We start from the raw sequence: 443,749 nt of genomic DNA, 5'->3' as shown, positions 1-443,749 counted from the left end.
GGACATAACGGAACGGACTTTACGATCGGCATCATAAGAAGTGCCGGAGAGTATGGGGGAAACATGGTCGACTTGGAGACCAACGTAGCATCGTCAGCAGCCGGTGCAGGCGCTGCGCGGAGGCGGAGCTGATGGAAGGATTCCTGCAAGCACTGGCCGCGGGCCTTCTGATCGGCGCCGTCTACGGCCTGATGTGTGTCGGGCTCGGCCTGATCTTCGGCGTCATGCGGGTGATCAACTTCGCCCATGGCGACTTCATGATGCTCGGCATGTACACCGCCTTCTATCTCTTCACCGCCGCCGGCGTGCAGGCGGTGTTTGGCAATACGGTCGGACCCTTCGTCGCCATCCTCCTGGCCGGGCCCGTGCTCGCCGTGTTCGGCTATTTCGTTCATCGGACGCTGATTTCGCACGTGTCAGGGACGCGCACCGCCTCGCTCGAAGGCGAAGGCCACTACGCCCAGCTCATTCTCACGCTCGGCATCGCGCTGATCCTGCAAAACGGCGGCCTGATCGTGTTCGGCTCCGTGCTGGCCTCGATCCGCACGCCGCTGTCGAGCTCGGCCTGGGAGCTCGGTCCCTTGTTCGACATGAGCATCTTCCTCAACAAGGCCCGCAGCATCGATATGATCGTTTCGCTGGTCATGATGATCCTGCTCTCGCTGCTGATCACGCGGACCCGGATCGGCAAGTCGCTCCGCGCCGCCGCGGACAACCCGACGGCCGCAACCTATATGGGCATCGACGTCGACCGCGCGCATCGCACCGCCTTCGCGCTCGGCTGCGGCATCACCGCGATTGCCGGCGGCCTGCTCGCCACCAACTATCCGTTCCACCCCTTCGTCGGCCTCGAATACGTCATCGTCATGTATGCCGGCGTCGTGCTCGGCGGCATGGGCAGCATCATCGGCGCCTTCTGGGGAGGCATGACGATCGGCCTCGTGCAGCAGATGTCGACGCTGATCCTGCCGACGCAATTGCAGAACGCCGCGATCTTCGCCGTCTTTCTCCTCATCATCTTCTTCCGCCCGCAAGGCTTCTTCGGGCGGATGGTGGAGAGGACGTGACCATGCTCCGGATGCGTTCCTTTCTGCCTCCCCTGCTCTTCACGCTCGCCTATGCCGCGCTCTCGCTCGGCGTGACCAACTCCTACTACCAGCTGATCCTGACGCTGGTGCCGGTGTGGGCGGTGTTCGGGCTATCCTGGAATCTGCTCAGCGGCTATACCGGCCTGATCTCGTTCGGCCACGCCGCGTTCTTCGGCATCGGCGCCTATGCGACCGCGCTCGGCCAGATCTATTTCAACATCTCTCCCTGGCTGCTGATCCCGGTCGCCGCCATGCTCGGCGGCATCGCCGGGCTGCTCATCGGATTTCCGACCTTCCGCCTCCAGGGCCACTACTTCGCCCTCGCGATGCTGGCCTACCCGCTCGCCATTCTCTACGTGTTCGAGTGGCTCGGCTTTCAGGAGGTGACGCTTCCGATCAAGCGCGATGCGCCGATCGCCTACATGCAGTTCGCCGATCCTCACGTTTACACGCTGCTGGGGCTCGCAATCATGCTTGCCACCATCGTGCTGACGCAAGTGATCGAGCGGTCCCGCTTCGGCATGGCGCTGCTCGCGATCAAGCAGAACGAGGCTGCGGCCGAGGCAGCCGGGATCAACACCCTGGCCTGGAAACTGCGCGCGATCACGCTGAGCGGAGCTATCGCCGCCGCCATCGGCGGCTTCTACGCGCAGGTGCTGCTCGTCGTAACGCCGCAATCGGTGTTCGGCATGCTGGTGTCGGCCCAGGCGCTGACGGTCGCGATGTTCGGCGGCGTCGGCACGGTCTGGGGACCGGTCATCGGCTCGGTGATCCTGATCCCGCTCGCCGAGATTCTGCACGCCGAGGCCGGCGCGCGCTTCCCCGGCATCCAGGGCGTGATCTTCGGCTTCGCCATCGTCTGCGTCATCCTGCTCGCCCCGGAAGGCCTGTTCTGGAAGTTACGCGATCTCCTGCGCAAGCGCCTCGTCCCCAAGGCGACTAGTGCTGCGGCCCCCGTGGCATCGGCCGCCAACGTCACGGCGCTGAAGCCCGCCTCACGACAGCGCGCCGCGACCGGCGAAGTCGTGCTGGAGGTGAAGAACCTCTCGCGCTCCTTCGGCGGCCTCAAGGCGGTGCAGGACGTCAGCTTCAAGTTGCACAGGAACGAAATCCTCGGCATCATCGGGCCCAACGGAGCCGGCAAGACCACGCTATTCAACCTCCTCAACGGCTTCCTGAAGCCGAGCCAGGGCGAGGTGCTGATCGACGGCCGCAACATGTCCGGCCGGCGGCCGCACACGATCTGCGAGGCGGGCATCGGCCGCACCTTCCAAGTCATGCGGCCGTTCCTGCGCATGTCGATCCTCGACAATGTCGTGGTGGGCGCCTATGTGCGCGCGCGATCCGACGAGGAGGCACGCAAGCTTGCCGCCGATGCGGTCGCCCGTGTCGGGCTCTCTGCGGTCGCCGACCGTGTCGCCGGCGAGCTTTCGACCAAGGAGCTGCGGCTGATGGAGCTTGCCCGCGCGATCGCCGGCCAGCCGCGCATCCTGCTGCTCGACGAGACGCTCGCCGGCCTCGGTCACGGCGAGGCGGACGAAGTCGTCGCCGTCATCCAGCAGCTCGCACGCGACGGCATGACCATCGCCATCATCGAGCACACGATGCAGGCCATGGTCCGCCTGGTCGACAGCTTTCTCGTGCTCGACCACGGCGCCGTCATCACCGAGGGCCTGCCCGAAGTCGTGACGCGCGACAGCCGCGTGATCGAGGCCTATCTCGGCAAGAAATGGGTGGGCCATGCTGCGAATTGAGCGATTGAGCGCGGGCTATTCGGCCAAGCCCGTCCTGAACGACGTCTCGATCGATGTCGGCGCGGGCCAGTTCGTTGCGATCGTCGGGCCCAACGGCGCCGGCAAGACCACGCTGTTCAAGACGATCTCCGGCATCGTGAAGCCGAGCGGCGGGGCAATCACGTTCGACGGCGTCGATCTCCTCGCGGTGCCGCCGCCACAGCGCGCCCATCTCGGCATCGCCCACGTCCCCGAGGGCCGCCAGGTCTTCCCGTCGCTGACCGTGATGGAAAATCTGGAAATGGGCGCGATGACCGAAAGCGGGCGCCGGGATTGGCCGGCCAATATCGAGCGGATCTTCGAATGGCTGCCGGTGCTGAAGGAGCGCCGCAATCAGTTCGCCGGCACGATGTCAGGCGGCCAGCAGCAAATGCTCGCGATCGGCCGCGGCCTCGCCTCCTCGCCAAAGCTCTTGATGCTGGACGAACCCTCGATGGGGCTCGCGCCGTCAACCGCGGACTTCATCTTCGAGCGCCTGATCGAGATCCGCCGTCAATCCGGGTTGACCATGCTGCTGGTCGAACAGCGCGTCGCAGAGGCGCTGGAATCCGCCGACCGCGGTTACGTCCTCGAGGCCGGACATGTCGTGCTCGAAGGCAACAACGCCACGCTGCGCGCCGACGATCGCGTGCGGAAGGCCTATCTCGGCATGTGACAAACCCAAGAACAATGATCAGGGAGTAAACAAAATGAACAAGGCATCGAATGGCAAGAGATCGGAAGGCTTGACGCGCCGGACCGTGCTGTCGGGCGCCGCCGCCGTTGGCCTTGCCGGCGTGGCACGCGCGCAAGCCCCGGGCGAGATCAAGGTCGGGTTGATCGTGCCGCTATCGGGCATCTACACCCGCCCCGGCCAGGTGATGAAGATGGGCGCCGAGATGGGCATCGAGCACATCAACGCGCAAGGCGGCATCAAGGCGCTCGGCGGCGCCAAGCTGAAGCTGGTCGTGATAGACTGCGGCGACACCACCGAGAAGGCCAAGAACGCGGCACAGCGCATGGTGGCGCAGGAGCCTGATCTGGTCGCCGCAACCGGCTCTTATCTCTCCTCCTTCACGCTCGCCGTCACCGAGGTGACCGAGCGCGCCGAACTGCCGGTGCTGACGCTGTCCTATTCGGACCTGCTGACCGACCGCGGCTTCAAATACATTTTCCAGACCGCCGCAACCGCGAGCCGTCAGTCAGAGCTCGGCCTGCCGACGCTGATGAAGCTCGCCGAGAATGCCTCAGGCAAGAAGCCGAAGACCGTGGCGATGCTGATGGACAACACCGCGACATCGGTTGCCACGGCCAAGGCGCTGAAGGAAAAGCTGTTCGCACAGGAAGGCCTCCAGTTCGTCGTCGAGGAGGTCTGGACCCCGCCGCTGTCGGACGCCACGCCGCTGATCCAGAAGGTCCGCTCAGCAAAACCCGACTTGCTGCTGTTCATGCCGAATGCGGTGTCGGACGCCAAGCTCGGGCTTGAGAAGATCAGCGAGTTCGGTCTCGGCCAGGGCAAGATCCCGACGGTGTCCTTCAGCATCACCATCGCCGAGCCGGACATGCTCCAGAGCGTGAACCCGGAGACCGTGCAGGGCATCATGACCATCGTCGCCAACTGGGGCTCGAAGGGCCACGAAGCCCTGATCGCCGAGCTCAAGACCAAATACAAGGAGCCCTGGATGACGCAGAACGTCATCTCGACCTATGGCGACATGTGGCTGATGAAGGAAGCGCTGGAGAAAGCCGGCAAGGCCGATCGCAATGCGGTCGCACAGGCCTTCCGCACCATGGATGCCGGTCCGTCGAAATACTATCCGGGCGGTCAGCTCAAATTCGACGAGAAGGGGCGCCGGATCGGCGCCGGCGTCGTCATCGTGCAATGGCAATCGGGCGTGCCAGTCACCGTTTATCCGCCCGAGCTCGCGCAGGCGCAGCCGTTCTGGCCGAAGAAATCATCATAGAGCCTCGCGCGATTTTTCAGGGAGGAGAATTGTCATGAGCAAGATCACGATCACCCGACGAACGCTGCTCGCCGGCGCCACCGGCACGCTGATCGCATCCCGCGCCTGGGCCCAGCAACCCTCGGAGGTCAAGGTCGGCCTGCTGGTGCCGATCTCCGGCATCTATGCCCGCCCGGGCACAGTGATGCGTCAGGGCGCCGAGATGGCGGTCGAGCACATCAACGCGCAGGGCGGCATCAAGGCGCTTGGCGGCGCCAAGCTGAAGCTCGTCGTGCTCGATTCCGGCGACACGACCGAGAAGGCCAAGAACGCGGCCCAGCGCATGGTGGCGCAGGAGAGCGATCTGGTCGCGGCGAGCGGAGCCTATCTGTCATCCTTCACGCTCGCGGTGACCGAGGTCACCGAGCGAGCCAACCTGCCCGTCCTCACCCTCTCCTACTCCGACCTGATCACGGATCGCGGCTTCAAATACGTGTTCCAGACCTCGGCGACGGCAGGGTCACAGGCCCGTCAGGCGTTGCCGCAGATCATCAAGCTGGCGGAGACGGCATCCGGCAAGCGGCCGAAGACGGTCGCGATCCTCACCGACAACACCGCGGCGTCCATCGCTTCCGCAAAGTCGATGCGCGAGGGGTTGCTGGCAGAGAACCAGCTGCAGCTGATCGTCGACGAGACGTTCACGCCGCCGCTGGCGGATGCGACGTCGCTGGTGCAGAAGATCCGCTCGGCAAAACCCGATCTGCTTTTCTTCCTGCCGACGGTCATCTCGGACGCAAAACTGCTGCTCGAGAAGATGAACGAATTCGGCCTCGGCCAGGGCAAGGTGCCGACTATTTCGTTCGGCATCGCCATCGCCGAACCGGACATGCTGCAGACCGTCAGCCCCGAACTGCTCCAGGGCGTCTTGACCTGCGTTGCGAGCTGGGGCGCCAAGGGCCACGAGGCGCTGATCGCTGAATTGAAGACGCGTTACAAGGAGCCGTGGATGACGCAGAATGCGATCTCCACCTATGGCGACATGTGGGTGATCAAGGACGCGCTGGAGAAGGCTGGCAAGGCCGACCGCGTCGCCGTCGGCGAAGCGCTGCGCACCATGGATGCCGGTCCCTCGAAATATTATCCGCTGGGCGAGATCAAGTTCGACGAGAAAGGCCGCCGCGTCGGCGCCGGCATGACCATCGTGCAGTGGCAATCCGGCGTGCCGGCGACGGTGTTCCCGCCCGAGCTCGCGCTGGCCAAACCGTTCTGGCCGAAGAGCTGATCCCGCCCGAACAGGAAACGGAGAACAACATGGACAAGGCGACCTATGACCGCGGTCTCGAAATCCGCAAAGCCGTGCTCGGCAACGAGTTCGTCGACAAGGCGATCGCATCCGCGGACGAGTTCAACCGCCCGATGCAGGACCTCACCACCGAGTATTGCTGGGGCTACGTCTGGGGGCGCGAGGGACTGGCGCGCAAGACGCGCAGCTTCCTCAACCTGGCAATGCTCTGCGCGCTCAACCGCCCGCATGAGCTGAAGACCCATGTCAGGGGCGCGCTCGCCAACGGCGCGACCCGCGAGGAGATCCGCGAGGTCTTCATGCAGGTCGCGATCTATTGCGGTGTGCCGGCGGGTGTCGATGCGTTCCGGAACGCGAAGGAAGTCTTCGCCGAGCTCGACAAGGCATAACGGAGCATTGCGGCGATGAAGGACAAATGGGCGCTCGTGACCGGTGCGGCGGCAGGCCTTGGCCTCGCCGTAGCAGAAGGCCTGGCCGGCGCGGGCGCCAACATTGTCCTCCACGACCTCGCGGCACCGAGACAAGCCGCGGATGATCTCCGCGCCCGCTTCGGCGTCGAGGCGATCGCGGCCGGCGTCGATCTGTCCCGTCGCGAGGCAATCGAGGCCATGATGGCGGACCTGCTCGGCCGCTGCGGCGCCATCGATATCCTCATCAACAACGCCGTCGTCAGGCATTTCTCGGCGATCGAACAATTCCCGCCCGAGAAATGGGACCAGGCACTGGCCGTCAACCTTTCGGCGCCGTTCCACCTGATCCGCCTTGCCCTGCCGGCGATGAAGCAACGCGGCTGGGGCCGGATTATCAACATGGGTTCGATCTATTCGAGCCGCGCGGTCGAGGACCGCATCGACTACGTCACCACCAAGACGGCAATTCTCGGCTTGACCCGCGCGGTGGCCATCGAGACCGCCCGCAGCGGCATCACCTGCAACACGCTCTGCCCCGGCACGCTGCCGACGCCGGCGATCCTGAACAAGATCGCCACGATGGCATCGAGCAGCAATCGTCCGGTCGACGACGTGACTCGCGAATATCTCGGCGAGCGCCAGCCGACGCAGCGCTTCATCGAAATGGACGCCGTCGCGGCCATGGTCGTCTTTCTCTGTGGTCCCGCCGCAAACGACATCACAGGAGCCAGCCTGCCGATCGACGGCGGCTGGTCCATTGCATGAGAACGATTGGAATGGGAGTGCTGCGATGACCGAGCAATCTGGCCAGACTGTCGTCCTGACGGGCGCCGCCGGCGGCATGGGACGCGCCATCACCAAAGCGCTGCTGGAAAGCGGCCGTCGCGTCGTGCTGGTCGATCGCGACGCCAAGGCACTTCAGGAGCTGGCGGCGACGGCGGGCAGCGCAGTGTTTCCGATCCAGCTCGACGTCAGCGATGCGCAGGCCGTGGATCGCCTGCCGGAGTCTATCCCAGCGCATTTCAACCCGGTCGACGTCCTCATCAACAACGCCGGCCACGACATCGGCGGGCGGACGCGTTTCGACGTCGGCTCCGCGGACGATTGGTCCAACATCATCCAGACCAATCTGATCGGCCTGATGCGCGTCACCCGCGCGCTCCTCCCCGATATGGTCCGGCGCAACGCCGGTCATGTCGTCAACATCAGCTCCATCAATGCAGTCCGTATTGTCCCTGATATGGCCGCCTACAGCACCAGCAAGGCGGGCGTGCACATGTTCACCGAGACCCTTCGGGGCGAGCTGGCAGAAACCGCGATCCGGGTGACCGAGCTCCAGCCCGGCCTGACCAGGACCAACATCATCCTGACCCGCTACCGCGGCGACAAGGAGAAGGAAAAGGACTATTTCGACCAGTTCAGGCTGGCGCTCGAGCCGGCCGATATCGCCCGTTCGATCGTCTTTGCCCTTGACCAGCCCGCCCATGTTCAAATTGCCGAAATGATGATTCTGCCTGTAAACCGGTATTGAATCATTCCAACCAAGGCCCCGGACATGGAAAGACGCCGCGAATTGCAGTCGACACTCCGCATCGATGACGTCCCGACCGTCCGGGCGATGGTGGCGCAAAAGCTGCGCGAGGCGATCATGTCCGGAACGCTGAAACCGGGCCAGCGTCTGGTGGAGCGCGAGCTCTGCGAGATGATGGGCGTCAGCCGCCCCTCGATCCGGGAAGCGCTGCGTGCCCTCGAGGCCGACGGACTGGTCAATACGGTCCCTCACCGCGGCCCCGTGGTGTCCACGATCAGCCTCGAGGAGGCCCGGCAGCTCTACGCGGCGCGAGCGGTGCTCGAAGGCTTCGCCGGCCGAGAGTGCGCCAGGCTTCACGACCCGGAAGTGGCACGCCGGATCGGGGAAGCCCTGACGCGGCTGAAGGCAGCTGCAGCCAGGCAGGACCTCGTCGGATGCCTGGAAGCCAAGACCGATTTCTACGCGGCGCTGATCGGTGGCTGCCGAAACGCGTTCATCGAGCGCATGCTCAAGCCGCTGCATGACCGGATCCAGCTGTTGCGGATCACCTCGATGTCGCAGCCGAAGCGGATCAACAAGAGCCTGCGCGAGGTCACAGCGATCTGGCGCGCGATCCAGAACGGCGATCCGGATCTCGCCGAGCGCTGCTGCGTCGACCACATCAATGCGGCTGCGGTGGCCGCGCTCGACATGATCGAAAAATCGTCGCCAGCCAAGGAGGCGGCGCCTTCCGACGACTAAAACAATGCCGCCAGGGAGTGTTCGATGACGTATCTCGTACGATCGCTGATCCTGCTTATCCTGCTCTATCCCTGCGGCGCGGCCATCGCGGACGACTATCCCTCACGCCCGGTCACGATCATCGTCCCCTTCTCCGCCGGTGGTCCTGGCGACGTGATCGCACGCATCCTCGGCAGCGCGATGAGCGCGACGCTGAAACAGTCCATCGTGATTGAAAATGTCGTCGGCGCCGGCGGCACGCTCGGCACAAACCGTGTCGCCAAGGCGGCCCCTGATGGCTACACGCTGCTCCTGATGCATGTCGGCCAGGCCACCGCCCCTGCCCTCTATGCCAAGCTGCCGTTCGATCCGGTCGGAGACTTCGCCATGATCGGTCTCGTCACCGACGTCCCGATGATCCTCGTGGCGCGGCCGAACTTTCCAGCCAAGGATCTCAACGAGCTCATCGCGCAGATCCGCAACGCCGGCGACAAGATCACCTTCGGCAATGTCGGGCTCGGCTCAGCCTCGCAGCTCTGCGGCCTGATGTTCATGAGCGCGACGGATACCAGGCTCACCCCCATCTATTACAAGGGCGGCGGCCCGGCACTGAACGACGTCATCGCCGGCCACATCGACGTCTATTGCGATCCCGCGACCGGACCGACGCCTTATATCCAGTCGAACACGATCAAAGGCTACGCGATCACCAGCAAGAAACGCGTGGCGACGCTGCCTGATGTGCCGACCTCGGCTGAAGCCGGCGTTCCCGCCTTCGATGTGACGACGTGGTACGGTCTCTACGCGCCGCGCCGGACGCCCAAGCCCGTCGTCGACCAGCTCGTGAGCGCGCTGCAGACGGCGCTGAAGGATCCCGCGCTGAGCAGCCGCTTTGCCGAACTCAGCATGGCTCCAGTGGAGCCTGAGCGCGCGACCCCGGAAGCCCTCGAAGCCTTTCTGAAAGCTGAAATCGGCAAATGGGGGCGGATCATCAAGGCGGCTGGAATCGAGCCGCAGTAGACGCCGGCCGCAAGAAGGCGACGAACGGGTTACGAAAGCACTGTGCGATCCTCCTACGCTGCGGCGGCACTGCGGTTCGATCGCTGCGCTTGGGTTCGCGCGTCCAGGCGGCCGGCTTGCCAGATCGCCGGACGACCGCGCTGGGGCATCGACTGTCGAAATCCGATGACCGTAGCAGGCCCCACGACGACGCTCTTCCGCTGCCGCCAGCAATGGCATATGGATTTCGGTTTCATCGCCCTGTTCGACGACGTGTGACGCATGGATCTCACCGCTGAAACCGCGACCGTCCCCGCCCACCGCGGCTCGCCACTCGAGGTGCTGCGCATCTTCCTCAAGCTCGGGCTGACCTGCTTCGGCGGCCCGATCGCCCACATCGGCTACTTCCGCGACGAGTTCGTCGTGCGGCGGAAGTGGATCGACGAGCACGCCTATGCCGACCTGGTCGGCTTGTGCCAATTCCTGCCGGGCCCCGCCAGCAGCCAGGTCGGATTCTCGATCGGGCTGATGCGCGCTGGCTACCTGGGAGCCCTCGCCGCCTGGACCGGCTTCACGCTGCCGTCGGCCGCGGCGCTTGTCCTCTTCGCCTATGGGGCCGGGGCGTTGACCGGGCCGGCCGGGGCCGGCCTGCTGCACGGGTTGAAGCTGACGGCGGTCGCCATCGTGGCGCAGGCGGTCTGGGGCATGGCGCGCAACCTCTGTCCGGACCGCGAGCGCGCGTCGATCGCGGTGGTGGCGGCACTGATCATCCTCTTCAGCACGGCGTCGATTGCGCAGATCGGCGCGATCGTCCTCGGCGGCCTCGCCGGTCTATGGCTGTGCCGGAGCGAGGCGGCTGCGCCGTCCGGGCACGTCGAAATTCCGGTGTCGCGAACCGTTGGCCTGATCACGCTTGGGATGTTCTTCATTCTGCTGGTGGGGCTTCCCGCGCTACGCGGGTTGACGGGATCCTCGGGCGTCGCCTTGTTCGACGCGTTCTATCGCTCCGGCGCGCTGGTCTTCGGCGGCGGCCATGTCGTGCTCCCACTCCTCCGCGAAGCCTTCGTCGCGCCGGGCTGGCTGAGCGACGATGCCTTCCTCGCCGGCTACGGCGCCGCTCAGGCGGTGCCCGGTCCGCTTTTCACCTTCGCGGCCTATCTCGGCACGGTGGTCACTCCGGAGCCGCATGGGCTTGCCGGCGCCGTACTTGGCCTCGCCGGCATCTTCCTGCCGGGGATCCTGATCCTGCTCGGCGCCCTGCCGTTCTGGGATTCGTTTCGGAAGCGGGCCGGCGCCCAGGCCATGATGCGGGGCGTCAACGCCGCGGTAGTCGGCGTGCTCGGCGCTGCGTTGTACGATCCGGTATGGACAACGACCGTGCACTCGCCGAGAGATTTCGGCATCGCGCTTGTCGGCTTCGTCCTGCTGGTGGCGTGGCGCGCTCCTCCGCTCCTCGTCGTCGCCTTCAGCGCCGTGGCCGGCGTTGCGATGGCGCTGATTTGACCGCTGGGCGCGCAAGAAAACCCGGCATCGCGACAAGTGCGCGAGCGCCGCGGGGCGGCATCGCGCACGTTTCATCCACGACGCGGGACATGATCATCCGCCCACCACGGTGGCGATGGCTTCCTTTATCTTGGCCATCGCGTAGCCTCTGACCTGTTCGAGTTCGAGATGCGGAATATTGGGCATCTCGTCCGATGCAACAAGACAATCCACGATCGCCGGGCCCTCGCAGCTCAGTGCCTCGACGATCGCCGGAAGCAGGTTCTCGGGTGTTTTGGCTGAAAAGCCTTTCGCTCCGCAGGCTCGCGCGAGCGCGACAAAATCGGGATTGGGAAACTCGATTGCCTCCCTGAAGGGAACGATCCCAACGCTTTCCGCTTCCAGCGTGATTAGGCCGAGTGCTGCATTGTTGAAGATCACGACCTTGACAGGCAGCTTGGTGGTGAACCGCCGTCATGAATTCGCCCATCAGCATGTTGAAGCCACTATCACCGGTGAGCACTATGACCTGTCGGCCACGATCAAGCGCCTGAATTCCATTGGCTTGGCCGAGTGCAGTGCCGCAGGCCGCATTGTTGAACGAGCCCACAATTCGTTGGCGGCCGCTCTGCCGGATCCAATTGCCGGACCAAAGCGTGTTCAGTCCCGTGTCCAGGACAAACACCGCATCTTGCTTTGCGAGATCGCTGACTGTTCTTGCTACAGCCTGAGGATGAATTTTGTGCTGGCTCCTGCTCAGATTGGCCTGCTGGTCCAGCATGCCATCCCACTTGGCGCGCTCGTTCTTCACTCGATCGAAGAATGTCGCATCATTCTTCGGCTTCAGCTTCGTCAGCAGCAGTTCGAGCGTAGGCCTGACGGAGCCGACGATTGCATACGAGGTTCGTGTTCTTCGACCTAACGCAGCCGGCCGCTCATCGACCTGGACAACATTACCGTGAGCGGGCAGGAAGTTTGAAAAGGGATAATCCGTACCCAGCATCAGAAGCAGATCGCCGTGCTGCACAGCGCTGTAGACCGGTCGGGTGCCGCGCTGAGGTCGATGTTCCCACTGACTCGCAAGTGAGAACATTTCGGTCATAAACCGAAGCAATCTCAATATGATCTTTGCGAGGTGGTGCGCTTGGAGGGCGGGCCTTTCCAGCTGATTTTCAGCAGCTTAGCTGGAGCGCACCCGAGGTTAAGGTGCCGTCTCGCATCCTGCGGCGCCTTTAGCGGGCAATTTTGATGTCGCGGTGGCGCGCCACTCCCCCGACTTTGCGCCGGAGTGGACTCGCCACGGTATTGCGTCGTCACGGCCCAAGCACCAGATGAACTCCAGGACGCAGGCACTCGTCACTCCAGGAGGGAGAGCGTGGCCAGCAGAAGGGCAAGCGAAGAGCTCCCCGTGATCGCGCGCTTCGAGGTGCGCCGCCGCAATTACCTTGCGCCAGACGGCTCGGCAAACCGACCGCTCCCCGCCTTCGCCACCGATTCCAAGCTACTTTTCGCACTGTATCGCGCAATGGTGCTGCTACGGCAGTTTGACCGAAAGGCCGTCGCATTGCAGCGCACTGGCCGGCTCGGGACGTATGCCGTCTCGCTCGGGCAGGAAGCAGTCTCGGTCGGGATTGCAAGTGCGATGCAAGAAGAAGACGTGCTGGTCCCCTCGTATCGCGACAATGGCGCCCTGATTTGGCGTGGCGTCAAGTTGGAGGAAATTCTGTTGTTTTGGGGTGGGGACGAACGCGGCAATGACTTCTCGGGGCCGGTGCATGATTTCCCGTTTTGCGTTCCCGTCGGATCTCAGGCGCCGCATGCCGCCGGCGTCGCCTATGCCTTCAAGCTGCGCAAAGAGCGGCGTGTCGCCGTGTGCATGTTCGGTGACGGCGCTACCTCGAAAGGCGACGTCTACGAAGCGATGAACTTCGCCGGCGCACACAAATTGCCGGTTGTATTCGTCGCCACCAACAATCAATGGGCCATATCGGTACCGTTGCGGCTGCAGACCGGGTCGGAAACGCTGGCGCAAAAGGCCATCGCCGCGGGCTTCACCGGAGAGCAGGTCGATGGGAATGACGTGGTGGCGTTGCGCGCCGCGGCTGCAGAGGCCATTGCCGCGGCCCGCGACGGCAAAGGCCCTCGCTTCATCGAGGCAGTCACCTATCGGCTCGGCGATCATACAACCTCCGACGACGCATCCCGCTATCGTTCCGCGGAAGAAGTGCAGGCTCATTGGAAGCAGGAGCCGGTTGCGCGGCTCAGGTCTTACCTCGTTCGCCAAAAAATGTGGAGCAAGGCAGATGAAGAGCAGCTGGCGGCCGAGTGCCATGAGAGGATAGAGGCAGCGGTCGAGCGCTATCTGGCGACGGAGCCACGGCGCCCCGAGACCATGTTCGATCACCTCTACGCCGACCTGCCCGAGGCCTACGCCCGCGCAACGTGGTGAACTCTCGGGAGAGCACGATGGCTGAGATAACATTGGTCGAGGCCATCAACCTCGCGCTCGGACGCGCGATGGAGGATGACCCGAGCGTGGTCGTTCTTGGAGAGGATGTCGGCGTCGACGGCGGCGTCTTCCGCGCTACCGCGAGCCTGCAACAGCGCTTTGGATCGGAGCGCGTTCTGGATACGCCACTGGCCGAGCTTCTCATTAGCGGTCTTTGCGTTGGCATGGCGGCGCAGGGACTCAAGCCCGTCGGCGAGATTCAGTTCATGGGATTTGTTTATCCCTGTCTGGATCAGCTGGTGAACCATGCATCGAGAATGCGCAATCGCACCCGGGGACGCCTCACCTGCCCGATGGTTCTGCGCACGCCGCATGGAGCCGGCATTCGCGCGCCCGAGCACCATTCCGAGAGCACCGAGGCGATGCTCGCCCACATTCCGGGCTTGCGAGTTGTCATGCCTTCGTCGCCGGAACGCGCATATGGTCTTCTCCTCGCAGCGATCCGCGATCCGGATCCGGTGGTGTTTCTGGAGCCAACACGCCTGTACCGCGCCGCGAAAGGCGAGGTGGAGGACAATGGCGAAGCCTTGCCTCTGGATCGTGCCTTTGTCCTGCGGGAAGGCCGCGACGTCACATTGATCAGTTGGGGCGCGGTGTTAAAGGAGACCATGGCAGCGGCCGATGCGCTCTCCGCCGAGGGCATCGCTGCAGAGGTCATCGATCTTGCCACCCTGAAGCCATATGATGAAAGCACGGTCCTCAGTTCGGTCGCCAAGACCGGGCGCTGCGTCATTGTCCACGAAGCGGCACGCACCGGCGGATTTGGAGCCGAGATCGCCGCGATGATCGCTGAGCGTGGCCTGTCCTCGCTGCTCGCGCCGGTGACGCGTGTCAGCGGCTACGACACCGTCATCCCGATGGCACGCCTCGAGCAACACTATATGCCTTCTGTTGAACGCATCACGACCGCGACACGCAAAGTGTGCCAATTCAGCTAAACCGGACGGACGTTGTCCCATGCGCCAGTTCGTGCTGCCGGACCTCGGTGAAGGACTTGAAGAGGCGGAGATCGTCACCTGGCATGTCACGGAGGGCGATCACGTCGTCACCGATCAGCCGCTCCTCTCCGTGGAAACCGACAAGGCGGTCGTTGAGATACCATCGCCCTCGAGCGGACGCATCGCGCACCTGTTCGGCAACAAGGGAGACATCGTAAAGGTCGGCGCGCCGCTCGTCGAGTTTGCCGAGGGCGCCGAGCAGGATACTGGCACGATTGTCGGCGAACTCGGCAGGGAGGAACATCCGCCAGCCGCTGGGATTTCCCTCGAACGAGCGACCGGACAGCCTCACGTGTTTCCGGCTGTGCGCGCACTCGCGCGCAAGCTCGATGTCAATCTTGAGACCGTGGAGGCCACGGGGCCCGGCGGCACGATCACGCGGGCCGATGTGGAACGGGCCGCAAAGAGCACGTCCGAATCCGGCTTCGCCGAGCCCATGCGCGGCATGCGACGCGCGATGGCTCAACGCATGGCGGCAGCTCACGCACAAATCGTCCCCGCCACCGTGACGGATGAAGCCGACATCGACGACTGGCCGACGGGCGAGGACGTGACAATCCGCCTGGTGCGGGCCATCGCCGTCGCTTGCAAGGCAGAACCCGCGCTCAATGCCTGGTATAATGCCACCACGGGAGAGCGTCGCCTGAATCCCCGCATCGATCTCGGGATTGCCGTCGACACCGAGGGGGGATTAATCGTTCCCGTGTTGCGCAACGTCGCAGAGCGCAGCGTGTCGGACTTGCGGAACGGTCTCGACCGCCTGCGGGCTGACGCAATCGCGCGCTCGATTCCCCCGGAAGAACTGCGCGGCGCGACCATTACGCTGTCGAATTTCGGGATGATCGGAGGCCGGTTTGCCAATCTGATCATCGTGCCGCCGCAAGCGGCCATCATAGGAGCGGGGCGGATTTCCCCGCGGGCGGTGGCGCATCGGGGCCAGCCTGCGGTGAGGCGCATGCTGCCGTTGTCGCTCACCTTTGACCATCGTATCGTGACCGGAGGCGAAGCCGCTCGCTTCCTGGTCGCACTCAAGTTGAATCTTGAGCTGATGTCGTGAAAATCGACCATGGCATCTGTGGGCACGGTGGCGCCCGCCTTCGCCGCGCCATTCGGGTACCCAGATTGAGAGAGTGCGGTGCGAACGGTCATCCGTCTTGGCCATAGGCGCGCCCCGTCGATGAGCGTATAATTGCATCTCCCTTCGCGCGAAATGATCAACCTGCCGTGGAGGCGATCATGAAATACGTGCTGCTCGGAAATCTGAGCCCGGAGTGGGCAAGCAAGCAGTCGGAGCGAGTTGGCAAGGCCAAGGCGAAGCTCGACAAGCTTGGCATCAAAATCGAGTCGATCCACTATACGCAGGGCTACTACGATTTCGTCGACGTCGTCGATGCCCCGAAGCCGGAGGCGGTCCTTGCGTTTTCCGTCTGGTACTCCAACCAGGGTCTGGGCCGGATCCAAAGCATGCCAGCCTTTGAAGCAAAGACCTTTGAAGCGGCGGTTAAGGACGCCGCGGACTGAGACCGGATGGAACGTCGACCGCGTTCGGAGTTGGGCCACCCGTTGCGCGAGTGGCGCTGAAGATCGCTGTTCGAGTCTCTCATCGGGAGCCACAGGACAATCACGCACAGTGGCGAGCGACTCGGTGCCCTGCCCGAGACTCAAGGCGTTTCGCAGCAACAAGGTTATCCTACAGTGCCGCTGGGCGAGAAATGGAGCTACCGGGGAAGCGCGGCAACCGCGCAAGCGGCCACCCTTGCCGCACCCACCGTTCGGACCAGCTAGCGACAGGTGCTCCCAACTGAAAGGTCCGTTCTGGTGCGTAGTGTTGCAAGCTATTGACTTGCTTGGTGCGCTCGGAGGGACTCGAACCCCCACGGTGTTACCCACTGCCACCTCAAGGCAGCGCGTCTACCAGTTCCGCCACGAGCGCTAAGGGATGCCGGCTTGAGGTTTTGAGGCCGGCCGGATCAGCGGCGCCGATCTAACAAATCCATCAGGGGGATACAAGCCTGCAAAAGCCCTGAATTCCACAAGCTTGGCAGGAAAAACGCCGCCCTCCCCAGAAGATCGGCCTTGTGGGGCGGGCCCCTAGGCCGCTATCGGGTCCCCGGCGATCGCGGCAGCATCTGCTTGACCTCCACCGCGATCCGGTTGCGGTCGACCAGCACGACGCCGGAGGCGACCGGCAGATTATTGGCCAACACCTTGACCTCGTCGGCCTCGGTTGCGTCCAGCTCGATGATGGCGCCGCGGGAAAGACGTAATACCTGATGGATCGGCATGGTGGTCGTCCCGAGGACGACCATGAGATCCACGGTGACTTTATCGAGAGTAGGCACTGTCGGGACCGCCACAACTTAGGACTTGCGCCAAAGGACTTGGCATTTGCGCCTGCGATCATCACCACGTTATGGTTAGCCAATGGTTAATTCGCCTGAAATCCCCCGCCAAAACCAGCGTCAAGGGCTCGATTTGACGTCGTTTTCCGCCTCAGGCGGCGAGCCTGTCGAATGGCTGATCTCGGACGCTCCGGTGCCCTATCCGGACGCGGTGGCCGCCATGGAGGCCCGGGTCGCCGCGATTGCGGCGGGCGAGGCACCGGAATTGGTCTGGCTGCTCGAACACCCCCCGCTCTACACCTCGGGCACCTCGGGCAAGGACTCCGACCTGCTCGATGCCCGATTCCCGACCTTCGCGACCGGGCGCGGCGGGCAGCTCACCTATCACGGGCCGGGCCAGCGGGTGGCCTATGTCATGCTCGACCTCAAGCGCCGCCGGCCGGACGTGCGGGCCTATGTCGCGAGCCTGGAAGAGTTGATTCTGCGCACGCTGGCCGCCTTCAACGTCCGCGGCGAGCGGCGCGAGGACCGGGTTGGCGTCTGGGTCAGGCGGCCGGACAAGGGGCCTGAACACGAGGACAAGATCGCGGCGATCGGCGTCCGCCTGAAGCGCTGGGTCTCGTTCCACGGCATCGCCATCAATGTCGAGCCGGAGCTGTCGCATTTCGCCGGCATCGTGCCCTGCGGCGTCGTCGATCCCCGCTACGGCGTCACCTCGCTGGTCGATCTCGGCCAGCTCGCGACCATGGCCGATGTCGATATTGCGCTCCGGCAGGCATTCGAGGAATTGTTCGGGCCGACTCGCGCGCTGCTGCCGGAAGTGATCGCCTAGGCGCTTTCCTGTTCGCCGTGCGCTGCGCGCAGGCCGCGGGTGAGATCGTTCACCCGCGGCTTTCGGCATCACGCCGCCTGCAGCGAAACCTCGAGCTTTCCGGCGATATAGCGCCGCTCCTGGGTCAGACCGCCAAAACCGTAGGCGTCGCCCTTGACCTCATCGACATGCAGGTAGGTCTCGGGATGCAACGGCCCCAGGATCTCGGCCATGCGCTTGAACATGGCGGCAAGATAAGCCGCCTTCTCGTCCTTGGTATTGGTGCCTTCGCTGACATGGATGTCGATCCAGTAGCTTGCGAGCTTCTGCTCGGCGAGCGATTTGCCGCCGGCGAACCAGTCGCCCGCATCTACGGACTTGACGATGATGGCGGTGACCTTGGGATCCTTGTGCAGGATCTTTGCAGTGAGCTCGGACACGGCATTGGCGATGTCGGCCTTCAGCGAGGGCGACTGGCGGGCGGTGGTGTAGGACACGGTAATCAGGGGCATGGCCGTTCTCCTCGATATGCTCGCGCGACTTGCGCGGCGTTGGTGAGAAGCTAGACCTCGCACCGTCATTTTGATATCTTATCTCTAGTGATACCAGTGATAACAATTGATAATGCCATCCACACTCGACATCGCCACCATCCAGGCCTTTCTGCTGGTCGCCGACCTCCAGAGTTTTACGCGTGCGGCCGAGGCACTCGGCACGACGCAGGCGGCGGTCAGCCTCAAGCTGCAGCGGCTGGAGACGCTGCTCGGAAAACGCCCTCGTTGAGCGCTCGCCGCGCGCGGTCCGGCTCTCCGCCGACGGCGCCGGCTTCCTCGATCGCGCCCGCGCGCTGATAGCGGCGCACGACCGCGCGCTGTCTGGTGAGGCACCGGCGGCGCAATCGCTCACGCTCGGCATCTCCGATCACGCCGCAGGCCCGGAGCTGGTACCACTGCTCGAACGTCTGCACGCGATGTCGGCAAACCTCACCCTCGCCGTCACCATCGGCTTCTCGCGCGAGATGCAGGATGCCTATGACGCCGGCGAGCTGGATGCGGTGATCGTTCGCCAGGAAGGCAGCCGCCGCGGCGGCGAGAAGCTGGCCGAGGACGAGTTTGGTTGGTTCGCGTCACGACGCTTCACCCTGCCGAAGGGCGAGCCGCTGCCGCTCGCTACGCTGGCCCCGCCCTGCGGCGTCCGCGCGGTGGCCGTGCGCGCGCTCGACAAGGCCGGCCTTGCATGGCGCGAGCGTTTTGTCGGCGGCGGCGTCACTGCGGTGGTCGCCGCCGCGCTTGCCGGGCTTGCGATCGCGCCGCTGGCGCGGCGGATCGCGCCTCCCGGGCTGATCGATATCGGGCCGGTACACAAGCTGCCGAAGCTCGGCAGCTCGAAGGTGATGCTGCATTCGAAGGTCAGCGACCCCACAAAACTCGCGGCGCTGCGCGCGGTGGCGGCGACGTTCCGGAGCTTGGCGGCTTGAGCCCGCTTAACCCTCACAGGATCGCCTCAAACGCGCTGCGCAGCGTCTCGTGCCGGAACACGAAACCGCGGCTCAGCGCCTTATTCGGCAGCATGCGCTGGCCGCCCAGCAGCAGCTCGTCGGCGAAGCCGCCGCCGATCCGGCGGAGCAGGCCGCCGGGGACGCGGAACAATGCGAAGCAGGTATGTGACTTCGCCGATTCCGTCAGCACCTGGTCGGCCCATGATCCGTACCAGCCGATCGCGGAGCCGCTGACCAGCACCTCATACCGCCTATGACACTTGCCTAAAAATGTCCCATAGCACGGGAACGAATCCGCCGGCTGCGGCGTTTGTCCCCGTCGAGGCGGGGTCCGGAATGACCAAAAAGTTCAGTCAACAGAGAGACTTGTTCGAGAGCGAGCGCAGTTTCCGGCTGTTGGTTGAGGGGGTTGCTGACTACGCCCTTTACATGCTTGACCCCAAGGGGATCATCACCAGCTGGAACATCGGCGGTGAACGCATCAAGGGCTATTCGCCCGACGAGATCCTTGGCCAGCATTTTTCCCGTTTCTACACCGAGGCTGACCGCGCCAATGGCAAGCCGGCGCGGGCGCTAGGCATTGCGCGGGAAAAGGGCCGATACGAGGAGGAAGGCTGGCGCGTCCGAAAGGATGGCACGTTCTTCTGGGCCAGCGTGGTGATCGACCCGATCTACGAGGACGGCGCGCTGATCGGCTTCGCCAAGATCACGCGCGACATCACTGAACGTCGCAATTCCCAACTCAAGCTCGAGGCGATGCAGAAGCAACTGGCCGAGTCGCAGAAATTCGATGCACTCGGACAGCTCACCGGCGGGGTCGCCCACGACTTCAACAATCTTCTGATGATCATCAGCGGCAGCCTTCACATCCTGAAGAAGAACGCCGCCGACGACCCCAAGCTCAAGCGCGCCCTGTCCGCGATCGAGACCGCGACCAGACGCGGCGCCGCGCTGACGAACCAGCTCCTCACCTTCGCGCGACGGCAGAGCGTCAACCCGCGGGCGATCGATTTCGCCGAACGCATCGCGGCCATCCGCGAGGTGCTCGACGCCGGCGTGGGCCGTTCCGTGCGTCTCGCCTTCGACATCCACTCCGACACGTGGCCGATCAGGGCCGACGTCTCCGAGCTCGAGACCGCGCTGCTCAACCTCGTCATCAACGCCCGCGATGCGATGCCGGACGGCGGCACGGTGACGATCGGGGCACGCAATGTCGTGCTGAACGAGACATCCCTTGCCGGCGACTTCGTCGCAATCGACATCACCGATACCGGGCTCGGAATTCCCTCCGACGTTCTCGATAAGATCTTCGAGCCGTTCTTCACGACCAAGCCGATCGGAAAAGGCACGGGCCTCGGCCTTTCGCAGGTACACGGCTTCGCCCATCAGGCCGGCGGCACGGTGAAGGTCGCAAGCGAGCTCGGAAAGGGCACGACGTTCACCATCGTCCTGCCGCGCGGCACAGATGCGCCGTCGCGCGAGACATCCGGAATGTCGTTCCGCGGCAGCGGCACGGTGCTGCTGGTCGAGGACAATCCCGAAGTCGCTCTGGTCAGCATCGGTCTTCTGGAACAGCTCGGCTACCACGTGCGCCGGGTCGCCGATGCCGAAGCGGCATTGCGCGAAATCGAGAGTAACGGCGTCGACTTCGTGTTCTCGGACATCGTCATGCCCGGCAAGATGGACGGGCTCAGCCTCGCCCATCACCTGCGCCAGATCCGCCCCGGTCTGCCGGTCCTGCTTGCCACCGGTTACAGCGAGGTCGCCGCCGGCGTGCGCGGCGACTTCCCGATCCTGCGCAAGCCCTACGAGATCCATGAGCTGAGCGAGGCGATCGCCAAGTTGCCAAGGTAACCCACCTCTCTCGAAGGGAGAGGTGGACACCGCGGCGCCCACCGGTTCCGTACAGGGCTCTCACACCGTCGGCAGCACCGAGAATGTCTCCCCTGCCCGGCGCAAATTCAGCTCATCCACACTTGCCGTCTCGCTGGTGACGCTGTCGACGCGCGAGGACGGCGGCCCGTGGCGGCACAGCGCGACCATGTCGGCGACGTGCTTTGGCGCGCCAGCGAACAACGCCTCCACGCTGCCGTCGCGGCGGTTGCGGACCCAGCCTTCGAGGCCGCTCGTTCTCGCCTGATACTCGACCCAGGCCCGATAGCCGACGCCCTGCACGCGCCCGCGGATCATGACCTGGAGAATCGCCCTGCTCACTTTCTCGGTCCCAAGACATCGGCGCTACGCGCCTTGACCTCGCTCTCGCGCATGACACGGGCCATCAGCTCCGACGATGCCAAGCCCTTGAGGCGTTTCGGCGCCATGCCCTCGCGCAACGCCTTCTGCGTCTCATAAACGGCCTGCGTCGCGGCGGCGATCGGCGCATGGCCCTGAAGCGCAATGCGGACGCGCTGGCTCGCAAGATAATCGAGCCCGTTCAATTCCTCCGGCGCGCCGCCGAGCACGATCGGCAGGCGCGTGGCCGATGCGATGGCCTCGAGCTCGGCGCGCGACTTGATGCCGGTGAAAAACAGCGCATCGACCCCCGTCGCTTCATAGGCCTGGGCGCGGTGGATCGCATCGTCGATCGAGGTGATCGCGGCAGCGCCCGCGCGGCCCATGATGACCAGCGAGGGCTCGCTGCGGCCGTCGAGCGCGGCCTTCATCTTGCCGATCCCTTCCTCGACCGAGATCAGCTGCGTCCTCGTTTCCCCGAACGCTGCCGGCAGCAGCGTGTCCTCGATGGTGAGGCCGGCGGCACCCGCTGCCTCCAGCTCCTGCACCGTGCGGCGCACGTTCAGCGCATTGCCATAGCCGTGGTCGGCGTCGACCAGGACGGGGAGCGCGGACGCGCGCGACATCCGCCGCATCTGCTCGGCCAGTTCGCTGAGCGTGATCAGCGTGACATCGGGGTCGCCGAGCACGGCGAGCGAAGCGACCGACCCACCGAACATGCCAAGCGGAAAGCCGAGATCCTCGGCAATGCGGATCGAGATGGCGTCGTAGACCGAGCCGGGATGGACGCAAGTCCCGCCCGACAAGATCGATCGCAGTTTCTCGCGGCGGGAACGAAAGGCCATGGTGCTGTCTCGGTTAGGTCACGAAGGCCGCAGCATACTGCGTCATTGCGAGCGACGGAAATATGGCACTCTCGTGCCCCGGACGCAGCGCAGCGCCCTTGGCGATGCGCTGCAGAGCCGGGGCCCATGCTGCTGAGTGACACGCTAACGATCTGGGTCCCGGCTCTGCGAAGCAACGCTAATGCGTTGCATCGCGTCCGGGACACGAGAGTGGGCGCTTTACGCAAACTCCAGGATCAGCGCGTCCACCGCGAGCGTCGCGCCGGCGCTCGCGTGGACTTTCTTCACGGTGCCGTCCTGCTCGGCGCGCAGCACGTTCTGCATCTTCATGGCCTCGACCACCGCGAGCGTCTCGCCGGCCTTGACCTCCTGCCCCTCGCTCACCGCGATCGAGACCACGAGGCCGGGCATCGGGCAGAGCAGCTTCTTGCCGGTGTCGGAGGCCGTCGTCACCGGCATCAGCCGGGCAGAGGTCGCTTCTGTCTCAGTCCAGACATAGACCGGCACCTCAACGCCCTGATGCGCGAGGCGGATGCCGTTGGCGATCGGCCGCGCCTGCACGGCGACGAACTGACCGTCGATGGTCCCCTGCCAGACCGGATCGCCCGGCTTCCACGGCGACTGCAACAGATGCGCATTGCTGGCCTTGCCGTCGGCATCGATGAAACGGATCGCGACCGCCTCGCCCTCGCGTCCGACCTCGAGCAGGATCTCCTGGTGATCGAGCCAGACCGCGCGACGCCGCTCGCGCTGCACGACGCGGCCACCCATCTGACCCGAGATCTGCCGTTTGCGCTCGCCGAGCACGTGATCGATGGCGGCGCCGACCGCGGCGATCCGCCGCGCGACCTCGCCTTCGGGCACGCGCACCGCAAAGCCCTTCGGGAATTCCTCGGCGATGAAGCCGGTCGAGAGTCGGCCTTCGCGCCAGCGCGGATGATGCATCAGCGCGGACAGGAACGGGATGTTGTGCCTGATACCGTCGACATAGAACGAATCCAGCGCAGTGGCCTGCGCTTCGATCGCGGCTGCGCGCGACGGCGCATGCGTGACGAGCTTGGCGATCATCGGATCGTAATGGATCGAGATCTCGCCGCCCTCCTGCACGCCGGTGTCGTTGCGGATGGTGATGCCATCCTTGCTGGCTTCCGCCGGCGGGCGATACTTCACGAGCCGACCGATCGAGGGCAGGAAGTTGCGGAAGGGATCTTCGGCGTAGAGGCGCGATTCCACCGCCCAGCCCGTCAGCGTGACGTCCTTCTGCGCAATGGCGAGTTTCTCTCCGGCGGCAACGCGGATCATCTGCTCGACGAGGTCGACGCCGGTGACGAGCTCGGTGACGGGATGCTCGACCTGCAGACGCGTGTTCATTTCCAGGAAATAGAAGCTCTTGTCCTGGCCGGCGACGAATTCGACCGTGCCGGCGGAGTCGTAATTCACGGCCTTGGCCAGTGCGACGGCCTGCTCGCCCATCTTGCGGCGGGTCTCCTCGTCGAGCAGCGGCGACGGCGCCTCCTCGATGACCTTCTGGTTGCGGCGCTGGATCGAGCATTCGCGCTCGCCGAGATAGATCACGCTGCCGTGCTTGTCGCCCAGCACCTGGATCTCGATGTGGCGGGGATCGACGATGAACTTCTCGACGAAGACGCGGTCGTCTCCGAACGAGGCCTTGGCCTCGGCTTTGGCGAGATTGAAGCCTTCGGCGACCTCGGTCCTCGAATGCGCGATGCGCATGCCCTTGCCGCCGCCGCCGGCGGAGGCCTTGATCATCACGGGGTAGCCGATCTCGTCGGCGATGCGGACCGCGTGCTTGTCGTCCTCGATGACGCCGAGATAGCCGGGCACGGTCGAGACCTTGGCCCTGGCGGCGGCCTTCTTGGATTCGATCTTGTCGCCCATCGCCGCGATCGCGCCAGGGTTCGGGCCGATGAAGACGAGGCCGGCGGCCTCCAGCGCGCGCGGAAACGCCTCACGCTCCGACAGGAAGCCGTAGCCGGGATGCACGGCCTCGGCACCCGTCTTGCGGCAGGCCTCGACGATCTTCTCGATTACCAGATAGCTCTCGGCCGCGGCCGGCGGGCCGATCAGCACGGCCTCATCGGCCAGCTCGACGTGGAGGGCATCGCGGTCGGCCTCGGAATAGACCGCAACCGTTTGAATTCCCATCTTGCGGGCAGTCTTGATGACCCGGCAGGCGATTTCGCCGCGATTGGCGATCAGAATGCGTTTGAACATGCTTTTCTTGAGTCTCGACCTTGGGCGGGACCCTTCCCCGGCCGCTGGGGCCTATGGGACGGGCCGTGTGGCTCCCGTGGTACAGCAAAATGGGCCGGAGGCAACGGTCTAAATCCGGGCCTTCTGGCGTACCAGCGCAAGACCGAAATAGACGTGAGGAGCCCTTGGGACGGCCTACGCCTTCCCCGCCTTGGCCACGTCCCGGACCAGGCCGTGAATGAAGCCGAGCTTGGCGACCACCGCGGGCGACAGGATGAAGGGATAGAGGTCGCGCAGGCCCATGGCGCGGTTGACGCTGTTCATGGCGAAGGTGAAGGGCAGCCATGCGTTGACCAGCGCCTCCACATCCCTTGCCTCGTAAGGGTTGAAGCGGATGCGAGCCGTCAACTCCCCGCCGCGGTCGATCTTGGGGCGCACCTCCATGCCGAACTCGGCGGCCATCTCCAAGGTATCGACGATGTGGAGGTAGTGCGCCCAGGTCTCGGCGAAATCTTCCCAGGGATGCATCGTGGCGTAGGCCGAGACGTAGCTCTGCTGCCAGTCGGGCGGCGGGCCTTCGGCATAGTGGCGCTGCAAGGCCTGACCGTAATCGGCCGAATCGTCGCCGAACACGGCGCGGCACTGGTCGAGCTTGCCGCCGTTGCGCACCAGCACGTCCCAGAAATAGTGGCCGACCTCGTGGCGGAAATGCCCGAGCAGCGTTCGGTAGGGCTCGCCCATCTCCAGCCGGCGCCGCTCGCGCTCGATGTCGTCGGCCTCGGTCAGCGCGATTGTGATCAGGCCGTTGTCGTGGCCCGTCATGACCTTCTCGCCGCTGTGCGGATCGTCGGCGAGGAAATTGAAGATCAGGCCATGCTCGGGATTGTCCTGCCGGGTCTGCAGCGGCAGCTTCCAGCGGATCAGGGAGTAGAATAGACGGTGTTTGGCCACCTCCAGCTCACGCCATCCGGCGAGCTGCGCCGGATCGGAGAGGTTCGGCACCGTCCCGTTGTGGCGGCAGGCGCGGCAATAGCCGGTGGTATCGCCTGCATCTGTCAGCCAGTTGCAGGCGTCGTACCCGGCATTTCGGCACAGCACACGGTTTTGGCGCTTGTCGGCCAGTGTCCTCCAGGCTTCTCCGTCGGGCTCGATCGCCGACATCGTCTCCTTCTCCGGCAGGAAGGCGACCCGATGGCCGCAGCGTTCGCAGGCGCGGTTCTCGAAATAGAGGACATTGCCGCAGGCCTGGCAGACAAAGAGCTTCAAGATTTAGCCTCTTGGGAAAGGGAAAGCCTCGAGAGAGTCGGCGCCTCGCGAAGACGCTTCGATCAGCCGATCGTTCCAGTGTCCGGAACAAATAACCAGAGCAGACGTTGCCACCACGTCGCTCTCGGCGTTCAGGCACGCGCCCTATTTCCCGATACTTTGCCCTCTAAACAATGGCCATCGCGCCCCGTCTGTGTGAATATTGGTCCGGCACGTGCGCACCTGCATGACAACGGCCGATGCCTTGAACGATCCCTTGCCCGAGACCATCGCCGCCGAAAGGCTGCGCCAGCACCTCGAAGACGTCGCGCGCGAGCGCGATAACGCCTATCGCGCGCTGCAGGAGCGCGAGGCCGAGCTCGCGCGCATCCAGCGCATCGGCCGGGTCGGCGGCGTCGAGGTCGACTTCCGCGAAGGATTCAAGAACCGCCGCTCGCCCGAATATCTGATGATCCACGGCCTTCCGCCGGAAGCCGCCGAGGAGTCGCACGAGGATTGGGTCAACCGTATCCATCCCGACGATCGCGACGCGGCGGTGAAACACTTCTTCGAGGCGCTTTCCGGAACCAGCGAGGATTACACCGCCGAATACCGCATCATCCGTCCGAGCGACGGCGAGACCCGCTGGATCCGCGTCGTCGCCAAGATCGAGCGCGACAAGGACGGCCGGGCCATCCGCCTCGTCGGCGCCCATATCGACATCACCGACCAGGCGCTGGCGCGCGAGACGCTGCGCGAAAGCGAGGAGCGCTTCCGGCTGATCGCCGACAGTGCGCCGGTGCCGATCTGGGTGACCAAGCTCGACCGCAAGCGGTCCTTCGCCAACCAGGCTTATGTCGATTTCGTCGGCCTGCCCTACGACCAGGCCATCGATTTCGACTGGCGCAAGGTGCTGCATCCCGACGACCTGCCGCACGTGCTCCAGCAATCGGTGCAAGGCGAAGCCTCGCTGAAACCCTTCGTGCTGGAAGCGCGCTACAGGAACGCCAGCGGCGAATGGCGCTGGCTGCGCTCGGAATCGCAGCCGCGCTGGGACCCGACCGGCAAGCATATCGGCTTCATCGGCGTTGCCCACGACATTACCGTGGCCAAACAGGCCGAGATCGAGCTCAGGCAGCTCAACGAGACGCTGGAACAGCGCATCGCCCAGCGTACCGCGGAGCTCGAAGCCAACGAGGCGCGGCTGCGCGCGATCCTGGAGACCAGCAATCAGTATCAGGGCCTGGTCAATCTCAGGGGCGAACTGGTCTACGCCAACAAGACTGCGCTCGCCGGCATCAAGGCGAGCTCTTCGGATGTGATCGGAAAGCCGTTTTGGGACACGCCCTGGTTCAGCGCGACGGAAGGCATGAGCGCGCTGGTGCGCGAAGCGTTCCACAACGTGCTCAAGGGCGAAGCGGTACGGCTAGAGATGCGGCTGCGCCTTCCCATCGGCGAGCGCGATTTCGACTTCGGCATGCGCCCGGTGCTCGACCGCCACGGCAACATCACCGGCGCCGTGCCCGAGGCCGTCGATATTACCGAGCGCCGCCTCGGCGAGGAAGCGCTGCGGCAGTCGCAGAAGATGGAGGCGATCGGTCAGCTCACCGGTGGCGTCGCGCACGACTTCAACAACTTGCTCACCATCATCCGTTCGGCGACCGACTTCCTGCGCCGTCGCGAGCTGCCGGAAGAGCGGCGCCGCCGCTATGTCGACGCCATCTCCGACACGGTCGAGCGCGCCTCGAAGCTGACCGCCCAGCTCCTGGCTTTCGCACGCCGGCAGCCGCTGAAGCCGCAGATATTCAATGTCAGCAGCCAGGTCGAAGGCGTTGCGCAACTGGTCCGGCCGCTGGTCGGCGGCCGCATCGAGATCGTCGTCGAGATCGACGATGCCGACTGCTTCACGGTCGCCGACATCGCGCAGTTCGAGACCGCGCTGATCAACCTCGCCATCAACGCGCGCGACGCCATGGACGACGAAGGCCGCCTCACCATTGCGGTGCGCAAGGTCCAGGGGATTCCGAGCCTGCGTGCACAATCGGCACGTGGCGGCGACTATGTCGCGATCTCGGTCGCCGATACCGGCAACGGCATCGCGCCGGAACATCTCGATTCCATTTTCGAGCCGTTCTTCACCACCAAGGAGGTCGGCAAGGGCACGGGCCTCGGCCTCAGCCAGGCGTTCGGCTTTGCCAAGCAGTCAGAGGGCGACATCGCGGTGACGAGCAGGCAGGGCGAAGGCGCGACCTTCACCATCTACCTGCCGCAGGCTCAAAGCCCCGCCACCGGGAAGGACGCGGCGGTGCTGACCAGCGAGGCTGCGACCACCGGGCGTGGCTACCGCGTGCTCGTGGTGGAGGACAATGACGATGTCGGCCAGTTCTCGACCGAGCTTCTGGAGGACCTTGGCTACGTCGTCCGCCGCGTCGCCAACGCTAACGCGGCACTGACGATCCTCGGCGAGAATGAGTTTGCCGTCGACCTCGTCTTCTCCGACGTCATCATGCCCGGAATGAACGGCGTCGAGCTTGCCGGCATCATCCGCGAGCGCTATCCGGGCCTGCCCGTCGTGCTCACCAGCGGCTACAGCAACGTGCTCGCCGAAAGCGCCCATCGCGGCTTCGAGCTGATCCAGAAGCCGTATTCGGTGGAATCGCTGTCACGCATATTGCGCAAGGCGATCACGGAGAAGCTGTCGGTGGCAAGGTGAGTGTGAAATTCGCGAGAAGCAACCACAAACTCCGTCATTGCGAGCGCAGCGAAGCAATCCAGAGTCTTTCCCCGGGAACAGTCTGGATTGCTTCGCTGCGCTCGCAATGACGGCGCTGGTGCGCCGTCCCGAAACAACGGATTCCGATGATATGAAACCCGCCGTCCTTTCCGCCTGGCAGACCTGGGCGCTGCTCTCGGCCTGCTTTGCGGCGCTGACCGCGATCTTCGCCAAGGTCGGCGTCGAGAACATCAATCCAGATCTCGCCACCTTCATCCGCACCATCGTGGTGCTGCTCGCCTTTTCGGCGCTGCTGTTCTTCACCGGACAATTCGTCGTGCCCTCGGCGGTCTCCTCAAAAACCTGGCTATTTCTGGTTTTGTCGGGACTTGCGACCGGCGCCTCATGGCTCTGCTATTTCCGTGCGCTGAAGCTTGGCCCGGCAACACTGGTGGCGCCGATCGACAAGCTCAGCGTGGTACTGGTCGCGCTGTTCGCCTTCGCCTTTCTCGACGAGCGCCCGACGGCCCAGGGCTGGCTCGGCATCATCATGATCGGCGCTGGCGCGGTGTTGCTGGCGGTCAAGTTTTGACGAGCCGGGCGTGATCGGCGGAACCGGGCGGACATCATGAAGGTTGCAGCCGGGACCATCTGAAGCCTCGATCGAGAGTCCGATGTCGAGCCAAGACCCCGACCAGACGAGGCGAGCCGGCCGCGCGCTCGACGCGGCCAATTTCTTCCTCGCCGACGTCCGCGACGGGCTCGGGCCCTATCTCGCGGTCTATCTTCTCACCGAGCAGCACTGGGACGAGGCGCGGATCGGGCTCGTGATGTCGATCGCGACGATCGCCGGCATCGTGGCGCAGACGCCGGCCGGTGCGCTGGTCGATGCCACGCGGGCGAAACGGATGGTGATCGCTGTCGCCGCCGTCATGGTCACTCTCGCCTCGCTGTCGTTGCCATTCTTTCCAGGTTTTCTGCCGGTTGCGATCTCGCAAGGCATCGCGCAGGCCGCGGCCGGGATCTTCCCGCCGGCGATCGCCGCCGTCTCGCTCGGCATCTTCGGCCATGCCGCCTTTACCCGGCGAATCGGCCGCAACGAGACGTTCAATCACGCCGGCAATGCAATCGCGGCCGGGCTCGCGGGCATCTCCGCCTATTGGTTCGGCCCGACTGTGGTGTTCTATCTTCTCGCCGCGATGGCAGTCGCGAGCCTCGTCAGCATCCTTGCGATTCCGGCTCCCGCCATCGACCACTATCTCGCCCGCGGGTTGCACGACGCCGACGCAGAGACGCGGCGCGAAACACCTTCGGGCTTCGCCGTACTGCTGACTTGCCGCCCCCTGCTCGTGTTCGCGATCTGCGTCCTGCTCTTCCATCTCTCCAACGCAGCCATGCTGCCGCTGGTCGGGCAGAAGCTCGCGCTCCAGGACAAGAACATGGGCACCAGCCTGATGTCGGCCTGCATCGTCGCGGCGCAATTGGTGATGGTACCGTTCGCGATGCTGGTCGGCGCGAGGGCCGACCGGTGGGGACACAAGCGCTTCTTCCTCGCGGCCCTCCTGATCCTGCCTGTTCGGGGTGCACTCTACACACTCTCCGACAATCCGTTCTGGCTGGTCGGCGTGCAGCTTCTCGACGGCGTCGGCGCCGGCATCTTCGGCGCGATCTTCCCCGTCATCGTCGCCGACCTCATGCGCAACACCGGGCGCTTCAACGTCGCGCAGGGCGCGGTCATCACCGCCCAGGGCATCGGAGCTGCGCTGTCGACAGCGCTCGCCGGCTTCGTCGTGGTCGGCGCGGGCTACAGTGCGGCCTTCATCACGCTCGGTCTGGTCGCGGCGATCGGCGCCGCCATCTGCTTCCTCGCCCTGCCCGAGACGCGGCATGGCGCCTTGCGGCCGCAGGGGAAGACAGCGCTGCCGACATCGGATATCGCTGCCGAATGAACCCGTTCCACATTGAGGACTGAACGTGCCGTCTGACGCCATCTGGGCCTGGAGCATCATCGTCGCTGCGACCGCAGGCGTCATCATCCGCCCGTTCCGCCTGCCCGAGGCGATCTGGGCGGTCATCGGCGCCGGCACCCTCGTGCTGCTCGGCTTGCTGCCATGGCAGGACGCGCTTGTCGGCATCGAGAAGGGCCTCGACGTTTATCTCTTCCTGATCGGCATGATGCTGATCGCCGAGCTCGCCCGGCTCGAGGGCCTGTTCGACTATCTCGCCGCGCTCGCGGTCGAATATGCAGGCGGCTCGCCGCAGCGGCTGTTCTTGTTGATCTATCTGGTCGGGACATTCGTGACGGTGCTGCTCTCGAACGACGCCACCGCGATCGTGTTGACGCCCGCGGTCTACGCCGCGACGCGCGCGGCCGGCGCAAAGCCGCTGCCCTATCTCTTCGTCTGCGCCTTCATCGCCAACGCCGCAAGCTTCGTGCTGCCGATCTCCAATCCCGCCAATCTCGTCGTGTTCGGCGCGCGCATGCCGCACCTCACGGAATGGCTGCGCCTGTTCGCCCTGCCCTCGGCGGCCTCGATCCTGCTCACCTATGTCGTGCTGCGCCTGACCCAGCACCGTGCGCTCAAGGAAGAGACCATCGCCCGCAGCGTGCCGCATCCAAAGCTCGGCCGCGGCGGCAAGCTGACGGCGGTCGGCATCATCGCCATCGGCGTCGTGCTGGTCACGGCCTCAGCGCTGGACAAGCAACTGGGCTTGCCGACCTTCATCTGCGGTGGGGCGACAGCCGCGATCGTGCTGCTGCTCAGCCGCCAGTCGCCTCTGCCGGTGCTACGGGGCGTGTCGTGGAGCGTGCTGCCGCTGGTCGGCGGGCTCTTCGTCATGGTGGAGACGCTGATCAAGACCGGCGTGATCGGGCAGCTCAGCGCGCTGCTGCACCAGGCGGTCGCGCAATCAGTGTCCCAGGCCGCCTGGAGCGTCGGCATCGCCACCGCGATCGGCACCAATATCGCCAACAATCTTCCGGTCGGCCTCGTCGCGGGCTCGGTCGCGGCCAGCGATCATCTGCCGGCGCCGGTCGTCAGCGCGATCCTGATCGGCGTCGATCTCGGACCGAACATGTCGGTGACGGGATCGCTCGCCACCATCCTCTGGCTGGTTGCGCTCCGGCGGGAGAAGATCAAGATCAGCGCCTGGCCGTTCCTCAAGCTCGGTGTGCTGGTGACGCCGCCCGCTCTGATCGCGGCGCTGGCGACGGCAATCAGGTAGCGGCCGCGAATTCACTGCAGTTGTTTGCGGTGCATCAATGCCGGCGGTGCGACCGCGGCTAGAGTTCACTTGTCGCGTGCTTCAGATAGGCCGCGGCAAGGAAGGGTCATCATGCAGATTCAATCAAAGGCGCTGCCGCGGAGCTTCTCTCTGCGTCGCGCAATTCAGGGCTTCATTGCGCCGAACGAGAGCCGGGCCGAGACGTCACATCCCCTGCTCGTCTACTCCGCTGCGGCCCTGCTCACCCTGTTTGCCATCGTACAGATCGACCTGCACACGGCCCAGCTTCAGGGCATCGGTCTGCTCGGCCATGGCACCGGGATCGATCCCGTCTTCCTGAGCCCGTAGCGGGAGATGCCCGATCGCGGCCCCAAGGCCGCGACCGGGCAATTTGTCAGTCGTTCTCGTAGCCGTAGACTTCCGGCAGAATGAAGATCGCAGCGAGCAATCCGATCAGCGGGAAGATCGCGACGAACAGTGTGGCGTTGGCCTGCCCGATCGCCGCGAACAGCGAGGGGAACAGGAAGATCGCCAGGAACGACGGCAGCTTCACGAACATGTAGGCGAAGCCGCTGGCCGTGCCGCGATATTTCGGCTTGGCCACCATGGTCGGGATCGTCATGCAGTTCGAGGCGTCCCAGTAATGGCCCCACAGCATCGCGGCGGCCGCGAACGGCAGCAGCATCTTGTTGTCGGTGTAGAGCGCGAAGGCCGCCACCAGGAGCGAAGCCAGCACGATGCCGAAGCCGGCGATCGCGATGCCGCGATGGCCGATCTTCGGCGTCAGCAGCGGACCGACCCAGCCCGACAGAGCGGCGAAGCAGAACAGTCCCATCGTCACGAGGTTGTTGCCGAGCACACTGGACACGCCGACCATCACGAACAGCACCGGCAGGTAGAACGCGAAGGTCGAGAACTCGCTGCCTTGCGCGAAGCAGGCGATCCAGCCGTACAGTGTGGCGCGCCAGCGGATCGGATCCTTCTTGAGGTCGGCGAGGAACGCGCGGGTCGAGACCTTCGGCACCTCGACGTCCCGATCCGGCAGCATGTCGAGATTGTCGTTGAACATCTCGCGCGCGACCTGCTTGGCTTCGCGATAGCGGCCCTTCTGCACCAGCCAGACCGCCGTCTCCGGCACGTCGTGGCGCATGATCAGGATGATCAGCGCCGGCACCGCGCCGAGACCGAGCGTCACGCGCCACAGCATCTCGTGGTTCATGTCGGTCAGGAGGAAGATCACGATGACGCCGATGGTGAGGACTTCGCCGACGGCGAACATGAACTGCCAGCGGTTGCCCATGACCTCGCGCTCGCCCTTGGCCATGGATTCCATGATGTAGGTGTAACCAGTCGAGATATCCGAGCCGAGCGGGATGCCGAGCAGGAAGCGGATCACGACGAGCCATCCGACGCTGGGCACGAAGGCCTGCGCCAGCGCCAGCACGATGAACAGCACCATCGTCACCAGGAACATCACGCGGCGGCCGATCTTGTCGGACAGCCAGCCGCCGAGCAGTGCGCCGATCAGGGCGCCGCCTTGCGTGCCGGCCGCGGCCAGGCCGAGCATCAGCGGATCGGGATTGTACTGCTCCTTGATGAAGATCAGCACGAAGGCGATCGAATAGAGGTCCCACGCCTCGACCAGGATCGAGGCCATCATCAGCCAGCCGACCTTGTTGCCCTTGGGGCTGTAGTTCGTGATGAGGTAGCGGACCGCGGCTTCGCTCGCGGTCGGTTGTGGCATGGCCATCACTGTCATTCTTCTTCCTTTCTTCAGAACTCTCTAAACCGCGATGAGATCAGGATGACTCGTCATCGCGCTTTAGCTTATTGTTTTGAGCATGATCTCTTCGGAAAACCAGCTTCACACTTTGCGCTAACGCGGCCCTTCGGGTCCGGATCATGCTCTACGCGCCGAGCAGCGGCTCGATGCTGCAATCGAGCAGGCGCGGATCGATCCCGGCCTCCATGCCGGTGAACATCTCGCCCATGTAGTCGATCAATGCATCGCTGGCCTTCACGGCGTCCTCGACGCGGCGGTTGGCGACGGCATTGAGAATGGCGAGATGATGATCGATCGTGCCTGATAGATCCGCCTGCCCCGGCATGAAGCGGTGGTGGATGTAGCCGATGCGGCGATACAGCGTGTGCAGCGGCCGCAGCGTGTGCACCAGGAACGGCTCGCCCGCCGCCTCCAGCACCAGCGCATCGATGCGACGGTCGAGGCTGTTGAATTCGTCGAGGGTCAGGCTGGCGCGGCGCTCGCGCAGCAGACGCTCGATGTGCAGCGCCTGGTTGCGATGCGACAGGCTGGCGCGATCGGCCGCGAGACGGATCACGAAGCGCTCCATGTCGCGGCGCAGGTCCAGCAGCATGCGCTCGCGCGCAAGATCGATCGGGGCGATGTGCAGGCCGTGACGGGGCCGGATGATGATGAGCGTGTCGGCGGAGAGACGATTGACGGCGTGATGCACCGGCGTGCGGCCGAAACCGGTGATTTGCTGCAGTTCCAGCATGGTCATGAACTGGCCAGGCTTGAGCTCGCAATGCACCAGCAGCTCTTCGATCCTCTGATAGGCCAATTCAAAGAAGTTGAGACGGTTGCTCCGGGAGGGCCTGCCTCCGCCGTCGTCGTTGTTTCTCACCACCTCGAGCGCGCGCTTGCGCCGTGCCATGTCGTCCTCCCGTCAACCCGCGTTCTGGTGCAGGTGCGCCTTGGCAGGTGGCGCCTTGTTGGTGATGTCCTTAAAACATGTTGTGATATATTACAAGCGGGCGTATGACTGCCGCCTGTCCGGCCGGCAATTGCGGCGCAGAAATGACAAACAATGCGGGCGCTATGAGCCCGACGGGAGGATTGTTGCCGTGAAGATCACGTCGATCGAGACCCTGCGTACCGAGGAATTCTCGAACGTCATCTGGGTGCGCATCCACACCGACACGGGTGTAATCGGGCTTGGCGAAACATTCTACGGCGCCGGTGCGGTCGAGGCTCAGATCCACGACACCTTTGCCGGCCGCCTGCTCGGCCGCAATCCCCTGCACATCGAGGCGATCCATCGCGACATGCTGAATCTGCCGATGGCGCAGTCGTCCACCGGTGTCGAGTATCGCGCGGCCTCCGCCATCGACATCGCGCTGTGGGATTTGTTCGGCAAGGTCTGCGGCCAGCCGGTGCATCAGATGCTCGGCGGTCTTTGCCGCGACAAGCAGCGCATCTACAACACCTGCGCCGGCACGCAATATGTCCGCTCGACCAATATCAGCCCGGTCGCGAACTGGAATCTCGGCGCGTCCAAAGGGCCTTACGAGGATCTCGACGGCTTCATGAACCACGCCGATGCGCTCGCCGAGAGCCTTTTGGAGAGTGGCATCTCCGCCATGAAGATCTGGCCGTTCGATCCGGCGGCACAGGAGAACAAGGGCCTGTACATCACCGCGGCGCAGATGAAGCAGGCGATCGAGCCGTTCGAGAAGATCCGGAAAGCCGTCGGCGATAAGATGGAGATCATGGTCGAGCTCCACTCGCTGTGGAATCTGCCGACCGCCAAGCAGATCGCGCGCGCGCTCGAGCCCTACAAGCCGACCTGGTACGAGGACCCGATCCGGATGAACTCACCGCAGGCGCTCGCCGAATATGCGCGCTCGACCGACGTCTGGGTCTGCGCCAGCGAGACGCTGGGCTCGCGCTTCCCCTACAAGGACATGCTCGATCGCGACGCCATGCATGTGGTGATGGCGGATCTGTGCTGGACCGGCGGCCTCACCGAGGGCCGCAAGATCGCGGCGATGGCCGAGACCTATCACCGGCCGTTCGCGCCGCACGACTGCATCGGTCCGATCGGCTTCATCGCCGCCATCCACATGTCGTTCAGCCAGCCCAACACGCTGATCCAGGAATCGGTGCGCGCCTTCTACAAGGGCTGGTACAATGAGCTCGTCACCACGATGCCTGTTATCAAGGACGGCTATGTGTTCCCGATGGAAGGCGCCGGCCTTGGCGTCGATCTCCTGCCCGCTGTCTTCGAACGTACCGATCTCACCGTGCGCCGTTCCAACGTCTGAGGATTCCTCGATATGAGCACTTCCCTCTTCGACCTTTCCGGCCGCACCGCGCTCGTGACCGGCTCCTCGCGCGGCCTCGGCCGCGCCATTGCCGAGGGCATGGCCAAGGCCGGTGCGAAGATCATCATCAACGGCGTCGATCCCAAGCGTGTCGAGCAGGCCGTCGCCGAGTTTCGCAGCGCCGGGCATCAGGCCGAAGGCGCCGCCTTCAACGTCACCGACGAGCCCGCGATCGTCGCGGCCTTCGAACGTTTCGATCGCGAAGGACTGGCGGTCGATATCGTCGTCAACAATGCCGGCGTCCAGCACCGCAAGCCGCTGGTCGAGTTCACCACCGACGAATGGCGCAAGGTGATCGAGACCAACCTCACCAGCGCCTTCGTGATCGGCCGCGAGGCGGCCAAGCGCATGATCCCGCGCAAGCGCGGCAAGATCATCAATATCGGCTCGCTCGGCAGCGAGCTCGCGCGCCCCACCATCGCGCCCTACACGGCGGCCAAGGGCGGCATCAAGAACCTGACCCGCTCGATGGCGGTGGAATGGGCCCAGCACGGCATCCAGACCAATGCGATCGGCCCCGGCTACATGCTGACCGATATGAACGAGGCGCTGGTCAACAACACCGATTTCAACAATTGGCTGATGGGCCGCATTCCGTCCAAGCGCTGGGGCAAGCCGGATGAGCTGGTGGGCGCTGCGATCTTCCTCGCCTCGGACGCCTCCACTTATGTCAACGGCCAGATCATCTATGTCGATGGCGGCATGATCGCGGCGATGTAGTCGCGAAATCTAGGGAGCAAGCCATGCGCGCCGTCGTCATTCACGCCCCCAAGGACCTGCGGATCGACGTCTATCCGGACTCGGCGCCGGGCGCGGGCGAGGTCCGCGTCAAGATCGCCAATGGCGGCATCTGCGGCTCGGACCTGCACTACTACCATCACGGCGGCTTCGGCGTGGTGCGCATCCAGCAGCCGATGGCGCTGGGCCATGAGATCGCCGGCGTAGTCGCTGATGTCGGTGACGGCGTCACCAGCGTCAAGCCGGGCACGCGCGTCGCGGTCAATCCGAGCAAGCCGTGCGGGGCCTGCCTGCATTGCCAGGAAGGCATGCGCAACCAGTGCCTCGACATGCGCTTCCTCGGCAGCGCGATGCGTTTTCCCCATGTGCAGGGCGGTTTTCGCGAATTCATCACGGTCGATGCGACCCAGGCGGTGCCGATCGCGGACAAGCTCTCGCTGGCGGAGGCCGCGGTCGCCGAGCCGCTCGCTGTGTGCCTGCACGCCGGCAAGCAGGCCGGTCCCCTGCTGGGCAAGCGCGTGCTGATCACCGGCTGTGGCCCGATCGGCGCGCTGATGATCCTGGTCGCGCGCTTCGGCGGCGCCGCCGAGATCGTGGTGACCGATGTCGCGGACGCACCGCTCGCGGTCGCGAAAAAGCTCGGCGCCAGCCATGCCATCAACGTCGCAACCAACGCCGCCGCGCTCGATCCGTGGCGCGCCGGCAAGGGCGTGTTCGACACGCTGTTCGAAGCCTCGGGCAACCAGGCCGCGCTCCGCACCGCGCTCGACGTGCTCAGGCCCGGCGCCACGCTCGTGCAGCTCGGCCTCGGCGGCGAGATGACGCTGCCGATCAATTCGATCGTCGCCAAGGAATTGCAGCTGCGCGGCACTTTCCGCTTCGATCCCGAGTTCGAGCTGGCGGTGCGGCTGATGGGCGAAGGCCTGATCGACGTCAAGCCGCTGATCACGGCCACCATGCCGTTCGAGAGCGCGGTCGCCGCCTTCGAGCTCGCCAGCGACCGATCGCAGTCGATGAAGGTGCAGCTTACTTTCTAGCAGCGTCGGTGGCCTGCTGGCTGTCGATCAGCCGGTCGCTGACCAGCCGCACCGCCCCGCGCTTCCAGGAATAGTCTGCGCCCATGCGCAGGCCGCTGTCGCCGCGCGCCAGCACCGCGCCGGTCCTGGCATCGCGCAGCTGGAAGCCGAGCGTGTATTCGGTACGGCTGACCCGGCGCACCACGCCGATCATGGATTGATCCGCGCCGAGCCCTTGCGCAATCGTCGCCTCGCAGCCGCCGCAGTCGCGCAAGGCGCGCGCCTTCGCTGCCTCGCCGCTGACATCGACGATCCGGTAGCGACCTGATTTTCCGAGCGCCTCGCGCACACTGCCGGTGACCTCGGCGAGGTACGACGCATCCGACGTCGCTGATGCACCCGCTCCGGCGGCGGTCGTGTCCTCGAGCTCGAAATCGAACACCGCAAGCGCAATCGGCGCCGGCACGCCCAGCGCGGCCATGACCTCGCGGGACACGAAGACCTCGGCGCGCTCCCAGGATTCATCGTTGTCGCCGCGGAAGCTGTAGAGCTTGTCCATCACAAGCCTTTTGGCGCCGACGTCGATCACGGCGACCTTGGCCCATTGCACCAGCGTGCTCGTCTTCTGAATGCCGCCGATCACCTTGAACGCCGCTCCGTCCTGGGCGGACGACACCAGCCGATAACGCTGGTCCGCTCCGATGTCCCGTCGAAGCGCGGCCATGAACGCTGCCAGCCGCCGCTCGTGGGCGGCGGTCTGGTTGGTCGGCTCGGCCGAGGTGTCGGTATAGCTGAAATCGTCCATGGCAACGCCGATGGCGGCCTGCGCAGCGACGGGCGAGCAAGAGAGGACGGAGAGGAGACAGGCAGAGAGAACCAGCCGGCAGCGGTGCATGAACGGGCCTCGTGGATGGAACGCAAATCTGGACGGGCCGCCTCAGGCCGCGCAGCTGTGGTTGTCCCGACGAACGCCGGGAAAATTTCACGACGTTGCACTGCGGTAAGGCGGGAACGCTTCCCGCCGCTGGCGTTCTGCCGTTTAATGTGGGTGCGACAAACCCGTTCGCACCAGGTGCCCGCCGATGTGGAATCGCCCGAGGTTCGATCTCAAGGTCCGTCTGACGCTGCGCGTGGCCGCGATATCGGCCGCCTGCTTCGCCGCGATCTCCGCCTATTTCCTCGTGACCGCCGACCGCGCCGCGCATGCGCGCATCGACGGTATCGCCGCCATCGTGGCGAAGACACTGGAGCTGCAACAGGGCAAGGTCCAGTGGGTGGCGAGCCCCCGCTCGGACTTTCCGAACCTCGACCCGGTTTCGGCTCATGTGATGACGCCGGGCCTGTGTCTTGGATTCCGGAGCGCGAGCGGCGACATGCTGCAGCGTTTCTGTAGTGGCGCACCTGCCCCGGCGAGCCCGCCGCCGCAAGCCTTCGCCGCCTTCTATCGCAGCCTGTTCGACCCGGGCCGCGAGGCGGCGCGGCCCGTGATCGTGCGCGGAACCAAGCTCGGCGAGACCGTGGTCTCGGTCGATCCGGCCGTGCAGACGGCGGAGGCCTGGCACGAGGCCGGGCGCCTGATGATCGCGCTTGCGATCGCGCTGCCGCTGCTCTGCGCGCTGGTCTATGCCGCACTGGCCCGTGCCCTGCGCCCCACCGGCATGATCGGCAGCGGCCTCGAGCGCATCGCCGCCGGCGACCTCACGACGCGACTGCCGCCGTTCGACCTCGCCGAGCTCTCCGCTATCCGCGACGTCTTCAACCATCTCGCCGAAAGCCTCGACACCGCGCTTGCCGAACGCAACGAGCTGACGCGAAAACTGATCGCGCTCCAGGACGAGGAGCGCCGCCATCTCGCGCGCGAGCTGCACGACGAGTTCGGCCAGTCGCTCGCCGCGATCCGCGCGCTGGCCGCGTCCGCCCGCCAGACCGCGGCGCAGGACTGTCCCGGCTTGCTTGCAGAGTGCGACAGCATTGCCCGCACCGCGACCGGCATGATGGAGACGCTGCGCGGTGCGCTGTTCCGGTTGCGGCCGCCCGATGTCGACGAGCTCGGCCTTGTCGCCAGTCTCGAAGGCCTGGTGTCGGGGTGGAACGGCCGCAGCCGCGGCCAGCCCCGCTTCGATATCCGGTTCGACGGTGCGTTCGAGAGCGTGCCTGCCTCCGTCAGCGCCAATCTCTACCGCATCGTGCAGGAGGCGCTCACCAACGCGGCCAAGCACGCCGGTGCCACGAGCGTCAGCCTGCACCTGACGATGGCCGAAAGCGAGATCGCGCTCGCGATCGAGGACGATGGCCGGCCGAGCGAGGCTGCCGTCAAATCTGGCATGGGCCTGCTCGGCATGCGCGAGCGCGTCGCCGCGCTCCGCGGCCGGCTGAGCTTTGAGACCGGCCCTAACGGCTCGACGCTGCGCGTGTTCATTCCGCTTGCGGCCGCCGATCGGCAGGCGCTGGAGCACGCCGCATGAGCGCGGCTGACGCCACCATCCTGCTCGTCGACGACCATTCCGTCGTCCGCGAGGGCTATCGCTCCGTGCTCCAGAAGCAGCCGGGCTTGCGCGTCATCGCCGAGGCCGCCGACGGGGCGGAGGCCTATCGCCTGTACAAATCCGAGACGCCTGATCTCGTCATCATGGACCTCAGCTTGCCCGGCATCGGCGGCATCGAGGCCGTCAGGCGGATCAGGCAGTGGGACAAGGCGGCACGAATCCTCGTCTTCACCATGCACGAGAACGCCGGCTTTGCCGTGCAGGCGATCCGCGCCGGTGCGAGAGGTTACGTCACCAAGACCAGTCCGCCCGAGACGCTGGTGCGCGCGGTCAAGGACGTGCTCGCCGGCAAGATCGCCATCAGCCCCGATATCGACCACGAGCTTGCACTCAGCCGTATCAGTGGCGAGAGCTCGGCCGCCGACGTGCTGACACCGCGCGAGTTCGAGGTGCTGCGGCTGCTGCTCGCCGAGAACACGACGGAGGAGATCGCCGAGACGCTGCATGTCAGCCCAAAGACGGTGGCGAACCTGCATTCCCTGATCAAGGACAAGCTCGGCGTCGGCTCCGACATCGAGCTGGTCCGCCTCGCGCTGCGCCAGGGATTGTTGACGGAGCCCGATCTGGGCGAGGCCTGACTGCCACCTGCGGGAGATCATTCGCGCGCGATCACCGAGTCCAGCCACGCGCAGTTCAGCGGCGGCACTCGCGGATCAGCGACGCGGACGCCGCGCGCAGCCGCATCCATGCGCATGTCGCGCAGACGCTTGCGCTGCTCTTCCGGCATGTTGAGCCGCTCGTGGCCCCAGAGCGACGGGCCATCAAAGGTCTCGTGCGGCTGCCAGGTATGGGGATCGATGATGCGCCCGCCCCAGCCATATTCGATGAAGAATCCGGACGGCGTGTTCACGTAGAACGACGTCATGTGATCGTTGGTATGCCGGCCCAGTGTATAGACGACGCGGCCATCTTCGAGCTGCGCGAGGTCGTAGCCCTGCCCTACATCGTCTAGGCTGCCGAGCTCGACCATGAAGTGATGCATCGCCTTCCGCCCCGAGCCGACCATCGCAAAGGAGTGGTGGCGGCCATTGACGTGGAAGAAATAGAGCCCGTAAGGCTTCAGCCCAAAATCGGAGACGTGAAAGCCGAGCACGTCGCGATAGAACGGCAACAGCGGCTCGACATCCTCCACATTGAGCACGACGTGCCCCATGCCGAGCGCCCCGGTGCGGAAGCCCGAGATCGGGCGGCCCGGCCTGAACGGCTCGCTCGCAAGCTCCGGCTTGCAAAAAGCTTCCAGCCGGTTGCCGGCGGGATCGGCAAACGCGATCAGCTCGGCGACATGCCGCTCGTCAGCGAGCGCGCGCGAGCCCCGGACCACCTTGACGCCATGGTTCTCCAGCCGCCCGGCCAACCGATCCAGATCCGCGGTCGAGGGGACTTCCCAGCCCATCACCGCGAGCCCGACGTCGCTGCTGCCGTCGACGATCAGGCGCTGCTTGCGGTCGTCCATGCGGAAGGCGCGCATCTTGCCGCCGCGATCGACCTGCTGCATGCCGAGCAGCCCGGTCGCCATCTGGCCCCATTCGTCGAGCTGCGACGAGTTGATCCCGATATAGCCGAGCGCGGTGATTTCCATCGATGTTCTCCGAAAGGCATCGCACCCGCGGCATTGCGGCGAACTTGATACCGGCCGCGCACGATCCTACGGTAATGCCCCGCGATCGCTTCGCGTTCGCAAAGACGATAATCGCGCAGCCGTACGCTACAAGGGAGGAAATACGAAGTGTCCAAGGAGCGGACGCGGAACGGACAGCCACGGCAGTCGGAGGGCGTCCGCGCCTTCAAGCGCGGGCTGGACGTGCTGCAGGAGGTCAACCGCTCCGGCGGCATCCGCGCCGGCGATGTCGCGCGCGCGCTCGACCTGCCCCGCCCGACCGTCTACCGCCTGCTCGAGACGCTGGAGGAACTCGGCTATGTCGCCCGTAGTGCCAGCGACGATCGTTTTCGTGTGACCCGGCTCGCCCTGAGCCTTGGCGATGGCTACGACCCCGGCGTGGTGATCTGCCAAGCGGCCGCGCCCCATCTCGCCGAACTCAGCAAGACCCTGGTCTGGCCGGTCGATCTCTCGACTTACGAGAACGCTGCGATGGTGGTGCAGGAAACCACGCATTCGCGCAGCCCGCTCTCGATCGACCGCGGCATGATCGGCAAGCGCCTGCCGATGCTGCGGACGTCCGCGGGCCGCGCCTATCTGGCCGCCTGCCCGGCGCGCGAGCGCGACCTCATAATCAGCCATCTCCGCCGGATCGACGAGGCTGACGACCGCCCCTTCCTCGATCAAAGCTACCTCGATCAGATGATTGCCGAGACGCAGTCACGCGGCTACGCGATCCGCAGCGAAGGCGAATACAATCCCAAGACCGCCTCGATCGCCGTGCCAATCATCCGCGATGAAATTGTGTTCGGCTGCATCTCGATCATCTGGATACGGTCGGCGCTTTCACGCGACGAAGCTGTCGCGGGTTTCGTCGCACCGCTGCGCGCAACGGCAGCCGCCATCTCGATCGAGTCCTGAAGCGCGATGAGATTTGGATGAATCGTCATCGCGCTTGAGGTTTGTTGCTTACGCATGATCTTTCCGGAAAGCCGCTTCGCACTTTGCGCTAACGCGGCCCTTCGGGTCCGGATCATGCTTTAGGGCGCTCTGGACCCGGCACGCCGTTGTGAATTCAAGGACTGGGAGGACGCATCAAAGACGGCGCGGCATTGTGGGCTGAGCTGATCTCTCTGAGCGGCCATGCAGCTCCTGATCTGGTCCCGGTCGGGAACATAGGCGGCGCAAAGCCTGAGAGCGTCTCCCATGCAGGCTTGCCGCTGGTCAGCCTCGCTCGGGCCGGACTGGGCCAGGGCCGGCGTGATCGTTGCGCTCAGCAAAGCAAGAACAAGACGAAATTGCATAGGGGTACTCACTCTCGGGTTGGCGTTTGGCAAGGCCGGCGATGTCGTCCAGCGTCATGGTGGAAGGTGAAGAAACGTCGCGATAGTCGTCTCGACGAGCAGATCGCGAGAAGTTTCCGAGTCGATCTCGGGGGCAATTCGATTCAGCAGCATCGGAAAGGCCGGCGGCTGATTCAGCGCAGCGTTGAGAAGCGCAAAAAACAGCGCGGGATGGCGACTGCGAATGATGCCTGCTTCAATACCGGCGGAGAAAAGCTCACGAACCGTCGCGTAGGCCGGAAGCAGAAGTCGATCCGATACCAGCACGGCCCGCTCCGGCACTTCGGTGGCATGCCGGACGACGAAATCCCTGACGTCCGGATGCGCAGCATAGAAGGCGGCGATCTCGGAGATCACGCCGCAAAGCCGTTCACTCAGCGGGCGCGTGGAATCGCAAGCAATCTCCTGGACGCCGGCCATGGCCGGAAGCCCAATCGCGACGACACGATCCAGGCAAGCCTCCCAGAGCGCAGCCTTGTTGCCGAAATGAACGCGAACAAGATTGGCGCTGACGTTGGCAGCCGCAGCGACGCTGCGCAGATCGGCGCCGTCGAAACCGTGGCAGGCAAACGCATGCGTGGCCGCCGCCAACAGCGCCTGGCGGCCATCCGGCATGCCCTTGCTCCGGCGCCCTCGCGGGCGCGACGGCACAGCGGTCTTCCTTCTGGCTTTCGCCATGTTCACCTGCATATATGTTCAAATGTACATATACGCATTCGTGCGCTCATTGCAAGAGCTAACCATGGGGATGTTTGCCAGCCGAGACGTCCGCGCCCGAAGCCATCTGTCCGCTGGACGGACACTCGGCGCGGCGGCGTTGAAGCGGCGGGCCGCCTGAGCACAAAGATGGCCCCATGCAAGATAACTCCGCCATTTCGGACTTCGATGTCGTGATTGTCGGCCGCGGCCCGGTGGGCGCCACGCTCGCCAACCTGCTCGGCCTCTGCGGCGTGCGAACGCTGGTGCTGGAGCGCGAGGCGCGGACCTATCATCTGCCGCGCGCGGTGCATTTCGACGACGAATGCATGCGCGTGTTCCAGACCGTCGGCCTTGCCGATGCGATCCTACCGCATGTCATCCTCAGCCCCGGCATGCTCTTCCTCGACGCCAACGGCAAAATGTTGCTGGATTGGTCCCGCCCGCAGACGCTGACGCCGATGGGCTGGCATCTCAGCTATCGCTTCCACCAGCCCGATCTGGAGGACGTGTTGATCGCCGGGCTCGCCCGCTGGCCACACGTCAGCTTGCGCAACCGCTGCGATGTCTTCGCGCTGGACCAGGATGAGCACGGCGTGCGCGTCCGCTATGAGGATCTCTCCAACGGCAAGCTCAACGAGGTCCGCGCCGGCTATGTGATCGGCTGCGACGGCGCACGCTCTCTCGTTCGCCGATTCATCGGCTCCGGCATGGACGATCTCGGCTTTCACGAGCGCTGGCTGGTGATCGACGCCGTTCTCAAGCGCGCGCGCGACGACCTCGGCGACTACAGCCTCCAGCATTGCGACCCGAGGCGGCCGGCGACCTATGTACGCGGCACCGGCACGCGACGGCGCTGGGAGATCACGGTTCTTCCGGACGAAGATTCGAACGAGGTCGCACAGCCGGCAAAGGTCTGGGAGTTGCTGTCGCGCTGGGTTACGCCCGAAGATGCCGAGCTCGAGCGGGCTGCGGTCTACACCTTTCATTCCGTCATCGCGCAGCAATGGCGGAACGGACGGCTCCTGCTTGCCGGAGACAGCGCGCACCAGACCCCGCCATTCCTCGGCCAAGGCATGTGCGCCGGCATCCGCGATGCTGCCAACCTCGCCTGGAAGCTCGCCAGCGCCATCCGGGGCAAGGCGAGCGCCGATCTCCTCGACACCTATCAGAGCGAACGGCTGCCGCATGTGCGCGAGTTCATCGAGCTCGCCATTCGCCTCGGCGGTGTCATCAACACCAAGGCGACCGAAGCCGGCCTGGCCGCCGGCCAGGCGCGCGAAAATGCGCCGGTCAAGCTCGAGGTGAAAAAGCCCCTGCTCGGGCCCGGGCTCGCGCTCGGCGACCAGCCCCTTACCGGACATGTTGCCCCGCAGTTCATGCTGAACGACGGCAGCCGCGGCGACGACCGGATCGGTTACAGCCACGTGCTCCTCGTCGAGAGCAGGGCCCCCCTCTCATCCTGTCACGCGCTGGCGCAGGCAGGGATCAAGATCCTGACCAGCGATGATGCCGAAGGCATCGGACCCTGGCTACGCGAGCACGGCATCATCGCCGCGCTCGTTCGTCCCGACCGCTACGTCCGCGGCACCGCCCTCAACGAGACCGAGCTCGACCGGCTCATCGCCGCCATCACGCCTCCAACCCACGTGCCGTCCGCGGCCTGACCGAACATCTCAAGGATATCTCATGAAGCTTGTCTCTTTTGTCGCCGACGACCGCGCCTCCTTCGGAGCCGTCAAGGACGATGGCGTTGTGGATCTCGGCACGCGCATGGCGCCCTGCACCACGCTGCGGCAGCTGCTCGAAGCTGATCGCCTGCAAGAGGCGGCAAAGCTGGTCGCGTCCACGGCGCCCGATCGTCGGCTCGACGAGATCAGCTTCGCGCCCGTCATCCCCGATCCCAGCAAAATCATCTGCGTCGGCCTCAACTATCGCGACCACGTCGCCGAGACGGGCCGCACCGTCACGGAGAAGCCGGCACTGTTCGTCCGCTTTCCCTGCAGCCAGGTCGGCCATCTCCAGCCCATCGTGAAGCCGAAGGTGAGCGACGATTTCGACTACGAAGGTGAACTCGCGCTCGTCATCGGCAAGGAAGGCCGCCACATCCCGGCCGGCCGCGCGCTCGACCATATCGCCGGCTACTCCTGCTACAACGAAGGCAGCATCCGCGACTGGCAGCGTCACACCAGCCAGTTCCTCTCCGGCAAGACCTTTGCGAGCAGCGGTAGTTTTGGTCCGTGGCTGGTGACGACGGACGAGATTCCCGATCCGTCGAAGCTCACCTTGCAGACGCGGCTCAACGGCACCGTCGTGCAGAACACGACGACGGATCTCCTGATCACCGCCATTCCCGAGCTGATCGCCTATATCTCGACGATCTGCCCGCTCGTCCCCGGCGACGTCATCGTGACAGGGACGCCGGGCGGCGTCGGCGCCAAGCGCACGCCGCCTCTGTGGATGCGACCCGGCGACACCGTCGAGGTCGAGATCTCCGGCATCGGAATTTTGCGCAACAAGGTTGTCGCCGAGCCGGCCTGATCGCTCACACCAATCAACGATAACATCAGGAAACGCCATGAATCCCTTCCGCACGTCATCCACCGCCATGCTGCTGACCGCGCTGGCGCTCGTAGGCTCCGCCGCGCGCGCCGAGATCAAGGGCGACGCCATCCGCATCGGCGTCCTCACCGACATGAACGGCGTGTTCGCGACCGCCATGGGCCCCGGCTCGGTCGAGGCGGCGCGAATGGCGGCGGAGGAATTTGGCGGCAAGATCAATGGCAAACCAATCGAGATTTTGCAGGCCGATCACCAGAACAAGCCGGATCTGGCCGCTTCTCTCGCGCGAAAATGGTTCAGCGACGGCGTGCAGGCGATCGCAGACGGCGGCAGCTCAGGCGCCGCCCTCGCCGTGCAGGAACTGGTGCGCGGCAACGGAAAAATCTTCCTCGTCTCCGGCGCCGGCGCCAACCAGCTCACCGACGAGGCCTGCGCCCCAACCAGCGTGCAATGGACCCAGGACGCCTATTCCACCGCGACCGCCGTCGTCTCCGGCATCATGCAGACCAGCAAGGAGCCGTGGTTCTTCATCACCGGCGACTATGCTTTCGGCCATTCGATCGAGGCGACCGCGCGCGATCGCATCGCCGCCCTCGGCGGCAAGGTCGCCGGCAGCGTCAAGGCCCAGCTCGGCACGCCCGATTACTCATCGTTCCTGCTCCAGGCGCAGTCCTCGGGCGCAAAGATCCTGGCGATCAACGTTGCCGGCGACAACGCCACCGCGATCAAGCAGGCGGAGGAATTCGGGCTCGCCGATCAGGGCATGAAGATCGTGCCGATGTCGTTCCAGAACGTCGACATCGAGGCGGTCGGGCTGAAGGCAACGCGTGGCGATCTCATCGTCACCTCGTTCTTCGAGGACGTCTCGCCGGCCGCCCGAAAATTCTCCGATACATTCTATGCGCGCCGCAAGGCGATGCCGTCGCAGATCCAGGCCGGTGTCTACTCCGCCGTGCGCCATTATCTGCAAGCCGTGAAGGACACCGCTTCCGACGACAGCGCCACCGTGATGGCGAAGATGAAGGCGACACCGGTCTCGGATGCCTACACACCCAACGGCCGCATCCGCGAGGACCAGCGCATGGTGCACGATCTCTATCTGGTGCAGGTCAAGACGCCAGAGGAGTCCAAAGGCCCTTGGGACTTCGTCAAGCTGGTCGCGACGATCCCGCCCGACCAGGCCTTCCGCCCGCTCGATCGCAGCAAGTGCAGCCTGGTCGGCAAGTAAAGCGTTTCAAGCGAAGTGAATACCGGTTCGCGTCAAGAAAACGCGTCAAACAAGAATCTGACCGTCAGGCCAGATAACGCGCCAGATAGCCTTCCATCGCGTAGAGTGCGCAGAGCGCGAGGCTCGACCAGACGGCCGCGCTGAAATACAGGAACATCCAGGTCAGCTCGCCCCTCCAATGCGCGACGTCGTGGGTCACCACCCAGCGCGTCGCGACATCATGCAGGCCTTCGAGCAGGCCGAGGAATTTGTTGCCCTCTTCATGCCCTGCCCGCCAGCGGCTGAGATACATCGGCACGTCGACGGTGACGAGGAAGGCGAGGAAGCAGGCAATGCCGACGATGCCTGACATCAGCGCCCAGCGCACCACGCCCTGGAATTCCGGCATCAGGCGGCACAGCGCGATGCCGGCGAGGAAGAAGGTCACCGCCCACAGCGAGTTCTCGATCGCGTTGTAGAGATAATTGGTGGTCACGACCGCGTACCAGGAGAAGCACTCGGCGATGATGATCACCGGAACGATCACCCACGCGATGTTCACCGCCGTCTCGGCGCCGGTCATGGTGCCGAGCTGATGCAGGATGATCGCCCATTGCGCGGCGAAGCAGACCTCGGCCACGGTCGCAACCGAGCGTCCGACGAAGACGCTGGAGAGCCAGGTGTCGAACAGGCAGATGCGCTGCACGTCGGCGCGCGGCAGCACCGAACGGAAGGCGCAGCCGAACACATAGCCGGCGCACAGCAGCAACATCAGCCCGATGTCCGAGCCGCCACTGAGGCTGCCAGTCGGATAGAACTCGCGATAGAGCATGAACCAGACCAGAATATTGGCGCTGCTCACGAGCGTGAGGGATCCCCACCACCACGCGAGGGGATTTGACCGCGCCTGCCACTGCAACATGAACCGCTCCGCAGAAATTATCGATCTGACATGTCGTCGTAATAATCTTGTCACAGAACGGCATGCAATCACGACAAAAATCTGTCTCCGCGGTCGTTCCGGGGCTGCCCTCAGCGGAAACGCCGCCGCGCAACGCGTCCACATATCGGACAATTTCAACGCTTTTTGTCGAATTTATTGGACATTTGAATTGCCTCCGTCTGATATTTGGAAATGGCTCCGAGTGTCTCATCCAAACCGCGACATCCGCTCTCCTCCGCCGCAGCAGTGCTGGCGGATAGCACCGACGACGCCGCTTTCGCCACGACACTGGCGAAAGGGCTCGTCGTGCTCGAGGCCTTCAAGGCTGGGAGCACGCTGCTGGGCAACATGGAGCTGTCGACGTTGACCGGCATCCCGCGGCCGACGGTGGCGAGGCTGACCCATACGCTGGCCGAGCTCGGCTACCTCCGCTACGACGCCGAGCGGGCGAAGTACCGCGTCGGTGCGCGGGCATTGCGGATGGCACATCCTCTGCTCGCCGGAATGCAATTCCGCCAAGTGGCGCGGCCCATGATGCAGGAGCTGGCGCACAGCGTCCGCGGCACGGTGTCGATCGGCCTGCTCGACGCCATCTCGATGATCTATGTCGAGACCGCGCGCTCCGGCGATGTCGGCCCGCACGTGCCCGACATCGGCATGCCCATTCCCGTCGTGATGACCGCCATGGGCCGCGCCGCGGCGGCGACCTTGCCGCCGGCCGATGCAGACCGGCTGGAACGGAATATCGCAGCCGAAGACGCCGGGCTGTGGTCAGCGGTCCGCGACAAATACCGCGCCGGGATCGCGCAATGCAAAAGCCGTGGCTTCTGCACCTGCTGGGGCGAGTACATGGCCTCGATCCATGCCGTCGCCGCGCCGCTGTTTCATGCGAGCGAATCGAAGCAGTCGTTCTCGATCAATTGCGGCATCCCCGCCTTCCGGCTTCAGCCAGGGCAGCTCGAGAGCGAGATCGGTCCGCGCATCGCGGCGCTCGCCGACAGCATCCGCGCCATCGTCGGGCAGGCCGGGCCGGCAGCCGAGATGCGTCAGCAAAACAAGAAGGGCGCCAGGACATGAACAAACGAGCTGGCGCTCCACGTCCGGGGAGCCATTATGACCATCACACGCCGAACATTGCTGGGCGCCCTCGCCGCCGGCCTCTCGGCCCCGCCATTTTCCGCACGCGCTGAGGACGTCTGGCCGTCGCGCCTGGTGCGGCTGATCTCGCCTTACGGGCCCGGCGGCTCCAACGACATCTCGCTACGCCTGCTCGCCGAAGAGTTCGGCCGCAGCCTGCGTCAGCAGTTCATCGTCGAGAACAAGCCGGGTGCCGGCACGCGCATCGCCAACGACATGGTCGCCCATGCGCCGGGCGACGGCTACACGATCCTGTACGTCGCGGCCCCCTACGCCACCGCCGAGGCGCTGTTCGGCAAGCTGACCTATGACCGCAAGGATCTGCAGCCGGTCGCGATGGCCGTGATCGCGCCGTTGTTCCTCATCATCAGTGCCGACGCGCCGTTCAAGACGCTGCCCGAGTTGATCGCCTACGGCACATCGAAGCCGGATGGGTTGACCTTCGCCTCTCCCGGCGCCGGCTCGCAGCCGCACCTGGCCGGAGAGCTTCTGTTCCGCGATGCCGGCGTCAAGGGGCTGAACATCCCGTTCCGGGGCGATGCGGCCTCCTACACCGAGCTGCTCGCCGGACGCGTCGATGCCACGCTGACCGCGCTGCCGACCGCCCTGCCCTACATCCAGAGCGGCAAGTTCACCGTGCTCGGCGTCGCCTCTGCCGCGCGCAGCGCGCTCTACCCGCAGGCGCCGACGCTGCGCGAGCAGGGCTTTCCCAACGTGGCTGCCGCCGGCTGGTACGGCTTCATGGCGCCGTCCACCACGCCGCGCGCGATCGTCGACAAGCTCCAGGCCGAGGTGCTGCGCGCGCTCGCCGACCCCGGAATCAAGGACAAGCTGACGGCCCAGGGCCTCGAAGTGCGAGCCGGCACCGCGGCCGAATTTAGCCAGTTCATCGATGCCGAGACGCAGAAGTGGACCAAGCTGATCCGCGAAGCCGGCCTCAAGGGCGAATAGCGAGCGGGAGGGACCAGACAGCAAAGGCACTTTTCTCAAACGCGCCGCAGCGCAGGCGCAGAAGACATGCGATGCTGGCGCGTCCGACACCGCGATCACGATCGGTCAGACCGTGCCGGTCGGCGAAAGGCACGCTGATTCGCGCTCAATGCCTTCCGACACGACGGCCGCCACTGCGGATGAAGTCGTCGCTTTCATCGATATGGTGCTGATACTCGGAGATGGCGCGGTTGGCCATGCGGATCCGGTTCGTCTGCCCCTCCTCGACCATCATGGTGATACGCTGCGCCAGGAACACGCAGGCCTCGAATTCGTCGCGGATGGCGCCCGTACGCACGAGAAAGTCCCAGGCGATCTCGTAAGCCTGCTCCGCGGCGGGATTGCGGTAGTCGGTGAAAATGAAGTGCGTCATCACTGCCAAAGCCGGAGGGCCACGAACGTTCCTACCGCTCGAGCGCGCCACTGGATCGGGAGCATGAAAAACCACCGGCCGCCGTAGCGCGCCGGTGGTTCGATATCGGTGAGGAACGCGAGGAACTACGCTGCCTTTCGCTGATGCGTCAGGTACTCCATGGTCACCTCCATGGTACGCGATGCAAGGTCCAGAGATGCGCGGTGCTCCCGATGCCCTGGCTGAGCGGTTTGATGACGTTGTCGTGCCTCTCCATCGACGCGCGTAGGAACGCTTGGCGTCATGCGTGATTGGTCCGTCCGAAGCCTCAAAGGAGAAGCCACATGCGCAAGACGATTAAGACGATTCTGACAATCTTCACAGCCGCGACACTTGCTGCCGCTTCGGGCGGCGGAGCATTCGCGCAAGGTGCGGGCGGCGGCGCAGGCGGCGGAGCCGGTGGTGGTGCAGGCGCAGGCGCAGGTGCAGGCACAGGTGGAGGTGCAGCTGGAGGCGCGGGTGCAGGTGGTGCGGGCGCCGCGGGAGCCGGAACCGGCGGATCCGCGGGTGATGGTGGCGGAACTTCGGGGGCTGGCGGCGGTGGCGGCCCCGGCCATGTTGAGCGCGGCGGACAAGGCGCTTCCAGCCCTCCGGGCATGCGCAACGAGACCACTCCGCCGTCTAGCGGCAACGTTCCTCGGCGCTAGCCGGACGATCGGAATCGATCAGGTTGCATCGAACGTCGATCACGACCAAGTACCACGCGTGAATGCGGTCCGGCGAATCCTCTTCGCCGGAGCCGCATCTTTTCTCAAGCTGCTGAAGGATGACTCTTAGAGCGCGTTCAAGTGGTCATCCGTCGTTCGGGGATGAGGCGAAGCGTCGATCCCCAAACGATCAGCTTGTCTCATCCCTTCATCCCCGCCACATACGCCGCCAGCTTGTCCAGCGTCTGGTAGCCATATTCGACCGCGCCGAAGCCGATCATGCCATCGCGCTGCTCGGTGCTCGAGGCCAGCTGGCGCATCATTAGCACGGTCTTGCCGTTGCTCTGCTCGGCAAAGGTGACGGTGAAGCGGAACATGCCGGGATCGTCATCCTGGTCGAGGCCGTGATCCATCTCCATCAGCGACGGCCGCTCGATGCGGCGGAAGCGCATCCGGTTCGGATAGACTGTGCCGTCGGGACCGATCATGTTGAAGCGCCAGACGCCGCCGACGCGAACATCGATCTCGAAGGTCTCCAACTTGAATCCCTTCGGGCCGAACCATTGCGGCAGATGCTTCGGGTCGGACCAGGCCTCGAACACCAGATCGCGCGGCGCGTCGATCACGCGCGACATCACGATCTCGCGGTCGAGCGACCATTGCGACAGAGCGGGATTGGCAGAATTCGTCATCACTCAGAACCTTTCCGTTTGATTGTTCGCGACGGCCGCTTGGCGCCCGCCCTCTCCTTCTCTTTCTTGAGCTTCATCACATAGGCCTCGAACCGATCGAGCCGCGCCTCCCAGATCGCGCGCAGCTGCTGGAACCAATCCTCCGCGCCGACAAGCGCATCCGGGCTGAGACGACAGGTGCGCACACGGCCGGATTTCTCCGACAAAACGAGCCCGCTCGTCTCCAGCGCGTGGATGTGCTTCATGAAGCTCGGCAGCGCCATGTCGAAGGGGTCGGCGAGCTCGCCGACCGACGCCTCGCCCGCGCAGAGCCGCATCACGATCGCCCGCCGTGTGGGGTCGGCGAGCGCTGCGAAAATCTGGTCGAGGCGGGTTTGTTGGTTAGCCATGAAGCTAACTATATCGCGAGACGGCGCCGTGTCAACAATTGTTAGCTTACGAGCTAAGTAATTTGATCGCAGGCCGCGCAGCGGAACCTGCAACGCGCAATTGTGAATTGGGACCCGGGACATTTCCCGCTAAAGAGCGGACTTGGGGCGCATCATCGTTCGTCGGGAATGCGTGCGGTCTATTGTCACTCCACCATATCTCAGCCGGCGGGCTCTCGCCCGGGCTGCGCTCGTTCCACTCGCGATCGCGCTGGGCCGGCCGCATCGTGCCTCGGCGGATTCCGACATGATCGCGCAGATGCGCGATATCGTCGCGAACGAGTTGGCGCCGACCGCGACGCCGGACCATGCAGGCGGGCTCGCCGCCGCGCTCTATGCCGGCCGCCACGTCGATTTCTTCACCTATGGTTTTGCCGATGATGTCACCAGACGGAAGGTGACGCCGGACACGCTGTTCAACCTTGCGTCGTTGCGGAAGCCTTTCGAGGCTACGCTTGTGGCGCTTGGTGCGCTACGCGGCGAGTTGCGGTTCGGCGATCGTCTGGCGAAATACCTTCCGGAGCTCAACGGCGACTACATCCGCCGCGTCACCGTCGGCGAGCTGGTCACGCACAGCTCGGGACTATTGCTGCCGACAGACCATCCGCCATGGCCGAACGAGCAGTACAATCGCGAGCAGTTCATCGCGATGCTGAACGCCTTCGCGCCGGCCCCCGGCGTCGCGCCCGGCCGACAGCGCGTCTACACCCATGCCGGCTACGTGCTGCTTCAGCTCGTGCTCGAGCGCCGCTACGGCATGCCGATCACGACCCTGTTCGAACAACGCATCCTTGGGCCGCTCGGCATGACCGCGACCTGCGTCCCCGAGCGCGGTGAAGACAGTCGCGCCATCATGGACGCGGCCCGGATGCAGCGCTCCGTCCAGGGCTATTCGGATCAGGGCATGGCGATCGGCCCGATCGGCGACCAGCAGAGCTATTTCGACTTTCCCGGCACCGGGCAGATGTTTTCCTCGGCGCGTGACCTCGCGACGTTCGTAGCGGCCTGCGTCGACGGCCGAGCGATCGATCCGCATCTGGGCGAAGCACTGCGGCTGACGCAGCGTCAGGCCTTCCGCGTCGACGACAGGTTCGGACAGGGCATGGCCTGGGAGACCGTGCATCTGCCAGGCGTCACCGTCGTCGACAAGCCTGGCGGCCTCAACAATGCCTCCGGCTATATCGGCCTCGTGCCGGCGCGGCGGATCGGCATCGTCCTGCTCGCCAATCGCGGCGAATATCCGCACGAGATTGCGCGCTACAAGATCCTGCCCGCGCTGGCGCAGCTCGTCTCATCGCATTGACGCGCGCGCCTCAGACCGAGCGCGTCAGCCCGCCATCGACGCGGATGTTCTGGCCGGTGATGTAGGCCGCGCCGTCTGAGGCCAGGAACGAAATCGTCGCGGCGATCTCCTCGACCTTGCCGTAGCGTTTCATCGGCACGCTGTCGCGGCGCGCGTCTAGCTGCGGCAGGCTGTCGATCCAGCCCGGCAGGACGTTGTTCATGCGAATGTTGTCGGCGGCGTAGGCGTCGGTGAAAATCTTGGTGAAGGCGGCAAGGCCGGCGCGGAACACCGCCGAGGTCGGGAACATCGCGCTTGGCTCGAACGCCCAGGCCGTCGAGATGTTGATGATGGCGCCGCCCTTCTGCGCCTGCATCAGCGGCGTCACCAGCCGCGTCGGACGGATCACGTTCAGCAGATAAGTGTCGAGACCGGCGTGCCACTGCTCGTCGGTGATCTCGGTGATCGGCGCACGCGGCCCGTGGCCGGCGCTGTTGACGAGCACGTCGATCCGTCCCCACTTCGCCATTGCAGCGTCGATGAGGCGCTTCAGATCCTCGTTCGACTGGTTCGAGCCGGTGACGCCGCAGCCGCCGAGCTCGGCAGCCAGCGTCTCGCCCTTGCCGGAGGACGACAGAATCGCGACGTGAAACCCGTCCGCTGCCAGCCGCCGCGCAGCCCCCGCTCCCATGCCGCTGCCGCCGGCGGTAACGAGAGCAACCTTCTCTGCTGCCATGACTAACATCCCTATGTTGAGCCGAGCCGCAGGCTCGGCCTATCATGAGGCGTTCTACAGCCAGACCTGTCGGCAGGTCCATGGCCGAAGGCATCCATCATGAGCGGCTTGAGATGAGCGATTTGCAGATCCGCAGCTTGCGCCCCGAGGAGATCACCGTCGCCGTCGACTGGGCCGCGGCGGAGGGCTGGAATCCGGGCCTTGCCGACGCCGCCTGCTTCGCGATCCCCGATGTGCAAGGCTTCTTTGTCGGCGAGATCGACGGCGAGCCGGTCGCAACCGTCTCCTGCGTCAATTATGACGACCGCTTCGCCTTCCTCGGCTTCTACATCGTGCGCGAGCGCTTTCGCGGCGCGGGCCATGGCCTGCGCATCTGGAACGCAGCGATCGCGCACGCGGGCACTCGCGTCATCGGGCTCGACGGCGTCGTGGCGCAGCAGGACAATTACAAGAAGTCCGGCTTCCAGCTCGCTTACGCCAACATCCGCTATGGCGGCGTCATGGCGGCGCCACCGAAACCGTCTGCCGAGGTCGTCGCCCTCGGCAAGATCCCATTTGCAATTGTTGAAGCCGATGACGCCACTGTCTTCCCGTCCCGGCGCAGCGCCTTCCTGCGCGCCTGGATCAACACACCCGGCCACGTTGGCCGCGCATTGCAGCGCGACGGCAGGCTCGCCGCATGGGGCGTGATCCGTCCGTGCCGGACGGGCTACAAGATCGGCCCGCTCGTCGCCGACGATCGCGCGGCGGCGGAAGCGGTTGTGCAGGCCCTGCTGGGAAGCGCGAGCGGCGGCGAGGTCTTCCTCGATGTCCCCGCCGTCAATCCTGCCGCGATCGCGCTCGCCGAGGAGCTCGGCCTCAAGCCGGTGTTCGAGACGGCGCGGATGTACACGGGGCCGATCCCGCCGCTGCGGATCGATCGCATCTTCGGCGTGACCAGCTTCGAGCTGGGTTAGCTGAGCAGAACCCGCCGCTCAGTAACAGCGCATGATGTTGACGGTGTGCTCGCTTCCGCCGCGGCCGGGCACCGTCACCTGCTCCGTCGGACAGCTCGGTACATAGGGCCGGTCGGACGGCACGACGTTCGGCGGATAGCGATGCGTCCAGTCCCAGGGTACGTCATAGGTGTAGGTGTAACGCACGTCGCTGGAGAGCGGCTGGCCGGCATCGACCAAGGGCTGGCTGTAGCCGGCGCCATCATAGAAGAATCCGCCGCCGCCCGGCCAATAGACCCATGGAGCGCTGCGCCGATGAAACCGGGCGCCCGGCCCCATCGGCGGACGTGCTGCAACCGGCGGCGCGGCCGCGGACACGACGCCGGGCGCCGCGGCGCCAGCGGGTCTGGCAAAACTGTCACTGGAGCTAAGGAGCAGCGCGGCTGCGCTGAGCGAGGCGAACAACGCCCCATGTGATCTGGCAATCATGATACGCACCACACTCGTTTGGCTTTGCGATAGCGGCTCCCCGCGAGAGGCTAGGCCGGGCTGTCGCCCACCCGCAAACGTATAATTAATTATTGGTTAAGGCACGGGGTTAACTGGGAACAGGGTGCGGCAGAACGCCGGGAATTCGGGTCTCATTTCAGCCACTTCGTTCCGCGGCACGCACTTCATATCCAGTTGATCGGAGTTGATCGGCCCCGGGCCCATACGTCCGGAACGCTCCCGCATTGCAACCGTTGGCCTCAACACAAGCAAGGAGCATCTCCAATGCAGAACAAGTCAAAACTCCTCTGCCTGGTCGCGGCATCGCTCGTCGCGGGCACCGCGGCCGCCTCGGCGCAGGGCTACGACTGGAACGGACCACGCGTGGGCTGGGACCGCACGGCCCCTTACGAACCGGTTCAACCGCGCGCGTACTATCCTGACGTCGCGGGGCCGTACGGCGCGTTCAATGGCCCCAACCATCCAACCCCGAGCTCGACGCAGGGCGATGTCGGCCCTGGCGGCAACAACAACGGAACGCTGACCGGCAGATATCGCTGGTAAGTTCGCTTCACTCGAGGCCCGCCGTCCACAACGGATGGCGGGCTTTCGTGCGTCAGCGCCCCTGCTGCTTGCGCAGCCGACCGCACCGGATCGAACATCCCGGCCACAATCCCTTGCGTTGCCCGACGGGCAAAACACGCGAGCGCTAGGTCAACGCGCGCAGGCGAAAATATTCCACTTTACCGAAATTCGGAAACGGCGTATGTGTCGCCGCAACCCGGCCCAAGGAAGAGGGGCGCATCGCGATCGTCACGAACGCGGGCCGGGCGGCGGTGGACGTGAGTTGCACCGGCGCGAAAAGCTTCGCAGGGCGGGCAACCGTGAGCGAAGACCTCGCGCCAACGACAGGTGTGGTTTGCGTACGGCGAAATCGTGTCGTCCTGGCGCCCGGGGTCTGTGCGCCAAGTCTTGCGGTGATGTGTGTTGCCCGACCGGGCGAGCGCATCAGCCATCCGCAAGGCGACGGGGGCAATAGTGCATCGCTCCCCGGGGAGAGCACGACATAAGTCGTAAAACCACTGCGCAGGGAAGGCCGGGATGTCTCCGGTTGCCCTGTTACCCGCTGTGCATTGTAGCGCACGCAGTTTGCGTTTCGCATGGCGGTCGATGGGAGCCAACCGGCTCCCGGTCTTCCCTGCGCCCTCTTTCATCTGAGGGTGAGGCATCGAAGCAAAGCTCGGGCGAGATGAGCCGCGAGGATGACGAACCATGTCCATCGTTGAACAAAGCTCTCGTGCCCCGGACGCAGCGCAGCGCCTCTTCGGCGGTGCGCTGCAGAGCCGGGGCCCATGCAGCAGCGAGTGCCGCGGCCTGCTGGGTCCCGGCTCTGCGCGGCAACGCCAAGAGCGTTGCAGCGCGTCCGGGACACGAGAGAGGCGTTCGCTATCACTACACCCTCCGTCATTGCGAGCGCAGCGAAGCAATCCAGAGCCTTTCCGCGGATGCATTTCTGGATTGCTTCGCTGCGCTCGCAATGACGATCTGGCGACAGATGTGCGCGACAAAGTCCGCTCTCGTGCCCCGACGCAGCGCAGCGCTACTTCAGCGGTGCGCTGCAGAGCCGGGGCCTATGCAGCAGCGAGCTCTGTGGCCTGCTGGGTCCCGGCTCTGCGCAGCAACGCTAAGGGCGTTGCAGCGCGTCCGGGACGCGAGAGTAACGCTCCCCTCCTCAGCCCTCTTGCCCCGCAAACACGTTTTGTAACAAGACTGTCATACCGCAAAACTAAACGATTGCCGGGGGCCGCGGTCGGCGGCCATGCCGCCTCACCACCCAGGAGACTTCCATGCGCCGTTCACTGGTGTTGCTGTCCGCCGGACTGACAGTGCTGTCCACCGGACTTGCCTCCGCCCAGAACAACACGCCCCGCAACCTGATCCTGTTCATTCCGGACGGTCTGCGCGCGCTGAAGGTCACACCGGAAACGGCGCCCGCGATGGCCGAGGTCCGCGACAAGGGCGTCAACTTCAAGAACCCGCATTCGCTCTTCCCGACTTTCACCATGGCCAACGGCTCGGCGATGTCGACAGGCCACTATCTCGGCGACACCGGCGTGTTCTCCAACACGATCTGGACCAACTACACCTCCGTCCCAGCCGGCAACACCGTGGTGCCGTTTATCGAGAACGATGCCGTGCTCGGCGACATCGACGAGCATTTTAGGGGCGACTACCTCAACGAAGAGACCATTCTGAAGATGGCCCGCGACAAGGGCTTCAGCACCGCCGCGCTGGGCAAGCACGGCCCCACCTATCAGTTCGACCACACGGACAAGCCCGAAAAGGCCGGTCTGCACTCGATCGTGTTTGACGACGCGACCGGCGGCAAGAACGGAGTGGCGTTGTCCGACGAAGTGAAGGACGCGTTGACCAAGGCCGGCCTGCCCCTCGCCACACCGCCACGCGGTGACAATTCCAAGGCGGGCGACGCCAAGACGCCGGGCACCACGGTCGCCAACGTGGCGCAGCAGGCCTATTTCGCCGACGTCGCCACCAAGGTGGTGCTGCCGATGTTCAAGGCGCGCAACAAGCCCTTCGTGCTCGTGTTCTGGTCGCGCGATCCTGATGGCAGCCAGCACAACACCGGCGACAGCCTCAACCAGATCAAGCCCGGCATCAACGGCCCGACCTCGATGGCCGGCATCAAGAACGCCGACGCCAATCTCGCCCAGCTCCGCAAGGCGCTTGACGAGCTCGGGCTTGCCGCCTCGACCAACATCATCGTCTCCGCAGACCACGGCTTCTCGACCATCTCCAAGGAGAGCAAGACCAGCCCCTCTGCCAAGGTCAGCTATGACGACACGCCCAAGGATTTCCTGCCGATGGGCTTCCTGGCGCTCGATCTTGCGAAGGCGCTCGACCTGCCGCTGTTCGATCCCAACGACAAGAACGCGAAGATCGAGGGCAACAAGCATCCCAAGGCCGGCAACGGCGTGCTCGGCAAGGATCCGGAGAAGCCCGACCTCGTCGTCGCCACCAATGGCGGCTCGGACCTGATCTATCTGCCGAACAGGGACAAGAAGCTGGCGGCCAAGACCATCAAGGCGCTGCTCGAGCAAGATTACGTCTCCGGCCTGTTCGTCGAGGACTCGCTCGGCCGCTTCCCCGGGACGCTACCGCTGTCGAGCATCAACCTGCGCGGCAAGGCGGCGACGCCGACACCGTCGATCGTCGTCAACTTCCGCTCCTATGCCAGCGATTGCGGCGAGGCGCCGATCAACTGCTCGGTCCAGGTCGCCGACACCGTGCTGCGCCAGGGCCAGGGCATGCATGGCAGCTTCAGCCGCGGCGACACCATGAATTTCATGGCGGCGATCGGGCCGGACTTCAAAGCCGGCTATGTCGACGAGATTCCGGTCAGCAATGCCGACGTCGGCATGACGGCCGCCCAGCTCATGGGCCTGCGCGCTTCGCAAAAAGGAGACTTGGTCGGCCGCGTGATGTCGGAAGCCATGCCGAATGGCACCGTGCCGAAGGCCTATGTCGGCACGGTGAAGTCGAAGCCCGCCGAGGGCGGCCTGATAACCGTGCTGAACTTCCAGCGCGTCGGCAGCCAGCGCTATTTCGATGCCGCCGGTTTTCCGGGCCGCACGCTGGGGCTCGAGGTGGACAAGCTTAGACTTGAGGACCGCAAACAAAAAACGGCGGGGAAATAACCCCGCCGCTTCCTCGCGGCCTCAAGTGACGCGCAAAATCTTACATGCCCAGTCGCTTACATCCCCAGTCGCTTACATCCCAATGTCGAACACGTTCGGCAATTGGCCTGCCAGAGGCAGCGCGGTGGCGCCCAGGAAGGTCGCCACCATCGCCATCAGGCGACGGTTGTTCTGGCGCTTGCCGCGCATCTGGCCGGCGATCCACTCCAGCATCTCGCTGTTGACCTTGGAGGCATAGGACGGCGCCCAGCTCTCGATCTCGGTGTCGGCCGACAGCGCGACGCTGCGCGGCGGCACCTTCAGGCCCGAGGCGCTGGCGGCATAATGGGCAACGGCCTTGGCGAGCAGGTCGTCGAACCGGCCACCGTCAGCACGTTCGGTCGCGGCCTCGTTGATCTCGAACAGAACCTCGGCCTCGGTGCGGCTGACCGGCTGGTCGTTGACGGCGGTCGCGGTCAGGATGCGCATGCACCAGGCGGTGTCATCGGCATCGAGCGAACGGGAGAAATGCACCCTTCCCTTGGTCGTGGGGCCTTCGCCCGTGATCACGCCGTCGCGCACGATGCTCAGCGCATGGGCCGCTGTATCGCGGCAGGACGGTTCGAGGGACGACGGCTCGGTAGGCTTAGGCGCAGCGGCAGACATAGTTCACTTCCAGACTTCTTCTGATCGGCCAGCATTTTCATGCCGGCGTAAAGGGGTGGTTAACGATTCGATACGGTGATCGCGACTTTTCTAGATGGTTGCCAATTGGTCGCTGTCAGGACCGTTATGGTTCTGGGAGCGCCGGGCGAGCGTGATGAAAGTCATAAAAGGCTTAATCGGGGCGAGCGAGACCGTGTGACCCCGGGTGGAGCTGTTTCGCCGCAGGTGCCGCTGTAACAATAAGTTGCTAGGAAATCAGGCCTTCGAGGAAGGAATTCACATTTTACTTGAGCCGGTTCAGTGGGCGTTCACTTGGCCTTGTAAGCCCTCTATACTGAGGATGACGGCCAGAACTGAATTTCCAAGTAAATTCAATGCGATGAGGTAGAACCATGACACTTCCGATCGGCACCACCGCACCCGACTTCGAAGCTGAGACCACCGAAGGGAAGATCAAGTTCCACGACTGGATCGGCAACAGCTGGGCACTGCTGTTCTCGCACCCGAAGGACTTCACGCCGGTTTGTACGACCGAGCTTGGCGCTCTCGCCAAGTTGAAGCCGGAGTTCGACAAGCGCGGGGTCAAGCTGATGGGCCTCTCGGTCGATCCGGTCGACCGCCACTCGAAGTGGTCGGAGGACATCAAGGAGACGCAAGGCGCGGCTCCGAACTACCCGATGATCGGCGACACCGACTACAACGTCTCGAAGCTCTACGGCATGCTGCCGGCTTCGACCTCGGGCGATCCCCTCACCCGCACGCCGGCCGACAACCAGACCGTCCGCAACGTCTTCATCATCGGACCGGACAAGAAGATCAAGCTGGTGCTGGTCTATCCGATGACGACGGGGCGAAACTTCCAGGAGATCCTGCGCGTCATCGACTCGCTCCAGCTCACCGCCAAGCATCGCGTCGCGACGCCGGCCGACTGGTCGCAGGGCGAGGACGTCATCATCGCGGGCTCGGTCTCCAACGACGAGGCCAAGACCATCTACCCGCAGGGCTGGAAGGAGCCGAAGCCCTACATCCGCATCGTGCCGCAGCCGAAGTAATTCACCGTCATCCCGGGGCGATGCGTCAGCATCGAACCCGGAAGCTCGAGATCCCGGGTCTGGTCCTTCGGACCATCCCGGGATGACTGCGTTGAACTACGCCGCGTGGACGCGGTCCAGAAAGCTGTCGACCTCGGCCTTCAGATGCAGGCTCTCGCCCGACAGCGCCTGGGCGGAAGCAAACATCCGGCTCGACGTCTCGCCCGTCTCACTGGCGCCCTTGGCTGCGTGACGAACATTGACGGCGACATCGGCCGTGCCTGATACCGCCGCGCGAACGCTGGCCACGATGTTATGGGTCGCACTCTTCTGCTGCTCGACCGCAGCCGAGATCGAGCCCGCGATGCCGCTGATGCGCTCGATGGTCTGGCTGATCGCCTTGATGGCGGCGACCGATTCCTCGGTCGCGAGCTGCATGCTCTCGATCTGGTTCGAGATCTCGTCGGTCGCTTTCGCGGTCTGTCCGGCGAGCGTCTTGACCTCCTGAGCCACCACCGCGAAGCCGCGCCCGGCATCGCCCGCGCGTGCCGCCTCGATGGTGGCATTCAGTGCCAGGAGATTGGTCTGCTCGGCGATCGAGGTGATCAGCTTGACGACGTCGCCGATGCGCGAGCCGGCCTCCGAGAGCTGCGCGATGCGCTGGTCGGTCGCCTCGGCCTGCCGCACCGCCTCGGCGGAGATCTCGTTCGATTCCTGCACCCGGCGGGTGATCTCGGAGATCGATTGAGACAGCTCGTCAGAGGCCGACGCAGCCGAACGCACGTGCTCGGAGGCGCTTTCGGAAGCTCCAGCCGACTGCGCCGACAGATCGGCCGTGGAGCGCGCGGCGTCGGTGAGCTGTCGCGCGGCACGCTCGAACTCGCCCGACGATGCGAGCACCTTGTCGAGAATGCCGCCCACGCTGCCGCGGAACTCCTCGACGAAACTGCGCAGCTCCGCCTTGCGCTGCTCGGCCGCGGCAGTCGTTGCCGCCGCCTGCTCACTGCGCAGGCGCGCCCGTTCCTGCGAATTGCTCTTGAACACCGCAACCGTGCGGGCGATCTCGCCGATCTCGTCGGCACGATCCTCGCATTCGATCGCGACGTCGCTCTGGCCGTTGGCAAGCGCGGTGAGCGAGTGCGTGACCGAGGTGAGCGGCCGGGTGACGCGGCGGACGACCAGCAGGGTCAGGACCAGCACCAGAAGCGCGGCGAGCCCGGCGGCGGCGGCCATGCTCTCGATCGCCTGGGACAGCATGTTCTCGAACTGCGTCATCGGGATGCCGACATAGAGAATGCCGGCGACCTTGCCGGTCGCGTCCGCGATCGGGAAATAGGCGGTCATGAACGTTTTGCCGAACAGCGTTGCCGGCCCCTTATAGGCCTCGCCGCGGCGCAGCGGCGCCTGCCCCGGATGATCGGCGGCAAGCTGGGTGCCGACGGCGCGGTCGCCATTTTCCTTTTTCACGTTGGTCGAGCGTCGCACGAATTGCCCGCTCGCCGCGTCGAACACGAACAAGGTCGCATTACCGCCGACATAGGACACCGCACGATCGACGATGGCGTGATCCTTGAGGTCGGGCATTTTGGGAATCTCGGCGCGTACCACCGCGCCATCCCGCATCGTGATCTTGGCCTCGGGAACGGTCTCCGCAAAGGCCAGCGCCAGCGTGCGCAGATTGACCTCGATGTCGCGGAGCGCGCGATCATTGAAGGCTGATGTCAGCGACCAATAGCCGGCTCCGACCACCAGCGCCGTATTCATAGCGATCAGCAGCGCAGCGCAAAGGACCGCCTTGGTGCCGAGCTTGAACTGCGGCAGGAACTTCGCCGTTAGAAGGTTGGACATGAATGGAATGACCCCCGTAATTCCTGCATATTCGTGCAATCGGCTTACGACCGCATTAACGACCGTTCGCATCGCCGCACGCGGCATGCTTTCCAATTGGTAAACGAGGACGCCCCCGAAGGCCTATCTGCGAAGCTGATCCGCCAGCCCTGGCAGGCGGCGCCGATCGCAACGGCTAGAGACGTTCCCAAGGGGCGGGCGCGCCCGACAGCCCCGGTGACACCTACCCTCGTCGCTTGGCTTGCGCGCCGGCCCGGCTGATGCTTGCCCTTGGGATCGCGGAATTCACTGCGATAGCCGCGCCGGCCTCGGCGCTGAAGCGCTTCCGCTTTTCCGGTGAGCCGAACTGCTTGATCACCCGTTTGCCGTTGACCTTCTTGATCACGTACCCGTTCTCGGGGGTAGCGTCGTCGAAATAGACCAGCTGCCAATTCCACAAACGGTCAACACACGTCAGGGCTGTACGCGCTGGAAACCCTATGAGCGCCGATTGACCACGAAGACCGCTGCCGCGCAGAGCGCCATGCCGGCAATGGCAATTGCGTCCAGCTTTTCGCCGAACAGCAGATAGGCCATCAGGGCCGTCACGGCCGGCACCAGGTAGAACAGGCTCGCGACCGAGGTTGCCGCGGCGTGGCGGATCAGCCAGTACAACAACCCGATCGACCCGATCGAGAGCGCCACGGCGAGCCAGGCGAGCGCGAGCACGAATTCCCGCGTCCAGTGCACCACGCGGTCTTCGAACAGGAAGGCCCCGATCGCGAAGAAGATGGTGACGGATACGTATTGCACGAGATTGCCAGCGCGCCAGTCGATGTGATTGCAGTAGCGGCGCTGGTAGAGCGTGCCGAGCGTGATGCTGATCAGCGAGACCACCGAGGCCAGCCAGCCGAGTCCGGCTTCGCCGGTCATCGGGCGGTTGTGCAGGATCAGCACGACGCCGCCGAGGCCGAGGACGAGGCCGGCCCATTGCACCGGCGTCACCTTCTCGCCGAGCCAGCGATTGGCGATGGTCGAGGTCAGGATCGGCTGCAGGCCCGGAATTAGCGCGGAAAGGCCGGCCGGAATCGAATGGGCGATCGCGATTGCGGTGCCGCCGAGATAAAAGCCGTGGACGAGGATGCCGGCGACCGCGCTGTGTGCAATGCCGGCGCGATCAGGCCATTTCGGCCGCGCGATGCCTGCGATGATCGCCATCAGGCCGACCACGATCGCCATGCGGATGGCGAGATAGGTCAAGGGATCGGCGTTGTTGACGACGTACTTGGTGCCGATGAATCCGGTGCTCCAGAGCAGCACGAACAGGATCGGCGCGGCGCGGGCGGTCAGGGTTTCTTGATTATGGTTCATTGCCGCCCTCATTGCCTCACCGGAAGCAATGCGGCAACGCGAATTTCGTCCGGACGATGCTGCGCTGCGACGGGCGACGCCGGTCTAACTCAGCCGCTCACCATTCCTCCGGACAGGGGTCGATGATCTTCCAGAGCTCGACCCCGTTCTTGATCTTCTTCATGTCGGTCGTGAGCCCGCCATTGCGGCGAATCCAGTCCTTCACCTTGTCGGGGTAGTAGGACATGAGATCGGAGGTGCCTTCGGCGCTGGTGACCTTGATACCGAAGGTGAAGGCCTTGTCGTAATAGGCCTGGTGGAAGCCGAGGCTGGCGCGCGGCGTCACGCAGATCTTGTTCATCGGCACGATGCCGAGCACGAGGGTGCAGGCCGAATTGCAGATGCCGTCGATGATGACGCGCTCGCCCTTCTCGCGCACGCGCTTGTACTTGGCCTTGTACTCGTCGACATAGCCGCCGTGGTCGCGGGTGATGTGCAGGTCGGCGCGCGCCGGCGTGGCGGCGGCGGAGAGCAACAGCAGGCTCAGAAGCGTGATGCGCATGGCGAGGTGACGGCGATGGCCTTCAGGAATGGACCGGCCTCGAAGGACCCTCAAAATGATCCCTGGGACCGGTGACAGGATTCTTAACCGAATACTCTTTGGTCATACTTGTGTGGGGAATTCGTTAAGCATCCCGAAAAGGCCAAAAATGGGCAGCTTTCGACCGCATGTCCGGCAATTCTGTCACACCTACCCGGAAATCTGCGGGATTGGCCATGATTTCGGGCCTCCGGAGCGATGCCTGACCACTCGAAATTGCTATAAATGGCTGACCCATTCGAGCGGTTTCCGGAGAATCGAGATGAGCAAGTTGACGCTTGTAGCCGCGGTTGCGGCCCTGACGGCTGCGGTCCTGGCCCCTGGGCTCGCGGAGGCGCGCGGACATCACCGGTACCACCGCTCCAACCCGCTGCCCTACCCGATCAGCTATCTGCACAATTACGGCCCCGGCATCACCCCCGGCACCTTCGCCTATTACGACGGTCCGTCGACCAACCACTGCTACCGCAGCGCGGCCGCCTATATCGGCCAGGATGGCCGGCGGCACCCCTGCTACTGAGGCGCCGTGCGTCCCTCCCGCGGGCGTCCCTATTTCGCGGCGCCCGACAGCAGCAATTGCTTCTCGATCTCGTAGACCGGCAGCTTGACGAGGTCCTTGCCGACCTCGCCCTGAAGTGCCTTGCGCACCATGTCCGAATAGTCGGCGCGGATCATGCCGAGCGCGCGCGGTGAGGCGACCATGGTCAGGGCCTTGGTCTCGCCGGAGCTGACGGCAGCATCGAGCCGGCCGGCCAAGCCCCGCAAGAAGGCGCGCTCGGCCTCGTCGTGCCAATCGGTCTGCTCGACCGAGCTGCGCGACCCGCCGGCCGCCGGGTGCAATCGGCCCGGCGCATCGCTGCCTTGCGTGGCGGTCGAAGGGTTGGGCTGCTCGTGCACTTCTAGAGTGTGAAGATTCGGAAACATCTCGTCGCCGAGATTCTCCAGAATGAGCGCCTTGCGCCCGTCGCACACGACCAGCCAGTCACCCTTATCCATTCTCACCTTGTCCATCACAGCTTCTCCTTGACACTTGCAGACGCCGCATCCGGCATCAGAGCTGTTCTTCGAATTCCTCGAAGGACTTGCCGAACTGCGTCATCGCCTCTTCCAGATAGTCCGCGAGCATCGGCGTGCCGATCAGGTAGGAGGCAGTGCGCTGGTTGTGCGCCTGCGCGGCCAGAGCGCGCAGTTCGCGCCAGTCGGAGAGATCGCCGTCGCCGCGGCCAAGCCAGGTCAGCGCCACGAGATCGATCTGCTCGTCGATATTGAGAGCGCGGATGAAGCCCGCGAGCTCCGCGCGGTCGGTGGTTTGGCCGCGTCCGCCACGACCGTAGCTCATGTCATCGTCGCCGAAGTCCAGGACGACACCACCCCCCGCCGCTTCGCTGTCGGACCGGCGCGATTTCGAGATGACGAAGAAGACCTTCTCCGGCGAGATCGACAGATTTGGAATGACTCGCATCCAGCTCACCTTGCCCGGCAGCAGGCACCACGCCGCTGTCATGTCGGCGACACTAAGAGCCAAGGCAAGCTTTCGAATTGCGCAAGATCAAGGTCTAAGTCACGGCATGGCCCTGCGGCGTAAGCCGGTTTGGCGGGCTGGGATCAGGGCCGGCCAGCTCGCTGAAGGTTTGTTCATCAGTATTACATTTCGGTTCCGCCACAATTTGAGCAGAACAACTTCGATATTCTGCATCGCGTAAGCGGAGGAAGACATCATGAATTTCAAGACTGGCCTCGTCGCCGCGTCCCTGTTCGGCGCCCTCGCTGCATCGTCGGCGGCATCCGCCATGCCCATCGCGCCCGCACCTGCGACGCCGCAGGTCTCCGGCGTCGAGCAGATCCGCATGGTCTGCAACCCCTGGGGACGGTGCTGGTGGCGCCCGAACTACTATGGGTATTACGGGCCTCGGCCATATTACGGCCCACGGTATTATGGGCCGCCGCGCTATTATGGTCCGCGCTATTATGGTCATTACGGCTATCGCCGCTGGTGACGCTTGAAGGGGCCCTCGGGGCCCCTTCGCTTTTGCAGGACCATGTCTTGCGCAGCGGCCACTGGCCTGGAGCCACTCAGATCTGATCTAGATCAAAGATGAAATCAGCCGATACCGTCATTCTCCAATAGCGAAGCGACGGAGCCCTACGGCCTTCGGGTGGTCACGCTTGCATGCGGCAGCATTTCATTGACCTCGCCTCCGGCGAGCCGATGAGCCGAGAACGTTGACGGTGACATTGATCTGGCACGCCTCATGACATGATGTCCGCAATACTACGGCCCGGAATCCGGTTTACTGAAGCGCGATGTTAGCCATTGATGGCGACACATCGACGTTCGTTTGATTTTGTCTCATTTCAGCAGCCGGCCAGAACCATGTTGTTCGACAACTTCGCTCCATCCTCCGCGCTTCTGATCGGCTTTTCCGACGTCGATGCGTTCCGGCCGGTCGAGACGATGGAGGATGCGAGAAGCATTCCGCTCGACATCCCGAACTTCGCGGCGGCCCGCGCCGTCGTCTCCCTGCCGGCGTGCCGCATCATCGTGGTGAGATCGTTCGCGCGCATCCTCGACGCCGCCTATCGGATGCCGGGCGGGATGGTGATCCTGTCGATGACCGACGACCTTCAGGCCAGTTTCAAGGGAGTGGATCTCGACGCCCGCTTCTTCGCTGCGCTCCGCGGCAACGATGAGTGCCATTTCGTCGAGCCCAGGACCAATCATCATGCCATGATCATCTTCTCCCTCGAGCTGAGAGACCGGGGCTGGTTCGACCACGCCAACCATTTGCGGACCCATGTCGCGAACCGGACCGCCCTGCTTCACACACGGCAACTCCTGCTCGACATCTTGCGCACCGCATCAGTGCAGCCGCGCCTGTTCGAAACCACCGAAGTTGCGGCCCATCTCGAGGAAGGCCTGCTGCTCGCGCTCGACGATTTATTTCAGATCGATTCGATGTCGAATCGGAGCGCTTCGGCCCAGAGCGAGCGCGCGATCAAGCTCGTGCAGCGCATTGACGATTACGTCGCGACCTATCCGACCGCTCCGATCTATACGGCCGATCTCGCCCGCGAGTTTGACGTCTCGATCCGGACTCTCGGCGGCGCCGTCACCAAGGTGCGTGGCATGAGCCTGCACCAGTACATTCGGCTGAAGAGGCTGTGGGCGACCCGTGCCCGCCTCAAGGGCGGCGGCGTCACCGTTGCCACCTGCGCACGTGCCCAGGGCTTCCATCATCTCGGTGAATTTGCCGCAGCCTACCGCGCGACCTTCCACGAAGCGCCGTCCGACACGCTGGCACGTGGCCGGCAAAGCGGCGTCCGGGCAGGCTGATTGACACCACAGGCCCTCGCGACCGCGCCCCGACGTCAACGCGATTCGGAACAAATCTGGAACAACGGAGGACTGGCGCGCTCGGAAGGATTCGAACCTCCGACCCTCGGAATCGAAATCCGATGCTCTATCCAGCTGAGCTACGAGCGCCCTGGCCCGGGCACCGGGCCACCGAAATTCGCCCGACCGGCGCTGGCGGCGAACCAGCACACCGGACGGCGTTCGGATTGCTTGGAATTAGCAGAGAGGCCGGCCAATAAAAAGCCCTTCCCGCCGCCATCGAGGCGGGTCAAAGACGCTGTCACCAGGTCGTGTTGAAGAGCCCGAAATGCGGCTGCTGTGCCACCATCATCGGCCGGCCATACTGTGGCCCACCATACTGATACTGCGGCGCCGGATGCGCCCTCACGATCTTGCGCTTGGGCTGGGCCCGGGCCGGAGCAGCAGTCGGCCCTTCCTGGGCCTGAACCTTGGCGTCGGTTTTGGCCGCGGCGGTCTCGGCCCTCGGCGCCGGCGTGAACTGGGCGAAGGTCTCGCGCACCCGCGTCTTGGCCGACATCTCGGCGAAAGCCGGCGACAGGCCCTCCTGTACCGGCGGCGGGGTCGCAACAGCGACGGTCTTTACCGCAGGTGCGGCAATCGTCGGCTGGCTGGTGTCGAGCACGACGCGCTCAGGCAGGTGACGATCGGACCGGATTCGGATCAGCGGCTGATCGTTGCTTGCGGTCGCGACGGCTTGCGCTACGGGCGCCGCCGGGAAAACGAGATCCGCCACGAACAGCAGTGCGAGCAAGGCTCCACCGACAAAAATGAAATACCTGAAGATGGGCATTGGCCGCGCTCCGCCCCCCGCATCCCCGCGTGGGCTCTCTCGCCTCAACAGGCGATCTTTCAATTGGTTCCTGGCCCAGCCGTTCGGTTCAAATGGCGATGCATGGTTTTTTGGCCAAGGACCACGAGGGTAACTTTTCCGCTACCGGAACACGTCGCCTTCAAGCGCGGCGTGCCGCAACCAGCGAACATTTTGCCTGATCGGCATTCACGTTAACGAAGCCAACGGGGATACGCGCAAATGTCTTGCGGCTCTTCATGCCGATCGCATCCACCAGCACGCGGCTGCGGTCGGTAAGATGACTGCCGTCGCGCCGTGTAAAGGCGCAGACGATCTCGACATCTTTTACGGCATAATCATTGTCATTTCGCAGCGTAAACGTCACCAGGGCTTTGGAGCCAAGGCCGCCGCGGCGCCAGGTCTGCGATGAAATCCTGAGACCACCGAGTTCTGCTGTGACCGGCACCTGAGCTTCGGACGCCGGCGACGCCACTGCGGACGCACCGCCCGAGGGAGTCGCCTCAACGGCCGCCAGCTCCGGCCGCACCGGCTCAGCACTATTGCCTTTGGAAAGAGGCAGCAGCATCCAGACGCCGCAGCCGGCGATGATTGCCGCCAGCAGCCACAGAAGGCTACGGCCCACCGAAACGCTCGCGATCGTTACAGCCCGCGCCAGTCGTTCGCCGGTCCCGGCGAGGCGCCCCAATCCGATCCGGTCGAGCCTGGGATTCATGGTTGCATCACCGACCGCGGCCGAGCACCATCAACGATGGACTCGGTCACTGCTTACCTTAACCCAGCAGACGAACTAAGGTTCCCGCGCGGTTGCGAGTCGGCGATGACCGACATGGGCCGCGAACATGCACTGCAACATCAAGACCGCGTCGGGAGAACACGAATGCCAGTCGTCACTTGGGATCACGTCCACCTGCGCAGCCCCGATCCGGAGGCCACGGCGGCCTGGCTGCGGGACATCCTTGGGGGCGAGATCGTGCGAGCCCCCGGACGTATCGACGTGAACCTCGGGGGAGCGAGGATCTTCATCGCACCGCTCGAGGGCGACAGCGCCGTCAACCCGCCGCCCCCGCATCCGCATCAGGGTCTCGACCATTTTGGTCTGACGGTGAAGGACATCGACGCCGTCGCCGCCGAGATCAAGGCCAAGGGCGTCACGTTCACGCGCGAGCCGACGACCATCCGGCCGGGCGTGCGCATCTGCTTCATCCGAGGCCCCGAAGGCATCTCCATCGAGCTGCTCGAGCGCGACAAGAAATACACCTGACGTGACGCGGCGTTGGACGATCTCAGGCATCCCGCCGGGGCGACATGACACCCTGTTGGGCTAAGTCATGCTACCGGGCATAAAGCAGCGGATGGTGACGCCCATGTAGCCGTAGATCGGCCAGACCATGGTGCGCCCCACCCGGTTTGGCTCCGAGATCACGGCCTCCTCGGGCACGTCGACCCAGACGAGCTCCTGCTTCTGACCATCGAGCGCGTAGCCATGGCGCGGGATGCGGACGCGATAGTGACCGTCCTTGCTGTCCCAGTCGGAGTCCGAGAGCGCCGAGCCGTCGGCATCGGAGCAGCAAGGCCCCTTGCCGCTGCGCAGACTGTCGAACCATGCCTTCAATTCGGCATTGGTGTTGGCGAACTGCCCGCGGTCGCGCGCGTGCCCAAACGGGGCTGCGAGCGCAATCAAGGCCAAGGCGCATGCCAGCCTTGTCAGGTTTCGATGGCGTATCGCACTGCGGAACCGCCGTTGTTCGCTTTCGCAATTCGTTGGACGCGCACTGTACAGACGCGGCTCATCGCCGCCGGAATCGATCCAGTTGGTCACGTTCGTCTTGCTCCAGCACCCCGCGGCCAGTGCAACAATGATCATGCATTTCGCGGGCCAACTCTGATTTGAAACGGTGGGCCTCGCCTCATCATCAAAGCGTCATGACGGCGTCACGCACAAGCCGGGACGACTACGGCTCGCCGCTGCAGGCTCCCGCGACCGGCCGGCAAACTGCCGCGTTGCGCGAGGGGATGGGCTTTGGCATAAGAGCAGACCGGTTACGCCATTGGGCGATGGCGGCCGGCCTACGGGACGTTATGAAGAACGGCCTCTACTCGATTCACGTGACCCTGCTCGATGGTCGAGTCGGCAAGGGCAGCGGTGTGATTCTCTTCCGCGACGGCAAGATTCTTGGCGGCGATGCCTACCTCTATTACACCGGCAGCTACACGGTGAAAGACAACAGCACCTTCAAAGGCGAGGTGCTGGTGCAACGGCACACGTCGCCTCGGGGCGATGACAATCCGCTGTTCGGTGGCCCTGCCCCAGTCGGCATCGGCGTCAGCGGCACCTACACGGATACGCGCGCGGAGATGACGGGCACAGCGCTGGTCGGCAAGGCCAGCCTGATTTTCGGTGCCACCCTGCATAAGCTCGCAGAGGTCGATTAGCTATTCTGCAGCCTGCTCGAGCGGCGCCACGCGCGGCAGGATGATCTGGATACGGGTGCCGCCGCCCGGTTCGGAATCCAGATCGAGCCGGCCGCCGAGCCGGTTGGTGACGATGCTGTAGACGATGTGCAGTCCGAGGCCGGTGCCGCCCTGATCGCGCCGTGTCGTGAAGAACGGATCGAAGGCACGGCGGCGGACGTCGAGCGACATGCCGCAGCCATTGTCAGAGAAGATGATCTCGACATTGTCCTTGCCGGACTCGCGCACCTGGATCTCGATGGTCCCCGGCCGGCCATCCGGGAAGGCGTGCGCCACCGAGTTGAGAAACAGGTTGGTCAGCACCTGGCCGTACGGGCCGGGATAGCTGTTCATGGTCAGATCCGGCTGGCACTCGACGTTGAGCGTCAGGTTGTGCTTGCGCAGGCCCGGCCGCAAGCTCATCACCACCTGCTCGGTGAGGTCGCCGAGATCGAAAGTACGCTGATCCGAATAATTGCGGTCGGCGGCGACCTGCTTGAACGACTGGATCAGCTCGGCGGCGCGGTTGAGATTGGAGACGAGCTGCGAAGACGCATCGCGACTCGTGCTGAGGAAGTCGTTGAGCGTGGAGCGGCGCAGCTCGCCGCGCTCGACCTCGGCGGTGAACATCGCGGTCTTGCGCTCCAGCGCGGAGGCGACCGTGAGGCTGATGCCGACGGGATTGTTGACCTCGTGGGCGACACCGGCGACCAGGCGCCCGAGCGCTGCGAGCTTCTCCGCCTCGATCAGCGAGGCCTGGGTCTCGCGCAGATTGCGCAGCGCGGTCTCGGCGGCTTCCTTGGCCTTGCGCATCTCCTGCTCGCCGCGCTTGCGCTCGCCGATGTCGAGCGCCACCGTGACGATCCGCTCGATCTCGCCTTCGGCATCGAGCAGGGGCAGCTTGTTGACCAGCCATTGCCGCATGTTGCCGGAGGCGTCCTGATACTCCTCCTCGTAGAAGCCGAGACCTTTTCGAAGCTTGAGCACCCGCTTGTCGCTCTCGTCGGACTTGGCCGCGCCGTAGCGCGACATCAGGTCGCCCGTGGTGCGGCCGAGCGCATCGCCGGGCTCGATGCCAAAGATGCCGGCCATGTAGCGGTTCATCAGCACGTAGCGCAGATTGCGGTCCTTGACGTTGATCACCGCGGGCACGGTGTCGATGACCTGCTGGAGCAGGCGCCGGCCTTCGGCGATGGCCTCTTCCGCCCGCTTCTGGTCGGTGATGTCGCGCAGCGTACCCTCGTAGCGGACGATGTTGCCCTGCTCGTCCCGCACGCCCGTCGCACTGTCGGAGAGCCAGAGGATGTTGCCGCTGCGCTGGCGCACCTGATACTCGAACTCGCGCACTATGCCGTCGCGCGCCATCAGCCGCTGGTATTCGGCGCGCGCCTCGGGATGGACATAGATCGTGTGGGCGATGTCGTTGATGCTGTCGATGAGGTGCTGCGGGCTGTCATAGCCCATCATCCGCGCCAGCGCCGGATTGGCGTTGAGGAGGTCACCGGCCGGCGTCGTCACATAGATGCCGTCGACCGAGCCCTCGAACAGTTTTCGGTAGCTCTCCTCGGCGAGGCGTTGCTCGGTGAGCGCGCGCACCGCCGCCTCGCGCGCCGTGTCGGCCTCCTCCAGCGCGCGGCGGAACACTTCGGCGGCGCGGGCGATGTCGCCGATCTCGTTGTCGAGATCGGCGGACGGAATCGACGTGTCTTTCCGGCCGGCCGCAAGCGCGCGAATGGATCGCGCGATCTGGGCGAGCGGACGCACCGTCCTGCGCACCACGAACAACGCAGCGCCGATGCCGATCAGCACGCCCACCGTACCGAGCACGATGCTCTGCCATCGCGCCTCCGTCAGCGTGCGGGCAAAATCGCGCGACAGCACGTGCCCGCGGCGGGAGCTGACCTCGCGCAACAATTCGGTGACGCGACCGATCAGCCGTCCCTCGGTGCCGAGCACCTCGCGGTCGATGTCGGCGATCTGACGCTCGCGGACGGCGACCGCCATGATCGCCTCGGCATAGTCATTAACCGCCACCTTGAGCTTGGGATCGATGATATCCATCGCACGCATACTCTGTGCGGCCTGCTCGGCCGCCGACGGGTTACGCGCGAGCAATCCGAGCGCGATTCGGCTCTGCGCCTCGGACAGGCGCGACGCCAGTTCGCGGTCGGCGGTGCCCGCAACGGCTGCATCGAATTGCTCGCGTAGCGGCGGCAGGCCGGCGAGCAGCTGGGCGCGGCGGTCGATCAGGGTGGAGATCCGTTCGAGGCCGGTGCGATAGGTCGCAAGCCGCTCGGTGACCCCGTCGAGCATATCCTGCTGCTCGGGCGCGAGCTCGATGCGGGTCTTCTTCAGGATGTCACTCAGGGTCGAGGCCGCCTCGCCCACCTGCTGGAACTGGATGCCGGCGCCGGGGTCTGTCACGAAGTCGCGTGCGGCGAGGCGCAACTCGTTCATGCGGCGATCGATATCCTCGGCGAGGTCTCCGACGCTCTGCAGCCGCTGCAGCTCGGCGAAAGTCGTGTCGATGTGCCGGATCGCGATCACGCTCGCGGTCGAGGTGACGATGATCACCGCCAGCACCAACAGAAAGCTGCCGAAGGTGAGCTGGCCGATGGAGAGCGAGAATGTTCGCCTTTTCTCAGGGGGCGGCGTCAATTCGGCGGACATTGGTGGTTTGGGGACCGGGCTGCTGGAGACCCAATATACGACGTATTGCCGCCCGGGGGGAACATGCCGCGGGACGCGGAATATCCTTAATATTGGGGACTGCCGCCCCTCCTCCGTCTCGGACTATGCGCTTTCCACGCTTGTCCGCCGCCAGGCCGGGATTAGCCGACTGCACCGACCTCGAACACCTCGCCGTCATAGCCGGCCTCGCGGGGGATGCGGAGCTGGCGGCCGGTTTCGGTTTTGGTCATCACCGGCATCACGGTGACGATCGACAGGCCGCGGGCGTGCTCCAGCGCCGCCCCCACGCTGCCCTGCTTGGCGAGCCTGATCAGGTTGCGCGTGGTCGGGAACGGCAGCTTGAAGCGGCCGCTCTCGCCGCCCTCCACCGCCTCGCGCGGCGAGACCCAGATCGAATCGGTGGACTCCCGCCCGTCATGGGCGCCGAGCTGGTCCGGCGGTGCGGCGGCCAGGAAGAACCAGGTGTCGAACCGCTTCGGCATGCCCTCCGGCGTGATCCAGTGCGCGTAGGGCACGAGCGTGTCGAGCGCGAGCTGGAGATCGTTGTCAGCCAGAATGTCGAGGAAGCTGATCTTGTGCTCGTTCAGCGCAACGCGGTGCGCGTCGGCGATCTCGCCGGCACGCCTGGCGTCGACCGGCGCGCCCGTCTCCTTCGACCGCGCCAGCAGGATGCCGCTTTCCTCAAAGGTCTCGCGGATCGCGGCGATCCGAAAGCCGCGGTCCGCTTCGCTCAATCCTTCGCCGCCCGAATAGAGATCGGAGCGGGCGACGATCTCCTTGTCGCCGGTATCGACGCTGCCGCCGGGAAACACCAGCGCGCCCGAGTTGAACTCGATCTGATGATGGCGGACCATCATGAAGACCTCGATTTCCTGTGCTGCGCTATCGCGAAGCAGGAGGATCGTCGATGCCGGGCGTGATGCTGACGTCTCGGCCATGCAACTAACCTGCGGCACTGGATTGCGGGCCGAGATTGGCGCGCTTGTCGACACGGGCGACGCGCGACAGCAGGTACTCGACCTCGGCCTTCGCCGCCGCGGTGATGGTCGCGCCCGGCTTGCGCTGGGCGCTGGAGGCGATGACGCCGCGCTTCTGCAGCACGTATTTGCGCACGGCAAGGCCGGCGCCGGGCTGCTGCTCGTAGCGGATCAGCGGCAGATGCGCATCGAACAGATCATGCGCAGCATCGCGCTTGCCTTGCTTCGACAGGCGCACGACGTCGATCAGAAGCTCGGGGAAGGCGTAACCGGTCATGGCGCCGTCGGCGCCGCGCTCCATCTCGAAATCCAAAAAGAGCCCGCCATTGCCGCAGAGGATCGAGAGCGGCCGCAGCGAGCCGTCTTTCTGGAAGTTGCGCAGCGCCGAGATCTTCTCCAGGCCCGGCCAGTCCTCGTGCTTGAGCATCACGCAGTTCGGATTGTCCATGACGATCTTGCGGATCACGGCAGGCGTGAACACCACCGACAGCGTCAGCGGATAATCCTGGAGCACCCAGGGCACGTCGGGGCCGATCGCCTCGGCCGCCTGCTTGAAATAGCCGACGATCTGGTCGTCGGTGCGAAGCGAGGGCGGCGGTGCGATCATCACGCCGGCCGCGCCCGCATCCATCGAGGCCTTCGCCAGCGAGCGCATGGTGGCAAAGCCCGGCGCGGAGACGCCGACGATCACCTGCATCTTCTTGGCGCGCTTGACGAAGCGCACCGCCACCTGCTCGGCCTCGGCGGCATCGAGCTTGGGGGCCTCGCCCATGATGCCGAGCACCGTGACGCCGTCGCAGCCGACCTCCTCGTAGAAGTCGGTCAGGCGGTCGATCGAGCGCTCGTCGATCCGGCCGTCGTCGTGGAACGGCGTCGGCGCGATTGCGAAGGTGCCCTTGGCGTCGGCGGTGAGTTTCATCTAGCCTCTCTCTTTCTCCGTCATTCCGGGGCGCGCGCAGCGCGAACCCGGAATCTCGAGGTTCCGGGTTCGATGCTTTGCATCGCCCCGGAACGACAACAATGGTTAAAACCGCCGCGCCGACTTCATGATCTCCTTCTCGGAGAAGAAGATCTCCTTGGCGTGATCGACGATGTCCTGGGCGTTCCAGCCCGAGTGCGGTGGTTTCCAGCCTTCCATTTCCATCATCCGCATTTCGCGCACGCCGCGGGGCCCGGACACGCCCAGCACCTTGCCGGTCTGGTCGCCCGACAAATCGCTGACCATGTATAGCACGGCCGGCGCGATACCGTCCGGCCCCAGCGCCGCCGAGGGGTTCTCCTTATAGCGGGGCAGGTCTGCGGTCATGCGGGTCAGGGCACCCGGCGCCAGCGTCCAGATCCGGATGTTGTACTTCCGGCCCTCGATCGCCAGCACATTGGACAGGCCCCAGATGCCGCCCTTGGCTGCGCCGTAGTTGGTCTGGCCGAAATTGCCGATCAGGCCCGAGGTCGAGGAGGTATTGACGATAACGCCCCCGCCGTTTTCCCGCATCCAGCGAAATACCGGCAGGGTGCAACAAAAGGTACCCTTCAGATGGACCTTGATGACCTTGTCCCAATCGGATTCGGACGCCTTGTGAAAGGTCTGGTCGCGCAAAATGCCGGCATTGTTGACGAGGATGTCGGCGCGGCCAAAATGCTTGATGGCATCGTCGAACACCGACTGGCCGCCCTCCATGGTGGAGATATCGGCGCCGTTGGCGACCGCCTTGCCGCCTTCAGCCTTGATCGCGTCCACCACCTTTTGGGCCATCGAGGTGTCGGCGCCGGAGCCGTCACGTGGCCCGCCGAGATCGTTGACGACGATCGAGGCCCCTTCCCGCGCGAACAGCTTTGCATAGGCCTCACCGAGTCCGCCGCCCGCGCCGGTGATCAGCGCAACCTTGCCGTCGAGCAGTCCCATGGTGGCTTCTCCCTGTTTTTTTGTTTCTGTTTCTTTCTTACCTCGCCCCGCTTGCGGGGAGAGGTCGGATCGCCTTTGCGATCCGGGTGAGGGGGTACAGGTCTCAATACCGTCGCAAGTCGTCGAGACAGCCCCTCACCCCACCCTCTCCCCGTAAGAACGGGGTGAGGAAGTGAAACGCCGGTGCCCCTCTAACCCAGCACCGTCTTGCCGTTCTTGATCACGGTGACGCCGCGCGACTTCACCTTGGCTTCGAATGAGATCACGTTGCCGTCCTTCCAGAGATCCATGGTCACGGTCTCGCCGGGATACACTGGCGAAGAGAACCGCGCGACGTGCTGGCGAAAGGCGCTCGCGTCGTAGTCGGCATAGGTCTGGAGCACGCCGCGGCAGGTGATGCCGTAGGTGCACATGCCGTGCAGGATCGGGCGTGGGAAGCCGGCCTTCTTGGCGAACTCGGGATCGGAGTGCAACGGGTTGCGGTCACCGCAGAGGCGGTAGACCAGCGCCTGGTCGGGACGCGTGGTGATGTCGATGGTCTTGTCGGGCGAACGCGAGGGGATCTTGTGCGGATCGGGCTGGGTCAGGTTCGGCCCGCCAAAGCCGCCGTCACCGCGGGCAAAGCGCGAGGCGACCAGCGTTGCCAGCTTCTCGCCCTTCTCGTTCTTGAGCACGGTTTGATGAACAATGACGACGCCCTTGTCCTTGCCCTTGTCGTAGACCTCGAGCACGGAGGAGTCGGCGGTGATGTGCGCGGCCACCGGCAGCGGCTGGTGGAAGGTGATGTCGCGCTCGCCGTCCACCACCATCACGCGGTTGAGGTTCATCTCACCCGGGCCCGAGCCCCAGGCGGCGACGGACGCAAACGTCGGCACCACCTTCAGCGGCCGCGGGGTCAGCGTGCCCTCGTTGACGAAGGCGAGCTCCTTCTCGTCCATGGGATCGGCGCCGAGGCCGATGCCGTAGGCGTAGAGCATCACCTCGCGGTCGGTGTAGGCATATTTCTGCCCGATGTTTTTGAGGGCTTTGAGCTCTTCGTATCTGGCGGACATTCTGGTTTCCTCTCCGGCATACTTCACAGCGAGCACCGGCGCTCGTTAATGTGCCCTCTCCCCTTGTGGGAAAGGGCTACTCCGCCGGAGCAACAAACTCGCTTGGGTGAGGGGTTGCCTCCTCAGCAAAAGCCTCTCTGCGGAGCGATACCCCTCATCCGGCGCCAAAGCCGCAGCTTCGCTTCGGCGTCTCTTAGGACGGCCGCCAGAGGCGGCCTATGCCACCTTCTCCCACAACGGGAGAAGGAAGAATTCGTAGGATCGGTAGAGCGCAGCGAAACCCATCCTTGTTCGCGCCGGTGGGTTTCGCTTCGCTCTACCCACCCTTCGCAGCGTCGTCCTAGACAGGCGTGAAGAACGGCAGCGGGGCGCCGTCGGTCGGCTTGAACACCACCTTCACCTTCTGGCCGATCTTGAGCTTCTCGAGATCGCAGTCGACGAAGTTGGTCTGCACCGACGGCCCCTCCTTCAGTGTTACGTAGCCGATCGCGTAAGGCCCGGTCGGCGACTTCCGCATCAGGCTCCAGGTGTAGATCGTGCCCTCGCCCGACGCTTCCTCCCACACCGTCTTGTCGGAGTAGCAGAACGGGCAGATCGAGCGCGGGAAGTAATGCGCCTCGCCGCACGCCGTGCAGCGCTTGATCATGAACTTGCCCTGCTTGGCCGCGTCCCAGAACGCGGCGGTCTCGGGGTTCGTGACCGGGGCCGGATACTTTTTTGCTTCACTCATCACACGCGCTCCAGAATGGCAGTCGAGGCAGCGTGGCGAACACCCAAAAGGCCGCCGGTGCCGTGGGCGATGGCGAGATCGCAGTTCTTGACCTGCACTTTCGGATGCGCCTCGCCGCGCAGCTGCCGGACTGCCTCGAGGATCTTGGTCATGCCGCCGCGGTTGACGGGATGGTTGCTGCACAGGCCGCCGCCATCGGTGTTGAACGGCAGCTTGCCGACGCCCGAGATCAAATTGCCGTCGGCGACAAACTTGCCGCCCTCGCCCTTCTTGCAGAAGCCGAGGTCTTCCAGCTGCATCAAGACGGTGATGGTGAAGCTGTCATAGATCGAGGCGTATTTGATGTCTTTCGGCGTGATGCCGGCTTCCTCGAACGCACGCGGGCCGGACCAGACGCCGGCGGAGTAAGTGAGGTCGAGATCCTTGCCGCCGCGCGGGCCCTTCATCGCCTCGCCATGGCCGATCAGGCGCACGAGAGGCTTCTTCAGGCTCCTCGCGATCTCTGGCGTCGTTACGATCAGCGCACCGCCGCCGTCGGAGACGACGCAGCAATCCATGCGATGCAGGGGATCGGAGATCATCGGCGAGTTCAGGACGTCCTCGACGGTGACGACGTCCTTCAGCATCGCATGCGGATTGTACTGCGCGTGATGCGAGGCCGCGACCTTGATCCAGGCGAGCTGCTCAGAGGTGGTGCCGTAGTCGTGCATGTGACGCATGGCACACATGCCATAGGCATTGTGCGTGGTCGCGCCATAAGCGGACTCGAAATCGACCTCGGCGCCGGCCGCGCGCGGCGGCATGGCGCCAGTGCGCGGCTTGCCGGCGAGCGTAACAAGCGCGATCGAGCACTTGCCCGCCGCGATCGCCTCGGCGGCATGACCGAGATGGATGATGTAGGAACAACCGCCGGTCTCGGTCGAATCGACGTGGCGCAGCTTCTTGGTGTTCAGGCCAAGATAGTCGACCATCGGCCAGGCGCCGCCCGGGGCATCGCCCGCGCAGAAATAGCCGTCGACATCGTCCTTGCTGATCCCGGCATCCTCGATCGCGCCCTTGGCGACCTCGGCATGGAGCTGGGCGGTGGATTTGTCCGGCGCATGCCGGGTCGGGTGTTCGTAGATCCCGGCAATGTAGGCCTTGCCCTTGATGGTCAAACTTCAGGTCTCCGCTCGCGTTTCTTCTTGGCTCTTTTTTCTGAACCGCAGTGGCCTGATTGGCAAGCGCGGAAATATTCCGCCCCGCGAGAGGGCAGCGGGTTGGCGCAAGTGGGGCACCCAAAGCCGGGCCACAGATAGGAAGCGACCCTGCCCGCCGCGTCGTCATTGCGAGGAGCCCTTGCGACGAAGCAATCCAGAGTCCCTCCGCGGAAGGATTCTGGATTGCTTCGCTCCGCTCGCAATGACGGAGTTCGTGGGCACTGACAGCGCTGTTTCAACTCAAAACTCGCTCGCAGACACACGCCCGCATCCTCGCGGCGCGTTTCGCCCGAGTTTTGCTCCCGTCTTGCTCCCCCTCCAAACAGAGGGCGCAGGGAAGACCGGGTGCCGGCCGGGCACCCACGGTCCGCTGTGCGCGAATTGCGCGAAGAACAGATGCACAGCGGCATACAGGTGAAGCCAAACATCCGGCCTTCCCTGCGCAGTGGCTTTACGGCTTATGTCGTGCTCTCCCCGGGGAGCGATGCACTATTGCCCCCGTCGCCTTGCGAGCGATCGCAAGACTTGACGCACAGACCCCGGGCGTCAGGACCACACGATTTTGCCGTACGTGAGACCGCGCCCGTCGTGCACGAGACAATCGCCCGCGCGACGCAGCCCGCGTCCACCGCCGCTCACCCCGCGTTTCGTGACGATCGCGATACGCCCCTCTGACTGGGATGAGGTGGCGGATGGATACGACAATTCCGAATTTCGGTAAAGTGGAATGTTTTGCGTGTGCGGATTGACCCATCGCATGGGTGTTTTGCCCGACGGCAACGCAAGGATTGGTGTCGTAGGGTGGGTTAGCCGCGCGGATTGCGCAAAGCGCAAACCGCCCGGCGTAACCCACCACGCTTCCGCGAAAATGGATAGAAGTTGGTGGGTTACGCCTTGCAACTGCGCTTGCGCGCAGCCGCAAAGCTAACCCACCCTACGACGATCCCTACTCCGCCGCGATCTGCCGTGGCGCCGGCGGCGGGTTGGCCAAATCGGCGGCGAGCTGGGCGTAGCGGGCCTTGGCGTCGGCCACTGCCTTCTCCTTCACCGGGCCGTAGCCGCGGATGCGGTCGGGCAGTGAGAGCAGTTCGACCGCGGTGTCGATCGTGACCGGCGACAGCAGGCCGAGCACGGTGGCGACGTCCTTTTCATAGCCGGCGATCAGGTCGCGTTCTAGCTTGCGATCGGCGCTGCGGCCGAAGATGTCGAAGGGCGTGCCGCGGAGGAACTTGAATTTTGCCAGCACGCGGAAGATGTTCAGCATCCACGGGCCGAAGGCGCGCTTCTTGGGACGTCCGAGCGCATCGACACCGTTGCTGAGGATCGGCGGGGCGAGATTGAAGTTGAACTTGAAGTCGCCCTCGAACTGGTCGCGGAGCTGCTGCTCGAAGGCGCCATCGGTATAGAGGCGCGCGACCTCGTACTCGTCCTTGTAGGCCAGCAGCTTGGCGTAGTTCACCGCGACGGCGCGCGGCAGCGCATCGCCATACCCGCCCTTCACTGCGGCGTCGCGGACCTGATCGACCAGCTTGCGATAGCGCTTGGTGAGACGGGTGTTCTGGTAGGCGGTGAGATGCTTGGCACGATGCTCGATGACCTCGTCCAGCGTCATCGCATCCAGGGTCTTCGGCGCAACCACCTCGTCGGTCCCCTTCAGCATGTCGGCGAGACGCTTGGGATCGGCGACCGCGAGACGGCCGAGGCGGAAGGCTTCCTTGTTCATCTTGATCGAGACGCCGTTGACCTCGATCGCCTGCTCGATTGCTTCCGCGGATAGCGGCAAGAGACCCTTCTGATAGGCATAGCCCATCATCATCATGTTGGTGGCGATGGCATCGCCGAGCAGTTGCTCGGCCGGCTTGGTGAAGTCGAAGAACACGGAGTCCTTGTGCAGCGCCGTCTCCAGCACCGCATTCAGCTTGCGGGTCTGGAAGTTGAAATCGCGGTTGAGGATGAAGTCGGCGGTGGGAATGACGTGGCTGTTGATGATGCCCCGGGTACGGCCGGAGTCGCAGAGCGAGATGGTATCCTTGGCGACCGCGACCACCTCGTCCGCGGCGAGCACGAGATCGGCCGTGCCGGTGACGATGCGCGAGCAGGTCACCTCAGCCGGATGATCGGACAGGCGGACATGGCTGAGCACCGCCCCGCCCTTTTGCGCCAGGCCCGACATGTCCAAAATCATCGAGGCCTTGCCCTCGATATGCGCAGCCATGCCGAGCAGTGCGCCGATGGTGAGCACGCCGGTGCCGCCGACGCCGCCGACAGCGATGTTATAGGGCTTGTCGAGCGCCGGGCGTGATGCGGGCTCAGGCAGCTCGCCGATATCAGCGAGTTCGCCAGGTGCGCGCTGGCGCGGCGCGCCGCCGTCGATAGTGACGAAAGACGGGCAGAAGCCCTTGAGGCAGGAATAGTCCTTGTTGCAGGATGACTGGTTGATGGCGCGCTTGCGGCCGAACTCGGTCTCCAGCGGCTCGACCGAGATGCAGTTCGACTGCACCGAGCAGTCGCCGCAGCCTTCGCAGACGGCGGGGTTGATCATGACACGGCGTGCCGGATCCTCCATCAGACCGCGCTTGCGGCGACGGCGCTTCTCGGCGGCACAGGTCTGCACGAACACGATCGCCGAGGTGCCCTTGTATTCGCGACACATCTTCATGACGTTCTGGAGCTCGTCGCGGTGATATTTCTTCACGCCCGGCGCGATGGTATCAGCCGGATAAGCGTCCGGATTTTCCGAGACGAGATAAATCTCGCTGATGCCCTCGGCATGAAGCTGGGCCATGATCTTCTGCGGCGAGAGATCGCCGTCATGGCGCTGGCCGCCGGTCATGGCGACGGCGTCGTTGTAGAGGATCTTGTAGGTGATGTTGGCCTTGGAGGCGACCGCCTGCCGGATCGCCAGGATGCCGGAGTGGAAATAAGTGCCGTCGCCGAGATTGGCGAAGATGTGGTTCTCGTTGGTGAAGGGTGCGATGCCGACCCACGGCACGCCCTCGCCGCCCATATGCGTGAACGTTTCGGTCGAGCGGTCCATCCACAGCGCCATGAAGTGGCAGCCGATGCCGGCAAGCGCACGGCTGCCTTCGGGGACCTTGGTCGAGGTGTTGTGGGGACAGCCAGAGCAGAAATACGGGGTGCGGGAGACGGGTGCGACCGCCTGCATCTGGGTCGCCTGGCGGCCGTTGAACCAGTCGGCCTTGACGCGGAGCATCTCCGCGATCTCGGGATTGAGATTAAGTCGAAGCAGGCGCTCGGTCAGCGAGGTCGCGAGCGAGGCGACGCTGAGCTCGGCGGCGAAGGTCAGGAAGCGCTTGTCGTGCTCGTCCATCTTGCCGACGATGCGCGGGCGGACGTCGTCGCGCCAGTTGAACAGCTCCTGCTTGACCTGGTTCTCGACGATCTCGCGGCGTTCCTCGACGATGAAGATCTCCTCGAGCCCCACGGCGAAGTTGCGCACGCCCTCCGGCTCCAGCGGCCAGGGCATGCCGATCTTGTAGAGGCGGAGCCCGATCTTGGCGGCGACCTCCTCGGTGATCCCGAGCTCGCGCAACGCCTGCCGCACGTCCTCGTAGCTCTTGCCCGACGCCATGATGCCGAAGCGGGCGTTCGGCGAGTCCATCGTGACGCGATTGACCTTGTTGGCGCGGGCAAAGGCGATCGCGGCAAAGCCCTTGTAGTCCTGCAGGCGGCGGTCCTGCTCGAAGCGGTCGTCGGGCCAGCGCAGGTTGAGGCCGCCGGGCGGCAGCTCGAAATCGGCGGGGATGATGAAGGGCTTCATCTCGTCGGTGAGGTCGATCTCGGCGGTGGTCTCCACCGTCTCCGTGATCACCTTCATGCCGACCCAGCAGCCGGAATAGCGCGACATCGCGATGCCGAGCAGGCCCATCTCGATCATCTCGTGGATGCTCGAGGGATAGAGATAGGGCATCAGCGCCGAGATGAAGGCGTGGTCGGACTGATGCGGGACGGTGGAGGATTTCGCGCCGTGGTCGTCGCCGGCAAGGCACAGCACGCCGCCGTTCTTGGCGGAGCCCGCGGCATTGCCATGGCGGAACACGTCGCCGCAGCGGTCGACGCCGGGACCCTTGCCGTACCATATGCCGACCACGCCGTCGTACTTGGCGCCGGGCGAGAGGTTGAGCTGCTGCGAGCCCCAGACGGCGGTTGCGGCGAGGTCCTCGTTCACGCCGGGCTGGAACTTGATGTTGTATTGCTCGAGGTGTTTTCGCGCCGCGAAGAGCTGCTGGTCGTAGCCGCCGAGCGGCGAGCCGCGGTAGCCGGAGATGAAGCCCGCGGTGTTGAGGCCATTGGCGCGGTCGCGCCGGATCTGGGCCATGGGCAAGCGGACCAGGGCCTGGATGCCCGTGGTGAAGACGTGCCCTGTTTCCTGGGTGTATTTTTGATCGAGACTGATCGGACCCTGGTTGATGCCCATGCTGTCCTCGTTTCGCCCTGTTCAGGTCTTGCTGACTTAAGCCGTTGCCTCCCCGTTGTTTTTAGCTAGGGCGCGCCGACCACCTCCGCCACTTTATGTCGGATATTTCACGATCCGCATCACAAATCTGGACCAAAGCGAGCGCCGGGTAAAAATCGCAATTTCGTGGCCTGAAACACGCTGCGGGTTTTCAATTTGTGTCACCATACCCCTGCCGTCGCGAAATGAATTGACGCTCCCTTCACGCGGGTGAGGTCGATTGGTCGCAGGAGAGGCTTTCGATGCGGACGATTCTGGCTGGCCTGGCTCTTGCGGGTTGGGCGTTGTGCAGTGCGGTTGCAAGTACGGTCACAAGCGCGGCCCGTGCCGCCGAACCATCGCCGGAGCTGATCGCCTATGGCAAGGCGCTGGCCGAGGCCGGCGACTGTGCGGGCTGCCACACCGCCGATCCGGCAAAGCCGTTCGCGGGCGGCAAGCGCATCGACACGCCCTTCGGCGCGATCTATGCCCCGAACCTGACGCCCGACCGCGACACCGGCATCGGCGCCTGGACAGACGCCGACTTCACCCGCGCGCTGCGCTATGGCATCGCACCTGATGGTTCGAACTATTACCCGGCATTTCCCTATCCCTATTTCACGCGGATGACGAAAGACGACACGCTGGCGATCCGGGCCTATCTCGGCACGCTTCCACCCGTCACCCGCCGCAACAAGCCGCCCGAGCTGCGTTGGCCGTTCGGCTATCGCGGCCTGATGCGGCTCTGGAATGCGATGTACTTCAAGCCGGGCCTGTTCGAGCCGGACCAGAGCAAGAGCGCGGCCTGGAACAGAGGCGGCTATCTCGTCACCGGGCTGGGTCATTGCGGCGCCTGCCACACGCCCAAGAACTATTTCGGCGCCGACAGGGACGCGCAGGCGCTATCCGGCAATGAGGTCGGCGGCTGGTTCGCGCCGCGGCTCGATGGCGCCGCGCGCACCGGGCTGAAATCGTGGAGCGAGGGGGACATCACGGAGTATCTGCAAAGCGGGCGCAACGCCAGGAGCCACGCCGGCGGGCCGATGGCGGAGGTCGTCGTCAGCTCGACCGCGAAAATGAGCGATGCCGATGTACGTGCGATCGCACTGTATCTGAAGAGCCTGCCGCCGGCGCGGCGCGAGACGATCGTCACGCCACCTGGCGAAGCCGAGATGAAGGCCGGCCAGGCGGTCTACGCAAAACTCTGCGTCGCCTGCCACGAGGCCGACGGCTCCGGCGCCCCGCGCATCTACCCGCCGCTGCCAGGCAATGCGCTGCTGCAATCGATCAATCCGTCCTCCACCTTGCGCATCATCCTCGACGGCGCCCACACCGTGACGACGGCGCGCGCACCCAACACCGGCGAGATGCCGGGCTATGCCAAGCAATTGTCCGACGGCGAGATCGCCGCGGTGACGAATTACATCCGCAATTCCTGGGGCAATGCGGGCCCACTGGTGACGCCGGCCCAGGTGGCGAAGGCAAGGAAGCGAGAGGCGAATGGGGGGAATAGTGAGTAGCGAATGGCCTGGAACTATTCGCTATTCGCGCGCGACAGCGCTCACTTCTCCTCATCCCCCGTGAACACGAATTTCGGCATCTCCCATCCGTAGCGCACCGCGAGCAGGCGGAAGCTGAGGCCGAGCACGAAGGTCAAGATCGTCCAGAGCTCGGCATTGAGATTGAGGCCGAACGCCGTGGCATAGAACAACCCTGTCACGACCGAGACGCTGGCATAGAGCTCGGATCGAAACAGCAGCGGCACGTCGTTGCAGAGCACATCGCGCAACACGCCGCCGGCGCAGCCCGTCACCATGCCCGAGACGATCACGATCGGGAGCGAAGCATCCATCTGCCAGCCGACGTTGCAGCCGATCATGGTGAAGACGACGAGGCCGATGGCATCGAGCACGATGAAGGCGAGGTGCAGCCGATGCACCAGCCGCGCGATCAGGATCGTCAGGAGCGCCGCCCCGCCCGGTAGTGCGAGGTAGATCGGGTTCACCACCCACACCAGCGGATAGTGACCGAGAAACAGATCACGCAGCGTGCCGCCGCCAAGCGCGGTGATGCAGGCGAGCAGACAAACGCCGACATAATCCATGCTGCGCCGCCCCGCGGCCAGTGCCGCCGTCATGCCCTCTGCCGTCAAGGCCACGAGCGCCAGAAAGTGCAGCACGCTATCGGTCGGCGGCAGGCTCCACATCAGCTTCGTCCCCTCGTCGCGGCCATGGAACTCACGTCCGGTTCCCGCGTGAACAGGTTCCCGATTCCCGACACGAGAGCAACATGCGACGAAAGCATCGGGTGGCGCGGAACAGAATCTCGCACCTGAGGGTTGTCCCGAAGTCATAACCCGAGGAGACCAATCGATGGCTGACGACCGTTTTCCCAACGATCCGTACCGCCCGAACCTCGCCGACGATGAGTATCTTCGCGCGGCGCGCCGGGATGCCGACCTGCAGGCCGATCCCGAGCTCGGCGAAGGCCCTGCCTCCAGCGGCAAGATCGCGCTGTTTGCGGTGGCGGTCGCCCTGGTGCTGGGCGCCGTGTTCTACGGCTTGAACAACACGACCACCAGCAACCAGGCGGGCAATACCCCGTCAACGCAGACTGCGCAGCAGGCGCCGCCTGCCAATCCGGCCGCGCCTCCCGGCGCGCGTGACGTGACGCCGCGCAACAACGCCGAGCCGGGCGTGACCACGGGGGCTGCCCCGAGCAAGCCCGCCCCGGATACGCCGACTCCGTCTAACGGCGCGAAGTAGCAGTCGCAAGGTAGCTGTCATCGCCCGGCTTGACCGGGCGATCCAGTACTCTGAGATGGTAGCGAATGAATCGAGAAGCCGCGGCGTACTGGATGCCCCGCCGGAGCCTGTCATCGGGCTTGCCGGAGACGAGACCCGGTGGTGGGGATGACACGAGAGGATGAGAGAGCGGCGGGACTCAACATCCCGCCGCTGTTCGTTTAGCTGAACATCTTGTTGAGCTCGCCGCCGGGATAGCCGCCGCTGAGCTCGGCGAATGTCCCCTTCTCCGCCATCTCCTTCGCAGCGCGCATGAAGCCACCCCAGGCGGCGCGGGCAAGCGAGCCGCCGACGCTGATCCGGCGCACGCCGAGATCCTGGGCCTCCTGCAGCGACAGACCGGACGCGCCGATCAGGAGATTGAACGGCTTTGGGTGCACCGCCTTCACCACCGCCGCGATATCCTCGCGGGTCTTCAGGCCCGGCGCGTAGAGACAGTCGGCGCCGGCATCGGCATAAGCGGTCAGCCGATCGATGACGAGCTTGAGGTCGGTGACGCCCCACAAAAAAGCCTCGCAGCGGCCGACCAGCAGCGTGCCACTGTCGCCGATCGCCTTGCGCGAGGCCTTGATGCGCTCGACCGCCAGCGCGCGGTCGTAGAGCGGCTTGTCCTTGTCGCCGGTGGAATCCTCGATCGACAGGCCCGCGACGCCGGTTCGTACACAGCGCTCGACATTGTCGGCGACCTTGTCCGGCTCGACCGCAAAGCCGCCCTCGAAATCGGCGTTCACGGGGATGTCGACGGCCGAGCTCAATGCTGCCAGATGCTGACAGACGTCCTCGACGCTGACGTGATTGTCCGCCTTGCCGATGGTCCAGGCAAAGCCCGCGCTCGATGACGCAATCGCCTTGAAACCGAGATGCTGCAACGCTTTGGCGCTGCCGACATCGACTGGATTGGGCAGGATGAAGCAGCCGCTCTCGTGCATCTTCCTGAACGTCGCGCGCTTGTCCGCGGTCGTCACGTGCATGTTTCTCTCCCTTGTTGGCCGCGAACACATAGGCGCGCGGTTTCAAGTCCGCTAGTGCGCGTCGTGTACGGCGCGGCTGTCCTTCGGAGCCTGCTCGCGGTCGGTCATGCTGTAGTCCCGGATCACGCTGGCAATGCGCAGATGATAATCCGCGAAGATCTTTGCACGGCCCTTTGCCTGGGTGCGGCGGTGCTCCATCGTGTTGCGCCAGGCGGCCACTGCTGCCTCATCCCGCCAGAACGACACCGACAGGATCTTGCCCTTCTCGGTCAGGCTCTCGAAGCGCTCGACCGAGATAAAGCCGTCGATGCTCTGCAGCAGCGGCTTCAGATCGGCCGCGAGGTCGAAATAATCCTGGCGATGTTCCGGCTTGGGCCAGACCTCGAAAATCACGGCGATCATGGGCATCTCCTTCGCGTTGGTGGCCTACAATACCACCTTGCGCAGGAAGGTGCGCTCTTCCGCGAGGATGAATTTCTCCGCCTCCGCAAAGTTGAAGTTTGCCATACCATCGAGATCGGCGCGCAGCCGCTTGCGATAGGACTCGTACGCCGCCAGGCTCTCGAACGAGATCAGGGCGGACGCGATGTTGTTGGTGCCCTCGTGCGGCATGAAATAGCCGATCAATTGGCCGCCACATCTCGGAATGATGGTGAGCCAGCGCTTCGAATATTCCTCGAACTGCGCGCGCTTGAACGGATCGAGCTGGTAACGGATGAAGACGGTGACGGACATGATGGGCTCCTTTGCTTCCACTTCGTCATTGCGAGCGCAGCGAAGCAATCCAAGAATCCCTCGGCGGAGGCAGTCTGGATTGCTTCGTCGCTTCGCTCCTCGCAATGACGAGCGGTGAAAGACTACGCGCTTGCGCCACAACAATGCTTCGTCTATCATCGAAGCATGAAATCAGGTCCCGACATCGCCATGGTCGCCTCCCTCGTCGGCGACCCCGCCCGCGCCAACATGCTCACGGCGCTGATGAACGGCCGCGCGCTCACTGCGAGCGAGCTGGCGCAGGAGGCCGGCATCACGCCGCAGACCGCGAGCTCGCATCTTTCGAAGCTCGAGGCCGGCGGCCTCGTCGAGCCGGAGAAGCAGGGCCGACACCGCTATTACCGCCTCACCGACGACGACGTCGCCGGCGTGCTCGAGGGGCTTGCGGGCCTCGCCGCGCGCACCGGCCACATGCGCGTGCGCACCGGACCGAAGGACCCCGCGCTGCGGCGCGCGCGGATCTGCTACGACCATCTCGCCGGCGATCTCGGCGTGCAGATGCTGGACTCCCTGCGCCAGCGGCAGCTGGTCAGGCAGAAGAAACAGGACATCGAGCTCACGGCTGAGGGCGAGCGATTCCTTGCCAAGCATCTTCAGATCTCGCCCGACATGCTCAGCCACCCACGCCGCCCGGTGTGCAAGGCCTGCCTCGACTGGAGCGAGCGGCGTCACCATCTCGCCGGCACGCTGGGCGCGGCCCTGATGCAGCGCTTCGCCGAGCTGAAATGGGCCGCGCGCGATGCCACGCCCGGCAGCCGCGTGGTGAATTTCACCCGTACCGGCGAGAAGCAGTTCGCCGCGCTGTTCGGGAATGGAAAGGACTGATCACGCAGGCTACGCCAGATCGCACGTTTGCGTGTGATTGGATGATCTCGTCGTGCCCGGGCTTGACCCGGTCATCCACGCCTTTATTGCGGCGGGCACGTGGATGCCCCGGGACAAGCCCGGGCATGACGGAGATCACCCATGACTCGTGTCCTTCCGGCCGCGCTCGCCGCAGTCTTGCTCACCGCCCCACTTTCTTTCGCCCACGCCGCCGACACCGCGCCGCGCGAACCCTACGGCATCGCGCTCGAAGGCTTCGCCTATCCCTATCCCGTGCACCTCTTGCCTGTCATCAACGACGGCGAGCAGCTCAGCATGGCCTATATGGACGTCGCCGCGGCACAGCCGAACGGCCGCACCGTGGTGCTGCTGCACGGGCGCAATTTTCCGTCGAGCTATTGGGCGCCCGTGATCAAGATGCTGAGCGAGGCGGGTTATCGCGTCGTGGTGCCGGACCAGGTCGGCTTCGGCAAATCCTCCAAGCCGCAGGGCGAACTGCACTTCGACAATCTGGCGCGCAACACCATTTCGCTGCTTGATCATCTCAAAATCGATAAGGCCGAGATCGTCGCGCATTCGCTCGGCGGCATGCTCGGCGTGCGTATCGCCCGCGCCTATCCGGGCCGCGTCGCCCATCTCGTGCTGACCGCGCCGATCGGGCTCGAGGACTACCGCCTCTACGTGCCGCCGACCCCGACCGAGAACATGATCGAGACGGAGGACAAGCTCACCGCCGAGGGCTATCGCAAGCAGCTCCAGACCAACTACGCGATCAAGCTGCCGCCAGAGGCGATCACGCCGTTCATCAATGCCCGCTTCAACATCAAGGCAAGCCCGGACTATCCGCGCTGGCTGCGCGCCTTCGTCTCTTCCGGCCAGATGATTTACCGAGAGCCGGTGGCGCACGAGATCCCGCTGATCGCGTTACCGACGCTGTTCATCATGGGCGCCGACGACCACAACGCGCCGGGCCGGCCGCTCGCGCCGGAGGCGCTGCGGGCCAAGATGGGGCACAACGCCGAACTGGCGAAGGCGCTGGCGGCGAAGATGCCGAATGCGCGCGCCGAAGTGATCCCCGACACCGGCCATCTCGTCTTTCTGGAGGCGCCGGAGAAGTACAGGGAACTGGTGCTGAGCTTCCTCGGCCGCTAGCGACACACTTGCGTGTCGTCTGAGGCAGGATGCGGGGAACGTTCATGCCGCATTCAGGTCATGATTGGCAGGTTTGGATCGCGACGTGTCGGCACGCCCCAGATTTAACGTGTCGAATCGTGTGTGTTGATTCATTGTGCGCCGCAAGCGCCGTCCCCCCCCCAAGAATCTGCCCCAAGAACGAGAAGGAAGAACAAATGAAATACCTGTTCGCAGCCGTCGTGCTCGCCAGCACGGTCGTCGGCTTCAGCGAGATGGCTAGCGCCGCCGGTGGTTGCGGCCCGGGCTGGTATCGCGGCCCCTACGGCGGCTGCCGTCCGATGCGAGGCGCTGTCGTCGTTCGCCCCGCCCCCGTGGTGGTCGCCCCGGCGCCGGTCGTCGTTGTGCCTCGCGCGCGCGCGTGCCCCTACGGCTTCCGCTGGTACGCTGGCCGCTGCCGTCCGTTCTGATCTCGTCCATTTGCGTTGCAGAATGGCCGCGCGGCGGAAGCTTGCGCGGCCACTTTTTTGGGTTGCTGCCGGCGATTCCATCCCGTGGAACTGGAGCGCCTCGGAATCGAAACGGGGATCGCCAGTTGCGATCCCCGTCCAATTCTCGAAATGCCTAGGGCTTACCAGTAGTGGCGGCGGTGCCAGCGCCGGCGATGCCGGCGCCAATGACGGTGGCGCCAGCCCCAGTGGCGGTGATGGCCATGCCAATGAACCTGCTCAGGTGTCAGCTTGGCGGCTTCCTCGCTGGTCGTGACGGCAGGGTGAACGTCGGGACTGCCTTGCGGCGTGCGGGTGGGATCAGCGAGCGGCTGCGGTGACAACGGCGCGGCCTGCGCGGCGGTCGCGGCGAAGGCGGCGGCGCCCGCCGTTACCCCCAATGCAAGTTTCAAAAAGTTCCGGCGCTCCATGACTTCTTCCTCTTGGATCATCGTACGAGTGATGCAAAAGGAGTGTCGCGGTGACGACATGAACCGAAGCTGAATCGTACGTTCAGATTTGCAGCGACTCCGTCGCGAACTCCTGCGCCAGCACCAGCGTCTCGCGCGTGCGCTTCACGTCGGGCCAGTCGCGGTTGAAGTCGGCAACGAGCTTCTGTAGCGCGTCACCTTTGAGCATCGCATCGAGCTTTGCCTCGTCATCGAACTGATACATCGCCTGGTGCAGCGAGGGATCATCCAGGCTCCAGAACCGCCACGCCTTGCTCACGCCGAATGCCCTCACTGCGTCGGGCAAATGTTCCGTCTCGTACCACCGGTCGAAAGCAGCGCGCTTGCCGGGATCGGCCACAATGGCACGGACGACGAAGAAGGCTGACGGCATCGGATTTCCTCCCATTGTTTTGCCGCGAGACTAGCCGCTTCAAGCCGCCGGCAACAAAAAAAACTTCGCCCCCCATGTCGGAACGCGCGTTCTTCACACGTCCTTGCTTCGAACAGCGACGTGGAGATGCAAAATGGCCGACCTCACGCTGACCACCTTTGACTGGGTTCCCGAAATGCCCAGGGGCTTCGTGCGCGACCTCCGTGTGCGTTGGGCGCTGGAAGAAGCCGCCCTGCCTTATCGCGTCGCGAGCGTGCCGTTCGAGGATCGCGGCGCCGCACATCTCGCGCATCAGCCCTTTGGCCAGGTGCCGTGGCTGACCGACGGCGACCTCTCGATCTTCGAAACCGGCGCGATCCTGCTCTATCTCGGCGAGCTCAGCGCGAAGCTGATGCCGTCCGATCCGCGCGGCCGCAGCGAAGCCACCAAATGGGTATTCGCCGCGCTCAATTCGGTGGAGATGGCCAGCCTGCCCTGGGCGATGTCGAAATTCATGGGCCATGCGGACGACACGCCGGCATGGAAATTCGTCGACGAGTTCCTCAAGCTCCGCCTGAAACGTATGGAGGCGGTGCTTGCCGGCCGCGAATGGCTGGCGGGCTCCTTCTCCGTCGCCGACATCCTGATGGCGGACGTGCTGCGCCCCGTCGATCGCTTCGACGGGCTTGCGGGGCATCCGGCCTGCCGCGCCTACCTCGCACGCGCCACCGCTCGCCCCGCCTTCGCCAAGGCGCACGCCGACCAGATGGCGCATTTTGCTGCGGCGGATAAGGCGCGCGGGGCGTGATGCGCCTCACACAATCGATCCTGTGCTTGGCATACACTCGCCGGCACCGGAACGACGCAATCCGACAGGTGACCCATGGCTCGCATCGAATATCTCAAGCAACAGATCGCCCGCGCCGAGCGGCTGGCCAAGGCCATCCTCGACCGGCAGACCGCCGACCGGCTTCAAGCCTTCGCCGCCGAATGCCGCACGGAATTATCGGAGCTGACGCTCAAGCGGGCCGCGTGAGACGTGCTGGTGCGCGTCACACCAGCTTCATCGGCGCATCAGCGACGACCCGGAGGTCGATCCGTCCGATCAACGCCGAACGTCGCGCCTCCGCAGCACTGATGGCCTCGTCCGTCTGCCGCAACGTGCTGACATTCGAGCCGAGCGACACGATCCCGCCCAGCACCAGCGCGATCGATCCGAGCGCGGCAGTCTGACCAAAGCCGAATAGACCGAGGATCGTCACGAACAGCAGTGCCGCCCCGCCACCGATCGCGATCTTGGACGCCAGGATGTACTTCCGGCACCGCTCAGCGATCTCGGCGAGCGCCTCGATCCGATCTTCGATATCGGAGATTTCGTCGGTTGGATCGTCTTCGGTCATCATGTTGAAGATTGCGAGTGCTGAATTATGCTCCGGCAACACATCTAAGCAACCTAGACCTCAGCCGCAATCATCGCACTGCCGTGCTATCGATTAAGGCCCTCAACTGTCGGCACACCACCCATCGCCAATACGAAATTCTCGAACAATCGCCGAACTTCTTTTCGAGCAAAATCGGCGCGTCGTTCGACACCGTCTATCGAAATCCAAGCCTGATCGACCACCAACTCCACAACTACAATCCCTTCGATACCCAGGGAATCTACGATAAGCGCATTTACTCTACGATTGGTGGCTTGAGTGGGCCCCGGGTTCCGGTAGTGAGCGAACCGACGACGAATGTTGTCGGTTTCACCAACGTAGATCGCCGTCGAGCCGTCAAGGCGCTTCAGCGAGATTCGATAAAGACCGCTACAGGTCGGCGCCGAGGGGAATACGATCTTGCGATTGTTGTCTAGGCAAACTGCCCCCAATCGAACCCATGCGAGCCGTAAACTACAGTGCAAGTCGTGGTTTGAGCTCATCTTTAGGCAAGCCCGCAACTATGCTCGGCCGGTCAACGTTCCAAGAATATCGGGCTGGGGAAATAGCGCTTCGGATGCTTCCCGGTAGAAGTAATCTCGTGACGACGAATGCGGACGCCCTGCTTATTTACAAGATCATGCCCTTCCGACAAAAAGTATCGAATTAGGGCTCGCTCAATCAATGAGAGGCAGTTCGGCTTCTGCTGGCCGGGCTTCGCAATGAAACGAGCGACTAGGACAATTCGCTTTCCAGACTTGGCATTCTTCAAATGTTGCATGAGACGGGGGTTGTTGCATTGGCCTTTGACACGACCACGTATCTTATTGGCTTTGCCAACATATAAAGCTTCGAACTTCTGTCCATATCGCCGCCCGAACACGTAGACGCCCGCCGCGCTTGGCAACTTATCCAAAGGCACCGAATAGATCAGGTTCTCCTTCGATGCATCCCTCAGAGGAATTGCTCGGGTCCATTCCAATCCCAAAATCATTGCACAAAGCCTTCAAACAAAGGGCAACCTAAAGTCGCAGGCTACCCTTTGTTTCAGACCCTCACAACGGCAGATTGTCGTGCTTCTTCGCCGGCGCTTCCACCTTCTTGTCCTTCAGCATCGCCAGCGCCCTTGCGATCCGCTTCCGCGTCGAGTGCGGCATGATGACGTCGTCGATGTAGCCGCGCTCGGCTGCGATGAACGGCGACAGGAAGCGGTCTTCGTATTCCTTGGTGCGCGCCGCGATCTTGTCGGGGTCGCCGATGTCGGAGCGGAAGATGATCTCGACCGCACCCTTGGCGCCCATCACCGCGATCTGGGCGGTCGGCCAGGCGTAGTTCATGTCGGCGCCGATCTCCTTGGAGGCCATGACGTCGAAGGCGCCGCCATAGGCCTTGCGGGTGATGATGGTGACCAGCGGCACGGTGCATTGCGAATAGGCGAACAGCAGTTTCGCGCCGTGCTTGATCAGGCCGCCATATTCTTGGCTCGTGCCCGGCAGGAAGCCCGGCACGTCGACGAAGGTGACGATCGGGATGTTGAAGGCGTCGCAGAAGCGGACGAAGCGCGCCGCTTTCCGCGAGGCGTCGCTGTCGAGCACGCCGGCCAGCACCATCGGCTGGTTGGCGACGAAGCCGACGGTGCGGCCCGCGATGCGGCCGAAGCCGGTGACGATGTTCTTGGCGAAGGCTTCCGCGATCTCGAAGAAATCGCCCTCGTCGACGACCTTCAGGATCAGCTCCTTCATGTCGTAGGGCTTGTTCGGATTGTCGGGGATCAGCGTGTCCAAGGACATGTCGACCCGCTCGATGGAGTCGAAGCTCGGCCATTCCGGCACGCCGTCGGTGTTGTTGGAGGGCAGGAAGTCGATCAGGCGCCGCATCTGCAAGAGCGTCTCGACGTCGTTCTCGAAGGCACCGTCGGCAATCGAGGAGCGCGTGGCGTGCACCGAGGCGCCGCCGAGCTCTTCGGCGGTGACGACCTCGTTCGTCACGGTCTTCACCACGTCGGGGCCGGTGACGAACATGTAGCTGGTGTTCTTCACCATGAAGATGAAGTCGGTCATCGCCGGCGAATAGACGTCGCCGCCGGCGCAGGGGCCCATGATGACGGAGATCTGCGGGATCACGCCCGAGGCCAGCACGTTGCGTCGGAACACGTAGGAATAGCCGGCCAGCGCGGCGACGCCTTCCTGGATGCGGGCGCCGCCGGCGTCATAGAGGCCGATGATGGGCGCCCTCGCCTTCATCGCCATGTCCTGCAGTTTCGTGATCTTCAACGCGTGGGTCTCGGACAGCGAGCCGCCGAAGACGGTAAAATCCTTGGCGAAGACAAACGTCTTGCGGCCGTTGACGGTGCCCCAGCCGGTGACGACGCCGTCGCCGGGGACCTTGGTCTTCTCCATGCCGAACTCGGTGGAGCGGTGCTCGACGAACATGTCGAACTCCTCGAACGATCCCTTGTCGAGCAGCAGCTCGATGCGCTCGCGGGCCGTCAGCTTGCCGCGGGCGTGCTGCGCCTCGATGCGCTTCTCCCCGCCGCCGAGCTTTGCGCCGGCACGACGATCTTCAAGGGCGTCCAGGATGTGTTTCATTTGCTCCCGCCAGTTCTTAAGTGATGCGGGGTTCTAACACGGCATTTTGCGACCCGGAAAGCCGCTTTCGGCGTCGCAGGGCTGCCCTGCCGCAGCGGGAAAGCGCAAGGAATTACAAAGTTTTGCCCAGGAGGCGAGCGTGACGGAAGGAACGGCCGAGACGGGCGCTGCGACAGGCGGCGTCAACATCCTGCTGCGGCTGGAGGGTCTGACCCTGTTTGCAGGGATGGTGACACTCTATGCGGCCTGGGACGGGTCGTGGCTGGTGTTTGCCCTGCTGTTCTTCGTGCCCGATCTGAGCTTCCTGGCATACCTGTCCGACGCCAGGTTCGGCGCGATGGTCTACAACGCCGCCCACAGCTACATGGCGCCGGTGGCGCTGCTGACGCTGGGCTTCGGCCTCGCCTCGCCCCTCACCCTCTCCATCGCCTTGATCTGGCTTGCCCATATCGGCATCGACCGGGCGCTCGGCTACGGCCTGAAATATTCCGCGGGGTTCGGCTTTACCCACCTTGGGCGGATCGGGCGGCAGAAGGACTCCTGATCTCAAATTTGGCGGCTCGGCAGGTTGACCGGCCGCGGTCTAAGACGCGATGAGTTTTGGATGGATCGTCATCGCGCTTTGGGTTGTTGTTTACGCATGATCTTTCCGGAAAACCGCTTCGCACTTTTCCGGATCATGATTTAGCCACGATAGTCCCATGTGGATGCACTTTCTGAGAGGACCCGCAAGAGACTGCGGATCCGTGTCGGCATCTGTTTGCGGCTGACCTGGATGGCGTGGATCGGCGTATTCGGCACGCGCCAGCCGCGCAACAGCTCGACGATGCGACCGCCTTCGAGATCCTTCAGGCCGCACCATGCCGGAAGCCAAGCTATGCCGAGGCCTCGCGAGACCATCGCCCATGCAACCGACATGTCCTCGACGACGATGCGCTTTCGCGGCAGCATCCTGACCAGCGCGCCGTCCGAAGGATCCTGAAACTGCCACGGCATGAGCTGTCCCGTCGCCGGATCGCGAAAACCAATCTGATGATGCGCGTTGAGTTCTCGGACCGACCGAGGCTCTCCCATAAACTCCACATACCGGCGAGTGGCGGCCAGCACCCACGGAAATGATGCCAACCGCTTCGCGGTGACGCCCGGGTAGTGATCGAGCGAGCCGAAGCGGATGGCGACATCGATACCTTCGGATCCGAGATCAAGACCGAAATCGTCGACTTTCAGTTCGAGCTCGAGCGCCGGGTTGGCCTTTAGAATTGCCGGCAACTTCGGTGCGATGCAGGCCCTGAGGAAAGCGCCCGGCGCCGCGAGGCGCACGCGCCCCGCTTCGCCGCCGCGGGCCTCGTCCAACATAACGTCGAGTTGTTCGGCCTGCCGCAGCAACTCCCTGGCACTCTCCAGCAGACGTTCGCCGTCGTGGGTCAACGAGATCGCATGGGTGGTACGATGGAGCAGCTTCACTCCACGCATCTGCTCGAACCGGGCGATCGCCTTCGACATCGCCGAGGTCGACGTTCCGGCGCGGCGGGCGGCCTCGGCAAAGGAGCCCGCTTCGACGACGCGAACGAACTGAAGCAGATTGAGGAGTTGCTGATGGCTGCGTGGCGTTGCCATGACGTCATCATAGCAGTGACATCGAAACCACTACAAGGCCGGGCGTTCGAAGCGATATCAGCTCGCAGCAAGAACTCACGACCGGAGAGAACAATGTTCGTCGATATCGACAATGCATCACTCGCGATGGCAGGCTCGAACTTGCCCGAAGATCAACCCATCTTCATGCTCAATCTTCTACGCTATCGGGATGAGGCCTTGTACCGGGACAAGTCCGAGCTTCCGGCCTGTAGCGGCCGCGAAGCCTATTACGCGCGCTATGTCCCCGCGTTTCGCAAGGTCGCGATTCCGCAAGGGGTCACGCCAAATTGGCTTGGATCTGTCGGAGCTCTGCTGGTGGCAGCGCAAGGCGAAGCCTGGCACGACGCCGCAATCGTTCGCTACCCGGACTTCGCGACCTTTCGAGGCATCGTCTTGAGCTCCGATTACCGACGTGAGGCCGAGCCCCACCGCTTGGCCGCGCTCGCCGATTGGCGTCTGATTGCGACGACCGAGGTTCAGGTGCCGGATTGACGTGCAACAGCTGCCCTTGGTGGGCGGCTTCGTCGCCGCACGGTCACGCTAGATCGCGCCGATCTCGGCAAGGCAGGCTTGTGTCAGCGTCATGCGCTCGCCGATGAGACGCGGCTCGCGGCAATCCATGTTGAGCGCGAATACGGTGTGCGCCTCGCCTTTCTCGGCCCAACCGACCATCCAGCCGAGCGACGGCTCGCCACGCTCGGCACCCAGCAATCCGGACTTGGCGCGGATGACGCTGTCGCCGACCTTGGTCACCGGCAGGATGTCGGCGACGAGATCCTGGCTGCGCTTGCTGATCGGCAGCGCACGGCGGCGCAGCCGATCGACGAAATCGATCTGCTCGACCGGGTCGATGCGCAGAGCGCCCGTGAGCCAGAACTGATCGATGCCGCCGCCGATGTCGCGATTGCCGTAGTCGAACTCGTCGACATATTTTTGCATGCGCTCCTGGCCGATCCGGCGCGCGATCTCCTGATAGACCGGCACCGCGCTGACCGCGATCGCGCTGCGCAGCGTGTGATCCTTGTTCCAGGCCTCGATCGGACGCTTGACGCCGTCCCAGGGAAACACGTCCTTGTCGGGATCAACGACAACGCCGGTCTCCAGCGCGATCAACGAGTTTGGAATCTTGAAGGTCGAGGCCGGCAGCTTCCCTTCGCCCGAGCGCTCCTTGTCGCTGGCGACGATCAGATAGTCTTCGACCTTGTAGCCGACGAAGGTGCCTGACGTGCCGAGATCGGTGAAGCGTTTTGCAAGACTCTCGCGGATTTCATTGCGCGGCGGCGCGACATGGGCGCGGGCGCGGGATGGCAGGACCGCGGCTGCGGCGAGAAGGCAGAGGGTGGAACGACGGGTCAGCAAAGGCGATATCCGTGAGCAGTGAAAACCAGCGCGACCATGCAGCCGCGACGTGGTGAAACGATGACAGGCTATTTTTACCGCCCCCGGCCCGACAGCCGCAGCGCGAACACCAGCACCTCGGCGACGGCTTTGTAGAGATCCGGCGGGATCTCCTCACCAAGCTCGACCTTGGACAGTGCACCGGCCAGAACCTCGTTCTCCTCGATCGGGATGTCGTGGGCCTTGGCGATCTCGACGATCTTTTCGCCGATCGTGCCCCTGCCCTTGGCGACGACAACAGGCGCGCCAGAGCCCTTCTCGTAATGCAGCGCGATCGCGAGCTTGGATGGATCGCTCATGTCGCGCGATCCAGGAAGTGGCCGGCGCGGGCCGGCGCCGGTTGCGGCGGCGTGCCGTCGCGGACCACGGTATCGCCGGGCTTGAGCTCGGCCCTCGTCAACGCCTGGCTGAGCTCACCGACGCCCGCACGGAGCTGCTGCGCCGTCGCCGGCCGCTCCGCCCACATCCGTACGAAGGTCTTGTCGCCGTTCAGCGTGATCAGCGCATGCACCGGACCCGCCGGCTCGACATTGAGCGAGAAGCGCGCGCGCCAGGCGCGCTTGGCGGGATCGGCGGACTCATTGCCGCCATCGCGCGAGATCTCGAACTGCGCCATCGCGGTGCCCTGCTGGGTCGCGAACGGAATCTCGAAATTCCACTGCGGCACGGCCGGATCGATGCGGTGCCCGCTGGCATCGGTGCGATCGGGGAGCGAAGCAATTTGCAACAGCGTCTGCCGCGCCATCGCGGCATCGGTATCGTCGAGCAGGCGGTGCACGGTCGCAGCGAGGGGCGTATCCGGCGCGAGCGATGGCGCGGCGATGGACTGCGGCGCCGGCAGCGCGCCGCGGAATGGCGGCGGCGCGGCGTGTGCGGCGGCCTCGAAGAGGTGGCCATCCGGCACGGCCTTGTTGGAGCCCGGCACGTTGCCGATCATCCGCGGCAGGTTTTGCGTGACCTCTTGCAGCAGGCTCGCGGCAAGGCCCGCGGACATGATCCGTGATGTCGCCGCCTGCGAAACGCCGCCAGCGATGTCGGCGAGCACGGCAGCGGCGGGATTGGCGCCGCGCGGCATTTGCGGCTGCTGGTTGATTTCGGTTGATGGCGATGCGGGTTGCGCCGCCCCACCTGCTGCCGTCGGCGCGATGCCGACCTGCGGTGTCGCCGCGGCGCCAGTCGGAATCAAGGCGCCTTGCGTCGCTGGCACGGCCGTCTCAATCGTGGCCAGCGCCTGGCGCAGCACCAGCAGCGCCGCCTTCAAATCGGGCCTTGCGCCGGACGACGGCGCCGCGCCCGCGGCAAGCGAAGCTTCGAGGAACAGCCCTGATTTCTGGAAGGCCGATTCGATATCGCCGCCGTCGAGCCCGGTGTCGAGCGGCGTCTGCTGCGCCAGCACGTCCAGCACCGCCTGCTTCAAGCCTGCGGGCAGATTACTGCCGGTGACGACGGAGGTCAGATTGGCAAATAGCGGCGCCTGGCTGCCCTGCCTCGTTGCGGCCTCGGTCGAAGCCACCGTGACGGCGACTTGCTCCGAAGGCGTCAGCGTGCTGCGTGCTGCGCCAGCCGATGGCGCAAGCGGCGGACTCTCCACCAGCGAGGCCGCGCGCGGCGTCAGCGTGACCTGATCGGCCGCCGCCTCGCCTGCCCCGCTCATGACCGCCAGCCGGATGGTGCCGTTGTTCTGCGAGACCGCGAGCTGGAGGTTCTGCCCGGGCGACAGCGCGACTTCCGACATCACGTCCATCGAAAGGTTGGCGATCGCGATCCGCACCAGATTGTCGGCGAGCACGCTGACCACCCTGGCATCGACGACACTACCGGCCTGAAGCACAAGATCCGGTGTCGCCGCATCAGCCAAGGGGCTGGCGGCGCTGACGGGAGCAATGGAGGTGACCGGCGTCGGCATCTGGGGAGCCTTAGGGAGTGCCGGCTACCGTAACCGCTGCGTCGTAAACCTCTCGTTAAGGACCTGTGGGTGGCCTTACGGCCGCCAGCACCGCCACGGCCGCCTCGAAATCCCTGCGGCGGATGGCCCGGCGGCTAGCTGCTTCCTCGTCCACCCCCCATTGCGCGGCGTTCCAGTCCTCATCGACATGGGCGGCGGCCCAGACCTGGCCGGCGTCCCGCGCGCCATGGGCGAGTGCCAGCGCCAATAGCGCCGACCCACTCAGGGTCGTCACCACATGAAGGGCGGCAACCGACCAGGCATCCTGCGGCAGCGCGGCCCGCGCGGCCTTCACCGCCTCGTCCGGCTGCTTCACATGCATGACACCCTCGGACAGGATGAAATGCGCGCCCAGCGTGTCCGCGGCCCAGAACAGCACAGGGTCCCAATGCGCGGCCTCGCGGGCAACCAGCCCTTCAGGGTGGCCGGCGCGATAGAACAGGAGATCAGTCTCGAAGTACTTTGCAAGGTCGTCGCTGACGAGTTCGACGCGGTCGATCACGCCCTCGACCACACTGTTGGCGATCCGCGTCAGCGGCATGGCCACGGGGTCGATCGTCTCGCCCTGGGCCGCCCATTCGGCGGCGACCGCATCGGCGAGCTCGCGCGAAGGGATCACCACCTGACGGCCGGACGGCGTGCGGATCGGCTTGCCGTCGAGGGTGACGGCGAAGCCGCCCTCGGCCTCGGTGACGCCGGCTTCCTTGTAGAATCGTTTGCGCAGCGGCGTGCGCGTGGATGCGCGCGCCGATTCCCGCGGATCCGGCGGGGGCTGCCCCGCAGCTTCTTCGAACAATTCGCGCATGTCGGTGTTTCGATCCTTGTCGTCAATCAAATTACCAATGTCGTGATGGCTTCGCCAGGACGACGATGGATGCTGCTAGTTTGCGCAACTGCGCGCATAAGTGCCGCGATCGGCCGGCCCCAGTCCTGCGGCTGCAGCGTCGTCGAGGCACTTCGAGACGCGATCGCTGAAAGAATTGCGCGGGAGCGGCCGGTAGTTGTAGCGCGGCGGCGCGTCGAATTGCGGAACCTTCGGCACCTCGATCTTCGGCGGCGGTGGCGGCGAAGGCGGCGGAACAACTTGCGAGGGGCCCGGCAGCACATATTGCGCCTGAGCCCCCTGCCCCGTGAGCAGCGCGGTCAAGACGATGAGGCAGATCGAGAGCCGTTTCATGAGCGATATGTTGTGCTCCGACCGCCCCCGTTCAACTTAACTATTCTTCAGGCGCGTTCTCGATCGGATCAAATCTGGTTGCGTCCAGCCCGAGCAGGTTCCACGACTGCTGCATGTGTGGCGGCAACGGCGCGGTGGCGTCGATCACGCCGCCGCGCGGATGCGGAATGACGATGCGGCGCGCCAAGAGATGCAGCCGGTTTTGCAGGCCACCCGGCAGCTGCCAGTTCTCAATGTTGAAATATTTGGGATCGCCGACGATGGGGTGGCCGATGTGGGCCATGTGGGCGCGCAGCTGGTGGGTGCGGCCCGTCACCGGCTTCAGCGACACCCAGGTCAGCTTGTTGCCGGCGGTCTCGACCACCGCATAATAGGTCACCGCGTGGCTCGCGCCCTCGTCGCCATGCTGGGCGATGCGCATGATGGTGTCGTCCTCGCCCTCCTCCTTCGCGAGGAAGGTCGAGATGCGGCCCTGCTTCGGCTTCGGCAGGCCCGGTACCAGAGCCCAATAGACCTTTCGCGCCGAACGCGAGCGGAACGCGCCGGTCAGATGCGACGCGGCGAAGCGCGTCTTTGCGATCAGGAGGCAGCCGGACGTCTCGCGATCGATGCGGTGCACGAGGCGCGGCTTCTGGCCCTTGGCGTCGCGCATCACCTCCAGCATCTGGTCGATGTGCCGCGTCATGCCCGAGCCGCCCTGCACGGCAAGGCCGGCGGGCTTGTTCAGGACGAGGACGTCGTCGTCCTCCCAGATCGTCATCTCCTTCAGCGCCTTGAGCGTCTTCTGCGCGGCCTCCGAGAGCTCGCCGCCAACCTTCGGCGCGTCGAGCTTGAGCGGCGGAATGCGGACACTCTGCCCCTCCTCCAGCCGGTCCTTGCTGTCGACGCGCTTGCCGTCGACGCGCAGCTCGCCTTTGCGGACGACGCGCTGGATGTGGGAGAACGACAGGCCGGGAAAGCGCGCTTCCAGGAAACGGTCCACGCGCATGTTGTTCTCGTCCGCCGTGACGGTGACGGTCTGCACCTTGGTCGGAAGCAGCGGCTCGACGGGTTTTATGGGCGCAGGCTTTTCCAGCGCCACTTTGGGCGGACGGCGTTCGGCGCGCTCGCCCGCGAAGCGCGGAGGCTTACTGCCGGGCTTGCCACCCGGACGCGGCCCGGCCTTTGACGCGCTACGCGCCTGATGCGGACGCGTCTCCTTGCGCTCGTCGCGATCGCGAGGTTTTGGATTCATTCTCTTGATGCGGCGGCTCATGCGGTTCTTCCAAGCTTTCGCGTCGACTGCGCATTGGTGCGGCGGGGCAGCGATGCAACCTGCGCGCCCACCTCCTTCTCCGCCAGCCGCAGCTCATATTGCTGTTGCAGGTTCATCCAGAATTGCGGGCTGGTACCGAACCAGTGACCCAGGCGCAACGCCGTGTCAGCGGTGATGCCGCGCTGTCCGTTGACGATGCCCGTGATGCGATTGACCGGCACATCGATCTGACGCGACAGCTCCGCGGCCGTGATGCCGAGTTCGCGCAGTTCTTCGGCAAGGTGTTCGCCGGGATGTATAGGTGTATGGGGCATGGGAATTTCCCCGCCGAGTAGCAAGATTTACGCGTTACGTAAACCGTAAATCTACGCCTAAAGCGGGCTTGAAAGCCCTACTTCCCGCCCCGCTCCTTGCGCAGCTTGGCCCAATAATCCAGCCGCTTGCGGATCTCGCGCTCGAAGCCGCGCTCGGGCGGGTCGTAGAAGGTCTGGCGGCCCAAGGCTTCCGGGAAGTAGTCCTGGCCGGAGAAGGCATCCGGCGCGTCGTGGTCGTATTCGTAGCCGGTGCCGTAGCCTTCCGACTTCATCAGCTTGGTCGGGGAGTTCAGGATGTGCTTGGGCGGCAGCAGCGAGCCGGCCCGCTTTGCGACCTGCATCGCCGTGCCGAAGGCGGTGTAGACGGCGTTCGATTTCGGGGCGGTGGCGAGATAGACCACGGCCTGCGCGATGGCGAGCTCGCCCTCGGGATGGCCGAGGAAGTCGAAGGCGTCCTTGGCAGCATTGGCGATGACGAGCGCCTGGGGATCGGCAAGCCCGATGTCCTCCACCGCCATGCGCACGACGCGGCGAGCCAGGAACAGCGGGTCCTCGCCGGCGTCTAACATGCGCGCGAGATAATACAGCGCGGCATCGGGATCGGAGCCGCGCACCGATTTGTGGAGTGCTGAGATCAGATTGTAATGGCCGTCGGCCGATTTGTCGTAGATCGGCGCGCGGCGCTGCAGGATCTCCTGCAGCTGCGCGGCATTGAAAATCTCGTCCGCCCGCGCCGAACGCCAGACCTCCTCGGCGAGCGTCAGCGATGCCCGGCCGTCGCCGTCGGCCATGCGCACCAGCACCGCGCGCGCCTCGGCATCGAGCGGCAGCTTCTTGCCTTCGACCGCTTCAGCATGTGCGAACAGCTTTTCGATCGCGGCGGCATCGAGCGAGCGAAATACCAGCACGCGCGCGCGGGACAGAAGCGCCGCGTTGAGCTCGAAGGATGGATTCTCGGTGGTGGCTCCGACCAAGACGACGGTGCCGTCTTCCATCACGGGCAGAAAGGAATCCTGCTGGGCACGGTTGAAGCGATGCACCTCGTCGACGAAGAGCAGCGTGCCCTTGCCCATCTCGCGACGGGCGCGCGCGGCATCGAACGCCTTCTTCAAATCGGCGACGCCGGAGAACACGGCCGAAATCTGCTCGAAATGCAGATCCGTTGCATCCGCCAGCAGCCGCGCCACCGTGGTCTTGCCGGTACCCGGCGGCCCCCAGAAGATGAGCGAGCCGAGCGTGCGCGTCTCCAGCATGCGTGTCAGCGCGCCGTCGGGGCCGAGGATGTGGTCCTGGCCGACGACCTCCGACAATGCGCGCGGACGCAGCCGGTCCGGCAGCGGATGCGGAGCCTCGTGGTCGAGCCCCGCCGCGGCAAAGAGAGTCGGCGTCTCCTGTGGTCGCTTCGGACTCATCCGCCCAGCGTGACGTTGATCTGCTGGCCGCCGCGCACCAGCGTGATGCGCCAGATCCGCGGCCGCTCGCCTGCGGCCTTCTCGAGGTCGCCGGTCTTGCTGATCTTCTGGTTGTTGACGGCGAGGATGATGTCGCCTTTCTGGAAGCCGACACTTGCGGCCGCGGTATCGCCGCCGATATCGGTAATCACGACGCCCCCGGCGTCGACATCCAGATGCAGCTCGTCAGCGACGGCCGGGGTGATGGTCGAGACCTTCGCGCCCTGGAACGGCGAGCGCGCGGTGACCACGAGTTCGTTGCGCCCCGTGTCGGGCGCGGTCTCCAGCGCCACCGTCAGCTTGACCGGCTTGCCGCCGCGCTGCACGTCGATCTGCGCGGTGCCGCCGAGCGGACGGGTCGCGAAGCGGTAATCGAAGGCATTGGGATCATCGACGGTCTGGCCCTCGATCCCGGTGATGAGGTCGGAGGATTTCAGGCCGGCCTTCGCCGCGGGGCCATTCGAGACCACGCTCGCGACCAGCGCTCCGGTCGGCGAGCGCAGGCCGAGGCTTTCCGCGATCTCCGGCGTCACCGCCTGCAATTTTGCCCCGAGCCACGGCCGCTTAACCGCCTTGCCGCCGCTCTTGGCGGAGGTGACGACGACGCGCACCATGTTGGCGGGAATCGCAAAGCCAATTCCTTGCGAGCCGCCGGAGCGCGAATAGATCGCCGTGTTGATGCCGGCGAGCCTGCCGCTCATGTCGACCAGGGCGCCGCCGGAATTGCCGGGATTGATCGCCGCATCGGTCTGGATGAAGAACTGGTAGTCGGTGATGCCGACCTGCGTACGCGCGAGCGCCGAGATGATGCCGTGGGTCACGGTCTGGCCGACGCCGAAGGGATTGCCGATCGCGAGCACGACGTCGCCGACCAAGAGCTCATCGGAATTGGTGAAGTCGAGGGTCGGGAATTTCTCCTTGCTGTCCTTCAGACGGAGCACGGCGAGATCGGTCCGGGAATCCTTGAGCAGGATCTCGGCCTCGAACTCGCGCTTGTCCGACAGCGACACCTTGACCTGGTCCGCGCCCTCGATGACGTGGACGTTGGTGACGACGAGGCCGGAGGCATCGACGATGACGCCGGAGCCGAGCGAACGCTGCATCTGCTCGGGCTGCTGGCCCGGCACGCCGAAGAAGCGGCGGAAGATCGGATCGTCCAGCAGCGGATTGCGGTTCTGCACCACCTTGGCGGCATAGACGTTGACGACCGCCGGCTGCACCCGCTGCACGATCGGCGCATAGGACAACCGCAGCTCGGCCGGCGACGACGGGACGCGGCGGTCCTGCGCTGAGGCCGAATTGAAATGGGCCGAAAAGGCTATGCACAATGCCGTGACGGCGGCAGTCCAGATCGATCGAAACATTCCTACCTCTTGGAAAAGACGCCGGAATATAGGCGCGTTCGCCCGTCAATAGAAGGGCGCCAGCCGGCAATATTCGGCCCTTCCCCGGTGTGTCCGGCCATGCAAGCGCATCGTTCGAATCGGCAATTTGCCCGGGCGGCGGATTGGCATGATGTGCGTCATCTTGCATGGTGGTGTGAAGCGGATTCGGTTGCGGCGAATTTGCATCAGCTGGAACCCACGCAACCGGGCGCAGCGTCGCGGGGCAGTCATCGATCACACCTAGGCTCTCCGTTCGCGACTTGGGGAAATCAGTCAAACGATGGAGGCGTAACGTGAGCAGAACAAGAATTGCGGCCACCGCGATTGGTCTCGCCGGCGTGCTGGCGGCCTCGCAGGCCCAGGCCCAATCGGCAAGCAGCAGCGAGCAGGAGATCGCGCTGCTGAAGCAGCAGTTGAAGATGCTGGAGCAGAAGCTCGACAAGCTCCAGAGCCAGACCGCGGCAAACACGGCGGCCACGGCAAAAGCCAGGGCCGAAGCGAAGGCCGAAGCCAAGGCGGAGGCGCGCTCGGAAGCAAAGGCTGTCGTTGCGAACGCCAATGCGGCGATCCCCGTCAAGGGACCGGCGCCGGCATCCGGCGTCGTCGTGACGATGCCGAACAACCGGCCGACGATCTGCACCGCCGACCAGGCCAACTGCGTCGCCATCACCAGCCGCCTGCATTGGGATGTCGGCGGCTATGACTACCGTCCCAACACCGCGGCCACCGTGCCGCAGAAGCTCGACAGCGGCCAAAACGTCCGCCGCGCGCGCATCGGCGTCACCGGCAAGTTCTTCAACGACTGGAACTTCGCGCTGGTCTACGATTTTGGCGGCTCGTCGGACGGATTCGGCGGCGCCGCGCCGGGATCGCTACCGGGCGGCGGCGTCTCCGGCGTCGAGAATGCCTATCTCAGCTACACCGGGCTGAAGCCGTTCGGCGGACGGATGGCGATCGAGGCCGGCATCATGGATCTGCCATACACGCTCGACGAAGCGACGAGCTCAAACGACATCATGTTCATGGAGCGCGCCTCGCCCGGTGTGATCGCGACCAACATCGCCGCCGGCGACTTCCGCTCCGCAGCCGGTGCGCGCTGGTTCAACGACCAGCTCTGGATCGGCGGCTACGTCACGGGGCCCTCGACCGGCGCGATCCATTCCGCCTCGAGCGCAGCACCGGCCGGCACCAGCGAGCAATATGGCGCCGTGGCGCGCGTGGCCGGCAATCCCATTAGCGGCAAGGACTATTCGGTGCATATCGGCGCCGATGCGCAATGGCTGATCCAGCCGCCGCGCAATCTGATCGCCAACACGCAGACGCTCGCGCTCAGCGATCGTCCGGAATTGCGTCTCGATCCAACCACCCTGATCTCTACCGGCGCCATCGCCAATGCCTCAGGCGCGCAGGTCTACAGCGTCGAGGCGGCGGCGACCTACGGGCCGTTCATCGTCCAGGGTGAGTACTTCTGGTACAATGTCGATCGCACCGCCAACACCGGCGTGCCGCTGGTCGGCGCACCGAGCCTGAAATTCCAGGGCGGCTATGCCCAGGCCGGCTACGTGCTGACCGGCGAGGGCCGGTCCTACAACGCGGCGAACGCCGCCTATCACGGCGTCAAGCCGGCGCATCCGTTCTCGCTCGACGGTGGCGGCTGGGGTGCGTGGGAAATCGCGGGACGCTTCTCGACGATCGACCTCAACGATCAGCTCGCAACGGCCAGCGGCGTCGCCGGCGGACGGCAGACGGTCTATACGCTCGCGCTCAACTGGTACGTCAACGGCAACGTGCGCTTCATGCTCGATTATCTGCACGGCACGGTGTCGCGGCAGGCTTCGCCGGTCTCGACCGCCGATGTCGGCTCGAAGTTCGATGCGGTCGCGATGCGCACGCAGTTCGCGTTCTAGGCCACACTCGTCGTCCCGGGGCGCGCGACAGCGCGAACCCGGGACCCATAACCACAGGCGGACGTAATTGCGATGACTCGGAGTTACTGGCGCGCACCACAACCTCTCCCTGGGTTATGGGTCCCCGCCCCCCGTGCGCAATTGCGCACTAGGCGGGGACGACACTGAAGATGCGGCGCGAGCTCCTCTCCAACCTACGCTGCGCGCTTCTTCTTCACGACCACCGGCGGCGGCGCGCAGGACAGCCGCTCCTGGTGGCTCTCGCCCCAGGCTTTCAGGATGTCGATGACGGGCTTGAGGCTCTGACCTAACTCGGACAGGCAATACTCCACGCGCGGCGGCACCTCGGCATAGACCTTGCGGATGACGAGCTTGTCCTCCTCCAGCGCGCGCAGCTGTTTGGTGAGCATGCGCTGGGTGATCCCGGGCATCCGGCGGCGCAATTCGCCGAAGCGCTGGGTGCCGCTCTGCAGGTGGTAGAGGATCACGCCCTTCCACTTGCCGTCGATCAGGTCCAGCGTCGCCTCGACAGAGCAGCCCGGGCGCCGGGCGAAATCGCGCCGTTTCATGCGTGTTTTCCCAATAGTATCCAAACAGGGACTATATCCCCGAATTTACAGTACTTGCCAATCGGAAGCCAGGGCGACAGTTAGAGCGGCGGGCGAACAAAGCCATCTGATGGAGACAAGCCATGAAGGCCGTCGGTTACAAAAAGTCGCTTCCGATCGAGGACGCGGATTCATTGATCGATTTCGAGACCGCAAAGCCCGAGCCGAAGGGGCGCGACATTCGCGTCGCCGTGAAGGCGATCTCGGCCAATCCGGTCGATTACAAGGTGCGCAAGCGCGCCGCCCCGCCCGAGGGCGAGACGAAGATCCTCGGCTATGACGCAGCGGGCGTCGTCGATGCCGTCGGGCCTGACGTGTCGCTGTTCAAGCCGGGGGACGAGGTGTTCTACGCCGGCTCGATCCTGCGCCAGGGCACCAACGCCGAATTCCACCTGGTCGACGAGCGCATCGTCGGCAACAAGCCGAAGAGCCTGTCCTTCGCGCAGGCCGCCGCCCTGCCCCTCACCTCCATCACCGCCTGGGAGTTGCTGTTCGACCGGCTTGGCGCGGTACCCGGCAAGAGCGTCGATCCGCGCACGCTCTTGATCACGGGCGGCGCCGGCGGCGTCGGCTCGATCCTGATCCAGCTCGCGCGTCGCCTCACCGGGCTGACGGTACTTGCCACCGCCACGCGGCCGGAGTCGCAGAAATGGTGCCTCGATCTCGGCGCGCATGCGGTGATCGACCACGGCAAGCCGATGAAGGAGCAGATCGAGACATTGAAGCTGCCGCCGGTCGCGCTGGTCGCCAGCCTGACCTTTACCGACCAGCACTACAAGGCGATCGCCGATTTCATGGCTCCGCAGGGCCGGTTCGGCCTGATCGACGATCCCCCGGAATTTGCCATGAGCACATTCAAGGGCAAGGCGATCTCGGTGCACTGGGAATCGATGTTCACGCGCTCCTCGTTCCAGACGCCTGACATGATCGCGCAGCATCATCTGCTCAACGACGTCGCCGACCTCATCGACAAGGGCGTGTTGCGCACCACGCTGGATCAGACCTTCGGCACGATCAACGCCGCCAACCTCAAGCGCGCGCACGCGCTGCTTGAAAGCGGCAAGTCGCGCGGCAAGATCGTGCTGGAGGGGTGGTAGCAGCTTCGACGTTAGGCTTCGTAGGTGGGGGTAGCGTGTGAACGCGCGAAGCGCAGTTCGCACGGCGTAACCCACCTCTTCATTTCCTGCGGTGACGAAGATGGTGGGTTACGCCCTGCAGATGCGCTTCGCGCATCTGCAGCGCTAACCCACCCTACGATTTCACCGCTTCCCCTCAGGCGATCGTGTTGACGATGCCGCCCTCGGCGCGCAGCGCTGCGCCGTTTGTGGCGGATGCCTCCTTCGAGGCGACATAGACCACCATGTTCGCGATCTCGTCGACGCTGGCGAAGCGCTGGATCAGCGAGCTCGGACGATGCTGCTTGACGAAATTGGCAGCGGCTTCGTTCACCGATTGGCCGTTCTGCTTCGCCAGATCCTTCACGAACGTTTCGACGCCCTCCGACATCGTCGGGCCCGGCAGCACGGAATTGACGGTGACGCCGGTGCCGCGGGTGAGCTGGGCGAGCCCGCGCGCAACCGAGAGCTGGGCCGTCTTGGTCATGCCGTAATGAATCATCTCGACGGGAATGTTGAGCCCGGACTCCGAGGAGATGAAGACGATGCGGCCCCAGTTGCGCTCAAGCATCCCCTTCATGTACGCACGCGACAGCCGCACGCCGCTCATCACATTTACCTCGAAGAAGCGGGTCCAGTCCTCGTCCGGGATATCGAAGAAGTCCTTGGGCTCGAAGATGCCGGCATTGTTGATGAGGATGTCGATCTCGGGCAGCGCCGCAATGAGGGCCTTGCAGCCCGCGGCGGTCGAGACGTCGGCCGCGATGCCACGGACCTTGGCGCCCGTTCCTTCCAGCTTGCGCACCGCCGCATCGACCTTGTCCTGGCCGCGGCCGTTGATCACGATGCTGGCGCCCGAGGCGGCGAGGCCCTTGGCGATGGCGTGGCCAATGCCGGCGGTCGAGCCGGTCACGAGGGCGGTCTTTCCGGAAAGGTCGATCTTCATGCGATATCTCCATGGATGTGCATGGAGATATCGGAAGCGGCTCCCTCAGCTGCAATCAGGACTCACTGACGCGTGAGGATTGTAGGGTCCGCAAAGCGACTTGTCCGCTGTAGCTCGAAGAGCGAAGGCGGAAGCGTGCCCATCATCTTGGCGCAGCTTGTGGACTGAATGGTGGGCACGGCGCGCGAAGAGCGCGCCTTTGCCCACCCTACCGTTCCTACGAAACAAAAAAGCGGCGCCGAAGGCGCCGCTTTTGAAACGTCATGCCGGTCGGCTTACGCCGCCTCGGCTTCCTTCTCCTGCACCGGGCCGGAATCCTGGCCCTTGGCATCGACGTCGCGATCGACGAACTCGATCACGGCCATGGCGGCGTTGTCGCCGTAGCGGAAGCCCGCCTTGATGATGCGGGTGTAGCCGCCCTGGCGGTCCTTGTAGCGGGTCGCCAGCGTGTCGAAGAGCTTCTTGACCATGTCGACGTCGCGCAGCTCCGCGATCGCCTGACGGCGCAGCGACAGGCCGCCCTTCTTGCCGAGGGTGACGAGCTTCTCCACGATCGGGCGAAGCTCCTTGGCCTTGGGCAGCGTGGTGACGATCTGCTCGTGCTTGATCAGCGCGGCCGCCATGTTGGCGAACATCGCCTTGCGGTGCTCGGCCGTGCGGTTGAGCTTCCGATGAACCTTGCCGTGACGCATGTGTGTAGTCCTTACGTTAAAACTGCCGCGACGGTTCGTCGGACATGTTGCTCAGGTGGGCTGCCTGCGTTCGCCCGGGGTGGTGAATAGCGAATGGCGAGTAGACCCCTATTCGCCATTCGCCACTCCCCATTCGCTCAGTAATGATCCTCGAAGCGCTTGGCGAGCTCGTCGATGTTCTCCGGCGGCCAGCCCGGCACTTCCATGCCGAGATGCAGACCCATCTGGGCCAGCACTTCCTTGATCTCGTTCAGCGACTTGCGGCCGAAGTTCGGGGTGCGGAGCATTTCCGCTTCGCTCTTCTGCACGAGATCGCCGATGTAAACGATGTTGTCGTTCTTCAGGCAGTTGGCCGAACGCACCGACAGCTCCAGCTCGTCCACCTTCTTGAGGAAGGCAGGGTTGAAGGCGAGATCCGGAATGATCTCCTGGGCGACTTCCTTGCGCGGCTCTTCGAAGTTGACGAACACGTTGAGCTGATCCTGCAGGATGCGCGCAGCGTAGGCCACGGAGTCATCCGGCGTGATCGCGCCGTTGGTCTCGATCGTCATGGTCAGCTTGTCGTAGTCGAGGATCTGGCCCTCGCGGGTGTTCTCGACCTTGTAGGAGACCTTGCGGACCGGCGAGTACAGGCTGTCGACCGGGATCAGGCCGATCGGCGCGTCCTCGGGACGGTTGCGCTCGGCGGGCACGTAGCCCTTGCCGGTCGAGACCGTGAACTCCATGCGGATCTCGGCGCCCTCGTCGAGCGTGCAGATCTGCAGATCGGGGTTCAGCACGACCACATCGCCGACGGTCTGGATGTCGCCGGCGGTGACGACGCCCGGACCCTGCTTCTTCACGACCATGCGCTTGGGGCCTTCGCCCTGCATCTTGATCGAGATGTCCTTGATGTTGAGCACGATGTCGGTGACGTCCTCACGGACGCCCGCGATCGAGGAGAACTCGTGCAGCACGCCGTCGATGTGCACCGACTGCACCGCCGCGCCCTGGAGCGAGGAGAGCAGGATGCGGCGCAGCGCATTGCCGAGGGTTTGGCCGAAACCACGCTCGAGCGGCTCGGCGACGATGGTCGCAAAACGCGAGGGATCGCTGCCGGGCGTGACCTGGAGCTTGTTCGGCCGAATCAGTTCTTGCCAATTTTTCTGGATCGTCACTGTTTCACCCATACAGGCCAGTCAATTTGACAGTTCAAATACTGGCGTTGGAGAAAGGCCGCAGATCATTCCCGCGGCTTCTTAAAAAGTCATTGCGGGCGCCGATGCGCCCGCAACTTGGTATCAAACGCGCCGACGCTTACGGGGACGGCAACCGTTGTGCGGGATCGTGGTCACGTCGCGGATCGAGGTGACGGTGAAGCCTGCGGCCTGGAGCGCACGGAGCGCCGATTCGCGACCCGAACCGGGGCCGGCGACCTCGACTTCCAGCGTGCGCATGCCGTGCTCCTGCGCCTTCTTGGACACGTCCTCGGCGGCGACCTGCGCGGCGTACGGGGTCGACTTGCGCGAGCCCTTGAAGCCCATCGTGCCGGCCGAGGACCAGGCAATCGTGTTGCCCTGCGCGTCGGTGATGGTGATGGTCGTGTTGTTGAACGATGAGTTCACATGCGCGACGCCGGAGGCGATGTTCTTGCGCTCACGACGACGAACGCGGGTGGCTTCCTTGCCCATTGAGTCCCTTTCCTGAAGATCTCAAACGCCGCCGTAATGCCAGCGGCTACACCTGTGGAACGAAAAGCGCGTGGCGAACGGGTCATCCCCTTTCGCCACACGCCGCGACTGGATTCGAAAACTTACTTCTTCTTGCCGGCGATGGCCTTGGCCGGGCCCTTGCGCGTGCGCGCATTGGTGTGGGTGCGCTGGCCGCGCACCGGCAGACCGCGACGATGACGCAGGCCGCGATAGCAGCCGAGGTCCATCAGACGCTTGATGTTGATACCGACTTCACGACGCAGGTCGCCCTCGACGAGATAATCGCGGTCGATGACTTCACGGATCTGAAGCACTTCGGCGTCGCTGAGCTGATTGACGCGACGATCCTCGGGGATCTTCACCTTCTCCATGATCTCGCCGGCGATCTTCGCGCCGATGCCATGGATGTACTGGAGCGCGATCAGCACGCGCTTGTTGGTGGGAATGTTCACGCCGGCAATACGGGCCACGGCCTTCTCTCCTGTTGCCGATCCCTCGTCAGGAATCGGGCTTTAAGTGCTTGCTTTCTCGGGCAGGTGTTCACAAACGCGAACACGACGCCCACCCCCGGTCTTCCTGGGGCCCGGCATCGTCTGAAACTATCCGACTTGGATGCGGGGCTTATTAGGGGATTCCAGGGGCTTTCGTCAACCGCTGCTAGCGCTTGGCTCGCTTTTTCGTGACCTTTTTTGCGGCCTTTTTGGCACCCTTTTTGACGGCCTTCTTGGCGGTCTTTCTGGCTGCTTTTTTGGCCGTTCTCTTGGCCGCCTTCTTGGCCTTCTTGGCTGCCTTTTTGGCGGTTTTAGCCGATTTTGCGGCCTTTTTGGCTGCCTTCGCCGGCTTTTGGGTCGATTTCTTCGCCGCCTTGGTTTTTTTGGCCGGTGACGCCTTGGCTGCGCTTCGGGCATGCGTCTTGGGCTCGACCGCCCCCAGAGCCAGGAGCTGGCGGTGGATGGCGCGGGTGACCTCGTCGATGGCCATCATGCCGTCGATGGTCGAGAGCTTCCGACGCTCGGAATAGTAGTGAATCAGCGGTTCCGTCTGGCTGCGATAGCTGGCAAGCCGCTTGGTCAGGACCTCGGGGGTGTCGTCGAGCCGGACCTCCTCGCCGCGCTCCCGCATCTGGGCAACGCGGGTTTCGACGCGGCTCAACAGCGCGCTCTCGTTGACGCGGAGCTCGATCACGGCGTCGAGCTTGAGGTGCTTGCCCTTGAGCAACTGGTCCAGCGCCTCAGCCTGCGGCACGGTGCGCGGGAAACCGTCGAGGATGAAACCGTTCTTGGCGTCGGGCTGGTCGATGCGGTCGGAGATGATTCCCACCACGACGTCATCAGGCACGAGGCCGCCGCTGGCCATGATCTCCTTGGCCTTCAGCCCGACCGGCGTTCCGGCCGCAACCGCGGCACGCAGCATCTCGCCGGTCGAGAGCTGGACGATGCCATAGCGCTGCACCAAGAGCTGGGCCTGGGTCCCCTTGCCCGACCCCGGCGGTCCCAGAAGTATAATTCTCATCGGCGTACGCCCCCCGGATTGGTGAGCGATACCTCGCGCACCTGTGTTTTGATATCAAGAGCGGTGCAAACCACAACCAGCGCGGCACCACCATCGACGACCATACTATAAGGCAGACCGATCCCGTAAAGGTCGAACACCTCCGGAATCAACTGCAACGCCGTCAGGTAGACGGCTCCGACGACCGTCGTCAATGACACGACGCGATCGAGATAATCGGCAGAGGCCTCGCCAGCAGCGATACCGGAAATTACGCCATTGTGCCGGGCCAGAGATTTGGCCGTGTATTCGGGATCGACGACATAGGCGGTGTAGACGAAGGCGAGCACGAACACGGCGATCGACACGAGGATGAGGTGCGCCGGCTGCCCCATCTGAAGGTGCCGGTAGGCCGCGGCGACCAAGGGGTGATCGCCACCCAGGATGAGGCCGGCAAAGGCGAGCGGCAGAAAGAATATCCACGGCGCCACGGTAACCGGAATCAGAAACCCGGCGCTGTTGAGCTTGATCGGGAGCACCGCATCGCGCGGCGGCAGTTGCCGATCCCCAACGCGCAGTGCGCCGAACTCAACGCGCACGTTTCGCCGCGCGCCCTCGACAAGCACGATTGCAGCGACGGTCACGACCCAGAGCATGGCGTGGACGAACACGAGGTTGCTCGAGAGCGCTCCTCGCCGCACGAGCTCCACGATGGCAGCAGCGTCGCGAGGAATCGAAACGAGAATGCCGACGCTCAAGATCACCGCCAGACCGTTGCCGATGCCGTAGCGGGTGATCTGTTCGCTCAACCACACCAGCACGAAGACGCCGCCGACCATCGAAGCCGTTCCCGTCACCACGAACCAGCCGTCGGGGTTCCTAACTAGGCCCGGAATGGACGTCAGCGCGGAGGCAATGCCATAGGCCTGGAAAGCAGCAAGTCCCAGCGTGAGTCCGAGCGTGGCACGGGCGACCTTGCGCCGGCCACCCTCGCCTGACCGCTCGAGCGAGTTCAGGCCGCGCCAGACGACAGACAGTAGTCGGACGAAGATCGCCGCAGTCAGATAGGGAACAAGGCCGAGCGCAAAGAGCGAGAGACGGGCGATGAGGTCCGGCGTCAGCGCGAAGCCAGACGTGTTCACTCCCGCGATCGGGATCTGCGTGCCGAGCCTGAAAAGGAGCAGCGCGCCAATCGTGAAAGCGATTCGGCGCGCGAGCTCCCTGCTCATCTACGGCGGCCCCGCAGCTTGGACTTCCGGATCAGGCCTTCGTACTGATGGGCCAGCAGATAGCCCTGAACCTGCGCCACCGTATCCATGGTGACACTGACGACGATCAGCAGCGAGGTGCCGCCGAAGTAGAACGGCACCGAGGCGTAGGAGATCAGGATCTCGGGGATCAAGCAGACGATCGCCAGATAGATCGCGCCCAAGACGGTGATGCGCGACAGCACGTAGTCGATGTATTCCGCGGTGCGCTCGCCGGGGCGAATGCCCGGAATGAAGCCGCCGTGCTTCTTCAGATTGTCCGCGGTCTCGGTCGGGTTGAACACGATCGCGGTGTAGAAGAAGGCGAAGAACACGATCAACGCCAGATACATGATCAGGAACAGCGGGCGGCCATGGCCGAGCTGGGTGGTGATCCACTGGAACCACACCGGCCCACTGCCCGTGTTGAAGTTCGCAACCGTCGTCGGCAGCAAGAGCAGCGAGGACGCGAAGATCGGCGGGATCACGCCGGAGGTGTTGAGCTTGAGCGGCAGATGCGAGGACTGGCCCTCGAACATCTTGTTGCCGACCTGGCGCTTCGGATACTGGATCAAGAGGCGGCGCTGCGCGCGCTCCATGAACACGATGAAGGCGATGACGGCGACGGCCATGATGATGACGACCAGGATCAGCCCGGTCGACATCGCGCCCTGACGGCCGAGCTCGAGCATGCCGGCAAGCGCGGCTGGCAGCTCGGCGACGATGCCGGCGAGAATGATCAGCGAGATGCCATTGCCGATGCCGCGCGAGGTGATCTGCTCGCCGAGCCACATCAGGAACATCGTGCCGCCGGTCAGCGTGATCGCCGTGGACAGGCGGAAGAACATGCCGGGCTCGCTGACGACGTTGCCGGCGCCTTCGAGGCCCACCGCGATGCCGTAGGACTGGAACGCGGCCAGGATCACCGTGAGATAGCGGGTGTACTGGTTCAGTGTCTTGCGGCCAGCCTCGCCCTCCTTCTTCAGCGCCTCGAGCTGCGGCGAGACGGTGGTGAGAAGCTGGATGATGATCGAGGCCGAGATGTACGGCATGATGTTCAGCGCGAAGATCGCCATGCGGTGGATGCCGCCGCCGGCGAACATGTTGAACATGCCGAGGATGCCGCCCGCCTGGGAGCGGAACACCTGCTCCCAGATGTTGGGATCGATGCCGGGCAGCGGGATGTAGGTCCCGAGCCGATAAACGAGCAGCGCACCCAGGGTGAACCAGATGCGCTTCTTCAGTTCGTCGGCCTTGGCAAACGCGCCGAAATTGAGATTGGCTGCCAGTTGTTCCGCTGCAGAGACCATCTTGGACTTTCTCCCGCCGCCTGTTGCGCCGTCATGCCCGCGGCCGGGCTAGTTTAGCGGACGCCAGACATTATCTGGGGCTCGGCTTCGATAAGTCCACGTCCCGCATGCGTAAAGGCCCGCGCGCCGCGGGCCAATGACGCAGTTGTTACGCCGCCTCGCCTTCTTCCTTAGGCTGGGCGAGGATCTTCACCGAGCCGCCGGCCTTCTCGACCGCCGCGATCGCGGTCTTGCTGGCGCCGTGCACTTCGATGTTGAGCTTGGACTTGAGCTCGCCCCGGCCGAGCAGCCGCAGGCCGGCCTTGGCGCGGCGCAGCACGCCACCCTTCACCAGGGATTCGACGTTGACGACGCTGCCGGCGTCGATCTTCTTGGCGTCGACCGCTTCCTGCAGCCGGTCGAGATTGATCTCGGCGAACTCGACGCGGAAGATGTTGTTGAAGCCGCGCTTGGGCAGACGGCGATGCATCGGCATCTGGCCGCCTTCGAAACCCTTGATGCGCACGCCCGAACGCGCGGTCTGGCCCTTGCCGCCGCGGCCGGACTGCTTGCCCTTGCCGGAACCGATGCCGCGGCCGACGCGCATACGCTTCTTGCGCGAGCCGGCGTTGTCGGCGATATCGCTGAGCTTCATCGCCCTTCTCCTTGTGTCTTGCGCACGATCCTCACCGAAAACCGCTTCCGGCTTTTCGGGATCGTGCGCCTTTGCTTACTTCTCGTCGACGATGCGGACGAGATGGTGAACCTTCTCGATCATGCCGCGGACCGCCGGGGTGTCCGGCAGTTCGCTGGTACGGCCGATCTTGTTGAGCTTGAGCCCGATCAGGGTCGAGCGCTGCGAGTGATGGCGGCGGATCGCGCTGCCGGTCTGCTCGACCTTGATCGTCTTTGCGGCCTTGGCCATGGGAGTCTACTCCAGAGCTTCCGTTAGTCGGCAGCCGCCTCGGCATCGCCACCGATACGGCGCGACTGCAGAGTGGACACCTTGATGTTGCGGCGGGCTGCGACCGAACGCGGCGAATCCTGATGCTTCAGCGCGTCGAAGGTCGCGCGAACCATGTTGTAGGGGTTCGACGAGCCGATCGACTTGGCGACCACGTCCTGCACGCCGAGCGTCTCGAACACCGCACGCATCGGGCCGCCGGCGATGATGCCGGTACCGGCCGGAGCTGCACGCAGGTAGACACGGCCCGCACCATGACGGCCGGCGATGTCGTGATGGAGCGTGCGGCCCTCGCGGAGCGACACCCGCGTCAGGTTGCGCTTGGCGGACTCGGTCGCCTTGCGGATCGCCTCGGGCACTTCGCGCGCCTTGCCGTGACCGAAGCCGGCGCGACCCTTCTGGTCGCCGATCACGACCAGCGCTGCGAAACCGAAGCGCTTGCCGCCCTTGACGACCTTGGCCACGCGGTTGATGTGGACGAGCTTGTCGACGAACTCGCTGTCGCGCTCCTCGCGCTCCCTGCGTTCACGTCCGCCGCCGCGTTGATCGCGTCCACCACGTTGTTCGCGTTCAGCTGCCATGGTTTTTCCAATCCTTCAGAGGCTTACGCCTCAATCCTCAAATTCTGTTAGAAGCTCAGCCCGCTCTCACGCGCCGCATCGGCAAGAGCCTTGACGCGCCCGTGATAGAGATAGCTGCCGCGATCGAACACGACTTCCTTGACGCCCTTCTCGGCGGCGCGCTGGGCCAGCAGCTTGCCGACCGCCTTCGCCGCATCGATGTCGGCACCGGTCTTGCCACCGTCGCGCATCGACTTCTCGAGCGACGAGGCAGATGCCAGCGTCTCGCCCTTCAGATCGTCGATGACCTGGGCGTAGATGTGCTTGGACGAGCGGAACACCGACAGACGCGGACGACCACCACCGGAGCGGCGCAGCTTCAGCCGCACGCTCCGCTTGCGCCGGGCATTCGTAACCTTGGCTTTGGACATGACCGGCTCCGTTACTTCTTCTTGCCTTCCTTGCGGAAGATGAATTCGCCAACATACTTCACGCCCTTGCCCTTGTAGGGCTCCGGCGGGCGATAGCTGCGGATCTCGGCCGCGACCTGGCCGACGCGCTGGACGTCGCTGCCCGCTACCGTGATCTCGGTCGGCTTCGGCACCGTGATCGTGATCCCCTCGGGGATCGGATAGATCACGTCGTGGCTGTAGCCGAGCGCGAGCTGAAGGTTCTTGCCCTGCATCGCGGCGCGGTAACCGACGCCGGTGATCTCCAGCTTCTTCTCGAAGCCCTTGGTGACGCCTTCGACCAGATTCGCGACCTGGGCGCGAGCGGTACCGTAGAGCGCGCGCGCGCGATTGGTCTCGAGCCGCGGCTTGACCTTGATCTGGCCGCTCTCGAGCTTCACCTCGACGTCGTCATGAACGACGAACTGAAGCTGGCCCTTCGGCCCCTTCATCTTGACGGTCTGCCCATCGACGGTCGCGGTAACACCCGACGGCACCGCCACAGGCCTTTTGCCAACACGTGACATGGATGAAAAATCCTTCTCAGAACACCGTGAAGAGGACTTCACCGCCCACATTCGCGTCGCGCGCGCTGTGGTCGGCCATGATCCCCTTCGGCGTCGACAACACCGAAATGCCGAGTCCGTTGTTCACCCGCGGCAGGTTCTTCACCGAGGCGTAGACGCGACGCCCGGGCTTGGAAACGCGTTCAATCTCGCGGATGACGGGCTCGCCGTCGAAATACTTCAGCTCGATCTCGATCTCGCTGCGACCCGAGGAATGCTCGAGCGTGGCGTAGCCGCGGATGTAACCCTCGGTCTTGAGGACCTCGAGCACGTTCTCGCGCATCTTCGAGCCAGGCGTGGAGACCTTGGTCTTCGAACGCATCTGCGCGTTGCGGATACGGGTGATCAGATCGCTGATTGGATCGTGCGTAGACATCTAAACGACCCTCCTTACCAGCTGGACTTCACGAGGCCCGGGACCATGCCCTTGGAGCCAAGGTCGCGCAGCGCGATACGGGACAGCTTGTTCTTGCGATAGTTCGAGCGCGGGCGGCCCGACAGCTCGCAGCGCAGGCGGATGCGGGTCGCCGACGAGTTGCGCGGCATTTCCGCCAGCTTCAGGGTCGCGGCAAACCGCTCCTCCATCGGCAGCGTCTTGTCGGCGATGATCGCCTTCAACCGCTCGCGCTTGGCGGCGGCGTTCTTCACCATCCGCTTGCGCCGGTTGTTCTTCTCGACTGAACTCTTCTTTGCCATGCTTGGCTCCTGGGTATCCGCGTTTGAGAGGCTTTAGGTCAGCGTCTCACTGCCGGAACGGGAAATTGAAAGCGGTCAACAAGGCCCTCGCCTCTTCGTCGGTCTTGGCCGTGGTGCAGACGGTGATGTCCATACCGCGGGCTTCCGCGACCTTGTCGAAGTCGATCTCGGGGAAAATGATGTGCTCCTTGATGCCGAGCGAGTAGTTGCCGCGGCCATCGAAGCTCTTCGGGTTCAGGCCGCGGAAGTCGCGGACGCGCGGCAGCGCGACATTCACCAGGCGATCGATGAACTCGTACATGCGGGCCTTGCGCAGCGTGACCTTGCAGCCGATCGGCTGGTTCTCTCGCAACTTGAAGGTCGCAATCGCGATGCGCGAATAGGTCACGATCGCCTTCTGGCCGGCGATCTGGCTCAGCTCGGCAGCGGCGGTCTCGGCCTTCTTGCGGTCGTTGACGGAATCGCCAACGCCCATGTTCAGCACGACCTTGTCCAGGCGCGGAACCTGCATGACGTTCTCATAACCGAACTTCTCGGTCAGAGCCGTGCGGATCTTCGCGTCATATTCCGCGCGCAGGCGCGGCGTGTAAGCGGCCTCAGCCATCGATCTCAGCTCCCGAGCTCTTGGCGATGCGGACCTTCTTGCCGTCCGCCAGAATCTTGAATCCGACGCGGGTCGGCTTTCCGTCCTTGCCGACATACGCGATATTGGACAGTTGGATCGGCGCCTCTTTCGAGATGATGCCGCCCTCCTGGGCCTGCGTCTGCTTCTGATGACGCTTGACCATGTTGATGCCGCGCACCAGCGCGGTACCGGCGTCGGGGCGAACCTCGAACACCTCGCCGGTGCGGCCCTTGTCGCGGCCGGTCAGCACGACGACCTTGTCGCCCTTGCGGATCTTCGCAGCCATCACAGCACCTCCGGCGCGAGCGAGATGATCTTCATGTGGTTCTTGGCGCGCAGCTCGCGCGGCACGGGCCCGAAGATACGGGTGCCGACCGGCTCGGACTGGTTGTTGATCAGAACGGCGGCATTGCGATCGAAGCGGATGACCGAACCGTCGGCGCGGCGGATGTCCTTGCGGACGCGCACCACGACGGCCTTCATCACGTCGCCCTTCTTCACCTTGCCACGCGGGATGGCTTCCTTGATCGACACGACGATGATGTCGCCGATCGTGGCGTAGCGGCGCTTGGAGCCTCCGAGCACCTTGATACACATGACACGGCGTGCGCCAGAATTGTCGGCCACGTCGAGGTTGGTCTGCATCTGAATCATTGATGCACCTCGTCCTCTTTCTCTTTGCGCCAGCCCAGCCGGCGCTCAACATTTCCCTGAAGTCAGTCGGCTAGAGCTAACAGATCAGGCGCTTTTCTTGTGTTCGCCCCGGATCACGACCCAGCGCTTCAACTTCGAAATCGGCTTCGTTTCCTCGATCCACACCATGTCGCCCGGCTTGAACTGGTTGCTCTCGTCGTGCGCGTGGTAGTTCTTCGAACGGCGGATCGTCTTCTTGTAGATCGGGTGCGTGAAGCGGCGGTCGACGCGCACCACAATGGTCTTGGCTTGCTTGTCGCTGACGACCACGCCCTGCAAAGTACGTTTCGGCATCTTCGTAAGCCTCTTACTTCTTCTTTGCGCGCGTCTGCGCGGCGACGGTCTTGATCCGGGCGATGTCACGGCGGGCCTCGCGCAGGCGCGAGGTGTTCTCGAGCTGCCCGGTGGCGCGCTGGAAGCGCAGGTTGAAGCGCTCCTTCTTCAGGTTCAGGATGGCATCATCCTGCTGGTCGGGGCTCATCGCGCGGATGTCTTCGATCTTCATCTGGGCCATGGCCATTACTCCGCAATGCGCTCGACGAAGCGCGTCTTGATCGGCAGCTTGGCGGCCGCCAGGGTCAGCGCCTCACGCGCCGTCTGGGTGTTGACGCCGTCGATCTCGAACAGCACCCGGCCGGGCTTGACTCGCGCGACCCACAATTCCGGCGAACCCTTGCCGGAGCCCATGCGGACTTCGGCCGGCTTCTTCGACACCGGAACGTCGGGGAACACACGGATCCAGACGCGGCCGGCGCGCTTCATGTGACGGGTCAGCGCGCGGCGGGCGGCTTCGATTTGACGCGCGGTGACGCGCTCAGGCTCGGTCGCCTTCAGGCCGAACTGGCCGAACGCCAACGTCGCGCCCGAAGACGCAACGCCGTGGATGCGGCCCTTATGCGCCTTCCGGAACTTCGTTTTCTTAGGTTGCATCATGGCTTTAAGCCCTCAAATTCCTGTCTGGCTTTAGGCAGCGGCCGTCTCGCGGCGCTGACGGCCACCACGATCGCCACTGCCGCCGGTCTCGCCTTCGGCCATTCTCTTGTCCTGGGCCATCGGATCGTGCTCGAGAATCTCGCCCTTGAAGATCCAGACCTTGACGCCGCAGGTGCCGAAGGTCGTGAACGCGGTCGCAACGCCGTAGTCGATGTCCGCGCGCAGCGTGTGCAGCGGCACGCGACCTTCGCGGTACCACTCCATGCGCGCGATTTCCGCACCGCCGAGGCGTCCCGAGCAGTTGATGCGGATGCCTTCCGCACCGAGACGCATCGCCGACTGCACGGCGCGCTTCATGGCGCGGCGGAACGCCACGCGGCGCTCGAGCTGCTGCGCGATCGACTCGGCCACCAGCGTCGCATCGAGCTCCGGCTTGCGGATCTCGACGATGTTGATGACGACGTCGGACGAGGTGATGTCCGCGACCTTCTTGCGCAGCTTGTCGATGTCCGCGCCCTTCTTGCCGATCACCACGCCCGGACGGGCCGAGTGGATGGTGACGCGGCACTTCTTGTGCGGACGCTCGATCACGATGCGGGCAACGGCGGCCTGCTTGAGCTCCTTGTGCAGGATCTCACGGATCTTGACGTCCTCGTGCAGCAGCTTGCCGTATTCCTGCTTGCCTGCGAACCAGCGGGAATCCCAGGTCCGGTTGATGCCGAGACGCAGACCGATCGGATTGATCTTTTGACCCATCGTGTTCTCCTGCGCCCTTAAGCGGCGGCTTCAGCTTCGACCTGACGAACGATGATCGTCAGCTGCGAAAACGGTTTGTAGACACGGCCCGAGCGGCCACGGCCGCGGGCGGCGAAGCGCTTCATCACGAGGCCGTTGCCGACGAAGGCCTGCGCCACGACGAGATCGTCGACGTCGAGGTCGTGGTTGTTCTCGGCGTTGGCGATAGCCGATTCCAGGCACTTCTTCACGTCGACCGCGATCCGCTTGCGCGAAAACTGCAGATCGGCGAGCGCGGCAGACGCCTTCCGGCCGCGAATGAGCTGGGCGACCAGGTTGAGCTTCTGCGGGCTCACCCGCAGCATCCGGGCGACCGCCTTGGCCTCGTTGTCGGCGAGGCTCCGTTCGCGCTTAGGTTTGCTCATCGTTTGATCCTCAAGCCTTCTTGGCTTTCTTGTCGCCGGAGTGGCCGTGGAAGGTCCGGGTCGGCGAGAACTCGCCGAACTTGTGACCGACCATTTCCTCGTTGACAGCCACCGGCACGTGCTTCTGACCGTTGTAGACGCCGAAGGTCAGGCCGACGAACTGCGGCAGGATCGTCGAGCGACGGCTCCAGATCTTGATGACGTCGTGACGGCCGGACGCGCGCGCGGCATCTGCCTTCTTGAGCAGAGAACCCTCGACGAACGGGCCTTTCCAGACTGAACGAACCATGTCCGGCGTTCCTTACTTCTTCCGCTTGTGGCGGCTTAGGAGAATGAATTTGTTGGTCGACTTGTTGGTGCGGGTCTTCTTGCCCTTGGTCGGCTTGCCCCACGGCGTGACCGGGTGGCGGCCGCCCGAGGTGCGACCTTCACCACCGCCGTGCGGATGGTCGATCGGGTTCATCGCGACACCGCGGTTGTGCGGGCGACGGCCCATCCAACGCTTGCGACCGGCCTTGCCGATCGAGGTGTTCATGTGATCCGGGTTCGACACCGCGCCGATCGTGCCGCGGCAACGGCCGTGCACCAGGCGCTGCTCGCCCGAGTTCAGGCGGATGATGACGTAGTCCTGGTCGCGACCGACGAGTTGGGCATAGGTGCCCGCGGAACGCGCGAGCTGGCCGCCCTTCCCGATCTTGACCTCGATGTTGTGGATGATCGTGCCGACCGGCATGTTGCCGAGCGGCATGACGTTGCCCGGCTTCACGTCGACGTAGTTGCCGGCGATGATGGTGTCACCCACGGCCAAGCGCTGCGGCGCCAGGATGTAGGCCTGCTCGCCGTCCTGGTACTTGATCAGCGCGATGAAGCCGGTGCGGTTCGGATCGTATTCGAGCCGCTCGACGGTCGCGGGAACGTCGACCTTCTCACGCTTGAAATCGACGGTACGCAGCGTCTGCTTGTGACCGCCGCCGCGGAAACGCACGGTGATGCGACCGGTGTTGTTGCGGCCGCCCGAGGACTTCTTGCCCTCGGTGAGCGCCTTGACCGGCTTGCCCTTGTACAGCGCCGAACGATCGACCATGACCAGCTGGCGCTGGCCCGGCGTCGTGGGATTGAATGTCTTCAGTGCCATCGTCGTACGACCTTACAGACCGGTGGTGACGTCGATCCGGTGACCCTCTTCGAGGGTCACGATCGCGCGTTTGCTGTTCGACTGCGAGCCGATGGTGCCGCGGAAGGCCTTGACCTTGCCCTTGCGGACCAGCGTGTTGACGCTCTTGACCTTGACGTCGAACAGCTTCTCGATCGCTTCCTTGATCTGCGGCTTGGTCGCCTTCGCGGCCACCTTGAACAGCACCTTGTTGTGCTCCGAGGCGATCGTCGCCTTTTCGGTCACGACCGGCGACAGGATCACGTCGTAGTGGCGAGGCTCGATGTTCTTCGTCATTTGAAGCGCGCCTCCAGCGCATCGATGGCGGCCTTGGTCAGAACGAGCTTCTGACGGCGCAGGATGTCATAGACGTTGATGCCCTGGATCGGCAGCACGTCCATGTTCGGGATGTTGCGGGCCGCAGCGGCAAAACCGTTGTTGAGCTCGGCACCGTCGATGATCAGCGCGTTGGTGAGCCCGAGGCCCGAGAAGTGACCGAGCAACGCCTTGGTCTTGGCGGTCTCGAGCGCGGCCTTCTCGATCACGACGAGATCGCCGTCCTTGGCCTTGGCCGAGAGCGCATGCTTGAGCGCCAGGGCGCGAACCTTCTTCGGCAGGTCGGTGGCGTGCGAACGCACCACCGGACCGAAGGCACGGCCGCCGCCACGGAACTGCGGCACGCGAGCCGAGCCGTGACGAGCACCGCCGGTGCCCTTCTGCTTGTACATCTTCTTGCCGGTGCGCCAGATCTCGGCGCGGCCCTTGGCCTTGTGCGTGCCGGCCTGGCGCTTGTTGAGCTGCCACTGCACGCAGCGCGCGATGATGTCTTCGCGCGGTTCGAGGCCAAAAATGGCGTCGGAAAGCTGGACCGAGCCCGCTTCCTTACCTTCGAGGGTGGTGACCTTCAATTCCATCTCACGCCTCCTGCGCAGCCGGAGCGGCTTCCGCGTCGCCAGCAACCTTGAACTTGCCGGGCTTCGGAGCTTCCTTCGGCAGCGGCTTCTTGACGGCGTCGCGCACGCGGATCCAGCCGCCCTTGGAGCCGGGAACGGCGCCTTCGACGAGGATCAGGCCGCGCTCGACATCGGTCTGGACGACGCGAAGGTTGAGCGTGGTGATGCGATCGACACCCATGTGGCCGGGCATCTTCTTGTTCTTCCAGGTCTTGCCGGGGTCCTGACGGCCGCCGGTCGAACCGATCGAGCGGTGCGAGATCGACACACCGTGCGTGGCGCGCAGACCGCCGAAGTTCCAGCGCTTCATGCCGCCGGCGAAGCCCTTACCGACCGAGGTGCCGGTGACGTCGACGAACTGGCCGACGACGAAGTGGTCGGCCTGGATCTCGGCGCCGACGGGGATCATGGCGTCCGCCGAGACGCGGAATTCCTCGACCCGGCGCTTCGGCTCGACCTTGGCGACCGCGAACTGGCCGCGCTCGGCCTTGGGCATGTAAACGGTCTTGCGAGCGCCAGAACCGAGCTGGAGCGCGACGTAACCGTTCTTCTCTTCGGTGCGGTGGCCTACGACCTGGCAATTGCCGAGCTTCAGCACGGTCACGGGGATATGTTCGCCGGCCTCCGTGAAGACCCGCGTCATCCCGACCTTTTGTGCGATCACTCCGGAGCGCATCGGCTTGCTTCCTGTTCTCTTTGTCCGCTTTTGGCGAACGGGATCCAAAATCTTAGAGCTTGATCTCGACGTCGACGCCGGCGGCGAGGTCGAGCTTCATCAAAGCATCGACGGTCTGCGGGGTCGGATCGACGATGTCGAGCAGGCGCTTGTGAGTGCGCATCTCGAACTGTTCGCGGCTCTTCTTGTCGACGTGGGGCGAACGGTTGACGGTGAACTTCTCGATGCGGGTGGGCAGCGGAATGGGTCCGCGGACCTGCGCGCCGGTGCGCTTCGCCGTGTTCACGATCTCACGGGTCGACGTATCGAGGATACGATGGTCGAACGCCTTGAGACGGATACGAATGTTTTGGCCGTTCATTGCCGAATCTTTCTTAGTGAGTGGCGAGTAGCGAATAGCGAATAGAAACTATTCGCCACTCGCCATTCCCTATTCGCGTTGTTACTCGATGATCGAGGCGACGACGCCGGCGCCGACGGTGCGGCCGCCTTCGCGGATCGCGAAGCGGAGCTTCTCTTCCATCGCGATCGGCACGATCAGGTGCACTTCCATCGCGATATTGTCGCCCGGCATCACCATCTCCGTGCCTTCCGGCAGGTGCACGACACCGGTCACGTCGGTGGTGCGGAAGTAGAACTGCGGACGGTAGTTGGTGAAGAACGGGGTGTGGCGACCGCCCTCTTCCTTGGTGAGGATGTAGGCCTCAGCCTTGAACTTGGTGTGCGGCTTGACCGAACCCGGCTTGGCCAGAACCTGGCCGCGCTCGACGTCCTCGCGCTTGGTGCCGCGGAGCAGAGCGCCGATGTTGTCGCCGGCTTGGCCCTGATCGAGCAGCTTGCGGAACATTTCGACGCCGGTGACGGTGGTCTTCTGGGTGGCGCGGAGACCGACGATCTCGATTTCCTCGCCGACCTTGACGACGCCGCGCTCGACACGGCCGGTCACGACGGTGCCGCGGCCCGAGATCGAGAACACGTCTTCAACCGGCATCAGGAACGGCTGGTCGATCGGACGCTCCGGCTGCGGGATGTACTCGTCGACGTTGCGCATCAGCTCGAGGATGGCGTCGTGGCCGAGCTTCTTGTCGGAGTCTTCGAGAGCGGCGAGCGCCGAACCCTTGATGATCGGGATCTTGTCGCCCGGGAATTCGTACTTCGAGAGCAGCTCGCGGACCTCGAGCTCGACGAGCTCGAGCAGCTCCGGATCGTCGACCATGTCGCACTTGTTGAGGAACACGACGAGCGCGGGCACGCCGACCTGGCGGGCGAGCAGGATGTGCTCGCGGGTCTGCGGCATCGGGCCGTCAGCGGCCGACACGACCAGGATCGCACCGTCCATCTGGGCGGCGCCGGTGATCATGTTCTTGACGTAGTCGGCGTGGCCGGGGCAGTCGACGTGGGCGTAGTGGCGGTTCGTGGTCTCGTACTCGACGTGCGCGGTCGAGATGGTGATGCCGCGCGCCTTCTCTTCCGGCGCCTTGTCGATCTGATCGTACGCGGTGAACGTCGCACCGCCGGTCTCGGCGAGGATCTTGGTGATCGCCGCGGTCAGCGACGTCTTGCCATGGTCGACGTGACCGATGGTGCCGATGTTGCAGTGCGGCTTGGTACGTTCAAACTTTGCTTTGGCCATTTGACTCTCCGTTCAATCGTCGACTTGAGACCGACGACAATCAGGCAAACTTCTTCTGGACTTCTGCCGACACGTTGGCCGGCGCTTCTGCGTAGTGATCGAACTGCATGGTGAAGGTCGCGCGACCCTGGCTCATCGAGCGCAGATTGTTCACGTAACCGAACATGTTCATGAGCGGCACCATCGCGTTGATGACGTTGGCGTTGCCGCGCATGTCCTGACCCTGGATCTGACCGCGCCGGGAATTCAGGTCGCCGATGACCGAGCCGGTGTAGTCTTCCGGGGTCACCACCTCGACCTTCATGATCGGCTCGAGCAGGACGGACTTGCCCATCTGCAGCGCTTCGCGGAAGCAGGCGCGCGAAGCAATTTCGAAGGCGAGCGCCGACGAGTCGACGTCGTGATACTTGCCGTCGACGAGCTGCACCTTGACGTCGACCACGGGGAAGCCCGCGACCACGCCGGACGACAGCACGCTCTCCAGGCCCTTCTCGACGCCTGGGATATATTCCTTCGGCACCGCGCCGCCGACGATCTTCGATTCGAATTCGTAGCCCTTGCCGGGCTCGTTCGGCTCGACGATGAACGACACGGCTGCGAATTGGCCGGTACCGCCGGTCTGCTTCTTGTGGGTGTAGCTGTGCTCGACCCGCTTGGTGACACGCTCACGGAAGGCCACCTGCGGCGCGCCGATGTTGGCGTCGACCTTGTAGGTACGCTTGAGGATGTCGACCTTGATGTCGAGATGGAGTTCGCCCATGCCCTTGAGGATGGTCTGGCCGGACTCGTGGTCGGTCGACACGCGGAAGGACGGATCCTCCGCGGCGAGCTTGGCCAGCGCCACGCCCAGCTTCTCCTGGTCGGCCTTGGACTTCGGCTCGATCGCGATCTCGATGACCGGCTCCGGGAACTCCATCTTCTCCAGGATCACCTGCTTGTCGGGATCGCACAGCGTGTCACCGGTGCGCGCTTCCTTCAGGCCGGCCAGCGCGACGATGTCGCCGGCATAGGCTTCCTTGATGTCCTCGCGGTTGTTCGCATGCATCAACAGCATGCGCCCGATGCGCTCCTTCTTCTCGCGGGTCGAATTCACGACGCCGGTGCCGCTCTGCAGAACGCCGGAATAGATGCGGCAGAAAGTGATGGTGCCGACGAACGGGTCGTCCATGATCTTGAACGCGAGCAGCGCCAGCGGCTCCTTGTCGTCCGCCTTGCGTACGACTTCGTTGCCCTTGTCGTCGGTGCCCTTGATCGCGGGCACGTCGAGCGGCGACGGCAGGTAGTCGACGACGGCGTCGAGCAGCGGCTGCACGCCCTTGTTCTTGAAGGCCGAGCCGCACAGCACGGGATAGAACGCGCCGGTCAGGACCGCCTTGCGGATCAGGCGCTTCAGGGTCGCCTCGTCCGGCTCCTTGCCATCGAGGTAGGCGGCCATGGCGTCGTCGTCGAGCTCGACGGCGGCTTCCACCATCTTCTCGCGGTATTCCTTGGCCTGGTCGACGAGGTCTTCCGGAATGTCGACATAGTCGAACTTCGCGCCGAGCGCTTCATCGTTCCAGACGACGCCCTTCATCTTCACGAGGTCGACAAGACCCTTGAAGTTGTTCTCGGCACCGATCGGAAGCTGGATCGCGACGGGCTTGGCGCCCAGACGGTCGACGATGTCCGACAGACATTTGAAGAAGTCGGCACCGATCTTGTCCATCTTGTTGGCGAAGACGATGCGCGGAACCTTGTACTTGTCGCCCTGGCGCCAGACGGTCTCGGTCTGGGGCTCGACGCCTTGGTTGGAGTCGAGCACACAGACGGCGCCGTCGAGCACGCGCAAGCTGCGCTCGACCTCGATGGTGAAGTCGACGTGGCCGGGAGTGTCGATGATGTTCAGGCGCTTGCCGGCCCAGAAGGCGGTGGTCGCAGCCGAGGTGATCGTGATGCCACGCTCCTGCTCCTGCTCCATCCAGTCCATCGTCGCGGCACCTTCGTGCACTTCGCCGATCTTGTGGCTCTTGCCGGTGTAATAGAGGATGCGCTCGGTCGTCGTCGTCTTGCCGGCGTCGATATGCGCCATGATACCGAAGTTACGGTAGTCCTCGATGGCATGTTGGCGGGGCATAGGGTGTTCCTTGCGAGTCCGTTTGTTTCGCCGTTACCAGCGATAGTGCGAGAAGGCGCGGTTGGCTTCCGCCATGCGGTGCACATCTTCGCGCTTCTTGACGGCGTTCCCCCGATTGTTCGATGCGTCCAGGAGCTCCGCCGAGAGCCGCTCGGTCATCGTCTTCTCATTGCGCTCGCGCGCAGCCGCGATCAGCCAGCGGATGCCCAGGGCCTGCCGGCGGGTCGAACGAACCTCGACCGGAACCTGGTAGGTCGCACCGCCGACGCGACGGGAGCGAACCTCGATCGTCGGCATGACGTTCTCGAGCGCCTGCTCGAACACGCCGAGCGGGTTCTGCTTGGTCTTGGATTCGATGATGCCGAACGCGCCGTAGACGATACCTTCGGCGACCGACTTCTTGCCGGCGTACATCACCGAGTTCATGAACTTCGTGACGATGATGTTCCCGAACTTCGGATCCGGGAGAACTTCGCGCTTTTCCGCAGAGTGGCGACGAGACATAGGCTTGGTTCCCGCTTACTTCGGACGCTTCGCGCCGTACTTCGAACGACGCTGCTTACGGTTCTTGACGCCCTGGGTATCCAGAACGCCGCGGAGGATGTGGTAGCGCACGCCCGGCAAGTCCTTGACGCGGCCGCCGCGGATCATGACCACCGAGTGCTCCTGGAGGTTATGACCCTCGCCGGGGATGTAGCCGATCACCTCGAAGCCGTTGGTCAGGCGCACCTTGGCGACCTTACGAAGCGCCGAGTTCGGCTTCTTCGGGGTCGTGGTGTAGACGCGCGTGCAAACACCACGCTTCTGCGGCGACTGCTGCAGCGCCGGCACCTTCTTGCGCGACTTCTGCACTTCACGCGGTTGAGCGATCAGCTGGTTGATCGTCGGCATCCTGGCCTTACCCTTTGTTCTGCCGCGGCCCCTCTCGGGTCCGCTGTCTTGCCGCGGCCCGTTGCCGGGACCGCAAATTCGTTTCGAGCCACCCGCCCGAGGGGCCACCTTGCGCGAAATAACCCGCGCAAAGCGAAATTGCGCCAACCGCTCCATCAACGAGCGGAAAGCGCTTCGACGCCACAGAGGACCGCAGTCTTGAGGCCGCTCAGCGTAACGCCGCGGCCCGCGCACTGAGGTCATGCATCCGAATTCGATCTCAAGAGAGCTTGCTCGAGAGAACTAAAGTCGCACTGGCATTGCCTAGCTATGATCGACAGCGTTTGAGCGGCATTCGTCGAGGTTGGTGCCCGCCTTTTGCGACCCCTGTGGATCTAGTCCTTGGGGATCGACGGGTGGCCCGTTCCGACGCTGGCGATGCTCACCGCCTGTCGTTAAGTGAGGCGCTTTCTATAAGTGAGAATCGGTCAAGTCAAGGTGAAACGACAGTCACAAAGCGCTTCAGGCGTCTGCAAAAATAGCCTCTTGGCTGCCGCCCCGCGCCTGCCTGACATGGGAACGAAGAGCTTGACCTGCTAGGTCCCGACAAGACATTATACCCGGATTAAATGTAGTTTTATTATCATACTGAGGGCTTTTTGCTGTCCATGCACAAGTCTGCCGGCTGGTAGCAGGCTTTCCAGCTTCCCCGGCGTGCCGCGTTGCCCGGTCTTGGGGGGATTTCGATGGTAGTGGTCGATCCGCGGGGACCGAGGCGCCCAAGCCAAGTGTCCAAAAAAATTCAGCGGCTTCGCGCCGGCCGAAGGCCCTGCCTCAGAGAATCGGTGAGTCGGTGCTGGACCGCGCGTGACCGGGAGACGAGACATAGCGGCCCCGGCGGTGGTTCCCTCGGAGCCGAACGCTCGGGTCACTCCTCCTCGTCGTCATCGTCGCTGTCGTCGTCGGCGTGAGCTGCGGCGCCATGCGGCTGGTGGATCTGGTCGTTCCACAGCTTGCGATAGGTGCCGTTCTTGGCAAGCAGCTCGGGCATGGGAGCCGCGCTCGATCGCCCTGCCCCCTGAAATCACGATGATCTCATCCATCTCGACCACCGAAGTCAGGCGGTGGGTCGACCAGATCATGGTGCGGCCCTTGGCGACCTTGAGCAGCGTGCGGTTGATCGCGGCCTCCGTGGTCTGGTCCAGCGCCGAGGTGGCTTCGTCCAGCAGCAGCACGGACGGGTTACGGATGATCGCGCGCGCGATCGCGATGCGCTGGCGCTGGCCGCCTGACAGCGTGTCTCCGCGCTCGCCGACCTGCGTGTCGTATCGCTGCGGCAGGCTCATGATGTAGCGGTGGATCTCGGCCTTCTTGGCCGCCTCCTCCACCTCCTCGTCGGTCGCCCCCTCCTTGCCGAGCCGGATGTTCTCGCGGATCGACATGTTGAACAGCATGTTCTCCTGGAACACCACCGCCATGCTCCGGCGCAGAGAATCCAGCGTCACCTTGCGGACATCGACGCCGTCGATGGTGACGCGGCCCTCGTCGGGCACGTAGAGCCGCAGGATCAGATTGAGCAGCGTGCTCTTACCGGAGCCGCTCGGACCGACGATCGCGATGCGCTTGCCAGCATTGAGCTTGAGGCTGAGATTGTCCAGCACCGGCGTCTGACTGCCCTCGTACTGGAAGGTGACGTGATCGAAGGTAATGTCGTTGGTGATGCGCGGCAGATCGGGCGCACCGGGGCGATCGGCCCCGCGGGTCGGCTCGTCGAGCAGCTCCTGGATGTGGCGGATCGCGGCGGCCGAGGAGATCGACACCGGGATGAAATGCATCACATGGGCGATGTTGTAGGAGACCTCCCAGAACGCGCTCTCGAAGGTGACGAAGGTGCCGATGGTGATCTGGCCCTTGGTCGCCAGATAGGCACCGATCGCGAGCACCACGAGGTGCAGGAGGAGCACTGAGATGGTGACCGTCCGCTCCACCATGGTCGAGAGGAACGCGGCCGAGGCGATCTTGTTGCGGGTCTCGTCGTTGCGCAAGGTGAAGAAGCCGAACATCTTGCGTTGAAGGCTGAACGCCTTGATCACGGCCTGGGCCGCCACGTTCTCCTGCACCATGCCGAGCAGCGCGCTCTCGTTGAGCTTCTGCTCGTAATTGGCCTGCACGGCCTTGGGCGTCAGAATGCGCGGGCCGATCAGTGTGATCGGGAACACCAGCAGCGCGACGACGGCGAGCTGCCAATTGAGAAACACCATCAAGATGATGCCGGCGATCAGCTCCAGGAACGGCAGCGCGGCGCTGTTGGCAAACGTCTTGACCGAGCCTTCGAAGGCCGAGAGATCGACCGAGAAGCGCGACAGGATCTCGCCGCGCTTGGTACGGCCGAAATAGGCCGCCGGCAGGTCCTGGACGTGCTCGAACAGGCGCTTGCGGACATCGGAGATGATGCAGGCGGCAAGCCGCGCGTCCCAGCGCTCGTACCAGACGGCAACGATCGAGGTGAAGATGCCCGCGACGGCGAGCACGCCGAGGATCTTGTAAAGTGCGTGAAAATCCTCCTCGCCGAGCGCGTCGTCGATCAGGAACTTGAGGCTGAGCGGCATGATGACGTTGAACAACGTCTCGACCACAACGCCGAACGCCACGAATGACAGCATCCGCTTGTAGTTGGAGAGATAGGGTTTGACGAACCCGACGATGCTCGCGAGCGCGCCGGCGGCTTCACGCGCGGTAAAGACGACGAGGTCCTCGTCCTCATCGTCGTCGTCGAGCTCCAGCTCGTCCTCCTCCTGGTCTTCGGCGTCCTCGTCGTTTTCGAGCTCCGGCTTAGCGAGGGCAAGCTTGTCGTCGAGCTCGGCCGCCTCTTCCGCGGCGAGCTTCTGTTTGTCGGGCGGGAGGGGCTTGGACGCCATGAAACCAACCGATGCTGACGGCCGGCATGACCGCAGAGAAGCAGAAAATAGCGGCAACCGCTATTGCACCGATTCTATGCGATCAGGATGAATTCGGCAAAACAATTGGCGGATCCGACCGCGCCCCGCGGCTAGTCCTCGTCCTCGACCTTGTCGAAGAAGGAATAGCGCAAGGAGTCCGCGTCCGCATACCACTGCCCTGGCCCCTTGTTGGCGGCGAGCGTCGCCTCCCAGAGCGCATCGGTACAATCCTTGCGGTGCATCGACAGGTCGAAGCCGTTGCCGAAGAACAGTTCGGACCATTCCCACCAGGTGCCGAGCTTCTTGACCCCACGCAGGAGGTCGTAGCGGTCGATCAACGCCGGCGCCATGTCCGAGGTGATCGAACCGAACACGAGGCCGGTCTTGACCACGCGGTTGAGCTCGCGGACCGCGCGGACCACCTGCTTCGGGGAAACGTGGCAGAGGCTGGTCTCGAACACGAAGTCGAACGCGCCGTCCTTGAACGGCATGTCGGTGACTGATCCGAGCTTGTTGTACTTCTTCAGCGCTTTCGGCGTCTTGGCATGGATGGTGCGGTTGTTCTCGATTCCCCATGCATTGATGCCGCGATCGCGCAGCGCGCCGACCAGTTCTCCGCTGGCGGAACCCGCGACCAGCAGCTTGGCGCCTGTCGCCTTGCCCCACACGATGCCGATCAGCCTGGTGAGGTAATCGGGATCGGTGAAGTGCCGCCACGCTTCATGATAGGGGCCGAGGCCGCGATAGTTCTCGAAATAATCGCGATCGATCTTGTCCGAGAGCGGCTTGTCCTCCTGCGCGCGTTCACGGCGCAGGCGCATCATCTCGGTCAGGATGATGTCGGTCGCCGCGTCCGAGGAGTCGAGCAGGCCGTTCAGCGTCGAATCGAACAAATAGTCGCCGACCACCACGATGCCGGGATGCTCGTTCGGCTCGGGCCTGTGATTGGTCATGACGTCGCGTACGGGCAAACCACCCGGCAGCGCATTCACCGACGACAGCCAGCGGTGAATCTTGCCCTCCATCAAATGCAAACGCGCATCGCCGAGAGAAGCCGGCAGCGATTTCAGGGCGGCATCGATCAGCTCCTGATCCGACAGATTGGCAAAAGCCAGCGCGTCGGAACCGGGAATGAGCCAGTTCAGAACACCATGCTTGCCGACGTCGTGGCGCGCGCCCTCGTTGTAGACGCAGCAGCCGCCGAAGGCCTCCGACATGAACCAGGCGCCCGGAATCTTCTCGCCCCAGAACGGCTCGTCGAACAGGAGCGAGACACGCAAATAATGCGCGGGGCGGTCGAAGTAGGCAACGTGCTTGACCATCGACCTGCGCAGCTGCTCGCCCTCCCAGCCGAGGGTGGCGAGCCAGGAATGCGGCAGGCAGACCAGCACGAGATCGAAGTCGCGGGTCTCCGGTCCCTTGCCGTTCATCATCTTGAGCTGATAGCGGCCGGTCGGCGCCTTGCCGACGGTGAGCACGCGATGGTTGAGCTGGATGTCGGCATTGACCTCCGACTGCAGGCATTCGATCAGCTGCTCGTTGCCGTTCTGGATGGAATAGAGGCCGATATAGCCGTCGACATCCATCAGGTAGTTCTTGAGCGCGTTGAGACCGTTGGTGTTGTGGCTCTCGGTCGCGATGTCGGAGCGCGCCATCACCTTGAAGAAGCGCTTTGCCGTCTCGTCCTCGACCTCCTCATCGAGCACCTGCTCGGCGGTCTTGTAGGCCCAGGGATTCTCGTTGTCGTGCGCGCCAACGCCCTCGTAATATTCGATCGGCGACATCACCTCGGTGCAGCGCTTGCGGAACGCCTCGATCGCAGCCGCGGTCTTGGCGCCGTATTTGCGGCGCATGCCCGGCACGTCATTGAGGAGCTCGCCGCCGAACTGCACCTGCTCGGCGTCCATCGGAATGGTCTGGAGGCCGAAATGCTGGATCAGCTCGCGCAGCGGATCGGGTCCGGTCATCGAGTAATCATAGATCTCGGCGACGCCGGCCTCGTACATCGCCGGCGCCGAATCGAATTTACGCGTGACGATCTTGCCGCCGAGCCGGTCGGAGGCCTCGTAGATGGTGACGCGACAGAGATCGCCGAGCTTGCGCTTAAGATACCAGGCACTCATCAGCCCGCCTGGGCCGCCGCCTACGATTGCGAGATCAAGCATAAAAGTTCCGTGGTCTTCCGGCCCTGCCCCCTTCGCGGGACCACCGGTCTAAGTCGCCTTAGCAGAAGCGCTTTTGCGGCTGAAGGAAAGATGAACAAAGGTTGATCCCGCATCGCAACAAGCAAACAAAGCAGCAAAAAGGCCGGCAAAAGCCGGCCTTTTCATTGTCCTCGGTATTCCTACGGATGAACGATCATTCCGCAGGCGGCAGCGCAGGGAGCTCGGCTTCCGGCGCCGGCGACACGACGGCGGCCTGCTTCTCGCGCTCGTCCAGGATCAGCTTGTCGCGCTTCATGGCGACTTCGCGGATCTTGGCCATGGAGGCGCCGGTGCCAGCCGGGATCAGCCGGCCGACGATGACGTTCTCCTTGAGGCCTTCGAGCGGATCGATCTTGCCGTTGACCGCCGCCTCAGTGAGGACGCGGGTGGTCTCCTGGAACGATGCCGCCGAGAAGAAGGAGCGGGTCTGGAGGCTCGCCTTGGTGATGCCGAGCAGAACCGGCGTTCCCGTGGCGGGCTTCTTGCCCTCTTCCTTGGCCTTCACGTTCAGCGCGTCGAACTCGATCTTGTCGACCTGCTCGCCGGAGATCATGTCCGTATCGCCCTGATCGGTGATTTCCACCTTCTGGAGCATCTGACGGACAATCACCTCGATGTGCTTGTCGTTGATGAGCACGCCCTGCAGCCGGTAGACCTCCTGGATCTCGTTGACCAGATAGGCCGCGAGTTCCTCGATGCCCTTCACCGCAAGGATGTCGTGCGGCGCCGGGTTGCCTTCCACGATGAAGTCGCCCTTTTCGACGACGTCGCCGTCCTGAAGGTGGATGTGCTTGCCCTTCGGGATCAGGTACTCGCGCGGCTCGTCGGTCTTGTCCATCGGCTCGATCGAGATGCGACGCTTGTTCTTGTAGTCGCGCCCGAACCGGATGGTGCCCGCGATTTCGGCGATGATCGCCGCATCCTTCGGGCGCCGGGCCTCGAACAGTTCCGCCACCCGCGGCAGACCGCCGGTGATGTCACGCGTCTTGGCGCTTTCGGTCGAGACGCGGGCGAGGATATCGCCCGGCTGGACCTTGGCTCCGATGTCGACCGAGAGAATGGCGTCGACCGACAGCATGTAGCGGGCATCGCCGCCACGGGCGAGCTTGAGCACCTTGCCGTCCTTGCCCTTGACCACGATGGCCGGACGCAGGTCCGAGCCGCCGCGCGTCGAGCGCCAGTCGATGACCACGCGCTTGGCGATACCGGTGGCTTCGTCGAGCGTTTCCGAGATCGACTGCCCCTCGACCAGATCCTCGAAGCCGATGGTTCCTTCGACTTCGGTGAGCAGCGGACGGGTGTAGGGATCCCACTCGACGATGCGCTGGCCGCGCTTGACCATGTCGCCCTCGTCGACGTGCAGGCGCGAACCGTACTGGATACGGTGCGTCGCACGCTCGGTGCCGTCGGCATCGACGATGGCCACCACCATGTTGCGCACCATCGCGATCAGGTGACCTTCGCTGTTGCGGGCGATGGCCTTGTTCCTGATCACGATCTTGCCGTCGAAGTTGGCTTCGACGAAGGACTGCTCGTTGAGCTGCGCCGCACCACCGATGTGGAAGGTGCGCATGGTGAGCTGAGTGCCCGGCTCGCCGATCGACTGCGCCGCGATGACGCCGACCGCTTCGCCGTGGTTGACCGGCGTGCCGCGGGCGAGGTCGCGGCCGTAGCACTTGCCGCAGATGCCGTTGACGAGTTCGCAGGTCAGCGCCGAACGGATCTTCACCTCCTGAACGCCACCCTGCTGGATGGCTTCCAGATGACTCTCCTCCATCAGCGTATCGCGCTTGATGATCACCTTGCCCGAGCTGTCGCGAATGTCTTCGCAGGCCGTGCGGCCCAGGATGCGCGAGCCGAGCGAGGCCACCACGGTGCCGGCATCGACGATGGCGCGCATCTTGATGCCGAGCTTGGTGCCACAGTCGCTCTGCGTGATGATGCAGTCCTGCGCGACGTCGACGAGACGACGGGTCAGGTAGCCCGAGTTCGCGGTCTTCAACGCGGTGTCCGCGAGGCCCTTGCGGGCGCCGTGGGTCGAGTTGAAGTACTCGAGAACCGAGAGGCCTTCCTTGAAGTTCGAGATGATCGGCGTCTCGATGATCTCACCCGACGGCTTGGCCATCAGGCCGCGCATGCCGGCGAGCTGGCGCATCTGGGCCGGCGAACCGCGGGCACCGGAGTGGGCCATCATGTAGATCGAGTTGATGTCGGCATCGGCTCCGCCCGCCGTCTTCTTGGTGGCGGAGATCTCCTTCATCATCGCCTTGGCGATTTCTTCCGTGGCCTTCGACCAGGCGTCGACGACCTTGTTGTACTTCTCGCCATGGGTGATCAGACCGTCGTTGTACTGCTGCTCGAAATCCTTCGCCAGCGTACGAGTGGTATCGACGATCTTCCACTTGCCGTGCGGCACGACCATGTCGTCCTTGCCGAACGAAATGCCGGCCTTGAACGCGTTGTAGAAGCCGAGCGCCATGATGCGGTCGCAGAAGATCACCGTCTCCTTCTGACCGCAGTGGCGATAGACTTGGTCGATGACGCCGGAGATCTCGCGCTTGGTCATCAGCTTGTTGATGATCTCGTACGAGATCCGCGGGTTCTTCGGCAGCAGGTTGCCGAGCATGACGCGGCCGGCGGTGGTCTCGATCCAGCGCTTGGAGACCTTGCCGGTCTCGTCCATGCCCTCCCACCGGTACTTGATCTTGGTGTGGAGGTGGATCACCTTCGCGTGCAGCGCGTGCTCGAGCTCGGCCATGTCGCCGAACACCTTGCCCTCGCCGGGCAGGCCTTCGCGCATGATCGAGACGTAGTACAGACCGAGCACGATGTCCTGCGACGGCACGATGATCGGCTGACCGTTCGCCGGATGCAGGATGTTATTGGTCGACATCATCAGGACGCGCGCTTCCAGCTGCGCTTCGAGCGACAGCGGAACGTGCACGGCCATCTGATCGCCGTCGAAGTCGGCGTTGAAGGCGGAGCAGACCAGCGGATGCAGCTGGATCGCCTTGCCTTCGATCAGCACGGGCTCGAACGCCTGGATGCCGAGGCGGTGCAGCGTCGGCGCGCGGTTGAGCAGCACCGGATGCTCGCGGATCACCTCGTCCAGGATATCCCAGACCTCGGGCCGCTCCTTCTCGACCAGCTTCTTGGCCTGCTTCACGGTGGTGGACAGGCCCTTGGCGTCGAGCCGCGAGTAGATGAACGGCTTGAAAAGCTCGAGCGCCATCTTCTTCGGCAGGCCGCACTGATGCAGGCGCAGCTCGGGACCGACCACGATCACCGAACGGCCCGAATAGTCGACGCGCTTGCCGAGCAGGTTCTGGCGGAAGCGGCCCTGCTTGCCCTTGAGCATGTCGGCGAGCGACTTCAGCGGGCGCTTGTTGGCGCCGGTAATGACGCGGCCGCGGCGGCCGTTGTCGAACAGCGCATCGACCGCTTCCTGAAGCATGCGCTTCTCGTTGCGGATGATGATGTCGGGCGCGCGCAGCTCCATCAGCCGCTTCAAACGGTTGTTGCGGTTGATGACGCGGCGATAGAGGTCGTTGAGATCAGAGGTCGCGAAGCGGCCGCCGTCCAGCGGCACCAGCGGACGCAGGTCCGGCGGAATCACCGGGACCACGGTCATGATCATCCATTCCGGCTTGTTGCCGGAGTGGCGGAACGCTTCCACGATCTTGAGGCGCTTGGCGAGCTTCTTGTGCTTGATGTCGGAGTCGGTCTCCTGCATCTCCGCACGCAGGGACAGCTCGAGCTTCTCGAGGTCCATACCCTTGAGCAGCTCGCGGATCGCCTCGGCGCCGATCATGGCGGTGAAGCTGTCCTGGCCGTACTCGTCCTGCGCCTTCAGATACTCGTCTTCCGACAGGAGCTGACGGTCCTTGAGCGCGGTGAGGCCCGGCTCGAGCACGACGTAGTATTCGAAGTAGAGGATCCGCTCGAGATCCTTCAGCGTCATGTCGAGCAGGAGGCCGATGCGCGAGGGCAGCGACTTCAGGAACCAGATGTGGGCGACGGGTGCTGCGAGCTCGATATGGCCCATGCGCTCGCGCCGGACGCGCGACAGCGTGACCTCGACCGAGCACTTCTCGCAGATGATGCCCTTGTACTTCATGCGCTTGTACTTGCCGCACAAGCACTCGTAGTCCTTGATCGGCCCGAAGATGCGGGCGCAGAACAGGCCGTCGCGCTCGGGCTTGAAGGTGCGGTAGTTGATGGTCTCCGGCTTCTTGATCTCGCCGTAGGACCAGGACAGAATCTTCTCGGGGGACGCGATCGAGATCCGGATCTGGTCGAAGACCTGAGCCGGCGTCGTCGGGTTGAAGAGATTCATAACTTCTTGGTTCATGGTCTTCTCCTTCGGAGAAAGCGAATGGCGAATGGCGAGTAGCGAATTGTTCGCTTCACTAGCCACCCCGCCGTTATTCGCCCCTTGCTATTCGCTATTCCCTACTCACTATTCGCCAATGCACAGTCTCAGGCTGCGCATCACTCGGCCGCTTCCGACGTCGGTGCCGGTCCCATCTTGGAGTTGTGCAGGTCGACGTTGAGGCCGAGCGAGCGCATTTCCTTGACCAGCACGTTGAACGATTCCGGAATACCGGCCTCGAACGTGTCGTCGCCACGCACGATCGCCTCGTACACCTTGGTGCGGCCGGCGACGTCGTCCGACTTCACCGTCAGCATCTCCTGGAGCGTGTACGCCGCGCCGTAAGCCTCGAGCGCCCACACCTCCATTTCGCCGAAGCGCTGACCGCCGAACTGCGCCTTGCCGCCCAGCGGCTGCTGGGTGACGAGCGAGTACGGACCGATCGAACGCGCATGGATCTTGTCGTCGACCAGATGGTGCAGCTTGAGCATGTAGATGTAGCCCACCGTCACCTTGCGATCGAACGGATCGCCGGTGCGGCCGTCATAGACGGTCGACTGGCCCGAAGCGTCGAGACCGGCAAGCTTCAGCATCTCCTCGATATCGGCTTCCTTGGCACCGTCGAACACCGGCGTCGCGATCGGCACGCCGCGGCTGAGGTTATGGCCGAGTTCGAGCAGCTCGTTGTCGTTGAGCGACTTGATCGTCTCGTCCTCGCCGTAGACCTTCTTCAAGGTTTCCTTCAGCGGCTTGATGTCCTGCTTCGACAAATAGGCATCGACCGTCTGGCCGATACGCTTGCCGAGGCCGGCGCAGGCCCAGCCGAGATGGGTCTCGAGGATCTGTCCGACGTTCATGCGCGAGGGCACGCCGAGCGGATTGAGCACGATGTCGGCATGCGTGCCGTCTTCGAGGAACGGCATGTCCTCGATCGGCACGATCTTCGACACCACGCCCTTGTTGCCGTGGCGGCCGGCCATCTTGTCGCCGGGCTGGATCTTGCGCTTCACCGCGACGAAGACCTTGACCATCTTCATCACGCCGGGCGGCAATTCGTCGCCGCGCTGAAGCTTCTCGACCTTGTCGAGGAAGCGCTGTTCCAGCCCCTTCTTCGACTCGTCGTACTGCTTCCGCATGGCCTCGATCTCGGCCATCAGCTTGTCGTTCGGCGAAGCGAACAGCCACCACTGCGACTTCGGGTACTCCTCGAGCACCGCACGGGTGATCTTGGTGTCCTTCTTGAAGCCCTTGGGACCCGCAATGCCCTGCCGTCCCTCCAGAAGTTCGGCAAGACGGTTGTAGACGTTGCGGTCCAGGATCGCCTGCTCGTCATCGCGGTCCTTGGCCAGACGCTCGATCTCTTCCCGCTCGATCGCCAGCGCGCGCTCGTCCTTGTCGACGCCGTGACGGTTGAACACGCGCACTTCAACGATCGTGCCCTGCACGCCCGGAGGAACGCGCAGCGAGGTGTCGCGGACGTCGGAAGCCTTCTCGCCGAAGATGGCGCGCAGGAGCTTCTCTTCCGGCGTCATCGGGCTTTCGCCCTTCGGCGTGATCTTGCCGACCAGGATGTCGCCGGCGCGCACTTCCGCACCGATGTAGACGATACCGGCTTCGTCGAGGTTCTTCAGCGCTTCTTCCGAGACGTTCGGAATGTCGCGGGTGATTTCCTCAGGCCCGAGCTTGGTGTCGCGGGCCATCACCTCGAATTCCTCGATGTGGATCGAGGTGAAGACGTCCTCCTTCACGATCCGCTCGGAGAGCAGGATCGAGTCTTCGAAATTGTAGCCGTTCCACGGCATGAACGCGACCAGCACGTTGCGGCCGAGCGCGAGCTCGCCGAGATCGGTCGAGGGACCGTCGGCGATGATGTCGCCCTTCTTGACGATGTCGCCGACCTTCACCAGCGGACGCTGGTTGATGCAGGTCGACTGGTTGGAGCGCTGGTACTTCATGAGACGGTAGATATCGACGCCCGACTTGGTCGGATCGAGATCTTCCGTGGCGCGGATGACGACGCGGGTGGCGTCGATCTGGTCGATCACACCCGAGCGGCGCGCCGCGATCGCGGCACCCGAGTCACGCGCAACGACGCCCTCCATGCCGGTGCCGACGAACGGCGCCTCGGCGCGAACCAGCGGCACCGCCTGGCGCTGCATGTTCGAGCCCATCAGCGCGCGGTTGGCGTCGTCGTTCTCGAGGAACGGGATCAGCGCCGCGGCAACGGAAACGAGCTGCTTCGGCGACACGTCCATGTAGTCGACCTTGTCCGGCGTCATCGGCACGACGTCGCGGGTTCCGCTCGAGCGGCAGACCACCAGGTCTTCGGTGAAGCGACCCTTGGCGTCGACCGGCACGTTGGCCTGGGCCACCGAATAGCGCCCCTCTTCCATCGCCGACAGGTACACGACCTCGTCCGTCACGCGGCCGTCCTTGACCTTGCGATACGGCGTCTCGACGAAGCCGTACTTGTTTACGCGCGCGAAGGTCGCGAGCGAGTTGATCAGGCCGATGTTCGGACCTTCCGGCGTCTCGATCGGGCAGATGCGGCCGTAATGCGTCGGATGCACGTCGCGCACCTCGAAGCCGGCGCGCTCGCGGGTCAGACCGCCCGGTCCGAGCGCCGACAGGCGGCGCTTGTGGGTGATCTCCGACAGCGGGTTGGTCTGGTCCATGAACTGCGAGAGCTGCGAGGAGCCGAAGAACTCGCGCACGGCGGCGGCCGCCGGCTTGGCGTTGATCAGGTCCTGCGGCATGACCGTGTCGATATCGACCGAGGACATGCGCTCCTTGATCGCGCGCTCCATGCGCAGGAGGCCGATGCGGTACTGGTTCTCCATGAGCTCGCCGACCGAGCGCACACGGCGGTTGCCGAGATGGTCGATGTCGTCGATCTCGCCCTTGCCGTCGCGCAGGTCCACCAGCGTCTTGATGACGGAGAGGATGTCTTCCTTGCGCAGCGTACGCTGGGTGTCGGGCGCATCGAGGTCGAGGCGCATGTTCATCTTGACGCGGCCGACCGCGGAAAGGTCGTAACGCTCGGCGTCGAAGAACAGCGACTGGAACATCGCCTGCGCCGATTCCAGCGTCGGCGGCTCGCCCGGACGCATCACGCGGTAGATGTCGAACAGCGCGTCCTCGCGCGTCATGTTCTTGTCGGCCGAGAGCGTGTTGCGGATGTAGGGGCCCACATTGACGTGGTCGATGTCGAGCAGCGGCAGCTCCTTGTAGCCCTGCTCGTTGAGCGCCTTCATCAGCTTGTCGGTGATTTCCTCACCGGCTTCGGCGTGGATCTCACCGGTCTTCGGGTTGACGAGATCCTCGGCGACGTAGTTGCCGACCAGTTCCTCGTCGGCCATGCGCAGCGCCTTCAGCCCCTTCTCCTGGAGTTGGCGGGCGGCGCGGACGGTGAGCTTCTTGCCGGCCTCGAGCACGACCTTGCCGGTGTCGGCGTCGATCAGGTCGTTGACCGTGGAGTAGCCGCGGAAACGGTTGGCGTCGAACGGAACGCGCCAGCCTTCCTTGGTCCGCTTGTAGAGAATCTTCTTGTAGAACGTGGACAGGATCGCCTCGCCGTCGAGGCCGAGGGCGAACATCAGCGATGTCACCGGAATCTTGCGGCGACGGTCGATACGCGCATAGACGATGTCCTTGGCGTCGAACTCGATATCGAGCCAGGAGCCGCGATACGGGATGACGCGGGCGGCGAACAGCAGCTTGCCCGAGGAATGGGTCTTGCCCTTATCGTGGTCGAAGAACACGCCGGGCGACCGGTGCATCTGCGAGACGATGACGCGCTCGGTGCCGTTGACGATGAAGGTGCCGTTCATCGTCATGAGCGGGATATCGCCCATGTAGACGTCCTGCTCCTTGATGTCCTTCACCGACTTGGCGCCGGTCTCCTCGTCGATGTCGAACACGATGAGGCGCAGCGTCACCTTGAGCGGCGCAGCGAAGGTCATGCCGCGCTGGCGGCACTCGTCGACGTCATATTTCGGCTGCTCGAATTCGTAGCGGACGAATTCCAGCATCGAGGTGCCCGAGAAGTCGGAGATCGGAAACACCGAGCGGAACACCGCCTGCAGACCCTCGTCGAGACGGCCGCCCGGGGGTTCGTCGACCATCAGGAACTGGTCATAGGACGCCTTCTGAACCTCGATGAGGTTCGGCATCTCGGCGACTTCCTTGATGTGTCCGAAGAACTTGCGAACGCGTTTGCGACCGGTGAATGTCTGCTGCGCCATCGTGGCCTCTCATTTTCGTCGCCCGCTCTGGGCGCGCCGTCCGGAACGCGGCTGCCACCGCTTTCCGGGTTGAATTTTTCGAACCCGTCTTGGGGGCCGGAGACGCAGTTTCAGGCGCCGATGTCCTGAATCCGTTCTTCAGACCTTCAAAACGCAAAACGACGTGCGGGGCGCAGATGCGCGCCCGCCCGTCACAACGATCATCTTCACGGACTGCAAAAGCCCGAAATAGCCTGCTCTCCCAACGGCTTACAGGGAAATCCGGCATCCCTGCCCACCGCGCTTTCGTGCTGCCGACCCGATATGGGGCGACAATAGTGCAGATTCGAGGGTTAAACCCTCAAATCCCCACACTTTTTCGTGTTCGGCTTGCGTCGGGACGTTCCGTCGCACGCCTTTTGCATCCGGTCCACCCTCTTGAGGAGCGGACCGGGATCCCGGGCCTCGCCTATGCGCGGCCGGGATCCCGCCAGCAAGCGTTGCTTACTTGAGCTCGACCTTGGCGCCAGCCTTCTCGAGCTGGGCCTTGATCTTGTCGGCTTCTTCCTTGTTCACGCCTTCCTTCAGCGGCTTCGGAGCACCCTCGACGAGGTCCTTTGCTTCCTTCAGGCCGAGACCGGTGATAGCGCGGACTTCCTTGATGACCTCGATCTTCTTGTCGCCGGCGCTGGCGAGAACGACCGTGAACTCGGTCTTCTCTTCCGCCGGAGCGGCAGCGCCGCCACCAGCAGCCGGGCCGGCCACGGCGACAGCCGCGGCAGCCGAAACGCCCCACTTCTCTTCGAGGAGCTTTGCCAGTTCAGCAGCTTCGAGCACGGTGAGGCTCGAGAGGTCGTCAACGATCTTCTGCAAGTCAGCCATTGTTCAGTTTCCTTACGTGTAAGTCTGGTTCGGGTTTGAGTTTTGCGAAGGGCGTCAGGCCGCTTCGCCCTTTGAGGCATGAGCCTGGATGACGCGCGCGAGCTTGCCCGCGGGCGCGTTGGCGAGCTGGGCCAGCTTGGTCGCCGGGGCCACGATGAGGCCGACGATCTTGCCGCGCAGTTCGTCAAGCGACGGCAGCGAGGCAAGCGCCTTCACGCCGTCGACATTCAGGACGGTCTTCCCCATCGATCCGCCGACGATGACGAACTTTTCGTTCGCCTTGGCGAATTCGATGGCGACCTTCGGCGCCGCTACCGGATCGTTCGAAGTGGCGATCACGGTCGGCCCCTTCAGCATGGGACCGATGGCAACGACGTCAGTGCCTTCAAGAGCAATTTTGGCGAGACGGTTCTTCGAGACCTTCACCGCAGCGCCCGCCTGCTTCATCTGCTGGCGCAGCTTCTGCATCTGGGCGACGGTGAGGCCGGAATATTGAGCAACGACCGCGACGCTCGTGGTCTTGAAGACCTCATTGAGCTGTTCGACCGCTTCCTTTTTTGCCGCTCGTTCCACAGCAAGCTCTCTCCGGTTGGCGGTCATCGCGAGAAGCGGGACCGCCGGGTTGCACCCATCGTCCCGCCCAAACCTGAACCTCCGGGTCAAAAACCCATCGGACACGCCGGGCAAGACGACAATTCAAAGCCTGCCCTCCGGGAGCCTCTTAAGAAGCCCACGGCGTGTCGAGGTCCGAACCAGACTCGTTTCGCAAAGCCAGCCCTTAAAGCTGGGTGCGAAGTGAAATCCGGTCTTCACCCGTCTATGCAGGCTATGCGATTAAGCCGTTGAGAAATCGAAATTTCCCGCGGGCGCCTGCAGTCTTGGACAGGACAAGGTCAGCCGGCGAACCGCCCGACCTCTGCCCGCATCCCAACCAACCGACGGATTTTCCTTCCTTTTCAAGCAAATCCTTGCGGACGTCCTGAAAAGGAATGATCTCCTGTCGTGTCGGGTTTTCGGAATGCGTGCACGGACGCGCCAGCCGAGGCAGGCACGTCCGGAGGCGGTTCTTTAACCGCTCAGGGCCCGCTTGCCAAGAGCAAAATTCACACCAGTTCCAATCGATTGCCGATAGGGCTTGATATGACCCCACAAGGGCCGATTCAGGCCGATTTGACGGCGTAAGGCAGCGGCTCGCCCTCGAAAAATGCGGTCAGGTTCGCCAGGACACAGTTTTGCATGGCGACGTGCGAGTCCAGGGTGTGGCCGCCGATATGCGGGGCGAACACCACATTCGGCAGCGCGGTCAAGGCGTCGGGAGCGTGCGGTTCCTTTTCGAAGACATCGAGGCCGGCGCCGGCGATGGTCTTGTCGGTGAGCGCCGCGATCAGGGCCTTCTCGTCGATGACGGAGCCGCGGGAGATGTTGATGACATATCCGTCCGCGCCGAGTCGCCCAAGGATATCGGCATTCACGACATGCTGGGTCTCGGCCCCTGCCCTCACCGCAATCATCAGCACGCTGCACCAGTCGGCCAGCGCCTCCAGCGACGGGAAATACTGATAGGGCAGATCGTATCTGGTGCGGCTGAAATAGCCGACCTCACTCTCGAAGGCGGCGCAGCGGGCGGCGATCTTGCGGCCGATCTCGCCCATGCCGTAGACGCCGATGCGGCGGCCTGGCATGCCCGCTTGCGGCCGCATCATCGGCGATTGTTTAGAGGCTGCCCAATCTCCGCTGCGGACATATTGGTCGGCCACCAGGATCCGCCGCGTCGTCGCCAGCATCAGGGTCATCGCGATGTCGGCAACCGAAGCCGCATTGGCGCCGGGACTGTGGCCGACCGCGATGTTGCGGCTGGCTGCCGCATTCAGGTCGACGCCGTCATAACCGGTGCCATAGCAGACGATGGCGCCGAGCTGTGGAAATAGGTCCATCGCCTCCGCGCCGAGCGGGGTGCCGCCCGCCGTCAGCATCGCGCGGATGCCGCTGAGGTCGTCGGCCGAAAACACCTCGCGCGCGGGCTTGCCGCCGGTGTCGAGCAGCTCGAACCGCTCGGCGAAACGCGCCATCATGCTCTTGGGAAAGCGCGAATAGATCAGGACCTTGTCAGCCATTGTTCTTGTTTCCGGAGAGCGCCGCCACAAACGACGAGGGGCGGAATCGGTTGCCCAATTCCGCCCCTCACCTCATGCAATTTCCAAACCTCAGCCGAGAATGGTGCCCGGCTCGACCTTCACGCCGGGGCCCATCGTCGAGGACACCGCAACGCGCTGGATGTAGGTGCCCTTGGAGCCAGCCGGCTTCGCCTTGGAGACAGCGTCGGCGAGAGCCTTGATGTTCTCGACCAGCTTCTCCTCGGAGAACGAGGCCTTGCCAACACCGGCCTGCAGGATGCCGGCCTTCTCGACGCGGAACTCGACCGAGCCGCCCTTGGCGCCCTTCACCGCACCGGTGACGTCCATGGTCACGGTGCCGATCTTCGGGTTCGGCATCAGGCCGCGCGGGCCGAGCACCTTACCGAGACGGCCGACCAGCGGCATCATGTCGGGGGTGGCGATACAGCGGTCGAAATCGATCGAGCCGTTCTGCACCTTCTCGACCAGATCCTCGGCGCCGACGACGTCGGCACCGGCAGCCTTGGCCTCATCGGCCTTGGCGCCGCGGGCGAACACGCCGACGCGCAGTGTACGGCCGGTGCCGTTCGGCAGGGTCACGACGCCGCGGACCATCTGGTCCGCATGACGCGGATCGACGCCGAGATTGATGGCGACCTCAATGGTCTCGTCGAACTTCGCTTTCGCGCGTTCCTTGACCATCTTGATGGCGTCCGCGAGCGGGTAAAGCTTTTCGCGGTCAATGCCTTCGCGGGCTTTGTTCAAACGCTTTCCGATTGCCATAGCCGCTTACCCCGCAACTTCCAGACCCATCGAACGGGCAGAGCCCTCGACCATCTTCATGGCCGATTCGATGGTGTCGCAATTCAAGTCCTTCATCTTCTTCTCGGCGATCTCGCGCACCTGCGCCTTGGTCACCTTGCCGGCCTTGTCACGGCCCGGCGCCTTTGAGCCGGACTGGATCTTGGCAGCCTGCTTGAGGAAGTAGGACATCGGCGGCGTCTTCATCTCGAAGGTGAAGGAACGGTCCGCATAGATGGTGATGATCACCGGGATCGGGGTGTTCTTCTCTTCCTTCTGGGTCTGGGCGTTGAACGCCTTGCAGAACTCCATGATGTTGAGACCGCGCTGACCGAGCGCGGGACCGATCGGGGGCGAAGGATTCGCCGCACCGGCCGGGACCTGAAGCTTCAGGTATCCGGTCACTTTCTTTGCCATGTATAACTCCTGTTGTGCCGGCAGTTGCCGGCGGTTTCAGGTTCGTGGTCGGGATCGATGTGCGGCTGGCAACCGCCCTCGTCCTCCCACGGCCTCTTGTCACGTGAGACCGAAGTCTCACGCCTTACCCGGTCAGACCTTCTCGACCTGACCGAATTCCAGCTCGACCGGCGTGGCGCGGCCGAAGATCGACACGGCAACCTTCACGCGCGAGCGCGCCTCGTCGATTTCCTCGACCACACCCGAGAACGAGGCGAACGGGCCGTCGGCCACGCGCACGTTCTCGCCGATCTCGAACGACACCGACGCCTTCGGCCGTTCCACGCCCTCCTGCACCTGGTGCAGGATGCGCATGGCCTCGGCTTCCGAGATCGGCATCGGCTTGTTCTCCGCGCCGAGGAAGCCCGTCACCTTGGGCGTGTTCTTGATCAGATGAAACGCCTCGTCGGTCAGCTTCATCTTCACCAGCACGTAGCCCGGGAAGAACTTGCGCTCGGCGTCGATCTTACGGCCGCGGCGCACTTCCGTGACCTTCTCGGTCGGAACCAGCACCAGCTCGAACAGCTCCTCGAGCCCGCGCTGCTTGGCCTGCTCGCGGATCGATTCGGCGACCTTCTTCTCGAAGTTCGAATAGGCGTGGACGATGTACCAGCGCTTGTCGGACAGTTGAGCGGTTGCTGTAGCCATCAGTGGATGCCCAGAAGGAAGGTGATGAGAACACGGATGATCTGGTCGGCGGCGAAGAAGAAGATCGAGGCGACCGCGACCATGACGAACACCATGATGGTGGTGATCGTGGTCTCGCGGCGGGTCGGCCAAGTGACCTTGGCAGTCTCCGAACGCACTTCCTGCAAGAACTTGAACGGGCTGACTGCCATCGTTTGATGTCCAACGTCCGTCGACAGACGCAAAATGAATTTCAGGGATCCGAACAGCCGCCGTTGGCCCAACCCTCTGTCTCGAAGGATGAGCCGGAAACCGGGCTCGATTGTTCGGGGATTTCAAAGCCGCGCCGGAAATCCGCGTCTAACGGGCCGGCTGCGAGTGCGGGGTATCTACTGCGGATGCGGCCAAAGGTCAAGGTATAGAGAGTTCGCGCGGACAAGCCGCCCTACCCCGGACGGCCGTGCAGAGGTCATGTGGATCAAGGGGTTATCCACCGCCCGCAAAGCGCTATCCTCAGGGAGGCCATCAGCAGCCCTGCAACGTCAGTCGGCCCGATCGACCATGGAAATGCCCGGCAGCGGCACCACGAACTTTCCGCCCTCGGCGAAATAGCCGGCGTGCTTGGCCCGGATCGGGTCGACATAGCGCCAGGCGAAGACCACGACGAACGCGGGCTTGCGCTCGTAAAGGGCGGTCGGAGGCAGAATCGGAATGTCGTACCCCGGGCCGGCCATCACGTTCCCCTTGTTGGGGTCGTCGTCCACCAGGAAGTCGATCTTGTTCTCCAGGCCGAACTGCGGAAGCAGGGTCGTGGTGCCGACCGAGACGCCGTAGCCGGCAACGAGCTGCCCGCGCGCATGGGCGGCGTCGGCCATCGCGACCAATTCGTCGCGGATGGCAGCAATCCTCTTCACATAGGGCGCATAATAGGCCGGCTGATCGACGCCGAGCCGCTCCTCTTCAGCAACGAAACGAGCGACTTCCGCCGACGGCTTCTTGGCGCCGCCGGCGCGCTGCACGGTCACGCGAATCGAGCCGCCCTTGGTCCAGATGTGCTGAACGTCGATCAGCTCCATGCCGAGCCGGGCAAAGAAACGGATCAGCGGCTTGATGTTAAAATACGACAGATGCTCGTGATAGACGGTGTCGAGAAGATTCTTCTCGGTCACGTCGACGCCATACTGCGTTTCGAACACGAACAATCCGTCCGGCGCAAGCACGTCGCGAACCCCGATCACCAGCGGATCGAGATTGTCGACATTGGCGATCATGTTGTTGGCGATCACGACGCTCGCAGCACCGTGGCTCTGCAGGATGCGGCGCCCGATGGCATCGGTGAAGAAATCGCCGATGGTTTCGATCCCCGCTTCCGTTGCGCGCCGCGCGATGTCGACAGCGGGATCGACACCCAGCACCCGCATGCCGCGCTCTCTAAAGAAGCCGAGCAGCGATCCGTCGTTGCTGCCGAGCTCGACGACCAGCGAGCCCGGCGCGATGCCGAAGCGGCTGACGACGTCGTTGGCGTAGCCTGCGAAATGCTCCCTCAGGCCGAGCGAGAGCGAGGTGGTATAGACGTAGTTGCGGTACTGGATGTCCGGATTGCCGACATGGAGAATCTGGAGGTGGCCGCAGTCCCTGCACAGATGCAGCGCCATCGGTACCGCAGCCCGGAAGACGGGATCGTCGACGCTGGCGTTCGGCACCTGGAAGTTCGGCGTGCCAATGGGCATGCCTGCCATCGGGACGACCAGCTCCTGGTTTTCCGAATGACAGAGGCGGCAGGTATGGCGGACGTAGAACAGGTTTTTCATCGTGGAACCGAAAGATAAGATACGCGAGCGAGTGAGATAATCCCACCCTGTGAAGACCAGATCGGCAATGGGCTCAAGCGGGTCATGGGTGGCTCGAGGCTTCCTTGCTCAGCCCGTAGCTGGGAGCTTCCTCCGCCGCCTGGGCCGCCTTGTCCGCCGAGTACGAGCCACGCTCCGGACTCGCGAGCCAGATCACGCCGCCGACGAGCCCGATGATCACGCTGATGGCCCCCAGCAGAAGCGACACCGACAGCGCTTCTTCGGAGGGCACACCCGCCAGACCGAGGCAGGCGACCATCGCCCCCTCACGCACACCCCAGCCGCTGATCGAGATCGGGACGGCCGTCAACAGCACCACCGGCGGAATCAGGATGCCGGCGTCCAGGATCGAGAGCTGCGCTCCGACACCGCGCGCCAAGGCATAGCAGGCCGCCGCGGTCACGAGATGGATGAGGAGCGCCGATCCGAAAAGCAGCGCGCGGCGCTCGGACTGCAGGAGAAGAAACCTGACCAGCGCTCCGAACCGGACGAAGCTTGCGATCGCGGGAAGCGCGATGAGGCGTTTCGGCAGACGGTCGAGCGTCAACAGGACCACGGTGCCGGCGACGCCCGCCAGCGTCAGTCCGCCGATAGCCAGGATCGCAGCCTGATTGGACACGCGGGACAGCAGAAACGGCAGTCCGGCCACCATCAGCACGATGAGCCCGATCAACGCCGTGAAGCGGTCTGCCGCAACGCCCTTGACCGCCTCCGACCACTGCACGCCACGTTGGCGCAGCAGCCACATCCGCACCGCGTCCCCGCCGACCGATGACGGCAACACCTGATTGAACCAGAGGCTGATCATGAGAATCCGCCAGCCCGCGAGCCAGTCCAACGACACGCCGAGCGCGCGCATGATCAGCTCCCACCGGCCGTTGAGCACGAAGGTCTGAAAGAAGATCAGCGCAAGCGCGACGACGAACAGGAACGGATCGACCGAGACGATATGAGTTCGCAATTGGCGCAGGTCGAGCCCGCGCGCGATGTAGACCAGCACAGCGATCGACAGCAGCACCTTCACCGAGAACAGGGCCGCATGCTTGAATCGCGACTGCATCAGATGCCCGCCTCAGGAAGCCGGATATTCCGCACGACCGATGACGAGGTCGATTGCGGCCATCATCCAGAACTGGTGCGTGGTCTCGACAATGTTGTAACTGCGGCTGTCCACCCAGAAATTGACGTCGCCGAGATTGCGCAGCGGATTGTCCGCGTTCATGCCCGACAGCGTGATCACGTCGAGCTTCATCGTGCGCGCCTGCGCAACCGCATTGAGGATGTTCTTCGAACGTCCCGACGAGCTGATCGCGACGAGGCAATCGCCGGCGCGGGCATTCAGCCGCACTGCGTGCGCGATCCAGTCCTCAAACCCGTAATCGTTGGCGAGGCACGACATCATGCTCGCATCGCTGAAGCAGAGTGCAGGCACCGACGCATTCTTCGCCAGATCGATCGCCAGATGCGAGGCGATGCCGGCCGAGCCGCCATTGCCGATGAAGATGACGCGACCGCCCTGCTCTCGCGTGCGCAACCATGACGTGCGCGTAGCGGAGATCCTGGCAAAAATACCGTCGTCCACCGCCGTCGCGCGATGCAGACGTCCCACGTAATCGTCGAGGAAGGCCTTGTGATCGGGATCGACGGACTCGGCAGGCATAGGCTGGCGGCTCGATTGCAACATGATCGGGTGATACCGGCTCTTACCAAGGATTGCAAAGGTATAATACTTGCAAAGTTTGCGAGCGGCTGGTAGTCGGCTTTCGGGTTTCACTCAACATTGGCGAGCCTGTTTCGCTGGGCATTCGCGTCACGGATGTTCCCCATGAAATGCATCGTTACTGGCGGCGCCGGTTTCATCGGAAGTCACCTCGTCGATCGCCTGCTCGATGACGGCCACGACGTCACAGCGCTCGATAACTTCGTGATCGGACGCGCCGAAAATCTCGCCGGGCGCGCCGGTTCGAGCCAGTTGAGGGTTGTGCGGGCGGACGTCACCGACCTCGAAGCGATCAAACCGTATTTCCACGGTGTGGATTGGGTCTTCCATCTCGCCGCGCTGGCCGACATCGTTCCCTCGATCGAGTCGCCGATCCCCTATCATCGCGCCAATGTCGACGGCACGGTCAACGTTCTCGAGGCGGCACGGCACGCGGGCGTCAGCCGCTTCGTCTATGCGGCGTCGTCGTCCTGCTACGGCATTCCGGACGTCTATCCGACGCCGGAGAGCGCCGAGATCCGGCCGATGTATCCCTACGCGCTCACCAAGAATCTTGGCGAGCAGTGCGTCATGCACTGGTGCCAGGTCTACAAACTGCCTGCCGTGGCGCTGCGCCTGTTCAACGTGTTCGGACCGCGCCATCGCACCACCGGCACCTACGGCGCCGTGTTCGGCGTGTTCATGGCGCAGAAGCTCGCAGGCAAGCCCTTCACGGTGGTCGGCGATGGCGAGCAGACCCGCGACTTCACCTTCGTCAGCGATGTCGCCGATGCTTTCGTGACCGCCGCGCGCTCCGATGTCTCGCACGAGATATTCAACGTCGGCTCGGACAACACCTACAGCGTCAACCGGCTGGTCGAGCTCCTCGGCGGCGACAAGGTCCACATTCCCAAGCGTCCCGGCGAGCCCGATTGCACCTACGCCGACATCACCAAGATCAAACGGGTCTTGAAATGGACCCCAAAGGTGAAATTCGAGGACGGCGTCGCCACGATGTTGAAATCGATGGACCAGTACAAGGACGCTCCCCTGTGGACGGTGGACAAGATCGCCGACGCCACCAAGGACTGGTTCAGATATCTCGGTGACGACAACGCCACGCCGCAGAAGGCAAGCCGTTGAGCAGGCTCATTCACCCCCGAGATTTGCCGCCAGCCGATCATTTCGGGGCCGGCTACCTGAGACCTACCGGCGCTTTGGGTATTTCACATGGGTAATGCTGCGACAGACAAGCCGACCGGCCATCCGGCACCGCACGAGAAGATCAAGACGATCGATGAGCTGGGCGAGATTGCGCGCGCCGCGCAGGCAGAGGGCCTGACCGTCGCACTCTGCCACGGCGTGTTCGATCTGGTGCACCTCGGCCACGTCCGGCACATCCTGGCGGCGCGCAACGAGGCCGACGTGGTCATCGTGACCATCACCGCTGACCGTTATGTCAACAAAGGCCCGGGACGGCCGATCTTTCCGGAGAACATGCGCGCCGAGATGCTGGCCGCGCTCGGCACGGTCGACTGGGTCGGCGTCAACCGGACCTCCAGCGCCGAGCCGGTCCTCGATACCGTCCGCCCCGACATCTATGTGAAGGGCTCGGACTACGAAAACCCTGAAGATGACGTCACCGGCAAGATCGCCACCGAGCGCGAGGCCGTCGAGCGCCATGGCGGCCGCATCGTCTTCACGCGCGACGTGACCTTCAGCTCGTCGTCGCTGCTGAACCGCTACTTCGATATCTACGATCCCCCTCTGCGCGACTACCTCCAGAAGGTGCGCGAAGGCGGCGGCGCCGAACGCCTGCTGAAGCTGATCGACAAGATCCAGGACATGCACGTCGTGCTGGTCGGAGATACCATCATCGACGAGTACCAATATGTCACGGCACTTGGAAAGGCTTCCAAGGAGAACATCGTCGCGACTCTCTTCAAGAACCGCGAGCAATTCGCCGGCGGCGTGATCGCGGCGGCAAACCACGTCGCGAGCTTCTGCAAGTCCGTCGAGGTCGTCACGACGCTGGGCGGCGAGGACTATCCCGAGGCATTCCTGCGCGCGCATGTCCGCCCGAATGTCAAGCTGACGCCGATCCGCGTCGAGAACCGCCCGACGACCCGCAAGCTGCGTTACGTCGAGCTCGGCTACCTGCACAAGTTGTTCGAGGTCTACACCATGAACGACACGCCGGTGAGCGAGGCCCAGCGGAAGGAGATCGACGAGGTCACCGCGGAGCGCGTGCGCGGTGCGGACGTGGTCATCGTCACCGACTTCGGCCACGGCATGATCGCATCCAGCACGATCGACACATTGATTGCGAACTCGAGATTCCTGGCAGTCAACGCCCAGAGCAACAGCGGCAATCACGGCTACAACCTGATCACGAAGTATCCGCGGGCCGACTACATCTGCATCGACGCACCGGAAGCGCGCCTGGCGGCCACCGACAAGTTCAACGACATCGCATCGGTGATCGAGGACGGCCTGCACGGCAGGATCAATTGCGACAACATGATCATCACGCACGGCTCGTTCGGCTGCTACCCCTTCTCGTCGAAGACCGGCGTCGCGCGCGTACCCGCCTTCACCAAGACCGTCGTCGACACCGTCGGTGCGGGCGATGCCTTCCTGACGATTACGGCACCGCTGGTGGCGGCCGGCGGCAATATCGAGGATGTGGCCTTCATCGGCAATGCGGCAGGCGCGATCAAGGTCGGCATCGTCGGTCACCGCAGCTCGGTCGAAAAGGCCCCGCTGGTCAAATTCGTCACCGCATTGTTGAAATAGCGCAAAAGAAAAATTCCGGAGAGCGACAGTGATTGGTCAGAAATGGAATGTGATGGTCACCGGCGGCGCCGGCTATGTCGGCAGCGTGCTGGTGCCTCGGTTGCTGGCGGCGGGCCACAAGGTCACCGTGCTCGACCTGTTCATGTACGGCGACAACGTCTTCGACGCCGTCCGCGACAATCCCAACCTGCGCCTGATCAAAGGCGACATCCGCGATGAGACCGCGATCAACGAGGCCCTGCGCGGCAACAACGCGGTGATCCACCTCGCCTGCATCTCGAACGACCCCTCGTTCGAGCTGGACCCGGGGCTCGGCAAATCCATCAACTACGACTGCTTCCGGCCGATGGTGCGCGCCGCGAAGAAGGCGGGCATCAAGCGCTTCATCTACGCCTCCTCCTCGAGCGTCTACGGCATCAAGGACGAGGCCGAGGTGACCGAGGAATTGTCCTGCGAGCCGCTCACGGACTACTCGAAATTCAAGGCGATGTGCGAGACCGATCTTGCCGACGAGGCCGCGTCCGGCTTCGTCACCTGCACGGTCCGTCCCGCCACCGTCTGCGGCTACGCACCGCGGCAGCGGCTCGACGTCGTCGTCAACATCCTGACCAATCTGGCGGTCAACACCGGCCGCATCCGTGTGTTCGGCGGAACGCAGAAGCGGCCAAACCTGCACATCGAGGACATGTCCGCAGCCTATCTGTTCCTGCTGCAGCAGGATGACGCCAAAATCGATGGCAAGACCTACAACATCGGCTACGAAAACCATTCGCTGATGAAGATCGCCGACATCGTCAAATCAGTGGTCGGAAACAATGTCGACGTGGCCGTCGAGCCGACCGACGATCTGCGTTCCTATCACGTCTCCTCGGAGAAGATCCGCCGCGAGCTCGGATTTGCGCCGACACACACGATCGAACAGGCCGTGTCTGGCCTCGTGGATGCTTTCAAGGCCGGCCGCCTGCCGAACTCGCTCAACGATCCCAGGTATTTCAACATCAAGATGATGCAGAACATCAGCCTGAAGTGAGCGGCGTGCGGATCGGCATCGATTTCGACAATACGATCATCTGCTACGACAAGGTCTTTGCCGCCGCCGCGCGCCAGCGCGGGCTGGTGCCGGAGAGCTGGGACGGGCCGAAGACCGACGTACGGGACTATCTGCGATCCCGCGCCGGCGGCGAGCTTGCCTGGCAAGGGCTGCAGGGCTTCGTCTACGGCAAGGGAATTGGCGGCGCCGAGATCTTTCCTGGAGTGCGCGAGTTCCTCGCCGCATGCCGCAAGGCCGGCGCGAGCGTCTACATCGTCAGCCACAAGACGCAGTTCGGCCACCAGGATCCCGACCGCGTCGACTTGCGCGAGGCCGCGCGCGGCTGGCTGAGGGGAGCGGGTCTCATCGACGCCGCCGACGCGGCGCTGATCGTGGGCAATATCTATTTCGAGGACACGTTGGCGGCCAAGGTCGAGCGGCTCGCAAGCCTGCGGCTCGATATCTTCATTGACGATCTCGTCGATGTCTTCGAGCAGCCGCATTTTCCGAAGACGACGCGATCGATCCTGTTCACGCAGTCCCGGCCTCCCCATCCCGGACATTGCGAACCGATCGCGACCTGGGCCGATATCCACCGCGGAGTGTTCGCACAATGAGCGAGCCGGACATCAGCGCACAGGACGCGGTCTCGATCGGCGGCCGCCTCTCCGGGGCACGGGTGGCGACCGCCCAACCGGCGCGGTCCGGCGGCAACAACAGAGTATTTCGGCTGGAGATGGCGGAGGGGCCGCCCCTCGCCCTCAAGCACTATCCGTCCGACGGGCGCGATCGCCTGGGACAGGAATATGACGCGCTCTCGTTTCTGTCGCGCCACGGCATCACATCGACGCCGCGCCCCATCGCGAAAGACCCGACTGCATTCTGCGCGCTGTATCAATGGTTCGACGGTGACGCCGCGGTCCTGCGTCCCCAGCACGACGATGCCGACCAGCTGGCCGATTTCCTGATCGAGCTGCAGAAGCTGCGTAACGCTGAAGGCGCACGGACTTTGCGGAACGCGTCAGCCAGCATTTTTTCGCCCGAGGCAGCCATCGCCCAGTACGAGCAACGCCTGGACGGACTGAGGCGGGCCTCGGATGATCATCCGGATCTGCGTGCGTTCATGGACGACAGCCTGGTCCCCAGCACAGCCATCGCAATCCGGCAACTGCGTCGACGCTATGCGGAACTGGGCCTGGATCCCGCCGCGGACCTCGCGCCCGCCCATCGCGCATTGAGCCCGTCGGATTTCGGACTGCACAACGCACTGCGTGCCGACGACGGCAGACTGCGCTTCATCGACTTCGAATATTTCGGCTGGGACGATCCGGTCAAGCTCGTGTCCGACACCGCGATCCACCCCGGCAGCAGTCTGCCCGAGGCCGACGCGAACCGATTGATCGAACGGCTCTCGCGCGCCTTCGAAGCTGGGGATGACGCGTTTGCGATCCGCCGTGACGTACTGTATCCTGTGTTTGGGGCGATTTGGTGCCTGATTGTCCTGAATGCCTATTTGCCGGAAAGCCGCTCCCGGCGCGCCCTGGCTGCGCAAGGTGGCGATCTGACGGTCCGCCTTGCCGGCCAGCTCGACAAAGCCCGCCGGCTCCACCAAACGATTTGCCAACGTGATCCAGATCTCACCCCACGCTGAAGCCGCTCTCACCTGCACGCTGGACGAGCGCAGTCTTTATTTGCGCCGCCTGGTCCTCGGTTCTGTCCGCTCGGCGGGACGCGGCCATGTCGGACCTGCCCTGTCGCTGATCGAGATGGTCCGCGTGCTCTACGACGACGTGTTGCGGATCGATCCGAACAATCCGCGCGATCCCGATCGCGACCGCGCCATCCTCAGCAAGGGACACGGTTGTCTTGCGCTCTACGCGCTCCTGGCCGATCGCGGCTTCTTCCCGCTGTCGGAGCTGGAAGGCTTTTGCGGGCCCGACAGCATTCTGGGCGGACATCCCGAATACGGCATGGTGCCGGGCGTCGAGGCATCGACCGGCGCGCTCGGGCATGGCCTGTCGATCGGTGTCGGCCTTGCGCTTGCCGCACGCATGCGCGAGCGCAGCCACCGGACTTTCGTGCTGCTCGGCGACGGCGAGATCAACGAGGGATCGGTGTGGGAAGCCGCCATGGGCGCAGCCAAGCACGGCCTCGACAATCTGGTCGCGATGATCGACTACAACAAGCTGCAGAGCTATGGCCCCACCGACTACGTCCTGCCGCTGGAGCCGCTCGCGGACAAGTGGCGCAGCTTCGGCTTCGCCGTGCAGGAGCTCAACGGCCACGACGTCGGCACCCTGCGCACTGTCCTGAAGCAGGTCCCGGCCGTTGCGGGCAAACCCACCGCGATCATCTGCCATACCGTCAAGGGCAAGGGTCTTCCGGCTGCGGAATCCAACGCCGATTGGCATCACAAGAACAAGCTGACCGACAGCGAGCTCGACGCCATTCGCGTCGCCGTCGGCGATTTTTGATCGGCTCCCCATGCGCAACACAGCGATGAACATGGTCCACAAGCTCGCCGCGCGCGACGAGCGTGTGCTTTACATCGGCTCCGATCCCGGCGCCGGCACGCTGCGCGCGATGAGCAAGGAGTTTCCCAAGCGCCACCTGATCGAGGGCATTTCGGAGGCGCACATCATCGGCATGTCGGCCGGCCTCGCGATGGAGGGCTTCGTGCCCTACGTCAACACCATCGCGACCTTCCTGACACGGCGCTGCTATGAGCAGGTCGCGGTCGACCTCTGTCTGCACAATCTGCCAGTGCGGCTGATCGCCAATGGCGGCGGCCTCGTCTACGCGCCGCTCGGCCCCACCCACCAGGCGATTGAGGACATCGCCATCATGCGCGCGCTGCCGAACATGACGGTGATCTGCCCGTGCGACGCCGACGAGGCGGCGCGCATGATGGAACAGACGCTGCACTGGAACGGTCCGATTTACATCCGGCTCGGCAAGGGCGGCGATGCCATCGTCTCCAAGGCCGAGCACGGCTTCGAGATCGGCAAGGCCATCCTGATGCGGCCGCCCGGCGACGTCCTCATGGTGACCACCGGCATCATGCTTCAGCGCGCCCTCGCTGCGGCCGACCTGCTGGCCGCGCAAGGCATTCGCGCTGGCATCCTGCACATGCATACGGTGAAGCCGCTCGATACCGCGGCACTGCTGCAGGCGATCCGCGGCACCAGGCTCGTGGCAACGCTGGAGGAACACGTGCCCTCCGGCGGCCTCGGCAGCGCGGTCGCAGAGACGCTGATCGACAAGCTCGGCTCCGGTCTGCCGGCAATGCTGCGTCTGTCGCTGCCGGACCGCTTCATGCACAATTACGGCTCGCAGGACTCGCTCTTGAAGAAGCACGGGCTCTCCGCCGACGCCATTGCGACCTCGATCGAGCATGCGCTCGCGGCGTCGGGCACCTCCTCTCCTCAACTCCATTCCACCTGACGGGTCACATGTACGACGTTCGATATTCCTATCTGCTCGAGCAATTCGCCGACCCCGCTCCGATCCTGGCCGAGATCGGCCGGCTGGTCGCGACCGGTGACTTCACCCTGGGCAAGCCCGTCGCCGAATTCGAGAAGCGGTTTGCCGAACTGATCGGCGTGCGTCACGCCATCGGCGTCGGATCGGGCACCGACGCGCTCAAGCTGCCGCTCAAGGCACTCGGCATCGGCCATGGCGACGAGGTCATCACCGCCGCCAACACGTTCATCGCCACCGTCGGCGCGATCGCGGAGACCGGCGCGACGCCGGTGCTGGTCGACTGCGACGATTCCTTCTGCATGAACGTCGACTATGTCGAGGCCGCGATCACTGAGAAGACCAAGGCGATCATGCCGGTTCAGCTCACCGGCGAGGTCACCGACATGGGCAAGCTGATGGCGATCGCCCAGCGCCACAGCATCCCCGTGGTCGAGGATGCCTGCCAGGGCATCCTGTCGGAGTTTGCCGGCAAACGCTCCGGTACCCACGGCATCGCGGCCGGCTTCTCCCTGCATCCGCTCAAGAACCTCAATGTCTGGGGCGATGCCGGCGTCGTCGTCACCAATGACGACGGCATGAACGAGAAGCTCCGCCTGATCCGCAACCACGGCATGAAGAACCGCGACGAGATCGCGATCCTCGGCTGCAATTCGCGACTCGATTCCCTCCAGGCGGTGGTCGGCAACTGGCTGATCGGCCAGACCAGCGAGATCACGCGGCGCCGGATCGAGAATGCGGCCTATTATGACGCCGGCCTCGCCGGCCTGCCCGGCCTGCGCATCCCGCCGCGCCGGCCCAACGTGAAGCACGTCTATCATCTCTACATGGTGTTCTCCGAACACCGCGACGAGCTCTACAAATACTGCCTGGACAACGGCATCGAGGCCAAGATCCACTATCCGATTCCGCTGTACCAGCAGGAAGGCCTGAAGCATCTCGGCTACGCGCCCGGCACCTTCCCGGTTACCGACCGCCACGCCAAGGAAGTCATCAGCTTCCCCGTCGACCAGCATCTGACGCGTGTGCAGCAGGACCGCGTCATCGAGACCGTTCGGAAGTTCTGCCATGGACGCTGACACCGGCCGCCGGCGCATCGGTTACGTCAATCTTCCCGCGCAGTTCGAGGAAGAGCGCGCCGAGATCATGCAGGCGGTCGAAGGCGTATTCCAGCGCGGCGACTTCATCGGTGGGGCGGCGGTTGCGAAGCTCGAGGAGGAATTGTCCGCCTATCTCGGCTCGCCGCATGTCGTGACGCTGAATTCCGGCACCGACGCGCTGATCCTCGCCATGCGGGCGCTCAACATCGGCCCGGGCGACGAGGTCATCACGCCGCCGAATTCGTTCGTGGCATCGACGGCGGCGATCATTGCGGTTGGCGCCACGCCGGTGTTTGCGGACGTGCTGCCGGACCAGAACATCGATCCGGCCGCGGTTGAGGCCGCCGTCACCCCGCGGACCAAGGCCATCATGCCGGTGCATCTGACCGGGCGCATGGCCGACATGACCCCGCTGATGGCGATCGCGGACAAGCACGCGCTTGGCGTGATCGAGGACAGCGCCCAGGCGATCGGCTCGACCTATGACGGCCGGATGAGCGGCACGATCGGAACGTTCGGTTGTTTCTCCGCCCATCCGCTGAAGAATCTCAATGCAGCAGGCGATGCCGGCTTTCTCGTCACGGCCGACGCCGAGCTCGCCGCGAGAATCCGCCGCCTGCGCAATCACGGCCTGATCAACCGCAGCGACGTCCAGGAATGGGGCATCGTGTCACGGCTCGACACGCTGCAGGCCGAGGTGCTGCGCATCCGCCTGCGCCACCTGCCGTCGGTGATCGAACGCCGGCGGCGCAACGCCGCACAATACCGCTCCGAACTCGCCGGCCTGCCTCTGTTCATCCCGCCCTGCCGGAACATCGAGTTCAACACCTTCCACACCTTCGTCGTGCAGACCGACCGTCGCAACGACTTCCAGAAATATCTTGGCGATAAAGGTATCGAAACCGCGATCCACTATCCGATACCGATCCACCTGCAGCCGGCGGCGGCGCATCTGGGTCATGGCCCCGGCGCGTTCCCGGTGACGGAACGGCAGGCAGACCAGATCCTCACGCTTCCCATCAACCAGTTCCTCTCGGCCTCCGACATCAGCTATATTTGCGCGACCGCCCGGGAGTATTTTGCATGACAGACACGGACTTCCTGCACGCCGACGAGCAGGCGCTGGCGCAGCGCTTCATCGACGACGGCTTCGTCACCACGCCGGCTGACGACCGCACCGGGCTCGATCGGATCCAGCGTCGTGCCGCCGAGCTCGCGGCGGATTATCTGAAGCTGCCGCACAGCAACGATCCCTATGCCATGCTCGACACCATCCACACGCGCGTGAGTGTGGGTGATCTCAACGGCCTGCGGCTGCACGTCTTCAACGGCCTCAACGCCGAACCCTGGTTCCGACCGACCTATTTCCGCCTGGCGCGCTCGACGATCGAGACCATCGTCGGCAACGAGCTCTGCATGCAGCGCCGCGTCAATCTCAGCATCCAGCTTCCCGGCGACAGCTCCTCGCTGCTCGCCACCCATTCCGACGTCTGGTCGGGCGACTCGCCGTTCGAGGTCGTGGTGTGGGTGCCGCTGGTCGACGTCCACCGCACCAAATCGATGTATCTGCTGCCGCCGTCCTTGAACGGCGAGATGCAGGACCGGATGGCCAGCCTGCGCAGCGCCGAAGAACTCTACAAGTCGATCAAGCCGCACGCGACCTTCATCGAGATCCCCTACGGTCATGTGATGCTGTTCAACCAGACCCTGATGCACGGCAATCGCGTCAATGAGGAAGCCGGCACGCGCTGGAGCATGAACTGCCGCTTCAAGAGCATTATGTCGCCCTACGCGGACAAGCGCTTCGGCGAGTTCTTCGAGCCGATCCTGCTGCGCCCGGCGACGCGGGTCGGCATGCAATACAAGCTGCCGGGAGGCTTCCATGGCTGAGCGTACCGGCCATCGCGGCTACATCGGCGCCCGGCCGCTGAACGGCAGCCGTACCCCGCAGCACGTCCAGAACATCGTGATCCGCGACTACGCGCGGCGAAAGAACCTGCATTATCTGCTGAGCGCCGCCGAGCACACCATGCCCGGCAGCTACATGGTGCTCGAGGACATTCTGGACGAGCTGCCGCAGCTGCGGGGCCTGATTCTCTACAGCATCTTCATGCTGCCGCCCGACGAGGCGCGCCGGCGGGAGATCTACGACCGGGTGCTGCGCGAGGGCTGCGACCTCCACGCAGCGGTCGAGGAGATCACGCTGGCGTCGCGGAAAGACATACAGGCCGTCGAGGACATTCTGCTCGTCAACAAGTTCGCAACCATCCTGTGACGATGCCGCGGACCGGTTGGGCCACATGACCGAGATCAACCTGCTCCAGCCGATGCACGCATCGACCAAGCGGAACTACGTCCAGCGCGTGGTCGAGCACGACAAGGCGGAATCCGCCACCATCGCGCGGCAATGGGGGCGCGATTACTGGGATGGTGATCGCCGCTACGGCTACGGCGGCTATCGCTACGACGGACGGTGGCGCCCGCTGGCCCAGACCCTGATCGATCGCTACGGCATCAAGCCCGGCATGAGCGTGCTCGACGTCGGCTGCGGCAAAGGCTACCTTCTCTACGAGTTCACCCAGCTCGTCCCCGACCTCAGGATCGCCGGCATCGACATCTCCGAGTATGGCGTCGCCAACGCCAAGGAGGAGGTGCGGCCGCTGCTCCAGGTCGGCAGCGCCGTCGAGCTCCCCTATGCCGATCACAGCTTCGATCTCGTCGTGTCGCTCGGCGTGCTGCACAACCTTCCGCTCGAGGACGTGTTCCGCGCGGTGTCGGAGATCGAACGCGTCGGACGCGGCGCCTCGAAATATCTGATGGTCGAGTCCTTCCGCAACGAGCGCGAGAAGGCGAACCTCCTCTACTGGCAGCTCACCTGCCTCAGCTTCCACGGTCCGCAAACATGGGCCTGGATCTACGACAAATGCGGGTACCGGGGCGACCATGGGTTCATCTTCTTCGAATGAGGCAGGCCTCCGCCGGCCGACCTCGTTGCGCGCGCAAAGTCCGGAAGTGTACTATTCGGATGACGCCATCGTCACCGCGGACGATGCCACGATCGCGGAGCTGAAGCGCATCGCCGCCGGCAACCCGCGCCTGCGCAGCCGGTTGTGCACGCATCCGGATCCCTCGTCCGGCCTGCATGAGATGCTGATCGTGCATCATCGCGAGGCCTATGTCCGGCCCCACAAGCATTTTGGCAAACCTGAATCGTTTCACTTGATCGAAGGCACCGCGCAGGTCGTGATCTTCGAGGACGACGGCCGCATTAGCGACGTGCTCGAGATGGCGCCCTACGGACATGGCGCCCTCTGCTATTACCGGATGCCCGAGAAGGTCTTCCACTCGATCCTGATCACCTCGGAGTGGCTGGTGTTTCACGAAACCACCGCCGGCCCGTTCGATCCCTCCCGCACCGCATTTCCAGACTGGGCCCCGGATGGCAGCGACGCTGCCGCGGTCCAGGACTACGTCACAAGAATTAGTATCCTCGCCGCGGAGCATCTTGCGAGGAAATAGACTCGGACCGTTACCGCTGCTCGACGATCCCGCCGTGAATGATCGAGGACGACACCAGCCGATGAAGCCGCCTGCAAAAGCACTGGTTACTCTGGCCAAGTTCGCGGTCTCGATCGGTATCCTCGTATTGTTGCTGCGGGCCCAGGATTTGTCGTCCCTGCAAGCCGATCTTCTCGCCGTCAAATTGGACATGCTGGCACTTGCCGTGCTGCTGCTGTTCGCCCAGACCTTCGTGCTCTGTCACCGCTGGATCCTGATCCTCCGCGCCATGAACGTGGCCCTCGATTGGCCGGCAGGCTGGCGCATTCTCATGGTGAGCACTTTTTTCAATCAGGTGCTGCCCGCTGGCGGCGACGCGGTCCGGATCTGGATGCTGCGGCGGGACGGCGTCCAATGGTCGCCAACGATCAGCAGCATCGTAGCCGATCGCTTCCTTGCGCTGCTGGCGCTTGGTGCCGTCATATTGGCAGGAATGCCGTTCCTGCTGCCACGGATCAGCGATAGCTCGCTCCTGTTCGCGATCGTCATTGTTCTCGCATTAGCCTGTCTCGGCCTCGTCGCCCTGCTCACGCTGGATCGCTGGCCGCCCCGCATCATCGCGGCCCTGCCGGACCGGATCGTGCAGTTTGCGATGCTAGTCAGGGCTCCGCTGGCGGCTGAAGGGCGCGGAACGCTGATCGCGGCTGCCATCATCATCCACCTGATCACGGTCGCGGCCTGCTATATCCTTGCGATCGGCCTCGACGCGCCGCTGTCCCCGCTCGATGCATTCGTTCTTGTCCCGCTTGTCATCCTGGCATCCGCGGTTCCGATCTCGATCGGGGGATGGGGTGTGCGAGAAGGCGCAATGGTTGCAGCGCTTGGCCTGGCCGGGATCGCATCCGACAAGGCGCTCGCGATATCGGTCTTGCTCGGCCTCGGCGGCCTGATTGTGGGCCTGTTTGGCGGCCTGGTGTGGCTGGCCGCACCGGAGCGTGCCAATTTCAGCGCGGACCAGGCAAGAGCCGTCGCCGAACGGACTGACGCCGCATAGGTCGAGCAATGGGCAACATCGCACAAGATCAAGCTATGGGAGCTGCCAAGGTGCGATTGCCCACCATCCTCGCGGCGTGGCGGTGGCGCGTGCTTATCTTCGTGCCTGCGGCTGTCTCGATCTGGTGCCTGAATCAGCCCGGTACGTACCGAACGTTGCTATTCGAGGGCGGTTGGACTACGCGCTTCTACGTCGTCGCCTGGATCGTCCTGACACCGTATCTTGGCTGGCTCATCATGGCGACCGGCCGCCTGACCTTCTCGCTCATCAAGCACGAACCCGCCCAGCGGGTTGACGAGTTCTTCGTTGGTGCAGCCACGCTGATATTGGCGGGATCTGGGCTTGGCTTTCTGTCGCTTCTCTATCCGCAAATCGTGCTCGGGTTATCGATCGCACTTCTGTTGTGGGACCTGCGGAGTGTCTGGAAGCCGCAGAAGCTCGCGCCAAATTTCTCGCTGATCGCGCTATCGCTGCTCGGCCTTTGGGTTCTGGCGATGGTGTTTCTGGATCGCGCCGTCATGCCTGACGTCGTTTCGACCGACGTTCAGCAGCTCTATGCCCCCTATCTTGCGGAAGTTGCGAGAAATCACAGCACTTGGCTCGCGGCAGACAACCCCGTCTTCTCCGACTTCGAGATTGGTCACGGAAACGGACTGCACTTATGGCTGGCAACGTTTCTGCCGCCTCATGTTGCCCAGATCGTTTCATTTCTCTACTTCGTCGGTATCGGCGCGGTCATTTTCGAGCTCGCCCGCATCGTCCTGCCATTGCAGGCTCTGGGACGGCGGTGGCAAGACGCAGCGGTACCGATTGCACTCGGCCTGGCCATCCTCGGCCTTACTTGGCCCAAGACGATGCCGAGCATTACACCCGGTCTCCACACCATGGAATTCGGGAAGTACCATCTGCAGACCGCGGCGTTCTTCGTCTATTTCCTGCTAGTTGTCACTCGGTCTTCCCAACGCCGAGACAGGCTTGCCGCCGGCATTTGCGCCTTTGCCATCACCGCCTCCTATCCGCTCTACGCCGCGTTTGTCTGGTTGATCTCAGCATTGGGAATGCTCACCAAGGCCCTTCAGCGAGACCGATCCGGCCTCATGACCGGCGCGCTGCTCGGGGTGGGCGCGATCGCAGGATGCATACTGGCCTTCTCTATTAACTATCTCTACCTGGGAATACCGGCAACCAACCCGTACTCGCTCTTCCGGCGCGTCGCGTCGGTAGAACGTTTCTCAGAATTCGGCAGCCTCGATATTCTGGATTTTTTCGTTCTGGCGCAGTCGCTGGAGGTCAGCGACTTCTTCAGCAATGCGGGATTGATCGCCTTCTTCAAGCAGCTCAAGTCCGTCCTCCTGGTTGCTATTCTTCTCGCGGTGACGACTTGGGCCGTGGTTTTCGCCGACTGGAAGCTGTTTCCCGATTCCTCCGATGTCTCGAAGTCGCGGACATTGCCCAATCCCGCGGGGCTTTTCATCGTCATCGCCTACTTGGCCAGCGTCCGCCTTCTGGACATGACCTTGAATATCCCGAGCTTGATCAGGCTATCCGTTCACGCCAACGCCCTATTCCCGCTTGCAACTGTCGCAATCGCTTGTTGGGGCCTGCTGATCGTCCGCCGGCTGACCCCGATTTGGTTCGTCGGGCGCCATGCTCCTGATGTAGTTGTTCTGGCGCTCTTGATCGCCTCAGCCTGGACAACCGTGTGGTATCCCTGGCAGAGCTTTAGGGATGACGGGGCGATCGCTTTTGCAAGCGGACGTCCCCTTCGCCAGCTACCGCGTGTCGCCCTGGACTGGCAACGCTGTGACGAGCTGCAGCAATCGACGGGCTCTGACCGCATTCTGCCTCTCAATGGCTATCGCGCGATGGTGCCATGCTATTTCTCGCCCCTGCTCACGCGAGGCAAGATCATTCATACCTATGAAAGCGATGTCGCGCGCGATTTCAGAAAGATCGCGGCGGGCAGCGCTGACACGGCAGAAGCCACGCTTCGCGCGCTGGGAGTGAATCTCTTTTATGTCCAGAAGGAGAATTGCGATTTTTGGCTGAATGGGTTCTCTGACCTTTTTCGGAAAGACGAACTGCCGAAACGCTTTACTGTTCGCACGGAGACCCCGGACTACTGGCTGTTGACGTGGAAAAATGGCGATCAACCGATGAGTCCGGATGCTGAGGCCGAGATCTCGGCGCTGAGGACAAGATCGAAAGATATCTACCGCGAAGCTTATGGCGTGGAACCATTCGAGGCGATCAAGCACGGTCTGCCATCAAACGACAAGCGCAGAGATCTCAAGGCTCTCGAACAACTCTCCAAATGCCGCTGAGGGGTTGCTGATTTGACGACGGAAAGCGATCGTGCACGAGGATATGCACATGCGTTTCGGTAGATGCCCGTCCTGGAGGAGCACACGCTGGCAAACAAGCGCGCGCGCCGCCTTGATGACAGCTCCGCTCCTCGTCGCTGCATTGGGCCTTCTGGTGAAGATTCCTCCCGAGGTCCAATTTTTCAGCGGCGGCTACCTGACAGCGTGGAACAGCTTGTGTCTCGCCATCCTCGCTCCCTATGTCGTTCTCGCGTTTATCGGAATGGGGGCCCTGTTCGTCCGCCCACTCGCCGACGAAGATATCTACCTCGACACGGCTGACTTGCTCGTGCTGCAGTTCTTCGGCGGCGCGGCTCTTTGCAGTTTGATCGGCGTCTTCCTTGGCGCGGCTGGACTGCTGTTCCCGTGGATCACCATCCCGTTCCTAACGGGCCTGGTCTTCTGGTACCTTGCGCAGCATCTGGGTCGGCCATCCCGCATCCATTGGGCACCATCGACGGCAGCCGAATGGCTGCTGATCGGGTTACTGGGTTTATCCGCGCTCGTACTCCTGCTCGTGAAGGGCGTTGTGCTCGACGCGACCCGCGGCGATATCCCGCAACTTTATCTTCCGCTCCTCGCTGACCTGCAGAACCGACACACCCTCTGGCTCGATCGCGAAGAACCGAAACTGTTCTGGTTCCTGCTCGGCCGTGGCCACGGGGCCGACATGTTGCTTGTGAGCTTCGGAGGTCCGATCGCTCATCAAATCCTCTCCGTTGTCTACTTGCTGTCCATCGCGGCGTTGGTCCATCGCATGGCGGCGCGGCTGACAACGGGCTGGATATTGCCGGGATGCGCGGCATTGATCGCAATGTGGTCGAGCTTTATCGGGCTGGAAACTGGACGCTTCCACTACGAGACAGGGGCCTTCCTCCTGTTTGTGTGTTGGGCTGGGGTGCTCTATGCCACCACAAAGGTCCGCGTGATCTTCCGTGCCTTGGTACCGGCCGTGATGTCCATCGCGATCATGGTCCCCCAGGCCGCAATCATCGCCGCAGCGTTCTTGATGGCGGCAGCAGGAGCCGGGTGGTTTGCTCACGGCCCGCGCGGTTTCGTGCGGCCGCTATTGGTGGCCGCAATCGGTCTTGGCACAGCGGCTCTTAGCCTCCTGGTCAACCAGATCTATCTCGGCATCGCCGAGGTCAATCCGATCGGCGTGTTCATGCCGCTCATCAACGTGGAGCGCTTTCGCCAAATCTCTAGCTTGGATCTCATGGTCTACGTGAACAACGCGCAAGGCATCAAGTATGCAGGATTTTCGATGCTCGACATCGTGGCCGCTGCGCGTCGCTTCTGGATAGTGCTCTCCGGCCTGTTTCTCGCGGCGAACTTCTGGGCGTACCCGGCTTTCATTGTCGCATGCGCCGCCTTGCTTGACGTGCGGCAACCACAGAAGAATGGCCCCTTCGTTGTCGGCCTTGGGCTCTCGCTGCTCGCCATAGTTTGCCTCATCACTCTCACTTCGCATGGAAGTTTGGAGCGCATGCTGGCTTTCCGATCAGTCGCAACTCCTCTGATTGCTATTTTAGTAATAGTGCACCTTGCTGGCGTCTTTCGACCATATCGATTCAAGGATCGTTTCAGCTCCCTGCCAGCTGCGACAGTTGCCGTCTGTTTGGCGACCCTGGTTGCGATCGTGGTAGCAAGGTCGCAGGGCGAGATAACCCGCGCGCGTGTGGCAGGTGCCTTGGCATATGTCACCGGCCGCATCGGCTTGGTTGGCACTTCCCCGTCCTTTGACGATCTGGACCCGCGCCGCTGTCGGGAGGTCTCGCGCCACGTTCCATCCGACTGGCACATTCTGCCCGTGAATTCCGCTCTGCGTTTCCTGCCGACCTGCGCCGAATCCCCTCTCCTGCCGTCCGGCCGAGTGGTCGACACCCTCCACCCCGTGTTCCTGCCGGACTATGGAGATGTTCTGCTCGGACCGTCCTCACTCAGCAATGCCGCCTTGCGCCGGCACAATGTGAATGCCTTTTACATCGAGAGCAACAGGTTGGACTTCTGGGCGCACGGGCAGAGTCCGCTTTTCGATCCAGACAGCATGCAGCGCAATCTAGACGTGCTCCATGCCGGAGCTGACTACATATTGCTGACTTGGAAGGGATTGGGAGTCGAAATGAGCGACGCGCAAGTTGCAGCAATCACCGAGCTGCGGAACCGCAGTCGCATGACCGGAGGAAGCAAAGAGTATTGGGAGGGTATTGCAGCACTTGCCGCATGGCGGTCCGAGCAGGACTCTGGCCAAAAGTGAGGAGCAGCATGCCGCACAGCCACGGCGGGCGCCGGAAGTTTTTCGCAGCCGTCGGCCCCCACGAGATGGTCATCGCAAATCCCGCCGAACTGGCTCGGTTTTCGGACAAGATGCTCGCGGACAGCGTGGAATCCTAACTTATCAATTGAGGTGAACGCTGGGGGCCTATATAGCCGTGCAATGGCTGTCAGCTGCGGGCCGCAATGGCTCGGGACGCCGATTCACAACTGTTCCTGCAAAGAGCCAAAGCCGTGACCGACCATTGCCGCCTCTGCCATTCGACCAACCTGCGTCCGGTCATCGACCTCGGACTGATGCCGATTGCGCATCGGCTTCGGCATAGCCGAAACGAGCAGGAAGAACGGTATCCGTTCGAGGTGCTGGCGTGCGGCGAATGTGGCCTGCCGCAGATCGTCAAGCCGATCGATCCAGACATCCTGTATCGCCAGTTCAACTACAATTTCAGCAGCTGGAAGCCGGAGCCGCACCAAGTCGACGAGCTCGACACCATCGCAAAATTCTCGAAGCATCAGTCCGTGTTCGAGATCGGATGCAACGACGGCCTGTTCATGGACAAGCTGCGCGAGCGCGGCGCGAAGGTCCTCGTGGGCGTGGAGCCCAACCCCGTGTCGGGCAAGATCGCCCGCGAGCGCGGCATCAAGGTCTATTCCGACATGATCAGCCCGACGCTGTGCCACGACGCGGTCGCCCAGGCCGGCAAGTTCGACCTCGTCGTCTCGCGTCAGGTGCTGGAGCACATCGTCGATTTCGAGAACTTCTTCGACTGCGTGAAGATCGCGCTGCGCGAGGACGGACTGCTGTTCATCGACGTGCCTGATTTCGCGCCCGGGTCGACGGCGGGTGACCTCTCCGTCCTCTGGGAGGAGCACGTCAGCTACTTCACCGAACCGACCCTGCTCGCGCTGCTGGCGCGTCACGGCTTCGAGGCGGTGTCCGTGAAGAAATACAATTTCAGCGGCGGCAGCCTTGCGATCGCAGCTCGTCTTGCCGCGGCCGACGTGACGCCGCCGCCTGCGCCGTCCGGCGTCGGCGAGAAATTTGGGCAGCGCGCGAGAGAATATGGCGCGCGCCTTCGTCCGATCCTCGCCAAGGCCCGCGCCAATGGTGCCGAGATCGCCATCTACGGCGCCGGCTGCCGCGCCTGCACCTTCACCAATGCCCACGAGCTGGCGGATCTCATCGACCTCTCGGTCGACGACCAGAAAGAGCGCCAGGGCTTGTTCCTGCCCGGCACCGGCATTCCGATCCGCTCGCCGGATGATCTCCCCAGCAAGTCGGATCCGCTCGTCTGTCTCCTCGCCGTGAACCAGGAGAACGAAGCCAAGGTCAGCGGTCGGCTGCGCGAGAATGTGAAGCGGCCGCTGCACATCGTTTCGATCTTCGCGCCCTCCGACATCTGGAGCGAGCTCGACCGGCTCGAGGCGGCCTTAGGGACGCGGCATGGCTGACGAGAAGCTCTTCAATTACTACGAACGTCAGGACGTCCTACCGACGTTCGGGAATTTTAAATCGGCCGCCGAACTCGATGCATACGCCAGCCAGCGGCGCGAGCTGATTTCAGACAAGCTCGTGCTGCCGCCGCGGCTGTTCCGCGATGCGGAGGTCCTCGAATTCGGTCCTGATTCCGGTGAGAACGCCCTGGTGTTTGCCGGCTGGGGCGCGAACATGACGCTCGCCGAACCGAACCGGCAAGCGCATCCAAAAATTGAGGCCTATTTCGCGCATTTTGGCCTGACCGAGCGTCTGCGCGAACTCGCGTTGGCCGATGTCGAAGGATTTCGCAGCGAGCGACGCTACGACATCATCGATGCCGAAGGTTTCATTTACACCGTGCAGCCGACCGAAAATTGGCTCGGCATCTTCCACCGGCTGCTCAATCCGGATGGTTTTGCCGTCGTGTCGTATTACGAGCGCTATGGCGGCTTCTTCGAGCTCGCGCTCAAGGCAATCCATGCGGCCGGCAAGGCATTGACAGGGCGTCCTGCGCTGGGGACGGCGCGGACGCTGTTCGACGCGAAATGGAACAGTATCCCCCACACCCGCAGCTTCGAATCGTGGCTGATGGACGTGCTCGAAAATCCGTTCGTGAGGCATCGGTACTTCCTCGACGCGGCGACCTTGTGCACGGCGGCGCATGAACAGGGATTCGACATCCATTCGGCGTGGCCAGCCTATCGCGACAGCCTGGACGTCTACTGGCACAAGAAGGTTCTCTCTGCGGACGAGAAGCTGCGGCGCGCGGCGCGCCATCTCGACCGAAGCCGCCTCAGCTTCCTCGGCGGACGCAAGCTCTACCTGGTCGGCAAGGCCGATGCCGTGGCGGCAATTTCGGCATCGATCGAAACGCTGGTTCTCGACGTCGACGCGATGATCGACGCCCCCTTCGGCGAGAGCCTGCCGCGCGTGATCGCGAGCCTTGCATCCTTACGCGAGGCGATCCGGACGACGGACATTCTCGCCGACGATGCTTCCGACATCGAATCCATCGTTGCCACGCTCGACAGCTTCCATCGCATCTTCGGCGCGATCGGGCGACGGGATGCGTCGGCGGTCGCTGCCCTCACTCAGACTGATCCGGCGTTCATCAATACCTGGGGACAGCCGGCGCATTTCCTCGTTATCCGGAAGCGCTTCAAGGGATCATAGCCAATGAGGCCAGGCATTGGCATCATCGGGACGGGCATGGTCGGCCAGATGTGCCACCTCGCCAATTTCGCTGCCAATCCCGCCTGCCGCGTCGTCGCGATCGCCGATCTACGGCCGGACCTCGCTGCCGCCGCAGCGCAGAAGTTCGGCATCTCGCGGGTCTACGGCATGCATCGGGAACTGCTCGCGGACGGCGCGGTGTCCGCCGTCGTGGTCGTGACGAAGCGTCGCGCCACCGGCCCGATCGTGCTGGACGCGTTGAACAGCGGTCGCCACGTGCTGTCGGAAAAGCCGATGGCCTACACGACGGCTCAGGCTGCGTTGCTGGTCGAAGCGGCGCGGCAGCAAAACCTCGTCTACAGCATCGGCTACATGAAGCGTCACGATGCCGGTGTGGCTCGGGCGCTCGAGGTGCTGACGCGCTTGCGCAACGACCAGTCGCTCGGACGCGTTGTCCGCGCCAAGGGCTGGTGCTTCGGCGGCGACACCGGTCGATCACGCGATAATTTCGTGATGACCGGCGAAGCACGGCCGGACGGGATCGAGCTCTGGCAGGATGGTCCCGACTGGATGTCGCGCGCGATGCGCCCCGGCTACGACAATTTTCTGAACGTCTTTAGCCATATCATCAATCTGGCGCGCTACCTGCTCGGATCGTCGCCAACGGTCGCCGAAAGCTCTGTCGAGACTTCGGGAGCCGCGCGCATCACCCTCGACTTCGACGGCATTGCTTGCACGCTGGATCTCGTGAACGGCTCCGAGGGGGCCTGGCGCGAGGGACTGACGGTCGACTTTGAGCGCGGCGCGATGAGCTTGAAATTGCCGCCGCCCTTTGCCGAGCAAGAGGCGGAGGTCATTGTCGAGCACGATGCTCAAAGCACGCGGCTGACGGGTGAAAAGAGCTGGGCGTTTCGGCGCCAGGCCGACGCCTTCGTTTCCGATATCGCCGAACGACGCATACCCCTGGCCTCCGGCGAGGATTCGATGACCGACATCGCGCTTGCAGAGACGGTCTGGAAGCGGCGGGCTAGCGACCAGGCGTGACACTCTTGCTCGCGCCGTCGAGCGGCAGGACGCCGGCGATCGGGCCCACCTTGATCGTAACCTCTGCAATCTGAGACAGGAACTCTGCAACATCGCAGCGCGCCAGCAACCGGCACGCGTAGTACTTCCGCACCAAGGTCTGGTTCGGCGCGGCTGCAGGGCCCGGCTGGAGCGAGATCGTCGCTTGCGGTCCCGTGGGATCGAAATGATGGAACGCGCTTCCCGGAGCTTTCCGCGCCTCGTCCATCCCCCGCAGGATGTCGGGCCGCTCGGCACGCAGAGCAAATCCGAAGAAGGGCTGATTGCCCCAGGCAAGGCGGAGCATGCCGGTGACCTCGGCGAGACCGAACGGTACATGCCGTGACGGATAGTCGAAAAAGCCGTCATCGAGCCCATAAACCGTCGCTGCCGGCTGGACCCGGCTGGCAAGGTCGCGTGCCAGCGCCTGCTGCTTCAGTGTTCTCGCTTGCATGAAGACGTAGTCGCTCCACAGCATGCCGATCGACACGATCAAGCCAACTCCGAACATCGCGGTAAAGGCGGCACCGGGGCCGGTCCAACGCTCGGCCTGTCGCTTGAACGCAAGCAGTGTCAGCGCGAGCGGCACGCCGAACATCAACAGGTGACGGCTCTCATAGAAATGCGTGGAAGACGGCCGCAGGCCGGAGATCAGATAGGGCGATGACAATGCGAGGAACAAGACCACGGCGAGTGCGAGCGGCATGATGATCGCGCTTCTGGACGCGGTCGACTTCGTGTCCGGACGCAGCAGCAACACTACGACCCCGACGAGGACCGCAGCCCCGATGAATAGCGCTGGGACCTGAATCGCGGCGCGGATCGCGTGGGCCACGACGTCCCTGTAGCCGGTGACGAAGAATGCCGACCACCCCCGCACCAACTCGCCGAGCGTCGGAAAATGCGCGTCATAGTGCTGTGCGTACACACCAATCCGCTTGAACCAGATATTGAGCGTGCCCCAATAGACCAGAGGAAGCACCATCAATTCCGGATAGCCCAGGGTGCAGCGCCAGGTTGCGAGCCACGTACGGCGAACGAATCCGTGCGCCGCGTCTCCGCTCCGCCATATCGCAACGAACAGGCCGAGCACCACGAAGGCATAGAGCACGATCGTCGAGTTGAGCGCGAAGCTCAGCAGGAACACCAGCGAGGCGAGCACGCGGAGCAGCACGCGCCGCGCGCCACGGGCGCTGAAGGCGAGCGTCAACAGCCATGCACCGATGAACAGCAGCCCAAAGCTGAAAACGTAGACCGCGTTGGCCTTGCCCGCCCACAGCTGATAGCCGGGATAGGTCCAGACGATCAGCGCGAAGCCGACCGCCTCGGCGCGGTCGAGCAGATCGAGCCGTGTCGCCGTCAGCATCAGACACACCGCGCCAAGGACAATTCCGGCGAGCGCCAGCGATACCATCACGACCAGCGGGGCGCCCGTCCAGTTCGCGAACGTGTCGTAGCTGAAGAAGATCGGATGACCGGCGCCATTCAGCAGAAAATCAATGTCGACGAAATAGTCCGGACGCGGCTTGAGCACCAGCCAGTCGTCCATGAAGAGGCCGTCGTTCAGGAGCATCGGCGCATGTGCAACCAGGAGCACGACGATCAGAATGGCTATCGCGCGCAGCAATGGAGGCAAGCTCGGACGGGACAGGGATGACATCGCCGGTCAGGATTCGCACGCCCACGTGACGACCGCAAGTGCGGGGCGCCGGGCTCACTTGACCGGAAAAATACGACCTCCTATAGACTTCCGCTCTGGCTGGGCCTGAGAGGCGTCCGGGACGATTTTCCGCAATGAACATGCTACCGGGCCCGGCGCAAGCCGCTGCGATTGGTCTCAGCATCGCCTTTCCACTGCTGTTGCTGTGTTACGCGCGCATCCCCGCCACTGGCGGATCCGGCCGCCGCTTCCGGCTGAGCAGCTTCAGCGTCATCGCGCTTTACGCGATCGCCTGTATCGCCCTTCCGGGGCAACGCCACCTCGACGACGTGCTTGGCGGTCTCCTGCTGTTGGGGACAGCGATGATGTTCTGCTACATCCTGTTCAGCCTGCTGGCGTGGGGCTTTACGCTGACGCTGCTCACGGCACTCGTCCAGGCCGAACGTCCTCTCACTCTGGAGCAATGGGCCGAGGCGTACATGCAGGGCGGAGATCTCGGCACGTTCACGCACAACCGCCTGAAGCTCCTGGTCGGCGCCGGGATGGTGATCGCGGCAGGCGGCAGGCTGGCCCCGACGGCCAAAGGGGTGGCGGTCGCGCATCTGGTCAAACTTGTTCGTCTGTCGACAGGCATTGGGTGAGCGGCACGATGTCCTTTGCTGTCGGACTCGTCGCCGTCGTCGTCTTCGCCCTGCTGGCGCCGGCGTTGCAGCTCACGGCCCGCGCTCGCGCATGGTCGCTCGGCCCCGTTGCCCTGCTCGCGATCGCCGCGGTCGTCTCGCATGGTCTCGGCATGATGCTCGGAATTTTCGTCATCCCGCAATTTCAGTATTGGGACGCCGCGTCGATTTTCGGATTTTGCGTGATGGCTTACGTTTTCGCCTTTGGCGCAGTGTATAAATCGGTGTCCCTGGATATCCTGCTCGGCCTTGTCGACCGGCCCGGTCGGAGGGTCCCGCTTGCGGAGATCGTCGAAACGCAGGTTCCAGATCTGTTCCAGGGGCGAATTGGGAACCTGGTCGATGGCGGCTTGGTCGAAGCGGTCAATTCGCACTTCGTGGCGACGGCGGCAGGCCGGAATATGGCAGGCCATGTCGGGCGGCTCCGTCGCGCCTTCGGCATCGGCGATACCAGCCTCTATGATTTTTCCGATTAGTTGCGCGGAACACACACTTCTCCAGTTTCGTGCCGGTTGGGTGGACCACATCGGCGAGCCACATTGTTCGCTCGGCTCGGATGACCTAGAGTTGCTCCGGGGACCCACCAGTAAAGAGTGGCCGGCAACAGCGGCATAAAATGACACCTTCCAGGGCGGCAAAAAAGCTTACCATCGTCATCCCTGCCCTGAACGAGCAGGACAAGATCGCCGACACCATCGACGGCGTGCTGCCGCTCGCCCGCGAGCTGCTCGACGATTTCGAGATCTTCCTGATCAACGACGGCAGCACCGACGCCACCGGCGCGATCATGGACGAGTTCGCGGCCGGCGAGCCGCGCATCATCGTGCATCACAACGCCGAACGCCGGGGTGTCGGTGCCGGCTTCGAATATGCGCTGTCGCGCGCGAAATTCGATGCCATCACGCTCATTCCCGGCGATCACGCTTTCCAGAACGAAGGTATTGCGCGCATGTTCAAGGCGGCCGGCGCCGCGGACATCGTCATCACCTATCGCGACAACCAGTCGGACCGCTCCGTCAACCGCTCCATCCAGTCGCATTCGCTGCGGTTCATCCTGAACTGCCTGTTCGGGTTCTGGCTGTCCGACTACCACAGCATGATCGTCTATCCCGTGAAGTGGCTGCGCCAGATCGCGGTCAAGGCCGACGGCTACGGCTATCAGATCTGTGCGCTGATCTCGCTGCTCCAGCTCGGCCTCACCTACGTCCAGGTCCCCGTGAGCCTGAACGCGGAGCTGAAGGGGTCGTCCCGCGCACTGCGGCTGCGCACCTATTTCGAGCTCGGCGGGACCATCGTCTCGCTGCTGCGCCGCGTTCCCATCCGAAACGTCGATCTCAGTCGGATTCCTGCCGATGCGGAGCGGACCCCGGCGCGCTAGCCTCGCCGGGCCTCGACACAGGAAGTCCAGCGCAGGGGGCTGCGCGCTTCTGGCGATTCGTTCGCGGGACGTCGTGTCCCTATCCCGCCAACATCTAATCTAAGTGATTGATTTTACTGGCAGGAGTGGCAGGGCTCGAACCTGCGACCCCCGGTTTTGGAGACCGGTGCTCTACCAATTGAGCTACACTCCTACAGACCCAGCGTCGCCGCGGATCAGGGGCGCTTTCAAGCACAGAGAGCGGCCGGATTGCAAGGGTGAACCGCGCCCGCTTCGCTTGTTTGTGCCGGGGTTTGTGGGCCACAGTCCATTGGCCACAACGAAAAACAATCGGGAGTGCCCATGACCGTTACAGCGACCGCCACAGCCGCCCCACAGGCCCCACTCCACACCCCGCCTTTGCCGGAAGCCCGCCCCGAGACGCTCCGGCTGTCGCGTCCCCGTCTCCAGGCCATGTCCGATGCCTTCAGGCGCGAGATCGACAAGGGAACTGTTCCCGGGGTCACCGTGCTGGTGGCGAGGGGCGGCCAAATCGGCTGGTTCGAGGCGCTCGGCAAGCAGAGCCCGGCGGGCGCGGCGCCGATGGGGCGCGATTCGATCTTCCGCATCTTCTCGATGACCAAGCCGATCGTCTCGGTCGGCATCATGGCGTTGGTCGAGGATGGCTACCTCCTGCTGAGCGACGCCGTCGCAAAATTCATCCCGGAGTTTGCGAGCCAGCAGGTCGGCGTCGTCAGGGGCGGCAAGTTGGAGCTGGTGCCGCCGACGCGGCCCATGACCGTGCAGGACCTGCTCCGCCACACCTCTGGCCTCACCTACGAGCACCAGGGCGACGGCCCCGTGCACAAGCTCTACCAGGAGTCCCGCGTCCGCAGCCGCAAGATCACCAACGCCGAGCACGCCGCACTGGTGGCGAGCTTCCCGCTGGTCTGCCAGCCCGGCGCGGAGTTCAACTACAGCCGCTCCACGGACATCCTTGGCCGCATCATCGAAGTCGTCAGCGGCAAATCGCTCGGCACGTTCCTCGCCGAGCGCGTGCTCGCGCCGCTCCAGATGGCCGAGACCGGCTTCTCCACACCCGCGGCCAATGCCGGCCGCCTCGCCGAGCCATTCGCGGCCGACCCCTGGACCGGCGACAAGGTCGCCCTGTTCAACATGCTCGAGCAGCCGGTGATGGAGTCCGGCGGCGGCGGCCTGGTGTCGACCACGATGGACTATGCCCGCTTCTGCCTGATGCTGCGCAACGGCGGCACGCTCGACGGCAACAGGATCACCGGCCGCAAGACGCTGGAGCTGATGGCCTCCGATCACCTCGGGCCAGGCGTTGCGGTCAACGGCACGCTGCTGTCGCCCGGCCACGGCTTCGGTCTCGGATTCGCCGTGCGCCGCGAGGCCGGCATCGCGCCCTTCCCCGGCAGCGTCGGGCAGTATTTCTGGAGCGGCATTGCCGGCACGTTCTTCTGGATCGATCCGAAGGAGGATCTGTTCGCAGTGTTCATGAGCCAGGGCCCCGGCCAGCGTGATTTTACGCGGACGTTGGTGCGGGATCTGGTGTACGCGGCGGTGGAGTGAAATCTCGTGCCCCGGACGCGCTGCAACGCCTTAGCGTTGCTGCGCAGAGCCGGGGCCCATAACTCCGCGATCTCATTCTTGGCTTTCTGGGTCCCGGCTCTGCGGAGCAGCGTTACACGCTGCACCGCGTCCGGGACACGGTCGTTATCTCAACTAATCGTCGCGCCGCCGTCGATCACCATGGTCTGGCCAGTCATGAAGTCGCCGGCCTTCGAGCCCAGGAACACCGCCGCGCCGGCGATCTCGTCGGGGACGCCGATGCGCAGCAGCGGCGAGCGCGAGGTCGAGGCCTTCAAATTCTCCGGATTGTCCCACAACGCCTTGGCGAAATCGGTCTTGATCAGGCCGGGCGCGATGCAGTTCACGCGGATATTGTGCTTGCCGTATTCGCAGGCGAGGTTGCGCGCGAGCTGCATGTCGGCCGCTTTCGAGATCGCGTAGGCACCGAGGATGGTCGAGCCCTTCAGGCCGCCGATCGAGGACACGATGATGATCGAGCCGTCCTTGCGCTCGATCATCTGCGGCACAACCATCGAGATCAGCCAATTGTTGGCGACGATGTTGTTGTCGAGGATTTTTCTGAACTGATCGTCGGAGATGCCGGCGAGCGGGCCGTAATACGGATTCGACGCGGCATTGCAGACCAGCACGTCGATCTTGCCGAAGGCGCGGTTGCTCTCGTCGACAAGGTCTTGCAGATTCTCCTTCGAGGAGATGTTGGCGGCGATCGCGACCGCGGTGCCCTTGCCGAGTCTATCGTTGATGCTCTTCGCCACTTGCTCGCAAACGTCGGCCTTGCGCGAGGAGATCACCACCTTGGCGCCGTGCTCGGCCATGCGCTCGGCGATCGCAAGCCCGATGCCGCGCGTCGATCCCGTGATGACGGCGACTTTTCCCTTCATGTCGAACAAGGTCATGCTTCTCTCCCAGAGTGATCATTATCTTCAACGTCATTCCGGGACGATGCGAAGCATCGAACCCGGAATGACAGCTCAGTCAGGCGAGCTTCTTGACTTCCGGTCCCGCCGGCTGGTGCATCGCCGCGTGCGCAGCATCCGCGATCCACGGCTGCTGATTCACCATCGGCAGCCGCCAGACCGTGCGCTCGGGGCTCGCAAAATAGTCCAGCCGCGTCACCGAGCAATTGTCGATGTCGAACGAGAGCCCCCGCTCCGGCTGGCCGTCGAGCGCGAGGCCCAGTGCCGCCTTGATGGTGCCGCCATGCGCGACCGCGACGATGTCCTGCCCTGCCGCCTCGCTGTTGATCCGCTCGATGGTGCGGCGCGTGCGGTTGTAGAGGTCCATGAAGCTCTCGCCGCCGGGCGCGGGCTCGTTGATGTCGGCGAACCAGCTCGTGCCGACGGGGCGGCTCGCGATGAATTCGGCGCGGTTCATGCCCTGCCAGCGGCCGAGATTCTGCTCGGCGAGCTCCGCTTCCCATTTCATCGACGCAGGCTTTGGGAATCCGGCCGCCCAGATCGCCTCGGCCGTCTGGTGGGTGCGCATCAGATTGCTCGAATACCAGACCGCCTTGCGTGGCAGCACCTTGGCAACAGCATTGAACACGTAGGTGTCGCTGGTGTCGCAGGCGATGTCGGACTGACCATAGATGTTGCCGCCGTCATTGCGCACTGGCGCGTGCCGGACCCACCACCATCGTGTTATGACCACCTTCGCCTTGTCTGCGCCTGCCATCGAAACCCTTCCATCCCGTGTGATGTCGCTGTACGTCAGTAACGAACGTGTCTCAAGACACTTTACCGTTTGAAATCTTGTTTGAAATTCCGTCGCGCGGCAAGGGCCGCGTGCGAGCCAAAGGGAGAAGCGCATGGGCCGCCTGCAAGGCAAATCCGTCATCATCACCGGCGCCGGCAGCGGCATCGGCCGCGCCGCTGCGCTGCTGTTCACCAAGGAAGGCGCCAAGCTGATCGCGGTCGATCGCACCGAGGCGGTGAAGGAGACCGTCGAGGAGGTGAAGAAGGCCGGCGGCATTGCGGAAGCCATGGTGGCGGACGCAGGCTCCGAAAACGATGTCATCGCCGTCATCGACAAGGCAGTGAAGACGCATGGCCGGCTCGACGTGATCTGGGCCAATGCCGGCATCTCCGGCGGGCTCGTTCCTATTGCCGAGCAGACCGTGGAGCACTGGCAGGAGATTTTGCGCGTCAACCTGATCGGACCGTTCCTCGCGGTGAAATACGCGATGCCGCACATGATCAAGCAGCAGTCGGGCGCGATCGTGCTGACGGCCTCGGTCGCAGGCCTCAAGGCCGGCGCGAGCGGACATCCCTATGCGGCGAGCAAGGCGGGCGTGATCAGCCTGGTGCAGACCACCGCTTATTCGCTCACCGGCACCGGCGTGCGCATCAATGCGGTGTGCCCCGGCCTCATTGAGACCGGCATGACCAAGCCGATCTTCGACCGCGCCAAGGAGCGCGGCACCCAAGACAAGATCGGCCAGCTCAACCCCTTGAAGCGCCCCGGGCAGCCGCACGAGCTCGCGGCGATGGGACTGTTCCTGGCGAGCGACGAGGCCTCGTATGTCAACGGCCAGGCGTTCCCGGTCGACGGCGGCCTCACGGCATCGATGCCGTATACGGGAAAGCCGGTTTAACTCAGGTCTCGTGTCCCGGACGCGGTGCGGCACGCAGTCACGCTCCGCAGAGCCGGGACCCAGCAGGCCACAGAGCTCGCTGCTACATGGGCCCCGGCCTTGCAGCGCACCGCTCGCTGGACAATGCTTCGCATTGCCAGGGAGGCGCTGCGCTACGTCCGGGGCACGAGAGCGGGAGTTTTGGCGCACACCTGCCTCCACATCGTCATTGCGAGCGCAGCGAAGCAATCCAGAATGCCTCTGCGGAGAGACTCTGGATTGCTTCGTCGCAAGGGCTCCTCGCAATGACGGAGTGTGGGGTGACGGTATCGCTTCTTCAACTCGCGTTTCCCTCGCAGACACGCTTCCGCATCCTCGCGGCTCATTTCGCCCGAGCTTTACCTCGTTGCCTCACCCCATTGAAAGAGGGCGCAGGGAAGACCGGGTGCCGGCCGGGCACCCACGGTCCACTGTGCGAAAGGTGGTAACGAAGAATTTGCACAGCGGCATACAGGTGAAGCCAAACATCCGGCCTTCCCTGCGCAGTGGTTTTACGGCTTATGTCGTGCTCTCCCCGGGGAGCGATGCACTATTGCCCCCGTCGCCTTGCGGATGGCTGATGCGCTCGGTCCGGTCGGGCCGCCACATCACCGCAAGACTTGACGCACAGACCCCGGGCGTCAGGACCACACGATTTCGCCGTACGCGAACCGCACCTGTCGTTGGCGCGAGGTCTTCGCTCACAGTCGCCTGCCCTGCGAAGCCTTTTCGCACCGATGCAACTCACGTCCACCGCCGCCCGGCCCGCGTTCGTGACGATCGCGATACGCCCCTCTTCCTTGGGCCGGGTTGCGGCGACACATACGCCGATTTCGAATTTCGGTAAAGTGGAATATTTTCGCCTGCGCGCGTTGACCTAGCGCTCGCGTGTTTTGCCCGTCGCGCAACGCAAGGTTTGGTAGGCCTCCCCTCGTCATTCCGGCGACGAATTCGCGAGCCCGGAATCCATGTCACAGCGCGTGATGCTGTCCGATGGATTCCGGGCTCGATGCTGCGCATCGCCCCGGAATGACGGCTGCGGTGTTGATTTGCCCATCCCGCCGCCACGTTGGTATGGTTCCTGCAGGCAACTCAGCCTCCATTCCCTGACAAGACCGAGACAATGCAGAGCTCAAGACCCGATCGCATTCGCAAACTCCTCGCCGACCTCGTCGCTTTCGACACTGTCAGCGACCGCACCAACCTGCCCCTGATTGCCCATATCGAGAGCTACCTCGCCGCATGCGGCATCAAGGGCGAGCGCATCGTCGACGAGACCGGCGAGAAGGCTTCGCTCTGGGTCACGATCGGGCCGGAGGACCGGCCGGGCTTCGTGCTGTCGGGCCATACCGATGTGGTACCTGTCGTGGGCCAGGACTGGAGCCATGATCCGTTCAAACTGGTGGAGCGCGACGGCAAGCTCTACGGCCGCGGCACCACCGACATGAAGGGCTATGTCGCTGTGTGCCTTGCCATGGTGCCGGAGATGGCAGAGGCCAAGCTGAAGACGCCGATTCATCTGGCGATCTCCTATGACGAGGAGATCGGCTGCGTCGGCGTGCGGCCGATGCTGCGCGAGGTCGCCAAGAAGAAGGTCAGGCCGCTCGGCGCCTTCATCGGCGAGCCGACGCAGATGCAGGTCATCATCGGCCACAAGGGCAAGCACGGCGTGCGCGCCACGTTCCGCGGGCTCGCGCGTCATTCCTCGATCGCACCCGACGGCGTCAACGCGATCGAATATGCCGCCGAGCTGATCGTCGAGATCCGCCGCCGCGCCGTGGCGCTCGCGGCCGTGCGATCGGCCGACAGTCTCTACGACGTTCCGCATTCGACGCTGCTCACCAGCATCGTGCACGGCGGCGCCGCGCTGAACATCGTGCCCGACACCTGCACGGTGGACTTCGAATGCCGCGGCATCGGTATCACCGAGTCCAGGGAGGTGACGGATGCGATCGTCGCCTGGGCCAGGGCCGAGATCGAGCCCGTGATGAAGGCGCAGCATCCGGAATGCGGCATCGATTTCGAGGAGATCCTCGACTACCCCGCGCTCGACACCGCCGCCGACGCCGCGATCGTCACGCTCGCCAAGAGCCTTGCAGGGCGTAACGACCACGCCAAGGTCGCCTTCGGCACCGAGGCGAGCCTGTTCGCCAGCATCGCCGACATCCCTTCCGTGGTGATCGGCCCTGGCGCGATCGCGCAGGCGCATACGCCTGACGAGTTCGTGGAGATGGCGGAGCTGGAGAAATGCGCGGGGTTCGTGGAGCGGCTGATCGCGCATTGTGCCGCGTCGTAATCAGCGGCCGTGAAGTTTCTGGGTCCCGGCTCTGCGGAGCAGCACTGCGTGCTGCACCGCGTCCGGGACACGAGAGAGCGATCGTAGGCATAGGCTCCGAAGAATTCTGATCTCGCGTCCCGGACGCAGTGCGGTGCGTAGTACCGCACTGCAGAGCCGGGACCCAGAACACTTGGCGACAACATCGAAGCATGCAACTCTAGAGCGTATCTTCTCGGCACTGCTTCATAGGCATGCCCTTCTTCGTTTACATTCTTGCGAGCAAACGAAACGGCACTCTCTATATCGGAGTGACGAACGACCTCGCTCGCCGCGTGAGCGAGCACAAGGCCAAGCTTATACCTGGCTTCACGCGGCAATACGACGTGACATTGCTGGTCTATTTTGAAATCTTCGAATCCGTGCTGGAGGCGCGGGCACGCGAGCACTCGCTGAAACGATGGCGGCGCGCATGGAAGCTCAAGTTGATCGAAGAACTCAATCCGGATTGGCGCGATCTTACGGATGAGCTGAATACCTTGGCAACGTGACTGGGTCCCGGCTCTGCGAAGCAGCACTGCGTGCTGCACCGCGTCCGGGACACGAGAGATGAGCGAAACAGCACGAGAGTACGTCCACAAGGCAAAAGGCGCGGTCACTGACCGCACCTTCACATTTCCTACACCGCGCCCGCCTTTTGCGCGTAGTCCCACGATGCCTTTGACAGCGGCACGGTGCGCTTGGCGGATTCGAGCGCCTTGGCGTTGGCGGCGGTGCCGTCGCGGACGCGGCCGGCGATGCCTTGGGTGATGCCGGCGAGACGGAACAGATTGTAGGCGAAGTACCAGTTGAGATCAGGCACCGTCATCTGGGTGACGTTGCAATAGATCTGCGCCGCCTCTTCCAGGCTCGGGATGTTGAGCGCCTTGAGGTCGACGCCCTGCAGACCCGGCATGATCCACTGCATCAACAGATAGGTGAAGTCGGCCATGGGATCGCCGAGCGTCGACAGCTCCCAGTCCAGCACGGCCTGCACGCGCGGTTCCGTTGCGTGGAAAATCATGTTGTCGAGGCGATAGTCGCCGTGGACGATCGAGACGCGCGCCTGCTCGGGCACGGTCTTGGGCAGCCATTCGGCGACTTTCTCGAACTCCGGAATGTGCTGGGTCTCGGACGCCCGGTACTGCTTGGTCCAGCGGTCGATCTGCCGCGCAAAATAATTGCCGGGCTTGCCGAAGTCGGCCAGACCGATCGCGACGGGATCGAACATGTGGAGTTTCGCCAGCGTCTCGATCTTGCTGGTGAAGATTTTTCGGCGCGCGCCAGGCTCCTGGCTCGGCAGCGTCGGATCCCAGAACACCCGGCCCTCCTCCATCGACATGATGTAGAAGGCGGCGCCAATGACGCCGTCGTCCTGGCACAGCGCATAGGCGCGCGCGACCGGAAAGCCCTGCTTTCCGAGGGCTGCAATGACGCGATATTCGCGATCGACCGCATGTGCCGAGGGCAGCAATTTGCCGAACGGCTTGCGGCGCATCACGTAGGAGCGCTTCGGCGTATTGAGGCGATAGGTCGGGTTGGACTGGCCGCCCTTGAACTGGAGCACGACCAGCGGTCCCTCATAGCCTTCGACGTTGTCGCGCATCCAGGCTTCCAGGCGCAGCTCGTCGAAACGATGCCGCTCCTCGACCGGCTTGGTGCCCGAGAACTCTTCGTCTTTCCTGACGCCGTCAGCCACGATGACGCTCCCTCTTCAGTCCTGACCATTTCAGGTCGAGCATGATCCTAATCGGTAACCGCTGACGCACTTGCGTCAAGCGGTCACCGCATCATGCCCTGTCGTTTCTTCAGATCGGGAGCGCCTCCCGGCTCTCCCTCTCAATGATTGGGAGAATTTGCATACTTCCGAACCTCAAGTCTGGCAATGGCGCGATTGTGCACCTCGTCCGGACCGTCGGCGAGACGGAGCGTGCGGATGTGGGCGTAGTCCTTGGCAAGGCCCGCCTCGTCCGAGACGCCTGCACCGCCAAACGCCTGGATCGCCTCGTCGATGATCTTGAGCGCCATGTTGGGGGCTGCGACCTTGATCATGGCGATCTCGGCCTGCGCGGTCTTGTTGCCGACCTTGTCCATCATGTCAGCGGCCTTGAGGCACAGAAGCCGCGTCATCTCGATGTTGGTGCGGGCCTCGCCGATGCGCTGCTCCCACACCGAATGCTCGACGATCCTCTTGCCGAATGCGGTGCGCGAGGCGAGCCGCTTCACCATCTTCTCCAGCGCCTCCTCGGCCTTGCCGATGGTGCGCATGCAGTGGTGGATACGGCCCGGACCGAGACGGCCCTGCGCGATCTCGAAGCCGCGGCCTTCGCCGAGCAGGATGTTCTCCTTCGGCACCCGCACATTGTCGAGCAGCACCTGGGCGTGGCCGTGCGGCGCATCGTCGAAGCCGAACACGGGCAGCATCTTCTCGACCTTGATGCCTGACGTGTCGAGCGGAACCAGGATCTGCGACTGCTGCTGGTGCTTGGCCGCCTTGAAATCGGTCTTGCCCATCAGGATCGCGATCTTGCAGCGGGGATCGCCGACGCCGGACGACCACCATTTGCGGCCGTTGATGACGTAATGGTCGCCGTCGCGCTCGATGCGCGTCTCGATGTTGGTGGCGTCGGACGAGGCGACCGCCGGTTCCGTCATCAGGAAGGCGGAGCGGATCTCGCCGTCCATCAGCGGACGCAGCCATTTGCGCTTCTGCTCCTTGGTGCCGTAGCGGATGAACACTTCCATGTTGCCGGTGTCGGGCGCCGAGCAGTTGAACACTTCCGAGGCCCAGGTGATGCGGCCCATCTCTTCCGACAGCAGCGCATATTCGAGATTGGTCAGTCCCGCGCCGCGGAATTCGTCGTCCTCGTGCTCGGACGGCGGCATGAACATGTTCCAGAGGCCCTCGGCCTTGGCCTTCTTCTTGAGGTCTTCCAGGATCGGGATGACCTTCCAGCGGTCGCCGCTCTTGTCCTGCTGGTCGTAGACCGGCACCGCAGGGCGCACGTGCTTGGCCATGAAGGACTGCACGCGGTCGAGCCATTCCTTCTGCTTGGGGGACAGATCGAAATCCATGGGACGCTCCTCGTTTCTCTTTGCGAGCCTGTTGGCGCGCGGGCCTGTTTTGCGCCGGACTGTCCTCCGCTCGCTTGCAGCCCGCAAGCGCGGACCTTGCGACGCTTCGGAACCGGACCCTTCGATTTGCGAACGAGTCCTGATTGCGGATTGACATCTCCGGCCTTCAAACGATAGTTTCATACAACTGTTTGAATTGCAACTCCCCTCGGCGCTTCGCGGCCCTCACGTCATTCCGGGGCGACGCGGAGCGTCGAACCCGGAATCTCGAGATTGCGGCGCGAGATTCCGGGTTCGGCACTTTCGTGCCGCCCCGGAATGACGAGGTCCCAAGCCGAGATCCAAAACCATGGCCAGCGATCATACGAGATCTGCCATTCTCGCCGCAGCCGAACGGCTCTATGCCGATCGCGGCTTCGGCGACGTGACACTGCGCGACATCGTCGCGGAGGCCGGCGTCAACCTCGCCGCGGTGAACTATCATTTCGGCTCCAAGGACGAGCTGATCGCGGAATTGTTCGTCACCCGCTCGATCGCCACCAACCGCGAGCGCCTGCGCGAATTGAAGGCGGCGGAGGAGCAAGGCGGCGGCCGCGCCCCGATCGAGGTGATCCTGCGCGCGCTGGTCGGGCCGACCTTGCGCGGCTGCCTGGGACCGGAGAACCAGCGCTCGACCGCCGCGCGCTTCATGATCCGCGCCTCGATCGAATCCGTGCCGCCGATCCGCCGCATCAAGAACCGCGAGATCGACCATTTGCGCAAATTCGCCGCCGCGATGCGCCGCGCCCTGCCCGAGCGCAGCGACGTCGACGTCTATTGGGGCCTCAACTTCGCGCTCGCCATGGCGCACCACACCATCCGCGAGAGCGAGCGGCTGACGAAACTGTCCGAAGGCAAATGCGACCTCGACGACGTCGAGGATGTGGTCGCGCGCGTGGTCAGCGTGGCGACGATGGCGCTGACGGCAGGAAAGGTCGAGACGAAGGCGCCATCGAGGGTGGCGGCACGCTAACGTCACATCATCGCGATGCAGTCGATCTCGACGTCGAAGGGGCCGAACCATTCCGGCGTGCAGACGAAGATCCGCGCCGGCGGATCATGCGGGAAGTAGCGGGCATAGACCGCGTTGAACGCGCCGAAGTGCCTGGTCGAGGTGCAGTAGACGTTGCACTTCATGACGTTGTCGAGGGAGGCGCCGGCCGCCTCGAGGCACAGCTTCATCTGCTCCATGATGATTTCGCTTTGACGCTCGATCGGGGCGGAGGCGATCTCCCCCGTCGCGGGATCGAACGGCGGCAGGCCGGCGACGAAGATCATGTTGCCGGCGCGCGTCACCGGCGAGACCGGTGCGTTGCGTCGGTCGAGAAAGGTCGAGATCGGTTCGACGCGGAGAGCTTCGCGTTTCATGGCGACCACCTTCACTTCGAGCGAGACTGACGGCTGACTACATCATGTGGCAGCCGACATGTTTCGCTTCTGACCGAAGTGTGATCGTAAAGGCGGGCTATGCCCGCTGCGGCATCTCCTCGGCCTCTTCCTTGGCGAGCAGCAGCAGCATCTCGATGCCCATCTCGCCTTCTTGAGGCGATCGGATGAACTTTATTTCGTCGGCGCTCTGCCGCAGCGCAGCAATGATGGCGACGGCCTGATTGGCGGTGGCCGCCTCGGTCGCCAGAATGGCCTTCTGGTCCTTGGTCTGGAACCCGATCGTGTAGGACATTCACTTCCCTCCCGCACTCAAGTGGAGAGATCGAAGCAGAGTCTCGCGCGGAACGGAAGCCTGTGCGACTACGGAGCGGGGTTATCTGGGGATTGCGGACAAGCCTCACGCAAGCTCCAGCATGGCGCGCGCGTCCTCAGCTGTCGCAACGGTCGCGCCGAGGCTTGCGCTCATCCAGCTAGATGATCCCCTGTCGCTTCAGCGCCTCGATCCTCTCCGCATCATAGCCGAGCTTGCCGCCGAGCACCTCCTGGGTGTGCTCCCCGAGCAGCGGCGGCGCGCGGTAGTCCTCGATCGGCGTCTCCGACAAAGTCAGCGCATTGCGGACCAGCGACAGATCGGGCTGGAAGGGATGGTTGACCTTCACCCGCATGCCGCGCGACTGGACGTGCGGATCGGAGAACACCTGCTCGAAGTTATTGATCGGCCCCGACGGCACACCGGCCTCCTCCAGCTTCTCTAGCCAGTAGGCCACCGGCTGCTTCAGGAACAGGCCGGCGAAGATCGCCATGATCTCCTTGCCGTGCACGACGCGGTCGTTGTTCTTGACGAAGCGCTTATCGTTCGCGAGCTCGGGCTCGCCGAGCACGGCGCAGGTACGCTGAAACTGGCCGTCATTGCCGACCACCAGCATCAGCTCACCGTCGGCACAGCGGAACACCCCGGCCGGCATGCCGCCATTGCCCCAGGTGCCGCGGCGCGGCGGCGTCTTGCCGTTGACGAGATAGATCTGCAGCCAGTGCGACAGCGATGCGATGACGGTATCGAACAGACAGACGTCGATGTGCTGTCCCTGCCCGTCATTGGCGTCGCGATGGTAGAGCGCCGAGAGAATCCCGATCGAGGCGTTCATGCCGGTCATGTAGTCGACGATCGACGGGCCGACCTTCATCGGGCCCTCGCCAGGCTCGCCGTCGATATGGCCGGTGACGCTCATCAGCCCGCCCATCGCCTGCAGGATGGCGTCATAGCCGGCGCGCGGTGCATAGGGTCCGGTCTGGCCGAAGCCGGTCACCGAGCAATAGATGATGCCGGGATTGATCGCCTTGATGGTCTCGTAGTCGAGGCCGTAGCGCTTGAGATCGCCGACCTTGTAGTTCTCCATGAAGACGTCGGCGTCCTTGGCGAGCTCGCGGATGATCGCCTGCCCTTCCGGCTTGGCGATGTTGACCGTGACCGACTTCTTGTTGCGGTTGGCGCAGAGATAGAACGAATTGTTGTTGTTGGCCTTGCCGTCGGGGTCGGTTAGGTAAGGCGGTCCGAAGGCGCGCGCGTCATCCCCGGTGCCCGGCCGCTCGATCTTGATCACCTCCGCGCCGAGATCGCCCAGCATCTGGGCCGACAGGGGCCCCGCAAGCACGCGAGTGAGGTCAAGGATCTTGATGCCTGAGAGCGGCAGGGCCGACATGTCGATTTCCTCCGGGGAACTGATCTTGGCGCGGCGCGAGATCGCGAGGCCGCGCTCCCTGCGGATACACCATTTTCGCGCCCTGAGCACTGCACTGACGGCATGCGGCCATCTCCTGCCGGGCGAACGGCGCCCATTCCTGCTCGCAACTTTCCGCGCCGCGAATATCGCTTCTATGGGCTTTAGGTCGCGCCAGCCGCAACCGCCCGCGGCCGCCGCCGGCCGAGCAGGACCAAAATCAACACCGTGGCGCAGGAGAAGACGAAGGTGAGACCGAGCGCACCGCGGCTGCCGAACTCCGTGAGCAGGCCGACGAGGAGCGGCGGTGAGACCGCCGATGCCAGATTGAGCGGCAGCGCGATCATCGACATTGCCTTGGCGAACTCGGCCTGGTCGTAGAACACGAGCGGGATCGTCGCCCGCGCCACCGCCATCGCGCCGCTGCCGGCACCATAGAGCAGGATGAAGACCGCGACCGCCCAGGTCGCGCCCTCGCTCATCATCAGCAGCAGCATGGCCACCGGCAATGCGGTGCCCGCAACGAGCCCGGTCGTGATTCCGTCCCACCGCCCGCCGCCGAGGAAATCCAGCCCGCGGGCGCTGACCTGGATCACGCCCAGCATCGAGCCGAACACCAGCGCCTGAGCCGGCGCCAGCCCCTCCGCCCGCAACAGCTCGATCAAGATCGCGCTGATGCCGAAATTGACGAAGGCGTTCAGCGTGATCGCGGCGACGACGAGGCCGAACGTGCTCCGTGGAATCGCAGGCGGCGGCGACCGCCTGGACGGCTCGGCGCCATCGTCCTTTGCGATCTGCCGGCGCGGCGCGCAAAACGCATAGAGCGGAAGGCTGACGACGAGCATCATCGCCGCGTAGACGAGGCACGTCCCGCGCCAGCCGAGATGACCGCTCAGGAACGAGGTCGTCGGCCAGAAGATGCTGCTGGACAGGCCCGTCACCAGCATGAGGGCGCCGATCGCGTTCTTGGCCTGTCGCCCCGCGATCTCGTTCAGCAGGATATAGGCGCCGGTCGACAGCGTGGCGCTGCCGGCGATGCCGAGGACGATCCACGCTACGAAATAGAGCATCGGTTCGCGCGCGAGCGACAGCAGCACGAAGCCCGGCGCAGTGACGACCGTGCCGACCATCATGACCGTCCGCGCGCCATGCCGCGCAAACGACTTGGCGAGCAACGGGCCGCACAGCCCCATCGAGACGTAGAGAACGGACGTCCCGGCGAACACCGCCGGCAGGCTCATGCCGAGATCGGCGGCGAGATCGCGCCCAACGATGGCGGGAAGCCCGATCGTGCCCCATCCGACCAGCTGCGTGATCGCGAGCACCAGCAGGACGCCGATCAGCCTGCCGTCCGATTTCAAAAATTGCATTCCAAACGTCGCCTGCCCGCCAGGCGCTGATTGCGCCGGCTCACATCTCTTAGCGGGAGATCGCAGAATCGAGGAATGTCAGTTCCGAATGCCATGGAGGCACGCTTCGCAGAGCGGCGGAAGTCATGGCCTGATTGACATGGACCACCCTCTGGTCCATTTTATGGAAACGCGAAGAGGGACAATGAGATGCGCGTCTCCGTCACAGAGGCCAAGGGACAGTTGACCGATCTTGTCCGTCGTGCGGAAGCCGGCGACGAGGTGATCCTGACGCGACATGGACATCCTGCGGTGCGGCTCGTTCCGATCAAGCTTCCCCCGGACCCTGCGACCCGGCGCGCGGTGCTCGAGGCTGCCCGCAAGAGCGGCGCGGCCAAAGCGCTTCCCGGCCCCGATGCGGCGCGCAGTCAGGACTTTCTCTTCGGCAATGATGGAATGCCGGAATGATCGCAGTCGATACGTCGGCACTCATGGCGATCGTGCTCGACGAGCCGCAAGCCGATGCCTGCATCGCTGCGCTGGAGACCGCGGACGAAATCCTGATCTCGGCCGCCACCGCTGCGGAGAGCCTGATCGTCGCTGCGCGCCGCGGCGTGTACGAAGAGATGAAGAGCCTGATCGCAAATCTCGGCTTGAACGTGATCTCGGTGACCCAGGCATCCGCCGAACGCGTGGCGCAGATCTACTCGCTTTGGGGCAAAGGCAATCATCCTGCCGGCCTCAACTTTGGCGACTGTTTCGCCTACGATGTCGCCAAGGAGCATGGCTGCGCACTGCTCTATGTCGGTGATGACTTCGCAAAGACCGATATCGCAGCAATCGCTTAGGTCGACCAGCGCGCAACGCTGCGAAGCTACGAGCGCCAATTCAAAGAGCTGAGGGCCTGCTCGCCACGCCCCTCAAGCCGTGTGACCGGGATCCACATGCTTCGGCGTCTTCTTGTCGCGCTGAGGCGTCATCTTGGCCGGATCAGGCGCATCCGGCACGCCGCGCGGACCGAGCTGGTCGCGCTGGATGTCGTCCTCGGAGCGGGATGGCTCGACACCATTGGGCTCACGGGGCTTGGTCATCGCGGCCTCCTTCTTTCGAGCGCATGTCTGCGGTGAGCTCTACACACCGAGCGCGTTCTCGCCGGCTTCACGGCCGGGCACGCTGACATGGACTTCATGTCCCTCGCGAAGAGCCAGGGATGCCGCGGCCACCGCCGACTCGAATGCAGCTTCCTTGGTGGCGTATCTGCTCTTGACGTCGCCGTCATGCAGCACGCCCCATTCGTCCTGCACCGGCACGATGGCGTATTGAGCGAGACCCATTGTCCTACTCCTGATCTACCGTTCAAAAAATCGTCTGAACTCTCAACGCGGTACCGGGCTCAACGTTGCGTCAGTTGGGGATGGACGGCACTCACCCGCCAGACCGTGTTGCCGCTGTCGTCGGCGACCAGCAACGCGCCGGTCTTGTCGATGGCGACGCCGACGGGACGGCCGCGCGCCTGGTTGTCGCTGTTGAGAAAGCCCGTGACGACGTCCTGCGCCGGGCCGCTCGGCTTGCCGTCCGTGAACGACACGAACACGACCTTGTAGCCGTTGAGCACCTGCCTGTTCCAACTGCCGTGCTCACCGACGAAGGCGCCGTTGCGATAGGCAGCCGGCAAGCTGGTGCCGGTGTTGAAGGCGAGCCCGAGCGGGGCGACATGCGAGCTCAGCGCGTAGTCCGGCACGATCGCCCTGGCGACGAGATCAGGCCGCTCCGGCTTGACGCGGGGATCGACGTGCTGGCCGAAATAGCTGTAGGGCCAGCCGTAGAAGCCACCGTCCTTCACCGAGGTCATGTAATCAGGGACGAGATCGGGACCGAGCTCATCGCGCTCGTTCACCACCGTCCACAGTGCCCCGGTCTGCGGCTCGAAGCTGAGGCCGTTGGGATTGCGCAGGCCGCTTGCGAACACGCGCCAGCGCCCGCTGGCACGATCGACCTCGAGGATCGCGGCGCGGTTGTGCTCGGCCTCCATGCCGTTCTCGGTGATGTTGCTGTTGGAGCCGACACCGGCATAGAGCTTCGATCCGTCGGGACTGGCGACCAGGCTCTTGGTCCAATGATGGTTGATCGGACCACCCGGCAGCGGTGTCAGCACCGTGCCGGGCGCAGTGATCTTCGTATCCCCTTCCGTGTACGGATATCTGACGATGGCGTCGGTGTTGGCGACGTAGAGATCGTTGCCGACGAGCGCGACGCCGAACGGCGAGTTGAGATGGTCGAGGAAGACGCTTTGCGTCTCCGGCACGCCGTCGCCATTGCTGTCGCGCAGCAGCGTGATGCGGTTGCTCTCGCCGCTGTCGCCGCCGGAGGTCGCCCAGGACTCGACATATCCCATCACGATTTCCTTGGGTCGCTTGATCGGGGCGCCCTTCGGGGCCTTGGATTCCACCACCAGCACGTCGCCATTGGGCAGCACATAGAGCGAGCGCGGATGCTGCAAGCCGGTCGCGAAGGCCTTGACCTGGAGGCCTGGCGCGACCGTCGGCGTCTCGTCCTTCTTCCAACCGATGATGCGGGCGATGTGAACCGACGGCAGCAGATATTGCTGGATGTCGGGGAGCGTCGGGTTGGCGCCCACTTGCGCCTTGGGATCGCCGCTACCGTCATTGCACCCGGCCAGAAACAGCAGCGACGAGCACAACAGCGCGTGGGCAGACAAGAGCTTCATCGCGCAACTCCCACGCCGTGGCGATAGACCATGGCCCAGCCGAGCCAGCCCGTGATCGCCAGGATCAGCACGGTGATCGCGGACAGAACGAGCCCGCTCGGCCACACCGAGGTCCAGGCATCGCGCATGTGGATCATCAAGTTGAAGATCGCCAGGATCAGCGCCACCGCATTGCCGATCAGATGCGGCCAGGCCGGCGTCTGCGCCCGCACCAGCCGATTTCCGATGAAATCGGTCAGGCCCGCGATGGCCGCCAGCACGCCGAAGATGACGCCGACGAGCAGAAGCCAGGCCGAAAAATCCGCCCACATGATCTCGGCGCTTGCGACATAGGCGATGTCGGTCAGCAGCGCTCCGACGAAACACGCGATCGGGATCGGCACCAGCATCGGATGGATCGGATGACCCGCGATCTGCGCGGTGGAGCGCACGCGCACGTCGTCTTCCACGGTTGGCCTCGTGTGGCTTTCACCCCGCCCGACCGGCCAACTCGCGCTTGCGGTGATGGTTCCTCAGCCCTCCCCGGGGGCCGGCACCTCATCGAGTCACCGCTCGATCGTTCCGGTTCGCCGAATCTTCTTCTGAAGCAGCACGAGTCCGTAAAGCAGGGCTTCAGCCGTCGGAGGACAGCCGGGCACATAGATGTCGACGGGCACGATGCGATCACAGCCGCGCACGACCGAGTACGAATAGTGATAGTAGCCACCGCCGTTGGCGCACGATCCCATCGAGATGACGTAGCGCGGCTCCGGCATCTGGTCATAGACCTTGCGCAAGGCTGGTGCCATTTTGTTGCAGAGCGTACCCGAGACGATCATGACGTCGGACTGCCTTGGCGATGCGCGAGGAGCCGCGCCAAACCGCTCAATGTCGTATCGCGGCATCGATACCTGCATCTGCTCGATCGCACAGCACGCAAGGCCGAACGTCATCCACATCAGAGAACCCGATCGCGCCCATGTGATGAGATCGTCGAGCGGGGCTACGAAGTAGCCACGGTCGCCGAGATGGTCCTGGACATTGTCGAAGGGAGCGTTTTCGAGATGGTTGCTTTCGAGATGGTTGCTTTCGAGATGGTTGTTTTCGAGATGGTTGTTTTCGAGATGGTTCATGGCGGTATTCGCCTCGCAAGCCCTGCATGATGCGGCAAGCACGGCTCCGTCTCGCTGTTCCTAACTTCTTCTTTGCTTCCTCGGCCTCGAGCTCAAATGTGTTTTGCATCCCGCTTGGCAAGGAACAGTCTCGCGGATAGGCGGTTGACCGCCAAATCCGGAACTCGGGTCATCCCAAACCCAAGCCATGGACGGACATCATGAAGATCAAAAACTTCAAAGAATTGTACATCGCCGAGCTGCAGGAACTCGCCAGCATGGAGGATCAGCTGAGCGATGCACTCAAACGAATGGCCGAGATGGCGGTGCATCCCTCCCTGAAACTTGCCCTAGCCGAGCATCAGCAAGAGACGGTGCAACAAGGTCAACGGCTTCAGGGGATCCTGCGGAAGCATGGCGCAGATGCGCGCGTGCACACCGACCAGGCTGTGGAAGCGTTGATCGAAGAGACTGCGAAGATGATGAAGATGGTGACGCAGGATGACTTGCGCGACGCCGCGATGATCGCCTCCGCCCAGAAGCTGGAACATTACGAGATTGCCGCTTATGGCAGCGCAGCCGCTCTTGCCGGACAGCTCGAGTTCAGGGAGGACCAGAACATCCTGCACGAGAGCCTGGAGGAGGAGAAGGCGACCGACACCATGCTGACGACGCTCGCGAAGGGCGAAGTCAATCTCGACGCTCTTGCAGCCTGACTGGAACGTCGCTGGTGACTCCTGCCGAGGACCACCGGCTTCAGGTGGGATGGCCCGGCCAAGCTCAGAGGCGGCGGGCTTTAAGCGTTCCTTGTACCCGCAAGCACGGTACCCGCAAGCACGCGTGAAACCGGACAGTTGCGCTTGGCTTTTCGTCGCGGAACTTGGATGTCTCAATTCCAAGTATTGCCAAGTCCAAGATACTGCCAAGGGTTCCCCCTCTGCATAAATCGCAATGGGCCCCATTTTCAAAACAAGGTCTTCAAAACAAGGACCCCGCCGGTTACCGAAGTAACTCGACGGGGCTTGTGAACGAATCTTTGATTTGGTTTATCCGTAGCTTTCGCTCTGGCCTCTCCATTTCATCGATCGCTCACTGAATAACCAACTGACGACCGCCATGGACGTTCCGGACGGCGGCCATTTTTAATGTTTCTGATCGTCGGTGGTGGCGCAGGAGCGACGTTGAGCGGCGGAAGGCCAGATCCCTCAAGCAGATGGAACAGGGGCCCGCGCTTGCCCTTTGGCCGGACACGTCCGGCTGGAGCGGGTGAAGGGAACAGCCGCGGATACGAGGCGTCAGTTGAAATCCGAAACGTCCTTGGGACGCCGCAGCACTTCCTTCTCGGTCGGACGCTCGGATGCGGCTCGCCCCCGATTCGTGATGTCGTCATACGCCAGTTCTTGCTGTGCGGTCAGCGGTCCGTCGACGCCAGCGAGGTTCGCTGCGACTTGAATGGGCGAGTTGTGATAGATCATCAAGGCGTCGTCGGGCGACAGGGCGTCCAACCGCGCGATGAGCGATTCGATCTCCATGTCCGCATTCCGCTCGGACTTGCCAAAGACCTCAACGAGCGTTCGCCTGACGAGCCTCCAGAACTCATTCCTCGCGGACTGATCGAGATCGCCCACGCTTTTCGCTATCGCCGCAACCGATGCATTTTCATCGTCTGAAGTCATCATGGGCACCTCGATAAAGGTGGTATCCAGCCAAATTTAGAACAACGTAGACCTCTTGGCACCATCAATTGCCCTTCTGTGTACGATCGGACTAGGAAGTGCCGCCGCCGCTTGTGTCGAGTGAAAGCTGATCTGATCGCAATCGCTGATGATCAGCTGCTGCGGCCAAAGGGTCACCGGCCCGTACACGACATCGTAGGGGTGCGAGGAACTGCGCTGATGCGGAGGAAATCCGATCCGGCAGTCCGTTACCAGATCCCAGAAATCCTGGGTCGGCCTGACGAAAGCGAGAGCGTCCAGGCCTGCAAGCCAGTCGCGATTGAGCTGAAAGCGCAGGACGACCGCAAACACAGCTCTGGAAGGCAGACTGATCACCCGCGTATTCGCCCATTGTCTCGCCTGATGCGGATTGGTGGTGACGTAGAAGCCGCGGCCGAAATCTGTTCTTGGCCGGCACAGCGCCAGCCTCACCGCAAAGCCGCTCAAGGTCGCACCGCTTGCAACCAACGGGACGCCGAGCGGATCCGATACGCCGACCGAAGCGCTATCCGTCCCGTGATAGACGAACAGGTCCTTATTGTTCCATTGCGGCACGGCCACCTTCCCAACGGGCGATCAACAGATGCGTTCCGTCGCACGAGCGTGCGGCGTCACGTCTGCACCACGACCTGATGGTCACAGAGGCGCGACGCCCCCAAGCCCCCAGCCCAATGGGAAAGATTATCGGAAAACCTGAAGTTGTCGACGCTCAGGTTGGAATTTGGAGCGGGTGAAGGGAATCGAACCCTCGTATTCAGCTTGGAAGGCTGCTGCTCTACCATTGAGCTACACCCGCGTTACGGGCTCCCTAACACGGCCGGACGGCGGTCTCAACTGCCCAGGAGGTCGCTTTCCGGCGTCTTCCACCCCTCGCGAACCGCCACTGGTCCGTCCGGACTCGTCGGCCCTTAACAGCGGCAGCAATGCTACCTATATTGAAGACTTCCGAAACCAACGAAAGGAGGTGATCCAGTGTCTTATCTCAAGCGCTGTCACCTCGCTGGGATCGCCCGCTGAGCTTTGGCTAAAGCTTGGCATCGGGGCGCTCTCAGCCCTGGACCAGCGAGCAAGAAATCGGGCGCGACGGGGGCCTCCCCGCCGCGCCTTTGCTTTGCGATCTCTTGGAAACGGGATCGCCGGGTCAGCCGGTGCGAAGCCGCTCGCGCAGCGCGACGGCGGCGATCAGCATGCCGACGCACCAGGCGACGACCGCACGGTGCGGCTCGCTGCCGAGCAGCACCGTGAAAAGGCTCGTCAGAAGGCACGGCGCAATGGCCTTGCCGCTCCGGCTCATCAGCGCGAGCAGGAACGGCATCGCCGCGATCGATATTTGCAGGGCGTTCATCTTGAACGACCGGCTCGTCGAAAGGCTTCAGAAGCCGCACATCTTGAACGCGCGCGGCCGTTTGCCGCGCCGGCTCTCCGCGATCCGCTCGCCGCCGTTCTCGGCCGAGCTGCCGTAATAGCGGTGATGGCCGGTCTGGTCGTGCAGGTCGGCCGGCTCGGATTGCCCCGCCCGCCGCGCGTCGCAGATGATCTTGATGGTGTGACCCGACATTGCCGCCTCCAGCAAAAAGCTTGTTGTTTGTGGTCCATCAGTCGCGACCAATTCCGGCGGCGTTCACATGGCAAGGCCGCAATCGGGTTTCAGGACGGTTTCGCCGCTTGCGGGCCGCGCAATATTTTGCTTCGGGAGTGTCGGCACGGGCTGCCGTGCCACGTCCTCAGGACTTGCGCAGAAAAGAGATGAGGTGACGATGCTGTACGCCATCCTGGCTTATCACGTGGAAGACGAAGTCTTGTCCTGGACGCCGGAGCAGGACGCCGCGGTCGTGGCCAAAGTCATCGAGGTTCAAGCACCTCTTCGGGCAAGCGGGCAGTTTGGACCGGCGGCCCGTCTGGATGAGACCCGAAAGGCCCGCACCTTGCGTGGCCCCGGCGCGGGCATGGTGCTGGACGGGCCCTTTGCCGAGACCAAGGAGCAGCTTCTGGGCTTCCACCTGATGCAATGCGCCACCGAGGATGAGGCGATCGCGGCGGCGCGGAAGCTGCGTGCGGTCAATCCGACGGCGGTCTACGAAATCCGCCCGGTCAAGCTTTACGTGCCGGCCGATGGGTTCGGCGCGACGTAAAAGCGCTGGATCAGGAGCCCGCCGAACGCGAGGAACCACACGAAGGGTGCGACGTGCGGCGCGAACGCCGCAATGATCGTGCCCGGGATGAACACCAGCAGCGGAAACAGCGAGGCCATGATCTCGTGGCGCCAGCCGCCGAGGATCGCCCACCACAGCCAGGCGTTGAGGCCCGCGATCGCGGTCAGATGGAGGCCGTAGAGCACGGCGACCGCGTTGCTCATGCCGTAATTGGTGTAGAGGCCGTTGGTCACCGGCAGCAGCACGATCGAGAGCAGAAAAAACAGATTCAGGATCACCATCCCGCGGCTGCCGACCGGCTGGCGCGCCAGCCGGCGGTGATGGCTGATCCAGAACACGCCGGCGATGATGAAACTGAGCGCAAAGCCGGCGAGCTTGCCGGAATAAACCCGGGCCAGATCGTTCCAGTCGGGCGCGGTCGTGAACACCGCGGCCTTGGGCAGATCGTAGGCCAAAAGCGTCATGGCGACACCAAAGATGGTGTTGCTGAGCGATTCCAGCCGGCGCATCTCGAACTGGTCGGGCTTGAGCTCGGTCATGTCGCCATGGGGTGCTGGAACCAAAGGGCCTCTTCCCCCTAAATCCTAATTCCAGTTCCGTCCAGCCGCATTGCGATTCGCCCTGGGATCGCCGACTCTCATCCTTTCACCGGGGCGATTCGTGGCGACATATCTGGACACGCTCAATGCGGAGCAGCGCCGCGCCGTCGAGCATGGCGTGGCCGAAGGCGCGACCGTGGGTGCCCCCCTGCTCGTCATCGCCGGCGCCGGCTCCGGCAAGACCAACACGCTGGCCCACCGCGTCGCGCATCTGATCGTCGCAGGCAGCGATCCCCGCCGCATCCTGCTGATGACATTTTCCCGCCGCGCGGCGGCGGAGATGGCCGGCCGCGTCGAACGTATCGCCCGCAAAGTGCTGGGCGAGAACAATGCCGCGATCATGCGCGATGCGCTGACCTGGGCCGGCACCTTCCACGGCATCGGCGCGCGGCTCCTGCGCGAATATGCCGAGCGGATCGGCGTCGATCCCGCCTTCACCATCCATGACCGCGAGGACTCCGCCGACCTGATGAACCTGGTGCGGCACGAGCGCGGTTTGTCGAAGACCGAGAGCCGCTTTCCAGCCAAGGGCACCTGCCTGTCGATCTATTCCCGCTGCGTCAATGCCGAGATGGAGATAGAGAAGGTGCTCGCCCAGCACTATCCCTGGTGCGCGGGCTGGGCCACCGAGCTGAAGGGTCTGTTTGCCGCCTACGTCGAGGCCAAGCAGGCGCAGCACGTGCTCGATTATGACGATCTGCTGCTGTACTGGTCGCAGATGATGAGCGACGCGCTGATCGCGGAAGAGATCGGCGGCCGCTTCGATCACGTGCTGGTCGACGAATATCAGGACACCAATCGCCTGCAATCCTCGATCCTGCTGGCGCTCAAGCCCGACGGGCGCGGCCTCACCGTTGTCGGCGACGATGCGCAGTCGATCTACTCGTTCCGCGCCGCCACCGTGCGCAACATCCTGGAGTTTCCGCAGAGCTTTTCTCCGCGCGCGGAGATGATCACGCTCGACCGCAACTACCGTTCGACGCAGGCAGTGCTGTCGGCGGCAAACGGCGTCATCGGCCTCGCCCGCGAGCGCTTCACAAAAAATCTCTGGACCGACCGCACCTCGGGGCAGAAGCCGCAGCTCGTCACCGTGCACGACGAGGCCGACCAGGCGCGCTACATCGTCGAAGCGGTGCTGGCGAGCCGCGAGCAAGGCGCGCTGCTCAAGCACCAGGCGGTGCTGTTCCGCACCTCCTCGCATTCAGGTCCGCTGGAGATCGAGCTGACCCGCCGCAACATCCCCTTCGTCAAGTTTGGCGGGCTGAAATTCCTCGATGCCGCGCATGTCAAGGACGTGCTGGCCCTGTTGCGCTTCGCCGAGAATCCGCGCGACCGCGTCGCCGGCTTTCGCATCCTGCACCTGCTGCCGGGCGTCGGCCCCGCGACCGCACAGCGCGTGCTCGACCAGATGGCTGAGAGCACCGACCCGCTTGCCGCGCTCGGGCGGCTCCCGGTGCCGGCGCGTACCGGCGCCGACTGGACCGACTTCGTCCGCACGGTCGAAAATTTGCGCTATTCGGAATGGCCGGTCGATCTCGAACGCGTGCGGCTCTGGTACGAGCCGCATCTCGACCGCATCCACGAGGATTCCGAGACGCGCCGCGCCGACCTGATGCAGCTCGAGCAGATCGCGAGCGGGTATGCCTCGCGCGAGAAATTTCTGACCGAGCTCACGCTCGATCCGCCGGATGCGACCAGCGACAAATCCGGACCGCCGCTCCGCGACGAGGACTATCTGATCCTCTCCACCATCCACTCGGCCAAGGGCCAGGAGTGGAAATCGGTGTTCGTGCTCAACGTCGTCGACGGTTGCATGCCGTCAGATCTCGGCGCCGGCACCAGCGCCGAGCTCGAGGAGGAGCGCCGCCTGCTCTATGTCGCGATGACGCGCGCCAAGGACGATCTCCATCTCGTCGTGCCACAGCGCTTCTTCGTCCATGGCCAGGCCGCCAAGGGCGACCGCCACGTCTACGCCTCGCGCACCCGGTTCATCCCGGAATCCCTGGTCTATCTGTTCGAGCGCACCGCCTGGCCGAAGGCCGCGGCGGGCGCCGCGCGCACCGCGGCGCAGGGGCCGAAGATCGACATCGGGGCCAAGATGCGGGGGATGTGGCGGTAGACGCAAGAGGCTGGCCCAGGAACCTGTTAGAGTAAGCGGAACAACAGGGATCCGACATGAAGGCCGTCGTCGTCGAGCAATACGCGCCCATCGATCAAATCGAGCTGAAGGACGTCCCACACCCGCCCATGGAGCCCGGTCAGTTGCGCATCCGGGTCGAGGCGGCGGGGATCGGCTTTGTTGATGGCTTGAAAATCCAGGGCCTTTACCAGACCAAGGATCCCCTGCCCTTCATTCCCGGAACGGAGTTCGCGGGGATCGTGGACGAAGCTCCCGGCAGGCCCGGTGGTTATCAGCCCGGGATGCGCGTGATGGGCATGACGCGATCCGGCGCGCTTGCCGAAGAGATCGTCGTCAAGCCTGAAGCGGTCCATCCCCTGCCGGATGACGTCGCGGCCGAGATCGCCGCGTCATTTCGCGCCAATTACCTGACCGCGCTCTATGCGCTCAGTGCGCGCGCCTCGCTCTGCGCAGGCGAGCAGCTTCTCGTGCTTGGCGCGGCCGGCGGCACGGGAATCGCGGCAGTCCAGATCGGCAAGCTGCTCGGCGCCCGCGTGATCGCAGCCGCATCGACCCCGGACAAGCGCGAGTTCGCTCAACAACACGGCGCCGACGCGGTGATCGACTACACACAGACCGGCTGGCGCGACACGCTGAAGGAATTGACAGGGGGGCATGGCGCCGACGTGATCTTCGACCCCGTCGGTGGCGACATCTCAGTGCAGGCTTTTCGCTCGATCGCGTGGCGCGGACGCCATCTCGTGGTCGGCTTTGCCGCCGGCGCGATCCCCGCGCTGCCGTTCAATCTTCCGCTGCTGAAAGGCGGCGCCCTGCTCGGCGTCGACCTTGCGCAGATTCCAACACGCGAGCCCGAGACGCAGAAGCGCCTGATGTCGGATCTCACGAGCTGGCTGGCCGACGGCAAGCTGAAGCCTGTGGTCGGTCGCGTCTTCCCGCTCGAAGATTTCCGCGAGGCGTTCAAGACGATGCAGACCCGCGCTGCGCTCGGCAAGATGGTGGTGCGGATCTCGCGGTAGCATTCACAAACGGAAACCGAGCATTTCCGAAACCCGACTTGTCGCGCGGCCGCGGTCCATTAAGTCTGGTCGATCCTCCCACAGAGACCTGATCGATGACCGCACCGCTCGAATTCGGACTGGATACCTTTGGCGACGTCACAAGAGATGCGTCCGGCGCCATGATCTCGCATGCGCAGGTGATCCGCAACGTCGTCGACGAAGCGGTGCTGGCTGACGAGCTCGGCCTCGACTTCATTGGTCTCGGCGAGCATCACCGCGCGGATTTCGCGATCTCCTCGCCGGAAACCGTGCTCGCGGCGATCGCATCGCGCACCAGGCGCATCCATCTCGGCTCGGCCGTGACGGTGTTGTCTTCGGACGATTCCATACGCGTGTTCCAGCGCTTTGCCACGCTGGATGCGGTCTCGAACGGACGTGCCGAGGTGATCCTCGGCCGCGGCTCGTTCACCGAATCCTTCCCACTGTTCGGCTTCGACCTGCGGAAATATGAAGAGCTGTTCGAGGAGAAGCTCGATCTGTTCGCCGCGCTGTTGTCGCAGCAGCCGGTCACCTGGGATGGCAAGCTGCGTCCGCCGCTGCGGGATCAGCGGGTCTATCCGCCGGTCGAGAACGGCACGCTCAAAACATGGATCGGCGTCGGCGGCAGCCCGCAATCGGTGGTGCGCGCCGCGCATTACGACCTGCCCCTGATGCTCGCGATCATCGGCGGCGATCCCGCGCGCTTTGCGCCTTACGTCGATCTCTATCACCGCGCGTTCAAGGAGTTCGGCCGCCCGGCCCAGCCGATCGGCGTGCATTCGCCGGGCTACGTCGCCGAAACGGATGCGCAGGCGCGCGAGGAGCTATGGCCCGACTACAAGGCGATGCGCGACCGCATCGGCAAGGAACGCGGCTGGCCGCCGATGGGGCGCGACGAGTTCGTCAGCGAGGCCGAACATGGCTCGCTCTATGTCGGCTCGCCGGAAACGGTGGCGCGGAAGATCGCGAAGACCGCAAAGGCGCTCGGCATTTCGCGGTTTCAGTTGAAGTACTCGGCGGGACCATTGCCGCACGACAAGCTGATGCGGAGCATCGAGCTTTATGGACGGAAGGTGGTGCCGATGGTGCGGGAGATGATGGGGTAGCGTTTCGTCTACTTCATCAGCCCTAGCCGGCTCGCGCCGACATACAGCGAGAGTACGGCTGCGTTGGAGACGTTGAGGCTCTTGATCTCGCCGGGCATGTCGAGCCGCGCCACGACGCTGCAGGTCTCGCGGGTCAATTGCCTGAGGCCTTTGCCTTCGGCCCCCAACACGAGCGCAAGCGGCTCGCGCAGTGCGACGTCCGCAAGATTCTCGGTGCCCTCGCTGTCGAGGCCGACGGTCTGGAAGCCGCGCTCGTTGAGCGCGGTCAGCGCGCGGGCGAGGTTTTGCACGGTGACAACAGGCACGAGTTCGAGCGCACCGGAGGCGGCTTTTGCGAGCACGCCGGTGGCTTCCGGGCTGTGACGCGCGGTGGTGACGATTGCCTTCACCGCGAAGGCCGCGGCCGAGCGCAGGATGGCGCCAACGTTGTGCGGATCGGTGATCTGGTCGAGCACCAGCACCATGCCTTCCTGCTTCAGGGTTTCGATGTCGGGCGAAGGCAGAGGATCGGCCTCGGCGAGAAGGCCCTGATGCACGGCGTCGGGCGACAGCAAGCGGTCGATCTCCTGGGGCCGCACGATCTCAGGCGCGACGTGGGTCGCGATGTTTTCCTCCGCCAGCCGCCTTGCGGCATTCTCGGTCAGCGTCAGCTTGCGGATCCGGCGCTGAGGATTGGCGAGCGCCATGGTGACGGTGTGCCAGCCATAGAGGATGACGGGCCCGTCGGATTGCGAATCGCGGTCGCGCCAGGCCGGCCGGCCGGCCGATTTTCCCGGCCTGTTGAAGGGCTTAGCCCCGCCTCGGGAGCCCTTGGGGGCAAATTTTCGTTCCTTCATGGGCTCGCTTGTGTCACGGGCGCCGGAATATGGCAATTTGGATGCCTTCCGGGGCGATTTTAGCTGTTCGCGTCGGTTGACTTTGCCCCACCGCTTCGCCCATAAACGCGCCCGGTCGCGCCCCGATCCGGGTTGCCGCGGCCTTCACGTTCCATGGCCGTCTTCGGTCCGCCGGCAAGGTCCGGCCCGATTGTGCTGCCGTCGAGCGGGGGAGTGTCCCGAGTGGCAAAGGGAGCTGACTGTAAATCAGCCGCCTCATGGCTTCGCAGGTTCGAGTCCTGCCTCCCCCACCAGCCTTCTCGCTTCGCGAGCTTCGGCTAGGCAGGCCATCCCAACACATCATTGTGCGAAGCGAGCGAAGGCTGCCACGCCGTAGCCGATAGGCGAAGGCGGGCTGTCGACCTAGCCATCACGGCGACGACGCTGCAAAAAGCAAACGCCCGTCCGCATGACGCGAACGGGCGCTTCGTAAATCTCAACCGATCAGAGATCAGTAATAGCGGCGCAGCACGCGGTGACCGCCGTAGTAGTGCGGCGCGTGGCGATGGGCATAGCCGTAGCGCGGAGTGTGGCCGTAGTGCACGCGCGGCAGATAGCCATAGCGCGGGCCGTAGCCGTAGCGATACGGACGGAAGTACGGGCGGCGATAGGGATAAGCGGCCGGCGGCGCGACCGCAGCGGCACGATAGCCATAGCCATAGCCATAATTGGCAGGCGCAACGACTGCGTCCTCACGGTAGGTCGGATACGGCGCGAAGGCGCCCGGTCCGGTATAGGTCGGGCCCTGGTTCACATAGTAATACTGCGTGGTCGGCTCGGCGAGACGCTCAAAGGCGGCATAGCCATAGCCGTAGCCGTAACCATAGCCGCCGCAGCCGGTGTTGCAGCCGGTATAGACCGGCGCAACCGGCGCGCACGTGGCGAAGCCGCAGGCCGCGGCAGGCGCAGCCCCGACAAACATCACGGCAGTTGCCGCGACCAGTCCCGAAATCATCTGACGCATTACTCTCTCCTGTTGATTTCCGTTTTTCGGATTTTCGCGTTTCTCAACCCGGCGGCTTGCCGGGCAGCTCTGTGTGCGGCCGCGGCCGAGGGGGCCGAGGACGGTCGTTGATCTCGGGCGCGTAGATCACCGGCGGCGGATCGACGGGCACGTCCATCTGCGGCGGCAGCGGCGCGGACGACGCGCCCCAACTTTGATGGTAGCTCTCGGCGGGCTTCGGCAATTTGCGGTTCGCGGGCGGCTCGACCTCGAGCCGGCCGTAGCCGGGCCGCAGACCCAGCGTCGGATAGTAGTGGCCAACGTCGTCGGGCTGCCGCTCGGCGATATAGCGTCCACCATAGATTGTGGGCTGTACCTGCTGGTTCTTGCCGAGGCCCCAGACACCCTCGACCACGCTATAGGACGCGTCGATGTTGTTGATGATGATCGGCACGCCGGGACGGCCGGGAACGACGATATCGAACCCGCCGGCAATCGCCGTCGCAGGCAGTCCGATCAGAAAGGCGGCGAGCGCCAAAGCGCGCATGAGGAGGAGACCCCGGGTTATCCGGAACACAACCTAACCGATCGGGACGCAGAGAGGGTTAAGGCCTGCTCACCAAATTCCGGTAAGCCTAACGTGCAAGGATTGCGCGCCACTCAAATGCTGCACAGCGAACTAGCGAAGCGTTAACGGCGCGGGCCACCGCCGCCGGAACAGCCGCTGTGCTCACATCCGTTTGACTGTTCGCCTGCAAGAAATCCCAGGGTTGCATCGGAACGTCCGGCGCCGTCAGCGTTTAGCTCCCGTCAACAAAATGGGAGCGACGAACCATGAACATCAAGCTTCTCGGGGCCACGGCGATTGCAGCGACCATGCTGGCAGGCTCTGCCATGGCGCAGGCGGTCGTCACCAATCCGGGCCGCTGCTCGGCGCAATTCCCCAATGCCAACTGCCAGAACCTCGGCCCCGGAAACCCGTACACCGATAGCGGATACCGCCATCGCCGCGGGTCCTATCGTCAGACCAATGCCGACCGGTATAACGACTGGAACAGGAGCCGCACCGGCTTCTGGCCGACTGACGTCGCGGCCGGCGTCGCCGGCGCCGCGATCGGCACCGCCGGCGCGATTGCCACCGCCCCATTCCGCGCCTGGGACAATTCCTACGCCTATGACCGCGGCTGGGACAATCGCGGATGGGACACCCGCACCTACGCCCAGCGTAACGGCTTCGTCTGTACGCCCGGCACTTACTTCAAGGGCGCAGACGGCCGCCGGCACATCTGCCAGTAAGGCGGGCTCAAGCGAACGCAACCTATCAGGCGGCCTCAGGCCGCCTGATTCGTGTCTTGCGATGGCAACCTTCCGGTTCTGGCACTTTCCAATCAAGTCTGGTATTGCGGCGCGCACGGGCAGACAGCTCCGGCGCAATCCGAGCCCTGCCCCGCATCTAAGCGGCGCCGGCTTAGCTCAGCGGTAGAGCAGCGGTTTTGTAAACCGAAGGTCGGGGGTTCAATCCCCTCAGCCGGCACCATTGGTTTAGCCGACACCACGTCGTGGCCGACCGCCGCAAGAACCAAATCATCCCTGTGGCGTTATCCTCCCACCATAGAGCCGTCTCGCGGAGTCTAGCGATGGACCCGAACGATCGAGCAGCCTTAGCCCTATCCGCTGTCGCGTTGGCCATCGCCATTGTGGTTGCATCGACAGTCACGTTAGAGCGCGTCAATACCCGTACCGCCAGCAATGACGCACCTCCGGGAACGGTAGGACTCGCCAGGCCTCACCCGCCGCTGGACCGTGCACCCGGTGAACCGATACAGACGACAGGAACGCCGTCTAACGAAAGGCAGCGTCCCTGACCGAACGCCGGCCGCGACCAGCCTGGTCGGTCCCGGAAGCGAAAGTGAAACAGCGCCGCAACTGCATCTGGCATCGATCATCGGACATCCTCCAGCCGCCACAGCCCGAGACTCTTGTCGCGCCAGCCGCCACCGCCTTCCTCGCAACGCTCGTTGATCAGCTCGCGTGGCGGTGGCCAGTTGAACGGCGCCTTCTCCATGTTCAGCGCGCGCCAATCGCCGTCCTCGCAATCGCGATTTTCCTCCCATTCGGGAAAGGTGGTGACCAGCAGGAAGCGCGCGCCGCTCATCCGAAATTGCGCGAGGGCACGATCGATATTCGCAAAGCTCAGATGCACCAGACAGTCGCGGCAGAGAATGATGTCCGCGCGCGGCAGCGCATCGCGCGTGATGTCGGCGACGAGAAAGTGGCCCGATGAACCGCCGCGCGCGACACGCATGCGGTTGGCTTCGATCAGCGACGGCACGATGTCGATGCCGGTATAATCGATAGCGAGCTCGAGCCGGCCAATCCATCCGGCATCGCCGCAGGGCGCATCCAGCAATGAGCGCGCGCCGAGCCGCCGCAGCAATGGAGGAAGCGCCTCCCGGATCGCGGCGGTCGCGGGGTCCTCCGAGCCAAGGCCCGACACCGAAGTGGCCGCGCCCCAAAGGTTGGTGCGCTCGATCCGCTCGAACCGCGCGGCGAGATCGAGGCCCGCGAAATTGTCGCGGTCGGCAAGGTAACGTTCGTGGGCGAGCACGGGAGGGCGGCGGGAGATCATCGGAGGATTCCAAATCCAGATTCCATCGCGAGCGCATTCTACACATGACGTCGTGTCAGAAATCACCGGCATCGCCACTCAAGCCGGCTTCTGCCACTCCATCACATGAAAGTAGGGCACGCGGCGATGAAAGGCGTTTCTGCTGGGGTCGCCGCCCGCGGGCTCCGGCTCGACGAACAGGCGCAGCTGGAGCCCTTGGTCGAGCAGCAGCGTCATGTAGGTGCTGAGCGGACGATGCCAGTTCTGGATCCGGATGCCGCTCCAGCTCACCCAGATCGGGCGCTCGTCCATGTAGTGATCGATCGCGAAGCGCATGTCGCCCTCGCCGTCGCGTGTCCAGCCGTCGGGCTGGCCCGCGGTGTTGAAGCTGGTCAGATTGGCGATCGGCAGCGTGCCGCCCGGGCGCAGCGCCGCCACCATCCTGGTGATTGCCACGTCGAGATCGGGCATGTCGATCAGGCTGAGATAGCTGACGACCAGTTCGAAGCTCGCATCGAAATCCATCGCCTCGGCACGACCGAGTCGATAATCCCCGCCAGGGTCGAGCTCTCTGGCGCGCGCGAGCAACGCCTCGGTCGGATCGATGCCGGTGGTGCGGATGCCGGCGCGCTGCATGATGCGGCAGAAGCGCCCTTCCCCACAGCCGACATCGAGCGCATTGCGAAAACCGCGCCTTTCGATGCGCTCCCTCAACGGCGCGTCCAGCACGAAGCGGCGACCATAGTCGCCATCTTGCCCCTGCTCGATGATCCAGGCAGCCGCTGACGCGGCCCAGCCGTCGCTGATGTCTTCGGTTATGGAGCTGCCTTCGAAGGGACGCGGGCGCGTAACGCAGCGGGGATGGCTACTGACCACACATTGGACCGAAGTTCAACATGAGGTAGCATGCGGGCTGCATGCATCCCACCACCGCCCGAGAGAAAGCCCATCGCCGGGGCCGTGACGGCCGTCATGACGACGGCCGTCCTGTTGGTCATCGCGCTTGCATTTCTGCTGGCGCGATAGACGGCATCGGCACCGCGGAGATGTGCGACCGCGCCAACGTCCCCGGCGCACACGGTCCGCCGGAGTTTTCGGACGTCATCGTTCAAGCATTCGCGGTCGATCCGTCAGCTTCGGGCGGGTCTCGGAGGCGGCTGATCCGATCAGGCCGGATCGGAACCAAAGGCGTGCGTCACTCGTTCTCGACCCATGCGGATCAGGGAAGAAAACCGAAATATGATCCTGCTGGCGACGGTGACGCTGTGCTGTGGCGCCGTGGCCGGCACATTGACGCTGTTCGAGCCGGCGCAGGCCCCAGCCCCTGAAAAGCGGGTCGCCGACAGAGCCGTGATGGACGCCATCCGGACACCGATCCAGGCCCCAGTTCGGGTGGTCGGCGCGCCGTTCGAGCCCAACGTCAATCCGCGCGCGCGGTAGCGCTCACCGCGGCGAGGCCTCCGTGCCCTTCTCGGGCCGGGCGTGGGCACGCGCCAATTCTTCCACAAACGCGATCACCTCCGCCCGCTTGTCGGGCGGCAGCGACAGGAACGCACGGATGAGCCTCAGCCCCTCCACCTCGTCCGGGCGTTCTCTTGTTGTATTCATTCTGCTAGTTTCGGGCGACCGGGAAAAATATGCAATCCCTTTCAAAGCTTCTTGATTCGACGCAGCCGCTTTGCTGGAATGAGCGCGGCGAGGTGGATCATGAAATGGATCAGGGAGCGCGACGAACTGATCGCGCAGACACTGGCCTTCGTCCAATCGGTGACCGGCAGGAAGGATGACGTCCTTCAGCCGGAGGCGCCTGCGGCTGGGTCGACCGTCGCGGTGGAGATCGTCGACGTGGAGGCGGTCGCGGTCGAACCGCCGCAAGCCCCCGTTCCGCCGCGGCCCGCCCCTCTCCCACCGCCGCGGGCAAGCGGCGATTTCCGCACCGAGATGCAGGCCCGCATCGCCAATTTCCGCAAGCATCAGGAGCGCTTCGAGCGCGAGCGTGAGGAATATTGTGCGGCGACCCTGACCAAATTGCGTGCCGCCATCCGCGACACCTCCGGCCCACCGGCCAAAAAATAAAGCCGCCCGGTCAGGGGCCTACAACCAAGACCAGACCACCCAGAGATTGGTCGCGCAGGCGCCGAACAGCGCCAGCGTGAGGGGCAGGAGCATATGCCCGCAGGATGTCTTCAGGTCGCTCGTCATGGCGGAAACATCTGCTGATTCCGGCCAACGAGTCCCAGAGATTCTTTTTTCCGGGATTCAGGACTCGTTAAGGACTCAAGGGCCGGTGGCGACTGATCACGCCCCCGTGATCGGACCGCAGGCCGGAACCTCTTACCGGGCAAACTCGTTAGTTGGCTTTCCTGGAGCGGGAAGAATGCCCTACGCCCTGTTCTGCAACGACGCTCAGATCAGCAAGGCCTATCCGAGCGAGTCCGACGTCTGGAAGCTCGCGCAGCGGAGTGGTCTCGTCGTGGACGTGATGGCGGACGACGAGCGGCCGGGACCGCGCCGGGTACTCGACAACGACTACGAGATCGCGCCTTGCCAGGCAGCTCAGGGCGAGGACCCCGCCAGGAACAAGGCTGAGGCCGACCAGCAGTCGAGGATCGAGCTTGAACTGAGTTCCTGAGTGCCGGCACGAAACCGGCGCGGAGCTCAGGGCGTGGCGGCCGCAAGCGAGGCCTGCTCGCCTGGCATTGCCACGCAGGCCTTGCGGCGATGCAGCCCACGGATGGCGCCGGTAACCTTCAGCACCTTGCCGGACGGACAGGAAGCGTCCTTGACGAAGGCGACCTCATAAGGTGCCAGCATCAGAGGCTCGGATTTGAGGATTGTCTGTGCAGAGCACGGCAGGCAGAAAAAGCACGAGAGCACCACTGCCGACACCAAGATACGCATATCCGTCGTCCCACCAGCCCGGTAATTCTCATATAACGCGTTCCGGAGCGCGAGTTCCGTAAATCGCAAAAATTATTTTTGCTTTACCCCGCCCCCATGACGCACGTGAGAAGGCGCGCCAGCATCGTTTGCAAGCAAATGACGCGCCAGATGGTTCACGCCAAGCAAACAAGGCGCCGGCCAACGGAAAACCGGCAAACGGAAGACCCGCAAACGAAAGACCGGCGGAGCCGGCCCTTGTCCGGTGTTGGACCGTCGCCGGCCGTCAGTAGCGGGAGGCCGCCGGGCCGCCCCAGCCGAAGCGGTAGTTCACACCGACCTTGGCGGTATGCTCTTCCTCCCGGCCACGAACGCCGACGATGTCGGCCGGGCCGGAGGTGAAGGTGGTGCTGCCGAAATTGTAGTACTGGTACTCGGCCTTGGCCGACCAGTTCGGCGCGAACATGTATTCGAGGCCGGCGCCGACTGTATAGCCGTCCTTGCTGTTGCCGGTGGTGGTGAAGGCCTGCGGCACCCCGGCGATGTTCACGCCAAGGCCATTATTGCGCCAGGCATAACCGCCCTTGGCGTAAAGCAGCGTCGGTCCCCAGGTGTAGCCGATGCGGCCAGTCACCGACCCGATCTGGTCGGTGTTGGAGGTGACCTGCGTGCCCAGCGGGAAGGTGACGCCGTTGTTGTTGGTCGGCAGCCAGGAATACTGAGCCTCGACACCCATCACCCAGTTGGGCGCGAACTGGTAGTCGAAACCGCCCTGCACGCCGCCCATGAAACGGGCATCGCTCGACTGGAAGCTGCTGTCGCCGGCAAACGCGCCGCCGACATGGCCGCCGATGTAGAAACCGGTCCAGTTATAGATGACCTGCGGCGGCGTATAGGCGGGCGCCTTGGTGTAGGTGCGCGGCTGCATGTCGGCTGCTGCGGCCGGCACTGCCAGCGCAACCAAGGCGACTGCGCCCAGCAAAATCGTCTTCATGTCCATCCCCGTTCTTTCAAAATCGACCCTCAGCAAACAACGTGGCGTGAATTTGGTTGCTTCGCGGCGATGCCGGAACGTTGATCGCTCGCAACTGTGACGGGGCGGCAACATCGCGATTTTGTTCCGTCACGTCGCCCTGCGCCGACTGTTCTTGTCGCCCGCGCAAGGCCTGCCGTAACGATTTGTCGCAAGGCGAAACCACCCCGTTCAAGGCTCGCCGAAATGTGATCCAGCGGCTCCGGCTGCTTCTGTCTAGCATCAGGCGATGAAGGCGGGCTTTGCCCTACCGCGTCATCTTTTCCAGTTCCGGAAAGGGTGCGTAAACCGCACCGGCGCAGAGATCGCTGGTCCGGTCGACCACGCGATCCGCTCGGCCGTTGACGAAGATCACGGCACGTTCGCGCATGATCTTGTAGCTGCCATCGGTCTCGCGCGGGGTGAAGTGCAGGCAGCTCACATAGAACTGCCGGCCGCCAACCTCGCGCTGCACCGGCTCGGCCATGCTGGCATCGCGCACGCCGACCGGATTGTTGAGATAGGTCCGCATCAGGGCCAGCGTGTCGCTCCGGAAATTGTCGGGAAACGGCTGCGGCCCGCCGGCCTGTGTGCCCCCCAGCAGGGTTGGACGGTCACCGTCGCTGCCGAAACATGCCGCAAGCGCCAGCGGCAATGCCAGGATCACCGCACATCTCGCCAATCGCCCCACAGGCCCCGCTCTCCGCTCCATCAGATTCGGAGACGTTCTAGCGCCAAGCCTGCGCGAAGGGAATCCGCTTGGAGCGGCGCAAACGGCGCACCGGCCCGCTGCCGGCACCTCGGGCTTTTCGCACGAGGCGCGGCGAACGGACCAGGCCTGACGTCCGCGCGCGGCGGCGGGGCAATGCCAGGGGTGCCGCCGCGCGGGATCAGTCGTCAGTTGCGCTTGTCTGACGTCGCCGGCTTGGTCGCGTCCGGCTGCACCTTCTGCGACTCCTTGGCTGAGACCTGCTTGTGGTGATGACGATGCTTGCGCACGGTCTTGTGCTCGTTGGTCGTGACCGCGGCGTTGGCGTTCATCGCGTTCGACTTGGTGTCCACCTTGGCATCCGCCTTGACGTCGTTAGCCTTCACGTCGGTCGGCTTGGCGTCGGTCTTGACGCCGGCGTCCGGTTTCGCGGCGGTGGTCGTCGCCTTGGTCTGGCTCTGGTCCGCCTTGATCACCGGGGCTGTCGTGGTGGTCTTGCCGGCCTCAGCAGCGAAGGCCGGGGCTGCGATCACGGAAGCTGCGAGCAAAGCTGCGGAAATCGTCTTCAACATGGTGGTCTCCTCTTGGAAGGATCTTGAGGCGGCGCCCTCTCGCCTACCCTTCGATCGTAGGTCGGAGCCTAGGCGGGGCGCACTGAACCCATTCTGAAGCCGATTGCAGGCTTCCGTTCATCTCCATGACAAGTTTGTCATCCGCGGCTTGGCGAATAGCGCGACTTGGCGAATAGATCGTGCGAAGCGGGAATGTTTCTGCCCGTTGGGTGTTCCGGTCTTTGGGCAATCGTGTAGGATCGCCACGTTCCATACGGGAGACTTTAGATGCGCAAACTCTCAACGCTTGTTGTGCCGGGCCTCGTCGCCGTGACGTTGGCGGCTGCGCCGGTGCTGTCCAGCGCCTACGCCGCTGGCAGCGACGAGCCGTCCTCGCCGCCGAAATCGGACTCCTCGTCCAAGAAGGGCAAGAAGAAGAGCTCTTCCGTTAGCGATCCCAAATTCCTCGCGGCCTATCGCACCGCCTACACCGCGATCTACGACAAGCACGATTACACCGGCGCGATCGACCAGCTGAAGTCGCTCAAGCGCGACGACGTCGCCGACGTCGCCAACCTGATCGGCTATTCCTATCGCAAGCTCGGCGACTACCGGTCGTCGAAGGTCTATTACGAGCTGGCGCTGAAGGACGATCCGAACCACGTCCGCACCTGGCAGTATTACGGCCTCTGGCAGCTCGAGCAGGGCAACCGCGAGCAGGCGCAGTATCACCTCAACAAGATCGCCTCGCTCGCCGGCACCGACAGCTCTGAATATCGCTCGCTTGCCGCAGCGCTAGACAAGCCGACCGGCGCGACGCTCGTCTACTGAGACAATCGCATCTTCAAACGACGCGGACGGGCACAACCTCAGGGTTGTGCCCGTTCTGCATTTTCGGTTAGCCTCGCGCACCCAATCCTCCCTCGCAAACTGGTAGCGCAATGGACACGTGGCTGCGATCCGCGATCGACTACATCGGCTCCTGGATCGAATTCCAACTGACGACAATCCAGCAGCCGGGCGTCATCGTGGCCTTCGCCCATCGCGGCGAGATCGTCGCCGAGCATGCGTTCGGACTCGCCAATCTCGACACCGGCGAGAAGCTCACCCCGCGCCACCGCTTCCGCATCGCCTCGCACTCCAAGAGCTTCACCTCGGCCGCCATCATGAAGCTGCGCGAGCAGCGCAAGATCCGGCTCGACGACACGGTCGGCCAATATGTCGGCGGCCTCAATCCGCGCGTCGCCGAAACGACGATCGCGCAAGTGCTGTCGCACAGCGCGGGGCTGACGCGCGACGGCGCCGATTCCGGCCAGTTCATCGACAGTCGCCCCTATCTCGACGCCAACGAGCTGCTCGCAGAATTGAAGCTGGCCACCGCAATCGAGCCCGGTACGCGCTTCAAATATTCAAATCACGGCTTCGGCCTGCTCGGCCTCGTGATCGAGGCCGTGACCAAGGAGCCCTACCCGGTCTGGATCAAGCGCGAGATCATCAAACCCGCGGGCTTGCGCGAAACCGAGCCGAATGCGCCGCTTGCCAATGGCACACCGTTCGCTTGCGGTCATACGCGCAAAGTACCGCTGGGCGAGCGCTGCGTCATCCCCGGCAACAATCCCGCACATGCGATGGCATCCGCCGCAGGCTTCGTCGCCACTGCCGCCGACACCGCCCGATTCTTCGCGCAGCTGGCACCCAACGCGAAGAAGAGCGTGCTGTCTGTCGCGAGCCGCCGCGAGATGACGCGAAACCATTGGCGCATCCCGCAGAGCTTCGAGGCCTACTATGGCCTGGGCGTCAATGCCGGCAAGACCGACGGATGGGACTGGTTCGGCCATGGCGGCGGTTTTCAGGGCTACATCTCCCGGACCTGCTCCATTCCCGCTTGCGAGCTTTCGATCAGCATCCTCAGCAACTCCATCGACGGCGCGGCACCGTTCTGGATGGATGGCGCGATGCAGATCCTGCGCGTCTTCCAGACCCGCGGCGCGCCCGACCGGCGCGTGCGCGACTGGACCGGCCGATGGTGGACGATCTGGGGCGCGACCGATCTCGTCCCCGCGGGCAACCGTGTGCTCGTCGCCAATCCGCAGTTCAACAATCCGTTCATGGATGCCGCCGAGATCGAAGTCACCGGCCGCGACACGGGCAAGCTCGCCTGGGCTGCCGGCTATTCCAGCCACGGCGAGCCGGTGCGCCGGGTTCGTGACAAGCGCGGCAAGATCAGCGACATCTGGATCGCGGGGGCGAACGTGAAGCCGGCAAAGGTCGTCGCGCGCGAGATCGCGCGCCGGTATCCGCCGCGCAAACGCCGGCCTACTCCCTGATCATCGCCTCGACCTCGCTCCGGAACGCCTGCCGCGATCGATCGCGCGAATAGAACATGTGACCACCGGGATAGACGACGAACTTCACGCGTTGCGTCACGAAAGCCGGCAGCTGGTCGAGCACCCGTTTCGTTCCGAAATAGGGCGTGGCGAGATCGAACAGGCCGTGCGCGACCAGCACGTTCAGCTTCGCATCGGTGGCCAGGATCTGGCGCAGCTCAGACACCGATTGCGGCGGGTTGATGCCGCGGCCGAAATCCCAGTGCCCCTCGACGCTGCCATTCAGAACTTCGTAGGAGCCGTCGGGCCGCCAGTTGAGCTTACGTGTCAACACATCCACCGCCGCACTCGTCAACGGCGCCTGGAGCGCATCGCCGGAGGGATCGCCGAACCGCGAGTTGCCCGAATCCGGATAGGGATCGAAGCCGCGCACGGAGGCGTCGTAACGTCCCGTCACCTTGCCGTTCTTGCGGTCGAACTCGCGGCGGAATTCACCGACGTCGAAGCGCCCGGCGAGCCTGCGGCTCACCGCCTGGTCGATGCCGGTGAGCTCGGCGACCTTGTCGGCGAGACGATTGGTTGCCTCCTTGTCCGCCTCGCCCTTGACGAGATCGGTCAGGAATTCGCCGCGCGCGTAGGCCTCGACGTCGGCGAGGTCGGCGCGCTTGACCGGTCCCTTGGCCTCGCGCGCCACCGCGACATAGCTCGGCAGCGTCGCGACATATTGCAGCAGGCTCGTGCCGGTGAACTCGCGGAAATCCAGCAACGGGGACACCATGATCAGTCCCCTGACGCCGACCCCGTGCTGAAGCTGCAACTGGCGCACGACCTTCGGCCCGCGAATGCCGCCATAGCTTTCGCCGGCGACGTATTTCGGAGACGTCAGCCGCACGTGCTTTTCGAGCCAGCGTCGGATCACGAGCGCGATCGAATTGACGTCGCCATCGACGGAGTAGAAGGATTTGCGCGCGTCCTCGCCGCTCGCGACAAAGCGGCTGTAGCCGGTGCTAACAGGGTCGATGAAGACGAGATCAGTGAAGTCGAGCCAGGTCTCCGCGTTCGGCTTCACCTCGGGCGAAGCCGAGGGCGACAGGGCCTCGCCATCGAGCGGCAGCCGCCACGGACCGGCCGCGCCGAACTGGAGCCACGCCGAGGACGCGCCTGGCCCGCCGTTGAACAAAAACGTCACGGGGCGCGTGGCGCGGTCGGCACCGTCGAGCTCGTAGGATGTATAGGCGATGTCGGCCAACGGCTCGCCCTTGCCATCGAACACGCGGATCGAGCCTGCAGTCGCGGCGAAGTTGAGGGTGCGGCCTGGCAGATCGAGCGTCTGCTTCGTAGTCGAATCCGGCGGGAGACGGTGCGGCTCGGCCGACGGCGAGCTCTGCGGCGCGCTTTGCGCGCCACCACCACGCCCCTTCTGTCCGGCTGGCGCCGTCGTCTCGGAGCGCGGCTGCGGCGGATCATCTGCGCGCGCAAGGCCCGCGAGCGCGAAAGCCGAGACCGCCAGCACCAGGCTCGCGCGGCGGAGCACCGGCAAATTCGTGATCATGATCGTTCTCCCTGCCCGGCTGTGACAGCCGGTGAGGCCGGAAAGGTTAGCGCGGAATTGCGACGGTTTGGGGAATCATTGGTCTGGCGGGGCCTGAAGAAGCCGACCAGGTCCAAATCGCCCGGTTCTGTGCTTAAATCCGGTTGGACAGTGCCCGTTAGCTTTGGACGGCGGTCATCCTCGACAATGCAGGCTTAGGTCGTATAGACGAGCCCGGCGGAACTTTTCTCCAGCAAGGCGGCCCTGCCGAGAAGCCATGACCAAGCCCTCGCGATACGACCGGATCGCCTTCGTCGCCAGCCCGAGCAACGAGGCGCAGGCCGCGTTCAGCCAGCTCGCCGACGACTACGGCAATTGCGACCCGAAGGACGCCGACGTCGTGGTCGCGCTCGGCGGCGACGGATTGATGCTGCAGACGCTGCATCAGAACATGCACTCGGGAAAGCCGATCTACGGCATGCATCGCGGCACCGTCGGCTTCCTGATGAACGAATATTCGACCCACGATCTGCGCGCGCGGCTCGAGGCGGCCCATGAATCCGAGATCAATCCGCTCTTGATGCGCGCGACCGACGTCAATGACCGTGTCCATCTGCACCATGCCATCAACGAGGTCGCCCTGTTCCGGCAGACTTACCAAGCGGCGCGGCTGCGTATCCTGATCGACGAGCGCGAGCGCATGTCCGAGCTGATCGCGGACGGCATCATGGTGGCGACGCCGGCCGGGTCGACCGCCTACAATCTCTCCGCCCAGGGGCCGATCCTGCCGATCAACGCCGCGCTGCTGGCGCTGACACCGATCAGCGCCTTCCGCCCGCGCCGTTGGCGCGGCGCGCTGCTACCCAACACGGCCTATGTCGTGATCGAGGTGCTGGAGGACGACAAGCGGCCCGTCGCGGCCGTCGCCGACCACGACGAGGTGCGCGACGTCCGCCGTGTCGAGGTGCTCTCCGACAGGACCATCGCGATGCGGATGCTGTTCGACCCCGGCCACAGCCTGGAAGAGCGCATCCTGCGTGAGCAGTTCGGCTATTGAACCGCCTGCCCCGCAACGCCTCCGGAGCGCCGGTCGCAACGCTTCGTTAACCCCCGCCACGATATGGTTAACGAAGGTTGACCCGCTTTTGGCCCGGGCGTCATGTTCCGTATCGACTTCAACAAGCTTCGCTTCCTCGTCTGCGACGACAATCCGCACATGCGCCGCATCCTGCGGACGCTGCTGCATTCGTTCGGCGCGCGCGAGGTCTATGAAGCCGAGGACGGCGCCACCGCACTGGAAATGTACAGCCACTACGTGCCCGACATCGTCATCACCGACTGGGCCATGCCGATCTTCGACGGGCTCGAGCTGGCGCAGATGATCCGGCAGCCGGAATCCAAGGGCAACCCTTACGCGCCGATCATCATGCTGACCGGTCATTCCGAGAAGCGCCGCGTCACGGTCGCGCGCGATGCCGGCGTCACCGAATTCCTGGCCAAACCGATCTCGGCCAAGGGACTCTATCAGCGCATCCTCAACGTGGTCGCCAATCCCCGCCCCTTCATCAAGACCAAGACCTATTTCGGTCCGGACCGGCGCCGCAACACCAACTCCGCCTATATGGGCCCCGAGCGCCGCGTCGGCGAAAAGCACGAGGTGCTGCAGCAGCCTTCGCTGCTCGACAAGGCCCGCTCCTCCATCTAGCGCAACGTCTTCAGACGAGGCAGGCATCATGGCGAAGAACAGCGCAAAGGACATCGAGGTCAAGGCCTTCGCCACGCACCAGATCATCACGCAGCCCAACCCGCTGCGCAAGGTCCTGCGCCGCGTCGAAGAAAAGGACATGGACGATCCGGTCGGCCGCGCCGAACAGGCGCTTGCGGGCCTCTCCGGCGAGTTCAAGAACTGGATGGCGATCGAGGTCCAGAGACTGTCCGCCGCCTGGACTGCCGTGCGGAAGGATGGCTTTTCGAAAAAACTGCGCGACGAGCTGTTCCACGCCGCACACGACATCAAGGGCGATGCGGCAACTTTCGGCTTTCCTTCGGCAGCAGGAATCGCCGAGAGCCTGTGCCGCATCATCGAGCACGCGCCTGATCCGGAAAAGGTGCCGGCCGAGCTGTTCACGCACCACATCAACGCCATTCTCGCCATCGTGCACGAGAACACCAGGCTCGACACGATCAGCGTTTCAGCCGAGCTCAGCCGCCGCCTGCGCAAGGTCGCCGACGACTATCTCGCCCACGTCAACCGCGACCGCCCCGAGCATCTCGAGGTGATCCTCGCGCCCAGCATCGTGCCGGCGGAGTAAGACTTTCTCTCCTCGTCAATGCGAGCGCAGATATCTAGGGTGGGCAAAGCGAAGCGTGCCCACCAATCAGCACGAATTGTGCGGAGGGGCACGGCGCAAGAGCGCCTTTGCCCAGCCTACGATATCTCGCTACGCGGCGATCAGATCGTCGTACACCGGATCGATCGCCTCGTCCGCGACGAGCTCGTCGCAGAACAGCCGTGCCTCCTCGCGCGCGGACTCGGTGGCGAAGCGGCGCAGCAGGACCATCAGCGGATCGGTGGCGCCCCGGTCGGTCTCGCAATGAGTGAGCACGCGCTCGACCATGCGCCGGCGCAGCCGCACCGCGCCGTCGTCACTGTCGACGAAGCCTTGCTCATGGCAGGCCTCGAGTGCGACCCGGAATGCCGCAAACGTCGCCTCGGGCAACCCGGCGCGGCGGAGCAGCGCGTGCAGGCTATTGCCGCCGCGGTCGTGCAGCAGCGCCGAGACGCGTGCCAGCGGCAGATCGGAGAGCTCGGCCAGGGCCGCGTCGAACAAATCGAGATTGCCCGAGAGCAGTGCGCGCAGGACGAGCCCTGCGGTCAGCTGGCCGGTGATGCGCAAATGCCGGACCAGGCCTTGCATATCCTCGCCGCGCGAGCGCGCCGCGATGTTCATGGTGGAGCGGTCACGTGCCTCGATCGTGATGCGGTCGGCCCGGTCGGCGCTGAGCCAGTTCCGCGCCACGACGAATTGCGCCAGCGTCTCCGAGAGCTTTGCCACCAGCGCGGCACGCGTTGCAGCCGGCAGATCCTCCAGCACCAGCATCGCCTCGCGGATCGCGGCGAGATGGCCGTGACGCTCGACGATGCGGTCCCAGGAGAACGGGGCCAGCTCGGCGTGGGGATTTTCGATCAGCTCCAGCGCGGCAGCCGCGCAGCCGACTTCGGCGATCGCGGCGCAGACCGACACCGGCAATGCGATGCGGCGGGCAACCGCGCATTGCACCTCCTCGTCGCCGGTCGCGACGATGTCGACGAGGTCGGCATCGATCAGCAGCGGGGAATGTTCGAGCACCGGCAGCGCCACGGTCGGCTGATCTGCCGACAGCGCCCGCACGATCGCGGCTGGCGCATCAAGGCTGCGGGCAAAAGCCTCGGCCATCGCCTGCCGCACCAGCGGCGAGGGATCGTCGAGCAGCATCAGAAGCGCGCCTTCGGCGGCGATGCGGTCGTCTGCAGAAAGGTCCGAGATCAGCCAGGCCCGGGCCAACGCCCGTGTTGCCTCGGCCCGCTCGCCGGCGGGCGCCGTCCTGATCCAATGAATGAACTGCCGAACAATCATGGTGCTTCCGGCTTACACAACAAACGAAAATGGTGACGGCTCGTCACCTGCAACACAAAATAAACCACGACGCTTAACAAAGCGTTCACCATAACTGGCTGGTTTTATTGACGTTTTGTTAAGGGAACAAAGGCGCCCCGGGGAGCCGTGCCCCGGACGCAGCGCAGCGCCTCCCTGGCGATGCGAAGCATCGTCCAGCGAGCGATGCGCTGCAGAGCCGGGGCCCATTCCGATCGGACGATTTGCTGCGACGTGGGTCCCGGCTCTGCGCAGCAGCGTTTCACGCTGCAGCGCGTCCGGGACACGAGCGCGGAGACTAGCTCGAGAACGTGCCGCTGCGATCGCTGAAGAGATCGAGCGGCTGCGGCGGACGCACGTCCGGCGTCGCCGATGCGACCGAGGTGAGCGAGGCATTGTTGCCCCATAATTTCTGCACCGTCGCGGAGACCGGCTGCGTGGCATCGCCGGGCTGATAGATCGAACGAAACACCGGCGCACTGTCCGCGAGCGTCGTTGACGACGTCGCATTGACGGGCGTCACGGCGCGTGTGTTCGGGAAGGTCTGCAGATAGGCGGCGTTGTCGATGACAGGCACTGCGGGCTGCACGCCGCTCGCGCTGGCGACCTCAGTGGTCGACGGCGTGCCGCCGTACATCGCCATCGCGCTGCGGGTCACTTTCGAATTGGCTGCACTGGCGTAGCGTGCGTCGAGCATCGAGTAGACTTCGGAGACGCTGCGGGCCCGGCCGTCCCTGGCGTAGAAGATCGAGCGGTTGGCGGCAGCCGCGTTGGGAAACAGCCGCGCGCCGACCGCTTGCGGATTGTCCTCGGCATTGGCGATGAGTTTTGCAGCGCCGCCGACGCCCATGAAATGCGCCATGTAGAGCTCGCTGTCGCTCGGCCTGCGGCCGAGCAGACCGGTGAGCTTGAAACTGTTCGACTGCGTCAGCGCCGCCGCCATGGTGGATGCGGCCTCGGGGTCGTCGCGCAGCTTCATGATCGATCGCTTCATCAAGGGATCATCGACGGTGTAGGTGCCGGCCGGGGTCCTGGTGATGGCGTCGGCGTAGCTGCCATAACCGAGCTGGGCGCCCGCCTCCTTCACCGTGCCGAGCCAGGTCTGGTCGATGAACTGGTAGAGCCCGTGCGCGGACGAGGTGGTGGCCCCCGCCGTCGGATCGAAATCCGATTCCATCTTGGCGGTGGTCAGCATGTACTGGAAGCTGACGCCGGAGATATTCGAGGCCTGCTTGATCGCACCGGCGACACGCGCCCGCGACGGATCGAGTCCGGCCGTCTGCATGGCACTGGAATTGTCGATCGACATGATGAAGTGCCCGCCTCGCGCGGCGTTGAGCGACGCCGGCAATTCGGCGCCTGTCGTCTCACCGTGGGACAGGTATGGTTAATGCGGGGTTAACCCGGCCCTCGCCGTCATTCCGGGGCGCGCGACGCGATGAGCCCGGAATCCATTGCACCGCGCGTGATGCTGCACGATGGATTCCGGGTTCGTGCTCCGCACGCCCCGGAATGACAGAGGCTACTTCTTGTAGACGTCACTCGGATCGAACAGCCGCTCGGCGTCCGCAAAGACGAGCCTGGCTCCGCCGCCTTCGGCCTCGACCTTGCGGTAGAAGCACGACCGTCGCCCGGTGTGGCAGGCCGCGCCGATCTGCTCGACGCGGATCCAGACTGCATCCTGATCGCAATCGGTGCGCATCTCGATGACGCGCTGGGTCTGACCCGACGTCTCACCTTTTCGCCACAAGGCATTGCGCGAGCGGCTGAAATACCAGGCTTCGCCGGTCGCAATCGTCTTGCGCAGCGCCTCCTCGTTCATGTGCGCGACCATCAGCACGTCGCCGGTGGCGACGTCGGTCGCGACGCAGGTCACGAGACCGCTGGCGTCGAACTTGGGCAGGAAGGCGAGACCTTCCTCGATCTCATGGGAGTGAGCGGACACGATGAGCTCGCCGATCTATTCGCGAGGTCAGCGCGCCGTGCCTCGCACCAAAGACAGGAAACGGGCCTGCTCCGCCGGATTGTCGCGGAACATGCCGGTGAAGCGGCTGGTGAACGTCGATGCACCATGCTTGGCGACGCCACGCACCGACATGCAGGTATGCTCGGCCTCGATCAGCACCGCAACGCCGCGCGGCTTGAGGATCTCGTCGATGGCCGCGGCGATCTGCGCCGTCAGGTGCTCCTGGGTCTGAAGCCTGCGGGCGAAGATGTCGGTCAGGCGCGCGAGCTTGGACAGGCCGACGACGCGTTCCACCGGGGTATAGGCGATGTGCGCCTTGCCGTAGAACGGCATCATGTGATGCTCGCATTGCGAGGTGAACTCGATGTCGCGCACCAGGACGAAGTCGTCATAGCCTGCGGTCTCGCCGAAGGTGCGGTCGAGCACCTCGGCCGGGCACTGGTGGTAGCCCTGATAGAGTTCGTCGAAAGCTTCGACGACTCGGCGCGGCGTGTCGAGCAGGCCCTCGCGCTGGGGGTTCTCGCCGATATAGGCGAGCAGCGTCTTCACCGCCGCTTCCGCCTCGGCGCGCGCGGGGCGCGGCTGGTCGGCGCGGACGGCGGCCTCCAGGAATTCGGCAGGGTCAAGCTCGGCCGGGCGGCTCTCGATCTGGCGGTCGGAGGGCTTGTTGGGGCGGATGGATTTGATTGCAGCGTCCATATCGACTCCGTTCGACGGCCTCAACGGCCGGAGTGTCACCGGCAGACGGGGCGGCCAAGCCGCCGGACGCCTGAACAGAACAGTTTCGGCGAAAAAGATCCTGAGGTCATAACGCTAGCGGCGCAGATCCGGATCGCCGCCGCCGCACCGCTGGACTGTTTTTCCACCAGTTCCGCCCCTATATAGGACCGTGGACGGCGCCCGCCAAGGCCGATCCGGCCCGGAAGTGGGTGTGGAAGTGTTGGACTCCATCACATGCTGAACGACATTTATAACAAGCGGATCATCGAGCTGGCCGGGAATATTCCGCGCCTCGGGCGGCTGTCGGACCCCGACGCCTCCGCCACCGCCCACTCCAAGCTATGCGGCTCGACCGTGAAGGTCGATCTCAAGATGAGCGGGGACACCGTCACCGACTTCGCCCATGACGTGAAGGCGTGCGCCTTGGGCCAGGCCTCTTCATCCATCATGGCAAGTCGGATCGTCGGCTCGACTGCGAGCGAACTCCGTGAGTTACGTGAAACCGTTCGCAAGATGCTGAAGGAGAACGGCGCTCCTCCTGAAGGCAAATGGGAGGAGATCAAGTTCCTCGAGCCGGTCCGGGACTACAAGGCGCGCCATGCCTCGACGCTTCTAACCTTCGATGCGGTGGTTGATGCCATCGGCCAGATCGAGGCCAAAGCCAAGCAGCCGGCCGCGGCGCAGGGCTGAAACCCCTCTCCGTCATTCCGGGGCGATGCGCAGCATCGAACCCGGAATCCCGAGATTGCAGCGCGAGATTCTCAGGTGCGCAATTGCGCACCCCAGGTGCGCACTTGCGCACCAAGGTTCGCGCTACGCGCGCCCCGGAATGACTCCCAGAATTTAAGAGCTTACTTCTGCGCCGCCGTAGCCGGCGCTGCCGCGCTGCCGGTCGGCACCAGGGCTTCCGCCGTCTTGGTCGACTTGGCAGGCTGCGCCTGCTCCGGTTGCGCGCCTAACCTGGCCTGCGTCTTCGGTGCAAGCTCCGCCATTGCCGGCGCTGAGGTGTCCACGTGCGGCAACACATCGGCCACGAGATCGGTCGTGACCAGATTGGTGAGCTTGAGCTCGCCGGCGTCGAGCTCGTGCAGGTCTTCCCAGGGTGGGACGCTGAGCGCAAGCGACAGCAAATCTCCGGCGCCGCCCATGTCGAAGGTGTATTTGGCGAGGCGGCCGATGTCGCGCTCCACGATCATCAGATCCTGCGCGCTGTAGCTCGCGGCCTTGGCATCGTCGGCACGGTCGCCCATCCAGATCTGATGGACGCGGACATGGGCGGCCTCCGGCACGTAGCGCTTCTTGCCGGCCAGCAGCAGGAACACGCACATGGATTCGCAATAGGCTTCCGGCGCGACCGCCGGGCGACCCGACTGCCCGCCGCGGAGGCTTACGCCGACCGTGGTCAAAAGCCCGAGATTGCGGAAGCGGCGGCCGAGCGTGATCGCGTCATTGACGGAACCGCCGCTGGAGTCGAGCACCACGGTCGCGCCGCCGAGTTGGCGTCCGCGCGAAAACTCTTCGAATTGCTTGGGCGTATCGGCGGTGATGATGCCGACTGCGCTGATCCAGCCGCGGCAGTTCGGCTCGCAGGCGACCCAGCTGAATTTCATCGGCAGCTTGCGCTCTTCGAGGGCAGCGCCGGCTCGGGCCGACGACCCGAATGTCGCGACAGCGCCAGCCAACGCGACTCCACAAACGGCGGTTCCCACGAACAACCAGCCGCGAAGATTAAGGGAGTTCAGAAGTCTCAATCTGGTTCCTTCCCCAAGCCCCAAAGGTCCCTAAACAATCCCCGGTAGCGCCCTGTGAGTCCATCATACAGGTGTATGTTTTCTACACATGGACGTCACAAAAATGGTATCCGGGGGAATACAGATCGTCCACAGATACTTGCTGCACTGCTCCCAAAAAGCACGCAAAATATGGCGCGTAAACAACAGCTTACGGTTCCCTGCGCCGGAACCATGCAACACCTCGATCAAAGTCGCAGCAAAGCGCACATGAAGCATTCAGCCTGCGAGCATTGCTCCGGTTCCGTTGGCGGTGTGCTCCGGCTGCCGCGCAGGTTCGGCCGCGCGCTGATCTGGCTATATCGGCATACGCTGTCGCCTCTGGTGGGTTACAACTGCCGCCATTTGCCGACCTGCTCGGTCTACGGCGATGAGGCGATCGAACGGTTTGGGCTTTGGGCCGGCGGCTGGATGACGCTCGCGCGCCTGCTCCGCTGCAACCCCTTCGGCACATCCGGCATCGACAACGTGCCCCTCACCGCGCCGCAAGGCGCACGCTGGTATCTGCCCTGGCGCTACGGGCGCTGGCGCGGGGTCAATGCATCCTGACGTTTGCCGCGGCGCTCTCTGCATCGCTGCCTGACCGGAACCGGAACTTTCTGCTCGCGTTGTTTTGATGCTCCCACGGGAGGAAACAACAATGCGCTGGAAAATCAGCCCTCATTTTCACTTCAGGCCTGGCCCGAATTTCAGTCACAGGGGACACGATCCCAGAACCATAGATCTACTCGCCATCATCGCCCTGCTGGCACTCGTCCTCGGCTCAGGCTGGTATCTGGCGAGGAGCCTTGCGACACAGCCAAGCACGACGACGTTCATCGTGCCGAGCCAGAGCGTGCATTGGTAGCTCAGAGGTCCAGCACCAGCCGCTCCCCGCCCGAGCCCGCCACGCAAACCATGAGATAGCGCTCGCGCTCATAGGGCGAGAGAATGCGGTCGCGGTGCACTGGCTTGCCCTCGATCCATCCGACCTTGCAGGCGCCGCAGATGCCGCCGCAGCAAGAGGTCGCGATGTCGATGCCTCCCTCCTGCAATGCGGCCAGCATGGTCTGACCGGCCCGCACGTGAATCTCGGCGCCCGAGCGCGCCAGTGACAGTGTGAACGGCTTGGCATCGGGATCGATGACCGGTGGTGGCGCGACGAACCGCTCGATATGGATACTCGCCGCGGGCCACGCTGCGGTCACCCGCTCGAAATCGTCGATCATGCTTTCCGGGCCGCAGCAGGCGACCATGGTCTCGGACCCGCACGCTCCGACGAGCGCGGCGAGATCGGGACGCCCGCTCCGGGACGTCTGATGCACGACGATGCGCCCCCGTTCGACCAGCGAGCCGAGATGCGCGGCGAGCGGCACCTCCTCGCGCACGATCAGATGCAGCGTGAACTCGGCTTGCTGCGTCCGCTCGAGATGCCGCGCCACGGACAGGAACGGCGTCACGCCGATGCCGCCAGCCAGGAACACGTAGCGCGCGACGCGGGCGTGGGGCTCTAGTCCGCCCCGCGGCAACGACACGCCGATGACGTCGCCGATGCCGATTTCGTCATGCAGCGCCCGCGAGCCGCCGCGCCCATCCGCTTCGCGCTTGACCGCGATGACATAGCGCGCGTTGTCTGCGGGCTCGTTGCACAGCGAGTAGGTGCGGACCAGCCCGTTCGACAGATGCAGATCGATATGCGCGCCGGGCTTGAACGGCGGCAGTTCCCACCGGTCGGGATCGGCCAGCGCGAACAGCTTTATGCCTGTCCCCACCTCCTCGATGCCGGTGACGACCGTCTTGACCGTCGTGATCGGGCGCGCACTCATGCCGCATTCCGCACGGTGTCGCCGACCCTGACGATGCCGCCTTGCAGGATCTTGCAGTTGAGGCCGGAGCGATTGATCAGGGGATCGAAGATCGCCTTGCCCGTGATCTCCTCGATATGCCGGCACGGCACCGACAGCCGCGTGGCCTCCAGCAGGGTCTCGCCCAGCCAGAAGCGGCGGCCGACGAGATGATTCAGCGGCACGCCCTCCACCGTGACGTTACGCCGATGCTCTTCCGGGCCGAGCTCGATCCCGGCGTCGCGCTTCAGCGCAACCAGCGTCTCGAGCTCGAAAAGAGTGACCTGCCGGCCCTCTTCCGGCTTGTGCGAGTAAAACCCCTCTTCCTTGCCGATCATGTAGCGGTCGCCTTCGATCCCCTTGCCGGCGACGAGGGTGAGGGTCTCGACTGCACACATCGGCAGGAACGCGCGCGGGGCGAGATGGAGGAAGCGCACCACGCCGGTCCAGCCGAGCTGTGCTGCGCTCTGCGCCGGACCGGCGCTGATCGTATCGAGCATGACACATCCTTATGAGCTTATGAGAAGTAGTGGCGCCGCCGGCAGCGGCGCCGCGGGGATCAGGTCAGTTCCTTGTTCGCCATCTCCGGCGCGAACGTCGTCGCGGTCGCGGTGATGGCGGCGCAGGCGACGAGCAGCAGCGAGACCGGCCAGGTTGCGCCGCCGCTCCAGGCCATCAGAGAGGCTGCGATCAGCGGCGTCAATCCGCCGCTCAGCGCCGCGCCGACCTGGAACCCGAGCGAAGCGCCGCTGTAACGCAGGCGCGCGGTGAACAGCTCGGAGTACCAGGGCGCGCCGATGCCGAACATGACCATCTGACCGAAGGTGATCGCGACCACGATGGTGCACACAACGATGGTCGGATCGCGGGTGTCGAGCAGCCAGAACAGTGGGAAGGCAAACAGCATCGAGAACAGGCAGCTCGCATAGAACATCGTCTTGCGGCCGACGAGGTCGGACAGCCAGCCGAACAGCGGGATGGCAAGCAGCGCGACCAGCGATGCGGCGAATGCCCCGTTCAGCACCACCGCGCGCGGCAAGCCGAGATTGGCGGTGGCGTAGGACATCACAAACACGCCGCCGATGCTGGCATAGGCGATTTCAGAGATCTTCAGACCGACCGCGGTGAAGAACGGCCGGCGGTGATGCCTGAAGATCTCGAGCATTGGCAGGCTTGCGACTTCCTTTTTTGCCTGGACCTGACGGAAGGCGGCAGTCTCCTCCATGTTGAGGCGAATGTAGAGACCGACGCCGACCAGCAGGATCGAGATCAGGAAGGGGATGCGCCAGCCATAGGCCATGAAGTCGCTCTCCGGCAGGCTCGCCACCAGCGCGAACATGCCGATCGCGGCGATATTGCCGATGGGATTGCCGACCTGCACCATGCTGCCGAGCAGGCCGCGGCGGTGTGTCGGGCAATTCTCCACCACCATCAGCACGGCCCCGCCCCATTCACCGCCGAGGCCGATACCCTGGAGAAAGCGCAATCCGATCAGCAGCAACGGTGCGGCGATACCGATCTGCTGGTAGGTCGGAAGCAGGCCAATCAGGAAGGTGCCGATGCCCATCACCATGATCGTGATCGCGAGCATCGCCTTGCGGCCGACCCGGTCGCCGTAATGGCCAAAGATCGCAGCCCCGAGCGGCCGCGCCAGAAATCCGACGGCATAAGTGCCGAAGGCCGCGATGGTGGCGAGCGTGGCGTTGCCGGCGGCGAAGAACACCTTGTTGAACACCAAGGCGGTCGCCGTGCCGTAGATGAGGAAGTCGTACCATTCAACCGCGGTGCCGATCACGCTCGACCACACGATCCGCCGCAAGCTCGCCGCCTCGTCCGGCGCTACGTTCAGGGTTACGTCGTCTGCTACGGTCATCGATCTCTCCAAAAGGTACCGGCGCCTGGGAAAAAGCAGTTGGTTCGGTGCGTGGCGCCCATCGGCGGCCACGACGGTAAAATCGATCATGTTTACTATTGGAAATCAACGCCACGGAACGCGGCAAATGCCGACCATCTCGGCAGAGGCAACGATTTGCCGATATTTTGGCCTGAATTCCACGTTATACCGGCTCGACTGCACACAATATCCGCGCCCATGCCTGAAATTTCCGTCCATAAGTTTTCCTTCAGAATACAGTTGCCGGCGGCGGGCGTGGCCCCTTGCTGGCCGCCGGACTGGCAGTCCGGCGCCATCTGTTGCAAAACAGGCTTCAGCAGTTCGGGAGATTCATGCGTGCTTGACGTCAGCAAAGCGACGGCGGTCGGGGCCAACATCCGCCAGGCGCGGATCGCCAAGGGCCTGACGCTGGACCAGCTTGCGAAACAGAGCGACCTCACGCGCGGCTACATCTCGCTGGTCGAGCGCAATCTCAAGATCCCCTCGCTCGCCGCCCTGCTGCGGATGGCCGCCGCGCTTGAGGTCAATGTTGCGAACTTCTTTGACCCGAACGCGGAGCCGGCGCCGCGCTACACGTTGTTCCGCCGCCACGGCGGCAACGTGCCGCTGTTCCAGGACACGTTTGGTGTAGTCCCGCTGGCGACCGGTCGCACCCGCAAGATGATGGAGCCTTTTCTGCTGAGTCCGCCGCACAAGGCGGCCACGCGCGCCTCACATGCGGGCGAGGAGCTGCTGTTCGTCATCAACGGCAAGATCGCGATCAAGCTCGACGGCGAAGAGCTTGTCCTCGGTAAGGGGGATTGCCTGTATTTTTCAGGCGAGACGCCGCACGAGGTCAGGAGCCTCGGCCGGCAAAAAGCCGAAGTGCTGGTCGTCGTGGCCCAGACCTCTTGACGCCCGACCTCTGCAAAGAGCCTAACGGAACCAGAAGAAACGTCCCTGTGACGGCGGGATCGACTCCGGTGGACGCAGCCGCTTTGGGCGTGGCGGCCTTGGCGCCGGCTCGGCGGCCGAAGTGGTCTCCGCCCCCGGTGCAGCCTCGCTGCCCGGCACCTTCACCGCCAACAGCAAATTCGACTCGTGCATCCGCCAGCGGTAGCCGACGCCGAAATCGATCGGCTGAGCGCGCGTAAACAGTTCGGCGTAGCGCTCCTGGTAGCGGCCGGGGAATTCGTCGATGGGGCCGAGATAGCGGCCGAACGGGAAGAACCGCCACTGCCGCGCATTGTAATTCGCAAGCGGAATGCCGGAATCGTCCTGGATGATGGTGGCGCTGTTGGCGACCAGCCAGTCCCGCACCACGGTGAAATTACCGGAGTGCAACAGGTAGGACGCGCTCTTGAGCAGGCTGTTGCCGGGGCCGAGCGTCTCGCAGAATTTCAGGAAACCGGTCGCGCGCGCGCCAGAATTGGAGAGGTCGGTCGAGAAATAATACAGGGTGCGCGCTTCCCCATCGCTGCCGGCGAAGGTAATGCGGACGCCGCGCGTCGCGTTCCGTCCCGGATTGTCGTCGCCGACATGCATCTCGCCCTTGTCGTCGAGCGCGACCATCTCGACATTGCGGATGGTCTTGCCGGAACGGGCGAGGAAGACATAGAGGATCGGCAATGTGCCGTTGACCTGGTTGGCGTGCAGGTCGACCTTCATCTGCTTGGTGATGAAGAAGGAGAAGCTCAGGATCGATCCGAGCGAGCGTTCGACATTGTAGAGCGCGGCGCCGATCGAACCTCGCGGCAGCCGTGTCAGATCGGGCACGGCCCCTACTGGCTCCAGCGCGCCGAGCACGTAGGTGCTGGCCTTGGAGTAGAAGGCATTGGCGTAGAGGAAATCCGGGCCACTGAACAGGTAGAACATGGTCGGCCGCGGCGCGGCGAGATTGACGTCGGCCCAGCTGCGGATCTTCGAGAGCTGCCGCTGCTCGAGCTGGGCGAAGGCGCCGTCGAAGAATTTTGCGTGGCGCTGCCAGGCCGGGTCCTTGGTGAGCGGCACCAGCGGCGAGTCCGCGGAAGGCTGCATGCCCGCAAGGAAGCGCGCAGAGTCGTCGAAAGTGACCTCCACGGCATGCGCGGACGACACGGCCGCAGCCAGCAGGGCAAGGGCGACGGCCGCAATTCTCAGAGGTCGGACCATGTCTATTCGGGATGTGGTGAAGCGACAGCGGCGACCGGCCGCCTGCGGAAAACAGCATAAATCAACAGGCCCGAGAGCATGACGAGCATCCCCGCCAGCGACTGCACCGGCCGCTCGGTCAAGAGGTAATACATCATGAACGCGGTCACGAGCAGGAAAACGAGCGGCGTGAACGGGTATCCCCAGGCGCGATAGGGCCGCGGCAGGTCGGGATCGGTGATGCGCAGCTTGATGACGCCGGCGACCGTGAAGAACGAGCAGAACAGCAGCGCGAACTGAATGAAGTCGAGCACGGCCTCGAAGCTGCGCGTGAACAGCAGCAGGGTCGCGACGGCAAGCTGAAACAGGATGGCGTAGGCCGGGGCGCCGCTCACTGACTTGCGCGAGAACACGCGCAGGGCCGGAATGTCCTCCCCCATGGTCATCATCACGCGCGGCCCGATCCACATCATCGCACTGATCGAGGAGATCAGGCCGACGCAGATCATGGCGCCGACGATCCGGCCGCCGAGGTTGCCGAAAATGGCGCTGCCGGCGACGCTGGCGACGTCGAGCTGGCCCGCGAGCGCACTCACCGGCGTGGAATAGAGAAACACCGCGTTCAGCGCGACGTACAGCACCAGCACGATCAGCGTGCCCGCGAGCAGCGCGCGCGGCAGGCTCTGCTGCGGCGTTTTCATCTCGCCGATGATGTAGGTCGCGGCATTCCAGCCCGAGAACGAATACATCACGAAGACGAGGCCGATCGCGAAGGGCGCGCTGACGATGTGCGCGAGGTCGCCCGGCTGCGGCGTGAAGGCGATCGGCTGCGGCACGCCGATGACGAAGCCGGCGACCAGGAAGGCGACGATCAGCACGACCTTTAGAATCGTCGAGATCAGCTGGAAGGTCGAGGAGTGCCTGACGCCGGTCAATTGCACGAGCGAGACCAGCCACACCACACCGATGGCAAGCGGGATCGGCGACAGTTCGGGCACGACCGATTTGGCGTATTCGCCGAACGCCATCGCGGCGAGCGCGACGGGCGCTGCAAAGCCGACCGTCGCGGACACCCAGCCGGCGAGAAAGCCGAAGGCCGGATGATAGGCGCGGCCGAGGAAATTGTACTCGCCGCTCGAGCGCGGAAACATCGCGCCGAGCTCGCTGTACGCGAACACCCCGCACAGCGCGACGATGCCGCCGACCGTCCAGAGCAGCAGGATCGAGAAGCCGGACGGGATGTCCTTGACCTGGAAGCCGAGGCTGGTGAAGACTCCGACCCCGATCATGTCGGCCACAACGATGGCGGTTGCGACCGGAACGGAGACCCCGGCCCCGCTCCCGGTCAGCCGGCCAGTCCAGGCTGCGGTTCCCGCATCTGATGCCGTCATCGGGGTCCTTAATCTCAGGCGTCTCGCCTCGTGGGCCCATCGTGCAGTTTGGCCCAGTCAATTCAAGCAGGGTTAACAAGGGTTAAATGAGGCAACGATCGCAGGTACCGAAACACCAACTACGCATGCTTTTGGTCAATGGCGCTGGATTTGCCCGGAATTTCCTGTTCCCCTTCCCCACAATCAGGACACGATTGCGTGGTCCTTTTGAGCATTCCGGATGTGGGGAAGTTTCTCCGGACACTTAACGTCGCCTAAACGCCAGTCGGCTCAATTAACTTAAACATTGCCGCTGGATTGGGGTCATGGGTGGATGGTCGGGGCCGTTCCGAATGTGAGAGCTGACATTCGTGCCGATCGGACGTCGTCCGGTCGGCACAGTCGTGTGCTCCGGGTCGGCCTGATCTCAGCCTTGCTGCCGCTGTCACTTACGCTGGTTCAATGCGGCAAGGCGCCCGATCCGGCGGCGCTGGCGGCGAACTCGCAAGCGAATGTCCAGGTCGTCGCCAAGACCAATACCCGACAAGTTGCCAGCGCCGCCACGTTCGACGACCGCTTTCCGGCCCCGCAGTTCAGGGAGCGCTTCCCCTCTGCGAGCGAAAGCTTCCTGCAACGGCAGATGTCGGACTTCTCGCCCAAGCGCGCTATCCAGCAACAACCGCCGGAGCAAGCGCCCTACAAGGTGGCTTCGCTCGAGCCGCAAGTCCCCTATAAGCGCCCCGCGCGCGACGACCTGACGACACTCGTCAGCATGAAGTCGTCGGCGTTCCCTTATTTCGGCAACAACCCCGCCTCTGACGCCCCCTTCCTCAACATCTCCAAGGGCGACCGCCGCGGCCATCGCAGCTATTCCGGGCGCGTCTACTGGCAGGACGAGACCTACAGCGACAGCCGCGTGTTGGTGCACGTGCCCGAGCACTTCGACGCGCGCAAGCCGGGCGTGATCGTGGTGTTCTTCCACGGCAATGGTGCGACGCTCGAGCGCGACGTGCGCGACCGCCAGCTGGTGCCCAAGCAGATCACCGATTCCGGCGCCAATGCCGTGCTCCTTGCACCGCAAATGGCCGTCGATGCCGCCGATTCCAGCGCCGGCAAGTTCTGGCAACCGGGCGGCTTCAAGCGCTTCATGGCGGAATCGGCCGACCACCTCGCCCGCCTCACCGGCGATCCCAACAGCGCGCGCACTTTCGCCAACATGCCGATCGTGATCGTCGGCTACAGCGGCGGCTTCCTGCCGACGGCCTGGAGCCTGGAGGTCGGCGGCATCAGCGATCGCGTGCGCGGCGTGGTGCTGCTCGATGCCGTCTATGGCGAAATGGACAAGTTCGCCTCCTGGATCGAGAGCCACCGTTCCGGCTTCTTCGTCAGCGCCTACACCCGCTACACCGCGCGGCGCGACCGCGAGCTGATGAGCATGCTCAGGCAGAAGGGCATCAGCGTCGCGGAGGACATGGATGGGCCGCTTCGTCCCGGCAGCGTGGTGTTCGTGGAGACCGGCGATGGCATCACCCATCGCGATTATGTGACCCGCGCATGGACGCGGGATCCGCTCAAGGACGTGCTGGTGAAGATGTCCGCAACGCCGTCGCTCGCGCTGACGCGCGTCGCCTCCACCAATCCATCCGTATCGAGCCGCTAGGCCGATATCGCTCAGAGTTCGATCGGCGACTGAGCCCAGCCTGGCGATATTAGTTCTTTGGCAGCTTCGGAATGCTCTCGGCGAAGCCGTTGAAGCAGGCCAGCCGCTCGTCCTCTTCCTTGAAGAACCGGCAATCGGCGTAGCCCTTGGCCTTCGCCGGCTTCGGCTTCGGTGCCGGCGGGATCACGGCGTCGTAGCAGTTGAGGCGATCCTTGGTGCCGTCATCGATCTCAAGGCAGGCCTGGAGCCGGACGGCGACCGACTGCGGCTTGCCCTTCGCCGCCGCGGCAGGCTTGGCCGCTGCCTCTTTGGTCCCCTCCTTAGTCCCCTTGGGCTTGACCTGCACCAGCGGCTTGTCCCCAACCATCGGTGGCTTGTCGGATTGCGCAAATGCGGAGGCTGAATAGAGCACCGCGGCAACCGCCAGAATCATCCTCATCTCAGTCAACTCTCTTTGGTCCCCATGACCGGCGTTCTAGCGCCCTCGCGCGCGGTTTGCCAAGCACCTTGCGCACACCAAGCGCGGGAGTCAGGCCGTGGCAGCGACCGGACGGGGCCGCGTCAGGAGCACCAGGATCATTGCCAGCACCACGAAGCCGACCGCGACGAAGCCGAGCGTGTGCAGGAGTTCGCGGGCAAACAGCAGCCCGCCGACGGCGGAGCCGACCGCCTGGCCGATATAGAGGACCGAGGTGTTGAGCGCGACGGTCGCCGATGCCAGCGGCGGCGCAGCCGCGACCAGCCGCACCTGCTGCATCGAATTGGTCGAGGCGAAGCCGAGGCCCCAGATCGCGACCGCGCCCGTCATCAAGACGAGCGAGCCGGCGCCGAGCGCCCAGCCGGTCATCCCGGCAAGCAGCAGGCAGGTGAACAGCAACGAGGTGCGATAGGGTCCCGAGGTGTCGACGATGCGGGTCGCGATGACAACGCCAAGGAAGCCGCAGATGCCATAGAGCGCGAACACCATGCCGATCGCATCGGGACCGGCGCCGGTGAGCCTGTTGAGCAGCGGACCCATATAGGTGAACACGACGAACTGTCCCGACATTTGCAGCATCGTGATCGCAAGCAGCAGCAGGATCGTCCTGCTCCGACCGACGGCGGTCCATGTCTTCAGATCCACCGCTGCGCCCTTCAGGCCCGCCGGCAGACGCAGCAGCAACAGCAGGAAGCTGATGCAGCCGAGCGCGCCGATACCGCCATAGGCCGCGCGCCAGCCATAGCGGCTGGCGATGAAGGTGATCAGCGGCAGGCCGACGGCGGCTGCCAGCGACCAGCCGAGGAAAATGTACGCAATGGTGCTGCCGCGCCGCTCCGCTGGCACGATCAGCGCCGCCGTGCCGGCCGCCTGCGGCGTGTAGAGCGCGCCAACCGCGAGCATTGCGAGGCGAACGATCAGGAGGCTGGTGTAGTCGGGCGCGAAGGCCGAGGCGAGATTGCCGGCGGCGAGCACTGCCAGCGTCGTTGCGAGCAGCGTCCGCCGTTCGATCCGGCTGGTGAGCCAGGCTGTCAGCGGCGAGCCGATGCACAGCGTGACGGCGCCGAAGGTGATCAGGAGCCCGGCCGCATGGACGCTGACATCGAGCCCCGTCGCCAATTCCGGCAGCATGCCCGCCGGCGCCAGCACCGAGCAGCCAGTGACGAGATTGCCGAGCATCAGGGCGGTGGGGGCGAAACGGCCGGCCACAGGGGCATTTTCCATGCAAACGCATGTAGCGGCGGCTTGTGACGAGTTAAAGGGTACAACGCCAAATAGTTGGCCTGCTGCCCCGGCTTTTGCGCGCCACTTTCTTGGAAATGCCGGATTGCGCAGGCCGAATCGCCTGATATATCGCTCGTTCCCGCTTACCTGCGCTCGTTCGCAGGAGTGAGCCTCAGGAGAAAAGCAATGACCGACCAGCCCAAATCCGAGTCCGGCTTCCAGTACAGCCTCTCCAACCTGAAGCCCGTGACCCCCGCTCCCAAAGTCACCCTCACCTTCCCCGACGGCGCCCAGCGCCAGTTCGACAAGGGCATCACCGGCCTCGACATCGCCAAGGGCATCTCGCCGTCGCTGGCCAAGCGCACGGTTGCGATGGCGCTCGACGGCGCGCTCGCCGATCTCAACGATCCCATCGAGATTGATGCGAAGATCGAGCTGGTTGGCCGCGACGATCCGCGCGCGCTCGAACTGATCCGCCACGACTGCGCGCACGTGCTGGCGGAAGCCGTGCAGACGCTGTGGCCGGGCACGCAGGTCACCATCGGTCCCGTGATCGAGAACGGCTTCTACTACGACTTCTTCCGCAACGAGCCGTTCACGCCGGAAGACTTTGCCGCGATCGAGAAGAAGATGCGCGAGATCATCGCGCGCGACAAACCCTTCACCAAGGAAGTCTGGGACCGCGAGAAGACCAAGCAGGTGTTCCGCGACAAGGGCGAGGCGTTCAAGGTCGAGCTGGTCGACGCCATTCCCGGCACCGAGCCGATCAAGATCTACTACCAGGGCGACTGGTTCGACCTCTGCCGCGGCCCGCACATGACATCGACCGGCAAGGTCGGCAATGCCTTCAAGCTGATGAAGGTGGCCGGCGCCTATTGGCGCGGCGATTCCAACAATCCGATGCTGACCCGCATCTACGGCACGGCCTTCGCCAAGCAGGAGGACCTCGACGCTTATCTCAAACAGATCGAGGAGGCCGAGAAGCGCGATCATCGCAAGCTCGGGCGCGAGCTCGACCTCTTCCACTTCCAGGAGGAAGGTCCGGGCGTCGTGTTCTGGCACCCGAAGGGCTGGACCATCTTTCAGCAGCTGATCGCCTATATGCGGCGTCGCCTCTCCGGCGACTACAGCGAGGTCAACGCGCCGCAGATCCTCGACAAGGTCTTGTGGGAGACCTCGGGCCATTGGGGCTGGTATCGCGAGAACATGTTCGCGGCGCAATCGGCCGGCGACGAGGCGGAGGACAAGCGCTGGTTTGCGCTGAAGCCGATGAACTGCCCGGGCCACGTCCAGATCTTCAAGCATGGCCTGAAGAGCTACCGCGACCTCCCCTTGCGCCTCGCCGAGTTCGGCGTGGTGCATCGCTACGAGCCCTCCGGCGCCATGCACGGCCTGATGCGCGTGCGCGGCTTCACCCAGGACGACGCGCACGTCTTCTGCACCGAAGATCAGCTCGCCGACGAGTGCCTGAAGATCAACGATCTCATCCTGTCGACCTACGCGGATTTCGGCTTCACCGGCGACCTCACGGTGAAGCTGTCGACCCGGCCGGAGAAGCGCGTCGGCACCGATGCGATGTGGGATCACGCCGAGCGCGTGATGGCCACAGTGCTGCGCGAGATCCAGTCGCAGAACAATCACATCAAGACCGAGATCAATCCCGGCGAAGGCGCCTTCTACGGGCCGAAGTTCGAATACGTGCTGCGCGATGCCATCGGCCGCGACTGGCAGTGCGGCACGACGCAGGTCGACTTCAACCTGCCGGAGCGGTTCGGCGCGTTCTACATCGACCATGATGGCGGCAAGAAGCCGCCTGTGATGGTGCACCGCGCGATCTGCGGCTCGATGGAGCGCTATATCGGCATCCTGATCGAGCACTATGCCGGCAACTTCCCGCTCTGGCTTTCGCCGGTGCAGGCGGTGGTCACCACCATCACCTCGGAAGGCGACGAGTACGCCAAGCAGGTGCTGGAGCAGGCGCGGCGGGCGGGACTTCGGGTCGAGATCGACCTGCGCAACGAGAAGATCAACTACAAGGTCCGCGAGCACTCGCTGGCCAAGATCCCGGCGCTGCTCGTGGTCGGCAAGAAGGAGGCCGAGACGCATTCGGTCTCGGTCCGCCGGCTCGGCAGCGACGGCCAGAAGGTGATGACGACGGCCGAGGCGATCGCCGCCCTGGTCGACGAGGCGACGCCGCCGGACGTGAAGCGGATGCGCGGGTCGGCTTAATTCGTCGCGAGCCGGTGGTGCTTCTGCTCCCATGCCTCGACTGCCCCAACCAGGCGGTCGAGACAGACGCCTGGGGGAGAATTGATCTCAGCGCTCATCAAATCCTCAATCGACTTGAGGACGTGGCGATATTGGCGATGCGATCTTATGACCAGAGCCTTCATAGCTGACAGCTCGAACGTTGGCACATCTCAATCATAATCGATCTAAATCGACTTCCATATCCCAGTCGGCTCCTTATCTCATTTTTCAGTTCACCAAAGGACCATTCCCGTGCCCGACGCCATCGAACTCCTGAAGACCCGCCGCTCGGTCAAGCCGCGCGAGATGACTGGCCCCGGCCCGTCGGCGGCCGAACTCGAGACCATTCTCACCATCGGCGCGCGTGTGCCCGATCACGGCAAGCTCGCGCCCTGGCGCTTCATCATCTTCGAGGGCGACGGCCGCCAGCGTGCCGGTGAGGTCATCGCCAAGGTGTTTGCCCGAAAGAATCCGGGCGCGCCGGCGGCCGACGTCGAGATCGAGCGCAAGCGCCTCATGGACGCGCCGCTGGTGATCGGCATCGTCAGCTTCACCAGGCCGCATCCGAAGGTGCCGGCGTTCGAGCAGGAATTGTCGGCGGGCGCCAGCGCCATGAACATCGTCACGGCCGCCACCGCGCTCGGCTACGGCGCCTGCTGGCTGACCGGCTGGTTCGCCTTCGACCGCGACGTGCTTGATGGCCTCGGCCTCAAGCCGGATGAGAAGCTCGCCGGCCTCGTCCATATCGGCACGCCGACCAAACCGAGCGAGGACCGTCCGCGACCGTTCCTTTCGGAAATTGTGACGCGTTTTTAACCGAAGGCTTGTTGACGCCCCGAACGTTGTGCGGCTTTGATCCCGGCCAGGGAGGAAGCCCAGATGCGACGGCGTGAATTTCTTGTCGGGGCCGCGATGCTCGCCGGCTCGATGGCGCAAAGCCGTGCTGCCGATACTCCCGCCCCTTCGTCCGAGGGGCTCGACCGCATCACGGCGTATTTTGACAACGAGGTGGGAAGCGGCCGGCTGCCGGGCGCGGTGATCCTGGTCCAACAGCACGGCAAGCCGGTCTACCTGAAGAGCTTCGGCGTGCGCGACACCCGGACCGGTCTCGCCATGACGCCGGACACGATCTTCGCCATCCACTCCATGACCAAGCCGATCACATGCCTCGGCGCGATGATGCTGATCGACGAGGGCAGGCTTGCGCTCACCGACCCCGTGTCGAAATACATCCCGCTCTTTGCCAAGACCAAGGTGGGCCTCGAGGTCACCGAGCCGGACGGCAAGCTGGAGCTTGACCTCGTGCCACCGGTCCGTCCTGTCAACATCGAGGATCTGCTGCGGCACACTTCGGGCATCAGCTACGACTACATCGGCGGCAAATGGGTCGAGCAGGCCTACAAGGCCGCTGATATTTTCGAGGGTCAGTTCAACAACAGGGAATTCGCCGATCGCATCGCGAAACTGCCGTTGGCGCGGCAGCCGGGAACGCTGTGGCGCTACGGCCATTCCACCGACGTGCTCGGCGCCGTCATCGAGATCATCTCGGGCCAGACGCTGTACGAATTCCTGACAGCGCGCATCTTCGATCCGCTCGGCATGAGCAGCACCAAATTCGCGCTCGCGACGGAGGACGAGCTGGCGCGGATGGCGCGGCCGCTGCCGAACGACTTCATCCTGCTCGCCGGCGAGCGCGACCGCCTTGATCATCCCGAATGGCAGTCCGGCGGTGGCGGCCTGCTCTCGACCATCACCGACTATCAGCGCTTCGCCCAGATGCTGCTCAACGGCGGCGAGTTCGCGGGCAGACGCTATCTCAGCCCGGCCGCGTTCAAGGCCATGACGACCGATCACATCGGGCCGGGCTCCGGCGTCGGACGCGACTATTTCTATTTCCCGGGCGACGGCTTCGGCTATGGCTACGGCCTTGCGGTGCGGACCGATCCCGGCAACGCCAAACCGCCGCCGCCGGGCTCGCTCGGCGAATTGAAATGGGACTCGGGCAGCGGCACTTATTTCGGCGTCGATCCCAAGCTCGACATGGTCTACCTCATGATGCAACAGACCCAGAACGAGCGCAGCCGCATCACACCCGCATTCAAGGCGCTGGTCTACGACTGCTACCCGCCCGCCCTACGCCGCCCGTGAGGTGCGCTGACCGAAATCGGCGAGGAGCTTTCCGATCTCGGCCGCGGGCCGCGCGGCGCTGAACAGAAATCCCTGCACCTCGTTGCAGCCTTCGGCGCGCAGCCAGTCGAGCTGATCCTCGGTCTCGACGCCCTCCGCGGTCGTGGTGATGTTGAGGCTGCGGCCGAGCCCGGAGATCGCGCGCACGATCGCGCCGCAGTCGGGCCGCTGCGCCAGATCCTTGACGAAGGAGCGGTCGATCTTGATCTTGTCGAAGGGAAAGCTGCGGAGATAGCTCAGGCTGGAATAGCCGGTGCCGAAATCATCCATGGAAATGCCGACGCCGAGTTCGCGCAGCTGGTGCAGGATGGCGAGATTCGCATCGGTCTCGGCCAAAAAGATCGACTCGGTGATCTCGAGCTCGAGCCGCTTCGGCGACAGGCCGGACTGCGCCAGGGCAGAGATCACGACCTGAACCAGGTTGCGGCTGCGGAATTGCGCCGGCGACAGATTGACTGCGACCTTGACGTCGGCGGGCCATTTGACGGCCTCGGCGCATGCTTCGCGCAGCACCCACTCGCCGAGCTGGATAATGAGACCGATGTCCTCGGCAACAGGGATGAACTCCGCCGGCGAGATCATGCCCTTGTCGGGATGACGCCAGCGCAGCAGCGACTCGAAGCCGGATATGCGGTCGGACGCGATCGATACCAGCGGCTGATAGTGCAGCTCGAACTCGCCGTTGGCGAAGGCGCGGCGCAGATCGAGCTCCATGTCGCGGCGCCTCTGCGCCTGGAGGTCCATCTCACGCTCGAAGAAGTGGTGCACGCCACCGCCCTCGGACTTCGCCCGATACAGCGCCATGTCTGCATTGCGCATCAACTCTTCCGGCGTCGTGCCGTCGCCCGGCGACAGCGCGATGCCGATGCTGGCGCCGATCACCATCTCCTGCCCGTCGAGATCATAAGGGGCCTTCACCATGTCGATCAGCAAGGACGCGCAGGCGCTGGCCTCGTTCGGCGAGACGTCTGCGGCCAAAATGACGGCGAACTCGTCACCGCCGAGCCGCGCCGCGAGATTGGCGCCGCGGACAGCAAGGGTCAGGCGCTCGGCGACCTGCTTCAGCAGGCGGTCGCCCACCGGATGACCGAAGGAATCGTTGACGTTCTTGAACAGGTCGAGATCGATATAGAGCACGCCGACCCGTTTTCCCCCGGCCTGCCCCAGCGCCTGCTTCAGGCGCTCCTGGAAGTGCGCGCGGTTCGGCAGGTCGGTGAGCCCGTCATGGTGTGCCATATGGGCGATGCGGGCCTCGGCCTTGCGGCGCTCGGTGATGTCGACCACCGCCACCAGGTAACCGTCGCGATCGTCGAAGGCGACGCGGCGGCCGAAGGTGAGCACCTCGATCTCGCTGCCGTCGGCGCGTAAGTGCCGCCAGTTGCGCGCGGAGTGATAGGCGTCGCCGACGCGCTCCAGCGCCTCGGCGTGACTGTCCCACTCGTCCTCCGGCCAGATCTCGTGCAGCTTCATGCGCAGGAAGGTGGCGCGGCTGTAGCCGTAATGCTGGACCGCGGCGTCGTTGACGCTGAGAAACTCCTTGGTCTGTGCGTCGAACACCCACATCGGCATCGGATTGTTGTCGAACAGCAGGCGGAACGAGGCATCGCGCCGCTTCAATGCGGTGACATCAGAGACCGTCAGCGAGACCACGTCGGCGAAGGCGGTGGCGCTGAGCCTGAGGTGGCGCCCCTCGCTCTCGATCTCGAGCTGCTCGCCGCGGCCGCCCGACACGGCCTTGAGCAGGAATTCCATCACCTCGGGCGAAGCCAGCAGCGTGCTGCCCTCGCCGATCCGCCGCCACAACAGGCTTCCGCTCGCAACCTTCAGCAGCTCGCCCGCGCTCTTGTTGTGATGCACGACCTGAAGATCGAACGGCTTGCCGCCGGCATCGCGCAACGTCGCCAGGGAGACCACCGCGTCGTCGGTCGCGGAGAAGATTGCATCGAGCAGATTGTATTGCGCGCCGCGCTCGTTGACATAGGCGCCGACCAGCGTCGCGCCCCAGCGCGAGGACGTCGGCAGCGCCAGCACGTCGTAGGTCCTGACCATGCCGTCTCGCACGCAGTGCGCGCTCGCCTGATGCGGCCGTCCGGTTGCAAGCGCGCTCGCCGCCGTTTCCGACAGCGCCGTGGCGCAGTCCGGCGACAGCTCGGCGACGGGAATGTCCCAGCGCTCCTCGCCGAGCCATTTCTGCACGTAACGCCCGCTGCGCGACAGCTCGAGCACACCGTCGTTCTTCAAGAGCGCGATGTGGTCGGCGAGCCGTCCGAGGCTGCCGAGCATCACGTCCTCATAGCGCGGCAGCCGCTCGCCCGGCTTCAACGCCGCACGCCATTTGCGCTGAAGCACCGGGATGTCGTCGAACATTTCGGCGGCCGGTTTTCCCGGCATCTTCTTCGCGGCAGTCATTGCAGTCCCCAACGCACTTTCCCGGCGCATCCAATGCAGGCGCGCTTAACGACATGTAAAAAGCGCGCAGGCGCGGGTTCCATTCAGCGAATATGACAGTTTTAAGTCAGGTGTTGGTTAGTGGACGTTAGAGACTATGACGGTTGCGCGAAGGCGCTGCTCTCGTGTCCCGGACGCGACGCAGCGCGCGAGCGTTGCGGCGCAGAGCCGAAGAGACGCTGCGCTGCGTCCTGGGCAGGAGAGCGGTGCTCGGCGCGATACTGCTTCCATACCGTCATTGCGAGCGCAGCGAAGCAATCCAGAATCTTTCCGCAGAGGCAATCTGGATTGCTTCGCTGCGCTCGCAATGACGGAGTGTGTGGTGGGCAGCGCCGTTCTTCAATTCGCATTTCGCTCGCAGACACGCTTCCGCATCCTCGCGGCTGATCTCGCCCGAGCTTTGCTTGTCGCCTCAACCTCACATGAAAGAGGGCGCAGGGAAGACCGGGTGCCGGTTGGCTCCCATCGACCGCCATGCGAAACGCAAACTGCGTGCGCTACAAGCACAGCGAGTAACAGGGCAACCGGAGACATCCCGGCCTTCCCTGCGCAGTGGTTTTACGGCTTATGTCGTGCTCTCCCCGGGGAGCGATGCACTATTGCCCCCGTCGACTTGCGGATGGCTGATGCGCTCGCCTGGTCGGGCAACACACATCACCGCAAGACTTGGCGCACAGACCCCGGGCGCCAGGACCACACGATTTCGCCGTACGCAAACCACACCTGTCGTTGGCGCGAGGTCTTCGCTCACGGTTGCCCGCCCTGCGAAGCTTTTCGCGCCGGTGCAACCCACGTCCACCGCCGCCCGGCCCGCGTTCGTGACGATCGCGATGCGCCCCTCTTCCTTGGGCCGGGTTGCGGCGACACATACGCCGTTTCCGAATTTCGGTAAAGTGGAATATTTTCGGCCGAGTCCGTTGACCCATAAATTGAGTGTTTTGCCCGTCGGACGACGCAAGGCCTTGTAGCCCGGATGGAGCGCAGCGTAATCCGGGGCCGGACCATCCGCACCGCACGACTGCCCGCGTAGCACCGAACCCGGATCGCGCTTCCGCTTCATCCGGGTTATGGAGTTGTGCCCGCCGCTAATCCTCGCTCGACGCCGCCGAGCGGTTGCGCAAATAGGCCTGGGACAACAGGAAGAACAACGCGCGCTCGCCTTGATATTTGGCGGACGGACGCGTGCGCTCGAAGCCGTCGGCAAATATCTTGCCGGACTGGTCGCACACCTGCCACCGCCAGCCAAACCGCTTGCGCCTGGTGAGGATCACTTCGAACATGCCGACGAGCCTGGTCCCCTGCTCCGTGCCGGTCTTGCAAGGCATGCGCCTGCTCCGGCTTCCCCGTTGGACGGACGCCCGACATATAGCGCAGCAGGATGGAAAGAGAACAAGATTGATTATCGGAAATACGTATCGTCCACCGTCGTGAGCGAGACGCGCCGCTGCTGGAATAAGCCGATGCCGCCGGTGTCTTGGCCCCTGCAGGCGACTGATGGCGCTACCAGTATTCAAGACAGAATACAGGAGAGTGGCGGACGGTTACTTGGCAGAAACCGGCTGAAGGCGACGGTAATAGAAGATGCACATTCTTGCGCGCGATGAGAATTGTCGTGCCGAACCTCTCGCTGCGGGCGGCACCGGCCACCCGGGCCTTAGCGCGCGACGACCTCGACTTCGCCGTCGACGCCGTTGACGACGTTGAAGCCGCGCTCGTAGACCTTGCCCTCGTTCTTGGCGATGGCGCGGTATTCGCCTTCGGAGAGCACGACGCGGGGGAAGGCGCCGATCGATTCCTTGATGACGTCGCCGCCCGGGGTCAGCACTGACCAGGCGGTGTTGGCGAGCGCCTCGCCGCCCCTGTCGCTGACGAGCTTGAGCGTGATCACCGCGGCGCGGTGGGTGATGGTGACGTCGGTGAGCTTGCCGGCCTGGACACGGATGTCCGAGCGCACCACCGAATTGGCGTCGCCATAGTTGGAGACGATGTAGTAGGTGCCCTCCGGGATCAGCACGACGTCGCCGGCGGCGACGTTCGGCACCAGCGAGGCGCGCTCGCCGGACTCGAACTGGCTGCCCTTGTAGATCGCAAACGAGATCTGATTCTGCGGAATGCGGCTGGTGCCGACCCGGCCCTCGATCCGCAGGCCGCCGGCCGGCAGCACGAAAGATTCGCGGTCGGTCTCGGCTTTCAGGCTGACGGTGCGCACCGCGCTGACGAGGCCGAAGGCGACGTGGACGACGTAGTTGCCGGGCGGCAGCACGATGTTGGGCGTGGCGCTGCGATCCTCGCGGATCAGCTTGAAAGTGCCGTTCTCGTCGGGACGGTCGGCGAACACGCGCCAGACCAAGCCGCTGGTAATGGGGGCCGAGTCCTTGCCGTATTTCGCCGTCAGCGACAGCACGCCCTGTCCGGGCACGGCCGCATTCAGCGGAGCGGCCGTCGGCACGGTCGTGACTGCGGGCGGCGGCATGCTGGGCGTAGCGGGCTGCATCAGCGTCGGCGGCAGGCTCGGGGGTCCCGCGCCCGGCCCGGAGGGCGGTGCCAGGCTGACAGCGCCGCCGGGGTCGGGCACCGATGCCGGCGGCACCGGCGGCGGGCGATCGGAGAAAAGCTGCGCCTGCGCAGCATTTTGGCCCGAGATCACGAGGCACGCGGCAAGGATCAGCGCCGGCAGCAGCCTGCCGCTGCGCCGCCATCCGATGATGCCGTCACCCCCGCGTGTCATGTTCCCTGCTTTTCACCGAAAACGCGGCAAATTCAAGCCTCTGAAACCCCAAAGAAATACGGCCTGTCTTATGGCCCCCTAGTTCCTGGAACCGGGTTGACGCCTGCGTGATTATCTCTTGAGCAACCGTCCATCGCCATACTCCTGCCCTGTGCGCTTCCCAAAGCGGCATAAACCATGCTTCGCCCCTGAAATGGCGGAGTTCAGGAACGGTCCCTAGTCTGGTGATTGGTTGGGGCTGGCCCGGCGTAGGAGAGTTTCGGTGCTGGACATCTTGAAAGGTCGGAGCGCGAACGGCTCGAACGGTGAGAAGGTTGGTCTCGGCAGCATCCGCCGGCCGGTCATTGGCCTCGCACTCGGCGGCGGCGCGGCGCGCGGCTTTGCCCATATCGGGATCCTGAGGACCCTGATTGCCAACGGCATCGTGCCCGACGTCGTGGTCGGCACCTCGATCGGCGCCGTGGTCGGCGGCGTCTATGCGGCCGGCCGGCTCGACACGCTGGAAGACTGGGGACGCAGCCTGCAGGGCATGCGCAATATCCTCGGCTATCTCGACATCCGCCTCAACGGGTCCGGCCTGATCGGCGGTGAGAAGCTCGCAACCCGGCTCGAGAAGGCGATCGGCCAGACCCTGATCGAGGACCTCCCCGTCAAGTTCGCCGCTGTTGCGACCGAGGTCCGCACCGGCCACGAGATCTGGCTGACGCGCGGCCGCATGGTCGACGCGATGCGGGCGTCCTACGCCCTGCCCGGCATCTTCTCACCGGTCTTGATCGGCGACCGCTGGCTGGTCGACGGCACGCTGGTCAATCCGGTGCCGGTCTCGGCCGCCCGGGCGCTCGGCGCCGAAATCGTCATCGCCGCAAATCTTTCCAGCGACGTCTTCACCCACTCCACGACGATCCATGCGCATGGCGCTGCGCCCGCCACGGCCGCACCCGAGGCCGAGGCGACGACGACCAAGCGCCGCTTTCCGCGCCTGTTCTCGCCCGAGAAGACCATGAAGCGCGAGTTCTTCGGCGGCGGCGGACGGCCGGGCATCTCCTCGGTGATGGTCGATGCCTTCAACATCATGCAGGACCGTATCACCCGCGCGCGCCTTGCCGGCGATCCGCCCGATATGTTGATCACGCCGCGGGTCGGCCATTTCGGCTGGTTCGATTTCCACCGCGCCGAGGACCTGATCGCCCATGGCACGCGCGCCGCCGAGCGCGCGCTGGAGTCGATCCAGGAGGCGATCGAGGCGCTCGCGCCGGCGCCCGCAGGCCACGCGCCCAAAGCAGGCGAGTAAGGCGGAAGCGTGAGGTCCGTCAGGCCGTCTTGATGTAGTCGCGCAGGGCTTCCTGCTCGGCCTCATATTCCTGGACGCGGCGCTTGACGATGTCGCCGATCGAGATCAGGCCGACCACCTTGCCGTTCTCGATCACGGGCAGATGGCGAAACTTGCCTGTTGTCATCATCTCCATGAGCTCGGCCACCGGTGTCGGTCTCCTTGCAGGTCACGACCTTGCGGGTCATGACCTCCGAGACCGGCTCCTCCAGCACGCCGGCGCCGCGCTCGCCGAGCACGCGCACGATGTCGCGCTCGGACAGGATGCCTTCCAGCCGGCTCTGGTTCATCACCAGCACCGCGCCGATCTTCTTCTCACCGAGCAGCTTGATCGCGGCCGACAGCTTGACGTCGGGCTCGACGCTCGTGATCTGGTGGCCCTTGGTGTTGAGAATAGAACGTACCGTCATTGCCGCCTCCCTGAATCGAAGCCGTCCGCCTTTGGCGGCCCGGGCTTGTTCGCGAGTCTTCAACTAACAGTTTTGGCGCGGGTTTCACGCTCGCGCGCTTGTCGAAGCGCTGCCTCTATGGGCTTGTCGCTTCGGAACATTCTTCCAGGGAATGATGGATGAATTCGGGCCGCCCCGCAAGCACCGCGTCAAACGCGGTCGGAAACGTCCCGTGACGACGCATCCGCAGCATCGCTTCGCACGCGCGGCACGGGATCGAACAGCGCGAACAACAACAGGCCGGCGAAGAAGCCGCCCATATGCGCCTGCCATGCAACGCTGGTGGTCTCGGCATCGATCCCGATCGCGCCGACGCCGAAGATGATGTTGACGCCGAACCAAACTGCGAGGAAGCCGACCACCCGGCCGTCGCGCAGCGCACGCGACAGCGGCAGCGCGGGAACCTTCGCGGCGGTATCGGCATCCGATCGGCTGAACGACAGGAAGCTGCCGCGGGCGAAGGCAAAGCGGATTGCGGCGGCCATCGCACCCGACACCGAGGCCGAAGCGCCGATCATCGGCGCCACCGCATGCTCATGGGTGACGAGATGGGCGAGCGCGCCGGCCGCCGCCGTCACCGCCAGGAAGACGAAGAACCTGACCGTGCCGAAGCGCCGCGCCAGCGCGCTGCCGAACGGCAGCAGCCACAGCACGTTGAAGCCGAGATGGGTGAGATTGGCGTGCAGCAGCGAATAGGTGACGAAAGTCCAGACCTTCGCGCCCGCTCCGCCCGGAATCTGCAAATTGAGCAGCGAGGAATCGTAGCGCTTCGGGATGAAGCCGAAGACGTCGATGGTCCAGTTCTCGAGCTCCGGCGGCAGCAGCACCCGCAGATGGATCACCGCCAGCAGGGCGATATAGGCGGTCAGCGCCGGAGGCAGCGTCAGGATCGGCTCGCGCGGAGCCTCCTCAACAACGGCCGGCACGTTCGGGGACGAATCTTGCGGGGAATCCAAGGCAGCTTCGCTTTCGGGCGCGATCGGAGCGATTAGATTGGAAATAGTCGCCTTTACCGTCCCTGCGCAAGTGCACAAAAGGAAATCGCGCGGAGTCGAATTTGACCCGGACGGGGGTACCGGGCCCCGGCTCTGCAGCGCATCGCGGAAGGAGTGCTGCGCTGGGTCCGGGCACGGATGGCTGTCAGCCGGATTCATCTCGTGTCCCGGACAAGGCGCGGCACGAAAGTGACGCGCCGCCGAGCCGGGACCCCAGTTGGCGGCAAGCTCAAACCATGCAATTTTAGATAGTTCCACCTCCCGGCGTCGCCGATGCAAACCGCCTTCTTCGTCTACATCCTCGCAAGCAAACGAAACGGCACCCTCTACGTGGGCGTGACCAACGACCTCGCCCGCCGAATGGCCGCACACAAGGCCAAGCTGGTGCCTGGGTTCACGAAACAGTACGGAGTCACTCTGCTCGTCTATTTCGAGACTTATGAGTCTATTCTCGAAGCACGGGCACGCGAGCATTCGCTGAAGCGATGGCGGCGTGCCTGGAAGCTGAAGCTGATCGAGGACCTCAACCCGGACTGGCGGGACCTGACGGATGAACTGAACGCTCTGGCTAGCTGACTGGGTCCCGGCTCTGCGCAGCAGCGCTGAAGGCGCTGCAGCGCGTCCGGGACACGGACAACTCGCGTCCGGATCGGTCTCGTGTCCCGGACAAGGCGCGGCACGAAGTGACGCGCCGCCGAGCCGGGACCCAGCTCTTCTTCGGCGAGTTCGCAATCGGCCCCGGCTCTGCAGCGCATCACTGAAGACGTGCTGCGCCGCGTCCGGGGCATGAGAGCTGATGGCCGAAAAAGGAAAAGGCAGGGCTCTGGGAAAGCCCTGCCTGTCCGTGCCGGTCTTCCGGTGGCCGGAGAGATAAGGCGTATCCCCACCCCTCCCCGCGACCCGTGACCAAACTGTTTGACGCCCTAAGTACAGGCCCCGCCGAGAACCTGGAGAAAAAGCGGCGAGGCTTGCGACCGCGGTCACCATAGCAGGCGCGCGGCCGACACCAAGCGCATAGTTAATTTAACGTTAACGACGCAAAGACAGGCACAAGAGGGCAGAAAACACCGCTGCGGCATGGACGCTGCAAATCCCCTCCTGCACAACAGCAGAAGGGATCGCGGGTGCACTGAAGCGGGACAGGTTTGTCCCTTCGAGGTTGCGTCCCGGGGCGAGCGTTCAGTCATGAAACATCCGTCGAGCCGCGCGTTCTTCGCGTATTGGGACAAGAAGCGCGGCACTGCGCGGGCCCCTGACCGGGCCGACATCGATCCGGCTGCTGTCCGCGGACTGCTCGGTGACATTTTCGTGCTGTCCTGTGAGCCAAACTTCGGCTTCCCGTTTCGCGTCGCCGGCACGCGCGTCTGCGCGCTGGCAGGAACAGACCTCAAGGAGCAGAGCTTTGCGGCGCTGTTCGCCGATGAGAGCCGCAGCGAGATCGAGGAGATCACGACGATCGTCGCCGACGAGACGCTGGGTGCGATCGCCGGCGTCACCGCGGCGCGCGCGGATGGCAGCAAGGCGCATCTCGAACTGCTGCTGCTTCCCTTCAACGCCCGTCCGCACACACCGGTGAGCGTAACCGGCGTGCTCGCGCCGTTCGAGGACGAATGCGGCACGCTTTCCGCCTTCACCCTCACCTCCTGGCGCTATCTGCACCAGCCCGAGAAACTCTTGCCGCGCGCCATTCGGAAATTGCAGGTCGCACGCGGGCTGATGGTATATGAGGGGCTGAGGTAGTCTCCGCCCTTCGACAAATCAACGCGCATGCGGATGGCCGTTTTTGCCGGATCTGCGTCATTCCCGATGTCGTTGCCAACGGCTAGCTTCCGCCTCGCGTGAAGCAACGAGGATCGGGTGACATCATCATGACATGGCGCATACTGGCGTTGAGCGGCGTCGGCTGCGTGGCGTTGCTGGCGGTCATCGGCGCAACCTGGTTGTTCCTGCTGCCTGGCGCGCCGGCTCCGGGAACCGCGCCTGCGATATCCAAAGACGAGGCCGAGGCGACGCTTGCGGCGCTGAAGCCGCCGAAGCGCAAACGTCCGCTGATCGCCATCGTCGGCATCAACGACATGAGCGAGACGACCGACTATCTGATGCCGTACGGCATCCTCGTGCGCGCTGAAATCGCCGACGTCCTCACATTGGCGACGCAGCCCGGCCCCGTCTCTCTCTATCCCGCGCTGAAAGTGCAGCCGCACGCGACCATTGCCGAGTTCGATGCGGCCCATCCCGACGGCGCCGATTACGTGATCGTGCCCGCGATGAGCCGCGAAGACGACGCCGTGGCCTTGCAGTGGATCAGAAGCCAGGCCGGCAAGGGTGCGATCGTCATCGGCGTCTGCGTCGGTGCCAAGGTCGTCGCCAACACCGGGCTGCTCGATGGCCGGCAGGCCACCACGCACTGGTATTCCGTGCGCGATCTGCAAAAGCATTCTGCGATCCGCTATGTCGCGGATCGCAGGCTGGTGGTCGACCGCGGCGTTGCGACGACGACCGGCATCACCGCATCCATGCCGATGGCCCTGACCCTGGTCGAGGCCATCGCCGGCCGCGCCAAGGCGGAGGCGGTCGCCCGCGAGATCGGTGTTGCGCAATGGGATGCGCGCCACCGCAGCGAGGCGTTCCAGTTCACACGCTCCTTCGCGCTGACGGCGATCGTCAACAAGCTCGCATTCTGGAACCGCGAGCAACTCGGAATCGCGCTGACGCCTGACGTCGACGAGGTGTCGCTTGCGCTTGTCGCCGATGCGTGGTCGCGCACCTATCGCTCGCGCGCTCTCACCTTCGCGCCCACGGCAGAGGCGCAGACCAGCCGCGGTGATCTTCGCATCCTGCCGGACGAGGTCGCTGCCGACTGGCCGGCAAAGCTGACGCCGCCGGCCGCCGTCGACTTGCCGCCGGCGCGAGCGCTGGACCAGACCTTGCACGCCATCGATGCGCGCTACGGGGCGCGCACGGCGGACTTCGTCGCGATGCAGCTCGAATATCCGAGATAGCGGCACGTCAACGCAGCGGAATAGACTTGACCAACCCAGACGGAACACGGATCGACATGAGCAAGACGCATTGGCGTCCCGCGCGTACCTCCGACCTGCCCGCGATCAGCGCGATTGCGGCACGCATCCATCCTGCGCTGCCTGAACGCGCCGAGGTGTTCGCGGAGAAGATGCGGCTCTACCCGGACGGCTGCCGCGTGCTCGGCGCGGATGAAGGCATCGTCGGCTACGGGCTGGCGCATCCCTGGATGCGGTACCGGATTCCGCCGCTCGACAGCTTTCTGCAAGAATTGCCCGATCGCGCCGGTTGCCTCTACCTGCACGACGTCGCCGTATTGGCCGGTTTTCGCGGCGGCGTTGCGCGCGATTATGTGGCTGATATCGAGCAGCTGGCGCGCGCTTCACACATCGCGACGCTCGCACTGGTCTCGGTCTACGCCACGCGGCCGCGGTGGGAACGTCTCGGCTTTCGGGCCGTCACCGCGGATGCGGAGCTGCGTGCAAAGCTCGCCTCCTACGGCGAAGGCGCGACCTATATGCTGCGCGACCTCGCTGCGACGTAACGTCCCTCCCCGACTGCCGGCTCACGCGGGCGTGAAACCGCCGTCTCGAACCGGCTTGGATCAGCCTCCGTCGAAGGGATGTGCGAGCCGTTCCGGTCTCGCCGAACCGAGGCTGGAGAATTGTCCATGAAGCTCACATTGTCGAAAGTTGCTCTTCTTGCATGCGTTGCGACGGCCGCGTTCACCGCGACCAGCGCCAATGCGGCGCAGTACCGCACCTATGGCTGCGACACCGCCTTTTTCGAAGGCTGCGGCGTCCTGATCGAGACGCCGAACGTCGGCAGAAAACCCACCACCGTAATCCACCGCGACACCTCGCCCACCTACATGAAGCAGACCGATCCCCGCTACAGCTCGTCCATGCGCGATGCCGGCGGTGGCGGCGGAGGCGGTGGCGGTGGCGGTCGCTGAGCCCACCTGACCACAGATGATGTCGCCGGTGCAATCCGGCGGCATCATTGCTGTCCTTCCCGAACGGCGGCGGTTCAGCCGCGATGCTTTTTCTTCTTCGCCTTCTTTCCCGGTGCGCCCTTCACGGGCCACGGCGTGACCAACGGCTCCGCGCGGGCCTGCTTGTCGCGATGCTTCTTTTTCTTTCCAAAGGCCGGCGCATCGTCGAATCTCGGTCCGCGCTCGCCGAGCGGTTTGCCGCGTGGTTTGAATTCACGTGCCTCGCGCGGGCGCTCGTCACGGTGTTCGCGATGATCGCCATCGCCCCTCTCGCGACGCGGCGCGTGTGACCGCTCCTCCGACGGCGCCTGCCGTTGTGGAGCATCCGCCATCGGCTCGATACGGATGCTGTCTTCCTTGTCGGGACGCTTGATCCTGGCGGCGAACGAATCCGCGACCCGCTCGGAAATCTCGAACTCGGTGGTGGTGTCCATGATCTTGATGGCGCCGATGTCGCGCTTGTCGATGCCGCCGCGGCGGCAGATCATCGGCAGCAGCCAGCGTGCTTCCGCATTCTTGCGCCGCCCGATCGCGGCGCGGAACCAGACGCTGGCCTCCGCCATGCCGTGTTTCGACGACGCTTTTCCCGGCTTCGATCGGGGCTTGGCCGGACGATCGTCACTACCTTCAAACCTGTCGCGACCGCGCTCTTCGCGCGGCCGGCCGGTCCGCTCGCCGGGATCGATGATGTCCTCCGGCGACGGCAGCCGCGCGCGATAGAGCCGCGCAAGCGCGGCGGCGATGTCCTCGGGCGATCGCTCGGCCAGCAAGGCCTGCGCGAGAGCCAGGTCGTCGGCGGTGGTCTCCTCGGTGAACAGCACGTCCTTCATGCGCTCGTGATCGAGCTTGCGGATCTCATCCGCCTGCGGCGCGGTGCCCCAGACCGCGTCGATACCTGAAAGATTGAGCAGCAACTCGGCGCGTCGACGACGTGCCGGCGGAACCAGGAGAACGCTCGTCCCCTTCCGGCCCGCGCGCCCGGTGCGGCCGGAGCGATGCTGCATGACTTCGGCGTCGTTGGGCAGGTCCGCATGGATGACGAGGTCGAGGCTCGGCAGATCGATGCCGCGGGCGGCAACGTCGGTCGCGACGCAGACGCGGGCGCGTCCGTCCCGCAGCGATTGCAGCGCCAGGGTGCGTTCGTTCTGCGTCAACTCGCCCGACAGCGCGACCACAGAGAAACCGCGTTCCAGGAGCGCGGCCTGCAAATGCCTGACGGCATCGCGCGTGCTGCAGAACACGAGCGCACTCGGTGCCTCGTAGAAACGCAGCACGTTGACGACGGCATGCTCGACGTCGGCGGGTGCGATACGGATCGCACGATATTCGATATCGGCGTGACCGCCCTCGTCACCGGCGACCTCGATCCGGAATGCGTCGCGCTGATATTGCCTCGCCAGCGCGACGATGCCGCGCGGAAAGGTCGCCGAGAACAGCAAGGTGCGGCGCGTCTCCGGCGTGGTCTCGAGGATGAACTCCATGTCTTCGCGAAAGCCGAGATTGAGCATCTCGTCGGCCTCGTCGAGCACGACCGCGGCGAGTTCGGAGATATCGAGGCGGCCGCGCCGCAGATGATCGCACAGCCGCCCGGGCGTGCCGACGACGATGTGCGCGCCGGCCGCCAGCTCACGCTGCTCGCGCCGCGGATCCATGCCACCGACACAGGAGACGACGCGCCCGCCTGCATGCCCATACAGCCAGGCCAGCTCGCGCTGAACCTGAAGCGCGAGCTCGCGGGTCGGCGCCACGATCAAGGCGAGCGGCGCTGCCGCAGGTCCGAACTGCTCGGCATCATTAAGAAGATTCTTGGCGATGGCCAATCCGTAAGCGACGGTCTTGCCGGAGCCGGTCTGGGCCGAGACCAAGAGGTCGCGGCCAGTGGCCTCATGGGCGAGCACCGCGAGCTGGACGGGGGTCAGAGCATCATAGTTCCGCTCGGCCAAAGCGCGGGCGAGCGGCGGGGTTAGGGCCGGAAGAGACACGAGATGGAGAACCTTGGTTGATTCAGGCGCGGAACGGTGATCCTGCGGACCTGAGCTGCGTGCGCGGCAAACGGCCCGGCCGCACGCTGATTTGATCTGGGCGCTCTTTACGCCAAGAGCCCGGAAATCACCATGCCTATGTTGCATGGCTTAAGGGCGAGCACCGCGCCCGGGGGTTGCAGAGGCGTGTTGCGGTCACCCAATCTCGACGTTCGTACCGTCCGAGCCCTCATATCTCCGCGTAGATCTCCAGTAAATTGCCGTCGGGATCGCGGAAGAACAGTGTGCGGTGACCAAACGACTGGTTGGTCGGCGGCGACAGCAGCGCCACGCCCTGCCGCACGAGCTCGTCGGCGCATTGATCGACCTCGGCTGCGGAGACCTTGAAGGCCAGTTGCAGCGAGGCGCTGCCCGGCGGCACCGGCGCATCAGCCGCAGTTCGGCCGGGCCTTGCCAGCGCGAGCGTGTTGCTGCCCAGGCCGTATTCGATCCAGTTGGGTGAGAGCTCGCGCAGCAGCGGAAAGGCAAGAACGTCCTCGTAGAAGCGGCGCATCGCGGCCATGTCGCGCACGAAGATGACGGTGTAGTCGATTGCGCGAATGGCGTGGAAGGCCGAGCGCCGGTTTGGGTCGGCAGTCTGCTCGTTTGTCATTTCGTAGCTCAATCCAAACTCCGACGCGTAGCCCGCATGAGCGAAGCGACATGCGGGAAATCACGAGCTCCCCGGATATCGCGGAGCCTGTTATCGGGGCGGCGCTTTGCGCCGACCCGTTGGCTCATCCGGATCTGCATGTCCTCACTCCACCAGCTCCGGCCACGGCACGATAGTCGACTTCACCGTCTTCATCGCCATCGCGTCCTTCACCGCCTGCGCGACACCCGCTTCCGTGAACGGATAGATCGTCTGCATCTTCAGCCACGGATATTTGTCACGCGTGCGGTAGAGCATATCGACACCGAGCGGCAGATCGTTACCGGTGAAGCCCCACGATCCCAGCACGTTGAGGTCCTTGGTGCAGATGCGGTGCCAGGAGGTGTCGATCGAGCCGGCATCGGTGAACTGGCCCATCTCGACATAGGTGCCGCCGTCGCGCAGCATCTCGATGCCTTCGGGGCCGGCCGTCGGATGGCCCGAGCAGTCCATCACGAGATCGGCCCCGAAGCCGCCGACGATCTCCCGCACGCGGTCGATGCGCTCCTGCGGCGACTTGAGCTCCTCGATGTTCACCGTCGCCTCTGCGCCGAATTCACGCGCGAGCTTGAGCCGCGGCTCCTCCGGCGCGCCGACGCAGATGACGCGCCCTGCTCCCATCTCCTTGGCGGCGGCGACCGCCAAGATACCGATCGGACCGGAGCCCTGGATCACCACGGTGTCGCCCCAGCTGAAGCCGCCGGCGCGGGTCGCGCGATTGAAGGCGCGGATGCAGGACGTCAGCGGCTCGGACAGCGCCCCCAGCCGCAGCGACATGTCGTCGGGCAGCTTGTAGATCTTGGTGCCCGGCAGCATGTCGAGATCGACATAGACATACTCGGCCCAGCCGCCCCACAGGTGCGGCGCCTTGTCGAAGCCGAGATAGCGGCCGTAATAGACCGGCGTCAGGCATTTGTTCGCTACTTGCGGATAATGGATGCAGTAGTAGCAGCGCCCGCACGGCATCAAGGGCGGGATCATCACCTTGGAGCCGACCTCGAGCGGCTTGCTCATGAAGTCCTCGGAAAATTCGTCGCCGCATTCGACGATGACACCGCCGAGCTCGTGACCAAGCGTGAACGGCCACGGCAGCGGCTTCGGCCAATGTCCTTTCAGAATATGCAGATCAGTGCCGCAGACCCCGCAAGCACCGACCTTGATCAGCGCGGCTTTGCGGCCGATCCTCGGCCATGGCACGGTGCGGATGACGGGCTCGCTGCCGGGCCCTGCGTGGGTGCAGACGCGGATTTGCTCCATGGTGGTTTCCTCGATGCTCGCTTGTTATGATTTGTGTGCGGGCTGAGGGCGAAGCGTATGTGAGATGCGCGCTCGTGCCAAGGTGCGGCCTTGTAGCCCGTATAGAGCGTAGCGGAATACGGGGAAGCGGCCCCCGGATATCGCTTCGCTCATCCGGGCTATACGACTAAAGGCCGCAGACGCATATCTGCCGCATGCTTCCCGCCGCCAGCGGGCTGCGATCGAAATCACCGAAGCGCTCGATGAGGCGCAGGGCGCCCGAAGCTATCAGCAACGGCATCTCCTGCGGGAAGATGCTGCGCATCGGCAAGGCGGCTTGCCAAAAGTCCTTCTCCGTCTTGCTCGACCAGTACCAATCCACGTGCCTGATCTGGGTAAGCGGGTCGTATCTCGCAATCTCCTCGACGGTGATCGCGCCAAGGCCATCGTGGACCACCGTGCCGATCAACTCGCGCTTGTTGGGATCAGCGTTGAGCATGGCGATATTGGGCAGGAAGGCGTCGAACACGAGCCGGCCCTGCGGCGACAGATGTCTGCCGACCGATTCGAAGAAACCTTTGAAATCGTCGAAGCTATGCAGGTGCAGGACCGAATTCATGGCGACGACAATGGTGTCGAACGTCCGCCCTTTCAGATCGAAATCGCGCATATCCAGCTGGACCAGGTCGAGCTCAACCGCCTGCGCCTTGGCATGGCTCCGCGCGCGATCGAGCATCTGCGGCGACAAATCGCCCCCGATGACCTGAAATCCCGCCCGCGCCAGCGGAATGGTCAGGCGACCGCTGCCGCACGCAAGGTCGAGAACGCGGCCGCCGCGTTCGCGCGCCGTCTCGACATAAAAGCGTTCGAGGATCGGATCTCGCGGCGCCATCAAATCGTAGAGATCGGGGCGGTCGTAGAGGCTGTTCTGTTCCATGAGAGTGATTGTAGTCGATAAATTCGTGGCCAGCATGAGCGAAGCGACATGTCCGCTCAGCGAGCGAAAGCGAAAACGGCATGCGGGGCTGGCATTCCCCATCCGGGCTTCGGCGCCGCTACAAGCTCAGCCGTCATCCTGAGGTGCGCGCTCTTGCGCGCCTCGAAGGATGGGCAGCAAGCGCCCGCAGCCCATCCTTCGATGGCTCGGCCTGCGACGCAAACGCGTCGCAAGCCTCACACCTCAGGATGACGGCGGAGCTTGTGGCAGCATTGCATGGCTGGTGTTCAAGCACACCCAAGTGTCTTGAGCCTTTGCCAAGGCTCTCGGCCGCGGCGCTGCTGGCGCTGTAATGTCTCCTCCATGGGCGCGCGGCAAAGAGGGCCTGAAGGCGGCCTGGTCGCCAGCCGGGACCGCACAGTCGCCCGGTCTCGGCCCGTCAAGGGTGCCCGCCCCTGATGTGATGTTTGGAGCGCATTGTTTCCGTTCGTAACCGACGTCTCCAATCCTAACGCGGCATTAACCCTATGCACCTTAGGGTCGTCCCGGACTCCGCCCGGGCGGGGGGTCGGGTGTTGGAAATGGCGTTGGCGAACAAAAAATTTCTTCCGGCCGCCGAGGAGCGCAGGCGCTTCCAGCGGGTGAAGGTGCACCTGCTCGGCCGCTACATGCTGCCGGACCGCCGGGAATTCCCCTGCCAGGTGATCAACATGTCGCCGGGCGGCCTCGCTTTGCTCGCCCCCGGGATCGGCAATGTCGGCGACCGCGTGGTCGCCTATCTCGACCATATCGGCCGCGTCGAGGGCAAGATCACCCGTATCATCGACAACGGCTTCGCCATGACGATCGGTGCGACGCCGAGGAAACGCGACAAGCTCGCGGCCCAGCTGACCTGGCTCGCCAACCGCGACATCCTCAATCTGCCGGAGGACCGCCGCCACGACCGTATCGTGCCGCGCAACCCGATCGCGGTGCTGACGCTCGAGGACGGCACCAAGATGACCTGCCGCATCATCGATCTCTCGCTGTCGGGCGCCGCCATCGCCGCCGAAAACCGCCCGCCGCTGAAATCGATCGTTCTGCTCGGCCGGGTCCAGGGCCGCGTGGTCCGAAACCTCGAAGACGGCTTTGCGCTGGAGTTCATGCACGAGCAGCCGGTCGAGACACTCGAAGAGAGCGTTACCGCGCGGTAAAGCGCGAGGACGCGAAAACCGCGACATTTCCAGGCTCGAAGGCGGCTTCCGCGATGCGGACGCCGCCTTTTTCGTGTCCCGCGGCGAGCCGCCTCGCGGTTAACGCGTGGGTTGCAGCTGCGCGCAAACAGCGCTTCTGCCAGCGTTTCCGCGTTAATCGATAAAATTTGAATCAATTGCAGTCATATCGAATTTTATTCGAATTCGATTCAAGTATAGATCGAATTCGCCGCGCCTTTTACTTGCATTCGTCTCGACTTGACTTGGCTGACTTAGCGGCAACTCAAAAGCTCCATGCGAAATGTGGTCCCAACAAGAAACGGGGGCTGCAATGTTTGACTTCAGGGGACAGGGGAAGAGGCTGGCGCTGGTCGCCACGCTCTTCGGGATCAGCGCGGCAGCGCAGGCCGGCGAAGGCCGTCTGCTCTACGCGAGCCTCGGCGACACCACGCGTGCGCCGATCGGCTGGGTCGAGTTCTGCGCGGACAATGCCGCTCAGTGCCAGGGCACGGCGATGCAGCCGCGCGACATCGTGATGTCGCAGGCCGCATGGCGCGACCTCGTCAAGGTCAATCGCTGGGTCAACGAGACCGTCAAGCCTTTGACCGACCAGGAGCACTGGGGCGTGATCGAGAAGTGGTCGCTGCCGTCAGACGGCTACGGCGACTGTGAAGACTACGTGCTGTTGAAGCGCAAGATGCTGATGGATGCCGGATGGCCGCGCCAGGCCCTGCTCATCACCGTCGTGCGCGACAAGAAGGGCGAAGGCCACGCGGTGCTGACGGTGAAGACCGACAAGGGCGAGTTCGTTCTGGACAATCAGAACGAGAACGTCGTCGCCTGGACGGAGACCGGCTACCGCTTCGTCAAGCGCCAGTCGCAGAGCGATCCCAACGTCTGGGTCTCGCTCGGCGATACCAAGCCGGCGGTCTCCACCGCCAGCGCGAAGGATCAGTAGGAACGAGACAACGAGTTACGCGACCCGGTCACATCCCCACCCCTCCCCGTCCCAGACCGGTTCGCGCGCGCCCAGCCATCCCCCAATGGCTGGGCGCAACTTTTTTGGGAATGCGCGATAGTTCTGCTGGGCTCGCCGCGACCAGGGCACGCGCGCTGCGATGAAGTCCCGTCAGCTGTCCTAAGGACCGCTGCACGCCGATCGGCGAGCCTGTGGGCAAAAATTTCGCGCGGCGTCAGCGCGCGAGACTGTTCCGGTAGATCTTGCCGCTCTTCATGATCACGACAAAATTCTTCGCGGGATCTTCGATGAGGGCGAAGTTATCGAGCGGATTGCCGTCGACGAGCAGGAGATCGGCCAGCGCGCCCTCCTCAACCACGCCGAGCTTGCCGGGATAGGGATTGCGCAGGCCCGACAGGCTCAGCAGCTCGGCGTTCGCGGACGTTGCCATCGCCAGCGCTTCGGCCGGCGTGTACCAGCGCGTCAGCGCGGCCAGCATCGAGCCTTGCTTGTCCGCCAGCGCCTTCGAGAACAGCACGTCGGTACCGAACGCGGTCTTGATCCTGTACTTCTTCGCCAGCGCGTAGACGCGATCCGTGCCGGCAACCACCTGCCGCATCTTGTCCTGCTCCGCAGGTCCGAGCGCAGCGGCACCGGACAGATCGAGGAACGGCTGTGTGCTGAGCCAGACGCCCTTCTCCGCGATCAGCTTCGCGCTCGCCTCGTCCATGAGGTGACCATGCTCGATGCACCTCACGCCGGCCGCGATCGAGCGCTCGATCGCGACCGGCGTATAGGCGTGCGTGGCAACGTAAGTTCCCCAATTGTCGGCAGCTTCGACGGCCGCGCGCAGCTCCGGCTCGGTGAAGGTGGAGACGTCGAGCGGGCTGAACGGCGACGCGACGCCGCCGCCCGCCGTGAGCTTGACTTGCGAGGCGCCCTGCATCAGCTGCTCGCGCGCCCGCACGCGGACCTCGTCGGGACTGTCGGCGACGATGCTGCCACCGATCCGCTCCATGCGGGTCAGCATGCCGCCGATGGTGCGCGGCAGATCGGACAGCTGGCGGAAGTCGCCGTGGCCGCCGGTGATGGTGATCATGGCGCCGGATGGATAGATGCGGGGACCGGCGACGAGATCCTCGTCGATGGCCTGCTTGAGGCCGAAGCTCGGCCCGCCCATGTCTCGCACGGTGGTGAAGCCGCGCATCAGGGTCGCCGTCGCCTCGCTCGCGGCGAGCAAATTGTTGTAGCCGATGTCACCGGCGAGTACGGCCATCGGCGTCGGCCGCACCAGCATCGCGTGCCAATGCGCATCGATCAGGCCCGGCATCAGCACGCGCCCGCCACCATCGATGATTTGTGCGGTGGTCGTGACGTCCGCCGTCGAAATCTTCTCAATGATGCCGTTTCTGACGATGACGCTGGATGGCGCCGAGAGCGCGCTGCCTTTGCCGTCGAATATCCTGACATTCCGGAACAGGACCGTGGACTCCTGAGCCGGCGCGGATGACAGGCTACCGAGCGTCATTGCAAGGCCCGCAAGCAATGCAGCGAACAGCTTGGCCGACATCCTCAAACCCGACATATCAGCCTTCCGCACAGGTTCAGGCTACACGAGGTTGATGGCAGGCACGCAACGTCCGGGCGCAGTTGACGCCGAAGTTTGATTTCCGTCAACTTACAACCATGGCCGCCATGTGCAGCTCTGCCATCTCCTTTGACGAGGGATCGGCTCGTTCGACGGCAATTGAGTCAAAGAAAATGAATCGGAGAGGTCGCGTGTGACGTCGGGCTGCGCGCGCTCAGGCGCCTAGCACATTCGCCAGCCGCGGGGTCGTCGGCGGCGGAGCTCCCTGAAGCCTCATCGCAACATCTTGGGGACTGCCGCTCACTCTGCGGCTTGAACATTGATCGGCTTGTCGGCCTCGCCCAGCGGCGCCACTGCGGGTCCATTGAGCGCGGTGCCATCAGGCGCGAACTGCGACCCGTGACACGGGCAATCCCAACACTGCTCGAGTGAATTCCAGTGCACGACGCAGCCGAGATGGGTGCAGCTTGCCGAATGCAAATGCAAATGCCCGTTCCGGTCCCGGCATGCTGCGATCTTCTTCAAGCCGCTGCGGACGAGGCGCCCCTCGCCGGGCCGCAGATGTTCGACGCTCGCGATCTCGCTCGCCGCAAGATACTCCGCGAAATTCTTCAGCGGCGTGATGTTCTCGCTGATGAACTCGCCGATGTTCCTGTGAATCTTCCGGGCCGGGGCGTAGACGTCTTCCCACGGGCTCGCACCAATCGTGATCAGATCCTTCACCAATAAGCCGGCGACGAGCCCGTTCGTGATCCCCTGTCCTGAATCGCCGCTGACGACGAAGAGATGCTCTTCGCCGGGGCTGCGGCCGATGAAGCCGGCGAAATCGACCGGCTCCAGCACCTGGCCGGACCACCGATGAGTGACCTCGCGCAGGTCCGGTAATCGCTCGCGCGCCCAGCGTTCGAGCGCATCAAGGCGTTGTGCGCCGTCGTTCGCTTCACCCGACTTATGGTCTTCGCCGCCGATGATCACGATATCCTCATCAGTGGAGAACGGCTGGAGCCGGACATAGTGGTAGGGATCGAGCGTATCCCAATAGAGCGCATCCTCCAGCGCGCCGGCCGCAATCTTCGCGGCGAGCGCATAGGTGCGGTAGGGTGCCTGCTTGGTGTGGATCGCGACCCGCACATTGACGGGCGAGTTCGTCGCGACCACCACGTCGGCGGCGTGGACCTCGTGGCCCGAGGCGGTCGTCACCACCATGTCGCCTTGACGTTGGCGAATGCTCTCGACACACGTGTCGGCGTAGAGCTTCGCTCCCCGGCGCTCCAGTGCGCTCGCAAGACCAGCGAGATACTTGGTCGGGTGCAGGCGCGCCTGGCGCGGAAAACGCAGCGAACGCGTCTGGCCTTTGGCATGGAACGGGGTCGGCTGGAGGCAATTCTCGACGGGAATCCCCAGCTTGCGACAGCAATCCAATTCCTCATCCAGCTCGGACGCGGGCGTATCAGGCGCCAGCACCCAATAACCGTCCACGCGTTGAAAATCGCAATCGATGTGCTCGGTACGCTGGATGGCCTCGGCGCGCTCGATCGCGGTCACGACGCTCTGATAGTAGTGGCGGGCACATTCGGGGCCTCGCACCCTCACCAACTCGTCGTAACCGTCATCGAGCGCCGTCGCCAGGTGCGCGGTGGTACGCGCCGTCATCCCGCTGCCGATGCCGCCGCGGTCCAGCACCACGACCGAACGTCCGTGGCAGGCAAGTTCATAGGCGACCGATAACCCGGCAATTCCAGAGCCGACAACGACGACGTCTGTCCCCACGGTCCCGGATAGCGCCGGCGCGACAGCGACCGAGACATCCATCCAGGGCGATCGGGTGTGCTCGTCCCTTACGTTCATGGCAGTTCTCCTCGGAAGAACAAACGATGCGGAAGGATCAGGGTTCCTGTCGGCGGCCGGCGAGCGGAAATGCCATCGGTGCTCACCACATCGATTAGGAACCTTCATCGTGCTCGCGCATGAAACGGCATGAGAACTCCATCACCCGGAATGCGCAGGGCGCTGCGTCAGGCTCAATTGTACGGGCACCTGCTCGTCCGCAATGACAGGCTGTATCACCCCGGAGGCAGCCATCCGATCTGCTCGATACAGCTTGCACGAGAGATGGTCAGGTCAGGATGGATGACCAAGCACGACGGCGAATACGAGATCACGCCTGACGGGCAGCTTGCCGCCGAAAGCGAACTCAGCCGATGATGCGGTCGCGTAGGTCCGGCCGCACCGGCATCGCATGCCGATATGCGTCGATCAGCCGGGCATCAGCACGCGGCCACCGCCGTCGATGACCTGGCCGGTGCTGCGCCAATAGACTGAAGGCGGCTCCAACGAACCAAGCCGCCATGGCAGCCTATAGGGCGGCCCTGGCCTACGCCAACCCAACCTATGCAACCAGCGTGGCGCTTACGCAGGCTTGGCCACCGGGAGCCAGGCAAAAGTCAGCCACCCAATGCCGTGAGACAACAGGTCGATGCCGAGCAGCAGTCCCAGAACCCACAGCCCCGTCGTCGGAAAGCCCGTGAGGATGATGAGTCCCGCCAGAACACCAAAGAGGCCCGACGCGAGCATGATGCCACCGCCCTGCTGCCAGCGGCCGATGCCGATCAGCATGCGTACGACACCGGAGACCAGCAGCGCAATGCCGAGCACATAAGTGAGGAGGAGCGCTCCGGTCAGCGGTTGGCTGACCAGAACAATGCCGAAGGCAATATAGAGGATGCCGAGGATGACCTGCCAGACGAAGCCGCCCCAGCCCTTGGTCCAGAACGCGTGGAAAATTTCGAAGGCGCCAGCGGCGATGGCCATCCAGCCAATGAACAGCGCGCTGACCACGGTGAAGAACGCAACGTCGCCCAGCACCATTAGTCCCGCGAACACCATGAAGAGCCCCAGCAGGACGCAGACCCAGCGGGACGGTTGCGGCAGTCCGGTTGCGCCCATCGGGGCGCTATTGTCGTAAGTCGTCATGACATTCCTCCTCGGTTACCTCCAGCGCCATCCGCAATGACGGCGACCACGGTGCCACCAGCACTCCCAGCGCCGACGCCGCCGACGCCATGATGGCGGACGAGGCGGCGGTCGGTGTGGCGGCCGATGCGGTGGACGATGGCCGGGGGCCGGTAACGGACGGACAGTCTGCTGCGCAAAGGTGCCGGCGGGCTCGCGCGTGCGCGGAACGGGATGATCGATTGGCTCCGGCAGGGCCACAGCAACGTGCGGCCACAGGGTCACTCCTGCACCAGCGACAATCACGCCTCCGAACAGCGTCCGCAACGCGGCGCGTCGATCCATCTCGCACACTGAGCTCATTGCCGGGATTCTCCTTCGCGAAATCCCCCGCCTCTCTTCAACTCAGGTTTTCGCAGCGGCCTCATCGCTCGGAATCTCGCCCGGCAGATAGTCCGGAAGCCGTCCGGCCGGGATGATCGCAATCAGGGCGAGACCCGCCATGATCAAGAGTCCGATCTTGAGCGCCCGCAGGCGTGCCTCGATGTTCACCCGCACGGCTTCTGCGACCTGCTGCGGCGATCCGCTCGTGCCTTCCAGCACGGTGCGCAGGCGGTCGTTGCTGACGAAGGTGATGTTGTCGAGATCGACCTGGGCCTGAAGCTCCGGCGTGAGCACGGGACTTGCCGTGATCTTGCCGAGTGCGATGGTGCTGAGCAGACCGACCAGGAGGGCTCCTGCGACCGCGGTGCCGACTGCGGCAGCGAGGTTTTGCGTCGTGCCGCGCAAGGAGCCGACGTCGCCGGCGAGCGCCTTCGGCGATGCGGTGACCAGGACGTTGAACAGCAAGGTCACCAGTGAGCCCTGGCCGATGCCGAACAGGACAAGCCCGAACAACACGGGAACCTCGCTCCAGTCGTTACGCACGACAAAGGCGAGCCAGACCAAGGCTACGGTGCAGAACGCAAAGCCGTAGCGGCCGATCTGGCGCGGCGTCAGCCGCTCGTAGACATTCACGATGAGCATCGCCGAGAAGAAGACCGTGAGGTTGAACGGCATCATCGCAATCGCAGTCGCGAGCGGCGAACGCCCCTGCACGATCTGGATGTAAAGCGGCACGGTAAAGTTCAGTGCAGCCTCCAGCGCCACCACGGCAAACAAGGCAAAGACCGCGCAGCGCTCCTGCGGCGAATCCACCACCTCCAGCGCCAGCAGCGGCGTTTTGCCCGCGGCCTGGCGCCGGTGCGTCCAGAGCAGGAAGCCCTGGCCCAGCACGATCCCAACCACGATCATGATCGGCGCCGGCGATATGCCGAGCAGATCGAACGGCGCATTCGGCGTCGCAACCGCAAGGCCCCAGCCGTTCAGATTGTTGAAGCCGAAGCTGATGAGGATGATCGCGCTCGCGGCGAGCACGACGCCGACGAGGTCGATCTGCACATCGGAGCGGCCGTGATCGGGCTTGAGGCGGAAGCTCATCAGGAAGACGATGGCGGAGGCCGCGATCAGGATCCCGAAGGCCGGCCGCCAGCCAATATACGTCCCCAACACCCCGCCGATGACGAAGGCGAGCACGCCGGCCGCCGCACGGGCCGAGCCGAGTGCACCAAGTGCAGTCGCCTGCTGGCGGCCGGCATAATTCTCGGCGATCAGCGCCACGAGCGAGGGCACGATCACCGCGCCGGCGGCGCCGCAGAGCGCCTGCGCCGAGATCATGACCGCCGCCGAGGGGCTGAACGTCATCATGAGCTGCGAGACGAAGAACAGCACGACGGCCATGCGGAACACCTGCAACGCGCCGAAGCGCTGGGCGAGCTTGGCGCCCAGCATCACGAAGCCCGCAACCAGCATGGAGTACGCCACGATCCCCGTCGCGACCGTGGTCGGCGCCACGCCGAAGCTTGCGACCATGCCGCCCATCGCCACCGGCAACGAGGCCACGTTGAACGACATGATCATCTGACCGAGTGCGATCGCGATCATGGGAACCCATGACGCGCGTTCCTCCTGGTGAATGCCGCCGATCGAGATTGTCTGTGTGGCCATGACATCCTCCGGCTTGAGCGGCGTTGCGACCGGTCAGGCGAGGAAGCCCGCCGGGCCTTCGAGCATGGGTTCACGATTCGGGTTGCGATACGAACAGATCCATTCCCAGGCGCTGCGACAGGAACTTTGCGACGAGTTGCCCCCGCACGCTGTTGCCGGCGGCATCAAGTGGCGGCGCGAAGGTGCCGAAGCCGCCCTTGCCCGGGGACACAGCGACGATGCCGCCGCCGATCCCGCTCTTGCCGGGCAGGCCGATGTCGTAGAGCCAGTCACCCGAAGTCTCGTAGAGCCCGGCCGTGATCATGACAGCCAAGGCGTAATGGCAGACCGAGGCATCGACCACGCGCTGCTTGGTCACCGGGTTGACGCCGCCGTCGGCAAGCGTTGCGCCCATGACCGCGAGGTCGCGCGCGCTCACATTGAGCGAGCACTGCCGGGTATAGAGATCGGTCGCTTCCTTTGCGTCGCAGTAGATCCGGTCATAGCTCTCCAGCAAGCGCGCTATGCTGCGGTTGCGAAAGTTGGTCTCCGACGCCGAGGCGTAGACCTCTTCGTTGAGCGGCAGCTTGCGGCCGGCAAAGCGCGACAACCCGTCATGAATGAAGGCCCATCGCGCCGCGACGGTAGCGCCAGGCACCAGGCTGGTCGTCGCAATCGCGCCGGCATTCACCATCGGATTGGTGCGACCGTTACCCTGCTCGATCGCGGCGAGCGAGTTGAACGGAAGTCCCGTCGCATTCGCGCCGAGCCTGGCGCGTGCCTGCTCCGGCCCGATGGTTTCGCAGACCAGCGCGAACAGGAACGGCTTCGACACGCTCATGATGGAGAATTCGTAGTCGACGTCGCCGGCGTCGTAGACCTGCCCACCGGTTCCGACGACACAAACCCCGAACAGCTCGCTCGGCACGCGCGCCAGCGCGGGGTAGACCTGCGAGTTGGCCCCCTCGTGATTTGACCTGAACCGTCGCTGTGCTTCGTTCACCAGCGACTGCACGATCTCCGGGCCGGGCAAGTGGCCGGTCGAAACGTAACCGATCTCGCGTGCAGTCTCTCGTTCATCAGCCAGAGGTTGCGTCATGGCTGCACTCCGCAGAACGGATTCTCGGCTCCGCTCTTGAACTCGACGCTTGTGTCAGTTGATTCCGGTGTCCGGGTCGAGTCAACTTACAACCACAAGGCGATTTTGCATCTCAGCCATACGAATCCATCTGAGAAGCAGCGACAGCACGATTATACAGGAAAATCCAGCAAATGAGTAAGCGCTGCTGTCTCGCTTGCATCGAACCCTAGTCAAAAGGCCAGTACCGGCTGCAGAAGTGATCAACGACAAATTGCGGTCGGCCTGCGCAGGAGTACGATAGCTTCTGAGGGCAGGCCGCATATCGAATGGCGAGGCCTAACATGGTGGCACAAACGAGTGACGGACACGTCCTGCTGGTGAAGAAGCTCGGCGGACTCTTCGCAATCATCCTCGGATGCCTGCTGATCGCGGTCGGCGTGACCTTCGAATCCGGCGGAATGACGTTCGTGGGCGTCCTCTTCCTCGTGCTTGGCGCTGGTTTGCTTGTGCTGAAGATCGTCAGGCGCAACCAAGGATCGTCGCTGCCGTAGGCAGCCGATACAGTTCGCTTTAGGCGCCGAGCACATCCGCCAGCGGAAGCTCGTCGGCGGCGGGATCCTTCAGGAACAGCTCCGCCTCGATCTCGTTCAGGTGCGACAGCATCAAGGCCCCCGCGCGCGCCTTGTCGCGCTTGCGGATCGCGGCGACGATTCCCGCGTGATGATCAGTGCCGCAGGCCGGCGTGTCGTGGCGACGGTAGAGCAGGATGATGAGCGAGGAGCGTGCGATCAGCTCCTTCAGGAAGCCGAGATAGATGCTATGGCCGCTCATCTCGGCGACGAGACGATGAAACTCGCCGGAGAGCCGCACCGATGCGCGCGCATCGCCGCGCAATTCCGCTTCGCGCTCTTCGGCAAGATGCTGGCCGAGGCGATCGAGCCAGGCCGGTGAGACCGCGTCGATCGCGTGATCGACGATGGTGGGCTCGATCAGGCGCCGCGCCTCGAACACTTCGCGGGCATCGGCGGGCGTCGGGCGCGCGACGAAGGCGCCGCGGTTCTTCTCGATGTTGACGATGCCCTCATGCGCCAGCTGCTGCAGCGCGGTGCGCACCAGCGTACGGCTCGCACCGTAGATCTCGCCGATCTCGTCCTCACCGAGCTTCGTACCCGGTAGCAGACGATGCTCGAGGATCGCTGCGGTCACGCCCTCCCTGATACGGCTGACGCGATCGCTCGCGTCTGGCGCGTCGGGTTTTTGGCGGGTCTTGGCGGCCATTTGCTTAGAGGTGTTGGGTGTGAGGCTCGATCGGCGAACGTTCGGCCTCAAATGTTAGTCGACGACCTGTATCCAATCACAGGCGAAACTTTATACAATCGTCGCCTGTTTTGTGTGCAGATGATTGCGCAGGCGGCGGGCGGCGCAATTGCGCCGGATTTGATCTAACGATCTGACTCCACTGCACAGTTTTGGGATTTTGCCGGCCGCGGGCTGTTGGCACGGACCTTGCGGAGAGAGGCGGGACGCATCGCCCCTCCTCGGACACGCCATGGCCACTCCCGCCGCTCTCGAACTGGTCGCCGTCACCAAGCGCTACGACACCACGCTGGCGGTCGATAACGTCAACCTGAAGATTCCGGCCGGCACCTATTGCTGCCTGCTCGGCCCCTCCGGCTGCGGCAAGACGTCGACCCTGCGCATGATCGCGGGGCACGAGGCGGTCAGCGAGGGCGACATCATCCTCGGCGCGCAGAACGTCACCGACTTGCCGCCGGCCGAGCGCGGCACGGCGATGATGTTCCAGTCCTACGCGCTGTTTCCGCATCTCTCCGTGATCGACAACGTCGCCTTCGCCTTGAAGATGCGCGGCATCGACAAGCCGACCCGGCACAAGCGTGCCGGCGAATTGCTCGAGCTGGTCGCGATGAGCCAATATGCGGGCCGTCTCCCGGCGCAGCTCTCCGGCGGCCAGCAGCAGCGCGTCGCGCTCGCCCGCGCGCTGATCACCGAGCCGCAGATCCTGCTGCTCGACGAGCCGCTCTCCGCGCTCGATCCGTTCCTGCGGGTGAAGATGCGGGGCGAACTGAAGCGGCTGCAGCGCGAGCTCGGCATCAGCTTCATCCAGGTCACCCACGGCCAGGAGGAGGCGATGGCGCTCGCCGACCACATCGTGGTGATGAACCACGGCAGGATCGAGCAGCAGGGCACGGCGCGTGAGATCTTCCATCATCCCCGTACCGAATTCGTGGCGCGCTTCATCGGTGGCCACAACGTGCTCAGCGATGCCGGCAAGCTCATCGCCGTGCGCGCCGACCAGCTCGGCATCGTGCCGTTCGCCGATGGCGCGTTCGGCGCGCCGGCGCTGCTGACCCAGACCGAGTACCAGGGCTCCTACATCGCCCTCTCGCTCAGGCTCGACGACGGCACCGCCCTGTTCTCCCACGTCCCCGAAGCCACCTTCGACGTCCACCCGTTCCGTCCGGGCGATCGCGTGCTGGCCACCTGGGATCCCGCCAAGGCGCAACGCCTGCAATAGCGCCGATCGATCACTGGAAATGCGCAACAAAGGAGTGACTGACATGAGCGAGACCACCAGGACAACCGGCGTCAGCCGCCGCACGCTACTCAAGGGCACCGCGGGTCTCGCGGGCCTTGCCGCCGGCTCCGGCGCGATCACCGGCTTTCCCTATGTGAAGTCGGCCGATGCGAAGGTGCTGCGTTATCTCGGCACCGCCGTGAACGAGGGTGACGACATCGCCAAGCAGTGCCTGAAGGACACCGGCATCAAGATCGAATACATCACCGCGACCACCGACGACGTCACCAAGCGCGTGATGACCCAGCCGAACTCCTTCGACGTGCTCGACACCGAGTACTTCTCGCTGAAGAAGCTGGTACCGTCGGGCAATATCCTCGCGCTCGACGCCAAGAAAATCAAAGAGTTCGACAACATCACGCCGGTCTTCACCAAGGGCGAGACGCCCGGCGGCAAGAAGATCGGCGGCCAGGGCACCGCGCCTTGGAAGGTGCTCTATCTCGAAGGCAAGGACTCCAAAAAGTTCGCGACGTCGCCAACCGAATTCGTGACGCTGATCCCGACCGTCTACAACGCCGACACGCTCGGCATCCGCCCCGACCTGATCAAACGGCCGATCAGCACCTGGGCCGAGCTGCTCAACCCCGAATTCAAGGGCAAGGCCTCGATCCTCAACATCCCCTCGATCGGCATCATGGACGCCGCGATGGTCGTGGAAGCCTCCGGCAAGTACAAATATGCCGACAAGGGCAACATGACCAAGGAGGAGATCGATCTCACCATGAAGGTGATGACCGAGGCCAAGAAGGCCGGCCAGTTCCGCGCCTTCTGGAAGGATTTCAACGAGAGCGTCAACCTGATGGCATCAGGTGAAACCGTCATTCAGTCGATGTGGTCGCCGGCGGTCACCAAGGTCCGCTCGATGGGCATTGCCTGCACCTTCCAACCGCTGAAGGAAGGCTACCGCTCCTGGGCCTCGGGCTTCTGCGTCTCCAAGGGCGTGTCGGGCGCCAAGCTCGAATGGGCCTATGAGTTCGTGAACTGGTTCCTGTCGGGCTATGCCGGCGCCTATCTCAATCGCCAGGGCTATTACTCCGCCGTGCTCTCCACCGCGAAGGCGCACATGGAGCCCTACGAGTGGGCCTACTGGATGGAAGGCAAGCCGGCCGAGAAGGACATCAAGGCTCCCGACGGCTCGCTGCTCGAGAAGGCCGGCGCGGTGCGCGACGGCGGCTCCTACGAGGACCGCATGGGCGGCGTCGCCTGCTGGAACGCGGTGATGGACGAGAACGACTACATGGTCCGCAAGTGGAACGAGTTCATCGCGGCGTGACGTGATGGACACCTCTGAGGACATCCTGCATCACGCATCCCCGGACCTCGTCCGGGGATCGGAAACGGCGCGCCGCAGCAAGGCGGCGCGCCTGTCGCCGTCCTTCATCTCCTGGCTCCAGGCTGGGCCGATGATGCTGGTGTTTCTCGCCTTCTTCCTGATCCCACTCGTCTTCGTCGTCATCGTCTCGTTCTGGGACTACAATGAATACCAGTTGCTGCCGGCTTTCTCCGGCCGCGGCTACACCGACACGTTCGAAGGTTGCATCGCGCAGCTCCCCGATCTCTGCACGATCGGCAAGACCTATCTGAAGACGCTGAAGCTGTGCTTCATGGTCTGGGCCATCACCCTCTTCATCGGCTTCTGGGTCGCCTATTTCCTCGCCTTCCACGTCAAGTCCAAGACCTGGCAGATGGGATTGTCGCTGCTCTGCACGATCCCGTTCTGGACCTCCAACGTGATCCGCATGATCGCCTGGATCCCGCTGCTCGGGCGCAACGGCCTCGTGAACTCGGGCCTGATGAAGACGGGCTTGATCAATCACCCCGTGGAATGGCTGCTGTTTTCCGAATTCTCAGTCGTGCTTGCGCTGGTCCACCTCTTCACCTTTTTCATGGTGGTGCCGATCTTCAATTCGATGGTGCGCATCGACAAGTCGCTGATCGAGGCGGCCTATGATGCCGGCGCCACCGGCTTCCAGACGCTCATCAACGTCATCATTCCGCTGGCCAAGCCCGGCATCGTGATCGGCTCGATCTTCGTCATCACCATCGTGATGGGCGACTTCATCACCATCGGCGTGATGGGTGGCCAGCAGATCGCTGCCGCCGGCAAGATCATCGAGACGCGGGTCAACGCGCTGCAATTCCCGGCCGCCGCCGCCAACGCCGTGATCCTGCTCGTCATCACCTTCCTGATCATTACCATGATGTCGCGCATCGTCGACATCAAGAAGGAGCTCTGAGCATGAAGGAAGGACGCCCGCGCTCTTTCTATGTGCTCGCGATCTTCTTCGCGGCCTATGTGCTGTTCCTCTACGGGCCGATGATCGCGATCTACGTGCTGTCGTTCCAGGGGCCGCAGGGCGGCCTCACTTTCCCGATGAACGGCGTGTCGACCTTCTGGATTGCAAAACTGTTCCAGGGCACCGGCATCGTCGATCTCGGCGCGGCCTTCCGCCGCTCGCTGCTGCTCGGCGTGATCGTGATGATCGTGACCGTCGTGCTGTCGGTCGCCGCCGGCATGGCCTTCCGCCGCAAGTTCAAGGCGCAAAGCATCCTGTTCTACTCGGCGATCGCGAGCCTGATCGTGCCCTCGATCATCACCTCGCTCGGCATCTCGCTCGAATTCCGCATCATCGACGACCTGATCAAGGCGCACTGGAACGAGAATTTCGAGACCTCAATGGGCCTGCTCACCTCCGGGCTCGGCGCGCACCTGACCTGGACGCTGCCGTTCGGACTGCTCATCATGTTCGCGATCTTCAACCGCTTCGACCCGCGGCTGGAAGAAGCCGCGCGCGATCTCGGGGCGACGCCGTGGCAGACCTTCCGTCACGTCGTGCTGCCGATCATCCTACCTTCCGTGATCGGCATCGGCCTGTTCGGCTTCACGCTGTCCTGGGACGAACTCGCACGCTCCAGCCAGGCCATCGGCGCGGTCAACACATTGCCGCTCGATCTCCAGGGCCTCACGACCACCGTGACCAATCCCGACATCTATGCGCTCGGCACCGTGATCTCGGCTGTGTCGTTCACGGTGATCACGCTTGCGCTCGGCACCATCCACGTGCTCAACAAGCGGCAGGCGGCCAAGGGTTCGGACGCCGGCAAAGGGCTTGTCTGAGAAGGGACTCGTCTGAGAAGGGACTTGTCTGGTCTGATGCGACTGCACGTCGTCAATCCCAACACCACCGCGTCGATGACGACAAAGATCGCCGCTGCGGCGCGCGCGGCCGCCTTCCCCGACACGGTGATCGACGCGCGTCAGCCGGCGATGGGCCCGGTCTCGATCGAGGGGTTTTACGATGAGGCTTTCGCGGTCCCCGGCATGCTCGGCTGCATCCGCGAGGCCGATCGCGACGGCGCGGATGCGCACATCATCGCCTGCTTCGACGACACCGGCTTAGATGCCGCGCGCGCCGCCGCCAAGGCGCCGGTGATCGGCATCGGCGAAGCCGGCTTTCACATCGCGAGCCTGATCTCCGCGCGCTTCGCCGTGGTGACCACGCTCGGTGTCTCCATCGTGCCGATCGAGCATAACTTGCGGAAATACGGACTGGCCGAGCGCTGCGCCAGCGTCCGCGCCGCCGAAGTGCCGGTGCTCGCACTCGAGGAGCGCAACACTGAGGCGCTCGGCAAAATCTCGGGGGAAATTACCGCCGCCATCCGTGACGACCGCGCGGAAGCCATCGTGCTCGGCTGCGCCGGCATGGCCGATCTTGCGAGCGAGCTCGCCGGCGCGCACGGCTTGCCCGTGGTCGACGGCGTCGCCGCCGCCGTGACACTTGCGGAATCGCTGGTGCGGCTGGGACTGAAGACGTCCCGCCTCGGCCCCTATGCCGCGCCGCGGCCGAAGAACTATTCGGGGCCGTTCTCACAGTTTCAGCCTTGATCCGGCCCCTTACGGGGCTCTCGGAAACCGCAAGGCCCGCTGATCACTGGTTTTTTGGCTCTCAGCCTCTTTTTGGTCCCATTCCTTGCCGAAACGTAACATTTTCGGGACGCCCCGGTGACCCTCTGGGTTGCCGGTCTTCGCCACTCACCAAGTTTCAATTTGGGTTTTGTCCGCGATGATCGATCTCGCCCAGGACACACCGTCCAACCCCCTCCTTCGCCTTGGCGCCCAGCCCATCGCACTGACTGCTGCAGCTCTCCTGCTCCTGATCGCGGGCGTGACTTCGATCGCGATCTGGCGTGCCTATACCGGCGCCGCCCCCGAGACCGACCGGGTGGTGGCCTCGCGGCAGCTCCAGGCCCGCACCGCCCAGGCGTCCGAGCAGCTGGTCGAGAAGACTAGGGGGCTCGAGGCGACCCAGCAGGAATCGATCGACCAGCTCCAGGTCGTGCAGGACCAGCTCCAGACGATGAAGCGGCTGATGGCGGCGCAACAGGCCGACACCAAGCGCCTGTCCGAGCAGGTGGCAGCCTTGAACGAATCCATCGATGGGCTGCGGCAGTCCTTTGCCAGTGCACGGGCGACCGAGGTCGAAACGCCGTCGGTTACCCGCAGGAAACCGGCGCGGCACCGCGTCAACGCCAGCGCACGCAAGCGCTCGCGCGGCTGAGCCGATCACGGCGCGGGAACTTTATTTTCGCCACTTGTGAACTGGATCACATTCGGCCGTATGATTCCGCGCGATGCTCGCCGTCACCGGATGGCGTGAGCCGATTTCAATATCCGGGGCTGGCAAGGTCGTTGACGGTATACTGCGTCAACGGCCTTGTTTTTTAACAGGCATTCCGCCTCACTCGCAGACGTCGACCCGACGGTACCGCCATCCCGACGGCGTCATGACGCGCTTCCGCGCGACGTAGCAGCCGCCGTAACCATCATTGTAGCCGGTACCATAATAATAGGGAACGCCGTAATAAGGGTACCCGTAACCATAGCCGTAATAGCCGCCGTAGTAGCCGGCGCCGGCAAGACCCGCCCCGATTGCGACCCCTGGCCAGAAGCCGCCACCATGCCAATGGCGGTGCCCCCAGCCGCCTCCGCCATGGAAGCCACCGCCGTGGAAGCCTCCACCATGTCCGAAACCGCCGCGTGCCTCAGCCACTTGTGGCGCCGACAGCGCGACCGCCGCCACAGTCAGCGCTGCCATCATCATCCTGCGTAACATCACTCGATCCTCCGCGTGGACACGCTCCACGCTTCAAAGCAGGACCAAGCTAACGTCAGTTGGGAATTCGTGACAGCCACGCTGTCTCACTTCCGCGCGAGCGTCAGCAGCCGCGGCAGATGCTCTTCATCTTCTTGTCGAGCTGCTTGTTCTCAGCGTTGACGGTGGCATCAGCCGCTCCGCCTGCGCCGGAGCCGGTGGTGACTCCGGAGCCCGGGCCGGATGATTGAGCCGTACCCAGGCTGTTGGTCCCGGGCGGCGGTGCGGGCGAGTTGCGAACACCACCGGTCGTCGATCCTACCGAGCCTCCGCTCGATCCGGCAGAGCCGCCGGTCGCTTGCGCGAACGATACGGCCGGCATCGCCGCGAGTGCGAGGATCGTGATCGAGGTCTTGATTGTGCCGGTTGCGAAAGGTCTGGCCATTGGAAATGCTCCTTTGCCGGTCAACCGCCGCGGCAAAGACCGGTTCCGGAACAAATGTCGTCACGTCAGCTTGAAAGCGAGGGAGGCACGTCACGATGACCGATCGCGATCCCTTTGCAGAGGGCGAACGCGCCGCGCGCGAAAGCATTCCGGCCGAGGCCAATCCTTACCTCAACGGCAGCGACGAGCACGCGCTTTGGGCCGCCGGCCACGAGAAGGTGGCAAGCGCGATCGAAGCGCGCGAATCCGAAGGCAGCTGATCAGCCGATCCGCTTCAAGCCCTGCTTGAAGCGCGGGCCGTTGGCGACATAAAACTTCGCCGCACTCCCCATCTTCTGCACCTGGGTGTCGTCGAGCGTGCGGATCACGCGCGCCGGCGAGCCGATGATCAGCGAGCGCTCGGGGAACTCCTTGCCCTCGGTGATGACGGAGCCGGCACCGACGATGCTGTTGCGGCCGATTCTGGCTCCGTTCATCACGATCGAGCCCATGCCGATCAGCGCGCCCTCCTCGATGCTGCAGCCGTGCAGGATGACGTTGTGGCCGACGGTGCAGTTCCTGCCGATGACAAGCGGAAAACCGAGATCGGTGTGGCAGGTCGAGCCGTCCTGCACATTGGCGCCCTCGCCGATCTCGATCCACTCATTGTCGCCGCGCAGCACCGCGCCGAACCAGACGCTCGCGCCCGGCTTCAGGCGCACGCGGCCGATCACGGTCGCGGTCTCCGCGATGAAATAATTGCCGTCGGCGGGAAGGTCGGGCGCCTGCCCGTCGAGCTCGTAGATCGCCATGGAGGTCTCCTGTCGCGTTGACCACTGGCATAACCAAACGGCAGCCTGGAGGCAAAGGGCCGGCCGCGCTCACAGCGCGGGTATCAGACCAGAAGGCCGGCGGCCCGCAGCGTCATCAGAAAGAAGGTGCCGCTCATCATGCTCCAGAACCCGGCGATGAGCGTCGCCATCATCACGAACTCGACCCGGCGGCTTTCCACCCGCATGCCGCGCAGCGTGTTGCGCATGATGATGAAGGGCGCGGCGAACACCAGGAACGGAACCGCTGCGAAGGTTTTCGGCGCCACGCCGTCCTGCAACAGGCCGAAGCCGGCGGGCCGCTGCGCGAGCGCCTGGTATCCGTTCACGAGCGCGCCCGCGAGCGCGAAACCGATGCAGATCGAGAAGAAGGTGTTGAGAGCTTCAGGTGTCATCGGAAGTGGTCCGCCCTTACGCAACGCCAGCTACCTTCCTGTGACAAAGAGTGCCGGTTAACGCTACATTATCCTTAAGGGAAGGTTAACGCGGCCGGCCGGTCCGCGCAGGGCCGTCCCCGTTCCCCGCAGCCGGGAACGCTCCGCGAAATCGCCGTCGCATGGCATATTCGCCGCTGATTCGTCGGCCATCGGCCAACCTCCGGCTCTCCTCAGCGCTTAGCTCATGACGGTGTTTTCGGCAGCTCCCCTCAGGTCCCCCCGCACGCGCACCCGGGCGCATGTCGTCCCGATCGTGCTCGGCGGCGTTGCTGCGGCCTGTGCCGTCGCGCTCGTCGCCTATTTGTTGTGGCCGACCTGGGGCAGCCGGGGCGCGAACGCCCCGGACAAGCTGCCGGTGAGCGTCGGCGGCACATTGTTCAACCTGCCGGTGACCGCGATCCGGATGAAGATCCAGCGGCACTCCGGGCCGCAGGAACGCATCGATCTCGACTTCCTCTATCCCTCGCTGGAGCCGCCCGGCGCGCCCAAGCATGTCACCGCCGAGACGGTGGAGGCAGCAGTGCAGTCGATCGACCGCATCTTCCTGTCGATCGCGGCCCATCACGATGCGCTCTCGCCCGAGCAGCGAGCAGCCACGATCTATCCGCGCTATCTCGATCAGGCCGCGGCGATGCCTGTGGACGGCCTGACGATGCGGATGTTCCGCACCGACACGCCTTACGGCAGCGAGGACCTCTATTCCGCTGCGAGTCCCGCGCTGACGGCGCGCTGCACCCGCGATGCAGCGACCCCGGGCATGTGCCTCTCGGAGCGCCGCGTCGGCGGCGCCGACCTCACCTTCCGCTTTCCGCGGAGCTGGCTGTCGCAGTGGCGCGACGTGGCCGAGGCGATGGAGAAGCTGACGGCGCAGCTGCGCGGGCCGAAGGGCTGAACAAAAGGTGGCCTGGGCCTTCCAAAAACAAAAACTTCGAAAACAACCCCATGCACAGTAGCCAAGCCTTTGGCACGGCTTCGCATTTTTAGAAGCGCAGTCCGACCGTCATGCCGTGGACGACTGATGCGCGTGCCGTGCGAAATTCAGCCGCCCCGGTTATTCGTATTTTTCGAAATTTACTTGAGGCGTCGGGCAAAACAGCGATAGAATGGCACAATGGAAAATTGCGAGATGCTCGTACGAGCCGAGCTCGCCGATGCAGAGGGCATCATCCTCGCCGACGCCACCGTGCGGCTGCGCATTCTTGCAAAGAGATCGAGTTAGGGGGCAGTAATGCTGATGCCCGTCATTGCGAGCGCAGCGAAGCAATCCAGAATCCCTCTGCGGAAAGATTCCTGGATTGCTTCGCTGCGCTCGCAATGACGGTGTTGAGAGAGCGCGCCTCAACGTTCGATGCGTGCCCCGGACGCAGTGCAGCGTCTCTTCGACGCTGCGCTGCTGAGCCGGGGCCTAGGTTGCGGAGATGCGCGTGTGGTTCTGGGTCCCGGCTCTGCACTGCAACGCTTAAGGGCGTTGCAGTGCGTCCGGGACACGGGAGAACACCGCGCTCGGCGAACGACGGCGTAACAGCGACTACTCCTGATCGACGAGATCGTCCTCGAGGATCGCCATCTGGAACTGGAACGAGCGATCGTCATCTTCGTCGTCGACGAACAGCACGCCGATGAACTCTTCGCCGATATAGACCTCGGCGGAATCGTCCTTTTTCGGCCGCGGCACGACGCGGATCTTGGGATTGCCGAATACGCGCTTCAGATACGCGTCGAGCTTTCTCACTTCCTTGACGTCCACGGCAAGTCTCCAATCGAAAATCTGGTTGGCGGGGTTTACGACGAGACGCGGCGAACCGCCAGCATGAATTGCCAAAGAAATTTGCGACGGAAAGGGCCGGAAAATCCGGTCCCGTTCCGGTCGAACGGAGATCAAAGCCCCATGGCGTTGATCATCTGATCCATGGTGCGCGACGGCTCGGCGCAGCCGGCTTCGCCGACGATCTTGGCGGGCACGCCTGCAACCGTGACGTTGTGCGGCACAGGCTTGACCACGACCGAGCCGGCGGCGATGCGGGCACAGTGACCGATCTCGATATTACCGAGGATCTTCGCCCCGGCGCCGATCAAGACGCCGTGACGGATCTTCGGATGACGATCCTCGTTCTCCTTGCCGGTGCCGCCGAGCGTGACGCCGTGCAGGATCGAGACGTCGTCTTCGATCACAGCCGTCTCACCGCAGACGAAACCGGTGGCGTGGTCGAGGAAGATGCCGCGGCCGATGCGCGCGGCGGGATTGATGTCGGTCTGGAACACCGCCGACGATCGGCTCTGAAGGTAGTACGCGAAATCCTTGCGACCCTTGAGATAGAGCCAGTGCGCGAGCCGATGGGTCTGGATGGCGTGAAAGCCCTTGAAGTAGAGCAAGGGATCGATGAAGCGCGAGGTCGCGGGATCGCGGTCGTAGACGGCAACGAGATCGGCGCGGAAGGCGTTGCCGATATCAGGGTCGTCGCGCAGCGCCTCAATATAAGCCTGGCGCACAAGATCACCCGACAGTGCGGAGTGATCGAGCCGGTCGGCGACGCGGTGGACCACCGCATCTTCCAGCCGGCCGTGATGCAGCACCGCCGAATAGATGAAGGTCGCAAGCTCCGGCTCGCGACGGACGATGTCCTCCGCTTCGCTGCGGATCCGGTCCCAGATCGGATCGAGCGATGCGAGCTTTCCTCCCGGATTGACCTGATGCACTGCCATGGATTTTCTCTTTGGGATTGCTCTCTCGAATGGGCGTCTTTTGCTGGCTGTATAGCACAGTCTAGGCGACAAAGTCCTGACGGGCTTGCCTGAGAGTGAACAGCACCTTGCCCCGCGGAGCATGCCAAGGCTTTGAAACACAACAGTTTCTTCTGACGCCCCAAGCGGCAAGGTCGGCTCAAAGTGGTCAGAGTTTTGCCAAATTCAAGCCGGGCGGCGTCAAACTATTGGTGAATTCACTGCCAACCGTTATTGCGGTCATGTCCGAACGGGGACGGGAGCAGATTTGAGCATCACCACCGAACAATTGCGCGCGCGCGCCGCGGGTACGTTTTGGCTGCGGCTGGCGGCGGTGGCCCTGCCCCTCCTGATGATCGCGCCGGCGTTCTGGAACGGCTATCCGCTGTTGCAATGGGATACCGGCGGCTATCTGGCGCGCTGGTACGAGGGCTATCTCGTCCCCAGCCGCTCCACTGTGTTCGGCCTCTATCTGCATTATGGCGAGAGTTTTGGCTTCTGGATCAACCTCGCCGCCCAGTCGCTGGCGACGCTGTGGCTACTGCAACTGACCTTGCGCGTGCTCGGATTGATGCAGACCTCCCGCTTCGTCGCGATCAGCCTCGGCCTGATGCTGTCGACCGCGCTGCCCTGGCTTGCGAGCATGCTGCTCACCGACATCTTTGCCGGGCTCTCGGTCCTGTCGCTGTTCCTGCTGGTCATTGGCGCCGGCAGGACATCAACGCTCGAAAAGATCTCGCTGTTCGTCTTCACCGCCTTTGCCGCGGCCACCCACAGCGCCACCCTCGGCGTGCTGCTCGGGCTGTGCGCCGCCGGCTGGATGGTGCGGCCGTCCGTGGGCAAACGGCTGCCGCTTGCCGGATTGGCGCAGGCGAGCCTCTCCATCGTTGCGGGCGGCCTGATGCTGGTGTCAGCGAATTATGCGTTGTCCGGCAAGTTGGCCTGGACGCCGGGCGGCTATGGCGTCGCCTTCGGCCGCATGATGCAGGACGGCATCGTTGCGCGCTATCTCAACGACCATTGCCCGCGCGAACGCTACAAGCTCTGCCCCTATCGCAACGAGCTGCCGTCGAGCGCCGACGAATTCCTGTGGGGCAAGAGCATGTTCAACACGCTCGGCCGCTTCGAAGGCATGAACGAGGAGATGGGCTACATTGTCGTGCATTCGCTCGCGGACTATCCGGCCTGGCAGGCCGGCGCGGCGTTGCGGGCGATGGGACAGCAATTGCTGCATGTGGCGACCGGCGAAGGCACCAACGGCTGGATCCCGCACACCCGCGGCATCATCGAGCGCTACGTCCCCGCGCAGGCCGCGCCGATGCGCGCGGCGCGGCAGCAGCACTGGGGTATCAATTTCGACTATGTCAACTGGCTGCATGTCCCCGTCGCCCTGGCCTCGATGCTGGCGCTGGTTTTGCTGCTCGCAGATGCGCTGGCGAAACGCCGGCTGGACGATCTGACACTGCTGGCGGCGACGGTGACGCTGGCCTTGCTCGGCAACGCCTTCATCTGCGGCGTGATCTCGGGTCCCCACGACCGCTATGGCGCGCGGATGGTGTGGGTTGGGACCTTCGTGGTGCTGATCGCCGTGGCGCGCCGTTTGGGCGAGGACAGCAAAGCGCGATGAGATTGGGGTGAAGAGTCATCGCGCTTGGTTTCGTCCGAGCAGCGATCGCTTTCGTCGAAAAGGAATAGCCAGAACTGACTTGGCGTTCAACAGCCTATCCACGTTGGCAAAGAACCAGAGTCCGATAACGGCACTTGGCGGACTCCAAGCGCTCTGGAGCGATCCGCTTGCACGTCTGCTCGTGACCCCACTGCGGACAGGCCGGGCGGTCGCTAGAATTTGAACTCTATTCCTCATGTGAGCGAAAGCGTGCTCAGCTATTGTGGATCTGAGGTAAATAGGACGCTCGGCCATGCCGAAGTGGCTTGTTGTGATTGTCGCCCTCCTTGCGGCTGCGGCCTACATCCCTCGGGTCCGCAACGGGGTAATTCACTGGCTTAAGGCCCATCCTGCGTTTATTGGTCCAGTTTTGATCGTGGTTGGAATAGCGACGGTTTTGTATCTGTTCATTGATCCTACCACTGTTCTATTCTTGGTAGCCGTGGCGGTCGTCTCCGGTCTAGCGGCATTATTTGACCCGAAAACGTATCCGAGCCGATGAGACCCTCGTATGAACGACAGCTGGCGGCCCTTGAAGCTTCGTACAGGGAGTTGCTTGTGTCGGCACTGCAGGGGTGCGCTAAGGGACAGTGGGGTCTCTTCGGCTCCTACGAACGAGTTGGCTTGCGCGAACCCGCACGGGAGGAGCTGCTTGAATTAGGCTCCAAAATCGAGCGCCTGCGCCACAAGTGCGGCCTTGAATCCTTCCAGCTACATGATCGGTTCCTGCAGACGGGCTCTCGCCTTTCAAACACTCCGGGTGAGCCGAAATTAGCTCAGCGGTGGTTGGACGAACTGGCGTAGTCACAGCAATGCGAGGGCACGATGCCAAACAATAACAAGAGGGCCTCAGCCATGCACTTGCGCCTTCGAAGAGCAACTGCACTGCCTCAGATTTCAGTCCGGCGAGTGCAATCAGAAGGAAATTCTCGGAACCTTCGGGCATCGTAAGTCAAGATTTGGACGCATCTCGCGACCAGCGCCGGCCCCGAAGAAGGTAAACGCGCACAGCGGACGCGATGAAATTGAGTAGGCGTTCGTACAATCGCCATAGGCGCGCCTTGGCGTCGGCCAAGTCTGGTATTGGCCCCTAGCTGACGTCCGTCGATGCTTAGTCAAAAGTCCGCAAGTGGCCCCGAGCGGACATGGCCGATGTACCCTGTCGGGTAAAGCGGAAATCGGCTAACAGTACGGCACTGCACGGACAAGCGCCGATTGCGACTGTTAATGTGGTCCCCAAGCCTTCGCGGCAGAGAGATAGTTCAGCTTAGGCGCCTGCTGCTCGACGGGATAGCTCGCGGGCTGCTGCCACCACCAGCCCTTGGGGTCCCACTGCGGATACGCGGTCTTGGCTTCGTAATTCTGCTTTGGCAATCCCCAGCTGCTATCGGGCCCAAAGCGCGTGATGCCGAAGGTCTTCTCCGGACCTTCTTCCCACGGACGTGCCTCATTTAGAAATATGCAAGCGCCCAACATCATGCCGTTGCTGCTGCCGGGTTTAGATGCCGCAATCTGCTGTGAAAGCCACTCCGCCTGCTGGGCCTCACCTCCAGTCTGCTCGATGCTCGAGCCCAGCTCGGTGAACATGACGGGTGGAACGGGAATGCCGTATCGCTCCCAGTAATTCGGCAAGCTGTTGGCCAGGTAGTCAGAGATGTCGGAGCCGGGGTTTTGCGGATTGGTCGCAAACACGATGCGCTCGTTCCAGAAGGTGGCCGGATCTTTGTTGCCTATTTTGCCGCGTTGAAGAAGGACGTCCCGTACCTTCTTGAGATAGCCTGCACCGGGCACACCGTCTGCCATGCCGAACGATGTGCACACCATGACTGGCAGGGCATTCTGATCCAAGATGTTGTTCTTAGCTTCCCATTCAGCGATCCACGTCATAACTGTAACCACGTGCGCCGGATTTCGATCGTACCACAATTCATATTCATTGAAAATCTTCCACATCCCGACGCCGGGAATAGGCGCCTTGTTGGGGGGCAAGGCTACGGAATAGACCTCGCCAATGATCTGCTCGACGTTGCTTCGGGCTTCGGCGATCCGATTTTGGCTGAGGAGCCACATCGTGTAGTTGCTGATTGGAACGGTCGCCTTCATGCCGAGATTGGCGCAGACACGCAAAAATGTAACGTGTTGCCGGAACGACATCAGCTTTCCGTCAACTATCTGCGAGACGGGCGCGGCCCAGTCATAGCAATGAACGAAATTCACACCTAATTGTTGACGAAAACGATAGAGGTCCTTTCGTCCGCGTTCGCCAGAGCCGTTGGGATTAAGGTAGCCCCACAACTCCTCGAAGATGTTGTTATAGAAGTCCGAATTCTCATAAAGCGAACCGGGCGGTTGCGTTTTCGTGTAATTGGTCGGACCCGGCATGTACGCAATGCCCTGAATGTTCGCGACGCCAAAGTGCTTGCAGCGCTCGATTGCAGTCATATTTGCCATAGACAATATCCTCGGACTGAGCGGCTCAACCAACGCGAGTAATTGAAACCTGCTCGGAATCTGGAGCAAAGTCACGAGCAATTGCTGCGATCGTGATGTTCTGAAGCTGCGAGTTGCTATAAAGTGACCAATTAGTTTACAGCTTGCCCGCAACACAGAGCCTTCTGTTGGTCAACAGCTGACATAGCGGCGTCACCTCTTTCGCCCATAGCTGACCTTGTCGCGCCAATCGCGGAGGCGAGAGTGCTATCACTTATCGGCTTCTTGGCGACGAATGTTCATCCTTCCGTCGCGCACATGTGGCGCCAGAGCGGTACGCTGCCGATCCTGCTGTGCATCCTCAGATACAAGAGGCCGCGAGATGTTTGATGGATACCTCCAACAGATCGACAGCAAGCTTGCGGAGCGAAGTTGGTTTTTGAACCCGGTTGTAGCCCATGGCGGATCAAACCAGCGATTGCCACTAACCGGGTCCAATTTTGGCCGCTACGATGTCGCCCGTTGAACCGGCGAGCTGGAGGTCGCCTTGCCTCTCGCTTCATCGACGGAGTATCGATGACCAACCTTTATTTTGAAGAACTGCAAATCGGAATCCGCAGCGCGGCCGGCCCTTATTCGCTCTCCAAGGAGGAGATTATCCGTTTCGCCAAACAATATGATCCGATACCCCGCCACATCGACGAGGAACTCGCGGCGCAATCGGTCTTTGGCGGATTGACGGCATCGGGTCGCATACGTTTGCGATCTACATCCTGCTCTCGGGTCAGCTTCAACCGCACTTCCAGGTCCTGATGGGATTGGGTTGGGATGAGTTAAAGCTGACGAACCCTGTACGCCCGGGTGACGCGCTTGATCTCGAAATGACGATTTTGGAGCTGCGCCCCTCGAAATCGAAACCTGACTGGGGAATAGTCCGCAACCGAAACCTGCTGCGCAATCAAAATCGCGAGACGGTGCTGCAGTGCATTTCCACCATTTTCGTTGCGCGGAGAGACGCGAATGCGCCTCCTCGGTAATGTCCGGTGTTGGCCCAACCCGGACATATCTTGCATCGGGACAAGTAGTCCTTGGCGTCCGGTGAGGCTGCCGCCTCACCGGACCCATTAAGCTTCGACCACTTTAGTTGAATGTTTGCAGCCTCAATTTGAGCGATCCATCGGCTTGGCGTTCGAATACGTGCATTGCCAAACCACCCAACGGAGATTGCTTGCCGTCCTTGTCCTTACCCGTGGCACTCCACTTCGCTGTGCCGAATACAATCTTATCGTCTCCGCCGGCGTCGATCATCTCCAACTTGTGACCCGTCACACCGTTCGCGAAGAGTCCGGCAAAGAAACTCTCGATCTCAGCCGGACCTGACGCCACCTGATGTGTGGGCGGCATCAATTTTGCCATCGCGACATAGGAAGCGCCAATGGCTTTCGCGTCGTGTTTGTTGAATGCGGCATCCCAAGCGGCGTAAGCCTTCTGCACGTCCCCTTTGGCGTCCGCGGCCAACGAAATTCCCGGCGGGCCAAACAGACAAATGACGAGTGCTGATATTTGAGCCAACTTCATAGGATACTCCTCTGTTGGATAACACCTTTCCTGGTTGATCAGATCATCAGTTCGGTCGTCTGCCGCGGCTGCGCGCCCGCGAGCATGACGACACCGTCGGTCCCGCTGTGGCCGGCCATTGCTTCGATTAGGCAAGAGGTGCAGGCGATGGTAACTTCAACGGCACCGTTCACCTCGGAAGTCCATATCGCGCGCCATGACACGCCAATGCAGCCGGTCACATATGCGCCGATCATCACCACCACGACCAGTCTTGCGAAGACACGTTCATCATGGCTGGTGCCGGAGGATTCCATCCAATAGTTCGCGGAACAGCAATTCCGGGCAAGTACCGTCAATCACGTTGACAAATGGGAGAGAGCGACGGGACCCATCTGCCTGGGCCGAAAAATCCCTGCGCTTATCAGCAGAGTTAATTCGCCTTTTGGCCCTTTGCCGACGTTCCTACCCGCTTCGAGCTGACGTTTCGTCAGCGCCCTTAGCGGACTCCAGATCTCTGCGCATGAAGGAGTGGACGGTTTCTGATGCAGGGCTATCGCATATGAGTTGGGACGGCGGCCTGCGCGCACGCCTCGTCCTTCGAGACGGCGCTTACGCGCCTCCTCAGGACGAGGCTAATCGGCGTCAATGCCCGTTGAAACTGCTGCCGCGCACTCCATCCTCTGAGGAGCCCGCCCAAAGCGGCGTCTCGAAGGATGGCAACAGGAAAAGCTCTCAAATGCGATAGCCGTGCCTTGTGATGGGACATTGCAGGACAATTAGGCAACCTCATCGCCTCAGCCAACACTGCCTCAGCCGCGGCGTGACAGAAACTCGAGCACGCCGGTCTTGTAGACCTTGTCGCCGACCGCACGCATGTGATCGCGGTTCGGAATATCGAGCACTTCCGAACCGGGGATGATCGCACCGAGCGCGCTGGCACTTCCTGCGACGTCGTCGGCACTGCCGACCGCGATCAACACCGGCACCTCGATGCGCGCAGCCTGCTGCCTCGTCATCAGGTCGCGCGTGCCGCGGAGGCACGCGGCGAGCGCACGGCGGTCGGAGCGGGTCTGATCGGCGAACGCGCGAAAGGTGCGGCCGACGGGATCGGTGACGTCCTCGAGCGCGGGCGCTTCCAGCGCCTTGGCGACGTTCTCGCCGGGTCCGGTGCCCTCGATCAGGCCGCCGATGCCGATGCCGCCGAGGATCGCCGAGCGCAGGCGCTGCGGCTCGTTGAGGGAGAGCCACGCCGCCATCCGCCCGCCCATCGAATAGCCCATGATGTCGGCCTGCGGGATGGCGAGATGATCCATCAGCGCGAGCACGTCGCCGGCCATGGTCGGGATCGAGTACTGTGCGGGCTCGTAGAGCTTTGCGCTTTCGCCGTGGCCGCGATTGTCGAGCGCAATCACGCGGCGGCCGTTCTTGCGCAGCTCCGAAACCCAGGTCGGATAGACCCAGTTCACGTTCTTGCTGGAGGCAAAACCGTGCACCAGGATGATCGGATCGCCCTCGCCTTCGTCGAGATAGGCAATTTCAACGGCGCCGTTGTGAAAGCTCGGCATCATCAGTTCCAGAGGTCTCGAGGGGGAAAGCTTGATCTTAGAGCATGATCCGGAAAAGTGTGCAGCGGTTTTTCCTCGCGGCAAACGCGGACCGCGCTTGCGCGGAGATCATGCGCAAACAATAACCCGGAGTGCGCCGACGATTTACCCCAATTTCGTCGCGCTTTAGGCCTTGAGAGTCGCACTTTCCAGAGCGGCTTCGGCTGCCCTCTGCGCGCGGCGGAGCCGCCGCGCGCGTCGGCGATTGCACCAGGCCTGGGTCAGGCGTTCGGTCGTCGCCTTGATGGAGGAGAGAAGGCCGAACAGCGTCAGTGCCGCACTGAGCAGCCAGAGCGCCAGATCGAACGCGCCGCCGACGAGCAGCAGTGCGCCCCGGCCCAAGAGCTTCATGATCGCGCGGGTCTTGCCGCCCTGCGCTTCCGCAAGCCGCGCCGCGCGCGCGACGTCCTTCGGGCCTTCCGCGATCCGCAACGTATCCATCGCCCCGCGCGTGCCGGTCTTTTCGGCTACGCGCGTGACGTCCTTGCCGAGCCGGACCAGCGCACCGGCCTTCTCGGCCCGGAACGCGGCCTTGATCGCGCTGACGGTCTCGCCCGGGCGGAACACGGACCCCTTGGCGACCGCGTTCCGGAGCATCGGCGTATCCACGACCTCGCGCGCGGAACGGCCGGCCCATGCGGCAAGCCCCTCGCCGAGCCGTCCGACTTTCCGCGCATCCTTCACCAGCGTCAGTCCGGCGCGCACCGGCGCGGCGCCGCCGACGGACACGTAGGTTGCCGCCGTCACCACAAGGCCGGCTGCCGCAAGGGAGAGCACGAGGCGATCGGTATCCTCGCCCATGGCAAGATGCTTGCCCTCGCGCACCACGTCCCTGATGTCGCCAAACACGAAGAGATCGCCCGCCACCGTTCCCGACAGGCTCGCGACGTCGTCGGCATTGCCGGTGACGAGACCGGTGGCGAACCGTTTGGCGAAATGCGAGGTGGAATTCTCGGCCTTGACCGCATCGCTGACGCGGCTCAGGAGATCGTCGGGGAGCGCGATGTTGCGGTCACGCGCCAGCGCAACGAAACTGTCGGCGAGATCGGCATCGCCTGATGCAAGCGCAGCCTCGATGTTGTCCTGAACCAGGCGGTCGTTCTGCCGCAGCAGTGCATCGAGCTTCAGCTCGGAGAGCGCGGCCGGATCATCCTGGGCAACGAGGATCGCGCCTGCCTCGCGGGCGTGCGGTGCTACCTGCGCGAGCAGGAAGCTACACGCGGCAATGCCCGTCAACGCCGTACTGATTCGCAGCCACTTCATGCGGAAAACCTGGACGGTCCCTCGGATCGCTTACGGACGATTCGTCTTTCGTGGGAAATTGCACTCGTTCCCAGACATAGTATGCCAAAATTGCGACACAACGTCCCCGACGAAAGAAGGGCTTCTCTCCGGCCCCAAGATTGTGTCGAATTTGCATGAGCAAATGAGCATGGGGCAATTGCGAACCTTTCGGTTCCGCTGGACTAGCAATCATCTGCACCCGCCTTTATGGTCCGCCGCGCCTTAAAGATGCCGCGTCAGTTGTTGATTGTGTCTGCCGCCATTGCCACTCCAGGATGAACTACGATGTCCGACCATGTCGTCCCGCACTTCCATAACGATGCCGGTGTCCCCGTCATCGAGATCGGCTCGCAAGAGTTCATGTGCGTGGGCGCCAATCCGCCGTTCGATCATCCGCACGTCTTCCTCGACCTCGGCAACGACAACGAGATCATCTGCCCCTATTGCTCGACGCTGTACCGCTTCGCGGCCGACCTGAAGGCGGGCGAAGCCCGCCCGCCGGAATGCGTGCTGAAGGACAAGGTGGCCTGACCGCTTCCTTCGGTCAGGGGTGGCGCTCTCCCGAACGATTGTCATCGCCGGTGCCGGCATAGGTGGCCTGACGGCCGCGCTTGCGCTCGCGGCCCGCGGCTTCCGCATCGTCGTGCTGGAAAAGGCCGAGCGCCTCGAGGAAGTCGGCGCCGGCCTGCAACTCTCCCCCAATGCCAGCCGCGTGCTGGTCGGGCTCGGCCTGACCGAACGCCTCAAGCTGCGCGCCGTCGTCCCCGAGGCGGTCTCGATCATGAGCGCGCGGGCCGGCGGCGAGCTGCTGCGCATGCCGCTCGGCGAAGCCGCTTCCGCGCGGGCCGGCGCCCCCTATTGGGTGGTGCACCGTGCCGACCTGCAATCGGCACTCGCCGGCGCTGTTGCCGATCATCCCGATATCGACCTGAAGTTGGGTGCAACCTTCGAGGACGTCGCGCCCCACGCCAAGGGACTGACGGTGGTCCATCGCAGCGGCACGATCCGCCGCAGCGATCTCGCCAGCGCCCTAATCGGCGCCGACGGCATCTGGTCGACAGTACGTCGGCACCTGTTTCCCGAGGTGCAGCCGCGCTTCTCCGGGCTGATCGCCTGGCGCGGCACGCTCGATGCCACGCAACTGCCGAAGGACTATACCGCGCGCCGGGTGCAGCTCTGGATGGGGCCGAACGCCCACCTGGTCGCCTATCCGATCGCGGGCGGACGCCAGATCAACGTCGTCGCGGTGCTGCCGGGCACATGGAACCGGCCGGGCTGGAGCACGCCCGGCGATCCCCTTGAGGTCATGGAGGCCTTTGCCGCCCCGCGCTGGCCGCCGGCGGCGCGAATGATGCTCGCCACGGTCGACAGCTGGCGGAAATGGGCGCTGTTCGGCGTGCCCGACGGCTGCCCCTGGAGCAAAGGTCCGGTGGCGCTGCTCGGCGATGCCGTGCATGCGATGCTGCCGTTTGCAGCCCAGGGCGCCGGCATGGCGATCGAGGATGCCGCTGTGCTCGCCCGCCATTTGAGCCCTGAGGCCGCCGAGAGCAGCAAAGACATTGCCACCGCGCTGACGCAATACGGCCGCGCACGCCAGGCGCGGGTACGGCGGGTGCAGCGGACCGCGCGGCAGCAGGGCCGCATCTATCACTTCAGTGGGCCGCTCGCGTTTGCACGCGATCTTGCGATCCGTGCGCTCGGCCCGGAGCGCATGTTGGCGCGGCAGGACTGGATCTACGGCTGGCGGCCTTGATGCGAAGCGCCGCCGGCAGGATGCCTCAGCGGGACGCTTTCCCGGATTTTGACGCGGATTTGGCCGCGGGCGATGCCGGAGGCGGCGGCGCCTCAGGCGGCGTCTCCCGACATCTGTTGCGGCGCCAGGCGTCCTCGGCCAATTGCGCCTGCCCGCGCACCGCGACATAGTCGTTGCGATAAGCAAGCTCGGACACGACCGCGCCGCCCGCCCCGGTCTCGGCCTTCTCCATCAGCGCCCGCAGATCGTCGGTGCGCTTGGCCAGCGCCTTGCGCTCACTCTCCAGCTGCTTGCAGTCGTACAATTCGTATTTGGCGGGATCGGCAAAGGCCGGTGCGATCGTCTCGCTCATGCCGGCGCAGCCGGACAGCGCGACGCCAGCCGCGAGCAGCGCGAGGAGCGCGCCGAAGCCGCGCAGCGGAGAGGAAGACGAAGCAGCCATGCCGGATGAATAGCCCCCGTGGATTGAGAATGCCTAAAGCAACAACAGATGTCCGGATTGAGGCTTTGCCTTGTGCGCCCGGCTCGCTTAAGGAAGAACCGTCCCTCCGGCCAAGCAACGCGCCAATTCCAGACGGATGGACTTAAGTATTTGATCTCGTTGGATCAAGCGGGCATGGCGGAATTGGTAGACGCAAGGGACTTAAAATCCCTCGGTGCGAAAGCGCTGTGCCGGTTCGACCCCGGCTGCCCGCACCAAATCGCTTTTCCCAGCGCGGGAAAACGCATTCACTTGGAGTGCGCAGGCGTGACGGCCTCTATCGACGGGCTGCAGAGTTCGTTCTCGCCTTCGCACTGACGTTGGGCCGCCGCATGAATCATCCCTGCTCGAGCCGCTTGGGCTCAGCGCGAAAATCGAGCAGCACGATCCAGAAGCAGATCAGCGCGATGACGAGGAGGATGAAGCTGCCCTCCAATGCTCCCCCCAGGAGCGAGATCAGCGTCGGAAGGGCGAGGCCGAAGGTGAGAATGGCGGCGAGCGCCATGGCCGGAAGATCGACGATGAGGATGGCGGCATAGAGCGCGAGCTCGAAGAAGGCATATTCCTTGAGACGCGGCGAGCTGAGATAGAGCGCGAACATGGCAAGCACCGTGACGCGCATGGCCGTGCGGGGGTGATCCATCAGCCAGCGGTCCAGTCGCATCAGAAGCGATCCGCCTCTTCCCGCGGGCCGGCTGCCGACCGTGCGCAGGACGGACAGGGCGAACGGCACGAGCACGAGCGCGAGCGCTGTGAGCGCATAGGTCGCGAACAGCGCCGGCTTGCCGTCACCGAGCCCGGCATGATCCATGAGGTCATGCGCCAGCAGCAGCAGCGATGGATTTGTCTCCAGGAGATCGACATAGTGCTGGCCGGGGATCTGCCCCGCCATCGCAAGCTGCCAGCTTGCGAACAGATCGGGATACAGCAGCTTCGATATCAGGATCGGCACGACAAAGCTGAAGGTCGCCACCGCGATCAAGGCCAGCTTGCGGCCGCGCGGCAGCGGCAGGAAATACAGCGCCGCCAGCACCGGAAAGAACACCAGCTTGAACGAGGTGACGAGGCCGAACAGCGCAGCGCCGGCGAGGCGCCACGAGAAGCCCTGATCACCAGGCGCTTCCGATCGAAGCGGACGAAGCAAGAGCCTCAGCGCGATCGCGGTCAGCACGCCGCTCAGGATCGCAAAATTCCCCGACGCCTCCACCCATTCGAAACCGACGAACGCACCGAGCGCGCAGAGCACCCGGAGCGCAGCATCGCGCGCGCTCGGGCGCGTTCGGCGAAAGCCGGGCAAGAGCAGCCCGCAGAGCACGGCGAGGACGAGATAGACGCCTCTGTAATGGCCGACCAGGAGGCCGCCGGCGCAGAAGGGACGGAAGACGTCCAGCGTCACCGGCAGATAGGGATACGAGAGCTTGGTGCCCTTAAGGTTCTTGACGAAATAGGGATCGCGCCCTTCGGCATGCGCATCGACCGCCGCGCAATTGACGCGAACGTCCCAGCCATATTTCACGTCGAGCGTGGCGTCGTTGGCGAGATTGCCGAGCACCAGCAGCGCCGTCAGCGCAATCAGAAAGGCAAGCCAGATATTCCGCCGCGCAGCCGTCTCGGCGGCGGGCTCCAACCATCGTGCAGCACCGGACATGTCGGACACGGGCGGATACCTATTTGGCTTGGTTTTCTCTCGGTGCCGAAGCGAACCGTCCGGCCACAATGGACAGGATGAGTTGCGGATTCATATCCCAGGCGTACTGGGCCCGATCTCATGGTGAATCCCTGGTTACGGGCCTGCACCTCCCGACTCGGGAACCGGTTACCCCGCCATCGCCCGCGCCGGGCGGGTCCCTCACCAATTTTTGTCCGCCCCTGCTCCGCCTGCCAGCCATCCCGAAACATGGGTTGTGCAACGCAGCATCGACGCTAGATAAAGTCGCTCGATTTCAGGGGTGAATTTCTTGTCTGACGTCAATGCCGACGATTGGGTGTCCTCGGGACACCGACCGATGGGTTTTCCAGAATTCGTCATCGTGATCGCGTCCATCATGGCGCTCAATCCGCTCGCGATGGACATGATGTTGCCGGCGCTGCCCAACATCGGCACCGCCTTCAAGATTCCTGTCGCGAACCATCTCCAGCTGGTGCTGTCGACCTTCCTGATCGGCTTCGGCGTCGGCCAGTTCGTCATGGGCCCCCTGTCGGACCGCTTCGGCCGCCGGCCGGTGCTGCTCGGCGGCATGGCGGTCTATGCGGTCGCGAGCGTGCTGGCGGTCGCAGCTCCCTCGTTCGAGACGCTGCTGCTGGCGCGTGCGCTCCAGGGGCTCGGCACCTCGGCGACGCGCGTGATCGCGACCTCGATCGTGCGCGACTGCTATGTCGGCCGCCGCATGGCGAGCGTGATGTCGCTTGCCATGATGGTGTTCATCGCCGTGCCCGTGATCGCACCTTCGTTCGGACAGGCGGTGCTGCTGGTGACGGCATGGCGCGGCATCTTCGTGGTGCTGATGCTCTACGGCCTACTCGCGCTCGCATGGTGCGTGCTGCGGCTGCCTGAAACCCTCCCCGAATCCGAGCGCCGGTCGCTGGCGCCCGCCGACGTGCTCTCGGCGTTCCGGCAGACCGTGACCCATCGCCAAACCATCGGCTATGCCACCGCCGCCGGCAGTGTCATCGGCGCGCTGTTCGCCTACGTCTTCTGCGCCCAGCAGGTCTTCACCGGCATCTATCACCTCGGCCATTACTTCCCGCTCGCCTTCGCGGCGATCGCGGCCGGCACCGCGATCGCCGGCTTCCTCAATGCGAGGCTGGTCGGACGGCTCGGCATGCGCGTGATCTCGCACGGGGCGCTGACACTCTACACCGTGGTGGCCGGCGTGATGCTGCTGACCGAAATCCTCGGCGTGCTGCCGCTGTCCTTGTTCATGGTGCTCTCCGCCCTGATGATGTTCTCGTTCGGCATGATGGTCGCCAACTTCACCGCGCTCGCGATGGAGCCGCAGGGCCACATCGCCGGCACCGCCTCCTCGCTCTATGGCTCGATCACGACGCTGATCGGGATCGTGGTCGGCATGGCGATCGGCCAGAGCTTCGACGGCACGCTGCTGCCGTTCTCGGTCGGCTTCTTCCTGTCGACGCTCGCAGCGCTCGCGATCGTGCTGGTGGTGGAGAAAGGGCGGCTGTTCAGGCCGCATCATCGTCCCGTTGGCTAGGAACTTCCCGCTCCTCTCGATGTTGTACTGCAGCAATCGAGAGGATGGCGAAATGGAACAAGAGAGCAGACCGGATCAGCCAGCGTTGGGAACCGATCGACCCACGCCGCAGCAACAGTCGTCCGGAGAGCGATCGGAGACGAGCCTGCCATTCGCCAGCGAAGGACTCGAGCAGGTGCGCGACAGCCACTGCTGACACAGATCGAGCAGCGATCGCTATACAAGAACGGCGCCGCGGGAGACCTGCGGCGCCGTTTGCCTTGCTAGAAGCAGGCGCGCCCCGCCTACTCGTTCTTGTCGATGTTCCAGAACACCGGCGTCGCGGGACCGTCGAGCACGCCGGCCAGCGATTTCCGCCAGCCGCTCGGGATCAGATACTGCCCCAGCGGAATGTAGATCACCTGCTCATAGGCTTGCTTCTGGATGTCAGCGGCGATCTTCTTCTGCTCGTCGATCGAGGACGCGCGGACGAAAGCGTCCTTGAGCTGCTCGATCTTGGCGTCCTCCGCCCAGCCGAACCAGCCCTTCTTGCCCTGGCCGCCGATCGAGAGATTGGCGATCGGGTTGGACACGTCGGCCGCAACCCAGTTGGTGAAGAACATGTTCCAGCCGCCTTCCTTCGGCGGCTTCTGGCTGGCGCGGCGGCTCACGACCGTCTGCCAGTCGGTCGCCTGAAGGTCGACCTTGAAACCCGCCTCGCGGAGCAGCTGTGCCGCAACGATCGGCTGCGCCTTCAGCGTCGTGACATCGCCAGGGGCCATGATCACGATCGGCGTGCCGTCATAACCGGACTCGGCGAGTGCCTTCTTGGCTTCCGCCATGCCGTTCCCCTTGACCAGGGTCTCGGATCCCGCATCTGTCGCGAGCGGCGTGTCGCAAATGAAGAACGCGCCGCAGACCTTCTGGTACTTCGCGTTGCCGACCAGCGCGTCGAGCACGTCCTTCTGGTTCATGGCCAGCAAGGCAGCACGACGCACCTTCACGTTGTCGAACGGCGGATGAAGGAAGTTCATCCGGCCGAGCGTCTGAAAGCCGAACTTATTCAGAACCTGGATCGTGAGCTCCTTGTTCGCTTCCAGCACCGGCAGCATGTCAAACGGCAGATTCTCCATGAAATCGATGTCGCCCGACTGCAGCGCGTTTACCGCGGTCTGCGAGTCCGGCATGGTGATCCACTCGACCCGATCGACCTTCACCACCTTGCCGCCGGAAGTCCAGCTCGCCGGCTCCTTGCGCGGCACGTAGTCGGTGTTCTTGACGTAGACCGCCTTCACGCCGGGCTGGAATTCGCCCTGCACGAACTTGAAGGGACCCGAGCCGATCTGCTCGGGAATCTGCTTGTCCGGCGGCGTCTCTGCAAGGCGCTTCGGCATCATGAAGGCGACGCGCGAGGACGGCTTGCCGATGGAGTCGAGCACGAGGCCGTAGGGCTCCTTCAGCTTCAACGTGATGGTCTTGGCGTCGGTCGCCTCGATGCTGGCGGTGAAGTCCATGAGCTTCTGGCCCATGCCGTCGACCGCAGCCCAGCGCTTCAGCGAAGCGACGCAGTCCTCCGCCGTCACCGGCGCACCGTCATGCCACTTCAGCCCGTCGCGCAGCGTGAAGGTGTAGGTGAGCTTGTCGTCCGAGATCTTCCAGTCCGCCATCTGCGGCTGGACCTTGAAATTCGAATCGGTGGCCACCAGCGTGTCGTAAACCATGTAGCCGTGGTCACGCGTGATGTAGGCCGTGGTGAAGATCGGATCGATGATGCGCAGGTCCGAATGCAGCACCGCGGTGAGGGTCTTGCCGGCCGCAAGCACTGGCGAGGCCAACGCGGTCGAAAGCGCGACGACCGACAGCGCAAGTTTGGAGGCGAACGCGCGAGGCCCCCGGCGCATGAAGTGGAACATAGAAAGTTCTCCTGACGTGAAACTGTTCAAAGGCAGATTATTGGTTGAGCATGAGGTTCGTTCGTTGGGCGAACTAACCTCATGCAATGCCTTCATCTTTCGAGACTTGCAGACAGTGTGAAGCGCGTCAATCCGGTTTCATTGCAAGCCCTTGCGGCGCACGCACGGGCTCCACAAAGATCGGTTTGGCTCTACAACCCCTCCGCCTGTCCTGTCTGCGATGCAATGCCCGTTCCATCTTTCCAAGCTTGAGAGACATTGAGATGAATCCTGCCAATCTTCCCTTTGATTCCGAGGCAATGCTCGAAGGCCTGCGCGGCTGGGTCGAATGCGAGAGCCCAACCTGGGACGTCGATGCCGTGGACCGGATGCTCGATATCGCAGCGCGGGATATGGCGATCATGGGTGCGACGATCGAGCGCATCGCCGGCCGCCAAGGCTTTGGCGGCGTCATCCGCGCGCGCTTTCCCCATCCGAAGCAGGGCGAGCCGGGTATCCTGATCGCCGGGCACATGGATACCGTCCACCCGGTCGGCACGATCGAGAAGCTGAAATGGCGGCGCGAGGGCAACAAGTGCTACGGCCCCGGCATCTACGACATGAAGGGCGGCAACTATCTCTCGCTGGAAGCGATCCGGCAGCTGGCGCGCGCCTCGTTCACGACGCCGCTGCCGATCACCGTGCTGTTCACGCCTGATGAGGAAGTCGGCACGCCCTCGACGCGCGACATCATCGAGGCGGAAGCCGCACGCAACAAATACGTGCTGGTGCCGGAGCCCGGCCGCGCCGACAACGGCGTCACCACCGGACGCTACGCCATCGCGCGGTTCAATCTCGAGGCGACGGGCCGGCCAAGCCACGCCGGCGCGACGCTGTCGGCGGGACGTTCGGCAATCCGCGAAATGGCGCGGCAGATTCTCGCGATCGACGCGATGACGACGGAGGATTGCACCTTCTCGGTCGGCGTCGTCCATGGCGGCCAATGGGTCAATTGCGTTGCAACGACCGCGACAGGCGAAGCGCTCTCCATGGCCAAGCGCCAGGCCGATCTCGACCGCGGCGTCGAGCGGATGCTTGCGCTCTCGGCCACTAACAACGACGTCAGCTTCAAGGTCACGCGCGGCGTGACGCGGCCGGTATGGGAGCCGAACGCGGGCACGATGGCGCTGTACGAAAAGGCGCGCGGCATCGCCAAATCTCTCGGCGCGGAATTACCCCATGCGAGCTCCGGCGGCGGCTCCGATGGCAACTTCACCGGAGCGATGGGGATCCCGACGCTCGACGGCTTGGGCGTGCGCGGCGGCAATGCCCACACGCTGGAGGAGTTCATCGAAATCGACAGCCTGGTCGAGCGTGGGCGCTTGATGGCGGGATTGCTAGCGACGCTGGAGTGACGGCGCAGCCGTCATTCCGGGATGGTCCTGAAGGACCAGACCTCGAGTGCGCAATTGCGCACCGGGGAATCTCGAGGTCCTCAGGTGCGCAAGTGCGCACCAGAGTTCGATGCTTCGCATCGCCCCGGGACGACGGCCCGAAACAACACGCAATTGAATCAACTTCGCACTGCACAATGCGTTGGCAGTCGCGGTCTAAATTTAGCCTTGTCCAAAAATGAGGCGTATCGTACTGCTCGGCCGTCCACGCGACGATGCGGGAGAGATCGCAACGAAGGCTTTCAGCTTTCGTTGCGGCGCCGACGGAGCAACCGCCCCGGAAACTCTCAGGCAAAAGGACTGTATCGTCAGGACGATCTGGAGAGAGGCGGCGCGATTGCAGGCAATCGTGACGTCCACCGAAGGGGATAGTCCGTTGCGAGATCCGCAGCGGATCAAGCTCTCAGGTACCCGTGACAGATGGGGCGCCGCCAACGGCCTTGGCCGGCGGTCAGCCGACTCTAAACGCGGGAGCCCCGAACTAGTCATGACCCATATCGCCATCATCGGCGCCGGCATCACCGGCGTGACGACTGCCTATGCCCTGCTCGAACGCGGCTTTGAGGTGACGGTGCTCGACAAGCACCGCTACGCTGCGATGGAGACGTCCTTCGCCAATGGCGGACAGCTCTCCGCATCGAACGCCGAAGTCTGGAACAGCACCGCGACGATCCTGAAAGGCCTGCGCTGGATGTTCCGGCGCGACGCGCCGCTGCTGATGAATCCGCGGCCGAACTGGCACAAATACTCCTGGATGAGCGAGTTCGTCGCCGACATCGGCAACTACCGGGCCAACACGATCGAGACCACGCGGCTCGCGATCGAAGCGCGCAGACATCTGTTCGACATCGCGGCGCGCGAGGGCATCGACTTCGATCTCGAGCGCCGCGGCATCCTCCACATCTATCGTGACAAGGACGGCTTTGAATCCGGTCTGCGCGTCAACGCGCTGCTGCAGGAAGGTGGCCTCGACCGCCGCCCGGTGACGCCGGAGGAAATCCGCGCGATCGAGCCGACACTGCGCAAGGACTATTATGGCGGCTTCTACACGCCATCGGATGCGACCGGCGATATCCACAAGTTCACCCGCGGCCTGGCGGACGCCTGTAAGCGGCGTGGCGCAACCTTCATCCACGAAGCGAGCATCGATTCGATCGCGCGTGCCGGCAGCGGCTTCGTGCTCGGCTGGGCCGACCTTGCCGCGGACGATGCGGTCGCCCCCGCGCGCGGCATGCTGAAGGCGGACGGTGTCGTGGTCTGCGCCGGCGTTGCTAACCGTCACTTCGCCGCCCTGCTCGACGAGCGCGTCAACGTCTATCCGGTGAAGGGCTACTCGATCACCGTGCAGCTCGACACCGCCGAGAGCCGCAATGCCACCCCGACCGTGAGCCTGCTCGACGAGGCCGCCAAGATCGTCACCAGCCGGCTCGGGGCCGATCGCTTTCGCGTCGCTGGCACCGCCGAGTTCAACGATTTCAATCGCGATATCCGTGCCGACCGCGTGCAGCCGCTGATCGACTGGGTGCGCAGCAACTTCCCCGCCGTCGAAACGTCGCGCGTCGTGCCTTGGGCCGGGCTGCGCCCGATGATGCCGAACATGATGCCGGTGGTGCGCGCAGGGCGGATACCGGGCGTGTTCTTCAACACCGGCCACGGCCATCTCGGCTGGACCCTGTCGGCGGCGACGGCGCAGATGATTGCCCAGACCATCGACGGCTGGCGCGGGCTCAATGCGCCGACGACCACGTCTTCACTTGGGGTTGAGCGTGAACTGCGACATGCATCCTGAGTGGTCGATGCCGGGGACATGCCGGCCTCTTGCGACAGCGCAGCCCTTGGCACACAATTTGCCCCGAGAGGGCGGCGTCTCCGGGCGGCCTTTCCAGTCCAAGTGACAGGCATGATAGACACGACAGAGTTCACGGGCGCCTCGAGGCCCCCCAAGTTCCGCAGCCGGAGATAGGTGCATGCTGGGTTATCTTATTCGCCGCGTTCTGGCCGCGGTGCCCGTGATGGGCGTGGTCGCGCTGTTCGTGTTCCTGCTGCTGCGGCTGACGCCCGGTGATCCCGCCGCGATTCTCGCCGGCGACAACGCGACGCCGGAACGGCTCGAGCGTATCCGCACCTCGCTCGGCCTGAACGAGCCGCTGATCGTGCAGTTCATCACCTGGGTGAACAAGCTGCTGCACGGCGACCTCGGGACCTCGCTGATCTCCAACCTGCCGGTGATGAAGATGATCGGCCAGCGCGTCGAGCCGTCGATCTCGATCGCGCTGTGCACCATCATCCTCGCCGTGATCGTCGCCGTTCCCTTGGGGGTGATCGCGGCCTGGAAGCACGGCACCTGGATCGATCGTTTCGTGATGGGCCTGTCCGTGCTCGGCTTCTCGGTGCCGGTGTTCGTGGTCGGCTATGTCCTGATCCAGATCTTCGCGATCGACCTGCGCTGGGTGCCGGTGCAGGGCTTCCGCAGCATCTTTAACGGTTTCGGGCCGTTCTTCGAGCGCATGATCCTGCCGACCTGCGCATTGTCCTTCATCTACATCGCGTTGATCGCGCGCATGACGCGCGCGGCGATGCTCGACGTGCTCGGCGAAGATTACGTGCGAACGGCGCGTGCGAAGGGCATCAACGAGATTGCGGTGATGATGCGCCATGCGCTGCGCAATGCCGCGGTACCCGTGATCACCGTGATCGGCACCGGCTTTGCACTGCTGATCTCCGGCGTCGTCGTCACCGAGAGCGTGTTCAACATCCCCGGCATCGGCCGCCTCACCGTGGATGCGGTGCTGGCGCGCGACTACCCGGTGATCCAGGCGATGATCCTGCTGACGTCGCTGATCTATGTCGTCGTCAATCTCCTCATCGACGTCGCCTACACCCTGCTCGATCCCCGGATCCGGTACTGAGGCAAGGATAAGAACACAAATGTCGGTCGATACCCTTCCCCAGTCGTCCATTCCGATCACGTCGCCGCTGCGGCCGCGCTTCGGATTCCTCACCTCGACGCCCATCATCGCCACGGCGACGGTCCTGCTCGCGTTGATCGTGCTGGTCTCGATCCTCGCGCCGCTGATCGCGCCGCATGATCCGATCCAGCTCGCGCCGTCGCAGCGGCTCAAGCCCACCTCCGCACAATTCCTGCTCGGCACCGACGCCTACGGCCGCGACCTGTTGTCGCGCGTGATCTATGGCGGCCGCATCTCGCTTCTGATCGGCATCGGCTCGGCGATCCTGTCGATCGCCATCGGGCTCGCGATCGGCCTCGTCTCCGGCTTCTTCAAGCTGGTCGATTCCGTCCTGATGCGCGTCATGGACGGCCTGATGGCGATGCCGAGCATCCTGCTCGCGATCGCCGTCGTGTCGCTGTCCGGCGCCAGCCTCTGGACCGTGCTGATCGCGATCACCATTCCGGAGATCCCGCGCGTGGCGCGCCTGGTCCGCTCCGTCGTGCTGTCGGCGCGCGAGGAGCCTTACGTCGAAGCCGCGATCTCGGTCGGCTCCAGCTTGCCGAAGATCATGTGGCGGCATCTGATGCCGAACACGATCGCGCCGCTGATCGTCCAGGGCACCTATATCTGCGCCTCCGCGATCCTGACCGAGGCGATCCTCTCCTTCCTCGGCGCCGGCATATCGCCGGAGACGCCGACCTGGGGCAACATCATGGCCGAGGGCCGTCAGTACTTCCAGATCAAGCCGTCGCTGATCTTCTGGCCGGGCCTTTTGCTCTCGATTGCCATCCTCAGCATCAACCTGATCGGCGATGCCGCCCGCGACGCCCTCGATCCGCGCATGAAGCAGCGGGAGGGGAAGTGATTTGTTTCGCCGGCTTATCCCTTTGTTCCGTCATTGCGAGCGAAGCGAAGCAATCCAGTCTGCCTCTGCGGAAAGATTCTGGATTGCTTCGTCGCCAGCGCAAAATTGCTTTGCAATTTTGTCGCGGGCTCCTCGCAATGACGACGGAGTGACCTCATGACCAACACCATCCTCGACATCAACAACCTAGTCGTCTCCGTCGGCAAGAAGCCGGGCGGGCCGAAGATCATCGACGGCATCTCGATCCAGGTGCGCGAGCGCGAGACGCTGTGCCTCGTCGGCGAAAGCGGCTCGGGCAAGTCGGTGACCTCGCTCACCACGATGGGCCTGCTGCCGAAGGGCACGCTGATTCCCACCGGCGGCAGCGTCAAGCTGGTCGGCGAGGAGCTGCTCACCGCGACCGACCGCCGCCTGCGCCAGCTGCGCGCGACGCAAATGGCGATGATCTTCCAGGAGCCGATGACCGCGCTCAATCCGGTGGTCCCGGTCGGCCGGCAGATCGACGAGGTGCTGCGCGCCCATACCGATCTGGACGCGAAAGCGCGCAGGAAGCGCATTCTCGACATGATGGAGCAGGTGCGCCTGCCCCAGGTCGAGCGCATCTTCGCGTCCTATCCGCACCGCCTCTCCGGCGGCCAGCGCCAGCGCATCATGATCGCGATGGCGCTGGTGCTGGAGCCGAAACTGCTCATTGCGGACGAGCCGACCACTGCGCTCGACGTCACCACGCAGAAGCAGATCCTCACGTTGATCCGCGACCTCCAACGCGATCACGGTACCGCCGTGCTGTTCATCACCCACGACATGGGCGTGGTCGCCGAGATTGCCGACCGCGTCGCAGTGATGCGGCAGGGCCGCCTGGTCGAGACCGGTCCGCTCGAGACCGTGCTGCGCAACCCGACCATGGAATACACCCGCAACCTGCTCGCCTCGGTGCCGAGCCTGGTGCCGCGACAACCGCGCGAGGAGAGCCGCGAGCCTGTCGTGCTGGAGGCCAACGAGCTCAGCAAGGTCTACAAGGAGCGCGCGTTCTTCGGCAAAGGCCGCGAGGTCGTCGCCGCCGACAAGGTCACGCTGACGCTACGCAAGGGCCGCACCCTCGGCATCGTCGGCGAAAGCGGCTCGGGCAAGTCGACGGTGGCGCGCTGCATCGTCCGCCTGATCGACCCGACCTCCGGCGGCGTGCGCCTCGCCGGCCGCGAGATCGCCGACATCTCGCGACGCCTGCTGCAGCCGCACCGGCAGAAGATCCAGATCGTGTTCCAGGATCCCTACCGCTCGCTCAACCCGCGCGTGACCGTTGGCGACAGCATCGCGGAAGGCCCGATCAACTATGGCGTCTCGCAGGCCGATGCGATGAAGCGGGCGCGCGAGCTGCTCGAGCTCGTCGGCCTGCCGGCCGACGCGGTGTCGCGCTATCCGCACCAGTTCTCCGGCGGCCAGCGCCAGCGCATCGCCATCGCCCGGGCGCTCGCGCTCGATCCCGACGTCCTGGTCGCGGACGAAGCAGTCTCTGCGCTCGACGTCTCGGTGCAGGCCCAGGTGCTGGAACTGCTCGACGAGATCCAGAAGCGGCTCGGCATCGCCATCCTGTTCATCACCCACGACTTACGCGTCGCCGCGCAAATCTGCGACGAGGTCGTGGTGATGCAGCACGGCCGCGTCGTCGAACAAGGCCCTGCCGGGGAAGTGCTGACGCATCCGAAGGAGGCCTACACCAAGGCGCTGCTGGATGCGGCGCCCGGACGCAACTGGGATTTTGCGAACTTCCGCCCGGTGGCAGAGGGCGTGGCGGCGAGCGCGTAGTCTCTCCCCCTCGTCATTGCGAGCGTAGCGAAGCAATCCAGAATCCCTCCATGGAAAGACTCTGGATTGCTTCGCTACGCTCGCAATGACGGTGTGCGCGGCACACATTCCCAAAACGTCTTGACCCTATGCATAGCGCGATGGCCTCTCACCTTGCTCTCTCCTCAGAGCCAAGGCTAACGTCGCGCACTTTCAATTGGGCCCGAACTGAATGACACGTATCGCCGTCGGCGGCTTTCTGCACGAGACCAATACCTTCGCCCCGACCAAGGCGACCTTTGCCGACTTCCAGCACGGCGGCGGCTGGCCGGCGATGACTGAAGGTGCCGACGTCTTGAAGGTGATGCGCCGCATCAATGTCGGTCTCGCCGGTTTCGTCGACAATGCCGAGGCGAACGGCTGGGAACTCATCCCAACCATTGCCTGCGGGGCGAGCCCGTCGGCGCATGTCACCAAGGACGCCTTCGAACGCATCGTGAAGGTCATGGTTGACGGCATCGCAGCCGCCGGGCCGATCGATGCGGTCTATCTCGACCTGCACGGCGCCATGGTGACCGAGCATCTCGACGACGGCGAAGGCGAGATTTTGGCGCGCGTGCGCCGCGTCATCGGCAAGGATGTTCCGCTGGTCACGAGCCTCGACCTGCATGCCAACGTCACGCCCGAAATGATCGAGCATGCCGACGCGCTGATCGCCTACCGCACCTATCCCCATATCGACATGGCCGCAACCGGCCGCGCCTGCGCGCAACATCTGGCCCTGCTGCTCAAGACCAAGCAGCGCCTCGCAAAGGCATTCCGGCAATTGCCGTTCCTGATCCCGATCAGCTGGCAATGCACCAACGATCAGCCGACCAAGGGCATCTACGAGAAGCTCGCTGCGCTCGAGAGCGATGCCGTGCCGACGCTGTCATTCGCGCCGGGATTCCCGGCCGCCGACTTCCGCGATTGCGGGCCGAGCGTATTCGCCTATGGCAAGACGCAAGCCGACGCCGACCGCGCAGCGGATGTGATGGTGGAGCTGATTGAAAGCCACGAGGACGATTTCGACGGCAGGATCTGGTCGCCCGATGACGGCGTGCGCCATGCCATGGAACTTTCGAAAGCCGCGAGCAAGCCGATCATCATCGCCGACACCCAGGACAATCCCGGCGCGGGCGGCGATTCCGACACGACGGGCATGCTGCGCGCACTGGTGCGCAACAAGGCGAGTGCCGCAACCGGCGCGATCTACGATCCGGAGTCGGCAAAAGCCGCGCACGCGGCCGGCGTCGGCGCCACCGTGACGCTGTCGCTGGGCGGCAAGTCCGGCATTCCCGGCGACGAGCCCTATCGCGAGACCTTCGTGGTCGAACAGCTCTCCGACGGCCGCTTCATCGCGCCCGGTCCCTACTACGGCGGCCGCGAGATGGAGATGGGTCCCTCCGCCTGCCTGCGCATCGGCGAAGTCCGCGTCGTCGTTTCGTCGCACAAGGCGCAGCTTGCCGACCAGGCGATGTATCGCTATGTCGGCATCGAGCCGACGGCGCAGAAGATCCTGGTCAACAAGAGCTCCGTGCACTTCCGCGCCGATTTCGAGCCGATCGCCGAGAAGCTGATGATCTGCGCCGCGCCCGGCGCGATGCCGGCCGACACCGCTTCCCTGCCCTGGACGCGCCTGCGGCCGGGCATCCGCATCAAGCCGAACGGCCCCGCTTTCAATCCTCCCTCACGCTAACCGGACAGGACACATGCCCACGATCGACCGCATCGACGGCTATGCCGACGAACTCACCGCCATCAGGCGCGACCTTCACGCCCATCCCGAGATCGGCTTCGAGGAAGTGCGCACCTCCGGCATCGTGGCCGACAAGCTGAAGAGCTGGGGCATCGAGGTGCATCGCGGGCTCGGCGGCACCGGCGTGATCGGCGTCATCAAGGGCAAGGGGACGGGCGGCAAGCGCATCGGCCTGCGCGCCGACATGGACGCGCTGCCGATGGAGGAGAACACCAACCTGAAATGGAGCTCGAAAATCCCCGGCCGCTTCCACGGCTGCGGCCATGACGGCCACACCACCATGCTGCTCGGCACCGCGCGCTATCTCGCCGAGACCCGGAATTTCGACGGCACCGTGCACCTGATCTTCCAGCCGGCCGAGGAAGGCCTCGGCGGCGCCCGCGCGATGATCAAGGACGGCCTGTTCGAGAAGTTCCCCTGCGACGAGCTTTACGGCCTGCACAACGCGCCCGATCTCAACCATGGCGAGATCGCGATCCTGCCCGGCCCTGCCATGGCCAGCGCCGACTTCTTCGATCTCCGCATCACCGGCTATGGCGCACATGGTGCGATGCCCGAGCGCTCCAAGGATGCGGTGATCATCGCGACCACGCTGGCGCAGGCGATCCAGACCATCGTCAGCCGCAACGTCGAGCCGCTGCAGGCCGCGGTCATCTCGATCACCCAGATCCACGCGGGTTCCGCCTACAACGTCATCCCCGGCGAAGCCTATCTCTGCGGCACCATCCGCACCTTCTCGGACGAAGTCCGCGCCCTGATCGCCGAACGCATCCGCACCATCTGCGCCGGCATCGCGGCCGCGTATCAGTGCACGATCGAAGCCGACATCCGTGACACGTTCGGCGTCCTGGTCAACCAGGTCGAGCAGTCCAAGGTGGTCGAGGAGGTCGCGCGCACGATCGTCGATCCCGCCAACGTGATCACCCGCGCCCAGCCGAAGATGGGCAGCGAGGATTTTGCCGACATGCTGCAGACCGTCCCCGGCGCCTATTTCTGGGTCGGCCATGACGGCTCGGTGCCCGTGCACAATCCCGGCTTCGTGCTCGACGACAAGATCCTGCCGATCGGCGCCAGCATGTTCGCGCGCATCATCGAGACGCGCATGCCGGTGGGTGGCAATGCATAGAAAGGGCGTCGAAGAGGCGGTCACCTCGCTGCACGATCTCTCCGCGGTCGATCTGATCGCAGGCTATCGCGCAAAACAGTTCTCGCCGAGCGAGGTGCTGGAGGACGTGCTCGCGCATGTCGCTGCGTGGGAGCCGCATCTGAAAGCGCTCTATGCATTCGATCCCGACGGGGCGCGCGAGGCCGCAAAGGCCTCCACCGCGCGCTGGACCGGCGGCGAGCCGTCCGGCGCGCTCGACGGCGTGCCCGTCACGGTGAAGGACAACATCGCGACCAAGGGCGTGCCGGTGCCGCTGGGCGCGGCCAGCGTCAAGCTGGTGCCGGCCGAGAAGGACGCCCCGCCCGCCGCGCGGCTGCGTGAGGCAGGCAGCATCATCTTCGCCAAGACCACCATGCCCGATTACGGCATGCTGTCCTCCGGGCTCTCCAGCTTCCACGCGCTCGCGCGTAACCCTTGGGACCTCAGCAAGAATCCCGGCGGCTCCAGCGCGGGCGCAGGCGCCGCCGCAGCGGCCGGCTATGGTCCCTTGCATCTCGGCACCGATATCGGCGGCTCGGTTCGCCTGCCCGCCGGCTGGTGCGGGCTCGTCGGCCTGAAGCCGAGCTTCGGCCGCGTGCCGATCGATCCCACCTATGTCGGCCGCGTCGCAGGCCCCATGACCCGCACGGTCGATGATTGCGCGCTGATGATGAGCGCGATCGCAAAGCCCGACCGGCGTGACGGCATGAGCCTGCCGGCCGAACCGCTGAACTGGAAGGGACTGGAGAAGTCTCCGCGAAAGCTGCGCATCGGATTGATGCTCGATCCGGGCTGCGGCCTGCCGCTGGAGAAGCCGGTGCGCGAGGCCGCGGTGAAGGCCGCGAAAGCGTTCGAATCCGCCGGCGCGGTCGTCACGGAGGTCGACGGCATTCTCACCCGCGAGATGCTCGACGGCCTCGATAATTTCTGGCGCGCGCGGATGTGGGATGATCTGTCGCAGCTGACGCCGGCCGAGCAGGCAAAGGTGCTGCCCTATATCTTCAAGTGGGGCGAGTCGGGCGCCAAGCTCTCGGGCGTCGACGTCATCCGCGGCTTCAACCAGACCATGGCGATCCGCGCCGCCGCAGCAAAGTTGTTCTGCGAGCTCGACTACGTGATCTCGCCGACCGCGCCGAACGTGAACTTTCCGGCGGAATGGGCCTCGCCCACCAATGATCCCATGAAGCCGTTCGAGCACATCGCCTATACCGTGCCGTGGAATATGTCGGAGAACCCGGCGATCTCCATCAACGGCGGCTTCAACGCCAAGGGCTTTCCGATCGGCGTGCAGATCGTCGGCCGCCGCTTCGACGATATCGGCGTGCTCGGCATGGCCAAGGCTTTTGAGGGCTTGCGCGGCGCGCAGCGGCCGTGGCCCAGGCCGCCGGCGAAGTAGCGACGCTCTCGTCATCCCGGGAAGCGCGCCCTTTAGGCGCAAGCCCGGATGACCTGGGACAGGCAACCTGCGGAGCCTCTTGCTTACCCTCCCCTGGAGGGGGAGGGTCGACTCAAGCCCTGCCATCTGCGCAGCGAAAAACTAAAGGAAGGAAACCACCGATGGCGTATGAGACGATCAAATACGAGGTCGCCGAGCAGATCCTCACCATCACGCTGAACCGGCCCGACAAGCTCAACGCCTTCAACGCACAGATGCAGGCCGAGCTGATCGACGCGTTCGACGCCGCCGACAAGGACGACAACGTCCGCGCCATCATCGTCACCGGCGCCGGCCGCGGCTTTTGCGCGGGCGCCGACCTCTCCTCCGGCGCTGACACGTTCGACCGCGACGCCCGGCGCGGGCCGGTGAAGCGCTTGGCCGACGGCAAGGTCGATTACAGCGATCCGCAGGTGCGCGACGGCGGCGGCCAGGTGACCTTGCGCATCTTCAAGTGCCTCAAGCCCGTGATCGCCGCGGTGAACGGGCCGGCCGTCGGCATCGGCGTCACCATGCAGCTCGCGATGGATATCCGCATCGCCTCGGATGCTGCGCGGTTCGGCTTCGTGTTCTCCCAGCGTGGCATCGTGCCGGAGGCAGCCTCGAGCTGGTTCCTGCCGCGCATCGTCGGCATCTCGCAGGCGCTGGAATGGTGCTATTCGGGCCGCGTCTTCCCGGCGCAGGAAGCGCTTGCGGGGCGTCTCGTCAGCAAGGTCGTAGCCCCGGATGATCTGCTGCCGACCGCACGTGCGCTGGCAAAGGAGTTCGCCGCAAAGACTGCGCCGGTGTCGATCGCGCTGATCCGCCAGATGATGTGGCGCATGATGGGCGCGGACGATCCGATGGAGGCGCACAAGGTCGACAGCCGCGGCATCTACGCCCGCGGCCGCTCGGACGATGTGAAGGAAGGCGTGGTGTCGTTCCTGGAGAAGCGCCCCGCGCAGTTCAAGAACAAGGTGTCCACCGATATGCCGGATTACTTCCCGTGGTGGGCGGAGCGGGAGTACAAGTGACGCTCTCGTAGGATGGGCAAAGCGAAGCGTGCCCACGATTCAAGTCGCGACGGAGAAGATGGTGGGCACGGCGCAAGAGCGGGCCTTTGCCCACCCTACCGGCACCGTCACTCCATCACCAGCGCCACCCGTCCGATCGCCTTGCGGTCGAGCAACAGCCGCATCGCCCTTGCATAGTCTTCCAGCGGCAGGCGGTGCGAGACATTTGGGCGCAGCTTGCCCTCCTCCGCCCACCGCAAGAGCGCCTTCAGGCGCTCTTCTCCGAGCGCCGGATTTTTCCGCACCGCTTCGCCGGCGCGCACGCCAAGCACGCTTGCGCCCTTGATCAGCAGCAGATTGGTCTTGGCCGAGCCGATGCCGCCGGTGAAGCCGATCACCAGCAGCCGCGCGCCCCAGGCGATGCAGCGCATCGAGTCCTCGAAGACCTGGCCGCCAACAGGGTCGAACACGACGTCCGCGCCGCGGCCATCGGTGATGCGCTTGACCGCATCGCGAAACGGCTCGCGATCGTAGCGGACGAGATGATCGGCGCCCCGTGCCTTGGCGATGGCCAGCTTCTCGTCGCTGGAGGCGGTGGCGATCACCGTCGCACCCAGCATCTTGCCGATCTCGACGGCCGCAAGGCCGACGCCGCCGCCCGCGCCATGCACCAGCAGCACCTCGCCCGGCGCGACCCGGCCGCGATCGATCAACGCATGATAGGCGGTGCCGTGGCCGGCGAGATAGGTCGCAGCCTCCGCATAGTCGAACGTGGACGGCTTGGGGGTGAGCTGCGGTGGCGTCACCACCGCTTCATCCGTGAAAGCCCCGTGGCGCATCTTCACGATGACCTTGTCGCCGACGGCAACACCGCTTGCCTCCGCGCCCACCTCGGTGACATCGCCTGCGGCTTCCATACCGGGCGTAAACGGCAGCTCCGGCTTGAGCTGGTATTCGCCGGCGGCCATCAGCACGTCGGGAAAGTTCAGCCCGGCGGCGCGGATGGCGACGCGAACCTCGCCCGGCTTCAGCGCGCGCGACGGAAATTCCTCCAGCAGCAAACGCTCGGGCGCGCCGAGTTCGCGGCAGACGACGGCGCGCACCATCAGGCCGCGCTCGCCTTGCGGCGCTTGAGCGCCTCGCGGATCAGCGGCAGGCGGTCGTTGCCGAAATACATGTCGGTCTTGCCGACGAAGATCGTCGGCGAGCCGAAGCCGCCGCGCGCCACGACTTCCTCGGTATTGGCCTTGAGCTGATCCTTGATGCTCTGTTCCGAGATGCCGGCGAAGAATTTCTGCTCGTCGATACCGACCTTCCTACAGATCCCGGCGAGCACCGCGTCCTGCGAGATATCCTCGTCCGCGCCCCAATAGGTCTCGAACACGGCGGTGGCGAACGGCACCATGTCCTGACCGAGCCAGATGCAGCCGCGCATCGCCTTGACGCTGTTCACGGGAAACACCGTCGGCGGCATCTTGATGGCAAGGCCGGCCGAGCGCGCCCAGTCCTCCAGGTCCTTCTTCATGTAGCGCGCCTTCAGCGGCACCGGTTTCTCCCGCTGCGCATAGACGCTTGGATTGACCGTGTTGAAGATGCCGCCGACCAGGATCGGCCGCCAGATGATCTCCGCGCCGAGCTCCTTCGCGAGCGGCTGGATGTTGTGGAAGGCGAGATAGGTCCAGGGGCTGGAACAGTCGAAAAAGAATTCGATCATGGCGTTTCCGGTCCGGCGTCGCGGGTTTCAAGACGACTTTTGTTGTTCTGTACCTTGACGTTAAGTCATGGCAGGAAGAGGCGCAACACAACCCGCCGGGAGGCCGCCATGCTGTTTCCAACCACGATCGCCGGCTCCTTGCCGAAACCGGAATGGCTCGCCGAGCCCAACATGCTCTGGGCGCCCTGGAAGTCTGGAGGTGACGAGCTTCTCCGGGCCAAGCGCGATGCGACCTTGATCTGGCTGAAGATCCAGGAGGACGCGGGCATCGACATCGTCACCGAGGGCGAGCAGGCCCGGCAGCATTTCGTCCACGGCTTCCTGGAGAAGATCGAGGGCATCGATTTCGCCCACAAGGTCGAGATGGGCATCCGCAAGGACCGCTACAAGGCAATGGTGCCGCAGGTGGTCGCCCCGCTCCGCCTCAAGGGCCGCGTCCATGCCTTCGAGGCGCGCGTGGCGCGCACCCATACCAGGAAGCAGCTGAAGTTCACCCTGCCCGGCCCAATGACCATCATCGACACCATCGCCGATCAATACTATGGCGACCGCGTGAAGATGGCCTTTGCCTTCGCCGAGCTGCTCAACGAGGAGGCCAAGGCGTTGCAGGCCGACGGCGTCGATCTCGTGCAGTTCGACGAGCCCGCCTTCAACGTCTACATGGACGAGGTCAACGACTGGGGCATCAAGGCGCTGGAGCGCGCCGCGGAGGGGCTGACCTGCGCCACCGCCGTTCACATCTGCTACGGCTACGGCATCAAGGCCAATACCGACTGGAAGGAAACACTCGGCGCGCAATGGCGGCAGTACGAGCAGATCTTCCCGGCCATCGACGCGAGCCCGATCCAGCAGGTCGCGATCGAGTGCCGCAATTCGAAGGTGCCGCTCGACCTGCTTGCGCTGCTCAGGACCAAGATCGTGCAAGCCGGCGTGATCGACGTCGCCAGCGACACGGTTGAGACCGCCGAGGACGTCGTGAAGGTGATCGAGGCGGTGTCGCAATTCGTACCCAAGAGCAACATCATCGCCACCACCAATTGCGGCATGGCGCCGATGCGGCGGGAGATCGCCGAAGCGAAGCTGGCGGCGCTCGGCGCCGGCGCTGCGCTGGCGCGCGAGAAGCTGGGGTGATCACGAGGACGTCGGCGCTTCAGCCCGACGCCGTCGGATGCAGCACCGGCCGATAGCCGGCCATAATGGCGCGCAACGTGGAAGGCGGCGTCAACAACATCGGGCGATCGACCACGCGTGCATGCGACGCGTAGCCCGCCGGCGACCACAGCAGCGTCTGTCCTTGCATCACCAGAAAGCTGTCTTCGCCCTGCTGCACCATCGCACCGTCGGGCAAGTCTGCCAGCGGCATCGGCAGTGGGTGCAACCGCTTGCGGCCGCGATCGAGACGCTCCCGATGCAGAACGGCATCCATCGCCTTCGCGCTGATGTCGCTTGCACCATTCCCCGCTTCCCACGCCGCGCGAAACTGTTTGGCGTCGTCGCGGCGGCAGAAGAAGCAGGGCCGATGTCCTGCGGCGAAGGCAGTGGCCTCGTCGAGGAAGAACAGCTCGGTCCAGCTCCGCCGCGCCATCACCGGCCGTCGCCAGCCGCGGAATTCACACAGGCATGTAATCCAGGCCGGCGTCGACCAGCGCTTCTTCAGCAGGGTCTTCGTGGCGGGATCATGGATGATGCCGCGATTGCCTGTGAAGAGGCCGCGATGTGGCGTGGCGATGATGTCGCCGGTGGGCGTGACGCGGTTTTGGAGCGGGCTAGTAGCGAACGGCGAATTGCGAATAGGGGATTCCTTACTCGCCATTCGCCATTCGCCTTCGGTCACGCCGCGCCGTCGCGGAGCGGCGGGTGATAGGAGAGCGCGGTGTCCCAGGGGAAGAAGATCCAGGTGTCCTGCGAGACTTCGGTGATGAAGGTGTCGACCAGCGGGCGTCCCTTCGGCTTGGCATAGACGGTCGCGAAATGCGCGTCCGGCAGCATCTCACGCACCAGCTTGCCGGTCTTGCCGGTGTCGACGAGGTCATCGACGATCAGGAGCCCCTTGCCGGTGCCGCCACCGAGCTGCATTGCGGCCTCGGAAATGCCCTTGAGAACCTGAAGGTCGCCCTGCTTGTTGTGGTCGTAACTGGCGATGCAAACGGTGTCGATGACGCGCACGCCGAGCTCGCGCGCGACGATCGCGGCCGGCACAAGGCCGCCGCGGGTGATCGCGATCACCGCGTGGAACGGACCGACCTCGTTGAGCCGCCAGGTCAGCGCCCGGCAATCCCGGTGGAACTGGTCCCACGAGACCGGAAAGGCCTTGCCTGCCCGCTCCTCCGCACTCAGTTCCGGTGCTTCACCAGCCATCGTCGTCTCCTGCTTCGTCTGCCGGGAGCAAGGTGCTACAGCATGATCCGGAAAAGTGTGCAGCGGTTTTCCGACAAGATCATGCTCAAATAAATCGCTAAAGCGCCCGGCGTGCCGGGGGCTTTAGCGGTTGATGTTCAATCCCGCCAGCATTTCCTTCACCGCAGCCATCGCCGTCGCCAGCTTGTCCGGATCGCGCGAGCGCACCACAAGATTGGTGTTGGGCTTCTGCTCCTCGTCCATGAAGGGATAGCTGCCGATGATGGTGTCGGGATGGGCGGCGGCGATCGCCCGCAGCGGGCCGCCGATGTCGCCCTCGCGCGCATTGGCGCGGACCGACTCGGAGAGCATGCGCACGCCCGATTTCAGCTTGGGCGAAACTATATCCATCATCGCCTGCATGATCGAAGGCACGCCGGCCATCACGATGACATTGCCGATCTTGAAGCCGGGAGCGAGGATGGTTGCGCTCTGGATCAGCTCGGCACCGTCGGGGATGCGGGCCATGCGCAGGCGAGCCTCGTTGAGGTCCTGCTCGCTCCAGCGCTCGCGGAAGCGGGCGACGACCTCCGGGTGATGATCGATACCGACGCCGAACGCCTTGGCGACGCTATCTGCGGTGATGTCGTCATGGGTCGGCCCGATGCCGCCCGTGGTGAAGACGTAGGTGTAGCGATGCCGCAGTGCGTCCAGGGCTGCGATGATGTCGGCCTCGTCGTCGGAGACGACCCGGACCTCCTTCAGGTCGATGCCGATATTGGTCAGGTATTCGGCGATGAAGCCGATATTCTTGTCCTTGGTCCGGCCGGACAGGATTTCGTCCCCAATGACCAGAATGCCCGCCGTGACGATGTCGCTCATGCCTTAAGTCCCTCACCTGTGACGCCGACTTTGCCGAGGTAACGCGTTGAAGTCACGCGGTTTTGCTTCTGAAATAAGCAGTCCTCAGCCATTTTTTCAGGCAAGCCGCCGGCCATCCACTGCAAATGCCCCTTCTCCATGCTTATCGCGCTGGCCCGCCCCTTGCTACCTCCTACGGAAGTCATGCACTCTCACCGCATGGCCACAGGACGTTGCGGTCTTCAGCAAGGCCTAAGCGACCTGACCAACGGTGCAACGCCTGGGGAGAACAGTCGGAATCCATGGCAGTCGCGTTTGACGAAATGAATATTCCCGGCGGGGACCTTCGCCCCGCCTATCAGGAGCTGGCGCGCTGGCTGAATGAGACGCCCCCCGAGGCCCTCGAATATCGACGCCAGGAAGCCGAGCTCCTATTCCGTCGGATCGGCATCACCTTCGCGGTCTACGGCGACTCCGAGTCCACCGAGCGCCTGATCCCGTTCGACGTGATCCCGCGGATCATGTCCGGCAAGGAATGGGCGCTGCTGGAGAAGGGCCTGAAGCAGCGCGTGCGCGCGCTCAATATGTTCCTGCGCGACATCTATCACGGCCGCGACATCATCCGCGCCGAGGTCGTGCCCGACGATTTGATCTTCCAGAACCCGGTGTTCCGCCCCGAGATGAACGGCCAGCACGTGCCGCACGACGTCTACGTGCACATCGCCGGCATCGACATCGTCCGGGTCGATGCTGAGGACTTCATCGTGCTGGAGGACAATGCCCGCACGCCGTCGGGCGTGTCCTACATGCTGGAAAACCGCGAGATCATGATGCGGCTGTTTCCGGATCTGTTCGCCCGCCACAAGGTGGCGCCGGTCGAGCGCTATCCGGACGAGTTGCTCGCGGCGCTGCGCTCGGTCGCGCCGCAAAGCGCATCCAGCGAGCCGACGGTCGCCCTGCTCACGCCCGGCGTCTACAACTCCGCCTACTACGAGCACTCGTTCCTGGCCGACAAGCTCGGTATCGAGCTGGTTGAAGGCCGTGACCTCATCGTCAAGAACAACGAAGTGTTCATGCGGACGACGGAAGGGCTGAAGCGGGTCGACGTGATCTACCGCCGCGTCGACGACGATTTCCTCGATCCCCTCACCTTCCGCCCCGATTCCGTGCTTGGCGTGCCCGGGCTGATGTCGGCCTACGCCGCCGGCAACATCACGCTCGCCAACGCCGTCGGTACCGGCATCGCCGACGACAAGGCGATCTATTCCTACATGCCTGATATCGTGAAATTCTATCTCGGCGAGGAGCCGATCCTGAAGAACGTGCCCACCTGGCGCTGCCGCGAGCCGAAGGACCTCGCCTATGTGCTGGACAATCTGAGCGAGCTCGTCGTCAAGGAAGTGCACGGCTCCGGCGGCTACGGCATGCTGATCGGTCCCGCTGCGACCAAAGCGACGATCGAGGCATTCCGCGACAAGCTCAAACGCGAGCCGGAAGGTTTCATCGCGCAGCCGACGCTGGCGCTCTCGACCTGTCCGACCTGCACGGCATCCGGCCTCGCCCCGCGCCATGTCGATCTTCGCCCCTTCGTGCTGACGGGCAGCAAGAGCACCACCATTGTGCCCGGCGGGCTCACACGCGTCGCGCTCAAGGAAGGCTCCCTGGTGGTGAATTCAAGCCAGGGCGGCGGTACCAAAGACACCTGGATTTTGGACGAGTAGAGAGATGCTGTCGCGTACCGCCGAAAACCTCTACTGGCTCGCCCGCTACGTCGAACGGGCCGAATATCTCGCTCGCACCATCGATGCGACGCTGCGCGTCACCGCGCTTCCCGCCGCCTATATCGGCAAGACCAATGAATGGGACTCGGCGCTGCTCACCGCCGGCGTCGCCGCCAGCTTCTATCAGACCTATGAGGAAGCCAACGAGCACAACGTCGTCGAGTATCTCTCGTTCTCGCCGAACAATCCGTCCTCGATCAGGAACTGCATCGAGGCGGCACGGCTGAACTCGCGCTCGGTGCGCACCGCGCTGACCAGCGAGATGTGGGACACCATCAACTCGGCCTGGATCGAGCTGCAGGCGGTGTGGAGCAAGGGAACGTCGACGCGCGAGGAGCTCGCCAAATTCCTACGCTTCGTGCAGGAGACCTCGCTGCGGTTCGACGGCTCGGCCTACCGGACCATGCTGCGCAACGACGCCTACTGGTTCTCGCGGATGGGCGTGCACATCGAGCGCGCCGACAACACCGCGCGCATCCTCGACGTGAAATACCACGTGCTGCTGCCCGAGGAAGAGCATGTCGGCGGCCCGCTCGACTTCTACCAGTGGAGCTCGATCCTGCGCTCGGTCTCGGCGCTGACCGCCTATCACTGGGTCTATCGCGAGACGCTGAAGCCGTGGCTGATTGCGGATCTGCTCATCCTCAACGACACGCTGCCGCGCTCGCTCGCCAGCTGCTATGGCAACCTCGTGCGCAACCTCGACCAGATCGGCGTCGCCTATGGCCGCCAGGGCCCGGCCCAGCGCCACGCCCGCGGCATCCGCAACCGGCTGGAACACAGCAACATGAACGACATTTTCCAGCATGGCGTGCATGAATTCATTCAGGAATTCATCACGGACAATTCCAGGCTGGGCGAAATCATCACGAAGCAGTATTTGATCTAGTCAGACTGAAACCTTCACCCTTCGTCATTCCGGGGCGATGCGAAGCATCGAACCCGGAATCTCGAGATTCCGGGTCTGGCGCTCCGGGCCACGCTTCGCGGTCCCGTCGCGTCATCCCGGAATGACCGATCCAGAAACACCATGCGCCTGCGAATCCAGCACACCACGACCTATCGTTACGAGCCGCCGGCCACCAGCGTGATCCAGATCCTGCGCATGACGCCGGGCAGCCATGATGGGCAGTACGTCGCGGAGTGGCAGATCGACGTTTCGACCGACACCAAGCTCGACACCCATGAGGACGCATTCGGCAACGTCACCCACGTGCTGTCCTGCGGTGCCGTCGGCGACATCCAGATCACCGCCGAGGGGCTGATCGAGACCCACGATACCGGCGGCGTGCTGCGCGGCACTGACGAGCGCTTCCCGGCCGGCATGTTCCTGCGCGCCACCGATCTCACCTCCGTCAATCCGGCGATGACGGCGGTCGCGCGCCAGTTGCGCAGCGAAGCCGAGAGCGACACGCTCGGATTCCTGCATACGCTGATGACGCAGATTGCCGATCACATGACGTTCGACGAGGACCCCACCAATAGCGGCACGTCCGCGGCGGAAGCGTTCGCGCTCAAGCGCGGGGTCTGCCAGGATTACGCGCACATCTTCATCGCCTGCGCCCGCGCCGGCGGCGTGCCTGCGCGCTTCGTCTCCGGACATTTCCTGCGTGCAGACGACACGGTGCATCAGGAGGCGGGCCATGCCTGGGCGGAGGCTTACGTGCCCGATCTCGGCTGGGTCGGCTTCGATCCCGCCAACAGCATCTGCGCCACCGACGCCCATGTCCGCGTTGCGATCGGGCTCGACTATCTCGGCGCGGCCCCGGTGCGCGGCACGCGCTATGGCGGCGGCACGGAAACACTGGCAGTGGCCGTGAAGGTCGAGCAGGCCGGCCGCGGCGGGCAGTCGCAATCGCAGTCCCAGCGGCAGGGCTAAGCGCCGCCATCCCGAACACGTGAGCCGTGCTACACTCACCGGATCAGACCTGCGAGGTAGCCCATGGCGACTGTGAAACTGCTTTCGGATGATGAGCTCTCGGCCGAGGCGCGCGCCGTTTTCGACGACATCCGCAAGGTGCGGAAATCAGACTTTGTCAACAATTTCTGGCGCGCGCTGGCGCATGACCCGAAGACGCTGCGGCGGACCTGGGAGAGCATCAAGGAGGTGATGGCTCCGGGCGCGCTCGATCCCAAGGTCAAGGAGATGCTCTACGTCGCGGTTTCGATCGCGCATGGCTGCAGTTATTGCATCCATTCGCACACCGCCGCGGCGCGGGCCAAGGGCATGACCGAGGCCGAATATGGCGAGCTGCTCGCCATCGTCGGCATGGCCGCGGAGACGAACCGGCTGGTCACGGCGCTCGGCGTGCCGGTTGATGAGGCGTTTCTGGTCGATGCGGCGCAATAGGCTGTCGTCTCACACCGTCATTCCGGGGCGCGCTTAGCGCGAACTATGGTGCGCAATTGCGCACCTGAGAATCCCTTGGGCCGCAGAGTTGGTGGACGAATGGATTCCGGGTTCGGGACTTCGTCGCGCCCGGAATGACGACCAGAAACGGGGGTTGGAGCGGCCCCCGAAATTGGCTAGTAATTCCGCGCAAACGCGTTCGGGGACTGGAAATGACCTATTGCTGCGGAATCCTGGTTCGGGACGGTCTGGTGATGATCGCCGATACCCGCACCAATGCCGGCCTCGACAACGTCTCGACCTTCCGCAAGCTGCACATATTCTCCAAGCCCGGCGAGCGCATCATGGCGATCGCCAGCGCCGGCAACCTCGCGATCAGCCAGTCGGTGCTCTCCACCTTGACCGAAGGCCTGGAGGATCCCAACACGGGCGAGATCGAGACGCTGATGAACGCGCCGACCATGTTCCAGGCCGCCCAGCGCATCGGTCGGGCGATCCGGGCGGTGCATGCCACCGAAGGGCCGGCGCTGAAATCCGAGGACGTGTCCTTCGACGTTTCCTTCCTGTTCGGCGGCCAGATCAAGGGCGCGCGCATGCGTCTGTTCATGGTCTATACCGCCGGCAATTTCATCGAGTGCACCACCGACACGCCATACCTGCAGATTGGCGAGCACAAATACGGCAAGCCGGTGCTCGACCGCGCCATGCATTACGACGTCGAGCTCTACGAGGCGCTGAAGACCGGCCTGATCTCGATGGATTCGACCATGCGCTCGAACCTCGGCGTCGGCCTGCCGATCGACGTGCTGGTGGTGCGCACCGACGCCTGCGAGGCCGATCTCAACCACCGCATCGAGGCGGGCGAGCCCTATTTCCACGATCTGCGCTCGCGCTGGTCGGCGGCGCTGCGCGCCGCGCACCAGAACATCCCGCGACCGCCCTACAAGAACGAAAAAGAATCCAAAACCTGACAGCTCAAGAGAAAAGGCAGGAAACGATGAGTGAAGCGAAAAAGATCGCAGTGGTGACGGGCGCCGGCACCGGCGTCGGGCGCGCGGCGTCGCTGGCGCTGATGAACACCGGCTTCACCGTGGTGCTCACAGGGCGCCGGCTCGACATGCTCGAGGAGACGGCGAAGCTCGGTCCCGCGGGGAAAAGTCTCTGCGTCACCGCCGACATGACCAAACCGGACTCTATCGCCGCGCTGTTCGACAAGGTGAAGGCGACCTATGGCCGCCTCGACGTGCTCTTCAACAATGCCGGCATGGGTGCGCCGGCCGTGAACTTCGAGGACCTCAGCCTCGAGCAGTGGCAGGCGGTGGTGAACACCAATCTCACCGGCCCGTTCCTGTGCACCCAGCACGCCTTCCGCATCATGAAGGACCAGTCCCCGCGCGGCGGCCGCATCATCAACAACGGCTCGATCTCGGCACATGCGCCGCGACCGTTCTCGGCCGCCTATACCTCGACCAAGCACGCCATCACGGGCCTGACCAAGGCCAGCAATCTCGACGGCCGCATGTACGACATCGCAGTCGGCCAGGTCGACATCGGCAATGCGGCGACGCCGATGACCGACCGCATGGTCAACGGCCCCGGCGTGCTGCAGCCCGATGGCACCACCAAGCACGAGCCGCGCATGGACGCCAAGGCGGTCGGCGATGCCGTGGCCTACATGGCCAGCCTGCCGCTCGATGCCAACGTGCTGACCATGACTGTCATGGCGACCAAGATGCCGTTCGTCGGACGGGGCTGAACCAAGAAGCACAGCGCCTCCACAGTCGTCATTGCGAGCGTAGCGAAGCAATCCAGGATCTGTCCGACCGACGGATTCTGGATTGCTTCGTCGCAAGAGCTCCTCGCAATGACGGGTGGAGAGAGCAAACTCCTAGGCCAAACGTCCCACCCGTGAGTCCGTCGGCATTGCCTTTGCAATGCAGACGCGGCCATAATCATTGAGGGTTTGGGGACATCATGCTTCGGCTGCAATCGGCACTCGGCATTTTCGCATTGCTGCTGATCGCCTTCGCGCTGGCGGAGAATCGCCGCGCGGTGTCGCTGCGCCAGGCATCGATCGGCCTCGCCGCCACCTTCGTCACCGCGGTCGTGCTGCTGAAGCTGCCGGTCGTCGCCCATGCCTTCGGCACCATCAACGGCGCAGTCGGCGCGATCTCGGCGGCCGCCCGCGCCGGCTCCGCCTTCGTGTTCGGCTATATCGGCGGCGGCCCCCTGCCCTTCGACCTGAAGGTCCCCGGCGCGGACTTCATCCTGGCGTTCCAGGCGCTGCCGATCGTGCTGGTGATGAGCGTGCTGACGACGCTGTTGTTCTATTGGCGCGTGCTGCCACCGATCGTGCGTGGCATGGCCTGGCTGCTGGAGCGCACGCTGGGCGTCGGCGGTGCCGTCGGGCTCTCGACGGCCGCCAACGTCTTCCTCGGCATGGTCGAGGCGCCGTTGTTCGTGCGGCCGTATCTGGCACAGATGACGCGCAGTGAGTTGTTCCTGGTGATGACCGGCGGTATGGCCGGTATCGCCGGCACGGTGCTGGTGCTCTATGCGACGCTGCTGGCGCCGCTCATCCCCGACGCCGCCGCGCATTTCGTGATCGCATCCGTGCTGGGCGCACCGGCTGCGATCCTCGTCAGCCTGATCATGGTGCCCGAGACCTCCGACCAGCGCACCGGCGGCGCGTTGGAGGACCCGGAGATGGACGTGTCCGGCACGATGGACGCGATCGTGAAGGGCACCACCGCCGGCCTCGAATTGTTGCTCAACATCGTCGCCATGCTCCTGGTGCTGGTGGCGCTGGTCTATCTCGTCAACGCCATCCTCGGCCTCTTGCCTGATATCCGCGGCGCCGCGATCTCGCTGCAGCGCCTGCTTGGCCTCGTCATGGCACCGGTATGCTGGTTGATGGGGCTGCCGTGGGATCAGGCGATCATTGCCGGCAGCCTGATGGGCACCAAGACCGTGCTCAACGAATTGATCGCCTATGTCGACTTCTCGAAGCTGCCGCCCGACGCGCTCGATCCGCGCTCGCGCCTGATCGTGCTCTACGCGATGTGCGGCTTCGCCAATTTCGCCAGCCTCGGCATCATGATCGGCGGCTTAGGGGTGATGGCCCCGGAGCGGCGCGAGGAGATCAACGCGCTCGGACTGAAGTCGATCGTGTCGGGGACGCTGACCACGTGCCTGATGGGCGCGGTGGTGGGTGTGTTGGCGTAGGCTCTCCGCTGTCATTCTGGGGCGCGACGAGTCGCGAGCTACGGGGCGCCCCGGAATGACATCAAGCCTTCAACTCCACCGTCTTGAACTCCCCCGGCAGGATCACCTCCAGCAGCTCCACGTCGTCCGAATAATCCAAGATCATGTGCTTGATCTTCGGCGGCTGGGTCCAGGCGCTGCCTTGCTTCATCAAGGTCTCGCCCTGCCCGTCCATATAGGTCTTCACCCAGCCCTTGAGCACATAGACCATTTGGAATTCGACGTCGTGATAGTGGAGCTTGGAAACCTCGGCCGGATTGCACGGGCCTTGCAGGCGGATCACATGCGCCTGCGCGAGGCCATGGGTCGCCTCGGCAATGCCGAGATCGCGGTACTTGGCATAGGCGCGCAGGCCGTCGGCCCTAAAGTCTTCCTCGCGGTGATGACTGATGGCGATGCGCTGCTTCGGCCGCGCGGACTTCTTCGGAGCGACGCTGCGCGCCTTCGCCTTCACCGCCTTGCGCGCCGAGGATCGCGCCGCGGCCTTGGCGCCGCTCCGCTTCTTCACTGCGGCCTTCATTGCGGGTCTTGATGCCTTTTGCTTGGCCATTGTCTGCCTCCCTGATTTGAGCCGCGCCCGTCGCACGGGCATGACCTGGAGGTCAGATTAGCCAGTCCTGGGCGAGGCAGCAATTGCCGAGCTTAGGCCAGTCGCGCGATCCCCGATCGGCCGTAGCTTGTCCCAAGCTGTCGTGGCGAGCGACCATCGTCTCGTCTTCGTTCTCCCGCTGAATTAATCTCGCCGGGAGATCTGGGGGAATTGATTCATGGGCAACAGCGTCGGTCAGCGTGCATTTCAAAATGCCCGGCTTCAGAAACGGCAAAAGGCCGAAGTGCTGCCATTGCTCGGGCAAGCGCTGGAGTTGCACAAGAAGGGGCGCCTCATCGAGGCCAAGGCTGCCTATCGCCAACTCCTGCAGATCGCGCCAAGTCAATTCATCGCGCTGCATATGCTCGGCGCCCTGGAGTCCGATGCCAATAACTATCAGCAGGCCGAAATCCTGCTGAGCCGAGCGGTTGCCGTGGACCCGAGATCTGCCGACGCTCACATGAGCCTGGGCGTCGCGCTGAACGGGCTAAAACGTCACGATGAGGCCCGCGAGAGCTATCGAAAGGCTCTCGCCTTGCGACCCAGCTACGCCCTGGCCCTGTCCAATCTGGGTAACGCGAGCGCGGCCCTCGATCTGCACCTGGAGGCGCTCGAGAGCTACGATCGGGCGCTCGCAATTGACGGAAATCTTGCCGAGGCCCACAACGGCCGGGGCTCTGCGCTTTGCCGTCTGCGCAACTATGACGAGGCTCTCGCAAGCCTGAACCGCGCGCTCTCGATCAAGCCCGACTATGCCGCGGCGCTGGCGAACCGCGCCGTTGCATTGCGGGAGCTTCAGCGATTTGACGAAGCCATGGCGGATTGCAATCGGGCAATTGCGCTCGCACCCGACGACGTGAATGGGTGGCTCTGGCGCGCCAATGTCTTGCTCCAGACCCAGCAAATTGCCCAGGCATTGCCCGATTGCGAGAAGGCTCTCGTGATCGCTCCCGAGTCTGATCAAGCTCACTTGGTGCTGGGCCTTTGTCTCGCCGGACTTGGCCGGGTCAATGAGGCCCTCGCCAGCTTCGACAGAGCCCTCGACATCCGGCCTGACCTTCAGAGCGCGATTTGCGGCAAGATATTCACGCTCGATTTTGTGGCGGGCGCCAGCGTCGAGCAGCATCAGCAGGCGCGTCGAGTCTGGTGGGAGCGGATCGGGGCGAAAATCGCCCCCGACACGGCGGCACCGCATGACAACAGCCGCGATCCGGATCGCCGTCTTGTGCTTGGCTACGTCTCGTCGGACTTCAACGCGCATTCGGCCGCGTTCATTTTCAAGCCGGTCCTGCAACACCATGACCGGGCACAGTTCGAGATCGTGTGCTACTCGTGCTCGTCGAAAGTGGACGCGACGACAAGCGAATTTCAGGGGATCGCCGATCGCTGGCGTGATGCCTCGCAATGGACCGACGATCGCCTCGCCGCTCAGATTCGCGCCGATCGCGTCGATATCCTGATCGATCTGTCCGGCCATACCAGAGGAAACCGCCTCGACGTGTTTGCGCGCAAGCCGGCACCGATCCAGGCGCACGGCTGGGGCCACGGCACCGGCACCGGGCTGCCAACGATCGACTATCTGTTCTCGGACCAGGTCGCGATTCCTGTCGCGGTTCGGCATCTGTTTGCGGAGACCGTCGCCGACCTGCCGTGCTTCGTGACGCTGGCGCCACTGCCGGCCGGGATTGCGCGGGCGGAGGCGCCGGCTCTCTCGAACGGCTTCGTCACGTTCGGTGTCTTCAACCGCATCAGCAAGATTTCGGATGCGGCAGCGACAGCCTGGTCCAGGATTCTCGAACGGATCCCGGGTTCGCGACTGCTGATCAAGGATGTTGCGCTGGACGATCAACTGGTCCGCGACAAGCTGCTGGCGCGATTTGCGGCTTGCCGATTGCCGGCCGAACGCGTCGATCTGCTCGGAGCCACCTCGCGGGGCGAACATCTGGCATCGTTCAATCGGATCGATATTGCGCTCGACCCGTTCCCACAGAACGGCGGCGTCAGCACATGGGAAGCCCTGCAGATGGGCGTGCCCGTGGTGGCGAAGCTCGGGAACAGTCTGCCCAGCCGTGCCGCCGGCGCCATCCTGACCGCGCTTGGCCTGCCGGACTGGGTCGCGGATACCGATGAGGCGTATGTCGGGATCGCAGCTGGCCGTGCGGCGCGGATCGGTGACCTCGATCAATTGCGCCGCGAGCTGCCCGGGCAGATCAGCGCTGCGGCCGCCGGCAACCCTGTCTCATATGCGCGAGCGGTGGACGACGCCTATCGCGCGATGTGGACACGCTATTGCAACGGTGGCGTCTGATCTATGCCTCAATGCAGCCGGAACACGCCGTCCACGGCGCGGAGCTCGGCCGGCTTGATCAGCTTGGAATGCGCCACGGTGACCGAATGGAGGGGGCCATCGAGCTTCTCCTGCCAGAACGCCAGGAAATCGGTCAGCGCCGGAAATTTCGGAAACATGTCGTAGTTCTGCCAGACATAGGTCTGGAGTAGCGAGGGATGGTCCGGCATCCGGTAGAGAATTTGTGCCGTCGTCAGCCCGTAGCCCAGCATCTGTTTCCGGAAGTCCTCGGAAACGCCCCCAACGCGCAGTCCCATGCCAAACCTCCTTTGCAGGAGCGCATACAGGGGGTGGCTTGATCCGTGCCCCGGGAGCCACCCGGAAACGATGCGCTCACATGAGAGAAATGTGACGCAAACTGACAACCCATCTCAAGCCCAAAAGTTTAACAAGCTGTTGAAATTCAATGCGTTAGCAGCAGACATGACTCCGTGCTAATACGGCCTCCCATGGAGCCTCGAAGAGGCCTCCAAGGCTGGTTAACGATGGAAAAGAGATTCTGGCAGTCCCCGCTTCCGGGTGCTGATTTTTCTGCTAGAAGCCCTTGCCCCCGCAAAATTCCTGTCCTATTTCAACCTCGCTCGTGCTAGCACTCGCGGGCAACGACTGCTAACAATCTAAAATCCTCAACTCGTGCAAATGCTTAGGAGGACTGCATGAAATTCCGTCCGCTTCACGACCGCGTCGTGGTCAAGCGCATCGACGCAGAAGAGAAGACCGCTGGCGGCATCATCATTCCCGACACTGCCAAGGAAAAGCCCTCCCAGGGCGAAGTCGTCGCCGTCGGCCCGGGTGGCCGCGACGAAGCCGGCAAGCTGATCCCGATCGACCTGAAGGTCGGCGACCGCGTGCTGTTCGGCAAGTGGTCCGGCACCGAGGTCAAGATCGACGGCCAGGACCTACTGATCATGAAGGAGAGCGACGTGATGGGCGTTCTCGAAGTCAGCGAGTCCAAGAAGAAGGCGGCCTAAGAGCCCCCTCTCCCTCCAGTCAAATCATTCCAAGGAAAAATCCAGATGGCAGCCAAAGAAGTCAAATTCTCGGTTGAAGCGCGCGACAAGATGCTGCGCGGCGTCGACGTTCTCGCCAACGCGGTGAAGGTCACGCTCGGTCCGAAGGGCCGCAACGTCGTGCTCGACAAGTCGTTCGGCGCTCCCCGCATCACCAAGGACGGCGTCACCGTCGCCAAGGAGATCGAGCTCGACGACAAGTTCGAGAACATGGGCGCCCAGATGGTGCGCGAAGTCGCCTCCAAGTCCGCTGACGCGGCCGGCGACGGCACCACCACCGCCACCGTGCTCGCCCAGGCGATCGTGAAGGAAGGCGCCAAGTCGGTTGCCGCCGGCATGAACCCGATGGACCTCAAGCGCGGTATCGACCTCGCGGTCGAGGCCGTCGTTGCGGACCTCCAGAAGAACTCCAAGAAGGTCACCTCGAACGACGAGATCGCCCAGGTCGGCACCATCTCGGCCAACGGCGACCAGGAGATCGGCAAGTTCCTCTCCGACGCCATGAAGAAGGTCGGCAACGAGGGTGTCATCACCGTCGAGGAAGCCAAGTCGCTCGAGACCGAGCTCGACGTCGTCGAGGGCATGCAGTTCGACCGCGGCTACATCTCGCCCTACTTCGTCACCAACGCCGACAAGATGCGCGTTGAGATGGACGATGCCTACATCCTCATCAACGAGAAGAAGCTCTCCTCGCTGAACGAGCTGCTGCCGCTGCTCGAGGCCGTGGTGCAGACCGGCAAGCCGCTGGTCATCGTCGCCGAGGACGTCGAAGGCGAGGCCCTGGCCACGCTGGTCGTCAACCGCCTGCGCGGCGGCCTCAAGGTCGCGGCCGTCAAGGCTCCGGGCTTCGGCGATCGCCGCAAGGCCATGCTGCAGGACATCGCGATCCTGACCGGCGGCCAGGCGATCTCGGAAGACCTCGGCATCAAGCTCGAGAACGTCACGCTCAACATGCTCGGTCGCGCCAAGAAGGTGATGATCGACAAGGAGAACACCACGATCGTCAACGGCGCCGGCAAGAAGGCCGACATCGAGGCGCGCGTGGCTCAGATCAAGGCGCAGATCGAGGAGACCACCTCGGACTACGACCGTGAGAAGCTCCAGGAGCGTCTCGCCAAGCTCGCGGGCGGCGTCGCGGTGATCCGCGTCGGCGGCGCGACCGAGGTCGAGGTGAAGGAGCGCAAGGATCGCGTTGATGACGCGATGCATGCGACCCGCGCGGCGGTCGAGGAAGGCATCGTCCCGGGCGGCGGCGTCGCCCTGCTCCGTGCCTCCGAGCAGCTCAAGGGCCTGCGCACCAAGAACGACGACCAGAAGACCGGCGTCGAGATCGTGCGCAAGGCGCTGTCGGCGCCTGCTCGCCAGATCGCGATCAACGCCGGTGAAGACGGCTCGGTGATCGTCGGCAAGATCCTGGAGAACAAGGGCTACAATTACGGCTTCGACTCCCAGACCGGCGAATATGCCGACCTCGTCAAGAAGGGCATCATCGACCCGACCAAGGTGGTCCGCACCGCGATCCAGAACGCTGCGTCGGTTGCCGCGCTCCTGATCACCACGGAAGCCATGGTCGCCGAGCTGCCCAAGAAGGGCGGCGCCGGCCCCGCAATGCCTCCGGGCGGCGGCATGGGCGGCATGGACTTCTGATCCAGCCGCTCAGGCAAACGACGAAATGCGAAACCCCGGCAGCGATGCCGGGGTTTTTGTTTGTGGGGCCCGCGTTCTCTCCACCCGTCACTCCACCTTCCCGATCCGCTCGAAGCGCGGCTCGCCCTCTTCGTCGAGCGACCAGAAGATGCGCGTCACCTTGCCGACCAGATTGTCCATCGGCACGAAGCCGAACGTCGACAGCATGCGGCTGTCGGTGGAATTGTCGCGGTTATCGCCGAGCACGAAGAAGTGGCCCGGCGGCACCGTGAAGACGTTGGTGTTGTCGAGGTAGCTGTTGTCGACGCAGTCGTAGGTCACATAGGACGCGCCGCTCGGCAGCGTCTCGCGCCAGCGCTTGACCTTGGTGTCGTCAGCCCCGCAGGCGGAGTCGGAAAACACCTCCTTCAGCGCCACGCGCGTCAGCGGGCGGTCGTTGAGGAAGAGCTGCCCTCCCCGCATCTGGACGCGGTCGCCGGGCAGACCGACCACGCGCTTGACGTAATCGACCGAAGTGTCCTTCGGCGTGCGAAACACGACGAGGTCGCCGTATTCGGGGTCGGCGGCAAGGAAGCGGCTCGAGATCCAGGACGGCGCGAAGGGGAAGGAATAGCGGCCGTAACCATAGGCGTATTTGGCGGCGAAGACGTAGTCGCCGACCATCAGCGTCGGCGTCATCGAACCGGACGGGATGTTGAACGGCTCATACAGGACAAAGCGAAACAAGACCACCGGCGACCACAGCACCGGGATCAGAAGGATGAGGACGACGATCACCTTCCACTCGTTGGATCGCGCCGAGGGGCGGATCGTTTCCTGAAGAATAGTCATGCGCCTTCCCTGATAGGACCGTAGTCGTGCCGAGATTACGCAACCTGTGCGCGCGTGCAAACCCCAGCGAACTTGCGAATTGGTCGCGCACCGCGCGGATCACGTTCACCGCAGGGCAACGGCGATACCGATGTGAAGGGCCGCCCGTGGGCGGCCCTTCAGGTTCATGCGCTCTCGGGCGCCTTCAGGCGCACGAGCCGGGTCAGGAGGGCATCGAGGCCCTGGCCGTCGCCGGCATGGAGGTCGATGCGGCCGACCTTCTCGACCAGCCGCTCCAGCGACTCCAGCTCCTTGAGCCGCAGCAGCAGGGGGTTCTCCTCCATCAGGCGGGCGGTGTTCAGGAGCGAACGCGTCGCCGCGGTCTCCTCCTGCCGGCGGATCAGGTTCGCCTTCGCGACCCGCTCCGCCTCCACCACCTTGTTCACCAGCTCCCGGATCTCGCCGGGCAGGATCACGTCCTTGACGCCGAGCTCCGTCACCTCCACGCCGGACTCCGCGACGCGTGCGCGCACATAGTCGCGCAGCTCCGCGTCCAGCGCCGCCTTCGCAGACAGCACCTCGTCCAACGTCCGGCCGGCGACCGCTTCGCGGATCGCGAACTGCACCAGGCGGTACAGCCACGCATCCACGTCGGGCACGGTCGCAACCGTCCGCTCGGGATCGACCACCCGGCGGAACGCCGTCAGCGTCACCCGCAGCGCGATGCGATCCTTGGTCAGCATCTCCTGCGCGGTAATCTCGACCGCCTGGGGCCGCAGGTCGAGGCGCTTTACCTCGATCTTGCGGCCGACGGTCCAGAAGGCATGCCGGCCGGGCGCGAGCCGCTCCACGAGCCGGCCCTCGACATAGAGCAGACCCGCTTCGTGGTTCTCGACCACCGTCTCGCTCGTGACGGTCGAGCGGCTGCGCTCGATCATGGTGAGGTGCCGCGCGTCGAGCCTGACATCGCTGGACACATCGATGCGCTCGACATCGATGCGGGTTGCGACCTTCCAGTAGACGCGCACCTGCCAGGGCGTCATCAGATGCACGGGCCGGCCGTCGAGGCTGACGATGGCGATCTCGTCCGCCTTGGTCTCGACCGCCTCGAACAGCTCGGCGGCAAGATCAGGCCGCGCAGCCTTCAGCACCGCGTAGCGCTCCGCAGGAAATTCGCTGCGGACCACGTCGAGCACCTCGGCCTTCAGCTCGTGCAGCGGATCGAACAGGCGATGCTTGCCGGGCGCGAGCACGCGCACGAGCTGCCCGTTGCGCGTCAGCAACGCACGCTCGCCATCCTTCACCGTCACGTTCAGCATCAGCAGGTGCCAAGTCTTGTTCAAGGTCATGGCACGCCTCCATCATGTTGCCTCCGGCCGAACGTGGCCGGATAGCGGGTTGCATTCGCAAAGGACGTGAGGACGCGGACGACGCTTCCTGAGAAATCAGCGGGCCGGGGCTTGAGCTTGCATGACGACGGGCGCACGCGCGCGATCGCGCGGGGTGTGTCGCGCGGCCGTGCGGAGCCACCCGGCATCGGCGCAAGCGGTATCTACCCGCGGCGCAAAGCCGGTCTCACAGTGTCTAAGTTCGGACGGAAAGCCTTGCGGCAAAACGGCCGGACTGCGACTGAAGCGCGCGTCCGGTCCTCGTCAGAGGTATCAGCTGTTCAGGCTGAAACGGAGCGCTTGGAGCGGGATTCGAACCCGCGACCCGATGATTTTAACGTCACCTGCTCTACCCAACTGAGCTATCCTTCGTGGGGCAAGAGACCGGAATCGAACCGATGCCTTCGGGTGTTCAGCCCGACGCTCTCCATGAGCTAGATCCTGCGTTTCTTCATTCGGCGGAACACGAAACCGGAGACCGGCCCGCGCCAGTCGGGATCTCAGAGAGCCCGAACCCATGGCCTAGCGAAGGACGGCGCTAATAGACCAGGCACGTTCGGGTTGCAAGAGGGCGGATCAAGCTTTTTCGTCGCATCTTGCGCGCTGTGACGTGATGATCACGGTTATACGTGACGTTAATCGCGCGAGATGTCCTGGAAACACGTCCTCACCCAGTCGATCGTCACGCGTGTCGCCGGATCGCGCTTGAGATGGTTCTGCACCAAGAGCCAGACGTCGCGGCGCTTCGGCAGCAGCGTGGCGCGCAGATTGCGGTCGGCGAGCAGCGGCCCGCAACTATGTTCGGGCAGCACACCGACGACCTGATACGACCGGATCATGGTGCTGATGATACGGACATTATCGGTGACGCAACGCACGTTCTTTAGCCGCTTCGCACGCAAGAACTGCGCTTCCGGGATCGCGTCCAGCTCGTCAGGATAGACGCACGCGATGGGCTCCCCGTTGCTGCGGTCCACGGGCTCGAAAAAGTACAGCCTGACCTCGCCGAGCTTGGAGATGGTGAAGTCGCCCTTCTCCGGCTTGCGCAGGCGAATGGCGAGATCGGCCTGCCAGCGCGAGAACTTGACGTTGCCGCTCGCGGTGAGGAATTGCAGCATCAAGCCGGGATGATCGCGCAGGAAGCTGCTCGCATGCGGCGCCAGCAGTTCTTCCGCGACTGCATTGGTCGAGGCGATGCGCAGGCGCCCGACCGGGCCGGGCTGGCTCTCCTTGATGCGGTCGATCGCCGCGGCATGTGCGGCCATCGCGCCGACATGCTCGAGCACCGCCTCGCAATGGCGCGTCGGCCGGCGCAGCCCGTCCACCGCGTCGAACAGCGGCACGCCGAGATCGCGCCGGATGCGCGCCAGCCGGCGGCCGACGGTGGTCTCGTCGATGCGCAGCCGCGCGCTGGCGCCGGCATAGGTGCCCTCGTCCCTGACCGCAGCGATGATGCGCAGATCGTCCCAGTTCATTCCAGGAGCTTAGCAGCCGACGGCGGCTCCTGCAAATTTGCAGCCATATGCCGCAATATTCCTGCACAATGGCAGGCCCGAGCTGCGCTAGTGTCATGTCACCCGACATTCCCTTGAAGGCCTGACCAGCATGACCGCTCCAAAGACCCTGCTCGAACTCGCCGGTGCCGATCTCAATCTGCCGAAGCTCAACGAGGCCTGCCTCGTGCTGATCGACATCCAGAACGAATATTGCGCCGGTCCGCTGGCTCTGCCCGATGCGCAAGCGGCGATCGCCGCGGCTGCGCGCCTGCTCGCGCGAGCACGGGAGAGCGGAGCCGCGATCTTCCACGTCGCCCACAAGGGCCGGGCGGGTAGCCTGTTCGACCGCGAGGCCGCGCGCGGCGCGATCGTCGAGCGCCTGACGCCGCTCGCCAGCGAGCCCGTGATCGAGAAGGCGCTGCCGAATGCCTTTGCCGGCACCGACCTGCAGGCCCGGCTTGCCGCGACCGGACGCAAGAACATCGTGCTCGCGGGATTCATGACCCACATGTGCGTCTCCTCAACCGCGCGCGCCGCGCTCGACCTCGGCCTGCGCACGACGATCGCAGCGGACGCCTGCGCCACCCGCGATCTGCCCGACGGCCGCGGCGGCGCACTCCCGGCGAGGACCATTCACGAGGTCGCGCTGGCCGAATTGTCGGACCGCTTCGCGATCATCGCGCAAAGCGACGCACTGACCTAAGGGAGCGCCGCGATGCTGCAACTCTATTTCTTTCCGATGGCCTGCTCACTCTCGAGCCGCATCGCGCTGATGGAGGCCGGTATCGAGGCGCAGTATCACCTCGCCCATATCTGGACCAAGAGGCTCGTCGACGACGGCAGCGATTTCCGCGACCTGTCGCCGAAGGGCGCGGTGCCGGTCCTGGTCTTGGAGAACGGCGAGCGGCTGACCGAGAGCGCGGCGGTACTGCAATACATCGCCAATGTGAGGCCGGAGGCACGCCTTGCGCCGCGGCCCGGCGATATCGATCGCTATCGCCTGCAGGAATGGCTGAGCTTCATCGGCACCGAGATCCACAAGGCGTTCCTGTTTCCGGCCTTCTGGTACAAGGACGACGGCTCGCTCGCCAAGCCGCGTGCAAGGATCACACAGACTTTGTCGGTGCCTGCGGCGCACCTTGCGGACCGCGAATTCCTCGTCGGCAACGGCTTCACCGTCGCGGACGCCCATCTCACCTGGGCCCTGCTGCTGCTCCGTCCCGCAGGGATAGACATCGCGCAATGGCCGTCCCTGTCGACCTATCTCGAGCGCATGCAGGCGCGGCCGGCCGTACGGGGCGCGATCGCGACCGAAATGGCGCTACGCAAGACCTTGGCGGCTTAGCGCTGCGCCTCACTCCACCCGCGCCAGCACCGCGAGCTTGCGGATGCCCTTGTTGCGATAGGCGTCGAGGAACGCGTAATAGTCCTTGAACGAGACGCAGCCGTTGGAGTCGCCGTTCGGCCCGAGCATGAAGGTGTGCGCGAGCAGGCCGTCGCGGCCGTAGATCGCGCTCTCGCCGCCGATCGGGGTCAGTCGCAGCGCCGGCACGCCGTGGAACAGCGCCTCGCGCGGCTTGAGCGTGTAGATGTGCGGCGGCGTCACACCGCGCATGCGGATTTTCGAAGAGCGCGGATCGTCGAGATTGGAGCCGAGGCCGGAATGCGCCTCGAGCTTGGTGCCGTCGGGCAGATACACCGTCTTGGCGGTGATGTCGTAGACCGCGGTGTCCCGCTCGTAGGGCGGCGCGCCGCCGAGCATCGGGTTCTGCTCCTTCGGCGCGATGGAGGCGGTCACGCTGGCATCGGCCGAGGCGTAGGCGAGCAGCCCGCCGGACGGCTCGCGCTTGCCCCAGAGCTTGTCCACCATCGACTGGCGCGGAGCGGTGATCGACATCACCGCAGCCTTGGCGCGATCGGCGAAGGATTTCGGTTTTGCCTCGGGCGCAGGCACGATCTCGGCCGGATCGGCCGAGGCCAGTTGCACCTGGGCATCCGGTGCGCGCTTGGCCTTGTCCGCAGCCTTGTCAGCGGTCTTGTCAGTTATCTTGGCCGCCGGCTTCAGCGCGTCCGCGACCTTCGCGATCACGCTCTGCTTCGGGGCGTCTTTGACTGCCGCAACCTGGGTCGCGGGCGCGGCGCTCGCCGCATTCGATGGCACGCCTTGTGTCGCAGCGGCGGCAAAGCGCTCGTTGAACATCTCGCGCGAGATCGGAGCTGCGACCTGGAGCCGGTCGGGCAGCAGCGCGAAGGTTTCCTTGATGGCCTCGCCAGCCTCACGCAGCGCCACCTTGGGCGCGCGCTTGATGACCGGCTCGTCGTAGCCGATGCTGCCGACGGTCGGATAGACGCTTGCGCCAAAGATGTTGCTGTGGATCGTCCAGCCGGCGCCCATCACGACGCAGCCGATCGCCGCGGCGCCAAGCCAATTGGTCGTGGTCATTTTCCGGGAAGATTTCCGCGAATTAGTCTGCGAGAAACTCTTGGACTTCCGTGCCGCGTTACTCTGCGCAGCGATACTCGTACTCATTCGCCTTGCGTCCAGGACGGTGTCACTCAGTCCCCCTTCGAAGTGCCGCTGGTCACGATCCGGGAACAGCATCTCGCAGAGGGTCGGAGCGTCATTAAGGCGACTTTTAGTTAAATGCGGATTAAGTTCGGGCGGATGTGGGGCAACTCGATTACGTTGTCCCGTTTTGAGAAAAAGGCCCGCAGAACTACGGACTTAGTCGCGTCTGTTAACCATGTTTCTCGGCCGGTTTGCGCCAGCTGTTCGACGCTTGCGGCCGCATCCATGACGCACTCAACAACGTCATTTTCGTGATCCTCAAATCGGCCCTGAACGTAGCGCGGAAGCGTTGCGCGAGGCTGGCGGACCCGCGTCCGCCGGCCCTGCATCCGCCCACCTATTGCGACAACAGCGCATGCGGATCACGGACCGCGCGGTCTCACGCGGCACGGCGCCGTGACTGAAAGTTGATCGCGTCGGTTCTGGAAATCGCCGCCACGAGAAAATAGCTGCCAGCTCGGCACTTTTCAGCAGCCTCTGCGTGTGATACGGTACCGTATCATCCCGCCTTGAACTGTGCCGAGCACGCAAAGGGAGGCTGGCATGAGAGCAATCGCGCGCGCAGGGTTTTTCGCCCTGGCAGGGTCGTTTCTGTTGATTGGATCTGCGACTGCACAGCCTGCGTCCAATGCGGGCTGCACGGCGTCGCCGTCGGCTGCCGGGACGCAGACCTGGCGCTGTGACAACGGTATCACCATCGTTGCGGAAAATGGCGCCAAGTTTGAACTTAAGGACGCCAACCGCGACGGACATATTGACTCCGTCGAGTTGAGCAGCAAAGCCCTGCTGGTCGAGGTGCCCAGGAAGCCGCGGGGCAATCCCTTCAAGGTGCTGACGCCGCAAGCGATTGCTGCAGTGCGCGGCACGAAATGGGCGGTCGATGTCGCTGACGCCAAGACCTCCGTGTTCGTCGCCGACGGCCGGGTCGGCGTCACCCGCAGGGCTCGTGGACGCGGCGTCGTGCTTGGACCCGGCGAAGGCGTCGACGTCGAGCCAACCGGCCCGTTGACCGTCAAGACCTGGGGCCAGCCGCGCGTCGACGCGCTCATGGCAAGGCTCGGGCAATAAGACCGGGTCGACAAGGCTCGGCCCATGGGACTTGGACAATATGAGATTTGGACAATAGACGATTGCAAGACGACCGCATGCGTAGCCGACGCGTTCAGATCCTGGTGGCACTCGTCCTCACTGCGCTGTGGGGCGCGGGCATCTATGCCGCGCACGCCAACGGCAACTTGCGCTTTCTCGACCGCCTCGAAGCCACGCTGACGGACTGGCGGACGCAGGCCCGCGGCGTGCAGCGTCCGCCCGATCTCGTCACCATCGTCGCGATCGACGACACCGTCGTGAAGCGCGGCGGCAGCTATCCGCTGCCGCGCGCCGATCTCGCCCGCGTCGTCGACACCATCGTGCAGTTCAAGCCGAAGGTCGTCGCGATCGATCTCCTGCTCGTCGACCGCAGCGCGGCGATCGGCGATGCCACGCTGGCCAACACGCTCGCCACCGGTCCCATGGTGCTCGCCGCCGCGGCGATCTTCCCCTCCGCCAGCGAGACCGTGGCACCTAGCGAAGGTCCCCTGGCCGTGCTGCCAGAGGCCGAACGCTTCCTGCAGCCGTTGCCCGCATTCGCCGATCACGCCGAGGTGGGCGTCGTCAACGTCGCGACAGGACAGTCGGGCTCACCGCTCTCGGTGCCGATGCTGTTCCGGACGCGCGACAAGGTCGAGCTGTCGTTCCCCTTGCGCGTCGCCGCCCGTGCGCTCGACAAGCCGCTGACGGTCGCGCCCGACCGTCTCATGCTCGGCGATCGCGCGGTGCCGACCGACAGCGATTTCGCGCTGCCGATCACCTACTACGGCCCGCGTCGGACGATCCGTACCGTCAGCGCACAGAGCGTCTTCGACGGCACGCTCGATCGCGCGGCGATCGAGAACCGGATCGTCGTGATCGGCGCCTCGGTGGCCGGCGGCGGCGATTTCTATCCGACTCCGTTCGATTCCCTGATGCCCGGCGTCGAGGTGGTCTCGACCGCGATCACGCATCTGGTCGCCGGCGACGGCATCGTGCGCGACCGCCGGGTCCGTATTGCCGACGCGCTCACTGCGATCCTGCTGCCGATGCTGCTGGTCGGCCTGCTCGCCTGGCGGCGTAGCGCGCTCGGCATCATGGCGGCTGCCGCGGTGATAATCGCCTGGGCCGGGCTCAACCTGTTCGCGTTCACGCATGGCATCTGGCTGAACGCCGCGACCACCCTCGCCGCGGCGGTGCCGCCGGTTGCGATCTTTGCCGGCGTGCAACTGTGGGCCGGAGGCCGTCGCACGCAATACTTCGCTGCCAAGAGCCGGTCGCTTGCGCAATTCCAGGCTCCGGCGGTGCAGGAGTGGCTGGCGCGCGACCCGGACTTCCTGTCGAAGCCCGTCCGGCAGGATGCCGCCGTGGTCTTTGTCGATCTCTCCGGCTTCACCGGTCTGAGCGAGCGGATCGATCCGGACGAGCTCAGGGATCTTCTGAAGGCGTTTCATGCACTGATCGACAGGGCCGCGATCGATTGCGGCGGCATGATCACCGGCTTTCTCGGCGACGGCGCCATGATCCTGTTCGGGCTGCCGCGCGCGATGCCCGACGACGCGGCGCGCGCGCTGAAATGCGCGATCGATCTGCACCGCGGCGTCGAACGCTGGATCGCCTCGCTGCCACCCGCGATCGCAGGTCAGCTCGGGTTCAAGATCGGCGCGCATTGCGGCCCCATTGTTGCGTCGCGGCTCGGCGAAAGCCATCAGCACATCACGGCGACAGGCGACACCGTCAACGTCGCAAGCCGGCTGATGGAAATTGCCGCGCAAAACGATGCGCGGCTCGCGTTGAGCGATACGCTGCTGGACGCGGCCGACTTCCAGGGCGCTCCCGACGGCGCCCTGTCAGGCCCCCTGCTCGCCCACGTCCGCGGCCGCTCCGGCGTCGTGACGGTGTGGTTCTGGCGCGATCAGAGCGGGCCGGGCCAGGATGCCGCCGAGGCCGAGATGATCGGCTGAGGTCCGCTACCGCGCCTCCGGCGGCGGCGAACGATCCAGCACCTCGCCCTTGGCGCCTTCCAGCAGATCGATGCCGTAGGTCTCGACCACGAGCGGGCCGCGCTTGCGCTGCAATTGCGCAACCTGCGTCACTCTTGCAAAGAGAACGTTGAGGACGGGATGCCCGTCCGGGCGCAGCTCGTCGACATAGAGCAGCTTGCCGGCGAGCAGCTTGGGATCCGGCTCGCCCATGTTGACCCAGCGGATGCGTTGGCTTTGCTGCGCCACGCAGGAGCCACGCGGCAGATAGAAGGCGAGCCAGGCCGTGGTGCCGTAGTCCTGCGCGAGCACGCAAGTCGCACCGCTGCGCGCGCGCACCGCTTGGATCTCCGCGGCGAGCTCGCGCCAGCCGACACCGACGCTGCGCACGGTGGCATCGCGACGATAGCCCGACAGCCAGCCGGTGTTGGCCTGAACGATCAACGCTGCAAACATCACAATGCCGACAGGCGCGGCCCAGCGCAGGCAGAAGTCGACCAGGCGCCGCTGACGCGGCTTCCACCGCGCGAGGTTGGCAGCGGCGGCCGCGGCGACGACGAAGGGCGGATAGACCGGCGCGAACCAGTTGGCTTCGACGCGGGCATGCAGCGAATGCCAGACGAAATAGGCGACGATGGTCCAGAACATCGTCTCGATCAGTACGCGCGAGGCCAGCGCGCCCGCGCGCTGCCAGGTCAGCGCATGCAATCCCATCGCGCCGAGGATGAAGACCAGCGGCGTTGCGAACGCGATCTGGGTCGGGATCAGTTCGGCGATGAAGACAGGGCGGAAGTCCTCGATCCTGGCGCGGCCGAGCTGCTTTGCGAACGAGACCCATTGGTGGTCCGCATTCCAGAGGATCACCGGCGAGAACAGCGCCAGGGCAACCAGGCCGCCGAGATAGGGCCAGGGCGAGAGGAACCAGCGCCGCAGCTTCGGCACGCAAGCGAGCCAGATCAGGATCGCCGGCCCGAAGAACATCGCGGTGTATTTCGACAGCAGCGCCGCACCGACCGCCACGCCGACCGCGAGCCACCAGGCGCCCCGGCCGGTCTCCAGCACCTTGGCGAGGAAGAACAGCACGAAGCTGGAGGCGACCAGCAGCGGCGCATCGGGCGTGACGATCAGCGTGCCGACGGAGGCCAGCAGTGTCACGTTGAGCAGGATGGCGCTGGTCGCAGCCACGCGCGCGCCGCCGAACAGGATTGCGGCGGAGCGATAGACCGCGTAGCTCATCGGCAGTGCGAGCAGGATCGAGACCAGACGGACGCCGAGCTCGGTATCGCCCGCGACCATGGTGCCGGCGCGGATGACGTAGGCGACCATTGGCGGGTGGTCGTAATAGCCCCCGGCGAGGTTCTTCGACCACATCCAGTAATAGGCTTCGTCGAAGGTGATCGGCGTGAAGGCGGCGGCGACCAGTCGCAGGCCGACCAGCGCGAGGATCAGCAGCGCGGTGTTGCGGACGATCCGCACGTCAGCTCCGCCCATTGCGAGCTATTTCTTGCGCCAGACGAACAGTCCGGACATCGCGTAGTTCCACACCACGCCCATCAGCGCGCCGGCCATGCCGGCCAGCCACCAGATCGGCTCCTGGTCGTACACCGAGAACGCGACGCCGACATTGGCGAGCAGGCCGACGCTGCACACGATGTAGAAGGCGATCAGGCCGCGCAGCAGCGCAAAGCCCTTCAGCCGCTGGTCGCGATAGGTGAGGAAGTTGTTGAGGATGAAATTGCTGGTCATGGCGACGATGGCGCCGGCGGCCTGCGCCTCCGCGAACGGCGCCTTGAACAGCTGAAGCGCGATGAACAGCGTGGTCAGATGCACCACGAGGCCGATGCCGCCGACCATCGCGAACAGGATGAAGCGCAGCGAAACGACGTCGTTGGTCAGCTTGGCGAAGACGAGACCGAGGAAGTCGAGCGCGACCATGGAATCGAGCTTGCTCTCGCCGTGCTGGCGGGCGCCGAAGGTGTAGGGAATCTCGACCGCCCGCAAGCCGCCGTGCGCGGTCGCGACGATGTCGAGCAGGATCTTGAAGCCGTGCACGGAGAGCTTTGGCGCGAGCTGCTCGAAACGGTCGCGGCGGACCATGAAGAAGCCGCTCATGGGGTCGGCAATCTCGACCCGCAGCATCTTCCTGGCGACCTCGGTCGCGAGCGCGCTGGCGCCGGCACGCTGCTTGTTGAAGCCTTCGCTCTTGTAGCCCTCGATGTAGCGGCTGCCGACCACGAGGTCGGCCTGATCGCTTGCGAGCAGCAACAGCATTTTCGGCAGCTGCGTCTCGTCGTGCTGGAGGTCGGCATCGATCACGGCCACATAGGGCGCGCTGGAGGCAAGAATGCCCTCGATACAGGCGCCCGACAGGCCGCGGCGGCCGATGCGGCGGACACAGCGCACGCGGCTGTCGCGCTGCGCCAGCGCCCGCACGACGTCCCAGGTGCCGTCAGGCGAATTGTCGTCGACGAACACGACTTCCCACGCGACGTTGACGAGGGTCGCCTCCAGGCGCCGGTAAAGCACCGTGACGTTGTCGCGCTCGTTGAACGTAGGGACGATGACCGACAGTTCCGGCCCCTCTTGAGCCTGGCTGTCGAGGCCCGGTCTGATCGCTTCATTCATGACGGCAGCGTATATCCGCCGCATCCTGCGCTGCCAAGCCGGGGTCTTTGGGGAACGGCCGAAAAGGGGCCCTAAAATGCCAACGACCCCGGAACGGCGGACCGCGCGTACATCCGGCGCAGGCCTGAGCTATTCCAAGGTCGTCCCAGCGACGGAGTTTTTCGCTCAACGTCGCCGTTAGAGGCTAGATGGGGACGGCAAGAGCGCTTCGCAAGGGGGCGGAAACCCCATTTTCCGCGCCCTATTGGTTGGGGACTTCCCGGATGATCGGCCCGCGCGGCGCGGGCGCGGCGGGGGCTGCCGGTGCCGCCGCCGGGGCCGGCTCGACTTTCGCCGGCTTGGGCGGCTTGCCGTACTGGCCGATCGGCCCAAACACGACGGCAACCGCAAGCACGATCGCCGCGACGATCGCCCCCACAATGCCCCCCACCGACTCAGACGACATGCAAGTCCATCCCTGCTCCAGACGCGCACACTGATACCATGGATGAGCGCGCGGCCGGAAGGCCCCGGGCGAATAGCGAATGGCGAGTGGCGAATGAGGCAACCGGGGCTTCTGACCCACTCGCCATTCGCCACTCCCCATTCCCTACTTCACCGGCGGCCGGCGCTTGACGAAGGCCATCACGATGTCCTTCTGCGCCGCCTCCACCGCCCTGTTCGCGGTGGCGAGATGGGCGCCGGCATCGATGTTCGGATACTGCGTGGTGAGATAGTCGAGCAGCGCCACCCGGTAATATTGCCGCTCCGATGGACAGGCGCCCGCCACCGAGCGGCCGAAATCCTGCTCCGACAGGCCCCGATTGGAGTCGCGCGAATATTCCCGCGCCAGGCAATGCCAGTAATCGTCGCGGCCCTGCTGGGCGAGCTTCTGTGCGCTCTTGGCGTCGTCGTCATCCGCCAACGCCGAGCATGTCATGGCAGCAGATGTCATCATGACGAGCGCGGCTCCCATCGTCAGCATCCGCATTGTTGTTCTCCTTTTTCGCGGGTCCGGTCGCGAGCTTAGACAGGACGAGCCAACTGGCCAATCACATCTGGTTTGATTAGGATGAAGCCCTCCCTCTCTTCCGATGCGAGACATTCTGTGGCCAAAGCAAAAACCGCGTCAAAAAAATCCGGCAACATCTTCATCGGCATCGGCGGCTGGACCTTCGAGCCCTGGCGCGGCGTGTTCTATCCGGAGAAGCTCGCGCAGGCGAAGGAGCTGTCCTATGCCGCCTCGAAGCTGACCTCGATCGAAATCAACGGCACCTATTACGGCTCGCAGAAGCCGGAGAGCTTCCGCAAATGGGCGAGCGAAGTCCCTGATAGCTTCGTGTTCTCGGTGAAGGGACCGCGCTTCGCCACCAACCGCCGCGTGCTTGCCGAGGCCGGCGATTCCATCAAGCGGTTCTATGATTCCGGCGTGCTGGAGCTCGGCGATCATCTCGGGCCCGTGCTGTGGCAGTTCGCGCCGACGAAGAAGTTCGACGGTGCCGATTTCGGCAAGTTCCTGGAGCTGTTGCCGCGCAAGCTCGACGGACGCGCTTTGCGCCATGTCGTGGAAGTGCGCCATGACAGCTTCTGCACACCTGACTTCATCGCGCTGATCCGCGAGTTCGAGACGCCCGTGGTGTTCGCCGAGCATGGCAAATATCCTGCTATCGCCGACGTCGCCGGCGATTTCGTCTATGCGCGGCTCCAGAAAGGCAATGACGACATCAAGACCTGCTATCCGCCGAAACAGCTCGACGCCTGGGCCAAGCGCTTCCAGGATTGGGCTTGGGGGGGCGAACCGGACGACCTGCCGAAGGTTGACAAGGCCAAGCCGAAGAAGGAGCCGCGCGACGTGTTCGCCTATGTCATCCACGAGGGCAAGGTGCGCGCGCCCCACGGTGCCATGGAACTGATCGCGCGGGTGAGTTGAGGGTTACATGGCAAAGGCGAAGAAGCTCTTCACCATCGGCTATGAGCAGACGCCGCCGAAGGCGGTGCTGGACGAGCTGGAAGCGGCGGGCGTCAAGCTCGTGGTCGACGTGCGCGCGGTGACGTCATCGCGCCGGCCCGGCTTTTCCAAGAAGCAGCTTTCGGCAGGCCTCGACGAGCGCGGCATCGCCTATGTCCATCTCGCCGCGCTCGGCACGCCGAAGGAGGGCCGCCTCGCGGCGCGCAGCGGTCAATACGACGCGCTGGAGAAGATCTATTCGAAGCACCTGAAGACACCGCAGGCGAAAGAAGAGATGGACGAGCTCTCGGCGCTGGTGAAGAAGGCAGGCCCGGTGTGCCTGCTCTGCTACGAGCGCGACCACACCCACTGCCACCGCCAGATGATTGCGGAGATCATCGAAGAGCGCGATGGCGTGACGGTGACGAATTTGGCGGGACGGCAGGTGTAGCCGTTACTCCGGACCGTCGGATAAATCAGGGTCTAACAGTAGCCGTCACCCCGAGGTGCCGTAGCGAAGCGGAGGCCTCGAAGGGCGGCGGCGTGCTCCGAGGCTACGGGCCGTTCATCCTTCGAGGCTCGCAAGGGCTCGCAACTCCAGCGACAATGGCTTCGCCATTGCGCGGGGATGACGGAGAGAGAGCGCTCACTCCGCTCCCGCCAACCTAAACGTCCCCTCCATCATCTGCACGCAGCTGCCGCCGACATGGGCGGAGACGATCTTGCCATCCTGCTTGCGCACGCGTGTCAGGAGAATGCTCGGCCGGCCCATGTCAAAGCCCTGGCCGACCGTGAGCTTCAACTCGCCGTCGCGCGTGGGATCGAGATCGGCGAACAGAGCCGCCGCCGCGACCGTGGCGCTGCCGGTGGCGGGGTCTTCGATCAGGCCGCTGGCGCCGGGAAAGAACATCCGCGCCTGGCACTCGCACGGCGCCTCCGCAGCTGGCACATCGCGCGTGTAAAAGTAGACCGAGAAGGCGCCGTCGCGCGGCAGCATCCGAGCGAATGCCGCGGCATCGGGCTTGGCCCGCCGCACGGCCTCGCGCGATTTCACCTCCGCGACCACGAACGGCGTTCCGACACCGACGACCTGCGGCGCGTGATGATCGGCCCTGACGTCATCCGCCGTCAGCGAGATACAGGCCGCGACCTCCTCGGCAGAACACTTTGCAAGCCGCGACAGCGGCTGCGGCGCGGTGAGTTCGGTGCTGACCACCCGGCCCTGCTCGCGCACGATATCCACCGGCACGAGGCCCGCCTTCTCCTCGAACAGCAGGCGCGGCTTCGGCTCCCTGGCAAGGCTCGCCAGCACGAAGGCAGTCCCGACATTGGGATGGCCTGCGAAGGGAAGCTCCCTCACGGGTGTGAAGATGCGGACCTCCGCAGTGTGCGCCGGATTGCCAGGCGGCAGCACGAACGTCGTCTCGGAATAGTTGAATTCGGCGGCGATCGCTTGCATCTGTGCGGTCGACAGGCCGCCGGCATCGAGCACCACGGCGAGCTGATTGCCGCCGAAGGCGCGATGTAGCGGCGCTGCATCGTCACTTCCCCATGCAAGTCGCGGCCGCAACCGGCCGCATCGCGCAGCACTCTACAAGCCGGCAACATCGCTCGTCATGCCCCAAAGTTCGGAGCAATCGGAGCAATAGCGGCAGACCAGACGCAGAAGAGCGGGCGCACGCGGTCGCGCCTGCTCTCGCCGCGAGTCCGGGCTGGCCGACCTCGCCAGCCCGGCGTCATCTGTTGCGATCGTCAGTACGCGTACGCCGTGTTCGGCAGGCAGGGCGGCTGCTTGTAGGGATCAGATGCAAACGCACCCTCTGCCGGAGCCCTGACGCAGTCCGTCGTCACATGAGTTGCGGCGTGCCGCGCCGTAACGTTGCGGGCGGCTGCAGCTTCGGTTTGAAAGATGGCGGCGGCGATCAGGGCAGCCGCAACTAGGCTCAATCGGGTCATTGGCTTTCTCCGGATAACGAGTGAAAGCCGAGACGTCTCGGCCTCCACAGTGCAGGACCCGGAAACTAGCAAGGATATCTCATCACGCGTCTTCAATGCAGCGCGACCCTGCTTCAACGACGCGCGACCCACATTTGAAGGTGCGCGCTACCCCAGCTGAAACACCGGCACTTTCTGCTCGTAGCCGCGCACCTCGACTTCGCCGAGTGCGACGGCATCGCGGCCGTCATCGCCCAGCGCCTCGCGCACGGACGCGGAGATCAGGAGCTGCGAGCCGAACTCCTTGTTCAGCGCCTCCAGGCGCGAGGCGAAGTTCACGGTATCGCCGATGACGGTGTACTCCTTGCGCCGCGGCGAGCCGATATTGCCGGCGACGACCTCGCCGAAATGGATGCCGATGCCGATCTGCAGCGGCCAGCTCGTCTCTGCATTGATGCGTTCCATCGCGATCAGCATCTCGCGACCCGCGGCGACCGCGCGGTGCGCAGCATCGGACGCCTCCAGCGGCGCACCGAACAGCGCGAGAAAACCGTCGCCCAGGAACTTGTTCACGATGCCGCCGTGGCGGTCGAGGATGTCGACCAGCACCGCGAAGGCGCCGTCGAGCCGGTCGACCACCTCCTGCGGCGTGCGCGACCGCGCGCCGGCGGTGAAGCCGCGGAAATCGACGAACATCACCGCGACGTGGCGGACGTCACCGCCGCCGCTGGTGCCTGCCGCCATCAGCCGCTCCACCACCTGCGGAGAGACGTGCTGGCCGAACAGGTTCGTCACGCGGTCGCGCGCGGTCGCGGCCGCAATGCTCGCGGCGAACTGGCGGCGCAGCTGAGCGCCGACGGCACCCGCCAGCACGCCACAGATCAGGATCACGATGCTGCGCACAGCGTGGAAATAGATCAGGGGATCGCCGGCCTCGTCAGCCGCGTTGTAGTGCAGCGCGACCGCCAGAAGCCCGGCCGCAGCAACGAAACCTGTGAATGCAGAGAGCCAGAAGTCGAGCCGCAAGGTCGAGAGAATGACGAAGATGAAGTACATCAGCGGAACGGCAAAGCCGAGAGCCTGGCTTGGGCCCATGGTCCGGGTTTGCAGAACGAGGATCACCGTCGGCAGCGAGGTCTCGATCAGCGTGCCGATATAGCGCCTGATCACCGGCAGATCGCGATCGAGCCGGATGTTCTTCCTGATCTGGGTGTGGACCCAAACCTCGAACAGGATGAAGCCGCCGAGAAGGCCATAGACCTCGATCAGCCCTTCCGTTCCGCGCCAGACCCGGTTCACCACGCCGGGGTCGATCAGATAGATCGCGGTGAGCAGCAGCAGCATAGTGCAGCCCGTCATGATCAGCGCCCGCACCCGGAGCAGCTCGGTGCGCAGCACCTCCCGCGTCAGCTCGCGCTCGAAATCCTCCGACAAGGCGGCATGCTGCCGCGTCCTCCTGCTCGCAAAACGAACCATCATCCCCCCTTGTCATTCCGGGGCACGCGTAGCGTGAGCCCGGAATCTCGAGATTCCGGGTTCGCACTTTGTGCGGCCCGGAATGACGTCACAAGACAGTGTGCCTCAATCCAGCGTGCGGCGGAAGCGCGTCACGGCGATGGTCATGGCGAGCAGCATCAAGGCCGCCAGCGCCAGCGTATCGAAACGCAGGTTCTCCATGGTAGCTCCCTTAAGCATGATGGCCCGGACGATCCGCAAATAATGGGTCAGCGGCAGGCATTCGCCGACATATTGCGCCCAGGTGGGCATGCCGGCGAACGGAAACATGAAGCCGGACAGGAGAATGCTCGGCAGGAAGAACATCATCGACATCTGCATGGCCTGGAGCTGGTTCTGCACCACCGTCGAGATGGTATAGCCGATCGACAGATTGGTGGTGATGAACAGCGTCGAGAGCAGCGCCAGCAGGACGAGATTGCCGAGCACGGGCACGCCAAACAGGCCGACGCCGATGCCGATGATCAGGAAGGCCTGGACGAAGCCGACCAGCACGTAAGGCACGATCTTGCCGAACATCACCTCGACCGGCTTGATCGGCATCGACAACAGGCTCTCCATGGTGCCGCGCTCGACCTCGCGCGTGACCGACAACGCGGTGAAGATCAGCATGGTCATGGTCAGAATGGTGCCGACCAGCCCCGGCACGATGTTGAGGCTGGAGGCCGCCGCCGGATTGTAGCGGGCATGCGCGCGGATCTCGAACGGCATCTCCGGAGGATCGCCGATAAAGAGATCGTGCTTGAGCGCAGTCTGCACGACCATGCCGAGCGAGCCGATCGCCGCGCTCGCCGCGACCGGATCGGTGGCGTCGGCGGCAACCAGCAGCGCCGGCCTGTCGCCACGCCGCACCGCCCGCTCGAAGCCGCGCGGAATCTCGACGCCGAATAGCACCTTGCCGGATTTCAAGAGATTGTCGAAATCATCGACGTCGTGCACTTCGTAGAGGAAGCGGAAATAGGCGGTATTCTCCAGCGCCTTCAGGATCGAGCGGGCGAGATCGGAATCCTCCTGGAGCAGCACGGCGCTCGGCAGATGGCGCGGCGTGGTGTTGATGGCATAGCCGAACAGCATGAGCTGCATCACCGGCAGCATCACGATCATCGCGAACGAGACGCGGTCGCGCCTGAGTTGGATGAACTCCTTGATCAGCATCGCATAGGAACGCCGCAGGAAGCCGAAGCGCTCGCGGATTTCGCGCCGTGGTGCGGGATGGTCGACTGCGCTCATTGGAAATTATCCCTGGAGCGTCCCATCAGCTCGATGAACACGTCTTCGAGCGAGGGTTGCGACTTCTGCCAGTGCAGTCCGCCCTTCTCGCGCCAAGGCGCGATGCTGTCTTCGAGAGCCGCGACATCGCGGCCGGAGACGTGCAGCGAGGTGCCGAACGGCGCCACCATGTCGATGCCGGGCTTGCCCGCGAGCGCAGCCGTGAGCCCATTGAGGTCGTCGCCCGTCACGGTGTAGGTCGTCAGCGCGGATTTCGCGATCACCTCCTCCACCGTGCCATGCGCCAGCAGATAGCCGTAGGCGATGTAGGCGATCTCGTGGCAGCGCTCGGCCTCGTCCATGTAATGGGTTGAGACCAGCACCGTGAGGCCATCGGCGGCGAGCGCGTGGATTTCATTCCAGAAATCGCGCCGCGCCTTGGGGTCGACGCCGGCTGTCGGCTCGTCGAGCAGCAACAATTGTGGATTGGGCAGCGTGCAGGCCCCCAGCGCCAACCGCTGCTTCCAGCCGCCGGAGAGCTCGCCCGCAAGCTGCTCCTCGCGGCCCGACAGCCCGAGCCGCTTGATCATGTCGCGGGCGGCGCCGCGCGCGTCGGCGAGGCCATAGAGCCGCGCAACGAATTCGAGGTTCTCGCGCACCGAGAGGTCCTGGTACAGGCTGAAGCGTTGGGTCATGTAGCCGACCTGGCGCTTGATCTTCTCGGCATCGCGGCGGATGTCGTAGCCGAGACAGGTGCCCTCGCCGCTGTCGGGTGTCAGCAAGCCGCAGAGGATGCGGATGGTCGTGGTCTTGCCCGAGCCGTTGGGTCCGAGGAAGCCGTAGATCGAGCCGCGCTTCACCTGCATCGACAGATCATGCACGACTTCCCTGCCCCCGAACGACTTGGTCAGGCCCTTGACGTCGATCGCGATGCCGTTGCCGCTGCTCATCGCGTGTCCGCCACCGGGGTCTTTGGATTGAGATGGATGTCGATTGGCTGTCCGACGCGCAAGGCATCGGGGCGGGAGGGCCGCGCCTGGATCAGGTAGACCAGCTTGTTGCGTTCATCGAGGCTGTAGATCACGGGCGGAGTGTACTCGGCCGAGGTCGCGATGAAATAGATCTTCGCGGTGAGGTCGGCCGCGCAATTGTCGCAAGAAACGCGCACCGTATCCCCGATGGCGAGCTTGGGCAGCTCGGTCTCCGGCACGAAAAAGCGCAGCTTCATGTTGCCCGGCGGCATGATCGAGAGCACCGGCCGCTGCGCTGCCACCATCTCGCCCTCGCGGAAATAGATCTGCTGGATGGTGCCGGCGACGGGCGCAAAGCCCTTGCGGCGCGCCATCCGCGTCTCCGACGTCGCCACCCGCGCTTCCGCGACGCGCAAGGCGGACACGGCGGAGTCGAGATTGGCCTGCGTGCCCGAGCCGGTCTTGCTCAGCGAGGCCGCGCGGTCATAGGTCTGCTGCGCGTTCGCGAGTGTCGCCTTGTTCTGATTGAGATCGGCGCGCTGGAGATCGTCGTCGACGGAATAGAGGGCATCACCAACCTTGACCTCGTCGCCTTCGCGGACGTTGAGCCTGGTGACCCGACCCGCTTCGTCCGGGCTGACGAAGATCATGTCGGCCTCGACCCAGCCTTGGAAGCCGGGATCACGCTTCTCGTTGCAACCGGCAAGCCCGGTTGCGAGCACAGCTACCAATGCCAATACAGAAATTGCTTGCGACGACCTCATGTTCGTCCTCCGTTCGCCAAAAATCAAATCGAGATGGACGCGCAGCATGTCCTGCGCATCGAGCGGCGCATGCCGCGCAAATAGGCTCTGCCAGATCACGGCGATCATCGCGGGCGCGACCAGGATCTGCGGATAGCGAGCGAGATCCTTCTCGCGGATCTCGCCGCGGGCAATACCGAGCTCGATCAGTGCGCGCATGGCGGCGATCCCGCGCGAGACCACCTCGCGGTAGTAGAAGTCGGCGACCGACGGAAAGCGCGGGCCCTCCGCCACGATCAGGCGCACCAGATCGCCGCGCCTCGTGCCGATCACCTCCTTCAGAAAGTTGCCTGCGAAAGCCTCGATCAGGTCGCGCACCGAGCCCGCCGGCGGCGGCAGCGCAGTCAGCCGTGCGACCACGGGGACGATGACGATGCGCACCAGCTCCTCGAACATCGATTCCTTGTCCTTGAAGTGCAGGTAGATCGTGCCCTTGGCGACGCCGGCGCGCCTGGCAATGTCGTCGAGCCGCGTCGCCGCAAACCCGCGCGCGATGAATTCGTCCATCGCCGCTTCCACGATCGCCGCACGCCGCTCCGCTGCACGCGTGGCGCGGTTCGAGGCAGGCGCCTCTTCGCTGCGAGCGGGCACAGGGCCCTTCGCGCCGGCGCGATTTGCAGATGGCAGGGCGGCTTTGATCGGCTTCTTCGTCATCTGAGAAATATGACTGACTAGTCAGTCATAGTCAAGCCGGTGAGACGCTCCGAACGAATTAGTGTTGACTAATGCATTAGTAACTACTAATTTGATTGCATGACTGAAGCTGCCCCAAACCCCGTCACCACCGTGATGCGCGCCCTCGCCGATCCAACCCGCCGTGCCGTGTTCGAGCGCGTGTTCGAGAGCAAGGAGATCAGCGTCGCCGAGCTGACGCGCGGCAGCGGCGTCACTCAGGGCGCGATCTCGCAGCACCTGAAATCCCTCAAGCAGGCCGGTCTCGTCGCCGAGCGTGCAGAGGGCCGCAACGTCTATTACCGCGCCGCGCCGCAGGGGCTCGAGCCTCTGATCAGCTGGATGGACCATTACGGCGTCTTCTGGCGCGAGCGCTTCCAGAACCTGCGTGACCTGTTGAAGGAGATCGATCCGTGAGTGCAGCTGCGTTGAAAGCCGAAACAAAGGACATCGTCATTGACGATGTGCTCCCTCATGCGCCGGAGACGGTCTGGAAGGCGCTGACCAGTGCCGCGTTGATCGCGCGCTGGCTGATGAAGCCGACCGGCTTTGAAGCCGTCGAAGGCAAGGCCTTCACGTTCCAGACCACCCCGGGCGGCGACTGGGACGGTGTGATCCATTGCCGGGTTCTCGAGGTCGTGCCGCACCGCCGCCTCGTCTACGCCTGGAAGGGCGGCGACGAGCGCAACACCGGCTATGGCGCACCGCTCGACACCGTCGTGACCTGGTCCCTCGCCCCGGTCGAAGCCGGCACGCGGATCCGCCTGGTCCATGCGGGCTTCGTCCTGCCCAGGAACGAGTCGGCCTACACGGTCATGAGCGGCGGCTGGAAAAAGGTCGTTAGGCAGCTCGACGAGATCAGCGGCGAAGGTTGAGTGGGAGATATCGCGATGGACAAGCCCTATACCGGCGGCTGCGCCTGCGGCGCGATCCGCTATTCGATTCAGGGGGAGCCCCTGTTCAGCAATCACTGCCAGTGCCGGGACTGCCAGCGCGAAAGTGGCAGCGGCCATGGCTCGTACGCGACATTCGCGCGCGCCGGCGTCACGCTGACCGGCGAAGCGAAGCATTGGGACATGGTCGCCGACAACGGCAACGTGAAGACGCGCGGCTTCTGCACTCAATGCGGTGTACCCGTTTACATGACTTTCGCAGCGCAGCCCGACGTCTTCACGATCCGGGCGGCAAGCCTCGACGAGCCCGCCCGTTACCAGCCGCAGGCGGTCACCTTCGCCGCGCGCGGTCACGACTGGGATCGTCTTGACCCTGGCCTGATTAAGTTCGAAGGCATGCCGCCGGGGTGAGCCACAGTCCGTCATTGCGAGGAGCGAAGCGACGAAGCAATCCAGAAAACCTGCGCCAAACGATTCTGGATTGCTTCGCTTCGCTCGCAATGACGCTGTAGGAGCTTTCGAGCGGTGCGACTAACTATGAAACTTCAACCCGTCAACGATCTTGTCGATCACCTTGCGCTCGGCGCGCATGGCGATGCCGACGAGATTGAGCTCGTTGCGCGCAACCGCCCGCACCGCCTCGCGGTTGGCGGCATCGTGCGTGGTCTTGAACATGTCCTCGGTATAGACGGCTGGGGTGACGCTCCGCGTCAGCGCACGGTCCAGCGCGCGCGACAACGCCGGACCGTCGGCGCCATAGATCAGGATCGGCTGGCCGATCAGTGAGAGATATTTCGTGCTTGAAGCATCCTCATAGGACTCGCCGATGCATTCGGGGAACGCAGCCGCGATGCCGCTGGTGAGAAAGGCCGCAACGTTCAGCTTCTGCCAGGCCTGAAGATCGGTGCGAATCACGACGGCGATCTTGGTGTCGAACTGCATGCATGTCTCCACAAATTGTCATTCCGGGATGCGCCGTCAGGCGCAGACCCGGAATCTGGAGATTGTTGCATGAGATTCTCAGGTGCGCGAGGGCGCACCATAGTTCGCGCTACGCGCGCCCCGGAATGACGGAGCCAAAAATCAACCCTTGGCGTCGCAGGCCCAGGCGCGGATCACGCATTCCTTGCCGCCGTACTTGTAGCATTCGCGCGTGGCGGCGTTGAGCGAAGCCGAGATCTTCGGCTTCACGGCATAGCCATAGGCACCGCAGGGGTTTGTCATATCGACCGACATCGCAGCGCAGGCGCGCCTCATCGTCACGGTCGTGCAATCGCCCTTGCACTGCTTCTGCGCCGCGGCGCGTGCCTCGTGCTCGTGGCCATAGTCAAAGGCCTGGCCATAGGCGCCGCACTTGCCGACCGCAAAGGCGCCGGCGGCATGGGCTTCGGTGATGTAGCGAGCGCCGGCGACGCAAACGGACAGCGCAAAGAAAAACATCGCGCAACGGCGCGCGACGACGTTCGAAGCCATCGAAAAACCCCTCCCCCCAAGGCAGGTGGAGGCGACTGTAAGCGCCGGTCGTTTCCACTTGGTGAACGGGTGGTTGAAATCGGCAAGCTTGGGAGATGCCGTAGGGTGGGCAAAGCGAAGCGTGCCCACCAGTGTGGAGAGATGGTGGGCACGGCACTGCGCGCCTTTGCCCACCCTACGGCAGCGCTATCCGCGTCTTGCCGCCTCCAGCGCCTGCGGCGTGTCGATGTCGAGGAAGGCGCTCTCGCCGTCGACGGGCACTTCGGCCACCGCCTCCGCATGCTTGGCGATCAGGTGGCGTGCGCCAACGTCGCCGTCGAGCGTCATCAACTCCTTGAAGAAGCGGCGAGACCACAGCACGGGGTTGCCACGGCGGCCTTCGCTGACGGGCACGACGATGAGATTGCCGCGGTCCGGGGCAAAGCTGTCGATGAGACGGTCGATCAGGCCGGCGTCGATCAGCGGCATGTCGCCGAGACACACAACGGCGCCGTCGTAGGTCTCTGGCACAGCCGCGATGCCCGCCTTCACCGAGCTGGCGATGCCGCCGGCGAAGTCAGGATTGCGGACGAACTTCACATTCAGGCCTTGCAGCGCCTGCTCGACGAGCTCGGCCTGATGACCGGTGACGACGATCACCTCGGATGCCTTGGAGGCCAGCGCCTGCTCGGTCGCGAGGCGCACCAGCTTCTTGCCGTCGAGTTCGGCGAGCAGCTTGTTCGGCCCGCCCATCCGGGTCGAGCGGCCCGCCGCGAGCACGATGGCCGCGACCTGGCTGTTGCCCTCGGTCTCCGGCTGTGCACGCGGCTGCGGCCGCGTCACGATCTCCATCAAGAGGCCACCGACGCCCATGCCCATCAGCTCGGACCGCGTCACCTTGATGCCGGCGAGAAGGCGCATCAAGACCCAGTCAAAACCGTTCTCGACCGGCGAGCGCGCGCAGCCCGGCGCGCCCAGCACCGGCACGTCGCCGGCGCGCGCGATCAGCAAGAGATTGCCGGGGTCAACCGGCATGCCGAAATGCTCGATCTCGCCGCCGATTCCAGTGACGGCCGCCGGAATCACGTCGCGGCGGTCGGCAATCGCGGATGCACCGAACACGATCACGAGCTCCGCGCCGAGGTCCAGCAATTCCTTGATCGCGGCAGACAGCGCCTGCTCCTCATGCGGGACCCGCCGCTCTGCGATGATGCTGGCACCGGCCGGCGCGAGCCGCTCGGCGGTGACGCGCAGGGACTTGTCGATCACCTTGGAGGACAGGCCCGGCAGCAGCGTCGAGACCACGCCGACGCGCTTGGTCACGTAAGGCGCGATCTTTAACACGTCCTTGCCGGCAGCCTGCACGGCGGCATCGCGCAAACGTCCTTCGACGCCGAACGGGATGATCTTGACGGTGCCGACCATCTCGCCCTCGACCACCGGCTTATAGGCGGTGAGCGTCGCAAAGGTGATGGCCTCGTCGATATTGTTGATGCGGTCGACCGCGGCGCGGTCGATCACCAGCACGCCCGCTCGCGCGGCGAACAGATTGGCGCGGCCGGTGAAGGCGCGCTCGACATGGATGCCCTCGCCGCCGACGGCAAGCGCGATGCTGGCGGCCGCGACGTCTTCGGAGACGTCGCCCTCCTCCATGCGCACGACGACGACGTCCTTGATGCCGGCGCGCTCCAGCGCCTCGACCTCGGCAGGTCCGATCGTCGTGCCCTTCTTTAGCACCAGCGGTCCCTGGCGCAGGGTGTGGACGGTCACCCCGCCGATCGCATCCCTGGGGCTCGCCGGGCCGAACTTCATGCCGCTTCTTCTTTTTCTTTTGGTGGTAGGCGGAGCACCGCCGTGATCTCGGCCATGATCGCCACCGCGATCTCGGATGGTGAGACCGCGCCGATCGCAAGACCAATGGGCGCGTGGATGCGGGCGATGTCGCTTTCCTTTGCGCCTTGCGCCCGCAACCGGTCGGCACGCTTGGCATGCGTCTTCCGCGAGCCGAGCGCGCCGATGTAGAAGCAGTTGCGCTCGAAGGCATGCAGCAGCGCGGGGTCGTCGATCTTGGGATCGTGAGTCACCGCGACGAAGGCCGTGTAGGCGTCGACGTTGAGCGGCGGCAGCGCAGTATCGGGCCATTCGGCGATCAGCGGAATGTCGAGAAAGCGCTCAGGGCTCGCGAAGGCCGTGCGCGGATCGACCACGGTGACGTCATAGCCGAGCGAGCGCGCCAGCGGCGCCAGCGCCTGGCTGATATGGACCGCGCCGACGATGACGAGCTTTGCCGTCGGCGCGTAGACGTTGAGGAACAGCTTCTTGCCGCCCGCCTCGACACTGGCGCTCTTGCCCATGCGAAGCTGCTTCTCCAGCTCGGCGCGCAGCGGGTCCTTGCCAAAGTCTTTGGCCTTCACCAGGCGCTGCTCGCCGCTCTCGGTGTCCGTCACCAGAATGACGGGCCGGCGCGCCGCGCGTTCCGCGTTGAGTTCGTGCAGGATATCGAGCTTCACGGCTAGCCGACCTTCTCGACGAAGACGCGGATGGTGCCGCCGCAGGACAGCCCGACGTTCCAGGCGGTCTCGTCGGCGACGCCGAACTCCAGCATCCTCGGTTTGCCGCTCTGGATCACGTCCATGGCCTCGGTCACCACGGCGCCCTCGACGCAGCCGCCGGAGACCGAGCCGAGGAAGGTTCCTTCGTCGTTGATGACAAGGCTGGAGCCCGCCGGGCGCGGCGCCGAGCCCCAGGTCTCGACAACGGTGGCGAGCGCGACGCCACGGCCGGCCTTCTGCCAGTCCTCCGCCGCCTTCAGGATGTCCTCGTCGCGATCGAGCATGGGGTGCCTCTCAAGCTGCGGAGCGGATCAGGCTGCGGTGATGCGGCGGCAACGGCTGGGAGAGCGTCGTGATCAGCTCCTGGATCGAACTCAAATTATGTACCGGGCGGAATTCGTCAACGTGGGGAAGCATCATTTTGATGCCCTGCGCCTTGGCCTCGAAGCCGCCAAACCGCAACAGCGGGTTGAGCCAGATCAGCCGCCGGCAGGACCGGTGCAGCCGGTCCATCTCGAAGGCGAGCCTGGAATCGGCCTCCCGCTCCAGCCCGTCGGAGATCAGGAGCACGATGGCGCCCTGGCTCAGCACGCGCCGGGCCCACAATTTGTTGAAGTTGTACAGCGAGGCCGAGATCCGCGTGCCGCCGGCCCAGTCCTCGACCGAGGCCGAGCAGCTCGCCAGCGCCTCATCGGGATCGCGCTGGCGCAGCGCGCGGCTGACATTGGTGAGGCGCGTGCCGAACAGGAACACCGAGACGCGCTTGCGGGCGTCGGTGATGGCGTGCAGGAAGTGCAGGAACAGGCGGGTGTACTCACTCATCGAGCCCGAGATGTCGAGCAGCGCGACGATCGGCGCCGGCTTCTCGATTCGCCCGAGGCGATGGATGTCGATGATGTCCCCGCCGGTACGCAACGATGCGCGCAGCGTCCGGCGCAAGTCGAGGCGCAAGCCGCGCGGATCAGGCCGCTGCCGGCGCGTCAGCAGCTCGGCCTGCGGCAGGTGCATCCGCTCGATGGCATGGAGCGCCTCGGTGATCTCGGCCGCGCTCATCTGCGCAAAATCCTTCTTCTGAAGGATCTCCCTGTCGGAGACCGACAGGCGCAGGTCCTGCTCCTGGTGCTGCGGCGTCTCGGTCATGCGCGGCTGCGACATCGCCTCCTGCACCCGGCGGGCGCCGGCCTGCGGCTTCTTCTTGGCGTGCTCCGGCAGCGGCACCGAATCCAGCATGTGCTTCCATTCTTCGGAAGGACGGAAGAACAGGTTGAAGGCCTGCTTGAAAATCAGCGCATGCTCATGGCGCTTGACGAAGATCGCCTCCAGCGTGGTGAAGACATCGGCCCGGTTGCCGATGTCGATCACCTGGAGCGCGCTCATGGCATCGATGACGGCGCCTGGCCCGACCGGCATGCCGGCCGCACGCAGTGCGCGGGCGAAGCCGACGATGTTGTCGGCGAATTGCTCGGTCTGCTCGGGGGCAAGGTGGTTGATGGCCATGGTCTACTGTCCCTGCCGTCATTCCGGGGCGCGCCTCTTGGCGCGAACCCGGCATCCATTCATCCGCCGTCGCCGCTGCACAATGGATTCTCAGGTGCGCAATTGCGCACCGTAGCTCGCGCTGCGCGCGCCCCGGAATGACAGAAATCAATTCTCGCTCGTCGCTTCCTTCAACACCTTCTGCAAGGTGTCGCCCTGCATGCGGGTGATGTCGTCCTGGTACTTGAGCAGCGCGCCCAGCGTGTCGCCGACCACTTGCGGGGTGAGCGAGCGGGCATCCAACTCCGACAGCGCGGTGGCCCAGTCGATGGTCTCGGCGACACCCGGCGACTTGTAGAAGTCCTGGTTGCGCAGCGCCTGCACGAAGCGCACGACCTGCTGCGACAGCTTGGCGGAGATGCCGGGCACGCGCGTCTTGACGATCGCAAGCTCGCGCTCGGCGGCGGGATAATCGACCCAGTGATAGAGGCAGCGCCGCTTCAGCGCGTCGTGAATCTCGCGGGTGCGGTTGGAGGTGATGATGACGATCGGCGGGCGCGGCGCCTTCACGGTGCCGAATTCGGGGATCGTCACCTGGAAGTCACTGAGGATTTCGAGCAAGTACGCTTCGAACGCCTCGTCGGCGCGGTCGAGCTCGTCGATCAGCAGCACCGGCGGGCCGGCGACGTCGGGCTCCAGCGCCTGGAGCAGCGGCCGCTTGATCATGTAGCGGTCGGCGAAGATGTCGCTCGAGAGCTGCTCGCGATCGGTATCGCCGGCGGCTTCCGCCATCCGGATCGCGATCATCTGCGCCGCGCTGTTCCACTCGTACACCGCTGAGGAGACGTCGAGGCCTTCGTAGCACTGCAGGCGGATCAGCTTGCGCCCCAGCGCCGCCGAGAGCACTTTTGCGATCTCGGTCTTGCCCACCCCGGCCTCACCTTCGAGAAACAGCGGCCGGCCCATGCGCAGCGACAGGTAAGTCACCGTCGCCAGCGACCGCTCGGCGAGATAGCCGCGCGACGTCAGGAGTTCGAGCATCGCATCGACCGATGCCGGCAATACAACTGAAGTATTGGCACCGGAAGTATTGGCCGCTGAATTCATGAAAGGCCAGTCTCGCTTACGCCCGCACCGGGCAAGTATTGGGCCAATGAGTGCGGCCCATCAATCCTTGGCATTGGCGGCGTCGACGGCGCGCCGCGTCAGCACCCCGATGAGGTGCGCGCGGTATTCGGCGCTGCCGTGGATATCGCTGTTGAGGCCTTCCGCCGGCACGGCGATGCCTTCCAGCGCCTTCGAGGCGAAGCGCTTCTTCAGGGCCTCCTCGAATGCGGTGACGCGGAACACGCCTTCGGAGCCGGCACCGGTGACGGCAACGCGCACGTCCGACGGACGCCGCGCCACGAACACGCCGACCAGCGCGTAGCGCGAGGCCTGGTTGCGGAATTTGATGTAGGCCGCCTTTTTCGGCAGCGGGAACATCACCTTGGTGATGATCTCGTCGGCTTCGAGCGCCGTCGTGAACAGGCCTTGGAAGAACTCTTCCGCCTTGAGACGGCGCTTGTTGGTGACAATGGTGGCCCCGAGCGCGAGCACCGCGGCCGGATAGTCGGCGGTCGGATCGTTGTTGGCGAGCGAGCCGCCGATCGTGCCCTTGTGACGCACGGCGGGATCGCCGATTCCGCCGGCAAGGTTCGCCAGCGCCGGGATCGCCTCTCCGACGATGGCGGAGGTCGCGACCTCGGCGTGCTTGGCGGTCGCGCCGATCACGAGCGAGCGGCCCTTCATCTCGATCGTGTTGAGCCCCTCGATGTGGGAGAGGTCGACCAGATGCGGCGGGCTTGCGAGGCGCTGCTTCATGACTGGAATCAGCGTGTGGCCGCCGGCGATCACCTTGGCGTCCTCGTTCTTCACCAGGAGGTTGGCCGCCTGGCGAACGGTCCCAGGGCGATGATATTTGAATTCGTACATCTGAATGTCCTGATCGCGGGATGCGCGTTACGCGAGATCGGATTTCGCCATCGCCTTGGCGCCGGCGGAGATCGAGGTGACGATGTTCTGATAGCCCGTGCAGCGGCAGAGATTGCCTTCGAGCTCCTCGCGAATTGTATGGTCGTCGAGCTCGTGGCCCTTGCGGTGCACGATGTCGATCGCGGTCATGATCATGCCCGGCGTGCAGAAGCCGCACTGCAGGCCGTGGTGCTCGCGGAAGGCTTCCTGCATCGGATGCAGCGGCGCGCCGTCGGCGGCCAGTCCCTCGATCGTCTTGACCTCGTGACCATCGGCCATCACGGCAAGCGTGGTGCAGGACTTCACGGCCTTGCCGTCGAGATGCACGACACAGGCGCCGCACTGCGAGGTGTCGCAGCCGACATGGGTGCCGGTCAGCCGCAGATTCTCGCGCAGGAACTGCACCAGAAGCGTGCGGGGATCGATATTGGCCGTCACAGGATTGCCGTTCACGACGAGGGAGATTTTTGCCATAAGCACTCTCTATCAGCGCCCCGACGGGTCCCGTCGAAGCGGTTCTTATAATTATTCCAACCCATCATATGGGCCATTGTCCCCTGGGGCAACATCACCCCGGACGCAAGCCGCCATGCCGAAAGGCGATAGGTTTCAGCTCTGTACCGCCTTGGCGAAGTTCGCAAAAAATTCGTCGGCCAGTTTCTTGGCTGCGCCGTTGATCAGGCGCTGTCCGAGCTGCGCCAACTTGCCGCCGATCTGCGCCTCGACATCGTAGGAGAGCAGCGTGCCGCCGTCCTTCTCCGCGAGCTTGACCGCCGCCCCGCCTTTGGCAAAGCCGGCCACCCCACCCTCGCCTTCGCCTGAGATCTTGTAGCCGTTCGGCGGGTCGAGATCTGAGAGCATCACTTTGCCCTTGAAGCGCGCCGACACCGGTCCGACCTTCATTTTCGCAATCGCACGGAAGCCGCCGTCGTCGGTCTTCTCCAGCTCCTCGCAGCCGGGGATGCAGGCTTTCAGCACCTCGGGATCGTTGAGCTTGGCCCACACGGCCTCGCGCGGCGCCGCGAGCTGGACTTCGCCGTTCATTGTCATGGCCATGGGGTGCCTCCCGGAATCTCGAAGCTGGGTCGCGTAACTATAGTGCTGCTGAAGTAACGTACGAAGGCCGCAAAGGAAAGGCCACTTCCGGTCACGTGCAATGCATATTCGCAACTGCAAAAAGACCTGTGCGGGCGGTTGGGGATTGGCACAGCCGGGCCTTGATGATTAGGTCGCGCGCACCATGAGCACATCCCTCTCCCCCCTGCTCGCGCCGATGTTGTCGAGCGCCGCCATGCGCTCGGTCTGCGACGATCGGTCTACCCTGCAGAACATGCTCGATTTCGAGGCAGCCTTGGCACGCGCCGAGGCCGCCACGGCTGTGATTCCGGCATCCGCCGTCGGCCCGATCGTGGCGGCGTGTAAGGCCGATTTCTTCGACATCGCCGCACTGGCCGAGGCTGCGACGCGATCGGGCAATCTCGCGATTCCCCTGGTCAAGACGCTGACCGCCAATGTCGGCAAGACCGACGCGGAGGCCGCGCGCTACGTGCATTGGGGCGCGACCAGCCAGGACGTCATCGACACCGCAACCATGCTGATGCTCCGCGCCGGCATCGCCGCATTGGACGCCGACCTTAGCCGCGCCATCAAGGGCTTTGCCGCACTGGCGCGCAGCCATCGCAACACTGCGATGGTGGCGCGGACCTGGCTCCAGCACGCGCTGCCGATGCCGTTCGGGCTGAAGGCGGCGGAATACGCATCAAGCCTTGCCCGCGCGCGCTGCCGCCTGCGGCGGCTCTCCCGCGAGGGCCTCGCGCTGCAATTCGGAGGTGCTGCCGGCACGCTCGCCGCGCTCGGCGACAAAGGGCTCGCGGTGGCCGAACGGCTGGCGCAGGAACTCGATCTGCCGCTGCCCGAGGCGCCCTGGCATACCCATCGCGACCGCATCGCCGAGGCCGCATCGTGCTTCGCCATTCTCGCCGGCAGCTGCGGCAAGATCGCACGCGACGTCTCGCTGCTGATGCAGACCGACGTCGCCGAAGCGTTCGAGCCCGCCGGCGAAGGCCGCGGCGGCTCCTCGACCATGCCGCACAAGCGCAACCCGGTCGCCGCCGCGAGCGCGCTGGGCGCGGCCACCATGGCGCCGCAGCTCGCCGCGACGATTTTTGCCGCACAGGTGCAAGACCATGAACGCAGTGCCGGCCCCTGGCACGCGGAATGGCCGACGCTGCCGCAATTGATGCTGGTCGCCTCGGGCGCGCTGGCCGCCGTCGTCGACATCGCCGAGGGTCTCGAGGTCGACGCGGCGCGCATGCGCAGCAATCTCGATGCGACGCAAGGGCTGATCACGGCCGAGGCGGTCACCTTTGCGCTCGCCGAGAAGATCGGCAAGAGCGATGCGCATCATCTGATCGAGGCCGCCAGCAAGCGCGCGGTCGCCGAGAAGAAGCATCTGCGCGAGGTGCTGTCAGGCGATTCGCAGGTCACCGCGCATCTCGCACCGGAAAAAATTGCGGCATTGTTCGAGCCGATGGCCTATCAAGGCGCTTCGCAGGCCTTGATCGACCGCCTGCTGGACAGCCTTGAGCGCGAATAGATACGGAGACGCCGCATGCCCATGATCGATGCCGACGGTTGCCTGCTCAACGTCTCCGTCGAAGGCCGCGACGGCGGGCCGACCTTGATGCTCTCCAACTCGCTCGGCTGCACGCTGCAGATGTGGGAGCCGCAGATGAAGGCGCTGACGCAGGTGTTCCGCGTCATCCGCTATGACCGCCGCGGCCATGGCAAGTCCAACGTTCCGCCCGGCCCCTACACGATGGAGCGGTTCGGCCGCGACGTGCTCGCGATCCTCGACGACCTCAACATCGAGAAGGTGCATTGGTGCGGCCTGTCGATGGGCGGCATGGTCGGGCAATGGCTGGGCGCCAATGCGCCGGAGCGTTTCGGCAAGCTCATCCTCGCCAACACCTCCTGCTACTATGCCGAGCCGACCAGATGGCTGGAGCGGATCGACGCGGTGAAGAAGGGCGGCATCGCGGCGGTCGCGGACGCCGTGATCGCGGGCTGGCTGACACAGGATTTCCGCGAGCGTGAGCCTGCGATCACCGCGAAGATGAAATCGATGCTGCTCGCCTCGCCGGTCGAGGGCTATCTCGCCTGCTGCGAAGCGCTGTCCACGCTCGACCAGCGCGCGCTGCTGCCTGACATCAAGAGCCCGACGCTGGTGATCGCCGGCCGCCACGACATGGCGACGCCGATCTCGGCGGCCGAGCTGATCCGCTCGAACATTCCCGGCGCCAGCATGACCATCATCGACGCCGCGCACATTTCCAACGTCGAACAGCCGCATGCATTCACGGATGCGGTGGTGGGGTTCTTGACGCAGCGCTAACCACAGCCGTCATTGCGAGCGCAGCGAAGCAATCCAGACTGCCTCCGCGGAAAGACTCTGGATTGCTTCGCTGCGCTCGCAATGACGAAGGAGGACACCATGGACGACCAGAAGCGCCGCGATGCCGGCATGAACGTGCGCCGCAAGGTGCTGGGCGATGCCTGGGTCGACAAGTCGATCGCGAACCGCAACGCCTTCAACACCGACTTCCAGGACCTGATCACACGCTACGCCTGGGGCGAGATCTGGACGCGGCCGCATTTCGACGAGCGCACGCGGCGGGTGCTGGTGATCGGCACCATGGTCGCGCTCGGGCAGTGGGACGAATTCCGCCTGCATGTGCGTGCGGCGCTCGCCGAGGGCGGCTTCACGCCCGACGACATCAAGGAAATCCTGCTCCAGCAGGCGATCTATTGCGGCGTGCCGGCGGCGAACCACGCCGTCAAGGAAGCCTCAGCGATTGTGCAGGAGCTCGGCCTGCTCAAGAGCTAACGGGGCAGCGACTTCGACGGTCTTCGGCTCTGCCTCTGGCTTCTCGATCACGACGACAATTGCGGCCCCGAGCAGCAGCAGCAGCTCGGTGGCGTGCAGCCGGAGCGCGGCCATCTCGCCGACCTTCGAGGCCATCACCATGCTGGCAAACGAGATCAGGCTGCCGATCGCCAGCGCAATGCCGAGCGCCTCGTCGCTGCCGCCGCTCTTGCGGATTCGTGGGACGCAGAGCAGCGCGAGGTAGATCGCGAAGAACGCCACCACCGTCAGCCGTCCGAGCGCCAGCAGCCAGGCCGCGCGCACCGTGTCCATCCCCGCCATCTGGAGATGGTCGCTGAGGTATAGGGCGACGGCGACACTGGGCCGCTCGTAGAGGCCGTGCACCGGCGCCACGATGATGTTGAAGGCGACCAGCGCCCAGGCCGGGATGAAATAGGCTGCCAGAAGCGCGCCGTTGACCGAACCGATCCGCCAATTCCTGAACATGCCGCTTCCCGCTTGGTTTGCCGAGGCCTTCGACGGAAGGCAGCGGCTTTACCGGAGCTAACTCGCATCAGACTGTGGCGGCAATTTAAACCCTTTGTTTACCTTAACTCGCCCGGACCACTCCGTCATTCCGGGGCAATGCGCAGCATTGAACTATGGTGCGCAGCTGCGCACCTGAGAATCTCGAGATTCCGGGTCTGGTCCTGCGGACCATCCCGGGATGACGGCGTGGATGGATCGTGTATCAAAAGAAAAAGGCCCCGCCTTTCGGCGGGGCCCTCCCACTCCGGGCTCCCAAACTATTCGTCCTGACCGCGCTGGCCGCCCTGTTGCTGGCCGGGACGATCGCCCTGGCGCATCGGGTCCTGCTGCTGCTGTCCGGGTTTCTGGCCGCCACCCTGCTGCTGTTGCGGGTTGCGCTGGCCGGGGTTCTGGTTCTGCTGACCCGGATTCTGGTTCTGCTGCTTCGTCATTCGGGGAAACTCCCTTGTTGGACGTCAGAGAACGGTAATAACGGCCGATCGCGACTTTGGTTGCCCTGGGAACCGGTTCCTCGCAGATGCGGAACCCGGAAACGAAAAATGACCTCTGTACAAGACCTTCTGCCGAGGCTTGGCCAGTTGCAGCCGCCAGTTCCCTCCTGTTACAAAACCGGAAGAACGCTCAAGGGCTGCCGGGGCCCGAGAAGAAACTCAAGCACTCTCTCTCGAAGAGCTCCCTTTGAGCCGCGTCAGGTTTGGTAACGGCAGCCCATGGATTATTTCGCCCAGCAGCTCATCAATGGCCTCGTGCTCGGCTCGATCTACGGCCTGATCGCGATCGGCTACACGATGGTCTACGGCATCGTCGGCATGATCAACTTCGCCCATGGCGACGTCTTCATGATCGGCGGCTTCATCGCCCTCATCACCTTCCTGATCCTGATCTCGCTCGGCCTCACGGCCATCCCTGTGATCCTGCTCGTCGTGCTCTTGGTCTCGATGGCGATCACGGCGCTCTATGGCTGGACCATCGAGCGCATCGCCTACCGGCCGCTGCGCCATTCCTTCCGCCTCGCCCCGATGCTGTCGGCGATCGGCATGTCCTTCGTGCTGACCAATTATTCGCAGGTGGCGCAAGGCGCCCGGGTCAAGCCGATCCCGCCCTTCATCACCGGCGGCTACACGCTGCACGAGAGCCCGGACGGCTTCGTGATCCAGCTCTCCAACATCCAGATCATGGTGGTGATCACCACCATCGTGCTGCTGGCCATCTTCACCTGGCTGGTGTCGCGCACCCGGCTCGGCCGCGACATGCGCGCCTGCGAGCAAGACCAGACCATGGCGGCGCTGCTCGGTGTCGACGTCGATCGCACCATCTCCATGACCTTCGTGATCGGCGCGGCGCTCGCTGCGGTGGCCGGCCTGATGTACCTGCTCTATTACGGCTTGGTCGATTTCTTCATGGGCTTCGTCGCCGGCATCAAGGCGTTCACCGCGGCCGTGCTCGGCGGCATCGGCTCGCTGCCGGGGGCCATGCTCGGCGGGCTCGCGATCGGCCTGATCGAGACGTTCTGGTCGGCCTATTTCTCGGTCGAATACAAGGACGTTGCGGCGTTCTCGATCCTGATCGTCGTGCTGATCTTCATGCCGACCGGCCTGCTCGGCCGTCCCGAAGTCGAAAAAGTCTAACGGACCGGCCGCGTGACAGCTCCCTCGACCAATACGGCCAAACCTGCAACGGGCATCCCCGCCCTCCTCAAAACCGCCTTCATCAACGCCCTGGTCGCGCTGGTGCTGTTCTCGTTGATGGTCGGCATCCGCACCGAGGCGGGCTCCGACGGCCAGCTCACCTATTGGACCCGTTTCGGCGAACTCGCCTCGCTCGTCGCAGTGGTGTTCGGCGGCTCGATCGTGATCGAGCTGCTGCGGCAATGGATCGGTCCGACCGGCGCCGAAAGGCTGGTGCCGCCAGTAGTGCAGAGCGGCATGTCGTTCATCGGCCGCTACCTCACGCCGACGCTCCTGATCTTCACGCTGCTGGTGCCTGTGATCTTCTATGACCAGCGCTACATCCTCGATCTCGCGATCCTCGTGCTCACCTATGTGATGCTGGGCTGGGGGTTGAACGTCGTGGTCGGGCTCGCCGGCCTGCTCGATCTAGGCTACGTCGCCTTTTATGCGGTTGGCGCCTATTCCTATGGACTGCTCGCCACCAATTTCGGCTGGTCGTTCTGGATCTGCCTGCCGCTCGCCGGCATCCTCGCCGCGTTCTGGGGCGTGCTGCTCGGCTTCCCCGTGCTCCGCCTGCGCGGCGACTATCTCGCGATCGTGACGCTCGCCTTCGGCGAGATCATCCGCCTCGTCATCATCAACTGGCAGGAGCTGACCGGCGGCCCGAACGGCGTCTCCGGGATTCCCCGCCCCTCCTTCTTCGGCATCCCGCTCGACAACAGCGATGACGGGTTCGCCGCCAAGCTCGGCATCGAGTACTCGCCGACCCATCGCATCGTCTTCCTGTTCTACCTGATCCTGGCACTCGCGCTCCTCACCAACTGGGTGACGATCCGCCTGCGCCGCCTGCCGATCGGACGGGCGTGGGAGGCCTTGCGCGAGGACGAGGTCGCCTGCCGCGCGCTCGGCATCAACACCACGACCACCAAGCTCACGGCGTTCGCGACCGGCGCCATGTTCGGCGGCTTCGCCGGTGCGTTCTTCGCCACCCGCCAGGGCTTCATCAGTCCGGAATCTTTCACTTTCCAGGAATCGGCGCTGGTGCTCGCCATCGTCGTGCTCGGCGGCATGGGCTCGCAGCTCGGCGTCGCGCTCGCAGCTCTCGCCATGATCGGCGGCTTCGAGCTGTTCCGCGGCCTCGAAACCTACCGCATGCTCGTGTTCGGCATGTCGATGGTGCTGATCATGATCTGGCGGCCGCGCGGCCTGATCGGTCATCGCGCCCCGACCGTGTATCTGACCAAGGCGCAGGCGATCTCCTCCGACCTCGTCAAGGAAGGACACGGATGAGCGGCGACAAGATTCTCAGCGTCGACCGGCTCACCATGCGCTTCGGCGGCATCGTCGCCGTGCAGGACCTCTCCTTCAGCGCCGAGCGGAAGAAGATCACCGCCCTGATCGGACCGAACGGCGCCGGCAAGACCACCGTCTTCAACTGCATCACCGGCTTTTACAGGCCGACCGGCGGCACCATCCGCCTCACCCACGACGGCCGGGTCATCGCGCTGGAGCGGCTGAACGATTTCCGCATCGCCAAGCAGGCCAAGGTCGCGCGCACGTTCCAGAACATCCGCCTGTTCCCCGGCATGACCGCGCTGGAAAACCTGATGGTGGCGCAGCACAACGCGCTGATGCGCGCCTCCGGCTTTACCATGCTCGGCCTTGTCGGCGCTCCCGCCTACCGCGACGCCGAAAAGCGCGCGATCGATCTCGCCACCGACTGGCTCAGGCGGATCAACCTGCTCGACCGCGCCGATGACGCCGCCGGCAATTTCGCCTATGGCGACCAGCGCCGGCTGGAAATCGCGCGCGCAATGTGCACCGAGCCCGCGCTGTTGTGCCTGGACGAACCCGCAGCCGGCCTCAACGCGCGCGAGAGCGCGGCCCTGAGCGAGCTCCTGCTCTCGATCCGGGACGAGCTCGGCACCTCGATCCTGCTGATCGAACACGACATGTCGGTGGTGATGGAGATCTCCGACCAAATCGTGGTGATGGACCATGGCGTGAAGATCGCGGAAGGCACGCCGCGCCAGGTCCGCGATGATCCCAAGGTCATCGCCGCCTATCTCGGCGCCGACGAGGATGAGGCCGTGGCCGTGATGGAGAGCGGGACGTGACGTCGGTGCCCGCTCCCCTGCTCGCGATCCGCGGTCTTCGCGCCGCCTACGGCAAGATCGAGGCGCTGAAGGGCGTCGACGTCGAGATCAATGCCGGCGAGATCGTGGCCCTGATCGGCGCCAACGGCGCCGGCAAGTCGACGCTGATGATGACGATCTTCGGCAAGCCGCGCGCCCGCGCCGGCCAGATCCTCTATGAAGGCCGCGACATCACCGACGTGCCCACCCACGAGATTGCGCATTTGCGCATCGCGCAATCGCCCGAGGGCCGCCGCATCTTCCCGCGCATGAGCGTCGCGGAGAACCTTCAGATGGGGGCGGACTCCACTGGATGCACCGAAGCCGAACGCGAGACGACGCTGCAGCGCGTGTTCACGCTGTTTCCGCGGCTGAAGGAACGCTATGCCCAGCGCGGTGGAACCCTGTCCGGCGGCGAGCAGCAGATGCTGGCAATCGGCCGCGCGCTGATGAGCCGCCCCCGCCTGCTCCTGCTGGACGAGCCCTCGCTCGGGCTGGCACCGCTGATCGCACGCCAGATTTTCGATGCGATCCGCACCCTGAACCGGCAGGACGGCCTGACCGTCCTGATCGTCGAGCAGAACGCCAACCATGCGCTCAAGCTCGCCCATCGCGGGTATGTCATGGTCAATGGCCTGATCACGCTGGCCGGGACCGGCAGCGAATTGTTGCAGCGCCCCGAGATTCGCGCCGCCTATCTGGAAGGCGGCCGCCACGGCTGACCTGGCCCCCAAGGCGGACGAGTGCGGCCGAATGTGGCGAGATATCTCCGCCAATGCCCGTATTTTGCCGGTGACTTCTCCTCGAATTCATTCAAGAATGGCGGCGGTTTGACCGGGCATTCCCGGCAACGTCCACAGGCGACCACCCGCGAGGTATCTCATGAAATCACTGAAGCTCATCGGTCTGGCATTCGGCGCATCGATTGCGCTGTCGAGCGCGGCATTCGCGCAGGATGTCACCGTCGCAGTCGCAGGCCCGATGACCGGCGGCGAGTCCGCCTTCGGCCGCCAGATGAAGAACGGCGCCGAGATGGCCGTGGCCGATATCAATGCCGCCGGCGGCGTCAACGGCAAGAAGCTCGCGCTCTCCGTCGAGGACGACGCTTGCGACCCGAAACAGGCGCGCTCGATCGCCGAGAAGATCGCCGGCGCGAAAATCCCGTTCGTGGCCGGGCATTATTGCTCGTCATCGTCGATCCCGGCCTCGGAAGCCTATGCCGACGGCAATGTGCTCCAGATTACGCCGGCCTCGACCAACCCGCTGTTCACCGAGCGCAAGCTCTGGAACGTGGCTCGCGTCTGCGGCCGTGACGATCAGCAGGGCCTGATCGCCGCGCAGTACATCGCCAAGAACTTCAAGGGCAAGAACATCGCCATCCTCAACGACAAGACCACCTACGGCAAGGGTCTTGCCGACGAGACCAAGAAGGCGCTCAACAAGGCCGGCATCACCGAGAAGATGTACGAGTCCTACAACAAGGGCGACAAGGACTTCAACGCGATCGTCTCGCGCCTGAAGCGCGACAACATCGACCTCGTCTATGTCGGCGGCTATCATCAGGAGAGCGGCCTGATCCTGCGCCAGATGCGGGACCAGGGCCTCAAGACCGTGCTGATGGCGGGCGATGCTCTCGCCGACAAGGAGTACGCCTCCATCACCGGCCCCGCCGGCGAGGGCACGCTGTTCACCTTCGGCCCCGACCCGCGCAACAAGCCGACCGCGAAGAAGATCGTCGAGGCCTTCAAAGCCAAGAACATCGACCCCGAGGGCTACACGCTCTACACCTATGCGGCGATGCAGGTGTGGTCGCAGGCGGCCAAGAAGGCCGGCACCACCGACGCCAAGAAGGTCATGGCGGCGATGAAGGCCGGCAAGTGGGACACCGTGATCGGCCCGGTCGAATATGACGCCAAGGGTGACATCAAGCAGATCGACTACGTCGTCTACAAATGGGACGCAAAGGGCGGCTACGCCGAGATCAGCGGCAGCGGCACCTAAGCGCGCTTGCCGGCCCATTGGGCCGCCTTCCAATCATCACCGCGCCCCGGCTTACCCCGGGGCGTTTCTTCTTGCGGCAGGATCAGATCGCTGCGGGCAGCTCGCCGCCGGCCGCGGCCTGGGCCTTGCGCAATGCTTGCAGGAGATCGTTCGGCCGAAACGGCTTTTGCAGGCAGACCACGTTGGCGAGGAGAGGCGATTGGTCCATGAAATCGAGCGCCGTCATCCCGGATACCGCAATGACGGGGAGCGCCGGCGCGCGTTCGCGCAGGGTCGCAATGATCTCGACGCCGCTGGTGTCGCCGAGGAAGATGTCGACGACCGCCGCGTCGAAAGAGCTTTCCGCGAAGGCCTTCAGTCCGGCTGCACCGCTCTCGGCCTCCTCGACCTCGAAACGATTGACCCGAAGCACCATCGCCATCATCGTGCGGACGCCCTTCTGGTCGTCGATGATGAGAACACGAGGCATTGGGAACGACTCCCGATATCGATCAAATCGTCTGATCCAAACCTGGAACCCGCCGCGGCGGAGGGGCATTATTGCACCGTCCGGTAAAGCGCATCTTACCCGCCCCTATTCCGTGTTCCCACCGCAATTAAGTAAGCTGTAACCTTCGGTAGAGTCGTAACCGGTTCCTTTCACAAGGCGCGCCAGACCCCGCTACCATGACGGTCTGCCGGCCGAATGAGACCAGCGGAGATGCTCAAGACCCTGCTCAAGACGGACCCGCGAGAGGTGGACGTGCCCGCGACGATCGACCGAAGCACATTTCTTTCGACCCTGCCGGCCACTTCGACCGACCGCACCGCAGCGTTGACGATTGTCGGCGTCTCCTCCCTCCTGTTCGCAGCGGCCGTGCCCTTCGCGGGTACCCCGCTCCTGCCGGTCCCGGCCTTCGTCGCGAGTTATCAATCGGCGCTCGCCGTAAGCGACATCGTCACGGCAGTGCTGCTGCTGTCGCAATTTGCGGTCTTGCGGACCCGCGCGCTGCTGTGGCTCGCGACCGGCTATCTCTTCACCGCTGCTGCGGCGCTGGTTCATGCCCTCACCTTTCCCGGATTGTTCGCACCAAGCGGGCTCTTTGGCGCGGGCCGGCAGACCACGGTCTGGCTCTACATGATCTGGCACGCCGGCTTTCCGCTGTGTGTGATGAGTTATGCCTGGCTGAAGGAAAAGGACGGCGGCCCGCGGGTTGGCGGCGCGGCAAGCAGTGCGATTTGTGCCAGCGTGCTTGGCGTCATCGCCGCGATAATCGTCTTCGCCTGGATCGTCACCGCGCAGCACGATCTGCTGCCGGTCCTGCTACGCGACGGTCACTATACGGCGACCATGATCGGCGTCGTATCCTTCGTGTGGTCGCTGAGCTTCGCCGCGCTGGTCTCGCTCTGGTTCCGCAGGCCGCATACGGTGATCGACGTCTGGCTCATGGTGGTGATGTGCGCCTGGCTGTTCGACATCGCACTGTCGGCGATCGTCAATGTCGCGCGCTTCGATCTCGGCTTCTATGTCGGCCGGCTCTACGGCCTCGCCGCGGCGACCTTCGTGCTCGCGGTGCTTCTCATCGAGAATGTCCGCCTTCAGGCCCATACGGTCGGCCTCGTCGGGAGGTTGCGCCAGCAATCGGCCTCGGAACGCGACTATTACGGCAAGCGTCTTGCGCTGTACGGCGCAGTGGTCGAGTCGTCCAATGACGCCATCATCACGAAATCGCTCGACGGCATCATCACCGGCTGGAACAAGGCCGCCGAACATCTGTTCGGCTATTCCGCCGCCGAGGCCGTCGGCAAGCCGATCGAGATCATCGTGCCGGCGGATCGCAAGGGCGAAGTCAGGAGCATCCTCAACCGGGTCGCCGGCAACGAGTCGATCGCCCAGCACGAGACCATCCGAATCCGGAAAGACGGCCGCCCGCTCGACGTCGTCCTGAACATTACACCGCTGCGCACCGATGAGGGAGAGATCATCGGTGCCTCCAAGATCGCCCACGACATCACCGAAGAAAAGCAGGCGAGAGAGAAGCTGCGCCGCGAGACCGAGGAACGCCAGCGCATTTTCGAGACATCGCAGGACCTGATCCTGGTTACCGATGGCTATGGCAATTTCGTCCAGGTCAGCCCGAGCGTGCAGAACATTCTCGGCTACAGCCCCGAGGACATGGTCGGGCACAGTGCGACCGAGTTCATCCACCCCGACGATCTCGAGAACACGCGGAACGAGATGCGCGCAGCCCGTCGTGGCGCGGTCAAGCGCAGCTTCGAGGCGCGCTACTACCATTACGACGGTCACGAGGTCACGCTGAACTGGATGGGCACCTGGTCCGAGCCGGTGAGGCGCCACTTCTTCATCGGCCGCGACCTCACCGACAAGCAGGCCGCCGAGGCCCAGCTCCGGCAGGTCCAGAAGATGGACTCGATCGGCCAATTGACCGGCGGCGTCGCCCACGACTTCAACAACGTGCTGACCGTCATCACGGGCACGATCGGCATTCTCAGCGACGCGGTCGCAGACCGGCCCGAGCTTGCCGCCATCACCAAGCTGATCGACGACGCCGCCGAGCGCGGCGCGCAGCTGACCAAGCATCTGCTCGCCTTCGCCCGCAAGCAGCCGCTCCAGCCGCGCGAGATCGACGTCAACGCGCTGGCGCTCGAAGCCGCCAAGCTGCTGCATCCCACCCTCGGCGAGCAGATCACCATCATGCCGCAGCTCACCGAGGATGCGTGGCCGACGCTGGTCGACCCGGGCCAGCTCTCCACCGCGATCCTCAATCTCGCGCTGAATGCGCGCGACGCCATGCCAGACGGCGGCACCCTGGTGCTGGAGACCCGCAACATCTTCCTCGACGACGGCTATGCCAGCATGAATCCCGACGTCACCGCCGGCAATTACGTGATGATCGCGGTCAGCGACACAGGCAGCGGAATCCCTGCGGAGGTGATCGACCGGGTCTTCGATCCCTTCTTCACCACCAAGGAGGTCGGCAAGGGCACCGGCCTCGGCCTCAGCATGGTGTTCGGCTTCGTCAAGCAGTCGGGCGGCCACATCAAGATCTACAGCGAGGAAGGCCACGGCACCAGCGTGAAGATCTACCTGCCGCGCTCGACCGGGGTGCAGGAGACCGAGTTCGAGGCACTCCAGAACGTGCCCATCACCGGCGGCAACGAGAAGATCCTGATCGTCGAGGACGATGCGCTGGTGCGGCAGTATGTCGTGACGCAGGTCAAGAGCCTCGGCTATACCGCGCTCGAGGCCGCCAACGGCGCCGAGGCCCTCAATATCATCGACAGCGACGAGACCATCGACCTGCTCTTCACCGACATCATCATGCCCGGCAACATGAACGGCCGCCAGCTTGCAGACGAAGCGGCCCGGCGCCGCCCCGACTTGAAGACGTTGTTCACCTCGGGCTACACCGAAAACGCCATCGTCCATCACGGCCGGCTGGATTCCGGCGTGCTGCTATTGGCAAAGCCCTATCGCAAGTCCGAGCTCGCCAAGATGCTGAGAACCGCGCTCGCCAGTTGAGCCTGCGGCATCACTGCGCTATCGCAGATCGCGAATTGCTCTCAACGACGAGGCCGTCTTGAAGAACCTTCTCACCGATATCGCCGGCGCCCGGGTCGGCCATGCCGAAGACGCGAAAGTCGCTTCCGGCGCGACCGCAATCATCTTCGATTCTCCCGCGATCGCCGCGATCGACGTTCGCGGCGGCGGCCCCGGCACACGCGAGGATGCACTGCTCGATCTTGCCAACACCGTCGAGCGCGTCGACGCGATCGCGCTGTCGGGCGGCTCTGCCTTTGGCCTCGATACCGGCGGCGGCGTGCAGGCCTGGCTCGCCGAGCAGGGCCGCGGCCACCGGGTTCGCGAAGCGCTGATCCCGATCGTGCCGGGGGCGATCCTGTTCGACCTGCTCAATGGCGGCGACAAGGCCTGGGGACGCTTCTCGCCCTATCGCGACCTCGGCTACGCCGCAGCGGCCGCCGCCACCAGCGCGGACTTCGCGCTTGGCAGCGTCGGCGCCGGCTTCGGCGCCACCACCGCGACGTTCAAGGGCGGCCTCGGCTCGGCGTCGGCGGTGACGCCGAGCGGAATCAAGGTCGCAGCAATCGTCGCCGTCAACGCCGTGGGCAGCGTCACCGTCGGCAACGGTCCGTGGTTCTGGGCGGCGCCGTTCGAGGTGGACGGCGAGTTCGGTGGACGCGGCCTGCCTGACAAGTTCACCGAGGACATGCTCCTCATGCGCATCAAGGGCGGTCCTGCGGCGAGCGCGCGCGAGAACACCACCATCGGCGCCGTCGTCACCGATGCGGTGCTGACCAAGCCCCAAGCCAAGCGGCTCGCGATGATCGCCCATACCGGCTTCGCCCGCGCGATCTATCCGGTGCACGCGCCGACCGACGGCGACGTGCTGTTTGCCGCCGCCACGTGCGAAAAGCCGATCGAGCCGCTGGTTGGTCTCACCGAGCTCGGCACGATCGCCGCCAACGTGGTCGCACGCGCGATCGCGCGCGGTGTGTACAGCGCGACGGCGCTACCGTTCGCGGGCGCTCAGGCGGCTTGGAAGGACCGGTTCGGCGGATAGCCGCGGCGACGGCGCGCTCCCTCGCCCCGCTTGCGGGGAGAGGGTCGAGGTGAGGGCGAGTCTCCGCGGGGGCGGTGAGAGCTAGACTCGCGGAGAGCCCCCTCAATTCGAGCTACGCTCGAATTCGACCTCTCCCCGCAAGCGGGGCGAGGTGAAAAGTCACACGCTCATCGACAAGCCGGCGGCCGCTGAGGCGCCCTGTCCCTGCCCGCCTTGCTGCCGCATCAGTTGCGCGAACAGATCGTAAGCCGAACTACCGGAAGAGTTTGCGCCAGGGACCGTTGTCGACATCTTGAACCCGTCGGCATAGGTGACGGTGGTGGTGGTCGAGCCGTCGGCATTGATCGTCGTGGTCGAAGTCGAGCCGCCGCCGGATTGCGACGAGGACTCCGAACCGTCGCCCGAGCCGCCGGCACCGAGCGTCTGCTGGTGGCCGTGGCCGCCCCTCAGCGCCTTCGTCATCTCTCCGAGATTGATGCTGCCGTCCGCATTCGCATCCATCTTCGAGAACACGTCGTCGGCCTGGGTCAGGTTTGTGCCGCCCGCGCCGAGCGCGCCCTCGAACTCGGACTTGGTGATCTTGCCGTCGCCGTCCGCATCGATCTGCGAGAACAGGTCCTTCAGGGCAGCCTCCCGGCTCTTCGACGTCGAGGATGCCGAGCTCGACGAGGCCGAGCCGTCGGCCGACTGGCTCTGCGCCGCGAACAGCGCGTTCATCGTCTCCGGCGAGATCTGCGGATATCTGCCCGCATTGACCGACGAGGTCGCGCCGGTCGTGCTGCTGCTACCGCTATCGATTGCGAACGGATTGATCGGGGCGCTCTGCGAGGATCCCGTCTTGTCCGTCGCCGACGACGATTTCGAGCTGGTCAGCGACTGGATCGCGTCGAGCGCGCTCGATACCGCACCAAGGGCGAACAACATTGCACAACTCCAACCGATGCGGCATGCCGCGGCCAATGTTCTGCAAGGAAATCAGCAAGCGACGTGCCATCGCGAAAAGCTCAATGAAATCCGCATTCACCACGCTTTGCAGGCCGCGGGAACATCGGCAATTCATGCCGGTCGCGGCAGAAATTTCCGCCCACAGGAAGCCCGCCCCTCCTGCATTGCCCGCCGCGGAGGCCCATGTTAGGCGAGGCCATTCGTCGTCCGACCGCCACGGGAAAACGCGCCATGACCCAATCCTTCACCCCCCGCCCCCTGGCCATCGCGCCCTCGATCCTGGCCTCGGACTTTTCGAAGCTCGGCGAGGAGGTGCGCGCGGTGGATGCCGCCGGCGCCGACTGGATCCATCTCGACGTGATGGACGGACATTTCGTTCCCAACATCTCGTACGGCCCCGACATCATCAAGGCGATGCGCCCGCACACGAAGAAGATCTTCGACGCGCATCTGATGATCTCGCCCTGCGATCCCTATCTCGAGGCCTTCGCGAAGGCCGGCTGCGACCACATCACCGTGCATGCGGAGGCGGGTCCCCACCTGCACCGCTCGCTTCAGGCGATCCGCGCGCTCGGCAAGAAGGCCGGCGTCTCGCTCAATCCGGCAACGCCGATCAGCGCGCTCGAATACGTCCTCGACCTTGTCGATCTCGTGCTGGTGATGTCGGTCAATCCCGGCTTCGGCGGCCAGGCCTTCATCCCCTCCGCGATCGGCAAGATCCGCGACATCCGCGCGATGACGGCGGGTCGTCCGATCGATATCGAGGTCGACGGCGGCGTCGGCCCCGATGTTGCGGGCGCGCTCGCCGCGGCCGGCGCCAACGCCTTCGTCGCCGGCACCTCGGTGTTCAGGGGCGGCACGCTGGAATCCTACAAGACCAACATCGCCGCGATCCGCAATGCGGCACTGGGGGCCCGCGGCGAAGCGATTTGACTTGGATCAAGCGGTGCAGGCGGACGAGCAGAAATCCTGTGGCGTTCACGGGTGCTGCAGCGCGCAAAGCCTAAAATTGCAATCCTGATCCGTACTCATCCGGACTTCACTGATTCGCGCAAATCACCGCAAGTGACTCCTGCCTGCTTTTGACGGGAGCACATCATGACGACGACCCTGATTTGGACTGGCGTAGCGTTGTGGTTCGGATTCAATGCGGCGATTGCAGCTCGCAGCCTCTACGTGGCGCGACCGGTGATGGCCGCATCCTCTGCTCGCATCATCCACCTTCATCGCCGCCGTGGGTGATGCCATGCTGCTCGCACTCGTGAAACGTCAGCCGAAGCGCAGGTGCCGTATTCCACGGCGCCCGCATCCGAACCTCGACTATTTCTTCGGCCGCCTCGAGCGCGCCGACGGCACGCTGGACAATGATGCCGGGCTCGACAATTCGGACCTCGATCGTTCAATTGCCTCGCAGCGCCGACACTGAGACTTCTTTCCCGGACCGCCCCATGAAACCGCATTGCCCGAACTGCCTGAAGGAAATGACCAAGGCGTCCGCGTCGCGCAACCTGTTCAATTGCGAGCCCTGCCGCGAGATCATCCAGTATTTTGGCGGCGGCGCAGATCACGGCGAACCCGGCCCGCAATTCTCCTGGCCGATCCGCCGCAGGCGCGCCGCCCACTCCGCCCAAGCGGCCTGATCCGCTCCGCAAGGCGCCAGGCCGCCTAGCCTGCCATTTCGCTGGCCTCCGACCCGCCGGCGTCCCCAGCCATCCGCGGCGGCCGCACCACGGTGACGGTGCAGCTCGCCTCCGAGGCCACCTTGGCCGAGACGCTGCCGAGCAGCGTGCGCCTGAACGAGCTCTGCCGCGCGCCGATGATGACGTGGTCGACCTGGTTAGCCTCGGCGAACTCCAGGATCGCGGCGGCGGGATCGACCGCCTCCAGCACATGAGCCGACAGCCGGCTCTCATCCAGCTTGAGCGGTGTCGCCCAGTGCCTGAGCGCGACCAGGCGGTCGATGTGCTTGTTGGAGCCCTGCTCGTCCAGGGTACGGTCGATCGCGATCCGGTTCAGCTTGAGCACGTTGACGCAGGCAAGCCGTGCCGAGGGCAGCGTGGCGAGGATGCGCTCGGTGGTGACGCGCAGCGCCTCGTTGAGCTCCGGTGCGCCCTCCACGGTGTCGAGCGCGACGGCGAGGATCGGGCTCGATGCGATCTGCGCGGCGACATCCGATTTCGCGCGCGGCGCCATGGCGCCCTGGTTGAAGCGGCGCCGCCAGGCGACGCTGAGCGGGTCACGCTTCAGCCGCTCCGAACGCGCGGTGAGCTTGACCTGATCCGGATGGGCGAGATCGAAGGCGAGCTGTGACGCGGTCGGATAGCGCCACACCGGCTCGATTTCCAGGCACCGCAGCACCACCTCCTGGAGCCAGGGCGGATAATCCGGACGAAGCTTCCGCGGCGGATGCGGGTCGCGCCAGAGCCGGCGCCGCATCGCGCGCAGCGTCTCGCCCTCGCCGAACGGCCGCTCGCCCGTGGTGAAGAAATAGAGCAGCACGCCAAGCGAAAACAGATCGCTGCGCGGATCGTCGCGCACCCCGAGCAGCCGCTCGGGTGCCATATAGGGCGCGGTGCCGTAAGGCAGGCGGAATTCCTCCTGCAGGAGATCCGGCAGATGGTTGTGATGCGACAGGCCGTAGTCGATCAGCACGGCCTCGCCACTGTCGCGGAACATGATGCTGCTCGGCTTGATGTCGTGATGGATCACGTTCTGCCGGTGTAAGTCCGCAAGCGCCGTTGCGATCCTGGCGACGAGCTGCCGCGCCTCGTCATAAGGCAGCGGCAGGTCAGGGAGCCGCTTGTAGAGCGTGGCGCCTGGGATGCGCTCGATCACGACATAGGCCTGGCGGGCGAAATCACCGGTGCCGAAGCAGGCCGGCACGTGCGGACCCGCAAGCCGCGGCAGGATCATCATCTCCATCTCGAAGGAGACGATCGCGGCGGGGTCCTCGCCTTCCGACACCCGCGGGATCTTCATCAGCAAGGGCACGTCGATGCCGGGATGCGTGACGGTCCACAGCGTCGCCATGCCGCCGGCATGCACGCATTCACCGATGGTGTAGCCGTCGATCTCCGCGCCTGATTTGACCAGGGGTTTCGGCATCGCCGTCAGCGCCCCTGCGACAGCCGATCGGCCAGCCAGGACGGCAACCCGTTGTCGCGGATCCTGCTCGCTGCGGTCGCGATGTCATAGGGCGCGCGGCAATAGGTGATCTGGCACGACTCGGTGTCGAACAACACGAAGGCTGCCGACGGATCGCCGTCGCGGGGCTGGCCGACGGAGCCGAGCACGGCGAGCCATTGCCGTCCGCGCAGCAGCTGCACGGGGACGTCGGTCTTCGGCACGAAGCTCGTCATCTTCGCCGTCACCGACATCGAATAGAGCGCGGGGCGATGGATGTGGCCGCAGAACGTGACATGGGCAGACGTCGCGATCAGGCTCTTGGCGGCCTCCACCGTCGAGCGGACATAGTGCCAGCGCTGGGGGTGAGAGGCTTCCGAGTGGACGAACAAGCGGCCGTCGTCCTCCACCAGCATCGGCAATTCAGCCAGGAACCGCCGCTGCGCAATGTCGAGCCGGCCGCGGGTCCATTCGATCGCGATCTGCGCCTCGGCGTTCATGGTTTCGGCCGAGGAATTGACCGCCTGGTCATGATTGCCGCGCACCGCGACGGCGCCCTGCGCAACGAGCTCCATCGCGGTGTCCACCACCCATTCCGGATCGGCGCCATAGCCGACGAAATCGCCGAGCAGGACAAACCGTTCCGCTCCCTTGGCGCGGGCAACCTTCAGGCAGGCCTCGAAGGCTTGCCGATTGCCGTGGATATCCGAGAAGACAGCGAGAAGCACGCACCCTCCACCCTCAAATTCTTATTGGAGGCCGATAAGGCCAAATTGAGGGAGGTCAAGAGGATGCGCCAGTCAAGTTCAATTTTCCAGCGAAGACCTTAACGGTGATTTCGGTCCGCGAGGCGCTATCGCTAAAGCTGTGTGCAGCCGCCGGAAAGGTGAATTGCCTCCCCTCGCGCAAACACCTTGCATTGGCTATCTTACTGCTTGGTGGGGAAGACTATGGTTGACTGGCGCCAAGGTGGCTGGACTGGGAGCATCAATCGCTGGGTTCGGCGGGAAATTCGGAATCATACTCGCGAGAATCCGGCGGCATTGCGCGTGCGCTATGGGCTAGCTGTGCGGGTGCTACGCCGCTATTTCCGACTTGGCACATTCTGGAAATTCTTTGCCCTCTACTTCCTTCTCGATCTGCTTGCGGGCTCGATTGAAGTGCTTGCAGCCTGGGCAGCACCAGAGTGGCTGCCCACTTGGACCACATCCGGTCCGCCGGGGCCAGACATCAAAGCGCTTGTACTTAATGTTTCGAGCTATCTGATCAGTACACAAGTTGGCCTACTGGGCGTGGTATCGCTCGCGCTTGCGCTTGTGACGCTCGTATCCCAGCGAGAGGGCGCAGAGTCTGACGTCAAACTATACTATCACGAGTCACTTTCATTCGAGATTGTAGCTAGCTGCATGGCACTTCTTGCTGTGCTTTGTTTGCAGCTTTTGTGGCCTTTGCAGTTTCTGCTTCATCGGCTGTCGCTCGGCACCGAGCTGCAGGTCTTTAAGCTCGGGTTGCTCGGCTTACATCTCACGTGGCTACTCGTGAACCTCGGGGCCGTTTCTTACTTTATTTTGACTACCTTTCGGTTTGTACAACAATCTGCCCGAGAACAGCTGCGCGAAAGATATACTGCGAACGTCGTCTTACCGCGCGAAATGGCCATACGCCTTCGACAACAGCTCTACAGCCTCGGCGGCCAGAAGCTTATGGGTATTCGATCCGCTGAAAAGAACGAAGAAGATGAAGGACCGTCGGTCATCTTTGGCTTCGACTTCGGCGAGCCAGATGCTATCGAAATCGAAGCTACCTTCTTGCACCCGATGGCGCTCCACGACGTTCGCATGGTGTGGGTACGCTGGGTCGCCCGGCGTTGGGTCAACCGCTCGATCGCAGCCAACAAGGGCGTTTTAGAGAACAACGTTGCAGGTTTGAAACGAGCACCAATACTGTGGTTTACGCCGCACATTGACCACCCGATGCATGGAAAATGCGGTTGGTGTAGACGACGCGGCGGTGCGCGGTTAACCCGATTGGAGAAGGCCGTATTGCAGCGAGCCTTCCGTTTCCGAAGGTCATCCGATGACGCATAACCTTCCTACTCCAACTCAAATACTAGAGGAGCTGGCGGACAAGACCGTGCTTCAGATCGAACGCCTTGCGACGGTCTCCTTTGATAACGCTCTCAGCGAAATGATCCGCTATCATCGATTTCTTTTGGCTTTGTATGCGTCGCGGACGCCAGACGGAGCCGCATTTAACTACGCGGAACTGACTGGAGATTCTTGGGACGCTCCGCACCTAGAGTGGATACGTCAGTATAGCCGACTCTTTTCACGCGCAATGGATCGACTCCCCGACGACGATCGCTTCATTCGCTCGTTAGCATACACGCCAAGTAAGCTCCTACTTGATCATAAGCTTTCGGAGCTCTCGCCTAATGTCGTAAAGAACATTCTTGATTTGGCAGCGATTTTGATTAATCGCATTCAGGCGTGGGTCACAAAGCGAACTACCGTTACCGTATCAGAAGGACAAGCGGCAGCACCTCGGCTCGCCCTATCCGGTTCAGACGCCAAATCCTACGCGAGCGTTCTGCACGAGATTGTCGGCGCCTGGGAGAGAACGCTGCAGCATGTCTCGTTGATTTATAACTGGCCCACTAGCGGCGAATCTGATGCTCCGAAAGCCTGGAGTGCATTTCGAGCAAGTTGGCCCTTTCTTTGGCAGCATCTGTCTAATACCGCCTATTGCCTAGCTTCCTCCGTCTGGAACGAGGATGAAATAGCGAGCACCTTGTTTCGTGAATCGCTATTGAGATGGCGGTATTCGTTATCCTATCGGCTTGACGAGAGCATCGACCTGAAGTGGCGGCGACTATTGTTTCCTGACATTATGAACCTTGACTGGTCGCAGGCAAGCCGACACGCTTCCAAACTTACGTACGACTACATGCCCTCGCCGTCACCCAGCCGACTTTTTTCCGCCGTTCTCGATGGCGCACACGATGACGTAGTTCTATTAACGGCAGCGCTACTTCTGTTTTGGAGCGTCGAAGGAAAGCAATCGGGCGAAATCGGGGGGCGAACGGCAGCATCGCTCCTCCATGGAGAAGGAGCTGAAGAACACGACCATCGAGCGAGGCGGCGACTGAACTTCCGCTCGATCTTCCTTGACATACTTCGATACGATTTTGCTGAAGCAAGCGGAATGTATGCAGGGGAGCTAAACAATCTAGTTCGCACGCTAGACAACATGACCGAACGCCGCGTCGTTCCCGGCCGTGTGTACTCTCCGTCCACGCTCCACGATCGCGACGGCCTCTCACAGTCTTTCGTTGCCATGTTGGCCGCCTCCGTGCCTCATGACGCTGATCGATCGCTCTTAGATAGGGTAACAGAACTAGCCAAACAGGAAGACGTACTTCCCGGCGGGGACCGTTCGTTACGCAATGTCATCCGCCAACTTGAACACATGAACGCCTTTCTCGATCAACCGCCTACGAAGCTCAATCGTGGCATATCGCTACTCGCCAGCGAACAGCGCCCAGAAACGTCCGTTGAGCAACTTCGCGGACTTCTGAGCGCCACTAGGAGTATCATTGAAGATATCCGCCTGGAGCGCATACGAACCAGACCGATAGACCACAAAAAGGTCGAGCGGATTCGTTCGGACATTGAATTCGCTCTCTTCAACGAGCCATTTGAGGTTCCATTCTTTCGGAATGTAAAAACAGTTCCTGCGTCAGAGAACGATGCCGTTGAACCACGCGAAGTCACTTTTAAGGGGCTTTCCCGAACGCAGTGGATCGAACCTCAAATGGAGAGCCAATCCCCGGATTTCGACCAGATTGTAGAGCGTTTTCGCGACCTCGCTGGGAGGCGCGCGTGGCACAGTTTTCAACAACGAGCAAGGACCCCGTTCGCCACGCGCACTGGACTAGAGACAGCTCAATTTTGGAACGAGATCGCTCCATTGGTCAGCCAAATCGGCTCAAACCCAATATTGGTCCTGTCGCAGAAAGCGGAGGCACGCATAATCCGCACAATCATGCGTGCTCCTGCCAATGAACGTCCTCCGCTAAGGATCGAGCACCATCCAATCGCGACCTCTGGCGCGTCCTATCTTGGAACATTAGACAGGGTGGATTTGTTTGCGGCGGACTTCAGTCCGGGCGTCGCGTGGTTGTTCTCGGCAAGGGCTTTGGTTGAGGTCCGCCTCGGTAAGGTCGATCGGTCAGATAATTTTGTAACTGTCAATTTTGATACGGTTGAGCCGACCACCGGAACGCTTCGTATTCAGATTTGTGAGCACTTTGAGTGGGCCGACGACCCAATATTCGAGATTAGGTTCCCTGCTCAAGCTCAGCCCCGGCAAGAGAACTAAGTCCAATCACCTATTGCTCGTCCTTCGGCGGCATCCGGGGCGGCGGAATCGGGGTGAACACCGCGCCTTGGGCGCCGGCCGGCGGCGCATTGAACTCGCCGGTCGAGGAATCGCCGCCGCTGGTCTCCAGAATCGTCTTGGGCGTCACATATTCCCGGACCATGTCGATCAGGCTGCCGTCGCCGCCGCCGAAATCGGCCGCACGCCCCCCCTGCGGATGTCCGGCCGCGATCTCGTTCTCCGCGGCATGGGTCTTGTCGGCCAGTCTGTCGTTGTAGGGCACACGAAAGGCGCGCGGGATGCCGCTCGGGCGATTGTCCTCGTCCAGCGCCTCGACCCAGAAATAGATCGAGCCGGGATCGCCCTGAAGCGAATGCGGCTCGACAATGCGGGCTTTCAGCAGCTTGAAAGTGGCCGGCATCCGGTCGGAGCTGGCCCAGCCAAGCAGCCCGCGCATCTCGGTGAAACTGACGATATAGAAGGTGCTGGTCACGATCACGGCGACCGCCTTCAATGACCAGTGCAGGCGTGCATAGACCAGCACGACCAGCAGCAGCGCGCCGATGACGGCGTAGGCGACCGACAGTGTGAGGATGACCGTTTGCAGGCTAGTCACGGCGTACCCTCGCAGCGTTCCTGCTCACACCGGTCCTGGGGTCGAGATCGCCGCCGTTGCGCCAGCTGCTGCGAAACGTCTCCAGCAGCGATTTCGGCCGCTGATCGACATTGACGACCTTGCCTTCGGCATCAATGCGGAATCGTACCGCGGTCTTCTCGTCGCCGGTGTGGTCCAGCGTGAACTTGTTGTCGAAGATCACCTGCGCGGTCGGATTGAGCTTCTGCACCTTCACATTGGCCGTCACAGCCTCGCCGGTCGTGGCGACGAAATGCGAGACGTTGACGGTGTATTCGCCGGCGAGGATGCCGCGCACCGTGACGATCTCCTCGCGGATCGGCGAGGCGATCTTCTTGCCGGCGACCATGATGAAATCGTTGGCCCCGCCGCGGTCGTCGCGGTCGAGCGTGAGGAAGCCGGCCTCGCGGTGGCGATACCAGGCAATGTTGCCGGCGGGGTCCTGCACGAACAGGTCGAGATCGTCGGGGTGATTGTCCGGCCAGTCCAGCGTGATCATGAACTCCGCCTTGGAGTCGATCTTGCCGTCCTTGGCATCCGGGGAGACCGCGAGCAGCGCGAGGAAAAACAGGAACGCGATCACCTGGAGCGCCTTGAACAGCATCACGCCAAGCGGATCGAACGGCTCCTCACGCGGATAGAGACCGAAATCATCCATCATGACCGCGCACCAGAACCTTTGCGCTCCAGCACCGGCGTCACATAGGTCTCGGTCAGCACCACCGCGTCCGAGAACACCCGCTGGGTCGCGGCGTCCAGCATATAGTACTGGATGCGGACCAGGATCGAGCCGACGAGGCCGGCGAGCGTCGTGTACATCGCGACCGCCATGCCGTCGCTCATCAAGCCCATCGAAGAGCGCATCGCGACCTTGTCAGCGGCATCCAGCCCCGCGATCGGCGCCAGCATGATGATGAAGCCGATGATGGTGCCGAGCAGGCCGAGCTTCATCAGCGAGTCGGAGACAAAGGCCCCGAATCCGTTGGAGCCACGCAAGCGGTCGGCGAGCGTCCGCAGCAGCAGTGTCTGGTCGACCGGCCGGTAGTCCTGCGCGGCGGCCTTGGTCACCAGGCTCTCGATGTGATCGCGCACGAGGCCGCGCGGCAGCCCCGACGCGCTCGCATCGAGCGCCTTGCTGCCACCGACCGCCGACAGCATCGCGCGGCAGCGCCGCGCCGCTGCCCCTTCGCGCGCGATCGCCCGCGTTCGCAGGAAGCAATGGCCGCAGGTGAAGACGTAGAGCACCGCGATGACGCTCGATATGTAGGTGCGGTCCGAGGTCAGCATCAGATGGATCAGGCCGAACCGCCACAGCAGCACGACGGCGAAGATCGAGAGCCCGGTGAAGATCATCCAGAACAGCAGCGCGCTGCGCTCGGACGGGTCGGCCGTGGTCCCCGCGATCGGTCCAATCGTCATTGAACTCATGCTGCACTGCTCCCGGCCCGCAACGATTGGCCTGCAAAGACTGGCCCTAGGAAGATTCCTGCCCGATTAGATCAAAGCCGCCGCGCCCGGTCCAAAGACCCATGCCCAATCCGGCTTGGGAAATTTGCCCGAGCTGCAATCCGGCCCACTCCTGCAATTGGCAAAGCAATTGGCAAGCCGCGGCGGCGTTGTTAGGCTGACCTTACCAAATGTCGGGGGTGATCGCATGCGCCTCGTGCTTCAGCTTGTCGCCCGTCTGCTGCTCATCGTCGTGCTCTGCCTTGGAGCCGCCACCGTGTGGGCCACATTCGACGCCTATCGCAGCGTCGATCGGGCGACTGCGGCCTCGGCGCAGCGGGTCGCGCAGGCGCTACAGGCACTGTATTGGCGCGAGCTCTTGTTGCGCAGCAGCAGAGCGCGCGAGCATCTTCTGCCGGTTACGGACTGGCGCACGCTGGAGACGATGAAGCTGATTTCGCCCGGCGTTTGCGTCGAGTTCCAGCCGGCCGCGGCATTCGAAAAGCCGCTCTGCGGCCAGAGCGAGGGGCTTGGCAAGACGCCGCCGCGCTGGTTCGCCGCCATTGTGCCCACCATCCTCGGCAGCCATGCCGAGGCGGTACGGCCTGTCAGCCCCCGCGCGGCGGCCGCCGGGACGGTTGTCGCGACGCCGGACGGCGCGGCGGCCGTCTCGCTGGCCTGGGAGTACATCCTCAACGTGATCGATGTCGCGCTATTGATGGCGGCGGCGATTGCGCTGCTGGCGTCGCTGGCGATCGCACATGCGCTGGCGCCTGCGCGCGCGATTGTGACCGCCTTGCAGCGCATGGCGCGCGGTCAATATCGCACCAAGCTGCCGCGCTTCCGCTCGATGGAGCTGGCGATGATCGGCAGCGCCGTCGGCGAACTCGGCGGCCGGCTGGAGGAAGCCACCGAACAGCGCGCCGCGCTGACGCGGCGCCTGATCGAGATCCGCGACGACGAACGCCGCGCCCTCGCCCGCGAGCTGCACGACGAATTCGGGCAGAATCTCTCCGCCATTCTCGCCTTCGCCAACACAATCGAAGCAGCGAGCACGAAGGACAACAAGGCCACCGGGATCGCACAGGATGCGCGCATGATCTCGCAGGCCACCCATCATCTGATGGCTTCGCTGCGCGACGCGCTGAAGCGGCTGCGCAATCCCCTGCCCGAGGAGCTCGGGCTCGAGGCAAGCCTCGTCAATCTCGTCGACAGCTGGCGCTCGCAGAGCGCGGCACGGCCGACGATCCAGCTCGATCTCAGGGGTGACCTCACTGACATCCGCGGCCCGGCGGCCACCACAGCCTATCGCGTGGCACAGGAATGCCTGACCAACGCGCTGCGTCACGGTGCGGCGCGCGAGATCAGCTTGCGCATCGAACGCCGTGCCGGCGAGGACGATGCGCTGCTGATCCGCGTCGAGGACGACGGCGGCGGCGACGCGGCCCGTGTGGCGCAGTCGTCCGGTTTCGGCCTGACCGGCATCCGCGAGCGCGTCACGGCAGCCGGCGGATCGCTGTCGATCCTGCCTGCACGCGGCGGCCTCAGCGTTGCCGCCACCATCCCGCTCGCTGCGTGAGGCCGGAATGAGCGAGGTTGCAGCAACAGGCATCTCCGTGCTGCTGGTCGACGACCACCCGATCGTGCGGCAAGGCTATCGGCGCGTGCTGGAGAGCCAGGGCGATCTGCGCGTCGTGGCGGAAGCCGACAACGCAGCAGATGCCTACGGCGCCTTCAAGGCGCACGACCCCGATGTCGTCGTGCTCGATATCTCGATGCCCGGCGCGAGCGGGCTGGAAGCGATCCGCAACATCCGCGCGCGCAGCCCGCGGGCGCGGATCCTCGTCTTCACCATGCACAACGAAGCCGTGCTGGTGAAGGCCGCCTTCGGCGCCGGAGCCTCCGGCTTCGTCACCAAGAGCAGCGAACCGTCGGCCGTGGTGCACGCCATCCGCAACGTGGCGCGCGGCGAGCGCGCCATGAGCGACGACATCGCGCATATTCTGGCCGAGGACAGCCTGTCCCCCACCGGCTCGGTGCTGGACCAGTTGGGCGAGCGCGAGATCGAGATCCTGCGCCAGTTCGCCGGCGGCGCCACCACCGAAGAGATCGCCACGCATCTCAATCTCAGCGTCAAGACGGTGCAGAACTATCACTACCTGATCAAGTCGAAGACCGGCGCGCGCACGGATGCGCAGCTCGTGCGGCTCGCCGCGACCTGCGGGCTGACGAGGATCTAGCAGCAAAGCTGCCACACTGCCTTGTCGAAACCTCTCAATCTGCTGAACGACATTGGAACGGAGCCGATCCGGCTCCGGTTAGTACGGCAGTGAAGGAGTAAAGGGTCATGAGTAAGGGTCACCCCAAAGCCGTCGACCATCCCCCGATCATCACAGTAGGCGAGCTCATCGACGAACTTTGCCGCCTGCCGGACACAGCCGTCGTCCACTTTCGCTGCCCGATGTTCGATCAGGAGCTAACATTCTACCGCCTTCGAAAGCGGTCAAAGGACGCCGTCGAAATCGCAGTCAATGCATATCCGGATAGTCCGCCGGTCGTGCCATCGTCCGATCCTGCCTTCCACCCGCGAAGACATGCGGTCTCCTCGCCCTCGCTTCGCGACGGCGCCGCTCTCGACAAGACGAAAGGTTGATTGGCCGCAACCGGGACTGAATGGGTCCTGCGGCCTTATCCTGCGGCCTTAGGCCGCCTTCAGCCCGCGCAGCAGCAGCGCGAGCGTTGCATCGACGCGCACAGAGAGATCGGCGTCCTTCCATTCGTCGGCATGGGCCGGATGGTGGAAGCGCACGGTCGCATCGAAGATCGCGCGCGCGGTCGCCTTCACGTCACCCACGGCGAATTCGCCCTGCTTCACGCCATCGGTCAGGATCGCCGCGATCTGGTCGATCATGGTGTCCTTGTGACATTTGACGGCCGCACAGGCCTCGCGCGCCAGGGTCAGATAAGTCTCGAACATCTCGGGGTCGTCGAGCACGCGCGAACGCTTGGCGGCGAACAGCGTGCGCAGCCAGCGGTCGAGCCTGTCAGACGCCGCCCCCTGCTCCTTGGCAATCGCCAGCAACGGGGCGTCGATGCGGTCGAGCCAGCGCTTGGCAACAGCCTCGCGCAGCGAGGCCTTGCTGGGGAAATGGCGATAGACGCTGCCGTGGCTCACATCGAGCGCACGGGCAACGTCGACCACGGTGGCCTTGGCGAGCCCGTAACGCCTGAGCACATCCTCGGTGACTTCGAGGATCCGCTCCGGCGTCAAGATAACGGCTTCATTCATGCCAGCACCATGTTCCCGTTTGGGGCTCAGTTACCCGGCAGTAGGGCTGCTTCCGAAGCGCCCTGGCCGGTCGTTCGGAAAGCCTATGCCTTAATGAGGCAGTTTTGCAGCCTGCGCCGCGATCTGGCGCGCCACCAGCAAATTGAGCCAATGCCCAATCACGCCGGTGAAATTGAGGATTTCGGTCGTCATTGTCTTAAGTCTCCATTCGTCCGCGGTCCCCCGTTCTTCGATTTGCCCTCCGATCCGAGCTTGGTTCGGATGTCGGGCTCCCCGGGGCTGTCGCGGGACACCCAACCGGAGCGTCCGAGAACGGATATACACGTCTCGCTGACAGATTTCAATATCTGTCAGTCAATGATCCGTGATTGACCGCTGATTTTTTACGGCCGCCCAGCCCAGGTCCCGGTGGGGACCGCCCAGCCGGCCTGGGCGCTAGCTGGCCTGCTCGGTCCAATCATCCCCCGCTACCTCGCCCCCGCCGTTTGTTTCGCCCTGCCTGCTCTGCTAAATCACGGCGTAAAAAACATTTTGGCCGGCAAAGCCCCTTGGGGCCGCCCGCCTACCTTGCTGGAGCCGTCAAATGATCCCCCGCTACACCCGCCCGGAAATGGCCTCGATCTGGGAGCCGCAGACCCGGTTCAAGATCTGGTTCGAGATCGAGGCGCATGCGGCGGACGCGCTCGCCGAGCTCGGGACCATTCCCAAGGAGGCCGCCAGGACGGTCTGGGCCAAGGCCAAGGACGCCATCTTCGACGTGGCCCGCATCGACGAGATCGAGCGCGAGACCAAGCACGATGTCATCGCCTTCCTCACCCACCTCGCCGAGATCGTCGGCCCCGAGGCGCGTTTCGTGCACCAGGGCATGACCTCCTCCGACGTGCTCGACACCTGCCTCAACGTCCAGCTCACCCGCGCCGCCGACCTCTTGCTTGCCGACCTCGACAAGGTGCTCGCCGCCCTGAAGAAGCGCGCTTTCGAGCACAAGATGACGCCGACCATCGGCCGCAGCCACGGCATCCATGCCGAGCCCGTGACCTTCGGCCTCAAGCTCGCTTATGCCTATGCCGAGTTCACGCGCGCCAAGGAGCGCCTGATCGCGGCGCGGAAGGAGGTCGCGACCTGCGCCATCTCCGGCGCGGTCGGCACCTTTGCGCAGATCGACCCGCGCGTCGAAGAGCACGTGGCGAAAGCCATGGGACTCGTGCCCGAGCCGATCTCGACGCAGGTGATCCCGCGCGACCGTCACGCCATGTATTTCTCGACGCTCGGCGTGATCGCGTCCTCGATCGAGCGCATCGCGGTGGAGATCCGCCACATGCAGCGCACCGAGGTGCTGGAGGCCGAAGAGTTCTTCTCGGAGGGGCAGAAAGGCTCCTCCGCAATGCCGCACAAGCGCAACCCGGTGCTGTCGGAGAACCTCACCGGCCTCTCCCGCATGGTGCGCGCCTATGTCACGCCGGCGCTGGAGAACGTCGTGCTCTGGCACGAGCGCGACATCTCGCACTCTTCCGCCGAGCGCATGATGGGCCCTGATGCCACCGTGACGCTCGACTTCGCGCTGGTGCGCCTCGCCGGCCTGATCGACAAGCTCCTGGTGTACCCCGCCAACATGCAGAAGAACCTCGACCGCCTCGGCGGCCTCGTGCATTCGCAGCGCGTGCTGTTGGCGCTGACCCAGAAGGGCGCCAGCCGCGAGGACGCCTACAAGCTGGTGCAGCGCAACGCCATGCCGGTCTGGCGCGGCGAAGGCGACTTCCTCCAGCTCCTGAAGAAGGACAGTGAGGTGAAGAAATATCTCACCGACGCCGAGATCGAGGAGCAGTTCGACCTCGGCTATCATCTCAAGCACGTCGAGACGATCTTCAAGCGCGTGTTCGGGGAAGCGTAGGATCGTAGTAGGGTGGGTTAGCCTTGCGGCCTGCGCGAAGCGCAGTCCGCTGGGCGTAACCCACCTCTTTCGCTCCCGCGGAGACAAACAGTGGTGGGTTACGCTACGCTAACCCACCCTACAAACGACAACAAAAAACGGATCACCCCATGCCCATCGTCAACCGCGTCGCCGCCCTCTCCGACGAAATGGCCGCCTGGCGCCATGACTTCCACGAGAACCCCGAGCTGCTCTACGAAGTCCACCGCACCGCCGGCATCGTCGCGGACAAGCTGCGCGAGTTCGGCTGTGACGAGGTGGTGACGGGCATCGGCCGCACCGGCGTGGTGGGCGTGATCCGCGGCCGCAAGTCGGCCTCCGGCAAGACCATCGGCCTGCGCGCCGACATGGACGCGCTGCCGATCATGGAGACGTCAGGCGTGCCTTACGCGTCAAAGGTGCCCGGCAAGATGCACGCCTGCGGCCATGACGGCCACACCGCGATGCTGCTGGGCGCTGCAAAGTACCTGACCGAGACGCGCAATTTCGATGGCACGGCCGTGATGATCTTCCAGCCCGCCGAGGAAGGCGGCGGCGGCGGCAAGGCCATGGTCGAGGACGGGCTGATGACGCGCTGGAATATCCAGGAGGTCTACGGCATGCACAACATGCCGAACCTGCCCGAAGGACATTTCGCGACCACGCCCGGCCCAATGCTCGCCTCCTCCGACAACATCCAGATCACCGTCCGCGGCAAGGGCGGCCATGCCGGCGCAGGTCCGCACAAATCGGTCGACAGCGTGCTGATCGGCTCGCAGATCGTGGGTGCGCTGCAGTCGATCGTCGCGCGCAACGTCGATCCGCTGAAGTCGGCCGTCATCTCGATCACCCAATTCCACTCCGGCACCGCCTTCAACATCATCCCTGAAGTCGCCGAGCTCGCCGGCACCGTGCGCACGCTCGACCCCGAGGTGCGTGATCTCGTCGAGCGTCGCATCGGCGAAGTCGCCGACAGCATCGCCCGCGCCTATGGCGGTTCGGCCGAGACGAAGTACACGCGGATGTATCCGGTGACGATGAACCATGCGCGCGAGGCAGGCATCGCCGCCGACGTCGCCCGCGACATCGTCGGCACTGATCGCGTCAACGACAAGTTCATCCCGATGATGGGCGCCGAGGACTTCTCGTTCATGCTTGAAGCGCGTCCCGGCGCGATGGTGCTGGTCGGTATGGGCGACGGCAACGAGTGCCACCACCCGGCCTACGTCTTCAACGACAACATTTTGGGCCACGGCGCCTCGTTCTGGGTGCGCCTGATCGAGACGCGGATGCCGGCGGGGTCGTGATACTTGTTGAGCAACGAGGACCCACGGCTGTTAACGGGCTTCCCACGCCACTAGTTGCACAGCTCCGTGGTTATCGTGACCCCACTGTTGGCCTTCGTCGTTCCTAGCCGGCACCCTTTTGACACCGGCCGACATCCCGCGCTGCCGCAGACCATCTGTCCCGAGGCCTGCGGCGCCGACGGTGCGGCCTCAGTTTGCTTTCGATCCGCATCCCGCCTTCGCGAATCCTCGCGCGTCGCGACCGGCTTCTTTTCCGGGATCTTCTCGCACTCGTTGTCGTCACTCACGCGATAGCCGGCACGGCAGGTGATTTTGACGCATTGATCGCCGTCGGCCTTGAAACCGAAATTGCACACCAGCGGGCAGACCCGTCCCGGCTTCGCCTTCAGCGCATCGAGCGCATCGACGCTGGCGAGCTTCACGTCGAGCTGGGTACCGGCGTATTTGTTGAACAGCGTCAGCGAGCGCTGCGCGGCCGACGTCCACTCGCCCTCCGCAGTCGATGTGAGACAACCGACGCGGCGCAATTCGCTCTGTACGGATTTGGCGAGGTCAGCTGCGGATAATGTTGAGATCGGGTCAGGCGAGAGCGCCGCGACTTTCTGATTCCCGACTTCGGGCATCTGCCGATCGGCGGTCGGCTTTGCGCCCTGCTCCGCTTTCTCTGCCGCTTGCTTTGCAGCGAGCTCGGCCTTGGCTTTCTCGGCGGCCTGCTTCTCGGCCAATGCCTTCGCAGCCGCCGCCTCCGCCGCCTTGCGCTCGCGTTCGGCCGCTTCAGCCTTCACCTGCTCGATCTGCTTTTGCTTCTCGGCGGCGATCCGCGCCTCTTCGGCCGCCTTGGCCGCGGCGGCCGCCTTCTCCTGCTCGGCCTTCTGGGCGCGCTCGGCAATGAGCCTGGTCTTTTCCTGCTCCGCCGCCTTGGCCTTCTGCTCGGCTGCAGCGCGCGTCTCCTCGGCGCCGATCTTGTTCAACTGGCCCTTGGCGAGGTTGGCGTAGAAACCATCGGGGTATTGCGCGAGAAACGCTTCCCAGGCGTCGCGTGTCGCAAGCTGGAGCGCGAGCTCGTAGTCCCTGCGAATGGCATCCTGCGGGTTGGCCTGCGGACCGGTCGCGGCTTGCTTCGCGACAAGGGGCACGTCGTCGCCGCCGAGCGAGCCGTAGACATAGGGCTCCTGCTTGTAGCCGGTCGCCTTCAGCACGTCGTCGCGCACGAAGCCGAAGGCCTTGCGCAGATCGAGGCCAGGCTTTGGCAGGTGCTCGACCAGCGCGGCGGCGAACGGGCTGTTTCGCGCATCGCCGTCGGATGCGGTCGATCCCGCCTTGGCTGCGAAGGCGATCATCGTGTTCGGGCTGGTCGGCTCTACCTTGGCGAGGCCGCGTCCGATCGCGCGCGAGGCCAGCGTGCGCTTCATCGTCTTCGCGAACGGATTGTCGCGGCACGCATCCAGGATGATCAGGCGCAGCTGCTTGGCCGGCTCGACCGCGAACAATGCCCGCTCGACCGGGATGGTCTCGTCGAGCACGTCACCATCCGTCTCCAGCGTGGCGTCGGTCGGGATGAGATAGTTGTTGCCGTCGAGCTCGATGCCGTGGCCGGCGTAATAGATCACCGCCATGTCGGCATCACGCGACCTGCCGGCAAATTCGCGCAGCATGCGCCGCATCTCGCTGGCGCTGAGGTCCAGCCTGACGTCCACGGAATCGAAGCCGGCCTTCTTGAACATGCCGCCGACCAGGGTGGCATCGTTAACGGGGTTGCCGAGCTTCGGCGCGCTCTTGTAGGCGGAATTGCCGATCACGAGCGCCACCCGCCGGTCGGCATGCGCCGGTCCACAGGCAAGGCCCATCGCCAATATCAACAAAGCAAATAGCCGAAACGGAATCACTTGCGTCCCCCCGGATGCAAATGTCCACGAGAGTATTCGCAAGCGTCTCCGATTGCTAATGCTTCCTATGTGATACGCATCACATAAAGGGCCCTAACGGCGATATGGATAATGCGCCGAAGAGTCGCCCTCCGGTCAGAAGGGCGGGCTCCCAGCCTGATGTCGCGTCACTCGGCCTGAACGACCTCGTGGCGGATCACGAACGGTGCAAGCAGCGCGTGCACCTCGCCCGCGATCGCCTCGCGCTGGTGCGGCGGCAGGCCGGCAAGCGTGACGGTCGCGATCGATCCGTGACTGCCATGGGCGCCGACTTTCACCCTGCAGTCGATGCCGCGTTCGACCAGCGGCGCCAGCACCTTGGTGAACACGCGCTCGGCCGCGTCCCAGCGCAGCTGCGGCTTGAACACCTTGCCGACGCCCGTCACCGGCATCGGATCGATCAGAATGACCTGCACCGGAACGGCCGCGCGCTCCGGCGTGCGCTCGCGTACCCACGCTTCCAGCTCGCCCGGCTCGACCTTTGCGCCGGGCTTCAACTGCACGTAGCCCACCGGCAATTCGCCGGCATAGGCGTCGGGCTGGCCGACCACCGCGGCGAAGCCGACGGCGGGATGCCTGAACATGATCTCCTCGATCGGCGCCGGATCGATGTTGTGGCCGCCGCGGATCACGAGATCCTTGGCGCGGCCGGTGATCCAGAGATAGCCGTCGGCGTCCAGCCGGCCGAGATCGCCGGAGTTGACCCAGACCTCGTCGACGAAGGCGCCCTTGTTGTGCTCGTCGTTGAGATAGCCGCCGAACACGCCGGGCCCGGCCATGATGACGACACCGATCTCGTCCGGTTTGCAGTCGCGGATCAGGCGTCCCTCGGCATCGAGCTGCACGATGCGCACCCGCGCATAAGGCATGGGAAGACCCACCGAGCCGAGCCGGATCGGCCGTCCGGGGTAAGCGAGCGTGTGCACGCTCGAGGTCTCTGTCATGCCGTAGACCTCGACCACCGGCAGCTTCAGTTTCTCCTGAATCGCCGAGCCGACCGCGACCGGAATCGCCGAGCCGCCACCTGCCGCATATTTCAGGCTCGAAATATCCGCATTGCCCGGCGGCACCGCGAGGGTCGCGGCGAGCACCGTCGGCACGCTCGACAGCGCTTCGGGCTTGAAACGCTCGACGAGCTGCCAGATGTTCTTCACCGCATTCGGGTTGCGCCAGCCGCTCGGCGACAGCACGACCAGCGAGCCGCCGCTCGACAAAGTCGTCAGCACCTGTGTCAGCGATCCACCGACGTGAAACAGCGGCATGCCGAACAGCAAATTGGCGCCGGGCTTCCCCTTCAGCAGCAGATTGAGCGCCCAGGCCTGATAGACTTGGTTGGCATGGGTGTGTCGCACCAGCTTCGGCGTGCCGGTGGTGCCGCCGGTGTGGAAATAGGCGGCGATGTCGCTGCCGAGAATCTGGCGTCCGCTGACGAGCCGGTCCGACGGCTGCTGCTTGATCAGGTCGCTGAAGGCAAAGATGCCGTTCGCCGGATCGCCGCCGCCGAAAACCTGCACGACCGCCTTCAGATGCTTGAGCTGCGGGCGGATCTGCTCGACCTTCTGCCAGATGTCGGTGCCCGGCATCGGTCCGAGCGCCACCAGGATTTTGGTGTTCGCGGCCTCCAGGATCTCGGCGATCTGATGCGGCTCGAGCAGCGGATTGACGGGATTGGCGATGCCGGCGGCCTCCGCGCCGAACAGCGTGACGAAGGCATCCGGCACCAGCGGCAGCATGAAGCTGATGACGTCGCCCTTCTCCGCGCCGAGCGCATGAAACATGTTGGCGGCCTGGGTGACGCGTGCGATGAAATCGCGATACGTGACGACCAGCGGCGTGTCGGCGGGATCGGCATTTTGCAGGAACTGGATCGCCGCCCCGTCGGGGTTGCGCTCAGCACCAAGCCTGATGGCGTCATAGGTGCCCTCGGCAGCGACGCGGTCGGCGTAGGGGACCTGCTCGAACGCCCGGACCTCCTCGTCCGTCAAAAGATCCGGATAGTCGTTGCCGATCAACCGATCGAGCGCGTGGATACCCGCCATGAAATTCCGTCCTCCCTCAGATGCATGTCCCGCCTCATATCTTTTGATATTTTGGTTCGGCGAGGCCTCGGCCGATCGCCGGCCGGGCAGTACCAGAATGATGGATGATTATGCGTTCGTCCATGACCTAACGACAGCGGCGCTTGAACCTCTGCGGCCAATCCGGGGACCAAGAACTGGCACTGAGTTCGCTCGCCAGCGTCCTGCCGCAAGACTCGAGGTCATCATGACGACGCCCCTGCGGAACCGCATCATACGGCTGATCGCCGCGTTCGCGATTGTATCCGCGATCGTTCTGCCCTCTGCCACTCTCGGCGCCGAGACCCAGCTCGACAAGATACGCGTCAAGGTCGCGGCCTTCATCGCCGATAAGATGGAGAAGCTGGGCGGATCGCGCATCGTCTACAAGGTGGACACCGACGCCCTGCGGGAGGCGGTCGTCACGGACCTGCGCGACGACGTCTACAAGACCCTGCGCGAGGGCCGGATCGCTTTCTCCGGCCTTGCGATCCGCGACGGCGGCGTCGACGTGAAGATCGCGGACGCCAAGGGCCGCGAACAGCTCACGCGCAAGCTCGCCTCGGCGGCGGAGGGGTTGCCGGCCTATGCGCTCACCGTGACCGACGCCGGAGACGGGCTGCTCAGGCTCGCGCCGACCGATGCCGCAGCCGCCGCGCGGCTGCGCGATCTCGTCGAAGATTCCATCGCCATGATCGAGCAGCGCCTCAAGGACGCCGGCGTCAAGCTTGCCAGCGTCCAGCCTGAGGGGACGGACCGCATTCGCATCTTCCTGCCCGGCGTGATGGAGCCCGAGCATGTCACCGCGATCTTTGCCAAAAAGGTCAAGGTCGGCTTCCGCCTGATCGATCTCTCGATGTCCGCGGAGCAGGCGCAATCCGGCACGCCGCCGGCGGGCACGGAGGTCCTGCTCGGCTTCAAGGACAAGCTTCCTTATCTCGTCGCCAAGGACAGCGCGCTCGAGGGCGGCGACATCAGCTATGCCGGCCCGGGATTTACGGGCGAGACAAAGGAGCCGATCGCCTCGTTCCGCTTCAACGGCCGCGGCACGCGGCGCTTCGCCCATATCACTGCAGAGAACGTCGGCAAGCCCTTTGCCATCGTGCTCGACGACAAGGTGATCTCCGCTCCCGTGATTCGCGAGCCCATCACCGGCGGCTCCGGCCAGATTTCCGGCAACTTCACGCTGGAAGAGGCCAACAGCGTCGCCATGCTGCTGCGCGCCGGCTCGCTGCCAGGACGCCTCGGCCTCGTCGAGCAGCAGGTGGTGCAGCCCGCCACCAAGCCGTAAGCGAAGCTCGCCCCCGCCGCGTCGGTCGTCCAGGCCGGGTCCGCGACGGCGAAACCCGCACGGCTGCCCCGAATCACGGCCGCTGCGGCCGGACGCGCAACCAACGGGCAATTGCCGAAACGCCCGATCAGGCTAGAATTTGCCTCTTGCGGCACGACGGTCGGAAGCGTCATTCAAGCGGTCGTCATCCGATTTCGGCTATACGAGTGCCGACCAGGACTGAATGCCTTACGTGGGGTTAGTACCATGCCGTCCGGCAGCGCAGACATTTCGTCGATCCTCGACCGCATTCTCGACGCGGCCACGGACAACCTCAGGATCGCGAAAATCCTGGTGCAGATGGGCCTCGACCCCGACAACGTTACCTACGACGCGATCTTCAATCGCCTGCTGGAGATCTTCGTCCATAACATCACGTTGGCCAATTTGTTCGCCGCAGTCGGCGCCGGCTTCTTCGTCGCCACACTCTTGATGCGGACGATGGTGCCCCTGCGCGTCGCCAACATGATCGGCTGCGCGTTGTTCGCCGTTTTCGGCGCGCTCTCGGCCAACGTCGCCACGTTCCTGCTCTATCTTCTGCTGCTTCCGATCAACGCTCTGCGCCTGCGGCAGATGCTCAAGCTGGTCAAGAAGGCGCGCCATGCGACCGAAGGCGACATGTCGATCGAATGGCTCAAGCCGTTCATGACCGAGCGCAAATATCGCCGCGGCGACATCCTCTTCAAGCTGCGCGATCCGGCGCAGGAGATGTTCCTCACGGTCACCGGCAAGTTCCTGGTCAAGGAGATCAACGTCGAGATTGGGCCCGGAGCGCTGATGGGCGAGCTCGGCTTCCTCACGCCGGACAACCGGCGCACGGGCACGGTCGAATGCATCGAAGACGGACAGGTGCTGACGATCACCTATGACCGGCTACTCGAGATCTACTTCCAGGATCCGCAGTTCGGCTATTATTTCCTGGTGCTGACCAGCCAGCGCCTGCTGCAAAACATCGATCGCCTGCAGAAGCAGCTCGCAACGGAGCGCGCGGCCACGACAAACAGGATCGCGTGAGCGCTGCGCATCCACGTGAGGTCGCAGACGACGTGATGTGAAGAGGGCGTGCGCCCATATCTTGCTCTCGTGCCCCGGACGCAGCGCAGCGCTTTTCGTGGTGCGCTGCAGAGCCGGGGCCCATGCCTCCAAGAACAATCGTGCGGCATAGGTCCCGGATGCGCTGGAACGCAACGAGGCGTTGCAGCGCATCCGGGACACAAGGCGTCGGCCCTCGCGGTCTTGGCGGGGGCCGCCGCAAAATCGCCCTAAAAACCGAATGGTAACCATGGCGGGCTAGGGTAATGACGTGACCAATTCTCCGACGATCCTGGTGTTCGATTCCGGCCTTGGCGGGCTCACGGTGCTCCGTGAGGTCGTGGCCGCGCGAGCGGATGCGCACTACGTCTACGTCGCCGACGACGCCTTCTTTCCCTACGGCCACCACAGCGAGCACGAGATCATCGCCCGCGTCGTGCCGCTGATGGGGGAGCTGATCGGCACGCATGATCCCGACCTTGTCGTCATTGCCTGCAACACGGCGTCCACCCTGGTCCTGTCTCACTTACGCGCAGCCTATTCCCTGCCCTTCGTCGGGACGGTGCCGGCGATCAAGCCGGCCTGCGCGCGGTCCAAGACCCGCCGCGTCTCGGTGCTCGGCACCAAGGGCACGGTGAAGCGCGAATATACCAAGGCGCTGATCCGCGATTTCGCGCAAGGATGCGAGGTGACGCTGGTCGGCTCGCCCGAGCTCGCCTCGCTCGCCGAACGCGCACTTGGCGGTCACCCGGTCAGCGACGGCGACATCCTCGCCGAGCTCGCCCCCTGCTTCGTCGGCGATGCAGCGGATGCGCGCGTGCGCACCGACACCGTGGTGCTCGCCTGCACGCATTATCCGCTGTTGCTCGACCGGCTGAAGAAGCTCGCACCTTGGCCGGTCGACTGGATCGATCCGGCGCCGGCGATCGCCCGCCGCGTGTCCGATCTGCTCGGTGCGCCTAGCTGCGGCATCGCGCAGTCCGGCGCCGAGATGATCTTCACCTCGAACCGCGTTCATGGCCTTTCGGCCACGCTGACGCCGTTCTTCGGCGGGCGCGCGCTGGCCTGACTTTGCGCCGTAACCGGGCGCTGCTAGGCTCTGCCGTCGTCATCTTCGCGCAGGTCATCCCAAGGTAATTACATGTCGGTCCCCGCAAAGCCGCTCAATCGCCTCCGCCAAATGTGGAGCGAGGGCCGCCCCGCGTTCGGCGCGATCGCGACCATCCCGAGCGTGCAGATGGTGCAGATCATGGCGCGCTCGCTCGACTGGATCATCGTCGATCTCGAACATGGCCCGATCGGGCTCACCGAAGCGCATGCGATGATCGCCGCGACCACGGGCACGCCCTGCACCCCCTTGGTGCGGATCGCCGCGAACGAGCCGTGGCTCGCGAAAGCTCCGATGGACATCGGCGCCTTCGGAATCAACTTCCCGATGATCACAAACCCCGTCGAAGCCGAGAAGGCGGTACGTAGCGTGCGCTATCCGCCGCGCGGCGACAGGCTCTGGGGCCCCTTCCACGCGCCGTTCCGCTGGGGCCAGTCGATGCCGGATTACATGGCCAGCGCCGATGACGAGATGATCTGCATGATCACCATCGAACATGTCGACGCGGTCAATCGCATCGACGAGATCATGGCGACATCAGGCATCGACGTCGCCGTCATCGGCCCCGGCGATCTCGCCACCTCCATCAACAAGCGCGGCCAGATGGACGATCCGGAATTGCTCGAGCTGGTCGCCCGTGCCGAGACCGGTATCCTCAGAAGCGGCGTGCCGATCGGCGGCGTGGCGCGCACCGCCGACCAGGCCAACGCCCTGATCGACCGCGGCTACCGCGCGATCGCGCTCGGCTTCGACTGGTCGCTGTTCCAGCGCGGCATCATGGCGGCGTTCGAGGGGGTCAGGCGCTGAACAAGCCGATTGACGCGTTGCCGGGACCTGCGGCGCCGCCAGGATCACCCCACTCATGAGATAACTCATTGAAAACAATTGATTTTTACGTCTACATCAGGAACCAAATTGGCGATACCCTGATGCGGCGAACCGACCGACCCTAAGCGGGTTGGTTCGTGCTAGAGCGAACGAGCGGGCACCCCCGCTCGCTGCACATATTTTGATCTTTTGATCCCAGGAACCGGAGACCAATGCGCGGGACGCCCAAGACCATTTCGCTACGGCGCCGTCTGATCTGCGATCTCATGCATGCCTCGATGGGCGTGCCCTTCGTTTCACTCTCCCGTTCGCTCAATATCCGCCCTGTGCTGGAGGCCCGCGCAGGCGCAACTGCGCCCGCCGGCTGGGCCGCGATGTTCGTCAAGGCTTTCGCCCTGGTTGCACGGGACGAGCCGATCCTGCGCACCGTCTACACCAAGTGGCCCTGGCCGGCCCTCTATGAGCTGCCGAAGAGCGTGGCCACGGTCGCGATCGCCCGGGTCGAGAATGGCGAGGAATGCGTGCTGCCTCAGCGAATCACGGCGCCCGACGCCCTGTCGTTGGCGGCGGTCGATGCGGAAATCCGGCACGGCAAGACGGCACCGATCGCTGACGTCCCGATGTTCCGCAAGATCATGCGGGCGACCCGCCTGCCGTTGCCGCTCCGGCGCCTGTCCTGGGCCATTGGCCTGAATTTCGGCCGGCAGCGCGGCAACTGGTTCGGCAGCTTCGGCGTGAGCTCCGTGGCCGCCTATGGCGGGGGCGAGCTCCATCCCATCACGCCGGGGCCCTTTATCGTCAGCTATGGGCTCGTCCAGCCGGACCAGACGATCCACGTCGTGATCCGCTGGGACCACCGGGTCACCGACGCCGCCCCGATCGCGAGGGTCCTGACCCGGCTGGAGCAGGTGTTGAACACTGAAATCGCTGCGGAATTACGGGCGGCCGTCCCCAAGCCCGTCCGGGCGGTGCGCACGTAGGAATACCGTCGTTCCGGGACGGCTCGCAGAGCCGAACCCGGAACCTCGAGATTCTCAGGTGCGCAAGTGCGCACCATGGTTCGCTCCACGAGCGCCCCGGAATGACGGGCTAACGACCCGGAATGACGGTGTAAAGAATTGACAGCCAGCCCCGAACTCCCCTAAAAGCCGCCTGCTCGCGGGCCGATTTCGGCCCGCGAAGCGTTTCGCGACCCGTGGTCCACTCCCTTAAGCTTTGGGGATCGGACCTGTCGGTGCCGGGCTAAGCCCGTCACACAGGAGGGCGCGTTTCCTCAAACCACGCAACCGAAGAGGACGCGATGACTAAGCGCAGTGAGGCGAAGTACAAGATCGATCGCCGTATGGGCCAGAACATCTGGGGCCGCCCGAAGAGCCCCGTGAACCGCCGCGAATATGGCCCCGGCCAGCACGGCCAGCGCCGCAAGGGCAAGCTCTCCGACTTCGGCGTGCAGCTCCGCGCCAAGCAGAAGCTGAAGGGCTATTACGCCAACATCTCCGAGCGCCAGTTCCACGGCATCTATGTCGAGGCGAGCCGCCTCAAGGGCGACACCGGCGAGAACCTGATCGGCCTCTTGGAACGCCGCCTCGACGCGGTCGTGTACCGCGCCAAGTTCGTCTCCACGATCTTCGCCGCCCGCCAGTTCATCAACCACGGCCACGTCAAGGTGAACGGCCGCAAGGTCAACATCTCGAGCTACCAGCTCAAGGTCGGCGACGTGGTCGAGGTCAAGGAAGCCTCCAAGCAGCTCGCCCACGTGCTCGAAGCCAGCCAGCTCCCCGAGCGCGAGGTGCCCGACTATCTCGACGTCGACCACGGCAAGATGACCGCGAAGTACACCCGCATCCCCGGCCTCTCCGACGTGCCGTTCCCGGTGCAGATGGAGCCGCATCTGGTCGTCGAATTCTATTCGCGCTGATAAAGCTCCGCGATCCAAGCTGAAAGGCCCCGGTTTTCCGGGGCCTTTTTGTTTGATAGCATGCTTCAATGTCTCGGATGGACGACCAGTTCGCCAACACTATGCCTTCGGCAGCGCCCACTGAAGCCGCGCTTCGAGTATGGAAGGCCCTCTCCCACCACGAGCAGATCTGCGGATATCAGACGCTGTTCGCTCTGCCTGTTTGCAATATCTTCACGGCTGACACGCCAGACGACATCCTCCTCGCCGCGCGGCAGCGCGTCGCTCAACGTTCTCGTGGCTAACGGGTCATCGGGACACGCACACAATCAGCCGCAATCGTTTGACCAAATGACGAGATCAGCCATGCTCTACACCCCTCCCCCCGTCGATCCCAAGGCGCCGCCGGTGCGCATCAATCTGCTCTCGGACACGCAGACCAAGCCGACGGCAGGGATGCGTGAGGCGATGGCGCGGGCGGAGGTCGGTGACGAGCAGGTCGGCGACGATCCGACCGTGAACGCGCTGTGCGAGCGCGTCGCGGATCTGCTCGGCAAGGAAGCTGCGGTCTACATGCCCTCGGGCACGATGTGCAACGTCACCGCGACGCTGGTGCATTGCCGCCCCGGCGACGAGATCCTCGCGCATGAGACCGCGCACATCATCGCGCGCGAAGGCGGCGCGCATGCGGCGATCGGCGGCTTCCAGGTCACCCAGCTCAAGGGTACTGACGGCCAGTTCACGCCCGAGACGTTCCGGAAAGCGCTGCATCCGCGCACGCGCTATCAGCCGCCGCAGACCGTCGTCAGTGTCGAGCAGACCGCCAATATCGGCGGCGGCACGATCTGGAAGAAGGCGGCGCTCGACGAGATCGTCGCGATCGCCAAGCAGCATGGCCTCGTTACCCACATGGACGGTGCGCGCCTGCTCAACGCCACCGTGGCGAGCGGCATCTCGCCGCGCGACATGACCGCTGGATGGGATTCTGCCTGGATCGACTTCTCCAAGGGCTTGGGTGCGCCGATCGGCGGCGTGCTTGCGGGCTCGCGCGCCTTCATCGACGCGGTATGGCAGTGGAAGCAGCGGCTCGGTGGCTCGATGCGCCAGGCCGGTATCTGTGCGGCGGCCTGCATCTACGCGCTCGATCATCACGTCGAGCGCCTGGCTGACGACCACGCCAATGCGCGGGCGCTCGCCCGCGGGCTGTCACAGATTTCCGGCATCGAAGTGCAGGAGCCCGAAACCAATCTCGTCTTCTTCAAGCCCGACGGCGCCGGCATCCCCGGCGACAAGATGGTCTCAGCCCTCCGTCAGCGCGGCGTGACGCTCGCGATGATGGACGGCCGCATCCGCGCCTGCACCCATCTCGACGTCAATGCGAGCCAGATCGAGGAGACGGTCGGGTACGTTAGAGAGATCGTGCGCGGGGGGTGAGTCCGTATCCCGGATGGAGCGAAGCGACGCCCCGGGACTTCACTCGCAGAGACCCGGATGTCGCTTCGCTCATCCGGACTACAAGAACGAAACTGCGCTCACCGCCCCATCGCCCGATAGATCAGCGTCTTCAGCTCGAGTTGAATCCGGCCGCGCTGCGAGGGCGTCTGCACCATGAAGATCCCGAACAGATCGTCTTCGGGATCGATGAAGAAGAACGTGCCGCCGACGCCGTCCCAGCGATATTCGCCAAGCGGCCATGAGGTGCCCGGCGGCACAGAGGTGCGCACGGCGAAGCCAAGGCCGAAGCCGGAATTGCCGCCCGGATAATAGTACTGGTCGCGTGCGATTCTTGTCTCGGGGCCGATTTGATCTGACGCCATCAGCGCAACCGTCTCGGCTTTGAGATAGCGCCTGCCTTCAAAGGTGCCGCCATTCAGCAGCATCTGCGCGAAGCGGGCGTAGTCGCCGACCGTGCCGACCATGCCGGCGCCGCCTGATTCCCATGTCACGGGCCGCCTGATATCGCGGACCTCAGTCGTCGGGCTGATCCTGCGGTCCTCCGGCATCGGCTCGGCGATGCGCGGAAACTTGGCGGGATCGGCGACGTAGAATGCGGTCTCGGTCATGCCGAGCGGATCGAGCAGCCGCTCCTTCTCGAACTGCAGCAGCGTCTTGCCCGAGATCACCTCGACGACGCGGCCGAGCACGTCGGTGGCAAAGCCGTAATCCCACGCCGTGCCGGGCTGCTCGGCAAGCGGCAGCGTGGCGATCTTCGCGACGAAGTCGGCGTTGGAAAGATCGCTGTTGAAGAGATCGGCCGCGGCATGGAGCTCGCGAACCAGCCCACCACCGTAAAAGCCGTAAGGCAGCCCTGCGGTGTGGCGCAAGAGATCCTTGATCGTGACCGGACGTTCCTGCGGCGCCAGCGTCAGCGAAACCTTGCCGTCTCCTGCTTTCCTCTCGACGCCGACCTTCATGTCGGCGAACGCCGGTATGTATTTTGACACGGGATCGTCGAGCGAAAGCCTGCCTTCTTCGACCAGCATCATCGCCACGACCGATGTGATCGGCTTCGACATCGAATAGAAGCGGAAGATCGTATCCGCGCTCATCGATATCTCGGTAGCGACATCGCGAACGCCGAAATTCTCGTGATAGACCGGCTTGCCGTGTTGCTGGAGCAGCAGGATGGCACCGGGGATCTTGCCCGTCGCGATCTCGTTCCGGATGTAGTCGGAAACCTTCGCCAATCCTTCCGTGGAGAGTGTGCGGGCAGCACGTCCCTCGGAGCCGGCCTTCGCACCGACGACCCCGACGAGAAGAACGAGCGCCGCGATGAACGCGCGGCGCCCACACATGTCATTTCTCCATGGCTTCATAGACCAACTGCTTCAATGTTCGCTGCACGCGCTGGCGCTCGGTCGGAGTCTGCTCCAGGAGGACGAAGAACATGTCCTGCTTGGGGTCGATCACGAAATAGCAGCCGGAGGCACCGTCCCACTTCAGCTCGCCGAGATTGCCGGGCGGCGGCGGCTTGGCGTTGCCGGGATCGGTCCGGACCGCCAGCCCAAGGCCGAAGCCAAAACCGTCGCCGGGGAAGTAGAAATAATCACGATCGACGCCGGAGCCGGGGCCGACTTGATCGGTCACCATCAGCTTGAACGTCTCGGGCTTGAGAATCGTCTTGCCGTCGAGACTGCCGCCATTGAGCAGCATCTGCGCAAAGCGCTGATAATCCGCCATGGTCGTCACCATGCCGCCGCTGGCGAACTGGATCTTCTTGCTCACCGTCGGGTCGTTGATGCGGCCGACCCGGAAATCGGCGTCGTTCGGCAACGGCTGCGCCAGAAGCTTCTGTTTCCCAGGGTCCGCGACGAAAAAGCCGGTATCGACCATGCCGAGAGGATCGAGCAGCTTCTCGCGCATGATGTCTATCAGCGGCTTGCCGGCGGCGACCTCCATCACGCGCGCCAGCACGTCGGTGGAGTGGCCGTATTGCCAGAGCGCGCCCGGCTGATTGTGCAACGGCAGCTTGGCGATGCGCTCGGCAAACTCGGCAAGATCGAAATCGCCGGCATAGAGGGCGGCCTCGCGATAGGCCTTGCGAACCAGGCTGTCGCCGTAGAAGCCGTAGGTGATGCCCGAGGTGTGCGTCATCAGATCGTGCACGGTCATCGCGCGCTTCGGCGGCACCAGCTCCAGCGATTTGGTGCCGTCCTCGGCCTTTTTCTCGACGCCGACCTTCACATTGGCGAAGGACGGAATGTATTTCGACACGGGATCATCGAGCTTGATCTTGCCGTCCTCGACCAATTGCATCGCGACCACCGCGGTGATGGCCTTGGTCATCGAGAACAGGCGGAAGATGGTCTTGTCGGTGATCGGGGCCTTGCTGACCACGTCCTGGACGCCGAAGACTTCGTGATAGACCGGCTTGCCATGCTGCTGGATCAGCACGTTTGCGCCGGCGATCTTGCCGGTCGCGACCTCGTTCTTGAAGAACTCGCTGATCCTTGCGAGCTTGTCCTTGTTGAAATGCGCGCCGGCCGGAATCTCGTAGGTGCCCTCCGCCCGCGCCAGCGACATCGCGGCAAGCGACAGCAGCCCGCCGCAGGCGAGCGCACGCAGCCCAGATCGTGAAATCATAGCCCCTCCCCGGAACATGGTCCGGCTGAGTGTACCGGCCAGCTCAACCGGCACAAGGGCCGCTGTGTCGCGCAAGCGCCTCAGCATGGAGCTTGGCGCTCGGTTCGGAGAAGCAGCAGAACACCACGCGAGCGACGGTTGGCGCCGAGGCAAGCCCTTCGATCGTCGTGTGCACGGCGATATCGGCCGCTTGGTCGGCCGGGAAGCGATAAATGCCAGTCGAAATCGCGGGGAATGCCACCGAGGTCAGCTTGTGCTTGCGGCACAGCTCCATCGATCGGCGATAACAGGAGGCGAGCAGATCGTCTTCGCCAAGCGTGCCGCCATTCCACACCGGACCGACGGTGTGGATCACATGTGCGGCCTTGAGCCGATAGCCCCTGGTGATCTTCGCGTCACCCGTCTTGCAGCCGTGGAGCATGCGGCATTCAGCGACGAGCTCGGGTCCGGCCGCCCGATGGATCGCGCCATCCACGCCGCCCCCGCCAAGGAGCGACGTGTTTGCCGCGTTGACGATGGCGTCAACGCCGAGTGTCGTGATGTCAGCAACGATGACCTCAAGCTCGGCGCCGCCAATCCGGCGCGTCAGCAGGGTCACTTATCAGGCCGCGACGACGACGCCCTTTTCGGAGAAGAGCTGCTGCAACTCGCCGGCCTGGAACATCTCGCGGACGATGTCGCAGCCGCCGACGAACTCGCCCTTCACGTAGAGCTGCGGAATGGTCGGCCAATTCGAGTATTCCTTGATGCCGTTGCGCAGCTCGGCGGACTCGAGGACGTTGAGGCCCTTATAACCGACGCCGATATGGTCCAGGATCTGGACGACCTGGCCGGAGAAACCGCACTGCGGAAATTGCGGCGTACCCTTCATAAACAGAACCACGTCGTTCGCCTTCACTTCGTTGTCGATGAATTCCGCGATGCTCATATCCATGTCCTTCTGGGGCCAAGCCCTCACCAACCATTTCGGGCCGGCTCGACCGATTTAACCCGATACCTGCCCATATATGTAGCCCAAACCGTTGTGCATCCAAAGTAAAATGGCGGCGACAGCCTGCTGGCGGCGGTGCAGAGCCCAACGGGGCCATAGGCTGATGACATCAATATCATCGCCGGAGAGGACTTTCATACCGTAACGGAGCCCCTATCTAGGACGAACCCTGTTCATGGAACCGGGTCGCGCGAACAACGTTCTCTTGTCCTGTCTGGAGAAAAACGTGACGAAACAAGCCTCAGCTACGGCCGCCACCCAGCTTTCGTCACCGTCCTCCCACCCGGACGACCTCGCCAAGCGGCTGGAAGCGGCGTTTCTCACCGTCCGCAACGAGACCGAACGGCGGGCAGCGCCGCTATCGCCGGAAGACCAGCAGATCCAGTCCATGCCCGATGCCAGCCCGACCAAGTGGCACCGGGCTCATACCACCTGGTTCTGGGAGCAATTCCTGCTCGGCGAGCACGCTGTGGGCTATCGGCCCTTTCACACCGATTTCGCGTTCCTGTTCAATTCCTATTACGTCAGCGCCGGCCCGCGACATGCCCGCAATCATCGCGGCGACATCACCCGTCCCAGCGCCGATGAGGTCGGCGCCTATCGCGGACATGTCGATGCGGCCGTCGTCAAGTTCTTCCGCGAGGTCGGCGCGGACAAGCTCGCGGCCCTGGCGCCTCTGGTCGAGGTCGGGCTCAACCACGAGCAGCAGCATCAGGAGCTGATGTTCACCGACATCCTGCATGCCTTTGCGCAGAACCCGATCTATCCCGCCTATGACCCCAACTGGGCCTTCCCGGCCGCAACGCGCAGCGGCGATGACTGGCTGATGCTCAACGAAGGCATCCATACCGTCGGCCATGTCGACGACAGCTTCCATTTCGACAACGAGAAGCCGGCGCACCGCGCCCTGGTTGGCCCTGTCAGAATCGCACGTAACCTCGTCACCAACGGCGAGTGGCTCGCCTTCATGCGCGACGGCGGCTATCGAACGGCAACGCTGTGGCTGATGGACGGCTTTGCCGCGGCCAGCAAGGAAGACTGGCAGGCCCCGGGCTACTGGCGCGAGGTCGATGGCGCATGGCAAGTGATGACGCTGGCCGGCCTCAAGCCGGTCGATCCCGACGCACCGGTCTGCCATGTCAGTTATTACGAGGCGGATGCGTTCGCGCGCTGGTCCGGAAAACACCTGCCGACCGAGATGGAATGGGAGGTCGCGGCCCGCGCCGGCCAGCTCAACGACGCCTTCGGCATCGTCTGGCAATGGACCCGCAGCTCTTACTCACCCTACCCTGGTTACCGCGCCGTCGAAGGCGCGCTCGGTGAGTACAATGGCAAGTTCATGGTCAACCAGCTGGTGCTGCGCGGCTCCTCGCTTGCAACCCCGGAAGGGCACAACCGTATCACCTATCGCAACTTCTTCTATCCGCACCACCGCTGGCAGTTCACGGGGCTGCGGCTCGCCGATTACGACTAGTTCTCATCCGACGACAAATGCGCGCCGGACAGCGCGTTCAGGAGAGTATCATGAATGTGCACGCCAGCGCTTTGGCCGAAGCCCATCTTCCCGACGAGCAGACCACAGCTTTTGCCCGCGAGGCCATCGAGGACCTCTCGCAGCAGCCGAAAAAGCTGTCGCCGAAATATTTCTACGATGCGACGGGATCGGAGCTGTTCGAGGCGATCACGAAGCTGCCGGAATACTATCCGACCCGCACCGAGCTGGCCATTCTGAAGGAGCGCGGGGGCGAGATTGCAAACATCATTCCGGAGCACGCGGCGCTGGTCGAGTTCGGCGCGGGGGCAACAACAAAGGTCCGCCTGCTCCTGGGTCATTGCAAATTCGCCGCCTACGTGCCCGTCGACATCTCGGGCGACTTCCTGAAGGCGCAGGCGAACGGGCTGAAGCGGGATTTCCCTTCGCTCGGCATCTATCCGGTGGCCGCCGACTTCACGACGCCATTCGAGCTGCCGAGGGCGGTCGCCTCGATGCCCAAGGTCGGCTTCTTCCCCGGCTCGACCATCGGCAATTTCGAGCCGCAGGATGCGCAGGCGTTCCTGAGGAGCGCCCGCGCCATTCTCGGCCGGGGCGCGCAGATGATCATCGGCGCCGATCTGGAAAAGGACGAGCGCGTGCTGTTTGATGCCTACAACGACGCTGCCGGCGTCACTGCGCGCTTCAATCTCAATGTGCTGGTCCGCATCAACCGCGAGCTCGGCGGCAATTTCGATCTCTCCGCCTTCACCCATCGCGCGATCTACAACCGCGAGCGGCACCGCATCGAGATGCACCTGATCAGCAGGAAGAGCCAGACCGTGCGCCTGCTCGGCACCAGCTTCGCGTTCCGCCCCGGCGAGAGCATCCACACCGAGAACAGCTACAAGTACAGCATCGAGCGCTTCGCCGCGCTGGCGCAGGGCGCCGGCTGGCGGGTGCGCGAGAGCTGGACGGATGCGGCGAAAATGTTCTCGGTGCACGCGCTGGAGGTGGCGGAGTAAGCGCTTCGGGCGTCAGCGCTCCCCGACCTCCTCCATCTTCGATCCCAGCGACACCGACTCCCAAACCGCCACAACGATCATAATCGCGCTCGTCGCCATCGACAGCCAGAGCGGTGACAGATCGACTGCGAACCAGCTCAGCGCCAGGAGCAGGATGATGCCGATGCCGTGCGAGAGCTGGAGGAAGCCGCGGATCGCGTGCTTGAACAGGATGGTACCGACCAGGAACACCAGGGGACCGCCGATCGTGCTCACGATCGTGCGGAGGTCGGAATGGCCGGTCGGATGCTTCAGCACCAGCTCGTCCGACACCGCGGTCAGGATGATGCCGGCGACGATCGGCATGTGCAGATAGGTGTAGGCGAGCCGCGCCAGTCGGCCGGATTCGGCTGACTTGGAGATCCGCTCGGAGCCGGCCTCCGCGCCCTTGTGGAAATAGATCCACCACATCGCGATGGCGCCGACCAGCGCCGAGACGAAGGCGAGGATATTGCTCGCGCTCCACTCCAGTTCAGCGAAGGTCGCGCCGTTGACGACGATGGCCTCGCCGAGCGCGATGATGACGAACAGCGCGCAGCGCTCGGCCATGTGCGCGCCTTCGACGGCCCAGGCCTCGACCGACGAGAAGCCCAGCTTCGGCACCCAAAACCGTGCCGCCGGCGAGATGTATTCCAAGCTCACCGCCGCGATCCACAGCCATAGCCGCGTATCTCCCTCGGACAGACCGCCTGCGATCCACAACACGGCGGAGATCGAGAGCCAGGTCAGGATGCGGATTGCGTTGTGCCGCACCGCGGTCCGGTGATGCGGGGTCGCAAACATCCAGAACGCCGTACGTCCCACCTGCATGGTCGCGTAGGCGATCGCAAACCACAGGCCCCGTCCCTCGAAAGCGGTCGGAATCGTGGTCGACAGCACGAGGCCGCCCAGCATCATCGCAAAGAGCAGGATGCGGACCGGCGTCAGTTCGGGATTGAGCCAGTTGGTGACCCAGGCGGTGAATACCCACACCCACCACACTGCCAGAAACAGCACGGCAACATGCAGCGCGCCGAGCGGCGTGAAATGGTGCAGCAACGTGTGCGAGATTTGCGTGACGGCGAAGACGAAGACGAGGTCGAAGAACAGCTCGACATTGGTGACGCGGCTGTGCTGGTTCGGCGTGATGACGCGAAACATCGCGCCGCGCGGGTTGTCCGCAGCCATCATCGTCCTCGTGGCGCAATCAGGTCAGGTGCCGGGTACGCCGGTTTGCAGCGCCAGCGCGTGCAGGACACCCCCCATCTGGCCGCGCAGGGACTGGTAGACGATCTGATGCTGCTGGACGCGCGACTTGCCGCGGAAGGATTCCGAGATCACGGTCGCGGCATAGTGGTCGCCGTCGCCGGCGAGGTCACGGATGGTCACCTCGGCATCGGGGATCGCTGCCTTGATCATCGCCTCGATATCGTGGGCGTCCATGGGCATTCGGGTCTTGCTCCTTCTGGTCTAAGCGTTCGAATCGCTGCCGGGGTCCCCTCGCCGGCAGGTTCAAACTTAGCGTGAACGGCCTTCTAGGTCACGTCTTCCCGCACTATATCCGTGATCCCACCAGGATAAAGGCACGACAAAGTGCCGCGCGCGGCAGATCGATCGAAAAGGCGTGAAATCATGAAGCTTCCAGGGCCCGACCACCCCATCACCATCACCCCAAATCCCAGGCGCATCCGTGTGACCGCGGGCGACATCGTGATCGCCGAGACCAGCAAGGCGCTGACCCTGAAGGAGGCCAGATATCCGGCGGTGCAATATGTGCCACGAGAGGACACCAACATGGCCTTGCTGGAGCGCACCGACCGTGTCACCCACTGCCCGTACAAGGGCGACGCGAACTATTACAGCGTCAAGGCCGACGGCAAGACGCTGGACAACGCAATCTGGACCTATGAGACGCCCTTCCCGGCCATGACCGAGATTTCCGGCCATCTCGCCTTCTATCCGGACAAGGTGAAGATCGAGGAAGTGGGGTAATTTTGAAAGTTGTCATTCCGGGGCGCGTCGCAGACGCGAACTATGGTATTCTCGGGTGCGCAAGGGCGCACCGGAGTTCGATGCTTCGCATCGCCCCCGGAATGACTCGCGGAGCTACGCCCTGAAGATCGTGAGTCCCAATATCAGCAGCACCAGGAAGATCACGACGAAGACGTAGAACAGGAAGCGGGCGATGTCGGCGGAAGCGGCCGAAATGCCGGTGAAGCCGAGCACGCCGGCCACGATCGAGACAAGTAGGAAAATCAGCGCCCATTTCAGAATTGTCATCGCCAGCTCCGCGGCTTCTCATGCCCTTTTTGGCGAACGCTAACTTCGCTGCGTGGAACTGGTTCCTAATGGCGTCAGGGCTGACCTATGGCGCAAACTGTCCTTGCTGAATCGAGTTCCCGGCGGCACAGTCCAGCCGGGATCAGGAACGCGATCGGGGCGGCCACGATGACGATGTCACATTCAGCGACGATCGGCGCAGAGGTGCATGCCGCGCCGAAGAGCACGGCGCGCAATTTGGCGATCGATCGCGCCCGCACCTTCCTGACTCTAGTGGTGCTGCTGCATCACGCAGTGATCCCCTATACTTATTTCGGTCATACCGATCCGAAGTACTTCCTCGGCTTCGACATGATCGTGCTCGCCACCGACAGTTTCTTCATGGCGATGTTCTTCTTCCTGTCGGGACTGTTCGCCTGGTCTGGCATCGCCCGGAAGGGAGCACGGAGCTATTTGGCAGATCGCCTGCTTCGGCTTGGCTTACCCTTCGCGATCTGCGCCCTTACGGTCATTCCGGTCGCCTACTACGCAATCTCCCTGCGGCAGCATCCCGAGATCGGCTTTTCGGAATTCTGGTGGAATATGGTCACGAAGGGACCGTGGCCGAGCGGGCCGATTTGGTTCCTTTGGGTCTTGTTCGCCTTCGACCTGGTTGCCTGCCTGCTGTACCGGCTGTCGCCCAATCTGCTCGATCCGATCAATCGCCTTTCGCTACACGGTCGCCGTCGGCCCGCGGCGTTCTTCGCGGTTATGCTAGCCGTCACCGCGGCGTTCTACATTCCCGGGCGGGTTCACTTCGGACCAAACAGTTGGTTCGAGTTCGGGCCGTTCTCGGTCCAGCACGGGCGCGTGATGCTCTACGCGACCTACTTCTTTTTCGGTGCCGGCATCGGCGTTGCGCAAATGGATCGCGGGCTGCTCGCTGTCGACGGCCGCATGGCAAAGGTCAGCTGGGACTGGATGGTACTGGCGATCGTTCCGTATTGCCTCTTGTGGGTGCTGATCTTCATCAAGCGCGAAATACTGGGCAACCCGTCGCCGTTGCCGGACTGGTATGAAGCGCTCTATGCCATCTGCTTCACTGTCTTCAGCGTGGCCATCATGTTTCTGATCCTGGCCTTTTTCCAGAGGTTCAAGCAATCAGGCTCAGCCAAGCTGCTCGATCCAATGCAGAGCGACGCGTACGGCATGTTCCTGGTGCACTATCCGTTCGCACTGTGGCTGCAATACTGGCTGTTCGACTATGACCTGCCGGCGATCGTCAAGGCCACGATCGGCTTTGTACTGACGGTCGCGGCGAGCTGGGCGCTGACGCGAGCGTTGCGGCAGATCCCGGGCGCGACGAAGGTGCTTTGAGGCCAGGCCTCTCCACTCGTCATTGCGAGGAGCCCTTGCGACGAAGCAATCCAGACTGCCTCGGCGGAGGGATCCTGGATTGCTTCGCTACGCTCGCAATAACGGAGTGTGTGGCAGCGACTTACGCCGCCTTCCCGCCCATATACTCCGGCAGCCAACGCTCGAATGACTTGCGCAGCGTGTCGATCGCAACCGGCGCCTCGCCCGCGATGGCAATCGCATCGCCGCCGGTGGTGCCGATCCGCGCGCAGGGCACCTCGCAGCCGCGCATCTTCGCAAGTACGCGGCCGGCTTCGGCTTCCGGCACGGTGACGAGATAGCGCGCCTGGTCCTCGCCGAACCAATAGGCCTGCGAGACAAGCGAGCTCGGCGCCGCCAGCAGTTTTGCGCCGATGCCGCCCGCCATCGCCATCTCCGCGAGCGCGATCAGGAGACCGCCGTCGGAGAGGTCGTGCACGGCAGTCGCGGTGCCCGCATGGATCATGCCGCGCACGCAATCGCCGTTGCGCTTCTCGGCGGTGAGATCGACCGGCGGCGGTGCGCCCTCCTCGCGGCCGCAAATGTCGCGCAAATAGACGGACTGACCGAGCCAGCCATGCGTCTCACCGACCAGCAGGATCGCCTCACCCTCGGCCTTGAAGGCGAGCGACGCAGACTTGGTGAAATCGTCGAGCAGGCCGACGCCGCCGATCGAGGGCGTCGGCAGAATCGCACGGCCATTGGTCTCGTTGTAGAGCGAGACGTTGCCCGAGACGACCGGGAAGTCGAGCGTGCGGCAGGCTTCGGAGATGCCCTTCAGGCAGCCGACGAACTGGCCCATGATCTCGGGCCGCTCAGGATTGCCAAAATTGAGATTGTCGGTGATCGCGAGCGGCTTGCCGCCGACCGCGGTGATGTTGCGCCAGGCTTCGGCCACCGCCTGCTTGCCGCCCTCGAACGGATCGGCCTCGCAATAGCGTGGCGTGACGTCGACGGTCAGCGCGAGACCCTTCGGCCCGTCCTGCACGCGCACCACGGCCGCATCGCCGCCGGGACGCTGCATGGTGTTGCCGAGGATGACGTGGTCGTACTGTTCCCAGACCCAGCGCTTGCTGCACATGTCCGGCGTGCCGATCAGCTTCTCCAGCGCAGGCCCGAGGCCCATCGGCGCTGGCACGTCGCGGGCATGCACGACCGGCAGCGCGGCCGAGGGGACGTGCGGGCGGTCATAGACCGGCGCCTCGTCACCGAGCTCCTTGATCGGCAGGTCGGCCATGACGTCGCCGCCATGCTTGACCACGAAGCGCTTGCTCGGGGTCGTGTAACCGACGACGGCGAAGTCGAGTCCCCACTTCTTGAAGATCGCCTCGGCCTCCTTCTCCTTCTCGGGCTTGAGCACCATGAGCATGCGCTCCTGGCTCTCCGAGAGCATCATCTCGTAGGCGCTCATCCCGATCTCGCGGGTCGGCACCGCATCGAGGTCGAGGTCGACGCCGAGGTCGCCTTTGGCGCCCATTTCGACCGCCGAGCAGGTCAGGCCCGCCGCGCCCATGTCCTGGATCGCGATCACGCAGCCCTTCTCCATGATCTCGAGACAGGCCTCGAGCAGCAATTTCTCGGCGAAGGGGTCGCCGACCTGCACGGTCGGGCGCTTCTCCTCGGACTTGTCGTCGAACTCGGCCGAGGCCATCGAGGCGCCATGGATGCCGTCGCGGCCGGTCTTGGAGCCGAGATAGACGATCGGCATGTTCACGCCGGAGGCGGCCGCATAGAAGATCTTGTCGGCATCCGCGAGGCCCACCGCCATCGCATTGACCAGAATGTTGCCGTCATAGCGGGTGTGGAAGCGCACCTGGCCTCCCACCGTCGGCACGCCGAAGGAATTGCCGTAGCCGCCGACGCCCGCCACCACGCCGGAGACGAGATGCCGCGTCTTTGGGTGCTCGGGCGCGCCGAAGCTGAGCGCATTGAGACAGGCGATGGGACGTGCGCCCATCGTGAACACGTCGCGCAAGATGCCGCCGACGCCGGTGGTCGCGCCCTGATAGGGCTCGATATAGCTCGGGTGGTTGTGGCTCTCCATCTTGAAGACCACGGCCTGGCCGTCGCCGATGTCGATCACGCCGGCATTCTCGCCGGGACCCTGGATCACCCAGGGCGCCTTGGTCGGCAGGCCGCGCAGATGGATGCGCGAGGACTTGTACGAGCAATGCTCGTTCCACATCGCCGAGAAGATGCCGAGCTCGGTGAAGGTCGGCTCCCGTCCGATCAGCTTCAGGATGCGCTCATACTCGTCGGGCTTGAGCCCGTGGGCGGCAACCAGCTCGGGAGTGATCTTGGGTTCATTCTTCATGGATTCGAGGCTTTCGGCGGCGGTTTGGCCGTTCTTAGGAACATCGGACGGCTTCGAAAAGCCCTTTATGGCGCATTTTCCCGCTGTCCCACGTTTTGCGCCGGGGGGCCGGCGGGAACGGGAATTGCACGGCGCGGTCGGATCGGATTTAAGGTCTAAAGACCCGCAATTGAAGGCCTATTTCCTTGCACGAATTAACCAAAGCGCCCCCGCCGCGCCGCCCCGACCTCCACGTCGCCACCGAGGGCGAATTTGTGGGCTGGCGGACCTGGATTCGCGACAGTTTTGAGTCCCATGTCGGCCCCTTCTGGCACCGGATCGAGGCGGATGGCAGCGTCCGAAGCGCCTTCCGGGTCGAGAAGAAGCACCTCAACGGCTCCGGCAACGTCCATGGCGGCTGCTACATGGCCTTTGCCGATTACTCCCTGTTTGCGATCGCCACCCATGTCCTGGACAGCCGGGCGGTGACGACCAATTTTGCCTGCGAATTCCTCGACGCGGCACGCGAGGGCGAGTTGATCGAGTGCACCGGCGAGGTCAGCCGCGCCGGCGGTTCGCTGATCTTCCTGCGCGGCAAGATGATGTCCGGCGAGCGGCTGCTGCTCACCTTTTCCGGAACGATCAAGCGGATGAAGCGGAAGGCGCTCCCGCAGCCAGACGCATAGCTCGACGCCTTCCCTTTTCGCGCGCCCTCGCTCAGACTTCCCGGCGAGCGCTTTCGGCGCCGGGGAGCAGATCAAGGTGCCGCAGAGCACATCCGAGGCGGGCCGCGCGACGGCGGCCGCATCAACGCCGTTGCCGTCCATGGCCGCCAAAGGTGCGCACAGCTGGCGCGATTATGCGCTGCTCCTTGCGCTGGCCTGCTGCTGGAGCTCGACCTATCCGCTGGCCAAGCTGGCGCTTCCTACCATTCCACCCATCACCTTCATCTCGGCGCGCTCGTTGATCGCCGCCGCCTTCCTGTTCGCCATCCTGTGGATGCGCGGCACCAGGATCCCCACCGACGCGAAAGCCTGGAAGCTGTTTGCGACCCAGCAATTGATCAACTCGACCTTCCCGTTCCTGATCATCACCTGGTCGCAGCAATATGTGCCGGCCTCGAACACGGTGGTGCTGGCCTCGACCACGCCGATCTTCGCCTTCCTAATCACCTCGCTGATCACGCGGCACGAGCCGGCGACGCTGCTCAAACTCGCCGGCGCGATTTTGGGACTCGCCGGCACCGTCGCCATTGTCGGGCTCGATGCGCTACGCGGCTTCGGCAGCGAGATCGTGGCGGAGATCGCGATCCTGCTCGCTACCATCTCCTTTGCCTGCGCAACGATCTTCGGCCTCCGCCTGTCCGAATACGACCCGATGGTGGTGGCAGCCGGCTCGCTGCTGTTCGGCGGCCTCGTACTCTTGCCGCCCACGCTGCTCATCGACCAGCCCTGGACGCTGCAGCCAACGCCGACTGCGATCGTGGCCACGATCGTCATGGGCATCGTGTCGAGCGCGTTAGGCCTGATGCTGTTCTACGTCTGCCTCGGCCGGCTCGGCACGCTGACCACCAACGCGCAAGGCTATTTGCGCATCCCGATTGGCGTCGGGCTCTCCGTGCTGCTGCTCGGCGAAAGCGTGCCGTCCAACCTGGCGCTCGGTCTGCTGCTGGTCATGGCCGGCGTTGCGGCCATGACGGTGCCGGCGGAACGGTTGAAGCTGCGCTAGCGCGCTGAAATGAGGCTTGAGACGGAGGTGCGCTCCTCCCCCGCTTGCGGGAGAGGGAGCCAAGTCCCGCTACCGCGCCACTCACGTCGACAGTTGCTTCTCCGCGATCGACAGCCATTCGGCCTGCGCCTTGCGCAGATATTTCGGTGCGCGCCGCATCTGGATCAGCAGCTCGTTGAAGACCATGCGCGCTTCGGCGCTGCGGCCGACCGTTTGCAGCAGCATGCCGTAGCGCACCCGCGCCTCGGCACCGGGGAAGTAGCCGGCGAGCGCGTGATATTCCTCGAGCGCCTCGTCGAGACGTCCGACCTCGGCGAGCGCGCGGGCATAGAGCAGGTGCGCATCGGCGGAATCGAAGTCGGGCCATTGCTTCTGCAGATCGTCGAGCGTCGCGAGCGCATCGGCCGGGCGGCTGGCGCCAAATTGCGCCTGCGCCTTGCGCAGCGCATAGGCGGGATCGTGGCCCATCGGCAGCTTCAGGATATGATCGTAATGCGCCTCCGCTTCGGCAAACCGGCCGATATTCGCGCACTCTTCTGCCAGCGCCGCGCGGTTGGCGATGGTGTCGGTGCCGGCCAGTTGGTCGGACAGCTCGCGATAGCGCTTCTCGGGATCGAGCCGATTGGCGACACGCTGGCGCGCCTGACGCGCGCCGGGGCTGGAAAACCATTCGGGAATGAGCTCGACCGCGATATAGGCGAGCGCACCCATCATCGGCACCAGCAGGATGATGAAGGCCCAGGGCCGCAGCCGCCCGGTTCGCGAGGCGTGATAGATCAGCGTGATATCGAGCAGCAGAACGACCAAAGCGACGGGCATATGATATCCGGAAAGCACAACGGCAGCGTCGGCTTCCTGATATCGCAATTGAAGCGATGAAACAACTTTGAGTTGCTTCAACCGGCAAAATCAGCGAACCTGGATCCGCGCCATGATGGTGACCAGGAGTCAGTCGCCTCAAAACCTATGCAGGTTCACGAGCCTCGCGTAGCAATCCACTCGCCAGCTCTCGAAACGCATCAACGGCCTTGTTCAGCACACTCTTGGGATCGTCGGCTGCCGCGACCCACAAGGCGGCGCTGAGCGCAGCCCCGTTCAGCAACCGCCCCGCCGCTTCGACGTCGACCGGCTTCACGATCCCTTGCTCGATCAGCGCGCGGATCGTCCGCATGGTGATATCGAGACAGGCGTTCTCGCCGGGCCATTTGGAGGGATCGCCGAGCACGGCAGGTCCATCCAGAAGCATGATACGCTGGATCTCGGGTTCGAGCGCCATTTCGATATAGGCGCTTCCCTCCGCGAGCAGACCCAGCCACGGGCTGGGCGCTTGCTCCCGGACGATGCGGAGCCGCTCCGCCATTTCGCCGTCGATCTGCTCGACGACGGCCCAGAGCAGCCCCTTCTTGTCTTCGAAGTTGTGATACAGCGCGCCCCGCGTCAGACCGACGGCGGCAGTGAGCTCGTCCATCGACGCGTCTGCATAGCCCTGCGTGGCAAATGCCGCGCGCGCGGCGCGGATGAGCTTGGCCCGATTTTCCGCCATGGCCTCGGCGCGCTTCCCCTTTGCCATGCCCGATCCTCTTGACATACGCCTCGTATGTGAAATATATCTCACATACGAAGCGTATCTGAAATTGCCGTGAAGCGCCATCCGTGAAGCGCCCCACGTTTCGCCCACCCCATCCACCGATTGAAAGGCTCCTGCCATGCCCCACCGAGAGGCAATCTTTCCCGCAAACCGCCACGCGCTTTATCAAGTGCATCGCTATTCCGCGGCGATCCGCTCCGGTGACCTGCTCTTCGTGTCGGGACAGGTCGGCAGCCGGGAGGATGGCTCACCCGAGCCGGTGTTCGAGGACCAGGTCCGGCGTGCGTTCGCCAATTTGCGTGCTGTGCTCGCAGCCGCCGGATGCACGTTGGACGATGTCGTCGACGTCACCACGTTCCACACCGATCCGGCGAGCCAGATCGAGACGGTGATGGCCGTTCGCACTGAGGAGATCGGCGGGCCGCCCTATCCGAACTGGACGGCCGTTGGCGTGAATTGGCTCGCGGGCTTCGACTTCGAGATCAAGGTCATCGCCCGCATTCCTGCGGCCGCGTAACGCTTTCTCGACGGCTTAACGCCGGCCGCGCAAGCGGCGCAATGACTTGGCGTTGTCCGCGAACGTCTTCCGACATTTCTCGACATCGAGCGCCGCGAGCTGCTGCAACGGCTCCGGCGTACCGAATTTTCAGGCCGATATGAGATAGCCGAGCTGGATCGCAAGAGCGTCGTGAATTCCCGTCTGCACGACCTCAGCTGGCTGAAAGCTGCCGTTGCCGTTTCCATAGAGCACGCCGACGGAACCGCCGTTGTCGAGCGCAGCAATATCGAGGCGACCGTCGCCATTGATGTCACCGACCGAGATCGACGTGGTCGTCTCATCACCATCCGGCAAGGAACCGTTTGACCATTTGGACGCCGGCTGGAAGGTCCCGTCCCCATTGCCCAGCACGGTGAAGACGCTGCTGTCCGTGCTGTGCGTCGCGCCGACGATGTCGAGCCTGCCATCGCCATTCAGGTCGGCCAGGACCAGATCCGTGGTTTCTTCCGACTGATAGGAAATCGAGTTTAGCGGAATGCCACTGGAGAGAGGCATCGCCGCTTGCAAGGTGCCGTCGCCGTTGCCCAGCAGCACGCTCATGGAGTGGGGTGTCTTGCCCGGCGCGAGGTTGTTGTCGTCAAATCCGCCGGTGACGACATCGAGCCTGCCGTCACCATTCACGTCACCGACGACAACCGCTTCCGTCATTTCGTGCTCGACGACGATGTTTCCCGTCGCATAGATCGTGGGCGTCTCAAAGCTGCCGTCGCCGTTCCCGAGCAGCATGCTGACGCTGTCGGTCACGTTGTTCTCCGTCGACGACCCTGCCGCGCCCACGGTCACGATGTCGAGCTTGCCATCGCCATTGAAATCGCCACTCACCAGCGCGTAGGTGTTCTGCGACCGCGAGGCGTAGACGGTCCCGGTGCTATAGGGCTTGCCGTCCTGGAAGGTGCCGTCGCCGTTTCCAAGGAGCACGCCCAGGCTGCCGTCGGAAGATTCAAGGCCGAACCCTGCGGTCGCGATGTCGGGCACACCGTCTCCGTTGAAGTCGGCGATATCGAGCGCGAACGTGTATTCGTGGTTCGGCCCCCGTGTTGTGCCAGTATGATAAGCGGATCCCGGGCCGAAGGTCCCGTCGCCGTGCCCGAGCAGTACCCCGACGCTGGCGCTCGAGTTTGTACCGAGGCCTGCCAGGGCAGTGGTCGCAATATCGGCTACGCCGTCGCCGTTGAAATCGGCGATGCCGATCGCGGTGGTGTATTCGAGCGTGGCGTTATAGTAGGTCGTACCGTTGTGATAGGGGACTGGAGCTTGAAAGCCGCCGGCGTCATCGTGCAGCACAACAGCCAGGGAGCCCGGGTCCGCCACGATGTCAGTGAACTCCGCTCCCACCACGATGTCGAGGTGCCTCGGTTCATCGGCGCCATGGATGGTCACGTCGATGACTTGATGGACGGTACCGTCCGCGGAGGTGACCGTCAGCAGATCGTGCCTGATGTCATTGGCGCTCAAGGCCTGGACGTTGGCCGAGTTGTTGTCGAGCGTGTAGCCCCAGACACCAGTGACCGGGTCGAACGCAAACGTACCGTAGGTACCAGCCAGCGAGGCAGGCGGCTGAAAAAGACTCTGGCCGTGGTCGGGATCGGTGACGCTCAGCGTGCCCCCCGCGGTCTGGACGGCGCTGTCCTCCGTGACAGTTCCGGTCGAAGCGCCGCTGATCGTGGCAGGATCGTTGACGCCGTCGATATGCACATGGACATGGGCTTGGCCGAGCCAGCCGCGCCCCGGCCGAAGCGCATACACGAAATCGTCGTCGATGACGTCGCCGGCTGCCATGGAATTGAAATCAGTCGCTCCGAGCGCAGATAGCGAATGGGTGAGATCGAGCTCGATCTGACCGTGATTGATGCGGATCAGGTTGCCGTCGTCGGTCGTTTCCCAAGGCGAGACCCCGTCACGACTCACGTCCCGAGCCAACAGCTCCCAGTCGAAACCCCACCCGTTGCCGTCGTCGATCGAATAGAGCCTTGCGGCATGCCCCCCGCGATCATTTGCCAGCACGTCCAGCGACAGGACGCCGGTCGCGAGCTGATCGGCTCGTGCCTGGTCTTCGGTCAGTGCGAACGCGTCATCAACGGCGTGGGAGAATTTCCAACGCCAGGCTGAGCCGAAGTGCATGAGGGTGCCTCTGCGATGTCCAGTGATGTCACCTCTCCAGCCGCCACGATGTGTACGTGCAGATTGCGACCATTTTTGTACATGGACGAATCCGGCCACTCCTGATTGAGCGAGCTTTCCGGTCAGCCGTCACCGATGGCGCCACGATCGCCTGCCCGCAAGAAAGGCAAGAGGGGAATGAGTGACCGTGAACCGAAGGCTTGCGACTACTTGGGGTCGTCCGCCAGCATCTTCCGGTACTTCTCGACATCGCGCGTCACGAGCTGCTGAAGCAGCTCCGGCGTGTGCTCGTTGGTATCGGGCGCGACGGTCGAGAGGTCGGCAAAACGCTTCTTCACCGCGTCGGTCTCCACAGCCGTGCGCGCGGCGGCGTTCAGCTTGGCGATCACGGCGGGCGGCGTGCCCTTGGGCGCGAACAGGCCGTTCCAGCCCTGTGCCTCGAACTCGGGCAAGCCTGCTTCAGCAGAGGTCGGCAGATCCGGCAGGGTGGCAAGCCGCACGGTCGAGCCGACCACGAGCCCCCTCACCAGCTTCTCGTTGATCGACTGCGAGACCGAGGCGGCGGCGTCGCAGACGCCGTCGATCTGGCTGCCGACGGCATCGGTCAGCGCCGGCGCGGCGCCGCGATACCCGACCAGCGTCGCGTCGATCCCGGCCGCGGTGACGAAGCTCTTGCAGATCAGGTAATTCGAGGAGCCGACGCCGGCGTGCCCGAGATTGATCTTGCCCGGATTGGCTTTGGCATAGGCGATGAACTCTTTCAGGTCCTTCGCCGGAAACTCCTTGCGCACAGCAATGATGCCGAAAGTCTTCGCAATCATCGCGATCGGCACGAAGGAGTCGGGCGTAAACGGCAGTTTTGGGTAGATCGTGTAGGTCGCGGCGTTGGTGCCGGCATTGCCGATCGCGATGGTGTAACCGTCGGGCTCGGCGCGGGAGGCACGCGCCAGCGCGGTCGAGCCGCCGGCGCCGGCGACGTTCTCGATCACGATGGTCTGGCCGAGCGCAATCCCCATCTGCTCGGCGACCGCGCGCGCGATCACATCCGAGGTGCCGCCGGCCGCGAACGGCACGATCATCGTGATTGGACGCTTTGGGAAGTCCTGCGCGAACGCGGCCGTCGCGAACGCAACGACAACGACAGCGACCGACAGCCGCCTCAGCACGAACGAGATCACGCGGCCTTTTCCAGATGCTGGGCGAGGCCGGCGAACAGGCCGCGGCCGTCGGTGCAGCCCATGATGTCTTCGACGTGGTTTTCCGGATGCGGCATCATGCCGAGCACGTTGCCTTTATCGTTGACGATGCCGGCGATCGAATGCGCCGCGCCGTTGATGTTATTGAAATCGTCGACTTCGCCAGCAGCGGAGCAATAGCGATAGAGCACCCGCCCCTCGCCTTCGAGCCGCTTGATCGTCTCCTCATCCGCCTCGTAATTGCCCTCGCCATGCGCGACCGGCACGCGGATCACCTGTCCCGCATTGTAGCCGCGGGTGAACGGCGTGTCGGACCGCTCGACACGCAGATGCACGTCGCGGCAGATGAACTTCAGCCGCGCGTTGCGCATCAGGACGCCCGGCAAGAGGCCGGATTCGCAGAGGATCTGGAAACCGTTGCAGACGCCGAGCACGAGGCCGCCCTTGGCCGCGTAATCGCGCACCGCATCCATCACCGGCGCGCGCGCGGCGATTGCGCCGCAGCGCAGGTAATCGCCATAGGAGAAGCCGCCCGGCACCACCACGAGATCGGTGCCAGCGGGCAGCGACGTCTCGGCGTGCCAAACCATCGCCGGCTCGCTGCCGGAGATCAGCCTCAATGCGCGCGCCATGTCGCGCTCACGGTTGATTCCGGGAAAGACGAGGATGGCGGCTTTCATGGCAGAGGTTCCGACGGAGCTGGGAATCGAGGCAGGCTGGCAACGGGCCAATTCGTGAAGAGACATAACCATTTGACGGGGATTTTACCAGTGCTAGCGTTGCGGAGTGCCCTTGTACACAGGCCATAGCCACTCGCATTTGGCCGCTCGAATTGCCCGGGATTGAAGCCATGAACGTCCCGTCGCTGCCCGCATCCCATTCCGAACCGGTGTCCGCCGAGGGCGTCGTCGCCGCCGGCGCCTATGTCGACGGCCGCAGAGTCGCCAACATCGCCATCAGCGAGGCCTCGAGCTGGCGGGCCAAGCCCGGCCACGTGGTCTGGATCGGCCTGCACGAGCCCGACATGGCGCTGCTCGGCGCGGTGCAGAAACAGTTCGACCTGCACGAGCTCGCGATCGAGGACGCCAACCACGCCCATCAGCGGCCCAAGATCGAGCAATATGGCGAGGCCCTGTTCATCGTCGCGCGCACGGCGCAATTGATCGAGGGCCGCATCGCCTTCGGCGAGACCCACATCTTCGTCGGCGACAGCTATCTGGTCTCGGTGCGCCACGGCGCCTCGACCTCCTACACGCCGGTGCGCGAGCGCTGCGAGAGCTGCCCGCGGGCGCTCGCGCGCGGCGAGGACTACATCCTCTACGCCATCCTCGATTTCATCGTCGACAATTACTCACCCGTGCTCGAGAGCATCCACGAGGAGGTCGAGGGTATCGAGGACGACGTGCTCTCCAAGCAGATCAGCAAGGCGCAGATCGAGCGGCTCTACATGCTGCGCCGCGACCTGCTGCGGCTCAGGACTGCGATCGGCCCGCTGGTGGAGGTCTGCCGCCGGCTCGAGCATGACGACCTGTCGATGGTGCGGCAGGCCATGCAGCCGTTGTTCCGCGACGTCACCGACCATGTCAGGAACATCCAGGAGCGCATCGACTCCATGCGCGAGGTGCTGGCCTTCGCCTTCGAGGCGAGCCTGCTGGTCGGCCAGGCCCAGGAGACAGCGGTATCGAAGAAGCTCGCGTCCTGGCTCGCCATCATCGCGGTCCCGACCGCGCTCGCCGGCATCTACGGCATGAACTTCAAGTACATGCCGGAGCTGGAATGGGAGTACGGCTATTACATGCTGCTCGGCGTGATGCTGACTGCCTGCGGCTCGCTGTACTGGCGTTTTCGTCGCGCCGGGTGGCTGTGACGCTCTGAACCGATGCTATCGGACAGTTGCCTCGTTCAGCTCAAGCCTGCGCTCGATACGGTCAAGCCGACCCTCATGCCTCACCAAAGTGGCATGAACCGCCGCGATCTCCTGAAAGACACTCGTAACATCCTGGCGAGCGGCATTTTGGGACGTTCGCAACGCCAGAATTTCCTGCTTCATCTCATCGATCTTCCCATCGACCTGCGCCAGTCGCGCCTGCATTGACTTCAACGCCTCGAACATGAGCTCGGGCGTCACGTCGGGCATTTGGCCTGTTCCTTATGCTTTCATCTCGATCGCATAATTCTCAATCACGGTATTCGCCAGCAGCTTGTCTGCGGCTTCCTTCAGCGCCGCCTCGGCCTTGGCCTTGTCGGCGCCGGCGAGCTCGATGTCGAACACCTTGCCCTGGCGGACGCTGGCGACGCCATCGACACCGAGCGACTTCAGCGCGCCTTCGATGGCCTTGCCTTGCGGATCGAGGATGCCCGTCTTCAGGGTAACGGTGACACGTGCCTTCACGTCGATAATCCCTCTCAGCTCTTCACCAGCACCGGGCCGGAGCCCGCCGGACGCTCGTTCTCCATGAGGATGCCGAGGCGCTTTGCGACTTCGGTGTAGGCCTCGAGCAGGCCGCCGAGATCCCTGCGGAAGCGGTCCTTGTCGAGCTTCTCGTTCGACTTGATGTCCCACAGACGGCAGCTATCCGGCGAGATCTCGTCGGCGACGATGATGCGCATCATCTCGTTCTCGAACAGGCGCCCGCACTCCATCTTGAAGTCGACGAGGCGGATGCCGATGCCGAGGAAGAGACCGGTCAGGAAGTCGTTGACGCGAATGGCGAGCGCCATGATGTCGTCGATCTCCTGCGGCGTGGCCCAGCCGAAGGCGGTGATGTGCTCTTCCGACACCATGGGGTCGTTGAGCTGGTCGTTCTTGTAATAGAATTCGATGATCGAACGGGGCAGCTGCGTGCCCTCCTCGATGCCGAGACGCTGCGACAGCGAGCCGGCGGCGACGTTCCGCACCACCACCTCGAGCGGCACGATCTCGACCTCGCGAATCAACTGCTCGCGCATGTTGAGGCGGCGGATGAAATGGGTCGGCACCCCGATATCGTTGAGGTGCTGAAACAGGTACTCCGAGATCCGGTTGTTGAGGACACCCTTGCCCTCGATCACCTGATGCTTTTTTGCATTGAACGCGGTGGCGTCATCCTTGAAGTGCTGGATCAGGGTACCGGGCTCCGGACCTTCGTAGAGAACCTTTGCCTTGCCTTCATAAATGCGACGCCGACGGCTCATGGGGATGTACCGTGTTTTGTTGAAATCCATGAAATTGGTGTGCTCCGGTTGACTAGGATTACGACCCACAGCGGAGCTGCCGTGAACGGCTGGGAACCCATTCATAACCTTTGGAAACAGAACGGGAACCAAACCTCTAGGCAACCTATCCGATTGGCTGTCCGAGCACAATCGATCCGGCCGTCCGGCGCCAACTTATACCGTCTTGCCTGCGGCTTAACGGCCCGTTGTTTTGCCGATTCGTGCTATCTATGTAGGCATGCAGCCGGGTCGCCGCAACGGAAGGCTCCCGCGCCATTCAGCAGGAGATTTGGAACAGGCATGAGCGAGTTCGACAAGCGCCAGGAAGGCTTCGAAAAGAAGTACGCTCTCGACGAGGAGCAGAAATTCAAGGCGGAGGCCCGCCGCAACCGGCTGCTCGGCCTGTGGGCAGCCGAAAAGCTCGGCATTACCGGTGATGCCGCTACGGCCTATGCCAAGGAGGTGGTCGCCTCGGATTTCGAGGAGGCCGGCGATGCCGACGTCCTGCGCAAGATCACGGCCGATTTCGCCGCCAAGAACGTCGCCGTCACCGAGCAGGCGATTCGCGCCAAGATGAGCGAGCTGCTCGCGGTCGCGGCCGCCGAGGTGAAGGCGGGGAAATAGCGCCGCGCGCGTCCACTCACTGTCATTCCGGGGCGGTCCGCAGGACCGAACCCGGAATCTCGAGATTCCGGATCGCCGCTGACGCGGCGTCCGGAATGACGAAAACCTTAATTACCCCTCCTTGAAGCCGTATTCCGGCACGTTGCCGCTGGCGCCGTAATATTTGTACGGCAGGAACTTGCCGCTCATGGTGATCTTGACGCGGTCGCCCTTGGGGTTGGCGACCCGCTCGATCCCCATGTCGAAGTCGATCGCCGACATGATGCCGTCGCCGAACTCTTCCTCGATCAACGCCTTCCAGGCCGGGCCGTTCACCATCACCATCTCGTAGAAGCGGTAGATCAGGGGATCGGTCGGCGGCATCGGCGTGCCGGTGCCGCGCATCGGCACCTCGTTGAGCATGGCGACTTCCGCCTTCGACAGGCCGAACAACTCGCCGGCATTGGCCGCCTGCGGCTTTGTCAATTTCATCTGGCCCATGATCGCGCCGACGATCAAAACCTCGGAGTAGCCGCCGATTTTTTCGCAGATATGTTTCCAGCTCCAGCCCTTCTCGCGCTTGATGTCGAGCAGTTTTTCGGTGAGGTCTTCGCGCTTCATGTTGGCGTCTCCTTGTTAGGCACTCAATCCGGGATTTGTCCCCGGCATCCAGGTCTGTCGTGGCTCTTCGCCGTTTGATGCGATCGAGAGCCCGGGCTTGCCGATGTGCACCAACGGCACGTTGCGGGGATCGTGACCGGGTGTCTCGGCGGCAAAGGTCTTGCTGCGCGTCACCAGGAAATCGATGATGTGGTTGCGCAGGGCGTAGTAGAGCGGATGGCGGTGCAGGTCGGTGCGGCCGCGATCCCGCGGCAGCGGGTTCTCGACCACCTCCGCCAGCACCGCGCCGGGACCGTTGGTCATCAGGAAAATCTTGTCGGCGAGGTAGATCGCCTCGTCGACGTCATGGGTGATCATGAACGCGGTCTGCCCGGTCTCGAGGCAGATGCGCCGCACCTCGTCCTGCAGCGTGCCGCGCGTCAGCGCGTCCAGCGCCGAGAACGGCTCGTCCATCAACATCATCTTCGGCGTGATCGAGAGCGCCCGCGCGATGCCGACGCGCTGCTTCATGCCGCCCGACAGCTCTGACGGACGCTTGTGCTCCGAACCGGTCAATCCGACGAGATCAATGAAGGTCTGCGCATGCGCCCTCACCTTGGCGCGGTCCCAGCTCCGCCATTTCGAGCTGACGGCATAGGCGACGTTGCCGAGCACCGTGCGCCAGGGCAAGAGCGCGTGGCTCTGGAAGATCACGGCGCGGTCGAGGCTGGTGCCCGAGATCGCCTGCCCGTCGACGATGACGGCGCCTTCGCTCGGCGCATCGAGACCCGCGAGGATGTTGAGCACCGTGGTCTTGCCGCAGCCGGAATGGCCGATCACGCAACAAAACTCGCCGCGCGCCATCGATAGCCACAGATTCTCGAACACGGTTGTCGTGGCGCCGCCCGCGCCGGGATAGCGCTTGGCGATGCCTTCGATGGAGATGAACTTGGCGGTCATCGCTCCTACTCCGGAAAGGTGACCATGCGCGTGAAGCGCGCCAGGATCTGGTCGAGCAGCATGCCGACGATCCCGATCAACAGGATCGCGATGATGACGTTGGTGATCGACAAATTATTCCACTCGTTCCAGACGAAGTAGCCGATGCCGGTGCCGCCGACGAGCATTTCAGCCGCGACGATCACGAGCCAGGCGATGCCGATCGAGATGCGCATGCCGGTCAAAATCGTCGGCGCCGCTGCCGGCAGGATCACGGTGAAGGCGCGCCTGACCGTGCCGACCTCCAGCGTTCGCGCCACGTTGACCCACTCCTTGCGCACGCTGGCAACGCCGAACACCGTGTTGAGCAGCATCGGCCAGATCGAGCAGATGAAGATGACGAAGATCGCCGAGACCGAGGAATCCTTGATGGTGTAGAGCGCCAGCGGCATCCAGGCCAGCGGCGAGATCGGCTTCAGGACCTGGATGAAGGGATCGAGCGCCTTGCTCAACAACGGCGACATGCCGATCAGGAAGCCGAGCGGGATCGCGACGATCACCGCCAGCAGATAGCCGGTGCCGACGCGCGCGATGGAATAACCGAGCTGGATGCCCAGCCCCTTGTCGTTCGGCCCGTTGTCGTAGAACGGGCGCTTCAGATGCTCCCAGAGCTTGGCGCCGACGTCGAGCGGGCCGGGCATTGCGGATTTGCCCTGCGTCGCGGTCAGTCCCATCAGCTTGGCGTATTCCGGGTTCATGGTCGCCACCGGCGCCGTCGAGCGCGTGGCGAGATGCCAGATGCCGAGGAAGGCGACGAGCAGCGCGATCGAGACGAGGCCGGCGCGGAGACGGAGGGAGGTGCTCATCGGTCATATCCCCGGGTATCGTGTCCCGGGCGCGGCGCAGCGCGCCCGGCGATGCGAAGCATCGTCCGGTGCGATGCGACGCAGAACCGGGACCCATGCGGCCTGACTGGGTCCCGGCTCTGCGAAGCAGCACTGCGTGCTGCATCGCGTCCGGGACACGAGCATGGAGGACATCACGACGCCTTCCTGATCTTGAAGCTCGCCACATAGTCCTCCGGCTTGGCCGGATCGAAGGTCTTGCCCATCACCGTGAACGATTTGTAAGCGCTCGCCGGCGGCGTGAGGCCCATCTCGGTCATCAACTTCTTGGTGTCGGTGGCGAGATACACCTGCTCGGCCACCGCCTTGTAGTCGACATCGCCCTTGATCTGGCCCCAACGCTTCATCTGCGTCAGCATCCACACCGCAAAGGACTGCCAGGGGAACGGATCGAAATCGACGCGCTTTGGATCGGTCTTCACCCCGCCGAGGCCGTCGGCATAGGTGCCGGTCAGGACCTGCTCCAGCACCGTCACCGGCGCGTTGATGTAGTTCGCCGGCGCGATGGCCTCCGCGATCTGCTTGCGGTTCTCGGCCTTCGAGGCATAGGCGGTGGCATCGACGATGGCGCGCGTCAGCGCGGCAAAGCTGTTCGGCGCCGTGGTGATGAATTCGCGGCTGGCGGCGAAGCTGCAGCAGGGATGGCCGTCCCAGATCTCCTTGGAGAGCAGATGCATGAAGCCGACGCCGTCATAGATCGCGCGCTGGCAGATGTTGTCGGGCGCAAGGAAGCCGTCGATGTTGTCGGCGCGGAGGTTCGCGACCATCTCCGGCGGCGGCACCGAGCGCAGCTGCACGTCGGTGTCGGGGTCGAGCCCGGCTTCCGCGAGATAGTAGCGCAAGAGATAGTTGTGCATGGAATAGTCGAAGGGGATCGCGAATTTCAGGCCCTTCCAGTCCTTTGGATCGCGCTTGTCCTTGTGCTTGGTCGCCAGCACGATGCCCTGCCCGTTGATGTTCTCGATCGCAGGCACCGCGAAGGGGATGGCATTGGCCCCGAGGCCGAGCGAGATCGCGATCGGCATCGGCGCCAGCATGTGCGCGGCGTCGTATTCCTTGTTGATGGTCTTGTCGCGGATCACGGCCCAGCCGGCGGTCTTGACCACTTCGACATTGAGGCCGTGCTTGGCATAGAAGCCCATCGGCGCCGCCATGATGATCGGCGTCGCGCAGGTGATCGGGATGAAGCCGACCTTGAGATCCTTCTTCTCGGGCGCACCGGCTTGCGCAAAGACTTCGGTTGCCGTCTGAAGCGGAAAGAACTGCGACAGCGCCGCGAGTGCGGTGGATGCACCGACCGATTTCAGGAACGCGCGCCGTGCCACATCCTGCGGGAACATCGCGCGCATCACCGCGGAAGCGACCACGCCCTCGTAGCGCTTCTCTTCGCTCTCGACCGGCCCGCAACGCAGCGCCGTCGCCTGCTCGTGCTCTGCTGCGGAACGATGCTGGCCGCAGGCACAGCCGGCTCGAAGGTTGCGATCGCGATCAAACGGATTGTCGAACGTGGACATCGGCCCTCCTGCGCGTCATTGCGAGGAGCAATTACGCAAGGAGCATGCCACCGTCTTCCGAGCGGACAGTGCCTTGATGACACAGCACTTTCGACCGCACTTGGCCACTACGAAAACTCGTGATAAACGAGATTTCGTAGCTCAATTACGAGATTTCGCAATGGCAACGACGCCAATGCCCATCCACGATGATGTGGCCCCCGCCATCGACCCGCGCATCGCGGCGTTCGAATCCTCCGTCGAGGCGACGCTTCTGGTCGATCCCTATGGCGACCAGATCGTCGATGCCAATCCCGCTGCCTGCGCCCTGCTCGGCTACGACCGCGCGCTGTTGCGGCAGACCAGGGCCAGCACGCTCCACGCCGGCGAGCTTCCGGCCCTCACCGTCTTCACCCAGGCCGTGCTGCACAGGGGCGCCTACTGGACCACGGCGCTCACTCCCCGCCACGCGACGGGGCAAAATCTCCAGCTCGAATATGCCGGCTGCCTGCTGCCGCATGACGGCCGCTCGCTGCTGCTGCTCACGCTGACCGATCTCGAAGCGCGCCGCCGCCGCAATGTCGACGCCGCCGCCGAGGACCACATGCGCGGCGGCATCTCCACCTGGCAGCGGGTCGAGCGCGTGTTCCAGGACATCGAGCGCGAGAACCAGTTGATCCTGCGCGCCGCCGGCGAAGGCATCTATGGCGTCAACGCCGAAGGCAAGACCACCTTCGTCAATCCCGCGGCCGAACGCATGCTGGGCTGGACCGCCGAAGAGCTCGTTGGCAAGGAGATCCACCCGATCGTCCACCACACCCATCACGACGGCCGGCACTATCACAACCATGATTGCCCGATCTATGCGGCATTCCGCGACGGCGCCGTGCACCAGGTCGACGGCGAGGTGTTTTGGCGCAAGGACGGCTCGCCGGCCTGGGTCGAATACACCTCCACGCCGATCCGCGATCGCGGCGTCGTCGTTGGCGCCGTCGTGGTGTTTCGCGACGTCAGCCAGCGGCGGGAGGCCGACGAGAAGCTGCACGCCGCGCTTGCCGAGGTCGACCGTCTGCGCGAGCGGCTGGAGCTGGAAAACGCCTATCTCCAGGAAGAAATCCGCATCGAGACCAATCCGCGCGGCATCATCGGTCAAAGCGAGGCGATCCAGAAGACGTTGCGGCAGGTCAAGCTGGTGGCGCCGACGACGGCGGCGGTGATGATCAACGGCGAATCCGGCACCGGCAAGGAGCTGATCGCGCGCGCCATCCACGAGGACTCCACCCGCAGCGACCGGCCGTTGATCCGGGTCAACTGCGCCGCGATCCCGCGCGAATTGTTCGAGAGCGAGTTCTTCGGCCATGTCCGCGGCGCCTTCACCGGCGCGACGCGCGACCGTATCGGCCGCTTCGAGCTCGCCGACGGCGGCACGCTGTTCCTCGACGAGGTCGGCGAGATCCCGCTCGAACTGCAAGGCAAGCTGCTGCGCGTGTTGCAGGAAGGCCATTTCGAGCGCGTCGGCGAGGCGCGCACCCGCGCGGTCGACGTTCGTGTCATCGCCGCGACCAATCGCGATCTCAAGCAGGAGGTCCAGCGCGGCCGCTTTCGCGAGGACCTCTATTTCCGCCTCAACGTATTCCCGATCGAGACCGTGCCCTTGCGCGAACGGCGCGAGGACATTCCCCTGCTTGCCCAGCACTTCCTGACGCGCGAGAGCAAGGCGCTGAAATCCAACCTGCGCCTGTCGGAAGGGGATGCGCGGCGGCTGACCCGCTACGACTGGCCCGGCAATGTCCGCGAACTGCAGAACGTGATCGAGCGCGCCGCGATCCTGTCGCAGAACGGCCGCCTGCGCATCGATCTGCCGGATACTTCAGGCGCACAAGCGCCTAGCGGCGCAGCCCGTCAGAAGGCCGAAGCGCGGCCTGCGATCATGACGTCATCCGAAATGCGCGACCACGAGCGCGCCAACATCCTCGCCGCGCTCGAGGCCTGCGCAGGCAAAGTCTTCGGCCCCGGCGGCGCCGCCGAGATGCTCGACATCAAGCCGACCACGCTGGCCTCGCGGATCAAGGCGCTGGGGATTGCGCCTCGTCCGCGGGCCATATGATCGCGCGCTCACGCCGCCTTGGTCGTCACGCCCGCTGCCATCGGCAGGCCCTGCTCGATCGGCAGCGAGGGATCGCGCGACCATTCGTTCCAGGAGCCGAAATACATCCGCACGTCCTTCACGCCGGCGTTCTTCAGCGCCAGGAACGTGTTCGAGGCGCGCGCGCCCTTGAAGCAGTAGAGATAGACCGGCGTGGTCTGCGAGATGCCGACCGTGGCGCATTCGGCCAAGATCTCGTCCTTGGACTTGAAGCGTGGGCCCTCGGCGGTCGGCTTCATCATGCGATACCATTCCAGCCAGACGGCGCCGGGGATGCGGCCCTTGCGCGGGCAGAAATCTTTTCCATAGGGAGAGGAGCTGTCGCCGATCCACTCGTCGACGTCGCGCACGTCGAGGATGGCGATGCCGGGTTTGCCGACGGCGCCGAGCATGGTCTTGGCGTCGATCAGGATCTCGCCGGCTTCCGGTACGATCGCGAACGAGGCCTTGGTGGGCGTGGGCACATCCTTCATCACCGGGAAGCCCGCGGCCGACCACGCATCGAAGCCGCCATGCAGCACCTTCACCTTGGGATAGCCGAGCATGGTGAGGAGATAGTAGCCGCGGCAGGACTGGCCGAAGCCGGAATTCATCGACTGCTCATAAATGACAGCCGTTTCCTTGCCGGAGAGACCGGCGCCGCCGAATGCATCGGCAAATTTGGTCTTTAGCTCGGCCATGCCCTCGGGCGTGGAGGTCGCCAGGAACGTGAAAATCTCGTGCACGTTCACGGCATTGGGCAGATGGCCGGCGGCGTAGGCATCGGGGTTGCGGGTGTCGATGACGACACACGGCTCAGTCTTCAAGAGATCGGCGAGTTCGACGGCAGTGATCAGGACGTCAGTCATGGCAGCCTCTCCGTTGAGGTTGGGGGTCTCTAGGGTCGTCGTCTTGGGGTGGACTCGTAGAACTCAGGCATCGGCGAGCATCTTGCGCAGCTGCTTGGTGGCCGGCGTGACGATCGCGACGAAATAAGCCTCGCGCAGACGCCGCTGCGCGCGGTGGCTTTTGAGGTAGCCGCGCGCGCCACAATGCAGCATCGCTGCATGCGCCGCCGCGACGCTGGCTTCGCCGGCGCGCAGCCGCAGCGCGATCACCTTGCGCCAGTAAGTTTCCTCCTCGTTGTAGGGATCGCGCGCCAGCGCCATGGTCTCGGCCTCGAGCTCCGCCGCGAGATCGCGGAAATGCACCGGCTGCTGCGGCAGATAGCGGTTGATGTGGCCGAGCGGGTTATCCACCTCGTCCATGATGTTGATGCAGTCTCTGATGACGCCTAGCGCCATGCCGGCCTGGAGCAGGATGAAGCCGGCACGGATCTTCTTGACGAAAGGCCCGGCGGGATCGGCGAGGATCAGCTCATCAGGGACAAAGGCGTCGCGGAACTGCACGCCATAGGTGCCGGTGCCGTCCATCGCGAGGAACGGCTTGCATGGCGTCAGCGTGATCGTGGGGTCCGAGCAATCGGCCAGGAACATCACGGTGCCCTGGTCGTCCTCACGCTCGAAGATCGTGCCGAAATAATGGTCGGGGCCGAGATTGGAGACCCAAGGCAGCGCGCCGCGCACGATATAGCCGCCCTCGACCTTGCGCCCCTTCAGCTTGAGCTTCTCGATACCGAAGAAGCTCTTCATGGGGTTGGAGAGTCCGGTGCCGCCGAGCACGCGCCCCGTCGAGAAGGCATCGCCGAAGCGTTTTGCGAGATTCACATTGGTGGAATTCGCCGCGTACCAGACCAGCGTGTTCTGACACCAGGCCATGAACGCCGTAGCTCCGCAGACCTCACCGATCGCCGCCATTGCCTGGATCGCGCAGCGCAGATCGGCAGGCCCCTCGTGAGGCACGTGGCTGCCCCACGCCCCGACCGCACCGAATTTGCGCAGCACCTCGGCCGGATAGACCGATCCGTCGTCGATGCCGGCGGCAAGCGGCGCGAGCTGCTCGCGCGCGATCCGCGCCACCTCGCCCGCAATGGACGGTGCGGGCTGATCCAGAACTTCGGCCCGCGATAAAGCCAGTGAACCCATGATCGTCTCCCGCACCTTGTCCTGATTGCCGCCTGCTAGATGCCGACCTCGAGATTGACCGGGCGGGTGAAGGTGTTGGCGACCGGCGACCATTTCTTCACATGGGCCACCAGCGCGTTGATCTCATCCGGCGAGATGCCCTCGCATTCCATGTCGACCTTGACGCGGACATCGGTGAATCCAACCGGCTTGTCGGAGGTGTCGCCGGTGCCCCAGACCGCGGTGATGTTGAGATCGCCCTCGAGCTCCAGCTCGAGCTTGTTGACGATCCAGCCGCGGTGCACGGCATTGGCATGCAGGCCGACTGCAAGGCAGGAGCCGAGCGCGGCCAGCGAGGCTTCCGACGGATTGGGCGCGGTGTCGTCACCCAACAGACCCGGCGGCTCGTCGACGATGTAGGGCGGCAGGTTGCGGATATAGTTGGCGTGGCGGAATTTGCCTTCCGCGACGGTCTTGCACTTCAAGGTCTTGATGATCTTTGGATTCGCCTTGCCGTTGGCGATCAGTTGCTCGAGCCCGTTCTTGTCGATGGGTGCGAGGCAACCCGTCAGCACTGTCTTTTGAACGACGGCAGTCATCAGTCTTCTCCCTGGCAGAAGCGAAATCGGTAGGATACCGAACGGTCTGTTTCCCTGCATGGAGCGTGCCAGAGCCCGCGAAAAACAAAAGGCGAAGCATTGGAGCCGCTTAAGCCTCGCTGCCTGCGGATTGATCAGCCTTCCCCTGCTCAAAGGCGGAGCAGATGCGTGATCGGATGCGAATCTTTTCAGCGCGGGACAGATGCGGCTTGCTGATGCCGCGCCGCTACGATTAAGTTGCAGCTCATGGCAAAGACGTCATCGAAGAAGAGTTCAAATTCACCGCACGCCGGTGCCGGCGACGACGAATCCGCGCGCGGGCGCCTGCTCAGTGCCGCGACGCATCTGTTCTGCAAGAACGGCATTAACGCCACCGGCATCGATGCGATCATCGAAGAAGCCGGAACAGCGAAGACCACGCTCTATAAATTGTTCGGCTCCAAGACCAATCTCGTCAACGCCGTGCTGGAGAGCGAAGGCAAGCAATGGCGCGAATGGTTCATCGGCGCCATGGAAGCGGGCGGCGGCGATGCACAGGCCAAACTCACGCGCATCTTCCCGGCACTGAAAAGCTGGTTTGCCGAGGAGCGCTTCTACGGCTGCCCCTTCATCAACGCCGTCGCTGAGCACGACAAGGACGCAAAACAGTTCCGCAACATCGCGCTGAAGCACAAGAAGATCGTGCTCGGCCACATCGAGAAGCTCGCCGGCGAGCTGGGATCGGCTGAGCCCGCGGTGCTGGCCCACCAGCTCGGCCTCATCATCGACGGCGCCATCGTCGCAGCGATGATCTCGCGCGATCCGGGCGTGGCCGATACGGCGGCGCTCACGGCAACTCCTTTGCTAGGCCAGGCGAAGGCGAAGAAGAAGCGCGCGGCGGATCAGCTCGAGGCGGTGTGAGCTTATCTTCGTAGGGTGGATTAGCTGAGCAGATGTGCGAAGCGCATCTGCTCAGCGTAATCCACCTCTTTGAGCTCTGCGGAAACAGAGGCGGTGGGTTACGCCTCGCGGACTGCGCTTCGCGCAGCCGCAAGGCTAACCCACCCTACGACGCTATGGCTCCATCATCCTCTGCAGCCGCACCAGCTCGGCTTCGAGATCGAGCTCCACATCCGCCGCGCGAATGTCGAGCACCCGATAATCCCGCGCCTCCAGCCACGCCCGCCGCGACGCGCGGTCGGCGGCGATCGTCTCGCTCTCGCCCGGGTTGACCAGCTCGATCGCGATCCGGTGCGGGAAGGAGACGAAATCCGGGATGTGGCGCCCCACAGGGGTCTGGCGCTTGAACTGGCCGGCGAAGCGGCGGTCGCGGGTGAGCGCCTGCCAAAGCAGGCGTTCGGCGTCGGTCGGGTTGCGGCGAAGCAGGCGGGCGAGGCCGCGCACGGTGGAGCCGCTGTCGGAGACGCCGCCGCCCTGCCCGTGCTCGGCGAGCAGTGCGCGCAGGCGCGTCGCCTGCTCGCCGTCGAGCACGCCGCCCTTGGCCGGCCCCTTGCGTCCTTCCGCGATCGCCATGATCACGCCGTGCAGCGTGTGCATGTCCTGCTTGGTCGGCTCCATCCGGCTGAAGATGTTGCGCAGGTTCACCAGCATGGTGTCGCGCTTCTCGGCCGGGCGCAGGAACTCCACCTTGTCGAGCTCGCGCACGAGATTGTCGAAGAAGGCCTGCATCTGGTGCTGCGAGGCGCGCTCGGAGCGCTCCGGCATGGCGTGCGGCAGCGCGCCCGAGGTCGCCAGCTTGAACCATTCATAGCCGATCAGCAGCACGGCCTGGGCAAGGTTGAGCGAGGCAAACCCCGGATTGACCGGGAAGGTGATGATGCGGTTGGAGAGCCCGACCTCCTCGTTGGTCAGTCCCCAGCGCTCCCGGCCGAACAGGATGCCGGCCTTTCCGCCGGTCGCGACGTGCCCGGCGATCTCGCAGGCTGCGGCCGCCGGCCCGACCACGGGCTTGGCCTGGTCGTGGGGACGAGCGGTGGTGGCGAACAAGAGGTCGAGGTCGGCGACCGCCTGCTCCACCGTGTCGAACAATTCGACCTTCTCCAGAATGTGGTCGGCGCCGGCGGCGGCCCGCTGTGCCGCGATGTTGGGCCAGCCGTCCCTGGGGTTGACGATGCGCAAGGCGCCAAGCGCGAAATTGCCCATGGCGCGCGCGGCCATGCCGATGTTCTCGCCCAGCTGCGGCTCGACCAGGATGACGATGGGACCGTCGAGGGAAAGGCCCGTCTTGCTCTTGTCAGTCCCCGACATCTCGCTTCGCTTTCACACTGTCTCTCAACGCCTTGGTGAGGCCGTCTTCAGAAATTGATTCAAGCCGGCGACCGGCCGGCCCCGCCCGCCTGTCGTTTGCCTGTCCTGACAAAATTCTCAAGGGAAATAACGGGTTGGATTCGACTTTTGAATCTCGCCTGGAACGTGAGGCCGGGCCCGGCTGCGGGCCGGCTGGCCGCTTCCCGTCTGGGGAAGCTGGATGAGCTAAAAGTGCATAATCCCTTGGCTTTCGCCCGCTGCTATCAGGTGCTAAGAGGCGGCGGATATTCCCGTGGCGCACCACAAGCGCCGTTCCCAAGAGGCTTCCCCGATCATGGCAAAAATCAAGGTATCCAATCCCGTCGTCGAGCTCGATGGCGACGAGATGACCCGGATCATCTGGCAGTACATCAAGGACAAGCTGATCAACCCGTTCCTGGATGTCGAGCTGCTCTATTTCGACCTGGGCATGGAGCACCGCGACCACACCAACGATCAGGTCACCATCGACGCCGCCGAGGCCATCAAGAAGGTCGGCGTCGGCGTCAAGTGCGCCACCATCACCCCCGATGAAGCCCGGGTGAAGGAGTTCAACCTCAAGCAGATGTGGAAGTCGCCGAACGGCACCATCCGCAACATCCTCGGCGGCGTGATCTTCCGCGAGCCGATCATCTGCAAGAACGTGCCGCGCCTGGTTCCCGGCTGGACCAAGCCGATCATCATCGGCCGCCACGCCTATGGCGACCAGTACCGCGCCACCGACATCAAGTTCCCCGGCAAGGGCACCCTCTCGCTGAAGTTCGTCGGCGAGGACGGCACCGTTATCGAGAAGGAAGTGTTCAAGGCGCCCGGCGCCGGCGTCGCGATGGAGATGTACAATCTCGACGACTCCATCATCGATTTCGCCCGCGCCTCCTTCAATTACGGCCTGCTCCGTAATTACCCGGTGTACCTGTCGACCAAGAACACGATCCTCAAGGTCTATGACGGCCGCTTCAAGGACATCTTCCAGGACATCTTCGACCGCGAGTTCAAGAAGGAGTTCGACGCCAAGGGCCTGACCTACGAGCACCGCCTGATCGACGACATGGTGGCCTCGGCGCTGAAATGGTCCGGCGGCTACGTCTGGGCCTGCAAGAACTACGATGGCGACGTGCAGTCCGACACGGTCGCGCAGGGCTACGGCTCGCTCGGCCTGATGACCTCGGTGCTGCTCACCCCCGACGGCAAGACCGTGGAAGCCGAGGCCGCCCACGGCACGGTGACCCGCCACTACCGCGAGCACCAGAAGGGCAAGGAGACCTCGACCAACTCGATCGCCTCGATCTTCGCCTGGACGCGTGGCCTCGCCCACCGCGCCAAGCTCGACAACAATGCCGAGCTGGCGAAGTTCGCGAGCATCCTGGAGAAGGTCTGCGTCGACACCGTCGAGGCCGGCTACATGACGAAGGACCTCGCGCTCCTGGTCGGCGCCGACCAGCGCTGGCTCTCGACCACCGGCTTCCTCGACAAGGTCGCCGAGAACCTGACCAAAGAGCTGGCGGCGTAAGCTGCCTCCGCCCGTCATTGCGAGCGAAGCGAAGCAATCCAGAATCCCTCCGCGGAAACCGTCTGGATTGCTTCGTCGCTTCAGCGACAAGATTGCCTTGCAATCTTGTCGCGCGCTCCTCGCAATGACGAGCCTTTGCTGACTGCTCAGCGGTCCGTGCCTTCCTTCTCCGCCTGTGCCAGCTCGGCAAGCGCGAGATCGCCGCTGTCGGCGAGCCGCGCCTTCGCTGTCGTATGGACGTGATCGGCAAGCGTCGGCATGCGCGCGATCAAAGCGTGAAAATCCTGGGCATCGAGCACCAGCAAGCGCGTCTTGCGCGTTGCCGTCACCGTGCCGCTGCGCTTGGTCTTGTGCAAGAGCGCGATCTCGCCGAAGAAGGTGCCGTCGGCTAGCCGAACATGCTGGCTCGGCAGCGCGATCTCGACCTCGCCGGCGGTGATGAAATACATCGACGAGGCGACATCGCCCCGTCGCACCAGGATCTCGCCCTGCTCGATGGTGCGTGCCCGCAACAGGCGCATGATATCGGCGATCTCCGCCGCCGACAGATGCGAGAACAGCGGCACCCGCGCCAGCATGCCCCAGGTCACCACGAAATCGCGCCGCTTCACCTCTTCCGCGAATGCGGTGGAGATAATCGCGACCGGCAGCGCGATCATGGCAAAGCCGGCGATGATGGCGAAGGTCGAGACGAACTTGCCGAGCGGCGTCACCGGTACGACGTCGCCATAGCCGACGGTGCCGAGCGTCACGATCGCCCACCACATCGCCTGCGGGATGGTGCCGAGCTTGTCCGGCTGCACGTCGCGCTCGATGGCGTAGAGCAGCGAGGCGAAGGTCAGGACCGCGCCGATCAGGATGACGATGCAGCCGATCAGCGCGCGACGCTCGGCATGCACGGCGGCGAGCAACGAGCGCATCGCCGGCGAATAGCGGATCAGCTTGAAGAACGGCAGCACGCCGAGGGCTGCCAGCGTCGCGTGCCGGCCGGTCGCGAGCACGACCGCGGCGGGCAGGAACGCCATGAGGTCGATGATGCCGAGCGCGGAGAAGGCATAGCCCAGCCGGTCGGACAGCGCCGATCCCTTGCGCTGGGTATGCCCCGCCACCGTCCATAGCCGCGCCGCATATTCCAGCGCGAACACGATCACGGACAGGATGGTGATGCCTGCGAACAGCGTGCCGAACCGCGCGTCGAGCTCCGGCACCGAGGCGAGGATCATCGCGGCCACATTGAGCACGATCGCGCCGATGATCAGCTGGATGAAGCGCGACCCGACCGAATAGGCCAGCGGATCGTGCTCCAGCAATTCGTAGAGGCGATCCCGTAAGTTCGGATCGCGAAGCCCACGTCCTCGCGGAACGGGGGACATGGCGGTTTACGCGCCTGCCATCGCTTTTTCGATCGCGCTCAAGGCCTCGGACGCCTTGGCGCCGTCGGGTCCGCCGGCCTGGGCCATGTCGGGCCGGCCGCCGCCGCCCTTGCCGCCGAGCGCCTCGGAGGCGATGCGCACGAGGTTCACGGCGTTGAAGCGCGCGGTGAGGTCTTGCGTGACGCCGACCACGACACCGGCCTTGCCGTCTTCGGTGACGCCGACGATGGCGACGACGCCCGAGCCGATCTGCTTCTTGCCGTCGTCGGCCAGGCTCTTGAGATCCTTCATCTCGATGCCTTCGACCGCGCGCGCCATCAGCTTGACGCCGCCGGCCTCGCGCACGCCCGCGGCTGCGCCATTGCTGGCGGACGCACCGCCGCCCATCGCCAGCTTCTTGCGCGCGTCGGAGAGTTCGCGCTCGAGCTTCTTGCGCTCCTCCATCAGCGCTGAGATGCGCGCCGGCACGTCGTCGAGGGAGGTGCGCAGCTCGTTCGCCGCGGTCTTTGCCAGCGCCATGGTGTCGTTGGCGTGCTTGCGCGCATAGTTGCCGGTCAGCGCCTCGATGCGGCGCACGCCGGAGGCGACCGCGCTTTCGCTCGTCAGCGTGATCAGGCCGATATCGCCGGTGCGCCTCACATGGGTGCCGCCGCAGAGCTCGACCGACCAGCCGAGCGTGTTGGCGCCGCGCTCGCGCGCGGTCTTGCCCATCGAGACGACGCGGACCTCGTCACCGTATTTCTCGCCGAACAGGGCGCGCGCCCCCGCTTCCCGCGCCTCATCGACGCCCATCACACGCGTGGTGACCTCGTCATTCTCCAGCACCACGTCGTTGGCGATGTCCTCGACACGGGCCAGTTCCTCCGCCGTGATCGGCTTCGGATGCACGAAGTCGAAGCGCAAGCGGTCGGGCGCGACCAGCGAGCCGCGCTGGGCGATGTGGTCGCCGAGCACCTGGCGCAGCGCTTCGTGAATGAGATGCGTCGCCGAGTGATGCGCGCGGATCGAGGAACGGCGCGAATGATCGACCTCGAGCTGCAGCGCAGCGCCGAGCTTCAGCTCCCCACTCTCCACCGTGCCGATGTGGACGAAGAGATCGCCGAGCTTCTTCTGCGTATCGGTGACGCGGAATTTGAGTCCGCTCTCGCCGGTGAGCAAGCCGGTGTCGCCGACCTGGCCGCCCGACTCCGCATAGAACGGCGTCTGGTTCAGCACGATCGCGCCCGTCTCGCCGGCCTTGAGGCTGGCAACCTCAGCGCCATCCTTCACCAGCGCGGACACCACGCCTTCGGCGCTCTCGGTCTCGTAACCCAGGAATTCGGTCGCCCCCAGCTTCTCGCGCAGCGGGAACCAGATCGCTTCCGACGCCGCCTCACCCGAGCCCTTCCAGGACTCGCGCGCCTTGGCCTTCTGACGCTCCATCGCGTCGGTGAACGCAGCTTGATCCACGCCGATGCCGCGCGACTTCAGCGCGTCTTGCGTCAGGTCGAGCGGGAAGCCGTAGGTGTCGTACAGCGTGAAGGCGACGTCGCCGTCGAACATGTCGCCCTTCTTCAGGGACGCGCTCTTCTCGTCGAGGATGGCAAGGCCTCGCGAAAGCGTCTTGCGGAAGCGGGTCTCTTCCAGCCGCAGCGTCTCCTCGATCAGATTCTCCGCGCGCATCAGGTCGGGATAGGCCTGGCCCATCTCGCGGACCAGCGCCCAGACCAGCCGATGCATCAGCGGCTCTTTGGCGCCGAGCAGCTGCGCATGGCGCATCGCGCGGCGCATGATCCGGCGGAGCACGTAGCCGCGGCCCTCGTTCGAGGGCAGCACGCCGTCGGAGACGAGGAACGCCGAGGAACGCAAATGGTCGGCGATGACGCGGAACGAGGCCACGGTCTGCTCGTTCGGCCCGGTGCCGAGCGCAGACGCGGTCGCGTCGATCAGGTTGCGGAACAGGTCGGTCTCGAACACGCTCTCGACGCCCTGGAGGATGCAGGCCATGCGCTCCAGGCCCATGCCGGTGTCGATCGAAGGACGCGGCAGATCCACGCGCTCCTCCTTCGTCACCTGCTCATATTGCATGAACACGAGATTCCAGAACTCGAGGAAGCGGTCGCCGTCCTCTTCCGGCGAGCCCGGAGGTCCGCCCCAGATGTGCTCGCCGCGGTCGATGAAGATCTCCGAGCACGGGCCGCACGGGCCGGTGTCGCCCATCGCCCAGAAATTATCCGAGGTCGGGATGCGGATGATGCGGTCGTCGGAGAAGCCGGCGATCTTCTTCCACAGGCCCGCCGCCTCGTCGTCGGTGTGATAGACCGTGACGAGCAGCTTGTCCTTCTTCAGCCCGAACTCGGTCGTGATCAGCTTCCAGGCAAGCTCGATCGCGCGCTCCTTGAAATAGTCGCCGAACGAGAAATTGCCGAGCATCTCGAAGAAGGTGAGATGGCGCGCGGTGTAGCCGACATTGTCGAGGTCGTTGTGCTTGCCGCCGGCGCGCACGCATTTCTGCGAGGTGGTGGCGCGCTGATACGGCCGCTTCTCGACACCGGTGAACACGTTCTTGAACTGCACCATGCCGGCATTGGTGAACATCAAGGTCGGGTCGTTGCGCGGCACGAGTGGCGAGGACGGCACGATCTCGTGGCCGTTCTCGGCAAAGAAGTTCAGAAAGGTCGACCTGATCTCGTTGACGCCGCTCATGTTCATCCAATCGGGTATGCTTGGGCCCGCTGCCGCAGTCCAAACCTGAAATTCAGGCTGATATCTGCGGGCCAAAGCGCTTTTAGACAAGGCCAGCTTCGCTGTCTAGAAACTGTGCAGAGAGATCAGTGGGTTGCCGCAGGCGCGCAATCCCGTTGAAAGGCGCGAGTGTCGCGTTGACAGGCTTGGCCGCCCTGTGGTCTCTACCCATCTGTATCGTACGGCCACGTCGGGAGAGACCGGCTTAGGCAGCCGGCGCCGAAGGAGCAACCGCCCCGGAAACTCTCAGGCAAAAGGACCGCGTGGCTTTGACAGCATCTGGAAAGAGGCGCCGACGGGCATAAGACCCGGATTGCGTCCGCCGACGGGATAATACTCTCAGGCACAGCGACAGATGGGGCTTCGACTGGTGTCCATCGGGGAATCCTCCCCGGGAACCGCCGAGGGCCCCTTAAGATGCTAGCGACCGACCAAGACTCCCTGAAACGTACGCCCCTCCACAGCCTCCATGTGTCCCTGGGCGGCAAGATGGTGCCGTTCGCGGGCTATGACATGCCCGTGCAGTACCCCGCGGGCGTGCTGAAGGAGCACCTCCATACCCGGGCCGCCGCCGGCCTGTTCGACGTCTCCCATATGGGCCAGATCGCGCTCCGGCCGAAGTCGGGCAAGGTCGAGGACGCCGCCCGCGCACTGGAACAGCTGGTGCCGCAAGATATCGTGGCGGTCGCCGAGGGGCGGCAGCGCTATGCCCAGTTCACCAATGCGGACGGCGGGATTCTCGACGACCTGATGGTCGCCAATTTCGGCGATCACCTGTTCCTGGTGGTCAACGCCGCCTGCAAGGACGCGGACGAGGCGCATCTGCGCGCGAACCTGTCCGGCGACTGCATCATCGAGCAGCTCGCCGACCGCGCGCTGATCGCGCTGCAGGGCCCGAAGGCGGAAGCGGTGCTGGGGAAATTCTGTGCAGAGGCGCCGGCCATGAAGTTCATGGACGCCGGCCCGCATGAGGTTGCCGGCATCAAGTGCTTCGTCTCGCGCTCCGGCTACACCGGCGAGGATGGGTTCGAGATCTCGGTTCCTGCAGGCGAAGCCGAACGCCTCGCCAAAATGCTGCTGGACAATCCGGACGTGCTGCCGATTGGCTTAGGGGCGCGCGACAGCCTGCGGCTGGAGGCCGGGCTCTGCCTGTTCGGCCACGACATCGACACCGCCACCACGCCGGTCGAGGCCGCGCTGGAATGGTCGGTGCAGAAGAGCCGCCGCAACGGCGGCGCCCGTGCCGGCGGTTTTCCCGGCGCGGACAAGATCCTCGCCCATTTCGATAACGGCGCATCCCGCCGCCGCGTCGGCCTGCTTGCTCTGGGCCGCGCGCCGGTGCGCGAGAGCGCGCTGCTGTTTGCCGACGCTGCGGGCGGCGAGCCGATCGGAAAGGTCACCTCGGGCGGCTTCGGCCCGAGCCTGAGCGCGCCGGTGGCGATGGGTTATGTGCCCGTGAGCCTCGCCGCGCTCGGCACCAAGCTCTTCGCCGAGGTGCGCGGCCAGCGGCTGCCCTTGCAGGTCGCCGCCATGCCCTTCGTGAAAAACACCTACAAACGCTGAGGACAAGACAATGACCACGACCCTGTACACTTCCGACCATGAATGGCTCGCCATCGATGGCGATACCGCCACGGTCGGCATCACCGACTACGCCCAGCAGCAGCTCGGCGACGTCGTGTTCGTGGAGCTGCCCAAGCTCGGCCGCGTGCTGAAAAAGGCGGAAGCCGCAGCGGTCGTCGAGTCGGTCAAGGCGGCCTCCGACGTCTACGCACCTGTTACCGGCGAAGTGATCGAGACCAACGCCGAGCTCGCCAACGAGCCGGCGCTGGTGAACTCGGATGCGCAAGGCAAGGCCTGGTTCTTCAAGATCAAGATTGCCGACAAAAGCGAGCTCGGCGGCCTCATGGATGAAGCCGCCTACAAGGCGCATACGGCTTAAGGACGATGGAGCAAGCGATGACCGCGCACCGCAAGACCAACGGCGACACCGCCGGCAGTTTCGTTCGCCGCCATATCGGCCCGTCGGCGCGCGACGTCACCGCCATGTTAGAGACCGTCAGCGCCAAGAGCGTCGATGCCCTGATCGCGGAGACGCTGCCGGCCTCGATCCGGCAGGCCGCCCCGCTCGATCTCGGCAAGCCCCTCAGCGAGACCGAGGCGATCGCGCACATGACCGAGCTGGCGCGCCAGAACCAGGTCTTCACCTCGCTGATCGGCCAGGGCTATTCCGGCACCATCCTGCCCGCTGTGATCCAGCGCAACATCCTGGAAAACCCGGCCTGGTACACGGCCTATACGCCGTACCAGCCTGAGATCAGCCAGGGCCGGCTGGAGGCGCTGTTCAACTTCCAGACCATGATCTGCGACCTGACCGGGCTCGACGTCGCCAACGCCTCGCTGCTCGATGAGGCGACCGCGGCGGCCGAAGCCATGGCGCTCGCCGAGCGGCACTCGCAGGTCAAGGCGAAGGCTTTCTTCGTCGACAAGGACGTGCACCCGCAGACGTTGGCGGTGATGCGCACCCGCGCCGAGCCGCTCGGCTGGAATTTGGTCGTCGGCGATCCCCTCACCGACCTCGACAAATCAGACGTGCTCGGCGCGCTGCTGCAATATCCGGGTTCTTCCGGCGCATTGCGCGACCTCAGGCCCGCGATCGCGGCGCTGAAGGCCAAGGGCGCGCTGGCGATCGTTGCCGCCGACCTGCTCGCACTGACGCTACTCGCCTCGCCCGGCGAGTTAGGGGCCGACATCGCGATCGGCTCCGCGCAGCGCTTCGGCGTGCCGATGGGCTATGGCGGACCGCACGCGGCCTATATGGCGGTGCGCGATGCGCTGAAGCGCTCGCTGCCCGGCCGCATCGTCGGCCTCTCCGTGGACTCCCGCGGCGCGCCGGCCTACCGCCTCGCGCTGCAGACCCGGGAGCAGCACATCCGCCGCGAGAAGGCGACCTCCAACATCTGCACCGCGCAGGTGCTGCTCGCCGTGATCGCCTCGATGTATGCGGTCTATCACGGCCCCGAGGGCCTAGCGCAGATCGCGCGCAACGTGCATCGCCGCGCCGCCGTGCTCGCGACCGGGTTGCGCAGGCTCGGCTTTGCGCCTGACAGCGAGAACTTCTTCGACACGCTCAGCGTCGATGCCGGCGGCAAGCGCGAGGAGATCGTCGCGCGCGCCCTGACCGAGAAGATCAATCTCGGAATCGGTGATACCGCGCTTCGCATCGCGCTCGACGAGACCACGACGCCTGCGACAGTGGAAGCGGTCTGGCGCGCCTTCGGCGGCACGCTCACCTATGCCGAAATCGACGCCGAGACGCGCGAGGCGCTGCCGGACGCATTGAAGCGCGCCACGGCCTTCC

443 protein-coding genes, 8 tRNA genes, 7 pseudogenes and 3 riboswitches (2 of these 461 cut by a window edge) are annotated in these 443,749 nt (G+C 64.2%); of the genes and pseudogenes, 208 read left to right on the top strand and 250 right to left on the bottom strand.

Features of this window, described 5'->3' with window-relative positions; translation table 11 throughout:
- The 12 genes from ACVIIV_RS22310 to chrA form a co-directional block, all read left to right on the top strand.
- Positions 1 to 37, top strand: the 3' end of a protein-coding gene (locus ACVIIV_RS22310; protein WP_456746072.1) for an MmgE/PrpD family protein. It extends 1,358 nt beyond the left edge of the window; only the last 37 of its 1,395 coding nucleotides appear in the window; its start codon lies off the left edge, out of view; its stop codon occupies positions 35 to 37.
- A gap of 94 nt (positions 38 to 131) precedes the next feature.
- A complete protein-coding gene (locus tag ACVIIV_RS22305) occupies positions 132 to 1,067 on the top strand; it encodes a branched-chain amino acid ABC transporter permease (RefSeq protein ID WP_456746071.1) in 936 nt (311 codons plus the stop codon).
- Between the two features lie 2 nt (positions 1,068 to 1,069).
- Positions 1,070 to 2,842: a branched-chain amino acid ABC transporter ATP-binding protein/permease gene (locus ACVIIV_RS22300; protein ID WP_456746070.1), complete on the top strand. Its 1,773-nt coding sequence runs from the start codon at positions 1,070 to 1,072 to the stop codon at positions 2,840 to 2,842.
- Positions 2,829 to 3,536, top strand: a complete 708-nt coding sequence (locus tag ACVIIV_RS22295; RefSeq protein WP_456746069.1) for an ABC transporter ATP-binding protein — start codon at positions 2,829 to 2,831, stop codon at positions 3,534 to 3,536. Before ACVIIV_RS22300 ends, ACVIIV_RS22295 begins: the two co-directional genes overlap by 14 nt.
- Positions 3,537 to 3,570: 34 nt before the next feature.
- Positions 3,571 to 4,824, top strand: a complete 1,254-nt coding sequence (locus tag ACVIIV_RS22290) for an ABC transporter substrate-binding protein (protein ID WP_456746068.1) — start codon at positions 3,571 to 3,573, stop codon at positions 4,822 to 4,824.
- 34 nt (positions 4,825 to 4,858) lie between these two features.
- The gene (locus tag ACVIIV_RS22285) at positions 4,859 to 6,085 is read left to right on the top strand and encodes an ABC transporter substrate-binding protein (RefSeq protein WP_456746067.1); all 1,227 of its coding nucleotides are present in this window, start codon (positions 4,859 to 4,861) and stop codon (positions 6,083 to 6,085) included.
- A 29-nt stretch (positions 6,086 to 6,114) separates the two neighbouring features.
- Entirely contained in the window at positions 6,115 to 6,495 is a 381-nt protein-coding gene (locus ACVIIV_RS22280) for a carboxymuconolactone decarboxylase family protein (RefSeq protein ID WP_456746066.1), read from the top strand.
- A 15-nt stretch (positions 6,496 to 6,510) separates the two neighbouring features.
- Positions 6,511 to 7,281, top strand: a complete 771-nt coding sequence (locus tag ACVIIV_RS22275) for an SDR family oxidoreductase (RefSeq protein ID WP_456746065.1) — start codon at positions 6,511 to 6,513, stop codon at positions 7,279 to 7,281.
- A 25-nt stretch (positions 7,282 to 7,306) separates the two neighbouring features.
- Positions 7,307 to 8,047, top strand: coding sequence for an SDR family oxidoreductase (locus ACVIIV_RS22270; protein WP_456746064.1), 741 nt, complete (start codon positions 7,307 to 7,309; stop codon positions 8,045 to 8,047).
- A 24-nt stretch (positions 8,048 to 8,071) separates the two neighbouring features.
- A complete protein-coding gene (locus ACVIIV_RS22265; protein ID WP_456746063.1) occupies positions 8,072 to 8,788 on the top strand; it encodes a GntR family transcriptional regulator in 717 nt (238 codons plus the stop codon).
- A 24-nt stretch (positions 8,789 to 8,812) separates the two neighbouring features.
- Positions 8,813 to 9,787: a tripartite tricarboxylate transporter substrate-binding protein gene (locus ACVIIV_RS22260; protein WP_456746062.1), complete on the top strand. Its 975-nt coding sequence runs from the start codon at positions 8,813 to 8,815 to the stop codon at positions 9,785 to 9,787.
- A gap of 261 nt (positions 9,788 to 10,048) precedes the next feature.
- A complete protein-coding gene (gene chrA, locus ACVIIV_RS22255; protein ID WP_456746061.1) occupies positions 10,049 to 11,269 on the top strand; it encodes a chromate efflux transporter in 1,221 nt (406 codons plus the stop codon).
- A 93-nt stretch (positions 11,270 to 11,362) separates the two neighbouring features.
- Here chrA and ACVIIV_RS22250 read toward each other — a convergent pair whose 3' ends face one another.
- Both ACVIIV_RS22250 and ACVIIV_RS22245 read right to left on the bottom strand, forming a co-directional pair.
- Positions 11,363 to 11,689, bottom strand: a complete 327-nt coding sequence (locus tag ACVIIV_RS22250) for a thiamine pyrophosphate-dependent enzyme (protein WP_456746060.1) — start codon at positions 11,687 to 11,689, stop codon at positions 11,363 to 11,365.
- Positions 11,690 to 11,768: 79 nt separating this feature from the next.
- Positions 11,769 to 12,251: pseudogene (locus ACVIIV_RS22245) on the bottom strand (ubiquinone-dependent pyruvate dehydrogenase); the annotation flags it as partial.
- Positions 12,252 to 12,656: 405 nt separating this feature from the next.
- On the opposite strand from ACVIIV_RS22245, the gene pdhA reads away from it, so the two are divergent.
- From pdhA to ACVIIV_RS22225, 4 genes are all read left to right on the top strand, one after another.
- The gene (pdhA, locus tag ACVIIV_RS22240) at positions 12,657 to 13,697 is read left to right on the top strand and encodes a pyruvate dehydrogenase (acetyl-transferring) E1 component subunit alpha (protein WP_456746059.1); all 1,041 of its coding nucleotides are present in this window, start codon (positions 12,657 to 12,659) and stop codon (positions 13,695 to 13,697) included.
- 17 nt (positions 13,698 to 13,714) lie between these two features.
- Positions 13,715 to 14,695: an alpha-ketoacid dehydrogenase subunit beta gene (locus ACVIIV_RS22235; RefSeq protein WP_456746058.1), complete on the top strand. Its 981-nt coding sequence runs from the start codon at positions 13,715 to 13,717 to the stop codon at positions 14,693 to 14,695.
- A 19-nt stretch (positions 14,696 to 14,714) separates the two neighbouring features.
- Entirely contained in the window at positions 14,715 to 15,812 is a 1,098-nt protein-coding gene (locus ACVIIV_RS22230) for a dihydrolipoamide acetyltransferase family protein (protein WP_456746057.1), read from the top strand.
- Positions 15,813 to 15,991: 179 nt separating this feature from the next.
- On the top strand, positions 15,992 to 16,276 hold the full coding sequence (locus ACVIIV_RS22225) for a GYD domain-containing protein (protein ID WP_456746056.1): 285 nt from the start codon (positions 15,992 to 15,994) through the stop codon (positions 16,274 to 16,276).
- A 327-nt stretch (positions 16,277 to 16,603) separates the two neighbouring features.
- On the opposite strand, the gene ACVIIV_RS22220 is transcribed toward ACVIIV_RS22225, so the two are convergent.
- Together ACVIIV_RS22220 and ACVIIV_RS22215 are read right to left on the bottom strand one after the other, a co-directional pair.
- A tRNA-Leu gene (locus tag ACVIIV_RS22220) sits at positions 16,604 to 16,688 on the bottom strand.
- 166 nt (positions 16,689 to 16,854) lie between these two features.
- Complete coding sequence (locus ACVIIV_RS22215) at positions 16,855 to 17,097, bottom strand: FliM/FliN family flagellar motor switch protein (RefSeq protein ID WP_018647371.1); 243 nt, start codon at positions 17,095 to 17,097, stop codon at positions 16,855 to 16,857.
- A gap of 82 nt (positions 17,098 to 17,179) precedes the next feature.
- Between ACVIIV_RS22215 and lipB the strand changes: the two genes are divergently transcribed.
- Positions 17,180 to 17,929, top strand: coding sequence for a lipoyl(octanoyl) transferase LipB (lipB, locus tag ACVIIV_RS22210; protein ID WP_456746055.1), 750 nt, complete (start codon positions 17,180 to 17,182; stop codon positions 17,927 to 17,929).
- A 68-nt stretch (positions 17,930 to 17,997) separates the two neighbouring features.
- On the opposite strand, the gene ACVIIV_RS22205 is transcribed toward lipB, so the two are convergent.
- A complete protein-coding gene (locus ACVIIV_RS22205) occupies positions 17,998 to 18,420 on the bottom strand; it encodes a tautomerase family protein (RefSeq protein ID WP_456746054.1) in 423 nt (140 codons plus the stop codon).
- Positions 18,421 to 18,532: 112 nt separating this feature from the next.
- Here ACVIIV_RS22205 and ACVIIV_RS22200 point away from each other — a divergent pair.
- A pseudogene (locus ACVIIV_RS22200) lies at positions 18,533 to 19,385 on the top strand (LysR family transcriptional regulator).
- 13 nt (positions 19,386 to 19,398) lie between these two features.
- On the opposite strand, the pseudogene ACVIIV_RS22195 reads toward ACVIIV_RS22200, so the two are convergent.
- Positions 19,399 to 19,674 (bottom strand): annotated as a pseudogene (locus ACVIIV_RS22195) (DUF1731 domain-containing protein); the annotation flags it as partial.
- A 68-nt stretch (positions 19,675 to 19,742) separates the two neighbouring features.
- Between ACVIIV_RS22195 and ACVIIV_RS22190 the strand changes: the two are divergent.
- Complete coding sequence (locus ACVIIV_RS22190) at positions 19,743 to 21,260, top strand: ATP-binding protein (RefSeq protein ID WP_456746053.1); 1,518 nt, start codon at positions 19,743 to 19,745, stop codon at positions 21,258 to 21,260.
- Positions 21,261 to 21,320: 60 nt separating this feature from the next.
- Here ACVIIV_RS22190 and ACVIIV_RS22185 read toward each other — a convergent pair whose 3' ends face one another.
- The 4 genes from ACVIIV_RS22185 to ACVIIV_RS22170 all read right to left on the bottom strand — a co-directional run bounded on the left by ACVIIV_RS22185 (position 21,321) and on the right by ACVIIV_RS22170 (position 25,963).
- Entirely contained in the window at positions 21,321 to 21,620 is a 300-nt protein-coding gene (locus ACVIIV_RS22185) for an acylphosphatase (RefSeq protein ID WP_456746052.1), read from the bottom strand.
- Complete coding sequence (locus ACVIIV_RS22180) at positions 21,617 to 22,483, bottom strand: isocitrate lyase/PEP mutase family protein (protein WP_456746051.1); 867 nt, start codon at positions 22,481 to 22,483, stop codon at positions 21,617 to 21,619. The genes ACVIIV_RS22185 and ACVIIV_RS22180 overlap by 4 nt, the downstream gene beginning before the upstream one ends.
- A 219-nt stretch (positions 22,484 to 22,702) precedes the next feature.
- The gene (locus tag ACVIIV_RS22175; protein ID WP_456746050.1) at positions 22,703 to 24,718 is read right to left on the bottom strand and encodes an acetyl-CoA carboxylase biotin carboxylase subunit; all 2,016 of its coding nucleotides are present in this window, start codon (positions 24,716 to 24,718) and stop codon (positions 22,703 to 22,705) included.
- A gap of 174 nt (positions 24,719 to 24,892) precedes the next feature.
- Positions 24,893 to 25,963, bottom strand: a complete 1,071-nt coding sequence (locus ACVIIV_RS22170; protein ID WP_456746049.1) for a zinc-binding metallopeptidase family protein — start codon at positions 25,961 to 25,963, stop codon at positions 24,893 to 24,895.
- A gap of 214 nt (positions 25,964 to 26,177) precedes the next feature.
- On the opposite strand from ACVIIV_RS22170, the gene ACVIIV_RS22165 reads away from it, so the two are divergent.
- The 5 genes from ACVIIV_RS22165 (at position 26,178) to ACVIIV_RS22145 (ending at position 32,228) form a co-directional block, all read left to right on the top strand.
- Positions 26,178 to 28,655 (top strand): PAS domain S-box protein, encoded by a 2,478-nt coding sequence (locus ACVIIV_RS22165; protein ID WP_456746048.1) that lies wholly within the window; start codon positions 26,178 to 26,180, stop codon positions 28,653 to 28,655.
- Between the two features lie 151 nt (positions 28,656 to 28,806).
- Positions 28,807 to 29,247 carry an EamA family transporter gene (locus tag ACVIIV_RS22160; protein WP_456746047.1) on the top strand — a complete coding sequence of 147 codons (441 nt, stop codon included), beginning with the start codon at positions 28,807 to 28,809 and terminating at the stop codon, positions 29,245 to 29,247.
- 82 nt (positions 29,248 to 29,329) lie between these two features.
- Entirely contained in the window at positions 29,330 to 30,604 is a 1,275-nt protein-coding gene (locus ACVIIV_RS22155) for an MFS transporter (RefSeq protein WP_456746046.1), read from the top strand.
- 25 nt (positions 30,605 to 30,629) lie between these two features.
- On the top strand, positions 30,630 to 31,880 hold the full coding sequence (locus ACVIIV_RS22150) for an arsenic transporter (RefSeq protein WP_456746045.1): 1,251 nt from the start codon (positions 30,630 to 30,632) through the stop codon (positions 31,878 to 31,880).
- Between the two features lie 111 nt (positions 31,881 to 31,991).
- The gene (locus ACVIIV_RS22145; RefSeq protein WP_456746044.1) at positions 31,992 to 32,228 is read left to right on the top strand and encodes a hypothetical protein; all 237 of its coding nucleotides are present in this window, start codon (positions 31,992 to 31,994) and stop codon (positions 32,226 to 32,228) included.
- A gap of 46 nt (positions 32,229 to 32,274) precedes the next feature.
- Here ACVIIV_RS22145 and ACVIIV_RS22140 read toward each other — a convergent pair whose 3' ends face one another.
- Positions 32,275 to 33,639: an MFS transporter gene (locus tag ACVIIV_RS22140; RefSeq protein WP_456746043.1), complete on the bottom strand. Its 1,365-nt coding sequence runs from the start codon at positions 33,637 to 33,639 to the stop codon at positions 32,275 to 32,277.
- Between the two features lie 148 nt (positions 33,640 to 33,787).
- Complete coding sequence (locus ACVIIV_RS22135) at positions 33,788 to 34,555, bottom strand: GntR family transcriptional regulator (RefSeq protein WP_456746042.1); 768 nt, start codon at positions 34,553 to 34,555, stop codon at positions 33,788 to 33,790.
- A gap of 190 nt (positions 34,556 to 34,745) precedes the next feature.
- Here ACVIIV_RS22135 and ACVIIV_RS22130 point away from each other — a divergent pair, with 190 nt between their 5' ends.
- From ACVIIV_RS22130 to ACVIIV_RS22120, 3 genes are read left to right on the top strand one after another with little or no spacing between them, the layout of a single operon-like run.
- A complete protein-coding gene (locus ACVIIV_RS22130; RefSeq protein WP_456746041.1) occupies positions 34,746 to 35,945 on the top strand; it encodes a mandelate racemase/muconate lactonizing enzyme family protein in 1,200 nt (399 codons plus the stop codon).
- A gap of 12 nt (positions 35,946 to 35,957) precedes the next feature.
- Positions 35,958 to 36,725, top strand: a complete 768-nt coding sequence (locus tag ACVIIV_RS22125; RefSeq protein ID WP_456746040.1) for a glucose 1-dehydrogenase — start codon at positions 35,958 to 35,960, stop codon at positions 36,723 to 36,725.
- 23 nt (positions 36,726 to 36,748) lie between these two features.
- Positions 36,749 to 37,780 carry an L-idonate 5-dehydrogenase gene (locus ACVIIV_RS22120; RefSeq protein WP_456746039.1) on the top strand — a complete coding sequence of 344 codons (1,032 nt, stop codon included), beginning with the start codon at positions 36,749 to 36,751 and terminating at the stop codon, positions 37,778 to 37,780.
- Here the strand turns inward: ACVIIV_RS22120 and ACVIIV_RS22115 are convergent.
- The gene (locus ACVIIV_RS22115) at positions 37,770 to 38,654 is read right to left on the bottom strand and encodes a DUF2380 domain-containing protein (protein WP_456746038.1); all 885 of its coding nucleotides are present in this window, start codon (positions 38,652 to 38,654) and stop codon (positions 37,770 to 37,772) included. The two genes, ACVIIV_RS22120 and ACVIIV_RS22115, sit on opposite strands and share 11 nt — an antisense overlap.
- A 187-nt stretch (positions 38,655 to 38,841) precedes the next feature.
- Here ACVIIV_RS22115 and ACVIIV_RS22110 point away from each other — a divergent pair, with 187 nt between their 5' ends.
- On the top strand, positions 38,842 to 40,224 hold the full coding sequence (locus ACVIIV_RS22110) for a histidine kinase (RefSeq protein WP_456746037.1): 1,383 nt from the start codon (positions 38,842 to 38,844) through the stop codon (positions 40,222 to 40,224).
- Positions 40,221 to 40,883, top strand: a complete 663-nt coding sequence (locus tag ACVIIV_RS22105; protein ID WP_456746036.1) for a response regulator — start codon at positions 40,221 to 40,223, stop codon at positions 40,881 to 40,883. Before ACVIIV_RS22110 ends, ACVIIV_RS22105 begins: the two co-directional genes overlap by 4 nt.
- 17 nt (positions 40,884 to 40,900) lie before the next feature.
- Here ACVIIV_RS22105 and ACVIIV_RS22100 read toward each other — a convergent pair whose 3' ends face one another.
- The gene (locus ACVIIV_RS22100) at positions 40,901 to 41,884 is read right to left on the bottom strand and encodes a VOC family protein (protein WP_456746035.1); all 984 of its coding nucleotides are present in this window, start codon (positions 41,882 to 41,884) and stop codon (positions 40,901 to 40,903) included.
- A 147-nt stretch (positions 41,885 to 42,031) separates the two neighbouring features.
- Between ACVIIV_RS22100 and ACVIIV_RS22095 the strand changes: the two genes are divergently transcribed.
- A complete protein-coding gene (locus ACVIIV_RS22095) occupies positions 42,032 to 42,823 on the top strand; it encodes a DNA-binding transcriptional regulator (protein ID WP_456746034.1) in 792 nt (263 codons plus the stop codon).
- Positions 42,824 to 43,260: 437 nt separating this feature from the next.
- Here ACVIIV_RS22095 and ACVIIV_RS22090 read toward each other — a convergent pair whose 3' ends face one another.
- Positions 43,261 to 43,860, bottom strand: coding sequence for a TetR/AcrR family transcriptional regulator (locus ACVIIV_RS22090; protein WP_456746033.1), 600 nt, complete (start codon positions 43,858 to 43,860; stop codon positions 43,261 to 43,263).
- 239 nt (positions 43,861 to 44,099) lie between these two features.
- Here ACVIIV_RS22090 and mhpA point away from each other — a divergent pair, with 239 nt between their 5' ends.
- From mhpA to ACVIIV_RS22075, 3 genes are read left to right on the top strand one after another with little or no spacing between them, the layout of a single operon-like run.
- Entirely contained in the window at positions 44,100 to 45,608 is a 1,509-nt protein-coding gene (gene mhpA, locus ACVIIV_RS22085; protein ID WP_456746032.1) for a bifunctional 3-(3-hydroxy-phenyl)propionate/3-hydroxycinnamic acid hydroxylase MhpA, read from the top strand.
- Between the two features lie 22 nt (positions 45,609 to 45,630).
- Entirely contained in the window at positions 45,631 to 46,482 is an 852-nt protein-coding gene (locus ACVIIV_RS22080; protein ID WP_456746031.1) for a fumarylacetoacetate hydrolase family protein, read from the top strand.
- A gap of 37 nt (positions 46,483 to 46,519) precedes the next feature.
- Positions 46,520 to 47,731, top strand: coding sequence for an ABC transporter substrate-binding protein (locus tag ACVIIV_RS22075; RefSeq protein WP_456746030.1), 1,212 nt, complete (start codon positions 46,520 to 46,522; stop codon positions 47,729 to 47,731).
- A gap of 64 nt (positions 47,732 to 47,795) precedes the next feature.
- Here ACVIIV_RS22075 and ACVIIV_RS22070 read toward each other — a convergent pair whose 3' ends face one another.
- On the bottom strand, positions 47,796 to 48,632 hold the full coding sequence (locus tag ACVIIV_RS22070; protein ID WP_456746029.1) for a hypothetical protein: 837 nt from the start codon (positions 48,630 to 48,632) through the stop codon (positions 47,796 to 47,798).
- Positions 48,633 to 48,845: 213 nt separating this feature from the next.
- Between ACVIIV_RS22070 and ACVIIV_RS22065 the strand changes: the two genes are divergently transcribed.
- On the top strand, positions 48,846 to 49,730 hold the full coding sequence (locus ACVIIV_RS22065) for an IclR family transcriptional regulator (RefSeq protein ID WP_456746028.1): 885 nt from the start codon (positions 48,846 to 48,848) through the stop codon (positions 49,728 to 49,730).
- 36 nt (positions 49,731 to 49,766) lie between these two features.
- A complete protein-coding gene (locus ACVIIV_RS22060) occupies positions 49,767 to 50,741 on the top strand; it encodes a Bug family tripartite tricarboxylate transporter substrate binding protein (protein ID WP_456746027.1) in 975 nt (324 codons plus the stop codon).
- Positions 50,742 to 50,886: 145 nt separating this feature from the next.
- Here the strand turns inward: ACVIIV_RS22060 and ACVIIV_RS22055 are convergent, their stop codons facing one another.
- Complete coding sequence (locus tag ACVIIV_RS22055) at positions 50,887 to 51,153, bottom strand: hypothetical protein (protein WP_456746026.1); 267 nt, start codon at positions 51,151 to 51,153, stop codon at positions 50,887 to 50,889.
- 372 nt (positions 51,154 to 51,525) lie between these two features.
- On the opposite strand from ACVIIV_RS22055, the gene ACVIIV_RS22050 reads away from it, so the two are divergent.
- Positions 51,526 to 51,969 (top strand): hypothetical protein, encoded by a 444-nt coding sequence (locus ACVIIV_RS22050; protein ID WP_456746025.1) that lies wholly within the window; start codon positions 51,526 to 51,528, stop codon positions 51,967 to 51,969.
- A gap of 70 nt (positions 51,970 to 52,039) precedes the next feature.
- Here the strand turns inward: ACVIIV_RS22050 and ACVIIV_RS22045 are convergent, their stop codons facing one another.
- Entirely contained in the window at positions 52,040 to 52,531 is a 492-nt protein-coding gene (locus tag ACVIIV_RS22045) for an SRPBCC family protein (protein ID WP_456746024.1), read from the bottom strand.
- A complete protein-coding gene (locus tag ACVIIV_RS22040; RefSeq protein ID WP_456746023.1) occupies positions 52,531 to 52,920 on the bottom strand; it encodes an ArsR/SmtB family transcription factor in 390 nt (129 codons plus the stop codon). Before ACVIIV_RS22040 ends, ACVIIV_RS22045 begins: the two co-directional genes overlap by 1 nt.
- Positions 52,921 to 53,206: 286 nt before the next feature.
- Between ACVIIV_RS22040 and ACVIIV_RS22035 the strand changes: the two genes are divergently transcribed.
- Positions 53,207 to 54,262, top strand: a complete 1,056-nt coding sequence (locus ACVIIV_RS22035) for a serine hydrolase (RefSeq protein WP_456746022.1) — start codon at positions 53,207 to 53,209, stop codon at positions 54,260 to 54,262.
- A gap of 10 nt (positions 54,263 to 54,272) precedes the next feature.
- Here the strand turns inward: ACVIIV_RS22035 and ACVIIV_RS22030 are convergent, their stop codons facing one another.
- Complete coding sequence (locus tag ACVIIV_RS22030; protein ID WP_456746021.1) at positions 54,273 to 54,977, bottom strand: SDR family oxidoreductase; 705 nt, start codon at positions 54,975 to 54,977, stop codon at positions 54,273 to 54,275.
- A gap of 113 nt (positions 54,978 to 55,090) precedes the next feature.
- On the opposite strand from ACVIIV_RS22030, the gene ACVIIV_RS22025 reads away from it, so the two are divergent.
- On the top strand, positions 55,091 to 55,933 hold the full coding sequence (locus tag ACVIIV_RS22025; RefSeq protein WP_456746020.1) for a GNAT family N-acetyltransferase: 843 nt from the start codon (positions 55,091 to 55,093) through the stop codon (positions 55,931 to 55,933).
- An 18-nt stretch (positions 55,934 to 55,951) separates the two neighbouring features.
- Here the strand turns inward: ACVIIV_RS22025 and ACVIIV_RS22020 are convergent, their stop codons facing one another.
- Positions 55,952 to 56,401, bottom strand: a complete 450-nt coding sequence (locus ACVIIV_RS22020) for a hypothetical protein (protein ID WP_456746019.1) — start codon at positions 56,399 to 56,401, stop codon at positions 55,952 to 55,954.
- Positions 56,402 to 56,686: 285 nt separating this feature from the next.
- Between ACVIIV_RS22020 and ACVIIV_RS22015 the strand changes: the two genes are divergently transcribed.
- A complete protein-coding gene (locus tag ACVIIV_RS22015; RefSeq protein ID WP_456746018.1) occupies positions 56,687 to 56,965 on the top strand; it encodes a hypothetical protein in 279 nt (92 codons plus the stop codon).
- Positions 56,966 to 58,248: 1,283 nt separating this feature from the next.
- Entirely contained in the window at positions 58,249 to 60,117 is a 1,869-nt protein-coding gene (locus ACVIIV_RS22010; RefSeq protein ID WP_456746017.1) for an alkaline phosphatase family protein, read from the top strand.
- Between the two features lie 72 nt (positions 60,118 to 60,189).
- Here the strand turns inward: ACVIIV_RS22010 and ACVIIV_RS22005 are convergent, their stop codons facing one another.
- Positions 60,190 to 60,762, bottom strand: coding sequence for a hypothetical protein (locus tag ACVIIV_RS22005; RefSeq protein ID WP_456746016.1), 573 nt, complete (start codon positions 60,760 to 60,762; stop codon positions 60,190 to 60,192).
- 392 nt (positions 60,763 to 61,154) lie between these two features.
- On the opposite strand from ACVIIV_RS22005, the gene ACVIIV_RS22000 reads away from it, so the two are divergent.
- A complete protein-coding gene (locus ACVIIV_RS22000; protein ID WP_456746015.1) occupies positions 61,155 to 61,814 on the top strand; it encodes a peroxiredoxin in 660 nt (219 codons plus the stop codon).
- A 96-nt stretch (positions 61,815 to 61,910) separates the two neighbouring features.
- Here the strand turns inward: ACVIIV_RS22000 and ACVIIV_RS21995 are convergent, their stop codons facing one another.
- The 4 genes from ACVIIV_RS21995 to ACVIIV_RS21980 form a co-directional block, all read right to left on the bottom strand.
- Entirely contained in the window at positions 61,911 to 63,641 is a 1,731-nt protein-coding gene (locus tag ACVIIV_RS21995) for a methyl-accepting chemotaxis protein (RefSeq protein ID WP_456746014.1), read from the bottom strand.
- A gap of 223 nt (positions 63,642 to 63,864) precedes the next feature.
- Positions 63,865 to 64,026: a hypothetical protein gene (locus ACVIIV_RS21990; protein ID WP_456746013.1), complete on the bottom strand. Its 162-nt coding sequence runs from the start codon at positions 64,024 to 64,026 to the stop codon at positions 63,865 to 63,867.
- Between the two features lie 92 nt (positions 64,027 to 64,118).
- The gene (locus ACVIIV_RS21985) at positions 64,119 to 64,991 is read right to left on the bottom strand and encodes a DMT family transporter (protein WP_456746012.1); all 873 of its coding nucleotides are present in this window, start codon (positions 64,989 to 64,991) and stop codon (positions 64,119 to 64,121) included.
- 97 nt (positions 64,992 to 65,088) lie between these two features.
- Positions 65,089 to 65,532, bottom strand: coding sequence for a hypothetical protein (locus tag ACVIIV_RS21980; RefSeq protein ID WP_456746011.1), 444 nt, complete (start codon positions 65,530 to 65,532; stop codon positions 65,089 to 65,091).
- A gap of 301 nt (positions 65,533 to 65,833) precedes the next feature.
- On the opposite strand from ACVIIV_RS21980, the gene ACVIIV_RS21975 reads away from it, so the two are divergent.
- Positions 65,834 to 66,091, top strand: coding sequence for a hypothetical protein (locus ACVIIV_RS21975; RefSeq protein ID WP_456746010.1), 258 nt, complete (start codon positions 65,834 to 65,836; stop codon positions 66,089 to 66,091).
- Positions 66,092 to 66,120: 29 nt separating this feature from the next.
- On the opposite strand, the gene ACVIIV_RS21970 is transcribed toward ACVIIV_RS21975, so the two are convergent.
- Entirely contained in the window at positions 66,121 to 66,582 is a 462-nt protein-coding gene (locus tag ACVIIV_RS21970; RefSeq protein ID WP_456746009.1) for a host attachment protein, read from the bottom strand.
- 40 nt (positions 66,583 to 66,622) lie between these two features.
- A complete protein-coding gene (locus tag ACVIIV_RS21965) occupies positions 66,623 to 67,033 on the bottom strand; it encodes a DUF3775 domain-containing protein (RefSeq protein WP_456748793.1) in 411 nt (136 codons plus the stop codon).
- Positions 67,034 to 67,289: 256 nt separating this feature from the next.
- On the opposite strand from ACVIIV_RS21965, the gene ACVIIV_RS21960 reads away from it, so the two are divergent.
- Both ACVIIV_RS21960 and ACVIIV_RS21955 read left to right on the top strand, forming a co-directional pair.
- Positions 67,290 to 67,568: a hypothetical protein gene (locus tag ACVIIV_RS21960; protein WP_456746008.1), complete on the top strand. Its 279-nt coding sequence runs from the start codon at positions 67,290 to 67,292 to the stop codon at positions 67,566 to 67,568.
- Between the two features lie 377 nt (positions 67,569 to 67,945).
- Positions 67,946 to 68,905 carry a helix-turn-helix domain-containing protein gene (locus ACVIIV_RS21955; protein ID WP_456746007.1) on the top strand — a complete coding sequence of 320 codons (960 nt, stop codon included), beginning with the start codon at positions 67,946 to 67,948 and terminating at the stop codon, positions 68,903 to 68,905.
- A 73-nt stretch (positions 68,906 to 68,978) separates the two neighbouring features.
- Here the strand turns inward: ACVIIV_RS21955 and ACVIIV_RS21950 are convergent.
- The 3 genes from ACVIIV_RS21950 to ACVIIV_RS21940 form a co-directional block, all read right to left on the bottom strand.
- A tRNA-Arg gene (locus ACVIIV_RS21950) sits at positions 68,979 to 69,055 on the bottom strand.
- Between the two features lie 151 nt (positions 69,056 to 69,206).
- Positions 69,207 to 69,737: a hypothetical protein gene (locus ACVIIV_RS21945; protein WP_456746006.1), complete on the bottom strand. Its 531-nt coding sequence runs from the start codon at positions 69,735 to 69,737 to the stop codon at positions 69,207 to 69,209.
- 160 nt (positions 69,738 to 69,897) lie between these two features.
- Positions 69,898 to 70,470, bottom strand: a complete 573-nt coding sequence (locus tag ACVIIV_RS21940) for a hypothetical protein (protein WP_456746005.1) — start codon at positions 70,468 to 70,470, stop codon at positions 69,898 to 69,900.
- 165 nt (positions 70,471 to 70,635) lie between these two features.
- Between ACVIIV_RS21940 and ACVIIV_RS21935 the strand changes: the two genes are divergently transcribed.
- A complete protein-coding gene (locus tag ACVIIV_RS21935) occupies positions 70,636 to 71,019 on the top strand; it encodes a VOC family protein (protein ID WP_200455535.1) in 384 nt (127 codons plus the stop codon).
- 60 nt (positions 71,020 to 71,079) lie between these two features.
- On the opposite strand, the gene ACVIIV_RS21930 is transcribed toward ACVIIV_RS21935, so the two are convergent.
- A complete protein-coding gene (locus ACVIIV_RS21930) occupies positions 71,080 to 71,577 on the bottom strand; it encodes a hypothetical protein (protein ID WP_456748792.1) in 498 nt (165 codons plus the stop codon).
- A 260-nt stretch (positions 71,578 to 71,837) separates the two neighbouring features.
- On the opposite strand from ACVIIV_RS21930, the gene ACVIIV_RS21925 reads away from it, so the two are divergent.
- Positions 71,838 to 72,191, top strand: coding sequence for a GrlR family regulatory protein (locus tag ACVIIV_RS21925; RefSeq protein ID WP_456748791.1), 354 nt, complete (start codon positions 71,838 to 71,840; stop codon positions 72,189 to 72,191).
- Here ACVIIV_RS21925 and ACVIIV_RS21920 read toward each other — a convergent pair whose 3' ends face one another.
- From ACVIIV_RS21920 to ACVIIV_RS21885, 8 genes are all read right to left on the bottom strand, one after another.
- Positions 72,192 to 74,879: a PAS domain S-box protein gene (locus ACVIIV_RS21920; protein ID WP_456746004.1), complete on the bottom strand. Its 2,688-nt coding sequence runs from the start codon at positions 74,877 to 74,879 to the stop codon at positions 72,192 to 72,194.
- 161 nt (positions 74,880 to 75,040) lie between these two features.
- Complete coding sequence (locus ACVIIV_RS21915) at positions 75,041 to 75,838, bottom strand: NUDIX hydrolase (protein WP_456746003.1); 798 nt, start codon at positions 75,836 to 75,838, stop codon at positions 75,041 to 75,043.
- 4 nt (positions 75,839 to 75,842) lie between these two features.
- The gene (locus ACVIIV_RS21910) at positions 75,843 to 76,796 is read right to left on the bottom strand and encodes a dihydrodipicolinate synthase family protein (protein ID WP_212376976.1); all 954 of its coding nucleotides are present in this window, start codon (positions 76,794 to 76,796) and stop codon (positions 75,843 to 75,845) included.
- 105 nt (positions 76,797 to 76,901) lie between these two features.
- Positions 76,902 to 77,780 carry an SDR family oxidoreductase gene (locus tag ACVIIV_RS21905; RefSeq protein WP_456746002.1) on the bottom strand — a complete coding sequence of 293 codons (879 nt, stop codon included), beginning with the start codon at positions 77,778 to 77,780 and terminating at the stop codon, positions 76,902 to 76,904.
- Positions 77,781 to 77,971: 191 nt separating this feature from the next.
- Positions 77,972 to 78,832: a MaoC/PaaZ C-terminal domain-containing protein gene (locus tag ACVIIV_RS21900; protein WP_456746001.1), complete on the bottom strand. Its 861-nt coding sequence runs from the start codon at positions 78,830 to 78,832 to the stop codon at positions 77,972 to 77,974.
- A gap of 340 nt (positions 78,833 to 79,172) precedes the next feature.
- On the bottom strand, positions 79,173 to 79,562 hold the full coding sequence (locus ACVIIV_RS21895; RefSeq protein WP_092192950.1) for a Zn-ribbon domain-containing OB-fold protein: 390 nt from the start codon (positions 79,560 to 79,562) through the stop codon (positions 79,173 to 79,175).
- Positions 79,562 to 80,719, bottom strand: a complete 1,158-nt coding sequence (locus ACVIIV_RS21890; protein WP_456746000.1) for a thiolase domain-containing protein — start codon at positions 80,717 to 80,719, stop codon at positions 79,562 to 79,564. The genes ACVIIV_RS21895 and ACVIIV_RS21890 overlap by 1 nt, the downstream gene beginning before the upstream one ends.
- 988 nt (positions 80,720 to 81,707) lie before the next feature.
- Positions 81,708 to 85,199 (bottom strand): indolepyruvate ferredoxin oxidoreductase family protein, encoded by a 3,492-nt coding sequence (locus tag ACVIIV_RS21885; RefSeq protein WP_456745999.1) that lies wholly within the window; start codon positions 85,197 to 85,199, stop codon positions 81,708 to 81,710.
- Positions 85,200 to 85,480: 281 nt separating this feature from the next.
- On the opposite strand from ACVIIV_RS21885, the gene ACVIIV_RS21880 reads away from it, so the two are divergent.
- On the top strand, positions 85,481 to 86,737 hold the full coding sequence (locus ACVIIV_RS21880) for a cytochrome c (protein WP_456745998.1): 1,257 nt from the start codon (positions 85,481 to 85,483) through the stop codon (positions 86,735 to 86,737).
- A gap of 41 nt (positions 86,738 to 86,778) precedes the next feature.
- On the opposite strand, the gene ACVIIV_RS21875 is transcribed toward ACVIIV_RS21880, so the two are convergent.
- Positions 86,779 to 87,423, bottom strand: a complete 645-nt coding sequence (locus tag ACVIIV_RS21875) for a trimeric intracellular cation channel family protein (protein ID WP_456745997.1) — start codon at positions 87,421 to 87,423, stop codon at positions 86,779 to 86,781.
- Between the two features lie 166 nt (positions 87,424 to 87,589).
- Between ACVIIV_RS21875 and ACVIIV_RS21870 the strand changes: the two genes are divergently transcribed.
- Positions 87,590 to 87,982 (top strand): hypothetical protein, encoded by a 393-nt coding sequence (locus ACVIIV_RS21870; protein WP_456745996.1) that lies wholly within the window; start codon positions 87,590 to 87,592, stop codon positions 87,980 to 87,982.
- A 200-nt stretch (positions 87,983 to 88,182) separates the two neighbouring features.
- Here the strand turns inward: ACVIIV_RS21870 and ACVIIV_RS21865 are convergent, their stop codons facing one another.
- From ACVIIV_RS21865 to ACVIIV_RS21855, 3 genes are read right to left on the bottom strand one after another with little or no spacing between them, the layout of a single operon-like run.
- Positions 88,183 to 88,992, bottom strand: a complete 810-nt coding sequence (locus ACVIIV_RS21865; protein WP_456745995.1) for an isocitrate lyase/PEP mutase family protein — start codon at positions 88,990 to 88,992, stop codon at positions 88,183 to 88,185.
- A 51-nt stretch (positions 88,993 to 89,043) separates the two neighbouring features.
- Positions 89,044 to 89,394 carry an antibiotic biosynthesis monooxygenase family protein gene (locus ACVIIV_RS21860; RefSeq protein WP_456745994.1) on the bottom strand — a complete coding sequence of 117 codons (351 nt, stop codon included), beginning with the start codon at positions 89,392 to 89,394 and terminating at the stop codon, positions 89,044 to 89,046.
- 24 nt (positions 89,395 to 89,418) lie between these two features.
- Positions 89,419 to 89,727, bottom strand: coding sequence for an NIPSNAP family protein (locus ACVIIV_RS21855; RefSeq protein WP_456745993.1), 309 nt, complete (start codon positions 89,725 to 89,727; stop codon positions 89,419 to 89,421).
- Between the two features lie 165 nt (positions 89,728 to 89,892).
- On the opposite strand from ACVIIV_RS21855, the gene ACVIIV_RS21850 reads away from it, so the two are divergent.
- From ACVIIV_RS21850 to ACVIIV_RS21840, 3 genes are all read left to right on the top strand, one after another.
- Positions 89,893 to 90,591, top strand: coding sequence for a metalloregulator ArsR/SmtB family transcription factor (locus ACVIIV_RS21850; protein WP_456745992.1), 699 nt, complete (start codon positions 89,893 to 89,895; stop codon positions 90,589 to 90,591).
- Between the two features lie 141 nt (positions 90,592 to 90,732).
- Positions 90,733 to 91,743 carry an alpha/beta fold hydrolase gene (locus tag ACVIIV_RS21845; protein ID WP_456745991.1) on the top strand — a complete coding sequence of 337 codons (1,011 nt, stop codon included), beginning with the start codon at positions 90,733 to 90,735 and terminating at the stop codon, positions 91,741 to 91,743.
- A 197-nt stretch (positions 91,744 to 91,940) separates the two neighbouring features.
- Complete coding sequence (locus ACVIIV_RS21840; RefSeq protein WP_456745990.1) at positions 91,941 to 92,192, top strand: GCG_CRPN prefix-to-repeats domain-containing protein; 252 nt, start codon at positions 91,941 to 91,943, stop codon at positions 92,190 to 92,192.
- 161 nt (positions 92,193 to 92,353) lie between these two features.
- Here ACVIIV_RS21840 and ACVIIV_RS21835 read toward each other — a convergent pair whose 3' ends face one another.
- Together ACVIIV_RS21835 and ACVIIV_RS21830 are read right to left on the bottom strand one after the other, a co-directional pair.
- Positions 92,354 to 92,641, bottom strand: coding sequence for a twin-arginine translocation signal domain-containing protein (locus ACVIIV_RS21835; RefSeq protein ID WP_456745989.1), 288 nt, complete (start codon positions 92,639 to 92,641; stop codon positions 92,354 to 92,356).
- 82 nt (positions 92,642 to 92,723) lie between these two features.
- A complete protein-coding gene (locus tag ACVIIV_RS21830) occupies positions 92,724 to 93,053 on the bottom strand; it encodes a hypothetical protein (RefSeq protein WP_456745988.1) in 330 nt (109 codons plus the stop codon).
- A gap of 133 nt (positions 93,054 to 93,186) precedes the next feature.
- On the opposite strand from ACVIIV_RS21830, the gene ACVIIV_RS21825 reads away from it, so the two are divergent.
- Both ACVIIV_RS21825 and ACVIIV_RS21820 read left to right on the top strand, forming a co-directional pair.
- Positions 93,187 to 93,840: a glutathione S-transferase family protein gene (locus ACVIIV_RS21825; protein ID WP_456745987.1), complete on the top strand. Its 654-nt coding sequence runs from the start codon at positions 93,187 to 93,189 to the stop codon at positions 93,838 to 93,840.
- A gap of 75 nt (positions 93,841 to 93,915) precedes the next feature.
- Positions 93,916 to 94,068: a hypothetical protein gene (locus ACVIIV_RS21820; RefSeq protein WP_456745986.1), complete on the top strand. Its 153-nt coding sequence runs from the start codon at positions 93,916 to 93,918 to the stop codon at positions 94,066 to 94,068.
- A 16-nt stretch (positions 94,069 to 94,084) separates the two neighbouring features.
- Here ACVIIV_RS21820 and ACVIIV_RS21815 read toward each other — a convergent pair whose 3' ends face one another.
- Positions 94,085 to 94,432, bottom strand: coding sequence for a hypothetical protein (locus ACVIIV_RS21815; RefSeq protein WP_456748790.1), 348 nt, complete (start codon positions 94,430 to 94,432; stop codon positions 94,085 to 94,087).
- A 17-nt stretch (positions 94,433 to 94,449) separates the two neighbouring features.
- On the opposite strand from ACVIIV_RS21815, the gene ACVIIV_RS21810 reads away from it, so the two are divergent.
- Positions 94,450 to 94,890: a hypothetical protein gene (locus ACVIIV_RS21810; RefSeq protein ID WP_456745985.1), complete on the top strand. Its 441-nt coding sequence runs from the start codon at positions 94,450 to 94,452 to the stop codon at positions 94,888 to 94,890.
- A 98-nt stretch (positions 94,891 to 94,988) separates the two neighbouring features.
- Here ACVIIV_RS21810 and ACVIIV_RS21805 read toward each other — a convergent pair whose 3' ends face one another.
- Together ACVIIV_RS21805 and ACVIIV_RS21800 are read right to left on the bottom strand one after the other, a co-directional pair.
- Positions 94,989 to 95,447: a hypothetical protein gene (locus tag ACVIIV_RS21805; RefSeq protein WP_456745984.1), complete on the bottom strand. Its 459-nt coding sequence runs from the start codon at positions 95,445 to 95,447 to the stop codon at positions 94,989 to 94,991.
- Between the two features lie 61 nt (positions 95,448 to 95,508).
- Positions 95,509 to 97,041, bottom strand: a complete 1,533-nt coding sequence (locus ACVIIV_RS21800; protein WP_456745983.1) for an acyl-CoA carboxylase subunit beta — start codon at positions 97,039 to 97,041, stop codon at positions 95,509 to 95,511.
- Positions 97,042 to 97,180: 139 nt separating this feature from the next.
- On the opposite strand from ACVIIV_RS21800, the gene ACVIIV_RS21795 reads away from it, so the two are divergent.
- Positions 97,181 to 97,585: a DUF4260 domain-containing protein gene (locus ACVIIV_RS21795; protein ID WP_456745982.1), complete on the top strand. Its 405-nt coding sequence runs from the start codon at positions 97,181 to 97,183 to the stop codon at positions 97,583 to 97,585.
- Between the two features lie 140 nt (positions 97,586 to 97,725).
- Here the strand turns inward: ACVIIV_RS21795 and ACVIIV_RS21790 are convergent, their stop codons facing one another.
- On the bottom strand, positions 97,726 to 98,658 hold the full coding sequence (locus tag ACVIIV_RS21790; RefSeq protein WP_456745981.1) for a LysR family transcriptional regulator: 933 nt from the start codon (positions 98,656 to 98,658) through the stop codon (positions 97,726 to 97,728).
- A 93-nt stretch (positions 98,659 to 98,751) separates the two neighbouring features.
- On the opposite strand from ACVIIV_RS21790, the gene ACVIIV_RS21785 reads away from it, so the two are divergent.
- On the top strand, positions 98,752 to 99,171 hold the full coding sequence (locus ACVIIV_RS21785) for a hypothetical protein (protein ID WP_456745980.1): 420 nt from the start codon (positions 98,752 to 98,754) through the stop codon (positions 99,169 to 99,171).
- 48 nt (positions 99,172 to 99,219) lie between these two features.
- On the opposite strand, the gene blaOXA is transcribed toward ACVIIV_RS21785, so the two are convergent.
- The 9 genes from blaOXA to ACVIIV_RS21740 form a co-directional block, all read right to left on the bottom strand.
- The gene (gene blaOXA, locus ACVIIV_RS21780; RefSeq protein WP_456745979.1) at positions 99,220 to 100,038 is read right to left on the bottom strand and encodes a class D beta-lactamase; all 819 of its coding nucleotides are present in this window, start codon (positions 100,036 to 100,038) and stop codon (positions 99,220 to 99,222) included.
- 74 nt (positions 100,039 to 100,112) lie between these two features.
- A complete protein-coding gene (locus tag ACVIIV_RS21775; RefSeq protein ID WP_456745978.1) occupies positions 100,113 to 100,376 on the bottom strand; it encodes an EscU/YscU/HrcU family type III secretion system export apparatus switch protein in 264 nt (87 codons plus the stop codon).
- A complete protein-coding gene (gene fliK / locus ACVIIV_RS21770; protein WP_456745977.1) occupies positions 100,373 to 101,983 on the bottom strand; it encodes a flagellar hook-length control protein FliK in 1,611 nt (536 codons plus the stop codon). Before fliK ends, ACVIIV_RS21775 begins: the two co-directional genes overlap by 4 nt.
- A gap of 55 nt (positions 101,984 to 102,038) precedes the next feature.
- Positions 102,039 to 102,827, bottom strand: coding sequence for an ATP12 family chaperone protein (locus tag ACVIIV_RS21765; RefSeq protein ID WP_456745976.1), 789 nt, complete (start codon positions 102,825 to 102,827; stop codon positions 102,039 to 102,041).
- A 75-nt stretch (positions 102,828 to 102,902) separates the two neighbouring features.
- Positions 102,903 to 103,199 (bottom strand): hypothetical protein, encoded by a 297-nt coding sequence (locus ACVIIV_RS21760; protein ID WP_456745975.1) that lies wholly within the window; start codon positions 103,197 to 103,199, stop codon positions 102,903 to 102,905.
- A gap of 40 nt (positions 103,200 to 103,239) precedes the next feature.
- Positions 103,240 to 104,454, bottom strand: coding sequence for an RluA family pseudouridine synthase (locus ACVIIV_RS21755; RefSeq protein ID WP_456745974.1), 1,215 nt, complete (start codon positions 104,452 to 104,454; stop codon positions 103,240 to 103,242).
- Positions 104,451 to 104,768 (bottom strand): HigA family addiction module antitoxin, encoded by a 318-nt coding sequence (locus ACVIIV_RS21750; RefSeq protein ID WP_456745973.1) that lies wholly within the window; start codon positions 104,766 to 104,768, stop codon positions 104,451 to 104,453. Before ACVIIV_RS21750 ends, ACVIIV_RS21755 begins: the two co-directional genes overlap by 4 nt.
- A gap of 77 nt (positions 104,769 to 104,845) precedes the next feature.
- The gene (locus ACVIIV_RS21745; RefSeq protein ID WP_456745972.1) at positions 104,846 to 106,180 is read right to left on the bottom strand and encodes a replication-associated recombination protein A; all 1,335 of its coding nucleotides are present in this window, start codon (positions 106,178 to 106,180) and stop codon (positions 104,846 to 104,848) included.
- Positions 106,177 to 107,583: a DegQ family serine endoprotease gene (locus ACVIIV_RS21740; protein WP_456745971.1), complete on the bottom strand. Its 1,407-nt coding sequence runs from the start codon at positions 107,581 to 107,583 to the stop codon at positions 106,177 to 106,179. Before ACVIIV_RS21740 ends, ACVIIV_RS21745 begins: the two co-directional genes overlap by 4 nt.
- Before the next feature lie 314 nt (positions 107,584 to 107,897).
- Between ACVIIV_RS21740 and ACVIIV_RS21735 the strand changes: the two genes are divergently transcribed.
- Complete coding sequence (locus tag ACVIIV_RS21735; RefSeq protein WP_456745970.1) at positions 107,898 to 109,511, top strand: OprO/OprP family phosphate-selective porin; 1,614 nt, start codon at positions 107,898 to 107,900, stop codon at positions 109,509 to 109,511.
- Between the two features lie 194 nt (positions 109,512 to 109,705).
- On the opposite strand, the gene ACVIIV_RS21730 is transcribed toward ACVIIV_RS21735, so the two are convergent.
- The gene (locus ACVIIV_RS21730) at positions 109,706 to 110,080 is read right to left on the bottom strand and encodes a winged helix-turn-helix transcriptional regulator (protein WP_456745969.1); all 375 of its coding nucleotides are present in this window, start codon (positions 110,078 to 110,080) and stop codon (positions 109,706 to 109,708) included.
- A gap of 122 nt (positions 110,081 to 110,202) precedes the next feature.
- Between ACVIIV_RS21730 and ACVIIV_RS21725 the strand changes: the two genes are divergently transcribed.
- Positions 110,203 to 111,216, top strand: a complete 1,014-nt coding sequence (locus ACVIIV_RS21725) for a zinc-binding alcohol dehydrogenase family protein (protein ID WP_456745968.1) — start codon at positions 110,203 to 110,205, stop codon at positions 111,214 to 111,216.
- A gap of 175 nt (positions 111,217 to 111,391) precedes the next feature.
- Here ACVIIV_RS21725 and ACVIIV_RS21720 read toward each other — a convergent pair whose 3' ends face one another.
- The 47 genes and pseudogenes from ACVIIV_RS21720 to ACVIIV_RS21490 all read right to left on the bottom strand — a co-directional run bounded on the left by ACVIIV_RS21720 (position 111,392) and on the right by ACVIIV_RS21490 (position 154,762).
- On the bottom strand, positions 111,392 to 112,180 hold the full coding sequence (locus ACVIIV_RS21720; protein WP_456745967.1) for an SDR family NAD(P)-dependent oxidoreductase: 789 nt from the start codon (positions 112,178 to 112,180) through the stop codon (positions 111,392 to 111,394).
- A 275-nt stretch (positions 112,181 to 112,455) separates the two neighbouring features.
- Entirely contained in the window at positions 112,456 to 112,872 is a 417-nt protein-coding gene (gene rplQ / locus ACVIIV_RS21715) for a 50S ribosomal protein L17 (RefSeq protein WP_080137232.1), read from the bottom strand.
- Between the two features lie 137 nt (positions 112,873 to 113,009).
- The gene (locus tag ACVIIV_RS21710; RefSeq protein ID WP_029674561.1) at positions 113,010 to 114,041 is read right to left on the bottom strand and encodes a DNA-directed RNA polymerase subunit alpha; all 1,032 of its coding nucleotides are present in this window, start codon (positions 114,039 to 114,041) and stop codon (positions 113,010 to 113,012) included.
- Between the two features lie 111 nt (positions 114,042 to 114,152).
- Positions 114,153 to 114,542 carry a 30S ribosomal protein S11 gene (gene rpsK / locus ACVIIV_RS21705; RefSeq protein WP_007603045.1) on the bottom strand — a complete coding sequence of 130 codons (390 nt, stop codon included), beginning with the start codon at positions 114,540 to 114,542 and terminating at the stop codon, positions 114,153 to 114,155.
- Positions 114,543 to 114,664: 122 nt separating this feature from the next.
- A complete protein-coding gene (rpsM, locus tag ACVIIV_RS21700; RefSeq protein WP_035709590.1) occupies positions 114,665 to 115,033 on the bottom strand; it encodes a 30S ribosomal protein S13 in 369 nt (122 codons plus the stop codon).
- Positions 115,034 to 115,220: 187 nt separating this feature from the next.
- Entirely contained in the window at positions 115,221 to 116,075 is an 855-nt protein-coding gene (locus tag ACVIIV_RS21695) for an adenylate kinase (RefSeq protein ID WP_456745966.1), read from the bottom strand.
- Entirely contained in the window at positions 116,072 to 117,283 is a 1,212-nt protein-coding gene (locus ACVIIV_RS21690) for a preprotein translocase subunit SecY (protein WP_456745965.1), read from the bottom strand. Before ACVIIV_RS21690 ends, ACVIIV_RS21695 begins: the two co-directional genes overlap by 4 nt.
- A complete protein-coding gene (gene secY, locus ACVIIV_RS21685) occupies positions 117,280 to 118,611 on the bottom strand; it encodes a preprotein translocase subunit SecY (protein WP_456745964.1) in 1,332 nt (443 codons plus the stop codon). Before secY ends, ACVIIV_RS21690 begins: the two co-directional genes overlap by 4 nt.
- 148 nt (positions 118,612 to 118,759) lie before the next feature.
- Positions 118,760 to 119,245 (bottom strand): 50S ribosomal protein L15, encoded by a 486-nt coding sequence (gene rplO, locus ACVIIV_RS21680; RefSeq protein ID WP_456745963.1) that lies wholly within the window; start codon positions 119,243 to 119,245, stop codon positions 118,760 to 118,762.
- 75 nt (positions 119,246 to 119,320) lie between these two features.
- Positions 119,321 to 119,515: a 50S ribosomal protein L30 gene (gene rpmD / locus ACVIIV_RS21675; protein WP_027574064.1), complete on the bottom strand. Its 195-nt coding sequence runs from the start codon at positions 119,513 to 119,515 to the stop codon at positions 119,321 to 119,323.
- A 23-nt stretch (positions 119,516 to 119,538) separates the two neighbouring features.
- Positions 119,539 to 120,135, bottom strand: coding sequence for a 30S ribosomal protein S5 (rpsE, locus tag ACVIIV_RS21670; protein WP_014494507.1), 597 nt, complete (start codon positions 120,133 to 120,135; stop codon positions 119,539 to 119,541).
- A 47-nt stretch (positions 120,136 to 120,182) separates the two neighbouring features.
- Positions 120,183 to 120,545, bottom strand: coding sequence for a 50S ribosomal protein L18 (gene rplR / locus ACVIIV_RS21665; RefSeq protein ID WP_027554160.1), 363 nt, complete (start codon positions 120,543 to 120,545; stop codon positions 120,183 to 120,185).
- Positions 120,546 to 120,556: 11 nt separating this feature from the next.
- Positions 120,557 to 121,090 carry a 50S ribosomal protein L6 gene (gene rplF, locus ACVIIV_RS21660; protein ID WP_456745962.1) on the bottom strand — a complete coding sequence of 178 codons (534 nt, stop codon included), beginning with the start codon at positions 121,088 to 121,090 and terminating at the stop codon, positions 120,557 to 120,559.
- A gap of 16 nt (positions 121,091 to 121,106) precedes the next feature.
- Positions 121,107 to 121,505 carry a 30S ribosomal protein S8 gene (gene rpsH / locus ACVIIV_RS21655; RefSeq protein ID WP_027554158.1) on the bottom strand — a complete coding sequence of 133 codons (399 nt, stop codon included), beginning with the start codon at positions 121,503 to 121,505 and terminating at the stop codon, positions 121,107 to 121,109.
- Between the two features lie 14 nt (positions 121,506 to 121,519).
- Positions 121,520 to 121,825 (bottom strand): 30S ribosomal protein S14, encoded by a 306-nt coding sequence (gene rpsN, locus ACVIIV_RS21650; protein ID WP_024342455.1) that lies wholly within the window; start codon positions 121,823 to 121,825, stop codon positions 121,520 to 121,522.
- A gap of 46 nt (positions 121,826 to 121,871) precedes the next feature.
- The gene (gene rplE / locus ACVIIV_RS21645) at positions 121,872 to 122,429 is read right to left on the bottom strand and encodes a 50S ribosomal protein L5 (protein ID WP_456745961.1); all 558 of its coding nucleotides are present in this window, start codon (positions 122,427 to 122,429) and stop codon (positions 121,872 to 121,874) included.
- Positions 122,422 to 122,736, bottom strand: coding sequence for a 50S ribosomal protein L24 (gene rplX, locus ACVIIV_RS21640; RefSeq protein ID WP_011088142.1), 315 nt, complete (start codon positions 122,734 to 122,736; stop codon positions 122,422 to 122,424). Before rplX ends, rplE begins: the two co-directional genes overlap by 8 nt.
- On the bottom strand, positions 122,736 to 123,104 hold the full coding sequence (gene rplN / locus ACVIIV_RS21635) for a 50S ribosomal protein L14 (RefSeq protein ID WP_007603030.1): 369 nt from the start codon (positions 123,102 to 123,104) through the stop codon (positions 122,736 to 122,738). The genes rplX and rplN overlap by 1 nt, the downstream gene beginning before the upstream one ends.
- Before the next feature lie 84 nt (positions 123,105 to 123,188).
- Positions 123,189 to 123,437 carry a 30S ribosomal protein S17 gene (rpsQ, locus tag ACVIIV_RS21630; RefSeq protein WP_024342452.1) on the bottom strand — a complete coding sequence of 83 codons (249 nt, stop codon included), beginning with the start codon at positions 123,435 to 123,437 and terminating at the stop codon, positions 123,189 to 123,191.
- 13 nt (positions 123,438 to 123,450) lie between these two features.
- A complete protein-coding gene (gene rpmC, locus ACVIIV_RS21625) occupies positions 123,451 to 123,657 on the bottom strand; it encodes a 50S ribosomal protein L29 (RefSeq protein ID WP_011088144.1) in 207 nt (68 codons plus the stop codon).
- A gap of 5 nt (positions 123,658 to 123,662) precedes the next feature.
- Positions 123,663 to 124,076, bottom strand: coding sequence for a 50S ribosomal protein L16 (rplP, locus tag ACVIIV_RS21620; RefSeq protein ID WP_008136349.1), 414 nt, complete (start codon positions 124,074 to 124,076; stop codon positions 123,663 to 123,665).
- Positions 124,077 to 124,106: 30 nt separating this feature from the next.
- Entirely contained in the window at positions 124,107 to 124,832 is a 726-nt protein-coding gene (rpsC, locus tag ACVIIV_RS21615) for a 30S ribosomal protein S3 (protein ID WP_061876881.1), read from the bottom strand.
- Positions 124,833 to 124,849: 17 nt separating this feature from the next.
- The gene (gene rplV / locus ACVIIV_RS21610; RefSeq protein ID WP_008549264.1) at positions 124,850 to 125,236 is read right to left on the bottom strand and encodes a 50S ribosomal protein L22; all 387 of its coding nucleotides are present in this window, start codon (positions 125,234 to 125,236) and stop codon (positions 124,850 to 124,852) included.
- Positions 125,237 to 125,246: 10 nt separating this feature from the next.
- Complete coding sequence (gene rpsS, locus ACVIIV_RS21605) at positions 125,247 to 125,525, bottom strand: 30S ribosomal protein S19 (RefSeq protein WP_008136357.1); 279 nt, start codon at positions 125,523 to 125,525, stop codon at positions 125,247 to 125,249.
- Positions 125,526 to 125,537: 12 nt separating this feature from the next.
- Positions 125,538 to 126,371 (bottom strand): 50S ribosomal protein L2, encoded by an 834-nt coding sequence (rplB, locus tag ACVIIV_RS21600; protein ID WP_025036991.1) that lies wholly within the window; start codon positions 126,369 to 126,371, stop codon positions 125,538 to 125,540.
- A 12-nt stretch (positions 126,372 to 126,383) separates the two neighbouring features.
- Positions 126,384 to 126,686, bottom strand: a complete 303-nt coding sequence (locus tag ACVIIV_RS21595; RefSeq protein ID WP_456745960.1) for a 50S ribosomal protein L23 — start codon at positions 126,684 to 126,686, stop codon at positions 126,384 to 126,386.
- Positions 126,683 to 127,303, bottom strand: a complete 621-nt coding sequence (gene rplD, locus ACVIIV_RS21590) for a 50S ribosomal protein L4 (protein ID WP_091894751.1) — start codon at positions 127,301 to 127,303, stop codon at positions 126,683 to 126,685. Before rplD ends, ACVIIV_RS21595 begins: the two co-directional genes overlap by 4 nt.
- 1 nt (position 127,304) lies before the next feature.
- Positions 127,305 to 128,018 (bottom strand): 50S ribosomal protein L3, encoded by a 714-nt coding sequence (rplC, locus tag ACVIIV_RS21585; protein WP_456745959.1) that lies wholly within the window; start codon positions 128,016 to 128,018, stop codon positions 127,305 to 127,307.
- Positions 128,019 to 128,070: 52 nt separating this feature from the next.
- On the bottom strand, positions 128,071 to 128,379 hold the full coding sequence (rpsJ, locus tag ACVIIV_RS21580; protein ID WP_002712302.1) for a 30S ribosomal protein S10: 309 nt from the start codon (positions 128,377 to 128,379) through the stop codon (positions 128,071 to 128,073).
- 81 nt (positions 128,380 to 128,460) lie between these two features.
- On the bottom strand, positions 128,461 to 129,651 hold the full coding sequence (gene tuf, locus ACVIIV_RS21575) for an elongation factor Tu (RefSeq protein WP_027574053.1): 1,191 nt from the start codon (positions 129,649 to 129,651) through the stop codon (positions 128,461 to 128,463).
- A 40-nt stretch (positions 129,652 to 129,691) separates the two neighbouring features.
- A complete protein-coding gene (fusA, locus tag ACVIIV_RS21570) occupies positions 129,692 to 131,764 on the bottom strand; it encodes an elongation factor G (protein WP_128933132.1) in 2,073 nt (690 codons plus the stop codon).
- Positions 131,765 to 131,797: 33 nt separating this feature from the next.
- On the bottom strand, positions 131,798 to 132,268 hold the full coding sequence (gene rpsG, locus ACVIIV_RS21565; RefSeq protein WP_018647239.1) for a 30S ribosomal protein S7: 471 nt from the start codon (positions 132,266 to 132,268) through the stop codon (positions 131,798 to 131,800).
- 15 nt (positions 132,269 to 132,283) lie between these two features.
- Positions 132,284 to 132,655: a 30S ribosomal protein S12 gene (gene rpsL / locus ACVIIV_RS21560; protein WP_007603006.1), complete on the bottom strand. Its 372-nt coding sequence runs from the start codon at positions 132,653 to 132,655 to the stop codon at positions 132,284 to 132,286.
- Between the two features lie 907 nt (positions 132,656 to 133,562).
- Positions 133,563 to 135,552: pseudogene (locus ACVIIV_RS21555) on the bottom strand (ABC transporter ATP-binding protein).
- Positions 135,553 to 135,683: 131 nt separating this feature from the next.
- Positions 135,684 to 137,738 (bottom strand): FAD-dependent oxidoreductase, encoded by a 2,055-nt coding sequence (locus ACVIIV_RS21550; protein WP_456745958.1) that lies wholly within the window; start codon positions 137,736 to 137,738, stop codon positions 135,684 to 135,686.
- A 193-nt stretch (positions 137,739 to 137,931) separates the two neighbouring features.
- A complete protein-coding gene (rpoC, locus tag ACVIIV_RS21545) occupies positions 137,932 to 142,128 on the bottom strand; it encodes a DNA-directed RNA polymerase subunit beta' (RefSeq protein ID WP_456745957.1) in 4,197 nt (1,398 codons plus the stop codon).
- Between the two features lie 140 nt (positions 142,129 to 142,268).
- Entirely contained in the window at positions 142,269 to 146,393 is a 4,125-nt protein-coding gene (gene rpoB, locus ACVIIV_RS21540) for a DNA-directed RNA polymerase subunit beta (RefSeq protein ID WP_027574048.1), read from the bottom strand.
- 483 nt (positions 146,394 to 146,876) lie between these two features.
- Complete coding sequence (gene rplL / locus ACVIIV_RS21535) at positions 146,877 to 147,254, bottom strand: 50S ribosomal protein L7/L12 (RefSeq protein ID WP_157329202.1); 378 nt, start codon at positions 147,252 to 147,254, stop codon at positions 146,877 to 146,879.
- Positions 147,255 to 147,308: 54 nt separating this feature from the next.
- Complete coding sequence (gene rplJ / locus ACVIIV_RS21530; RefSeq protein ID WP_025037001.1) at positions 147,309 to 147,827, bottom strand: 50S ribosomal protein L10; 519 nt, start codon at positions 147,825 to 147,827, stop codon at positions 147,309 to 147,311.
- Between the two features lie 587 nt (positions 147,828 to 148,414).
- A complete protein-coding gene (locus tag ACVIIV_RS21525) occupies positions 148,415 to 149,368 on the bottom strand; it encodes a 2-hydroxyacid dehydrogenase (protein WP_456745956.1) in 954 nt (317 codons plus the stop codon).
- A 90-nt stretch (positions 149,369 to 149,458) separates the two neighbouring features.
- Positions 149,459 to 150,151: a 50S ribosomal protein L1 gene (gene rplA, locus ACVIIV_RS21520; protein WP_018647230.1), complete on the bottom strand. Its 693-nt coding sequence runs from the start codon at positions 150,149 to 150,151 to the stop codon at positions 149,459 to 149,461.
- Positions 150,152 to 150,157: 6 nt separating this feature from the next.
- Complete coding sequence (gene rplK / locus ACVIIV_RS21515; RefSeq protein WP_011088164.1) at positions 150,158 to 150,586, bottom strand: 50S ribosomal protein L11; 429 nt, start codon at positions 150,584 to 150,586, stop codon at positions 150,158 to 150,160.
- Between the two features lie 132 nt (positions 150,587 to 150,718).
- Entirely contained in the window at positions 150,719 to 151,273 is a 555-nt protein-coding gene (gene nusG, locus ACVIIV_RS21510) for a transcription termination/antitermination protein NusG (RefSeq protein WP_007602985.1), read from the bottom strand.
- Entirely contained in the window at positions 151,273 to 151,464 is a 192-nt protein-coding gene (gene secE, locus ACVIIV_RS21505; protein WP_007602984.1) for a preprotein translocase subunit SecE, read from the bottom strand. Before secE ends, nusG begins: the two co-directional genes overlap by 1 nt.
- Before the next feature lie 330 nt (positions 151,465 to 151,794).
- The gene (locus tag ACVIIV_RS21500) at positions 151,795 to 153,063 is read right to left on the bottom strand and encodes a methyltransferase domain-containing protein (RefSeq protein ID WP_456745955.1); all 1,269 of its coding nucleotides are present in this window, start codon (positions 153,061 to 153,063) and stop codon (positions 151,795 to 151,797) included.
- Positions 153,064 to 153,145: 82 nt separating this feature from the next.
- The gene (locus ACVIIV_RS21495; protein WP_456745954.1) at positions 153,146 to 154,162 is read right to left on the bottom strand and encodes a lysylphosphatidylglycerol synthase transmembrane domain-containing protein; all 1,017 of its coding nucleotides are present in this window, start codon (positions 154,160 to 154,162) and stop codon (positions 153,146 to 153,148) included.
- 12 nt (positions 154,163 to 154,174) lie between these two features.
- Positions 154,175 to 154,762 (bottom strand): SIS domain-containing protein, encoded by a 588-nt coding sequence (locus tag ACVIIV_RS21490; protein WP_456745953.1) that lies wholly within the window; start codon positions 154,760 to 154,762, stop codon positions 154,175 to 154,177.
- A 165-nt stretch (positions 154,763 to 154,927) separates the two neighbouring features.
- Here ACVIIV_RS21490 and ACVIIV_RS21485 point away from each other — a divergent pair, with 165 nt between their 5' ends.
- The 19 genes from ACVIIV_RS21485 (at position 154,928) to ACVIIV_RS21395 (ending at position 176,090) form a co-directional block, all read left to right on the top strand.
- Complete coding sequence (locus ACVIIV_RS21485; RefSeq protein ID WP_456745952.1) at positions 154,928 to 155,944, top strand: SDR family oxidoreductase; 1,017 nt, start codon at positions 154,928 to 154,930, stop codon at positions 155,942 to 155,944.
- Between the two features lie 87 nt (positions 155,945 to 156,031).
- Positions 156,032 to 157,597, top strand: coding sequence for a PfkB family carbohydrate kinase (locus tag ACVIIV_RS21480; RefSeq protein WP_456745951.1), 1,566 nt, complete (start codon positions 156,032 to 156,034; stop codon positions 157,595 to 157,597).
- Between the two features lie 28 nt (positions 157,598 to 157,625).
- Complete coding sequence (locus ACVIIV_RS21475) at positions 157,626 to 158,627, top strand: NAD-dependent epimerase/dehydratase family protein (protein WP_456745950.1); 1,002 nt, start codon at positions 157,626 to 157,628, stop codon at positions 158,625 to 158,627.
- 5 nt (positions 158,628 to 158,632) lie between these two features.
- The gene (locus ACVIIV_RS21470; RefSeq protein WP_456745949.1) at positions 158,633 to 159,244 is read left to right on the top strand and encodes a hypothetical protein; all 612 of its coding nucleotides are present in this window, start codon (positions 158,633 to 158,635) and stop codon (positions 159,242 to 159,244) included.
- Positions 159,241 to 160,278: an aminoglycoside phosphotransferase family protein gene (locus tag ACVIIV_RS21465; protein ID WP_456745948.1), complete on the top strand. Its 1,038-nt coding sequence runs from the start codon at positions 159,241 to 159,243 to the stop codon at positions 160,276 to 160,278. Before ACVIIV_RS21470 ends, ACVIIV_RS21465 begins: the two co-directional genes overlap by 4 nt.
- Complete coding sequence (locus ACVIIV_RS21460) at positions 160,253 to 161,101, top strand: transketolase (RefSeq protein ID WP_456745947.1); 849 nt, start codon at positions 160,253 to 160,255, stop codon at positions 161,099 to 161,101. Before ACVIIV_RS21465 ends, ACVIIV_RS21460 begins: the two co-directional genes overlap by 26 nt.
- Before the next feature lie 10 nt (positions 161,102 to 161,111).
- Positions 161,112 to 162,071 (top strand): transketolase family protein, encoded by a 960-nt coding sequence (locus ACVIIV_RS21455; RefSeq protein ID WP_456745946.1) that lies wholly within the window; start codon positions 161,112 to 161,114, stop codon positions 162,069 to 162,071.
- A gap of 8 nt (positions 162,072 to 162,079) precedes the next feature.
- The gene (locus ACVIIV_RS21450; protein WP_456745945.1) at positions 162,080 to 163,186 is read left to right on the top strand and encodes a DegT/DnrJ/EryC1/StrS family aminotransferase; all 1,107 of its coding nucleotides are present in this window, start codon (positions 162,080 to 162,082) and stop codon (positions 163,184 to 163,186) included.
- Positions 163,176 to 164,294 carry a DegT/DnrJ/EryC1/StrS family aminotransferase gene (locus ACVIIV_RS21445; RefSeq protein WP_456745944.1) on the top strand — a complete coding sequence of 373 codons (1,119 nt, stop codon included), beginning with the start codon at positions 163,176 to 163,178 and terminating at the stop codon, positions 164,292 to 164,294. Before ACVIIV_RS21450 ends, ACVIIV_RS21445 begins: the two co-directional genes overlap by 11 nt.
- Positions 164,291 to 165,097: a sporadic carbohydrate cluster 2OG-Fe(II) oxygenase gene (locus tag ACVIIV_RS21440; RefSeq protein WP_456745943.1), complete on the top strand. Its 807-nt coding sequence runs from the start codon at positions 164,291 to 164,293 to the stop codon at positions 165,095 to 165,097. The genes ACVIIV_RS21445 and ACVIIV_RS21440 overlap by 4 nt, the downstream gene beginning before the upstream one ends.
- Entirely contained in the window at positions 165,090 to 165,482 is a 393-nt protein-coding gene (locus ACVIIV_RS21435) for an LIC12192 family sporadic carbohydrate cluster protein (protein WP_456745942.1), read from the top strand. Before ACVIIV_RS21440 ends, ACVIIV_RS21435 begins: the two co-directional genes overlap by 8 nt.
- Before the next feature lie 25 nt (positions 165,483 to 165,507).
- Positions 165,508 to 166,173, top strand: a complete 666-nt coding sequence (locus ACVIIV_RS21430; protein ID WP_456745941.1) for a class I SAM-dependent methyltransferase — start codon at positions 165,508 to 165,510, stop codon at positions 166,171 to 166,173.
- Entirely contained in the window at positions 166,151 to 166,726 is a 576-nt protein-coding gene (locus tag ACVIIV_RS21425; RefSeq protein WP_456745940.1) for a WbuC family cupin fold metalloprotein, read from the top strand. Before ACVIIV_RS21430 ends, ACVIIV_RS21425 begins: the two co-directional genes overlap by 23 nt.
- A 61-nt stretch (positions 166,727 to 166,787) precedes the next feature.
- Positions 166,788 to 167,759, top strand: a complete 972-nt coding sequence (locus tag ACVIIV_RS21420; RefSeq protein ID WP_456745939.1) for a lysylphosphatidylglycerol synthase transmembrane domain-containing protein — start codon at positions 166,788 to 166,790, stop codon at positions 167,757 to 167,759.
- 8 nt (positions 167,760 to 167,767) lie between these two features.
- Positions 167,768 to 170,083, top strand: a complete 2,316-nt coding sequence (locus ACVIIV_RS21415) for a hypothetical protein (protein ID WP_456745938.1) — start codon at positions 167,768 to 167,770, stop codon at positions 170,081 to 170,083.
- A 115-nt stretch (positions 170,084 to 170,198) separates the two neighbouring features.
- On the top strand, positions 170,199 to 172,379 hold the full coding sequence (locus ACVIIV_RS21410; protein ID WP_456745937.1) for a hypothetical protein: 2,181 nt from the start codon (positions 170,199 to 170,201) through the stop codon (positions 172,377 to 172,379).
- 251 nt (positions 172,380 to 172,630) lie between these two features.
- Entirely contained in the window at positions 172,631 to 173,848 is a 1,218-nt protein-coding gene (locus tag ACVIIV_RS21405) for a class I SAM-dependent methyltransferase (protein ID WP_456745936.1), read from the top strand.
- Positions 173,841 to 175,046, top strand: a complete 1,206-nt coding sequence (locus ACVIIV_RS21400) for a class I SAM-dependent methyltransferase (RefSeq protein ID WP_456745935.1) — start codon at positions 173,841 to 173,843, stop codon at positions 175,044 to 175,046. Before ACVIIV_RS21405 ends, ACVIIV_RS21400 begins: the two co-directional genes overlap by 8 nt.
- Positions 175,047 to 175,049: 3 nt before the next feature.
- On the top strand, positions 175,050 to 176,090 hold the full coding sequence (locus ACVIIV_RS21395) for a Gfo/Idh/MocA family protein (protein WP_456745934.1): 1,041 nt from the start codon (positions 175,050 to 175,052) through the stop codon (positions 176,088 to 176,090).
- Here ACVIIV_RS21395 and ACVIIV_RS21390 read toward each other — a convergent pair.
- On the bottom strand, positions 176,074 to 177,735 hold the full coding sequence (locus ACVIIV_RS21390) for a hypothetical protein (RefSeq protein ID WP_456745933.1): 1,662 nt from the start codon (positions 177,733 to 177,735) through the stop codon (positions 176,074 to 176,076). The genes ACVIIV_RS21395 and ACVIIV_RS21390 overlap by 17 nt on opposite strands.
- Before the next feature lie 167 nt (positions 177,736 to 177,902).
- Between ACVIIV_RS21390 and ACVIIV_RS21385 the strand changes: the two genes are divergently transcribed.
- The 3 genes from ACVIIV_RS21385 to ACVIIV_RS21375 all read left to right on the top strand — a co-directional run bounded on the left by ACVIIV_RS21385 (position 177,903) and on the right by ACVIIV_RS21375 (position 179,826).
- Positions 177,903 to 178,409, top strand: a complete 507-nt coding sequence (locus ACVIIV_RS21385) for a hypothetical protein (protein WP_456745932.1) — start codon at positions 177,903 to 177,905, stop codon at positions 178,407 to 178,409.
- On the top strand, positions 178,406 to 178,924 hold the full coding sequence (locus ACVIIV_RS21380; protein ID WP_456745931.1) for a hypothetical protein: 519 nt from the start codon (positions 178,406 to 178,408) through the stop codon (positions 178,922 to 178,924). The genes ACVIIV_RS21385 and ACVIIV_RS21380 overlap by 4 nt, the downstream gene beginning before the upstream one ends.
- Positions 178,925 to 179,064: 140 nt before the next feature.
- Positions 179,065 to 179,826, top strand: a complete 762-nt coding sequence (locus tag ACVIIV_RS21375; protein ID WP_456745930.1) for a glycosyltransferase family 2 protein — start codon at positions 179,065 to 179,067, stop codon at positions 179,824 to 179,826.
- A 117-nt stretch (positions 179,827 to 179,943) separates the two neighbouring features.
- On the opposite strand, the gene ACVIIV_RS21370 is transcribed toward ACVIIV_RS21375, so the two are convergent.
- A tRNA-Trp gene (locus ACVIIV_RS21370) sits at positions 179,944 to 180,019 on the bottom strand.
- 149 nt (positions 180,020 to 180,168) lie between these two features.
- On the opposite strand from ACVIIV_RS21370, the gene ACVIIV_RS21365 reads away from it, so the two are divergent.
- The gene (locus ACVIIV_RS21365; protein WP_456745929.1) at positions 180,169 to 181,398 is read left to right on the top strand and encodes a serine hydrolase domain-containing protein; all 1,230 of its coding nucleotides are present in this window, start codon (positions 180,169 to 180,171) and stop codon (positions 181,396 to 181,398) included.
- Positions 181,399 to 181,547: 149 nt separating this feature from the next.
- Here the strand turns inward: ACVIIV_RS21365 and ACVIIV_RS21360 are convergent, their stop codons facing one another.
- Complete coding sequence (locus ACVIIV_RS21360) at positions 181,548 to 182,315, bottom strand: SDR family NAD(P)-dependent oxidoreductase (protein WP_456745928.1); 768 nt, start codon at positions 182,313 to 182,315, stop codon at positions 181,548 to 181,550.
- Between the two features lie 79 nt (positions 182,316 to 182,394).
- Positions 182,395 to 183,093, bottom strand: a complete 699-nt coding sequence (locus tag ACVIIV_RS21355; RefSeq protein ID WP_456745927.1) for a histidine phosphatase family protein — start codon at positions 183,091 to 183,093, stop codon at positions 182,395 to 182,397.
- A 133-nt stretch (positions 183,094 to 183,226) separates the two neighbouring features.
- Here ACVIIV_RS21355 and ACVIIV_RS21350 point away from each other — a divergent pair, with 133 nt between their 5' ends.
- The 3 genes from ACVIIV_RS21350 (at position 183,227) to ACVIIV_RS21340 (ending at position 186,856) form a co-directional block, all read left to right on the top strand.
- Positions 183,227 to 184,012, top strand: coding sequence for an SDR family NAD(P)-dependent oxidoreductase (locus ACVIIV_RS21350; protein WP_456745926.1), 786 nt, complete (start codon positions 183,227 to 183,229; stop codon positions 184,010 to 184,012).
- A 1,141-nt stretch (positions 184,013 to 185,153) separates the two neighbouring features.
- A complete protein-coding gene (argE, locus tag ACVIIV_RS21345) occupies positions 185,154 to 186,326 on the top strand; it encodes an acetylornithine deacetylase (RefSeq protein WP_456745925.1) in 1,173 nt (390 codons plus the stop codon).
- A 233-nt stretch (positions 186,327 to 186,559) separates the two neighbouring features.
- The gene (locus ACVIIV_RS21340) at positions 186,560 to 186,856 is read left to right on the top strand and encodes a GIY-YIG nuclease family protein (RefSeq protein ID WP_456745924.1); all 297 of its coding nucleotides are present in this window, start codon (positions 186,560 to 186,562) and stop codon (positions 186,854 to 186,856) included.
- Positions 186,857 to 186,984: 128 nt separating this feature from the next.
- Here the strand turns inward: ACVIIV_RS21340 and ACVIIV_RS21335 are convergent, their stop codons facing one another.
- Both ACVIIV_RS21335 and ACVIIV_RS21330 read right to left on the bottom strand, forming a co-directional pair.
- Entirely contained in the window at positions 186,985 to 188,043 is a 1,059-nt protein-coding gene (locus ACVIIV_RS21335) for a phosphotransferase family protein (protein ID WP_456745923.1), read from the bottom strand.
- Between the two features lie 140 nt (positions 188,044 to 188,183).
- Positions 188,184 to 189,419: an acyl-CoA dehydrogenase family protein gene (locus tag ACVIIV_RS21330; RefSeq protein ID WP_456745922.1), complete on the bottom strand. Its 1,236-nt coding sequence runs from the start codon at positions 189,417 to 189,419 to the stop codon at positions 188,184 to 188,186.
- A gap of 349 nt (positions 189,420 to 189,768) precedes the next feature.
- Between ACVIIV_RS21330 and ACVIIV_RS21325 the strand changes: the two genes are divergently transcribed.
- A complete protein-coding gene (locus ACVIIV_RS21325) occupies positions 189,769 to 190,431 on the top strand; it encodes a TetR/AcrR family transcriptional regulator (protein ID WP_456745921.1) in 663 nt (220 codons plus the stop codon).
- Positions 190,432 to 190,433: 2 nt separating this feature from the next.
- On the opposite strand, the gene ACVIIV_RS21320 is transcribed toward ACVIIV_RS21325, so the two are convergent.
- From ACVIIV_RS21320 to ACVIIV_RS21305, 4 genes are all read right to left on the bottom strand, one after another.
- On the bottom strand, positions 190,434 to 190,826 hold the full coding sequence (locus ACVIIV_RS21320; RefSeq protein ID WP_456745920.1) for a RidA family protein: 393 nt from the start codon (positions 190,824 to 190,826) through the stop codon (positions 190,434 to 190,436).
- A 97-nt stretch (positions 190,827 to 190,923) separates the two neighbouring features.
- Complete coding sequence (locus ACVIIV_RS21315; protein ID WP_456745919.1) at positions 190,924 to 191,139, bottom strand: hypothetical protein; 216 nt, start codon at positions 191,137 to 191,139, stop codon at positions 190,924 to 190,926.
- Positions 191,140 to 191,317: 178 nt separating this feature from the next.
- Complete coding sequence (locus ACVIIV_RS21310; protein ID WP_456745918.1) at positions 191,318 to 192,547, bottom strand: CaiB/BaiF CoA transferase family protein; 1,230 nt, start codon at positions 192,545 to 192,547, stop codon at positions 191,318 to 191,320.
- A 182-nt stretch (positions 192,548 to 192,729) separates the two neighbouring features.
- On the bottom strand, positions 192,730 to 193,935 hold the full coding sequence (locus tag ACVIIV_RS21305; protein ID WP_456745917.1) for an MFS transporter: 1,206 nt from the start codon (positions 193,933 to 193,935) through the stop codon (positions 192,730 to 192,732).
- A gap of 189 nt (positions 193,936 to 194,124) precedes the next feature.
- Between ACVIIV_RS21305 and ACVIIV_RS21300 the strand changes: the two genes are divergently transcribed.
- Both ACVIIV_RS21300 and ACVIIV_RS21295 read left to right on the top strand, forming a co-directional pair.
- On the top strand, positions 194,125 to 194,382 hold the full coding sequence (locus ACVIIV_RS21300) for a type II toxin-antitoxin system Phd/YefM family antitoxin (protein WP_212372106.1): 258 nt from the start codon (positions 194,125 to 194,127) through the stop codon (positions 194,380 to 194,382).
- Positions 194,379 to 194,762 (top strand): type II toxin-antitoxin system VapC family toxin, encoded by a 384-nt coding sequence (locus ACVIIV_RS21295; RefSeq protein ID WP_456745916.1) that lies wholly within the window; start codon positions 194,379 to 194,381, stop codon positions 194,760 to 194,762. The genes ACVIIV_RS21300 and ACVIIV_RS21295 overlap by 4 nt, the downstream gene beginning before the upstream one ends.
- Before the next feature lie 72 nt (positions 194,763 to 194,834).
- Here the strand turns inward: ACVIIV_RS21295 and ACVIIV_RS21290 are convergent, their stop codons facing one another.
- The 5 genes and pseudogenes from ACVIIV_RS21290 to ACVIIV_RS21270 form a co-directional block, all read right to left on the bottom strand.
- Complete coding sequence (locus tag ACVIIV_RS21290; protein WP_456745915.1) at positions 194,835 to 195,005, bottom strand: hypothetical protein; 171 nt, start codon at positions 195,003 to 195,005, stop codon at positions 194,835 to 194,837.
- Positions 195,006 to 195,044: 39 nt separating this feature from the next.
- Positions 195,045 to 195,248 carry a hypothetical protein gene (locus tag ACVIIV_RS21285; RefSeq protein ID WP_027576884.1) on the bottom strand — a complete coding sequence of 68 codons (204 nt, stop codon included), beginning with the start codon at positions 195,246 to 195,248 and terminating at the stop codon, positions 195,045 to 195,047.
- Positions 195,249 to 195,307: 59 nt separating this feature from the next.
- Positions 195,308 to 196,642, bottom strand: a complete 1,335-nt coding sequence (locus ACVIIV_RS21280; protein WP_456745914.1) for a PQQ-dependent sugar dehydrogenase — start codon at positions 196,640 to 196,642, stop codon at positions 195,308 to 195,310.
- Positions 196,639 to 197,091, bottom strand: a complete 453-nt coding sequence (locus ACVIIV_RS21275; protein WP_456745913.1) for a DUF2231 domain-containing protein — start codon at positions 197,089 to 197,091, stop codon at positions 196,639 to 196,641. The genes ACVIIV_RS21280 and ACVIIV_RS21275 overlap by 4 nt, the downstream gene beginning before the upstream one ends.
- Positions 197,092 to 197,187: 96 nt before the next feature.
- Positions 197,188 to 197,649: pseudogene (locus tag ACVIIV_RS21270) on the bottom strand (NuoB/complex I 20 kDa subunit family protein); the annotation flags it as partial.
- 305 nt (positions 197,650 to 197,954) lie between these two features.
- On the opposite strand from ACVIIV_RS21270, the gene ACVIIV_RS21265 reads away from it, so the two are divergent.
- On the top strand, positions 197,955 to 198,449 hold the full coding sequence (locus tag ACVIIV_RS21265; protein WP_456745912.1) for a YciE/YciF ferroxidase family protein: 495 nt from the start codon (positions 197,955 to 197,957) through the stop codon (positions 198,447 to 198,449).
- 579 nt (positions 198,450 to 199,028) lie between these two features.
- Here ACVIIV_RS21265 and ACVIIV_RS21260 read toward each other — a convergent pair.
- The 5 genes from ACVIIV_RS21260 to ACVIIV_RS21240 form a co-directional block, all read right to left on the bottom strand.
- The gene (locus ACVIIV_RS21260; RefSeq protein ID WP_456745911.1) at positions 199,029 to 199,412 is read right to left on the bottom strand and encodes a hypothetical protein; all 384 of its coding nucleotides are present in this window, start codon (positions 199,410 to 199,412) and stop codon (positions 199,029 to 199,031) included.
- A 33-nt stretch (positions 199,413 to 199,445) separates the two neighbouring features.
- On the bottom strand, positions 199,446 to 200,003 hold the full coding sequence (locus ACVIIV_RS21255) for a DUF3990 domain-containing protein (protein ID WP_456745910.1): 558 nt from the start codon (positions 200,001 to 200,003) through the stop codon (positions 199,446 to 199,448).
- A 167-nt stretch (positions 200,004 to 200,170) separates the two neighbouring features.
- A tRNA-Gly gene (locus ACVIIV_RS21250) sits at positions 200,171 to 200,244 on the bottom strand.
- 345 nt (positions 200,245 to 200,589) lie between these two features.
- Positions 200,590 to 200,793 (bottom strand): hypothetical protein, encoded by a 204-nt coding sequence (locus tag ACVIIV_RS21245; RefSeq protein ID WP_456745909.1) that lies wholly within the window; start codon positions 200,791 to 200,793, stop codon positions 200,590 to 200,592.
- Between the two features lie 27 nt (positions 200,794 to 200,820).
- Positions 200,821 to 201,006, bottom strand: a complete 186-nt coding sequence (locus ACVIIV_RS21240) for a hypothetical protein (protein WP_456745908.1) — start codon at positions 201,004 to 201,006, stop codon at positions 200,821 to 200,823.
- A 199-nt stretch (positions 201,007 to 201,205) separates the two neighbouring features.
- Here ACVIIV_RS21240 and ACVIIV_RS21235 point away from each other — a divergent pair, with 199 nt between their 5' ends.
- The gene (locus ACVIIV_RS21235) at positions 201,206 to 201,580 is read left to right on the top strand and encodes a YciI family protein (RefSeq protein WP_456745907.1); all 375 of its coding nucleotides are present in this window, start codon (positions 201,206 to 201,208) and stop codon (positions 201,578 to 201,580) included.
- Here ACVIIV_RS21235 and ACVIIV_RS21230 read toward each other — a convergent pair.
- Positions 201,547 to 202,140 (bottom strand): TMEM175 family protein, encoded by a 594-nt coding sequence (locus ACVIIV_RS21230; protein WP_456748789.1) that lies wholly within the window; start codon positions 202,138 to 202,140, stop codon positions 201,547 to 201,549. The two genes, ACVIIV_RS21235 and ACVIIV_RS21230, sit on opposite strands and share 34 nt — an antisense overlap.
- 121 nt (positions 202,141 to 202,261) lie before the next feature.
- Between ACVIIV_RS21230 and ACVIIV_RS21225 the strand changes: the two genes are divergently transcribed.
- From ACVIIV_RS21225 to ACVIIV_RS21215, 3 genes are all read left to right on the top strand, one after another.
- The gene (locus tag ACVIIV_RS21225) at positions 202,262 to 204,319 is read left to right on the top strand and encodes an ATP-dependent helicase (RefSeq protein WP_456745906.1); all 2,058 of its coding nucleotides are present in this window, start codon (positions 202,262 to 202,264) and stop codon (positions 204,317 to 204,319) included.
- A 56-nt stretch (positions 204,320 to 204,375) separates the two neighbouring features.
- Positions 204,376 to 205,356: an NADPH:quinone oxidoreductase family protein gene (locus ACVIIV_RS21220; RefSeq protein ID WP_456745905.1), complete on the top strand. Its 981-nt coding sequence runs from the start codon at positions 204,376 to 204,378 to the stop codon at positions 205,354 to 205,356.
- A 95-nt stretch (positions 205,357 to 205,451) separates the two neighbouring features.
- The gene (locus ACVIIV_RS21215; protein WP_456745904.1) at positions 205,452 to 206,483 is read left to right on the top strand and encodes an LLM class flavin-dependent oxidoreductase; all 1,032 of its coding nucleotides are present in this window, start codon (positions 205,452 to 205,454) and stop codon (positions 206,481 to 206,483) included.
- Between the two features lie 8 nt (positions 206,484 to 206,491).
- On the opposite strand, the gene rlmB is transcribed toward ACVIIV_RS21215, so the two are convergent.
- Positions 206,492 to 207,319, bottom strand: a complete 828-nt coding sequence (rlmB, locus tag ACVIIV_RS21210; protein WP_456745903.1) for a 23S rRNA (guanosine(2251)-2'-O)-methyltransferase RlmB — start codon at positions 207,317 to 207,319, stop codon at positions 206,492 to 206,494.
- A gap of 207 nt (positions 207,320 to 207,526) precedes the next feature.
- Here rlmB and ACVIIV_RS21205 point away from each other — a divergent pair.
- Positions 207,527 to 207,612 (top strand) — tRNA-Tyr (locus tag ACVIIV_RS21205).
- Between the two features lie 197 nt (positions 207,613 to 207,809).
- Here ACVIIV_RS21205 and ACVIIV_RS21200 read toward each other — a convergent pair.
- Both ACVIIV_RS21200 and ACVIIV_RS21195 read right to left on the bottom strand, forming a co-directional pair.
- The gene (locus ACVIIV_RS21200) at positions 207,810 to 208,322 is read right to left on the bottom strand and encodes a hypothetical protein (RefSeq protein WP_456745902.1); all 513 of its coding nucleotides are present in this window, start codon (positions 208,320 to 208,322) and stop codon (positions 207,810 to 207,812) included.
- Between the two features lie 43 nt (positions 208,323 to 208,365).
- Positions 208,366 to 208,848 (bottom strand): hypothetical protein, encoded by a 483-nt coding sequence (locus ACVIIV_RS21195; RefSeq protein WP_456745901.1) that lies wholly within the window; start codon positions 208,846 to 208,848, stop codon positions 208,366 to 208,368.
- Positions 208,849 to 209,135: 287 nt separating this feature from the next.
- Between ACVIIV_RS21195 and ACVIIV_RS21190 the strand changes: the two genes are divergently transcribed.
- Both ACVIIV_RS21190 and ACVIIV_RS21185 read left to right on the top strand, forming a co-directional pair.
- Positions 209,136 to 209,597 (top strand): hypothetical protein, encoded by a 462-nt coding sequence (locus ACVIIV_RS21190; RefSeq protein WP_456745900.1) that lies wholly within the window; start codon positions 209,136 to 209,138, stop codon positions 209,595 to 209,597.
- 166 nt (positions 209,598 to 209,763) lie between these two features.
- Positions 209,764 to 209,838 (top strand) — tRNA-Thr (locus ACVIIV_RS21185).
- Positions 209,839 to 210,243: 405 nt separating this feature from the next.
- Here ACVIIV_RS21185 and ACVIIV_RS21180 read toward each other — a convergent pair.
- Both ACVIIV_RS21180 and ACVIIV_RS21175 read right to left on the bottom strand, forming a co-directional pair.
- On the bottom strand, positions 210,244 to 210,930 hold the full coding sequence (locus tag ACVIIV_RS21180; protein ID WP_456745899.1) for a class I SAM-dependent methyltransferase: 687 nt from the start codon (positions 210,928 to 210,930) through the stop codon (positions 210,244 to 210,246).
- Positions 210,931 to 211,008: 78 nt separating this feature from the next.
- Positions 211,009 to 211,728 carry a class I SAM-dependent methyltransferase gene (locus ACVIIV_RS21175; protein ID WP_456748788.1) on the bottom strand — a complete coding sequence of 240 codons (720 nt, stop codon included), beginning with the start codon at positions 211,726 to 211,728 and terminating at the stop codon, positions 211,009 to 211,011.
- 420 nt (positions 211,729 to 212,148) lie between these two features.
- Here ACVIIV_RS21175 and ACVIIV_RS21170 point away from each other — a divergent pair, with 420 nt between their 5' ends.
- Complete coding sequence (locus ACVIIV_RS21170; protein ID WP_456745898.1) at positions 212,149 to 212,349, top strand: hypothetical protein; 201 nt, start codon at positions 212,149 to 212,151, stop codon at positions 212,347 to 212,349.
- 3 nt (positions 212,350 to 212,352) lie between these two features.
- Here the strand turns inward: ACVIIV_RS21170 and ACVIIV_RS21165 are convergent, their stop codons facing one another.
- The gene (locus tag ACVIIV_RS21165; RefSeq protein WP_456745897.1) at positions 212,353 to 212,517 is read right to left on the bottom strand and encodes a hypothetical protein; all 165 of its coding nucleotides are present in this window, start codon (positions 212,515 to 212,517) and stop codon (positions 212,353 to 212,355) included.
- Between the two features lie 99 nt (positions 212,518 to 212,616).
- Between ACVIIV_RS21165 and ACVIIV_RS21160 the strand changes: the two genes are divergently transcribed.
- Entirely contained in the window at positions 212,617 to 212,985 is a 369-nt protein-coding gene (locus ACVIIV_RS21160) for a hypothetical protein (protein ID WP_456745896.1), read from the top strand.
- 301 nt (positions 212,986 to 213,286) lie between these two features.
- A complete protein-coding gene (locus tag ACVIIV_RS21155; protein ID WP_456745895.1) occupies positions 213,287 to 213,541 on the top strand; it encodes a hypothetical protein in 255 nt (84 codons plus the stop codon).
- 26 nt (positions 213,542 to 213,567) lie between these two features.
- Here ACVIIV_RS21155 and ACVIIV_RS21150 read toward each other — a convergent pair whose 3' ends face one another.
- From ACVIIV_RS21150 to ACVIIV_RS21135, 4 genes are all read right to left on the bottom strand, one after another.
- Positions 213,568 to 213,810 (bottom strand): hypothetical protein, encoded by a 243-nt coding sequence (locus ACVIIV_RS21150; RefSeq protein ID WP_456745894.1) that lies wholly within the window; start codon positions 213,808 to 213,810, stop codon positions 213,568 to 213,570.
- 265 nt (positions 213,811 to 214,075) lie between these two features.
- On the bottom strand, positions 214,076 to 214,783 hold the full coding sequence (locus ACVIIV_RS21145) for an outer membrane protein (RefSeq protein WP_456745893.1): 708 nt from the start codon (positions 214,781 to 214,783) through the stop codon (positions 214,076 to 214,078).
- Positions 214,784 to 215,069: 286 nt separating this feature from the next.
- Complete coding sequence (locus ACVIIV_RS21140) at positions 215,070 to 215,465, bottom strand: hypothetical protein (protein WP_456748787.1); 396 nt, start codon at positions 215,463 to 215,465, stop codon at positions 215,070 to 215,072.
- Positions 215,466 to 215,698: 233 nt separating this feature from the next.
- Positions 215,699 to 216,082, bottom strand: coding sequence for a His-rich protein BRANT (locus ACVIIV_RS21135; protein ID WP_456745892.1), 384 nt, complete (start codon positions 216,080 to 216,082; stop codon positions 215,699 to 215,701).
- A gap of 267 nt (positions 216,083 to 216,349) precedes the next feature.
- On the opposite strand from ACVIIV_RS21135, the gene ACVIIV_RS21130 reads away from it, so the two are divergent.
- Entirely contained in the window at positions 216,350 to 216,892 is a 543-nt protein-coding gene (locus ACVIIV_RS21130; protein ID WP_456745891.1) for a tetratricopeptide repeat protein, read from the top strand.
- Between the two features lie 110 nt (positions 216,893 to 217,002).
- On the top strand, positions 217,003 to 218,388 hold the full coding sequence (locus ACVIIV_RS21125; RefSeq protein WP_456745890.1) for a serine hydrolase domain-containing protein: 1,386 nt from the start codon (positions 217,003 to 217,005) through the stop codon (positions 218,386 to 218,388).
- Here the strand turns inward: ACVIIV_RS21125 and ACVIIV_RS21120 are convergent.
- Positions 218,378 to 219,940 carry a S10 family peptidase gene (locus ACVIIV_RS21120; protein WP_456745889.1) on the bottom strand — a complete coding sequence of 521 codons (1,563 nt, stop codon included), beginning with the start codon at positions 219,938 to 219,940 and terminating at the stop codon, positions 218,378 to 218,380. The two genes, ACVIIV_RS21125 and ACVIIV_RS21120, sit on opposite strands and share 11 nt — an antisense overlap.
- Positions 219,941 to 220,196: 256 nt before the next feature.
- On the opposite strand from ACVIIV_RS21120, the gene ACVIIV_RS21115 reads away from it, so the two are divergent.
- The 3 genes from ACVIIV_RS21115 (at position 220,197) to ACVIIV_RS21105 (ending at position 222,231) form a co-directional block, all read left to right on the top strand.
- Positions 220,197 to 220,976: an NAD kinase gene (locus tag ACVIIV_RS21115; protein WP_456745888.1), complete on the top strand. Its 780-nt coding sequence runs from the start codon at positions 220,197 to 220,199 to the stop codon at positions 220,974 to 220,976.
- Between the two features lie 102 nt (positions 220,977 to 221,078).
- On the top strand, positions 221,079 to 221,624 hold the full coding sequence (locus tag ACVIIV_RS21110; protein ID WP_008549760.1) for a response regulator: 546 nt from the start codon (positions 221,079 to 221,081) through the stop codon (positions 221,622 to 221,624).
- A gap of 28 nt (positions 221,625 to 221,652) precedes the next feature.
- Complete coding sequence (locus ACVIIV_RS21105) at positions 221,653 to 222,231, top strand: Hpt domain-containing protein (RefSeq protein WP_456745887.1); 579 nt, start codon at positions 221,653 to 221,655, stop codon at positions 222,229 to 222,231.
- A gap of 129 nt (positions 222,232 to 222,360) precedes the next feature.
- Here ACVIIV_RS21105 and ACVIIV_RS21100 read toward each other — a convergent pair whose 3' ends face one another.
- The 4 genes from ACVIIV_RS21100 to folE form a co-directional block, all read right to left on the bottom strand.
- Positions 222,361 to 223,536, bottom strand: coding sequence for a DUF2336 domain-containing protein (locus ACVIIV_RS21100; protein WP_456745886.1), 1,176 nt, complete (start codon positions 223,534 to 223,536; stop codon positions 222,361 to 222,363).
- Between the two features lie 316 nt (positions 223,537 to 223,852).
- Complete coding sequence (locus ACVIIV_RS21095) at positions 223,853 to 224,863, bottom strand: lytic transglycosylase domain-containing protein (protein WP_456745885.1); 1,011 nt, start codon at positions 224,861 to 224,863, stop codon at positions 223,853 to 223,855.
- A gap of 213 nt (positions 224,864 to 225,076) precedes the next feature.
- Positions 225,077 to 225,499: a phosphoribosyl-AMP cyclohydrolase gene (hisI, locus tag ACVIIV_RS21090; RefSeq protein WP_456745884.1), complete on the bottom strand. Its 423-nt coding sequence runs from the start codon at positions 225,497 to 225,499 to the stop codon at positions 225,077 to 225,079.
- A gap of 27 nt (positions 225,500 to 225,526) precedes the next feature.
- Complete coding sequence (gene folE / locus ACVIIV_RS21085; protein WP_456745883.1) at positions 225,527 to 226,219, bottom strand: GTP cyclohydrolase I FolE; 693 nt, start codon at positions 226,217 to 226,219, stop codon at positions 225,527 to 225,529.
- Between the two features lie 255 nt (positions 226,220 to 226,474).
- Between folE and ACVIIV_RS21080 the strand changes: the two genes are divergently transcribed.
- Complete coding sequence (locus ACVIIV_RS21080) at positions 226,475 to 226,930, top strand: iron-sulfur cluster assembly scaffold protein (RefSeq protein WP_456745882.1); 456 nt, start codon at positions 226,475 to 226,477, stop codon at positions 226,928 to 226,930.
- Between the two features lie 161 nt (positions 226,931 to 227,091).
- On the opposite strand, the gene ACVIIV_RS21075 is transcribed toward ACVIIV_RS21080, so the two are convergent.
- On the bottom strand, positions 227,092 to 227,991 hold the full coding sequence (locus ACVIIV_RS21075) for a hypothetical protein (protein WP_456745881.1): 900 nt from the start codon (positions 227,989 to 227,991) through the stop codon (positions 227,092 to 227,094).
- Between the two features lie 249 nt (positions 227,992 to 228,240).
- Here ACVIIV_RS21075 and yidD point away from each other — a divergent pair, with 249 nt between their 5' ends.
- On the top strand, positions 228,241 to 228,579 hold the full coding sequence (yidD, locus tag ACVIIV_RS21070; protein ID WP_456745880.1) for a membrane protein insertion efficiency factor YidD: 339 nt from the start codon (positions 228,241 to 228,243) through the stop codon (positions 228,577 to 228,579).
- Between the two features lie 91 nt (positions 228,580 to 228,670).
- Positions 228,671 to 228,877, top strand: a complete 207-nt coding sequence (locus ACVIIV_RS21065; RefSeq protein WP_456745879.1) for a hypothetical protein — start codon at positions 228,671 to 228,673, stop codon at positions 228,875 to 228,877.
- A gap of 1 nt (position 228,878) precedes the next feature.
- Here the strand turns inward: ACVIIV_RS21065 and ACVIIV_RS21060 are convergent, their stop codons facing one another.
- Genes ACVIIV_RS21060 through ACVIIV_RS21050 form a run of 3 tightly spaced genes read right to left on the bottom strand, consistent with a single transcriptional unit; the run spans position 228,879 to position 231,726 of the window.
- The gene (locus ACVIIV_RS21060; RefSeq protein WP_456745878.1) at positions 228,879 to 229,835 is read right to left on the bottom strand and encodes a PDR/VanB family oxidoreductase; all 957 of its coding nucleotides are present in this window, start codon (positions 229,833 to 229,835) and stop codon (positions 228,879 to 228,881) included.
- Positions 229,832 to 230,353 (bottom strand): MOSC domain-containing protein, encoded by a 522-nt coding sequence (locus ACVIIV_RS21055; protein WP_456745877.1) that lies wholly within the window; start codon positions 230,351 to 230,353, stop codon positions 229,832 to 229,834. Before ACVIIV_RS21055 ends, ACVIIV_RS21060 begins: the two co-directional genes overlap by 4 nt.
- A gap of 59 nt (positions 230,354 to 230,412) precedes the next feature.
- Complete coding sequence (locus tag ACVIIV_RS21050; protein ID WP_456745876.1) at positions 230,413 to 231,726, bottom strand: MFS transporter; 1,314 nt, start codon at positions 231,724 to 231,726, stop codon at positions 230,413 to 230,415.
- Between the two features lie 219 nt (positions 231,727 to 231,945).
- Between ACVIIV_RS21050 and ACVIIV_RS21045 the strand changes: the two genes are divergently transcribed.
- Positions 231,946 to 232,641, top strand: coding sequence for a helix-turn-helix domain-containing protein (locus tag ACVIIV_RS21045; protein ID WP_456745875.1), 696 nt, complete (start codon positions 231,946 to 231,948; stop codon positions 232,639 to 232,641).
- A 21-nt stretch (positions 232,642 to 232,662) separates the two neighbouring features.
- On the opposite strand, the gene ACVIIV_RS21040 is transcribed toward ACVIIV_RS21045, so the two are convergent.
- Complete coding sequence (locus ACVIIV_RS21040; protein ID WP_456745874.1) at positions 232,663 to 233,877, bottom strand: hypothetical protein; 1,215 nt, start codon at positions 233,875 to 233,877, stop codon at positions 232,663 to 232,665.
- A gap of 2 nt (positions 233,878 to 233,879) precedes the next feature.
- Positions 233,880 to 235,247 (bottom strand): APC family permease, encoded by a 1,368-nt coding sequence (locus ACVIIV_RS21035; protein WP_456745873.1) that lies wholly within the window; start codon positions 235,245 to 235,247, stop codon positions 233,880 to 233,882.
- Positions 235,248 to 235,560: 313 nt separating this feature from the next.
- Here ACVIIV_RS21035 and ACVIIV_RS21030 point away from each other — a divergent pair, with 313 nt between their 5' ends.
- Entirely contained in the window at positions 235,561 to 236,886 is a 1,326-nt protein-coding gene (locus ACVIIV_RS21030) for an alpha/beta hydrolase (RefSeq protein WP_456745872.1), read from the top strand.
- A 49-nt stretch (positions 236,887 to 236,935) separates the two neighbouring features.
- Here the strand turns inward: ACVIIV_RS21030 and ACVIIV_RS21025 are convergent, their stop codons facing one another.
- Positions 236,936 to 237,325, bottom strand: a complete 390-nt coding sequence (locus ACVIIV_RS21025; protein ID WP_456745871.1) for a hypothetical protein — start codon at positions 237,323 to 237,325, stop codon at positions 236,936 to 236,938.
- 90 nt (positions 237,326 to 237,415) lie between these two features.
- Positions 237,416 to 238,588 (bottom strand): MFS transporter, encoded by a 1,173-nt coding sequence (locus ACVIIV_RS21020; protein WP_456745870.1) that lies wholly within the window; start codon positions 238,586 to 238,588, stop codon positions 237,416 to 237,418.
- 186 nt (positions 238,589 to 238,774) lie between these two features.
- Here ACVIIV_RS21020 and thrS point away from each other — a divergent pair, with 186 nt between their 5' ends.
- The 3 genes from thrS (at position 238,775) to ACVIIV_RS21005 (ending at position 242,986) form a co-directional block, all read left to right on the top strand.
- Positions 238,775 to 240,817, top strand: a complete 2,043-nt coding sequence (thrS, locus tag ACVIIV_RS21015; RefSeq protein ID WP_456745869.1) for a threonine--tRNA ligase — start codon at positions 238,775 to 238,777, stop codon at positions 240,815 to 240,817.
- Between the two features lie 273 nt (positions 240,818 to 241,090).
- A complete protein-coding gene (locus tag ACVIIV_RS21010) occupies positions 241,091 to 241,654 on the top strand; it encodes a nitroreductase family protein (RefSeq protein WP_456745868.1) in 564 nt (187 codons plus the stop codon).
- Between the two features lie 63 nt (positions 241,655 to 241,717).
- On the top strand, positions 241,718 to 242,986 hold the full coding sequence (locus ACVIIV_RS21005; protein ID WP_456745867.1) for a serine hydrolase domain-containing protein: 1,269 nt from the start codon (positions 241,718 to 241,720) through the stop codon (positions 242,984 to 242,986).
- On the opposite strand, the gene ACVIIV_RS21000 is transcribed toward ACVIIV_RS21005, so the two are convergent.
- From ACVIIV_RS21000 to ACVIIV_RS20990, 3 genes are all read right to left on the bottom strand, one after another.
- Positions 242,972 to 245,434, bottom strand: a complete 2,463-nt coding sequence (locus ACVIIV_RS21000) for a putative bifunctional diguanylate cyclase/phosphodiesterase (RefSeq protein ID WP_456745866.1) — start codon at positions 245,432 to 245,434, stop codon at positions 242,972 to 242,974. The genes ACVIIV_RS21005 and ACVIIV_RS21000 overlap by 15 nt on opposite strands.
- Positions 245,435 to 246,558: 1,124 nt before the next feature.
- Positions 246,559 to 246,798, bottom strand: a complete 240-nt coding sequence (locus ACVIIV_RS20995) for a hypothetical protein (RefSeq protein ID WP_456745865.1) — start codon at positions 246,796 to 246,798, stop codon at positions 246,559 to 246,561.
- Positions 246,799 to 247,127: 329 nt separating this feature from the next.
- Positions 247,128 to 248,201: a hypothetical protein gene (locus ACVIIV_RS20990; RefSeq protein ID WP_456745864.1), complete on the bottom strand. Its 1,074-nt coding sequence runs from the start codon at positions 248,199 to 248,201 to the stop codon at positions 247,128 to 247,130.
- Positions 248,202 to 248,463: 262 nt separating this feature from the next.
- On the opposite strand from ACVIIV_RS20990, the gene ACVIIV_RS20985 reads away from it, so the two are divergent.
- Positions 248,464 to 249,492 carry a patatin-like phospholipase family protein gene (locus tag ACVIIV_RS20985; RefSeq protein WP_456745863.1) on the top strand — a complete coding sequence of 343 codons (1,029 nt, stop codon included), beginning with the start codon at positions 248,464 to 248,466 and terminating at the stop codon, positions 249,490 to 249,492.
- A 19-nt stretch (positions 249,493 to 249,511) separates the two neighbouring features.
- Here the strand turns inward: ACVIIV_RS20985 and ACVIIV_RS20980 are convergent.
- Positions 249,512 to 249,941, bottom strand: a pseudogene (locus ACVIIV_RS20980) (CBS domain-containing protein).
- A 188-nt stretch (positions 249,942 to 250,129) separates the two neighbouring features.
- Complete coding sequence (locus tag ACVIIV_RS20975) at positions 250,130 to 250,906, bottom strand: rhomboid family intramembrane serine protease (protein ID WP_456745862.1); 777 nt, start codon at positions 250,904 to 250,906, stop codon at positions 250,130 to 250,132.
- Positions 250,907 to 251,248: 342 nt separating this feature from the next.
- Here ACVIIV_RS20975 and ACVIIV_RS20970 point away from each other — a divergent pair, with 342 nt between their 5' ends.
- The 5 genes from ACVIIV_RS20970 (at position 251,249) to ACVIIV_RS20950 (ending at position 254,951) form a co-directional block, all read left to right on the top strand.
- Complete coding sequence (locus tag ACVIIV_RS20970) at positions 251,249 to 251,551, top strand: GIY-YIG nuclease family protein (protein ID WP_456745861.1); 303 nt, start codon at positions 251,249 to 251,251, stop codon at positions 251,549 to 251,551.
- A gap of 609 nt (positions 251,552 to 252,160) precedes the next feature.
- Positions 252,161 to 252,715: a PAS domain-containing protein gene (locus ACVIIV_RS20965; protein ID WP_456745860.1), complete on the top strand. Its 555-nt coding sequence runs from the start codon at positions 252,161 to 252,163 to the stop codon at positions 252,713 to 252,715.
- 128 nt (positions 252,716 to 252,843) lie between these two features.
- Positions 252,844 to 253,977 (top strand): DJ-1/PfpI family protein, encoded by a 1,134-nt coding sequence (locus ACVIIV_RS20960; RefSeq protein ID WP_456745859.1) that lies wholly within the window; start codon positions 252,844 to 252,846, stop codon positions 253,975 to 253,977.
- A gap of 56 nt (positions 253,978 to 254,033) precedes the next feature.
- Positions 254,034 to 254,540: a GNAT family N-acetyltransferase gene (locus ACVIIV_RS20955; protein ID WP_456745858.1), complete on the top strand. Its 507-nt coding sequence runs from the start codon at positions 254,034 to 254,036 to the stop codon at positions 254,538 to 254,540.
- A gap of 126 nt (positions 254,541 to 254,666) precedes the next feature.
- Positions 254,667 to 254,951, top strand: a complete 285-nt coding sequence (locus ACVIIV_RS20950; RefSeq protein ID WP_456745857.1) for a hypothetical protein — start codon at positions 254,667 to 254,669, stop codon at positions 254,949 to 254,951.
- Between the two features lie 74 nt (positions 254,952 to 255,025).
- Here ACVIIV_RS20950 and ACVIIV_RS20945 read toward each other — a convergent pair whose 3' ends face one another.
- From ACVIIV_RS20945 to ACVIIV_RS20930, 4 genes are all read right to left on the bottom strand, one after another.
- On the bottom strand, positions 255,026 to 256,972 hold the full coding sequence (locus ACVIIV_RS20945) for a DEAD/DEAH box helicase (RefSeq protein WP_456745856.1): 1,947 nt from the start codon (positions 256,970 to 256,972) through the stop codon (positions 255,026 to 255,028).
- Between the two features lie 229 nt (positions 256,973 to 257,201).
- A complete protein-coding gene (locus tag ACVIIV_RS20940) occupies positions 257,202 to 257,624 on the bottom strand; it encodes a VOC family protein (RefSeq protein WP_456745855.1) in 423 nt (140 codons plus the stop codon).
- A 144-nt stretch (positions 257,625 to 257,768) separates the two neighbouring features.
- Entirely contained in the window at positions 257,769 to 258,920 is a 1,152-nt protein-coding gene (locus ACVIIV_RS20935; protein WP_456745854.1) for a zinc-binding dehydrogenase, read from the bottom strand.
- A gap of 166 nt (positions 258,921 to 259,086) precedes the next feature.
- The gene (locus ACVIIV_RS20930) at positions 259,087 to 259,836 is read right to left on the bottom strand and encodes a class I SAM-dependent methyltransferase (protein WP_456745853.1); all 750 of its coding nucleotides are present in this window, start codon (positions 259,834 to 259,836) and stop codon (positions 259,087 to 259,089) included.
- A gap of 581 nt (positions 259,837 to 260,417) precedes the next feature.
- Between ACVIIV_RS20930 and ACVIIV_RS20925 the strand changes: the two genes are divergently transcribed.
- On the top strand, positions 260,418 to 261,029 hold the full coding sequence (locus tag ACVIIV_RS20925; RefSeq protein ID WP_063682600.1) for a PilZ domain-containing protein: 612 nt from the start codon (positions 260,418 to 260,420) through the stop codon (positions 261,027 to 261,029).
- A 331-nt stretch (positions 261,030 to 261,360) separates the two neighbouring features.
- Complete coding sequence (locus ACVIIV_RS20920; RefSeq protein ID WP_456745852.1) at positions 261,361 to 261,987, top strand: transglutaminase-like cysteine peptidase; 627 nt, start codon at positions 261,361 to 261,363, stop codon at positions 261,985 to 261,987.
- Between the two features lie 235 nt (positions 261,988 to 262,222).
- Here the strand turns inward: ACVIIV_RS20920 and ACVIIV_RS20915 are convergent, their stop codons facing one another.
- The 5 genes from ACVIIV_RS20915 to glsA all read right to left on the bottom strand — a co-directional run bounded on the left by ACVIIV_RS20915 (position 262,223) and on the right by glsA (position 269,651).
- The gene (locus tag ACVIIV_RS20915; protein WP_456745851.1) at positions 262,223 to 263,572 is read right to left on the bottom strand and encodes an amidohydrolase family protein; all 1,350 of its coding nucleotides are present in this window, start codon (positions 263,570 to 263,572) and stop codon (positions 262,223 to 262,225) included.
- A 303-nt stretch (positions 263,573 to 263,875) separates the two neighbouring features.
- Complete coding sequence (locus ACVIIV_RS20910; RefSeq protein ID WP_456745850.1) at positions 263,876 to 265,423, bottom strand: FAD-dependent oxidoreductase; 1,548 nt, start codon at positions 265,421 to 265,423, stop codon at positions 263,876 to 263,878.
- A 561-nt stretch (positions 265,424 to 265,984) separates the two neighbouring features.
- Complete coding sequence (locus ACVIIV_RS20905) at positions 265,985 to 266,548, bottom strand: HdeD family acid-resistance protein (RefSeq protein ID WP_456745849.1); 564 nt, start codon at positions 266,546 to 266,548, stop codon at positions 265,985 to 265,987.
- A gap of 384 nt (positions 266,549 to 266,932) precedes the next feature.
- A complete protein-coding gene (locus tag ACVIIV_RS20900) occupies positions 266,933 to 268,573 on the bottom strand; it encodes an MFS transporter (RefSeq protein ID WP_456745848.1) in 1,641 nt (546 codons plus the stop codon).
- 70 nt (positions 268,574 to 268,643) lie between these two features.
- The gene (glsA, locus tag ACVIIV_RS20895; protein ID WP_456745847.1) at positions 268,644 to 269,651 is read right to left on the bottom strand and encodes a glutaminase A; all 1,008 of its coding nucleotides are present in this window, start codon (positions 269,649 to 269,651) and stop codon (positions 268,644 to 268,646) included.
- A gap of 359 nt (positions 269,652 to 270,010) precedes the next feature.
- Between glsA and ACVIIV_RS20890 the strand changes: the two genes are divergently transcribed.
- The gene (locus ACVIIV_RS20890) at positions 270,011 to 270,184 is read left to right on the top strand and encodes a hypothetical protein (protein ID WP_456745846.1); all 174 of its coding nucleotides are present in this window, start codon (positions 270,011 to 270,013) and stop codon (positions 270,182 to 270,184) included.
- 19 nt (positions 270,185 to 270,203) lie between these two features.
- On the opposite strand, the gene ACVIIV_RS20885 is transcribed toward ACVIIV_RS20890, so the two are convergent.
- Positions 270,204 to 270,911 carry a GntR family transcriptional regulator gene (locus ACVIIV_RS20885; RefSeq protein WP_456745845.1) on the bottom strand — a complete coding sequence of 236 codons (708 nt, stop codon included), beginning with the start codon at positions 270,909 to 270,911 and terminating at the stop codon, positions 270,204 to 270,206.
- A gap of 271 nt (positions 270,912 to 271,182) precedes the next feature.
- On the opposite strand from ACVIIV_RS20885, the gene ACVIIV_RS20880 reads away from it, so the two are divergent.
- The 6 genes from ACVIIV_RS20880 (at position 271,183) to ACVIIV_RS20855 (ending at position 276,788) form a co-directional block, all read left to right on the top strand.
- Positions 271,183 to 272,169: an ABC transporter ATP-binding protein gene (locus tag ACVIIV_RS20880; protein WP_456745844.1), complete on the top strand. Its 987-nt coding sequence runs from the start codon at positions 271,183 to 271,185 to the stop codon at positions 272,167 to 272,169.
- A 43-nt stretch (positions 272,170 to 272,212) separates the two neighbouring features.
- Positions 272,213 to 273,502: an ABC transporter substrate-binding protein gene (locus ACVIIV_RS20875; protein ID WP_456745843.1), complete on the top strand. Its 1,290-nt coding sequence runs from the start codon at positions 272,213 to 272,215 to the stop codon at positions 273,500 to 273,502.
- Positions 273,503 to 273,506: 4 nt separating this feature from the next.
- Complete coding sequence (locus ACVIIV_RS20870) at positions 273,507 to 274,466, top strand: ABC transporter permease (RefSeq protein ID WP_456745842.1); 960 nt, start codon at positions 273,507 to 273,509, stop codon at positions 274,464 to 274,466.
- A 2-nt stretch (positions 274,467 to 274,468) separates the two neighbouring features.
- The gene (locus ACVIIV_RS20865; protein ID WP_025575681.1) at positions 274,469 to 275,347 is read left to right on the top strand and encodes an ABC transporter permease; all 879 of its coding nucleotides are present in this window, start codon (positions 274,469 to 274,471) and stop codon (positions 275,345 to 275,347) included.
- 36 nt (positions 275,348 to 275,383) lie between these two features.
- Entirely contained in the window at positions 275,384 to 276,115 is a 732-nt protein-coding gene (locus ACVIIV_RS20860; RefSeq protein WP_456745841.1) for an aspartate/glutamate racemase family protein, read from the top strand.
- A gap of 178 nt (positions 276,116 to 276,293) precedes the next feature.
- The gene (locus ACVIIV_RS20855; RefSeq protein ID WP_456745840.1) at positions 276,294 to 276,788 is read left to right on the top strand and encodes a hypothetical protein; all 495 of its coding nucleotides are present in this window, start codon (positions 276,294 to 276,296) and stop codon (positions 276,786 to 276,788) included.
- Between the two features lie 180 nt (positions 276,789 to 276,968).
- Here ACVIIV_RS20855 and ACVIIV_RS20850 read toward each other — a convergent pair whose 3' ends face one another.
- The gene (locus ACVIIV_RS20850; protein ID WP_456745839.1) at positions 276,969 to 277,343 is read right to left on the bottom strand and encodes a hypothetical protein; all 375 of its coding nucleotides are present in this window, start codon (positions 277,341 to 277,343) and stop codon (positions 276,969 to 276,971) included.
- Positions 277,344 to 277,446: 103 nt separating this feature from the next.
- Positions 277,447 to 277,767, bottom strand: a complete 321-nt coding sequence (locus ACVIIV_RS20845; protein ID WP_456745838.1) for a hypothetical protein — start codon at positions 277,765 to 277,767, stop codon at positions 277,447 to 277,449.
- A 95-nt stretch (positions 277,768 to 277,862) separates the two neighbouring features.
- Between ACVIIV_RS20845 and ACVIIV_RS20840 the strand changes: the two genes are divergently transcribed.
- Positions 277,863 to 278,027: a hypothetical protein gene (locus tag ACVIIV_RS20840; protein WP_456745837.1), complete on the top strand. Its 165-nt coding sequence runs from the start codon at positions 277,863 to 277,865 to the stop codon at positions 278,025 to 278,027.
- Here ACVIIV_RS20840 and ACVIIV_RS20835 read toward each other — a convergent pair whose 3' ends face one another.
- Both ACVIIV_RS20835 and ACVIIV_RS20830 read right to left on the bottom strand, forming a co-directional pair.
- Entirely contained in the window at positions 278,028 to 278,558 is a 531-nt protein-coding gene (locus ACVIIV_RS20835; RefSeq protein WP_456745836.1) for a gamma carbonic anhydrase family protein, read from the bottom strand.
- An 83-nt stretch (positions 278,559 to 278,641) separates the two neighbouring features.
- Complete coding sequence (locus ACVIIV_RS20830) at positions 278,642 to 278,971, bottom strand: DUF6949 family protein (protein ID WP_027576733.1); 330 nt, start codon at positions 278,969 to 278,971, stop codon at positions 278,642 to 278,644.
- Between the two features lie 226 nt (positions 278,972 to 279,197).
- Between ACVIIV_RS20830 and ACVIIV_RS20825 the strand changes: the two genes are divergently transcribed.
- Entirely contained in the window at positions 279,198 to 279,905 is a 708-nt protein-coding gene (locus ACVIIV_RS20825; protein WP_456745835.1) for a hypothetical protein, read from the top strand.
- 636 nt (positions 279,906 to 280,541) lie between these two features.
- Here the strand turns inward: ACVIIV_RS20825 and ACVIIV_RS20820 are convergent.
- Together ACVIIV_RS20820 and cysE are read right to left on the bottom strand one after the other, a co-directional pair.
- On the bottom strand, positions 280,542 to 280,760 hold the full coding sequence (locus tag ACVIIV_RS20820; protein WP_007602550.1) for a DUF3126 family protein: 219 nt from the start codon (positions 280,758 to 280,760) through the stop codon (positions 280,542 to 280,544).
- 131 nt (positions 280,761 to 280,891) lie between these two features.
- Positions 280,892 to 281,716, bottom strand: coding sequence for a serine O-acetyltransferase (gene cysE / locus ACVIIV_RS20815; protein WP_456745834.1), 825 nt, complete (start codon positions 281,714 to 281,716; stop codon positions 280,892 to 280,894).
- A 286-nt stretch (positions 281,717 to 282,002) separates the two neighbouring features.
- Here cysE and ACVIIV_RS20810 point away from each other — a divergent pair, with 286 nt between their 5' ends.
- Both ACVIIV_RS20810 and ACVIIV_RS20805 read left to right on the top strand, forming a co-directional pair.
- Positions 282,003 to 283,361 (top strand): hypothetical protein, encoded by a 1,359-nt coding sequence (locus ACVIIV_RS20810; RefSeq protein ID WP_456745833.1) that lies wholly within the window; start codon positions 282,003 to 282,005, stop codon positions 283,359 to 283,361.
- A 292-nt stretch (positions 283,362 to 283,653) separates the two neighbouring features.
- The gene (locus ACVIIV_RS20805) at positions 283,654 to 283,902 is read left to right on the top strand and encodes a hypothetical protein (RefSeq protein WP_456745832.1); all 249 of its coding nucleotides are present in this window, start codon (positions 283,654 to 283,656) and stop codon (positions 283,900 to 283,902) included.
- A gap of 722 nt (positions 283,903 to 284,624) precedes the next feature.
- Here ACVIIV_RS20805 and ACVIIV_RS20800 read toward each other — a convergent pair.
- On the bottom strand, positions 284,625 to 285,851 hold the full coding sequence (locus ACVIIV_RS20800; protein ID WP_456745831.1) for a hypothetical protein: 1,227 nt from the start codon (positions 285,849 to 285,851) through the stop codon (positions 284,625 to 284,627).
- Positions 285,852 to 286,406: 555 nt separating this feature from the next.
- On the opposite strand from ACVIIV_RS20800, the gene ACVIIV_RS20795 reads away from it, so the two are divergent.
- Entirely contained in the window at positions 286,407 to 286,643 is a 237-nt protein-coding gene (locus ACVIIV_RS20795; RefSeq protein WP_456745830.1) for a hypothetical protein, read from the top strand.
- Positions 286,644 to 286,970: 327 nt separating this feature from the next.
- Here ACVIIV_RS20795 and ACVIIV_RS20790 read toward each other — a convergent pair whose 3' ends face one another.
- From ACVIIV_RS20790 to ACVIIV_RS20775, 4 genes are all read right to left on the bottom strand, one after another.
- Complete coding sequence (locus ACVIIV_RS20790; RefSeq protein WP_456745829.1) at positions 286,971 to 287,408, bottom strand: YybH family protein; 438 nt, start codon at positions 287,406 to 287,408, stop codon at positions 286,971 to 286,973.
- Positions 287,409 to 287,446: 38 nt separating this feature from the next.
- Entirely contained in the window at positions 287,447 to 287,704 is a 258-nt protein-coding gene (locus ACVIIV_RS20785; protein ID WP_456745828.1) for a hypothetical protein, read from the bottom strand.
- Between the two features lie 495 nt (positions 287,705 to 288,199).
- Positions 288,200 to 288,955: an alpha/beta fold hydrolase gene (locus ACVIIV_RS20780; protein ID WP_456745827.1), complete on the bottom strand. Its 756-nt coding sequence runs from the start codon at positions 288,953 to 288,955 to the stop codon at positions 288,200 to 288,202.
- Between the two features lie 165 nt (positions 288,956 to 289,120).
- On the bottom strand, positions 289,121 to 290,257 hold the full coding sequence (locus tag ACVIIV_RS20775) for a hypothetical protein (protein WP_456745826.1): 1,137 nt from the start codon (positions 290,255 to 290,257) through the stop codon (positions 289,121 to 289,123).
- A 306-nt stretch (positions 290,258 to 290,563) separates the two neighbouring features.
- Between ACVIIV_RS20775 and ACVIIV_RS20770 the strand changes: the two genes are divergently transcribed.
- Positions 290,564 to 290,809: a zinc-finger domain-containing protein gene (locus ACVIIV_RS20770; RefSeq protein WP_007602543.1), complete on the top strand. Its 246-nt coding sequence runs from the start codon at positions 290,564 to 290,566 to the stop codon at positions 290,807 to 290,809.
- Positions 290,810 to 290,828: 19 nt separating this feature from the next.
- Positions 290,829 to 292,031 carry an FAD-dependent monooxygenase gene (locus ACVIIV_RS20765; protein WP_456745825.1) on the top strand — a complete coding sequence of 401 codons (1,203 nt, stop codon included), beginning with the start codon at positions 290,829 to 290,831 and terminating at the stop codon, positions 292,029 to 292,031.
- 25 nt (positions 292,032 to 292,056) lie between these two features.
- Here the strand turns inward: ACVIIV_RS20765 and ACVIIV_RS20760 are convergent, their stop codons facing one another.
- A complete protein-coding gene (locus ACVIIV_RS20760) occupies positions 292,057 to 292,473 on the bottom strand; it encodes a twin-arginine translocation pathway signal (protein ID WP_456745824.1) in 417 nt (138 codons plus the stop codon).
- 168 nt (positions 292,474 to 292,641) lie between these two features.
- On the opposite strand from ACVIIV_RS20760, the gene ACVIIV_RS20755 reads away from it, so the two are divergent.
- A tRNA-Leu gene (locus ACVIIV_RS20755) sits at positions 292,642 to 292,730 on the top strand.
- A 119-nt stretch (positions 292,731 to 292,849) separates the two neighbouring features.
- On the opposite strand, the gene ACVIIV_RS20750 is transcribed toward ACVIIV_RS20755, so the two are convergent.
- Positions 292,850 to 294,160: a hypothetical protein gene (locus ACVIIV_RS20750; RefSeq protein ID WP_456748786.1), complete on the bottom strand. Its 1,311-nt coding sequence runs from the start codon at positions 294,158 to 294,160 to the stop codon at positions 292,850 to 292,852.
- Between the two features lie 310 nt (positions 294,161 to 294,470).
- Here ACVIIV_RS20750 and ACVIIV_RS20745 point away from each other — a divergent pair, with 310 nt between their 5' ends.
- The gene (locus tag ACVIIV_RS20745; RefSeq protein ID WP_456745823.1) at positions 294,471 to 295,721 is read left to right on the top strand and encodes a multidrug effflux MFS transporter; all 1,251 of its coding nucleotides are present in this window, start codon (positions 294,471 to 294,473) and stop codon (positions 295,719 to 295,721) included.
- A 284-nt stretch (positions 295,722 to 296,005) separates the two neighbouring features.
- Here ACVIIV_RS20745 and ACVIIV_RS20740 read toward each other — a convergent pair whose 3' ends face one another.
- Positions 296,006 to 297,613, bottom strand: a complete 1,608-nt coding sequence (locus ACVIIV_RS20740) for an ABC transporter substrate-binding protein (protein WP_456745822.1) — start codon at positions 297,611 to 297,613, stop codon at positions 296,006 to 296,008.
- A 263-nt stretch (positions 297,614 to 297,876) separates the two neighbouring features.
- Here ACVIIV_RS20740 and ACVIIV_RS20735 point away from each other — a divergent pair, with 263 nt between their 5' ends.
- From ACVIIV_RS20735 to ACVIIV_RS20695, 9 genes are all read left to right on the top strand, one after another.
- Positions 297,877 to 299,007, top strand: a complete 1,131-nt coding sequence (locus ACVIIV_RS20735) for a M20/M25/M40 family metallo-hydrolase (RefSeq protein ID WP_456745821.1) — start codon at positions 297,877 to 297,879, stop codon at positions 299,005 to 299,007.
- Positions 299,008 to 299,254: 247 nt separating this feature from the next.
- Positions 299,255 to 299,359: riboswitch (glycine riboswitch) on the top strand.
- Positions 299,360 to 299,362: 3 nt separating this feature from the next.
- A riboswitch (glycine riboswitch) is annotated at positions 299,363 to 299,468 on the top strand.
- A gap of 65 nt (positions 299,469 to 299,533) precedes the next feature.
- A complete protein-coding gene (locus tag ACVIIV_RS20730; RefSeq protein WP_456745820.1) occupies positions 299,534 to 300,835 on the top strand; it encodes a D-amino acid dehydrogenase in 1,302 nt (433 codons plus the stop codon).
- A 178-nt stretch (positions 300,836 to 301,013) separates the two neighbouring features.
- Complete coding sequence (locus tag ACVIIV_RS20725) at positions 301,014 to 301,955, top strand: ABC transporter permease (protein WP_456745819.1); 942 nt, start codon at positions 301,014 to 301,016, stop codon at positions 301,953 to 301,955.
- Between the two features lie 19 nt (positions 301,956 to 301,974).
- Positions 301,975 to 302,862 (top strand): ABC transporter permease, encoded by an 888-nt coding sequence (locus tag ACVIIV_RS20720; RefSeq protein WP_456745818.1) that lies wholly within the window; start codon positions 301,975 to 301,977, stop codon positions 302,860 to 302,862.
- A gap of 156 nt (positions 302,863 to 303,018) precedes the next feature.
- Positions 303,019 to 304,668 (top strand): ABC transporter ATP-binding protein, encoded by a 1,650-nt coding sequence (locus ACVIIV_RS20715; RefSeq protein ID WP_456745817.1) that lies wholly within the window; start codon positions 303,019 to 303,021, stop codon positions 304,666 to 304,668.
- Positions 304,669 to 304,879: 211 nt separating this feature from the next.
- Complete coding sequence (locus tag ACVIIV_RS20710) at positions 304,880 to 306,385, top strand: M81 family metallopeptidase (protein WP_456745816.1); 1,506 nt, start codon at positions 304,880 to 304,882, stop codon at positions 306,383 to 306,385.
- Between the two features lie 13 nt (positions 306,386 to 306,398).
- The gene (locus ACVIIV_RS20705) at positions 306,399 to 307,571 is read left to right on the top strand and encodes a M20 aminoacylase family protein (protein WP_456745815.1); all 1,173 of its coding nucleotides are present in this window, start codon (positions 306,399 to 306,401) and stop codon (positions 307,569 to 307,571) included.
- Positions 307,564 to 308,985 (top strand): amidase, encoded by a 1,422-nt coding sequence (locus ACVIIV_RS20700; protein ID WP_456745814.1) that lies wholly within the window; start codon positions 307,564 to 307,566, stop codon positions 308,983 to 308,985. The genes ACVIIV_RS20705 and ACVIIV_RS20700 overlap by 8 nt, the downstream gene beginning before the upstream one ends.
- 161 nt (positions 308,986 to 309,146) lie before the next feature.
- Positions 309,147 to 310,037, top strand: coding sequence for a crotonase/enoyl-CoA hydratase family protein (locus ACVIIV_RS20695; protein ID WP_456745813.1), 891 nt, complete (start codon positions 309,147 to 309,149; stop codon positions 310,035 to 310,037).
- 107 nt (positions 310,038 to 310,144) lie between these two features.
- Here the strand turns inward: ACVIIV_RS20695 and ACVIIV_RS20690 are convergent, their stop codons facing one another.
- The gene (locus ACVIIV_RS20690) at positions 310,145 to 311,122 is read right to left on the bottom strand and encodes an NADPH:quinone oxidoreductase family protein (protein WP_456745812.1); all 978 of its coding nucleotides are present in this window, start codon (positions 311,120 to 311,122) and stop codon (positions 310,145 to 310,147) included.
- A complete protein-coding gene (locus tag ACVIIV_RS20685; protein WP_456745811.1) occupies positions 311,122 to 311,730 on the bottom strand; it encodes a DsbA family protein in 609 nt (202 codons plus the stop codon). Before ACVIIV_RS20685 ends, ACVIIV_RS20690 begins: the two co-directional genes overlap by 1 nt.
- A gap of 108 nt (positions 311,731 to 311,838) precedes the next feature.
- Here ACVIIV_RS20685 and ACVIIV_RS20680 point away from each other — a divergent pair, with 108 nt between their 5' ends.
- Positions 311,839 to 312,861, top strand: a complete 1,023-nt coding sequence (locus tag ACVIIV_RS20680) for a methionine synthase (protein WP_456745810.1) — start codon at positions 311,839 to 311,841, stop codon at positions 312,859 to 312,861.
- 19 nt (positions 312,862 to 312,880) lie between these two features.
- Here ACVIIV_RS20680 and ACVIIV_RS20675 read toward each other — a convergent pair whose 3' ends face one another.
- The 3 genes from ACVIIV_RS20675 to ACVIIV_RS20665 all read right to left on the bottom strand — a co-directional run bounded on the left by ACVIIV_RS20675 (position 312,881) and on the right by ACVIIV_RS20665 (position 314,949).
- Entirely contained in the window at positions 312,881 to 313,543 is a 663-nt protein-coding gene (locus ACVIIV_RS20675; RefSeq protein ID WP_456748785.1) for a hypothetical protein, read from the bottom strand.
- 17 nt (positions 313,544 to 313,560) lie between these two features.
- Positions 313,561 to 314,088 (bottom strand): xanthine phosphoribosyltransferase, encoded by a 528-nt coding sequence (gene gpt, locus ACVIIV_RS20670; RefSeq protein WP_456745809.1) that lies wholly within the window; start codon positions 314,086 to 314,088, stop codon positions 313,561 to 313,563.
- Between the two features lie 123 nt (positions 314,089 to 314,211).
- Positions 314,212 to 314,949: a competence/damage-inducible protein A gene (locus ACVIIV_RS20665; protein ID WP_456745808.1), complete on the bottom strand. Its 738-nt coding sequence runs from the start codon at positions 314,947 to 314,949 to the stop codon at positions 314,212 to 314,214.
- A 281-nt stretch (positions 314,950 to 315,230) separates the two neighbouring features.
- Between ACVIIV_RS20665 and ACVIIV_RS20660 the strand changes: the two genes are divergently transcribed.
- The 7 genes from ACVIIV_RS20660 to ACVIIV_RS20630 all read left to right on the top strand — a co-directional run bounded on the left by ACVIIV_RS20660 (position 315,231) and on the right by ACVIIV_RS20630 (position 322,284).
- Positions 315,231 to 316,649: a circularly permuted type 2 ATP-grasp protein gene (locus tag ACVIIV_RS20660; RefSeq protein ID WP_456745807.1), complete on the top strand. Its 1,419-nt coding sequence runs from the start codon at positions 315,231 to 315,233 to the stop codon at positions 316,647 to 316,649.
- A 4-nt stretch (positions 316,650 to 316,653) separates the two neighbouring features.
- Entirely contained in the window at positions 316,654 to 317,598 is a 945-nt protein-coding gene (locus ACVIIV_RS20655; RefSeq protein WP_456745806.1) for an alpha-E domain-containing protein, read from the top strand.
- Between the two features lie 141 nt (positions 317,599 to 317,739).
- Positions 317,740 to 318,588: a transglutaminase family protein gene (locus ACVIIV_RS20650; protein ID WP_456745805.1), complete on the top strand. Its 849-nt coding sequence runs from the start codon at positions 317,740 to 317,742 to the stop codon at positions 318,586 to 318,588.
- A gap of 63 nt (positions 318,589 to 318,651) precedes the next feature.
- Positions 318,652 to 319,059 carry a carboxymuconolactone decarboxylase family protein gene (locus ACVIIV_RS20645; protein ID WP_456745804.1) on the top strand — a complete coding sequence of 136 codons (408 nt, stop codon included), beginning with the start codon at positions 318,652 to 318,654 and terminating at the stop codon, positions 319,057 to 319,059.
- Between the two features lie 212 nt (positions 319,060 to 319,271).
- Positions 319,272 to 320,030 (top strand): peptidase, encoded by a 759-nt coding sequence (locus ACVIIV_RS20640; RefSeq protein WP_456745803.1) that lies wholly within the window; start codon positions 319,272 to 319,274, stop codon positions 320,028 to 320,030.
- 26 nt (positions 320,031 to 320,056) lie between these two features.
- Entirely contained in the window at positions 320,057 to 320,815 is a 759-nt protein-coding gene (locus tag ACVIIV_RS20635; protein WP_456745802.1) for an SDR family oxidoreductase, read from the top strand.
- Between the two features lie 218 nt (positions 320,816 to 321,033).
- Positions 321,034 to 322,284 (top strand): NupC/NupG family nucleoside CNT transporter, encoded by a 1,251-nt coding sequence (locus tag ACVIIV_RS20630; protein WP_456745801.1) that lies wholly within the window; start codon positions 321,034 to 321,036, stop codon positions 322,282 to 322,284.
- 61 nt (positions 322,285 to 322,345) lie between these two features.
- On the opposite strand, the gene ACVIIV_RS20625 is transcribed toward ACVIIV_RS20630, so the two are convergent.
- Positions 322,346 to 322,873, bottom strand: a complete 528-nt coding sequence (locus tag ACVIIV_RS20625) for a cupin domain-containing protein (protein ID WP_456745800.1) — start codon at positions 322,871 to 322,873, stop codon at positions 322,346 to 322,348.
- A 217-nt stretch (positions 322,874 to 323,090) separates the two neighbouring features.
- Between ACVIIV_RS20625 and ACVIIV_RS20620 the strand changes: the two genes are divergently transcribed.
- The gene (locus ACVIIV_RS20620; protein ID WP_456745799.1) at positions 323,091 to 325,220 is read left to right on the top strand and encodes an O-linked N-acetylglucosamine transferase, SPINDLY family protein; all 2,130 of its coding nucleotides are present in this window, start codon (positions 323,091 to 323,093) and stop codon (positions 325,218 to 325,220) included.
- Between the two features lie 8 nt (positions 325,221 to 325,228).
- On the opposite strand, the gene ACVIIV_RS20615 is transcribed toward ACVIIV_RS20620, so the two are convergent.
- Positions 325,229 to 325,516, bottom strand: coding sequence for an usg protein (locus ACVIIV_RS20615; RefSeq protein WP_027560138.1), 288 nt, complete (start codon positions 325,514 to 325,516; stop codon positions 325,229 to 325,231).
- A gap of 399 nt (positions 325,517 to 325,915) precedes the next feature.
- Between ACVIIV_RS20615 and ACVIIV_RS20610 the strand changes: the two genes are divergently transcribed.
- Together ACVIIV_RS20610 and groL are read left to right on the top strand one after the other, a co-directional pair.
- Complete coding sequence (locus tag ACVIIV_RS20610; protein WP_025037205.1) at positions 325,916 to 326,230, top strand: co-chaperone GroES; 315 nt, start codon at positions 325,916 to 325,918, stop codon at positions 326,228 to 326,230.
- 45 nt (positions 326,231 to 326,275) lie between these two features.
- Complete coding sequence (gene groL / locus ACVIIV_RS20605) at positions 326,276 to 327,916, top strand: chaperonin GroEL (RefSeq protein WP_456745798.1); 1,641 nt, start codon at positions 326,276 to 326,278, stop codon at positions 327,914 to 327,916.
- Positions 327,917 to 328,003: 87 nt separating this feature from the next.
- Here the strand turns inward: groL and lepB are convergent, their stop codons facing one another.
- The 4 genes from lepB to ACVIIV_RS20585 all read right to left on the bottom strand — a co-directional run bounded on the left by lepB (position 328,004) and on the right by ACVIIV_RS20585 (position 331,589).
- Complete coding sequence (gene lepB / locus ACVIIV_RS20600; protein ID WP_456745797.1) at positions 328,004 to 328,747, bottom strand: signal peptidase I; 744 nt, start codon at positions 328,745 to 328,747, stop codon at positions 328,004 to 328,006.
- Between the two features lie 164 nt (positions 328,748 to 328,911).
- Positions 328,912 to 330,075 (bottom strand): slipin family protein, encoded by a 1,164-nt coding sequence (locus ACVIIV_RS20595; RefSeq protein WP_456745796.1) that lies wholly within the window; start codon positions 330,073 to 330,075, stop codon positions 328,912 to 328,914.
- A 411-nt stretch (positions 330,076 to 330,486) separates the two neighbouring features.
- Positions 330,487 to 330,559: transfer RNA gene (locus ACVIIV_RS20590), tRNA-Phe, on the bottom strand.
- A 190-nt stretch (positions 330,560 to 330,749) separates the two neighbouring features.
- Positions 330,750 to 331,589, bottom strand: a complete 840-nt coding sequence (locus ACVIIV_RS20585) for a LysR family transcriptional regulator (RefSeq protein WP_456745795.1) — start codon at positions 331,587 to 331,589, stop codon at positions 330,750 to 330,752.
- Between the two features lie 130 nt (positions 331,590 to 331,719).
- Here ACVIIV_RS20585 and ACVIIV_RS20580 point away from each other — a divergent pair, with 130 nt between their 5' ends.
- Both ACVIIV_RS20580 and ACVIIV_RS20575 read left to right on the top strand, forming a co-directional pair.
- Positions 331,720 to 332,313, top strand: a complete 594-nt coding sequence (locus ACVIIV_RS20580; protein ID WP_456745794.1) for a cysteine hydrolase family protein — start codon at positions 331,720 to 331,722, stop codon at positions 332,311 to 332,313.
- Positions 332,314 to 332,325: 12 nt separating this feature from the next.
- A complete protein-coding gene (locus tag ACVIIV_RS20575) occupies positions 332,326 to 332,955 on the top strand; it encodes a glutathione binding-like protein (protein WP_456745793.1) in 630 nt (209 codons plus the stop codon).
- A gap of 9 nt (positions 332,956 to 332,964) precedes the next feature.
- Here ACVIIV_RS20575 and ACVIIV_RS20570 read toward each other — a convergent pair whose 3' ends face one another.
- Entirely contained in the window at positions 332,965 to 334,053 is a 1,089-nt protein-coding gene (locus ACVIIV_RS20570; protein WP_456745792.1) for a DUF2778 domain-containing protein, read from the bottom strand.
- 669 nt (positions 334,054 to 334,722) lie between these two features.
- Between ACVIIV_RS20570 and ACVIIV_RS20565 the strand changes: the two genes are divergently transcribed.
- Together ACVIIV_RS20565 and ACVIIV_RS20560 are read left to right on the top strand one after the other, a co-directional pair.
- Entirely contained in the window at positions 334,723 to 335,247 is a 525-nt protein-coding gene (locus ACVIIV_RS20565; protein WP_456745791.1) for a FecR domain-containing protein, read from the top strand.
- A 77-nt stretch (positions 335,248 to 335,324) separates the two neighbouring features.
- Positions 335,325 to 337,211, top strand: coding sequence for a CHASE2 domain-containing protein (locus ACVIIV_RS20560; protein WP_456745790.1), 1,887 nt, complete (start codon positions 335,325 to 335,327; stop codon positions 337,209 to 337,211).
- A gap of 6 nt (positions 337,212 to 337,217) precedes the next feature.
- Here the strand turns inward: ACVIIV_RS20560 and ACVIIV_RS20555 are convergent, their stop codons facing one another.
- The 4 genes from ACVIIV_RS20555 to ACVIIV_RS20540 all read right to left on the bottom strand — a co-directional run bounded on the left by ACVIIV_RS20555 (position 337,218) and on the right by ACVIIV_RS20540 (position 340,824).
- Complete coding sequence (locus tag ACVIIV_RS20555; RefSeq protein ID WP_456745789.1) at positions 337,218 to 338,720, bottom strand: glycosyltransferase family 39 protein; 1,503 nt, start codon at positions 338,718 to 338,720, stop codon at positions 337,218 to 337,220.
- A 6-nt stretch (positions 338,721 to 338,726) separates the two neighbouring features.
- On the bottom strand, positions 338,727 to 339,854 hold the full coding sequence (locus tag ACVIIV_RS20550; RefSeq protein WP_456745788.1) for a glycosyltransferase family 2 protein: 1,128 nt from the start codon (positions 339,852 to 339,854) through the stop codon (positions 338,727 to 338,729).
- A 241-nt stretch (positions 339,855 to 340,095) separates the two neighbouring features.
- A complete protein-coding gene (locus tag ACVIIV_RS20545) occupies positions 340,096 to 340,299 on the bottom strand; it encodes a hypothetical protein (protein WP_456745787.1) in 204 nt (67 codons plus the stop codon).
- Positions 340,300 to 340,443: 144 nt separating this feature from the next.
- Positions 340,444 to 340,824, bottom strand: coding sequence for a hypothetical protein (locus ACVIIV_RS20540; protein ID WP_456745786.1), 381 nt, complete (start codon positions 340,822 to 340,824; stop codon positions 340,444 to 340,446).
- Between the two features lie 117 nt (positions 340,825 to 340,941).
- Between ACVIIV_RS20540 and ACVIIV_RS20535 the strand changes: the two genes are divergently transcribed.
- Both ACVIIV_RS20535 and ACVIIV_RS20530 read left to right on the top strand, forming a co-directional pair.
- Positions 340,942 to 341,763, top strand: a complete 822-nt coding sequence (locus ACVIIV_RS20535; RefSeq protein ID WP_456745785.1) for a DUF72 domain-containing protein — start codon at positions 340,942 to 340,944, stop codon at positions 341,761 to 341,763.
- A gap of 7 nt (positions 341,764 to 341,770) precedes the next feature.
- Complete coding sequence (locus tag ACVIIV_RS20530) at positions 341,771 to 342,232, top strand: DUF488 domain-containing protein (protein ID WP_456745784.1); 462 nt, start codon at positions 341,771 to 341,773, stop codon at positions 342,230 to 342,232.
- 195 nt (positions 342,233 to 342,427) lie between these two features.
- Here ACVIIV_RS20530 and ACVIIV_RS20525 read toward each other — a convergent pair whose 3' ends face one another.
- The 6 genes and pseudogenes from ACVIIV_RS20525 to ACVIIV_RS20500 all read right to left on the bottom strand — a co-directional run.
- On the bottom strand, positions 342,428 to 343,351 hold the full coding sequence (locus tag ACVIIV_RS20525; protein ID WP_456745783.1) for a PhzF family phenazine biosynthesis protein: 924 nt from the start codon (positions 343,349 to 343,351) through the stop codon (positions 342,428 to 342,430).
- A gap of 533 nt (positions 343,352 to 343,884) precedes the next feature.
- Positions 343,885 to 345,192, bottom strand: coding sequence for an adenylate/guanylate cyclase domain-containing protein (locus ACVIIV_RS20520; protein WP_456748784.1), 1,308 nt, complete (start codon positions 345,190 to 345,192; stop codon positions 343,885 to 343,887).
- A gap of 105 nt (positions 345,193 to 345,297) precedes the next feature.
- Positions 345,298 to 346,461, bottom strand: a complete 1,164-nt coding sequence (locus ACVIIV_RS20515; protein WP_456745782.1) for an ABC transporter permease — start codon at positions 346,459 to 346,461, stop codon at positions 345,298 to 345,300.
- Positions 346,458 to 347,390, bottom strand: a complete 933-nt coding sequence (locus ACVIIV_RS20510) for an ATP-binding cassette domain-containing protein (protein ID WP_456745781.1) — start codon at positions 347,388 to 347,390, stop codon at positions 346,458 to 346,460. Before ACVIIV_RS20510 ends, ACVIIV_RS20515 begins: the two co-directional genes overlap by 4 nt.
- On the bottom strand, positions 347,387 to 348,175 hold the full coding sequence (locus ACVIIV_RS20505; RefSeq protein ID WP_456748783.1) for an HlyD family secretion protein: 789 nt from the start codon (positions 348,173 to 348,175) through the stop codon (positions 347,387 to 347,389). The genes ACVIIV_RS20510 and ACVIIV_RS20505 overlap by 4 nt, the downstream gene beginning before the upstream one ends.
- 3 nt (positions 348,176 to 348,178) lie before the next feature.
- A pseudogene (locus tag ACVIIV_RS20500) lies at positions 348,179 to 348,868 on the bottom strand (TetR/AcrR family transcriptional regulator); the annotation flags it as partial.
- A 99-nt stretch (positions 348,869 to 348,967) separates the two neighbouring features.
- Between ACVIIV_RS20500 and ACVIIV_RS20495 the strand changes: the two are divergent.
- Genes ACVIIV_RS20495 through ACVIIV_RS20485 form a run of 3 tightly spaced genes read left to right on the top strand, consistent with a single transcriptional unit; the run spans position 348,968 to position 350,190 of the window.
- Positions 348,968 to 349,303: an ArsR/SmtB family transcription factor gene (locus tag ACVIIV_RS20495; protein ID WP_456745780.1), complete on the top strand. Its 336-nt coding sequence runs from the start codon at positions 348,968 to 348,970 to the stop codon at positions 349,301 to 349,303.
- A complete protein-coding gene (locus tag ACVIIV_RS20490; RefSeq protein WP_456745779.1) occupies positions 349,300 to 349,761 on the top strand; it encodes an SRPBCC family protein in 462 nt (153 codons plus the stop codon). The genes ACVIIV_RS20495 and ACVIIV_RS20490 overlap by 4 nt, the downstream gene beginning before the upstream one ends.
- A 15-nt stretch (positions 349,762 to 349,776) precedes the next feature.
- Positions 349,777 to 350,190 carry a GFA family protein gene (locus ACVIIV_RS20485; RefSeq protein ID WP_456745778.1) on the top strand — a complete coding sequence of 138 codons (414 nt, stop codon included), beginning with the start codon at positions 349,777 to 349,779 and terminating at the stop codon, positions 350,188 to 350,190.
- Between the two features lie 120 nt (positions 350,191 to 350,310).
- Here the strand turns inward: ACVIIV_RS20485 and ACVIIV_RS20480 are convergent, their stop codons facing one another.
- From ACVIIV_RS20480 to ACVIIV_RS20435, 10 genes are all read right to left on the bottom strand, one after another.
- A complete protein-coding gene (locus tag ACVIIV_RS20480) occupies positions 350,311 to 350,721 on the bottom strand; it encodes a DUF2000 family protein (RefSeq protein ID WP_456745777.1) in 411 nt (136 codons plus the stop codon).
- A gap of 141 nt (positions 350,722 to 350,862) precedes the next feature.
- Positions 350,863 to 351,252, bottom strand: coding sequence for a DUF4189 domain-containing protein (locus ACVIIV_RS20475; protein ID WP_456745776.1), 390 nt, complete (start codon positions 351,250 to 351,252; stop codon positions 350,863 to 350,865).
- A gap of 186 nt (positions 351,253 to 351,438) precedes the next feature.
- Positions 351,439 to 353,043: an NTP transferase domain-containing protein gene (locus ACVIIV_RS20470; protein WP_456745775.1), complete on the bottom strand. Its 1,605-nt coding sequence runs from the start codon at positions 353,041 to 353,043 to the stop codon at positions 351,439 to 351,441.
- Positions 353,040 to 353,741, bottom strand: a complete 702-nt coding sequence (locus ACVIIV_RS20465; protein WP_456745774.1) for an XdhC family protein — start codon at positions 353,739 to 353,741, stop codon at positions 353,040 to 353,042. Before ACVIIV_RS20465 ends, ACVIIV_RS20470 begins: the two co-directional genes overlap by 4 nt.
- Positions 353,742 to 353,743: 2 nt before the next feature.
- The gene (locus ACVIIV_RS20460; RefSeq protein ID WP_007602422.1) at positions 353,744 to 354,067 is read right to left on the bottom strand and encodes an XdhC family protein; all 324 of its coding nucleotides are present in this window, start codon (positions 354,065 to 354,067) and stop codon (positions 353,744 to 353,746) included.
- A gap of 10 nt (positions 354,068 to 354,077) precedes the next feature.
- Complete coding sequence (locus tag ACVIIV_RS20455) at positions 354,078 to 355,280, bottom strand: vWA domain-containing protein (RefSeq protein WP_456745773.1); 1,203 nt, start codon at positions 355,278 to 355,280, stop codon at positions 354,078 to 354,080.
- 147 nt (positions 355,281 to 355,427) lie between these two features.
- Positions 355,428 to 356,366, bottom strand: a complete 939-nt coding sequence (locus ACVIIV_RS20450; RefSeq protein ID WP_456745772.1) for an AAA family ATPase — start codon at positions 356,364 to 356,366, stop codon at positions 355,428 to 355,430.
- A gap of 60 nt (positions 356,367 to 356,426) precedes the next feature.
- The gene (locus ACVIIV_RS20445) at positions 356,427 to 357,233 is read right to left on the bottom strand and encodes an FAD binding domain-containing protein (RefSeq protein ID WP_456745771.1); all 807 of its coding nucleotides are present in this window, start codon (positions 357,231 to 357,233) and stop codon (positions 356,427 to 356,429) included.
- Between the two features lie 27 nt (positions 357,234 to 357,260).
- A complete protein-coding gene (locus ACVIIV_RS20440) occupies positions 357,261 to 357,746 on the bottom strand; it encodes a (2Fe-2S)-binding protein (RefSeq protein ID WP_456745770.1) in 486 nt (161 codons plus the stop codon).
- Positions 357,747 to 357,881: 135 nt separating this feature from the next.
- The gene (locus tag ACVIIV_RS20435; RefSeq protein WP_456745769.1) at positions 357,882 to 358,328 is read right to left on the bottom strand and encodes an SRPBCC family protein; all 447 of its coding nucleotides are present in this window, start codon (positions 358,326 to 358,328) and stop codon (positions 357,882 to 357,884) included.
- A 184-nt stretch (positions 358,329 to 358,512) separates the two neighbouring features.
- Here ACVIIV_RS20435 and ACVIIV_RS20430 point away from each other — a divergent pair, with 184 nt between their 5' ends.
- The 3 genes from ACVIIV_RS20430 (at position 358,513) to pcaC (ending at position 361,158) form a co-directional block, all read left to right on the top strand.
- The gene (locus ACVIIV_RS20430; protein WP_456745768.1) at positions 358,513 to 359,868 is read left to right on the top strand and encodes a 3-carboxy-cis,cis-muconate cycloisomerase; all 1,356 of its coding nucleotides are present in this window, start codon (positions 358,513 to 358,515) and stop codon (positions 359,866 to 359,868) included.
- 15 nt (positions 359,869 to 359,883) lie between these two features.
- Positions 359,884 to 360,666, top strand: coding sequence for a 3-oxoadipate enol-lactonase (gene pcaD, locus ACVIIV_RS20425; RefSeq protein ID WP_456745767.1), 783 nt, complete (start codon positions 359,884 to 359,886; stop codon positions 360,664 to 360,666).
- A 99-nt stretch (positions 360,667 to 360,765) separates the two neighbouring features.
- Complete coding sequence (gene pcaC / locus ACVIIV_RS20420) at positions 360,766 to 361,158, top strand: 4-carboxymuconolactone decarboxylase (RefSeq protein ID WP_456745766.1); 393 nt, start codon at positions 360,766 to 360,768, stop codon at positions 361,156 to 361,158.
- Here the strand turns inward: pcaC and ACVIIV_RS20415 are convergent.
- Both ACVIIV_RS20415 and ACVIIV_RS20410 read right to left on the bottom strand, forming a co-directional pair.
- On the bottom strand, positions 361,120 to 361,644 hold the full coding sequence (locus tag ACVIIV_RS20415; RefSeq protein ID WP_456745765.1) for a hypothetical protein: 525 nt from the start codon (positions 361,642 to 361,644) through the stop codon (positions 361,120 to 361,122). The two genes, pcaC and ACVIIV_RS20415, sit on opposite strands and share 39 nt — an antisense overlap.
- 299 nt (positions 361,645 to 361,943) lie before the next feature.
- Entirely contained in the window at positions 361,944 to 362,117 is a 174-nt protein-coding gene (locus ACVIIV_RS20410; RefSeq protein ID WP_456745764.1) for a hypothetical protein, read from the bottom strand.
- A 279-nt stretch (positions 362,118 to 362,396) separates the two neighbouring features.
- Between ACVIIV_RS20410 and ACVIIV_RS20405 the strand changes: the two genes are divergently transcribed.
- The 5 genes from ACVIIV_RS20405 (at position 362,397) to ACVIIV_RS20385 (ending at position 367,492) form a co-directional block, all read left to right on the top strand.
- A complete protein-coding gene (locus tag ACVIIV_RS20405) occupies positions 362,397 to 363,314 on the top strand; it encodes an ABC transporter permease subunit (RefSeq protein WP_247280725.1) in 918 nt (305 codons plus the stop codon).
- 12 nt (positions 363,315 to 363,326) lie between these two features.
- Positions 363,327 to 364,646: a high-affinity branched-chain amino acid ABC transporter permease LivM gene (livM, locus tag ACVIIV_RS20400; RefSeq protein WP_456745763.1), complete on the top strand. Its 1,320-nt coding sequence runs from the start codon at positions 363,327 to 363,329 to the stop codon at positions 364,644 to 364,646.
- Entirely contained in the window at positions 364,643 to 365,473 is an 831-nt protein-coding gene (locus ACVIIV_RS20395) for an ABC transporter ATP-binding protein (protein ID WP_456745762.1), read from the top strand. Before livM ends, ACVIIV_RS20395 begins: the two co-directional genes overlap by 4 nt.
- Positions 365,474 to 365,478: 5 nt before the next feature.
- Positions 365,479 to 366,213 (top strand): ABC transporter ATP-binding protein, encoded by a 735-nt coding sequence (locus tag ACVIIV_RS20390; protein ID WP_456748782.1) that lies wholly within the window; start codon positions 365,479 to 365,481, stop codon positions 366,211 to 366,213.
- A gap of 160 nt (positions 366,214 to 366,373) precedes the next feature.
- A complete protein-coding gene (locus ACVIIV_RS20385) occupies positions 366,374 to 367,492 on the top strand; it encodes a branched-chain amino acid ABC transporter substrate-binding protein (protein ID WP_456745761.1) in 1,119 nt (372 codons plus the stop codon).
- An 82-nt stretch (positions 367,493 to 367,574) separates the two neighbouring features.
- Here ACVIIV_RS20385 and ACVIIV_RS20380 read toward each other — a convergent pair whose 3' ends face one another.
- Positions 367,575 to 367,961, bottom strand: coding sequence for a response regulator (locus ACVIIV_RS20380; RefSeq protein ID WP_456745760.1), 387 nt, complete (start codon positions 367,959 to 367,961; stop codon positions 367,575 to 367,577).
- A 231-nt stretch (positions 367,962 to 368,192) separates the two neighbouring features.
- On the opposite strand from ACVIIV_RS20380, the gene ACVIIV_RS20375 reads away from it, so the two are divergent.
- Positions 368,193 to 371,015 (top strand): PAS domain S-box protein, encoded by a 2,823-nt coding sequence (locus ACVIIV_RS20375; RefSeq protein WP_456745759.1) that lies wholly within the window; start codon positions 368,193 to 368,195, stop codon positions 371,013 to 371,015.
- A gap of 58 nt (positions 371,016 to 371,073) precedes the next feature.
- Positions 371,074 to 372,075 (top strand): P1 family peptidase, encoded by a 1,002-nt coding sequence (locus ACVIIV_RS20370; RefSeq protein WP_456745758.1) that lies wholly within the window; start codon positions 371,074 to 371,076, stop codon positions 372,073 to 372,075.
- Between the two features lie 159 nt (positions 372,076 to 372,234).
- On the opposite strand, the gene ACVIIV_RS20365 is transcribed toward ACVIIV_RS20370, so the two are convergent.
- Complete coding sequence (locus ACVIIV_RS20365; protein ID WP_456745757.1) at positions 372,235 to 372,999, bottom strand: EF-hand domain-containing protein; 765 nt, start codon at positions 372,997 to 372,999, stop codon at positions 372,235 to 372,237.
- 252 nt (positions 373,000 to 373,251) lie between these two features.
- Between ACVIIV_RS20365 and rpe the strand changes: the two genes are divergently transcribed.
- From rpe to ACVIIV_RS20345, 4 genes are all read left to right on the top strand, one after another.
- Complete coding sequence (gene rpe / locus ACVIIV_RS20360) at positions 373,252 to 373,953, top strand: ribulose-phosphate 3-epimerase (RefSeq protein ID WP_456745756.1); 702 nt, start codon at positions 373,252 to 373,254, stop codon at positions 373,951 to 373,953.
- A gap of 165 nt (positions 373,954 to 374,118) precedes the next feature.
- Positions 374,119 to 374,262, top strand: coding sequence for a hypothetical protein (locus tag ACVIIV_RS20355; RefSeq protein WP_456745755.1), 144 nt, complete (start codon positions 374,119 to 374,121; stop codon positions 374,260 to 374,262).
- Positions 374,263 to 374,266: 4 nt separating this feature from the next.
- Complete coding sequence (locus ACVIIV_RS20350; RefSeq protein ID WP_456745754.1) at positions 374,267 to 374,446, top strand: hypothetical protein; 180 nt, start codon at positions 374,267 to 374,269, stop codon at positions 374,444 to 374,446.
- 22 nt (positions 374,447 to 374,468) lie between these two features.
- Positions 374,469 to 374,660: a hypothetical protein gene (locus ACVIIV_RS20345; protein WP_456745753.1), complete on the top strand. Its 192-nt coding sequence runs from the start codon at positions 374,469 to 374,471 to the stop codon at positions 374,658 to 374,660.
- Between the two features lie 25 nt (positions 374,661 to 374,685).
- Here ACVIIV_RS20345 and ACVIIV_RS20340 read toward each other — a convergent pair whose 3' ends face one another.
- Positions 374,686 to 376,125, bottom strand: a complete 1,440-nt coding sequence (locus ACVIIV_RS20340) for a serine/threonine protein kinase (protein WP_456745752.1) — start codon at positions 376,123 to 376,125, stop codon at positions 374,686 to 374,688.
- 5 nt (positions 376,126 to 376,130) lie between these two features.
- Entirely contained in the window at positions 376,131 to 376,871 is a 741-nt protein-coding gene (locus ACVIIV_RS20335) for a metallophosphoesterase family protein (protein WP_456745751.1), read from the bottom strand.
- Between the two features lie 222 nt (positions 376,872 to 377,093).
- Between ACVIIV_RS20335 and ACVIIV_RS20330 the strand changes: the two genes are divergently transcribed.
- Together ACVIIV_RS20330 and ACVIIV_RS20325 are read left to right on the top strand one after the other, a co-directional pair.
- Positions 377,094 to 378,230: a hypothetical protein gene (locus ACVIIV_RS20330; RefSeq protein ID WP_456745750.1), complete on the top strand. Its 1,137-nt coding sequence runs from the start codon at positions 377,094 to 377,096 to the stop codon at positions 378,228 to 378,230.
- Between the two features lie 46 nt (positions 378,231 to 378,276).
- Entirely contained in the window at positions 378,277 to 380,523 is a 2,247-nt protein-coding gene (locus ACVIIV_RS20325; protein ID WP_456745749.1) for a hypothetical protein, read from the top strand.
- Between the two features lie 10 nt (positions 380,524 to 380,533).
- Here ACVIIV_RS20325 and ACVIIV_RS20320 read toward each other — a convergent pair whose 3' ends face one another.
- Genes ACVIIV_RS20320 through ACVIIV_RS20310 form a run of 3 tightly spaced genes read right to left on the bottom strand, consistent with a single transcriptional unit; the run spans position 380,534 to position 382,585 of the window.
- Complete coding sequence (locus ACVIIV_RS20320) at positions 380,534 to 381,139, bottom strand: hypothetical protein (protein WP_456745748.1); 606 nt, start codon at positions 381,137 to 381,139, stop codon at positions 380,534 to 380,536.
- Positions 381,132 to 381,818: a hypothetical protein gene (locus ACVIIV_RS20315; protein ID WP_456745747.1), complete on the bottom strand. Its 687-nt coding sequence runs from the start codon at positions 381,816 to 381,818 to the stop codon at positions 381,132 to 381,134. Before ACVIIV_RS20315 ends, ACVIIV_RS20320 begins: the two co-directional genes overlap by 8 nt.
- Complete coding sequence (locus ACVIIV_RS20310; RefSeq protein ID WP_456745746.1) at positions 381,815 to 382,585, bottom strand: MotA/TolQ/ExbB proton channel family protein; 771 nt, start codon at positions 382,583 to 382,585, stop codon at positions 381,815 to 381,817. Before ACVIIV_RS20310 ends, ACVIIV_RS20315 begins: the two co-directional genes overlap by 4 nt.
- A gap of 226 nt (positions 382,586 to 382,811) precedes the next feature.
- Here ACVIIV_RS20310 and ACVIIV_RS20305 point away from each other — a divergent pair, with 226 nt between their 5' ends.
- From ACVIIV_RS20305 to ACVIIV_RS20295, 3 genes are all read left to right on the top strand, one after another.
- Positions 382,812 to 384,182: a sensor histidine kinase gene (locus tag ACVIIV_RS20305; protein WP_456745745.1), complete on the top strand. Its 1,371-nt coding sequence runs from the start codon at positions 382,812 to 382,814 to the stop codon at positions 384,180 to 384,182.
- 7 nt (positions 384,183 to 384,189) lie between these two features.
- A complete protein-coding gene (locus tag ACVIIV_RS20300) occupies positions 384,190 to 384,843 on the top strand; it encodes a response regulator (RefSeq protein ID WP_456745744.1) in 654 nt (217 codons plus the stop codon).
- A 107-nt stretch (positions 384,844 to 384,950) separates the two neighbouring features.
- The gene (locus ACVIIV_RS20295) at positions 384,951 to 385,256 is read left to right on the top strand and encodes a hypothetical protein (protein ID WP_456745743.1); all 306 of its coding nucleotides are present in this window, start codon (positions 384,951 to 384,953) and stop codon (positions 385,254 to 385,256) included.
- A gap of 48 nt (positions 385,257 to 385,304) precedes the next feature.
- Here ACVIIV_RS20295 and ACVIIV_RS20290 read toward each other — a convergent pair whose 3' ends face one another.
- Complete coding sequence (locus tag ACVIIV_RS20290) at positions 385,305 to 385,892, bottom strand: TetR family transcriptional regulator (protein ID WP_456745742.1); 588 nt, start codon at positions 385,890 to 385,892, stop codon at positions 385,305 to 385,307.
- A 583-nt stretch (positions 385,893 to 386,475) separates the two neighbouring features.
- On the opposite strand from ACVIIV_RS20290, the gene purB reads away from it, so the two are divergent.
- The gene (gene purB, locus ACVIIV_RS20285) at positions 386,476 to 387,783 is read left to right on the top strand and encodes an adenylosuccinate lyase (RefSeq protein ID WP_456745741.1); all 1,308 of its coding nucleotides are present in this window, start codon (positions 386,476 to 386,478) and stop codon (positions 387,781 to 387,783) included.
- Positions 387,784 to 387,932: 149 nt separating this feature from the next.
- Positions 387,933 to 389,108 (top strand): M20 aminoacylase family protein, encoded by a 1,176-nt coding sequence (locus ACVIIV_RS20280; RefSeq protein WP_456745740.1) that lies wholly within the window; start codon positions 387,933 to 387,935, stop codon positions 389,106 to 389,108.
- Between the two features lie 50 nt (positions 389,109 to 389,158).
- On the opposite strand, the gene ACVIIV_RS20275 is transcribed toward ACVIIV_RS20280, so the two are convergent.
- Entirely contained in the window at positions 389,159 to 390,955 is a 1,797-nt protein-coding gene (locus ACVIIV_RS20275; RefSeq protein WP_456745739.1) for a caspase family protein, read from the bottom strand.
- A 206-nt stretch (positions 390,956 to 391,161) separates the two neighbouring features.
- Positions 391,162 to 393,072 (bottom strand): acyl-CoA synthetase, encoded by a 1,911-nt coding sequence (locus tag ACVIIV_RS20270; RefSeq protein ID WP_456745738.1) that lies wholly within the window; start codon positions 393,070 to 393,072, stop codon positions 391,162 to 391,164.
- Between the two features lie 226 nt (positions 393,073 to 393,298).
- Between ACVIIV_RS20270 and ACVIIV_RS20265 the strand changes: the two genes are divergently transcribed.
- From ACVIIV_RS20265 to ACVIIV_RS20230, 8 genes are all read left to right on the top strand, one after another.
- Positions 393,299 to 394,381, top strand: coding sequence for a SecDF P1 head subdomain-containing protein (locus ACVIIV_RS20265; protein WP_456745737.1), 1,083 nt, complete (start codon positions 393,299 to 393,301; stop codon positions 394,379 to 394,381).
- A 246-nt stretch (positions 394,382 to 394,627) separates the two neighbouring features.
- On the top strand, positions 394,628 to 395,434 hold the full coding sequence (locus ACVIIV_RS20260; protein ID WP_456745736.1) for a Crp/Fnr family transcriptional regulator: 807 nt from the start codon (positions 394,628 to 394,630) through the stop codon (positions 395,432 to 395,434).
- A gap of 289 nt (positions 395,435 to 395,723) precedes the next feature.
- Positions 395,724 to 396,521, top strand: coding sequence for a glutamate racemase (murI, locus tag ACVIIV_RS20255; RefSeq protein WP_456745735.1), 798 nt, complete (start codon positions 395,724 to 395,726; stop codon positions 396,519 to 396,521).
- 72 nt (positions 396,522 to 396,593) lie between these two features.
- A complete protein-coding gene (locus ACVIIV_RS20250) occupies positions 396,594 to 397,367 on the top strand; it encodes an HpcH/HpaI aldolase family protein (RefSeq protein WP_456745734.1) in 774 nt (257 codons plus the stop codon).
- A gap of 233 nt (positions 397,368 to 397,600) precedes the next feature.
- Entirely contained in the window at positions 397,601 to 398,368 is a 768-nt protein-coding gene (locus ACVIIV_RS20245) for an acyltransferase (RefSeq protein ID WP_456745733.1), read from the top strand.
- 320 nt (positions 398,369 to 398,688) lie between these two features.
- On the top strand, positions 398,689 to 399,306 hold the full coding sequence (gene rpsD / locus ACVIIV_RS20240; RefSeq protein ID WP_035707594.1) for a 30S ribosomal protein S4: 618 nt from the start codon (positions 398,689 to 398,691) through the stop codon (positions 399,304 to 399,306).
- Positions 399,307 to 399,383: 77 nt separating this feature from the next.
- Positions 399,384 to 399,590, top strand: a complete 207-nt coding sequence (locus ACVIIV_RS20235) for a hypothetical protein (protein ID WP_456745732.1) — start codon at positions 399,384 to 399,386, stop codon at positions 399,588 to 399,590.
- A gap of 61 nt (positions 399,591 to 399,651) precedes the next feature.
- Positions 399,652 to 400,719, top strand: coding sequence for a threonine aldolase family protein (locus tag ACVIIV_RS20230; RefSeq protein WP_456745731.1), 1,068 nt, complete (start codon positions 399,652 to 399,654; stop codon positions 400,717 to 400,719).
- A gap of 98 nt (positions 400,720 to 400,817) precedes the next feature.
- Here the strand turns inward: ACVIIV_RS20230 and ACVIIV_RS20225 are convergent, their stop codons facing one another.
- From ACVIIV_RS20225 to grxD, 4 genes are read right to left on the bottom strand one after another with little or no spacing between them, the layout of a single operon-like run.
- On the bottom strand, positions 400,818 to 402,080 hold the full coding sequence (locus ACVIIV_RS20225) for a serine hydrolase domain-containing protein (protein WP_456745730.1): 1,263 nt from the start codon (positions 402,078 to 402,080) through the stop codon (positions 400,818 to 400,820).
- A gap of 1 nt (position 402,081) precedes the next feature.
- Positions 402,082 to 403,368 carry a serine hydrolase domain-containing protein gene (locus ACVIIV_RS20220; RefSeq protein WP_456745729.1) on the bottom strand — a complete coding sequence of 429 codons (1,287 nt, stop codon included), beginning with the start codon at positions 403,366 to 403,368 and terminating at the stop codon, positions 402,082 to 402,084.
- Positions 403,369 to 403,411: 43 nt separating this feature from the next.
- Entirely contained in the window at positions 403,412 to 403,966 is a 555-nt protein-coding gene (locus ACVIIV_RS20215; RefSeq protein ID WP_456745728.1) for an O-acetyl-ADP-ribose deacetylase, read from the bottom strand.
- Between the two features lie 3 nt (positions 403,967 to 403,969).
- Positions 403,970 to 404,296: a Grx4 family monothiol glutaredoxin gene (gene grxD, locus ACVIIV_RS20210; protein ID WP_128965515.1), complete on the bottom strand. Its 327-nt coding sequence runs from the start codon at positions 404,294 to 404,296 to the stop codon at positions 403,970 to 403,972.
- Between the two features lie 238 nt (positions 404,297 to 404,534).
- On the opposite strand from grxD, the gene egtB reads away from it, so the two are divergent.
- A complete protein-coding gene (egtB, locus tag ACVIIV_RS20205) occupies positions 404,535 to 405,833 on the top strand; it encodes an ergothioneine biosynthesis protein EgtB (protein WP_456745727.1) in 1,299 nt (432 codons plus the stop codon).
- Between the two features lie 50 nt (positions 405,834 to 405,883).
- Complete coding sequence (gene egtD / locus ACVIIV_RS20200; protein WP_456745726.1) at positions 405,884 to 406,855, top strand: L-histidine N(alpha)-methyltransferase; 972 nt, start codon at positions 405,884 to 405,886, stop codon at positions 406,853 to 406,855.
- A gap of 12 nt (positions 406,856 to 406,867) precedes the next feature.
- Here the strand turns inward: egtD and ACVIIV_RS20195 are convergent, their stop codons facing one another.
- On the bottom strand, positions 406,868 to 408,061 hold the full coding sequence (locus ACVIIV_RS20195; RefSeq protein WP_456745725.1) for a low temperature requirement protein A: 1,194 nt from the start codon (positions 408,059 to 408,061) through the stop codon (positions 406,868 to 406,870).
- A gap of 24 nt (positions 408,062 to 408,085) precedes the next feature.
- Entirely contained in the window at positions 408,086 to 408,322 is a 237-nt protein-coding gene (locus tag ACVIIV_RS20190) for a BolA family protein (protein WP_011088461.1), read from the bottom strand.
- A gap of 183 nt (positions 408,323 to 408,505) precedes the next feature.
- Between ACVIIV_RS20190 and ACVIIV_RS20185 the strand changes: the two genes are divergently transcribed.
- The gene (locus ACVIIV_RS20185; protein ID WP_456745724.1) at positions 408,506 to 408,865 is read left to right on the top strand and encodes a DUF427 domain-containing protein; all 360 of its coding nucleotides are present in this window, start codon (positions 408,506 to 408,508) and stop codon (positions 408,863 to 408,865) included.
- Positions 408,866 to 408,979: 114 nt separating this feature from the next.
- Here ACVIIV_RS20185 and ACVIIV_RS20180 read toward each other — a convergent pair whose 3' ends face one another.
- Positions 408,980 to 409,153, bottom strand: a complete 174-nt coding sequence (locus ACVIIV_RS20180) for a DUF1328 domain-containing protein (protein ID WP_007612121.1) — start codon at positions 409,151 to 409,153, stop codon at positions 408,980 to 408,982.
- 168 nt (positions 409,154 to 409,321) lie between these two features.
- Here ACVIIV_RS20180 and ACVIIV_RS20175 point away from each other — a divergent pair, with 168 nt between their 5' ends.
- Positions 409,322 to 410,509: an acyltransferase family protein gene (locus ACVIIV_RS20175; protein WP_456748781.1), complete on the top strand. Its 1,188-nt coding sequence runs from the start codon at positions 409,322 to 409,324 to the stop codon at positions 410,507 to 410,509.
- Positions 410,510 to 410,630: 121 nt separating this feature from the next.
- On the opposite strand, the gene purL is transcribed toward ACVIIV_RS20175, so the two are convergent.
- On the bottom strand, positions 410,631 to 412,841 hold the full coding sequence (gene purL, locus ACVIIV_RS20170) for a phosphoribosylformylglycinamidine synthase subunit PurL (protein ID WP_456745723.1): 2,211 nt from the start codon (positions 412,839 to 412,841) through the stop codon (positions 410,631 to 410,633).
- A gap of 185 nt (positions 412,842 to 413,026) precedes the next feature.
- Here purL and ACVIIV_RS20165 point away from each other — a divergent pair, with 185 nt between their 5' ends.
- Together ACVIIV_RS20165 and ACVIIV_RS20160 are read left to right on the top strand one after the other, a co-directional pair.
- Positions 413,027 to 413,506 carry a PaaI family thioesterase gene (locus ACVIIV_RS20165; protein ID WP_456745722.1) on the top strand — a complete coding sequence of 160 codons (480 nt, stop codon included), beginning with the start codon at positions 413,027 to 413,029 and terminating at the stop codon, positions 413,504 to 413,506.
- 76 nt (positions 413,507 to 413,582) lie between these two features.
- Positions 413,583 to 414,548, top strand: a complete 966-nt coding sequence (locus ACVIIV_RS20160) for a DMT family transporter (protein WP_456745721.1) — start codon at positions 413,583 to 413,585, stop codon at positions 414,546 to 414,548.
- Positions 414,549 to 414,629: 81 nt separating this feature from the next.
- On the opposite strand, the gene ACVIIV_RS20155 is transcribed toward ACVIIV_RS20160, so the two are convergent.
- Complete coding sequence (locus ACVIIV_RS20155) at positions 414,630 to 415,367, bottom strand: tetratricopeptide repeat protein (RefSeq protein WP_456745720.1); 738 nt, start codon at positions 415,365 to 415,367, stop codon at positions 414,630 to 414,632.
- A 145-nt stretch (positions 415,368 to 415,512) separates the two neighbouring features.
- Entirely contained in the window at positions 415,513 to 416,118 is a 606-nt protein-coding gene (locus ACVIIV_RS20150) for a TetR/AcrR family transcriptional regulator (RefSeq protein ID WP_456748780.1), read from the bottom strand.
- Positions 416,119 to 416,254: 136 nt separating this feature from the next.
- Here ACVIIV_RS20150 and ACVIIV_RS20145 point away from each other — a divergent pair, with 136 nt between their 5' ends.
- The gene (locus tag ACVIIV_RS20145; RefSeq protein ID WP_456745719.1) at positions 416,255 to 416,653 is read left to right on the top strand and encodes a RidA family protein; all 399 of its coding nucleotides are present in this window, start codon (positions 416,255 to 416,257) and stop codon (positions 416,651 to 416,653) included.
- A 129-nt stretch (positions 416,654 to 416,782) separates the two neighbouring features.
- Here ACVIIV_RS20145 and ACVIIV_RS20140 read toward each other — a convergent pair whose 3' ends face one another.
- From ACVIIV_RS20140 to purQ, 3 genes are all read right to left on the bottom strand, one after another.
- Positions 416,783 to 418,816 carry an FG-GAP-like repeat-containing protein gene (locus ACVIIV_RS20140; protein ID WP_456745718.1) on the bottom strand — a complete coding sequence of 678 codons (2,034 nt, stop codon included), beginning with the start codon at positions 418,814 to 418,816 and terminating at the stop codon, positions 416,783 to 416,785.
- A 206-nt stretch (positions 418,817 to 419,022) separates the two neighbouring features.
- On the bottom strand, positions 419,023 to 419,994 hold the full coding sequence (locus ACVIIV_RS20135) for a tripartite tricarboxylate transporter substrate binding protein BugD (RefSeq protein WP_456745717.1): 972 nt from the start codon (positions 419,992 to 419,994) through the stop codon (positions 419,023 to 419,025).
- The gene (gene purQ, locus ACVIIV_RS20130; protein ID WP_456745716.1) at positions 419,991 to 420,692 is read right to left on the bottom strand and encodes a phosphoribosylformylglycinamidine synthase subunit PurQ; all 702 of its coding nucleotides are present in this window, start codon (positions 420,690 to 420,692) and stop codon (positions 419,991 to 419,993) included. Before purQ ends, ACVIIV_RS20135 begins: the two co-directional genes overlap by 4 nt.
- A gap of 170 nt (positions 420,693 to 420,862) precedes the next feature.
- Here purQ and ACVIIV_RS20125 point away from each other — a divergent pair, with 170 nt between their 5' ends.
- Positions 420,863 to 421,879: a magnesium and cobalt transport protein CorA gene (locus tag ACVIIV_RS20125; RefSeq protein ID WP_456745715.1), complete on the top strand. Its 1,017-nt coding sequence runs from the start codon at positions 420,863 to 420,865 to the stop codon at positions 421,877 to 421,879.
- Between the two features lie 15 nt (positions 421,880 to 421,894).
- On the opposite strand, the gene ACVIIV_RS20120 is transcribed toward ACVIIV_RS20125, so the two are convergent.
- The 3 genes from ACVIIV_RS20120 to purC are packed head-to-tail and all read right to left on the bottom strand — an operon-like array spanning position 421,895 to position 423,186.
- Positions 421,895 to 422,149, bottom strand: a complete 255-nt coding sequence (locus tag ACVIIV_RS20120) for a hypothetical protein (RefSeq protein WP_456745714.1) — start codon at positions 422,147 to 422,149, stop codon at positions 421,895 to 421,897.
- A 12-nt stretch (positions 422,150 to 422,161) separates the two neighbouring features.
- Positions 422,162 to 422,404: a phosphoribosylformylglycinamidine synthase subunit PurS gene (gene purS, locus ACVIIV_RS20115; protein WP_036012950.1), complete on the bottom strand. Its 243-nt coding sequence runs from the start codon at positions 422,402 to 422,404 to the stop codon at positions 422,162 to 422,164.
- A gap of 14 nt (positions 422,405 to 422,418) precedes the next feature.
- Entirely contained in the window at positions 422,419 to 423,186 is a 768-nt protein-coding gene (gene purC, locus ACVIIV_RS20110) for a phosphoribosylaminoimidazolesuccinocarboxamide synthase (protein WP_008974302.1), read from the bottom strand.
- Positions 423,187 to 423,507: 321 nt separating this feature from the next.
- On the opposite strand from purC, the gene ACVIIV_RS20105 reads away from it, so the two are divergent.
- On the top strand, positions 423,508 to 423,831 hold the full coding sequence (locus ACVIIV_RS20105; protein ID WP_028178835.1) for a DUF1476 domain-containing protein: 324 nt from the start codon (positions 423,508 to 423,510) through the stop codon (positions 423,829 to 423,831).
- Positions 423,832 to 423,942: 111 nt separating this feature from the next.
- On the opposite strand, the gene cynS is transcribed toward ACVIIV_RS20105, so the two are convergent.
- The 4 genes from cynS to ACVIIV_RS20085 all read right to left on the bottom strand — a co-directional run bounded on the left by cynS (position 423,943) and on the right by ACVIIV_RS20085 (position 427,768).
- Entirely contained in the window at positions 423,943 to 424,431 is a 489-nt protein-coding gene (cynS, locus tag ACVIIV_RS20100) for a cyanase (RefSeq protein WP_275514609.1), read from the bottom strand.
- A 15-nt stretch (positions 424,432 to 424,446) separates the two neighbouring features.
- Entirely contained in the window at positions 424,447 to 425,370 is a 924-nt protein-coding gene (locus tag ACVIIV_RS20095) for an ABC transporter ATP-binding protein (RefSeq protein ID WP_456745713.1), read from the bottom strand.
- 5 nt (positions 425,371 to 425,375) lie between these two features.
- Positions 425,376 to 426,215: a nitrate ABC transporter permease gene (ntrB, locus tag ACVIIV_RS20090; RefSeq protein WP_456745712.1), complete on the bottom strand. Its 840-nt coding sequence runs from the start codon at positions 426,213 to 426,215 to the stop codon at positions 425,376 to 425,378.
- 173 nt (positions 426,216 to 426,388) lie between these two features.
- Positions 426,389 to 427,768: a CmpA/NrtA family ABC transporter substrate-binding protein gene (locus ACVIIV_RS20085; protein WP_456745711.1), complete on the bottom strand. Its 1,380-nt coding sequence runs from the start codon at positions 427,766 to 427,768 to the stop codon at positions 426,389 to 426,391.
- Positions 427,769 to 427,928: 160 nt separating this feature from the next.
- Between ACVIIV_RS20085 and ACVIIV_RS20080 the strand changes: the two genes are divergently transcribed.
- On the top strand, positions 427,929 to 429,854 hold the full coding sequence (locus ACVIIV_RS20080) for a sigma 54-interacting transcriptional regulator (protein ID WP_456745710.1): 1,926 nt from the start codon (positions 427,929 to 427,931) through the stop codon (positions 429,852 to 429,854).
- 8 nt (positions 429,855 to 429,862) lie between these two features.
- Here the strand turns inward: ACVIIV_RS20080 and ACVIIV_RS20075 are convergent, their stop codons facing one another.
- The 3 genes from ACVIIV_RS20075 to ACVIIV_RS20065 all read right to left on the bottom strand — a co-directional run bounded on the left by ACVIIV_RS20075 (position 429,863) and on the right by ACVIIV_RS20065 (position 432,495).
- On the bottom strand, positions 429,863 to 430,741 hold the full coding sequence (locus ACVIIV_RS20075; RefSeq protein ID WP_456745709.1) for a sulfurtransferase: 879 nt from the start codon (positions 430,739 to 430,741) through the stop codon (positions 429,863 to 429,865).
- A gap of 63 nt (positions 430,742 to 430,804) precedes the next feature.
- Positions 430,805 to 431,917: an acyl-CoA dehydrogenase family protein gene (locus ACVIIV_RS20070; RefSeq protein WP_456745708.1), complete on the bottom strand. Its 1,113-nt coding sequence runs from the start codon at positions 431,915 to 431,917 to the stop codon at positions 430,805 to 430,807.
- A gap of 35 nt (positions 431,918 to 431,952) precedes the next feature.
- Positions 431,953 to 432,495 (bottom strand): OsmC family protein, encoded by a 543-nt coding sequence (locus ACVIIV_RS20065; protein ID WP_456745707.1) that lies wholly within the window; start codon positions 432,493 to 432,495, stop codon positions 431,953 to 431,955.
- Between the two features lie 246 nt (positions 432,496 to 432,741).
- Between ACVIIV_RS20065 and ACVIIV_RS20060 the strand changes: the two genes are divergently transcribed.
- A complete protein-coding gene (locus tag ACVIIV_RS20060) occupies positions 432,742 to 433,395 on the top strand; it encodes a TetR/AcrR family transcriptional regulator (RefSeq protein ID WP_456745706.1) in 654 nt (217 codons plus the stop codon).
- Positions 433,396 to 433,548: 153 nt separating this feature from the next.
- On the opposite strand, the gene ACVIIV_RS20055 is transcribed toward ACVIIV_RS20060, so the two are convergent.
- On the bottom strand, positions 433,549 to 434,742 hold the full coding sequence (locus ACVIIV_RS20055; RefSeq protein ID WP_456745705.1) for a TrmJ/YjtD family RNA methyltransferase: 1,194 nt from the start codon (positions 434,740 to 434,742) through the stop codon (positions 433,549 to 433,551).
- Positions 434,743 to 435,076: 334 nt separating this feature from the next.
- Between ACVIIV_RS20055 and ACVIIV_RS20050 the strand changes: the two genes are divergently transcribed.
- Complete coding sequence (locus tag ACVIIV_RS20050; protein ID WP_456745704.1) at positions 435,077 to 436,291, top strand: NADP-dependent isocitrate dehydrogenase; 1,215 nt, start codon at positions 435,077 to 435,079, stop codon at positions 436,289 to 436,291.
- A gap of 146 nt (positions 436,292 to 436,437) precedes the next feature.
- Here ACVIIV_RS20050 and ACVIIV_RS20045 read toward each other — a convergent pair whose 3' ends face one another.
- Together ACVIIV_RS20045 and alaS are read right to left on the bottom strand one after the other, a co-directional pair.
- Positions 436,438 to 437,664 carry a cyclic nucleotide-gated ion channel gene (locus ACVIIV_RS20045; protein ID WP_456745703.1) on the bottom strand — a complete coding sequence of 409 codons (1,227 nt, stop codon included), beginning with the start codon at positions 437,662 to 437,664 and terminating at the stop codon, positions 436,438 to 436,440.
- 6 nt (positions 437,665 to 437,670) lie between these two features.
- Positions 437,671 to 440,349: an alanine--tRNA ligase gene (alaS, locus tag ACVIIV_RS20040; protein WP_456745702.1), complete on the bottom strand. Its 2,679-nt coding sequence runs from the start codon at positions 440,347 to 440,349 to the stop codon at positions 437,671 to 437,673.
- 220 nt (positions 440,350 to 440,569) lie between these two features.
- Positions 440,570 to 440,659: riboswitch (glycine riboswitch) on the top strand.
- Positions 440,660 to 440,805: 146 nt separating this feature from the next.
- Between alaS and gcvT the strand changes: the two genes are divergently transcribed.
- The 3 genes in view from gcvT to gcvP are tightly spaced (at most 17 nt apart) and all read left to right on the top strand, a layout consistent with a single transcriptional unit that may run on beyond the window.
- Positions 440,806 to 441,951 carry a glycine cleavage system aminomethyltransferase GcvT gene (gene gcvT / locus ACVIIV_RS20035; protein WP_456745701.1) on the top strand — a complete coding sequence of 382 codons (1,146 nt, stop codon included), beginning with the start codon at positions 440,806 to 440,808 and terminating at the stop codon, positions 441,949 to 441,951.
- A 10-nt stretch (positions 441,952 to 441,961) separates the two neighbouring features.
- The gene (gene gcvH, locus ACVIIV_RS20030) at positions 441,962 to 442,330 is read left to right on the top strand and encodes a glycine cleavage system protein GcvH (RefSeq protein WP_456745700.1); all 369 of its coding nucleotides are present in this window, start codon (positions 441,962 to 441,964) and stop codon (positions 442,328 to 442,330) included.
- Positions 442,331 to 442,347: 17 nt separating this feature from the next.
- A protein-coding gene (gene gcvP / locus ACVIIV_RS20025) for an aminomethyl-transferring glycine dehydrogenase (RefSeq protein WP_456745699.1) crosses the window boundary here: on the top strand, positions 442,348 to 443,749 show its start. 1,481 nt of this gene lie beyond the right edge of the window; the window shows 1,402 of its 2,883 coding nt (coding positions 1–1,402); the start codon lies at positions 442,348 to 442,350; the stop codon falls past the right edge of the window.

Source organism: Bradyrhizobium sp. USDA 4354 (genome assembly GCF_054060315.1).
Note: the sequence above shows the minus strand (reverse complement) of the source record. Positions and strands in the feature narration are given on the sequence as shown.

Excerpts from the sequence above, each read along its gene's own strand:
- rplF (WP_456745962.1), bottom strand. The coding sequence starts at position 121,090 with ATGTCACGTGTTGGCAAAAGGCCTGTGGCGGTGCCGTCGGGTGTTACC.
- ACVIIV_RS21415 (WP_456745938.1), top strand. The coding sequence starts at position 167,768 with ATGGGCAACATCGCACAAGATCAAGCTATGGGAGCTGCCAAGGTGCGA.
- ACVIIV_RS21045 (WP_456745875.1), top strand. The coding sequence starts at position 231,946 with ATGCCTGAAATTTCCGTCCATAAGTTTTCCTTCAGAATACAGTTGCCG.
- ACVIIV_RS20305 (WP_456745745.1), top strand. The coding sequence starts at position 382,812 with ATGCGCCTCGTGCTTCAGCTTGTCGCCCGTCTGCTGCTCATCGTCGTG.
- rplR (WP_027554160.1), bottom strand. The coding sequence starts at position 120,545 with ATGTCCAAAGCCAAGGTTACGAATGCCCGGCGCAAGCGGAGCGTGCGG.
- ACVIIV_RS21200 (WP_456745902.1), bottom strand. The coding sequence starts at position 208,322 with ATGCGTCAGATGATTTCGGGACTGGTCGCGGCAACTGCCGTGATGTTT.
- ACVIIV_RS20960 (WP_456745859.1), top strand. The coding sequence starts at position 252,844 with ATGACATGGCGCATACTGGCGTTGAGCGGCGTCGGCTGCGTGGCGTTG.
- ACVIIV_RS20625 (WP_456745800.1), bottom strand. The coding sequence starts at position 322,873 with ATGGCCAAGCAAAAGGCATCAAGACCCGCAATGAAGGCCGCAGTGAAG.
- ACVIIV_RS20280 (WP_456745740.1), top strand. The coding sequence starts at position 387,933 with ATGCCCATCGTCAACCGCGTCGCCGCCCTCTCCGACGAAATGGCCGCC.
- ACVIIV_RS21960 (WP_456746008.1), top strand. The coding sequence starts at position 67,290 with ATGAATTTCAAGACTGGCCTCGTCGCCGCGTCCCTGTTCGGCGCCCTC.
- ACVIIV_RS21825 (WP_456745987.1), top strand. The coding sequence starts at position 93,187 with ATGGCCGACCTCACGCTGACCACCTTTGACTGGGTTCCCGAAATGCCC.
- ACVIIV_RS20270 (WP_456745738.1), bottom strand. The coding sequence starts at position 393,072 with ATGGCGGGTATCCACGCGCTCGATCGGTTGATCGGCAACGACTATCCG.
- ACVIIV_RS20570 (WP_456745792.1), bottom strand. The coding sequence starts at position 334,053 with ATGACCACGACCAATTGGCTTGGCGCCGCGGCGATCGGCTGCGTCGTG.
- cysE (WP_456745834.1), bottom strand. The coding sequence starts at position 281,716 with ATGGCAGTGCATCAGGTCAATCCGGGAGGAAAGCTCGCATCGCTCGAT.
- ACVIIV_RS21155 (WP_456745895.1), top strand. The coding sequence starts at position 213,287 with ATGCCCTACGCCCTGTTCTGCAACGACGCTCAGATCAGCAAGGCCTAT.
- ACVIIV_RS21500 (WP_456745955.1), bottom strand. The coding sequence starts at position 153,063 with ATGAAAAACCTGTTCTACGTCCGCCATACCTGCCGCCTCTGTCATTCG.
- ACVIIV_RS20355 (WP_456745755.1), top strand. The coding sequence starts at position 374,119 with ATGACGACGACCCTGATTTGGACTGGCGTAGCGTTGTGGTTCGGATTC.
- ACVIIV_RS20495 (WP_456745780.1), top strand. The coding sequence starts at position 348,968 with ATGACTGAAGCTGCCCCAAACCCCGTCACCACCGTGATGCGCGCCCTC.
- ACVIIV_RS22125 (WP_456746040.1), top strand. The coding sequence starts at position 35,958 with ATGAGCACTTCCCTCTTCGACCTTTCCGGCCGCACCGCGCTCGTGACC.
- ACVIIV_RS21060 (WP_456745878.1), bottom strand. The coding sequence starts at position 229,835 with ATGAGTGCGCGCCCGATCACGACGGTCAAGACGGTCGTCACCGGCATC.
- ACVIIV_RS20850 (WP_456745839.1), bottom strand. The coding sequence starts at position 277,343 with ATGTTACGCAGGATGATGATGGCAGCGCTGACTGTGGCGGCGGTCGCG.
- ACVIIV_RS20620 (WP_456745799.1), top strand. The coding sequence starts at position 323,091 with ATGGGCAACAGCGTCGGTCAGCGTGCATTTCAAAATGCCCGGCTTCAG.
- ACVIIV_RS21080 (WP_456745882.1), top strand. The coding sequence starts at position 226,475 with ATGCTGAACGACATTTATAACAAGCGGATCATCGAGCTGGCCGGGAAT.
- ACVIIV_RS21120 (WP_456745889.1), bottom strand. The coding sequence starts at position 219,940 with ATGATCACGAATTTGCCGGTGCTCCGCCGCGCGAGCCTGGTGCTGGCG.
- ACVIIV_RS21285 (WP_027576884.1), bottom strand. The coding sequence starts at position 195,248 with ATGGGTCTCGCTCAATACGCCATCGTGCCGGTGCAGGACGAATGGGGC.
- ACVIIV_RS21995 (WP_456746014.1), bottom strand. The coding sequence starts at position 63,641 with ATGTCCAACCTTCTAACGGCGAAGTTCCTGCCGCAGTTCAAGCTCGGC.
- ACVIIV_RS22235 (WP_456746058.1), top strand. The coding sequence starts at position 13,715 with ATGGCTGAGATAACATTGGTCGAGGCCATCAACCTCGCGCTCGGACGC.
- ACVIIV_RS21895 (WP_092192950.1), bottom strand. The coding sequence starts at position 79,562 with ATGAGTGAAGCAAAAAAGTATCCGGCCCCGGTCACGAACCCCGAGACC.
- ACVIIV_RS21550 (WP_456745958.1), bottom strand. The coding sequence starts at position 137,738 with ATGCTTGATCTCGCAATCGTAGGCGGCGGCCCAGGCGGGCTGATGAGT.
- egtB (WP_456745727.1), top strand. The coding sequence starts at position 404,535 with ATGGAACCGGGTCGCGCGAACAACGTTCTCTTGTCCTGTCTGGAGAAA.
- ACVIIV_RS21100 (WP_456745886.1), bottom strand. The coding sequence starts at position 223,536 with ATGATTGTTCGGCAGTTCATTCATTGGATCAGGACGGCGCCCGCCGGC.
- ACVIIV_RS21965 (WP_456748793.1), bottom strand. The coding sequence starts at position 67,033 with ATGCGAGTCATTCCAAATCTGTCGATCTCGCCGGAGAAGGTCTTCTTC.
- ACVIIV_RS21230 (WP_456748789.1), bottom strand. The coding sequence starts at position 202,140 with ATGACCGAGCTCAAGCCCGACCAGTTCGAGATGCGCCGGCTGGAATCG.
- ACVIIV_RS20265 (WP_456745737.1), top strand. The coding sequence starts at position 393,299 with ATGACGACGCCCCTGCGGAACCGCATCATACGGCTGATCGCCGCGTTC.
- rplK (WP_011088164.1), bottom strand. The coding sequence starts at position 150,586 with ATGGCAAAGAAAGTGACCGGATACCTGAAGCTTCAGGTCCCGGCCGGT.
- ACVIIV_RS20875 (WP_456745843.1), top strand. The coding sequence starts at position 272,213 with ATGAGCGAGACCACCAGGACAACCGGCGTCAGCCGCCGCACGCTACTC.
- ACVIIV_RS21125 (WP_456745890.1), top strand. The coding sequence starts at position 217,003 with ATGGACACGTGGCTGCGATCCGCGATCGACTACATCGGCTCCTGGATC.
- ACVIIV_RS20045 (WP_456745703.1), bottom strand. The coding sequence starts at position 437,664 with ATGTCCCCCGTTCCGCGAGGACGTGGGCTTCGCGATCCGAACTTACGG.
- grxD (WP_128965515.1), bottom strand. The coding sequence starts at position 404,296 with ATGAGCATCGCGGAATTCATCGACAACGAAGTGAAGGCGAACGACGTG.
- ACVIIV_RS20825 (WP_456745835.1), top strand. The coding sequence starts at position 279,198 with ATGACGGTGTTTTCGGCAGCTCCCCTCAGGTCCCCCCGCACGCGCACC.
- ACVIIV_RS22065 (WP_456746028.1), top strand. The coding sequence starts at position 48,846 with ATGGCTCCGAGTGTCTCATCCAAACCGCGACATCCGCTCTCCTCCGCC.
- ACVIIV_RS21495 (WP_456745954.1), bottom strand. The coding sequence starts at position 154,162 with ATGCAGTCGCGATTCAAGCATGCGGCCCTGTTCTCGGTGAAGGTGCTG.
- ACVIIV_RS21840 (WP_456745990.1), top strand. The coding sequence starts at position 91,941 with ATGAAATACCTGTTCGCAGCCGTCGTGCTCGCCAGCACGGTCGTCGGC.
- ACVIIV_RS20690 (WP_456745812.1), bottom strand. The coding sequence starts at position 311,122 with ATGGTGCGCGCCGTCGTCTGCCGCGAACTCGGCGCGCCCGAGCGTTTG.
- ACVIIV_RS22000 (WP_456746015.1), top strand. The coding sequence starts at position 61,155 with ATGACACTTCCGATCGGCACCACCGCACCCGACTTCGAAGCTGAGACC.
- ACVIIV_RS20595 (WP_456745796.1), bottom strand. The coding sequence starts at position 330,075 with ATGACCTTGAACAAGACTTGGCACCTGCTGATGCTGAACGTGACGGTG.
- ACVIIV_RS20505 (WP_456748783.1), bottom strand. The coding sequence starts at position 348,175 with ATGAGGTCGTCGCAAGCAATTTCTGTATTGGCATTGGTAGCTGTGCTC.
- ACVIIV_RS21400 (WP_456745935.1), top strand. The coding sequence starts at position 173,841 with ATGGCTGACGAGAAGCTCTTCAATTACTACGAACGTCAGGACGTCCTA.
- rpe (WP_456745756.1), top strand. The coding sequence starts at position 373,252 with ATGACCCAATCCTTCACCCCCCGCCCCCTGGCCATCGCGCCCTCGATC.
- ACVIIV_RS21160 (WP_456745896.1), top strand. The coding sequence starts at position 212,617 with ATGAAATGGATCAGGGAGCGCGACGAACTGATCGCGCAGACACTGGCC.
- ACVIIV_RS20930 (WP_456745853.1), bottom strand. The coding sequence starts at position 259,836 with ATGGAACAGAACAGCCTCTACGACCGCCCCGATCTCTACGATTTGATG.
- ACVIIV_RS21105 (WP_456745887.1), top strand. The coding sequence starts at position 221,653 with ATGGCGAAGAACAGCGCAAAGGACATCGAGGTCAAGGCCTTCGCCACG.
- ACVIIV_RS21095 (WP_456745885.1), bottom strand. The coding sequence starts at position 224,863 with ATGTCGATCGACAATTCCAGTGCCATGCAGACGGCCGGACTCGATCCG.
- ACVIIV_RS21925 (WP_456748791.1), top strand. The coding sequence starts at position 71,838 with ATGAAGAACGGCCTCTACTCGATTCACGTGACCCTGCTCGATGGTCGA.
- ACVIIV_RS20415 (WP_456745765.1), bottom strand. The coding sequence starts at position 361,644 with ATGTTCAGGAATTGGCGGATCGGTTCGGTCAACGGCGCGCTTCTGGCA.
- ACVIIV_RS21755 (WP_456745974.1), bottom strand. The coding sequence starts at position 104,454 with ATGAGCCGCCGCATCAAGAGAATGAATCCAAAACCTCGCGATCGCGAC.
- ACVIIV_RS21485 (WP_456745952.1), top strand. The coding sequence starts at position 154,928 with ATGAAATGCATCGTTACTGGCGGCGCCGGTTTCATCGGAAGTCACCTC.
- rlmB (WP_456745903.1), bottom strand. The coding sequence starts at position 207,319 with ATGAAGGAACGAAAATTTGCCCCCAAGGGCTCCCGAGGCGGGGCTAAG.
- ACVIIV_RS21310 (WP_456745918.1), bottom strand. The coding sequence starts at position 192,547 with ATGTCGGCCCTGCCGCTCTCAGGCATCAAGATCCTTGACCTCACTCGC.
- ACVIIV_RS21790 (WP_456745981.1), bottom strand. The coding sequence starts at position 98,658 with ATGGCAACGCCACGCAGCCATCAGCAACTCCTCAATCTGCTTCAGTTC.
- ACVIIV_RS20145 (WP_456745719.1), top strand. The coding sequence starts at position 416,255 with ATGCCCCACCGAGAGGCAATCTTTCCCGCAAACCGCCACGCGCTTTAT.
- ACVIIV_RS21040 (WP_456745874.1), bottom strand. The coding sequence starts at position 233,877 with ATGGTCCGACCTCTGAGAATTGCGGCCGTCGCCCTTGCCCTGCTGGCT.
- rpoB (WP_027574048.1), bottom strand. The coding sequence starts at position 146,393 with ATGGCGCAGCAGACATTCACCGGTCGCAAACGCGTTCGCAAGTTCTTC.
- ACVIIV_RS21065 (WP_456745879.1), top strand. The coding sequence starts at position 228,671 with ATGCGCTGGAAAATCAGCCCTCATTTTCACTTCAGGCCTGGCCCGAAT.
- ACVIIV_RS21440 (WP_456745943.1), top strand. The coding sequence starts at position 164,291 with ATGACAGACACGGACTTCCTGCACGCCGACGAGCAGGCGCTGGCGCAG.
- alaS (WP_456745702.1), bottom strand. The coding sequence starts at position 440,349 with ATGAGCGGCGTCAACGAGATCAGGTCGACCTTTCTGAACTTCTTTGCC.
- rpoC (WP_456745957.1), bottom strand. The coding sequence starts at position 142,128 with ATGAACCAAGAAGTTATGAATCTCTTCAACCCGACGACGCCGGCTCAG.
- ACVIIV_RS20610 (WP_025037205.1), top strand. The coding sequence starts at position 325,916 with ATGAAATTCCGTCCGCTTCACGACCGCGTCGTGGTCAAGCGCATCGAC.
- ACVIIV_RS20050 (WP_456745704.1), top strand. The coding sequence starts at position 435,077 with ATGGCAAAAATCAAGGTATCCAATCCCGTCGTCGAGCTCGATGGCGAC.
- ACVIIV_RS22270 (WP_456746064.1), top strand. The coding sequence starts at position 7,307 with ATGACCGAGCAATCTGGCCAGACTGTCGTCCTGACGGGCGCCGCCGGC.
- secY (WP_456745964.1), bottom strand. The coding sequence starts at position 118,611 with ATGGTCTCTGCAGCGGAACAACTGGCAGCCAATCTCAATTTCGGCGCG.
- ACVIIV_RS22180 (WP_456746051.1), bottom strand. The coding sequence starts at position 22,483 with ATGGCCTTTCGTTCCCGCCGCGAGAAACTGCGATCGATCTTGTCGGGC.
- ACVIIV_RS20775 (WP_456745826.1), bottom strand. The coding sequence starts at position 290,257 with ATGAAGTGGCTGCGAATCAGTACGGCGTTGACGGGCATTGCCGCGTGT.
- ACVIIV_RS22300 (WP_456746070.1), top strand. The coding sequence starts at position 1,070 with ATGCTCCGGATGCGTTCCTTTCTGCCTCCCCTGCTCTTCACGCTCGCC.
- ACVIIV_RS21860 (WP_456745994.1), bottom strand. The coding sequence starts at position 89,394 with ATGATCGCCGTGATTTTCGAGGTCTGGCCCAAGCCGGAACATCGCCAG.
- ACVIIV_RS20440 (WP_456745770.1), bottom strand. The coding sequence starts at position 357,746 with ATGGCAAAAATCTCCCTCGTCGTGAACGGCAATCCTGTGACGGCCAAT.
- rpsL (WP_007603006.1), bottom strand. The coding sequence starts at position 132,655 with ATGCCGACGATCAACCAGCTGATCGCTCAACCGCGTGAAGTGCAGAAG.
- ACVIIV_RS20455 (WP_456745773.1), bottom strand. The coding sequence starts at position 355,280 with ATGGCCATCAACCACCTTGCCCCCGAGCAGACCGAGCAATTCGCCGAC.
- gcvT (WP_456745701.1), top strand. The coding sequence starts at position 440,806 with ATGCTAGCGACCGACCAAGACTCCCTGAAACGTACGCCCCTCCACAGC.
- ACVIIV_RS22230 (WP_456746057.1), top strand. The coding sequence starts at position 14,715 with ATGCGCCAGTTCGTGCTGCCGGACCTCGGTGAAGGACTTGAAGAGGCG.
- ACVIIV_RS20520 (WP_456748784.1), bottom strand. The coding sequence starts at position 345,192 with ATGGTTCGTTTTGCGAGCAGGAGGACGCGGCAGCATGCCGCCTTGTCG.
- ACVIIV_RS21145 (WP_456745893.1), bottom strand. The coding sequence starts at position 214,783 with ATGAAGACGATTTTGCTGGGCGCAGTCGCCTTGGTTGCGCTGGCAGTG.
- ACVIIV_RS20750 (WP_456748786.1), bottom strand. The coding sequence starts at position 294,160 with ATGTCCGGTGCTGCACGATGGTTGGAGCCCGCCGCCGAGACGGCTGCG.
- ACVIIV_RS21745 (WP_456745972.1), bottom strand. The coding sequence starts at position 106,180 with ATGAGTCCGAAGCGACCACAGGAGACGCCGACTCTCTTTGCCGCGGCG.
- ACVIIV_RS20680 (WP_456745810.1), top strand. The coding sequence starts at position 311,839 with ATGCTGTTTCCAACCACGATCGCCGGCTCCTTGCCGAAACCGGAATGG.
- ACVIIV_RS21355 (WP_456745927.1), bottom strand. The coding sequence starts at position 183,093 with ATGGCAGGCGCAGACAAGGCGAAGGTGGTCATAACACGATGGTGGTGG.
- rplN (WP_007603030.1), bottom strand. The coding sequence starts at position 123,104 with ATGATTCAGATGCAGACCAACCTCGACGTGGCCGACAATTCTGGCGCA.
- ACVIIV_RS20905 (WP_456745849.1), bottom strand. The coding sequence starts at position 266,548 with ATGACGACTTACGACAATAGCGCCCCGATGGGCGCAACCGGACTGCCG.
- ACVIIV_RS20515 (WP_456745782.1), bottom strand. The coding sequence starts at position 346,461 with ATGAGCGCAGTCGACCATCCCGCACCACGGCGCGAAATCCGCGAGCGC.
- ACVIIV_RS20475 (WP_456745776.1), bottom strand. The coding sequence starts at position 351,252 with ATGGCTTCGAACGTCGTCGCGCGCCGTTGCGCGATGTTTTTCTTTGCG.
- ACVIIV_RS21690 (WP_456745965.1), bottom strand. The coding sequence starts at position 117,283 with ATGAGCAGGGAGCTCGCGCGCCGAATCGCTTTCACGATTGGCGCGCTG.
- ACVIIV_RS21165 (WP_456745897.1), bottom strand. The coding sequence starts at position 212,517 with ATGAATACAACAAGAGAACGCCCGGACGAGGTGGAGGGGCTGAGGCTC.
- ACVIIV_RS20230 (WP_456745731.1), top strand. The coding sequence starts at position 399,652 with ATGCTCTACACCCCTCCCCCCGTCGATCCCAAGGCGCCGCCGGTGCGC.
- ACVIIV_RS20235 (WP_456745732.1), top strand. The coding sequence starts at position 399,384 with ATGGACGACCAGTTCGCCAACACTATGCCTTCGGCAGCGCCCACTGAA.
- ACVIIV_RS21815 (WP_456748790.1), bottom strand. The coding sequence starts at position 94,432 with ATGACCGAAGACGATCCAACCGACGAAATCTCCGATATCGAAGATCGG.
- ACVIIV_RS21215 (WP_456745904.1), top strand. The coding sequence starts at position 205,452 with ATGACCGCACCGCTCGAATTCGGACTGGATACCTTTGGCGACGTCACA.
- ACVIIV_RS21730 (WP_456745969.1), bottom strand. The coding sequence starts at position 110,080 with ATGAAACGGCGCGATTTCGCCCGGCGCCCGGGCTGCTCTGTCGAGGCG.
- ACVIIV_RS20435 (WP_456745769.1), bottom strand. The coding sequence starts at position 358,328 with ATGGCCATGACAATGAACGGCGAAGTCCAGCTCGCGGCGCCGCGCGAG.
- ACVIIV_RS21190 (WP_456745900.1), top strand. The coding sequence starts at position 209,136 with ATGAACATCAAGCTTCTCGGGGCCACGGCGATTGCAGCGACCATGCTG.
- ACVIIV_RS20070 (WP_456745708.1), bottom strand. The coding sequence starts at position 431,917 with ATGGGTTCACTGGCTTTATCGCGGGCCGAAGTTCTGGATCAGCCCGCA.
- ACVIIV_RS20220 (WP_456745729.1), bottom strand. The coding sequence starts at position 403,368 with ATGATTTCACGATCTGGGCTGCGTGCGCTCGCCTGCGGCGGGCTGCTG.
- ACVIIV_RS21595 (WP_456745960.1), bottom strand. The coding sequence starts at position 126,686 with ATGACGAAGAACATCGAGCCTCGCCACTACGACGTGATCCTGTCGCCG.
- ACVIIV_RS20120 (WP_456745714.1), bottom strand. The coding sequence starts at position 422,149 with ATGCCCGACGTGACGCCCGAGCTCATGTTCGAGGCGTTGAAGTCAATG.
- ACVIIV_RS20105 (WP_028178835.1), top strand. The coding sequence starts at position 423,508 with ATGAGCGAGTTCGACAAGCGCCAGGAAGGCTTCGAAAAGAAGTACGCT.
- ACVIIV_RS20740 (WP_456745822.1), bottom strand. The coding sequence starts at position 297,613 with ATGTTCCACTTCATGCGCCGGGGGCCTCGCGCGTTCGCCTCCAAACTT.
- ACVIIV_RS20185 (WP_456745724.1), top strand. The coding sequence starts at position 408,506 with ATGAAGCTTCCAGGGCCCGACCACCCCATCACCATCACCCCAAATCCC.
- ACVIIV_RS21375 (WP_456745930.1), top strand. The coding sequence starts at position 179,065 with ATGACACCTTCCAGGGCGGCAAAAAAGCTTACCATCGTCATCCCTGCC.
- ACVIIV_RS21265 (WP_456745912.1), top strand. The coding sequence starts at position 197,955 with ATGAAGATCAAAAACTTCAAAGAATTGTACATCGCCGAGCTGCAGGAA.
- ACVIIV_RS21055 (WP_456745877.1), bottom strand. The coding sequence starts at position 230,353 with ATGCTCGATACGATCAGCGCCGGTCCGGCGCAGAGCGCAGCACAGCTC.
- ACVIIV_RS22175 (WP_456746050.1), bottom strand. The coding sequence starts at position 24,718 with ATGTTCAAACGCATTCTGATCGCCAATCGCGGCGAAATCGCCTGCCGG.
- ACVIIV_RS20550 (WP_456745788.1), bottom strand. The coding sequence starts at position 339,854 with ATGAATGAAGCGATCAGACCGGGCCTCGACAGCCAGGCTCAAGAGGGG.
- ACVIIV_RS22280 (WP_456746066.1), top strand. The coding sequence starts at position 6,115 with ATGGACAAGGCGACCTATGACCGCGGTCTCGAAATCCGCAAAGCCGTG.
- rpsK (WP_007603045.1), bottom strand. The coding sequence starts at position 114,542 with ATGGGCAAGGAAGCCACCCGCGTTCGTCGTCGTGAGCGCAAGAACATC.
- ACVIIV_RS20195 (WP_456745725.1), bottom strand. The coding sequence starts at position 408,061 with ATGGCTGCGGACAACCCGCGCGGCGCGATGTTTCGCGTCATCACGCCG.
- ACVIIV_RS22285 (WP_456746067.1), top strand. The coding sequence starts at position 4,859 with ATGAGCAAGATCACGATCACCCGACGAACGCTGCTCGCCGGCGCCACC.
- ACVIIV_RS20870 (WP_456745842.1), top strand. The coding sequence starts at position 273,507 with ATGGACACCTCTGAGGACATCCTGCATCACGCATCCCCGGACCTCGTC.
- ACVIIV_RS21245 (WP_456745909.1), bottom strand. The coding sequence starts at position 200,793 with ATGAACGCCCTGCAAATATCGATCGCGGCGATGCCGTTCCTGCTCGCG.
- ACVIIV_RS21135 (WP_456745892.1), bottom strand. The coding sequence starts at position 216,082 with ATGTTGAAGACGATTTCCGCAGCTTTGCTCGCAGCTTCCGTGATCGCA.
- ACVIIV_RS20445 (WP_456745771.1), bottom strand. The coding sequence starts at position 357,233 with ATGTACGAATTCAAATATCATCGCCCTGGGACCGTTCGCCAGGCGGCC.
- groL (WP_456745798.1), top strand. The coding sequence starts at position 326,276 with ATGGCAGCCAAAGAAGTCAAATTCTCGGTTGAAGCGCGCGACAAGATG.
- fusA (WP_128933132.1), bottom strand. The coding sequence starts at position 131,764 with ATGCCCCGCCAACATGCCATCGAGGACTACCGTAACTTCGGTATCATG.
- ACVIIV_RS20935 (WP_456745854.1), bottom strand. The coding sequence starts at position 258,920 with ATGGAGCAAATCCGCGTCTGCACCCACGCAGGGCCCGGCAGCGAGCCC.
- ACVIIV_RS22290 (WP_456746068.1), top strand. The coding sequence starts at position 3,571 with ATGAACAAGGCATCGAATGGCAAGAGATCGGAAGGCTTGACGCGCCGG.
- ACVIIV_RS20900 (WP_456745848.1), bottom strand. The coding sequence starts at position 268,573 with ATGGCCACACAGACAATCTCGATCGGCGGCATTCACCAGGAGGAACGC.
- rplA (WP_018647230.1), bottom strand. The coding sequence starts at position 150,151 with ATGGCAATCGGAAAGCGTTTGAACAAAGCCCGCGAAGGCATTGACCGC.
- ACVIIV_RS20485 (WP_456745778.1), top strand. The coding sequence starts at position 349,777 with ATGGACAAGCCCTATACCGGCGGCTGCGCCTGCGGCGCGATCCGCTAT.
- ACVIIV_RS22045 (WP_456746024.1), bottom strand. The coding sequence starts at position 52,531 with ATGACGAATTCTGCCAATCCCGCTCTGTCGCAATGGTCGCTCGACCGC.
- ACVIIV_RS21110 (WP_008549760.1), top strand. The coding sequence starts at position 221,079 with ATGTTCCGTATCGACTTCAACAAGCTTCGCTTCCTCGTCTGCGACGAC.
- ACVIIV_RS21300 (WP_212372106.1), top strand. The coding sequence starts at position 194,125 with ATGCGCGTCTCCGTCACAGAGGCCAAGGGACAGTTGACCGATCTTGTC.
- ACVIIV_RS20715 (WP_456745817.1), top strand. The coding sequence starts at position 303,019 with ATGACCAACACCATCCTCGACATCAACAACCTAGTCGTCTCCGTCGGC.
- ACVIIV_RS21150 (WP_456745894.1), bottom strand. The coding sequence starts at position 213,810 with ATGCGTATCTTGGTGTCGGCAGTGGTGCTCTCGTGCTTTTTCTGCCTG.
- ACVIIV_RS20910 (WP_456745850.1), bottom strand. The coding sequence starts at position 265,423 with ATGAACGTAAGGGACGAGCACACCCGATCGCCCTGGATGGATGTCTCG.
- ACVIIV_RS20940 (WP_456745855.1), bottom strand. The coding sequence starts at position 257,624 with ATGACAAACGAGCAGACTGCCGACCCAAACCGGCGCTCGGCCTTCCAC.
- ACVIIV_RS21420 (WP_456745939.1), top strand. The coding sequence starts at position 166,788 with ATGAAGCCGCCTGCAAAAGCACTGGTTACTCTGGCCAAGTTCGCGGTC.
- ACVIIV_RS21885 (WP_456745999.1), bottom strand. The coding sequence starts at position 85,199 with ATGGGCATCAACCAGGGTCCGATCAGTCTCGATCAAAAATACACCCAG.
- ACVIIV_RS22025 (WP_456746020.1), top strand. The coding sequence starts at position 55,091 with ATGAGCGATTTGCAGATCCGCAGCTTGCGCCCCGAGGAGATCACCGTC.
- rplP (WP_008136349.1), bottom strand. The coding sequence starts at position 124,076 with ATGATGCAACCTAAGAAAACGAAGTTCCGGAAGGCGCATAAGGGCCGC.
- ACVIIV_RS20730 (WP_456745820.1), top strand. The coding sequence starts at position 299,534 with ATGACCCATATCGCCATCATCGGCGCCGGCATCACCGGCGTGACGACT.
- ACVIIV_RS21725 (WP_456745968.1), top strand. The coding sequence starts at position 110,203 with ATGAAGGCCGTCGGTTACAAAAAGTCGCTTCCGATCGAGGACGCGGAT.
- ACVIIV_RS21330 (WP_456745922.1), bottom strand. The coding sequence starts at position 189,419 with ATGGATTTCGATCTGTCCCCCAAGCAGAAGGAATGGCTCGACCGCGTG.
- ACVIIV_RS21710 (WP_029674561.1), bottom strand. The coding sequence starts at position 114,041 with ATGGGTGAAACAGTGACGATCCAGAAAAATTGGCAAGAACTGATTCGG.
- ACVIIV_RS22100 (WP_456746035.1), bottom strand. The coding sequence starts at position 41,884 with ATGGAAATCACCGCGCTCGGCTATATCGGGATCAACTCGTCGCAGCTC.
- ACVIIV_RS22005 (WP_456746016.1), bottom strand. The coding sequence starts at position 60,762 with ATGTCTGCCGCTGCGCCTAAGCCTACCGAGCCGTCGTCCCTCGAACCG.
- rplV (WP_008549264.1), bottom strand. The coding sequence starts at position 125,236 with ATGAGCAAACCTAAGCGCGAACGGAGCCTCGCCGACAACGAGGCCAAG.
- ACVIIV_RS21695 (WP_456745966.1), bottom strand. The coding sequence starts at position 116,075 with ATGAGAATTATACTTCTGGGACCGCCGGGGTCGGGCAAGGGGACCCAG.
- ACVIIV_RS20575 (WP_456745793.1), top strand. The coding sequence starts at position 332,326 with ATGCTGCAACTCTATTTCTTTCCGATGGCCTGCTCACTCTCGAGCCGC.
- ACVIIV_RS22275 (WP_456746065.1), top strand. The coding sequence starts at position 6,511 with ATGAAGGACAAATGGGCGCTCGTGACCGGTGCGGCGGCAGGCCTTGGC.
- ACVIIV_RS22055 (WP_456746026.1), bottom strand. The coding sequence starts at position 51,153 with ATGACGCACTTCATTTTCACCGACTACCGCAATCCCGCCGCGGAGCAG.
- ACVIIV_RS20365 (WP_456745757.1), bottom strand. The coding sequence starts at position 372,999 with ATGTTGTTCGCCCTTGGTGCGGTATCGAGCGCGCTCGACGCGATCCAG.
- ACVIIV_RS21830 (WP_456745988.1), bottom strand. The coding sequence starts at position 93,053 with ATGCCGTCAGCCTTCTTCGTCGTCCGTGCCATTGTGGCCGATCCCGGC.
- ACVIIV_RS22140 (WP_456746043.1), bottom strand. The coding sequence starts at position 33,639 with ATGACAGTGATGGCCATGCCACAACCGACCGCGAGCGAAGCCGCGGTC.
- ACVIIV_RS20780 (WP_456745827.1), bottom strand. The coding sequence starts at position 288,955 with ATGCCGAGCTTTCACAACGGCGCCGTTGAAATTGCCTATCTCGACGAA.
- rpsG (WP_018647239.1), bottom strand. The coding sequence starts at position 132,268 with ATGTCTCGTCGCCACTCTGCGGAAAAGCGCGAAGTTCTCCCGGATCCG.
- ACVIIV_RS20450 (WP_456745772.1), bottom strand. The coding sequence starts at position 356,366 with ATGAATTCAGCGGCCAATACTTCCGGTGCCAATACTTCAGTTGTATTG.
- ACVIIV_RS22115 (WP_456746038.1), bottom strand. The coding sequence starts at position 38,654 with ATGCACCGCTGCCGGCTGGTTCTCTCTGCCTGTCTCCTCTCCGTCCTC.
- ACVIIV_RS21385 (WP_456745932.1), top strand. The coding sequence starts at position 177,903 with ATGAACATGCTACCGGGCCCGGCGCAAGCCGCTGCGATTGGTCTCAGC.
- ACVIIV_RS21945 (WP_456746006.1), bottom strand. The coding sequence starts at position 69,737 with ATGCCCATCTTCAGGTATTTCATTTTTGTCGGTGGAGCCTTGCTCGCA.
- ACVIIV_RS20330 (WP_456745750.1), top strand. The coding sequence starts at position 377,094 with ATGGTTGACTGGCGCCAAGGTGGCTGGACTGGGAGCATCAATCGCTGG.
- ACVIIV_RS21290 (WP_456745915.1), bottom strand. The coding sequence starts at position 195,005 with ATGACCAAGCCCCGTGAGCCCAATGGTGTCGAGCCATCCCGCTCCGAG.
- ACVIIV_RS22145 (WP_456746044.1), top strand. The coding sequence starts at position 31,992 with ATGCAGATTCAATCAAAGGCGCTGCCGCGGAGCTTCTCTCTGCGTCGC.
- ACVIIV_RS21805 (WP_456745984.1), bottom strand. The coding sequence starts at position 95,447 with ATGATTTTGGGATTGGAATGGACCCGAGCAATTCCTCTGAGGGATGCA.
- ACVIIV_RS21025 (WP_456745871.1), bottom strand. The coding sequence starts at position 237,325 with ATGAGGATGATTCTGGCGGTTGCCGCGGTGCTCTATTCAGCCTCCGCA.
- ACVIIV_RS20785 (WP_456745828.1), bottom strand. The coding sequence starts at position 287,704 with ATGGAATCCTCCGGCACCAGCCATGATGAACGTGTCTTCGCAAGACTG.
- ACVIIV_RS21870 (WP_456745996.1), top strand. The coding sequence starts at position 87,590 with ATGGCTGACGACCGTTTTCCCAACGATCCGTACCGCCCGAACCTCGCC.
- ACVIIV_RS20290 (WP_456745742.1), bottom strand. The coding sequence starts at position 385,892 with ATGAATGAAGCCGTTATCTTGACGCCGGAGCGGATCCTCGAAGTCACC.
- egtD (WP_456745726.1), top strand. The coding sequence starts at position 405,884 with ATGAATGTGCACGCCAGCGCTTTGGCCGAAGCCCATCTTCCCGACGAG.
- rpsJ (WP_002712302.1), bottom strand. The coding sequence starts at position 128,379 with ATGAACGGCCAAAACATTCGTATCCGTCTCAAGGCGTTCGACCATCGT.
- rplQ (WP_080137232.1), bottom strand. The coding sequence starts at position 112,872 with ATGCGTCACGGCAAGGTTCATCGGAAGCTCAACCGCACGGCCGAGCAC.
- ACVIIV_RS20805 (WP_456745832.1), top strand. The coding sequence starts at position 283,654 with ATGCCGAAGTGGCTTGTTGTGATTGTCGCCCTCCTTGCGGCTGCGGCC.
- ACVIIV_RS20770 (WP_007602543.1), top strand. The coding sequence starts at position 290,564 with ATGTCCGACCATGTCGTCCCGCACTTCCATAACGATGCCGGTGTCCCC.
- ACVIIV_RS20150 (WP_456748780.1), bottom strand. The coding sequence starts at position 416,118 with ATGGCAAAGGGGAAGCGCGCCGAGGCCATGGCGGAAAATCGGGCCAAG.
- ACVIIV_RS22160 (WP_456746047.1), top strand. The coding sequence starts at position 28,807 with ATGAAACCCGCCGTCCTTTCCGCCTGGCAGACCTGGGCGCTGCTCTCG.
- ACVIIV_RS20340 (WP_456745752.1), bottom strand. The coding sequence starts at position 376,125 with ATGCCGAAACCCCTGGTCAAATCAGGCGCGGAGATCGACGGCTACACC.
- ACVIIV_RS22305 (WP_456746071.1), top strand. The coding sequence starts at position 132 with ATGGAAGGATTCCTGCAAGCACTGGCCGCGGGCCTTCTGATCGGCGCC.
- ACVIIV_RS21985 (WP_456746012.1), bottom strand. The coding sequence starts at position 64,991 with ATGAACCATAATCAAGAAACCCTGACCGCCCGCGCCGCGCCGATCCTG.
- ACVIIV_RS20380 (WP_456745760.1), bottom strand. The coding sequence starts at position 367,961 with ATGCCTCGTGTTCTCATCATCGACGACCAGAAGGGCGTCCGCACGATG.
- ACVIIV_RS20075 (WP_456745709.1), bottom strand. The coding sequence starts at position 430,741 with ATGACTGACGTCCTGATCACTGCCGTCGAACTCGCCGATCTCTTGAAG.
- tuf (WP_027574053.1), bottom strand. The coding sequence starts at position 129,651 with ATGGCCAAAGCAAAGTTTGAACGTACCAAGCCGCACTGCAACATCGGC.
- ACVIIV_RS21315 (WP_456745919.1), bottom strand. The coding sequence starts at position 191,139 with ATGTCCTACACGATCGGGTTCCAGACCAAGGACCAGAAGGCCATTCTG.
- rplL (WP_157329202.1), bottom strand. The coding sequence starts at position 147,254 with ATGGCTGACTTGCAGAAGATCGTTGACGACCTCTCGAGCCTCACCGTG.
- thrS (WP_456745869.1), top strand. The coding sequence starts at position 238,775 with ATGACCGACCAGCCCAAATCCGAGTCCGGCTTCCAGTACAGCCTCTCC.
- ACVIIV_RS20800 (WP_456745831.1), bottom strand. The coding sequence starts at position 285,851 with ATGGCAAATATGACTGCAATCGAGCGCTGCAAGCACTTTGGCGTCGCG.
- ACVIIV_RS20350 (WP_456745754.1), top strand. The coding sequence starts at position 374,267 with ATGCTGCTCGCACTCGTGAAACGTCAGCCGAAGCGCAGGTGCCGTATT.
- ACVIIV_RS21935 (WP_200455535.1), top strand. The coding sequence starts at position 70,636 with ATGCCAGTCGTCACTTGGGATCACGTCCACCTGCGCAGCCCCGATCCG.
- ACVIIV_RS20720 (WP_456745818.1), top strand. The coding sequence starts at position 301,975 with ATGTCGGTCGATACCCTTCCCCAGTCGTCCATTCCGATCACGTCGCCG.
- ACVIIV_RS20795 (WP_456745830.1), top strand. The coding sequence starts at position 286,407 with ATGACCAACCTTTATTTTGAAGAACTGCAAATCGGAATCCGCAGCGCG.
- ACVIIV_RS21835 (WP_456745989.1), bottom strand. The coding sequence starts at position 92,641 with ATGGAGCGCCGGAACTTTTTGAAACTTGCATTGGGGGTAACGGCGGGC.
- ACVIIV_RS21850 (WP_456745992.1), top strand. The coding sequence starts at position 89,893 with ATGAAATCAGGTCCCGACATCGCCATGGTCGCCTCCCTCGTCGGCGAC.
- ACVIIV_RS20245 (WP_456745733.1), top strand. The coding sequence starts at position 397,601 with ATGCGCGGGACGCCCAAGACCATTTCGCTACGGCGCCGTCTGATCTGC.
- ACVIIV_RS21785 (WP_456745980.1), top strand. The coding sequence starts at position 98,752 with ATGTTCGTCGATATCGACAATGCATCACTCGCGATGGCAGGCTCGAAC.
- ACVIIV_RS20085 (WP_456745711.1), bottom strand. The coding sequence starts at position 427,768 with ATGTCCACGTTCGACAATCCGTTTGATCGCGATCGCAACCTTCGAGCC.
- gpt (WP_456745809.1), bottom strand. The coding sequence starts at position 314,088 with ATGGCTGGTGAAGCACCGGAACTGAGTGCGGAGGAGCGGGCAGGCAAG.
- ACVIIV_RS20560 (WP_456745790.1), top strand. The coding sequence starts at position 335,325 with ATGCGTAGCCGACGCGTTCAGATCCTGGTGGCACTCGTCCTCACTGCG.
- ACVIIV_RS21305 (WP_456745917.1), bottom strand. The coding sequence starts at position 193,935 with ATGCAATTTTTGAAATCGGACGGCAGGCTGATCGGCGTCCTGCTGGTG.
- ACVIIV_RS20410 (WP_456745764.1), bottom strand. The coding sequence starts at position 362,117 with ATGACGAAGCAGCAGAACCAGAATCCGGGTCAGCAGAACCAGAACCCC.
- ACVIIV_RS22225 (WP_456746056.1), top strand. The coding sequence starts at position 15,992 with ATGAAATACGTGCTGCTCGGAAATCTGAGCCCGGAGTGGGCAAGCAAG.
- ACVIIV_RS20300 (WP_456745744.1), top strand. The coding sequence starts at position 384,190 with ATGAGCGAGGTTGCAGCAACAGGCATCTCCGTGCTGCTGGTCGACGAC.
- ACVIIV_RS20460 (WP_007602422.1), bottom strand. The coding sequence starts at position 354,067 with ATGCTCGATCGCGACGAGGACATCCTGAAGGCGGCGGAGGACTGGCAG.
- ACVIIV_RS20190 (WP_011088461.1), bottom strand. The coding sequence starts at position 408,322 with ATGCCCATGGACGCCCACGATATCGAGGCGATGATCAAGGCAGCGATC.
- ACVIIV_RS21900 (WP_456746001.1), bottom strand. The coding sequence starts at position 78,832 with ATGTCCGCCAGATACGAAGAGCTCAAAGCCCTCAAAAACATCGGGCAG.
- lepB (WP_456745797.1), bottom strand. The coding sequence starts at position 328,747 with ATGACTATTCTTCAGGAAACGATCCGCCCCTCGGCGCGATCCAACGAG.
- ACVIIV_RS20155 (WP_456745720.1), bottom strand. The coding sequence starts at position 415,367 with ATGCCCGTCGCTTTGGTCGTTCTGCTGCTCGATATCACGCTGATCTAT.
- ACVIIV_RS22080 (WP_456746031.1), top strand. The coding sequence starts at position 45,631 with ATGAAGCTTGTCTCTTTTGTCGCCGACGACCGCGCCTCCTTCGGAGCC.
- yidD (WP_456745880.1), top strand. The coding sequence starts at position 228,241 with ATGAAGCATTCAGCCTGCGAGCATTGCTCCGGTTCCGTTGGCGGTGTG.
- ACVIIV_RS21180 (WP_456745899.1), bottom strand. The coding sequence starts at position 210,930 with ATGATCTCCCGCCGCCCTCCCGTGCTCGCCCACGAACGTTACCTTGCC.
- ACVIIV_RS20965 (WP_456745860.1), top strand. The coding sequence starts at position 252,161 with ATGAAACATCCGTCGAGCCGCGCGTTCTTCGCGTATTGGGACAAGAAG.
- ACVIIV_RS21260 (WP_456745911.1), bottom strand. The coding sequence starts at position 199,412 with ATGATGACTTCAGACGATGAAAATGCATCGGTTGCGGCGATAGCGAAA.
- ACVIIV_RS21455 (WP_456745946.1), top strand. The coding sequence starts at position 161,112 with ATGCGCAACACAGCGATGAACATGGTCCACAAGCTCGCCGCGCGCGAC.
- rplB (WP_025036991.1), bottom strand. The coding sequence starts at position 126,371 with ATGGCACTGAAGACATTCAATCCCACGACGCCGGGCCAGCGCCAGCTG.
- ACVIIV_RS21030 (WP_456745872.1), top strand. The coding sequence starts at position 235,561 with ATGGTCGGGGCCGTTCCGAATGTGAGAGCTGACATTCGTGCCGATCGG.
- rplC (WP_456745959.1), bottom strand. The coding sequence starts at position 128,018 with ATGCGCTCCGGAGTGATCGCACAAAAGGTCGGGATGACGCGGGTCTTC.
- ACVIIV_RS20615 (WP_027560138.1), bottom strand. The coding sequence starts at position 325,516 with ATGGGACTGCGCGTTGGGGGCGTTTCCGAGGACTTCCGGAAACAGATG.
- ACVIIV_RS22090 (WP_456746033.1), bottom strand. The coding sequence starts at position 43,860 with ATGCCGGATGGCCGCCAGGCGCTGTTGGCGGCGGCCACGCATGCGTTT.
- ACVIIV_RS21465 (WP_456745948.1), top strand. The coding sequence starts at position 159,241 with ATGAGCGAGCCGGACATCAGCGCACAGGACGCGGTCTCGATCGGCGGC.
- ACVIIV_RS21115 (WP_456745888.1), top strand. The coding sequence starts at position 220,197 with ATGACCAAGCCCTCGCGATACGACCGGATCGCCTTCGTCGCCAGCCCG.
- ACVIIV_RS20250 (WP_456745734.1), top strand. The coding sequence starts at position 396,594 with ATGTCGGTCCCCGCAAAGCCGCTCAATCGCCTCCGCCAAATGTGGAGC.
- ACVIIV_RS21350 (WP_456745926.1), top strand. The coding sequence starts at position 183,227 with ATGGGCCGCCTGCAAGGCAAATCCGTCATCATCACCGGCGCCGGCAGC.
- ACVIIV_RS21425 (WP_456745940.1), top strand. The coding sequence starts at position 166,151 with ATGGGTTCATCTTCTTCGAATGAGGCAGGCCTCCGCCGGCCGACCTCG.
- ACVIIV_RS20860 (WP_456745841.1), top strand. The coding sequence starts at position 275,384 with ATGCGACTGCACGTCGTCAATCCCAACACCACCGCGTCGATGACGACA.
- ACVIIV_RS21875 (WP_456745997.1), bottom strand. The coding sequence starts at position 87,423 with ATGTGGAGCCTGCCGCCGACCGATAGCGTGCTGCACTTTCTGGCGCTC.
- ACVIIV_RS20990 (WP_456745864.1), bottom strand. The coding sequence starts at position 248,201 with ATGACACGCGGGGGTGACGGCATCATCGGATGGCGGCGCAGCGGCAGG.
- ACVIIV_RS21910 (WP_212376976.1), bottom strand. The coding sequence starts at position 76,796 with ATGAAACTCACCGCCGACGCCAAGGGCACCTTCGCAATCGCGCCGACG.
- ACVIIV_RS22110 (WP_456746037.1), top strand. The coding sequence starts at position 38,842 with ATGTGGAATCGCCCGAGGTTCGATCTCAAGGTCCGTCTGACGCTGCGC.
- ACVIIV_RS20125 (WP_456745715.1), top strand. The coding sequence starts at position 420,863 with ATGAACGTCCCGTCGCTGCCCGCATCCCATTCCGAACCGGTGTCCGCC.
- ACVIIV_RS21845 (WP_456745991.1), top strand. The coding sequence starts at position 90,733 with ATGACTCGTGTCCTTCCGGCCGCGCTCGCCGCAGTCTTGCTCACCGCC.
- nusG (WP_007602985.1), bottom strand. The coding sequence starts at position 151,273 with ATGGCTACAGCAACCGCTCAACTGTCCGACAAGCGCTGGTACATCGTC.
- ACVIIV_RS20295 (WP_456745743.1), top strand. The coding sequence starts at position 384,951 with ATGAGTAAGGGTCACCCCAAAGCCGTCGACCATCCCCCGATCATCACA.
- ACVIIV_RS21435 (WP_456745942.1), top strand. The coding sequence starts at position 165,090 with ATGGCTGAGCGTACCGGCCATCGCGGCTACATCGGCGCCCGGCCGCTG.
- rpsD (WP_035707594.1), top strand. The coding sequence starts at position 398,689 with ATGACTAAGCGCAGTGAGGCGAAGTACAAGATCGATCGCCGTATGGGC.
- ACVIIV_RS21820 (WP_456745986.1), top strand. The coding sequence starts at position 93,916 with ATGGCTCGCATCGAATATCTCAAGCAACAGATCGCCCGCGCCGAGCGG.
- ACVIIV_RS21760 (WP_456745975.1), bottom strand. The coding sequence starts at position 103,199 with ATGAAACGGCTCTCGATCTGCCTCATCGTCTTGACCGCGCTGCTCACG.
- ACVIIV_RS20700 (WP_456745814.1), top strand. The coding sequence starts at position 307,564 with ATGCATAGAAAGGGCGTCGAAGAGGCGGTCACCTCGCTGCACGATCTC.
- ACVIIV_RS21000 (WP_456745866.1), bottom strand. The coding sequence starts at position 245,434 with ATGACTGCCGCGAAGAAGATGCCGGGAAAACCGGCCGCCGAAATGTTC.
- ACVIIV_RS22070 (WP_456746029.1), bottom strand. The coding sequence starts at position 48,632 with ATGTTGCAGTGGCAGGCGCGGTCAAATCCCCTCGCGTGGTGGTGGGGA.
- ACVIIV_RS20835 (WP_456745836.1), bottom strand. The coding sequence starts at position 278,558 with ATGGCGATCTACGAGCTCGACGGGCAGGCGCCCGACCTTCCCGCCGAC.
- ACVIIV_RS21005 (WP_456745867.1), top strand. The coding sequence starts at position 241,718 with ATGCGACGGCGTGAATTTCTTGTCGGGGCCGCGATGCTCGCCGGCTCG.
- ACVIIV_RS20275 (WP_456745739.1), bottom strand. The coding sequence starts at position 390,955 with ATGGGCCTTGCCTGTGGACCGGCGCATGCCGACCGGCGGGTGGCGCTC.
- ACVIIV_RS21325 (WP_456745921.1), top strand. The coding sequence starts at position 189,769 with ATGGCCAGCGATCATACGAGATCTGCCATTCTCGCCGCAGCCGAACGG.
- gcvH (WP_456745700.1), top strand. The coding sequence starts at position 441,962 with ATGACCACGACCCTGTACACTTCCGACCATGAATGGCTCGCCATCGAT.
- ACVIIV_RS20790 (WP_456745829.1), bottom strand. The coding sequence starts at position 287,408 with ATGAAGTTGGCTCAAATATCAGCACTCGTCATTTGTCTGTTTGGCCCG.
- ACVIIV_RS20635 (WP_456745802.1), top strand. The coding sequence starts at position 320,057 with ATGAGTGAAGCGAAAAAGATCGCAGTGGTGACGGGCGCCGGCACCGGC.
- ACVIIV_RS21955 (WP_456746007.1), top strand. The coding sequence starts at position 67,946 with ATGTTGTTCGACAACTTCGCTCCATCCTCCGCGCTTCTGATCGGCTTT.
- ACVIIV_RS20950 (WP_456745857.1), top strand. The coding sequence starts at position 254,667 with ATGAAGCTCACATTGTCGAAAGTTGCTCTTCTTGCATGCGTTGCGACG.
- ACVIIV_RS22075 (WP_456746030.1), top strand. The coding sequence starts at position 46,520 with ATGAATCCCTTCCGCACGTCATCCACCGCCATGCTGCTGACCGCGCTG.
- ACVIIV_RS20845 (WP_456745838.1), bottom strand. The coding sequence starts at position 277,767 with ATGGCCAGACCTTTCGCAACCGGCACAATCAAGACCTCGATCACGATC.
- ACVIIV_RS21980 (WP_456746011.1), bottom strand. The coding sequence starts at position 65,532 with ATGCGCATCACGCTTCTGAGCCTGCTGTTGCTCTCCGCCGCCGCCACG.
- purQ (WP_456745716.1), bottom strand. The coding sequence starts at position 420,692 with ATGAAAGCCGCCATCCTCGTCTTTCCCGGAATCAACCGTGAGCGCGAC.
- argE (WP_456745925.1), top strand. The coding sequence starts at position 185,154 with ATGCAGAGCTCAAGACCCGATCGCATTCGCAAACTCCTCGCCGACCTC.
- ACVIIV_RS21170 (WP_456745898.1), top strand. The coding sequence starts at position 212,149 with ATGATCCTGCTGGCGACGGTGACGCTGTGCTGTGGCGCCGTGGCCGGC.
- ACVIIV_RS21430 (WP_456745941.1), top strand. The coding sequence starts at position 165,508 with ATGACCGAGATCAACCTGCTCCAGCCGATGCACGCATCGACCAAGCGG.
- ACVIIV_RS20260 (WP_456745736.1), top strand. The coding sequence starts at position 394,628 with ATGCCGTCCGGCAGCGCAGACATTTCGTCGATCCTCGACCGCATTCTC.
- rpmD (WP_027574064.1), bottom strand. The coding sequence starts at position 119,515 with ATGGCCAAGGCCGCAAAGACGATCAAGGTCGAGCAGACCGGCAGCGCG.
- ACVIIV_RS20970 (WP_456745861.1), top strand. The coding sequence starts at position 251,249 with ATGCAAACCGCCTTCTTCGTCTACATCCTCGCAAGCAAACGAAACGGC.
- purL (WP_456745723.1), bottom strand. The coding sequence starts at position 412,841 with ATGAAGAATGAACCCAAGATCACTCCCGAGCTGGTTGCCGCCCACGGG.
- ACVIIV_RS20865 (WP_025575681.1), top strand. The coding sequence starts at position 274,469 with ATGAAGGAAGGACGCCCGCGCTCTTTCTATGTGCTCGCGATCTTCTTC.
- ACVIIV_RS20630 (WP_456745801.1), top strand. The coding sequence starts at position 321,034 with ATGCTTCGGCTGCAATCGGCACTCGGCATTTTCGCATTGCTGCTGATC.
- ACVIIV_RS21915 (WP_456746003.1), bottom strand. The coding sequence starts at position 75,838 with ATGGCCGAGACGTCAGCATCACGCCCGGCATCGACGATCCTCCTGCTT.
- ACVIIV_RS22060 (WP_456746027.1), top strand. The coding sequence starts at position 49,767 with ATGACCATCACACGCCGAACATTGCTGGGCGCCCTCGCCGCCGGCCTC.
- ACVIIV_RS22010 (WP_456746017.1), top strand. The coding sequence starts at position 58,249 with ATGCGCCGTTCACTGGTGTTGCTGTCCGCCGGACTGACAGTGCTGTCC.
- ACVIIV_RS21855 (WP_456745993.1), bottom strand. The coding sequence starts at position 89,727 with ATGTCCGTCACCGTCTTCATCCGTTACCAGCTCGATCCGTTCAAGCGC.
- ACVIIV_RS22260 (WP_456746062.1), top strand. The coding sequence starts at position 8,813 with ATGACGTATCTCGTACGATCGCTGATCCTGCTTATCCTGCTCTATCCC.
- ACVIIV_RS20565 (WP_456745791.1), top strand. The coding sequence starts at position 334,723 with ATGAGAGCAATCGCGCGCGCAGGGTTTTTCGCCCTGGCAGGGTCGTTT.
- ACVIIV_RS20840 (WP_456745837.1), top strand. The coding sequence starts at position 277,863 with ATGACCGATCGCGATCCCTTTGCAGAGGGCGAACGCGCCGCGCGCGAA.
- ACVIIV_RS20920 (WP_456745852.1), top strand. The coding sequence starts at position 261,361 with ATGTTTGACTTCAGGGGACAGGGGAAGAGGCTGGCGCTGGTCGCCACG.
- rpsN (WP_024342455.1), bottom strand. The coding sequence starts at position 121,825 with ATGGCAAAGAAGAGTTCAGTCGAGAAGAACAACCGGCGCAAGCGGATG.
- ACVIIV_RS22030 (WP_456746021.1), bottom strand. The coding sequence starts at position 54,977 with ATGGCAGCAGAGAAGGTTGCTCTCGTTACCGCCGGCGGCAGCGGCATG.
- ACVIIV_RS22265 (WP_456746063.1), top strand. The coding sequence starts at position 8,072 with ATGGAAAGACGCCGCGAATTGCAGTCGACACTCCGCATCGATGACGTC.
- rplD (WP_091894751.1), bottom strand. The coding sequence starts at position 127,303 with ATGGAATTGAAGGTCACCACCCTCGAAGGTAAGGAAGCGGGCTCGGTC.
- ACVIIV_RS20880 (WP_456745844.1), top strand. The coding sequence starts at position 271,183 with ATGGCCACTCCCGCCGCTCTCGAACTGGTCGCCGTCACCAAGCGCTAC.
- ACVIIV_RS21970 (WP_456746009.1), bottom strand. The coding sequence starts at position 66,582 with ATGGACAAGGTGAGAATGGATAAGGGTGACTGGCTGGTCGTGTGCGAC.
- ACVIIV_RS22020 (WP_456746019.1), bottom strand. The coding sequence starts at position 56,401 with ATGATTGCCAGATCACATGGGGCGTTGTTCGCCTCGCTCAGCGCAGCC.
- ACVIIV_RS20995 (WP_456745865.1), bottom strand. The coding sequence starts at position 246,798 with ATGCCTTGCAAGACCGGCACGGAGCAGGGGACCAGGCTCGTCGGCATG.
- ACVIIV_RS21295 (WP_456745916.1), top strand. The coding sequence starts at position 194,379 with ATGATCGCAGTCGATACGTCGGCACTCATGGCGATCGTGCTCGACGAG.
- ACVIIV_RS20685 (WP_456745811.1), bottom strand. The coding sequence starts at position 311,730 with ATGATCGAATTCTTTTTCGACTGTTCCAGCCCCTGGACCTATCTCGCC.
- ACVIIV_RS20705 (WP_456745815.1), top strand. The coding sequence starts at position 306,399 with ATGCCCACGATCGACCGCATCGACGGCTATGCCGACGAACTCACCGCC.
- ACVIIV_RS21800 (WP_456745983.1), bottom strand. The coding sequence starts at position 97,041 with ATGAAACACATCCTGGACGCCCTTGAAGATCGTCGTGCCGGCGCAAAG.
- ACVIIV_RS21525 (WP_456745956.1), bottom strand. The coding sequence starts at position 149,368 with ATGGCTGACAAGGTCCTGATCTATTCGCGCTTTCCCAAGAGCATGATG.
- ACVIIV_RS21280 (WP_456745914.1), bottom strand. The coding sequence starts at position 196,642 with ATGAAGCTCTTGTCTGCCCACGCGCTGTTGTGCTCGTCGCTGCTGTTT.
- ACVIIV_RS21020 (WP_456745870.1), bottom strand. The coding sequence starts at position 238,588 with ATGGAAAATGCCCCTGTGGCCGGCCGTTTCGCCCCCACCGCCCTGATG.
- ACVIIV_RS20395 (WP_456745762.1), top strand. The coding sequence starts at position 364,643 with ATGAGCGGCGACAAGATTCTCAGCGTCGACCGGCTCACCATGCGCTTC.
- ACVIIV_RS20140 (WP_456745718.1), bottom strand. The coding sequence starts at position 418,816 with ATGCACTTCGGCTCAGCCTGGCGTTGGAAATTCTCCCACGCCGTTGAT.
- ACVIIV_RS22155 (WP_456746046.1), top strand. The coding sequence starts at position 29,330 with ATGTCGAGCCAAGACCCCGACCAGACGAGGCGAGCCGGCCGCGCGCTC.
- ACVIIV_RS20725 (WP_456745819.1), top strand. The coding sequence starts at position 301,014 with ATGCTGGGTTATCTTATTCGCCGCGTTCTGGCCGCGGTGCCCGTGATG.
- chrA (WP_456746061.1), top strand. The coding sequence starts at position 10,049 with ATGGATCTCACCGCTGAAACCGCGACCGTCCCCGCCCACCGCGGCTCG.
- ACVIIV_RS22295 (WP_456746069.1), top strand. The coding sequence starts at position 2,829 with ATGCTGCGAATTGAGCGATTGAGCGCGGGCTATTCGGCCAAGCCCGTC.
- rpmC (WP_011088144.1), bottom strand. The coding sequence starts at position 123,657 with ATGGCCCAGATGAAGATCGAAGACATCCGCGCGATGAGCCCCGACCAG.
- ACVIIV_RS21880 (WP_456745998.1), top strand. The coding sequence starts at position 85,481 with ATGCGGACGATTCTGGCTGGCCTGGCTCTTGCGGGTTGGGCGTTGTGC.
- ACVIIV_RS20915 (WP_456745851.1), bottom strand. The coding sequence starts at position 263,572 with ATGTCGGGTTTGAGGATGTCGGCCAAGCTGTTCGCTGCATTGCTTGCG.
- ACVIIV_RS21750 (WP_456745973.1), bottom strand. The coding sequence starts at position 104,768 with ATGCCCCATACACCTATACATCCCGGCGAACACCTTGCCGAAGAACTG.
- ACVIIV_RS21940 (WP_456746005.1), bottom strand. The coding sequence starts at position 70,470 with ATGAATCCCAGGCTCGACCGGATCGGATTGGGGCGCCTCGCCGGGACC.
- rplO (WP_456745963.1), bottom strand. The coding sequence starts at position 119,245 with ATGAAGCTCAGCGATATCGCCGACAACGCCGGCTCGCGCAAGAAGCGT.
- cynS (WP_275514609.1), bottom strand. The coding sequence starts at position 424,431 with ATGAAGCGCGAAGACCTCACCGAAAAACTGCTCGACATCAAGCGCGAG.
- ACVIIV_RS20545 (WP_456745787.1), bottom strand. The coding sequence starts at position 340,299 with ATGTCGTCTGAGTCGGTGGGGGGCATTGTGGGGGCGATCGTCGCGGCG.
- purB (WP_456745741.1), top strand. The coding sequence starts at position 386,476 with ATGATCCCCCGCTACACCCGCCCGGAAATGGCCTCGATCTGGGAGCCG.
- ACVIIV_RS20405 (WP_247280725.1), top strand. The coding sequence starts at position 362,397 with ATGGATTATTTCGCCCAGCAGCTCATCAATGGCCTCGTGCTCGGCTCG.
- ACVIIV_RS21920 (WP_456746004.1), bottom strand. The coding sequence starts at position 74,879 with ATGTCCGCCGAATTGACGCCGCCCCCTGAGAAAAGGCGAACATTCTCG.
- ACVIIV_RS21410 (WP_456745937.1), top strand. The coding sequence starts at position 170,199 with ATGACAGCTCCGCTCCTCGTCGCTGCATTGGGCCTTCTGGTGAAGATT.
- ACVIIV_RS21765 (WP_456745976.1), bottom strand. The coding sequence starts at position 102,827 with ATGCGCGAATTGTTCGAAGAAGCTGCGGGGCAGCCCCCGCCGGATCCG.
- ACVIIV_RS22120 (WP_456746039.1), top strand. The coding sequence starts at position 36,749 with ATGCGCGCCGTCGTCATTCACGCCCCCAAGGACCTGCGGATCGACGTC.
- folE (WP_456745883.1), bottom strand. The coding sequence starts at position 226,219 with ATGGACGCTGCAATCAAATCCATCCGCCCCAACAAGCCCTCCGACCGC.
- ACVIIV_RS21320 (WP_456745920.1), bottom strand. The coding sequence starts at position 190,826 with ATGAAACGCGAAGCTCTCCGCGTCGAACCGATCTCGACCTTTCTCGAC.
- ACVIIV_RS21720 (WP_456745967.1), bottom strand. The coding sequence starts at position 112,180 with ATGAAGATCGACCTTTCCGGAAAGACCGCCCTCGTGACCGGCTCGACC.
- ACVIIV_RS20225 (WP_456745730.1), bottom strand. The coding sequence starts at position 402,080 with ATGTGTGGGCGCCGCGCGTTCATCGCGGCGCTCGTTCTTCTCGTCGGG.
- ACVIIV_RS21490 (WP_456745953.1), bottom strand. The coding sequence starts at position 154,762 with ATGCCTGCCGAGTCCGTCGATCCCGATCACAAGGCCTTCCTCGACGAT.
- ACVIIV_RS20315 (WP_456745747.1), bottom strand. The coding sequence starts at position 381,818 with ATGATGGATGATTTCGGTCTCTATCCGCGTGAGGAGCCGTTCGATCCG.
- ACVIIV_RS20530 (WP_456745784.1), top strand. The coding sequence starts at position 341,771 with ATGGCAAAGGCGAAGAAGCTCTTCACCATCGGCTATGAGCAGACGCCG.
- rplX (WP_011088142.1), bottom strand. The coding sequence starts at position 122,736 with ATGGCTGCGAAGATCCGCAAGGGCGACAAGGTCGTCGTGCTGACCGGC.
- ACVIIV_RS20665 (WP_456745808.1), bottom strand. The coding sequence starts at position 314,949 with ATGAGCGACATCGTCACGGCGGGCATTCTGGTCATTGGGGACGAAATC.
- rpsS (WP_008136357.1), bottom strand. The coding sequence starts at position 125,525 with ATGGTTCGTTCAGTCTGGAAAGGCCCGTTCGTCGAGGGTTCTCTGCTC.
- ACVIIV_RS20640 (WP_456745803.1), top strand. The coding sequence starts at position 319,272 with ATGACCTATTGCTGCGGAATCCTGGTTCGGGACGGTCTGGTGATGATC.
- ACVIIV_RS22105 (WP_456746036.1), top strand. The coding sequence starts at position 40,221 with ATGAGCGCGGCTGACGCCACCATCCTGCTCGTCGACGACCATTCCGTC.
- mhpA (WP_456746032.1), top strand. The coding sequence starts at position 44,100 with ATGCAAGATAACTCCGCCATTTCGGACTTCGATGTCGTGATTGTCGGC.
- purC (WP_008974302.1), bottom strand. The coding sequence starts at position 423,186 with ATGAGCCGTCGGCGTCGCATTTATGAAGGCAAGGCAAAGGTTCTCTAC.
- ACVIIV_RS21395 (WP_456745934.1), top strand. The coding sequence starts at position 175,050 with ATGAGGCCAGGCATTGGCATCATCGGGACGGGCATGGTCGGCCAGATG.
- pcaD (WP_456745767.1), top strand. The coding sequence starts at position 359,884 with ATGCCCATGATCGATGCCGACGGTTGCCTGCTCAACGTCTCCGTCGAA.
- ACVIIV_RS21865 (WP_456745995.1), bottom strand. The coding sequence starts at position 88,992 with ATGCACGTGACGACCGCGGACAAGCGCGCGACGTTCAGGAAGATGCAC.
- ACVIIV_RS20885 (WP_456745845.1), bottom strand. The coding sequence starts at position 270,911 with ATGGCCGCCAAGACCCGCCAAAAACCCGACGCGCCAGACGCGAGCGAT.
- ACVIIV_RS21445 (WP_456745944.1), top strand. The coding sequence starts at position 163,176 with ATGGACGCTGACACCGGCCGCCGGCGCATCGGTTACGTCAATCTTCCC.
- rpsQ (WP_024342452.1), bottom strand. The coding sequence starts at position 123,437 with ATGCCGAAACGTACTTTGCAGGGCGTGGTCGTCAGCGACAAGCAAGCC.
- ACVIIV_RS20585 (WP_456745795.1), bottom strand. The coding sequence starts at position 331,589 with ATGAACTGGGACGATCTGCGCATCATCGCTGCGGTCAGGGACGAGGGC.
- ACVIIV_RS21235 (WP_456745907.1), top strand. The coding sequence starts at position 201,206 with ATGCTGTACGCCATCCTGGCTTATCACGTGGAAGACGAAGTCTTGTCC.
- rplE (WP_456745961.1), bottom strand. The coding sequence starts at position 122,429 with ATGGCTGAGGCCGCTTACACGCCGCGCCTGCGCGCGGAATATGACGCG.
- ACVIIV_RS20385 (WP_456745761.1), top strand. The coding sequence starts at position 366,374 with ATGAAATCACTGAAGCTCATCGGTCTGGCATTCGGCGCATCGATTGCG.
- ACVIIV_RS20710 (WP_456745816.1), top strand. The coding sequence starts at position 304,880 with ATGACACGTATCGCCGTCGGCGGCTTTCTGCACGAGACCAATACCTTC.
- ACVIIV_RS20055 (WP_456745705.1), bottom strand. The coding sequence starts at position 434,742 with ATGTCGGGGACTGACAAGAGCAAGACGGGCCTTTCCCTCGACGGTCCC.
- ACVIIV_RS20645 (WP_456745804.1), top strand. The coding sequence starts at position 318,652 with ATGGCGACTGTGAAACTGCTTTCGGATGATGAGCTCTCGGCCGAGGCG.
- ACVIIV_RS20855 (WP_456745840.1), top strand. The coding sequence starts at position 276,294 with ATGATCGATCTCGCCCAGGACACACCGTCCAACCCCCTCCTTCGCCTT.
- ACVIIV_RS20695 (WP_456745813.1), top strand. The coding sequence starts at position 309,147 with ATGGCGTATGAGACGATCAAATACGAGGTCGCCGAGCAGATCCTCACC.
- ACVIIV_RS21050 (WP_456745876.1), bottom strand. The coding sequence starts at position 231,726 with ATGACCGTAGCAGACGACGTAACCCTGAACGTAGCGCCGGACGAGGCG.
- ACVIIV_RS21975 (WP_456746010.1), top strand. The coding sequence starts at position 65,834 with ATGAGCAAGTTGACGCTTGTAGCCGCGGTTGCGGCCCTGACGGCTGCG.
- ACVIIV_RS20540 (WP_456745786.1), bottom strand. The coding sequence starts at position 340,824 with ATGCGGATGCTGACGATGGGAGCCGCGCTCGTCATGATGACATCTGCT.
- ACVIIV_RS20555 (WP_456745789.1), bottom strand. The coding sequence starts at position 338,720 with ATGGGCGGAGCTGACGTGCGGATCGTCCGCAACACCGCGCTGCTGATC.
- ACVIIV_RS20955 (WP_456745858.1), top strand. The coding sequence starts at position 254,034 with ATGAGCAAGACGCATTGGCGTCCCGCGCGTACCTCCGACCTGCCCGCG.
- ACVIIV_RS21360 (WP_456745928.1), bottom strand. The coding sequence starts at position 182,315 with ATGACCTTGTTCGACATGAAGGGAAAAGTCGCCGTCATCACGGGATCG.
- ACVIIV_RS21365 (WP_456745929.1), top strand. The coding sequence starts at position 180,169 with ATGACCGTTACAGCGACCGCCACAGCCGCCCCACAGGCCCCACTCCAC.
- ACVIIV_RS22190 (WP_456746053.1), top strand. The coding sequence starts at position 19,743 with ATGACCAAAAAGTTCAGTCAACAGAGAGACTTGTTCGAGAGCGAGCGC.
- ACVIIV_RS21905 (WP_456746002.1), bottom strand. The coding sequence starts at position 77,780 with ATGGGACTGCTCGACGGCAAGGTTGCGCTGATCACCGGCGCGGGCGGC.
- ACVIIV_RS20580 (WP_456745794.1), top strand. The coding sequence starts at position 331,720 with ATGACCGCTCCAAAGACCCTGCTCGAACTCGCCGGTGCCGATCTCAAT.
- ACVIIV_RS21340 (WP_456745924.1), top strand. The coding sequence starts at position 186,560 with ATGCCCTTCTTCGTTTACATTCTTGCGAGCAAACGAAACGGCACTCTC.
- ACVIIV_RS21220 (WP_456745905.1), top strand. The coding sequence starts at position 204,376 with ATGAAGGCCGTCGTCGTCGAGCAATACGCGCCCATCGATCAAATCGAG.
- ACVIIV_RS22035 (WP_456746022.1), top strand. The coding sequence starts at position 53,207 with ATGATCGCGCAGATGCGCGATATCGTCGCGAACGAGTTGGCGCCGACC.
- ACVIIV_RS21775 (WP_456745978.1), bottom strand. The coding sequence starts at position 100,376 with ATGAGCGATCCATCCAAGCTCGCGATCGCGCTGCATTACGAGAAGGGC.
- ACVIIV_RS20925 (WP_063682600.1), top strand. The coding sequence starts at position 260,418 with ATGGCGTTGGCGAACAAAAAATTTCTTCCGGCCGCCGAGGAGCGCAGG.
- ACVIIV_RS21035 (WP_456745873.1), bottom strand. The coding sequence starts at position 235,247 with ATGACGGCATCAGATGCGGGAACCGCAGCCTGGACTGGCCGGCTGACC.
- ntrB (WP_456745712.1), bottom strand. The coding sequence starts at position 426,215 with ATGAGCACCTCCCTCCGTCTCCGCGCCGGCCTCGTCTCGATCGCGCTG.
- ACVIIV_RS20830 (WP_027576733.1), bottom strand. The coding sequence starts at position 278,971 with ATGACACCTGAAGCTCTCAACACCTTCTTCTCGATCTGCATCGGTTTC.
- rpsE (WP_014494507.1), bottom strand. The coding sequence starts at position 120,135 with ATGGCAGCTGAACGCGAACAACGTGGTGGACGCGATCAACGCGGCGGC.
- ACVIIV_RS20510 (WP_456745781.1), bottom strand. The coding sequence starts at position 347,390 with ATGAGCAGCGGCAACGGCATCGCGATCGACGTCAAGGGCCTGACCAAG.
- ACVIIV_RS20345 (WP_456745753.1), top strand. The coding sequence starts at position 374,469 with ATGAAACCGCATTGCCCGAACTGCCTGAAGGAAATGACCAAGGCGTCC.
- ACVIIV_RS21195 (WP_456745901.1), bottom strand. The coding sequence starts at position 208,848 with ATGCGCGCTTTGGCGCTCGCCGCCTTTCTGATCGGACTGCCTGCGACG.
- ACVIIV_RS21240 (WP_456745908.1), bottom strand. The coding sequence starts at position 201,006 with ATGTCGGGTCACACCATCAAGATCATCTGCGACGCGCGGCGGGCGGGG.
- fliK (WP_456745977.1), bottom strand. The coding sequence starts at position 101,983 with ATGCCGACGCCGGTCACCTCCATTGCTCCCGTCAGCGCCGCCAGCCCC.
- ACVIIV_RS20655 (WP_456745806.1), top strand. The coding sequence starts at position 316,654 with ATGCTGTCGCGTACCGCCGAAAACCTCTACTGGCTCGCCCGCTACGTC.
- ACVIIV_RS20065 (WP_456745707.1), bottom strand. The coding sequence starts at position 432,495 with ATGACTGCCGTCGTTCAAAAGACAGTGCTGACGGGTTGCCTCGCACCC.
- secE (WP_007602984.1), bottom strand. The coding sequence starts at position 151,464 with ATGGCAGTCAGCCCGTTCAAGTTCTTGCAGGAAGTGCGTTCGGAGACT.
- ACVIIV_RS20735 (WP_456745821.1), top strand. The coding sequence starts at position 297,877 with ATGAATCCTGCCAATCTTCCCTTTGATTCCGAGGCAATGCTCGAAGGC.
- ACVIIV_RS20430 (WP_456745768.1), top strand. The coding sequence starts at position 358,513 with ATGAGCACATCCCTCTCCCCCCTGCTCGCGCCGATGTTGTCGAGCGCC.
- ACVIIV_RS22135 (WP_456746042.1), bottom strand. The coding sequence starts at position 34,555 with ATGGCACGGCGCAAGCGCGCGCTCGAGGTGGTGAGAAACAACGACGAC.
- ACVIIV_RS20660 (WP_456745807.1), top strand. The coding sequence starts at position 315,231 with ATGGCAGTCGCGTTTGACGAAATGAATATTCCCGGCGGGGACCTTCGC.
- ACVIIV_RS20080 (WP_456745710.1), top strand. The coding sequence starts at position 427,929 with ATGGCAACGACGCCAATGCCCATCCACGATGATGTGGCCCCCGCCATC.
- ACVIIV_RS21740 (WP_456745971.1), bottom strand. The coding sequence starts at position 107,583 with ATGTTTCGATCGATCTGGACTGCCGCCGTCACGGCATTGTGCATAGCC.
- ACVIIV_RS20760 (WP_456745824.1), bottom strand. The coding sequence starts at position 292,473 with ATGGCTGCTTCGTCTTCCTCTCCGCTGCGCGGCTTCGGCGCGCTCCTC.
- ACVIIV_RS20470 (WP_456745775.1), bottom strand. The coding sequence starts at position 353,043 with ATGAAGTTCGGCCCGGCGAGCCCCAGGGATGCGATCGGCGGGGTGACC.
- ACVIIV_RS20095 (WP_456745713.1), bottom strand. The coding sequence starts at position 425,370 with ATGACCGCCAAGTTCATCTCCATCGAAGGCATCGCCAAGCGCTATCCC.
- ACVIIV_RS20060 (WP_456745706.1), top strand. The coding sequence starts at position 432,742 with ATGGCAAAGACGTCATCGAAGAAGAGTTCAAATTCACCGCACGCCGGT.
- ACVIIV_RS21130 (WP_456745891.1), top strand. The coding sequence starts at position 216,350 with ATGCGCAAACTCTCAACGCTTGTTGTGCCGGGCCTCGTCGCCGTGACG.
- ACVIIV_RS22040 (WP_456746023.1), bottom strand. The coding sequence starts at position 52,920 with ATGGCTAACCAACAAACCCGCCTCGACCAGATTTTCGCAGCGCTCGCC.
- glsA (WP_456745847.1), bottom strand. The coding sequence starts at position 269,651 with ATGACGCAACCTCTGGCTGATGAACGAGAGACTGCACGCGAGATCGGT.
- ACVIIV_RS21480 (WP_456745951.1), top strand. The coding sequence starts at position 156,032 with ATGGGTAATGCTGCGACAGACAAGCCGACCGGCCATCCGGCACCGCAC.
- ACVIIV_RS20675 (WP_456748785.1), bottom strand. The coding sequence starts at position 313,543 with ATGGCGAGTAAGGAATCCCCTATTCGCAATTCGCCGTTCGCTACTAGC.
- ACVIIV_RS20650 (WP_456745805.1), top strand. The coding sequence starts at position 317,740 with ATGCGCCTGCGAATCCAGCACACCACGACCTATCGTTACGAGCCGCCG.
- ACVIIV_RS20375 (WP_456745759.1), top strand. The coding sequence starts at position 368,193 with ATGCTCAAGACCCTGCTCAAGACGGACCCGCGAGAGGTGGACGTGCCC.
- ACVIIV_RS20175 (WP_456748781.1), top strand. The coding sequence starts at position 409,322 with ATGACGATGTCACATTCAGCGACGATCGGCGCAGAGGTGCATGCCGCG.
- ACVIIV_RS22205 (WP_456746054.1), bottom strand. The coding sequence starts at position 18,420 with ATGCCCCTGATTACCGTGTCCTACACCACCGCCCGCCAGTCGCCCTCG.
- ACVIIV_RS20480 (WP_456745777.1), bottom strand. The coding sequence starts at position 350,721 with ATGCAGTTCGACACCAAGATCGCCGTCGTGATTCGCACCGATCTTCAG.
- rpsC (WP_061876881.1), bottom strand. The coding sequence starts at position 124,832 with ATGGGTCAAAAGATCAATCCGATCGGTCTGCGTCTCGGCATCAACCGG.
- lipB (WP_456746055.1), top strand. The coding sequence starts at position 17,180 with ATGGTTAATTCGCCTGAAATCCCCCGCCAAAACCAGCGTCAAGGGCTC.
- rpsH (WP_027554158.1), bottom strand. The coding sequence starts at position 121,505 with ATGTCTACGCACGATCCAATCAGCGATCTGATCACCCGTATCCGCAAC.
- ACVIIV_RS22015 (WP_456746018.1), top strand. The coding sequence starts at position 56,687 with ATGCAGAACAAGTCAAAACTCCTCTGCCTGGTCGCGGCATCGCTCGTC.
- ACVIIV_RS21450 (WP_456745945.1), top strand. The coding sequence starts at position 162,080 with ATGTACGACGTTCGATATTCCTATCTGCTCGAGCAATTCGCCGACCCC.
- ACVIIV_RS20310 (WP_456745746.1), bottom strand. The coding sequence starts at position 382,585 with ATGAGTTCAATGACGATTGGACCGATCGCGGGGACCACGGCCGACCCG.
- ACVIIV_RS20180 (WP_007612121.1), bottom strand. The coding sequence starts at position 409,153 with ATGACAATTCTGAAATGGGCGCTGATTTTCCTACTTGTCTCGATCGTG.
- pcaC (WP_456745766.1), top strand. The coding sequence starts at position 360,766 with ATGGACGACCAGAAGCGCCGCGATGCCGGCATGAACGTGCGCCGCAAG.